This window comes from Lysinibacillus sp. FW12 (assembly GCF_050817245.1).
In the GTDB taxonomy this organism is placed as follows: Bacteria; Bacillota; Bacilli; order Bacillales_A; family Planococcaceae; genus Lysinibacillus; species Lysinibacillus irui.
The window spans coordinates 1728088-2189460 of sequence record NZ_CP139094.1 but is presented as its reverse complement, the minus strand read 5'-3'; the positions used below and the strand labels follow the sequence as shown (position 1 = coordinate 2189460).

456 protein-coding genes, 3 rRNA genes, 8 pseudogenes, 7 riboswitches and 2 other annotated features (1 of these 476 only partly in view) are annotated in these 461373 nt (G+C 37.4%); of the genes and pseudogenes, 106 read left to right on the top strand and 361 right to left on the bottom strand.

The genetic code is table 11. The annotated features are described in order from the left end of the window. Positions 1-819: 819 nt before the first annotated feature. The 11 genes from SJW71_RS11165 to SJW71_RS11115 form a co-directional block, all read right to left on the bottom strand. Positions 820-1044: a phage terminase small subunit-related protein gene (locus tag SJW71_RS11165; protein WP_274793300.1), complete on the bottom strand. Its 225-nt coding sequence runs from the start codon at positions 1042-1044 to the stop codon at positions 820-822. Positions 1045-1161: 117 nt separating this feature from the next. Then, a complete protein-coding gene (locus SJW71_RS11160) occupies positions 1162-1551 on the bottom strand; it encodes a MerR family transcriptional regulator (protein ID WP_274793301.1) in 390 nt (129 codons plus the stop codon). Positions 1552-1563: 12 nt separating this feature from the next. After that, positions 1564-1881, bottom strand: coding sequence for a hypothetical protein (locus SJW71_RS11155; protein WP_274793302.1), 318 nt, complete (start codon positions 1879-1881; stop codon positions 1564-1566). A gap of 322 nt (positions 1882-2203) precedes the next feature. Continuing rightward, a complete protein-coding gene (locus SJW71_RS11150) occupies positions 2204-2443 on the bottom strand; it encodes a DUF3953 domain-containing protein (RefSeq protein WP_274793303.1) in 240 nt (79 codons plus the stop codon). A 284-nt stretch (positions 2444-2727) separates the two neighbouring features. Next, positions 2728-3531, bottom strand: a complete 804-nt coding sequence (locus tag SJW71_RS11145; RefSeq protein WP_341386403.1) for a nucleotidyltransferase — start codon at positions 3529-3531, stop codon at positions 2728-2730. Positions 3532-3721: 190 nt separating this feature from the next. Beyond that, the gene (locus SJW71_RS11140; protein ID WP_431812148.1) at positions 3722-4120 is read right to left on the bottom strand and encodes a YvaD family protein; all 399 of its coding nucleotides are present in this window, start codon (positions 4118-4120) and stop codon (positions 3722-3724) included. After that, positions 4117-4479, bottom strand: a complete 363-nt coding sequence (locus SJW71_RS11135; protein ID WP_312506417.1) for a DMT family transporter — start codon at positions 4477-4479, stop codon at positions 4117-4119. The genes SJW71_RS11140 and SJW71_RS11135 overlap by 4 nt, the downstream gene beginning before the upstream one ends. Before the next feature lie 14 nt (positions 4480-4493). Then, the gene (locus SJW71_RS11130) at positions 4494-5051 is read right to left on the bottom strand and encodes a TetR/AcrR family transcriptional regulator (RefSeq protein WP_274793308.1); all 558 of its coding nucleotides are present in this window, start codon (positions 5049-5051) and stop codon (positions 4494-4496) included. A 252-nt stretch (positions 5052-5303) separates the two neighbouring features. Further along, entirely contained in the window at positions 5304-5810 is a 507-nt protein-coding gene (locus SJW71_RS11125) for a GNAT family N-acetyltransferase (protein WP_274793309.1), read from the bottom strand. A gap of 153 nt (positions 5811-5963) precedes the next feature. Next, positions 5964-6230 carry a hypothetical protein gene (locus SJW71_RS11120; protein WP_274793310.1) on the bottom strand — a complete coding sequence of 89 codons (267 nt, stop codon included), beginning with the start codon at positions 6228-6230 and terminating at the stop codon, positions 5964-5966. Positions 6231-6432: 202 nt separating this feature from the next. After that, complete coding sequence (locus SJW71_RS11115) at positions 6433-6906, bottom strand: MarR family winged helix-turn-helix transcriptional regulator (RefSeq protein WP_274793311.1); 474 nt, start codon at positions 6904-6906, stop codon at positions 6433-6435. A 117-nt stretch (positions 6907-7023) separates the two neighbouring features. Between SJW71_RS11115 and SJW71_RS11110 the strand changes: the two genes are divergently transcribed. Together SJW71_RS11110 and SJW71_RS11105 are read left to right on the top strand one after the other, a co-directional pair. Then, positions 7024-7425, top strand: coding sequence for a DoxX family protein (locus tag SJW71_RS11110; protein WP_431812147.1), 402 nt, complete (start codon positions 7024-7026; stop codon positions 7423-7425). Positions 7426-7505: 80 nt separating this feature from the next. Beyond that, entirely contained in the window at positions 7506-8981 is a 1476-nt protein-coding gene (locus tag SJW71_RS11105) for an MDR family MFS transporter (RefSeq protein WP_274793313.1), read from the top strand. Between the two features lie 474 nt (positions 8982-9455). Here SJW71_RS11105 and ycaC read toward each other — a convergent pair whose 3' ends face one another. From ycaC to SJW71_RS11085, 4 genes are all read right to left on the bottom strand, one after another. Further along, a complete protein-coding gene (ycaC, locus tag SJW71_RS11100) occupies positions 9456-10100 on the bottom strand; it encodes an isochorismate family cysteine hydrolase YcaC (RefSeq protein ID WP_431812146.1) in 645 nt (214 codons plus the stop codon). 218 nt (positions 10101-10318) lie between these two features. Then, complete coding sequence (locus SJW71_RS11095) at positions 10319-10873, bottom strand: NADPH-dependent FMN reductase (protein ID WP_274793316.1); 555 nt, start codon at positions 10871-10873, stop codon at positions 10319-10321. A gap of 580 nt (positions 10874-11453) precedes the next feature. Continuing rightward, positions 11454-11906 (bottom strand): GNAT family N-acetyltransferase, encoded by a 453-nt coding sequence (locus SJW71_RS11090; RefSeq protein ID WP_312506423.1) that lies wholly within the window; start codon positions 11904-11906, stop codon positions 11454-11456. Positions 11907-12051: 145 nt separating this feature from the next. Further along, on the bottom strand, positions 12052-12498 hold the full coding sequence (locus tag SJW71_RS11085; protein ID WP_274793318.1) for an NUDIX hydrolase: 447 nt from the start codon (positions 12496-12498) through the stop codon (positions 12052-12054). Between the two features lie 690 nt (positions 12499-13188). Here SJW71_RS11085 and SJW71_RS11080 point away from each other — a divergent pair. Further along, positions 13189-13269: pseudogene (locus SJW71_RS11080) on the top strand (ATPase); the annotation flags it as partial. Between the two features lie 813 nt (positions 13270-14082). Here the strand turns inward: SJW71_RS11080 and SJW71_RS11075 are convergent. Beyond that, positions 14083-14226, bottom strand: coding sequence for a DUF3953 domain-containing protein (locus SJW71_RS11075; RefSeq protein WP_429979857.1), 144 nt, complete (start codon positions 14224-14226; stop codon positions 14083-14085). Between the two features lie 297 nt (positions 14227-14523). Here SJW71_RS11075 and SJW71_RS11070 point away from each other — a divergent pair, with 297 nt between their 5' ends. Continuing rightward, the gene (locus SJW71_RS11070; protein WP_431812145.1) at positions 14524-14880 is read left to right on the top strand and encodes a hypothetical protein; all 357 of its coding nucleotides are present in this window, start codon (positions 14524-14526) and stop codon (positions 14878-14880) included. 62 nt (positions 14881-14942) lie between these two features. On the opposite strand, the gene SJW71_RS11065 is transcribed toward SJW71_RS11070, so the two are convergent. The 13 genes from SJW71_RS11065 to SJW71_RS11005 form a co-directional block, all read right to left on the bottom strand. After that, complete coding sequence (locus tag SJW71_RS11065) at positions 14943-15320, bottom strand: hypothetical protein (RefSeq protein WP_431812144.1); 378 nt, start codon at positions 15318-15320, stop codon at positions 14943-14945. A 117-nt stretch (positions 15321-15437) separates the two neighbouring features. Beyond that, positions 15438-15797 (bottom strand): aconitate hydratase, encoded by a 360-nt coding sequence (locus SJW71_RS11060; RefSeq protein ID WP_312506427.1) that lies wholly within the window; start codon positions 15795-15797, stop codon positions 15438-15440. Further along, on the bottom strand, positions 15790-16122 hold the full coding sequence (locus tag SJW71_RS11055) for a YolD-like family protein (protein ID WP_274793322.1): 333 nt from the start codon (positions 16120-16122) through the stop codon (positions 15790-15792). Before SJW71_RS11055 ends, SJW71_RS11060 begins: the two co-directional genes overlap by 8 nt. 10 nt (positions 16123-16132) lie before the next feature. Then, on the bottom strand, positions 16133-17392 hold the full coding sequence (locus SJW71_RS11050; protein WP_431812143.1) for a DNA polymerase thumb domain-containing protein: 1260 nt from the start codon (positions 17390-17392) through the stop codon (positions 16133-16135). After that, on the bottom strand, positions 17389-17610 hold the full coding sequence (locus SJW71_RS11045; protein ID WP_274793325.1) for a transcriptional regulator: 222 nt from the start codon (positions 17608-17610) through the stop codon (positions 17389-17391). Before SJW71_RS11045 ends, SJW71_RS11050 begins: the two co-directional genes overlap by 4 nt. Before the next feature lie 491 nt (positions 17611-18101). Continuing rightward, on the bottom strand, positions 18102-18302 hold the full coding sequence (locus SJW71_RS11040; RefSeq protein WP_274793326.1) for a hypothetical protein: 201 nt from the start codon (positions 18300-18302) through the stop codon (positions 18102-18104). A gap of 484 nt (positions 18303-18786) precedes the next feature. Continuing rightward, positions 18787-19164 carry a cytidine deaminase family protein gene (locus SJW71_RS11035; protein ID WP_274793327.1) on the bottom strand — a complete coding sequence of 126 codons (378 nt, stop codon included), beginning with the start codon at positions 19162-19164 and terminating at the stop codon, positions 18787-18789. Positions 19165-19656: 492 nt separating this feature from the next. Beyond that, complete coding sequence (locus SJW71_RS11030) at positions 19657-20748, bottom strand: low temperature requirement protein A (protein WP_431812142.1); 1092 nt, start codon at positions 20746-20748, stop codon at positions 19657-19659. A 95-nt stretch (positions 20749-20843) separates the two neighbouring features. Beyond that, positions 20844-21359, bottom strand: coding sequence for a DinB family protein (locus tag SJW71_RS11025; RefSeq protein ID WP_274793329.1), 516 nt, complete (start codon positions 21357-21359; stop codon positions 20844-20846). Between the two features lie 303 nt (positions 21360-21662). Further along, positions 21663-22427 (bottom strand): aminoglycoside adenylyltransferase domain-containing protein, encoded by a 765-nt coding sequence (locus SJW71_RS11020; RefSeq protein ID WP_274793330.1) that lies wholly within the window; start codon positions 22425-22427, stop codon positions 21663-21665. 311 nt (positions 22428-22738) lie between these two features. Continuing rightward, positions 22739-23128 (bottom strand): VOC family protein, encoded by a 390-nt coding sequence (locus SJW71_RS11015; protein WP_274793331.1) that lies wholly within the window; start codon positions 23126-23128, stop codon positions 22739-22741. 324 nt (positions 23129-23452) lie between these two features. Then, on the bottom strand, positions 23453-24004 hold the full coding sequence (locus SJW71_RS11010) for a GNAT family N-acetyltransferase (protein ID WP_274793332.1): 552 nt from the start codon (positions 24002-24004) through the stop codon (positions 23453-23455). A gap of 111 nt (positions 24005-24115) precedes the next feature. Then, complete coding sequence (locus tag SJW71_RS11005; protein WP_274793333.1) at positions 24116-24337, bottom strand: cyclase; 222 nt, start codon at positions 24335-24337, stop codon at positions 24116-24118. A gap of 183 nt (positions 24338-24520) precedes the next feature. Here SJW71_RS11005 and SJW71_RS11000 point away from each other — a divergent pair, with 183 nt between their 5' ends. After that, the gene (locus tag SJW71_RS11000) at positions 24521-24940 is read left to right on the top strand and encodes a VOC family protein (protein ID WP_312506433.1); all 420 of its coding nucleotides are present in this window, start codon (positions 24521-24523) and stop codon (positions 24938-24940) included. Between the two features lie 55 nt (positions 24941-24995). Here SJW71_RS11000 and SJW71_RS10995 read toward each other — a convergent pair whose 3' ends face one another. Beyond that, positions 24996-25364: a hypothetical protein gene (locus tag SJW71_RS10995; RefSeq protein WP_274793334.1), complete on the bottom strand. Its 369-nt coding sequence runs from the start codon at positions 25362-25364 to the stop codon at positions 24996-24998. A gap of 904 nt (positions 25365-26268) precedes the next feature. Here SJW71_RS10995 and SJW71_RS10990 point away from each other — a divergent pair. The 4 genes from SJW71_RS10990 to SJW71_RS10975 all read left to right on the top strand — a co-directional run bounded on the left by SJW71_RS10990 (position 26269) and on the right by SJW71_RS10975 (position 28690). Next, the gene (locus SJW71_RS10990; RefSeq protein ID WP_274793335.1) at positions 26269-26610 is read left to right on the top strand and encodes an ATPase; all 342 of its coding nucleotides are present in this window, start codon (positions 26269-26271) and stop codon (positions 26608-26610) included. 364 nt (positions 26611-26974) lie between these two features. Then, on the top strand, positions 26975-27178 hold the full coding sequence (locus SJW71_RS10985) for a hypothetical protein (RefSeq protein ID WP_322606558.1): 204 nt from the start codon (positions 26975-26977) through the stop codon (positions 27176-27178). 560 nt (positions 27179-27738) lie between these two features. After that, on the top strand, positions 27739-28002 hold the full coding sequence (locus SJW71_RS10980) for a hypothetical protein (RefSeq protein ID WP_322606559.1): 264 nt from the start codon (positions 27739-27741) through the stop codon (positions 28000-28002). 508 nt (positions 28003-28510) lie between these two features. Beyond that, complete coding sequence (locus tag SJW71_RS10975; protein WP_274793339.1) at positions 28511-28690, top strand: hypothetical protein; 180 nt, start codon at positions 28511-28513, stop codon at positions 28688-28690. Positions 28691-28741: 51 nt separating this feature from the next. On the opposite strand, the gene SJW71_RS10970 is transcribed toward SJW71_RS10975, so the two are convergent. From SJW71_RS10970 to SJW71_RS10960, 3 genes are all read right to left on the bottom strand, one after another. Further along, entirely contained in the window at positions 28742-30136 is a 1395-nt protein-coding gene (locus SJW71_RS10970) for a spore germination protein (RefSeq protein ID WP_274793340.1), read from the bottom strand. Positions 30137-30384: 248 nt separating this feature from the next. Next, positions 30385-30585, bottom strand: a complete 201-nt coding sequence (locus SJW71_RS10965) for a cold-shock protein (protein WP_004225195.1) — start codon at positions 30583-30585, stop codon at positions 30385-30387. Between the two features lie 474 nt (positions 30586-31059). Further along, positions 31060-31224: a hypothetical protein gene (locus SJW71_RS10960; RefSeq protein ID WP_274793341.1), complete on the bottom strand. Its 165-nt coding sequence runs from the start codon at positions 31222-31224 to the stop codon at positions 31060-31062. A gap of 436 nt (positions 31225-31660) precedes the next feature. On the opposite strand from SJW71_RS10960, the gene SJW71_RS10955 reads away from it, so the two are divergent. Continuing rightward, complete coding sequence (locus SJW71_RS10955) at positions 31661-33082, top strand: VanZ family protein (protein WP_431812141.1); 1422 nt, start codon at positions 31661-31663, stop codon at positions 33080-33082. 83 nt (positions 33083-33165) lie between these two features. On the opposite strand, the gene SJW71_RS10950 is transcribed toward SJW71_RS10955, so the two are convergent. After that, the gene (locus SJW71_RS10950; protein WP_312506533.1) at positions 33166-34401 is read right to left on the bottom strand and encodes a Na+/H+ antiporter NhaC family protein; all 1236 of its coding nucleotides are present in this window, start codon (positions 34399-34401) and stop codon (positions 33166-33168) included. Positions 34402-34540: 139 nt separating this feature from the next. Beyond that, positions 34541-34648: riboswitch (SAM riboswitch) on the bottom strand. Between the two features lie 668 nt (positions 34649-35316). Further along, positions 35317-36201, bottom strand: a complete 885-nt coding sequence (locus SJW71_RS10945; protein ID WP_322610666.1) for a LysR family transcriptional regulator — start codon at positions 36199-36201, stop codon at positions 35317-35319. Positions 36202-36331: 130 nt separating this feature from the next. On the opposite strand from SJW71_RS10945, the gene SJW71_RS10940 reads away from it, so the two are divergent. From SJW71_RS10940 to SJW71_RS10925, 4 genes are all read left to right on the top strand, one after another. Then, entirely contained in the window at positions 36332-37072 is a 741-nt protein-coding gene (locus SJW71_RS10940; protein ID WP_322610665.1) for an acetoacetate decarboxylase, read from the top strand. Positions 37073-37213: 141 nt separating this feature from the next. Then, on the top strand, positions 37214-38245 hold the full coding sequence (locus SJW71_RS10935) for a ketopantoate reductase family protein (protein ID WP_431812140.1): 1032 nt from the start codon (positions 37214-37216) through the stop codon (positions 38243-38245). Positions 38246-38821: 576 nt separating this feature from the next. Further along, positions 38822-39736, top strand: a complete 915-nt coding sequence (locus SJW71_RS10930) for a class I SAM-dependent methyltransferase (protein ID WP_431812139.1) — start codon at positions 38822-38824, stop codon at positions 39734-39736. A 388-nt stretch (positions 39737-40124) separates the two neighbouring features. Then, a complete protein-coding gene (locus tag SJW71_RS10925) occupies positions 40125-41324 on the top strand; it encodes a Ger(x)C family spore germination protein (protein ID WP_431812138.1) in 1200 nt (399 codons plus the stop codon). Between the two features lie 31 nt (positions 41325-41355). On the opposite strand, the gene SJW71_RS10920 is transcribed toward SJW71_RS10925, so the two are convergent. Beyond that, complete coding sequence (locus SJW71_RS10920; protein ID WP_322610662.1) at positions 41356-42111, bottom strand: class I SAM-dependent methyltransferase; 756 nt, start codon at positions 42109-42111, stop codon at positions 41356-41358. 261 nt (positions 42112-42372) lie between these two features. Between SJW71_RS10920 and SJW71_RS10915 the strand changes: the two genes are divergently transcribed. From SJW71_RS10915 to SJW71_RS10905, 3 genes are all read left to right on the top strand, one after another. Then, positions 42373-43248, top strand: a complete 876-nt coding sequence (locus tag SJW71_RS10915; protein ID WP_431812137.1) for an AraC family transcriptional regulator — start codon at positions 42373-42375, stop codon at positions 43246-43248. Further along, entirely contained in the window at positions 43245-43820 is a 576-nt protein-coding gene (locus tag SJW71_RS10910; RefSeq protein WP_274793349.1) for a GNAT family N-acetyltransferase, read from the top strand. Before SJW71_RS10915 ends, SJW71_RS10910 begins: the two co-directional genes overlap by 4 nt. Positions 43821-43943: 123 nt before the next feature. Further along, positions 43944-44372, top strand: coding sequence for a hypothetical protein (locus SJW71_RS10905; protein WP_274793350.1), 429 nt, complete (start codon positions 43944-43946; stop codon positions 44370-44372). Positions 44373-44469: 97 nt separating this feature from the next. Here SJW71_RS10905 and SJW71_RS10900 read toward each other — a convergent pair whose 3' ends face one another. After that, entirely contained in the window at positions 44470-45315 is an 846-nt protein-coding gene (locus SJW71_RS10900; protein ID WP_431812202.1) for an alpha/beta fold hydrolase, read from the bottom strand. Between the two features lie 153 nt (positions 45316-45468). Between SJW71_RS10900 and SJW71_RS10895 the strand changes: the two genes are divergently transcribed. Then, positions 45469-45747 (top strand): hypothetical protein, encoded by a 279-nt coding sequence (locus SJW71_RS10895; protein WP_431812136.1) that lies wholly within the window; start codon positions 45469-45471, stop codon positions 45745-45747. 1 nt (position 45748) lies between these two features. Beyond that, complete coding sequence (locus tag SJW71_RS10890; protein WP_431812135.1) at positions 45749-46234, top strand: tetratricopeptide repeat protein; 486 nt, start codon at positions 45749-45751, stop codon at positions 46232-46234. Positions 46235-46492: 258 nt separating this feature from the next. Here SJW71_RS10890 and SJW71_RS10885 read toward each other — a convergent pair whose 3' ends face one another. From SJW71_RS10885 to SJW71_RS10870, 4 genes are all read right to left on the bottom strand, one after another. Next, positions 46493-47536: a phosphotransferase family protein gene (locus tag SJW71_RS10885; protein WP_274793354.1), complete on the bottom strand. Its 1044-nt coding sequence runs from the start codon at positions 47534-47536 to the stop codon at positions 46493-46495. A 13-nt stretch (positions 47537-47549) separates the two neighbouring features. Next, positions 47550-48326: an SDR family oxidoreductase gene (locus SJW71_RS10880; RefSeq protein WP_312506449.1), complete on the bottom strand. Its 777-nt coding sequence runs from the start codon at positions 48324-48326 to the stop codon at positions 47550-47552. Continuing rightward, complete coding sequence (locus tag SJW71_RS10875; protein WP_274793356.1) at positions 48323-49558, bottom strand: acyl-CoA dehydrogenase family protein; 1236 nt, start codon at positions 49556-49558, stop codon at positions 48323-48325. Before SJW71_RS10875 ends, SJW71_RS10880 begins: the two co-directional genes overlap by 4 nt. A gap of 137 nt (positions 49559-49695) precedes the next feature. After that, a complete protein-coding gene (locus tag SJW71_RS10870; protein ID WP_274793357.1) occupies positions 49696-50589 on the bottom strand; it encodes a LysR family transcriptional regulator in 894 nt (297 codons plus the stop codon). Positions 50590-50729: 140 nt separating this feature from the next. Here SJW71_RS10870 and hutG point away from each other — a divergent pair, with 140 nt between their 5' ends. Together hutG and gltS are read left to right on the top strand one after the other, a co-directional pair. After that, positions 50730-51695 carry a formimidoylglutamase gene (gene hutG / locus SJW71_RS10865; protein ID WP_431812134.1) on the top strand — a complete coding sequence of 322 codons (966 nt, stop codon included), beginning with the start codon at positions 50730-50732 and terminating at the stop codon, positions 51693-51695. Beyond that, positions 51692-52876 carry a sodium/glutamate symporter gene (gltS, locus tag SJW71_RS10860; protein ID WP_274793359.1) on the top strand — a complete coding sequence of 395 codons (1185 nt, stop codon included), beginning with the start codon at positions 51692-51694 and terminating at the stop codon, positions 52874-52876. Before hutG ends, gltS begins: the two co-directional genes overlap by 4 nt. A gap of 49 nt (positions 52877-52925) precedes the next feature. Here the strand turns inward: gltS and SJW71_RS10855 are convergent, their stop codons facing one another. From SJW71_RS10855 to SJW71_RS10825, 7 genes are all read right to left on the bottom strand, one after another. Next, positions 52926-54188: a polysaccharide deacetylase family protein gene (locus SJW71_RS10855; RefSeq protein WP_431812133.1), complete on the bottom strand. Its 1263-nt coding sequence runs from the start codon at positions 54186-54188 to the stop codon at positions 52926-52928. Positions 54189-54406: 218 nt separating this feature from the next. Beyond that, complete coding sequence (locus SJW71_RS10850; protein ID WP_431812132.1) at positions 54407-54787, bottom strand: hypothetical protein; 381 nt, start codon at positions 54785-54787, stop codon at positions 54407-54409. A 139-nt stretch (positions 54788-54926) separates the two neighbouring features. Continuing rightward, a complete protein-coding gene (locus tag SJW71_RS10845) occupies positions 54927-55763 on the bottom strand; it encodes a D-alanyl-D-alanine carboxypeptidase family protein (protein WP_431812131.1) in 837 nt (278 codons plus the stop codon). 77 nt (positions 55764-55840) lie between these two features. Then, the gene (locus SJW71_RS10840) at positions 55841-56458 is read right to left on the bottom strand and encodes a histidine phosphatase family protein (protein ID WP_431812130.1); all 618 of its coding nucleotides are present in this window, start codon (positions 56456-56458) and stop codon (positions 55841-55843) included. A gap of 45 nt (positions 56459-56503) precedes the next feature. After that, positions 56504-56923: a DUF3995 domain-containing protein gene (locus tag SJW71_RS10835; RefSeq protein ID WP_431812129.1), complete on the bottom strand. Its 420-nt coding sequence runs from the start codon at positions 56921-56923 to the stop codon at positions 56504-56506. A 99-nt stretch (positions 56924-57022) separates the two neighbouring features. Then, positions 57023-57532, bottom strand: coding sequence for a TetR/AcrR family transcriptional regulator (locus SJW71_RS10830; RefSeq protein WP_431812128.1), 510 nt, complete (start codon positions 57530-57532; stop codon positions 57023-57025). A gap of 196 nt (positions 57533-57728) precedes the next feature. Further along, complete coding sequence (locus tag SJW71_RS10825) at positions 57729-59417, bottom strand: AAA family ATPase (RefSeq protein WP_407134925.1); 1689 nt, start codon at positions 59415-59417, stop codon at positions 57729-57731. A 93-nt stretch (positions 59418-59510) separates the two neighbouring features. On the opposite strand from SJW71_RS10825, the gene SJW71_RS10820 reads away from it, so the two are divergent. Next, positions 59511-59945, top strand: coding sequence for a hypothetical protein (locus SJW71_RS10820; protein ID WP_274793368.1), 435 nt, complete (start codon positions 59511-59513; stop codon positions 59943-59945). Positions 59946-59973: 28 nt separating this feature from the next. Here SJW71_RS10820 and SJW71_RS10815 read toward each other — a convergent pair whose 3' ends face one another. The 4 genes from SJW71_RS10815 to SJW71_RS10800 all read right to left on the bottom strand — a co-directional run bounded on the left by SJW71_RS10815 (position 59974) and on the right by SJW71_RS10800 (position 62393). Beyond that, positions 59974-60942 carry a helix-turn-helix transcriptional regulator gene (locus SJW71_RS10815; protein WP_322611016.1) on the bottom strand — a complete coding sequence of 323 codons (969 nt, stop codon included), beginning with the start codon at positions 60940-60942 and terminating at the stop codon, positions 59974-59976. Between the two features lie 200 nt (positions 60943-61142). After that, complete coding sequence (locus SJW71_RS10810; RefSeq protein WP_312506455.1) at positions 61143-61457, bottom strand: YbjQ family protein; 315 nt, start codon at positions 61455-61457, stop codon at positions 61143-61145. 2 nt (positions 61458-61459) lie between these two features. Continuing rightward, positions 61460-61948, bottom strand: coding sequence for a nucleoside 2-deoxyribosyltransferase (locus tag SJW71_RS10805; RefSeq protein ID WP_431812127.1), 489 nt, complete (start codon positions 61946-61948; stop codon positions 61460-61462). A gap of 13 nt (positions 61949-61961) precedes the next feature. Next, on the bottom strand, positions 61962-62393 hold the full coding sequence (locus tag SJW71_RS10800; RefSeq protein WP_407134928.1) for a GNAT family N-acetyltransferase: 432 nt from the start codon (positions 62391-62393) through the stop codon (positions 61962-61964). Positions 62394-62576: 183 nt separating this feature from the next. Between SJW71_RS10800 and SJW71_RS10795 the strand changes: the two genes are divergently transcribed. Continuing rightward, positions 62577-63749 (top strand): immunity 26/phosphotriesterase HocA family protein, encoded by a 1173-nt coding sequence (locus SJW71_RS10795; RefSeq protein ID WP_431812126.1) that lies wholly within the window; start codon positions 62577-62579, stop codon positions 63747-63749. A gap of 112 nt (positions 63750-63861) precedes the next feature. Further along, positions 63862-64896: a YdcF family protein gene (locus SJW71_RS10790; protein WP_312506458.1), complete on the top strand. Its 1035-nt coding sequence runs from the start codon at positions 63862-63864 to the stop codon at positions 64894-64896. 45 nt (positions 64897-64941) lie between these two features. On the opposite strand, the gene SJW71_RS10785 is transcribed toward SJW71_RS10790, so the two are convergent. The 8 genes from SJW71_RS10785 to SJW71_RS10750 form a co-directional block, all read right to left on the bottom strand. Continuing rightward, positions 64942-65409, bottom strand: a complete 468-nt coding sequence (locus SJW71_RS10785; RefSeq protein ID WP_431812125.1) for a hypothetical protein — start codon at positions 65407-65409, stop codon at positions 64942-64944. Between the two features lie 5 nt (positions 65410-65414). Next, positions 65415-65897: a DUF4259 domain-containing protein gene (locus SJW71_RS10780; RefSeq protein WP_431812124.1), complete on the bottom strand. Its 483-nt coding sequence runs from the start codon at positions 65895-65897 to the stop codon at positions 65415-65417. Between the two features lie 28 nt (positions 65898-65925). Next, a complete protein-coding gene (locus tag SJW71_RS10775) occupies positions 65926-66753 on the bottom strand; it encodes a metallophosphoesterase (RefSeq protein WP_431812123.1) in 828 nt (275 codons plus the stop codon). A 17-nt stretch (positions 66754-66770) separates the two neighbouring features. Then, positions 66771-67571: a hypothetical protein gene (locus SJW71_RS10770; protein WP_312506462.1), complete on the bottom strand. Its 801-nt coding sequence runs from the start codon at positions 67569-67571 to the stop codon at positions 66771-66773. 20 nt (positions 67572-67591) lie between these two features. Then, positions 67592-68290: a DUF4274 domain-containing protein gene (locus tag SJW71_RS10765; protein ID WP_322606585.1), complete on the bottom strand. Its 699-nt coding sequence runs from the start codon at positions 68288-68290 to the stop codon at positions 67592-67594. Positions 68291-68308: 18 nt separating this feature from the next. Then, entirely contained in the window at positions 68309-69964 is a 1656-nt protein-coding gene (locus tag SJW71_RS10760) for a DUF6138 family protein (RefSeq protein WP_431812122.1), read from the bottom strand. 67 nt (positions 69965-70031) lie between these two features. Beyond that, a complete protein-coding gene (locus SJW71_RS10755) occupies positions 70032-71093 on the bottom strand; it encodes a suppressor of fused domain protein (protein WP_322606587.1) in 1062 nt (353 codons plus the stop codon). Between the two features lie 260 nt (positions 71094-71353). After that, positions 71354-71902 (bottom strand): hypothetical protein, encoded by a 549-nt coding sequence (locus tag SJW71_RS10750; protein WP_274793380.1) that lies wholly within the window; start codon positions 71900-71902, stop codon positions 71354-71356. A gap of 419 nt (positions 71903-72321) precedes the next feature. On the opposite strand from SJW71_RS10750, the gene SJW71_RS10745 reads away from it, so the two are divergent. Then, a complete protein-coding gene (locus SJW71_RS10745) occupies positions 72322-72831 on the top strand; it encodes a hypothetical protein (protein WP_431812121.1) in 510 nt (169 codons plus the stop codon). Positions 72832-72949: 118 nt separating this feature from the next. Here the strand turns inward: SJW71_RS10745 and SJW71_RS10740 are convergent, their stop codons facing one another. From SJW71_RS10740 to SJW71_RS10730, 3 genes are all read right to left on the bottom strand, one after another. After that, positions 72950-73468 carry a GNAT family N-acetyltransferase gene (locus tag SJW71_RS10740; protein WP_312506467.1) on the bottom strand — a complete coding sequence of 173 codons (519 nt, stop codon included), beginning with the start codon at positions 73466-73468 and terminating at the stop codon, positions 72950-72952. Between the two features lie 579 nt (positions 73469-74047). Next, positions 74048-74650 (bottom strand): CPBP family intramembrane glutamic endopeptidase, encoded by a 603-nt coding sequence (locus SJW71_RS10735; protein ID WP_322610642.1) that lies wholly within the window; start codon positions 74648-74650, stop codon positions 74048-74050. 165 nt (positions 74651-74815) lie between these two features. Then, positions 74816-74977: a hypothetical protein gene (locus SJW71_RS10730; protein WP_274793384.1), complete on the bottom strand. Its 162-nt coding sequence runs from the start codon at positions 74975-74977 to the stop codon at positions 74816-74818. Positions 74978-75125: 148 nt separating this feature from the next. Between SJW71_RS10730 and SJW71_RS10725 the strand changes: the two genes are divergently transcribed. Continuing rightward, on the top strand, positions 75126-76067 hold the full coding sequence (locus tag SJW71_RS10725; RefSeq protein WP_407135934.1) for an SDR family oxidoreductase: 942 nt from the start codon (positions 75126-75128) through the stop codon (positions 76065-76067). A gap of 2 nt (positions 76068-76069) precedes the next feature. Here the strand turns inward: SJW71_RS10725 and SJW71_RS10720 are convergent, their stop codons facing one another. Beyond that, on the bottom strand, positions 76070-76951 hold the full coding sequence (locus tag SJW71_RS10720) for a LysR family transcriptional regulator (protein WP_312506469.1): 882 nt from the start codon (positions 76949-76951) through the stop codon (positions 76070-76072). A 136-nt stretch (positions 76952-77087) separates the two neighbouring features. On the opposite strand from SJW71_RS10720, the gene SJW71_RS10715 reads away from it, so the two are divergent. Further along, the gene (locus SJW71_RS10715) at positions 77088-77846 is read left to right on the top strand and encodes an SDR family NAD(P)-dependent oxidoreductase (RefSeq protein WP_322606592.1); all 759 of its coding nucleotides are present in this window, start codon (positions 77088-77090) and stop codon (positions 77844-77846) included. 229 nt (positions 77847-78075) lie between these two features. On the opposite strand, the gene SJW71_RS10710 is transcribed toward SJW71_RS10715, so the two are convergent. Continuing rightward, complete coding sequence (locus SJW71_RS10710) at positions 78076-78918, bottom strand: MBL fold metallo-hydrolase (RefSeq protein ID WP_341386437.1); 843 nt, start codon at positions 78916-78918, stop codon at positions 78076-78078. A 270-nt stretch (positions 78919-79188) separates the two neighbouring features. Between SJW71_RS10710 and SJW71_RS10705 the strand changes: the two genes are divergently transcribed. Beyond that, positions 79189-79413 (top strand): hypothetical protein, encoded by a 225-nt coding sequence (locus SJW71_RS10705; protein WP_312506471.1) that lies wholly within the window; start codon positions 79189-79191, stop codon positions 79411-79413. Between the two features lie 730 nt (positions 79414-80143). Further along, entirely contained in the window at positions 80144-80620 is a 477-nt protein-coding gene (locus tag SJW71_RS10700; RefSeq protein WP_312506472.1) for a GNAT family N-acetyltransferase, read from the top strand. 334 nt (positions 80621-80954) lie between these two features. Here the strand turns inward: SJW71_RS10700 and SJW71_RS10695 are convergent, their stop codons facing one another. Further along, on the bottom strand, positions 80955-81290 hold the full coding sequence (locus SJW71_RS10695) for a YolD-like family protein (protein ID WP_312506473.1): 336 nt from the start codon (positions 81288-81290) through the stop codon (positions 80955-80957). A 352-nt stretch (positions 81291-81642) separates the two neighbouring features. On the opposite strand from SJW71_RS10695, the gene SJW71_RS10690 reads away from it, so the two are divergent. Together SJW71_RS10690 and SJW71_RS10685 are read left to right on the top strand one after the other, a co-directional pair. Next, positions 81643-82329: a cupin domain-containing protein gene (locus SJW71_RS10690; protein WP_396631799.1), complete on the top strand. Its 687-nt coding sequence runs from the start codon at positions 81643-81645 to the stop codon at positions 82327-82329. A gap of 97 nt (positions 82330-82426) precedes the next feature. Then, positions 82427-82903, top strand: coding sequence for a DUF3231 family protein (locus tag SJW71_RS10685; protein WP_431812120.1), 477 nt, complete (start codon positions 82427-82429; stop codon positions 82901-82903). A 48-nt stretch (positions 82904-82951) separates the two neighbouring features. On the opposite strand, the gene SJW71_RS10680 is transcribed toward SJW71_RS10685, so the two are convergent. Continuing rightward, the gene (locus SJW71_RS10680; RefSeq protein WP_431812119.1) at positions 82952-85558 is read right to left on the bottom strand and encodes a cation-translocating P-type ATPase; all 2607 of its coding nucleotides are present in this window, start codon (positions 85556-85558) and stop codon (positions 82952-82954) included. Between the two features lie 293 nt (positions 85559-85851). Then, entirely contained in the window at positions 85852-87042 is a 1191-nt protein-coding gene (locus SJW71_RS10675) for an MFS transporter (RefSeq protein ID WP_274793397.1), read from the bottom strand. 122 nt (positions 87043-87164) lie between these two features. Further along, positions 87165-87264: riboswitch (purine riboswitch) on the bottom strand. Between the two features lie 160 nt (positions 87265-87424). Here SJW71_RS10675 and SJW71_RS10670 point away from each other — a divergent pair. Further along, complete coding sequence (locus SJW71_RS10670; RefSeq protein ID WP_274793398.1) at positions 87425-87628, top strand: hypothetical protein; 204 nt, start codon at positions 87425-87427, stop codon at positions 87626-87628. 33 nt (positions 87629-87661) lie between these two features. On the opposite strand, the gene lepB is transcribed toward SJW71_RS10670, so the two are convergent. The 3 genes from lepB to SJW71_RS10655 form a co-directional block, all read right to left on the bottom strand. Continuing rightward, entirely contained in the window at positions 87662-88222 is a 561-nt protein-coding gene (gene lepB, locus SJW71_RS10665) for a signal peptidase I (protein ID WP_274793399.1), read from the bottom strand. A 148-nt stretch (positions 88223-88370) separates the two neighbouring features. Continuing rightward, entirely contained in the window at positions 88371-88481 is a 111-nt protein-coding gene (locus tag SJW71_RS10660; RefSeq protein ID WP_274793400.1) for a transcriptional regulator, read from the bottom strand. A gap of 355 nt (positions 88482-88836) precedes the next feature. Next, positions 88837-89775, bottom strand: a complete 939-nt coding sequence (locus SJW71_RS10655; protein WP_274793401.1) for an LCP family protein — start codon at positions 89773-89775, stop codon at positions 88837-88839. Positions 89776-90060: 285 nt separating this feature from the next. Here SJW71_RS10655 and SJW71_RS10650 point away from each other — a divergent pair, with 285 nt between their 5' ends. Together SJW71_RS10650 and SJW71_RS10645 are read left to right on the top strand one after the other, a co-directional pair. Continuing rightward, positions 90061-91149: a M24 family metallopeptidase gene (locus SJW71_RS10650; protein WP_322610635.1), complete on the top strand. Its 1089-nt coding sequence runs from the start codon at positions 90061-90063 to the stop codon at positions 91147-91149. A gap of 14 nt (positions 91150-91163) precedes the next feature. Beyond that, positions 91164-92378, top strand: a complete 1215-nt coding sequence (locus tag SJW71_RS10645) for an aminotransferase class V-fold PLP-dependent enzyme (protein ID WP_431812118.1) — start codon at positions 91164-91166, stop codon at positions 92376-92378. A gap of 18 nt (positions 92379-92396) precedes the next feature. Here the strand turns inward: SJW71_RS10645 and SJW71_RS10640 are convergent, their stop codons facing one another. The 5 genes from SJW71_RS10640 to SJW71_RS10620 all read right to left on the bottom strand — a co-directional run bounded on the left by SJW71_RS10640 (position 92397) and on the right by SJW71_RS10620 (position 96674). Beyond that, entirely contained in the window at positions 92397-93170 is a 774-nt protein-coding gene (locus SJW71_RS10640; protein WP_274793404.1) for an IclR family transcriptional regulator, read from the bottom strand. 642 nt (positions 93171-93812) lie between these two features. Continuing rightward, positions 93813-94247 carry a MarR family winged helix-turn-helix transcriptional regulator gene (locus SJW71_RS10635; protein ID WP_274793405.1) on the bottom strand — a complete coding sequence of 145 codons (435 nt, stop codon included), beginning with the start codon at positions 94245-94247 and terminating at the stop codon, positions 93813-93815. Between the two features lie 24 nt (positions 94248-94271). After that, entirely contained in the window at positions 94272-95027 is a 756-nt protein-coding gene (locus SJW71_RS10630; protein WP_429978923.1) for an SDR family NAD(P)-dependent oxidoreductase, read from the bottom strand. A gap of 149 nt (positions 95028-95176) precedes the next feature. After that, the gene (locus SJW71_RS10625; RefSeq protein ID WP_431812117.1) at positions 95177-96178 is read right to left on the bottom strand and encodes an anti sigma factor C-terminal domain-containing protein; all 1002 of its coding nucleotides are present in this window, start codon (positions 96176-96178) and stop codon (positions 95177-95179) included. Beyond that, positions 96171-96674, bottom strand: a complete 504-nt coding sequence (locus SJW71_RS10620; RefSeq protein WP_274793408.1) for an RNA polymerase sigma factor — start codon at positions 96672-96674, stop codon at positions 96171-96173. Before SJW71_RS10620 ends, SJW71_RS10625 begins: the two co-directional genes overlap by 8 nt. 228 nt (positions 96675-96902) lie before the next feature. On the opposite strand from SJW71_RS10620, the gene SJW71_RS10615 reads away from it, so the two are divergent. Further along, positions 96903-97274 carry a hypothetical protein gene (locus SJW71_RS10615; protein ID WP_274793409.1) on the top strand — a complete coding sequence of 124 codons (372 nt, stop codon included), beginning with the start codon at positions 96903-96905 and terminating at the stop codon, positions 97272-97274. A gap of 49 nt (positions 97275-97323) precedes the next feature. Here the strand turns inward: SJW71_RS10615 and SJW71_RS10610 are convergent, their stop codons facing one another. After that, entirely contained in the window at positions 97324-99057 is a 1734-nt protein-coding gene (locus SJW71_RS10610; RefSeq protein WP_312506480.1) for an ABC transporter ATP-binding protein, read from the bottom strand. Beyond that, entirely contained in the window at positions 99054-100796 is a 1743-nt protein-coding gene (locus SJW71_RS10605; RefSeq protein WP_274793411.1) for an ABC transporter ATP-binding protein, read from the bottom strand. Before SJW71_RS10605 ends, SJW71_RS10610 begins: the two co-directional genes overlap by 4 nt. 948 nt (positions 100797-101744) lie before the next feature. Here SJW71_RS10605 and crcB point away from each other — a divergent pair. From crcB to SJW71_RS10590, 3 genes are read left to right on the top strand one after another with little or no spacing between them, the layout of a single operon-like run. Then, the gene (gene crcB / locus SJW71_RS10600) at positions 101745-102107 is read left to right on the top strand and encodes a fluoride efflux transporter CrcB (protein ID WP_312506481.1); all 363 of its coding nucleotides are present in this window, start codon (positions 101745-101747) and stop codon (positions 102105-102107) included. Next, positions 102104-102433 (top strand): fluoride efflux transporter FluC, encoded by a 330-nt coding sequence (locus SJW71_RS10595; RefSeq protein ID WP_274793413.1) that lies wholly within the window; start codon positions 102104-102106, stop codon positions 102431-102433. The genes crcB and SJW71_RS10595 overlap by 4 nt, the downstream gene beginning before the upstream one ends. A 15-nt stretch (positions 102434-102448) precedes the next feature. Then, positions 102449-102796 (top strand): hypothetical protein, encoded by a 348-nt coding sequence (locus SJW71_RS10590; protein WP_407135865.1) that lies wholly within the window; start codon positions 102449-102451, stop codon positions 102794-102796. Between the two features lie 29 nt (positions 102797-102825). Here SJW71_RS10590 and SJW71_RS10585 read toward each other — a convergent pair whose 3' ends face one another. From SJW71_RS10585 to SJW71_RS10575, 3 genes are all read right to left on the bottom strand, one after another. Continuing rightward, entirely contained in the window at positions 102826-103527 is a 702-nt protein-coding gene (locus tag SJW71_RS10585) for an SIR2 family NAD-dependent protein deacylase (RefSeq protein ID WP_322610627.1), read from the bottom strand. A 105-nt stretch (positions 103528-103632) separates the two neighbouring features. Beyond that, entirely contained in the window at positions 103633-104232 is a 600-nt protein-coding gene (locus SJW71_RS10580; protein WP_429978919.1) for a trimeric intracellular cation channel family protein, read from the bottom strand. Positions 104233-104478: 246 nt separating this feature from the next. After that, on the bottom strand, positions 104479-105405 hold the full coding sequence (locus SJW71_RS10575; protein WP_274793417.1) for a helix-turn-helix transcriptional regulator: 927 nt from the start codon (positions 105403-105405) through the stop codon (positions 104479-104481). 162 nt (positions 105406-105567) lie between these two features. Between SJW71_RS10575 and modA the strand changes: the two genes are divergently transcribed. Then, the gene (gene modA / locus SJW71_RS10570) at positions 105568-106356 is read left to right on the top strand and encodes a molybdate ABC transporter substrate-binding protein (RefSeq protein ID WP_431812116.1); all 789 of its coding nucleotides are present in this window, start codon (positions 105568-105570) and stop codon (positions 106354-106356) included. A 2-nt stretch (positions 106357-106358) separates the two neighbouring features. After that, entirely contained in the window at positions 106359-107015 is a 657-nt protein-coding gene (gene modB / locus SJW71_RS10565) for a molybdate ABC transporter permease subunit (RefSeq protein ID WP_431812115.1), read from the top strand. Positions 107016-107052: 37 nt separating this feature from the next. On the opposite strand, the gene moaD is transcribed toward modB, so the two are convergent. Genes moaD through SJW71_RS10540 form a run of 5 tightly spaced genes read right to left on the bottom strand, consistent with a single transcriptional unit; the run spans position 107053 to position 110562 of the window. Continuing rightward, entirely contained in the window at positions 107053-107286 is a 234-nt protein-coding gene (moaD, locus tag SJW71_RS10560) for a molybdopterin converting factor subunit 1 (protein WP_274793420.1), read from the bottom strand. Beyond that, on the bottom strand, positions 107279-107758 hold the full coding sequence (locus SJW71_RS10555) for a molybdenum cofactor biosynthesis protein MoaE (RefSeq protein ID WP_431812114.1): 480 nt from the start codon (positions 107756-107758) through the stop codon (positions 107279-107281). The genes moaD and SJW71_RS10555 overlap by 8 nt, the downstream gene beginning before the upstream one ends. Then, a complete protein-coding gene (gene mobB / locus SJW71_RS10550) occupies positions 107755-108279 on the bottom strand; it encodes a molybdopterin-guanine dinucleotide biosynthesis protein B (protein ID WP_431812113.1) in 525 nt (174 codons plus the stop codon). The genes SJW71_RS10555 and mobB overlap by 4 nt, the downstream gene beginning before the upstream one ends. Then, the gene (locus SJW71_RS10545) at positions 108243-109532 is read right to left on the bottom strand and encodes a molybdopterin molybdotransferase MoeA (protein WP_431812112.1); all 1290 of its coding nucleotides are present in this window, start codon (positions 109530-109532) and stop codon (positions 108243-108245) included. Before SJW71_RS10545 ends, mobB begins: the two co-directional genes overlap by 37 nt. A gap of 13 nt (positions 109533-109545) precedes the next feature. Beyond that, positions 109546-110562, bottom strand: coding sequence for a thiazole biosynthesis adenylyltransferase ThiF (locus tag SJW71_RS10540; protein WP_431812111.1), 1017 nt, complete (start codon positions 110560-110562; stop codon positions 109546-109548). Between the two features lie 108 nt (positions 110563-110670). Between SJW71_RS10540 and SJW71_RS10535 the strand changes: the two genes are divergently transcribed. Genes SJW71_RS10535 through moaC form a run of 3 tightly spaced genes read left to right on the top strand, consistent with a single transcriptional unit; the run spans position 110671 to position 112227 of the window. Continuing rightward, positions 110671-111165: a MogA/MoaB family molybdenum cofactor biosynthesis protein gene (locus SJW71_RS10535; protein ID WP_274793425.1), complete on the top strand. Its 495-nt coding sequence runs from the start codon at positions 110671-110673 to the stop codon at positions 111163-111165. After that, entirely contained in the window at positions 111162-111752 is a 591-nt protein-coding gene (gene mobA, locus SJW71_RS10530; RefSeq protein WP_274793426.1) for a molybdenum cofactor guanylyltransferase, read from the top strand. Before SJW71_RS10535 ends, mobA begins: the two co-directional genes overlap by 4 nt. Beyond that, positions 111745-112227 (top strand): cyclic pyranopterin monophosphate synthase MoaC, encoded by a 483-nt coding sequence (gene moaC, locus SJW71_RS10525; RefSeq protein WP_431812110.1) that lies wholly within the window; start codon positions 111745-111747, stop codon positions 112225-112227. Before mobA ends, moaC begins: the two co-directional genes overlap by 8 nt. Positions 112228-112273: 46 nt before the next feature. On the opposite strand, the gene moaA is transcribed toward moaC, so the two are convergent. The 3 genes from moaA to SJW71_RS10510 are packed head-to-tail and all read right to left on the bottom strand — an operon-like array spanning position 112274 to position 114469. Then, complete coding sequence (gene moaA, locus SJW71_RS10520; protein WP_431812109.1) at positions 112274-113290, bottom strand: GTP 3',8-cyclase MoaA; 1017 nt, start codon at positions 113288-113290, stop codon at positions 112274-112276. Beyond that, positions 113291-114109: a formate dehydrogenase accessory sulfurtransferase FdhD gene (gene fdhD / locus SJW71_RS10515; RefSeq protein ID WP_274793429.1), complete on the bottom strand. Its 819-nt coding sequence runs from the start codon at positions 114107-114109 to the stop codon at positions 113291-113293. Positions 114110-114121: 12 nt separating this feature from the next. After that, positions 114122-114469, bottom strand: coding sequence for a DUF2294 domain-containing protein (locus SJW71_RS10510; RefSeq protein ID WP_274793430.1), 348 nt, complete (start codon positions 114467-114469; stop codon positions 114122-114124). Positions 114470-115039: 570 nt separating this feature from the next. On the opposite strand from SJW71_RS10510, the gene fdhF reads away from it, so the two are divergent. From fdhF to SJW71_RS10495, 3 genes are read left to right on the top strand one after another with little or no spacing between them, the layout of a single operon-like run. Beyond that, positions 115040-117976, top strand: coding sequence for a formate dehydrogenase subunit alpha (gene fdhF / locus SJW71_RS10505; RefSeq protein ID WP_431812108.1), 2937 nt, complete (start codon positions 115040-115042; stop codon positions 117974-117976). Between the two features lie 4 nt (positions 117977-117980). Then, the gene (locus SJW71_RS10500) at positions 117981-118460 is read left to right on the top strand and encodes a DUF1641 domain-containing protein (RefSeq protein ID WP_431812107.1); all 480 of its coding nucleotides are present in this window, start codon (positions 117981-117983) and stop codon (positions 118458-118460) included. Positions 118461-118473: 13 nt separating this feature from the next. Further along, positions 118474-119520: an Mrp/NBP35 family ATP-binding protein gene (locus tag SJW71_RS10495; protein WP_431812106.1), complete on the top strand. Its 1047-nt coding sequence runs from the start codon at positions 118474-118476 to the stop codon at positions 119518-119520. Between the two features lie 206 nt (positions 119521-119726). Here SJW71_RS10495 and SJW71_RS10490 read toward each other — a convergent pair whose 3' ends face one another. The 9 genes from SJW71_RS10490 to SJW71_RS10450 all read right to left on the bottom strand — a co-directional run bounded on the left by SJW71_RS10490 (position 119727) and on the right by SJW71_RS10450 (position 130078). Continuing rightward, the gene (locus SJW71_RS10490) at positions 119727-121379 is read right to left on the bottom strand and encodes a M20/M25/M40 family metallo-hydrolase (protein ID WP_431812105.1); all 1653 of its coding nucleotides are present in this window, start codon (positions 121377-121379) and stop codon (positions 119727-119729) included. A 29-nt stretch (positions 121380-121408) separates the two neighbouring features. Continuing rightward, entirely contained in the window at positions 121409-122131 is a 723-nt protein-coding gene (locus SJW71_RS10485) for an amino acid ABC transporter ATP-binding protein (RefSeq protein ID WP_312506496.1), read from the bottom strand. Next, the gene (locus SJW71_RS10480; protein WP_274793436.1) at positions 122106-122801 is read right to left on the bottom strand and encodes an amino acid ABC transporter permease; all 696 of its coding nucleotides are present in this window, start codon (positions 122799-122801) and stop codon (positions 122106-122108) included. Before SJW71_RS10480 ends, SJW71_RS10485 begins: the two co-directional genes overlap by 26 nt. Before the next feature lie 152 nt (positions 122802-122953). Continuing rightward, entirely contained in the window at positions 122954-123781 is an 828-nt protein-coding gene (locus SJW71_RS10475) for a transporter substrate-binding domain-containing protein (protein WP_274793437.1), read from the bottom strand. Between the two features lie 21 nt (positions 123782-123802). Beyond that, on the bottom strand, positions 123803-124549 hold the full coding sequence (locus tag SJW71_RS10470; RefSeq protein WP_312506498.1) for an SDR family NAD(P)-dependent oxidoreductase: 747 nt from the start codon (positions 124547-124549) through the stop codon (positions 123803-123805). A gap of 11 nt (positions 124550-124560) precedes the next feature. Next, positions 124561-126147, bottom strand: a complete 1587-nt coding sequence (gene gcvPB, locus SJW71_RS10465) for an aminomethyl-transferring glycine dehydrogenase subunit GcvPB (RefSeq protein ID WP_274793439.1) — start codon at positions 126145-126147, stop codon at positions 124561-124563. 21 nt (positions 126148-126168) lie between these two features. Further along, on the bottom strand, positions 126169-127557 hold the full coding sequence (gene gcvPA, locus SJW71_RS10460) for an aminomethyl-transferring glycine dehydrogenase subunit GcvPA (RefSeq protein WP_274793440.1): 1389 nt from the start codon (positions 127555-127557) through the stop codon (positions 126169-126171). A gap of 27 nt (positions 127558-127584) precedes the next feature. After that, positions 127585-128361 carry an SDR family NAD(P)-dependent oxidoreductase gene (locus SJW71_RS10455; RefSeq protein WP_431812104.1) on the bottom strand — a complete coding sequence of 259 codons (777 nt, stop codon included), beginning with the start codon at positions 128359-128361 and terminating at the stop codon, positions 127585-127587. A gap of 322 nt (positions 128362-128683) precedes the next feature. After that, the gene (locus SJW71_RS10450; RefSeq protein WP_431812103.1) at positions 128684-130078 is read right to left on the bottom strand and encodes a sigma-54 interaction domain-containing protein; all 1395 of its coding nucleotides are present in this window, start codon (positions 130076-130078) and stop codon (positions 128684-128686) included. Between the two features lie 546 nt (positions 130079-130624). On the opposite strand from SJW71_RS10450, the gene rpoN reads away from it, so the two are divergent. Continuing rightward, positions 130625-131944, top strand: coding sequence for an RNA polymerase factor sigma-54 (gene rpoN, locus SJW71_RS10445; protein ID WP_322611014.1), 1320 nt, complete (start codon positions 130625-130627; stop codon positions 131942-131944). Positions 131945-132019: 75 nt separating this feature from the next. Here rpoN and SJW71_RS10440 read toward each other — a convergent pair whose 3' ends face one another. The 4 genes from SJW71_RS10440 to SJW71_RS10425 all read right to left on the bottom strand — a co-directional run bounded on the left by SJW71_RS10440 (position 132020) and on the right by SJW71_RS10425 (position 134748). Continuing rightward, positions 132020-132313, bottom strand: coding sequence for a hypothetical protein (locus SJW71_RS10440; RefSeq protein WP_322606612.1), 294 nt, complete (start codon positions 132311-132313; stop codon positions 132020-132022). Between the two features lie 128 nt (positions 132314-132441). Further along, positions 132442-133548 (bottom strand): PA2928 family protein, encoded by a 1107-nt coding sequence (locus SJW71_RS10435; protein ID WP_431812102.1) that lies wholly within the window; start codon positions 133546-133548, stop codon positions 132442-132444. 28 nt (positions 133549-133576) lie between these two features. Continuing rightward, positions 133577-134407 carry a CbrC family protein gene (locus SJW71_RS10430; protein WP_274793445.1) on the bottom strand — a complete coding sequence of 277 codons (831 nt, stop codon included), beginning with the start codon at positions 134405-134407 and terminating at the stop codon, positions 133577-133579. Between the two features lie 32 nt (positions 134408-134439). Beyond that, positions 134440-134748 (bottom strand): antibiotic biosynthesis monooxygenase family protein, encoded by a 309-nt coding sequence (locus tag SJW71_RS10425; RefSeq protein WP_312506504.1) that lies wholly within the window; start codon positions 134746-134748, stop codon positions 134440-134442. Between the two features lie 87 nt (positions 134749-134835). On the opposite strand from SJW71_RS10425, the pseudogene SJW71_RS10420 reads away from it, so the two are divergent. After that, positions 134836-135521 (top strand): annotated as a pseudogene (locus tag SJW71_RS10420) (ArsR/SmtB family transcription factor). 27 nt (positions 135522-135548) lie between these two features. On the opposite strand, the gene SJW71_RS10415 reads toward SJW71_RS10420, so the two are convergent. The 11 genes from SJW71_RS10415 to SJW71_RS10365 form a co-directional block, all read right to left on the bottom strand. Further along, positions 135549-136415: a DMT family transporter gene (locus tag SJW71_RS10415; RefSeq protein WP_274793448.1), complete on the bottom strand. Its 867-nt coding sequence runs from the start codon at positions 136413-136415 to the stop codon at positions 135549-135551. A gap of 499 nt (positions 136416-136914) precedes the next feature. After that, the gene (locus tag SJW71_RS10410; RefSeq protein ID WP_274797343.1) at positions 136915-137703 is read right to left on the bottom strand and encodes a lipid II flippase Amj family protein; all 789 of its coding nucleotides are present in this window, start codon (positions 137701-137703) and stop codon (positions 136915-136917) included. A gap of 158 nt (positions 137704-137861) precedes the next feature. Further along, positions 137862-138359, bottom strand: coding sequence for a kinase (locus SJW71_RS10405; protein ID WP_312506507.1), 498 nt, complete (start codon positions 138357-138359; stop codon positions 137862-137864). A 15-nt stretch (positions 138360-138374) separates the two neighbouring features. After that, positions 138375-139640, bottom strand: a complete 1266-nt coding sequence (locus tag SJW71_RS10400; RefSeq protein WP_431812101.1) for an MFS transporter — start codon at positions 139638-139640, stop codon at positions 138375-138377. 270 nt (positions 139641-139910) lie between these two features. Then, positions 139911-141098 (bottom strand): MFS transporter, encoded by a 1188-nt coding sequence (locus SJW71_RS10395; protein ID WP_322606618.1) that lies wholly within the window; start codon positions 141096-141098, stop codon positions 139911-139913. Between the two features lie 372 nt (positions 141099-141470). Continuing rightward, positions 141471-142340 carry a metal ABC transporter permease gene (locus SJW71_RS10390; protein WP_274793452.1) on the bottom strand — a complete coding sequence of 290 codons (870 nt, stop codon included), beginning with the start codon at positions 142338-142340 and terminating at the stop codon, positions 141471-141473. Then, on the bottom strand, positions 142337-143209 hold the full coding sequence (locus tag SJW71_RS10385; RefSeq protein WP_322610613.1) for a metal ABC transporter permease: 873 nt from the start codon (positions 143207-143209) through the stop codon (positions 142337-142339). The genes SJW71_RS10390 and SJW71_RS10385 overlap by 4 nt, the downstream gene beginning before the upstream one ends. A 12-nt stretch (positions 143210-143221) precedes the next feature. Beyond that, the gene (locus SJW71_RS10380; RefSeq protein ID WP_431812100.1) at positions 143222-143950 is read right to left on the bottom strand and encodes a metal ABC transporter ATP-binding protein; all 729 of its coding nucleotides are present in this window, start codon (positions 143948-143950) and stop codon (positions 143222-143224) included. A gap of 10 nt (positions 143951-143960) precedes the next feature. Continuing rightward, positions 143961-144875 (bottom strand): metal ABC transporter solute-binding protein, Zn/Mn family, encoded by a 915-nt coding sequence (locus SJW71_RS10375; RefSeq protein ID WP_274793455.1) that lies wholly within the window; start codon positions 144873-144875, stop codon positions 143961-143963. 151 nt (positions 144876-145026) lie between these two features. Further along, a complete protein-coding gene (locus SJW71_RS10370; RefSeq protein ID WP_313470689.1) occupies positions 145027-145182 on the bottom strand; it encodes a hypothetical protein in 156 nt (51 codons plus the stop codon). 185 nt (positions 145183-145367) lie between these two features. Next, positions 145368-145976, bottom strand: a complete 609-nt coding sequence (locus SJW71_RS10365; RefSeq protein ID WP_313470690.1) for a TetR/AcrR family transcriptional regulator — start codon at positions 145974-145976, stop codon at positions 145368-145370. 162 nt (positions 145977-146138) lie between these two features. On the opposite strand from SJW71_RS10365, the gene SJW71_RS10360 reads away from it, so the two are divergent. Both SJW71_RS10360 and SJW71_RS10355 read left to right on the top strand, forming a co-directional pair. Then, positions 146139-146876: an SDR family NAD(P)-dependent oxidoreductase gene (locus SJW71_RS10360; protein ID WP_312506511.1), complete on the top strand. Its 738-nt coding sequence runs from the start codon at positions 146139-146141 to the stop codon at positions 146874-146876. Between the two features lie 142 nt (positions 146877-147018). Continuing rightward, on the top strand, positions 147019-148047 hold the full coding sequence (locus SJW71_RS10355) for an S-layer homology domain-containing protein (protein WP_431812099.1): 1029 nt from the start codon (positions 147019-147021) through the stop codon (positions 148045-148047). Between the two features lie 34 nt (positions 148048-148081). Here SJW71_RS10355 and SJW71_RS10350 read toward each other — a convergent pair whose 3' ends face one another. Together SJW71_RS10350 and SJW71_RS10345 are read right to left on the bottom strand one after the other, a co-directional pair. Beyond that, positions 148082-148969: a LysR family transcriptional regulator gene (locus SJW71_RS10350; RefSeq protein WP_322610610.1), complete on the bottom strand. Its 888-nt coding sequence runs from the start codon at positions 148967-148969 to the stop codon at positions 148082-148084. Between the two features lie 250 nt (positions 148970-149219). Next, on the bottom strand, positions 149220-149759 hold the full coding sequence (locus tag SJW71_RS10345) for a flavodoxin family protein (protein ID WP_274793460.1): 540 nt from the start codon (positions 149757-149759) through the stop codon (positions 149220-149222). Positions 149760-150162: 403 nt separating this feature from the next. On the opposite strand from SJW71_RS10345, the gene SJW71_RS10340 reads away from it, so the two are divergent. From SJW71_RS10340 to SJW71_RS10330, 3 genes are all read left to right on the top strand, one after another. After that, entirely contained in the window at positions 150163-151176 is a 1014-nt protein-coding gene (locus SJW71_RS10340) for an AraC family transcriptional regulator (protein WP_274793461.1), read from the top strand. 81 nt (positions 151177-151257) lie between these two features. Continuing rightward, on the top strand, positions 151258-152052 hold the full coding sequence (locus SJW71_RS10335) for an SDR family NAD(P)-dependent oxidoreductase (protein ID WP_431812098.1): 795 nt from the start codon (positions 151258-151260) through the stop codon (positions 152050-152052). Between the two features lie 350 nt (positions 152053-152402). Then, on the top strand, positions 152403-152789 hold the full coding sequence (locus tag SJW71_RS10330) for a DUF3221 domain-containing protein (protein WP_431812097.1): 387 nt from the start codon (positions 152403-152405) through the stop codon (positions 152787-152789). Between the two features lie 106 nt (positions 152790-152895). Here SJW71_RS10330 and SJW71_RS10325 read toward each other — a convergent pair whose 3' ends face one another. From SJW71_RS10325 to SJW71_RS10315, 3 genes are all read right to left on the bottom strand, one after another. Further along, positions 152896-156129 (bottom strand): collagenase, encoded by a 3234-nt coding sequence (locus SJW71_RS10325; protein ID WP_431812096.1) that lies wholly within the window; start codon positions 156127-156129, stop codon positions 152896-152898. Between the two features lie 204 nt (positions 156130-156333). After that, positions 156334-156960, bottom strand: a complete 627-nt coding sequence (locus SJW71_RS10320; protein ID WP_431812095.1) for a nitroreductase family protein — start codon at positions 156958-156960, stop codon at positions 156334-156336. Positions 156961-156984: 24 nt separating this feature from the next. Then, positions 156985-157389, bottom strand: a complete 405-nt coding sequence (locus SJW71_RS10315) for an Ohr family peroxiredoxin (protein WP_341386474.1) — start codon at positions 157387-157389, stop codon at positions 156985-156987. A gap of 151 nt (positions 157390-157540) precedes the next feature. Between SJW71_RS10315 and SJW71_RS10310 the strand changes: the two genes are divergently transcribed. After that, entirely contained in the window at positions 157541-157978 is a 438-nt protein-coding gene (locus SJW71_RS10310; protein WP_431812094.1) for a MarR family winged helix-turn-helix transcriptional regulator, read from the top strand. 342 nt (positions 157979-158320) lie between these two features. Here the strand turns inward: SJW71_RS10310 and ade are convergent, their stop codons facing one another. Both ade and SJW71_RS10300 read right to left on the bottom strand, forming a co-directional pair. Continuing rightward, the gene (ade, locus tag SJW71_RS10305; RefSeq protein WP_431812093.1) at positions 158321-160066 is read right to left on the bottom strand and encodes an adenine deaminase; all 1746 of its coding nucleotides are present in this window, start codon (positions 160064-160066) and stop codon (positions 158321-158323) included. 95 nt (positions 160067-160161) lie between these two features. Continuing rightward, positions 160162-160584, bottom strand: a complete 423-nt coding sequence (locus tag SJW71_RS10300) for a pyridoxamine 5'-phosphate oxidase family protein (RefSeq protein WP_274793469.1) — start codon at positions 160582-160584, stop codon at positions 160162-160164. Positions 160585-160747: 163 nt separating this feature from the next. Between SJW71_RS10300 and SJW71_RS10295 the strand changes: the two genes are divergently transcribed. From SJW71_RS10295 to SJW71_RS10285, 3 genes are all read left to right on the top strand, one after another. After that, positions 160748-161374 carry a YczE/YyaS/YitT family protein gene (locus tag SJW71_RS10295; RefSeq protein WP_274793470.1) on the top strand — a complete coding sequence of 209 codons (627 nt, stop codon included), beginning with the start codon at positions 160748-160750 and terminating at the stop codon, positions 161372-161374. Positions 161375-161521: 147 nt separating this feature from the next. Continuing rightward, positions 161522-161809: a PadR family transcriptional regulator gene (locus SJW71_RS10290; RefSeq protein WP_431812201.1), complete on the top strand. Its 288-nt coding sequence runs from the start codon at positions 161522-161524 to the stop codon at positions 161807-161809. Then, on the top strand, positions 161796-162404 hold the full coding sequence (locus SJW71_RS10285) for a DUF2812 domain-containing protein (protein ID WP_431812092.1): 609 nt from the start codon (positions 161796-161798) through the stop codon (positions 162402-162404). Before SJW71_RS10290 ends, SJW71_RS10285 begins: the two co-directional genes overlap by 14 nt. 45 nt (positions 162405-162449) lie before the next feature. Here the strand turns inward: SJW71_RS10285 and SJW71_RS10280 are convergent, their stop codons facing one another. Beyond that, positions 162450-163085: a 50S ribosomal protein L25/general stress protein Ctc gene (locus SJW71_RS10280; RefSeq protein ID WP_312506521.1), complete on the bottom strand. Its 636-nt coding sequence runs from the start codon at positions 163083-163085 to the stop codon at positions 162450-162452. A 277-nt stretch (positions 163086-163362) separates the two neighbouring features. Between SJW71_RS10280 and SJW71_RS10275 the strand changes: the two genes are divergently transcribed. Then, positions 163363-165075, top strand: coding sequence for a methyl-accepting chemotaxis protein (locus SJW71_RS10275; RefSeq protein ID WP_274793473.1), 1713 nt, complete (start codon positions 163363-163365; stop codon positions 165073-165075). Between the two features lie 263 nt (positions 165076-165338). Here SJW71_RS10275 and SJW71_RS10270 read toward each other — a convergent pair whose 3' ends face one another. Next, positions 165339-166037, bottom strand: coding sequence for a YjjG family noncanonical pyrimidine nucleotidase (locus SJW71_RS10270; protein WP_431812091.1), 699 nt, complete (start codon positions 166035-166037; stop codon positions 165339-165341). Positions 166038-166323: 286 nt separating this feature from the next. Between SJW71_RS10270 and yfkAB the strand changes: the two genes are divergently transcribed. Further along, a complete protein-coding gene (gene yfkAB, locus SJW71_RS10265; RefSeq protein WP_431812090.1) occupies positions 166324-167436 on the top strand; it encodes a radical SAM/CxCxxxxC motif protein YfkAB in 1113 nt (370 codons plus the stop codon). A gap of 74 nt (positions 167437-167510) precedes the next feature. Here the strand turns inward: yfkAB and SJW71_RS10260 are convergent, their stop codons facing one another. From SJW71_RS10260 to SJW71_RS10250, 3 genes are all read right to left on the bottom strand, one after another. Further along, entirely contained in the window at positions 167511-168398 is an 888-nt protein-coding gene (locus SJW71_RS10260; RefSeq protein ID WP_312506529.1) for a hypothetical protein, read from the bottom strand. Between the two features lie 608 nt (positions 168399-169006). Continuing rightward, a complete protein-coding gene (locus SJW71_RS10255; RefSeq protein WP_431812089.1) occupies positions 169007-169999 on the bottom strand; it encodes an LLM class flavin-dependent oxidoreductase in 993 nt (330 codons plus the stop codon). A gap of 75 nt (positions 170000-170074) precedes the next feature. Beyond that, positions 170075-170500 carry a hypothetical protein gene (locus tag SJW71_RS10250; protein ID WP_274793483.1) on the bottom strand — a complete coding sequence of 142 codons (426 nt, stop codon included), beginning with the start codon at positions 170498-170500 and terminating at the stop codon, positions 170075-170077. Between the two features lie 215 nt (positions 170501-170715). Here SJW71_RS10250 and SJW71_RS10245 point away from each other — a divergent pair, with 215 nt between their 5' ends. The 6 genes from SJW71_RS10245 (at position 170716) to SJW71_RS10220 (ending at position 177220) form a co-directional block, all read left to right on the top strand. Next, a complete protein-coding gene (locus tag SJW71_RS10245; RefSeq protein WP_322606637.1) occupies positions 170716-171483 on the top strand; it encodes a sulfite exporter TauE/SafE family protein in 768 nt (255 codons plus the stop codon). A 157-nt stretch (positions 171484-171640) separates the two neighbouring features. Continuing rightward, positions 171641-172159 (top strand): RNA polymerase sigma factor, encoded by a 519-nt coding sequence (locus SJW71_RS10240; RefSeq protein ID WP_155594023.1) that lies wholly within the window; start codon positions 171641-171643, stop codon positions 172157-172159. Next, positions 172152-173042, top strand: a complete 891-nt coding sequence (locus SJW71_RS10235) for an RsiV family protein (protein ID WP_431812088.1) — start codon at positions 172152-172154, stop codon at positions 173040-173042. The genes SJW71_RS10240 and SJW71_RS10235 overlap by 8 nt, the downstream gene beginning before the upstream one ends. A gap of 148 nt (positions 173043-173190) precedes the next feature. Then, a complete protein-coding gene (locus tag SJW71_RS10230; protein ID WP_322606638.1) occupies positions 173191-174315 on the top strand; it encodes an endospore germination permease in 1125 nt (374 codons plus the stop codon). Beyond that, positions 174315-175787, top strand: coding sequence for a spore germination protein (locus SJW71_RS10225; RefSeq protein ID WP_322606639.1), 1473 nt, complete (start codon positions 174315-174317; stop codon positions 175785-175787). Before SJW71_RS10230 ends, SJW71_RS10225 begins: the two co-directional genes overlap by 1 nt. Before the next feature lie 75 nt (positions 175788-175862). Beyond that, a protein-coding gene (locus SJW71_RS10220; RefSeq protein WP_431812087.1) for an IS3 family transposase occupies positions 175863-177220 on the top strand; the annotation gives its coding sequence in 2 pieces (ribosomal slippage) (positions 175863-176316 and positions 176316-177220; 1359 coding nt in all). A gap of 53 nt (positions 177221-177273) precedes the next feature. Here SJW71_RS10220 and SJW71_RS10215 read toward each other — a convergent pair. Then, the gene (locus tag SJW71_RS10215) at positions 177274-177693 is read right to left on the bottom strand and encodes an SRPBCC family protein (RefSeq protein ID WP_274793489.1); all 420 of its coding nucleotides are present in this window, start codon (positions 177691-177693) and stop codon (positions 177274-177276) included. 138 nt (positions 177694-177831) lie between these two features. Between SJW71_RS10215 and SJW71_RS10210 the strand changes: the two genes are divergently transcribed. Beyond that, positions 177832-178230, top strand: a complete 399-nt coding sequence (locus SJW71_RS10210) for a hypothetical protein (protein ID WP_312507663.1) — start codon at positions 177832-177834, stop codon at positions 178228-178230. Positions 178231-178276: 46 nt separating this feature from the next. On the opposite strand, the gene SJW71_RS10205 is transcribed toward SJW71_RS10210, so the two are convergent. Further along, positions 178277-180037, bottom strand: a complete 1761-nt coding sequence (locus SJW71_RS10205) for an ABC transporter ATP-binding protein (protein WP_312507662.1) — start codon at positions 180035-180037, stop codon at positions 178277-178279. A 418-nt stretch (positions 180038-180455) separates the two neighbouring features. On the opposite strand from SJW71_RS10205, the gene SJW71_RS10200 reads away from it, so the two are divergent. Both SJW71_RS10200 and SJW71_RS10195 read left to right on the top strand, forming a co-directional pair. After that, a complete protein-coding gene (locus SJW71_RS10200; RefSeq protein ID WP_431812086.1) occupies positions 180456-181217 on the top strand; it encodes a TerC family protein in 762 nt (253 codons plus the stop codon). A 203-nt stretch (positions 181218-181420) separates the two neighbouring features. Beyond that, positions 181421-181930, top strand: a complete 510-nt coding sequence (locus SJW71_RS10195; RefSeq protein WP_274793493.1) for a ferritin — start codon at positions 181421-181423, stop codon at positions 181928-181930. 43 nt (positions 181931-181973) lie between these two features. Here the strand turns inward: SJW71_RS10195 and SJW71_RS10190 are convergent, their stop codons facing one another. The 23 genes and pseudogenes from SJW71_RS10190 to SJW71_RS10080 all read right to left on the bottom strand — a co-directional run bounded on the left by SJW71_RS10190 (position 181974) and on the right by SJW71_RS10080 (position 212894). Then, positions 181974-183275, bottom strand: a complete 1302-nt coding sequence (locus SJW71_RS10190; protein WP_431812085.1) for a DUF4179 domain-containing protein — start codon at positions 183273-183275, stop codon at positions 181974-181976. Next, a complete protein-coding gene (locus SJW71_RS10185; RefSeq protein WP_322612118.1) occupies positions 183276-183785 on the bottom strand; it encodes a sigma-70 family RNA polymerase sigma factor in 510 nt (169 codons plus the stop codon). A gap of 123 nt (positions 183786-183908) precedes the next feature. Then, positions 183909-185081, bottom strand: a complete 1173-nt coding sequence (locus SJW71_RS10180; RefSeq protein WP_274793496.1) for an iron-containing alcohol dehydrogenase — start codon at positions 185079-185081, stop codon at positions 183909-183911. A 17-nt stretch (positions 185082-185098) separates the two neighbouring features. Beyond that, on the bottom strand, positions 185099-185944 hold the full coding sequence (gene ahlS / locus SJW71_RS10175) for an AhlS family quorum-quenching N-acyl homoserine lactonase (protein ID WP_274793497.1): 846 nt from the start codon (positions 185942-185944) through the stop codon (positions 185099-185101). Between the two features lie 20 nt (positions 185945-185964). Further along, positions 185965-187386, bottom strand: a complete 1422-nt coding sequence (locus SJW71_RS10170) for an aldehyde dehydrogenase family protein (protein ID WP_431812084.1) — start codon at positions 187384-187386, stop codon at positions 185965-185967. A gap of 97 nt (positions 187387-187483) precedes the next feature. Then, positions 187484-188476: a LacI family DNA-binding transcriptional regulator gene (locus tag SJW71_RS10165; protein ID WP_431812083.1), complete on the bottom strand. Its 993-nt coding sequence runs from the start codon at positions 188474-188476 to the stop codon at positions 187484-187486. A gap of 66 nt (positions 188477-188542) precedes the next feature. After that, positions 188543-189775, bottom strand: coding sequence for an RtcB family protein (locus SJW71_RS10160; protein ID WP_322612120.1), 1233 nt, complete (start codon positions 189773-189775; stop codon positions 188543-188545). 104 nt (positions 189776-189879) lie between these two features. Further along, complete coding sequence (locus SJW71_RS10155) at positions 189880-191730, bottom strand: dynamin family protein (RefSeq protein ID WP_322612121.1); 1851 nt, start codon at positions 191728-191730, stop codon at positions 189880-189882. Between the two features lie 292 nt (positions 191731-192022). Next, the gene (gene rbsK / locus SJW71_RS10150; protein ID WP_274793502.1) at positions 192023-192901 is read right to left on the bottom strand and encodes a ribokinase; all 879 of its coding nucleotides are present in this window, start codon (positions 192899-192901) and stop codon (positions 192023-192025) included. Positions 192902-192976: 75 nt separating this feature from the next. Further along, the gene (locus SJW71_RS10145; protein ID WP_274793503.1) at positions 192977-193147 is read right to left on the bottom strand and encodes a hypothetical protein; all 171 of its coding nucleotides are present in this window, start codon (positions 193145-193147) and stop codon (positions 192977-192979) included. A 511-nt stretch (positions 193148-193658) separates the two neighbouring features. Further along, positions 193659-193774, bottom strand: a 5S ribosomal RNA gene (gene rrf, locus SJW71_RS10140). A 167-nt stretch (positions 193775-193941) separates the two neighbouring features. Then, positions 193942-196869: ribosomal RNA gene (locus SJW71_RS10135) — 23S ribosomal RNA — on the bottom strand. A 366-nt stretch (positions 196870-197235) separates the two neighbouring features. Beyond that, positions 197236-198788, bottom strand: a 16S ribosomal RNA gene (locus tag SJW71_RS10130). Together the 16S, 23S and 5S rRNA genes form the textbook arrangement of a ribosomal RNA operon. Before the next feature lie 854 nt (positions 198789-199642). Beyond that, entirely contained in the window at positions 199643-200233 is a 591-nt protein-coding gene (leuD, locus tag SJW71_RS10125) for a 3-isopropylmalate dehydratase small subunit (RefSeq protein WP_341386487.1), read from the bottom strand. A 31-nt stretch (positions 200234-200264) separates the two neighbouring features. Then, on the bottom strand, positions 200265-201674 hold the full coding sequence (leuC, locus tag SJW71_RS10120; RefSeq protein WP_274793505.1) for a 3-isopropylmalate dehydratase large subunit: 1410 nt from the start codon (positions 201672-201674) through the stop codon (positions 200265-200267). A gap of 17 nt (positions 201675-201691) precedes the next feature. Continuing rightward, a complete protein-coding gene (gene leuB / locus SJW71_RS10115; RefSeq protein ID WP_274793507.1) occupies positions 201692-202792 on the bottom strand; it encodes a 3-isopropylmalate dehydrogenase in 1101 nt (366 codons plus the stop codon). 183 nt (positions 202793-202975) lie between these two features. After that, positions 202976-204511: a 2-isopropylmalate synthase gene (locus tag SJW71_RS10110; RefSeq protein WP_431812082.1), complete on the bottom strand. Its 1536-nt coding sequence runs from the start codon at positions 204509-204511 to the stop codon at positions 202976-202978. Beyond that, on the bottom strand, positions 204498-205532 hold the full coding sequence (ilvC, locus tag SJW71_RS10105; protein WP_274793509.1) for a ketol-acid reductoisomerase: 1035 nt from the start codon (positions 205530-205532) through the stop codon (positions 204498-204500). The genes SJW71_RS10110 and ilvC overlap by 14 nt, the downstream gene beginning before the upstream one ends. 68 nt (positions 205533-205600) lie before the next feature. Further along, on the bottom strand, positions 205601-206137 hold the full coding sequence (gene ilvN, locus SJW71_RS10100) for an acetolactate synthase small subunit (RefSeq protein WP_431812200.1): 537 nt from the start codon (positions 206135-206137) through the stop codon (positions 205601-205603). Beyond that, a pseudogene (ilvB, locus tag SJW71_RS10095) lies at positions 206120-207880 on the bottom strand (biosynthetic-type acetolactate synthase large subunit); the annotation flags it as partial. The gene ilvN and the pseudogene ilvB, both read right to left, overlap by 18 nt. A gap of 482 nt (positions 207881-208362) precedes the next feature. Further along, complete coding sequence (ilvD, locus tag SJW71_RS10090) at positions 208363-210033, bottom strand: dihydroxy-acid dehydratase (protein WP_431812081.1); 1671 nt, start codon at positions 210031-210033, stop codon at positions 208363-208365. A 372-nt stretch (positions 210034-210405) separates the two neighbouring features. Further along, positions 210406-211728 carry a D-arabinono-1,4-lactone oxidase gene (locus SJW71_RS10085; RefSeq protein WP_431812080.1) on the bottom strand — a complete coding sequence of 441 codons (1323 nt, stop codon included), beginning with the start codon at positions 211726-211728 and terminating at the stop codon, positions 210406-210408. After that, positions 211716-212894 (bottom strand): amino acid deaminase/aldolase, encoded by a 1179-nt coding sequence (locus SJW71_RS10080; RefSeq protein WP_431812079.1) that lies wholly within the window; start codon positions 212892-212894, stop codon positions 211716-211718. Before SJW71_RS10080 ends, SJW71_RS10085 begins: the two co-directional genes overlap by 13 nt. An 840-nt stretch (positions 212895-213734) precedes the next feature. Between SJW71_RS10080 and SJW71_RS10075 the strand changes: the two genes are divergently transcribed. Continuing rightward, positions 213735-213992 carry a GlsB/YeaQ/YmgE family stress response membrane protein gene (locus SJW71_RS10075; protein WP_274793515.1) on the top strand — a complete coding sequence of 86 codons (258 nt, stop codon included), beginning with the start codon at positions 213735-213737 and terminating at the stop codon, positions 213990-213992. 38 nt (positions 213993-214030) lie between these two features. Here SJW71_RS10075 and SJW71_RS10070 read toward each other — a convergent pair whose 3' ends face one another. Continuing rightward, a complete protein-coding gene (locus SJW71_RS10070) occupies positions 214031-214726 on the bottom strand; it encodes a lytic transglycosylase domain-containing protein (protein ID WP_431812078.1) in 696 nt (231 codons plus the stop codon). A gap of 192 nt (positions 214727-214918) precedes the next feature. Between SJW71_RS10070 and mscL the strand changes: the two genes are divergently transcribed. From mscL to SJW71_RS10055, 3 genes are all read left to right on the top strand, one after another. Continuing rightward, positions 214919-215308 carry a large conductance mechanosensitive channel protein MscL gene (mscL, locus tag SJW71_RS10065; protein ID WP_274793517.1) on the top strand — a complete coding sequence of 130 codons (390 nt, stop codon included), beginning with the start codon at positions 214919-214921 and terminating at the stop codon, positions 215306-215308. Between the two features lie 329 nt (positions 215309-215637). Then, the gene (locus SJW71_RS10060; RefSeq protein ID WP_429978889.1) at positions 215638-216753 is read left to right on the top strand and encodes a methionine biosynthesis PLP-dependent protein; all 1116 of its coding nucleotides are present in this window, start codon (positions 215638-215640) and stop codon (positions 216751-216753) included. A 3-nt stretch (positions 216754-216756) separates the two neighbouring features. Continuing rightward, on the top strand, positions 216757-217917 hold the full coding sequence (locus tag SJW71_RS10055; RefSeq protein ID WP_322611930.1) for an aminotransferase class I/II-fold pyridoxal phosphate-dependent enzyme: 1161 nt from the start codon (positions 216757-216759) through the stop codon (positions 217915-217917). 54 nt (positions 217918-217971) lie between these two features. Here the strand turns inward: SJW71_RS10055 and SJW71_RS10050 are convergent, their stop codons facing one another. The 17 genes and pseudogenes from SJW71_RS10050 to SJW71_RS09970 form a co-directional block, all read right to left on the bottom strand. Next, a complete protein-coding gene (locus SJW71_RS10050) occupies positions 217972-218400 on the bottom strand; it encodes an NUDIX hydrolase (RefSeq protein ID WP_429978888.1) in 429 nt (142 codons plus the stop codon). 538 nt (positions 218401-218938) lie between these two features. Beyond that, the gene (locus tag SJW71_RS10045) at positions 218939-221266 is read right to left on the bottom strand and encodes a M13-type metalloendopeptidase (protein ID WP_274793521.1); all 2328 of its coding nucleotides are present in this window, start codon (positions 221264-221266) and stop codon (positions 218939-218941) included. A gap of 381 nt (positions 221267-221647) precedes the next feature. Then, positions 221648-221986: a cupin domain-containing protein gene (locus tag SJW71_RS10040; RefSeq protein ID WP_322611928.1), complete on the bottom strand. Its 339-nt coding sequence runs from the start codon at positions 221984-221986 to the stop codon at positions 221648-221650. 21 nt (positions 221987-222007) lie between these two features. Next, positions 222008-222541, bottom strand: coding sequence for a hypothetical protein (locus SJW71_RS10035; protein ID WP_431812077.1), 534 nt, complete (start codon positions 222539-222541; stop codon positions 222008-222010). A 108-nt stretch (positions 222542-222649) separates the two neighbouring features. Further along, positions 222650-222802, bottom strand: coding sequence for a YpzG family protein (locus SJW71_RS10030; protein ID WP_274793524.1), 153 nt, complete (start codon positions 222800-222802; stop codon positions 222650-222652). 506 nt (positions 222803-223308) lie between these two features. Continuing rightward, on the bottom strand, positions 223309-223623 hold the full coding sequence (locus tag SJW71_RS10025) for a DUF3784 domain-containing protein (protein WP_274793525.1): 315 nt from the start codon (positions 223621-223623) through the stop codon (positions 223309-223311). Positions 223624-223634: 11 nt separating this feature from the next. Then, the gene (locus SJW71_RS10020) at positions 223635-224918 is read right to left on the bottom strand and encodes an alpha/beta hydrolase (RefSeq protein WP_431812076.1); all 1284 of its coding nucleotides are present in this window, start codon (positions 224916-224918) and stop codon (positions 223635-223637) included. Positions 224919-224931: 13 nt separating this feature from the next. Beyond that, positions 224932-226011: a DUF1648 domain-containing protein gene (locus SJW71_RS10015; protein WP_431812075.1), complete on the bottom strand. Its 1080-nt coding sequence runs from the start codon at positions 226009-226011 to the stop codon at positions 224932-224934. A gap of 7 nt (positions 226012-226018) precedes the next feature. Further along, the gene (locus SJW71_RS10010; protein ID WP_431812074.1) at positions 226019-226396 is read right to left on the bottom strand and encodes a GntR family transcriptional regulator; all 378 of its coding nucleotides are present in this window, start codon (positions 226394-226396) and stop codon (positions 226019-226021) included. Positions 226397-226541: 145 nt separating this feature from the next. Then, positions 226542-227315, bottom strand: a complete 774-nt coding sequence (locus SJW71_RS10005; RefSeq protein ID WP_431812073.1) for a hypothetical protein — start codon at positions 227313-227315, stop codon at positions 226542-226544. 369 nt (positions 227316-227684) lie between these two features. After that, positions 227685-228089 (bottom strand): carboxymuconolactone decarboxylase family protein, encoded by a 405-nt coding sequence (locus SJW71_RS10000; protein WP_274793530.1) that lies wholly within the window; start codon positions 228087-228089, stop codon positions 227685-227687. A gap of 203 nt (positions 228090-228292) precedes the next feature. Next, positions 228293-229672, bottom strand: a complete 1380-nt coding sequence (gene argH / locus SJW71_RS09995; RefSeq protein WP_274793531.1) for an argininosuccinate lyase — start codon at positions 229670-229672, stop codon at positions 228293-228295. A gap of 80 nt (positions 229673-229752) precedes the next feature. Next, positions 229753-230946 carry an argininosuccinate synthase gene (locus tag SJW71_RS09990; protein WP_274793532.1) on the bottom strand — a complete coding sequence of 398 codons (1194 nt, stop codon included), beginning with the start codon at positions 230944-230946 and terminating at the stop codon, positions 229753-229755. Between the two features lie 283 nt (positions 230947-231229). Then, positions 231230-232039 (bottom strand): CPBP family intramembrane glutamic endopeptidase, encoded by an 810-nt coding sequence (locus SJW71_RS09985; protein ID WP_322605554.1) that lies wholly within the window; start codon positions 232037-232039, stop codon positions 231230-231232. Between the two features lie 76 nt (positions 232040-232115). Beyond that, a pseudogene (locus tag SJW71_RS09980) lies at positions 232116-232911 on the bottom strand (MerR family transcriptional regulator). A 106-nt stretch (positions 232912-233017) separates the two neighbouring features. After that, the gene (locus SJW71_RS09975; RefSeq protein WP_431812072.1) at positions 233018-233773 is read right to left on the bottom strand and encodes an SDR family NAD(P)-dependent oxidoreductase; all 756 of its coding nucleotides are present in this window, start codon (positions 233771-233773) and stop codon (positions 233018-233020) included. An 8-nt stretch (positions 233774-233781) separates the two neighbouring features. After that, entirely contained in the window at positions 233782-234771 is a 990-nt protein-coding gene (locus tag SJW71_RS09970; RefSeq protein ID WP_431812071.1) for an MBL fold metallo-hydrolase, read from the bottom strand. A 347-nt stretch (positions 234772-235118) separates the two neighbouring features. Here SJW71_RS09970 and proC point away from each other — a divergent pair, with 347 nt between their 5' ends. Both proC and namA read left to right on the top strand, forming a co-directional pair. Continuing rightward, positions 235119-235922, top strand: a complete 804-nt coding sequence (proC, locus tag SJW71_RS09965) for a pyrroline-5-carboxylate reductase (RefSeq protein ID WP_274793537.1) — start codon at positions 235119-235121, stop codon at positions 235920-235922. A gap of 48 nt (positions 235923-235970) precedes the next feature. Beyond that, complete coding sequence (gene namA / locus SJW71_RS09960) at positions 235971-236981, top strand: NADPH dehydrogenase NamA (protein ID WP_431812070.1); 1011 nt, start codon at positions 235971-235973, stop codon at positions 236979-236981. A 47-nt stretch (positions 236982-237028) separates the two neighbouring features. Here the strand turns inward: namA and SJW71_RS09955 are convergent, their stop codons facing one another. Both SJW71_RS09955 and SJW71_RS09950 read right to left on the bottom strand, forming a co-directional pair. Further along, complete coding sequence (locus SJW71_RS09955; protein ID WP_431812069.1) at positions 237029-237196, bottom strand: DUF1450 domain-containing protein; 168 nt, start codon at positions 237194-237196, stop codon at positions 237029-237031. 231 nt (positions 237197-237427) lie between these two features. Beyond that, positions 237428-238309 (bottom strand): LysR family transcriptional regulator, encoded by an 882-nt coding sequence (locus tag SJW71_RS09950; protein ID WP_312507267.1) that lies wholly within the window; start codon positions 238307-238309, stop codon positions 237428-237430. A 119-nt stretch (positions 238310-238428) separates the two neighbouring features. Between SJW71_RS09950 and SJW71_RS09945 the strand changes: the two genes are divergently transcribed. After that, positions 238429-239454, top strand: a complete 1026-nt coding sequence (locus SJW71_RS09945) for a DUF2332 domain-containing protein (RefSeq protein ID WP_431812068.1) — start codon at positions 238429-238431, stop codon at positions 239452-239454. Between the two features lie 58 nt (positions 239455-239512). Here SJW71_RS09945 and SJW71_RS09940 read toward each other — a convergent pair whose 3' ends face one another. The 26 genes from SJW71_RS09940 to SJW71_RS09815 all read right to left on the bottom strand — a co-directional run bounded on the left by SJW71_RS09940 (position 239513) and on the right by SJW71_RS09815 (position 262952). Further along, complete coding sequence (locus SJW71_RS09940) at positions 239513-240079, bottom strand: NADPH-dependent FMN reductase (protein ID WP_431812067.1); 567 nt, start codon at positions 240077-240079, stop codon at positions 239513-239515. Between the two features lie 13 nt (positions 240080-240092). Next, positions 240093-241148 (bottom strand): LLM class flavin-dependent oxidoreductase, encoded by a 1056-nt coding sequence (locus SJW71_RS09935; protein ID WP_431812199.1) that lies wholly within the window; start codon positions 241146-241148, stop codon positions 240093-240095. Between the two features lie 14 nt (positions 241149-241162). Next, positions 241163-242104, bottom strand: a complete 942-nt coding sequence (locus tag SJW71_RS09930; RefSeq protein WP_431812066.1) for a ring-cleaving dioxygenase — start codon at positions 242102-242104, stop codon at positions 241163-241165. A gap of 57 nt (positions 242105-242161) precedes the next feature. Next, positions 242162-242605: a MarR family winged helix-turn-helix transcriptional regulator gene (locus SJW71_RS09925; RefSeq protein WP_274793545.1), complete on the bottom strand. Its 444-nt coding sequence runs from the start codon at positions 242603-242605 to the stop codon at positions 242162-242164. 97 nt (positions 242606-242702) lie between these two features. Further along, on the bottom strand, positions 242703-243323 hold the full coding sequence (gene cdaS, locus SJW71_RS09920; RefSeq protein WP_431812065.1) for a sporulation-specific diadenylate cyclase CdaS: 621 nt from the start codon (positions 243321-243323) through the stop codon (positions 242703-242705). A gap of 105 nt (positions 243324-243428) precedes the next feature. Continuing rightward, a complete protein-coding gene (locus SJW71_RS09915) occupies positions 243429-244808 on the bottom strand; it encodes an MDR family MFS transporter (protein WP_322605560.1) in 1380 nt (459 codons plus the stop codon). Positions 244809-244888: 80 nt separating this feature from the next. After that, positions 244889-245470 (bottom strand): TetR/AcrR family transcriptional regulator, encoded by a 582-nt coding sequence (locus tag SJW71_RS09910; RefSeq protein ID WP_274793549.1) that lies wholly within the window; start codon positions 245468-245470, stop codon positions 244889-244891. 111 nt (positions 245471-245581) lie between these two features. Then, positions 245582-245812 carry an acyl-phosphate glycerol 3-phosphate acyltransferase gene (locus tag SJW71_RS09905; protein ID WP_274793550.1) on the bottom strand — a complete coding sequence of 77 codons (231 nt, stop codon included), beginning with the start codon at positions 245810-245812 and terminating at the stop codon, positions 245582-245584. 214 nt (positions 245813-246026) lie between these two features. After that, positions 246027-246959, bottom strand: a complete 933-nt coding sequence (gene rnz / locus SJW71_RS09900) for a ribonuclease Z (protein WP_274793551.1) — start codon at positions 246957-246959, stop codon at positions 246027-246029. A gap of 97 nt (positions 246960-247056) precedes the next feature. Continuing rightward, positions 247057-247893, bottom strand: a complete 837-nt coding sequence (locus tag SJW71_RS09895) for a class I SAM-dependent methyltransferase (protein ID WP_274793552.1) — start codon at positions 247891-247893, stop codon at positions 247057-247059. Next, on the bottom strand, positions 247890-249389 hold the full coding sequence (locus SJW71_RS09890) for a cobyric acid synthase (RefSeq protein WP_274793553.1): 1500 nt from the start codon (positions 249387-249389) through the stop codon (positions 247890-247892). Before SJW71_RS09890 ends, SJW71_RS09895 begins: the two co-directional genes overlap by 4 nt. A 329-nt stretch (positions 249390-249718) precedes the next feature. Then, positions 249719-250255: a cob(I)yrinic acid a,c-diamide adenosyltransferase gene (locus tag SJW71_RS09885; protein WP_431812064.1), complete on the bottom strand. Its 537-nt coding sequence runs from the start codon at positions 250253-250255 to the stop codon at positions 249719-249721. Positions 250256-250268: 13 nt separating this feature from the next. Beyond that, on the bottom strand, positions 250269-250829 hold the full coding sequence (locus SJW71_RS09880) for a nitroreductase family protein (protein ID WP_274793555.1): 561 nt from the start codon (positions 250827-250829) through the stop codon (positions 250269-250271). A 33-nt stretch (positions 250830-250862) separates the two neighbouring features. Then, a complete protein-coding gene (cobA, locus tag SJW71_RS09875; protein WP_274793556.1) occupies positions 250863-251630 on the bottom strand; it encodes a uroporphyrinogen-III C-methyltransferase in 768 nt (255 codons plus the stop codon). Beyond that, on the bottom strand, positions 251627-252265 hold the full coding sequence (locus SJW71_RS09870) for a precorrin-2 dehydrogenase/sirohydrochlorin ferrochelatase family protein (protein WP_322605563.1): 639 nt from the start codon (positions 252263-252265) through the stop codon (positions 251627-251629). The genes cobA and SJW71_RS09870 overlap by 4 nt, the downstream gene beginning before the upstream one ends. Further along, the gene (locus SJW71_RS09865) at positions 252258-253625 is read right to left on the bottom strand and encodes a cobyrinate a,c-diamide synthase (protein ID WP_322611908.1); all 1368 of its coding nucleotides are present in this window, start codon (positions 253623-253625) and stop codon (positions 252258-252260) included. Before SJW71_RS09865 ends, SJW71_RS09870 begins: the two co-directional genes overlap by 8 nt. Positions 253626-253636: 11 nt before the next feature. After that, positions 253637-254758, bottom strand: a complete 1122-nt coding sequence (locus tag SJW71_RS09860; RefSeq protein ID WP_322605565.1) for a cobalt-precorrin 5A hydrolase — start codon at positions 254756-254758, stop codon at positions 253637-253639. Then, positions 254751-255536, bottom strand: a complete 786-nt coding sequence (cobM, locus tag SJW71_RS09855; RefSeq protein WP_322605566.1) for a precorrin-4 C(11)-methyltransferase — start codon at positions 255534-255536, stop codon at positions 254751-254753. Before cobM ends, SJW71_RS09860 begins: the two co-directional genes overlap by 8 nt. After that, positions 255536-256243 carry a precorrin-2 C(20)-methyltransferase gene (gene cobI, locus SJW71_RS09850; protein WP_274793560.1) on the bottom strand — a complete coding sequence of 236 codons (708 nt, stop codon included), beginning with the start codon at positions 256241-256243 and terminating at the stop codon, positions 255536-255538. The genes cobM and cobI overlap by 1 nt, the downstream gene beginning before the upstream one ends. Further along, positions 256236-257456: a precorrin-6y C5,15-methyltransferase (decarboxylating) subunit CbiE gene (cbiE, locus tag SJW71_RS09845; RefSeq protein ID WP_274793561.1), complete on the bottom strand. Its 1221-nt coding sequence runs from the start codon at positions 257454-257456 to the stop codon at positions 256236-256238. Before cbiE ends, cobI begins: the two co-directional genes overlap by 8 nt. After that, the gene (locus tag SJW71_RS09840) at positions 257413-258546 is read right to left on the bottom strand and encodes a cobalt-precorrin-5B (C(1))-methyltransferase (protein WP_274793562.1); all 1134 of its coding nucleotides are present in this window, start codon (positions 258544-258546) and stop codon (positions 257413-257415) included. Before SJW71_RS09840 ends, cbiE begins: the two co-directional genes overlap by 44 nt. Beyond that, positions 258546-259205 carry a precorrin-8X methylmutase gene (locus SJW71_RS09835; protein WP_274793563.1) on the bottom strand — a complete coding sequence of 220 codons (660 nt, stop codon included), beginning with the start codon at positions 259203-259205 and terminating at the stop codon, positions 258546-258548. The genes SJW71_RS09840 and SJW71_RS09835 overlap by 1 nt, the downstream gene beginning before the upstream one ends. A 12-nt stretch (positions 259206-259217) precedes the next feature. Beyond that, positions 259218-259979, bottom strand: coding sequence for a precorrin-6A reductase (gene cobK / locus SJW71_RS09830; protein WP_407134336.1), 762 nt, complete (start codon positions 259977-259979; stop codon positions 259218-259220). After that, on the bottom strand, positions 259976-260890 hold the full coding sequence (locus SJW71_RS09825) for a sirohydrochlorin chelatase (RefSeq protein ID WP_407134334.1): 915 nt from the start codon (positions 260888-260890) through the stop codon (positions 259976-259978). Before SJW71_RS09825 ends, cobK begins: the two co-directional genes overlap by 4 nt. 15 nt (positions 260891-260905) lie before the next feature. Then, on the bottom strand, positions 260906-262576 hold the full coding sequence (gene cobJ / locus SJW71_RS09820) for a precorrin-3B C(17)-methyltransferase (RefSeq protein WP_431812063.1): 1671 nt from the start codon (positions 262574-262576) through the stop codon (positions 260906-260908). Between the two features lie 4 nt (positions 262577-262580). Next, positions 262581-262952 (bottom strand): (2Fe-2S) ferredoxin domain-containing protein, encoded by a 372-nt coding sequence (locus tag SJW71_RS09815; RefSeq protein WP_322611905.1) that lies wholly within the window; start codon positions 262950-262952, stop codon positions 262581-262583. Between the two features lie 146 nt (positions 262953-263098). After that, a riboswitch (cobalamin riboswitch) is annotated at positions 263099-263281 on the bottom strand. 244 nt (positions 263282-263525) lie between these two features. Further along, positions 263526-263709, top strand: a riboswitch (cobalamin riboswitch). 144 nt (positions 263710-263853) lie between these two features. Between SJW71_RS09815 and SJW71_RS09810 the strand changes: the two genes are divergently transcribed. From SJW71_RS09810 to SJW71_RS09790, 5 genes are all read left to right on the top strand, one after another. Beyond that, a complete protein-coding gene (locus SJW71_RS09810) occupies positions 263854-264600 on the top strand; it encodes an energy-coupling factor ABC transporter permease (RefSeq protein ID WP_274793568.1) in 747 nt (248 codons plus the stop codon). A 1-nt stretch (position 264601) separates the two neighbouring features. After that, the gene (locus tag SJW71_RS09805) at positions 264602-264874 is read left to right on the top strand and encodes an energy-coupling factor ABC transporter substrate-binding protein (RefSeq protein ID WP_274793569.1); all 273 of its coding nucleotides are present in this window, start codon (positions 264602-264604) and stop codon (positions 264872-264874) included. A 5-nt stretch (positions 264875-264879) separates the two neighbouring features. After that, positions 264880-265653 (top strand): cobalt ECF transporter T component CbiQ, encoded by a 774-nt coding sequence (gene cbiQ / locus SJW71_RS09800; protein WP_341386513.1) that lies wholly within the window; start codon positions 264880-264882, stop codon positions 265651-265653. Continuing rightward, entirely contained in the window at positions 265650-266492 is an 843-nt protein-coding gene (locus SJW71_RS09795; protein ID WP_407134328.1) for an energy-coupling factor ABC transporter ATP-binding protein, read from the top strand. Before cbiQ ends, SJW71_RS09795 begins: the two co-directional genes overlap by 4 nt. Before the next feature lie 92 nt (positions 266493-266584). Beyond that, on the top strand, positions 266585-270085 hold the full coding sequence (locus SJW71_RS09790) for a S8 family peptidase (RefSeq protein WP_431812062.1): 3501 nt from the start codon (positions 266585-266587) through the stop codon (positions 270083-270085). A gap of 91 nt (positions 270086-270176) precedes the next feature. Here SJW71_RS09790 and SJW71_RS09785 read toward each other — a convergent pair whose 3' ends face one another. Next, positions 270177-270617 (bottom strand): GNAT family N-acetyltransferase, encoded by a 441-nt coding sequence (locus SJW71_RS09785; protein WP_274793573.1) that lies wholly within the window; start codon positions 270615-270617, stop codon positions 270177-270179. Positions 270618-270736: 119 nt separating this feature from the next. Next, on the bottom strand, positions 270737-271825 hold the full coding sequence (locus SJW71_RS09780) for a glycosyltransferase family 4 protein (RefSeq protein ID WP_431812061.1): 1089 nt from the start codon (positions 271823-271825) through the stop codon (positions 270737-270739). 251 nt (positions 271826-272076) lie between these two features. Between SJW71_RS09780 and SJW71_RS09775 the strand changes: the two genes are divergently transcribed. Genes SJW71_RS09775 through SJW71_RS09765 form a run of 3 tightly spaced genes read left to right on the top strand, consistent with a single transcriptional unit; the run spans position 272077 to position 274601 of the window. Beyond that, positions 272077-272676 (top strand): glycosyltransferase family 2 protein, encoded by a 600-nt coding sequence (locus tag SJW71_RS09775; RefSeq protein ID WP_312507256.1) that lies wholly within the window; start codon positions 272077-272079, stop codon positions 272674-272676. A gap of 42 nt (positions 272677-272718) precedes the next feature. Further along, complete coding sequence (locus SJW71_RS09770; protein WP_322611902.1) at positions 272719-273747, top strand: polysaccharide biosynthesis protein; 1029 nt, start codon at positions 272719-272721, stop codon at positions 273745-273747. After that, the gene (locus SJW71_RS09765) at positions 273744-274601 is read left to right on the top strand and encodes an SDR family oxidoreductase (RefSeq protein WP_322611901.1); all 858 of its coding nucleotides are present in this window, start codon (positions 273744-273746) and stop codon (positions 274599-274601) included. Before SJW71_RS09770 ends, SJW71_RS09765 begins: the two co-directional genes overlap by 4 nt. Before the next feature lie 48 nt (positions 274602-274649). Here SJW71_RS09765 and SJW71_RS09760 read toward each other — a convergent pair whose 3' ends face one another. The 3 genes from SJW71_RS09760 to SJW71_RS09750 are packed head-to-tail and all read right to left on the bottom strand — an operon-like array spanning position 274650 to position 278113. After that, positions 274650-275402 carry an alpha/beta fold hydrolase gene (locus tag SJW71_RS09760; protein ID WP_274793578.1) on the bottom strand — a complete coding sequence of 251 codons (753 nt, stop codon included), beginning with the start codon at positions 275400-275402 and terminating at the stop codon, positions 274650-274652. Positions 275403-275427: 25 nt separating this feature from the next. After that, positions 275428-276666, bottom strand: coding sequence for a DNA polymerase IV (locus SJW71_RS09755; protein ID WP_322611900.1), 1239 nt, complete (start codon positions 276664-276666; stop codon positions 275428-275430). A 49-nt stretch (positions 276667-276715) separates the two neighbouring features. Beyond that, positions 276716-278113, bottom strand: coding sequence for a PLP-dependent aminotransferase family protein (locus SJW71_RS09750; protein WP_431812060.1), 1398 nt, complete (start codon positions 278111-278113; stop codon positions 276716-276718). Between the two features lie 128 nt (positions 278114-278241). Here SJW71_RS09750 and SJW71_RS09745 point away from each other — a divergent pair, with 128 nt between their 5' ends. Beyond that, on the top strand, positions 278242-279405 hold the full coding sequence (locus SJW71_RS09745) for a PLP-dependent aminotransferase family protein (RefSeq protein WP_274793581.1): 1164 nt from the start codon (positions 278242-278244) through the stop codon (positions 279403-279405). A gap of 213 nt (positions 279406-279618) precedes the next feature. On the opposite strand, the gene SJW71_RS09740 is transcribed toward SJW71_RS09745, so the two are convergent. The 5 genes from SJW71_RS09740 to bioD form a co-directional block, all read right to left on the bottom strand. Further along, positions 279619-279741, bottom strand: a complete 123-nt coding sequence (locus tag SJW71_RS09740; protein WP_312507464.1) for a hypothetical protein — start codon at positions 279739-279741, stop codon at positions 279619-279621. Between the two features lie 369 nt (positions 279742-280110). After that, positions 280111-281106: a biotin synthase BioB gene (gene bioB, locus SJW71_RS09735; protein WP_312507463.1), complete on the bottom strand. Its 996-nt coding sequence runs from the start codon at positions 281104-281106 to the stop codon at positions 280111-280113. After that, positions 281103-281696 carry a biotin transporter BioY gene (locus tag SJW71_RS09730; RefSeq protein ID WP_407134321.1) on the bottom strand — a complete coding sequence of 198 codons (594 nt, stop codon included), beginning with the start codon at positions 281694-281696 and terminating at the stop codon, positions 281103-281105. The genes bioB and SJW71_RS09730 overlap by 4 nt, the downstream gene beginning before the upstream one ends. Next, a complete protein-coding gene (gene bioA / locus SJW71_RS09725; protein WP_407134319.1) occupies positions 281689-283065 on the bottom strand; it encodes an adenosylmethionine--8-amino-7-oxononanoate transaminase in 1377 nt (458 codons plus the stop codon). Before bioA ends, SJW71_RS09730 begins: the two co-directional genes overlap by 8 nt. Next, entirely contained in the window at positions 283046-283750 is a 705-nt protein-coding gene (bioD, locus tag SJW71_RS09720; RefSeq protein ID WP_274793586.1) for a dethiobiotin synthase, read from the bottom strand. Before bioD ends, bioA begins: the two co-directional genes overlap by 20 nt. 325 nt (positions 283751-284075) lie before the next feature. Between bioD and SJW71_RS09715 the strand changes: the two genes are divergently transcribed. After that, positions 284076-284540, top strand: coding sequence for a hypothetical protein (locus SJW71_RS09715; protein ID WP_274793587.1), 465 nt, complete (start codon positions 284076-284078; stop codon positions 284538-284540). Between the two features lie 58 nt (positions 284541-284598). Here the strand turns inward: SJW71_RS09715 and SJW71_RS09710 are convergent, their stop codons facing one another. Further along, a complete protein-coding gene (locus tag SJW71_RS09710) occupies positions 284599-285636 on the bottom strand; it encodes a beta-carotene 15,15'-monooxygenase (RefSeq protein WP_431812059.1) in 1038 nt (345 codons plus the stop codon). 100 nt (positions 285637-285736) lie between these two features. After that, positions 285737-286624 carry an AraC family transcriptional regulator gene (locus tag SJW71_RS09705; RefSeq protein ID WP_431812058.1) on the bottom strand — a complete coding sequence of 296 codons (888 nt, stop codon included), beginning with the start codon at positions 286622-286624 and terminating at the stop codon, positions 285737-285739. Between the two features lie 112 nt (positions 286625-286736). Between SJW71_RS09705 and SJW71_RS09700 the strand changes: the two genes are divergently transcribed. Together SJW71_RS09700 and SJW71_RS09695 are read left to right on the top strand one after the other, a co-directional pair. After that, on the top strand, positions 286737-287663 hold the full coding sequence (locus SJW71_RS09700) for an EamA family transporter (RefSeq protein WP_312507457.1): 927 nt from the start codon (positions 286737-286739) through the stop codon (positions 287661-287663). Between the two features lie 152 nt (positions 287664-287815). After that, positions 287816-288865: a Cj0069 family protein gene (locus SJW71_RS09695; RefSeq protein WP_312507456.1), complete on the top strand. Its 1050-nt coding sequence runs from the start codon at positions 287816-287818 to the stop codon at positions 288863-288865. Between the two features lie 30 nt (positions 288866-288895). Here SJW71_RS09695 and SJW71_RS09690 read toward each other — a convergent pair whose 3' ends face one another. The 3 genes from SJW71_RS09690 to SJW71_RS09680 form a co-directional block, all read right to left on the bottom strand. After that, positions 288896-289528, bottom strand: coding sequence for a LysE family transporter (locus tag SJW71_RS09690; protein WP_312507455.1), 633 nt, complete (start codon positions 289526-289528; stop codon positions 288896-288898). A gap of 112 nt (positions 289529-289640) precedes the next feature. Next, positions 289641-290381 (bottom strand): tetratricopeptide repeat protein, encoded by a 741-nt coding sequence (locus tag SJW71_RS09685; RefSeq protein WP_431812057.1) that lies wholly within the window; start codon positions 290379-290381, stop codon positions 289641-289643. Positions 290382-290472: 91 nt separating this feature from the next. Then, positions 290473-292188, bottom strand: a complete 1716-nt coding sequence (locus SJW71_RS09680) for a methyl-accepting chemotaxis protein (protein ID WP_322605586.1) — start codon at positions 292186-292188, stop codon at positions 290473-290475. A gap of 204 nt (positions 292189-292392) precedes the next feature. On the opposite strand from SJW71_RS09680, the gene SJW71_RS09675 reads away from it, so the two are divergent. The 3 genes from SJW71_RS09675 (at position 292393) to nspC (ending at position 295385) form a co-directional block, all read left to right on the top strand. Continuing rightward, a complete protein-coding gene (locus SJW71_RS09675) occupies positions 292393-292599 on the top strand; it encodes a hypothetical protein (protein WP_274793595.1) in 207 nt (68 codons plus the stop codon). A 420-nt stretch (positions 292600-293019) separates the two neighbouring features. Beyond that, entirely contained in the window at positions 293020-294249 is a 1230-nt protein-coding gene (locus SJW71_RS09670; RefSeq protein WP_274793596.1) for a saccharopine dehydrogenase family protein, read from the top strand. Next, entirely contained in the window at positions 294246-295385 is a 1140-nt protein-coding gene (nspC, locus tag SJW71_RS09665; RefSeq protein WP_274793597.1) for a carboxynorspermidine decarboxylase, read from the top strand. Before SJW71_RS09670 ends, nspC begins: the two co-directional genes overlap by 4 nt. Positions 295386-295430: 45 nt before the next feature. Here nspC and SJW71_RS09660 read toward each other — a convergent pair whose 3' ends face one another. The 6 genes from SJW71_RS09660 to mce form a co-directional block, all read right to left on the bottom strand. Continuing rightward, a complete protein-coding gene (locus tag SJW71_RS09660) occupies positions 295431-296312 on the bottom strand; it encodes an amidase (RefSeq protein ID WP_431812056.1) in 882 nt (293 codons plus the stop codon). 43 nt (positions 296313-296355) lie between these two features. Next, positions 296356-296447, bottom strand: a riboswitch (cyclic di-GMP riboswitch). 137 nt (positions 296448-296584) lie between these two features. After that, positions 296585-297073 carry a chemotaxis protein CheW gene (locus SJW71_RS09655; RefSeq protein ID WP_274793599.1) on the bottom strand — a complete coding sequence of 163 codons (489 nt, stop codon included), beginning with the start codon at positions 297071-297073 and terminating at the stop codon, positions 296585-296587. A gap of 25 nt (positions 297074-297098) precedes the next feature. Continuing rightward, on the bottom strand, positions 297099-298214 hold the full coding sequence (locus SJW71_RS09650; RefSeq protein ID WP_341386530.1) for a M20/M25/M40 family metallo-hydrolase: 1116 nt from the start codon (positions 298212-298214) through the stop codon (positions 297099-297101). 136 nt (positions 298215-298350) lie between these two features. Beyond that, on the bottom strand, positions 298351-299304 hold the full coding sequence (locus tag SJW71_RS09645) for a hypothetical protein (protein ID WP_274793601.1): 954 nt from the start codon (positions 299302-299304) through the stop codon (positions 298351-298353). 101 nt (positions 299305-299405) lie between these two features. Then, on the bottom strand, positions 299406-300953 hold the full coding sequence (locus SJW71_RS09640) for an acyl-CoA carboxylase subunit beta (RefSeq protein ID WP_274793602.1): 1548 nt from the start codon (positions 300951-300953) through the stop codon (positions 299406-299408). A gap of 5 nt (positions 300954-300958) precedes the next feature. Then, on the bottom strand, positions 300959-301372 hold the full coding sequence (gene mce / locus SJW71_RS09635; protein ID WP_107949440.1) for a methylmalonyl-CoA epimerase: 414 nt from the start codon (positions 301370-301372) through the stop codon (positions 300959-300961). Between the two features lie 125 nt (positions 301373-301497). On the opposite strand from mce, the gene prli42 reads away from it, so the two are divergent. Next, positions 301498-301593, top strand: a complete 96-nt coding sequence (gene prli42, locus SJW71_RS09630) for a stressosome-associated protein Prli42 (RefSeq protein ID WP_155273190.1) — start codon at positions 301498-301500, stop codon at positions 301591-301593. 21 nt (positions 301594-301614) lie between these two features. On the opposite strand, the gene SJW71_RS09625 is transcribed toward prli42, so the two are convergent. From SJW71_RS09625 to SJW71_RS09580, 10 genes are all read right to left on the bottom strand, one after another. Beyond that, entirely contained in the window at positions 301615-302625 is a 1011-nt protein-coding gene (locus SJW71_RS09625; RefSeq protein ID WP_274793603.1) for an aromatic acid exporter family protein, read from the bottom strand. 151 nt (positions 302626-302776) lie between these two features. Next, the gene (locus SJW71_RS09620) at positions 302777-303217 is read right to left on the bottom strand and encodes a BrxA/BrxB family bacilliredoxin (protein ID WP_274793604.1); all 441 of its coding nucleotides are present in this window, start codon (positions 303215-303217) and stop codon (positions 302777-302779) included. A gap of 161 nt (positions 303218-303378) precedes the next feature. Next, positions 303379-304476 carry a methylmalonyl Co-A mutase-associated GTPase MeaB gene (gene meaB / locus SJW71_RS09615; protein ID WP_322605589.1) on the bottom strand — a complete coding sequence of 366 codons (1098 nt, stop codon included), beginning with the start codon at positions 304474-304476 and terminating at the stop codon, positions 303379-303381. Beyond that, positions 304476-306629 (bottom strand): methylmalonyl-CoA mutase, encoded by a 2154-nt coding sequence (gene scpA / locus SJW71_RS09610; protein ID WP_431812055.1) that lies wholly within the window; start codon positions 306627-306629, stop codon positions 304476-304478. The genes meaB and scpA overlap by 1 nt, the downstream gene beginning before the upstream one ends. Then, entirely contained in the window at positions 306626-308329 is a 1704-nt protein-coding gene (locus SJW71_RS09605; protein ID WP_431812054.1) for a methylmalonyl-CoA mutase family protein, read from the bottom strand. The genes scpA and SJW71_RS09605 overlap by 4 nt, the downstream gene beginning before the upstream one ends. A gap of 120 nt (positions 308330-308449) precedes the next feature. After that, the gene (locus SJW71_RS09600; RefSeq protein WP_341386535.1) at positions 308450-309793 is read right to left on the bottom strand and encodes a dihydrolipoamide acetyltransferase family protein; all 1344 of its coding nucleotides are present in this window, start codon (positions 309791-309793) and stop codon (positions 308450-308452) included. A gap of 167 nt (positions 309794-309960) precedes the next feature. Beyond that, complete coding sequence (locus SJW71_RS09595) at positions 309961-310944, bottom strand: alpha-ketoacid dehydrogenase subunit beta (protein WP_274793609.1); 984 nt, start codon at positions 310942-310944, stop codon at positions 309961-309963. Beyond that, positions 310944-311960: a thiamine pyrophosphate-dependent dehydrogenase E1 component subunit alpha gene (locus tag SJW71_RS09590; RefSeq protein WP_274793610.1), complete on the bottom strand. Its 1017-nt coding sequence runs from the start codon at positions 311958-311960 to the stop codon at positions 310944-310946. The genes SJW71_RS09595 and SJW71_RS09590 overlap by 1 nt, the downstream gene beginning before the upstream one ends. A gap of 86 nt (positions 311961-312046) precedes the next feature. Further along, the gene (lpdA, locus tag SJW71_RS09585) at positions 312047-313474 is read right to left on the bottom strand and encodes a dihydrolipoyl dehydrogenase (RefSeq protein WP_322605594.1); all 1428 of its coding nucleotides are present in this window, start codon (positions 313472-313474) and stop codon (positions 312047-312049) included. Positions 313475-313657: 183 nt separating this feature from the next. Then, on the bottom strand, positions 313658-314752 hold the full coding sequence (locus tag SJW71_RS09580) for a Leu/Phe/Val dehydrogenase (protein WP_274793612.1): 1095 nt from the start codon (positions 314750-314752) through the stop codon (positions 313658-313660). A gap of 385 nt (positions 314753-315137) precedes the next feature. On the opposite strand from SJW71_RS09580, the gene SJW71_RS09575 reads away from it, so the two are divergent. Continuing rightward, entirely contained in the window at positions 315138-315374 is a 237-nt protein-coding gene (locus tag SJW71_RS09575; protein ID WP_004231186.1) for a DUF2627 domain-containing protein, read from the top strand. A gap of 47 nt (positions 315375-315421) precedes the next feature. Here the strand turns inward: SJW71_RS09575 and SJW71_RS09570 are convergent, their stop codons facing one another. From SJW71_RS09570 to nusB, 16 genes are all read right to left on the bottom strand, one after another. Further along, entirely contained in the window at positions 315422-316147 is a 726-nt protein-coding gene (locus tag SJW71_RS09570; protein ID WP_322605596.1) for a glycerophosphodiester phosphodiesterase, read from the bottom strand. Continuing rightward, a complete protein-coding gene (locus SJW71_RS09565; RefSeq protein WP_431812053.1) occupies positions 316140-317711 on the bottom strand; it encodes a DUF342 domain-containing protein in 1572 nt (523 codons plus the stop codon). The genes SJW71_RS09570 and SJW71_RS09565 overlap by 8 nt, the downstream gene beginning before the upstream one ends. A gap of 308 nt (positions 317712-318019) precedes the next feature. Next, on the bottom strand, positions 318020-318211 hold the full coding sequence (locus SJW71_RS09560) for a hypothetical protein (protein WP_431812052.1): 192 nt from the start codon (positions 318209-318211) through the stop codon (positions 318020-318022). 241 nt (positions 318212-318452) lie between these two features. Beyond that, positions 318453-318767 (bottom strand): hypothetical protein, encoded by a 315-nt coding sequence (locus SJW71_RS09555; protein WP_431812051.1) that lies wholly within the window; start codon positions 318765-318767, stop codon positions 318453-318455. 290 nt (positions 318768-319057) lie between these two features. Continuing rightward, a complete protein-coding gene (spo0A, locus tag SJW71_RS09550) occupies positions 319058-319849 on the bottom strand; it encodes a sporulation transcription factor Spo0A (protein ID WP_274793617.1) in 792 nt (263 codons plus the stop codon). 375 nt (positions 319850-320224) lie between these two features. After that, the gene (locus SJW71_RS09545; protein ID WP_431812050.1) at positions 320225-321172 is read right to left on the bottom strand and encodes a SpoIVB peptidase S55 domain-containing protein; all 948 of its coding nucleotides are present in this window, start codon (positions 321170-321172) and stop codon (positions 320225-320227) included. 121 nt (positions 321173-321293) lie between these two features. Beyond that, the gene (recN, locus tag SJW71_RS09540; RefSeq protein ID WP_322611517.1) at positions 321294-322985 is read right to left on the bottom strand and encodes a DNA repair protein RecN; all 1692 of its coding nucleotides are present in this window, start codon (positions 322983-322985) and stop codon (positions 321294-321296) included. 33 nt (positions 322986-323018) lie between these two features. Continuing rightward, positions 323019-323468, bottom strand: a complete 450-nt coding sequence (gene ahrC, locus SJW71_RS09535) for a transcriptional regulator AhrC/ArgR (protein ID WP_004231170.1) — start codon at positions 323466-323468, stop codon at positions 323019-323021. Between the two features lie 100 nt (positions 323469-323568). Beyond that, positions 323569-324387 (bottom strand): TlyA family RNA methyltransferase, encoded by an 819-nt coding sequence (locus SJW71_RS09530; RefSeq protein ID WP_431812049.1) that lies wholly within the window; start codon positions 324385-324387, stop codon positions 323569-323571. Then, entirely contained in the window at positions 324387-326288 is a 1902-nt protein-coding gene (gene dxs, locus SJW71_RS09525) for a 1-deoxy-D-xylulose-5-phosphate synthase (protein WP_274793621.1), read from the bottom strand. The genes SJW71_RS09530 and dxs overlap by 1 nt, the downstream gene beginning before the upstream one ends. Before the next feature lie 165 nt (positions 326289-326453). After that, positions 326454-327335 (bottom strand): polyprenyl synthetase family protein, encoded by an 882-nt coding sequence (locus SJW71_RS09520; protein WP_412927243.1) that lies wholly within the window; start codon positions 327333-327335, stop codon positions 326454-326456. A gap of 3 nt (positions 327336-327338) precedes the next feature. After that, a complete protein-coding gene (gene xseB / locus SJW71_RS09515) occupies positions 327339-327572 on the bottom strand; it encodes an exodeoxyribonuclease VII small subunit (protein ID WP_008179899.1) in 234 nt (77 codons plus the stop codon). Beyond that, a complete protein-coding gene (xseA, locus tag SJW71_RS09510) occupies positions 327569-328927 on the bottom strand; it encodes an exodeoxyribonuclease VII large subunit (RefSeq protein ID WP_431812048.1) in 1359 nt (452 codons plus the stop codon). Before xseA ends, xseB begins: the two co-directional genes overlap by 4 nt. A 232-nt stretch (positions 328928-329159) precedes the next feature. Continuing rightward, positions 329160-329975 carry an undecaprenyl-diphosphate phosphatase gene (locus SJW71_RS09505; RefSeq protein ID WP_407134288.1) on the bottom strand — a complete coding sequence of 272 codons (816 nt, stop codon included), beginning with the start codon at positions 329973-329975 and terminating at the stop codon, positions 329160-329162. Positions 329976-330103: 128 nt separating this feature from the next. Then, positions 330104-330961 (bottom strand): bifunctional methylenetetrahydrofolate dehydrogenase/methenyltetrahydrofolate cyclohydrolase FolD, encoded by an 858-nt coding sequence (gene folD, locus SJW71_RS09500; RefSeq protein WP_431812047.1) that lies wholly within the window; start codon positions 330959-330961, stop codon positions 330104-330106. Positions 330962-330992: 31 nt separating this feature from the next. Further along, positions 330993-331376 carry a transcription antitermination factor NusB gene (nusB, locus tag SJW71_RS09495; protein WP_008179889.1) on the bottom strand — a complete coding sequence of 128 codons (384 nt, stop codon included), beginning with the start codon at positions 331374-331376 and terminating at the stop codon, positions 330993-330995. Between the two features lie 406 nt (positions 331377-331782). Between nusB and SJW71_RS09490 the strand changes: the two genes are divergently transcribed. Continuing rightward, positions 331783-332646: a MerR family transcriptional regulator gene (locus tag SJW71_RS09490; RefSeq protein WP_431812046.1), complete on the top strand. Its 864-nt coding sequence runs from the start codon at positions 331783-331785 to the stop codon at positions 332644-332646. A 164-nt stretch (positions 332647-332810) separates the two neighbouring features. Then, the gene (locus SJW71_RS09485) at positions 332811-333980 is read left to right on the top strand and encodes an MFS transporter (protein WP_431812045.1); all 1170 of its coding nucleotides are present in this window, start codon (positions 332811-332813) and stop codon (positions 333978-333980) included. Positions 333981-334075: 95 nt separating this feature from the next. Here SJW71_RS09485 and SJW71_RS09480 read toward each other — a convergent pair whose 3' ends face one another. Beyond that, positions 334076-334486 carry an Asp23/Gls24 family envelope stress response protein gene (locus SJW71_RS09480; protein ID WP_274793629.1) on the bottom strand — a complete coding sequence of 137 codons (411 nt, stop codon included), beginning with the start codon at positions 334484-334486 and terminating at the stop codon, positions 334076-334078. Positions 334487-334585: 99 nt separating this feature from the next. Beyond that, on the bottom strand, positions 334586-334924 hold the full coding sequence (locus SJW71_RS09475; RefSeq protein ID WP_274793630.1) for a nucleoside triphosphate pyrophosphohydrolase: 339 nt from the start codon (positions 334922-334924) through the stop codon (positions 334586-334588). A gap of 181 nt (positions 334925-335105) precedes the next feature. Here SJW71_RS09475 and SJW71_RS09470 point away from each other — a divergent pair, with 181 nt between their 5' ends. Then, positions 335106-335480: a peptidylprolyl isomerase gene (locus tag SJW71_RS09470; RefSeq protein ID WP_322605602.1), complete on the top strand. Its 375-nt coding sequence runs from the start codon at positions 335106-335108 to the stop codon at positions 335478-335480. A gap of 63 nt (positions 335481-335543) precedes the next feature. Continuing rightward, on the top strand, positions 335544-336131 hold the full coding sequence (locus SJW71_RS09465) for a GNAT family N-acetyltransferase (RefSeq protein ID WP_322605603.1): 588 nt from the start codon (positions 335544-335546) through the stop codon (positions 336129-336131). A gap of 79 nt (positions 336132-336210) precedes the next feature. Here the strand turns inward: SJW71_RS09465 and SJW71_RS09460 are convergent, their stop codons facing one another. The 14 genes from SJW71_RS09460 to SJW71_RS09395 all read right to left on the bottom strand — a co-directional run bounded on the left by SJW71_RS09460 (position 336211) and on the right by SJW71_RS09395 (position 346997). Then, a complete protein-coding gene (locus tag SJW71_RS09460; protein WP_431812044.1) occupies positions 336211-336924 on the bottom strand; it encodes a UDP-N-acetylmuramyl pentapeptide phosphotransferase in 714 nt (237 codons plus the stop codon). A 185-nt stretch (positions 336925-337109) separates the two neighbouring features. Then, the gene (locus tag SJW71_RS09455; RefSeq protein ID WP_431812043.1) at positions 337110-337736 is read right to left on the bottom strand and encodes a hypothetical protein; all 627 of its coding nucleotides are present in this window, start codon (positions 337734-337736) and stop codon (positions 337110-337112) included. Positions 337737-338193: 457 nt separating this feature from the next. Continuing rightward, positions 338194-339552 (bottom strand): acetyl-CoA carboxylase biotin carboxylase subunit, encoded by a 1359-nt coding sequence (gene accC / locus SJW71_RS09450; RefSeq protein ID WP_274793635.1) that lies wholly within the window; start codon positions 339550-339552, stop codon positions 338194-338196. A gap of 14 nt (positions 339553-339566) precedes the next feature. Further along, a complete protein-coding gene (accB, locus tag SJW71_RS09445) occupies positions 339567-340073 on the bottom strand; it encodes an acetyl-CoA carboxylase biotin carboxyl carrier protein (RefSeq protein WP_313470718.1) in 507 nt (168 codons plus the stop codon). A 200-nt stretch (positions 340074-340273) separates the two neighbouring features. Further along, positions 340274-340828: a SpoIIIAH-like family protein gene (locus tag SJW71_RS09440; protein ID WP_274793638.1), complete on the bottom strand. Its 555-nt coding sequence runs from the start codon at positions 340826-340828 to the stop codon at positions 340274-340276. Further along, a complete protein-coding gene (locus tag SJW71_RS09435) occupies positions 340829-341188 on the bottom strand; it encodes a hypothetical protein (protein ID WP_274793639.1) in 360 nt (119 codons plus the stop codon). Positions 341189-341455: 267 nt separating this feature from the next. After that, a complete protein-coding gene (locus SJW71_RS09430; RefSeq protein WP_274793640.1) occupies positions 341456-342367 on the bottom strand; it encodes a stage III sporulation protein AE in 912 nt (303 codons plus the stop codon). Between the two features lie 12 nt (positions 342368-342379). Continuing rightward, positions 342380-342757, bottom strand: coding sequence for a hypothetical protein (locus SJW71_RS09425; protein WP_274793641.1), 378 nt, complete (start codon positions 342755-342757; stop codon positions 342380-342382). Between the two features lie 5 nt (positions 342758-342762). Next, complete coding sequence (locus SJW71_RS09420) at positions 342763-342972, bottom strand: hypothetical protein (RefSeq protein ID WP_012295089.1); 210 nt, start codon at positions 342970-342972, stop codon at positions 342763-342765. 90 nt (positions 342973-343062) lie between these two features. After that, positions 343063-344070 (bottom strand): NAD(P)H-dependent flavin oxidoreductase, encoded by a 1008-nt coding sequence (locus SJW71_RS09415; RefSeq protein WP_431812042.1) that lies wholly within the window; start codon positions 344068-344070, stop codon positions 343063-343065. Positions 344071-344273: 203 nt separating this feature from the next. Next, a complete protein-coding gene (efp, locus tag SJW71_RS09410) occupies positions 344274-344831 on the bottom strand; it encodes an elongation factor P (protein ID WP_274793643.1) in 558 nt (185 codons plus the stop codon). Positions 344832-344848: 17 nt separating this feature from the next. Beyond that, entirely contained in the window at positions 344849-345910 is a 1062-nt protein-coding gene (locus tag SJW71_RS09405; protein ID WP_274793644.1) for a M24 family metallopeptidase, read from the bottom strand. 2 nt (positions 345911-345912) lie between these two features. Continuing rightward, a complete protein-coding gene (gene aroQ, locus SJW71_RS09400) occupies positions 345913-346347 on the bottom strand; it encodes a type II 3-dehydroquinate dehydratase (protein WP_274793645.1) in 435 nt (144 codons plus the stop codon). Between the two features lie 221 nt (positions 346348-346568). Then, positions 346569-346997, bottom strand: coding sequence for a hypothetical protein (locus SJW71_RS09395; protein WP_274793646.1), 429 nt, complete (start codon positions 346995-346997; stop codon positions 346569-346571). Positions 346998-347148: 151 nt separating this feature from the next. On the opposite strand from SJW71_RS09395, the gene SJW71_RS09390 reads away from it, so the two are divergent. Continuing rightward, on the top strand, positions 347149-348081 hold the full coding sequence (locus tag SJW71_RS09390; RefSeq protein ID WP_274793647.1) for a DUF1385 domain-containing protein: 933 nt from the start codon (positions 347149-347151) through the stop codon (positions 348079-348081). Positions 348082-348136: 55 nt separating this feature from the next. Here SJW71_RS09390 and SJW71_RS09385 read toward each other — a convergent pair. From SJW71_RS09385 to SJW71_RS09350, 8 genes and pseudogenes are all read right to left on the bottom strand, one after another. After that, a protein-coding gene (locus tag SJW71_RS09385; RefSeq protein WP_431811675.1) for an IS3 family transposase occupies positions 348137-349494 on the bottom strand; the annotation gives its coding sequence in 2 pieces (ribosomal slippage) (positions 348137-349041 and positions 349041-349494; 1359 coding nt in all). Positions 349495-350102: 608 nt separating this feature from the next. Then, positions 350103-351029: an alpha/beta hydrolase fold domain-containing protein gene (locus SJW71_RS09380; protein WP_431812041.1), complete on the bottom strand. Its 927-nt coding sequence runs from the start codon at positions 351027-351029 to the stop codon at positions 350103-350105. Between the two features lie 121 nt (positions 351030-351150). Continuing rightward, positions 351151-351870 carry a metallophosphoesterase family protein gene (locus SJW71_RS09375; protein ID WP_431812040.1) on the bottom strand — a complete coding sequence of 240 codons (720 nt, stop codon included), beginning with the start codon at positions 351868-351870 and terminating at the stop codon, positions 351151-351153. A gap of 275 nt (positions 351871-352145) precedes the next feature. After that, the gene (locus SJW71_RS09370; RefSeq protein ID WP_274793651.1) at positions 352146-352571 is read right to left on the bottom strand and encodes a stage III sporulation protein AH; all 426 of its coding nucleotides are present in this window, start codon (positions 352569-352571) and stop codon (positions 352146-352148) included. Positions 352572-352906: 335 nt separating this feature from the next. Next, positions 352907-353392 carry a VOC family protein gene (locus tag SJW71_RS09365; protein WP_431812039.1) on the bottom strand — a complete coding sequence of 162 codons (486 nt, stop codon included), beginning with the start codon at positions 353390-353392 and terminating at the stop codon, positions 352907-352909. A gap of 194 nt (positions 353393-353586) precedes the next feature. Beyond that, positions 353587-354348 carry a Nif3-like dinuclear metal center hexameric protein gene (locus SJW71_RS09360; RefSeq protein ID WP_322611530.1) on the bottom strand — a complete coding sequence of 254 codons (762 nt, stop codon included), beginning with the start codon at positions 354346-354348 and terminating at the stop codon, positions 353587-353589. A gap of 148 nt (positions 354349-354496) precedes the next feature. Next, on the bottom strand, positions 354497-357067 hold the full coding sequence (locus SJW71_RS09355) for a vitamin B12-dependent ribonucleotide reductase (RefSeq protein WP_396631784.1): 2571 nt from the start codon (positions 357065-357067) through the stop codon (positions 354497-354499). A 200-nt stretch (positions 357068-357267) separates the two neighbouring features. Continuing rightward, positions 357268-358046 (bottom strand): annotated as a pseudogene (locus SJW71_RS09350) (lipoate--protein ligase family protein). Between the two features lie 256 nt (positions 358047-358302). Here SJW71_RS09350 and SJW71_RS09345 point away from each other — a divergent pair. Both SJW71_RS09345 and SJW71_RS09340 read left to right on the top strand, forming a co-directional pair. Then, positions 358303-358689 carry a rhodanese-like domain-containing protein gene (locus SJW71_RS09345; protein WP_036122960.1) on the top strand — a complete coding sequence of 129 codons (387 nt, stop codon included), beginning with the start codon at positions 358303-358305 and terminating at the stop codon, positions 358687-358689. Between the two features lie 1324 nt (positions 358690-360013). Beyond that, a riboswitch (glycine riboswitch) is annotated at positions 360014-360090 on the top strand. Between the two features lie 163 nt (positions 360091-360253). After that, positions 360254-361594 (top strand): amino acid permease, encoded by a 1341-nt coding sequence (locus SJW71_RS09340; RefSeq protein ID WP_431812038.1) that lies wholly within the window; start codon positions 360254-360256, stop codon positions 361592-361594. A gap of 43 nt (positions 361595-361637) precedes the next feature. Here the strand turns inward: SJW71_RS09340 and SJW71_RS09335 are convergent, their stop codons facing one another. The 19 genes from SJW71_RS09335 to SJW71_RS09245 form a co-directional block, all read right to left on the bottom strand. Then, positions 361638-362609 carry a glutaminase gene (locus SJW71_RS09335; protein ID WP_313470703.1) on the bottom strand — a complete coding sequence of 324 codons (972 nt, stop codon included), beginning with the start codon at positions 362607-362609 and terminating at the stop codon, positions 361638-361640. A gap of 82 nt (positions 362610-362691) precedes the next feature. Beyond that, on the bottom strand, positions 362692-364107 hold the full coding sequence (locus SJW71_RS09330) for a M20 family metallopeptidase (RefSeq protein ID WP_274793660.1): 1416 nt from the start codon (positions 364105-364107) through the stop codon (positions 362692-362694). Between the two features lie 17 nt (positions 364108-364124). Then, a complete protein-coding gene (locus SJW71_RS09325; RefSeq protein WP_312507518.1) occupies positions 364125-365348 on the bottom strand; it encodes an MFS transporter in 1224 nt (407 codons plus the stop codon). Between the two features lie 318 nt (positions 365349-365666). Beyond that, positions 365667-366968, bottom strand: a complete 1302-nt coding sequence (locus tag SJW71_RS09320; protein ID WP_322605620.1) for a hypothetical protein — start codon at positions 366966-366968, stop codon at positions 365667-365669. A gap of 161 nt (positions 366969-367129) precedes the next feature. Further along, positions 367130-370000, bottom strand: coding sequence for a hypothetical protein (locus tag SJW71_RS09315; RefSeq protein WP_431812037.1), 2871 nt, complete (start codon positions 369998-370000; stop codon positions 367130-367132). 275 nt (positions 370001-370275) lie between these two features. Further along, positions 370276-372630, bottom strand: a complete 2355-nt coding sequence (locus tag SJW71_RS09310; RefSeq protein WP_431812036.1) for an ATP-binding protein — start codon at positions 372628-372630, stop codon at positions 370276-370278. Beyond that, entirely contained in the window at positions 372603-372761 is a 159-nt protein-coding gene (comX, locus tag SJW71_RS09305) for a competence pheromone ComX (RefSeq protein WP_274793665.1), read from the bottom strand. Before comX ends, SJW71_RS09310 begins: the two co-directional genes overlap by 28 nt. Before the next feature lie 273 nt (positions 372762-373034). Beyond that, positions 373035-373406 carry an SMI1/KNR4 family protein gene (locus tag SJW71_RS09300; protein ID WP_429978836.1) on the bottom strand — a complete coding sequence of 124 codons (372 nt, stop codon included), beginning with the start codon at positions 373404-373406 and terminating at the stop codon, positions 373035-373037. 29 nt (positions 373407-373435) lie between these two features. Then, a complete protein-coding gene (locus SJW71_RS09295; protein ID WP_431812035.1) occupies positions 373436-374383 on the bottom strand; it encodes an ADP-ribosylglycohydrolase family protein in 948 nt (315 codons plus the stop codon). Between the two features lie 30 nt (positions 374384-374413). After that, on the bottom strand, positions 374414-375184 hold the full coding sequence (locus tag SJW71_RS09290; RefSeq protein ID WP_431812034.1) for a macro domain-containing protein: 771 nt from the start codon (positions 375182-375184) through the stop codon (positions 374414-374416). Between the two features lie 688 nt (positions 375185-375872). Further along, the gene (locus tag SJW71_RS09285; RefSeq protein ID WP_429978833.1) at positions 375873-376409 is read right to left on the bottom strand and encodes a hypothetical protein; all 537 of its coding nucleotides are present in this window, start codon (positions 376407-376409) and stop codon (positions 375873-375875) included. A 22-nt stretch (positions 376410-376431) separates the two neighbouring features. Next, positions 376432-377142 carry an RHS repeat-associated core domain-containing protein gene (locus SJW71_RS09280; RefSeq protein ID WP_431812033.1) on the bottom strand — a complete coding sequence of 237 codons (711 nt, stop codon included), beginning with the start codon at positions 377140-377142 and terminating at the stop codon, positions 376432-376434. A gap of 116 nt (positions 377143-377258) precedes the next feature. Beyond that, positions 377259-377513 (bottom strand): DUF7660 family protein, encoded by a 255-nt coding sequence (locus SJW71_RS09275; RefSeq protein WP_274793675.1) that lies wholly within the window; start codon positions 377511-377513, stop codon positions 377259-377261. Positions 377514-378158: 645 nt separating this feature from the next. Further along, complete coding sequence (locus SJW71_RS09270; RefSeq protein WP_431812032.1) at positions 378159-378737, bottom strand: imm11 family protein; 579 nt, start codon at positions 378735-378737, stop codon at positions 378159-378161. A 58-nt stretch (positions 378738-378795) separates the two neighbouring features. Next, entirely contained in the window at positions 378796-379317 is a 522-nt protein-coding gene (locus tag SJW71_RS09265; protein ID WP_431812198.1) for an RHS repeat-associated core domain-containing protein, read from the bottom strand. Positions 379318-379920: 603 nt separating this feature from the next. Continuing rightward, positions 379921-380772: a hypothetical protein gene (locus SJW71_RS09260; RefSeq protein ID WP_431812031.1), complete on the bottom strand. Its 852-nt coding sequence runs from the start codon at positions 380770-380772 to the stop codon at positions 379921-379923. Beyond that, positions 380769-382262, bottom strand: coding sequence for an RHS repeat-associated core domain-containing protein (locus SJW71_RS09255; RefSeq protein ID WP_431812030.1), 1494 nt, complete (start codon positions 382260-382262; stop codon positions 380769-380771). The genes SJW71_RS09260 and SJW71_RS09255 overlap by 4 nt, the downstream gene beginning before the upstream one ends. Positions 382263-382541: 279 nt before the next feature. Next, on the bottom strand, positions 382542-382697 hold the full coding sequence (tnpB, locus tag SJW71_RS09250; RefSeq protein WP_396631823.1) for an IS66 family insertion sequence element accessory protein TnpB: 156 nt from the start codon (positions 382695-382697) through the stop codon (positions 382542-382544). Between the two features lie 392 nt (positions 382698-383089). Continuing rightward, a complete protein-coding gene (locus tag SJW71_RS09245; protein ID WP_274793671.1) occupies positions 383090-383701 on the bottom strand; it encodes an RHS repeat domain-containing protein in 612 nt (203 codons plus the stop codon). A 301-nt stretch (positions 383702-384002) separates the two neighbouring features. Between SJW71_RS09245 and SJW71_RS09240 the strand changes: the two genes are divergently transcribed. Then, positions 384003-384539 carry a hypothetical protein gene (locus SJW71_RS09240; protein ID WP_431812029.1) on the top strand — a complete coding sequence of 179 codons (537 nt, stop codon included), beginning with the start codon at positions 384003-384005 and terminating at the stop codon, positions 384537-384539. A 97-nt stretch (positions 384540-384636) separates the two neighbouring features. On the opposite strand, the gene SJW71_RS09235 is transcribed toward SJW71_RS09240, so the two are convergent. From SJW71_RS09235 to SJW71_RS09085, 31 genes and pseudogenes are all read right to left on the bottom strand, one after another. Continuing rightward, complete coding sequence (locus tag SJW71_RS09235; RefSeq protein WP_274793673.1) at positions 384637-385182, bottom strand: hypothetical protein; 546 nt, start codon at positions 385180-385182, stop codon at positions 384637-384639. A gap of 14 nt (positions 385183-385196) precedes the next feature. Next, the gene (locus tag SJW71_RS09230) at positions 385197-386615 is read right to left on the bottom strand and encodes an RHS repeat-associated core domain-containing protein (protein ID WP_431812028.1); all 1419 of its coding nucleotides are present in this window, start codon (positions 386613-386615) and stop codon (positions 385197-385199) included. Between the two features lie 680 nt (positions 386616-387295). Further along, positions 387296-387922, bottom strand: coding sequence for an Imm43 family immunity protein (locus SJW71_RS09225; RefSeq protein WP_274793669.1), 627 nt, complete (start codon positions 387920-387922; stop codon positions 387296-387298). 88 nt (positions 387923-388010) lie between these two features. Continuing rightward, complete coding sequence (locus SJW71_RS09220; RefSeq protein WP_274797347.1) at positions 388011-388661, bottom strand: RHS repeat-associated core domain-containing protein; 651 nt, start codon at positions 388659-388661, stop codon at positions 388011-388013. Positions 388662-389516: 855 nt separating this feature from the next. After that, positions 389517-389915: an immunity 22 family protein gene (locus tag SJW71_RS09215; RefSeq protein ID WP_269898168.1), complete on the bottom strand. Its 399-nt coding sequence runs from the start codon at positions 389913-389915 to the stop codon at positions 389517-389519. 2 nt (positions 389916-389917) lie between these two features. Continuing rightward, positions 389918-395452, bottom strand: coding sequence for an RHS repeat-associated core domain-containing protein (locus SJW71_RS09210; RefSeq protein ID WP_431812027.1), 5535 nt, complete (start codon positions 395450-395452; stop codon positions 389918-389920). A 29-nt stretch (positions 395453-395481) separates the two neighbouring features. Beyond that, positions 395482-395880, bottom strand: a complete 399-nt coding sequence (locus tag SJW71_RS09205) for a DUF4280 domain-containing protein (protein WP_036075055.1) — start codon at positions 395878-395880, stop codon at positions 395482-395484. An 86-nt stretch (positions 395881-395966) separates the two neighbouring features. Then, positions 395967-396464 carry a hypothetical protein gene (locus SJW71_RS09200; protein ID WP_274793678.1) on the bottom strand — a complete coding sequence of 166 codons (498 nt, stop codon included), beginning with the start codon at positions 396462-396464 and terminating at the stop codon, positions 395967-395969. 50 nt (positions 396465-396514) lie between these two features. Further along, positions 396515-397612 (bottom strand): pentapeptide repeat-containing protein, encoded by a 1098-nt coding sequence (locus tag SJW71_RS09195; RefSeq protein WP_322605624.1) that lies wholly within the window; start codon positions 397610-397612, stop codon positions 396515-396517. Between the two features lie 15 nt (positions 397613-397627). Beyond that, positions 397628-399139, bottom strand: a complete 1512-nt coding sequence (locus tag SJW71_RS09190; RefSeq protein WP_322605625.1) for a phage baseplate assembly protein V — start codon at positions 399137-399139, stop codon at positions 397628-397630. Continuing rightward, positions 399139-399780 (bottom strand): hypothetical protein, encoded by a 642-nt coding sequence (locus tag SJW71_RS09185; protein WP_322605626.1) that lies wholly within the window; start codon positions 399778-399780, stop codon positions 399139-399141. Before SJW71_RS09185 ends, SJW71_RS09190 begins: the two co-directional genes overlap by 1 nt. Before the next feature lie 78 nt (positions 399781-399858). Next, positions 399859-400632 (bottom strand): DNA and RNA helicase, encoded by a 774-nt coding sequence (locus SJW71_RS09180; RefSeq protein WP_322605627.1) that lies wholly within the window; start codon positions 400630-400632, stop codon positions 399859-399861. A gap of 42 nt (positions 400633-400674) precedes the next feature. After that, positions 400675-403323, bottom strand: coding sequence for a molecular chaperone (locus SJW71_RS09175; protein ID WP_274793683.1), 2649 nt, complete (start codon positions 403321-403323; stop codon positions 400675-400677). A gap of 23 nt (positions 403324-403346) precedes the next feature. Further along, positions 403347-404042 (bottom strand): iron-dependent peroxidase, encoded by a 696-nt coding sequence (locus SJW71_RS09170; protein WP_274793684.1) that lies wholly within the window; start codon positions 404040-404042, stop codon positions 403347-403349. Continuing rightward, positions 404033-405310, bottom strand: coding sequence for a normocyte-binding protein (locus tag SJW71_RS09165; protein ID WP_431812026.1), 1278 nt, complete (start codon positions 405308-405310; stop codon positions 404033-404035). Before SJW71_RS09165 ends, SJW71_RS09170 begins: the two co-directional genes overlap by 10 nt. Position 405311: 1 nt before the next feature. Next, positions 405312-406958: a serine/threonine protein phosphatase gene (locus SJW71_RS09160; protein ID WP_322605629.1), complete on the bottom strand. Its 1647-nt coding sequence runs from the start codon at positions 406956-406958 to the stop codon at positions 405312-405314. Positions 406959-406986: 28 nt separating this feature from the next. Then, the gene (locus tag SJW71_RS09155) at positions 406987-407826 is read right to left on the bottom strand and encodes a PP2C family protein-serine/threonine phosphatase (RefSeq protein ID WP_431812025.1); all 840 of its coding nucleotides are present in this window, start codon (positions 407824-407826) and stop codon (positions 406987-406989) included. Positions 407827-407832: 6 nt separating this feature from the next. Further along, positions 407833-408360 (bottom strand): FHA domain-containing protein, encoded by a 528-nt coding sequence (locus tag SJW71_RS09150; RefSeq protein ID WP_274793687.1) that lies wholly within the window; start codon positions 408358-408360, stop codon positions 407833-407835. Between the two features lie 35 nt (positions 408361-408395). Continuing rightward, complete coding sequence (locus tag SJW71_RS09145; RefSeq protein ID WP_269898151.1) at positions 408396-408971, bottom strand: FHA domain-containing protein; 576 nt, start codon at positions 408969-408971, stop codon at positions 408396-408398. Between the two features lie 29 nt (positions 408972-409000). Next, positions 409001-409435: a J domain-containing protein gene (locus SJW71_RS09140; protein ID WP_274793688.1), complete on the bottom strand. Its 435-nt coding sequence runs from the start codon at positions 409433-409435 to the stop codon at positions 409001-409003. 89 nt (positions 409436-409524) lie between these two features. Then, a complete protein-coding gene (locus tag SJW71_RS09135) occupies positions 409525-409950 on the bottom strand; it encodes a membrane-associated protease 1 (protein ID WP_269898149.1) in 426 nt (141 codons plus the stop codon). Between the two features lie 196 nt (positions 409951-410146). After that, positions 410147-412315, bottom strand: coding sequence for a transcriptional regulator (locus SJW71_RS09130; protein ID WP_269898148.1), 2169 nt, complete (start codon positions 412313-412315; stop codon positions 410147-410149). Between the two features lie 462 nt (positions 412316-412777). Further along, complete coding sequence (locus SJW71_RS09125) at positions 412778-413701, bottom strand: serine/threonine-protein kinase (protein ID WP_322611551.1); 924 nt, start codon at positions 413699-413701, stop codon at positions 412778-412780. A gap of 644 nt (positions 413702-414345) precedes the next feature. Then, positions 414346-415023, bottom strand: a complete 678-nt coding sequence (locus tag SJW71_RS09120; protein WP_431812024.1) for an endonuclease V — start codon at positions 415021-415023, stop codon at positions 414346-414348. Positions 415024-415097: 74 nt separating this feature from the next. Next, positions 415098-415577 (bottom strand): DUF2247 family protein, encoded by a 480-nt coding sequence (locus SJW71_RS09115; RefSeq protein ID WP_322605632.1) that lies wholly within the window; start codon positions 415575-415577, stop codon positions 415098-415100. 140 nt (positions 415578-415717) lie between these two features. Then, positions 415718-416110 carry a ribonuclease toxin immunity protein CdiI gene (gene cdiI / locus SJW71_RS09110; RefSeq protein WP_431812023.1) on the bottom strand — a complete coding sequence of 131 codons (393 nt, stop codon included), beginning with the start codon at positions 416108-416110 and terminating at the stop codon, positions 415718-415720. A 562-nt stretch (positions 416111-416672) separates the two neighbouring features. Then, positions 416673-416924 (bottom strand): hypothetical protein, encoded by a 252-nt coding sequence (locus tag SJW71_RS09105; protein ID WP_322605635.1) that lies wholly within the window; start codon positions 416922-416924, stop codon positions 416673-416675. 2 nt (positions 416925-416926) lie between these two features. Continuing rightward, a complete protein-coding gene (locus tag SJW71_RS09100) occupies positions 416927-417142 on the bottom strand; it encodes a hypothetical protein (protein ID WP_322605636.1) in 216 nt (71 codons plus the stop codon). Next, positions 417117-417818, bottom strand: a pseudogene (locus SJW71_RS09095) (pre-toxin TG domain-containing protein); the annotation flags it as partial. The gene SJW71_RS09100 and the pseudogene SJW71_RS09095, both read right to left, overlap by 26 nt. 448 nt (positions 417819-418266) lie before the next feature. Then, on the bottom strand, positions 418267-418728 hold the full coding sequence (locus SJW71_RS09090; protein WP_259420522.1) for an SUKH-3 domain-containing protein: 462 nt from the start codon (positions 418726-418728) through the stop codon (positions 418267-418269). A 10-nt stretch (positions 418729-418738) separates the two neighbouring features. Beyond that, entirely contained in the window at positions 418739-419284 is a 546-nt protein-coding gene (locus SJW71_RS09085; RefSeq protein ID WP_429978804.1) for a hypothetical protein, read from the bottom strand. A 243-nt stretch (positions 419285-419527) separates the two neighbouring features. On the opposite strand from SJW71_RS09085, the pseudogene SJW71_RS09080 reads away from it, so the two are divergent. Further along, positions 419528-419653, top strand: a pseudogene (locus SJW71_RS09080) (IS3 family transposase); the annotation flags it as partial. A gap of 482 nt (positions 419654-420135) precedes the next feature. On the opposite strand, the gene SJW71_RS09075 reads toward SJW71_RS09080, so the two are convergent. From SJW71_RS09075 to comGA, 31 genes and pseudogenes are all read right to left on the bottom strand, one after another. Then, the gene (locus SJW71_RS09075) at positions 420136-420828 is read right to left on the bottom strand and encodes an Imm3 family immunity protein (RefSeq protein WP_322606739.1); all 693 of its coding nucleotides are present in this window, start codon (positions 420826-420828) and stop codon (positions 420136-420138) included. 15 nt (positions 420829-420843) lie between these two features. Then, positions 420844-421803, bottom strand: coding sequence for a deaminase domain-containing protein (locus tag SJW71_RS09070; RefSeq protein ID WP_431812022.1), 960 nt, complete (start codon positions 421801-421803; stop codon positions 420844-420846). Between the two features lie 148 nt (positions 421804-421951). Next, positions 421952-422266 (bottom strand): hypothetical protein, encoded by a 315-nt coding sequence (locus SJW71_RS09065; protein WP_274793705.1) that lies wholly within the window; start codon positions 422264-422266, stop codon positions 421952-421954. Further along, the gene (locus SJW71_RS09060; protein WP_322606736.1) at positions 422266-422451 is read right to left on the bottom strand and encodes a hypothetical protein; all 186 of its coding nucleotides are present in this window, start codon (positions 422449-422451) and stop codon (positions 422266-422268) included. The genes SJW71_RS09065 and SJW71_RS09060 overlap by 1 nt, the downstream gene beginning before the upstream one ends. A 641-nt stretch (positions 422452-423092) precedes the next feature. After that, complete coding sequence (locus tag SJW71_RS09055) at positions 423093-423647, bottom strand: RNA 2'-phosphotransferase (RefSeq protein WP_274793707.1); 555 nt, start codon at positions 423645-423647, stop codon at positions 423093-423095. Beyond that, positions 423640-423999 (bottom strand): hypothetical protein, encoded by a 360-nt coding sequence (locus SJW71_RS09050; RefSeq protein ID WP_274793708.1) that lies wholly within the window; start codon positions 423997-423999, stop codon positions 423640-423642. Before SJW71_RS09050 ends, SJW71_RS09055 begins: the two co-directional genes overlap by 8 nt. A gap of 17 nt (positions 424000-424016) precedes the next feature. Beyond that, entirely contained in the window at positions 424017-425132 is a 1116-nt protein-coding gene (locus SJW71_RS09045) for a hypothetical protein (protein ID WP_431812021.1), read from the bottom strand. Further along, the gene (locus tag SJW71_RS09040; RefSeq protein WP_431812020.1) at positions 425132-425317 is read right to left on the bottom strand and encodes a hypothetical protein; all 186 of its coding nucleotides are present in this window, start codon (positions 425315-425317) and stop codon (positions 425132-425134) included. Before SJW71_RS09040 ends, SJW71_RS09045 begins: the two co-directional genes overlap by 1 nt. A gap of 462 nt (positions 425318-425779) precedes the next feature. Next, positions 425780-426112 (bottom strand): hypothetical protein, encoded by a 333-nt coding sequence (locus SJW71_RS09035; protein WP_431812019.1) that lies wholly within the window; start codon positions 426110-426112, stop codon positions 425780-425782. 22 nt (positions 426113-426134) lie between these two features. Then, positions 426135-426575, bottom strand: a complete 441-nt coding sequence (locus SJW71_RS09030) for a hypothetical protein (protein WP_431812018.1) — start codon at positions 426573-426575, stop codon at positions 426135-426137. A 544-nt stretch (positions 426576-427119) separates the two neighbouring features. After that, positions 427120-427824: an SMI1/KNR4 family protein gene (locus tag SJW71_RS09025; protein WP_431812017.1), complete on the bottom strand. Its 705-nt coding sequence runs from the start codon at positions 427822-427824 to the stop codon at positions 427120-427122. Between the two features lie 2 nt (positions 427825-427826). Continuing rightward, the gene (locus SJW71_RS09020; protein ID WP_431812016.1) at positions 427827-429287 is read right to left on the bottom strand and encodes a hypothetical protein; all 1461 of its coding nucleotides are present in this window, start codon (positions 429285-429287) and stop codon (positions 427827-427829) included. Next, positions 429287-430747: a contractile injection system protein, VgrG/Pvc8 family gene (locus SJW71_RS09015; RefSeq protein WP_322611556.1), complete on the bottom strand. Its 1461-nt coding sequence runs from the start codon at positions 430745-430747 to the stop codon at positions 429287-429289. The genes SJW71_RS09020 and SJW71_RS09015 overlap by 1 nt, the downstream gene beginning before the upstream one ends. A gap of 102 nt (positions 430748-430849) precedes the next feature. Beyond that, complete coding sequence (locus tag SJW71_RS09010; protein ID WP_259419288.1) at positions 430850-431257, bottom strand: DUF4280 domain-containing protein; 408 nt, start codon at positions 431255-431257, stop codon at positions 430850-430852. 185 nt (positions 431258-431442) lie between these two features. Further along, the gene (locus SJW71_RS09005) at positions 431443-432000 is read right to left on the bottom strand and encodes a serine protease (RefSeq protein ID WP_274793712.1); all 558 of its coding nucleotides are present in this window, start codon (positions 431998-432000) and stop codon (positions 431443-431445) included. A gap of 24 nt (positions 432001-432024) precedes the next feature. After that, positions 432025-433155, bottom strand: coding sequence for a pentapeptide repeat-containing protein (locus SJW71_RS09000; RefSeq protein WP_431812015.1), 1131 nt, complete (start codon positions 433153-433155; stop codon positions 432025-432027). A 36-nt stretch (positions 433156-433191) separates the two neighbouring features. Next, on the bottom strand, positions 433192-434616 hold the full coding sequence (locus SJW71_RS08995) for a hypothetical protein (protein ID WP_322606733.1): 1425 nt from the start codon (positions 434614-434616) through the stop codon (positions 433192-433194). Beyond that, on the bottom strand, positions 434613-435299 hold the full coding sequence (locus tag SJW71_RS08990) for a hypothetical protein (protein ID WP_274793715.1): 687 nt from the start codon (positions 435297-435299) through the stop codon (positions 434613-434615). Before SJW71_RS08990 ends, SJW71_RS08995 begins: the two co-directional genes overlap by 4 nt. Before the next feature lie 325 nt (positions 435300-435624). Further along, positions 435625-436050, bottom strand: a complete 426-nt coding sequence (locus SJW71_RS08985) for a membrane-associated protease 1 (protein WP_274793716.1) — start codon at positions 436048-436050, stop codon at positions 435625-435627. 255 nt (positions 436051-436305) lie between these two features. Further along, positions 436306-436499, bottom strand: a pseudogene (locus SJW71_RS08980) (hypothetical protein); the annotation flags it as partial. Positions 436500-437139: 640 nt separating this feature from the next. Next, positions 437140-438603: an aminomethyl-transferring glycine dehydrogenase subunit GcvPB gene (gene gcvPB, locus SJW71_RS08975; RefSeq protein WP_274793717.1), complete on the bottom strand. Its 1464-nt coding sequence runs from the start codon at positions 438601-438603 to the stop codon at positions 437140-437142. Beyond that, positions 438596-439942: an aminomethyl-transferring glycine dehydrogenase subunit GcvPA gene (gene gcvPA, locus SJW71_RS08970; protein WP_274793718.1), complete on the bottom strand. Its 1347-nt coding sequence runs from the start codon at positions 439940-439942 to the stop codon at positions 438596-438598. The genes gcvPB (SJW71_RS08975) and gcvPA (SJW71_RS08970) overlap by 8 nt, the downstream gene beginning before the upstream one ends. 25 nt (positions 439943-439967) lie before the next feature. Then, complete coding sequence (gene gcvT / locus SJW71_RS08965; protein ID WP_341386565.1) at positions 439968-441071, bottom strand: glycine cleavage system aminomethyltransferase GcvT; 1104 nt, start codon at positions 441069-441071, stop codon at positions 439968-439970. A gap of 261 nt (positions 441072-441332) precedes the next feature. After that, positions 441333-441424, bottom strand: a riboswitch (glycine riboswitch). Positions 441425-441568: 144 nt separating this feature from the next. Then, complete coding sequence (locus tag SJW71_RS08960; RefSeq protein WP_274793720.1) at positions 441569-442084, bottom strand: shikimate kinase; 516 nt, start codon at positions 442082-442084, stop codon at positions 441569-441571. Positions 442085-442104: 20 nt separating this feature from the next. Continuing rightward, positions 442105-442266, bottom strand: a complete 162-nt coding sequence (locus tag SJW71_RS08955; protein ID WP_322611560.1) for a hypothetical protein — start codon at positions 442264-442266, stop codon at positions 442105-442107. 16 nt (positions 442267-442282) lie between these two features. Then, positions 442283-442720: a competence type IV pilus minor pilin ComGF gene (gene comGF / locus SJW71_RS08950; protein ID WP_431812014.1), complete on the bottom strand. Its 438-nt coding sequence runs from the start codon at positions 442718-442720 to the stop codon at positions 442283-442285. Continuing rightward, entirely contained in the window at positions 442701-443018 is a 318-nt protein-coding gene (locus SJW71_RS08945) for a hypothetical protein (RefSeq protein ID WP_274793723.1), read from the bottom strand. Before SJW71_RS08945 ends, comGF begins: the two co-directional genes overlap by 20 nt. Next, positions 443011-443448, bottom strand: coding sequence for a competence type IV pilus minor pilin ComGD (comGD, locus tag SJW71_RS08940; protein WP_431812013.1), 438 nt, complete (start codon positions 443446-443448; stop codon positions 443011-443013). Before comGD ends, SJW71_RS08945 begins: the two co-directional genes overlap by 8 nt. Then, the gene (gene comGC, locus SJW71_RS08935; RefSeq protein WP_322611562.1) at positions 443448-443786 is read right to left on the bottom strand and encodes a competence type IV pilus major pilin ComGC; all 339 of its coding nucleotides are present in this window, start codon (positions 443784-443786) and stop codon (positions 443448-443450) included. The genes comGD and comGC overlap by 1 nt, the downstream gene beginning before the upstream one ends. Positions 443787-443796: 10 nt before the next feature. After that, a complete protein-coding gene (gene comGB, locus SJW71_RS08930) occupies positions 443797-444870 on the bottom strand; it encodes a competence type IV pilus assembly protein ComGB (protein ID WP_274793726.1) in 1074 nt (357 codons plus the stop codon). Continuing rightward, a complete protein-coding gene (gene comGA, locus SJW71_RS08925) occupies positions 444845-445864 on the bottom strand; it encodes a competence type IV pilus ATPase ComGA (protein ID WP_429978783.1) in 1020 nt (339 codons plus the stop codon). The genes comGB and comGA overlap by 26 nt, the downstream gene beginning before the upstream one ends. 326 nt (positions 445865-446190) lie before the next feature. Between comGA and SJW71_RS08920 the strand changes: the two genes are divergently transcribed. Both SJW71_RS08920 and SJW71_RS08915 read left to right on the top strand, forming a co-directional pair. Continuing rightward, positions 446191-446901: a helix-turn-helix transcriptional regulator gene (locus SJW71_RS08920; protein WP_274793728.1), complete on the top strand. Its 711-nt coding sequence runs from the start codon at positions 446191-446193 to the stop codon at positions 446899-446901. A 119-nt stretch (positions 446902-447020) separates the two neighbouring features. Further along, the gene (locus SJW71_RS08915; RefSeq protein WP_004231035.1) at positions 447021-447263 is read left to right on the top strand and encodes a DUF2626 family protein; all 243 of its coding nucleotides are present in this window, start codon (positions 447021-447023) and stop codon (positions 447261-447263) included. Between the two features lie 60 nt (positions 447264-447323). Here the strand turns inward: SJW71_RS08915 and SJW71_RS08910 are convergent, their stop codons facing one another. After that, positions 447324-447968, bottom strand: coding sequence for an MBL fold metallo-hydrolase (locus tag SJW71_RS08910; RefSeq protein ID WP_274793730.1), 645 nt, complete (start codon positions 447966-447968; stop codon positions 447324-447326). A 169-nt stretch (positions 447969-448137) separates the two neighbouring features. On the opposite strand from SJW71_RS08910, the gene SJW71_RS08905 reads away from it, so the two are divergent. Then, positions 448138-448317 (top strand): DUF2759 domain-containing protein, encoded by a 180-nt coding sequence (locus SJW71_RS08905; RefSeq protein WP_274793731.1) that lies wholly within the window; start codon positions 448138-448140, stop codon positions 448315-448317. A 50-nt stretch (positions 448318-448367) separates the two neighbouring features. On the opposite strand, the gene tyrS is transcribed toward SJW71_RS08905, so the two are convergent. The 5 genes from tyrS to rpmG form a co-directional block, all read right to left on the bottom strand. After that, complete coding sequence (gene tyrS, locus SJW71_RS08900) at positions 448368-449582, bottom strand: tyrosine--tRNA ligase (protein ID WP_341386572.1); 1215 nt, start codon at positions 449580-449582, stop codon at positions 448368-448370. A 133-nt stretch (positions 449583-449715) separates the two neighbouring features. After that, positions 449716-449956 (bottom strand) — a binding site (T-box leader). A 130-nt stretch (positions 449957-450086) separates the two neighbouring features. Continuing rightward, positions 450087-451982 carry an LTA synthase family protein gene (locus tag SJW71_RS08895; protein WP_341386573.1) on the bottom strand — a complete coding sequence of 632 codons (1896 nt, stop codon included), beginning with the start codon at positions 451980-451982 and terminating at the stop codon, positions 450087-450089. 297 nt (positions 451983-452279) lie between these two features. Further along, on the bottom strand, positions 452280-452489 hold the full coding sequence (locus SJW71_RS08890; protein ID WP_274793734.1) for a YqgQ family protein: 210 nt from the start codon (positions 452487-452489) through the stop codon (positions 452280-452282). Further along, entirely contained in the window at positions 452482-453075 is a 594-nt protein-coding gene (locus SJW71_RS08885) for a 5-formyltetrahydrofolate cyclo-ligase (protein WP_274793735.1), read from the bottom strand. Before SJW71_RS08885 ends, SJW71_RS08890 begins: the two co-directional genes overlap by 8 nt. A 112-nt stretch (positions 453076-453187) precedes the next feature. Beyond that, entirely contained in the window at positions 453188-453337 is a 150-nt protein-coding gene (rpmG, locus tag SJW71_RS08880) for a 50S ribosomal protein L33 (protein ID WP_008408521.1), read from the bottom strand. A gap of 150 nt (positions 453338-453487) precedes the next feature. Here rpmG and SJW71_RS08875 point away from each other — a divergent pair, with 150 nt between their 5' ends. Together SJW71_RS08875 and SJW71_RS08870 are read left to right on the top strand one after the other, a co-directional pair. Continuing rightward, on the top strand, positions 453488-453943 hold the full coding sequence (locus SJW71_RS08875) for a hypothetical protein (protein WP_312506843.1): 456 nt from the start codon (positions 453488-453490) through the stop codon (positions 453941-453943). Between the two features lie 3 nt (positions 453944-453946). After that, on the top strand, positions 453947-454429 hold the full coding sequence (locus SJW71_RS08870) for a hypothetical protein (protein ID WP_274797351.1): 483 nt from the start codon (positions 453947-453949) through the stop codon (positions 454427-454429). Positions 454430-454474: 45 nt separating this feature from the next. On the opposite strand, the gene SJW71_RS08865 is transcribed toward SJW71_RS08870, so the two are convergent. From SJW71_RS08865 to pstA, 7 genes are all read right to left on the bottom strand, one after another. After that, positions 454475-455047, bottom strand: a complete 573-nt coding sequence (locus tag SJW71_RS08865; protein ID WP_429978774.1) for an anthranilate synthase component II — start codon at positions 455045-455047, stop codon at positions 454475-454477. Then, entirely contained in the window at positions 455044-456429 is a 1386-nt protein-coding gene (gene trpE / locus SJW71_RS08860; RefSeq protein ID WP_431812012.1) for an anthranilate synthase component I, read from the bottom strand. The genes SJW71_RS08865 and trpE overlap by 4 nt, the downstream gene beginning before the upstream one ends. Before the next feature lie 230 nt (positions 456430-456659). After that, positions 456660-456870, bottom strand: a binding site (T-box leader). Between the two features lie 50 nt (positions 456871-456920). Further along, positions 456921-457979: a mechanosensitive ion channel family protein gene (locus SJW71_RS08855; RefSeq protein WP_431812011.1), complete on the bottom strand. Its 1059-nt coding sequence runs from the start codon at positions 457977-457979 to the stop codon at positions 456921-456923. A gap of 78 nt (positions 457980-458057) precedes the next feature. Beyond that, the gene (locus SJW71_RS08850) at positions 458058-458930 is read right to left on the bottom strand and encodes a hypothetical protein (RefSeq protein ID WP_341386577.1); all 873 of its coding nucleotides are present in this window, start codon (positions 458928-458930) and stop codon (positions 458058-458060) included. Positions 458931-459106: 176 nt separating this feature from the next. Then, on the bottom strand, positions 459107-459766 hold the full coding sequence (gene phoU / locus SJW71_RS08845) for a phosphate signaling complex protein PhoU (RefSeq protein WP_274793741.1): 660 nt from the start codon (positions 459764-459766) through the stop codon (positions 459107-459109). A 13-nt stretch (positions 459767-459779) separates the two neighbouring features. Then, positions 459780-460613, bottom strand: coding sequence for a phosphate ABC transporter ATP-binding protein PstB (gene pstB / locus SJW71_RS08840; RefSeq protein ID WP_431812010.1), 834 nt, complete (start codon positions 460611-460613; stop codon positions 459780-459782). A gap of 12 nt (positions 460614-460625) precedes the next feature. Continuing rightward, positions 460626-461373 carry the 3' portion of a phosphate ABC transporter permease PstA gene (pstA, locus tag SJW71_RS08835; protein WP_274793743.1) on the bottom strand. It continues 131 nt past the right edge of the window, so 748 of the gene's 879 nt are visible here — the last part of the coding sequence; its start codon lies beyond the right edge, outside the window; its stop codon occupies positions 460626-460628.

The following is a 461373-nucleotide window of genomic DNA, read 5'->3' as shown; positions in this document are numbered from 1 at the left end:
ATGAAATAGACAATTTTACTAAACTTATATGTATTAATTAGCTTTTATTAACTAAATAAAAGACCACTATATTAAGTGATCTTTTTAACAAGGGAATGATTTATTTTTATACATATTATTCTTAACAAAACACGTAAGTTGGGGCATTGCCTTATCTCTTTAAAAATATGTGCCGGCCACGTATGTCTCGCTCCGAACAAGTTTATTCAGCGCAGGTCAGTCGTCGGTCTGTCTTTCCCTAATATTTAGGTTTTGGTAAATACCAGGGGAGGAAACCTTTACCGCGCCGTCCTCCCTCACAGTATACAATTAAATTGGTAAATCTATGAAACAACAGACATTTCGGACATTCTTTTGGCATTTCGCTGATAATCCTACGTACATGTCGTTCCGTAATCCCCTCTAGTTCAGCAATATGTTTCGTTTTCATACCTGATAACTTCCAGTGTAAAATAGTAATTTCTCGCTCTCTCTTAAGATGGCTAGAACTTTTATCAATGAATGCTATCTTATTTTGGTACTCTCTCACTAGTCGTTCTGGTAATATGCTTTTGTTTCTGAATGCCTGTTTAGGTGTTGGATCACTAATACCTCCACCTCTTGGCATGCCGATATTATCATAATCGGTAACCATAATATCGTTTGCATACGGATTCTCTGCCTCATATCCTAATGCTCTTTTTTGGTAACGGGCCTTTGTTGTTTAATGCTACTCACCGTTAAAATGAGATTTATCAATAAGCTTTTTGTCTACTGCTTGTTTGAGGCAATCCTCGAACTGCAGCTTTAAATGTTTCATTAGTAAATCGCATTATATCATCATCCTTTTCTGATTTTGCTTGGTGTGCCATGGCTCTTTGCGTTATTTCGTTTAGTAACGTTACCTTTCATATGGACATCCCATTTATCTTGGTTCTTCCACTTACGTATTTGCGAATCGAGTAATTCTAGTTGTTCTGCAATATCCTTTAGGAGCATTTGCCCTTTGCTTTCAAGCCACATTTGAAACGCTTTATAACATTTCGGATTTCTTGGTCTAGCCATATCTCATACACTCACTACCACCTCCATCATTTGTTTGTTATGTAATCACCCCATTATGCTAGTTGCTTAGAAATTAAAACAAATTTCTATACGACACATCGTTATGTCTAAAAAAATTTATCTTTTATTTTTCTCTAATAGCTGATTTATTTTGTTATCAGTATTTAGTAATACTTGTTTTATTTGTTTAATCTGATGTTCTTTTTGTAACATCTGCTCATACTTTTCCTGGAATAAAACTTTTATCTCAAGAAGATTTTGTATTTCTTTTTTTGTGAGTTTTTTATTTATATCAGTATTTCCCGACCATTCAAAAAGGATTTTGATTTCTTGGAGTGAAAATCCAGTTTGTTTAAGTTTAAGGATTGTTTCAACTATATCAATGTCTTTCTTATTATATTCACGCTGCTTATTTTTAATTTCTGGATGCAATAAATCCATTTTTTCGTAATACCGGATAGTATCTTTACTAAGGCCTGTACATACTGCAAATTCGGAAATTTTCATTATTATCACCTTCTAGATTATATATTTATAAACCATTAGGGCCATTATACAATGGAATATAAAGCGAACGATATGATGGCTATACTTAATCCGTCCATTTGTTAATAGCCCTTCAGTAACTGCTAATATATGTAACAGAATAAATGCAAGTATCAACAGCATAAACATCCAGTTTTTGTTTGGTATAAATAATATTAAAAGAATACTAATTGATACGGTAATAAACAAAAACGTTTGTACTTGGAATCCGATTTCTTTCCATTTTTTTAGCCCTGCTATTCCTATTAAAACTGCGTATAAACCAATTAATATATTTGTGACAATTACCATTCCATCACTCCATTCTTTTTATTTCATTCATCTTAAAAGATGGAGTTGACTCCATGTCAATAGATAATAAACAATTTATTTTCACTCTCAAAAGTAAGTACCGTTGCCCTAGCAGTCAAAGGGGGAGGAAACTGCTTGATACACACTTTTCAGGGCAAAATAAAAACACCCAATTAGGGTGCGTTAATTTGACTTTCTTAAATTTTTCGATTAACCTTTTTTCGTGATTCTGTTCAATTGTTAGAGTAAGAGTATCTGCTAAATCAGCAAAGTTTGACTGAAATTATGGAAAGTGGGTGAAGTTCACAGGATAACCACTCCTTTATTTAAAGAAGATTTCAATTGAAACAAATACTGAAAATAAAAATACCCCAATATGGAACCAACCAGAAACTTTTCTCTCTCTTTGAAATTCTTTTATTCCAAGAACTAAAATCAATAATCCTAAGAAGAATAACACTAGGAAACTCAACTGATAATCACTTGTGATAATTGAGTAAGTTGAGAGTGATACTACTATGATTGAAAAAAGAATTTGTAATATTGTTAGCAAATTTATCATCACCTTTTAAATATTGTAGTTTGATTATACAATACAACAGATAACATGGATATAATTACCATACATTTATAACCATCCATCTTTGGTGAAAAATGTGATTTTAAATTCAATTAGTTAGTGCTCGGAATTGTTCTTGAGTGGCCGAACTAATAGTTTAATCCCTTTTTACGCGTTCATCCACAAATTTGGTCCAAACCATGAATAAAGACGCTTTCCGTATTATTGAAAAGCGTCTGTTAGCCGAAAAATTATCTGCTTATAAACAGTGAATTTTCATACTTCATTTATTCATTGAGATAGCTGTGTAGCTTACTAATTAGATCTTTGTCTACATCAACCTTATAGAGAGAACCTAGCATTTCATTCAAAGCTTCAACTATATTCAACGCGTTCTTATAAGCCAATTCTATCTCATTTTCTTTTAATTTTGAGGTTATGGATACATAATCTTTATACGACTCTGTACTTATATCTTCTTCTAAATTTTTTGTACTATTTAACCATCGTTCAACCGTATTTTCCTTTACCCTTATTAATTGTAGTATATACCTTTGCACAAGGGTTAAAGCCTCCAGAGAACGTGCTAACTCTCCTCTTCTCATAACATTTACACCCATCAACCAAGCATTCACGAAGTTATTAAAAGCGAAGTTAACATTCTCATCAGTCATTCGGTCTGGTCCAGCTCCACCTAAATCATCTAGTAAAGGCTTTAATTGCTCTGTAGAATCATAAATATACATAGACTCAGGATCGGGAAAAAGTCCTGTAGGCTTAAAACTTTTTATGATTTCTATTTTTGAGACAGGAAGAAAATGAAATTCTCCACGAATCATATTCGAAAAAATCACTACCTCTGTTCCAAACTCATTGTAAAAGATCAAGTGAATTGGATAAACTTCAGAAACCCAATGTCTAGAGCTAAATTTCTCCATCTTATCATCTTCAATGAATATATAAAACTCAACATCAGAATACTGATCTCCTTCACCTTTTGTAAAAGACCCATACATCATACATGCTGAAACAAACTCATCTGCAATACATTTATCTCTAACACTTTGAATAATTTTATTTTGAATTAACATATCTCCATCTCCTTATCTAATCATTTCTTTTTCAGATAAGGGATTTGTCAACTACTGGACAGCATGAGCAACACATGTATAATGCTCCTTCCATTTCTTAATCAGTATGAGTATAACATAATATATTATTGAGTTACGACTTCCACTTTAAACATTTTTTGTAAAATAAAACAGGAAACCGGATTTTTATTTAAGTCTCATACGATCTACACTCTCTCCAAATACCTTTAAAGAAAAAGCATGGATAAACTAATAAATATAAATTAGGAATCCACCAAGAAACATCGAAATCTAAACGGATTGTCCAAAATGCTAAAGCTTGTAACCCTGAACAAAAAGTTAAAATTAATGATAAAAAAGCAAATTGTTTCCAAATATGTTTTTGTTTCGAGTACAAGTACAAGCTTAAAAATCCAGTCAACGAGATTAACAAATCTAAAGGTAGAAAAGACCAGTTCCATGCAACCAAAATAGGATTTTGATAATCTTTAAACAAATATTCTTGTGGAATCATATGAAAAATTGTTATGAACCAATATATAATAAACCCAATATCAGTAATAAGGAAAAAATATTTTAAACGGTTCAATTTACACGTTCCTCCACCATCTCTTTGTTTTTCTCTTCATGTGCCGAACTATTAAAATTTAAGATAACGACTCCAATTAAAATAAAAAGAATCGCTAGTATCTTAATTACATTGATACTTTCTCCAAAATAAAAGAAACCAATTATTGTAATTGTAACAATTCCCATACCTGACCAAACCGCATAGGCAACGGACATCTCCATCCCCTTTAATGCAAATGACAAAAATGAAAAACATACGATATAAAACACAAAAATAAGAATACTTGGGACGAGTTTCGTCAGTCCATCAGATAGCTTCATCGCAGTTGTACCGGCTACTTCAAATAAAATCGCTAAGCCTAAATAAATCCACTGCATTATTCTCCCTCCTTCTATTTGGAAATAGCAATTCCATACAGCAACATGTCCATAATAGATTCGAGCATACTCTTCAATGTATAATTACTCTTTTCAATAAACAAAGGATCATATATGCGATTGAGTGAACCTAAATATACTTCAATAAAAAACGGAATATTAATTTGTCTAATATTCCCTTCTCTCATTCCCTCTTCTATTAATCGGATTACAGTAGACCAACCTTCACGTAAAAACTGATCTAATTTCAACCATTGATTATAATGGTGTTTTTTTAGTTCTACTAATAAATGTGCATCTATGAATATAAATTGTTGTGGAATACAAATTAAGATGCGTCTTATTTTTTCAACTGTTTGTAACGTATCATCTTCAGCAATATGTTTTTCCTTTTCTTGAATACTTTCTATTACATTACGAATAACTTCATCTACTATCTCATCCTTTGAAGAGAAGTACTCATAGATTGTCCTCTTACTCACAGCTAATTGTTTTGCTAAGTCACTAATTGTAAATGTAAACCCCTTCGTTTGAATTTGGTGAATTGTTTCTGTTAAGATTCTCTGTTTCATAATCCGCCCCCTAAACTTTTGGTACTGATTCGGTTTTTATAGTACCATCATCATTTTACAATTTTAATATCATCTATACAACTAGCATTTTACTAAACCTTTTATCTAACGAATAAAATACTAAAAAAAGACACCCAATTTCTACATGAGTATCTTAATCAAATTTTAAGTTTAACTCCAAAGACTCCAAAATGAACTTCTCATTCAGGAATCGCCCTATTCTGGCATAATAGCTAATGGGATACTAACTATTCATAAGCTTTTGTATGCAACTTGAGCGATTTGTTGTTCACCATTCTTCTCAAAAAATTTATAAGTTTCCATCCCGATTTTTTCCGCAACTTTTTGTGATGGAATATTTTTTAAGGTCGTATATGAAAATATTTCAGAATAGCCAAGAACATTAAATGCATATTCCTTACAAGCAGACGCTGCTTCTGTGGCATATCCCTTATTCCAATACTCTTTAATAATGTGAAACCCAATTTCAGGTAACCTTACACCATCGATGTTCTGCATTGTTATTCCACAATCACCGATAAATGTATCCCCTTCTTTTAAAACAATTGCCCATAGACCGTGCTTATATTGCTTATAATTTTTCTCATTCCATTTGATCCAATTTTTAACCTCTTCTTGGGTAAATGGATGAGGGTAATATTGCATAGACTCTGGGTCAGAAAGCACTTTTGATAATTCGTTACAATCGTCCATTTTTAACTCTCTAAGGTATAATCGTTCCGTCTCGATTATCTTCATAATATCCATCCTTTGCAGTTAATTTTTTTGCCACAAAATGGCCCTTTGCATGAAGAAAGATGCTTTCTTATTTCAGAAAAGCGCCCGATTGTGAAAGATCATTAGCATATTTTCTTCTTAACCTAAATCATCCGTTAGTTCAATAGTAATACATTATTTAAGCAACGGGTGAAGACCTATTAGCAAGGGTGCATACACGATTAATGGAATAAGCAAAATCACTGCACCAATTTTTTTAATTCCCTTTTGTAATAGTAAAAGAGAAGTAATGAAAAATAATGGGTAAATAATAAAAGCTATTATTAATATACCATCAACTAATCGATATAGTTTTCCTGAAAATGCTCCTATGAATGGGATTGAGATCCATTCTAGTACGCTAAACGCAATAACCAATATCCATAACCATTTAAGTGTCATCACTAATCACCTCTAAATCCCTATTGTTCAAATAAAAACCCTTATTCCATTTTACTCGTTCAGAGAATTTTTTTAACTCCAATATCATGTCCCATTGAAGCATTAACATTAAACATGACTATAGGATTCATATGGTCCTTTGTATTTATTAATATATAAAAAACCGATTTTCCTTGTCTCAAGGGGAATCGGTTCTTTTAAGTCAGTCATCTAATGAACATTGAACTTCATTATAATTTGTAAGTTTGGATAGTAGTTCAATAAGTTGTTGTCGCTGCTCTTGAGTCAGATTCTTTAATAAAATATCTGCTGCCTCTTCTTCAAGCAATCGTACTTTTTTAATTTGCATTTGTGCATTGTCAGTTAATTGTATCAAAGTAGCTCGTCGGTCTATTGGATCAGGCATCCGAACAAGAAGTCCATCCTGTTCCAACGCATCTACAAAGTCAGTAACCGTTCGGGCCTTTACCCCTAATTTGGCTGCTAACTCGCTCATTCGTATTTTCTCTACTTCAGAAACAGCAAGTAAAACACGAAGTCTGGGTCCTGAAATTTGAAACGGCATGTCAAGATTTGATAGATGTGCTTCAAATTCTCTCTGGATATAATGAGAAGTCTTAATTAACGCATGAATACCCTCTACTGCAGATGTTTTTGAAGAATGTTGATTTGTCATAAAAATTCCTCCTTGACAGTTTTAAATTAATCGCATAAACTCATTTTGAGCAAACTTATATTGAGTAAGCTCACTAAATCAATACCCTATAATATCATTGTACCATAGAAGGGTATTGTGAAAAAAAAACAATATATTGGAGGGATTATCTTGTTAATTATATCTATTATTCTTCAAAGCCTGCTAGCCTTAGTGTTCTTGTTGACTGGGTTTATGAAGGTATCTGGTAATAAACAGCAAGTAGAAACATTCGAGCACCTTAACCTACCTCAATGGTTCCGAGTGATTACTGGATTGGTACAACTAATTGGGGCCACTGGTTTAATTATCGGTTTTTGGAATCCTGGAGTAACAGCATTAGCTGGCTTATGGCTTGCGATTACGATGCTTGGTGGAGTGATGACGCATATTAGGGCAAAGGATTCTATCACTCAGGCAATTCCAGCATTCATACTGGCGATACTTGCAACTATCATTACTATTTTTAACTTATCTGACATGCTGAACCTGTTTTCTTAAAAAGTTCGATACTTAATAATACACCTATGATATCAAGATATTAACAGTATATCTGCACTCTAAAAGGAGATTTATATCGTATGACAGTAAAAACAGAAAATAACAATGAAGTATTCTCTATTAGAACCATCATAGGCCCCTTATTAGCTGTCATTGTTGGTATGATGATGGTAATTCTTGATAGTACGGCGATGAATGTTGCCTTGCCTGGCATAGTGACAGATTTTAAATCTGATGTTTCGACCATGCAATGGTCCTTAACAGGTTATACGCTCGCTTTATCAGCTGTCATTCCTTTAGCTGGTTGGATGACGGACCGATTTGGAGCAAAAAAGATATTTTTAATTACAATTACCTTTTTTACAATTGGATCCGTTCTCTGCTCTGTTGCACAAACTCCTGAACAGCTTATCCTCTATCGAGTTATTCAAGGACTTGGGGGAGGAATGGTAGCACCAATAGGAATGACCATTATTTTCCAACTCGCTCCTTCGGATAAAATTGGGTCTGTAATGGGGGCACTTGGGGTTCCGATGCTTTTAGCACCTGCTTTAGGACCTGTTCTAGCAGGATATCTAGTTGAATACGTTACTTGGCATTGGATTTTCCTTATTAATTTACCAATCGGGATTATTGCAATTTTGGTTGGATTGAAATTTTTACCGAATGTTGAACGAAAGACCGCTGCATCCCTTGATTATTTAGGGATTCTATTAGCGCCTATCGCATTCGCAATGCTAGCCTATGGAGTGAGTGAAGGTGGCAAAAGCTGGACTTCAATAGAAACTCTTACTGGATTAATTGTAGGTGGAGTTGCTCTCATTCTATTCATAATTGTTGAACTTCGTCAAAAGCAGCCTTTACTAGAGCTGAGAGTTTTTGGATCATCTGACTTTAGAAAAGGAATTGTGATTTCATGGATTTCTCAAATCGCATTATTTGGGGTTATGGTTATTGTCCCGTTATTTTTACAAACAGTAAGAGGTTACGGTGCATTAGCTACTGGTTTAATTCTTCTCCCACAAGCTCTTTCATCGGGTGTTATGATGCCAATTGGAGGGCGTTTATATGATAAAATAGGTGCTCGTCCTTTAGCTATAACTGGCTTGTCTATTATTACCGCAGCGCTAGTTATGCTTTCCCGAATTTCTATGGACACAACTACAGGATTTATCATTACATGTTTAGTGATGATTGGAGCAGGTATGGGACTATCCATGATGGCAATTAATACCCATGTTCTTCAATCTGCTCCCAAACATCTTGTAAGTCGCGTCACACCATTAACAACAGCGGCCCAACAAGTAATGGTTTCATTTGCAGTAGCAGGTATGACTGGGTTTCTAACGTCAAAAATTACTACTCATATGAAAACAATAGCTGACCCAATGGAAGCTACCTTTTCTGCCTATGGTGACACATTCCTTCTAGCTGCTGGGATTGCATTAGCAGGTGTGCTTTTAGGAACAATCCTTGGTAGACCAAAACAACAGTCGGAACATGCTGAAGATGATGAAACAAAAGAAGCTAATGCAAAAATGAGAGTAGGACATTAGATAAGTAATTGGACAATAAACTATATTTTACCCCCATCCAAAACAGGATGTGGGGTATGCGCTTTGGAAATATTTACGTTTTATAACGTCATCAACTGCTCTAACAGATGAATTGATCTTCTGCTCCGTTAGTCATCCCTGTAAAATTTGACCACTATCTGTATTTAGTAATCTTGCCAATCCATTTTATAAAATCTTGTGTGTCCCCCTTAAAATTGATGCTCATTTTACCAAACAGTTAGAGAAACATCATTGATACATTGTTTAAATTTTTTGTTTGGTTATCCACCATTCGGTCTCCGAACAGATTCTCTAAAATTTTGAAGTATGTAATCAATAATTTTTTTCGTGATAAAAGCAGGATCTATACAAACTTGATATTAACACTTACATCGATATCCAATAATTAGGTAAATCATGTAGGGAGTAGAAACGCGGAGTTGTAGTGAATTCGCGTTTCTTTGTAATTCCCTTTTATCTTTTCTGGTTAATGTAATCTTTTTGAGCTCCTTCATAGCTTCCGATAACATTTTGATAGCCAGGTAATTGGCTTGCAAGTAAAGCACCAAAACCTTCGATGTCGTTTCGCCAATCTCTTTGCAATTCACTGGCAATACTAAACCAGTTCATCAGTTGTACGCCACTATGGGCCATACGCATTAATGCCGCATCTGCAACTTGTTTACTGAAAGTTCCTGACGCATCCGTTACGACAAATACTTCATAGCCTGCGTTAAGCGCTGATAATGCAGGAAAAGCAACACAAACATCTGTTACAACACCCGCAATAATCAATTGCTTTTTCCCAGTCATTTTAACTGCATTGACAAAATCCTCATTATCCCAGGCGTTGATCTGTCCAGGGCGTGGAATCTTAGGCGCATCTGGAAACAACTCAACAAGCCCTTGCATCATTGGTCCATTTGGTCCGTTTTCAAAACTTGTGGTCAAGATGACAGGTAAATTAAAAAACTTCGCGGTATGTGCAAGTGCGAGGACGTTGTTTTTAAATTCATCTACCCCATAGTCACGTACTAAACCAGAAATTAATCCTGTCTGATGATCGACTAAAAGTAAGGCTGCATTATCTTTTGATAAACGTGTATACAAGTCAGCCATTCTGTTGCTTTCCTCCTTTATTTTAACTTGCAAAAGGCTAGTAGAACCCTGATTTGCAGACTTAATATGGTCAATTGTATAGACACGTATTCATATATTTCTCAACTATTAGTATGTATATTTTATTGGAGACGTAAGCAATTTACTTTAGAAATGATGTTGCTTTCTTCTGAAAACAATAAAATAAGGCATAGGAAGGGATTCCGTTGCCTTATTTTTTATTTGCTATGTTTTTTAATTAAATCTACGAATGCATCAATGAAGGTTTGTAAAAATTTAACCGTTCTTTCATCTTTCACATTACCGTTTTCATCTAGTAAATCAGCCACATTTCCAATATAAGCTTCAGGTTGTTGTAGTATTGGCATATTTAAGAATACTAAAGGTTGACGTAAATGATGATTAGCACCAAAACCACTCAATCTACCAGGTGATTGGCTGATAATTGCTGCTGGTTTGCCATCCCATACATTTGCTCCATAAGGACGAGAACCCACATCCAATGCATTCTTTATTACTGCAGGTATAGAACGGTTATATTCAGGAGTTACGAATAAAACAGCCCCAATTTCCTTCATCTTGTTACGGAAAGCCGTATATTCTGAAGGTGCATTGTCTTCATCATCAAAATCCTGATTATAAAAAGGTAAATTTCCTATTTCGACAAATTCTGTTTTATATCCTTCAGGGAATAAAGATGCAACATGTATTGCAAGTTTTTTTGAAAAAGATTCTTTCCGAAGACTACCAACCAAAATACCAACTTTTATCATTAAAGTTCTACCTCCCTATTTATGTTTTTTGCGGGCCATGGACATAGATATTTTCTTTGTCTCTCCAAGTTAGTTTTCCAGAAAACTAAAATCAAAAGTAATAGTGATTCCTCTCCGTTCTTTCATTTCTAAAAACATTGTATCTACTTGTCGCCATGCGGTTTATGCAATGGTCATTACACTTCCGTATTTTTATTATGGAACGGAACAAAATTATTTAAACCACTTATATAAATACCATAAAAAAAGAAGTACATGTTGTCTCCTCTACCCTTTCCCTCTAAAATAAAACAAAAACCGTCATATTAAACTTTGCGAATCCAATTCAAGCCTTTAAGGAATATCTACAGCTCACTAACATCGCCTAGAACCTTCTATTAATCAATAATTTCTTTTGTTTACTTCAGTAGGTATGATTGATTGTTAGTATTCATGGTCGTGACATCTAAATAACTAATTTTATTCAAAAATATGCCCTTTCCATGAGTAAAGACGCTTTCCTTAATTTCAGAAAAGCGCCTAATTGTTGAATAAAATGATATTGTTCCTTAACCATTTTAATACCTATAATCCCCATACATTATTTATTAGATATCCATTCATATAGAATATCTGGTAAATTTTCTTCATTTTCGTGTCCTCTAGAAATGATTTTAAATCCGTTCTTTTCATAAAATCGTCGAGCGTTTTCATTTACTTCAAATGTATATAATGATAATCTCCCACTTGATTGTTCTTTTGCTTTATCTAGTAATGTTTGACCTATACCGAATCCTTGATAATCAATATGAATATAAAGTTGGCTTATTTCCCTTTCATTATAGGCAATCATACCAACTACATTGTCATCAATTAACGCTACATCTATTTGATACTGCTCAGGTAATATATGATTTAAAAAGTATATATGATTTTCAAAGCTATGGGCTTCTTTCTGACCAATAGCCCTTTCCTTACTTTCTCGCCACATTCTCACTGTCTGTTCAGCATATTTTGGATTATACTGAGTTATTATTAATTTGTGCGGGTTCACCACATTACCTCCTTAAGGGTTTTCACTATTGCGCCCGTTTCTGGAATAAGTATATATGATCACGGACATCACAATAGGTTTTTCTAAATTTGCTTTAGGCCAAGCTAAATATGAACCTCCGAAAAGAAGCCCTTTTGTTTATCAACTATAATTGATTTTTTATTGCTTCATTAACTGCCCAGCTTTGATGTTCATGGAATAATTTTCCCATTGCATCGATGGGTTCTATCCATTTAAGGAAATGTTCTTCTTCCGTTGCTTTATTTATTTGCATCCCTATATCGCATAAATAAAAATAACCTTCGCTAAGATAATACCTATTTTCATTTGTGGAATAAAAATATCTTCTGGCACACCCTACATAATTACCCATTTCAATAGCCATCCCCATTTCTTCAAGGGCTTCTCTTTTTAAACATTCTTCATGAGTCTCATTATTTTCAATTCCGCCGCCTGGAAGAAAATACTTTCCATCAATTGTTTGAATAATCGCTAAATTTTCTTTATGACTATCGAACATTAAACAATAAACAGCTGGTCTCCTTATGTATGCTATATCTTCTTTCTTTTCACCGAATGTGATAATATCCATAATTTAATCTCCCCCTGCCATTATTCAATTTTAACATAAATACCCAATAGGCATGTATTAGTTATCTAATCATTAATGGCCCGATTGCGGTACAGCAACTCCCTACAGCCACTAAATAATTTCCCTATACTATAAATGAGAAAAGACCAGGTACTCACTTTTAGATGAGCGCCTGGTTATTTATCCCTTCTGGAACTTTTTCAAAATCAAAACATTTACACAATATGATCTTTAAAGAAACTATTTGGATCCAGTCTTACTTTTTCCTGATTATAGTATCCCCAAGTGCAATTCCAACAAAAACAACCAAAACTGTTAGAATTAATAGGGCTCTAAAAATAATATATGCAATTTGATCGAACATCGTCTCACCTTCTTTTCTTCATTTTTCCTACAATTATATTTTGAAATTATCCAACTTCTAATGAAGATTTAATCAATAAATGCCCAAAATCATTTGTGCTTTTTAGAACATAGTTTACGTCTTTAAAAAGGATATATGCAACCTCACTTTTAATATTTATGGACCTTCAAAATATGATACGAATAAGGAGTAAAGACTTTAATTGTAGGATTGGTATTTAATAAAAAAATTAGGCTTCCTTGATATATCTATGATTGTTATGTACCCACTTTGTTTGATCTTAATCATATTAAATGTCGTAGTGTAGGTTGTGCGGCTCAATTTGAATTGAAATTGTGCCTAATCAAACAGGAGGGTTATATAGCGTTTACGGGCGAACAGCTTCAGGTGTAATCATTGATGCCTAACAATTTGTAAACTCAGAGTTAACACCGATTCTTTAATTATCTAAACAGATTTTAACTGTTAAAATCAATGAAGGCTTATACTCAGTTTTAAGGCTATTGAGATAATGACATAACTAGCTTCAAACAATAGGAAAGTGAAAATAAGAGTACTCCATTCAGCATTTAAAAATAATAGACAAAGTCGAAAAAATCGACTTTGTCTATAGTCTGAAGAATCCCCACAATGAATATACATTTTTAATTTAATTCTAAATCTTTGTTAACTGAACGTTCTTGTTATTAAACTTAAGCCTCTTCCATTAGTGAAAAAGCATTCCTTCACCAACAAAAACGCAACCTTATTTTAATAATTATTTTTCTTTTACATAAAAGAAACCGGTTCCATTCTCTTGGATGTTCGACTTCCATCATAAGTCGGTTGGTTAGGGTTAGGACAATCTCCAATAACAATCATACCTTTACATTTACTTATTGAAATCCACCGACTTCAAATGCCTATCATTTATATGTTGATTTACCAGTGTTTCAAAACGTGGACATCTTTTCTAATTGCCGCAATCGTAAATGCATTTGTATTCTCATTTATTTTGGAACCATTATTTTTGTGGTTCCATATATAAAACCCTATCATTGGAAATACACTTATTCTTTCATTGCCCCCTTCCTAACGTTTCAAAAAGCACAGTATAGAGCGGTTTCAGGAATGTTGACTAAGAAAAATCACCCCTAATATGAAAGCAGTGCATTTCCGACATTTTTAAATTAAATGGAAAGTCGACTAAATTAGAAATATTAACCACCAACTTATGTAGATCATTGCGAAGCTGTGAATTGATACATTGATATATATACCGCAAATAAAAATAGCCCGATTAGTAACCAACCGTAAACTTTTCTCTCGCTATGAAATGCTTCAATTCCTTTAGTTAACATGAATAACCCTGAAAAGAATACCATTAAAAAAATTAGATCATAATTATGTGTTATAAGTAGGTAAAACGAAAGTAAGACTGTTATGATGGCACAAACAATTTGTAAAATTTTCAGCATCCTATTCACCCTTCTTCAAATATCATACAACAAAAAAGACAACTGGGAAATAATTGTAAATATTTAATTCTATGTTTCGGCGGTGTATGTCCTGCCACGAACACGGTTATGCAAAATATGGTATATTTTAACATGCAAGAAATTCTAGGAATCTAGGTTAGATTCACTCTTTGCTTTAAATAATTTAATCATGAGGTATAAAAAATGGAAATAAATACGTTAGAAAAACTAAATGGAAGGCGTGATGTTTTTGAATTTATGCGAGGTGATTTTAAAAACGAACATTGGCATAAATCTTCTATCTTTTTAACAACAGAAGCCTTTGATGTTTTGCATTTATACATAGAAGAAGTTTTACCGGATTTTAATTACTTTGGTCCAAACAAAGTTAATCGAGAACAATGGAATCAAATCGCTTTCAATGCAATTTCATTAAATAATTCAGTGGATATCGCTTTTCTCCGTTTTTTTAATAGCATAGATTATTGGGTAAAAGAAAATTTCGAGGAACACATTTGTTTTCTCAATTTGTGGTCCATAACAATTTCCTTCTACTTTTGAATATTATCACAAAATATTCCAGCGCCTTATCATTTGTCGTAGATACTTCTTAATTATCTTGTCTAATCACGTAGACTTGTCGATAAACGCTTTTCTAATGATTCAATTGCAAGTTTAAGTGCAGTTAAACGTCGGTCATTTAATGTTTTTTGAGAACTACCTTCTTTTGCTTTTGCGATCTGCTTTTCGATAGATGGCATGATATCTTCTAGAATTTTCTTAGAAATCAATATGGCTTCTTCATCATAAGAAAAGTTTTCCCCATTCCAAATATTTTTGAGGCTTTCTAAACCCATTTTCACAGCGTTTAGCCTCTTTTTAACAAGAGTTGTGTTAACCCCTTTTTCTGTCATACGTTGATAAGCAGTTGCAAGTTTATTACACGTCGACTCCAGAGATTTAATAGATTGATTTTGGATTTCTTGGCTGATAGCCTTCATATTGGAACCTCGCTTTCCTTTGACAAATTTACTGTATAATGCGTTATTACAAACGAATAGTTGATTATATCAAGAATGAAGACAGGCTTCAAATGTCCCTTATTCAAAAAACAGGCCTCATTCGAGAACCTGTTGGTTGTTCCTTATATAATTAATCAATAATTTTTCCACCTGTGTTTTCAACGCCTGATTTGCATAACGGAGGACGACATCATTACCCGCAGTTGCAACTTGCACATCACTAAAATATTCATCCACACGATGCCAGCCAACCACTCGTATACGCTGCTGTGCAAGCTGTCTTTTGAGGTCAAAATACTCTTGGCGTAAATCCTTTAATAACGCATCCATCAATGGAAGAAAGACAACTTTCATTTTAAACTGTTCTGCTTTTTGATAATCAATCTGCAATGATTTTACCGCTAGTTCTATTAATAAGTACTTGTGTAACAGCTGGCGTTGTTCAGGTTTAATCATAATAATCAGCTTCTAGTTGAGCTGACTTTATACTTTGAATGGGGATTGTTTTCGTTTTAAGTAATGTTTCGAGTATGAGTTCTGTAGTAGTAATCGCTTTAATAATTCCTGTCCATTGTGTTGTTTTACCTGCCGTCCACACGTCTAGCTTGACATCTAGCTGCTGACGATAAGCGTGATCCATTGTTTGTTGTAATTCTTCTAGTTCCCATTCAGCTAATTCTCTCGGCTTATCAGTAACATCTTGTTTGTATTCTTTGAGAAAATCTAAATGCTCTGGCATCATCATGGCTGCCCATTTTATCGTTCCTCTGTCCTTTATCATTCAATCACTCCTATGCTAAATGTCCACCAACTAAGCGATCACGGCTGATAGCAGTACCAGCGCTTGTAAATGATACCGCTCGTAATAATGCTGTCGCCCCAAATTTATTACGTATTGCATCCATTGTTGGTCCAATCAATTGCCGCTGTGGTTTTCGCTCGTCAAATAAATCTAATTGGATACTATGCTCTCGCTCTAAGTTGGATATCCGGACAGAAAGCTGTCGAGCTGGCTCCCCTGCAAAATGCTCATCGAGTAATTCAATACAGACTTTATACATTTCAAGTGTTTCATTTGTTGGAACAGCAATCGTTCTTGAACGGTGGAATCCCTTCGTCATCGCATTACGACTGTACGATAAACCTAAGCTGATGGTGCGGCCAACAAAACCGGCATCTCTTGCACGTTTCATAACATCCTCGCACATTTCTAAGAGAACGACTGATATTTCTTTTCGTGTGTGATAATCTCTCATCAACATTTGTCCCTTACCGAAGCTTAAAGCTCCGTTTGTAATTAGTGGCTCACCCAGTTTAGATAAATCAATTCCCCAGGCGTGATGATATAATTGGTTGCCCATAATGCCAAAGCGTTTTTCTAATTCATCTAAATCAGCATTAGCTAATCCACCTACTGTTTGAATGCCCATCTTATTTAGGTTGGCTTCCATTTGCTTACCTATGCCCCACATTTCTGATAAAGGTCGTACAGGCCATAATTTTGTTGGCACATCATCATAAGTCCACTTAGCAAAGCCTGTTTTCTTTGCCTCGATGTCCAAAGCCAATTTAGCCATCAGCATATTGGGCCCCATCCCTATAGCGCTTGGCACATTAAATTGATCAAGAATTGCTCTTTGAATTTCTTTCGCTGTTTCCTCAGGAGATCCCCATAATTTTTCTGTGCCAGTTAAGTCCACAAAGCTTTCGTCCACACTATAAACATGTATGGCGTCCACTGGTACATAGTTAGCGATTAGCTTTGTAATAGTCATCGACATCTGGATGAAAAAACTCATTTTTGGTTCAAACAATTTTATATCTGGATGTTGAGGGATTTCATAACGTCTATTACCTGTCTTAATTTTAAATCGCTCTTTCATTGCTAGGGATGCTGCTAACACAACACTGCCTGGTTGATTAAAATTACCCACGACTGCAATTGGGTCATTTAAAATATCTAACCCTTCTAACATGGCAATACAGCTTGCATAAAAACTCTTCATATCGATGCATATAATAGGTCGATTCGGCATACCCTTATAGTTCATACAACCTCACGCCCCTTACTTACTATAGGAATAACTGCTAGAACATTGCTGATTAAAAAAGTACGCTTTGCCTGCCTTGTAAAACAAAATGCTTGGAATGAATCGCCAACGATTTTAATAACCTTTACTCGCCTTTTTGTTACAGACCCATTTTTAGATACATACATCATGTTTACCAATTGATTACGTTGCATAGCCTTAATCAGTTGTTCCCTCATCAAAGTTTCCTCCTAATACGTGAAATGTTCCTATTTGTTATTTTATACAGGAACACTTGTTTGTATACATAATAGAACAAATGTTTGTATTTTGACAAGATAAAAATTATGGAAATAAAAAAGGCTACCTTAATTTGATAGCCATTCACATTCTTCATTGAAATTGATACATGTATTCTTTTCATCCTGTGGGTAATCAATCACTTGATGACATTGTCTGATTACGTTTGATTAAAAAAAATAATGGCGCTACTATTTCCATACTCTAGCACCTTTAACAACATTTCTACATACAATTTGAAATAACTTAAATGAAAAAAGTCTAGGCTCAAATTGAATACCTAGACTTTTTTGGAAACAAGATGGAATCTTTTACGAATAGATGATCATATAAATTCTAAACAAAACTTTATTAAATAATAATATGAATAAACTAGGGGTAAAGAAACCCTTCATCCGTTTAAACTGCGCAGAGCGATTTTTTATTTATATTAGTAGCCGTATGGACGGTAGTATGGTTGGCGATAGTATGGTGGATAGAACGGAAAGAATGGATAGAATGGGTAGAATGGATAATATGGGTATTGATAACGTGGACGTCTTCTTCTACGACGTCTCCCATAACTGTCATAATCATATTCATAGTCATCATCATATCTATCTCTGTCATATTGATCATAATAATCGCGCATAATGTTTCCTCCTCTCGATATCGGTATAGGTTATGCTAAATTAGGCTTGAGGGCTATGCATTTGCCTATATTTAACATTATTCATGGTGATTGGCATTTAATTCGTTATTCAATTCCTTATTCCAAGCTCCCAAACAAAGAGCATTCGTTCGCTTTTTTTATCCAGTAAACATCCTAAACTTAATTACAAACCATTTAAAATTTATATGAAATATATCCCACCAAAAAAGCCTTCATCCTAAGATGAAAGCTTCCCATGGTTAGTTATTCGGTGCATGCAAGCCAAGCGCTTCTTAAAACGCTTGGATAGTAGGGCTTTTTGTTACAGTAGTTTTTTTATGTATAAGTAACCCTAAATTGCACAAATTAATATCGAGTGTATCGCACGCACTTGCTGTGGCGCTAGTTGACCGTCACGGCCTCCCCATTTATTACTTTGGGTCACTTCCAACTCAAGTGACCCTTTTTTATTGTTTCAATATATTTACTCCCAACGAACAGGAAGTAAGTCGTTTATAGTAAGGACAGTATTGTCTTTTACCATTACCTCACATTTATAGTTATCGTCATGAATTTGACAAATGAATTCTCTACATCTTCCGCATGGAGGTATTATTGTTCCATCCTGATAAACTGCAATAACTTTTTTTACTCTACTTTCTCCATCAGTAATCATAGCAGCAATTGCTGCATGTTCTGCACAAAATCCCATGGAGCAAGGAGTATCTATACATACCCCTTTATAGACCTTACCATTGTCACTTAAAATGGCTGCAGCAACCGAACCTGCATAAGAATTTTTTGAAATTTGCTTTGGGTTTAAGACACTTTTTGCAATATTATATAGTTCTTCAAATTTCATAACTTCGACCCCTTTTAATCATATTGTTTAGTAAATTGCTGTAGTGTCTGTAAATGCTGCAGCTTTTTTATGTTATCCTTTATATTCCAACCCAATGAGTTATTACAAAAATCGATAAATTGGTGTGTAAAGCATTGAGGTAGTGACTCTTTTGCAACGTAATGGTAGGATAATTTATGAATTTTTTAAACAATATTTTAATCATTCTTTTTCTATTCTAAAGGCAATAAACTATAAAACCCAATGTAGCTGAGCATATAAATAGTAGTGTTAAGCTAAATTAGTTTAACAGGGACCTCCTGAATTGTTACTTAGGGTCACTACTATCCCAAGTGACCCTTCTTAAATTAAACATTATGGAAAAACACTCTATTTTGAAGAAACATTCAAATAGAGTGTTTTTAGCTTGGATAATCTGCTGCATCATGTCTATTATGTATAGCCACTCAATTAACGAAAGATTACTCCATTTTATCCACTTATTAGTCTCACTCAAATCGTTGTTAATTTAGCATAGATGATAAAAAACAGCGTCATTTCTCCCATAATTACAACGTTTGGCACTTCTACAATCAAATTAATAATAAAGAAGGAAGCTAAGATCCCTATAAATAATACTAAATGATAAAGTTTTAAACGATCTTGAATAAACCTGTATTGATGAAAAACAATAGTAGTTGTCATGAAGTATAGGCATACGGAACCGAAAATAAAATATAAATCAAATGAATAATGAACCTCATTTAGATACAATAGTTTAATGGAAGCAGCAATCATGCTCAAAGACATTAATATGAATAGATGCCCATAAATAATGGTTTGGCCTGATGTTTTGATCGATTTGTCAACTTTCTTTTCAACATTTTCAAAATACTGCCACCACATTGAAACTATAAGAATAAACGATATGAGGGAAAATAAAATAGCATCCCAATCCCCTTTTTGAGGCTGCAGCACATAAAGGGTGCTAACGACTGATTCTCCGAAAAGAATGAGTGTTAATGAAGCAAAGCGTTCTAATAAATGAGACGTATAAGACGGAGCTTTCACCAAATATTTACGCCCCAAAAAAGGCACCAGGATATCAACTAAAATCCCTGTATACAAAATGCTATAACGAATCCATGAATCAAAAAATATAGAAAAACAAGAGATGATGATGCCAATCCAAAAACGTGTACCAAAAAATTGCGCTACCTTTTTCCTATCGCCCTCTTCAAAACGTTGAACAACCAAATATTGGATAGCTGTTAGAGCTCTTAACCCAATATAGCCAAAAAGAAACGACAGATAATATTCATCAAAGTTAACCGATAAGCTGGCTGTCATAATAAGGACAAATAGCATCTGAAAAATTGTAAAAATACGCTGATATAAAAAATCTTGTCCAAAACGATTAATAAACAATGTTTGTCCTACCCAAGACCACCAGATAGGGATAAATATTAAAACAAACTTCAAAAAGTATTCCGGGCGAATTTCCCCCTTTTCAACATGAAGTAATACATTTGTGGCAGTCGAAACAGCCGCTACAAATATCAAGTCATAAAAAAGTTCTAACCAGGTTATTTTCTTTTCTTCCATTATCACCATACTCCTTCAAATTTTGAAACATCACTTATTCTCTTAACTGCTTAGAAGGTTATGGTTTGAACCTATAAATACAACTTGTAAGCACACTACCTTTTTAATTCACTATGACCATCTGCTGAAGCTTGCAATGCCGAGGAAAGTCCTCGTCTAATAAAGTTTGCAGAAACAGGCGCTCTCCCTATTTCCCTTGCCCATATCGATAATTGGCCTATATGATGAATTTCATGTGCTATAGTATGGCGAACGATTTCACCCCATGTATGTGTTTCAATTCTTCCGTCTTCTAATGTGTTATGAAGTAAACGCTCTTCCATACTGTCATCCCATTGGTTTACAAAGCTTTCAACCTCTGCATGAAATGCCGATGCCAATTGACGAACCTTTTCCAAGCTATTATAGTCGTCAAAGCTCTCCTGAAAATCGGTCTTACCTTGTAAAATACGGATCCAACTCCATTCGACATCAATTATATGGAAAAGTGTATGTAATATACTACCCATTCCCCCAGTTCTGTTTTGCAGGAGTTCCTCTTCGCTCAACTCTTCACACCAACGAAACCAGTCTTCTCTTACCATCCAATTATATTTAAAAAATAATTGCAAAAAAACCCCTCCTAGTTGAAAAATAAAATACTAGCAAGTTATTATTTCGTCAAATGAGGGTAGGATTCCTTTTTCTCTCACATATGCTCTTACTCTTTCTGATCTTCCACGCCTGTTTAATTTAAAATCCAATTAGACCTTCCACAACTACATTTCGTTACCACAAAGTCCAATGGTAATCCCCTCATTTACATATAATTAAAAAGGGATATCTGGCAGCAAAAAACTACCGCACGCGCTGCTTGTTATCCCCCTTCATCGAAATTGATAGATTTATTCACTTTCAAAAGCTAGTACAGACTTTTAAAATTTGATATTATGATTAGCATTACTCGTATTTAGTATGTAATCCATGCACTGAATCATATCGTTAATACGTTGTTTTTTTGAGTTGTAATAACGGATGTTTGAACCTTCTCGAATACTTATGGCATCTTTAATAATATTGTGCCATCTTTCAGGTAATTTTTTTAAAGCATATTTACTTGCCTCAACTTTTGAAACAATTTCACGTTCTTGCAATGTATAAAATTGTCTTAGCATCCCTGTAATTGACCATTCAACTTCTAAATCAATTAATTTATTAGGTAACAGAATTGACATAGATTGATATTTTTTTCTAGCTTTCAATCTATTTGCCCAATAGGTGTTCATATTTTTTAATATGTAGTCATTTAGAATTTTGTCATTTACATTGAAGTCGTATGTATCTATACTTGTGCCTAAAATTGTTATTCCTTTATTTTTCAGAATCCACCAAGTAATGGGATTAACCCCTTCATTACTCCATTTAATTTTACCGTCATTTACGTATAAACAATTTTTTATCTCCGACTCGTCTTTTCCAACATCCTCAACTAATAAATAACATCCATCCATCACTGTTCCCTTATATTTTTGATTCAAAGCTTTATGCAGATTAGCTATTTCTTTCACATCTAATTCAGTTAAAGGTCTGTTTATCACTGCGATAAAATCAATATCACTAGAACCTTCGCTATACGCGTTAAGAGCAATTGAACCATGTAAATATAACCCTTCCAGTGTATTTGGAATTTGTTTATTCAATCGTGTAAGATATTCATTTAATATAGTTTGAACCAACATAGACACATTTGAGTTCAGAAAAATCCCCTTCTTCCTAGCATTGATATTTATAATATCAAAATAATGGAAGGTTTTCTAATTTCGATAATCCCACCGAATGTAGATGAATGCTATTCCCTCTATCTGTATTTGTTAAGAAGGACTACAAAAGATGGTCGGTCGTTAGTCCTAACATTTAGCAATTAAACCTCATCTCATCGACCGACATCCGAGTTTATTTTTCTATGATAAGACATACTCTTAAATTTCATTAAAGCAATCGTTTACAATCATTAAGATGCTTCTTTACAAATCATTAATAAATTCCCATCTAAATCTTTGAATACAAAATAAAAATGATCCTGAATCTCTGTAACAAGTTCCACATGATTTTCCTGCATAAATTGATAAGCAGCCTCAATATCATTCGTTAAAAATTGAATGGCTGGAACTTGGTAAGTAGAAATATCACCATCCTCTTTTCTCCACTTTGGCATGGCATCTAATATTAATCCAGCCGTACCTTCCATCGGTACCACGAATACGTGTCCAAAATATTCTTCTCCTCCTTCCAATCCAAGAATTTTTCTGTACCATTCTTTTGCTTTCTCTAGGTTACGAACTGGGATAAACACACCACCGATTTGGTTTTTAATTGGTGTTCTGTAGTCAGGTGTAGTCATAATACTTCCTCCTTTAATGATGTAATACACTTTTAATTCGCTATTTTCTAATATACACCTTTCTAATTTTGAAAAATTCTTGTGCAACAAGCCTATACTTAGTTCAATCAGAAAAAAAGAACTGCATAGGCAAACTCTTTAAGTTATAATTAACGTCTTTCGTCTTCAATGTGTTATAATGCTTGTAACTGACTAGCCTAAACATAAGGGCATAAACCAATTCGAGCCGTAGCGTCTATAAACGCTGCGGCTTTTATGTTTGTGGCAGTTTCAAAACAAAAGAAAAAGCCCCACTTCATTGCGCGTGTGACTCTTCTAGACCTCCTAATATTCACTTTTCAAAAGTGAAAAGATGACAAGATCAACATACTTCCCTTTTTCAAATTCATGCTGTCTTAAAACACCTTCTTTGGAGAAATTCAATTTTTCCACTAATCTTATTGATGATGTATTTTCCGGTTCAATTTTCGCCTCTATTTTATTGATTCCCATCGATGTAAAGGCAAAGTGTATTATCTCGCTTAAAGCCTCTTGCATCATACCCTTCCCCCAATAGTCAGGTCTTAAATCATACCCAATTTCTATACGGTTATGTTGTTTTTCATAATTCAAATAACCACATGTTCCAATCACTTTTTGAGACTTAGCGTCTTCGATTACCCATCTTAAGCCAATTTGTTCCTTGAAAATTTTATCGTACCAATTTACTTCATCTAATGCATCTGCCATTGAATCAAATACTTTTAACGGCATATACTTGACTACATTTTCATCGGAATAAAGCTCAAAAAGATCCTGGCAATCCTCAACGTTTCCTTTTCGTAAGATAAAGCGTTCTGTCTCTATTTTTGGAAAATCTTTAAATTCGAACCCCATATTCCTCATAACTCCCCTTTTTCACCAAAACTAACATTTACTAATTGAATAGTAACATATTGCTTAGGAAAATAATCCAAAATATTTAGGTCCTCTATAACAATAGTAATATTATTCATGAGTAGGACTTCGTTTATGTTTTTCGTTAATAATTTTCTTATTAAGGATTCTTACTTTTCCCACCATCAATAACCTCATATCTTCTACTATATACTTAGCTAACTCTTCATCCGATATGTCATCACCATCAATATCAAGACGGAATTCCTGCCCTTGAATTCCACCCCCGTTTGTAAACTCAATTTCAAAGTCAAATAAAACTCGTTTATCCATTGCAGTCCCCACCTTACCTTTAGCGTGCTATCAATATATTCTGCATGGAATGAACTAATACCTTGTTTCTAATTGGCTGCTGCAGCTTCAAGAAACACTCTCTTTTGCTCAAAATGGGTGCATCTGCTACTCTTGTATTATCAGAATTTTCCTTTTTAAAAGGTGGCGAAGGAGGAACAATCATTGAGTGAAAAATTATTAAGAGTAGGTACCACCTATATTCCAGTTGTAAGTGTAGAACAATCAACAGAATGGTATGTAAACAAACTAGGAGCGGAATTAAGTTATCAAGATAAAGACAAGGCTATACTTAATTTTGCTAACCAAAGTATATTTCTAGTTAAGTCTAAGGAAAATCAAAGCGCCAATTTTTATGATATTTACGGCAATGAGCATTTTTCCTTAACGTTTGAAGTCGATGGTTTACATGCTTTAAAAGCTATACATCGAGAGTTTATTGAAAAACAAATTAGAGTGGGGGAAATTGAGGAAAGAGGACATACGGGGAGAAACTTTGTTTTTTATGATATAAATGGCAATAAGTTTGATGTATGGAGCGAATTAAGCCCGCTCTTTAAGGAAAAATACGAATGCTCAAAGTAATCTCTTAACCTATTTTTGCCCAGGCTAATTAAAATCAGCACCTGGGCATTTTGATTTATCTATACATATCTAATAAATTTAACAAATACCTTTCTGTTTCGTTGATTGAAAACATGACTTCCTTATGAAGTTTATCTTCCATAACATTATCATCATTAAAAAGCTCTAAGTATTTATTTACTTCCAGAAAGAATTTTTCATGTTCCTGTAAAAATTCATCAATTTTTTGGTCACCAGGTGTTACGGATAAATAAATAGTTTTAAATAAATTAAAGTCACTATATGCATTACTTAAGAAATAGATGGCCAGCGTTTTATCGCTATTAACATGTGATTTCACAAAAGTTAGATTTTGTTTTAATTTAATCAACGCATTGATAAGATTTGTAGTCTGTTTAAGCATATTTGCTGTATTACTATACATTTTAATAACCACCTCCAACTCTAATAATAGCAAAAAATCATCAAATTGGAATAATTCCCTGCAAAAGTTGTCCTTTCTTCCCTGAATAAAACACTTTATAACCGGAACTATAGGGAAATGTGGCATGCACTAACTAAAAAGCATCAGGACATCTTTCACAAATACCAGCCTTTTAATTGGAACGATTTTGTTTTTATAGTTTTTTCTTTACTAAAGGCAATAAACTATAAAACCCAAGTCACCGAATCATATAAATAGTAGTGTTAAGCTAATTTAGTTTAACTTGGTACCTCCCGAATTGTTACTTAGGGGTCACTACAAGGTGGCCCTTAATAGTTCTCTATTGATCTTTCATCTGTTAAATATTTATTTAGTATAAAAACAATGAATGATATGGCTGCTATGAAAACCCAATTTCAATTCATAGCAGTTATCTACATATTGTTTCATAAATTCTTCAGAAAGCTGTGGCGTTTGCTGACGCTGCGGCTTTTTTGTGCATTTTTCTGTGCCATAAATTTGATTCACTTACTTATACGCGATAATTAAACGATACGAACAGTATCACTTGAGCTCAAACATGAATAAAAACTAAATGACAAGCTATAGAGCAGGAAATAGATGTTTATGTCTTATTCCTTTTTTTGAGTATTTAAATTGATAACGTCCAATTTAAGTTCTTATAAAGATATAGATATTTCTACTATGTAATAAGCCTTGGTATATAAGAACACCTTTGTTTATAAGTTTTCTATTGAAAAAATATCTACTAATTCATCTCTACAATTTTTTTATTTTTTGAGAAATATGATTAATACGACCAAGGAAAGTAACAACCTATTACATATTATGAAAAGGTAATCTGCAGATTATAGATCTTTACATTGGAGGGGGTGAAAATTACATGCCATTAACAACTGGACCAATAGAAAATACAGGAAATCAACCAGCTAATGCAACTAGCGTTCGTGTCAAAATTCTCAATCTTACTGGAGGTCAACTTACTGGCGTAGTTCGAGTTTTTAGACTAAACGGTACAAGACACCTTATATCAACAACTCCATTTAGCGTGGGTGCAAACGCTTCTGCTTTTGTAACACCAGGTTTAGGAAATTCGGCTCAATATGAAGTTGAAATTGCTCCTAACCAAACAGGAGGATTATATAGTGTTTACGGACGAACTGCTTCAGGGGTTATCATTACTGCTCAAAGACTTGTGCACTCAGAATTAACAGAAATTCTTTAATTTCCCATCAGATTTTAACAGTTAAAATCATAAAAGCCCTATAGCTTGCTATAGGGCTTTCCTATTCATTCATTTACCTCCGACTTATCCCCTTTCTGTATTGTTCAGTAACAAGAAAAAAATCTATCTCCTTATATTTCTTCAAATTTCATATTATACTTTCAATTATTTAAGCTATACAAAAAATCACATTCATAAAAGGTTGAAATCATTTTCTTTATAGACATATTACCAATCGCCTTCCAATCTTTATTCATAAAATATTTATATAGGATAAGATGTATTCTCTTGGGGATTTTTTCCTTGTAACAGATACCTATAATTTACGGGGTCCACAACATATTAAAAAGGGAGGTGAGGAAAGATGAAAAAATTGGACCAACAAAAATTTATTTGCCACAGTGAAAATAATCGAGTATTTCGGCACCGTATAAACGCTATTGACATAGATTCCAATGAATCACCTTTAGAGGTTCTTCCTGAAGAAGAAGTTATTCTCCCAATAAAAAATAGATATTTCTATAAAGTTGCAGATGATATTGCTTTAACAAATAGAACAATCTTCTAAATTTATTTTCAGATAATAATGGCAATTCATGAACATAATTAAAACACTTTAATCCTCATGGATAGATCAATCTTTACCTTAAAACTGTCACCTAAGAGACACCGGTCAGTATAAAGTAACTTAAGATTCGTTAACCCTAACCCCAATTCATACTGGTACAATCACAACCAGAACTCCATTAGAAAGGTAAATATAGTTTAGCTTTTAGCCTAACACTCCTATTTTGGTGCTAAGGGTTACTTTTATCTGAGTGACCCTTAAGATCTTAGTTTTATTTGTCTAAAAATCAGTTACATCTAATCCCTAATATTTACCTATACTTCACGAATAAATTACTGAAAAAATGAATTCTTTATGGAAGGCAATATGACTGATATTTGGATCGTTATCCTTCAATTATAGTACTGCCTCCCTGCCAAAGTATATTTACCTTTTAAGGATGCAAATAAATTATAGGAGTGCCATATTATATATAGGAGGATTTTTGGTAGTAGTGATGGTGATTGGGATTATGCTTTACCACCAACATCAGCTAATAAAAAGTTATCGATCACTACTTTATGGACAACTATATATCATACAAAAGCCAATTGAACGTATTTTATTATTTCAGGGAAACAGGTGAACAGTATACTCGAGAACAACGAGCACAACTATTTGAGCTACTATATGATGCATTTGCGGATGTTGCTAATCATACTGGTGGCGTTCTACAGATGGAGCCCTCTATTAAAGAACAATATTTTGGAGGATTTCAATATAAAGAACGAATATCTTCAATGCTTGAATGCCTACATAGAAGCGAGAACCTCAGAAAAACGTGAGGAAGCCCATTTACAACTGAAGGAACAATATGAAGCCTATCAGATATTTTTAAAAAAGGCGGAAACAAATTAGTTAAACCATTTGAGTAAGGGCTTCGATACACCTGATTAAGTTTCATAAAAAAACCTATATGTTAACTTAAATAATAATCCATGTTAACATATTATATATCATTATTTTGGGGGTGTTTTTTTGTCTGGCAAGAATAAATCATTGCTTGGCTCGGTTACTAGTTTGGCTTTACTTACTTTAGGAGGATATCGAATCTTTACAAACAACTTAGAAGCTATGTCCATTCTCGTAGCCTATGTTTTCTTTATTTGCGGACTGATAGGCTTTATTTTTAATGTAATAAAGTTATCTAAAATTCCTAGAACCTAACGTTGTCATATTACAACCTTTCAAATTTAAATCGAGTACCGTTCCCTTTCTTTTTTCTAACAGGCCCAGAAATACTTCATGGGTTTACATATGTTAAGTCTAGAGCACAAAGAAGGGCGGAATGAAATGGATCCACGGTTAGCACAATTGCTTCAAAAAGTAAGTTTATATGGTACGTTAGCGAAATACTATGAACATATTGATCCAGAGAAACATATGTATTTTTACGAACAACATTTTAAGTATGAAACACAACTTGTTCAACTGTATTGGCAACTTCACAGAGAAAATCCATATGCCTATTAATTCAAAAAAGACCAGTAGCTCCTTTTTTAGAGAGCCTGGTCTTTGTTTTGCTCAATTTTTCTTTGTTCCTGAAATACCTTTCTTGTCCCTTATATAGTCTATTGGAGCTCGAATAATACTATCGAATAAATCAGTTGGTTTACGTGGTATAGCAGGTGTCATGAAATTAGTGCCTAAAGATTTTAAGCTTAGTAAATGATGGATTAGCCATGCAAGGGCGAGCATTTGTCCAAACAAGCCAAACAGTCCGGCAGATAAGATAAAAATATATCGTACAAATCGACTTGCATTACTCATTAAAAATATAGGGGGAAGAAAGGATAGTAACGCTGATGTAGCTACTAATACAATAAGAATATTACTTAAAAGACCAGCTTGCACTGCAGCTGTTCCAATAACTATACCGCCAACGATACCGATTGTTTGCCCTACCTTTGTCGGCATTCGAGAACCCGCTTCTCGTAAAACTTCAACGATCAGTTCAATAAACAACACTTCTATAAGAGGCGGAAATGGAACTTTACTCCTCGATTCCTGAAGATTTAACAATAATTCATATGGTAAAATTTCCGGATGAAAAGTTAAGGCTGATATATACATCGGCGTAATCATGATTGTAAGGAAAAAGCCAAAAAAGCGTAACATTCTTAATAATGAAGCCGTCGTCCATCGGTTATAATAATCCTCAACCGACACAAACATCTCAAAAAATGATGTTGGACAAACAATCGCAGTTTGGCTATTGTCTAGAAAAACAATAATTCTGCCGTCAATTAAATAGCGACAAACACTATCGGGTCTTACGGTCATGTAATATTGTGGAAATGGTGAAAAAGGATTGTCTTCAATTAGTTGTTTCAAGACTGAGACATCAGTAATTAAAGGATAATCAATTTGATCGATTCGATTTCTTAAATTCTCTAAATTTTTCTCATTGACTATGTTTTCCATATACATAATAGAAATTTTTATATTTGCCTCGGAACCAATGATACGGTTTTCATTTTTTAGCATAGGGCTTTGAATGCGCCTACGCAGTAAAGAAATATTCGTTTCTAACGATTCAGTAAAGGCATCCTGTGGGCCAATAACAGTTGATTCTGTTTCTGTGTTGGCAATTGCCCTGGTCGGTGCACTATAAGTATCAACACTTACCAATCCGTTCGTTTCATGAAAATATAAAAGCGTTTGCCCCGCATTTAATTTTTTGACAGCTTCACTAATTTTCTTTGAATCCACATATTCAGAAATTTGATGTATTTGTTTAATATTATTGGCTAAAGGGATATAAACCATCGTTTGAATGGTCATCTTTTCCACTAAAGAAGAAAAGTAAATAACCGTCACATCTCCTTCTTCAGTAGAAGTCATTTTAAATTTAACATCATCTACTTCGTAAGTTTCCTGTTTTAGTTTAGCAATTATTTGCCAAGCTGCCTCGTCCATCCAAACGATCCCCCTTTGCTCAATTTTCTTTTTAGTTTATCTGTTCTTCATGTAATTATGCTAAAAAATGAAAGCTATATATATAAATAAAATAAGAAAACCCATTGCCAATTAAGGCAACGGGCTTGAATTACGATGACATTTAAAATTTAACACATCTTACTAAACAATTTCTGAACAAATTTCTCTGAAATAAAAAAGAAAACCACTCTATAACAAGTGGTTTTCTTTCTTCATTCATTTAAGAATTAAAGTTTTACGATGTTAGCAGCTTGAGGTCCGCGTTGGCCTTCTTCTACTGTGAATTCAACTTTTTGGCCTTCTTCAAGTGATTTGAAACCTTCACCTTGGATTGCTGAGAAGTGAGCGAATACGTCTTGTCCGCCTTCTACTTCGATGAAGCCAAAACCTTTTTCTGCATTAAACCATTTTACTGTACCTTGTGTCATAATCAATGACCTCCATTTTAAACTTATTAAATAAAATCATAATACTTTAAAAAAAAACACATACTACAAAAAGTATTAATCAAAAAACGAATACTCTTTGTAATATGTGAATTCATTGTTTGTTTACGCACGATTTTATTAACTTAACTATATAACAAAAAATTATATTTGTCTAGTCCAAACGTAAATTTTTTTAAATTTGGTCTTGGAAACCAATTTGGTTAAAACCTTTGATCTTGTCTAATTAAAGTGATTGACTAAAAATTCACAACATAAAAGGGACATTTTTTTGTATAAGTAGCCTTTTTTTACACAAATTAATAGGGAGTGTATCGCACGCACTTATTTGGTTGTGACGCTAGTTGACCGTCACAGCCTCCCCATTTGTTACTTAGGGTCACTTTAAAGCCCGGTGACCCTAAATTATTTCTTCACCTGTTGAAGCAAAGAAAAAAGCATCTCTTTTAAAGATGCTTATTGAGACAATTCTTCAGATGAAGTTTTTTCAAACTCTAATATATGTCCATCTATTTTTGCTTTTTCTTGTTCCTCGATAAATTCTTCTTTTAGTTCATCAAGTCTGGAATTATGTGTTTTTTGATAACCCGGAAATAGATTGTAATCTACTGGTTTCCCCATAAGTTCACCTCTTATCTCAGTTTTTATTTTATTATAGGGTATATTGATATTTTCTGACAATTGTTTATACTCTTTTTGATTATATGGACTGACAAGACACTACAACTGAAGCCTTATAAATCATTGATAAATATACATAATGGCCTAGGAAAATATTATTTGAATACTATGATTTCATTAAACCTTTATTAATATAAATGTCACTATTAAAATAAAAACACTCATTTGACGTTTCTATAAAATAGGTGTTCGATTACCCCTCTCCCCTCTCCCCTCTCCCCTCTCCCCATATATGATGAAAAAATCTTAAGAAATCTTCATAAATATTCTCAATAATTATTAATAATTGCCATTTACAATAATGAAGGTCGACAGTCAACACATGTTTTATGTGTGTGGACCATGAACAGAATCAATTAGTTGGGAGCGTTTTATCTTGGGAGTAACAGAAATTATTATTAATATTCGAATTTTAATGTTGCCCGTCATCATTATTATTGGCATTGAGTTTTTGCTTATTGCCCTCTATTATTTCGTTTATTATAAAAAACAACCATCCGAACGAAAAAAACTAAGTATTACTAAAATGATGCTTGGCGCACTCTTCATTGGGTATATCGTATTTGTATGTGAGCTAACGATTATTGGACGTGGTTCTTCTCATTTCCTAGAGATGAATCTTCAACCATTCAGTGGTTATATCGATGCCTGGAAAAAATACTCGTTACGTGATCTTCAAAATTGTATTTTTAATATATTAATGTTTGTGCCGCTTGGGATTTTCTTACCCTTACTTTTCTCTAAATTTAAAGCTTTTAAGATGCTTTTCCTTGTAGTCGTATGTGCTACACTTTCAATTGAAACATACCAAACACTTACAGGAGCAGGGATTTTCGAGCTTGATGACTTATTCAACAACTCACTTGGTGGGGTTATCGGATACCAATTATACAGACTAGGGGCTTCTATTGTTCATCACAAAAAAGTAAAAATAAAAAGTCTTGTTGGAACTTTGGCTATCCCTCTTATCATGGGATTGATTTTTATTGGGATGTCATTGGTATATGCTCAACAAGAATTTGGACATCTGCCAATAAACGCTTATACAAAATCCAATATGTCAGGTGTTCATGTATCTACTTCATTGCAATTAGACTCAAACCCTACTGTTGCGCCCGTTTATAAAAAAATTATTCATAATGAAGAAGTTGAAACATTGTTGCAAGATAAATTAGGGTTATCGGAGTTGAGTGCAAAGAATTATAAAGACGACCGAGAAATTTTATTGCAAGACAAAGCAGGTATGCAATATACATTATTTATAAGTTCAATGGGGAATTGGTCGTTAACAGCGAATAATTATTCGCAGCAAGCGACATCGACTGGTCAGGAAAACTTGATTGATAAGGCGAAGGCATTGATGGACGAACTTTCTATCCTCCCTCAAGAAGCAGAGTTTTCTGTACTGGAAAACGGGGAATTTGAATGGAATCTTCCAGATCGTCCCGATTTAAATGTCGACTATTGGTATGGGGATGTAGTTCTTGATCTTACACAAGATGGACGTGCATATTCATTAGCCTATAATGTTCAAAGAAATCAATTTACACGGGAAGTAGATATCTTGTCCCCTGCTGAAGTATATGAGCAAATAAAGAATGGAGAATTTCCTCAAATAAAGTATAATGCACTCGTTACAGAAGAAGAGCTGGTTCTAAAAAAAGACGATCAGCTTGAAATTGAATTAATCGAGCTAACGTATATGTATGACACAAAAGGTTTCTATCAGCCAGTATACAACGTTTCTGGAACATTAAACGGAAACAACTGGTTTACACTAATACAGGCAAGAAAGTAATCCTTCTAAATCTAAACCATTACTTTAAGAGATGAAAAAGACCAGCTAAGCTAAAATTTTGCTTTGCTGGTCTTATTTGAGCTTTAGGCTTTCTTTTTTGAAGGGTATCCGATAGAAATAGCTATCATTCCGCAAATACCAATAAGAATGGGATAGATCGAGTATTGCAGCATACTTACTGGTGATATTTTGGCCACGCTTGCGGCAGCAAGGAATTGAGCCCCATACGGCAGAAGCCCTTGGACTGTACAGGAGAAAATATCTAAAATACTTGCGGATTTTCTTGGCTCAATGTCATATTGTTCAGCAATATTTTTGGCAAGTGGCCCAGCAATTAATATCGCAATTGTATTATTAGCAGTAGATAAATTCGTTAAACCCACAAGGCTAGCAATGCCGAATTCAGCACCCTTTTTCGATTTAATTCTACTTGTCGCAAGGTGCAGCAAAAAGTCAATGCCTCCGTTAAACTTAATAACCTCTACCATTCCAGCTATTAATATGGCAAGAAAGGCGATTTCATACATACCGGACATGCCTTCTCCAATCGTTTGCAGAAGGCTCATCAAGTGATAGCTACCATCTACTAAGCCAACAGCACCAGCAAGGACAATCCCTAGTGCCAGCACAAGGAAAACATTCATCCCAGATAACGCTAAAATGATCACTAAAACATATGGTACAATTTTAACCCAACTATAGCTTACATGCGCCACTTGTGCTGTTTCACCCATTGAAATGATTGCTAAAATAATGCTCGTTACAATCGCTGCTGGCAATACAATCCAAAAATTAACCTTAAACTTATCCTTCATTTGTGCGCCTTGTGAACGTACGGCAGTAATGGTTGTATCTGAAATAAAGGATAAATTATCACCAAACATTGAGCCACCAACAACAGCCGCCATCACTAAAGCAATAGAAAGGTCTGTAAGATCACTTATTCCAACGCCTATTGGAGCTAATGCAACAATCGTTCCCACGGATGTACCCATTGAGAGGGAAATAAAACAGGCAATGATGAACAAGCCCACAACCAGTAAGTTTTGCGGAACGACCGATAAAGCAAAGTTAACAGTGGAATCTACTGCCCCCATACCTTTTGCAACCTCTGAAAAGGCCCCAGCCAAGAGAAAAATAATAACCATCATCATGACATTTAAATTCCCTGCACCTTGACAAAAAATATCAACTTTTTTCGTAAACGATTCTTTTCGATTCATGGCTAGAGCCACAGCACCTGCAATGGTGATAGCAACAATGACAGGAAAGGCATAAAAATCACCTGTAATAACCCCAGAACCAATAAATAATATCATAAAAACAACAAATGGGATCAGCGCCCATGGATTCTCTTTCTTCACTGTTTTACCTCCAAAAAAATTAAAATCAGCCTTTTTCCATAAAAAAAGGCCTCATCTTGAATGAACAAGAAGAGGCCTTATATTGAAAATACACCTCTTATCTATCAAGTCATTTCTTGCTGGATTTGGCACAGTAACTTAATGACTAAGTTCCGCTGCCGAGATTTCATCGGGCCAGTCCCTCCATCTCTCTTGATAAGAAGAAAAAATATTATTTTTTTGACACAATATTAAAAGATTAAAATAAAAAATTAATATTTGCAACAAGTTTTTTCTTTAACTTCTATACGTACATAGATTTTCCGATTAATCTTAGAAGAAATCTGCTTATTGTAGCTGATTTTGTGTATTACTGAATAACGCCGATAGCGGATATTCCATCTTGCTCCTCGGGTATTCATCCTGCTTCGCGGTTATTTCACCTTACTCCTCGGGTATTCAGCCTTGCTCCGCGGGTATTTCGCCTTGCTTCGCGGGTATTTCACCTTACTCCGCGGGTATTTCGCCTTGCTTCGCGAGTATTTCACCTTACTCCGCGGGTATTCAGCCTTGCTCCGCGGGTATTTACCCTTGCTTCGCGAGTATTTCACCTTGCTCCGCGGGTATTTCACCTTACTCCGCGGGTATTTGCCTGCTAAATAATAGAATATAATCCCAAGTCGCTTATTGTGCAACTAACAAAAAACCAGGTGCTCTTCTAAGAAGAACGCCTGGTTTTATTGTGAAAGTGAATCTTACTAACTTACTTAGTTTTGATTCGTTATAATACTACGCTAAGTTGAGGCAATGAACAAGTTAAAATATTTTCCAACAAAATTTTAGGGAATTTTTATGTTTTTTCGAGCATTTCAGGAACCCGTTTCAAAGGTATTAAATTTTGTAGTGCTCATTATTTTCGTTAAAGTAAGTAATAATAAAGTCCCGTAACTGTTGAACGGCAGCTGACGAAATGGAATTTTTTACCCAGGACAGACCTACTGTATACGTTGGATTCATATTAGCTATTTTTACAAAATGTAAATTAAACTTTCTACAAACCGATATGGGCAACAAGGCTACACCCTGTTCCAGCTGGATAATTTCTGCCAGAAGGGTTGAATCTACTTCATAGTTTTTGATAGGCATAAATCCCGCTCTTTCACAAAGTGACGTTGTAAAACGACTATATTCTGCATTGTTGGCTAAGGAAATAAAGGATTCATTTGCAAACTTAGCTAGAGCAACCTCTGACTGACCAGCCAATGGGTGATTAGAAGGCAACACAAGTACTACATCCTCTGCCACAAGCACACAGGTTTCAATTTCTTCATCAATGATTGGAGGGCCTGCTATGCCCAGATCAATATCCCCTCTCTTTAAATTTATACGTATATCATCCCTTGTCTCAATTCCCTGTTGAATTTTGGCATGAGGAAAATCATTAATATATTGACTAATTAGTCCAACGAGAAATCGGGTATTTGATATGGCTATTTTAACTGTACGAGCATTGATTTCATCAAGTGATTGAATATCCATTTTTGCATTTTCTAGTTCGATAAATACCTTATTAACATGCTTGAGCATAATCTGTCCTGCAGCACTTAATTCAATATTTCTTCCTTTTCTATGAAATAATTTTGTGCCTAGTTCATCCTCCAGACGTTTTATAGTCAAACTTAAGGATGGCTGTGCAATATTTAACTGTTGAGCCGCCTTCGAAATATGCTCTGTATTTGCTACTGTTTGAAAATACTTCAATTGTAAAAGTTCCATTTCGCTTAAGCCCCCTAATTCATTTATCTAAATAAATATATTTATATCTTATTATGTATTAGACGCAATGTAAAATCCGCATTAAAGTAGTTATTGTAAGAAGACAAAGTTGAAAGAATGGTGGTTTTTCATGAGAAAAGATGAAGTAATGAGACAATTCACAACACCGTTGGATGCAGGTGCTTATCCCATTGGACCTTATCGCTTTTATAACCGTGAATATTTAAATATCGTCTATAAAACGGATATGGAAAAACTTAAGAAAATTGTTCCAGAACCATTGGAAGTGAAGGAGCCCTTTGTCAAATTTGAAATCATGAAAATGCCAGATGTAACAGGGCTAGGTTCTTATACAGAGTGTGGTCAGGTCATTCCTGTTAGCATGGATGGTGAAGAAGGTGATTATTTACATGCAATGTATGTTGATAGTTTCCCCGCCATTGCCTCTGGTAGAGAAATTGCTGCGTATCCTAAAAAATTAGGTAAGCCTAGTTTATTTGTAGATTCTGATACATTAGTTGGTCTCTTAGATTATGGTTCATTAAGAGTGGCTAATGCAACAATGGGATATAAACATTTCCCACTGGATCATCAAGAGGCACTGAAAGAAATTATCAAACCCAATTATATGTTGAAAAAGATGCCTGGTTATGATGGACGACCAAGAATTTGTGAGCTAGTGAGAAGTGAAATTACGGATATTAAAATACTGGGAGCATGGTCAGGTCCAGCGAGACTTGAACTTTTTGCCCATGCACTTGCCCCAATGGCTGATTTACCAGTGTTAGAAGTTGTATCAGCTTCCCATATTGTCACAGAACTATCGTTGGCATCACCTACTGTTGTCTACGATTATTTAACTGAAAAATAGAAAGAACACTAATCCATACATTATCTAATCAAGCAATGAAGCCGTATGGAACTATGCAGATGAAGCTATTGGAGAAACAACGTGACAAAATACAAATAGCTAAGCTTATTGAATAATTAAATAAACCAAGGAGGCATTTAGATGAGAATCGCCGTTTTAGGAGCAGGATCTTTAGGAACAATCGCTGGTGCATATATTGCTGCCGGTGGACAAGATGTCGAATTAATTGATGTTTATGAAGAACATGTAGACGAATTGAATCAATCAGGGGCAAAAATAACAGGAACTACTGACTTTCAAGTGAAAGTAAAAGCCATTACGCCTAAAAATATGTCAGGAACTTATGATTTAGTTTTACTGTTAACAAAACAATTGTATAATGACTCGGTTTTACAAGGCTTACTACCATTTTTAAATGAAACAAGTGTCGTTCTTTCTTTACAAAATGGGATTCCAGAAGAAAAAGTCGCTGCAATTGTAGGGCGAAATCGTGTGATTGCTGGATCAGTTGAGTTTGGTGCTACATTCATTCAACCGGGCATATCTAGTTTGACAACAGAATATAACCACTTCAAACAATATGCATTTCAAATTGGTGAATTAAATGGAGAAACAACAGAAAGAATTAGACAAATACAAACAATTTTAAATCTTGTAGGTGGCACACACATCTCAGACAATTTAGTTGGCACAAAGTGGTCTAAACTATTAATTAACAATGCTTTTAGTGGTCTTTCTGCCGCGCTCAATACGAATTTTGGTGGCGTTCTTGATCATGAGACGAGTAGTATTAGCGCCGTGCATATTGCGGATGAAACGATAAAAGTGGGGCATGCTGCTGGAGTACAATTTGCCAAAATGAATGGCTTCGATATAGCTTCATTAGAAGTGAAAAAGGCTCATGATATCCCTGAACGTGTCAAAGCCTTCCAACAATTGATGGCATCCTCTAAACTACTTAAAGCAAGTATGCTACAGGATTTAGAGAAAAAACGTAAAACGGAAATAAATTATATTAATGGAGTAGTATCGGAGCTTGGCGAAAAGCTGGGTGTTGCCACACCTTTTAATAACCTTGTCGTTCAATTAGTAAAACAGGCAGAAGATTTACAGACCGTTACTAATTTTGAAACAAACATGCCATTCTTTGCTGAACTAGTTAATCATCATTAAACAAAATGACCAGTCACTCTTCACAGAGTGCTGGTCATTTTGCGTTTAGGTAAAGACTATGAAAATCTTCTTGAATAGACTAACATATTGTTCTGAACAAAATCTGAACAATGATACAAAAAAGACTAGACCCTACAACATGCTGTAAGTCCTAGCCTTTTAAGTGAAAGTGAATCTAACTAAATTTTTGCTTAGCTTTTGATTCACATTATAATACGAATGAACAGCCTAAAGGTTTCATATTTTTTTAATAAAATGGGTCTCCCTACACAAAAAGACCAGGAAATCACGAAAATGTGATCCTGGCCCTTTTGTGAAAAGTGAATATTACTCGTTTACTTTAGTTTTTTTGTATTCTACTAATAAGTTAGACGGCTGTTAGTTAAAAAAGTTACATTTATTTTTAAAATTTTTTATTTAATTTTATAGTATGATCTATCTTCCCCTCTCGTATAATCAAAGTACTGAAAACTTGACAAAAAAATTATTTTATGCTAAAATTTACATTTAAAATATTGTTTTGTATAATAGGATTCTCCTGGCCAGGGGAATCCTATTTTTTTGAGGAGTGTTAATATGAATAAACAGCAATCTAGTATCACTTCATTAATAGCTGCCTTTAGTAGAGCTTATCATAGTCAAATGGATACACCGAAAATTTTTGATGATTATGTAGCAAAAGAGTTAATCTCACCTGAAGAGTTTCAAAGTATTCAAGATCACCTGATACAAGGCATCGACTTCTTTAACAAGGACATGGCTATACCAACTAAAGACAATGTAAAAAATTTAGTAAAATGGATAACGCAAATTCAACTCGCTCCTACTCCCTTGGCACGTGCAGCATACAACGAAAATGTCTTGCATCATGAAATCCGGCTTGGTATCGAGCAATATGTAATTTTAGGCGCTGGCTTGGATACTTTTCCTTATCGTCATCCTCAGTTAGAAACAGTTGTAGAAATTTTTGAGGTTGATCATCCTACAACCCAGGCTTTTAAGAAGAAACGATTACAAGAAGCATCACTTCCACCAATGAAGCATCTTCATTTTGTTTCAATGGATTTTACTAAACAATTTCAATCTCAACCCCTCTTTGAGCAAGGGTTTCAGTATAAAAAGACGTTTTTTAGTCTGTTAGGTGTCTCCTATTATTTAACGAAAGAAGAATTAGCAAGTTTACTCACTCATTTATTTGCTCTTGTTCCATCAGGCAGTTCCATTGTGTTGGATTATGCCGATGAAACTCTCTATCAGGAAAATGGCCTTTTTAATAGAGTGGACAACGTGGTGAAGATGGCTGCTGCAGGTGGCGAGCCGATGAAATCGTGTTTTGCTTATGAGGACATGGAGAAGATGTTAGATCCATTGGGTTTACTCATATACGAACATCTTACCCCTCCTGCTATTCAACAGCTTTATTTCCAGAATCGGACGGATTACTTATCAGCTTTTGAAACCATCCATTACATGCATATTGTTAAAAAATAAGTATAGTTAATTTATTTTTTATATTATTCTTAATTTTCTTTCTATTTCCCAGGCAATTAACTATTTCAATATATAAATTTAGTATACTATAGTAGTGTAAAGCTAATTAGCCTTACACCTCCTAGATTCGTTACTAGGGTCACTGTGAATGCAGTGGCCCATCTATTATTAACAACAACCCTTAAAAGGGCCCACTTAAAGTTTTTTACTAAAAAATAAGCCTCATCCCAAGTTATGCACGTTTACTAGCCAGACAAGCGGACATGCTCTGCTTATCCTAATAACAGTTTACAAAAAGAGTTACCTCAATATCACTTTTTGATTATTTTGGCTGTTATTTGCTTATCCTTAATAATGTTGGACTATCTTTGCCCTTTTCCTTGAGGAGGTGCCGATCATCAAGCACACACTGTCATTCATACTATTGCTTTTCATTATTCTTTTGTTAGGTGGATGTTGGAGTAAACGAGAGTTAAACGAATTGGCTATCGTTACGGCCTTTGGGGTCGATAAATCGGACGAGCTTGTTGAAATTTCCGTGCAAATTGTTAACCCTAGTCAGGTAGCCTCAAACAAAGCCTCTAGTTTCCAAGTCCCTGTTTTTACCTACCATGCTAAGGGAAAATCCTTATTTGACGCCATGCGAAAATTAACCACTTTGACGCCAAGGAAACCCTATTATTCCCATGCGCAAATTATAATCATCGGTGAAGAGTTGGCTAAAGAAGGAATGAATAGCATTTTAGATTTACTACAAAGGGATCCAGAGGGTAGAAGCGAATTTAACATTATTATTGCCCATGAATCGACTGCCCAAGAAATTTTGAGTATTTTAACACCATTAGAGGATATTCCAGCTAGTAAATTGTTTAAATCCTTAAAGGATACTGAAGCAACCTGGGGAACGACTGAATCTGTTATTCTCGACGATTTAGTTCAATCTTTGGGTCATATAGATAATAGCGCCGTATTACCTACCATTCAAATTCATGGTGATGCGGATGCTGGAAAATCTAGCAGCAATGTTGAAAAAATTAAGAGCCCCGCACAATTACAATATGGTGGACTGGCTGTTTTTAAAAATTATAAGCTTATTGGCTTTTTGACAGAAGAAGAAAGCAGAAATTATAACTTTTTACACAATAATATTAAGAGTACCTTTGAAACGCTTGCCTGCCCTGAGCAAGGGAAAATATCGACAGAAATTATTCAATCTTCAACAAAAGTGACAGGACGTATTCAGCATGACATTCCCTCGATTACGATTCAACTGGATATTGAACAGAACGTCGCTGAAATAAGCTGCCCTCTAGATTTAACCAAGCCCAAAACCATCGATGCTCTAAATAAAGCAACGAGCAAGCAAATTAAGGAAAGTATAGAGCGCACAATCCAAACGATTCAACAAACCTATCAGGCTGATATTTTAAAATTTGGCGAAGTACTACATCGTGAGGATTATAAAGCTTGGAATCGAATAAAAAAAGATTGGTCGACTCTTTATCCAGAGCTAGAGGTTAATCTTGTAGTCGATGTCCAGACAAAAGGAGTAGGTACCGCAACAAAATTAAAACTCAATAAAAAATGACCAGTCGCTAAGATGACTGGTCATTTTGTTTTTAGCGAACAGCTTCAAATGTCATGAGTGACGTTTCTTGACTTGGCTGTTTAGTATACATGTAGTTTGCTGAACAAGTGATAGTAGTGAAACCAATACTTTGTAATAGAAATTTAAATTCCTCTACACCATACCAACGCAATGGGAACTTTTGTAGTTCCGTATCCACTAATTTTCCTTGTCGCCATTTTTCATATTTTAATACTGTTAATGTTTTCTGCTCCACCCAGTTCATGGCTATCGATTTTCTTTCAAGCGCAATTCCTTCATCTTCCGAAATTTGAAAATAGGTTGTCGCCATTTCTCCCGTTTTCCAGTCTGTCGGAAATAATAAATCAATGATAATCCGTCCACCAGGAACTAGATGCTGATACATACACGTTAACGCAGAAACAGCCTCCTGATAACTTTCGATTAAACAGAACGAGCCAGTAGGCATAACAATCGCCTCGTATAGCCTACTTAATGAAAAATTACTGACATTGCCCTCATAAAGCACTGGTGTCAGCCCTCTTTCTAGACATTGTTTTCGACAGGAAGCTAGCATTTCCGGAGAATAATCAATCCCCTCTATATCAATGCCTTTTTCCTTTAAAGGAATATAGAATCGACCAGAGCCAACTCCAGCTTCAAGTACCTTACCTGTAATACCCTGCAATCGTTCTAGATAATATTCAATATCCCCACCAAGGGAGTATCCTACTGGTTTTGTAAAATCATAAAGCTCTGTGCTTAACGGTCCGTAATTTTTGTACATTTTTTCTCCTCCGATTGTTGCGGAAGAATCAAATTTTTAATCCCCCCACACCTTCATGTTATTTAGTGTAAATACAGAGCTGACTTTCATTATATATCACTCACTTTCTTGTAAATTTAGTTAAATTATACATTTATTAATTAATTTTCTCAATGTTACTATTGATTTCTAGTTGATGACAATTTAATGTACGAAATAGCACAAATTATCAAAAGCTCATCCACCATAAACGGTAATATAGAGGCAAGAAAGGATGATGGTATGGATTATTTTGAAAGAATTCAAAACGCCATAGAGTTTATTGAGGAAAACCTTCAGGAAAAGTTAATGATTACAGCTATTTCTTCCCAATCTTACTTTTCACCATTTCATTTCCAACGACTTTTTCAGGCCATTACAGGTTTTTCGGTGCAGCAGTATATTCGGAATAGGAGGCTTTCAGAAGCGGCTTTCCTCTTAAAAACAACCTCACAAACTATACTTGAAATTGCAATCAACTTTCAATATGGTTCTCAAGAGGCATTCACAAGGGCATTTGTACAGTATTTCGGTATTACACCTGCTAAATATCGAAAAGGGGCCTATTCCATACCACTTCAAGCCAAAATGAACTTTTTGGACTATAAATTGGAAGGAGAACTCCCTATGCAGCGACCAGAAATACTTCAATTATCTAAAAAACTAATCGTGGGCTATGAATACAAAACAACATTACAAGACGATCACTATTATGGAGATATTCCAGGCTTTTATTTGAATTTTGGTCAACAAAAATATTATGAGCGCATTTCCTATAAAGTTGCTCCTAATATAGCATATGGAATTTCTTCACACTTTCAGGAGGATGGGCAATTTTCCTTTATTGTTGGAGAGGAAGTTCAAGCATTTAAAGATCATGTAGAGGAAGGTTTTATTCATCTTGAAATTCCAGCTGGTAAATATGCTGAGTTTTCATTGACTAGTACTGCAGAGGGAATACAAAATACGAGACGTTACATTTATGGAGTATGGCTTCCCCATTCTCATTATGAGCGAGATACTGGTCCTGACTTTGAAGTAACTGACGTCATGCACTCTACCTATCCACATGCTTTAAACATGAAAATTTATATTCCCTTAAAGGAGCAACCATCATGATAATTGAAAAAGTATTTAATGAGTTCCCAATCTTAGACTCAACAAATCTAGAACTCAAAAAAATAGAAGACATTCATATACAAGAGATATTCGCTATTTATGATAATGATAAGGTTTTTGAGTACTGTGGAATTATCCCCAAACACAACCTGCAAACTGTTCAAAAAATGATAGGCCATTTTGAACGAGATTATATGAAGAAAAGCAGAATAAAATGGGGAATTTTTGAAAAATCTCAACGCGAAAAATTAGTTGGCATTATCGAAGCAATGGATTTTAATCAAAAAGTAAATATGGTGACAATCGGTTACTATTTAGCTGAAACATCTTGGGGAAAAGGTATTGCAACAGAGGCACTTCAAATCGTTGTAAAATTTTTATTGGAGGAAGTTCATGTTCATCGAATCCAGGCAGAGGTTATGCCTTTAAACGAGCCTTCGAAAAAGGTGCTGCTAAAAAATGGCTTTATAAAAGAAGGTCTATTACGACAAGCTACAGTGTGGTCCGGTAAAGGGGTTGTTGATTTAGAAATATATGGACTATTGAAAGATGATTATAGTAAAAATGACTAGACTCTATTTGTGAGTCTGGTCTTTTCTTTTAATCTTCAGATAAATGGACGTTTTACCATCTTCCAGAAGGCTCTATGACATAGATTAGAAATAGATAAATGACATAAAGGAGCGTTGTATGAAATGGATGACAATAGATATTTAACACGAATAAATTGGGAATTTAATAATTATCATAAATTTGCTAAATGCTATTGTGAATCAAAGAACTATTACTTAGGCCAATATGATGGCAATGATCATTTGGCTGAAGAAGATTCCTATAAAATCAAATATTATAATAGCCCTCAATTTGAAAAAACAGTCCAGGAGAAAGGTCAGAGCAAAAAGCATTGTGAAAATTGTATCTGTCATCATTTAGAATGTTTCGAACCAGGGACATTAGTAGATGTTTTCCTATCTGATGGCACAAGATTTTTACGTATTTATTTCCTCTACTTCGATTCCCAAAACTGCTGTGGGAATTTCCTTCAAATCGAAGGAAATAGACTGCCTGTCATCATTGATTGCCGTAAAATTGAAGCGATTCGTAAAAGCTGTACAGCAAAATAACTCTTTGGCTCTTCCCTTTTTGGAAGTAGCCTTTTTTGCAAAACATAATAAGGAATAAGGCCGGTTATACGCCATATAGCGTAACCAGCCCTCATAATTATTCTTTTTTGATCCATTGTATAAGTTGTTCATCGAAATACGCAGGTTCTTCAAACATTGGATTATGACCGCTTTTTTCAAAAATGACTTTCGTTACGTGGGGAACTTGATCTACTGTTTCCCATAAGGCTACAGGTGCAACTAAGTAATCATACTTGCCTAAACCTACAAAGATTGGCTTATGGAATTGGTGTACAAGTTGACTTAGATTCTGCTGGGCAAAAGCCACACCCCAAAGATAATCAATGATTTCCATATTCGTATCAACGTCTTCCCACATGGATGCGGCATTAAAAGTATAATCATAGAAGCTATGTGCCCCCATACGAATACACATATGAACAAAGCGTCGTTTGGGGTCCTGTTCAATATCCTGCTCCAACAAAGCAATATCTTGCTCAAATTGTTTTTTACGCGCTGCATTTGCATGTGTTTCAAAATAGGAAATGCTTTGCTGCTGTCTCTCTTGGCTATTTGTTGGGGCTGTATTCAATAGGATGACTTTTTCAACATGCTGGGGATAGGCTATAGCATACGCCATCGCCATAAATGCGTGACCTGAGTGTCCTAAAATAATCACATTATCCAGCTTTAGTATTTGCCTAGCTTGTTCAATATCTTCAACTATTTTATCTAAAGTATAATCTTCTTGTTTCATAGGTCGTTTTGTTGATTTCCCAAATCCTCGATGATCTAAAAAAATAAGTTGAAAATGTTGGGATAATTCCTGTGAAAACAGACGTGGATAATAAATACTACTACCCACAATTAAAATGGGCTGACCATGCCCCTTTATACAATAGTTCAATTCAAATCCATCACAAACCATTTTATTATATGTCATATTGGTATCCTCTTTTCTTTTTTGTGCTATCACTCCCTTTCCTCTTGGTGTTCCCATGTCTTTTCCATTGAACGATCTAGCATTCAATTCACCTCAAAGATGGTACTTTTACACAAACAATACCATTTGTAGCGCTTTCTAGCAATTAGTATCATGTATAATGAACAAAAGGAGGAAGTATATGAAGGAAAGTCTAATGGTGCGACTGAAAGCATTCCTTCTCATACTAATTATGTAGAGTTCATCACAACATTTGGGGGCGCCTATGCCGGAATAGCGGTCCATGCTTTTTCTAATGGTTCCAGTATCGGAAATGAAACCGTTGTTAATTTAGCGCTAGATTTTCGTCAACAATTCCTCGATTATCTACCTCCAAATATTCTAGCTACTAGCTATGTTTATGAATGGGAAAACAACAAAGGAGTTAAATAAAATGGATAAACAATTAGAACCTATTATTACGTTAAGAAAAAATGGCCAGCTTGAGGAAGCTAATCAATTAATGGTAGCTCTACTAAAGGGAAACCCTGAAAATGGCTACTATCAATTTCAATGTGCCTGGACATACGATTCTTTAGGAAAAGAAAAGGAAGCAGTTCCACACTATGAAAAGGCGATTGCATTAGGACTTGAACCTGATGTTTTAGTTGATGCCTACCTCGGATTAGGTAGTACCTATCGTACTCTAGGGCAATATGAACAAGCAAAACAGACACTTGAACAAGCTATGCACGAATTTCCGGAAGCTGAGCATGTCAAAGTCTTTTACTCCATGACACTCTATAATCTTGGCGAGCATAGTAAATCAATGGAAACATTGCTAAATACATTAGTACGGACAACCAGTCATCAAGGTATAATCGATTATAAAAAAGCTATTCACTTCTACAGCGATAAGCTTGATCAAATATGGTCATAATATTAAACGGGTTCTCGAATGAACCTGTTTTTGTTTTGCCACCGCCTTTCTCATAGCCCTTTATAAGTGAGAAAATGTATGATAAAATAAGAACGCACATTCGCTCTCTCTTATTTTTTTACGGGCGATGTTAGGTTATGTAAATGGGTCTTCGTGCGAGAAGTCATACATAGATAAAAAATATAGTGTCGGATAATCTGCTATAAATGCCTATAAAAAACAGCTACTTTTGGTGAAAAGTAACCGTTTTTCTATTCTTTATATCGATTCTGAGGCTTGTTGAATTAATGCAGCCACCATTTTATCCATTTGGGCAAAGCGATCATCCTGTGTTTGCCCTTTCACATAGCGGTAATAAATTTGCTGACAAATGACGGCTAATTTGAAATAAGCAAATGTACAGTAATATTGAATGTTTGAAACATCTCGTCCGCTTTTCTCTGCGTAGCGTTCAATAAATTGCTGTCGTGTATAAAAACCTGGCATGATGGTTACAGGTGGTTCACCAAGTGCATGTAACAGCATTTTCGGGTCATCCGCCTGCATCCAGTAACTCATCGCCACGCCGACATCTGCTAGTGGATCCCCTACCGTCGTCATTTCCCAATCGAATAGACCAATCATTTCAGCATAATCATTAGAGAACATGGCATTATTCAATTTATAATCATAATGAATAATTGTTGCCTCTTTATTATTTGGAACATGTTTCTTTAACCATTCTGTCAAAGTAGCTACTTCGGCAATCTCTGCCGTTTTCGCCCTTTCATAGCGCTCGATCCAGCCATGGACTTGTCTTTCCATAAATCCATCAGGCTTCACCATATCCTTTAATGATGTATCTTGATAAGGGATGGCATGAAGTGCAACTAAAGAGTCGACCATCATTTCAGACAACTGGCAAGCTAGTTCCTCTGAAGGTACTGTACCTGTTGGAAAATGTGTATCCAGGACAACACCTCTTTTGCGCTCCATTAAAAAGAAATCACTGCCAATAATATCGGAATCCTCCACATAAACATACGGCTGTGGAACCGCTTTGAAGAAAGGATGCAATGCCGATAATATTGTAAATTCTCGCTTCATATCATGTGCCTTCTTGGCAACTGGTCCAAGTGGTGGTCTACGAAGAACGACTTCAAAATCAGCTATTTTTAAACAATACGTTAAATTAGAATGTCCAGCACTAAACTGTGTTATTTCCAGTTTCCCCTTTGGAAGTTCAGGAAAATGATTTGCTAAAAAGGCTTGTAATTTAACAGCATCTAGACGCTCACTTGCCCTTACTTGCATTGTATCCATTTTATTTTCCCCCTTATATAATGGAACTCATGCCTCCATCTACTACAATGACATCACCTGTTACATAGTCTGAAGCTGGGGCCGCTAAAAATAATGCTACTCCCTTGAGATCATTTTCTGAGCCTAAACGTTTTAAAGGTGTAACCCCCATCAAATAGTCTTGTCCACGTTCAATTAAAACATTGGACATTTTTGTTGGGAAAAACCCAGGTGCAATGGCATTGACATGAACACCGTGTGGTCCCCATTTGACCGCTAAATCCTTCGTTAATGTGATAACAGCCCCTTTACTTGCATTATAGGCAATGGTATCCATAAAGGCTGGTAAGGTACCACCCAGTCCTGCAATCGAAGCAATATTAATGATTTTGCCGCTTTTTTGCTCTAACATAATTTTGCCAACTGCTTGACTCATCAAAAAGGTCCCATTAACATTGACATCAAATACTTTTTGCCAGGCTTCATAAGGCATATCAATAGCAGGTGTGCCCCAAGATGCCCCACTGTTATTGACTAAAATATCAATCTTACCGAATGTTGTGATCGTTTTAGCCACCACATTAGCAATATCCTCAGGCTTTGTGACATCACAAGCTAACGCTAATGTTTGGACACCTAATGTTTCAAGTGCTGCGGCAACTTCCTCACAGGCTTCTACTTTTCGTGAGCATAGAACTACATTGGCCCCTGCCTCTGCAAATCCTTGGGCAATTTGCGCACCAAGACCACGGCCACCACCTGTTACAATAGCTGTTTTACCTTGTAAGCTAAATAACTCTAGTACTGTCATTTCACCAGCTCCTCTTGTTTAGTCGCATGTTTTTTTAATTCCAGCTTAGCAATAGTATTTCGATGTACTTCATCTGGTCCGTCTGCTAAACGCAATGTGCGAGAATTCGCCCACTGTGCCGCAAGCGTTGTATCGGGTCCGACCCCTGCCGCGCCAAATGCTTGGATAGCTCGATCAATGACGCGCAGTGCCATATTAGGTGCAACCACCTTAATCATCGCAATTTCTGCTTTCGCCTCTTTATTCCCCACCGTATCCATCATATAAGCTGCCTTTAAGGTTAAAAGTCTTGCCTGTTCAATATCGATGCGAGATTCAGCAATACGCTCACGCATTACCCCTTGATCTGCTAATGGGCGATGAAAGGCATGTCGCTGTTGTACCCTTCTACACATTTCCTCCAATGCACGTTCAGCTGCGCCAATTAGACGCATACAATGATGTATTCTTCCTGGACCAAGACGACCTTGAGCAATAGCAAAGCCTTTGCCTTCTCCCCACAAAATATTGTCTACTGGTACACGCACATTCGTAAATGTCACCTCACCATGACCCTCTGGCGCATGATCGTAACCAAAAGCCGTCAGCATCCGCTCTACTTTTACCCCTGGTGTGTCCATTGGTACTAGAATCATAGACTGCTGCTCATGGATTGGTGCTGTTGTATCTTTATGCTTTCCCATAAAAATGGCCACTTTACAGCGTGGGTCACCAGCACCTGTTGTCCACCATTTATGGCCATTTAAAATGTATTCATCCCCATCTCGCTCAATGCTTGCCTCAATATTCGTAGCATCACTGGATGCAACAGCAGGCTCGGTCATCGCAAAGCAAGAGCGAATTTCTCCTTTTAGTAACGGTTCAAGCCATTGCTTTTTTTGTTGGGCAGATCCGTACCGTACAAGCACCTCCATGTTACCTGTGTCAGGCGCATTACAATTGAAAACTTCTGGTGCCAGAAGGGAACGCCCCATAATTTCACATAAAGGCGCGTATTCTAAATTTGTTAAACCTGCCCCATATTCGCTATCTGGTAAAAATAAATTCCATAATCCTGCCTGCTGTGCCTTCTGCTTTAGCTCGTCCATAATCGGTGGAATCGCTCCCCAACGATCCTCCATTGCTTCAACCTGTGCCGTATAAACTTCTTCATTTGGATAAATGTATTGCTCCATAAAATTCGTCAGCTTGTCTTGTAACTCCACCACTTTTTCACTATAAGAAAAATTCATGGAAGATACCCCCTTTGCTTGAATTTTGATAAAATGAATGAATGTTCATTTTCATTCTTACATTAAATGTTACCGCTATATTTTTGGTAAAGCAATGCTTTATTTCGCGAATTTTCTAATATAACAGAAAATTATTTCTATATTGTCTTTGTTTCAAAATACTGCAAAATGTCTTGCAACAATTGACGAATGGCCAAAGGTAAATGACGCTTTTTTAAATACACCAAATAAACATTTCGACTAAGATTTGCCCCTTCAATTTCTTTTTTTATAATGGTTTTAGCTGTCGGGCCTTGTAAATAATTTTCCGGTAAAATAGTTACTCCTAAATTTTCTCGGACAAGGGAAACAGCTGTTTCAAAGCGTTCAATTTCAAATTGAATATGAATATTTTTACCTGCCTGTTCAAAGGTATCTAAAATATCACGTCTTGTTTGAAAGCCTTCCGTACTAATAATAAATGGCTCTTCACTTATATCAGAAATAGTTACTTTTTCTTTTTTGGCTAATGGGTGGTGTAATGGTAACACTGCAACTAATCTCTCTTCATATAAGGTTTTGACTTCCAACTCTGGATCATCCATCAACTGATTGGTAATGATTAAATGAGTTTTATAGCTTTTTAAGGATTTTTTCACACGCTTACTGCCTAAAATGTCAACTAAATGGATGATCATTTCTGGATAATCTTTTTTATAATTGGCAATAACTTTAGGCAACCAATGCTTAATAGATTCCATGACACCTATAGTGATTTCCCTCGTACCATGGATAATGACTTCATCCATTTCAATTTTTAGCACTTCCATATTTTTTACAATAACTTTTGCACGTTCAAATAACACCTCACCAGCTTCTGTTAACTGCAAATTTCTCGTATTTCTCTCCAATAAAGGTGATCCTATCTCCTCTTCTAATTTTTTGATGGCATTACTTAATGATGGCTGTGAAATATGCAGTCTTTCCGCGGCTTTTGAGAAATTCATATGTTCTGAAACGGCAATAAAATAGTGTAATTGTTTAATATCCAAAAGCAAAATCCCCCTTCATTTATAGCTAAAAGCTATAGATTAATATTAATTATATATTAGTAATTATAATTATGTGAATATATAATGAATTACAACAATACTTTTTCTACAATAATATTAGCAATGGGGTTGATAAGGTTATGTATACACTAACAGATCAAAAACAATGGAAAGGCCGTATAGATTCTACGACAAATAAAAGTAGCTTTCGTTTACATCAAAAAGTACAAAGATTAGCGATTAATGATGTAAGCGCTTCAGCGAAGAGAAGTGCTGCACTAGTTGGGTTTATCTGTGATGAAGGGGTACGTCGAAATCAAGGTCGTGTAGGAGCTGCAAATGGCCCAAATGCACTGCGAGAAGGGCTATCTAGCTTACCGTGGACGTTTGAGGACGAGCAGCAAATTATCGATGTCGGCAATGTCGTTTGTCTCAATCATACTTTAGAGGAAGCACAGCATGAGCTTGGCGAAGTTGTCGGAACCGTATTGCAAAAGAACTTACAATGTGTGGTGCTTGGTGGTGGACATGAAACACTGTATGGCCATTATTTAGGCGTTCGCTCTGCCTTACCAAAGGAGGCTAAGGTTGGTATCATCAATATCGATGCCCACTTTGATTTACGACCATACGATGAACAACCTTCTTCAGGTACCATGTTCCGTCAAATTTTAGAGCAGGATCCACATACCGATTATTTTGTCGTTGGTATCCAACGCTACGGCAATACAAGAGAATTATTCGAAAAAGCAGATGAATTAAATGTGAAGTATGTTTACGAAGATCAAATGACCGTAGCCAACCAACAGCAATTAATGGATGACCTACAACACTATATGGATCAGCATGATTATATTCTTTTAACATTATGTATGGATGTCTTGAATGCAGCATTTGCTCCAGGTGTAAGTGCTCCTTCACCATTTGGACTTGATCCATCCACTGTACGTTCACTACTACAAAAAGTAACGGCACATCCTCATACACACTCATTTGATATTTGTGAGGTCAATCCGTTACTAGATGAAAATGGTCGCACTGTAAAACTAGGGGCATATTTTGTCTATGAAGCATTAAACAACTTACTTGGGGGGCAAGGCTCATGATCGAAATAAATCAAATTACAACTGTGTTTTTAGCCGTTGCACTCTTTGCATTGGGTAGCTTTCTCATTAATAAAATAGGATTTTTAAAACGTTTCTGTATTCCAGCACCAGTTGTGGGTGGCTTGCTATTTGCCGCCCTTGCAACCATTTTAAAGACAACAGGTGTTATAGAAATTTCACTTGATACTTCATTACAAAGCTTATTTATGATTACATTCTTCACTACAATTGGATTAGGGGCAAGCTTTAAACTAGTGAAGCTCGGTGGTAAATTACTTATTATTTACTGGCTAGCATGTGGCTTTCTCGCTTTAATGCAAAATGTGATTGGTGTTTCTCTTGCCTCACTCATGGGCATACATCCTTTAATCGGAATGATGGCTGGCGCAGTTTCAATGGAAGGTGGTCATGGGGCTGCCGCTGCATTTGGACAAACATTAGAGGATTTAGGTATTTCTTCTGCCATGACAATAGGTGCCGCTGCCGCAACATGTGGTTTAGTTGCCGGTGGTTTAATCGGAGGTCCAATTGTAAAATACCTAGTAGGTAAATACAATTTAACACCGGATGAACAAGAGTCTGAAGAAATCGACTATGAAAATAAACAGGAACAAATTACTTCTGAATCGTTCTTTACACAAGTATTATTAATTACTTTCTGTATGGCTGTTGGGACGTATGTTGGGACATTATTCTCAGAAGCAACAGGCTTCGTCCTACCAGGTTATGTCGGAGCTATGTTTGTCGCTGTATTAGTGCGTAATATTATGGATAAATTCAAACCTGAAGCCATTAATATGAAAAGTATTTCATTAATCGGGGACGTGACATTAGGTATTTTCCTTTCAATGGCGCTAATGAGTATCAAATTATGGGAAATTGCTGATTTAGCTCTTCCTTTATTCATCATCGTCTTTGCACAAGTATTCTTTATCGTTGTATTTAGTACTTTCGTGTTGTTTAAATTACTCGGCAAAAATTACGATGCCGCTGTAATGGTTGCCGGTTTTGCAGGACATGGCTTAGGAGCAACTCCAAATGCCATGGCTAATATGTCAGCCGTTGTACAACGTTTTGGTCCATCTAAAAAGGCCTTTCTCGTGGTACCAATTGTCGGCGCATTTTTAATCGATGTGTTTGGTATTCCTATTATTATTACAACGATTAATTTATTTAAATAAACAACAAGCCGTGTATAGGTCTCTACAAGACTATTACACGGCTTTACTATTATTGTAAAATCTCACTTACCGTTACTAAGTCGTAGCCTTGTTTTTGTAAGTATTGCATAACATTTTCTAAACCATTCGCTGTCGTTTGATGAATATCATGCATTAAAATAATGCTACCATCTTTAACAGATGCTTTAACAGAAGCTAAAATCTTATCTGGATTGTGGTGCTTCCAATCCAGCGTATCAATCGACCATAAAATGGACGGAATAGTTATGACGGACCGGACTTGCTCATTCGTCGCTCCATAAGGTGGTCGAAAAACGGTAGGATACTGCCCAATGGCCGTATAAATGGCATTACTTGAGCCATTAACTTCTTGTTTAACACCCGCTATAGATAAAGTCGTTAATTTCTTATGGCTTAACGTATGACTACCAATTTCGTGTCCAGCCTCATAAACCTGCTTGACGATCGTTGCATTTTTTGAGACATTTTTCCCTACCATAAAGAACGTAGCCTTCGCATCATATTTTTCTAAAGTCGCTAAAATTTGTGGTGTCACTTTGGCATCAGGCCCATCATCGAACGTTAAAGCTACACGTTTTTTCGCACCTTTTGCTGCTGGAATTCCTTTATTATATACTTTATTATTCGTTAGTTGAATATTGGCTAGCTCTGAAGCTTTGACATACCCCTTTTGGTCACCCGCTTCCACATAGGACCAGCCAGCAAGTGTTATGTAATACTGGACAGTCGTTTTATTGGCAAGTGTACCAAGGACCTCTCCACTTGGGCTAGCTGTTAAACGTAATTCAGCACCATTCACTGCATTAATTCGTTTCTTTGTTGGGACAGGTTTTTTTAAAGCGTTCGTCGCAACATAGCCTGTATCTTCACCATATTGGACGAATGACCAGCCACCCAGTGCTGTACCATATACAAAAACCACGCGTCCTTCATATAACTGTCCAACCTTTTGTGCGTTTTGCCTTGGCGCTGTAAATAACGTCGTGCCACCCTTTTGCATTACTACATAACCCTCAGACTTCAACTTGACTAAAACATCAGACGCCACATAGCCCATCTGCTCTGGCGTTTGAATATGTGTCCAGCCTTTACTTGCTGCTAGCACAGTAACAAAGCTACCCTTCGTTAGTTCACCAATTTCTGCACTATTCGAGGAAGGCTCTTCATAGATGATAGTATCCTTGGTTACTTTCTGAATGACCACGGACCCTTCAGCATTGGTAGTTAATGGTCCAATCAATAATGCCAATATAAACGTCAAAAATATAGTATAGGGTAATAATTTTTTCATTGTTCTACACCGCCCTTAGATGTCTTTCCATGTCGTTTGCTAAAAAAATACGAAGATTTAACTTTAATTATAGAGTAATCGTTCATGCCAGAAAATAGTAATAATCAACTAGATTCCATTCTATAAGGCCGTTCACATCTGCGCGTTTGTAAACCTTTATACACTGCTTGTTCCCGTTTTTCTACGAACCACAGCATAAAAAACGTTATATAAATATTTCACCTCCTTTTGCGGGTCACGCTTGGAGTGAATGGCGGACCTGTTTCTGTGGGGGAATTTCTTTGGGAATGTAGCGCCTTCTTCATCATGATGAGCGACTTTCTCAAGGATTGGAGCATCTCCTTTGCTTTGGTCAGCGCTTTGCTCCGGGAATGGGGCGCATTTTTCACTTTGGTGAGCACTTTGATCCTTATTTGGAGCGCTTTCTTCACTTTTATGATCACTTTACTACCTAATTGGAGCGACTCCTTCACTTTTATGATCACTTTTCTCCTTATTCGGAGCGCTTCACTCACCTTTATGATCACTTTACTACCTAATTGGAGCGCTTCACTCACTTTTATGATCACTTTACTACCTAATTGGAGCGCTTCCTTCACTTTTATGATCACTTTACTCTTTATTTGGAGCGCCCACTTTTCTCCTTAATTAAAACTTCATCGAATCTCCTAGAACGGACCGCACTATTAAGACGTTTCAGGCTATGAAAAAGTTGAGATGTTTTCATAGATTTCCCATCTACAGGGCATTGTAGGCAGTTAAAGCATCTTCAATATGCGGGGGTGGTGTCCGAACATCGCTTGGGGCATTGGTTGTTATGAATAGAAATGATTTGCCTTCTTTTTCGATGATGGACGCGAGACATAATCCGGCTTCAGGTGTATACCCTGTTTTTCCGCCTAATATGGGTCCATCTAAACCAGGCATTTTTGTAAACAACGAGTTTGTGATGATTAGCTCATTAGGTACATGGGTCGTATAGCTTTTTGAAGTAAATATGTGATAAAAGGTAGGGTTCTCTAAAGCATAACGTAGAAGTTTACTAATGTCCCGAACGCTTGATACATGTGCCTCGTCATGTAGACCACTTGTATTAACGAAATGGGTATCATTCATGCCTATTTCCTGTGCTTTGTTATTCATATAAGTGACGAATTTTTCCTCACTGCCTGCAATTGCCTCAGCAAGTGTTCCCGTTGCATCAGCGCCTGAGGCAAGCAAAGTGCCATATAATAAATCCTCAATTGTCACAAAATCACCAGCATGAAAGCCTGCCATTGAGGCATTCTGAGCAGTATAGGTAGCAATCGTTTGCGGTTCTACAATGGTCTGTTTTTGTAGATCTTCCGTTAATTCAATTGCCACTATGGCTGTCATGATCTTTGTTAAGGATGCAGGATAAATAATGGCATCAGCATTTTTTTCAAATAATACTTCGCCTTGTGTATTGAGTAACAAAGCATTTTGACTATGTAATGATGGCAGTTCTAGTTGAACCTTTTCATATGTTTTGTTTGTATAATACAAAGCGAACACCACGATACCAATACAGCAAAGCAACACCAAATTTTTCATAAAAAAACGCCTCCTACACAATATAATAAGAGGCATTTCTGAATATTCCTTCCTAAATAAAAGCAATTAAAAACGTTTTATAGATAATAGTCATCTTCAAAATTAGAACAAATTCTTGTTATTTTTTTATTAGCTAATTTAAAAAAGATATCTTGAGAAACTTCTAATTTGAGAGCATCCTCCTTCTGAAGACCCGCGTAAATTCCTCGTAAGATCCGACTAGTTAGCCCATGTGAGACAACAATTAGCTTTGAGTATTGTTGTATATCCTCCAGCCATGAGGTTAACCTGCTTACTACAGCTTCGTAGCTTTCCCCATCTGGCGCAAGGAAATACCAATTAAAAACATCCGTGTCGGCTAACAAGTCTGGCCAGGTGTGCTGTATTTCTGCCATGGTTAAGCCAGCCCATTGCCCTACAGCAACTTCTGTCAAGCGATGATCCTGTTCCACATCATTCACATCATAACCGATTGTTTCACAAAGCAGGGCAGTGCTTTGCATAGCTCTCCCCAGTGGACTTGTAACGATTTTCCAATCGGTTGCATCACCAATTAGCGTTTTTAGCATGCGTGCATGTTGTTGAACCTGTTCTCGACCAAGTTCGGTTAATGGTGAATCGAGCTGTCCCTGATATCTTCCTTCTCTATTATAGTTCGTCTCACCATGACGAAGTAAATAAATCTTTTGCTGCATATTTTTCCCCCTATCCCGTGCTTTCATGTTAGAGGATGATTGCTGTTAAAACAATAGCTCGAGATAAATGAAGCCTAAAAACAAACATAACGGACTATAAAATTTTGTATCGTTTTTGGCAAATTGTGAATGTTTGATGCTTTTAAAAAACCCAACATATTTAAAATCACCAATAGCCCTTGCAATAAATACACATGCACAAACTGAACTTCCTACTTTAGAAAAACTAGAGGGTTGAAAATACGCCACAAATCCTTGCTGAATGAGGATAATTAGGCTTGCCAGTAGTATAAGGGTAGCAACACAGAGCGTTCCCCATTTTCTTGGCACGAAAACTGCTTGTTGTCCCCCTCCTTTGACTGGAATCACTGCACTAATTCCCCATCGTCCCCCAAAAGCCCAATAAATATGAATGATACTAATCATCCATAAAAGGACAATCGCCATAATTGATAAACTATACATAATAGGTTCCTCCCTCGCACTCAAAACATACGATATCGTATGTTTTAGCGATAAATAGAGTCCCAAGAAGCATACTGCTGCTTTCTAGGGACATCAGTTCTACTGTAATAGTAGTTTAATCATTTTTTCTAAATCAAAATGAGGATTAGCTTCAAATCGTGTCATCCAGCCTATATAGGTTAAATAAGCTAATCTCGCACGATCTTTGGAGACCTCTTTCGTCATCCCCTTTTTTTGATAGAGCTTTGCTACACAGGCAATGCGTTGTTCCTCAATTTGAACAATACGTGTTGCGACATGGGCATCATATTTAGCCCAAGCATATATGCCGATTTCTATCTTTTTATCTTTATGAAAGCTTATGCGTAACAGCTGTTCTAAAGTTGCATCCTCCTGCTCCATACTTTGAATGATGGCATTTGTTGCATGTGTTTCCCAATAGTCAAGCATGGCATCTAATAGCTGCTGATGATCACGGAAATAATGATAAAAGCTACCTTTGCTAATTTTTAACGACCGAGCTAATGCCTCGATGCGTACCTTATGGATGCCGCCTTCTGCTAATTGTTGTAGGCCCGCCTTAATCCAGTCATCTTTTGTTACTTGCATATGAACCCCCGAAAAAAATACGTTAGCGTATGTTTTGTATTATATTACCATTTTATTCATTGACTATCAACTCTCTTTCTTATGACGGACATTAATATTATTATTGATTGTAAAATTAATCGTCATGACACGCGGTAAAATACATGCACACACTAAAATAATTGCAATTAGCTTTTTCATTCTTCTACTCCTTGCTTTAAAAAGTATTATCAAATAAATTTTCTGAAATACCTTGTATAATATCTTGCTCCTCAAAGGTCATCAGTTCTTCCTTTGTAATCATTGCTTGCTGTATCAATCGATTGGATTGGATCGTTACTAGTTTTTCAAACAAGTTTCGGATATAACGTCCATTAGAAAAATTAGGAATCGTTTCAATAGGTATTTGGTGGAGTTGAGCTTTCATACGCTGGGCAAATGCTGCCCCAAATTGGTAATCATTTGTTTGACAAAGCATAGCAAAAATATCATAGAGCTCATCCGTACTAAAATTATCAAACTGCACAAAATGATTAAAGCGTGATTTAAAGCCTGGATTTGATTGTAAAAATTCCTCCATAAGCTCTGTGTAGCCAGCAACAATAATGACTAAGTCATCTCGTAAATCCTCCATAGCTTTTAATAAACTATCAATTGCTTCCTTACCAAATGCATCCTGTTTATCATTAATCAATGAATAAGCCTCATCAATAAACAAGACACCCCCCTTTGCTTTATTGACGACCTCCTGAACCTTTAGGGCTGTCTGACCAACATATCCTGCAACTAACCCTGCACGGTCTGTTTCAACAAAATGTCCACTCGATAATACGCCTAAATGCTTATAAATTTGCCCAATAATACGTGCCACTGTTGTTTTGCCTGTGCCTGGATTACCTGTGAAAACAAGGTGGTAGGTAATAGGAAAGCTTGTTAAACCATGGTCTACACGTAAGCTTTGAATTTTAATAAAGTTAATTAAATTATGTAATTCTTTCTTTGCATTTGGAAGACCTACAAGACCATCCAATTGCTTTTGAAGTTTGTTAATTTCCTGTTCAATTTCGGGCGTAATACGTAATCGTTCGTCATTTATAAATTCTCCGCTATAAATAATTTTGCCCTCTTCATTATAATAATCGCCTCGTCCATGTTTTTTCCCCTGCACAAGATCTCCAATATAAGAAGCCTGTCCATTATCATAATAAAGCGTTCCATGACCCGTCATTGCATCCTCTTTAAAATGTCCTTCCGCTTCCAGTACACCTTCTCTAGAATAGACCTTTCCTTTGCCATGCTTCAGATCCTCAAAGAAATAACCTTCATAATAGAGTGTAGTCACTCCACGGTCAAGCTCCTCTCCTGTTGGAGACTCTGCAGGATAATATAATTTCCCAGCTCCCTGCATATGATGCCAAATAAAATCACCCTCGTACTGTAAAAATCCGGTCGGATAATATTGCTTGCCTTTTCCTTTTTTCATACCATGGACAAAATCACCCTCATATTGTGGTTGATTTAAATGTGGATACATTAATCGTAGTTCTTGATACGGTGCAATTACATCTTCTTCATAATATAAAATGCCATAGCCATCCATTAAATCATTACGAAAATGGCCTTCATAATGAATTTGACCATCTTTATACAAAATACCATTACCTTGTTTTTTATTTTGAATAAATTCACCTTGATAAATGAGTTGTCCTTTTAAATACATGATGCCATTGCCTTGCTTCATATGATTGACGAATTCACCCTCGTATAATGGTTGGCCTTCTTGATCAAATAGTGTGCCTTTGCCATCATAAATATCGTGACCAAAATCGTTTTTTTTGACGCCACCTCGATACATGATTGTACCATCTGGATAAAATAATTCTTTTTCTTCATAATTATGTGTCATTTGATTGCCTTCCTTTATCATTTCAGTATATGCTCAATTATAGCGTGGAAAAGAATACATATGTGTGAATTTTTAGAATTTAAGGAGACGAGCATGAAAAAACGATACAAACTACTACTAGGCATTTTACTCCCACTACTTATTCTGTATATCTCGACAATGCTGTTAACAAGGGACACAGATTTTACAACAGAGGTAACAGAGCGTCTCGATCTAGAGGAAATTCATGAAATTGAAATTATTCGTTCTTCAGATGAAAAAACAATCACTTTGACAGATACAGCCAAAATCAATCAGATGATGGAGCCATTTAAAGACCTGCCGTTAAAAAAAATATGGTTTGCTAAATCCGATTTCAAGGAAGCTTATTGGATAACTTTATCAACTAATAATGACAGAGAAATTGGCTTACGTTTAGATGATGACAAGCATTTATTTGTTTATTTATATGAAGAAAACTACATGAAAGATTACAAACTTACCCAGGATTTTGATATGACATTCATTGAGCAGCATTTTCAGAAATAGAAAAACCCGTGCACTTAAGCACGGGTTTTCAAATACAACGATAATTTTGCTGTATAGCTTGGATTGTTGCAATAATCTCTTCTCTTAGCTCAATTGGCTCTAATACCTCGATAGTCGCGCCTTGACTCAGCAGCCACATTTTGATGCCTATTCCAAATACCTCTGCCTCGAAAAAGTATTCGCTATCGTTTTGTGAAAGTAATTTAGCTGAGGGTAATCGATTGAAGATGGTCTTAGGTGATTTTCCTTTGTAGAGAAATCGAATAGGTAAAAGTTCACCCGCATCCATAAACGGCTTGCGCTTGTGAAGTTCTTCCACTTGAAAATGGTCAGTAAATGGCTTGTAAAATTTATTCGTTAGTTCACGACTATCTTGAATGTGATCCATTCGATAGGCAATGGGTACATCCTTTTTGGAATGATAGTCATAAGCAATTAAGTAAAAGTCATACTCTGAAAAGATAATAGTAAGAGGCTGTAACATTATTTCCGTTGGGGTTATGTCATCCTCATGAAGGTAATCGATTTGAATGATTATTTTTTTGGATATGGCTTCTGAAATACGCCAAATTAGTGGAATGAGAGATTGTTTACGATATGTATCTACATCAAAATGATTTTCATTTAAAACCATTTGTTCCCGTTTATTTGCCTGCACATTGGAAGCAAGCTTTTCAATAATAGTACTCAACTCTGATTTTACAAGCGCCTTAGATGCTATCAAAATTTTAATAATCGTCAATACTTGCTCTTTCGATAAACGGTTGTTATTTGTATGGATTAGCTTGTACACCTTTTCTGAACGCGCATATTGCAAATGGCAATCGAGCTTCGCCTTGGCAATATATGCTCGTATTTGATCGATGTCTCGTTGTATGGTTTTTTCACCAACCTGATGTGTTAATGCTTCCTGCTTCTTGTTGATCCCATGGCCATCCATTAGTCGATCAAACATCGACAGAACCCGATAGCCTTTGCTTTGCTGTGAATCCACCATATATCCCACTCTTTCTTCCTTCTATCAATTCTAGATATTTCTATATCTTATTGGTACTATACGCCTCCTACAATAAAACACCATTCAAAGAACGAAATAAACGTTATTCTCGACATAATTAACTAAAATTTTACAATTAATTAGCTAATAATAGCTATAAAAAAGGACTTTAATAAAATGCATTAAAGTCCTCACACCCATTATCTTAATTTTACAGCCGTTCCGTACACTAACACTTCTGATGTACCATCCATGACAGATGAAGTTGCATAACGAACCCCAACTATTGCATCTGCGCCCAATTGTCGTGCTTCCTCCTCCATGGCTTGTGTGGCGATTTCACGAGAACGAACGAGCATTTCAGCATATTCTTTCATCTCGCCACCCACAATATTACGAAGTCCAGCTATCATGTCACGACCAATGTTTCGGGATTGAACAGAATTTCCTTTCACTAAGCCTAATGTTTCGATAATGTCTTTGCCTGCGACAATATCTGATGTAGCTAATAACATGATTATGCCTCCTTGTTTGACAATTTTTGTACTGCTTCCACCGTCTCTTGAATGGAAGATGTAATGATTCCATTACGTTTAATTAAACCAATAACAAATAAATTACGGTAAACAAACTGATTTTCTAGTCCATCTCGGACAAGTGCCTCTATTTTTTGCATATTATCTCGCCCTTGCTGACGAACATCTGTCAGTACACCAACAATAGGACGATTGAGCATGGCAAACGCTCCAATTTCAGCAGCTACCCCTGAGTCAATTTCAACCCCATCTAATACAGCGATTAATACATCACTCTTTTCTAACATCTCTAAATCAGCTTGCGCAATTGCCAAACTATCAGCATAGGCAGACTTATCATTAATGGCATCGTTCTCCTGTGGTACGTATAAAGCGATGCCTGGCACTGCCTCACGAATAGCTGCAGCTAGCTGCTCGTTGACTAAACGATCTCCTAACGAAAATAATCCATTTGCTAAATATGCTTTCATGTTTTTGAACTCCTTAAAGTGGTTTTTCTAATATAATTTTATGTCTACCTTTCTCGTCAACAAATGTGGACACGATATCAAACCCATGTTTGAGATTGGCGATAAGCATTGCTTTGAATGCATTTCTGCCATATGTACGAACTTTCTGAAAGCCTAATGTTTTGATATGTGCGTGCTGTTGTTTCATTAATTCACTTGCAATCCCCAGCCCTCGTTTCGTTTCATGAACGCCACCCAACCAACTATAAAATACATCATCTGGATGTGGATAGCCTAGTTTAAAGCCAATTAAAGTGTCATTTTCAACTGCTAATAGACAAAGAAGACCTTCTTTCTTTTCTAGCTTTTCGAGTGGCAAATAATCGCCGTCAAAGACATGCGCATGGACTTCCTGTAGTTGCTCCAACCAAGCATAGGGTATGCCTTCCGTCATCACAATATGCATGTTCATCACCTCTGTCTATCATTATAGCAGTTCTATAGCCCGAAGAAAAAGGTGATCATCTAATCCAAAAGCAATCATGATCATTGCACAAAAGTAACTATTTTCGGCTTGAGCTATTTTCGACACCTATCTAATTCAGTATACTTGACGAAAATAGGAAACGATAGGTAGGAGGAAGTTTAGTTGACACCATTTACTAGTTGGTTAACCAATTCATTGCGCCCTTATTTCGGCCTTGACACCCTAGAAGAACACTGGGACATATTTCAAATTAGAGAGGATTATTTTATTTGCCTCGATGGAGATGTCATTAAAAAAAGAATTTTCGTTAATGAGCATAGCTACCAAGAAGCAGATGTCGACATTTCAACACGTAATCGTGAAGTCATTGTCCCTCAAACCGCACGTGGAAAAGAAAAGAAATTGAATTACACAAATATTTCTGCAGTGAAAGCTACAGGCGTTGTTTTTTCGGCTGGTTTAGGCAATCAAAATCATCCATCTAGCTATATTACAGCTCGTAATACCAAAACATATTATCAGTTACCACTAACAGGCTTTGAGCATTTAACGACTAAAACAGCTCTCTTAAATTGGCTACAGCAATTTCCATCCCTACTTCCTGTAGATTACCCTGACAAGCTAGCTAAGCTAACAAAGATGAAAAGTTTACGCTATAAGACTGTGCCAGGCGATATTTTTCGTGTAGAAATTGATTTATTTGAAGATGGCTATGTGCTTGTAATCGGTGATTTACGTCAAATGCAAAAAGATCATTTATTTGCAGAGGATAGTATTTGGCATAATGTTATGACGATGCCTTTATTTGTCCGTCCCTACTTGTTGACAACGACAGAGCGCTCGCCTTCTCTTGAGGAAATCCAATCCGCTCCATTGGCCGCCCAAACCTATATTGTTATGGACGATCATTTTATGCGTGGGTGCTATGAAAAGGTGGGTCACAAAATGCTAACAGAATCAGATATTGTCTTCCCAATGGGATATGGCGTGACACTAGACTATGGTAAAGAGCCTCGATATCGTCTTTCCTGGGGCTCAGGAACAATTAGCAAACCTGCGCCTTTAACCTCATTTCAAACAGCTAGTCGTTTTACCAATCATGGCGTCTATGCAGGCGTAGCAAGTGATTGGTTGAAGCCAGAAGAAGGAATTGTAGAGGAGTCACTAGATCACCTTGACTATCGCGAGGAACGACAACAGGCGTTAGCTGAATTCGGCTTGCCGGAAGACATCACTTATGATGATTTTAATCGCCAAACTGGTGGATTGACGCGCGAGAAATATATTCATTATGTCAATAAAACGTATAGTCGCAGTCGCTCTCACAAAAAATAGAGGGAGTATGCTCATGCTCTCTCTATTTTTTATTGATGGTTGATTTCATCCAATAATTACTTATAATATAAAGATATCATTAACCCACTCCATCACTAGAGGTGCTTTTTTTATGTATTTTGGCATTATACCACTTATTTTTTTCATCATTTTTCTTATATCATATTTAAAAGACCCGAGAAAAATGATCAACGGACTATTATTTAATGTATTTGTCTGCTCATTTCTATTATTCTGCGTCATTCTATCTTTAGCATCTGACCATTACTTTATAAGGCTCATTGTCATTATTCCATTAATTGCCTTATTCATCTTAATTCCTTTTGGCATTGTTGCTTTAATGTTTGGTTTATTTTTAAATGCAAGAGTATTAATGCAGCGAGAGGGCAGGCGTTTAGCTAATTCTTTAACTTTGCTTGTGGCTATAGGCATTTTACTTTTTATGCTATTACCGATTATTAGTCCTGCTAGCTTGTTTTCAAGTCATCTTCAACCGATATTTGGAGCGATCTCACTGATTACGTTTTATTTCTTTATCCACCTATCCAATTTTTTATCAGCCTATTTTCTCTATCAATTCAATCGACCACGATTAAATCAGGATTTTATCATCGTGTTAGGTAGTGGGCTAATCAATGATAAAGTACCACCGCTGTTAGCAAGTAGAATTCAAAAAGCGATCGATTTTTATCATAAGCAGGCAGCTGTTTCCACACCACCGACCATCATTTTATCTGGTGGACAAGGGCCTGATGAAAATCTTCCAGAGGCTGAGGCGATGCAACGTTATGCCATTGAAAAGGGAATACCTATCGAGCATACATTACAAGAAAATCGCTCTGTTAATACTTATCAAAATATGCTGTTTTCGAAGCAACTCATGGATGAAATAACACAAGGTAAAGCTTACAATAGCATTTTTACAACAAATAATTTTCACCTATTTCGTGCGGGTATTTATGCAAGACTTGCTGGCTTAAACAGTCAAGGCATTGGCTCAAAGACGGCCTTTTATTACTGGCCAAACGCTATGATTCGTGAATATGTTGCAATTGTAGTTATGGAGCGAAAGCGTCATATGAAATTAATTGCACCTATTCTCGGTATTGCCATCATTTTATCTGTTGTTAGTTATTTCATCCTATAACGTAGTACTGATTCGTGCACTTTTTAAGGTGTCACGGATCTTTTTTTACACCAAGTACTGTTTTATTTGTTGCTCATAGACCGTCTCATAGTAATATTTGCGAGGATAGCACTCCTTTTGGAGTACCTGATAAAGGATGGATTGACCTTCCTCGTAACGAATGGAAAAATCGCAATGATCATATAGTTCTCGTGACAACTGTTTGATTATACGAACATCTTTTACAGTCACCCTCCAGCCGAACTGAATTAGATCCTGTTGATCAAGTGGATCACGATACGTATCAAGCACAATACAGGCATGTGGCAGATGCTTATTGGTAAATACTAAAACATGCCCTGTATGGATGGATTGATCAAAAAAACGTTCGTAAATCTCTTTTATAGGCACTTGGATATCCAGCACATCCATAATTTCCTGAAAAGTTGGGTGAGGGATATAGTCATCATTTGTTTCATCTGGATATTCAACTAATTCCAAAATGGAAGCCATTATCCAAAAATCATAGGTCATTTCATTCACTTCCATTTTTCCATTGATGCTAAATGGCTAATTTCTTGTTCCATTCTCTCAATAAGATTGGCAAGGTTGGCTTGCCATTCAGGCCAACTTTGGGATTCAGACCATAATTCAACAAGCTCTCTACTCCCATGTTGGTCACGAACATCGTCTTTAATATCTTTTAAATATCTTAAAATAAATGTCAAAGAGCTTTTATCTGCCGTCATGTGTATGTTTGGATCATTGCTGTCTTTACCGTAAAATTGACCAGTATTGAGATAGTGGATGTAGAATTCCGCTAGTGCCATTGCACTCATATCATAGAAAAAATCGATATCTTCAAAGGTCTCCCCGAAAAAGCCTTGATTTTTCATTGCCTGGATACTATTCCTTAATAGTAACTGTTTTGATTCATTGTGTTGGTTGATAAAATCCTGTAAAAAGCCCACAACATCTAATCCTTCATCACTTTCCAACGCTTTATAACCCCAAGTCCCCATTTCATGCTCCTCCCTTTCTTAACTTCCTTTAATCTAATGAAGCTTTCGTAAAAATAAAAGCTCGGCCATCTGTATTTAAAATTTGCAACCCATTATCACACTCTACCATCTCCGTATCCCAATGAACGTGTCCACAGCAAACAATTAAATTAGAAGCTTGCTGTAGCTCATTCCAAATACTTGCGTTTCCAGGTTGCCTATGTAGCCTCACTTCAGGACTTTCATGTAGCAATAAAATTGCAGGGTTTTGCCTTAATAACTGACGTAAATGGGTTAAATAATCAGCTTCGCTCATACGATTCGATTTATCAGCCCTACCAATAACTCCCCCTAATGCTGCAATCGTCATTTCACCGCAGTGCAGCTTGCCAGCCTTAGGGAAAAAATGAATACCTGCTGTAGCGTCCAATTCAGCTCTTGCATCACATGAGAAAACATCATGATTCCCCGCAATACCCGCCACAACACCAAATTTACTATGGAAAGCTTGCCATACCGACAATGGATTGCCACTGGACCCCCTCTTTAACGGATCTACATACAAATCTCCACATAAGCAAACCACCACTTTGGATGGATTCAAATCAGAAAAGTGCGTTTCAAACAATTGTGCTAATGTATCAGTAAGCCCTTCTCCCAGCAATTTTTGCTCGTGGTCAATAACTCCCTGTAAATCAGAGGTAACGACCAACGCATCTAGCTCCTTAGGTAGGCCCACCATCTCTCCCCAATAAATAGGAAGCACTTTATAGGCTATGCCTTTTCCATTAGGGGCGGCTGTTTGGTATGGTAGTCTCTTTAATGGTTCCTTTGCAATATCGACAATTTTAATTGAACGATGGACTGGTTTCTTCATCAGTGAACGCTCCTTCCTTACAGATAGGAGCCAAAGTAGAACTTCAACTTTTCTTGTGAATAGCCGTCTTGCCCCCTCCAAGTAGCCATTGACATGAAATCTGTTCCTCGTCCTCGCTCCTTCCGAAAGTCATTCTTTGATACAAGTATTCCTGCATAGCCCCATATTTCCATGACAACATCTCGTTCATATTGATTGGACTTAAAAACATCTTTCCACCGTTTCTCAAGCTGTCTAGCTGCATCCGTGTCTTGACAGGATCCAATCGCCTCTACCATCTTTTTCAAAATAGCTACATCTTCCTCGCAAACAGTAAATGCCTGTTGTTCTTTCACTAAGCATTCTAAATCCAGCAAACAATACAATAGCCAATTTAGACGAATACCTCCCCACTTGATTCGTTCAAAATTCAGCACATTTAAGTCTTCATTTACATACAATTCTTTTGGCATTATTTTTTGTTCATTACAGTAGCCACACGCACTATAGGCTACCGAAGCTACAGGTCGTTCGTGATAGGCATGATTCGGTAGATCATAGGTAAGGGCCCAGCTAGATAGGGCACTGCGCAAATGAACTTTGCGAGTTGACAAACTATGCAAAAATGCTTGGATCACCAGTTCTTTTGTTAAGACTTCATCATGGAGTTGTCTGAGCCTTTTAATACATTCATCATGGGATATCGTTAAGCGATCAAACATCAACCCTTTATCTTTCGCATACTGAAAGTCTTCAACTGTATAGGTAGCCCCTTCAGCTCTCCATCTACCCGATTGCCAATAGGTTTGCATTAAAATTTTCTTGGCTTTTTGATCCATTATAAATCCCCTTATCTCTGTCATGAATAATCTATTTGTGCTGCTAATTTTTCGGCCATCTCTTTCCATGGACGTTTCCACTGTGAACCCGCAATTTCTTCCTCTGTTTGTTCTAGCCAATAATCACCTTCCATTAGCTCAAACATCTCCATTAATGTAATAGGAGCACAAATTGGATTGGTCATTGCCGCGAGCATAGGCTCTGGTCCATCATCCCAGTTATAGCTAATAACAATGGCGTGTAAAATGATAGCCGACGATATCTTACTAATGCGGCTGCACATTATTTCAATAGATTCCTCATATAAAATGGCGTTCACCTGTTGCTGTTCTTCTTCGCTCAAAGTCAGTCTAATTGCGCCAGGAGTATCCAGCAATAAATCTGCTATCCCTTTATGCTCTCTTGCCGCATACCAAGCCGTTGCCCTAATCCCTTCTGAAGCGTTTAACGCTACACCCCTAGTAAGTAGGTAGGAAATAACATCTCTTTGCTTAAACTTCACCGCTTTTTTCAGCGCACTATCTCCTAGCTTATCTTGAGCTTCTAAGTCTATGTTTTCTGTTAGTAGAAGCTTAATACCTTCAAGTGGCATACGATGGGTAATAAACAGCATTAACGGTGTTCTTCCCCGCTCATCGCGTTCATTTACATCAAGCTTGGTCACAGCCTCTCGTACCCTCTCAAGGTCTTTAGATTTACTAACCTCTAGCCAATCCATTTCGATTACCTCCATTATTTAATTCATCCATTGTAATATTTTATCTAGCTCCTTACTCGATGTTTCTTCTTGCTTCCTACGCTGGGCTAGCTTCTTTGGATTACCAAATAGTCGGTATAACACAACTTCTCGCTCGTAGTCCTTCTTATTTTCTAACTCTTGCACAAGAGCCCCAAGTAAGTTTGGCTGCCACATATCAATGCCTTTTAGTGGCTTAGCCGATTCATTCGAACCCATTAATATGGCTACCAAAACAGGCATTAGCTCTACTGAGAGGCCATGAGCTTCTATAAAGGCCTCTGCATAACCATCTTGCACAGACTGATGCTCTATATCAACGAGCGCCATGTAGGTTTGGATAAGCGAGAAATAGGCATCACTAGAAAGGCCTAATCCAAATACTGCATAGGTGCCCGGCATTGCTGATTTTTCACTTGGCTCCACATCCTGATACCAAGCAAATTCTTCCATAGCTACTTGTGCATAGTCCGCTATTAAAGGGAAAAGGGTAGGAAATGCTAGGCAATTGGCAAAAAACTGATGAAGCTTTGATTTAGCCAATTTTTTTATAGGAAGATAATTTTTTACTTTAGACTTCAATGACAACTTGTAGCCTTTAGGAAAGCCTTCCTTTAGAAGATCAATGATATAATGAAGTGCTTCTCGATAAGCCGCTTCCTCTTCTGCTATGATTCGTATATCAATTGTTTGCAATATATCATTCGCTTGTCCTTGAAAAACATCGCGCTTTCGCGTGCTTTCAAAACGACCGCTCCCTGTTTGCAAATAATCAACTGCCTGCTGAGAGCCGAGCTGCTTGGCAAGCTCAAGGTATTTTAGGCAAGTAGCAGGCTCTTTCTGACCTATTTTTAACGCCACATACAGGAAAAAATCTATATGTTCCTGCTCAAGTTGTGGAGGGAGATCAGTAGTTTTAAGCACCCACTCTTTAATATACTCTCCTGTTTGTTCAAAATAGTGCGTTAAAAAATGCTCCTCTGCCCACTGCTTAAATGCTGAAGTATAATAATAAATCCATTTATCTAAACGTTCTTTGTTGGCAAGATGCTTCTCTTGTAGTCGACGAATTAGTGGTTCGATTTCATCAGCTACTGGATGAAAAAAATGCGGATTGACCAAATATTGTGCGAAGAAAAATTCATCATTATCACTTGGACGCACAGGTAGCTTAGCCATCACTTTTGTTTCAATAAATGTTGTCAGCGCTTCTTTTGTCAACTCTAGTTTGCGATTATTCAACAGCTTCTCTTGATAATGGAACACCGTATTATCCTGTTCGAATTCAAGCACGATTTGAAAGTGGTAATCAAAAAATCGAGGGCCGTATTGTTCTGATAGAAAAATCGTTTCCACTTTTGTACATAATGCCGTAAAAAGTTCTACTATATAGCTTTTTTCTGTAAACTCTTGTATGTATGGACCCGACTTCACCTTATAGGCACTATCACTCCAACTAAAGGGCTCATAGACATCAATAAAAATAGTACCGTTATGCGTTTTTCCTTTTTTCCAAGTAACTTTTAAATAATTAAAAATGCCTGCTTGTAGTCGACTTTGACCTTTCAATGAACGTATTCTCTTACTTTCTTGTTGATAAATGGACGTAAGCTGCTCCCATACATCTGCTAGAAAATGTTCTACACATTGCTCCAAACATACAACCTCCTTTTCCATGCTTAGCGAAAAATCTCCCGCTAAAAAGCCTAGCGAGAGATCCACCTTATCCGATTGTTTTCACAACCGCTCCTTCTTGATTTTTAATATGCGTTTTCAAAATTTGAAAGCTCACTCCTGCTAACGTAGATATAGTAAATTGGCCTTCTTGCGGCACAAGATTTTGACTTAGTTCCTCCACCGCGTCCTTGTTTAATGTTATGGTAATTTCCTGTTCAGTCTCATGATAGCCCACCTGATCATCCGCTTTAAATAGGATTGTAGTCTGTTGACCAACTAAGCTAAGATTCTTATTTTTTAATAGACGTCCTCGTAATAATTTACTTATAACCTCCGCTTGCTTGGCTCCTAGTTGCATAATATTGGATTGTTTATGAAACCAACCCTTCTTCCCCTCTTCCCAAGCGAGTTGATCGACAAAAAGAAAGCCTGTATTGGACCCCTCTTCCTCTATTCCTCGCTCAACTGCCTCTTGTACTTTGGGATTTTGTAGTAGAGAAGGTCGTGTTAAATCAGTAATATAGCTTGGTATTTGCTCAATCCCCGCCTCTAACACCCCTAATGTATTCCATGTCTGCATCGCTTCAAGCTCATCCTCTGAAATACCAACCATTTGAATAAACTCCATCTTGCCATTAGGTGTATCCATTTCTGCAAGCTCTGGGTCATGTGTAAAGGCCAGTGCGGTTAATTGCGTATCAGAATCAAGACAAATAGGACCATTGGCATCCAAATAATCGCCTTTTCTAAAAACATTGCCACTATTAAAAACATATCTGCCCATATTTTGAAGTAAGTTTAAGGCCCAAGCAGGTGGCTCCTCCTCGTCCTCGTGACGCACTAATCGAAATGTCAATTCAAATCCATACCCACTGTATTCCTTATTTTCCAATTCCTTTTCATATAATTCCGAGAATCCATATGTAACAAAATGCCAATGTGGAATGGGTGATTCACTTTTATAGGCACTTATCCCATCTAAAGGGTCTTGTCCGCCTAGTGAATAAGGGATCATCGTTCCATAATGCATAGGCTCCTGGTCGCCATATACTTTTGCTAAGGACTGATCAATTGCATCCCATCCAACTGCTGTTACTTCTTCGCTCATTTCTAAGTCCTCCTTAGGTGATCATTCAATCGTTGCACATACATACCTAATAGTTATAATACCAATTTTATGGTAGCTCTTTTAACAGGAATAGGACTCATTTTCTGTTTTTCAGTACCTAGGTTTATTTTCATTCGGAACAAGGTAAATATGACTAATGACAATAAACAGGCTATCTTTTCGTACTAAACAAAAAGATAGCCTGAGTATTATGCAATTTTCAACGTATTGAATAACATGGTGAAAAGAAACCGGATGACTTAGCCATACATCATGGCAGGCTCACGTACAGCATGTAAATAGTCTGCTAGTTTCCCTGCGTATACTTTTTCTAAATACGGTAATTGTGCTAGGCAATGAGGCGTCATTAATGCTGGATTTTGGACTATCTTTAAACCGCCCACTTTTAATAGCGTCGCTACAAATTGGGAACAAAAATAAGCACGCTCACGTCTCACTTCCTTTTGCATCACTACCCCAAAAAGACCGATAAAATTATATTTATAGCGATCTCGATTCCAATACATATATCGAACAATTTTCATCATTTCTAAATATTGATAATGAGATATCCGACAACGATAAATAACACAATCAGCGGATTCAAATAGTCCTCTTTCCGCATCCTCTCGTAAAAAACCTCCACTTAATGGATTATTTAATTGTCTTCGACCAAAGCTATACATTTCAAATAGCCCCTCATCAAAGGCTATGGATGCATGATTCATCTCTTTGCCTGTATACATGCCAATTGCTTTCGATAATAATGTGCCTGTTTTGGTTAATACTATGTAAATCGTATGTGCCATATCTTCACCTACTCCAATGTTCTCTCCTACTACCAATACGTTTTAAATCTTCAAATGGTTTCGTGAATTTCCTTTTTTTATAAGTATACACAGCTAATCTTAAATTTTTCCTTAGTAGAACCTGAAGATTTCCTTAAGATTTCACTTTATGAGGGTGTATTTACAATGTAACAGATCCCTTAAACTCAACGTTTCTACGATGCTTATTTTTCTACTACCTTTATTTATATGTATGTATTTGTATTCTTATGTGGGGTACATTTGGGTGCAGATACTTTTTTTCTGGGGTACTTGTGGTGCAAAAAACGGCTAATAGATAACTACTTATTAGTTTATATGAGTGATTATTTATGCCAATCAACATTACAAAATTAAACATTTTTGATATAATTTTACCGAAGGCCAGAAAGGGGGAAAATATGAGGAAACGACTCTTCATAACAATTAGTGTTCTTGCCGTCGTAATTGGCTTAATGGTATGGGATGTGTACGAAAATAAAGAGTTAAAAAAACATGAAGCCATTGCTAAAGCTGAATTTGAAAAAATTTATACAGTAGCTGATATTTTTGATGATGCCAATTTAAATGAAAAACCAACTTCTTTAAACATCCGTATAATTGAATCAGAACCGCTAAATCCTGATAGAGTAAATGTCACAGACGAAAAACAACAAAAACAAATTATGGATGCAATAAACAATTTACAAGTACAAAAAACACTCGATGCAACTCCGTATAAAGATATTGATTATGCTATCGACATCGAATCAAATAAAGGATATGGATTGCACGTATCCGAAAAGAAAAAACAAATTGCATTTCTAGATTTAGATAACGATTCAACTAAAACAGAAAATAAATTTCTTTATGAATACAAGATTCTAAAAGGTGCTAATGAATTTTTCAATGCTTTAAAGGATATTCAATAACACAATATACAAGCAGGTTTCAGCTCAGACTATCGCCAAAAGGAATCGACAAGTTTAATATCGATTCCTTTTTGTTATGAAATGGTACCTTGTTAGTCTCACAATTTTTATTCCTCGCCTATAAGTTCTTTTGAAATAAAGTATGCCCATCTCCAATGCCGACTTGTTCAAAACCATTGCTACGATAAAAATCATTTAATTTATTATTTTTCTCTACGCAATCCAATCGTAACGTATTTTTTCCTTCCTTTTTAAGATACTGTTCAAGCCATTGTAATAATTCTTTTCCTAAACCAGAGCCCATATTAGAACGAGATACAGCTAATCGATGAAGATAGACGGCTTCATCATTTACATGTCCCCAAGTATGTTTGTCCCAAGAGCTTGGTGTGTCATACAGCGTAAATGTCGCTACAATCTCTTCATGTCGTTTAACAATAAAAGTGTCCTTATTACTGATCGCCTGCCTTATTTCATCATCTTCTCCTCCAGCAGCTAAAAATCCCCATTGATCGATTTCTTGTTCCTTTAGCCATTTTGCTACATCCTTTAAAAGATGAACTATTTGGTCTGCTTCTTTACTCGTTGCAAAGGTCACTTCACAATCCGCCAATAAAGAACCTACGTTATTTGACATGTTCTATTCCCCTATCTTTCAATATTTTGATAACCGCAAAAATGAATATAACTGTTTAATACGACTCCTTTTTATTAATATCCTTCCTTTTTACATATAAGATCTCTTCCCCTAGAAGTTTCACATTTTTTACCGTTAATAATTTTTTTCAATCTCTCATTATCTCGTATAAAAAAACCCACAATAGCTAACAATAACTATACTTCTGTTTGCCTATTTTTAAATTTTTGGCTTCTACTTCTTCCACGACAATCAAAATAATGCCTTCCAATAGGTCTTTTACTAGTGAATCGACAATTTAACATACATTACAAATAGAGGTGCTTGCATTGACTACATTCGGAAAATGTTTATATATCGTGTTCTTTGTAACACTGTTTTTATTTACAACGATTTATGATCATCTCACTCATGGGGATTGGGCCTTACTTGAAAATTTTTTCTTTTCTTTTTGGGTAGCAACTTTTTTATTCATGACGTTACTACTTAGAAGTAAAAAAGGTGAAGCAGAAAAAGGTTAGTTCATTTTAAAAGCTCAACAAACATAACCCCGTTCTCATTTGAGAATGGGGTTAGTTGTCAGTTGGATTTTTTAACACGTAAAACATTATATTTAAATAAAAGTGTTATCCCTAAGTTCATCAGAAAATGGACGATAATGGGGACCAAAATATTGTATGTATTAAAATAAAGCCAGCTAAACGTCAGACTTGGAATACTAATATTCAGGAGCATGATTGGCTTTTTAAAGTATTGAACATGAATGGCTAAAAACAAGCATGTAGTGATGAGTATGGCCATCCACTGATGATCCAGCCAAATGTAAAGAACATTTTGGATAATTCCTCTGAACAGAAGCTCTTCAAACACAGCACCTAACAACATAAAGGCGAAAATCTCGTGTAATGAATACATTTGATAACTCTTATTTGTATCATCAATATCATTCGAGGGTACAACATACGTTAAAATCACGCCATATAAGACTAAAGCAAAGGAAGCAATGATGACATACATAAATAATTGAGCAGGATGATTAAATGTTAAGTATTGCTCAATGTTAACTACCTCATACACGATTAACATAAACATAATAGCTAAACAAATGAATGAAAAGGAGGTAAACACTACAATAGCATCTTTCGGGTTAGCTTCCTTTTTTATGATTTTTTTATTTTCCATATAAAACCTTCTCTTCTTTTTTTCTATTGCTATCCTAGCAAAATCCATGAAATTTAATCTCAGGATCTCCTTATTTCAACTATTTTTTCTAATAAGAAAAGGAAAAAAAGCCTACTTTAAAAAGAGTTCGGCATAACACCGAACTCAATCTACAGTTGCATCATACTATACTATTGGATAATACGGCTCGTAAATGGGTTGACTATAATAAGGTGGTCTAACACCAATGGTCGGTGTGAGCCAAGTATAATTCAAATAATGAATGTTTAATGAGTATGCTTCGTTTTCTAATAACCGCATAACCTCTGGAAAAAATTCAATTTCCATTTGACACTCCCCCTGTTGCATTCATAGCTATTTTCTATGCTTTAACATAAAAAGGTAAGCATTCATAGTATATGATGAAAAGGAGGGATTGGTTATCAACAATCCAAATGACTGGAATTCAAAAGACTACGAGGAATTAGTACAACAAATTCAATTTTATCAACAATGGTTTGAGGACAATAAAAAAGACGATCCGTACCCACACTATCCTATTTATGGTAAAATTACACAATACAAAGAGGTGCCTCTAACACAACCCGAACAAAGACAATTACGCCAGCCTGGTCTAGAAAGCTTAATGGTACCAAAGCCTATCATTGAAAACCCTCATTATAAAGGGAGTGGCAAGTTAAAGGGGAAAGTTGCTCTTATCACTGGGGGTGATAGTGGGATGGGCGCTGCCGCTGCCATTGCCTTTGCAAAGGAAGAGGCCGATGTCGCCATTGCCTATTTAGATGAGCATGAGGATGCTAATAGAACGAAAAAAAGAATTGAGGAGCTAGGCAAAAAGTGTTTGTTACTTCCTGGGGATCTACGTCATAAAAAACAATGTGTTGACATTGTTTTAGAAACGATTAACACTTTTGGCCGTTTAGATATTTTATGTAACCATGTCGGTATTCAATTCCAACAAAATGATCTTACAGACATCACAGATGAACAATTTGATGAAACATTTAAGCTTAACGTTTATTCTCATTTCTATACGACAAGAGCAGCCCTTCCCTATTTAAAAGCAGGAAGCTCTATTATTGGTACTGCTTCCGTTGTGGCTTATGCAGGTGAACCTTTATTAATTGATTACACTGCTACAAAAGCAGCTATTGTTGGCTGGACTCGCTCCTTGGCAAAAAGCGTTGCGAACAAGCAAATTCGCGTAAACGCGATAGCCCCAGGCCGTATTTGGACACCACTTATTCCTTCCAGTTTCTCTTCAGATGAAAACGCCCTACATGGAACTAATTTATTTAACCGTATGGCACAGCCTTTTGAGGTGGCTCCTACATTTGTGTATTTAGCATCGGATGATTCTAGACATGTTACAGGGCAAGTATTACATGTAGATGGTGGTGAATCGACCCAATCTTAATTCTATTTCTTATCACTTAAAAAGTTGATCGCAAAATCACGAAAACTATTGACAACAAATGAACTCTTTCTGTTTTTATTCCAAGCAATGCCTACCGTTTGAAAGCATTCAGGATCTGAAATTTTCAATATCTTGGCATTATCTAAATACTGATCTAAAAAAGAATTTTTAAAAATAAAAGAGATGCCTTTCCCTTCATTCACTAATTGTAAAATGATTGACAAATCCTCTCCTTCAAATGCAATTTGTGGAGTAAAGCCTGCCTTTTCAAATAGTTGGTTTTCAGTTGCTCGGAAATTTTGCTCTGTTTCGGATAATATAAATAGCTCGTCCTTGGTTTCAATTAGTGAAACACTTTCTTTTACAGCAAGAGGATGATTTTTTGGAACGACTAAAAAAATCTCTTCTGTAAATAGTGGGACCCATTCTATTCTTCGATCAGCAATCGGATTGATAACAATCATTAAATCTATTTCACCATAAATTAATTTTTGTTGGGCTAATTTATCTGGTAATACATATTGTCGGATTTTAACGTTCGGACGCTTTTTATAAAAATTAAAAAACAGTTTGGGTAATAGTTTTGAATTCATGACATTTATGGCGACACTATCTTCTCTAATATTAGCTAGCTCTTGAATCTCTGTCTTTGCCTCATATAAATCATCTAGCGCTTTTTCCGCCTTCTCATAAAACATTCGCCCGTATTCATTTAAGCGAATCGATTTCCCTTTTCGATCAAAGAGTGGTACGCCAATATTTTCTTCTAAACGCGCAATCGTTTTGCTTAAGGAAGACTGTGATATTTCTAGTTCCAAAGCTGCTTTTGACATATGCTCTAAGCGGGCTACCATTAAAAAATATTCTATTTGTGTTAGTTGCATTTTTTGTCCTCCCTTCTCATGCTTATTACTATAAAGGAATAAGCTCATTCTTACAAAATTATTGAATACAATTTTTAAGGGACGCTATACTACACATGTAAACAATAAGCTCTATCAATAATAGGAGGCAGGAAATATGAACTTACAAGATTTCGAAGGTCGTGTTGTCTTAATAACTGGAGCAGCTACTGGTATTGGTCGTGCCACAGCACTTGCTTTTGCTCGCCGAGGTGCGAAAGTAGCCATTGGAGATGTCGATGATCGTGCACAAGAAACGGTTGAGCTAATCCAACAAGAAGGTGGAGAAGCTGTATTTTTTAAAACGGATGTAACAAACGCTGATCAATTAAAATTATTAGTACAACAAACAGTAGAAAAATTTGGTGGTCTCCATCACGCTTTCAACAATGCAGGTGTTTTAAATAAGCCAGCCAAATTCGTTGATATTGAAGAAGAGGCTTTTGATAAAGTAATGGCAGTGGATGTTAAAGGTGTATTTTTTGCTGTAAAACATGAGCTTGAATACATGATCGCAAATGGTGGCGGTACAATTGTTAACACTGCATCTGTAGCAGGTTTAATTGCCGATCCAAATATGGCCCCATACGTTACTGCCAAACACGCAGTCACTGGCTTAACGAAAGCGGCCGCAATCGATCATGCTGAAGATGGTATCCGTGTAAATGCTGTAGCACCGGGATTAACAGAAACACCAATGACACAAATGTGGAAAGATAATCCTGAAGTATGGAACGAGGTTGTTTCTAATGTACCAATGCGTCGCTCTGCTAAACCAGAAGAGATTGCTGAAGTAGTTGTCTTCCTTTCTTCAGATGCGGCAAGCTTCTGTAACGGTTATGTATACGGAGTAGATGGCGGGCAAGTTGCTCACTAAGCACTATTCTATACTTTAATATGTAAACAGTGTGGGTAGTTTTTACCCCACTGTTTTTTTCCTCTTCCTATCTATTACTTCTAGCTTTTAGCTCTATATTTCATTTACTTTTCAATTTATTTACAGTGGTTATGTTCATTACTACACAAACATACATTAATGGCGGGATAGCACCTTTAACATCGCCCCCAAGATGTTTTTGTACTGTGCTATCCCTCCCTATTTACAACTAATTGAGGTATTTACCGTGATTAGGTAAAGCAATTTGGTCAAAATCATCCACAAGTTTCTGAAGATTTTCTGTCAATTCTTCTCCTTCCATGGCTAAACCATGTCCTGTAATGGCAACAGAAGGTCTTAATTCCTTTAATTTTTTCACTGACTCATAAGCTGCTTGCCAATCCGTTGTCAAATATCTAGGTGGACCACTAATTTCTTTTGTCTGGGTCAATACTTTATAGAGAGATTCTTGTTTCACCGTTACAAAGGCATCTCCAACAATTAATGCACCATCTTCGCTTCTAAATAAAGAAATATGTCCTGGTGAATGCCCTGGCGTATGAATCCAATGGAATCCTGGCATATGGGGGACAGAACCATCTGAAGGAAGAGCACTCACGTTACTCCCTAATTGAATTGATTCATGCGGAAAAATAGGTGACATTTTAGCAATCAAACCACCGTTAACTGTAGAATCAGGTTGTGGATAATTTTGTTCTCCCGTTACATAGGGTAATTCCAAAGAATGCACATAGACAGGGACATTCCAATGTTTGATTAATTCAATAATGGCTCCCACATGATCAAAATGGCCGTGAGTCAATATAATAGCCTTGGGACGAGCATTGGCTCCAAAACGATTTTCCGCTACAGCAATGATTTCTTCCGCACTTTTCGGCATACCTGCATCTATTAGCACAAATTCATTGGCATTTTGACCGTACAGCACAATATTGACGATCTGTATTGTATATTGATATAAATCAGGTCGTACTTCTACGCCAATACCGCTCCCTACAGATGTCGCCGGTATAAATTTATAATCATCACCGTAATGTAAATCCTTGTCCATTTCCAAACCTACTTTCGCTTCATATTTTATCAAGACAAACCTATTTTTCCTTTCTTCAGTAAAATTAATGCATGCAAAAATTGTGATTAAAAACTGCATAAACCAAATACACTAAAGTGCCAAAAGTCTTCCATTGACTGTTAATACAATTGGAAGAGTATATTGTTTAATCGTTATAAGCTACTGACAAAACGACTCCCATTTTTAGGTATTTGACCTCCACACCTATTACCACTTCTTTCATATATTACAATAAAAGGAGTGGTAATTGTGCCTTGGCAACACGAGATCCCCTATTTAATCGGGCGGCCAGTCGGTGTTTCTTTTACAAATGGGCAGGGTACTTCTGGTGTCCTCTGCGGCGTTTCAGGTGGAAAGCTTCTTGTCCTCGAATATTTGTATCAAAGCCAATTTGCCTTAAAACAATACGATTTTCATATGATTCAAGATGTAAATGGCTTTCCACCTTGTCAGATGCAGCAGCCATTATACTAAAGACATCCATCTAGGATGTTTTTTTATTGGCACTCCTTAGTTGACATACAAGTTATCTATTGTCCTTTTTAATTGGAGTTTTTCTCACAGCGTTTTTTCAATACTTAAAGTATTTAGTTGAAATTAAAAGCTAGCGCTTAAGATAGATAACTATCTTAAAACGCTAGCTCATCATAATAATAGTAGTGTAAAGTTCTTTCAACTTTACGTACACTCCTTTTATTGGTATTTGGGGTCACTTTCGTCCAAGTGACCTCTTTTTGTCATTCCACGTTTCGCTGTTTTATCCTTTTACCCTATCAAACGGTATCATTGGAACATTCATACGACAAATTCGTTCTATAGGAGGGAGGAAAACAATGGGAATTAATTTAAATTTCTGGTCATTTGTTTTATCTTTAGGCTGCATCCTACTATTTTTTCTTTCAGGCACAATGAAAGACTTTTTTGTTACACAACTTCATTTTCATCCATTGACATTGACTCTACTCTTGTCCATTGCCTGTTTCTACCTCAGCTTTGTTGGAATGAAAGATGTAAAAAATTTAGCAACATTGCTACGAGGGATCATAACAATGTTGATCACACTTATCCTAATAATCAGTATCTCCTTCATTTTATTTTTTGGTAATTTTTTAAGTTAAACTATCCTAGCTGACATTATTTTTATACAAGCCTCCTTGACGAACATCTGTTCTGTAGTTAGAATAATAAAAAAGGAGGCTTTTTTATGCAAAAAACAGCGAACATTGAATTAGTACATTTTTCAGAAGATTATGTGGAGCAGTTACATAGTTTTGAACTACCGGAAGACCAACACCAATTTACAGCGCTTCCAAAAGAAATTTCCATAGAGACGGTTGGACAATATCCTATCGTCATATTAAGTGATCATGTGCCAGTTGGCTTTTTTGTTCTTCATGCAACTGACAGGGTAAAGGAATATTCTACAAACCCTAATGCTATGTTGTTAACTGCCTTATCCATCGATCATCAACAACAAGGTAAGGGCTATGCTAAAAAAGCAATGTTTGCACTTGCTGACTTTGTGAAGCAACATTTTAATGAATGTAATGAAGTGGTGTTAGTCGTCAATCACAAAAATATCGCCGCACAGCATCTTTATCACAAAGTGGGCTTTGTAGATAACGGAGAAAGAAGAATGGGGCCTATTGGTGAACAAATTGTTATGCAGTTACCACTTTAAAGAAACCGTCACTCATTTGTTTTTTCAAATGAGTGATGTTAAATTGTTTTAAAACAAGCTCTTCCAACTCGTTTTTTAACGAACACCTCATCATTTCCTACCGCAACATTCCGCGCATCGATAAAATAATGGTCTATAAAATGCCAGTATAAAGAATATGCTGTTTGGCGAGCTGACGTTTAATGTGAACATAATCCTTCTATAAAAACGTTAACAATGGAAGGGAACAATACACGCTTCATCTTAAAATGCTCTGACATTGTTAGATATGCTGCAATAATTTCACTGCAAAGTCGAGCTGTAAACATTGAGGTCTAATAGTCGATGCTCTCTATTATTCAAGGCCATCATCTTCTATATGGGCAGCATAAATATACTTTAAGGGAATATGCTTCGTTGTGGTGATAGTTTCTAGTAATAACTCCTCCTCATGCATCGCCTGAATGAAGCCTCCCCATTGAACATAATGAGCCTGATCCCATATAGTTAACATAATATAGTTATGTTGAACAATTGCTCGCGAGATCGTTTGCTGTAATTCTTCAAGCTCCCATTCAGTGCGTTCACGAGGTGGCTCTGTAAACACCTCTTGTTTCCATTCTTTCAAAAGCATTAAATGCTCTGGTAACATCATCGCTGTCCACTTCATTGTTCCTCTATCTTTTATCATTTTCTCCACTCCTTAAGCAAGTGTCCGCCATATAAGCCATTGCGTGAAACACCGTGCCCACTTTTGTATAGGAAGCAACTCGTAATAAAGCTAGCATTCCATATTTTCTAGGTATCCATTACATGACCATTGATGATAATAATGTTGAATGCTCCTTAACTTACTGTAGTTCGTAAACATAGCTCTCTGAAGAAGAAGAACAAATGTTCGTTTTTTATTATACGTATGTACTTTCTTAAATAGAAGTGGTAATTTTAGGTAAATTTAAAAAGGCAGATGAAGCAGGAGTTCCCACTGAGAGCTAGGCATTTGTGTAAGCCTAGCAATAATAGAAACATACTCTATGGTGATAATGAAGAGTACAATTGAAGTGAGAAAGGATGTAACTATAAACACAAATATTGATTATTCCTCCCCGTCTGCGGAATTCACTTTTGATGTCAACAAAAGTACGCTTTTTAAAAAGGATTCACGAAATTATATTAATGTGCTTGGCGTGGAACAATTAAATACATTAGAAAATGTATCTTTACTCGATATTTTTTTAAGTGAAGATAATGTTGTTGAGCCACATTACCATCAAAATGCAGCTGAGCTTGTCTATTGTATTACTGGGGCGGCGACAGTTTCCCTATTGAATCCCTTTACGAAGAAAATTCAAAACTATCCGATCAAGCCTGGGCAAGTCGCTAATGTACCACAGGGCTGGTGGCATTATGAAATAGCGACAGAAGATGACACCCATTTACTCGCTATTTTCGATGCGCCAACACCAGAAGTCATTTTAGGCTCTGATATATTGAAATTTACTCCAGCTAATATTATGGCTCACACGTATTGTTTAGATGAGGAACAATGGAAGAAAACCATTGCACCGGTTGTTCCAACAACTTATATTGGTCCAGCAAAAGGCTGTAATCATGTCAAATCAGCAACCGATAAACAAACGAAGCCAAAGCACTATATGAAACCATGTCCTTATCCGTATCCATATCGTTACCCTTATCCACATCCGTATCCCTATGGCACATATTATTAGTACGTTCTCTTAGTAAACTTTTATTGTAAAAGATGAATAGAATGTCATTTCTTGTCCATCCTAATCTTAGATAACCTAAGAGTTAGGAAGTGTCTCAATGTTAAAAGACAATCTAGCATCATTACGATTTAAGGAGATTTTTAAGCTTTGGTCACAGCTTGGTGTCAATCAAGGATATATTGCTTCAAGCCATGCCTTTTTTAAGCATACGCGTGATAAACAATTAAAGATAATGATCCTGGAGTTTATTCAATGTTTAAAAGAGGAAAATAAGCACCTGACATTGTTACTTAAGGAAAATGGCGTCTTGGCACCTACTACATCCATCGAGTATAATACGATGAAAATAACAGACCTTCGCGGCAAATCGATGATTAATGATGGTGAAATTAGTGCGATTTTATCCATGAATATCGCCTCCTCTTTAATTTCCGTAAGTCAAGCACTCGATCTGTCAGTGAAGAAGCCCCATTTAACAAAATATGGTGAACTTCATATGCGTTATTCACTACTGGGATCAAAATTGATTGACTATAGTCAGCGTAAAGGTTGGTTAGAGGCTCGTCCACGCTAAAAAGAAGCATCCGTTTCATCCATAACGGAAGCTTCTTTTTTTGACTTACTATCGTCTCCTAACGAACAGAAGCTTATACCATTGATTTACGAGGAATGGTAATACAGATAAGCTATAAATGAAGCCTAGCTGTGCAATCGACAATGGGGCAACCTCAAAGACTGTTGTGAGCATTGGCATAAACAAGACAAAGTGTAGGCTGAGCACACCGATTAAGAAAGCAAGCCATGTATATTTATTCGAGAATACACCAATAGCGAAAATCGACTCTTTGGATCTGGAGTTGAAACCATGCACTAATCTGGATAAACACAGTGTTGTAAAGGCCATTGTGCTAGCTGTTAACGTATCGCCTGTCGATAGACCAATTTGAAAAGCAATAATGGTGGAGATGGCAATTAAAATACCTTCTAATACTACTTGTGTCGTAAAGGCTTTATTTAATAAAGGTGTATGAATATTTCTAGGCTTGTCCTTCATCGTTTTCTTATTATTGGGCTCTAACCCAATGGCGATAGCTGGCAAACTATCCGTTAATAAGTTGATGAATAATAGATGGACAGGCGCAAAAGGAACAGGTAGGCCTAACACCGTTGCATATAACACAACAAAAATAGCTCCAGCATTACCAGATAATAAGAATAGAATAGCATTTTTTATATTCGTATAAATACTACGACCATTAGCGATTGCCTTAACAATCGTCGAAAAATTATCATCGGTTAAAATCATCGATGAGGCATCTTTTGCAACCTCTGTACCTGTTACCCCCATTGCGACACCAATATCTGCTTGTTTCAAGGCAGGTCCATCATTGACACCATCCCCTGTCATAGCAACAACATGACCTTTATCCTGCCAGGCTTTTACAATTCGAATTTTTTGTGCAGGTGTAACACGAGCATAGACAGAATAATCATCAATTTTATCTTGTAACTCTTGATCTGTTAAACCATCAAGGGCGTGTCCTTCAATCGCTTCTTCTGGATTTTGTAAAATACCAATTTGTTGGGCAATCGCCGTAGCTGTAATTTTATGGTCACCGGTAATCATAACGGGCTTAATGCCTGCATTTATACAGCTTTCCACTGCTTCTTTCGATTCTTTTCTTGGAGGATCCATCATCGCAACTAAGCCGACAAAGATTAAGTCACGTTCAGCTCTTGTATCAACGCTTTGCTGAGGGAAAACATCTTTATACGCAATGGCCAGCACACGTAAACCATTCATTGAAAAGTCACGATTGACCGCTTCAATTTTCTGACGATGCTGTGCGGTCATTTCAAAAATGCCTGTGGATGTTTTGATTCTCGTTACTTTGGGCAAGAGTACATCCAATGCCCCTTTCGTAATCATCACCGTTTGCTTGTCCATCTGATTTACCGTGCTCATAAGCTTTCTTGCCGAATCAAATGGAATTTCAGCCAAGCGTTTATATTGCTCTCGAATTTTCAGTTCATCAAGGCCGTACTGCTTTCCTAATTTCACAAGAGCAATTTCGGTAGGGTCGCCGATTTCTTTCTGATCTCGCTCTACAGCATCACTACATAAAAGTGCCTTGATCATCAGCTCTTTTTCCACTGGATTTGTTGGATTAAGCCAATCATGTGGTATCTTTTTCTGGTCGACAAAGACTTCTTGTACCACCATTTTATTTTCTGTTAAGGTCCCTGTTTTATCAGAACAAATAACTGAAACACTTCCTAAGCTTTCCACCGCATAAAGCTTACGGATAATCGCATTTTCCTTCGCCATCTTCTGCGTGCCAAAAGCTAATACGATAGTCACAATGGAACTTAGCGCCTCTGGGATTGCTGCAACAGCAAGGGAGACTGCAAACATAAATGATTCAACTAAGGCTCGTCCTCGAATAAGGTCAATTGTAAAAATAGCTAAACAAATGAGTGTAATCCCTAATGCTAATTTTTCACCGAATTGATCAAGACTAATTTGTAGGGGCGTTTTCTTCTCCTTGGCTGTATCGAGTAAATTCGCAATTTTGCCGATTTCTGTCTGCATGCCGATTGCCGTCACCATTACAATACCACGGCCATTAGTTACAAAGCTTCCTGAATACACCATGTTCTTCTTATCAGCAATGGTCACATTATTTTTTCGTATAGGATCTGTACTTTTGGCTACAGCAATCGATTCACCTGTTAGGGAACTTTCATTAATGTGTAAATTATGACATTCTAGTAGTCTGCCATCTGCATTGATGTAATCGCCCGCCTCCAATATCAGAAGATCTCCTATCACAATTTCCTCCGAAGGAATCTGCATTAGTTGATTGTTACGCATGACTTTGGCAATGGGAGAGGTCAACGCTTTCAGATTGTCTAGAGATTGTTCTGCTTTTACATGTTGTACAGTACCTAAAATAGCATTTAAAATCACTACAATCATAATAACAATCGTACTTTCTACTTCCCCTAGTAGAAATGAAACGAAGGCCGCAACGAGTAATATAATAACTAATAAATCTTTAAATTGTCCGAAAAATACAGCCCACGTACTTGTTTTTTTACCTTCCTCTAATACATTATAGCCATAGACCTGTTGCCTTTTTTGGACGTCATCATCGGTCAAGCCTTGTGGGGTGACGCTCAATATCTTCATGACTTCAGCAGACGATTGTTGATGATATTCAGTCATTGGGTTCTCCTTCCATTTACAAGATTTGAAGAGCTCCTACTATTTTTCTTGAAAATAGTAAGCGCACTTAAATCTCAAACTCCTATAAAATTCATTAACTACAACAATCTATTCCATATGTATTTAGAGTATGCTTAGAATTCATAGAGAAATTAATTTTGAAAGAGATACAAACATAGATTCAATCAAACTAAGTCTTAGCATAATTGCAGTTAATAGATCCAAAACCTCTGCTAAATCAAGCTAAAAAGGTATTGGAGATAGCTTCCCCAATACCTTTTAGGTTGTTTCTATTATGAGTTGTGGTGGGCTGATTGATAATCTCCATGCTGCTCCTGTCCAAGTGGCGCTCTTTTAATAGAGAAAATAGCACAACCTAATGCACAGAGAACTAGAATCGTTCCAAAGCTCGCTAAATGCATAACAGAATCAGTCAAAGCAAACATGGCGCCTCCAACTGCTGATCCAATGGATATCCCAATTTGAAGGGCAGCTGTATTTAAGCTCTGCTGAATATCGGATGATTTAGGATCAGTTTGAATTAAATAATTTTGTAATGGTGGTGTCAATGCCCAGCTTAATGCACCCCATAAAACTGTAAACACTAAAAATAGCGGTAAAGCAATGATCGTGTAAGGAATACTGAATAAAACTATAGCAAAGGCAGACACAATCAAAATAATGGCTTTACTCGTGCCAATTTTATCACTCACCCAGCCTCCTACTGCGTTCCCACTAACAGAGGCAATACCGAAGATTAAGTAACAAATACTAATCCATGAAGGACTCATATCAAATGCTTCTACTAAAAAAGGTGTTAAATAAGCGTAGAGCATGTAATGTCCTGCTAGCATAAACAACGTAGTTAACTGAGCTGTAAGGATTTTTAAATTAGCTAAAGATTTGATTTGTGCCTTCAGTGGCACTACTTCTCCGATTGGCATTTTTTCAAGTAATAAGGCAATTAAAATCATGGAAAGTGTTGACAGAATGCTAATGCCTAAAAATATAGCTCGCCAACCGAAAGCTTCTGTTATAAAAATACCCATTGGTACACCAATGACAAGCGCAGAGCTTACACCCATGAAAACGAGTCCTAACGCCTTGGCACGATGTTTAGGCTCAACAATTTTTGTCGTAATCGTTAAAGATAATACAATGACTAATGCTGTGCTCATCGCTGTGAAAATACGGGCAATTAGCACAATAATGAACGTTGTACTAAAGAAGGTCATTAAGTTACCTAACGTGAAAATAAATAATGATATTAAGAATAAGCGCTTCCTTTCCACCTTAGCTGTCAAGGATAACAGGACAGGCGCAGAAATAGCATAAACCAGTGCAAAAATCGTAATTAATTGCCCAGCTGTTGCTAAAGATACATGTAAATCCTCTGCAATATTTGGCAGTATCCCACCAACAATTAATTCAACTAACCCTACTGCAAAGGTAGTCACCGCAAGAATATAAACTCTCCAATTCATCGTAATCTCCCTTTCGTTACACTTTCATTTTTGCAGGAGATTTTTTTATGCATTACGCCGCAAGGTACGCTTCGGTACGCTACAAACTAACGGCTGAATCAACATAAAAAAATCCTGACTACAAAAATGAAGCAAAGTTTTGTAGTCAGGATTTTATGGTTCCTGGTAGAGACCCTCAATCCATATTATTGAGGTTATACAGATCAAATATTTACTTTAGCTATAGTAGCACATCAAAATTTCGTTGACAATAGCTTTTTTTATAGAATTAAATGATCTTATAAAACTGCCGAATCGAGAGAAAATTTCGAAATTCCGCTTATATTTTAATGAATTTGACCATACATATTAACATATACTAACTATTTTACGAGGTGATTGTTTGCGTATAGTAGGATTTGTCTGCTATTTTTTAATACTATTTTATGGCGTAGAATTAGTAGTAGAAGAGCTCACAATCGAAGAACCAGCTATTAGCTCTCCCGTGAAAAGTAAGGTATTGCCTATAAAAGAAACTGTTGAAAATTCAAGAGTTTGTGTCTATTACCCTACGTATAAGAGCTGTACAGATTTACCAAAAAACTAAAAGAGGTCACTCAAAGGAGTGGCCTCTTTTTCATTATTTTGAACCGATATGAAAATGGCTAAATGGATATAGTATTGCTTTAGATTCACCATAAACAGCGTCCTCTGAAATTAAACCGTAGTGGCGACTATCAAAACTTTTTAAACGGTTGTCCCCAAGCACAAAATACATGCCCTTTGGTACTTCTTTTTCATTAACTAATTGTTCCAAAGTAAAATTTTCTGTAATGCGTAATTGATTAGGATCATCTGTTTCACGATTAACATAATCTTCTTTGTATGCTTTCCCATTTACATACAATACATCATCTTTCATTTCAACTTTATCCCCTGGAAGACCTATTACTCTTTTAATATAGAGTTCATCCTCGGTAGGAGATTGGAAAACAATTTGATCGAATCGTTCAATTTTACTTGTTTTACTTACAATAATAATATCCTTATCATGATACGTCGGGTACATCGAAGCTCCCTGCACCTTAATTGGCGCAAATAAAAACTGCTTACAGCCAAAAACGACAACAGCCGTAATGACAATAATCTTGATGTAGGATAGTATTTCTTTTTTTAAATTTGTTGTTTTTTCCTCTTGCATGCTCATTCCCCGATACTGTTTTTTTAATAGTATAACATTTTCTATATACTATTGACGAATGAATCACGCAAATTGTTTCCAAATCAAAAAAAAAGACAATTGCTACAACGTAACATTGTCTAGTATTTATCCTTCTGTTGTGTAATCATTATGAATGGTTGGATTGTGTAGCAGAGAGACGCTGCTCGTTTAATAAATCGACTGCTAATACGATACCTACTGGTAGTGCAAATGCTAATAATATTGTGCCAAAAATCATCACAATCACTCCTTTTAACCATTTCTAATATCAGTATACATTTAATTTTCTGATTTTTCAAGCTACATTGAAAAATGAACTAGCTCTATTCATTAAAAAAAAATCATTCAACTAGGCATGCACCCTACCTGAATGATTTTTTATCTTTACATATACAATTTTAAACATAATAGTTGTAGGCCTCTAATAGCTGATTGGACTGGATTTCTTCGCACTTTGCGTTTAGGTACATAGCTTTGCATGCACTGATTAAGCGCTGTATACCTAAGCACCTGGGTCCTCCCATTCATTCATCTCCCTCCCTTCATGGCCGAAAAATTTACTTTGTTGACACTACGTGTAGTAAGCACCAAGCTTACTTGCTTTTTAAATGATTGTTTAGATCTGTTTGTATTTTTTGAAGCTCTTCCTCATTCGGAATGTAGTACCAAATACGATTAATCCTTTGACCTTCTCCCTGTTCAAACGATATTTGCTCAATATCCTTATCCATTTTTTTATAAATACTTTGTAGCTGGATCAGGTCTTTGACTGAGAAGTTCATGCGAACATTATCGCCTAACACATTAAGCATATCTGTTGCCTTTAATAATGTAGATGGCGTGGAGGCTTTTTTCATAACAGCTTCAATAATTTGACGTTGTCGAATTTGACGACCAAAATCACCACGGGGATCTTCATAACGAATACGAGAAAAAATAAGCGCCTCATTACCATTTAACGTAATTTCACCCTCTGGGTAATGGTATTCGTCATAGGTTAAATCCATATCATTATTGATCGTTACACCACCAAGCGTATCAATAATTTGCAAAAAGCCCTCCATATTAATAAATACATAGTAATCAATTGGTATATTTAAAAAATTCTCCACCGTATCCACAGCCATCGGAACGCCACCAAAGGCATAGGCATGATTAATTTTATCAACGGTGTCATGACCAACAATTTCTGTACGAGTATCACGGGGAATACTAAGCATTTTCATCGTCTGCTTTTCTGGATTCACAGTAATCACAATCATCGTATCTGAACGACCACTATCATCTTTACGTTCATCGACCCCAAGCATCAGAACCGAGAATGGTTCTTTTTTGATCACTGTTTTTTCTTCTGGTTGTGCTGCATCTGTTGTTTGAATAAGTGGTGTATTTATTTTATTCATGGTTTTTTGGATGGTAAAGTAGGCAGTCCCTATAAAAATTAAAAAAATTGCTAATAGGCTACCGACTATCCACAGCCATATTTTTTTCTTGCTCTTTTTCTCTTTAGAGCGTTTCATGTTTTTTTCCATACATAAGTCCTCTCTTGCTTAACAATTTTGCCCCTCTTTTTGACGTATTAAGTTGGAAAAAAGTTTATCTAGTCTACTTATATGCATAATGAACGAAAAAAAGACGTACACTAGTATTTACTAAATTCACAGCATACTATTCCCTCATTTGTAAATTAACTTCCTTTTAGTTTATCTATTTCCTTCATTTATTGAAAATTCATTATTATTGATATATACTACTTTCAGATACAACGTCTCTATATAAGAAACAATTAATCTAGTTAATAGGTAGGAGGAATATCAATGTTTCAAAAAAGAAGAGAGAAGCTAGTTTCTCGCATGCAGCAACAGCAAATAGATCTAGCAGTCCTAGTGCCTGGTTCGAACATGTATTATTTTACAGGTCTCCAATTAAAGCAAAGTGAGCGCTTAACATTAGCTGTCATTACCGCTAACAATCAATTGTTTTTTCTAGTACCACAGGTAGAGTTAACGAAAGTAGATGCAAATAATGGTGGTGCTATCTTATCTTATTCAGATGAGGAAGGACCGGAACAGGCCATCCAGCAACTTAAAAATGAGCTTGGAGCATTGCACACACTTGGCGTAGAGTTTGACACTATGCACGTCAAGGAGCAGAAAGCCATCGAAAAGCTTACATATGACAATTTATGTGATATCGGTGATTCCATTCGTGAACTACGGATGAAAAAAGATGACCATGAAATAACATTTATGCGACAGGCAGTACAAATTGTTGAAGAAAGTCTTGAAGCTACATTACCAACTATTCAAGCTGGCGTTTCAGAGATGGAAGTAGCAGCACAATTAGAATATGAAATGAGACGACGTGGATCAGAAGGAACACCTTTTGGCACCATTGTAGCTTCAGGTTATCGCGGTGCACTTCCCCATGGCAGAGCTAGCACAAAAAAAATAGAGATAGGTGAATTAATCGTCATTGACTTTGGTGCAATTTATAAGGGCTACGTAGCTGATATGACCCGAACAATCGCTTTAGGGGATGTCTCACCAACATTAAAAACAATCTACAATATTGTTAAACAAGCGAATGAAACTGCAATAGCTGCGATAAAACCAGGTATGACAGCACATGACATCGATGATATTGCAAGAAAAATTATTTGTGGTGCTGGCTATGGTGACTACTTCACACATCGACTAGGGCATGGCATTGGTTTAAGTGCACATGAAGAACCTTATTTAATGCAGCGTAATCACTTAGTGTTGAAATCAGGCATGGCATTTACGGTCGAGCCAGGTATTTATGTACAGGATGTGGGTGGTGTGCGGATCGAGGATAATCTCATTGTTACAGAAAATGGCTATGAGAATTTAATGAACTATACGAAGGAATTAATAATCCTATAAGGCTGGTGAGCACAATGATCGATATGATGAAAATACAAAAAGATATGCCGCTTCTTGAGCATTATATGTATTTAAACACAGCTGCTGCTTCTGCCATGCCACAGCCAGTAGTAGATGAGATGACGAGCTATCTTCAAAAACAAGCAAGTATCGGCCCCTATTTACCATCTTTTCGTCAAGAAACGTATGAACAAGTAGAGAAAATTCGAGAGAAGGCTGCTTTGTTTATCGGCGCGGAGCAAGAAGAAATTGCCTTTGTGCCCAATGGATCCATGGCTATTAATTATGTTTCAGGTGGCTTGCAGTGGGAACAAGGTGATGAGGTCATTGTACTCGATACAGAAATGTTAAGTAATTATGTGCCTTGGCTTGCCCTTCAGCAGCAAGGTGTTCACTTAAAAGTGTTGAAAACGAATGCAGATTATATGGTGGATTTACAAGCACTCGAGCAGCTCATCACACCACAAACAAGACTAATTGCTTTTGCCCATATGTCCAATGCCTCAGGTGCCCTTCAGCCTGCTAAGAAAATATGTCAGTTCGCACAGCAGCACAATGTACTGACATTGATTAATGCCAATCAAACAGTTGGTTTAACCCCACTCCATGTCAAAGAGCTTGGGTGTGACTTTTTAGTAGCTTGTGGGCGAAAATGGCTTCGTGGCCCTGAAGGATCAGGAATTTTTTATGTACGAAAAGCGCTTATATCCACACTGACGCCTCTTATGATTGGTTGGGGTAGTACACAATGGGATTATCAAAACAATACTTATTCATTTTTAGAGACAGCTAAACGTTTTGAGCCAGGCTGTCCGATCATTCCAAGTATTTTAGGTTTAGGAGCAGCCATTGATTATGCAAATGCTATCGGTATTCATCACATTTATGAGCGTGTCAAACAGCTAACTAACTATTTGCTTGAACAACTTGAAACCATTCCAGGTATTGTTTTATATGGTCCACAAAATAGTGACTATCGATTATCAATTACACCGTTTAATATTGAGGGGCTTTCTCCCGATGATATCACGAATTATTTAGCACAACATGGTGTCATCATTGAAGCTGGAACTTTTATGGCGAATACCATTATGGAGCGCAATCACATTCAAAAAATGGCTCGATTTTCGCCGCACTATTTTAACACTTTTGAAGAAATCGACACAGCTGTATCCCTCATGAAGAAATTCAAAGAATTCTCTAAAGGAAAGGCCCAAGATAGTTATTAGCTATCTTGAGCCTTTTGTTTATTCATGGTAGAACTTAAAGCTGTATTGATCGAAATAACGTTGGATATTCATCGCACCATATTGCAGAACATTAATCATTTCAGGAAGCTTTTCCTCGGTTGGTTTACGATAAATAGGACCTGCAATCGTTAATGAGGCAATGACTTCTTTTTTACTATTAAAAAGAGGTACACCAAGCCCAAATACAGAATGAGAATATTCTCCCGTTGTAAAGCACCAGCCTTGCTGTTGTATTTTCTCTAAATCAGCTAACATTTCAGCAGGGTCAGTAATCGTTTCTGGGGTTAATCTTTTCATGCCATGGTCCATAATTTCTTTTTTCCTCTCTTCAGGAAGAAAAGCCATAATGGTTTTACAAGATGCCCCAATATGTAAGGGTGTGCGTGTGCCAATTGACACCGAAAATTTAATCGTTTGAGAGCTCTCAGCTATTTCCACTGTGACGCCATCTGTCCCATCTAACCAAGTTAAAAATACCGATTCCTTGATAGCCTCTGCAAGATTCTTCATAATCGGTAAAACAAAATCAGAAAGATTTAATTTATCTTTGACCATTTGGCCATATTCCAAAAATCGGAGCCCTAATTCATATTTTTTCGTTTCAGGATTTTGAATCAGAAAGCCTTGATTTTCGAAAGTCGCCAAAATCCGATAAATAATTGAATGGCTAATATTCATCTCTTTCGCTAACTCTCGTACACCCCACGTCGGATTTTCCTTATTAAAATATTTGAGAACCTCTAATGAGTTATCTAATGTTTTTAATGTCATTTCACACCTCGAATGTCTCTATAATAGAACCGTATATTGATTATAAAATGAACTCGGACAATTTTCAATAAATTCAACTATTTTACAATTGGCTTTTAATCGAATGATTGGGTGCAATCGTTTTATTAGGTAAATAGAGCAGCCTATCCGCTCTGAGCAATTCTATCGAGTAAAAAGTGGGCGCTATCCTCCGAAATACTCTTTCTATCCATCACTTTTTGAATTCTACCCGCTCGTTTGAGCAGCCTATCCGTTCAGAGCAATTCTATCGAGTAAAAAGTGGGCGCTATCCTCCGAAATACTCTTTCTATCCATCACTTTTTGAATTCTACCCGCTCGTTTGAGCAGCCTATCCGCTCTGAGCAATTCTATCGAGTAAAAAGTGGGCGCTATCCTCTGAAATACTCTTTCTATCCGTCACTTTTTGAATTCTATCCGCTCTGAGCAATTCTATCGAGTAAAAAAGTGGGCGCTATCCTCTGAAATACTCTTTCTATCCGTCACTTTTTGAATTCTATCCGCTAGTTTGAGCAGCCTATCCGCCTCGATCGTTTAACCTAAAAATTCAACTAAAAGAAAATCAACTCCCCTCTTAGAAGTTGATAGAGGAGAGTTGATTTCGTTTTTCTAAATTATGTTTCGCTACTCGTTTTTCTCTTGAATGCCCTGTACTAATTTCTCTTGAATCTGCAAATATTGGACAATTTCCTCTTCATCTAATACGTCAAAAAGCTGTACAAAGACTTCTTTTCCAATGGATTGCGCCTTTGCCAAGGCCTCTTGACCCTCGTCTGTAATTTGTAAGCGAATAGTGCGACGGTCAGATGGATCATACAGTCTTTCAGCTAAGCCAAGCTTGACCAGCTTTTCTGCAATGCTTGTCATGGCTCCTTTTGTATAGCCGATTGTTTCAGCTAATTCTGCCTGTTTTTGAGGGCCTTTCACATGTAGCTCATTTAAAACTAAAATGGGTGAAATCCCTAAAGGATATGGAAACGCTTTTGTAAAACGTATAATGTTGGCATTATTCACCTGTTCAATCATATGAATCAGTTTAAAAATATTTGTCTGTTTCAAAAAAATCCTCCTCAACGTCGAGAATTAATGAAGCATTAGTGAACCTCCATCCACCATAATCGTTTGACCCGTAATGTATTGAGAATCATCGGATGCTAAGAAAACAGCTACACGGCCGATATCTTCCTCAACATTACCGAAACGACCTAGCGGGATTTTACTTCTTACCGCTTCATAATACTCTGGCTGTGCTTTTGCCCATGCCTGAACACCTGGTGAATCAGCAAGTGGACTAATGATATTGACATTAATACCATAACGACCCCATTCATTTGCCGCTACACGAGAAATGCCTCGGATGGCTTCCTTAGCAGCTGCATACGCTGCCTGTGTCTCATGTCCTTGTATGCCTGCACCAGATGCAAAGTTAATAATATTACCTTTTGTTTCTTTTAAGTGTGGTAGTGCTGCTTGCATTAAGTAGAAGGTTGGATAAAAGCCTGTCCCAAATGATAAATCAAGATCTGCTTGTGTTATTTCTTCTATTGTAACTTGTTTTGAAGCATGAGCGTTATTAACTAGCACATCTAGTTTACCGTATTTTTCTACGACTGTATCAATAATTTTTGGTAAATGATCGCGTTCCATTAAATTTGCCTGCAAAAACATAGATTTCGGAGAGATTGCTTGCAATTCTTTTTCCATTGTCTCGCCCGCTTGCCTGTTTAAATCAACAATTGTAACGATGGCCCCTTCCTTTGCCATTGCTTTTGCCATCCCACTACCAATGCCACCCGCACCACCAGTAATGATAATTACTTTATCTTGTAGTTTAGTCATTTATCAACATCTCCTTATTGTTCATTTACAAATAGTTTAATATTAAACTATTTAATTGTAAACTAAATTGACTTCACAGAAAAAGCTTATTTTATGAATGGCTAAAATAAGCTTTACCTTTTAATGAACTATTTGATCTCTTACATTCTCTATTTTTGGTTGGATATTACCCCGAAGGTAGATGCTTTAATATAGGATTTTCCTTGTAATAACTGTAATTGCTCGGGTGTGCCAGTTACGACTGCCCCAATTATTTTCACATCACTTGTCTCCAAGGTTCCATTTTCCCCTATTAAAGCTTGATAAACCTCGTTTGTTTCCCACTCAAAATTTTTACTTTCCCGAAGTAGCTCAATGTTTCGAATAAAGGTGTCAACCTCGTTGCTTGAAGAACGGCGAGGTTTTGGTTTTGATTGCTCTGATTGGAAACCATAAATGTATGGGTAGTTGGCTGGAATTGTATTCTGTCCTTGCTGAAAAAAATCTAAAGTATCATCTGTATAGGCATCCACCCACCACCAATCTACTTGCACTTCAGTGGGCAGCTTGCTTTTAATTTCATCAAAACTATAGGCATTATCAAAAGAGATGGCTAATTCTACTAAAGTATTGTTCTCCAATTGTTTCAGTTCACTTATTTTATCTTTGTATTGATCGTAGGAAATCTTAGGATGGTAAAACAACATTTCTCGATCACCTGTGTAGTTATTAAACCGTTCTATTTGGTGTGTTTCTGCCAGTGATTCTGAACCTTCTATTTGAATTGAGTTAGAAAAGGAAGTGAATGCGAGTTTTCCAAATAAATTATAATCACTTTCGATAGGTGTCCAAATATAGGGTCGATGCTGATCTCCGAGCACCTTATAGGTCGTTGTTATTATTTTTCCTCCGAGTAAATTATCGTCATACATCTGATTACTAATTTGAACATTAGGAGCACTTATTTCGTTAAATAAATAAATGTCATCACTTACTTTTTGAGCACTGTTTAACGATAAATGTCTAAGACCATACCAAAATGCTATTAGAACAATAGGCGTAACAATCAGTGTGATGCCAATCATTTTTATTGTTGACCAAAACCTTGCCTTTCTCATTATTTTTTTCGTTTGTTTATCATCAAATAAAAAATTATGGTGTTCTTTATTCATAATAAATATCCTCCTTAAATCGTACAGTAAATTCTTCCCTAGCTCGTCTCACATGCGTTTTTAAAGTGTTTTCATTTTTATTCATTAATGCTGAAATTTCCTTATATGATAATCCCAGCTCATATTTGAGGATTAATACTTCCTGATGCAAGATGGATAACGTGTCAAGCGTGTCTCTTATGTCCTTTAATTTTTCTTTTTTTAAAACCTGAAATTCAGGAATATTTATTAATGAGGTCAATTGAAATTCATCATATTCTGTTGTTGGATGGCGCTTTTCCTTTCTTTTGAGATCATAAAATTGGTTGGTTGCCACGCGATATAACCAGCTCATTGCTTTATCTGACTGAATCCCATTTTTATGTAATAAAAACTTATAGCAAGTATCTTGGACGATATCTTCCGCATCCTCATGGGCTAATCCACGTTTTCTTAAATAACGATATAACAGAGTTCCTACTTGCTGTAGAAACTCATTCAATGATTGCTTTGCCATGTCTACCTCCCTTCTGCCTATACAACGCAGAACTCGAGAAAAAGTTTACATATTACAAGAAAATTCCCAATAGAAAAGAAGACTATACTAATCTTCAAACTTGATGAACAATTTCGGTTTTTCCCCTGCAAACAACAATTATTTTCAAATTTACACAAGCATCTTTTTAATTTGACAAGAATATACTGTAGCAGCTAGCTAAAAAGACTTTCAAGAAAGGAGTTGTGGATGATGGGTGCTAAATGGATAAAGGTTTCAGTCTTTTATTTATTGATTGTTTTTGCTTTTGGCCTGTTTATGCATTATACTGTTCAACTTCAATGGAAGGCGACACATGCTCATATCGGTGTGGTAGGTTGGCTGACTACTGGATTCATAGGTTTAATTTATTCAACGTATAAAGAAGCTGCAGAAACTGGTCTCGCTAAGGCACAATTTTGGCTTTATAATATTGGTTTACCATTCCTCCTTGTTGGCATGATGATGGTCTATCTTGATGTACCACGCTGGTTATTTGAATTATTTGTATCAGGTGGTGGCATTGCTGTAGCGCTGTCCGTCCTATTATTCTTTGTGAATGTCTTTAAATATGTAAGATAAACAAGAGAGCCCCACTTCCATGTATGAAGTGGGGCTCTTTCATCCAGTATTACTGTAAGGAACTTGCTTGCATTTGATACATTTTGTCATAAATACCGCCAAGGGCTAGTAGCTCATCATGTGTACCATTCTCAACAATTTTCCCTCGATCAAGCACAAGGATACGGTCCGCATTTTTAATTGTAGAAAGTCGATGGGCAATAATAAATGTTGTTCGTCCTTTTTTAAGAACGTCCATGGCATGCTGTATAATCTCTTCCGTTTCCGTATCAATATTCGAAGTCGCTTCATCTAATATTAAAATCGCTGGATCGAAGGCAAGTGCTCGTGCAAAGGAAATCAACTGACGTTGTCCTGATGATAACGTACTCCCCTTCTCAATAACTGGCTCATCATAACCATTTGGTAAGTTGGCTAAAACACGTTCTCCTCCGACTGCATTTAAAGAAGCATCAATTTTTTCACGTGAGATGTTAGGGTTGTTTAAGCTCACATTGGAGGCGATCGTGCCTGTAAATAAATAAGGGTCCTGTAGCACAATCCCCATATGTTCACGCATCGTTTGACGAGGAACAGAGGTGATATCAATGCCATCGATTGTGATTTTCCCTTTCGATGGATCATAGAAGCGGAATAGTAAGTTCATAATGGAACTTTTCCCAGAGCCCGTATGTCCAACTAAAGCGATGGTTTCACCTTGATGCGCTTTAAATGATAGGTTTTTCAATACATAATCATTATCCTTATAAGCAAAGGAAACATCTTCGAAGACCACATTTCCTTTATATCTTGGTAAGCTCTTTTCAGAAACAGGCTCACCATCCGTATCTAGTACCTCAAAGACACGTTTACCAGCAATAAGTGAACGCTCAAGCTGTGAAAATTGGTTTACAATATTCGTGATCGGATTAAATAGCTTTGTTAAATAATCGACAAACGCATATAATGTCCCTGCGGAAATCACTTGAGTTGCTGTAAATGATTGCGTACCAAAGTAGAAAATAAAGACCGTAAACATGATGAGCCTTAACGTATTCACCAGGTTAAAGGAAGTGGCTGAGTCAAGCACTAGTAGCTTACGTTCATAAGCATAATGCTCATTATTCATGTCATCAAATTCCTTGGTCATTTGTTGCTCACGACGGAACGCCTGAATAATTGTCATACCTTGAATGGATTCGTTAATCATAGCGTTTATATCTGCGATTTTCGTACGAATGACGTCATTATATTTTGAAGCAAACTTTCGATATAAAATCATCCATAAGTAAACAATCGGAATCATTGTTAAAGCAAGCATCGCCATTTTCCAATTTAAAATAAAGAGTGCGATATACACGCCAATGATCGAAATAAAGCTCGTTACAAAATTGGAAAGTACCTGCACATATAAATTACGAACCGCCTCTGTATCATTTGTTACGCGCGCCACAATTTTACCTGCAGGCAAATTATCAAAGTACTGAATTGGTAAAGTTTGAATATGCTCAAAGACATCTTTCCGTAATTTTTGGATGACGCGGTTCGCGCCAATTTGTAAATAAATATACATAAAATAGCGTAATATGGCTGTTGCAATGGCTAACAGTAAATAAACTAGTAATAACCATGTTATCGGTTTGATTTCAATATGACCTATCGTCATGTAATGATCAATAATATGTTTGGCAATAAATGGCCCAACAAGCTCCGTAAAAACGGCGATTGTTAGGAAGAACAAGCCAAGAAGTATTGGCTTTTTAAAATACATCGCATAGCGAGTTAAACGTTGACTCGTACTCATGAGGCACCTCCTTCTAGCTGCTGACGGTCAAATTGCTCTTTATACCATCCTTGTTGTGAAAGAAGTTCCTCATGTGTTCCCTGCTCTACTATTTGCCCATCATCCAATACGATAATGACATCAGCATGTTGGATGCCTGATAGGCGATGCGTCGTAATAATCGTCGTTTTACCATGACGTTCACGCTGAATATTTTCAATAATTCTTGCCTCTGTCTTCGCGTCGACAGCGGAAAGCGAATCATCAAGCATTAAAATTTCAGGATCTTTAATCAACGCACGAGCAATAGACACACGTTGTTTTTGACCGCCTGAAAGAGATACACCTTTTTCCCCAACAAGTGTTTCAAGACCCATTGGTAAGTTTTCTAGATCTTTTTCAAAATACGCGGCACGAATGGCCTGCTGCAATTCAGCTTGGGTCGCATCTTCTTTCCCAAATAATATATTTTCACGGATAGTACGAGAGAAAAGTACATGATCTTGTGGTACATAACCAATCCAATCAAGAATCTGTTCCTTCGTTTGAGCCGTAATATCGATACCATCAATCAAAAGCTGACCCTGACCGATTGGATATTCTCGTAATAATTGGCGTAGGAACGTTGTTTTCCCCGCTCCAGTTTTACCAACAATGCCAAGCGTTTGGCCTTTTTTTAATGATAGTGAAATTTGCTGTAGGTTTTTCACCTGACTCATTGGATATTGGAATGTTAAATCATCAAAACCAATTGCTTTAGGTGTCGCAATCATTTGTGGATTCGGAATATTTTGAACATCCGCTTCATAGTTCAATGTTTCCTGCACCCGATCAAGTGAGGCATTCCCTTGCTGCATTACATTGATTAACTCTCCAATGGCGAAGATTGGCCAAACAGCTAACCCTAAATAGACATTAAATGTGACCAGTTGCCCAACAGTCATGGCCTCCGTTGACACTAAGTAAGCTCCATAGCCAAGCGCTACAACATAACTAATCCCAGTCCCAACTTTTGTTATTGGACCAAATAAAGCGTTAATTTTAGCTGTATGAATATTTTTCGCATAGACTGTTTCACTCATATCTGCGAAATTAGCCTCATCCTTTTTTTCCTGCACATAGGCACGCACCACTCGCACGCCCGCTACAGATTCAAGTACACTATCGTTCAGCTCACCAAATGCATCTTGTGCCTTCATATAGCGCTCATGAACGATTTTCCCTAAATATTGAATTAGGATGGCCATTATAGGTACAGGCAACATCGCAAAAAATGTTAGCTTCCACGAAATCATATAGCCCATCGCAAAAATGATAAAGCCCATATAAATCGTTGAGTCAATCAACGTCATAATACCAAAGCCTGCTGTTAAGGAGACGGCATTTAAATCATTTGTTGCACGTGCCATTAAATCCCCTGTGCGGTTTTTCTCATAAAACGTTGGGGTCATCCGTAAAAAATGCTGCATTAAATTGCGACGTAAAATTTTCTCCAGGTTTATAGCCCCTTCAAATAGTCGGAATTGCCACACAAAATTTAATAGATATCCCCCAATAATAATCCCAATGAAAATTAATATATACTTTGTTAAAATTGCTGGCGTCATTTCTCCTGCAGTCAACAGATCGATAATAGTACCGAGCAAATAGGGAGGAACAACTTCCAGCCCACTGGCAATCATCAGCAGCACTATCGCAACTGTATATTGCTTCCAATATTTTTTAAAGAACCAGCCTAATTTACTTAAAACGTCAAACATTCATCATAACCCTCTTTCTTCCGTACTGTTGCGGATAGCTACCCACTTTCAAGAAATTCCTTTTTGAAAATCATTCGTTGTACTGTGTTTCGCATATACATACACTCCTTTTTTATTTTCACTACAACCTTTTTAGGCACCAAAAAAGACACATACCCTACAAAGAGCATGTGTCTCTTATAAAAGGCAGAACGGAATCCATACCTTTTTCTGCAATCTTAAATAAACGTTAGGCATGGACAATGTATGTAACTGTGAATGAATATGATACTGGTAAAATTAACATTGTCATGCCCTCCTTTGGTTGATTTGTTATAGTGTTCTTGAAGATTATCACACTATAGAAATATTTGTCAACTATCCTCCTGTAATTTTTTATCATTCCTAGAAAATAGTTATCGCTTTAAAGCATTGAATTGCTTTATGGAACCAAAAGGCAGATATGTTAGTTGAGTATCGACTATAACTTTACAATAATTGATGATTGCTTACATTAACCTAAAGGCTGAAATTAAAAACATGCAATAAAAAATACCCCGATAATACGCCATAAAATGATGCCAATGTTTGCCGCAATCTTCTTCCATCTTTCTAATCCTTATATATCATCATCATTAGTTATTTATTATTTAGTTATTTATTACTTAGTAGTGGCGGGGTTTCCGTTTCCGGTTAAGCCGTTAACGGGTATTCCGTAAACGGCGAATGCCATGTCAACGTTTTTAAGAATCTTATTTAAATGAAAACTCTTTCATCATATTTAATATTTTGATATATTAAAGAGCCAAATCAAAATTTCCCTTCCCTTCTAAACAGCTTCTAAACATTATATACAGATAAAAGCTAGTTTTAGGGACATAGATCGGCGTTGTTGAGTAGAAATATTTCTAAAATTTTCTACTCATGCTACACTTTCACTATAGTCATTTTTAGTTAGGGGTCTTTACTTTGAAGTCATTTATAGCTGTAGGAATTGGCGGTATATTTGGTGCCATTAGTCGGTATAGTCTTAGTGTTATTATTCCAAATACAGGACCATTTCCTTTAACGACACTGTTTATCAATTTACTTGGTTGCTTTTGCTTAGCATGGCTTTTTACTTCTTTTACAAAGCGCACACCAATTGTACTTGGGATTGGTACGGGCTTTTGTGGCGCCTTTACCACCTTTTCGACATTTTCCTTAGAGACACTATTACTCCTAGAAAATGGCGAGTGGCTTCAGGCTATACTTTATGTTGTGGTTAGTGTCGTAGGTGGACTAGCTTGTGCATGGCTCGGAATTCGAGTGGCTAGGGGGCATGTAGTATGATTTTTGTAGGAATAGGTGGATTCTTTGGTGCTCTTACAAGATTTTATCTAGGTAAATTACTAGCACATCCATACCCGTGGGCAACGTTTATTATCAATAGTACAGGTTCGTTTGCACTTGGACTTGTATTTGCTCTACAGCTTAGTGATTGGTTATGGCAACTGATTGGCATTGGCTTTTTAGGAGCCTATACGACATTCTCCACTTTTGGATTTGAATCACTCCAGCTGATTGAACAGCAAAAATGGGGGCAGGTCATTAGCTATATCGTTAGTACCGTGTTAGTTGGCATATTGTTTGCTGTTATTGGTTATCTAGTAGTGTAAAAGAGGTGATATTTTTTGACACAGCCATTAAATGAACTACTACAAGAACTTGAAGTTGAAATAGAACATACACTTTACGAACTGATCGATCTAGAATTAGAAGAAAATTATGCAGCTATGAATACGCGATTTGCCCAACTCCTTACTAAGGTCCAGGCAGCTCAGCTCATCGATTACAAGCTCGATGTTCTCGTGGAGCCTGAAGCTTTTGCAACTGAAACTTGTATTCTACTTCAAAGCTTACTAGAAGCAAAGGAAAGGCCAAATAAAAGGCATAGACTGCTAACACATCGGATGATTTTAAAAATATGGCTACGTAAAAATCAACGATTCACAAAGGAATTTTTACCGCAAATGTTTTAGGCGCCACTTGTTTTCGCAAGGGCGCCTTTTTACACTTCTAATTGTTGCAACACTTCTTTTATTTTCCCCTCTATTTTTAAATCGAATGGCGTTGCATGCTGCGACATATCTAAATTAATATAAACGGTTTTCCCACTTGTCATCATCGGCAGCTGGTTTACGGGGTATACCTCAAGGCTTGTTCCTATGACAAGGACAAGTTCAGCCTTTTTAATCGCCTCCATTGACGTGTGCCAGCTAATTTGCGGTAGACTTTCTCCAAATAGAACGACATTTGGACGAAGTTTGCCACCACAATGACTGCAACTAGCCTTGCTCAAGAAATGCTCCATGGAAGCCGCCTGCTGGCAACGGTGACAACGAATGGAACGTATCGAACCATGTAATTCCTCTACTTTTTGACTTCCTGCCAATTGATGAAAACCATCCACATTTTGAGTAGCCACTAATGAAACGATTCCCCTTTGTTCCCAATCCGCTAAAATTTGATGACCTTCGTGAGGTGCTGCTTTTTCTAAATTTTCAAGGCGCATTTTATAAAACTCATGAAATAAAGAATAATTTTCTGTCAATGCCTCAGTTGTCGCTACAGCTCGAGGATCAATATTTTTCCACCAGCCCGATGCTGAACGGAAATCTGGAATTCCACTTTCTGTTGACATGCCCGCTCCTGTTAAAATGACCGTGTTCGTTGATGTTTGCAGCCACTCACTTAAACGTTTTATTGTCATATTTTCATTCCCCCATTCATATTGAAAAAGTTATCTACTCCTACTTCGACAATTAGTCCATTTTTCCTGTGAATGTTGATTATTTTATCACCACTTCACATCATGCTAGTGAGATTGTTTAAAAGGATGCTCCCATTTTAATTTATTATTTACAGATAACATTCGAATGAGCACGATGGCAATAACGATTATCGACAACTCAAGAGGGCTGCTCCACCCTGCCCATATGCAAAGAGCACATAAAAAAGTCAATACGGCATGTATTTCTTCTCTTAATGCAAGTGGCGTTCGACCAGCTAATAAATCACGAATCATTCCTCCCCCCACACCAGTAAACATCGAAGCGATGATAATGATGCCTAGATCATGATTCAAGCTTTTTGCTAATAACCCTCCTTGTATAGCAAAAGAAGCAAGGCCAATCGAATCAAAGAAATATCCCCATCGGTTCCAGTGATGTATCCAATCCCTTTTGATAAATAAAAGGGTCGTTAGCGTGATGAGGACAACGAGTAAGGAATGACGCTCCCATATATCTGACACAGGTATATCAAGGACAACGTTGCGAATGATGGAACCGCCGTAAGAGGTTGTTAGACCAAGCACAAATATACCAATAAACGAATAGTTGGCCTGTAAAGCCACAAATGCTCCGCTAATCGCGTATGCAATAATACCAATGATGTGTAAAACTGACCAAGTCACATGTTTCAACTCCTATTTTTTAGCCTATATAAAAAGCCCACCATAAAATAGTTGCGCATATAAATCGCAAACTATTTTATGGCGGGCTAATATCTAAGCAGGTTTATCTACTAATTTATCCATCTCACCATGTATTATATAGAAATTGTGTTGACGTTGAGCATTGTAGGAATAACACAACGACCATACAATTTCCCAGTAAAATTGTAATCGATGTTGTAGGGAAACTCAAGGAAAAATTTTAGATTACAACGTTTCATACATGACTTGACCCATCTGTGAAATATCATAATCTCCTAATGCAGCCACTTCCGCCTGAAAATCTGGTGCAGTCAAAATTTCCTTCACTAGATCAATTAATGGTTGATTTTCAGGTGATTTGAATAACACAATGTCATAACGCTCTGTTACTACAGGTATAAAATCGACATTAATGAGCTTAGCCATTTTTTCAATTCCTATTCCAACATCTGCATGACCATTTGCTACAGCAGAGGCAACATCAAGATGACTCATTTCTTCGTTATGGTACCCCTCAATAGTGGATGGTGAGATGTGGTGAATTCGCAATTGTTCATCTAATAAAGTCCGAGCACCCGAGCCCTTCTCACGATTGATTAGCTTACACGCTGTAGTCTTAAAATCTTCAAATGATTGAAGTTGCAACGGATTTCCTTTTTGAACATAGAAACCTGCTCGACGTGAAATGACATTGAAAAGTATGAAAGGATGGCTCACAAAAATCTTTTTTACATAGGGTGTATTATAGTCTCCTGTATCACCATCAAACATATGTAAACTCGCAATATCACATTCTCCGTTATACAACGCCATGACACCATTAAAGCTACCTTCATGGGAACGTAATACTTTAATCGATTGTCTTTTCTCAATATATTTTGCTAATAAATCCAACACTAAATCCTGTCCACTAATAATAATTTTAGGATATTGTTTTGCTTGATTGCCTATCTTTGGCACGGGCACTTTTTGAGTTGTACCTGTTTTACGTTTTTGAATATAGGCTTGCAAGTCCATACGATCTACCCGCATTTGCCGGCCGACACGGAAAACGGGCAAATCTCCTTTTTTCACCAAATCATAAACTGTTAATTTTGAAACCTTTAATAATTGTGCGACTTCTTCAATCGTATAGGATTGTTCTTGTGACATGTAAAAGTTCTCCTCCTATAAGCCTCTTTTTACATGGTAACGTATTTATTGTCTGATGAACATCTTGAAGTTTTCTAGCAATCCTATCTTTCCTTTTTACTTATGTCTTATTATAATTGGTTATGTCTTGTTATAACGAGTTATAAAAGGAGTACCATCATCATGAGAAAATACTTTTATAGTTTCTTTGCAACAGTGTTTATACTAGGAGGTCTATTAGCTGGCTGTAGTAGCCAAGAAAATGAGGTCTCAGCAAATAAACCTGATGAATTAACAATTTCTGCGGCAGCTAGTTTACAGGATGCCTTAAAAGAACTTCAAACAATTTATGAAAAAGAACATGAATCCATCAAAATCCACTTTAACTTCGGTGGTTCAGGTGCACTGCAACAACAAATTTTACAGGGTGCTCCTGTAGATCTTTTCTTGTCAGCAGCAGAGGATAAATTCGATACCCTTGTAGAAGAAGGAATGATTGATCGACAGCAAGGAATCAATTTATTAGCAAACGAATTAGTATTAGTCGTTCCTAAACATAATGCGAAACAAATTCATTCCTTTGAAGATCTACAGCAAGCAGAGAAATTAGCGCTTGGTACACCCGAAACCGTACCTGCTGGGCAGTATGGTGTGGAAACATTAAAAAATATGCAGCTTTGGGATCTACTTGAATCGAAAGTGGTCTACACAAAAGATGTGCGGCAAGTCCTTACTTATACCGAAACAGAAAATGTGGATGCTGGAATCGTTTATCGAACAGATGCCCTTGTCTCCGATAAAGTCGATATCGCTGCCACTGCGGATCAGGGTATGCACGCGCCGATTATTTATCCTGTAGGTGTCCTAAAAGCTAGTAAGCATACTAACGAGGCGGAAAATTTTTATCAATTTTTACAGACGGATGAGGCCATAAGTGTCTTTAAAAAATATGGATTTAAAGGAGTCCAATAAAGATGAGCGTTGATTTTTGGTCTCCGCTCAAGCTTTCGATAGAGATTGCCTTTGTCGCAGGAATAATGGCGATAGTAGCAGGTATTCTAATGGGCAAATGGATGGCTACACGTCATTTTAAAGGTAAAGTAGTGCTTGAAACCTTGTTATTGCTGCCACTTGTTTTACCCCCTACTGTAGTAGGTTTCCTGCTTATTGTTTTGTTCGGAAAAAATAGTATGCTAGGCAATTTAATTGTGTGGCTTTTTGATCAGCCAGTCATGTTCACTTGGTGGGCAGCCGTCATTGCTTCTACAATCGTCGCTTTTCCATTAATGTATCAGTCCGCTAAAACTGGCTTTGCCTCTGTTGAAAAAGATATCGAAAACGCGGCACGTATGGATGGCGCAAATGAATGGCAGGTCTTTCTTTATGTGTCCATTCCCCTCGCATTAAAGTCACTAGTATCTGGTGGAATTTTAAGTTTTACAAGAGCTTTGGGTGAGTTTGGAGCAACTCTAATGTTTGCGGGAAATATTCCAGGGAAGACACAAACAACCCCACTTGCAATTTATATGGCGCTTGATTCAGGGAACATGACACTTGCCTGGACATGGGTTTTGTGTATGGTTGCCATTTCTTTTATTATGCTTCTTAGCATTCATCTCCTGAAAGTATAAAAGAGGTAGTTGGTTACAACCAACTACCTCTTTTCAGTCACCCCCCACTGATTGGTGGTATAAAAGCGATCGTGTCACCCGAGTTGATAATCGTTGTATCTGTCGCAAATTCCTCGTTAATGGCTGTCATCATTTGTTGTAATGATAGCTCCGGATACTGCTGTTCCATCCACTCTTTCAATTGAGCAACCGACACATCTGAGAGCTCTACCGTGAGCTTCGATTTCCCAACTACTTCCTGTAAGTGAGCAAATAATAAAATATTAATCACACTTTTCCTCCTCCTGAATGGCAGGTTTTCCTTGCGGATAAGGGACATTTTCTAATTGATCGCCAATCCATTCAGTCCCGTCCTCCCAATGTTCTTTTTTCCATATCGGCACAATTTGCTTTATGCGGTCAATCGCATATTCATTCGCCCTATAGGCCACTTTACGATGTGGTGATGAAACAGCAATGACTACAGCGATATCCGAAATAGCTAAATGACCTACACGATGGGTGATGGCCACTTTCACTTCTGACCATTGTTCTTGTATTTCCTTTGCAATCTGTTCAAACATTTTAATTGCCATAGCAGGATAGGCTTGATACTCTAAATGCAATGTTTTTTTACCATTCGTCATTTCACGCACGGTGCCAATGAAAAGTGTAATAGCCCCAGTATTTCGACTAAGTACTTTTTGTCTTACTTCCTCTACATCAATAGGTTTATCAATAATTTCAAATAATGCTGACGTCATGATGGTTTCCTCATTTCCTTCCATAAAAACTTCATATAATGTGCTTCTTCATGAATTGAAAAGGCTGGAATAGCTAGTGACGAATCAAGTGGATAGCTTGGCCAATAGAGCACACAAATAATATTAGAAACTTGTTGTAGTAAAGCTTCATCCTGTGCTGTTCGTAAGAGCACGATCTTCGGATAATGTTCTTTTTTATAGCCTTCAATTAGAATGACATCCAGTGGAAAGGATGCATACATTTCTAGTATTTCAGCCAGATGCCAATGATTTTGGTGAATACTCATCCGTAAAGTACCTGCTCCCGCAACTGCCGTGACATCTGCTCCCGCATTCTCATGACGACCACTATCCTTCGAAGCATCTACGTGTGGTACTCCACCATGTCCATGATGCTTAATGGTCCCTACTCGTAATCCTGCTGCTGTAGCTTGCTTGATCAGTTGCTCCATTAATGTCGTCTTTCCACTATTTTGATAGCCAACTATCTGTAGGATTTTTCGATTTTGTCCCAAGGCCACTCACTTCCTTGTTTATCTTCTAACAATAGGACTGCTACTGACATCCCTTTTTCATAGCCGCGTGAGCCACCAGGTAAAACGATAAAAGCATTGGCTGTCGCTAAAGATGACACCGCACTTGATTTATCAAACCCAGATGGGACAGCAACTAACTGACCTTTTTCATAGTAGGCACTCGCTCGTACGAAGCGTGTAAATGGATTAGGCTTTGTAAAATCTGCTCCTAAAATCGCTTGCTCTCGACGTAAATGTGGTTGTTGATTGCCACATGCAGTACGAATAATTGGGCGTACAAATAGCTCAAAGCCTACATAGCAAGCTGAAGGATTACCAGAAAGTCCAAATAGTAATTGTCCCCTGCGAGCCGCTACCGTTGTCACACTACCTGGGCGCATTGCTATTTTATTAAACAATACCTTTGCATCGATCGCTTCATAAATGGCTGGTAAGTAATCATAATCACCTACAGAAACGCCACCCGTTGTAATGAGAACATCGACTTCCTGTAAGGCTTTTTCCACATGCTCAATACATAAATTGAGATCATCGCTTAATTTGCCGAAATATTTTACTTCTGCGCCAGCACGTTCAATTTGAGCCATCATCATATACGCATTACTATTTCGAATTTTACCAGGCTGTAAAGGTTCACCTGGCTCTAGTAATTCGCTACCAGTAGCAATCACACCAATGACAGGTCTACGATAAACAGGCACTTGCTCATAACCAAAAGTAGCGAGTAAGGCCATGACTCCTGGGTTAATATATTGCCCTCGTTCAATGAGGATGGCACCTTGCTGCACATCTTCTCCCTTGTAGGATATATTGGTACCCGCCTCAAATGACCGTTTAATTGACATATACTTTTGGTCATTTTCCTCAAACGTATACGTTAATTCCAGCATCACAACTACATCACACCCTTGTGGTATAGGCGCACCTGTCATAATACGGACAGCTTGTCGTTCGCCAACAACCTCGTCATAGACATAGCCTGCTCCAATTTCCCCAACGACCTGAAAACGGACTGGTTGCTGCGAGGAAGCTTCTCGGCTATCAATAGAACGAATAGCATATCCATCATAAGGGGAACGATCGAAGGCAGGTACATCATGGTCAGCTCGAATAGCTTCTGCTATAAAACGTCCATGAACGTGCGTTAATGGCACAAGCTCCTTTTTTGCTTGAAAGGCATAATCCATTACACGATGAACAGCTTCTGCCACAGGAATTGGTTGTCTTTTTTCTACCATTCGGTACACTCCTTTAACCTAATAAACGATAGTAAATGCTTTTAGCTTTTTGTATATCTTGTATTCCATGTATAACGACACGACCATCTTGAAAAATAACGATTCGATAATCCTCGGCTTGACATGATAGCAAGTAAGGATTTTTTTGAATTTCACCGTAGGGACGAAGCTGGTTGGCTAGCTGCTCCAACTGATAATAAATCGGCTTCGGAGGTCGTATTTGTACTGCATCTCGTCCACAAAGAATCTCTAATTTCGTTTGATTTCCATAGGATAAATAAGGATAGATTGGTTTGCTACCACAAGAGGGACAATCCTCCTGCCTTATTTTTTCCACATTGATTTCATAATGTTGATTTTGCCAAACATCAAATGTTAAATAGCTTTTTCGTAAGGCCTTTTCATCACCAACGAGTAGCTTTAAAACCTCTGCTACTTGATAGGAAGCAACGATCTGAACTGTTGGACTAATAATTCCTACCGTATCACACGTCATTCCTGTATGGGGCATAACCTTTAACAAGCAATGCAAACAAGGTGTTGTACCTGGTACAATCGTATAGGTCGCACCATAGCTACCAACACAAGAGCCATACACCCATGGAATTCGATGCTTTTGTGCAAGATCATTCATCACAAAGCGGACATCAAAATTATCTGTTGCATCAACCATGACATCGACACCTACTAATAATGGCAGAAGTGACTCTGTACAAGCATCCATTATGGCGACATGAATATCTACCTCTTTGTTGATACTTTGGAGCCTTGTTTTGGCAGCAATCACTTTCGGTAATTTTTCCTGTGCATCTTGTTCTGTATATAATTGCTGTCTTTGTAAATTACTCCATTCTACATAATCACGATCAATGAGCGTCAGCTTACCAACACCAGCACGGACAAGAGCTTCTGCACTAGCACTTCCCAATGCACCCGCACCTATAATGAGGACATGTTTTTGCTGGATGGACTGCTGCCCTGCTTGTCCGATAGAATTAAATAATTGTTGTCTAGAATATCTATTTTGCATAACAATGGGGCCTTTCTTTCTATGAATTTTCGTTTGACCTTTTGCTTTATAGCATTATAATAAAAGCAATGTTTTTCAGTAAAACACGAATGAAGGAGGTCTTTTACTGTGCATCCCACACATCACCAGCAACCCATTCAAGTTGCAATTTTAACCGTTAGTGACACACGCACAAAGGCAGATGATCATGCAGGTCAGCGTATTCAATCCTTGCTTCAAGAAGCTACATTTGAAGTAAGAGACTATCAACTAACAAAGGATGAACCACAGGATATCGCCATGCATGTGAAGAATTGGTGCAGTGATCCGACAATCAATACCGTTATTGTCACAGGTGGAACAGGATTTACACCAAGAGACCAAACCTATGACACCATTCTGCCGCTTTTTGAAAAGGAAATGATGGGATTTGGTGAATTGTTTCGAACACTTAGTTTTGAAGAAATTGGTCCAAAAGCAATGTTTAGTCGGGCAACAGCTGGTAGCCGTCAGCAAACAGCTATCTATGTATTACCCGGTTCCACCAATGCAGTGACACTAGCTATGACAAAGCTTATTGTTCCAACAGTCCAACATTTTGTCGGTGAGTTGAATCGCTTATGAAAATAGCAGGTGTTGTGTTAGCTGGCGGGCTATCCTCTCGCTACGGTCAGCCTAAAATGTTTGAACTGTTTGCTGGGCAGCCTTTATATAAACATAGTCTCATAGCCTTACAAAAAAATCAGCTAGATCCTCTCATCATTGCTACGAACGCACACCTACAACAGATGTTTGAGCAGGAAGATGTCCAATGGGTTATCGAAGAGCAGCCACATCAAGGACCTCTTTTTGCCCTGCACCATTTAATGAAAGCCAATCCTGATGTAGAATGGTTCTTTGTTGTAGCGAGCGATATGCCTTATATGAATGCAGATTTTATTGAGAAAATGCTTAGTAAAATTAATGACGAATATGATGCTATTGTTCCTAGACAAGCCCAACGCGATCAACCATTAGCTGCATTATATCGGCGCACCGCTTTACCAAAGGCGCAACAGTTAACGGAGCAAAACAAACGCAGTATGAAAGTGCTGTTAGAGCAAGTTCGTGTTTGCTATGTCCCTTTTGAGGACAATTGCCTAACATTTATCAATATCAATGCCCAACAAGATTGGTCACAAACTAGTAAAAAGGAGTCTAACAATGAATAATTTCACACACTGGAACGAGGAAGGTCGTCCCAAAATGGTCGATATATCAGCAAAAGAAGTCACAACACGTATAGCCATTGCTCGCAGTACGATTACTTTATCTGATGCCGTCTATGAAGCCATTCAACAAGGTGGCATTAAAAAAGGTGATCCGACACAAGTTGCTCAAATTGCAGGGATTATGGGTGCAAAAAAAACGGCCGATATCATTCCTATGTGCCATCCCATCATGCTTCAAGGCACAGATCTCCAATTTGACTATGAAAAAGCAGAACATGGCTATGAGCTCCATATTCAAGCTACTGTTAAATGTAGCGGGAAAACAGGTGTTGAAATGGAAGCCCTTACTGCTGTGTCAATTGCTGCATTAACTTTCTATGATATGTGTAAAGCCGTTGATAAAACAATGGTCATTAAAGAAACCTACCTTGTTGAAAAAACAGGTGGAAAAAGTGGCACTTTTGTGCATAAATAAACAGAAAAATTCGGCATCATTTTGCCGATTTTTTCTGTTTTATGCTCTACCCTCCTATATGAGACATTTCGATTTTTGCATGTTTCCTCTTTGCCATTGTTTGTTCATTGCGTTCATCAGAATAGCGATCATTTCTTTTTGTCCAAACAGTTGTAATACAGTCCATAATGGCCGCATCATTTTGCCCTGAACGCAATAAATCTCTTAAATCTGTACCTTCTGTAGCAAATAAACAAGTATATAATGTTCCTTCTGCAGAGAGACGCGCACGAGAACATGTGGAACAGAAGGAATCCGTCACAGATGAGATGACACCAATTTCCCCCTGTGCGTCTTGATACTGATAACGCATTGCTACTTCCCCTTTGTAATTTGGAGCAACTGGCTGTATCGGAGAAAACGAATGAATTTGCTCAATGATGTCTTTTTTAGATACTACATCATCTAATCGCCAACCATTCGAATTACCTACGTCCATATATTCAATAAAGCGTAGAATATGCTGTTTTTCTTTAAAAAATTGAGCCATTGTGACAATATCTTGATCATTCTTGCCTTTTTGAACAACCATATTTATCTTTACTTGTAAACCCGCTTCTGCTGCCTTTTCAATTCCCTCTAACACCGTTAATACCTTTCCTCGATGACCATTCATCTCGAAAAAACGTTCATCATTGAGTGAATCTAAACTAATTGAAACTCGGGATAATCCTGCCTTTGCCAGTGGCTGGGCATATTTTTTTAATAATGAACCATTTGTTGTTAAGGCAATATCTTCTACACCGTCTATGTGGTTAATTCGTGCGATTAATTCGGGTAAATCCCGTCTGAGCAGTGGCTCTCCACCTGTAATACGTATCTTTTTAACGCCTAACGACACAAAAATTTTTACTAAACGTTCAATCTCGTCAAAATTTAATATTTTATCAGACGGTAAAAATGCGTAATCTGGACCAAACACTTCTGCTGGCATACAATAGCGACAGCGAAAATTACAGCGATCTGTCACGGATATTCTTAAATCTCTTAACGGTCTGTGAAGTTGGTCTTGTAGATCCGTCATCTAATCTCCTTCTTTCAGTGCATTCTGAGTTGGTAATAGGATGCGTTGTGGATGTGTATAAATATTCAATGAATCCTGGCGAATAAAGCCCACTGTTGTAATACCTAGCTGTTCGGCCAATTGCAAGGCTAATTCTGTTGGTGCTGATTTAGATAAAACGATTTCACAGCCAATTTTGGATACTTTCAAAAGAATCTCCGACGATATTCGCCCACTAAAGACGATAACCTTATCTTGCATACGAATATGATGGCGAAGACAATAGCCGTAAATTTTATCTAAAGCATTATGTCGTCCAATATCCATACGGGTTAAAACGATGCCATGGACATCACAAAGTGCGGCATTATGCACACCACCTGTTTTCTTAAAAATATCAGCCCCATCCTGCATCGCATGCATTAAACGGAAGCAATCCTCTGTTGTTATTTGCACATGAACGTCTTCCATTTTTTTCGCTACTAATGCATCATTGGTAAACACAAAGCCCTGTCGACTCATACCACAGCAAGAGGTAATATAACGTTTGTTTTGCGTCTGCTGATAATAGGGATTGACATGCTTAGTTTTTATATGGACAAAGCCTTCCTTCTCTTGATGCCAAATTTCCTCAATATCCTCATAGCTACGAATAACTCGCTCCGAAGCTAAATAACCGATGACCATATCTTCCACATACTCTGGTGTACACACCATCGTAACAAATTCTTGCTGATTAATTTTTACTGTAACAGCGTATTCTGAGACAATCAAATCATCTATTTCTTTTACTTGCTGCCCTTCCACACGGACAATTTTTCGTGTTACCGCTCGATCCATCAGGCATTCCCCCTACTCACTGATGTTCTTTTCAAAAACAAAGACGGAAATCGCAAAATCCTCTTCGATTTTTATATCTGAAAATAAGTGAAGCAATTTACTGCCCATCAATTCTTCCATTCCCTCTGGCGGTGATTGCGTATATAAATCTTGAATCATACTTGTTCTTGCAGCATGTACCATTTTTAACCCTTCAGGTGTACTGGCAATGAATTTTTCTGTTGGGGTAATATTTCCATACAAAGTAGATACAGCCATATTTTCAACAAAAACGGTATGGATACGCTCTGGTCCTTTACCGAATAATTCCTTACGCAACTTTCGAATCATGTCATTAAATTCATGTACTTTTTTAGACATAGCAATGATTCTCCTATCGTATTTTAACTTTTTTTAGTAAATTGAGATGAGGGTCACCCTTACAGTTTGTTAATGATATAGCAACATGAAAAAAAATAAAAGAGAAAATATTTCTTGATAACAATTCTCATTTAATAAATTTTATGATAAATATTGTTCATTTTGAAGGAAAGGGCTATAATCATTTATATCACAAATGGAATTGATGTATTTTGTTCCCTATGTCATATAAAGCATAGTGTTTTTAATATTTGAATTCTATTGTATAAAAATAAAAGTAGATTGAGTTTTTAGCAAGGCCTGCTAAGAATTTTATCCACCATGAATCATTAGCATGTCTTAGACGTGCGATTTCATGGTGGATTTTTTTATTTTTTCACAACAAAGACTTTGCTAAGTTGTTACGATCTAGCAATTTACCTATTTTGAGGTAGCTTTTAAGAACCATTGGGAATTACAATGATAACAAGACAAACTTTTCAGAAATAACCAACTCTAATTGTTATTCCCTTTTGTCTTAAGCGTAACATATTGTCTAGTAGTCTCAACGTGCAAAAGGAGGAAGTAACCTTGACTCAAATTAAAATTAATGGCGTATCGTATGATGTAAAAGAAGGAGCTACAATCCTTGATACCATTAATCAACATGACATCCCACATCCTCAAATATGTCATGTACCAGCTGTTGATCCAATTGAAACATGTGATACATGTATCGTAGAGGTCAATGGCCAATTAGTTCGATCCTGCTCCACAAAGGCAGTAGACGGCATGGATGTTTACTTAACTTCAGACAAAGCAAAAGCAGCACAAACAGAAGCAATGGACCGTCTACTCGAAAACCATTTATTGTACTGTACAGTTTGTGATAACAACAATGGGAATTGCGCGTTACACAACACAGCTGAATTAATGGAAATCGAACACCAGAAATACCCTTATAAGCCAAAAGTTGAACCTCATGAGGTAGACATGTCACATCCGTTTTACCGCTACGATCCCAACCAATGTATTGCTTGTGGTCAATGTGTGGAGGTTTGTCAAAATTTACAGGTAAACGAAACATTATCTCTTGATTGGGAGGCTGAAAGACCACGCGTTATTTGGGATACGGGTGTTGCAATCAATGATTCTTCCTGTGTAAGTTGCGGTCAATGTGTAACCGTTTGTCCATGTAATGCCTTAATGGAAAAATCGATGCTTGGAGAAGCTGGATTTATGACAGGTCTTAAACAGGATATGTTGGACCCCATGATTCATTTGATTAAGGAAGTTGAACCTGGCTATAGTGGTATTTTTGCCGTTTCTGAAGTTGAAGCAGCCATGCGCAGTAAACGTACTAAAAAAACAAAAACAGTCTGCACGTTTTGTGGTGTCGGTTGCTCATTTGAAGTTTGGACAAAAGGACGTAAAATTTTAAAAGTACAACCATCTGATGGTCCAGTTAATGCCATTTCTACTTGTGTCAAAGGAAAATTCGGCTGGGACTTCATTAATTCAGACGAGCGTATTACAAAACCACTTATCCGTAAAAATGAAGAGTTTGTTGAATCGTCATGGGATGAAGCACTAGATTTAATTGCCTCTAAGCTCGGCGGTATTCAGCAACAATATGGCCCTGGTTCTGTTGGCTTTATTTCTTCGTCTAAAATTACGAACGAGGAAAATTACTTAATTCAAAAAATGGCGCGTCAATTATTCGAAACAAACGACGTGGATAACTGTTCTCGCTATTGTCAATCCCCTGCTACTGACGGTTTATTACGTACTGTTGGTATGGGTGGTGACGCTGGTACCATTCAAGATATTGCCAAAGCTGGTCTTGTCATTATTGTTGGTGCTAACCCTGCTGAAGGACACCCCGTTCTGGCGACACGTGTGAAACGTGCACATAAATTACATGGTCAGAAGTTAATAGTCGCGGATATTCGTAAACATGAAATGGCAGAACGATCAGATATCTTTATGCGTCCGAAACAAGGTACTGACCAAGTTTGGTTAATGGCTGTTACTAAATATATGATCGATCAAGGTTGGCACGATGAGGCCTTTATTCGAGAAAATGTCCTTCATTTTAGTGATTTTACACAAGTACTGGAAAAATACACACTCGATTACGCACAAGAAATGACAGGTATTTCTAAAGAAACATTGATTCAGGTTGCTGAAATGATTCGTGATGCAGATGGCACTTGTGTTCTTTGGGGTATGGGTGTAACACAAAATACAGGTGGCTCTTATACATCAGCCGCTATATCGAATCTATTATTAGCAACTGGTAACTATCGTCGACCAGGTGCAGGTGCCTACCCTCTTCGTGGTCATAACAATGTTCAAGGTGCATGCGATATGGGTACACTACCAAATTTATTGCCAGGCTATCAAAAAGTAACGGATGACGAGGCACGTGCAAAATTTGAAAAAGCCTATGGTGTCCCTATTCAATCACAACCAGGTCGAAATAATATGCAAATGCTAGATGCGATCATGGAAGGGAAAATGAAAGCGATGTATTTAGTAGGTGAGGATATGGCGCTTGTAGACTGTAATGCCAACCATGTCGATGAGGTGCTGTCACAACTAGACTTTTTTGTGGTTCAAGATTGTTTCCTTTCACGAACAGCACAATATGCGGATGTCATATTACCCGCTGCGCCTTCATTAGAAAAAGAAGGTACATTCACGAACACGGAACGTCGCGTGCAGCGTCTATATCAAGCTTTACCAACACTTGGTGAATCAAAAGCAGATTGGGAAATTCTTCAAGAAGTTGCTCGTCGATTAGGTGCAGATTGGCATTATAACCACCCAAGTGACATTTTTGATGAAATGGCTAGCTTGTCTCCCCTATTCTCTCAAGCCAACTATGATGTTCTAGAAGGCTGGGGTAGCTTCTGTTGGGGTAGTCATGATGGAAAAGATACACCTTTATTATATGAAGATGGCTTTAACTTCCCAGATAAAAAAGCTCGCTTTGCTTTAAATGATTGGGTACAACCTGTTGAGTTTGAGGCACAGTATGATTGTCTTATTAACAATGGTCGTATGCTTGAGCACTTCCATGAGGGGAACCTAACAAATAAATCGAAAGGTATTCAATCGAAGGTACCTGAAATTTTCGTGGAGGTGTCACCAGAATTAGCGAAAGAACGAGGCATTGCAGATGGCGCCCTACTGCGATTAGTGTCTCCATATGGTGCATTAAAGCTAAATGCTCTTGTCACAGATCGGGTGCAAGGAAATGAATTATTTTTACCAATGAACTCGGTAAGTAAAGATTCAGCCATCAACTTCTTAACGGGCCCTGCAGCAGATGTGAATACATCCACACCAGCCTATAAGCAAACAAAGGTACGCGTAGAAGTGTTAAAAGCAAAAGGAAAATCACCACTTCCACGCACAAATCCACGCTATAAAAAACGTCATCCTCAAAACGGTGTGGAGGTACAACGGAAATGGAATCGTCCTGGCTACGTTCACTTAACAACTACTAACGAAAGAGAGTGAGAGCATGGCTGTACCGATTACAAACATAAGAAAACAACAAGTAACAGAAGAACAACTGAAGGAACAGAAATTAGACAATTTAAAACAACTACTTTCTGATCATGAAGAAGCAGTCAATCAAGTATTCACCATTATGGCTGAATTAAAAGATATAGGTGCATTAGAGGCAGCTACTAAGCTATTAGAGGCAAAAGAGGAAGTGGCTCATATTGCCCTTGGGCAATTAACACGCAAGCCAGTCACAAATATCATTAACAATTTAATGGGTGTCGCAGGCGCATTGACAGACCTCAACCCTGAAACAACAACAAAGCTAATTGAAGGCCTAAACGCTGGTGTCGATGAAGCGAACAAAGCACTGGAGTCCGATGAAAAAGTAAGTGCCTTTAAACTCGTAAAAATGTTAAATGATCCAGATGTCAATCGCGCACTTAATTTCGGGGTCCATTTCTTAAAAGGACTTGGCAAAGGCTTAAAAGAGTAAGGTGGTTACGTTAATGTTCGTAAAAGAAGATGTGATAAACGCATTAAAACAGGTAGAAGACCCTGAACTGCACCAGAGTATTGTAGATTTAAATATGGTACGTAATATTCAAATAAACGACACCCAAATAGCCCTGGATATTATGTTGACCATTCCAGGATGTCCGTTAAAAGCAACTATCCAGCAAGATGTCGAGAAAGTACTACAAGCAATTGGTGCCTCCGATGTTGCCATTACCTTTGGGGTTATGTCGGACCAAGAGCGTCGTGAATTAACATCCACGTTAAAATCGAAAAATGTAACAGATCAAGGAATGCCGAATATGTTACTGCCTAATTCTGGCGTTCAATTCATTGCTATAACAAGTGGTAAAGGCGGTGTAGGAAAGTCTACTGTGACTATTAATTTAGCCGTCGCACTTGCCCGTCTTGGGAAACGTGTAGGTATTTTAGATGCCGATATATATGGCTTTAGTATTCCTGCCATGATGAATATTGAGCAAAAGCCTACTATGCTTGACCAAACGGCTATTCCAGTAGAGAGCCAAGGCGTTAAAATAATGTCGATGGGCTTTTTTACAAAGGATAACCAGCCTGTTATGTGGCGTGGACCTATGCTGAACAAGTGGATTCGCAATTTTCTTGTCAACACGCTATGGGGAGATTTAGATTATCTACTGATAGATTTACCACCTGGTACAGGGGATGTGGCGATTGATATGGCAGCGATGATTCCGCAGGCACAGGAATTAATTGTGACAACACCCCATCTAGCCGCTTCTCATGTCGCTTTACGCGCTGGCTTAATGGCCCAACATACGAAACATACCATTCTCGGTGTTGTCGAAAACATGGCTTATTTTGAAGGGCCCGATGGTCACAAAAATTTTCTATTTGGACAGGGTGGCGCTGAGCAACTAGCAGATTTATTGCAGACCAATGTAATAGCTCATATTCCTTTCGCTCAACCTGAAGAAAATACAGGTTTCTCTGTATATGCCGAGGAATCCATAATCGGTGAAGTGTTTACTCACCTAGCAGAAGATATACTCTATCAGTAATATAATGAGACAAAAAAACACCTTTCGTTGAATAATGGGTTAACCAAACAATCAACGTGAAGGTGTTTTTTCTATGCGAACAAGAGTAAGCTGCCAATTTCTCAGCTACATCATTAGCTATTAAGAGTATCTTACATAGAGATCAAGGCTGTCGCTAGATAACTATCAAAAGAAGTAAAATAGGAATGACCATGAGCATGTATCCATTAATTATTTAGCAATTTATCTATTACTAGCTTTGTTAAATTGGGCATTATCTCCATAGTATATTTCAATTCGGTTCTTTCATATCTATTATGTGCATCATATCCATATGGCCCAATATTGATTGCAGGGATATTTAATTCTCTAATGGCATCATAATTTACATAATGTTTGCTTCCCCAGCTAGGATTATTGTTAATAACTGAATTCACACTATCTTCATCGACATTTATAGCGACGCAACTCATATCACAAATATGAGGGAAATAGTTTTTTTGAACAATAGGCTTATCATAATATGGTTGAACTTTTTCAACAGCATAGTCTAAAGCCATTAGTAAATTTTTTTCTTTTTCATTTTTCCCGGTTACTTCAACACATGGTGAGTACAATGAAGAATAAAAAATAATTATTGCAGGACTCTTATCCTTCGACCACTTCCAAACTTCTTCTACCACTCTTGCAGAATACATACGTACATCTAACGCTTTATTTTTTAATAGTTCCTGTTTAAAAATTTTTATATGTTCTTTGTAATCGTCCCCATATTCTACAATAATTGATTGTTCTAATTCTTCATAGAACAATACCCTTGTCTTCCATGGCAATTTTGCATATTCCTGACCACTTATTTCGCAATATCTCTTATAGTGATTGTTTAAATTAGTGATTGCATTATCAAATGCCATTTCTGCATGGATTTTTAACTTTTCTAAGACCTCTTTAGGTGACCAGGATTGCACAAAGAAATTATAATATACATAGGAAGCAAGAGCTGTCTGTACTGTATATGTTTCTTTAAAATCAGTTTGCTTCAAACTTACAGGTGGCATTGGTGTTTCTCCTAATGATTGATCACATAACTCTGGGTTATATGCAATTTGTCTAGTTAACTCTGCAGCAATATAGTTAGGGTCAAGTCCTTCAAAACTAGAACCTACATGACTTTCCGCCCCAGTAATATAAAAGGAAGGGAGTAGTTTACCGACGCTGCCTTTATATATATATCTACTTTCATCCCCCTCATACTTAGGAGCAACAAAATCGGAGTTAATTAATGCTGCGTAATCAAAAACATGTTCTTCTTTTAACCTTTTTAGATCCGTTAAACCAGACAATACTCCATGGGAACTATCCTCCTCATCACACTCAGCAAAAAATACAATGTTTCCATTCAGTTCCTCTGGATGTTCAGAATAATATTTTAATAAATAATAATGGCTTGCAACACCACTCTTCATATCAAGTGTTCCTCTACCAAATAACCATTCATTTGATTCTAAATGCTCTCTTACCAACGGCGGCACTTTTTCACTCTTTAACGCTTCATGAAGTTCATTAGGTAAACAAGCTTTCTCCTTCAAACTATTATAATCATCGATACCTACCGTATCTGTATGTCCCATTAACACAACCGTTTTATTACTATCTCCTTTAGTACCTTTTACAAAGGCAAACACATTGTATCTTTCAACCTCATCATCTATCGTACGTGAAGTAAATACATAACTGGAGTTTTTCTGGAAATAAGGTAGGCTAGAAATTGTTTTAGCCAGTGACTTTGAAATATCAATTTCCCCTTCGGTATTTACAATGCTTTCAATATTTACAAGCTCGTTCGTAACCCTTAATACTTCTTCATACGTTTTTAACATCGATCATCATCCCCTAATTACAGAAATAATTATAAAACCTGCTGTAAAAACTTAATGGTTCTTTCTTGTTTTGGAGCTTTAAAAATTTCTACTGGAGAGCCCTCTTCAATAATTTTACCGTCTGCTAACATAATTACCCTATCGGCTACTTCCTTAGCGAAGCCCATTTCATGTGTGACGACGACCATCGTCATGCCGTCTTTAGCAAGGCTTTTCATGGTTTCTAGAACTTCCCCTACCAACTCAGGATCCAATGCTGATGTTGGTTCATCAAATAACATAACACTCGGATTCATTGCAAGTGCCCTAGCAATAGCAACTCGTTGTTTTTGACCACCAGATAGTTGTTCCGGATAGTAATTAGCTTTATCAGCAAGACCAACTCGTTCTAACAAATTCATAGCAAATTTAATTGCTTCTTCTTTACTTTGCCTTTTTACCTGAATAGGTGCTTCTATTATATTTTGTAAAACACTTAAATGGGGAAATAAATTGAAATGTTGAAATACCATACCCATATTTTCTCTTACAAGATTTAAATTAGTTCTTTTTACATCAATAATTTCATCATTAATGCTTATCGTACCTGAATCTAATATTTCCAAAAAATTCATACAGCGTAATAAAGTGCTCTTCCCTGAGCCACTAGCCCCTATGAGAACAACTACTTCCGATTTATTAATTTCAAGGTTTATATCTTTTAAAACCTTCAAGTCACCAAATGATTTAGAAAGCGATTTCAACTTTATCACGTTTTTTCCTCCTTCCAACATCCAGTCGACTTTCAAGTTTATTAAATAACAATGTGAATAATAAGACTAAAATTAAATAATAAATTCCTACAACAAAGTATGTTTCAAGAGGCATATAATTGTAAGCTTGGGTTGATAGTGCATGGTTAAATAATTCAGATACTGCAATGTAGGCTACTAAAGACGAATCTTTTAACCCTATGATGAATTGATTAGCTAATGCTGGAATAGCTCTTTTAAAACTCTGTGGCAAAATAATTCGTCTCATTGTTTTAAAATAGGTCATTCCTAAAGATCGACCAGCCTCCATTTGGCCTTTATCTATAGATTGAATGGATCCACGGAAAATTTCTGCAATATAAGCTCCTGAATGGATTCCAAGCGCAATGGCCCCAGCTGCAAAGTCTGTTAAGGTAAAGATACTAGAAATTCCATAGTATAAGAACATAAGTTGTACAATTAAAGGCATACCACGAACAACAAAAATATAAGTATTGGCAATACTTTCCAGGATTTTAATATTGGATACTTTAAAAAAGGCAAACACTAACCCAATCACACATGCAATAAATAAAGAAACTATTGTTAACTCAATGGTTAAAACGGTCGCTTTTAAAAACTCCATGCCATGCTTTTGAAATATTGATGTTACATTTGTGAGAAAATCCATAGTAATCACCTAACCTCTTTTAAGGATGTGGATATGAAAGACACTTATTTAGAAAGTAAAATAGAAAGAATTTTCAATTTACTTAGTTTATAATTCAATTATTTTCTATGCCTAGTACATCTTTAGCATACTAGGCACGCTATTTTTAACAGTTACTCTAACAAGTCTTTCCCAAACCATTTCATACTTATTTCTTTATACGTTCCATCTTCGACCATCTCTTCAATCGCATTATTAATCGCCTCTAATAAAACTTCGTTATCTTTATTAATCGCCACTGCTATTTCTTCTCTTTTAATGACCTCTCCTAGGGCTTGAATCTTCAATCCTGACTCTTGCATTGCTGAAATACCTACAATTCTATCTGTAATCACTGCATCTAGACGACCGGGTGGAAGATCTTGTAATGCATAAATTTCACTAGGGAATTCTTTGATTTTATCTGTATAATTCTTTGCATCTTCAACATAAGTACTAGCTTGCATAACACCAATCGTTTTTCCCTTTAAATCTTCTACTGTTTTAATATCCTTATTTTCACTAGAGATAAATACTGTAGCACCTGAAACATAATAAGGAATTGAGAAATCAACCTGTTTAGACCTTTCCTCAGTTGCTGTCATACTACCAATAATCGCATCATATTTATTTCCTCGTAACCCTTGAATAATCGTTTCCCATGGATTGGTTACGGGATTTGCTTCAAGGCCAATCCTCTTTGAGATTTCTTTCCCGATCTCAACATCAAAGCCGACTAATTCTTGATTTTCCTTATAATTTAATGGTTTTAGTAAACCACTCATTGCAAATGTTAACTTTCCGTCCTTAACCAATTTCATTTCTGTTGCTACACCTTTGTCTTGATCCTCACTTTTTGCATCCGCAGTTGCCGCAACTTGTGTATTTGTTTTATTGTCCGAACATGCCGCCATCAACGAAATGACCAACACCAATAATAAATAGAATGTATTTTTCTTCATCAAATAACCCCTTCCATTTAATTAAGCTAGTTCTCCACCATCAATAGCAATTGCTTGTCCGGTAATATAGGACGAATCATCCGAAGCAAGGAAAGCGTATAATGCTCCGACTTCTTGAGGATCTGCATGTCGTTTCAGGGGGATACCTTCATTGACAACTTCCAACATAGCTGGTGTATATTCAGCCATTTGCATTGGCGTTAGCACGTATCCAGGACATATCGTATTTACTCTGATATTTGGAGCAAGCTCTAACGCCATTGTTTTTGCTAATAGATTAACACCTGCTTTGGAAGCGTTGTAATCCGCATAAAATGGATGACCTGTCACTCCATTTGTAGACGCTGTCATAAGTATGACACCCTTGCCCTGCTCCACCATAATTTTTGCGGCTGCTTGTGAAGTATAAAATACACCGTTTAGATTAATGTTTAATACTTTATTCCATTGTTCAGGACTAATATCAAGAAACTTATTGCGAATGCTAATACCTGCATTCGCAATAAAAACATCTACACCACCTAAATCTCTTTTTATATTCTCAAAAACAGCATTTACATTTTCAGGGTTACTAACATCTACTACATATCCTTTAGCAATTCCGGGATTTTCTTTTATCGATTGTTCAATACCTTCTTTATTAATATCTAAAATAGCCACTATCGATTCTTCTTCTATAAAACGTTGTGCTGTGGCTAATCCTATACCACTAGCGCCTCCCGTGATGACGACTCTCTTATTTTTTAAACTTCTATGATTGGTTCTCATCCTAACACCCCCTACCTATTATTTATTAATACTTCCTTTTTATTTTTCATCTTTTGTTGATATACCCTCCATGAAATACACCATTTTGATGGCTCATCTAAATAATCTGCTTCAATTAATTGATGAATTGTACTATTTTGCGGTGCTGCTTTAACAATTTCTGGCGTTTCGTATGCTTCTTTAGAAATCTGCTCCAGCGCTTGAATATATTCATCTAAATCTGCTTTAGAATAGGATTCTGTTGGTTCAAGTGTAAATGGTTGCGGAACAATATAAGGATGATGACTAGTCCAGTAATGTAAACCGAAGTCAGTCATTCGGCGCTGCACATCCTCTGTTGTCACACCTGTTTCTTTCTCCAGTTGCTCCCAACTATATCGAACTTGCTCTAATCGTTGCCCTTGTATATACGGCACACTTACACCACGAATTTTTGATACTTTACTATACAGATAATTATTATTTAATACAGCTGTTTCTGCCACGGCTTTAAGACCATCTGCTCCTAGTGCTCTAACCCAAGCATAAGAGCGTAAAATAGTTTGTGCTACCCCATGGAATGATCGTACTTTTCCAATCGAATGCTCTAATTGATCATTTAACACATACTGGTCTCCAACCTTCTCAACAATTGGTCCTGGCAAATATGGCTTTAATTCTTCTGTCACCCCGAGCGCCCCTGTTGCTGGTCCTCCACACATGTGAGGTGCTGCAAATGTTTTGTGAAGATTGAAGAAACACATGTCAAAGCCTGCTTCTCTTGCTCGTGTAATTCCTAACAGTCCATTGGCATTTGCCTGGTCGTAGTAACAAATTCCACCTGCATCATGTACTATTTTCGTAAATTCCTTAATTTTAGAATTATAAATTCCTGTATCTTCAGGGTTAGCTACTACAAATCCAGCAGTTCTTTCTGATACAACTTCTTTCAATTTATTAATATCTGGGAAACCATTTTCATCTGGGGGAATAGTAATTATTTTGTAACCTTTTACTACTGCTGTAGCTGCTTGAGATGGATGAGAGAAGATGGTTGTAATAATTTCATTACGTTGATCTGCCTCACCTTTCACTTCAAAATATTTGCGTACAATTGATGCCATGGCAAACAATGCTTGTGTCCCACCACTTGGTTGGAAGGAGAAGCGATCCATCCCGGAAATTTCACGCATCGCTAAGTCCATATTGTGAATGATTTCGAGCATTCCTTGGACAGTACTTGGATCTTGTAAAGGGTGAAGTTCCATTATTTTAGGATTACGAATAAGCAATTCATTAATTTTAGGAATATACTTCATCGTACAAGTACCTTGCCCAATTTCAACATTAAAATCAGAGCCTAATGTTTCTTGTGAAAGCCTTACATAATGTCGTAGCACACGTGCTTGACCGATTTCTGGTAAATTCAGTTTAGCTACCCTTTTCATATTTTGCGGTAAAGATGAAACACCATCACCGACCGCTTCTACTACCTCATTTGAAGGTTGTGGAACTTCTACTCCGACTTCTCCTGGTTGATGTAACTCAAAAATAATAGGTTCATTCCATTTAGCTTGATGAAAGTCTTTATTTACATTATCTCTTACAATCTTATCCATGTTAAAACTCCTTTCCACCATTTAATTTCCAGTAATTGTAGATAAAGCATTCACTAGCTTATCGATATCCTCTTTTGTGTGAACTTCGGTTACACAATAGAGTGCTGCTTGACCATATTCAGGAAACTCCAACGATAAATCTTTACCTCCAAAGATTTTTTGCTCTAGTAATCGTGAATTAATTTCTTCTACTGTTAATCCTGTATCATTAAAATCTATAATGAACTCTTTGAAAAATGGTGAGGTAATTCTTGAACCTCGAATGTTTTTAATCGTATTCAATTGCATTACTGCATACTGACTGTTTTGCATGATAACTTGACCTAACTCATACATGCCATTAGGTCCCATTAATGATAAATACACACCTGCCGTAATACCCCAAAGAGCTGTTTGTGTACCTACAGATTCCTTACCATTTTCTCGATCCGCAAATGAAGTACGATCATAGGCAATGTCACCGAAACCATATTCACCTTTCTTAACAGTCGGAATGATACCGAACAAGCGGGATGGATATTCATTCACAAATTTCGGGTCGTTATAGGTTGCAATAAATCCAGCTTGCCCTCCACTATAATTCATGTGCATACCTAATGGTTGAAGATCTCCACAAACAATATCAGCCCCATATTGACTTGGTGGTGCCAAAACCCCTAGTGAACTTGGATCAACTCCAACAATCATCAGTACGCCATATTTTTTAGCTAGTTGTGAAATTTCCTGTCCTTGCGACTCGATGAAGCCTAAATATGATGGATTTTCGAAGTAAATAGCTGCAACCTCGTTTGACAATTTTGCTTCTAAATCGGCTAAGTCCATTAATCCGGTATTAATATTAAATTTGACCCCTTCAAATGATAATTGGGGTGTACCATAGTTTGTTATAACTTTTCTGCGTTCTGGAGAAAGTGTATTAGCAAGTAAAATCTTCGTACGCTTTGTAATCCGACTAGCCATACGAATCGCCGTAGATGCAGCTTGAGCCCAATCAAATGTGGGAACATTAACAACTTCCATATCCACAAGCTCCGCCATCAAGCTTTGATATTCAAATAATGCTTGAAAGCGACCATGATCCTCATAGGGCTCTCCTGCATAAGCTGTTAAAAACTCCGCACGTTGGTTCACTTCATCACATACGGCTGGAATGAAGTGTTGCCAGCAACCTGCTCCTAGAAAATTAATGTATTCATTGGAGCTTATATTTTTATTTAAAAGCCCATCAATATGGCGTCGTAACTCTAATTCATTCAAAGCTTTCGGGATATCCATCGTACCTTTAAAATGTAAATTTTCCGGAATGCACGAATAAAGCTCCTCAACGGATTGAACTCCTATTTCCTCTAACATTTCTTGTTTGACCTCAGATACCATATTAGGAATATATGGATGAACCTTTTTACTCATTTAAAATGCCTCCCTCTATTATTAATTTTAGGCTAATCCGCCACCATCAACTGTTAATGTAGTTCCTGTAACCCAAGCTGATAAATTACTTGCAAGGAATAGAACCCCTTTCGCAATATCTTCAGGTGTTCCTAGTCTTGCTAACGGTCTATCTACAGCCGAACTACGTAAAAAACTTGATTCGTCTATGTTTAATTGTTTTGCCTCCCCACGTAGTAATGGCGTGTCAGTATCTCCAGGACAAATGCAATTTACGCGTATATTTTCAGGGCCATGGTCAATGGCCATAGCCTTTGTTAAATTTACAACTCCTGCTTTTGCAGCACAGTAAGATGCAGCTTTGTCTCCACCTTTGATTCCCCATCCTGAACCTGTATTAATGATACTGCCACCGTTATCTCTCATGAGTGGGATTAAGTATTTAGAAAGTAGATAAACCCCTTTAAGTGAAACATTAATAACAGCATCCCAATCCGCTTCGTCTAGATCCACTACTGTTTTTCTGCGAATAATACCCGCATTATTAAAAAGTACATCTACTATTCCGTATCTTTTCTGGATAGAATCAGCCACATTTTGGCAGTCTTGTGTATTCGTCACATCGCATTTTAAAAACTCAACATCTAAACCAGCCTCTTTTAAATTTTTTTCTGTATCTTCACCTTTTTGTTGATCTATATCTAGAATCAAAGTTTTCGTTCCCAACTCACTTAATAATTTAGCTGTAGCAAGACCAATCCCCGAGGCCCCTCCTGTAATCACAGCCACTTTACCTTCTAATTCAAAGTAGTCTTCCAAATACATCTTCCTCCTTTCATTTCCTTACTATATATCTAGCAAAATACGTGCCAACTGTAGAAAACTTAATTTCACAAAGCTATTCAATCTGCAGAAAAGTCAGAAACTTCAGGTGTTAAAGCTACTTTTTCATAATGCGATCAATAGGAGAGTTAACAATATACTCACTTTCCTTTTGCCATATTTGTCATTTCTGTTGTCACTTTTGTCATTAAAATTAACCATAAAAAAACACAAATACCTAGGAAGTTCACTTTAAATTACTCAAAGGAGGTGAGGAATTTAAAAATCTTCCACAAGCTTGGTATTTGTGTCAAACTAATTTATACTATAAATTTACACTTTTTAGTTTTCTATAAAGCGTCCTTGTACTTATTCCCAATTCTTCGGCAACTCGTTCTTTTCCAGCAGTATCATCTCCATATCGAGCGAGCATTTGGTAGATGACCTCCATTTCTGTATCTTTTAATATAGTAGAATTGCTATAAAGATTTTTCGCTTTATTCTTTTCGATAATATATTTGGGTAAGCTTTCCTTAGTTAATTGTAGGGAATTTTCCATTACCATACTGTACTCTAATACATTTTCTAACTCTCTTATGTTCCCTGGCCAAGAGTATAATTTCAACTCCTCCAAAAATTCATTTGAAAAATCTTTAATAAATTTCCCTGTTTTATGCTGAATCTTTTCAAGTAGCTTTTCAATCAAATATTCAATTTCATCCGTTCTTTCCTTTAAAGGGGGCAACGTTAAAGGGATAACATTTAGACGATAATATAAGTCCGAACGAAACTCACCTTTTCTCACCATATCTTCTAAAGATTTATTTGTAGCAGCAATAATTCTTACATTTACTTTTCTAGGCTCAATTGCTCCGACTCTATAAATAAGTCCATCTTGCAATACCGTTAACAGCTTTGCCTGTAAATGTAATGGTAATTCTGTAATTTCATCGAGGAATAAAGTGCCCTTGTCTGCCACTTCAAAATAGCCCATTTTTCCTTTTCTTCTTGCCCCTGTAAACGCCCCTTCATCATAGCCAAATAACTCACTTTCAAACAAGTTTTCAGGAATACTTGCACAATTCAGCTCTATAAATTTCCCTTTATGTGTAATGCTATTTGAATGGATATATTTAGCTAATAAACTTTTTCCCGTCCCCGTCTCTCCCGTTATGACAATTGACGATGGGCTATTTGCAATACTACTTAACTTACTCTTGATAAGTTGTAAGTGAGGTGCGTTGCCTAATACATATTTCGTGTCAGTTCCTTTTTTATTTTCAAGTAATAAATAGGATCCTTCACTGTTCAAGGCATTGATAATCATATCTCCCAACCGAGTTAACCAATTCTGATATATCTTCTGCTCAGAAGAAAGTTTTTTCTCCCCCTCCTCTGTAAAACTGACAAATGTCAAATATCCGAAGTGACGATCTCCTTTTACTAAATTCATCATCATTTCCACTTTAGATGGACAATTATTTTGGAATCTACAACCAGAACACACTTTCATTTGGCCAGGCTTTTGTAAATATTGAACAGACTTAGAATAATATTTTTGGAAGAACGGCAGGTGTACTGTTATCCCTTTTTGCTTTCTATATTCTTCTGTTGCTATAAATACTTCACCATTTGAAGTGAAATAGGCCATTTCTAATTGTAATAGTTCACCAAAAGCATCCAGCATAGATTGCACTAATTTTTCGGCATTCAACATCATATCCCTCCACATACATCAAAAAAGTAATAATACTAATTTAGTTATAGTAAAAAATAGCTCCTAATTAAACTATGTTATATGGAACGGAAGCCCAATTATCTTCTCTTTTTAAATTCGCCAAAAGTTACATCTTACCTTTAAAATTTTCTGTCAGTAAGGATAATATAGAATCCCTTTCCAATTAGACAAACTTGTAGGTAGGATTCACAACAAAAAAGCCACCCAAAATTGAGGCCCTATAAAAGTAAAACTTAATGGGGCAGTACATGGGTAGCTAATTTAATTATTTATATTGTAATCTATGAAACATTAGTGCATTAGAGGGGAACATGTCAAGTCGGTTCCATGGTTGAATCCTCTATCATTAGGAGCATAAAATTACCAGATAACCTAAGATCCATTAACTATGTGATATACCGTTCTGTTTGTAGTCTTCATTCGCTTCCTACAAATAATCTTTATTAACTATTTGATCTATTATAGACAAAAAATCTAGATTAGATAATAATAACATTACATAGAGAAAATGAGGTGATTCCCTTGAAAATGAATTTAAACGTCTCACAACAAATTACCCAAACGTTGACAACCGAACTCATTCATCAATTGGAACTACTACAATACTCCAGCTCAGAATTAGAACAACATATTTATGAGAAATCAAATGAAAACCCTTTATTAACTGTAATTGAGAAAAATATGAATCATACAAAGGACATTGTAGACCTTGCCACAATGTCTATAAAAGGTATTCAACCTAAGCAAAAACAACATTATGATTTTATTCAAACTCGGCTAACACAGCAACATTCATACATTACCCAACTACTTGATCAAATACCCTTCCACCCAGATATTACACCGCATGATAGAGATATTTTAAAATATTTCATATGTAACCTCGATGAACACTTATTTTTAAATGTAGACCTATCCAAAGTTGCTGAATCTTTTAACATCTCTTTAGACCATATAAAAACACTTCTAGAACTATTACAAACCTTCGAACCTCTTGGCGTTGGAGCAAGAGATTTTAAGGAATATTTATTAATTCAAATATACAATGATCTAGAAGCCCCACCTTTTGCAGCTCAATTCATACAACATCATTTAGAGCAAGTAGCTAATTTATCAATTAAATTGTTAAGTACGACTTATGACATTTCTATAGAAGAAACGCAAAGAACCATACAATATATACGAAACCTACAACCAATCCCAATTTCACTGGATAGTCATACGAATAACGAATATATTATACCTGATATAATCATCAGTAAACTGAATGGGGAATGGATTATAGAAGTTAATAATCGGTTTTTACCTAAAATAGAAATTAATCAAAATTACGTAGATCTACTAAAAGAATCCGTTGAAGATTATGCCTATTACCAACAATGCATGAACGATATCATTGTTTTAACGCAAGGGATTGCTCAGCGTGATAAAACATTATACAGCCTGACACGATTACTTCTTGATATGCAAGCTTCATTCTTTGAGCATGGAATAAATGCCTTATCTCCAATGCGTTTAAAAGATGTTGCACAAGCATTAAATATGCATGAATCCACGATAAGTCGTGCGGTTAAAAATAAATATATCCGTACAGAACATGGCGTCTTTGCACTACAGTCTCTATTTACAAAAGGCATAATCAATGACGCTGGAAAACTTGATTCTGTATCATTTGTCAAACGCCGCATTAAAGAATTAGTAGAAAATGAAAATAGGAAATTCCCTCTATCAGATCAACAACTAACGGAAGAATTAGAAGCGGAGGGTGTTCGAATTTCACGTCGAACAGTTTCAAAATATCGTAAAGAAATGAACATAGCCAATTCATCTAAACGTATTTATTTATAAAGAGAAAAATAAATACCCCTCATTTGGGCTGACTGTCTTAAAAAAGCGAGCAGTTCCTAAATGAAGGGTTTTTTATCACTTCTTATAACCAGCCTTTTTTAATACCTGCATGAAATAAAAGCGATACGTATTTTGGACAAATGTCTCTAATGGGAGTCCCACATTGACCTGATATTTAGTAAAAATAAAATAAAATCGTTTGTCCCATTTTAAACGTAATAGCTCTCCTGCCTCTTCACCATACTTCGCTGTAAATTCCATAATCAAGGGCTCAATCATCTCATAACAATAGTCTTTTAAGTTGGCGAGAGCTTCTATATCTTTATCTCTTTGAAAGCGAATAATCCATTCTACTAATTGCTCGTTCATTCGTCGTCATCCTTTTAAGTAGTGTTTCTTCCTATTTAAATTATACGCTATTTTACAAGAATCGAAAAAAGAACTATATATTCTCCTTGATTATTACTTCCCTTAAGCCTTGTTCAATATTTTCACGTTTAATCGATCGGTCGATTCCATCGTAGATGATAGTGAACGGTCTTCTTCCTTGTTTCCTTATCTAAAACAACTAGCCTATCACCCGCTTGAATGACATAGGTATTCTCTAATATGCGAACACCAGGCTGTTGTTGCTCTTGGTTGATGATCCCTATATTTTCTTCCCATATTATTTGATGTTTGTTCATATCGTACAGTAGTAAAATATGATCCGCACTTTCTCGCTGTGTTTTTCGATAAGTAACGATCGCCGTATTTTGGGCTATATCCACATCAATCACTTTAGGTTCTAAATTTTGATAAGCTTGTATGGCAGGCTCTGTTAGGACAGCTTGACTAAAATTATTGATTGCTTGATCGTCTTCTACTGGCTGTTGATGCGTGGCAAAATAACCAGGTAAAGATGCTTCAATAAAGAAGCGTGCTGAAAGATAGTCTTTAGCTTTTGGCTCCTCGCTTAACGTCTTCCCATCATAGCGATAGAATTTGCCATCGACACCCTCCAAATATAAATTATTTTCTAAGGCTACCATCTGATGGGCACCATTGCTCAACACATCTATTAATGGCTGATGCTGCTGACGAAATTCTTTTTCAGAGAATATTTCTTTGCCTGTTGTCATATCTAGCAATGACAATTGGCCAAATTCATCGTCACGATGATGAATAAGGAGACCACCCATAAATTTCCCAATAAGTGTTTCTTTAGAAGAGGCAGATTGTGTCCACTGCTTTTCTCCTGTCTCGATATTCACTGCAACGAGGAGATAATGAGAAATTATATGTGTAATGCCATTCGATGTTCCGTTATTTTCAGAGCCTCGTACCATTTGAATAGCAACACTTTGTGAATCATCTGTATAAATGGCGGAATCTGATTTGATTGGAAAAGCTCTCCCTGCTAAGCCAAAAATAATCATTAAGAAATTGCTGATCAATAAAAAAATAATGAGCAAAATGCTAGACGTGATGAGCCGTTTCCGTTTTATAACGATAAACAATACTAGTAATAATCCTAAGCCCAATATGACATATAAAAAAATATCGTGGATTAACCAACCATTTAAGCGCCAAGAATACAAATATCGTTGAAGAAATTGTTCCATTTTTCTACCTCCTTAAAACCAAAAACTATTAGCTAAAATCAGAATATAGTACATATCGGTCACATTCTAAGCACTGAAATAAATAGCCTTGATGATGACCATTGTTCATTAAGGATGCAGAAAGTTCATCTTTCGAAAAGCCTGTGTAATTGTCAAATTCATTGTCTATCCCTAGCTCCACTAAATCACTCCAGCCGACATAGCCGATAAACGCACAATAGTCCGAACAATGAGCCACCCAATTATTGCCCTGCCAGCTTACATAGCCAGGCGTTCGATAGAGCACTTCCTCGGCAAACTTAGGATTCGTAACCTGTTCATCATCTAGTAAGTCTTGCTGGAAAGAACCATCATATTTTTGAGCTGCTTCCCCACTATGTATGCAGGAAGGACAAAGATAATCTACATCCTCAATTGCATAAATACCACCAGTATAATAGACATCAACCTCCTGCTGGCAACAATCACATACAACGAATTCATCTGTTTCAAAAATTTTAGCTTCGAGAGGGTTTGGTAAATATTTAAACGTTGGGATTTTCGTTTTTAATTGCCGATGGTCTCTAATTTTTCTTGGTAACAGAGGATTAACGGAATTTGGTTTATTTATGTAGGTTTGGAGAACGCCATATTTTTTCAGATCTTTCTTATCTGCTTTATTCATAATAGTTGTAAATAATTGATAAGCTTCTGGATACATTCTTAGTAAGCAATAAACCTCTACTAGTATCCTTAATGTTTCTTCAGTTTGTGGCTCCTGCTTTACTTGATCTTTGAAAGCATGCATTTCATTAATCGTTATTGGATTGGAAGGATTAAAATTTTTTCTAAGTTCATGCCATTTGTCCGCGATTATCATTATAAAGTAGGCCCCCTTCTCATTCACTATTTCTATTTTACAAAAGAATACTCTTTTATTATTTGGCAGATTTCTACTTGATAGTTTGTGTACCATTCACCTTTACCCAATTGTTGTGCAGTCAAATGCTTGGCATTGTCTTTCCAGGCTTGAATAGCTTCTAGTGATTCCCAATAGGACACCGTAATACCTCTACCTTCATCGTTTCTCACACTTTCAACACGCAGGAAGCCAGGCTGTTGCTGTGCCAATGTGTTTATTATTTCCGCCATCTCGCCATAGCCCTCCCCATCTCGTTCGGTTCTTTGCGATGTAAAAATTACTGCATAGTACGTTTCCATTTATTTCTCCTCCTCTATAACTTTTATTGTAAACGATAATAACTTTGACTAAAATCATAATATAGAAAATTGAAAGGATTGTGACATATGGGAATTAATCCAAACATGGCTGAAGTTGCATCACTACTCGGCGATACATCAAGAGCCACCATCCTTGCTAGTATGATGGACGGCCGTTTCCATACTGCTAGTGAACTGGCATATATGGCTGCCATCAAACCTCAAACTGCTAGCTTTCATCTTGCTAAATTAATCGAAGGTAAGCTGATAAAAGTTGAAAAACAGGGCCGACACCGTTATTTTCAATTAGCTGGTGAAGATATTGCTCAATTTTTGGAGTCTTTCTTAGCCATCTCACCTCCACCAGAGGTCCGTTCTTTAAAACAATCGAGCCAAATGAAATTATTACAGGATGCTCGCACTTGCTATGATCATTTAGCAGGTAAATTAGGAGTCCAATTAACGGAAGCCTTGACGGATGCAGGTTATATAAAATTAGAGGACAAGCAATTTGTCTTAACAGATGAAGGCACTTTATTTTTCACTACATTTGGGCTTGATTTAGCTGCTGTAAAAGAAAAAGACGGTCCTTTTCTCATGCCTGCTTAGATTGGAGTGAACGACGATACCATTTGGCTGGTGCACTTGGTAGCGAACTATTAAACCAATTATTGAGCCTCGGCTGGCTTACACGAGTACCTTCTATTCGCGCCATCAAAGTGACAGAGAAAGGTAGGACAGGTTTTAAAGAGATATTCCAAATAGATTGCTAACAAAATAGAGGGCTAAGAGGTTATCTCCTAGCCCTTTTCTTTACTAAACGTCCGATTGACTAAATAAATGCCACTAATGATAAACAACCCGCCCATAACGAGTGATTGTTTTAGCGGTTCGTTTAATAACACCCAGCCTGTTAACACGCCAAAAAAAGGAGCTAAAAATAAATAGGCACTTGTTTTCCCTGGATCACTATTTTGAAGAAGATAGTACCACCCTGCAAATTGAATGATGGAAGAAAGAAGGCTAAGCCATAACAAAAGTAAGATGGACTGCTGATGAACAATAAAGAATGGTTGCTCTAGCAAGGTGCTACCTAGCAAAAGGAGTACTCCTCCAAATAGCATTTGATAGGCTGATAGAACCCAAGTATCAAATAATACGCCCCATTTTTTCACTAATAGGGTCGCAATGGCCCAAAAAATTGCTGAAAGAAGCCCAAAAAGAATACCCATCTTTAATTCAAAATGAGCCCCCATGGTAATAATCACCCCTATTAAGCCAAGCAAAACGCCTATCCATTGATAGAAGCGGTAACGTGCTTTCATAAAAATGGTGGCAAATATCACAACGAATAAGGGATTTGTAAAGGTTAAAATAGAAGATTCACTGGCTGTAATCGTGCGAAGACTTAAAAAAATGCACCCCATGACACCAGCTGTTTGAAACGACCCAATGATACAAAGCTTGAACCATTCTTCCTTTGAAGCAGGATGTGGCCTTTTAAAGATCCTAACAACAACAGCCATAATTATACCTGCCAGTATAAATCGAAATGCAGCCAATAATAAAGGCGAAGAATACACTAATCCTATTTTTACGATGGCAAATGATGAACCCATTAAAAAGGTTGTTATCACTAATAAAGCAATAAATTGATAGTTTTTCATAACTAGCTCCTCACATAATTTAATCTTGCTATATGCTAATTATAAACAGATAGTATTTCAACACTCATCGAAGTATGGATTACATTTTAAAGTTTTGTGAATGGCATTACTTTTATATTTAGAGGAGGATTGCGATAGATTATAGAGCCAAACAGCCGCGTAGTAGCTTGTTACTGCCCTTGCTTTTTAATGTCGCGTTCAAGATTATCACTTTAGGTGACCATTACTAATGACAATATTATTCTGCCTCTCACTAGTATTGTGTCTTGCAGGATCGTTTTGCCAAGTTGAATTATGTACCTACCGTGGAAATGAAAGATTTTGTAAGAATCAAAAAATCTTACCTCTAAAAATGAAGAGATAAGATTTTTTACTTTAATTTTCCATAAACGTCCTTACAATTTCTTGTGGATTTGTATGGTGTAAATATTGTCCCCATCCTATGTGATGACTTTCGAGTGTTTACCTGCTCTTCATGTAGTATGAGGGTGTTTTTTTGTTAAGCAATCAGTTTGGCAAACCACGCAACATAATGAGCACCAGGAATCAATAATAACTGTGCCACAATCGTTCCTAAAAATCGGGAAAACATCATCATAACGGAAGCTTTCTTTAAATCAATATAACTTCCTCTTTTATTGATGACATCATCGGCAAGAATAGAAATTTTAGGGTCAATGAATAAAATCAAAAGGATTGTCGCTATGCCATTAATTAATCCAGACGCCATAACCGCAGTGGTCTTTAATTCAGGTACTAATAAAGTGGCGTACAAAGCAGATAAAACCCCAATAGTATAGATGGCCGTAATGATAATATTAATGACAAATAATTTAATTGGTATATCTCGTAAGCTGATGCCTTTTAGATAGGTAAAACGAGGTTTATGAATATGCTTTACACCTCGTCGCACATATTCAAGCGTAAAGCCTTTTTTCAACAATGCTGGGATTGAACCCCTCTCGTCAGCCAAATGGACAATGGCCCTTGAAAAAATGGCTACAAAGGTAGGGATTAATAAGATTCCTACTAGTGTGCCAAATGATGCCGCTCCTATAATCATTCGAAACTGATATTCGACATGTGTCAAAGCAGTATCAACAGGTGCAGTATCAACTAGGCTTCCTGTAAACGGCTGTTGCATCATATTTGCTAGTCTCGACACCATCACCATCACATTAAAAAGAGATAAAGCTGACGCTAGTAATCTGACCCGTGCTCCTGATAAACGCACTGCATAAGCAAGCGTTTCAATAGCATGAATGATTAAAATGAATAAAGCAATCATGATTAATTTTTCTGTTATTAAATCCACATCAATACCTACTCTGAGCTTTCTAACGATTTAACATTGTGACGCTTTTCCCTTCAAAGTAGTTCCAATTGAAAAAATCTTACCCTAAGAATGATCAGGGTAAGACCTAAATACCGTTCTATCCATATTAATTACTTCTGTAGCTGCTTTAAAATTAGTTTTAATATATCTTCCTGTGACATATCATTCGTCAACAGCGTTTCACCAGCGACGCCAAGATAATCTTTCGGATGCCACCAGGTACGTAATGAATCTTCTCCGAACTCATTCTTTTTGGCTCTAGAATGATGACGACTAACAGTTTCCTCAAAAGTTAAATCGAAATAATACGTAAAGGCTTTTTGATCATAAAATTGGATTAAGTTTTTCAGCATATCTCCGTAACGACTTTCATTCAATATTCCCTCTACAATGACAAATTTGCATCGACCTTTCCCATATTCCGCGATTTGGCGAATTAACTCAATGGAAAGGTTACCTTCTCTGTCATGAACTTTTAACATATCACGACGGACCACATCCTGTGGGACCACAAGCGTGCCATGTCCAAGATGATGTTGAAGACTTTTAGCGATTGTCGTTTTGCCACTGCCAGAATTTCCTCGAATGATAATTAGATTAGATGCCAATTTCTTCTCTCCTTTTTAAGCCGCTCTTCTCGACCAAATAACTACAGGAATAAGTACTAGAGACAATAGCCCTCCCGCTAAGGATAATGCTGCATAGCTTGCATTCGCCACTACCATACCGGATAGCGCCCCACCTGATGCACCTGCCAATGCAACCAAGACATCCATTTTTCCTTGTGTTTTTGCACGTATGGAAGGCTCTGTCGCATCGACGATTTGAGCTGTCCCACTAATTAAACCGAAATTCCAACCTAATCCGAGTAAAGAAAGTGCCACAATGAGTAACACCATCGAATCGCTCGGTGCAAACGCGGCCACTAAACCAGCAAATAGCAGTGTAATACCTGAGGCAATACTCATAGCTGTCCGTCCAATTTTATCGACAAGGATACCTGTAATGAGTGAAGGAAGATACATGGAACCTACATGAAACCCGATAACAATGCCTACCTCTGCTAAACCATGGCCATGATGTTTCATATGTACTGGTGTCATCGTCATAATCGCAACCATGACAATTTGCGTTAAAACCATAACCGTTGCCCCTACTGCTAGGCCTTTTTTATTGCCTGATGTTTGCATGGCTGGTGTTTTATTTGCTTTAATTTTGTGCTTGTGTGCTTCAATAGCTTTGGCAATTTCTAAAGGATCAGGACGTAACATGATAAATAGCACAAGTCCAGCGGCAATAAAAGCAACTGCAGATAAAATAAAAGGACCCGCAAGAGCTGGAATACCAATAGATAATGCCACTTTTCCCATTACTTCGACTAAGTTCGGACCTAGTACAGCACCGAATGTTGTCATGAGCATAGTCGTGCTAATCGCTGTAGCTCGTTGTTTATCATTGGCTAAATCTGTCCCAGCATAGCGGGCCTGTAAATTGGTCGCCGTGCCTGCACCATAGATTAATAGAGCAGCAAACAATACAATTACATTATTTAGCAAAGCAGCTAGAACAACACCTATTGCACCTAGTCCACCTACTATAAAACCAGTTGATAAGCCTGTACGACGGCCATATCGCTGTGATATTTTTCCTACAATGAAAGCCGCTCCTGCTGATCCTAACGTAAATAAGGCAGATGGTACACCCGCATAGGCATCCGTTCCCATCATTTGTTGAGCTAATAAGGCACCTACTGTAATACCTGCCGCAAGACCAGCACCACCAAAAATTTGGGATAGACTGACAACCATTAATACACGCTTATACAAGCTTTTCAGTTTTTCAGGTGAATCAATATAGGACGCTATTGCCTCTTGATTTTTTCCATCCATTCTTTAACCTACTTTCTTTAAATCTACATATCGTACCTTGCTAGCTTTAGAAGGTAGCTATCTCATCGCTGCTTTTCTATCCATATTGGAAGCCTACTCAAGGTACTTTATGTTTATAAGATGACTTTAATCTACATTAATATGGTTTTACCATTGTCCCACATTAAATGAAGAAGGAACTGTCTGGTAGACAGCTCCTTTTTATCTGCCCTCATCAGTATACCACTATGGGTATTTCGCTTGAAGAAGCAGAGCATGAATGACACGAAATTAATAGGCATGCATAACGACTTTCTTTTTCTTTGAGTAAAACAAAAAAGTAGTTGTTAAGCTTAGGCTAATAATCCCAAAAACAAGCCCCATGCCATTTAAGCCGATTAAATCGAGCATCATACCCGTCGACAACAGGACGATTTGAAAGACAACCGAATCAATCATATTTCGGAAGGAGAAAAAGCGCCCATGGAACTGTTTCGGTACTTGTTTCTGGAAAATAACCATTGTTGTTGGGAAAAAACAACCAACGGAAAAACCAAAGACTCCAAAGGCTACTAAAGCAAAAAATTGAATATCTGCTAGTAACAGCATGAGCTCCATTGATCCGATAATAAAGGCTAATGAAAAGAGCAGTGTACCCAATTGTACACGTTCAGCAATGATTTTTAAGCCCGCCGCTCCTAGCATAAAGCCGATACCTTCCACTGTGTATAACAATCCTGAAATGGTCGTCGATTGATGTATTTCTGAAATTTTCATAATGACTAAATTAAATGAACCTAAAAATAAAGTTGGAATTAACATTAAGACAAGTGTCATGAGAACTATTGGGTGCTCTTTCACCATCGGCAACACTTCTTTAAAATTCCCTTTTTCTTTATTTGACATTGTTTCATTGGACGTTTCATTCAATTGCAGTAAGCTTGTAATGGCAAACATGACCACGTAGACAATAAATGAAATAATATATAACCATTTTAATTCAAAAAAACTCAACATAAATCCTGCTGCTGCCGTACCTACGATCCTCGAAATGGTTCTTGCATTCATTTGCCAAGCATTCAGCGTAATTAAATCTTGTTCTTTCGCAATCATTGGGATAATAGATTGCAAGGCTGGCATATAAAACGCTGCTGCTATTTGCAAGGTAATTAAAAATAGAATCATCCAAATAACTGAATTGGTATAAAGAGCTGTAAACATAAATAAAACACTGACGATACGTCCAATACTGGCCATTTGGACAACCGTTTTTTTCTTTGATTGGTCAATAATTCGCCCTGCCATTGGACCGACAACTAAGCCCGCTAAAATACCACAAGAAATAATTAGTGATTTGTGAAAGTCTGACGGTACTACCTCTTGCATAAAGGCTAGATTGCCGATAATACCAGCCCATAGGCCGAGACCGACGACAAATTCACCTAATAAAATAATCCAAACGTTTCTATTTCTCCACATGCTGTTCTCCTTGTTGTTTCAATAAAATTTATCGTAACAAAATTTTAAATATTCGTACATATAAATATAGAAAAAATTGTTAGTTTAAATGCCATTCCTTCCCTTTCTAGCATTTCTTAACGAGTATACTATTTTTCCTATGAGGAATACTCATCCTAAAGTTTGAACTTGTAAGCTAAATAGAAAAAACATCGTTTGATGGACGCTCAAACGATGTTTCATGTTGTTAAAAAAGAATTTTGTCACGAGTGAGAATCGAGGCAAAGGATTGATTGTTGGTCCATCCGTACAGGGGCTCCCAATGAAATTGTTTGCAGTTAGTGAACACCCTTTTTCCCCTTTCATAAAAATGCTATTGATTGTTTATTATCTTTACGGCATGTCTAATTTATGAACTAGTGCTTTTTTTCTTCGGTCGATTATTTTTTGGCTGACGAAGGTAACGATAAAGACAAACCCGACTGTTGTCGCCATCATTCCAGCTATCGAAGTATCCCAAAACTTGGCTAAATAATAGCCGATCACAGAGGCTGTAGCGCCGAAGAGCATGCTATAGATAAACATTTGCTTAATTGTCTTACTGATTAAATAGGAGGTGGCTGCAGGACCTATTAACATAGCAACTACTAAAATCGCTCCTACACTATCAAAGGCCGCTACAGTAGTGAACGAAATGGATGTCATAAAGCCATAATGAAGAAGGACAACAGGAACCCCAATCGTTGCAGCATACACAGGATCAAAAGTAGCAAGCTTCATTTCTTTAAAGAATAATAGCAGGAATATACTGTTAATCATGAGGACCAGTAATAACATCCATACAGCTTTAGGCATCGCTAGACCAAGCACTGTCCATTGATCCCAAGGGACAAAGGCAATTTCCCCCATTAAGACATGTTCGACATCTAAATGGACATTGCCTGCAAACAGGGTGATAAGGAGGACACCAGCCGCAAACAAGGATGTAAATACCACCCCTATCGCCGCGTCTTCCTGAATCCCAGAGGAATGCAATAGTTGTACGAGATAAGCTGTTAACACCCCTGCAACTGCTGCACCTACAAGCATCCAAAAGCCATTTAATGTTTGGGTAATCAGGTAGGCCATCACAATGCCAAAGAGCACCGTATGACTAATGGCATCTGCTATCATGGACATGCGACGTAAGATTAGGAAAACACCAGCAATGCCACATGTAACACCAACTAATAGTCCCGTGAAGATAACCCAAAATTCAATCATCCTATATCACCCTGCTTTCGAAATTGCATTTTTCTACGATATTTACTAATTTGACCAGTTGGGCTGATAAAATAGGAAATAAAGAATATTCCTGCTGCAACTAAAACGATAATCGGGCCTGTCGATAATCCCGTCCGAATCGCACTAATAAAGGAACCAGTTATACCAGCGATCCCTCCAATCGCGGCACTCAAGATGAGCATCGTACTTAATTTCTTCGTCCAAAGCTTGGCACTTGCAGCAGGAATAATTAATAAAGCCGACATTAAGATGACACCCACCGCTTGGATTCCTGTCACAATCGTCATAACAATTAACACCGTTAACGTTGCCTTTAAAGCCTCAATCGGTAAGCCAATTCCCTTTGCATAGACAGGATCAAAAATAAGTAGCTTCCATTCCTTATAGAACAAGAGACTGACTAAAATAATGATGCTTGCACTAATAAAGAGCCACATTAAATCGGCCTTAGTCATCGTCGCCGCTTTCCCAAAAATAAAATTATTCAGACCGCTCTGATTACCGATTGGACTACGGTTAACAACTGTTAAAAATACAACCCCAATACCAAAGAATACTGTAAGGACTAAGCCAATAGCCGCATCTGCTTTCATTTTTGAAAACGATACAATCCATTGTATACAATAAACTGATAATGCAGATGTAATGCCCGCTCCCAGCATTAAAATCGGTAATTCCTTTTGTCCTGTTAACAGGAATGCGAGCGCAATACCTGGTAATGCTGCATGGGCCGCAGCATCACCAACTAGGCTTTGTTTTTGCAGGAAGGAGAATGTGCCTGTGATGCCAGCAGCAATGCCAAGTAACATCGTTCCACTCAGTACCCACAATAAGTTACCACTTAACATAGTGCCCCCTCCTTATACATGCTGCATCATGAACAGTTTACCACCGTATGTTTTTTGTAATTCCTCTGGTGTAAATACATCTTCTGTTGCACCCGATGCTAAAATGGTTTTGTTTAATAAAATCGTATAATCAAAATATTCTTTGACGGTTTGAAGATCATGGTGCACAACAAAAATACTTTTCCCTTGTGCCTTTAACTCTTTCAAAATATCAATAATCGTTTTTTCTGTCGCAGCATCTACCCCTGCAAATGGCTCATCTAGGAAGTAAATATCGGCGTTTTGTGCAAGGGCTCTTGCAAGAAATACACGCTGTTGCTGACCTCCTGAAAGTTGCCCAATGGAACGCTCTGCAAAGTCTAGCATCCCAACACTAGCTAATGCTTGGCGGGCAACCATTTTATCTTGCTTGGATGGTCTTTTAAATAAACCTGTATGACCATACCGTCCCATCAGCACCACATCCAATGCATTTGTTGGGAAATCCCAATCCACAGCATTGCGCTGTGGGACATAGCCAACAACTAAACTTTTTGGCTCAAACACTTTTCCTAAAATTTCAACCTTTCCTACTTTATTAGGCAGCTGATTTAAGATAGCCTTTAAAAATGTTGATTTGCCTGCACCGTTTGGGCCAATAATGGCAGCTAAATGTCCTTTAGGCACCGTCACACAGGCATTTTCTAATACTGTTTTTTTATCATATGCGACTGATAGATTTTCCACTGTTAATGCATACATCGTCATTCACCTACTTTAATGCATCGACGATTGTGTCGATGTTATGTTGATACATCCCGATATACGTACCTTCTGTTGTACCTTCAGCACCCATCGCATCCGAGAATAGTTCTCCACCGATTACAATGTCGTGCCCCTTTTCTTGAGCCCCTTCAATCACGGCTTTCATCGCTTTATCTGACACACTGGATTCTATAAAAATAGCCTTAATTTTATTTTCTACTAAAAAATCGACCATCTCCTGCACATCTTTGACACCATACTCTGAATCCGTACTAAGTCCTTGCAAGCCACGTACTTCAAACCCTTGACTTCTACCGAAATAGTTGAACGCATCATGTGCTGTTACTAATATCCTTTGCTCTTGTGGTAGTTCATTGACACGATTTTTTGCATAGCTTTGTAAATCCTCCAGTTTCTTTAAATAAACATCTTCATTTGTTTGAAAATCCTCTTTAAATTCAGGATATTCCTCCTGAAGTTGTACACTAATTGCTTTCACAACGCCCTTCCAAAGTTCAATATCAAACCAAATATGCGGATCATGCAACATGGCGTCATTATCACTTGCAAGGAGCAGCTTTTCATCTAATGTCTCTCCCACAGCCAAGACTGTTTTTTCTTTTGCCATTTGTTCAAAAATAGCAAGCATTTGTCCTTCTAGATGTAAGCCGTTGTAAAAAATGACTTCGGCTTTATCTAATTTTGATAAATCACTTTGAGTCGCCTTGTATAAATGAGGATCTACTCCTGGCCCCATTAATGCTGATACTTGTAAATGGTCACCACTAATCTCTTTAATAGCATCTGCAATTTGTCCAGTGGTTGCAACAACAATCCCCTCTTTTTCACCCTCCGCTTCACTTGAACAACCGAATAATAGCAGGGAGAGTGATAGGATGAATACACCTAACCATTGTTTCATTTTTGTACCTCTACTTTCTCTTATTTAGCGATTGCTTGAAAAAAGCGGGAATGAATATAATAGGCGGACAAGCATCGTTGCCGTTGCTATGTCCGCAATTTTCATAGCCTCCAATATTCAGAGCGTCACTCTTTCTCTGCAACCACATTGTTTATATGATTTTCCGAATAAGCTGGCGCCAACTCATCCAGAAAATGATTAATATCATGCCAGCTCCTACTGATTCCGTAAGTTTCCATAAAATTGTAAGAATCAATAAGACAACCATTGGAAGAATCGTCAGCTTGAAATCACCAATTTCTTTCATCCGAGCACTCTTCTTTCTTTAGAGATATTTTGTTTCCCTTAGGAAAAATATATGCTTAAATAAAAGAAAATTCAACTACTTTATTAAAATTTCTTGTAAAAAATTTTTTTCTTAAGGAAAAATTAATTTCGCCCATATAAAAAAATCCCTAATAAGATCATTAGAGATTTTTTTCAATACTTATTTTACGGTTCCATTTCTTGCGGTTTCCCAATAAATTCAAATGCATAAATATGTGTTTTGGTCAATTCAATAATATCTTTGATTAATGCATCCTCGGATTTCTCATAGCCACTGGCAATCCACTGCATCATCAATCCATAAAAGCCGTAAGAAGTATAATGCTTGAACATGTCCATATTAACAGGCTGATGATTAATCGTTTCAAATTTAAATTGCTCTTGATAAATTTTTGTAATGGTGAGCGGCATACGTGTATGCAATCCAGGAATTGTATCTTCGACGTTCAATAGCTCGAAAAATAACCGATGCTTGTAAATATAATGAATAATATTGAAAGATGGCGCTTTTAATTTTGTTGTATAAACCTTTTCTCCATACAGATACGGTTCACCTACAGCTACTTCAAGACCTTTCAGCATCAGTTCCAGTAAATTTGCTGCCAGCTCGAATTTATCTTGAAAATGCACATAAAAGGTACTACGGTTATAGCCTGCTCGTTCTACAATATCCTTCACTGTAATCGTTTGGAACCCTTGTATTTTTATTAGCTCGCTAAACGCCTCATAAAAATGGCGGCGCGTTCTTTCCTGTCTTTGTGTCCATTTTGGCACTATTTTTTTCCTCCCTTTTAGACATATTGAGCAAATCTGTCTACTAGTTAGACACTTGCGACGACATTAGTGATTGTTTCCGTTTTCAAGCGTTTTACAATAAAAGTACACCGTGATTTACGTAGTGTGCAAGAAAAATTATTCCTAAAGGGAGTGTCATATATGGGGAAATTACAAGATAAAGTCGCAATTATTACAGGTGGTGCTTCTGGTATTGGTGCCGCAACTGCTCAACTCTTTGTTGCAGAAGGTGCAAAGGTAGTACTTGTTGATTTAAATGAAGAAAAAGGCCAAGCATTTGCTGCTCAACTACAAGCAACGGGAGCAGAGGCTATCTTTATTAAAGCAAATGTAACTGATGAACTTGAAGTTGCTTCTATCTATCAAACAACAATCGAGACATTTGGCAAAGTCGATGTCCTTTTTAATAATGCGGGGATTGGTCGTGTTACACCAACAGAAGAGTTACCTTATGCGGAATGGCGCCAAACAGTGAATGTAGATTTAGATGGCGTATTTTTAATGGCGCAAGCTGCCATTAAAGAAATGCTAAAAGCAAACGGCGGTACAATCGTTAATACCGCTTCGATGTATGGATGGGTTGGATCAGCAGGATCAGCAGCCTATAATGCAGCAAAAGGTGGCGTCATTAATTTAACACGTTCATTAGCATTGGAATTTGCTACTCGTGGTATCCGTGTCAATGCGCTATGCCCTGGTTTTATTGATACACCTATTATCCCAGAAGAGAGCAAAGAGCCATTACGTCAAGTAACACCGATGCAACGTTTAGGTCAACCAGAGGAAATGGCAAAAGCTGTTTTATTTATGGCTTGTGACGATTCAACATTTATGACAGGTAACACATTAACAGTAGATGGTGGCTATACAGCCCAATAGATAACTTTAAATAATCGCTTCTTCAGCAGAAGATAGCGATTATTTTTTCTTATAAGGACTATTAATCTTAGAAAAATTTGCAGTTTTTATCCATTTCCTGCAAACTATTAACATAACGAGCAAGAAAGGATGAAGATGACAAATGAAAAAATTAATATGTACATTATTATTTTCCATTCTTATCGTAGGCAGTGCAGGCAATGTACAAGCTGCTAGTTTTAGAGATGTATCAGAGGATCATTATGCCTATGAAGCTATCTTATGGGCAGAGGAATATGATATTGTGAATGGTTTTACTGATGGGACGTTTAAACCAAATGCTACTATTACTGAACAGCAATTAGCCAAACTATTAGCTAATTTTTATGAGCTTGAATCCCCTATCGATGAATTAAAGAAACAAACTCCTTCGGCAAACTGGTCAGATGAATTTTATAACCAGCTCGCTAGCTATGGAGTTCCTTTAAATGGCTATTTCGACAACCGAATTCGAGCAGCTACAGTGAAGCGTGGTGTAGTGGCACAAGCCATTGCTCATTTAGCTAGTGGTAAGAAAGGCTTAGATCAATCCATTCAGTTTTTACTCGATTATTATATTTCATCAGGGCAAAATCCACAGTATGAAGACCGTAATTTACAGAAGTTTTATGGGGTGACGAACAATATGACACGTGCCCAAGTAGTCACAATGCTTTACCGCATGGATGAACGAAATTTTTATGAAATCTCCGCAGATGCACAAGCCATACATGATAATGCCAACAATGTATCATTAATGGCAAGAGCGAAAAATGCTCAAAGTCTGCTTGATAAATCTTTGCAACAGGCTACACCTGGTAAAAGTGCCTGGGAAGGTGTCTACACGTATTATTACAAATGGGGTAAGGGTGCCAATGATTTTAACCGCCGCGACGCTGTCATTTCCAACGCTACAAGTAACAGTTTCTCTATTGCTTTAACAGCGAATGATGGAACAGCTTCAGGTAATGTCAATGGAACTGCCACGATAACAAGTAGTACAAAAGCTTTGATGAATAAATCCTCAAACGGCAATCGCTGTGTTGTCGAATTAGAGCGTTTATCCAACAATGCCCTCAAAGTGTCTGAGGTTGATTGCCGGGCAGAGCGTAATGAAGGCACTAATTTCTCTGGAACATTAAAGAAACAATAGCTAGCAAAGGAGTCTGATACATTCAGGCTCTTTTTTAATCCCCAAGCGTTTGATACTTCTGCTTGGCAATAGCAATAAAATCAAGGAGACACGGTGGCAAATCCTTATCTTTATGCCAAGCAATATCTGTATAAATAGGAGCTAGCTTTAATGTGGACGGTATCTCTGTTACAAGTCCCATTGTCAGCTCTTTTTCTACGACCATTTTAGGTAAAAACGTCATCCCTAAGCCTGCGATTACACATTGTTTGATCGCTTCAATACTGGCAAATTCAATCATTTGTAATGGCCTAACCCCTTCTAGTTGAAGCAATGCTTCTAAATGATTTCGATAAGAGCACCCTGTTTCAGTTAACAGCATCGTTTCAAGTGCTAGCTGTTGAGCGGAAAGCGGCTCCCTTCTTTCAATAGGTGCACTGACGAAAATAAGCTGCTCTTCAATCAACCGCTGTCGCTGTAGCATTGATGTCTCCTGGTACGTATCTGTTATAAAGGCAACATCTAAATCCCCTACCTGTAATAGCTTTTTAGCAATGTCCGTTGTATGCACTGGCTTAAAAATGATTTTCACATGGGGGTGAACCTGTTGAAATTGCTGTAAAATGCTCGGCAAACGATAGACACATTGGCTTTCCTGTGCTCCCACCTTTAATAGGACTTGCTCCTGCTCGTTGGATATCGCTTTTTTCATTTCACGATCTAGCTCTAGCATTTTTTTGGCATATTGTTGAAGTCGCTTGCCCTCTTCCGTTAGGATAATACGCTTACCAAGACGCTCAAAAAGATTAACACCTAACTCTTGTTCTAATGTTTTTACTTGAGCTGTAATACTTGATTGAGCGTAGTCAAGAAGCTGGGCCGTCTTTGTAAAGCTTAATGTTTCAGCTGCTGTTAAAAACGTTTGAAGCTGCTTTAAATCCATTACTCGAACTCCTTTATCTTTTTTTTCGATAGTTTTTGCCAAAACATTCATCTTTTCCGATAATAAAACTAAGTGTACACTAGTTGGTAGATGGAAGAAAGAAGCTAGCCAATTGAAATTTCGGACGTTCATGCCTTTTCAAATAAAAGAAACGTATTTGGAACCACTATCGTCCAAATACGTTCTTTGTCATCTGCTCAAAAAAATAAATCAAACTATTAGTTATCTGCGTCTCTTTTAAACAAAGAAGCTATTGTAATTCTTTTCGAAGATGTTCTGCTGCAGATATTGCTTTTAGATCTTGAACGATATCGCCTGGTTTATTTCCTTCACCTAGAATATAGCCTGCAAAAGTTGTACCAACAAAGTCAAAGATATGTTGAAATTGCTGAATCATTGGTAAACCTTTGATAGACGGCTCATCCCCTCCAACTGCAATGACATATGCTTTTTTAGAAGACATCAATGCCTTAAAATCAGGATAATTCGGGTCTCTTAAAGATTGGGACCATCGATCAATAAAGTTCTTCATTATTCCTGTCATACTATACCAATAAATAGGGGTAGAAAAAATAAGAATATCATGCGGAAGTATTCGGTCAATGACGGCATTATAATCATCGTTGACATCAGAAAACCCCTCCTCTGCATGACGCTTATCGATTATTGGCTCAATGCTATAATCCTTTAAATAAATTTCTTCAACCATCAAGCCTTGTGTGACTAATTTTGTTAAAGTCTCTACATTCCCATCCGGACGATTTCCACCGTAAATAACTGCTATAGACATGTTTTTTATCCCCGCTTCCTTGAAGTTTTTACTATTGTTCCCCTATGTCTATATCTTATTATGATCAAACAAATCGATAAAGATGATTATTTCGATAAAATCAATCGAAAAAAGTGATTTTGTAAATTCCTTTCTTGGCTATTTGAAAAAAGAAAAATACTTCTAACCTAGTAATCTAGATATGCTAAAGTTAACGGAATTGCCAGGAGCTTACCTGCTCTATCAAGCTAGCAATAAAAATAAAATTTGTTTTCTAAAAATTTGGCGTACATAGCAAGTTTTTAGTCGCTATTTGCTAGTTACAAGTCGTGATGGAAACGATACTATATAAACTGTCCCGTACAAACACTAAAGACAATAATCACATATAAACACTACATGCAAATGAATTAAGGAGGCTCAAATGTTGACGTTACAAAGCTCTAATCGTATAAAAATGCCGGTGGGATTTTGGGAAGGCATACGTCAATTAGGGATAGTCCCCCACGACGTAGTTCGAAAAGCACGACTACCACTCACGATCATGAATGAATCAGTAGTCTCCACAATCCAATATTTAGCGATTTGGCAGGCTTATTCTGATCTTATTGACGATACTGCCAAAGGAATGATCAAACTAGCCACTAGCTTTGATTCAAATCATTATCCGCCTACTGTCTTAGTAGCCTACCATGCTCGTGATTATCGTGATGCTCTAAAAAGAATGGCACGGTACAAGCAACTGTGTCCTCCAGAAAGCTTACGTATCACTGAGGAGGGTGAGGATTGTACAATCGATCTAGAATGGTCGTATCCTGGGCAATCCGGTCCCCCTATGCTGGTTGGTATCACACTTGCATTTCTACTTGAGCTTGGACGCCGTGGGACAGGTCAACCTATAACAGCTAAGTTAGTTGAATTTACACATGCAATGGGCGATGTACAGACTCTTGAAGATTATTTCGGTTGTTGTATTCAGATTGGTGCAAAGCGTAACCGGTTGACGTTACATCGAGGAGATCTGGACCGTCACTTTACTTCATATAACTTGGAGTTGTTGGAAATTTTGACCCCTCTTTTGGATCAATCGTTAAATGAACACCAACATAACCGCTCCTTCACCGAGATGGTCAAATGGATGATGAAACGAAGCTTAGCAGGAGGACGCCCTGATATTCAGACAATCGCAAGCGAGTTAGGGATGAGTGATCGTACCTTGCAGCGTAGGCTTACTAATGAATGCACGAGCTTTAAACATTTGTTAGCACAAGTTCGACAGGATCAGGCCCGAGCGTATCTAGCTGATCCCTCGCTTGATATGAAAGATATCGCCTTCTTGATTGGTTATGAAGATCAGAACTCGTTCTACCGTGCCTTCCACCTTTGGGAAGGTGATACACCATCAAATTGGCGTGCTAAACATATAGAAACAAACTAGATCATTGGATCTTATAAAAATTTCGAACAAAAATAGGATTTTATTACTTTATAATCATACTAAATAAAGGGGCACTGAATTATGGATATGGGATTAAACAATAAAACTGCATTAGTTACTGGATCAACAAGAGGTATAGGTAAAGCAATTGCTATCGAACTAGCCAAAGAAGGTGTAAATGTACTCATTAATGGGCGAAATTATGAAGAGGTAGAACGCATTGTCAATGAAATTAAATCAGCTTATCCATCGACTTTCCCCAAAAATGCTACAGCTGATATTGCTAATCCTCAGCAAAGAGAAGCTTTATTCGAAAAATATCCAAGTATTGATATTTTAGTTAACAATATGGGTATGTATGAAATAATGCAATACGAAGACGTTGACGATGATACATGGGAAAATTACTTCCGTACTAATGTTCTTGCAGCAAATGGATTATCTAAATTTTACTTACCTAACATGTTGGAAAATAATTTTGGACGCATTATTTTTATTGCAAGTGAAGAAGCCATTATGCCCTCAGGACAAATGCCTCAATATTGCATGACAAAAACAATGCTCTTATCTTTGGCAAAAAGCCTATCTAAATTAACAAAAGGAAAAGAAGTTACAATTAATACAATCATGCCAGGTCCTACACTCTCTGAAAATGTGTATCAAATAATTGATAGTATGTTTCCTAATCAAGGTATGAGTTTTTCAGAGAAAGAGAAAGCATTTATGACGACAAACCTCCCCCAATCTGAAATACAAAGATTTATTAAACCATTTGAAATAGGGAGACTAACTACATTTGTATGTAGTCCTTATGCATCCGCATTTAAAGGATCTCCGATTCGTATGGATGGAGGCATGGTACCGACAATTTTTTAGCATCTTTCATATTTCCCTCAACTCTTTAAGGAGAAATAAAGAATACTGATAAATGTTTCTATAAATTTTGTTTACTCTTTTACTATAAAAAATAGTAGTACAAACCTCGGACTAGGTTTGTACTACTGATGTTAGTATGTTTTCTTTACATAATTATGGCATTTGATTTCATCACATTTTGCTTTCTTTAGATAGTGAGTGTAGATATGGCTACAAATTTGAAAATTGAAAGCAATCGCTATGTCTATCCCTGCTTATTAAGGAAGTAGTACAAATAAAGTCTTTTTATTTAGTAAAATAGAAGCGAGCAACAATAAATTATATTTAATATAAAATAATTAAATAAGGTAGTGATTAGAATTAAGAACATAGTTTCGAAACCTATTATTAACCTGGTCTTATTGTTACTTCTTCTTGTTATTTTATATTTCTTAGGTAATGTTAGCCAACTATTATCTAGTAAAGAATATAGCGAAAATGAAATTGGCTATATAGTTATTCAGAAAGGAACAGTCTATTTTATTCAAGGAAAGGACGTTCAACAATCAGATTTAGAGAGTTTCTCTAGTAAAAACTTCATGTATTCAAATCAATTTGAATCAGTTTCAATTTTAAATAACGAATTGAAACTTTCTATGAAGGATATTAAAAGTGGCGATAAAGTAAGAATTTGGTACTCTGAAAAGTTGGAGTCAAATCCTGCAAAAATCAAAGTTATTCGAATAGAAAAACTTTGACATAAAGTTTATAGCCAAAATATATTCTATTTTTCGTTTATTTTTTTTATTTATTAGTATGTTAGTTAGCAACAGTCTAGAAGGAATGAATGCTTTCCATATATAATTATTGGATATGAACCGTATATGTCCCGTTTTCATTATTATATTTATAAATATATAAATAATACTTTCCTGGTACTGCATTAAATTTACCTTTTATATTATTTTCATCTTCCTGTCCAAATGATGCGAAATTTTGCATATCTGACTCATGGTGAAGCACCCATGTCATGCCAATTTGATTTTCATTTAGGACAGAAATATCTATCTCTTTTGGTGATGTCACATCAAATTGGTATACATCTGTATTATCATCATCCATTAAGCTCCCTTTTAGGGGCTTATTAAATGGAATGATTGTCGCTTCCTCCGGACGATTGTTTGGTTCTATCTCTGTTTCTGTTTGTGCTTCATTTTGGACATTAACTGTATATGTCCCATTTTCATTAGCAAATTTATAAATATATAAATAATACTTTCCAGGTTCAGCTTTAAGTTTACCATTTATACTATTTCCATCTTCCTGTCCAAAAGATACATAATTTTGCATATCAGACTCATGATAAAGCACCCACGTCATGCCAATTTGATTTTCATTTAAGACTGCAATATCTATTTCTTCTGAAAACGTTACGTCAAACTGATACACATCAGTATCATGATCAATCAAGCTACCTTTTAGGGGCTTATTAAATGGAATGATTGTCGCTTCTTCAGGATGATTATTCTCTGTTTCTGTTCCCTTCCTTACAGTGACAATTGTATAAGCTTTACTTTCTATTTCTTTATCATTTTTCACGGTTAATGTCACATTGTATGTTCCTTCTTTTTCGTATAGATGAGTAGGGTTTGCTTCATCACTTGTATCTCCATCGCCAAAATCCCAAAGATAGGAAACTATTTCTCCATCATTATCTTTTGAACCATCGCTTTTAAACTCAATTTTTTCATTTTTGATGCCAGTATAAGGGCCATTTATTTTAACAAACGGGCCTTGATTATCTCCTTCATCCGTCGCAACGCCGTGGAAAACAATATCATATTCAAACTGGTTTGCTGCATTCACACGGTAGTTCACAAAATATGCTGTCATTGTTTTAAAGCCGCTCCACTCTTTTTCCGACAATTGATCAAGTACTTGGTTCACTTGTTTACTCATCGTTTTCCAATCATGATATTCACCCTTTGTATTACCCCCTACAAACGTACCTTCAAGTGTAAATGTATTGAAAAAGTGCGACTGATGTTTTGTCATTTTAACATCTTTGATGTTAGCAATATCCACGATTTCTTGCTCTACTTCTTTTAAAGCTTTCGGTTGATGTTGTACTAAATAATCTTCTGATACTTGTGGTACCTCATATTTTTCTTGATTATCAATCAAATTCTGCATATAGGCTTGGTATTCTAAATTTAGCAGTGGATCTTTACTTAAAGTCTCACGATACGCATCATAATTTTTCACATCATTTGCACGAATTAAATCTTGAATCTTATCCAATGTATCAAATTGATGATGGTACATATAAGACTGGAGTGCGTATGAATAATTATAAAAATCCCATGATCCATATTTTGCAAACATTGTTTGTTCTGCTGTGTAGCGTTGTGATGGATCATCTGATAATCCACTAATAATACTCTTACGTGGAACAATATCATTTGTACGCGTTGATCCCGCAAAGAATTCTGCATTTCCTTCTTGGAACCATGTTAGTCGTTCATTTTGATACATATCTCCAATCCCGAATAAACCAGGAACCTCGTACCTAGCCTGTAAATAATGTGTAAATTCATGGCGGAACAACTCTTCTAAACTATAAATGCTTTGCTGTGCCGTACGTTCATAAGTAAAAAATGTTCCATTCTCTTCAATATAAATTCCACCATTATTGGTTTCATATCCATACAATTGACGGTTTAAAAGATATTCATCTGGGGAGTTATAAATTACAACTGTTAGTATCTCATCAGCATTTCCTGGTTCTAATGCTTTATCATTGCCAATTACACGATGATATTGTGCTTTTACTTCTTTTGCAGCCCAGTATAATCGTTGAACTTTGTCATCTGTTACTTGATCTCCTGTTTTAAATACAATTGATCCATCATCAAACGTATATGTTTTCGGTAGATACTGCTTCTTTCCTTCTTCACGTACTTTCTGCAAATCTACTGGATTTCCACTATAATCCTTTCCATGGTAATTTGTAGCTATTTGCTCTACAGCTACAAAATAAGCATCACTTAAATATGGATACATATGCATTGCTTCTGTAACAATTTCTAAACCTTTATTAGGGTTACTGTGAAATACACCTAAACGCCCTGCATAATAAATACCATTAGTGATTAACCAACTATTGCTATTTGTTACATTATGTAATAGTGCTATTTTATTAACCTCATTTATGAAGCTATCTATTTGTCCATACCACATTGTTGTATTAGCTTCTTTACGAGCATCATGCAAATACGACTGCAAATCAAAATCAATCCCATGCATTAAATCGTATATAGCTTGTCCTTTTGAATACTCGCCTTCATATGTAGAAAGATTGTCGTTATACTGTTTTAAAATGTTCGCAGCATATTGAATTGTATCCGCGTCACTAGAAGCATTCCCTATAAGTTTCCCATAGGCAGATATTACTTTGTCTTGCTCAGCTGTACCAAGTTTAAAGTTTGGATTGTTAGCTATTTCTTTTAATGCTGGTAAACACTTATCATGGAAACTGCGATCATTTAAATAAGATAGTTCGTTATTATAAAATCCAACATAAAAAGCCGAACGCAATAGTTCTACAAATGTTTCAATACCTTTTGAATCCTCTTTCGTAAAAGAACCCCCTCTTTTTCCCAATTCATTAATAATAACTTGCATGCGTTCTTCATTTTGATAAAAAACTTTTGTTTCCTCACTGTATTCGAATAAATCTGTAATTTGATACCACTGAATAGTGCCTAAGGTATTCATGAGCTCACTATCACTCATTCTATTAAGCTCTGCCATCGAATACTTTTCTTGCAAATACTGCGAGTTAGCACGTTCTAAAGTTTGAACCTGCTGTTGCGATAAACTTTCTATTTCAAGCCGTTTTTCAAATGATAATGTTGCATCAGTTTGTGTGGTATGCGCAATTTCATCTTTCGGCGTTTCTATACCAGCAGGTTTCATTTGTAATACATGATAAGGCGTTTTTTCTGCTGCTGATACTTCCGCTTGCAACCCTCCTAACGAAAGTGCCAATGTACTAATCCCAATTAACACTTGATTCATTTTAAAACTCTTATACATAATATGCCCTCCTATAGTACTACATTGATTATCTAATAATATTTTCCTCATTTGGTACAATATTACCTATCTCAAAGTAACATATTATGTAAAAATATCAATGAAAAATGGTTATATTTAGGAATATTCCCTTGTATAATTTGAAAACTTTAGACACAATTACACTAAAAAAGCAATGTCCCTATTTGGGACATTGCTTTTCAATTATTTATTAAATCTGACGATGCGGTCTATTGGAAGACGAGAAGAACCATATGCTGGCGCTGCTGCTTCCCCAATTGCTAATAATAATATAGGAATTTCATTTGCTGGTAATTCCATATATTCAGCAAATTTCGCTTTATCAAATCCACCCATTGGAACGGTATCATATCCCATTTCCTTCGCTAACAACATAATTTGCATAGACACTAAGCCAGCATCAAAATGCACAATGTTTTCTAATGTTTTTGTTGATGCAGAACCATACATAGTTAATGCGTCTTTTGCAAGCTTATTGGCGATTTCTTCTGGCATATAGCCTAACTCTACATTTTTTGCATAGATTTCCTCAGCATTTAAATACATTTCAATATCACCAATAATCGCGATAATAGCAGAGGCTGTTTCTATCTGCTCTTGATTAAATGAAAAGAAATTAATATTTTTTTGAATTTCCTTATCATCAATGACAATGAATCGCCATGGCTGCATATTGCTCGATGAAGGAGCTGAAGTAGCATCTTCTATTAGTTGCATAATCGTTTCTCGAGATATTTTCGCTGTTGCATTGTATTTACGTACTGATTTTCGTTCTTGCATAATTTGTTTTAATGGTGTAGTTTCTGACATGTCATTTCCCTCTTTTTCAAATAGTTAAATTGCTTTAATTGTGACATTGATATTTCCCATTGTTGCCTTTGAATAAGGACATACTGTATGTGTTAACTCCAATAATTCTTGTGCTTCTTCCTGTGCTAAGCCTTCAATATGACCTTCGATGTCCACAGCTAGAATATAATCAAATGAAGCTTGCTCCATTAATCGTACTGTCACTTTAATAGTGGAAGAATTGTCAATTTTCTTCTGGCGTTTAATTAAAGCTAATGCACTATTAAAGCAAGCACTATAACCAGCAGCGAATAATTGCTCTGGATTTGTAACATTGTCTAATTTTGAGCCAGGTGGCGCAATTTTTAAAGATAGTGATTGATCCTCTGCATATGATGTGCCACTACGCCCACCAGTATTAATCATTGTAGTTGAGTATAATTCTTTCATAATCAAAACCCCTTATTTTAAATTGATCAATTAAATTGTACACAATCTAATTATTACAAATTGAATTGTACACAATTTAATTGTATTTGACAAGTAAGAACTTTATTTTTAATATTAATGGTAGAAGAAGAACTTTTAAGAGGGGATTTTTATGCCTAATCATTTAGATAATCAATTGTGCTTTCTTTTGTATGCCACATCAAAAGAAATCATTCGTCAATATACATTATTATTGAAGCCCTATGATCTAACCTATACAGGTTATATCACCTTATTAGCTTTAGAAGAAAACGAACAAATAACTGTGAAAGAATTGGGACAACGCTTATTTTTAGATTCAGGTACATTAACACCTTTACTAAAAAAATTAGAGGGAAAAGGTTATATTTGCCGTGAACGTTCCAAGGATGACGAACGTCTAATGAAAATATATTTAACGAAAGAAGGAAGTAACGTTCGTTGTCAGTTACCTGAAGTGTCACGTCAAGTAATGAAGCAATCGAATATCTCAGAGCAGCAATTTTTACAACTAAAAAATGTGCTACAAGATATCGTTTACAATGACTCGTCGAGTAAAGATAATCATTAGGATACCTAAAAAGGTTCATTTGATTCACTCTTTTGAAAATAAGTGTGTAATCAAATGAACCTTTTTCAATGAGGTAAGGTGGATATTTTTCTATCCTAAATACTTTTTGTAAATGAAGTCATTATGAATTTCTTCAATATTTAACTCTGTTTCTCTACCGGAATACCAGAGATTGTCTCTCTCGTGTTCTTTTGTCGCAAATTGCACGATGTAAACAGATTTTTCTCTTATAGAGGACTCGTTGTTTAACTACCTAAAATAAAGAGGAGTATCAAAACACATTTATCTAATAAAAAATAACAAACGACCTAATCGCTCGCTGCAATTAGGTCGTTTTCTCGTCTAAGCTTCTATAGAAATATGCTGGAAAGTTGTCACATCAAATAATCCTGTATCTGTTAGCTTTAATGCAGGAATGACTGGTAATGCAACAAATGAAAATGTCAGTAGAAAATGAAAATCTAATGTTGGGTTGAGGGTCTGCAGGGCACTGTGCAAGCTAGCTAGCTGTTCTTTAGCTTGCTGTGCTGGTACATCTGTCATTAAGCCACCAATTGTTAACGGCATTTCTGCTAATATCTTGCCATCCGCTACAATTACAAAGCCTCCTTGGATTTCCTGAATACGCGAAAGTGCCAGAACCATATCATCATCATTTGTACCGACGACAAGGGCGTTATGTGAATCATGTGCTACTGTAGTCGCTACTGCCCCTTTTTGTAAACCGAATCCCTTAACAATCCCTAAGCCTGTCGTATGCAAATGATGGTGACGTTCTATGACAGCTAATTTCAGTAGGTCTTGCTCTACAGAAGGTACAAAAACGCTCTCCTTGACAGGCACATCGATCACTAAATGATTGGTAATCAGCTGATTTGGCACAATTTCCATGACATTTGCCTTCGTTCCCTTTGTGAATGACAGTTGGAGCATATCCTTTGTAACAGTTGGTAAATGGACAGATTGATGGATATGAGCAGGAACAACTGGCTCTTGACGACTTGTCAACATGGCTCCATGTTCAGCCACTTTCCGACCATTTTTCCAAACTGCTTTGGCCTGCATACTCGTTAGATCCTCCACAAGCACAAAATCAGCCTTATAGCCTGGTGCAAGTACCCCACGATCAAATAAACGATAGCACTCTGCTGTATTAACAGTTGCCAGCTGGATCGCTTGTAATGGTGACATCCCTTCTGCTATTGCCATAGCCACATCATAGTTGATGCTTCCTTCATCCATTAACTCGTCTACATATTTGTCATCCGTACAAAAACCAAAACGACGAGCATTGTGTGGTTGAACTGCTGGCAATAAATCACGTAAGTTTTTCGCCGCTGAGCCTTCACGAATAAGGACATACATGCCCTGCTCCACACGGTCGATGGCCTCCAGTGCAGTCACACATTCATGATCTGTCTGAATACCCGCAGCACGATAGCCTGTAATTTGTGTGCTCTGTAAGCCAGCACAATGACCATCTATAACGAGATTGGCTTGCTGTGTTAATACAATTTTCTGTAGCATGCCCTGTTCCCCATTTAACACGGCTGGAAAATCCATCACCTCTGCTAAGCCGCGAACTTGTTGATGTGTCAAGAACGCCTCTAAATCTTCTGCTGTTAGTGTTGCACCTGCATTTTCAAACTGGGTACCTGGCACACTAGATGGCAGCATCACAAAAATATCCATATCCGCCTTTTGGGCATCATCGAGCATAAATTGAATGCCCTCTGCCCCTGCGACATTGGCAATTTCATGTGGGTCTGTAATGACCGTTGTAATACCATGAGGAATGAGCACCCGACTAAACTCCCCTGGTGTTAACATGGAAGATTCAATATGTATATGACCATCAATTAATCCAGGAATGACATAGCTTCCTGTAGCATCCTCTTCTTCTTTTGCATGAAATGTATGATTGCGATCAATTGCTACAATCATGCCATTTTTCACAACAATATCTGCTTTTTTCCACGTTAATGAAAAAACATCTGCAACTTGTGCATTTCTCAGAATAAAATCTGCCTCTATTTTTCCTTGTGATGATAAGATATTTTGCGTTAACTGCTGTAATTTTGTCGACATCGCCTATACTCCTTTTTCTTTTAAGAACTATCATGCCAAAAAAATGCCCGTGAATGCAACTATTTATCATGACGTCAGTAAAAAACGACCATTGATTAATGGTCGTTCGTAAACTCTAGCTCTTTAGGGGGCTGACCTTTTTTATTCATCAAACGCATACGAATGGGCTCAATTTTTAATGTCACCATTTCGTCCTGATTGCCAACAAAAATACTAGTAAAAATTTCTGCTAGTTTATTTTTTAAGCCTTCTTCCTGTACCTCCGTAAGCTTGCCCTCAATTTCCACATACGTATCCCCAAAGCCGCCATTTTCATAGCCGTATAAAATATGGGTATATGGATTTTTACGAAGCTCTTCCATTTTCTCAGAATGCTTATTCGTCGCTGTATATAACACAAAGTCCTCATGCTGGAACGTCATGTAGCGGGAGTAAGGTTTGCCATTTTCAACAGTAGCCATCGTTCCAATCTTTTCTCGATTCAATACTTCTAAAATTTCATCGCGTACAGATGTCATTTCATCCCATCCTTTCATCTACATCTTTATTTTGCCCTCTCATAAAAAAGCTAAACCGCCTTTTTTTGAAAAATGTGAAATGACAATCTTCGGGCATATCGAAAAACTATTGCTATAATAATTGGATGGACAACAGGAATTTACGGATGAATGAGGGTTAAAAATGAAACAAGCTTTTTTTACGCGCTGTTTGTTTTTCATAACAGGCATTATCGTGCTATCTTTTGGCATCACATTAACAATTAAAGGGCAACTTTTTGGCGTCGGCTCTTGGGATGTCCTACATATTGGCTTAACAAAAACGTTGGGGTTAACAATCGGTACATGGTCCATTATTTTAGGACTTGCTATTTTAGCGTTTGATATGCTGATCACAAAAAAATTTCCATTACCAGGAACATTTATCGATATGTTTTTAGCCGGCATTTTTATTGATATTTTTAATTATTGGCTTCCTGATATTGATGGTTTTTGGATGCAACTTGTTTCTTACCTAACAGGATTAGTTTTACTAGGTTGGGGCTGTGGTATGTATATGGTGGCAAATTTAGGCATTGGGCCTCGTGATACCTTAATGCTGATGATGGTTCATAAACTTGGCTGGAGCGTTACTCGTTCTCGTACGACGATGGAAGTAACGGTCGCCATTATAGGCTTCCTTCTTGGCGGTCCGATTGGCATCGGTACAGTGTTTATGGCATTTGGACTTGGACCCATCGTACAATTTGCCCTATCATATAACGAAAAATTATTTATGAGATGGACTGGCGTTAAGAGCGCTGTCATATAAGCTTACAAGACAATGCAAAATGGCATTGTCTTTTTTTATACAGTTGCTATATACAGTTGAACTATATATAATCAAACTATATAGTTCGACTGTATATATTGAGGTGAAAATGTGAAAAAACATAAATTATTACCTTTATCCGAAACGATGCATTATATTTTACTCGCCTTACGGGAACCGTTACATGGCTATGCAATGATGCAAAAAATCGAGGAAATGAGTGCTGGTAGTGTAAGAATTGCAGCTGGTACTATGTACGGCGCTATTGAAAATTTATTGAAGTATCATTGGATTGCGCCAGTTGAAACCCAGGATACAAGGCGTAAGGTTTATCAAACAACAGAAGAGGGTCTAGACATATTAGCTGCAGAGCAACAAAGATTGCAGCGAATTTTATCTTTATATGAGAGAGCTAACAAACATGATAAAGTTTAAAGTCTTTTTTGATATTGAAAAGGAAGAGCAATGGTTAAATGAAATGTTAACCAAGGGCTGGGTATGCTCCAACATAAACTCTGCTGGTTTATATACATTTCAACAAACAGAAGATTTTGAACAAGTTATTCGAATCGATTGTCAGCAGGAACTTCGCGGAGAAAAGCAAGTTACCTATAAGCAATTACATGAGGATTTTGGATGGCGCTTATTAAAAGTGAAATCATATGATGGCACTCATTATTGGGTAAAAAGAAAAGATGGCCATGATGATTTATTTTCAGATCATGATTCCCACATTGCGAAGTATAAACGGTTAATGAAACATGCAAGCAACTGGGCCATACTCTCATTTATTTTCTTAATGATTTTTGATGCTAATGATAGTTTCTCCTCCTTGTTCAGTATAAAAAATGCTTATTTTACGCCTGGTTTATGGGAAAAAGAAGGGTTTGCTTTTCTTTTTGCATTTTTATTTGAAACACCCTTTGCCATCATGCGCTTTATCCCCCCATGGCTATTTTTAACTACTTGTGGTATTTACATCACCCTGTATTATCGTTATCGAAAATCGATACAGCAGTTCAGCCAATAAACGGCAAGGAGCCACTTACTTAGTGTAAGATGGCTCCTCTTTGCTCTATCCTCTTGGTTCATCCGTATTTTGCCCTGTTGCTTCAATCACTTCAGGTGTATCGTCGACTGTATCATCTTCCTGCACATTTTCAGCAGCTGGTGGTGTGATGGTCACCAGTGTATAGTCATCCTCATGTAAAATTTCAAAAGGAAACTGTTGGCGTATATCTCCCACATAAAGGGAAGTTCCAATCGCAACATTCGTGGCATCTATTTCAATAGTTTCTGGAATTTCAGTTGGCTTCACTTTAATGCGAACCTCACGATTAGGCTGAAGCAGGAAGCCTCCTTCTGCAACTCCTACAGCATCACCGATCACGGTTACTGGAATATCCACTTCTAGCTCCTGCGACATATTGATCGACTTGAAATCAACATGTTTCACATTACCTTTTAAGGCACACCGCTGCACTTCTGTTAGAACAGCATTGATGCGTTGTCCTTCCACATCGAGTTGAAATACACTTTTCGTACCATGAGCAGCTAATATTTTCGCAAAAGCTCTAGCATCTAACGTAATGGCTGTCGGCTCCATTTGAAAACCGTAAACAACACCAGGAATAGCCCCATTTAGTCGAAGCTCAGTTAAGGAAGAATGACGCCCTTTTTGACGTTTATTAGCAGTTAGAACCATATTCATCGAAGATTTCCCCTTTCATGGAAACTAGTCTCATAAAAGGTTTTGCCTTTTCCCTTATTTTTTATACCTTTGTCTATAACTAAAAACACCTCCTTGTCCTAATGATTTTTTGTAGTGTTTAAAATGAGACCTAACAAAACACAACATTTGGCATACTACTAAATGAAAAAAAAGCTCCTAAGTAATACTTTTTCCTTAAAAAGCATTGAATAAATGCAACTATAGAACTATAATAGATTGAAACGTAGAAATAATTAAAAAGAAGGGGGTAACATCTATGAGTCAACACTGGAAAAATTCTAAAGTCAGAAAAGGAAGCTTAAAAAATCGTATTATCGGAATATCACTTTTGCTGTTTATTTCAATCATTAGCATTAGTTCCTATTTGAATATTAAAATAGTGGAAGAAAATGTTTCAGATGCCCTATTGGAAAAGAGTATTCAACAGGTCAATGAAATTGCCCGTCAAGCGGAGAATATTCTAGATTCGACCTCTAATCCTACAGTGGAATTGCAAAATTTTGTTGAAAACAAAGTAAAACAAAATGGAATAGCCTATGCAGTTATCATCGATAAAAACGTTACGGCAATAGCTCATAGTGATCAAGAGAAAATAGGTAAAAATTATGAAGATGACCCCTACTCTGTAGATGGAGCAAAAAACGGGAAAACGATGACGAGTAGATTTTATGCGGATATGCAGAAAAATTGGACGTTCGATATAATGGTACCGATTTATCTAGATAATACGCTTTACGGTTCTATGGATGTAGGTATTTTTGAGGGCGATATTACTGAGGCAACGAATGGAATTTTAATAAAAGAATTGATGACAGTTGGTATTGGTTGTATCATCATCATCGTCCTAATGATTATTATTTTAAATAAAATGTTCAAACCTTTGCTGTTAGCAGTTGATAAATGCCATGAAATGGGAAAAGGAGAATTTACTGAGTTAATCGATCCAAAGTATGTAAGAAGAAATGACGAAATAGGCAAACTTACATATGCATTAAACGAGATGCAGAATAATTTTGTTGATTTGCTTACTGAAATCAGTCTTACTTCGAATAAGGTTACTACATCATCAGAAGAACTTAAAGATGCTACAAGTATTTCTTTAGCGTCGTCAAAGGATTTATCATCTGCAGTTGAAGACATCGCTAAGGGTGCTGTGGAACAAGCAAAAGATACTGAATTTGGGACTGCAAATATTGGCGAGCTCGGAGAATTAATCGAAAATAATCAGAATTATTTACAACAGTTGACTCTATTTGTCGATGAAGTAAGCAATGCTAAAGATGAAAGCTTACTCATATTAGAAGAGCTTGTTGCTAAAACAGAAGAAAATAATATTGCAGCAAAAGAAATTTATGCTATCGTTCTCACGACTAACGAAAGTTCTGGGAAAATTCAAAATGCAAGCCAGATGATCAGAACAATTTCAGAACAAACGAATCTACTAGCCTTAAATGCGGCTATTGAAGCATCGAGGGCCGGCGAAGCAGGAAAAGGGTTTGCTGTTGTTGCGGACGAAATACGAAAGTTGGCTGAACAATCCAATCAATTTACTAAGGAAATTGCCACAGTTATAGGAGATTTAACAGAAAAAACTGGACATGCCGTTCAAACAATGCAAGAAATGAGCAACCTTGTCACTTCGCAAGCTAAAAGTGTTGCAACTACAAATGGCAAATTTGAAGATGTGGCAGTTTCTATTGAAAAAATACAAACGGTTATTGAGGATTTATATAAAATAGGCAATAATATGGATGACAAGAAAAATGGAGTAATAGATATTCTACAACACTTATCTGCCATATCTGAAGAAAATGCAGCTGGTACAGAAGAAGCTGCCGCCTATCTACAGAATCAAACAAACTCCCTTTATGAAATTGCCCATTCCAGTGAAGAATTAGATAAGTTAGCTAATAAAATGCAGGAAAATGTCTCAAAATTTACTATTCAAACAACTACATCTCGACAATAATAACTAAGTCCAATTTCTCTTTTAAAGAAAAATTGGACTTTTTCTAACTCAGTAAAAATGTCATTTATATGAAATGTGGTATAAAAAGAGTGCTGAATACAGATTTACACTTTGTGATTAGAGAGAAAAATACACGCATACGATTGTTTTTTTACAATGTTATGCGTGTAAATTTTTCAGGATTTTCATTTCCTAATTACTACTGTACCATTGATATTTTATTTAATGTTATTGCTTTATACGTTTATTTCTAAAACCGAATACTAAACTAGCTGTTTATTCAATAATTCATGTAGGTCGTGTAATTTGTTAATTTCATAATGTGGCTTAATTTCACTTGTGTTTTCGATATTACGGATATTAAACCAGCATGTGTCGATACCTGATTGTAAACCACCCTTTATATCGGATGTCAACGAGTCTCCAATAATCAGCGTTTTATCTTTATCAAAATCATCAATCCGTTCAAAAACGTATTCGAAAAATGCTGGCATAGGCTTTTGATAGCCTGTTTGCTCCGAAATAAAAATGTCTTTAAAATGTGGTGCTAGCTTAGCATCCACAAGCCGTTTATTTTGTGTAGCCGTGACACCATTTGACACCACATATAAATGATAGTGGTCGGCAAGCTGGGCAATCACCTCATAGGCACCTTCTACATAATGGTGGGCCTCACACAAATATTTTTGGAAAAGTGTTTCAAAGTAGGCTCCATCGACTTCTATACCAAATTCCTTTAAGGCAATAGCAAATCGCGTATTATGTAATGTATTTTTTGTTATTTCCCCACGCTCAAACGCACGCCACATGGACTCATTAATTTCTTTATATCGCGCAATCATCTCTTGAGTAACTGCTATGTTTTCCTCTTTAAACATGCGGTCAAGTGCTGCATTTTCAGCTAGATCAAAATCTAGTAACGTATCGTCCACGTCAAACAATAGTATTTCATATTTCGTCATGTCCGTTCCCACTTTCTTTGATGCATTGTGACTAATTCCTCTATTCATGATAACGTTTTTTTAGAAAAATAACAGCAAAATGTCCTTTTATGAATATTTTCCAGAATATTAGGACATGTATACGTTTTACATTTCTTGTTTCTAAATATGTGAAACAGAGGTGTTTTTCCTTAATTGGGTAAAAAAATGTTCATCTAGTCCTAAAATAGCCCGTTCTGTAATTTCATATTTGAAATTATCGATGAATATGAGACAATAGAATGCTAGAAAGGAAGATGTACGAAAGATGACGACCTTACAAAAAATTACGCCTGTCTTTGATCCATGGGAAGCTTATTTAGATGTGGAACAGCATGGACAAATGACACTATCAAATATTGAATTTACAACAACAACACTTTGTAATATGCGTTGTGCTCACTGTGCAGTAGGTTATACATTACAGAATAAAGACCCAGAGGCATTACCAATCGAATTAATTTTAAAGCGCCTAGATGAAATTCCACACCTTAAGACAATATCGATTACTGGTGGAGAACCGATGATGTCTAAGAAGTCCGTTCAAAACTATGTATTGCCTTTATTGAAATATGCGCATGAGCGAGGCGTACGCACACAAATCAATTCCAACTTAACATTAGAGCCTGAACGTTATTTACTGATTGCACCGTATTTAGATGTACTACATATCTCACATAACTGGGGTACAATCGATGAATTTGTCGAAACAGGCTTTGCCATGATGGAGCGAAAACCGACTTATGAACAGCGAGCAGCTTTGTTCCAACGCATGATTGATAACTCTAAAATGCTTGCAGAACATGGTGTAATGGTATCTGCGGAAACAATGTTAAACAAAAAAACTTTACCATATTTAGAACATATCCATAACCAAATCATCAATGAGATGAAATGTGCACGCCACGAGGTACATCCCATGTACCCATCAGACTTTGCAAGTGCACTTACTTCTTTATCACTAGAAGAAACGCGGGAAGCCATTCATCATTTACTGGATATTCGTGATGAAAATACATGGATGCTATTTGGCACACTGCCATTCTACCCATGCAGTATGAATGAAGAGGATCAAAAATTGCTGCAACGTCTACGAACAGCGAAGAACGTCACTTTGCGTAATGACCCAGATGGACGTTCACGTTTAAATGTCAATATCTTCACTGGTGATGTCATTGTCACAGATTTTGGTGATACACCGGCTCTTGGCAATATTGTACAGGATGAGCTAACCGCTATTTTTGATAAATGGATGGCAACAGATTTAGCAAAATCGCTTAACTGCCATTGTCCAGCAGTAAAATGCTTAGGCCCTAATGTACTTGTAAAAAATATGTATTATCCAGATCAATCATTTGTTAGTGGCTCTGCTCGAGTTTAAAAGGAATATTAATAGAGAAACTCCATTTTGAAAAAACAAAATGGAGTTCTTTTTATCTACATTGGTTCTTTACATTAATCTCCGCCCCCACCACAGCTAGAGCAAGAACTAGCGGACGTGCAAGAACTACAGGAGCTAGCTGATCCGCAACTTGTACAACTTGATGAGCTATTGCTACTAATTTTCATGTAACTTTGAAATTCATCATAATGAAAATAAGAAACAGATAAGAAAGGAATGAGCATGGCGTTATAATTTTGTTGTGTTTTTCCTTTTCTCAGCATTTCCTGTATGACGTTTTTCTCATAGTCTTTTACTCTATTAGCTGTTTTCTTCATGGAAGAAATAAGAGAGAGAACAGTAGACATATAGTTGGTATCTTTTTTAAAATAGAGTTCTATTAGTTCATTTTCTGGTAGATTTTTAAATTCATCAATAATTGCCGGCTGCACAGGATTTCTGAAAAATCCTTTATAAAGATGGATGTTCTCATTTCTAATGAAAAAAAGCTCCGCATACACCCAATCAAAAAATCCTCGTAAATCTGGATCTGGCACTATATTTACATTGGGACTATGATGCAATGTTGTCCCTAGATACTTCTTTGAAAATTCGTCATACTCCCGGGTAAACATGAGCATCTGATGCCACAGCTCATCGACTTTCTCACTAAACATGGGTGACTCTTTAAAAAGAGATGTCAAGATAAAATAACGTTTTAAATCAAGGAGTCGCCACTCATACTCATTTTCTTTTAACCTATTCTTTTGCCTTACCCGCTCTTCTACGTTCACCATAAAATTTTTACTAAGGGATTGTTCCAGGTGATCACTTAGCTTTTTTAATCCTTTAATTGGTCGAATCTCTAAAGCTTGTGGAGATAAACCAAATGTAAATGCGCGCTTTTTAATTATAAATAAAATTAACCCACTAAAAACAGCAAGCAGGAGCAACCATCCCATTTATATTCCCCATTTCTTTTCTTAATTTCCTTTAGACCTTATTCCCATATTCTGCTGTCTAATTCATCATTTGTAAATATAGCTTTATGCACATTTCAAGTCAACCACATGACTAGAAATAAATCCCAATAATTAAAACCGCACCCATTTTATAAAATAGGCTGCTGTCTTTAATTATTCAAATAACTACGATCAATAAAAGGCAAAAAAGATAAATAAGATTTTAAATTTTTTATTTATTGAAGACGTATAAAAAATAATAGTTGATCTATACTAATAAAGATTTCACTTCAAATCCGATGACTAGGAGGGTTAACCCGATGAGTGCGATTGATCGATTACTCTGAAGGACCATCAAAGCTGAATAAAGCTAAAGTACAGTTTTCTTAGGATATTCTTAAGAATCTATACGGAAGCGAGGCAGTGTGTCATGGAGCAAAAATAGTAAGTGGTAATCAGACCCGGAAAATGATTTCCGGGTTTTTCTTTTTCTTTCAACATGACAATTCTACTCAAATTTTCAATAAAAAATCACCTCTAAAAAAACAAGAGGTGATTTAATAATTAGCTTCATCTTAATTAAAACATTATAAAGATGGTATATTTTTCTATAGTAATTCCTCTGCCAGGAATCTATAAGTATTTAAACGACTGTCTAATTCATATTGATTACAATTTAGCATTACTTCATCAAACCCATAGTGTTCTTGCTCAGCAATTAAAAATGCAGCAATGTCCTTTGGTGTACCAACAAGGTTCGCTTTACGATTATTAGCAATCGTTATTTTATCCATCTCAGTTAGTGGATAATCCTTTGCTTCTTCTGGTGACATCGTTTGAATAATTTGGCCCTTCATCAGTTGAAGACGAGAAATATCAATTGGTTTAGCCAAATATTCCGCTTCTTCTAATGTCGGTGCAACAGTTGCTGCATATGTGACGATAATTTGTGGTTTTTCCATATAATAAGAAGGCGTAAAATAGGCTTTATAGGCATCAAAAATATCCTTCGACATATTACCGGTAAAGAATTGGGCATAAGAATACCCTACCCCCAGTTGACCAGCCTGCATAGCACTTTGCCCACTCGAACCTAGTAACCAAGCTTCAGGTAAAGAAATTTGTACTGGGGCTGCAACAACTTGATCATAAACATGTTCACCTGTTTTCTGGTTATTCATTAACTTTAAAATAATGTCGAGTTTGTCGTACTGTTCTGTGAAGCGTTGTCTTCTTCCCTCTGCTAAAGCATAAATAGCAGCATGATCGCCACCAGGGGCTCTCCCTACACCAAAGTCAATACGATTTGGTGCTAGGCCAGATAATGTCTTGAATACCTCTGCAAGCTTATATGGTGAATAATGCATCATCATGACGCCACCAGTACCAATGCGAAGTCGCTTTGTTTTCGCAGCTAAAAAAGCAGCGGTCACTTCGGGAGCTGAACTTGCTAGTGACTGACTATTATGGTGTTCAGCTAGCCACATACGATGATAGCCAAGTTCTTCACCTTGCAGTGCCAGTTGTTCTGTACGTTGGAAGGCTTCCTCTGCCGAATGACCCTTAGGTATAGGCATTTGATCTAAAATACTTAATCTCATTTAAAACATCCTCTCTGTCTCTTAGCTCCCTCTTTTACTGTAATACAGTTTGGATGATTTACAAAATAAAAAACCTTACTCATAAGCTAGTTGTTTATTTTCCCATGTTCGATAGACCAAGCTCACTAGCTTTTGTTTTTGTTGCTGATTGAATACCACGTCATTAAATTTCATCGCTTGAAGAGAAAATTGCTGGGTTTCTTCGTTAACAACAAATTGTAAAATCGCATGTCCTTTTTCATCTTGAAACGTTATATCCCCTGATAATTCAACAACATGTTCTCCAGTCTTTGCCTGATAATAACGCCAATATGGTTCAAAAAACGCATAATTAAACGCATTTCGCACTGTCACATCTGAAAAATTCTCCAAATAGCCTTCTTTTACGAGATCAATATAGTCATGATCTGTTATATCTTTTTTTGCATTAAAGACATATCCTACAAGAACCCCCATAAACACAACACAGAGAAAAACGCGTATATGATTGCCTAAACTCATGTCATCACGTCCCCTTTAAGTAAAAACACCATCATCTACATAATACATCAAAATAACGACTTTAAGTAGAAATTATTTGAATAATGTAGAAATTATATCATTTTACTATCTAGTCATTTTAAGCTTCCCTACTCTAAAATACTAATAGAGTATTTACAGCCTATCTTCAGTTCGCTACTATCAGATTATTACAATAGAAAAGAGAGGACCTTGTTGTGCCTTTTGATTTAGACATAAATATTTTAATCATCCTACTCCTATTCGGTTTCTTAGCAGCATTTATTGATTCTGTTGTTGGTGGTGGCGGACTTATTTCTTTGCCAGCCCTCCTTTTTGTTGGCCTTCCCCCCTCTGCTGCAGTAGCAACCAATAAATTAGCAGGTACGATGGGGTCACTTACTAGTACCGTGACATTTTATCGTTCTGGTAAACTAGATATAAAAGCCGTGTATAAATTATTCCCTTTTGTCTTTTTCGGCTCCATGCTTGGTGCTTGGATTGTCCACTTAATGGATCCGAGTGTACTTAAGCCACTCATGTTGTTCATGCTCGCAGCAGTAGCCATCTATACTATCTTCAAAAAAGACTGGGGAAGTATGACTACCTATAAAAAGTTAACACCCAAACGCTATATGATTTTTGTTATCGTCATCACGCTTATTGGCTTTTATGATGGCTTTTTAGGTCCTGGGACAGGCTCATTTTTATTATTTGCTTTTCTAATGGTTGGGTTTGATTTTTTACAATCGGCAGGAAATGCTAAATTTTTAAATTTTGGCAGCAATATAGCAGCCCTTCTTATGTTTATATACTTAGGACAAATAAATTATGCCTATGGTTTACCAATGGGGCTTGCTCAAATTGCAGGCGCCATTGTTGGATCTAAGTTTGCCATTAAACGCGGCAGTGGTTATGTTCGTAAACTATTTATCGTTGTGACTATTCTATTACTCTTGAAAAATACATATGACTATTTTTCATAACACTCTGTTATGCATAACGTATGCCACAACTATAGAAGGATAAAACTTATCTCATATTGGGGTAAGTTTTTTTTAATGCTATTAACTTTTTCCCACCCTTCGCACGTCTAGTACATGTATACAATTTGACAATGTTAAAAAAGGAGCTTCTTTGGACATGAAAACAAGAAATGCATTTCAACATGAAGAGGTGTTTGTCCAATTCATTCGTGAACAAAAAGAGCGATTTTATTTGCTCGCGTATAGCTATACAAAAAATGAACAGGACGCACTAGATGTTGTACAGGACAGTATTCAAAAAGCCATGCTGTCATTAGATCGACTTGAAAATGTGACCTATATGAAAAGCTGGTTTTACAAAATAGTTGTCCGTACAGCCATTGATTTTTTACGTAAGCATAAACGCTTACAGGTTACAGATGATGATACACTGCAATATTTAACTCCTGCCCAAGAGGACGTTTATGAAAATGTCGACTTGGAGCATGCATTAGATGAGCTCCCACAAATGTATCGTGAGGTTGTCATTCTTCACTATTTCGAGGATTTAAAGCTCGCTGACGTGGCGAACATCCTCGATATCAAGTTGAGTACAGCCAAATCGCGTCTTTATAAAGCATTAAAACTATTGAAAATACAATTAGAAGATGTGAAGGGAGAAACTGCACATGGATAAAAAATTACGAGATTTAGAAAAACAATATATAGAGGTTCCTATTCCAAAGGAGCTAGACTTTGTCGTTGAAAAGGCACTGAAGCAAGGCAGAAAAAAGAAAAAAAACCGTACACCACAATGGTTACTTGGTTCAGCTGCTGCAGCTATGCTATTTACTGCTAGCTTAAATGTTAGTCCGGCAATGGCCAAAACACTCTCTGAAATTCCCGTTGTCGGTAGTGTTGTCAAAGTATTAACATGGACAGAATATGAAGTGACAGAAGATAACTATGATGCCAATATTAAGGTTCCATCCATTGAAAATTTAGATAATCAAGACCTTGCGAATACATTAAATGAAAAATATCGTGCAGAGGGAAAGGCCCTCTACGATCAGTTCATCGCAGAAGTTGGTGATTTAAAGGCCAATGGTGGAGGTCATTTAGGCGTTGATAGTGGCTTTGAAATAAAAACAGATAATGAGCAAATATTATCGATTGGTCGTTATGTTGTGAATACAGTGGCCTCGTCTTCTACGGTGATGGAATACGATACAATTGATAAAGAAAATGAAATTTTAATTACACTACCGATGCTCTTTAAAGATCAACAATATATTAAGACGATTAGTGAAAATATCAAAGAGCAAATGCGTGCACAAATTGCAGAATCTAATCAAGAAAAAGTGTATTGGGTGAAAGGCGCTGGTCTTCCCGACGAAGATTTAATGGAGGAATTTACAACAATCAAACCAGATCAGTCATTTTATATTTCAGATCAAGGGAAGCTGGTGATTTCCTTCGATAAATATGAAGTAGCTCCAGGTTACATGGGTGTTGTAGAATTTGAAATTCCAACAGATGTCCTACAAGAAGATCTTGTTAGCATGAAATATATTCATTAATGTAGCTGACTTACCATACGACGAGGTATTTGACGATTGACTCATCAAATACCTCGTTTTTTCATGTAGACATACCATTTTTTGCTTATAAAGCCGACTTTTTTTGTCTAAGCTAATATGTATCAATCAATGTTAGAGGGTTTTCATCATGAAAGGTGTAGGATCAATCAGTATTTTACATGTCATCTTCCTATCAATGACAGTTATTGGCTTGAAAAACCATGTAACCATTCTTCCTCCTCTTTTAGATATGGCCAAAAGAGATGGCTGGCTATCCGTATTGTTTGCTGGAGGTATCATGTTCTTTTGGCTATTTCTTGTTGTGTATATTCACAAGAAAACTAAACAAGAATCCATCCGAGACTGGTTAAACGAAAAAATCGGAAAAATCGGCTCTACCATTATTATTTATGCGATTATTATTTTTTTAATGGTTATGACGGCTTTTACAATGGTTGAAACCTTACAATGGGTCAATACGACATTTTTACCTCAAACGCCTGTTATCATATTATTAGTTATCTATATTTTTCTTTGTATACTACTGGTGACCACTAGTCTACAGACGATCGTCATCTTAAATGTCTTTGTATTATTTGGGGTTGTCGTTCTTGGCTTTTTTGTTGCCTTTACCAATATACAAGTAAAAGATTATGAATTATTACGACCCTTCTTTGAACATGGATTACAGCCCGTGTTTCGAGGTATGATATTCCCAGCATCAGGGTTTATCGAGCTGTTAATATTGTTATTTTTACAGCATCAGTATAAAGAGCAAATTCGCTGGTATCACTTTGCTATTATGCTAGCGATCCTAGTTGGTTTAACTTTAGGTCCATTAATTGGTGCCATAACGGAGTTTGGTCCAAGTGAAGCCGCTAAACAACGCTATCCTGCCTATGAAGAATGGGGTTTAGTGACGATTGGGCGCTATATTGAACATCTTGACTTCTTCTCTATTTACCAATGGTTAACCGGAACTTTTATACGTGTAAGTTTCCTTTTGTACATCGTAGCTGATTTATTGAAAATGACAGGAGATAAAAAGCGTATATGGCAAATGCTGGCACCTCCCTTCTTCATCCTTTGTTTACCATTAATTATGTTAAATGAAAGCTTATTTTTAAAGGTGAAAGGAAATTATATTTTAACTTTTACATTTATTTTTTTCTTTGCGCTGTCCATATTTTTCGTTATCGTAGCTTTCTTGTCGGATAAATCTTCTAAAAAGGGGAAAACTGATAAACAAGACATGAAAAGTGGTGAAGCATAATGCCTCAGCAAGAGCAAGCGCTAGATCTGCGTACAATTAAGAAATTGTTTCAAAAATCAGCGGATATTCAATATCAGGAATTTACCTTTAATCAGGAGAAAGTACACTTTATAATTTGTGATGCCATGATTGATCAACAAATGCTTAATGAGGTGATCATTCAACGTATTCAGTATCTTTATGATCATTTGGATGATGTTCCATTCGAAGAGAATATTGAAAGACATCTTCATATTCCAAGTTTGCAAAAAATAGAAGACAAGGAACAGCTCCTTACATTTGTATATAGTGGGTTTTTATTGCTTTATTTTCACAAAGACAATCTTGTCTATGCTAGCAATATCGCAAAAAAGCCTAATCGTAAACCTGAAGAAACACGCATGGAGGTTCTTGTAAAAGGGCCAAGGGATAATTTTATCGAAGATATACGCGTCAATATCGCACTTATCCGAAAACGATTACCGACCAATTCCTTTTGCGTAGAAAAAATGGAGCTAGGAAAACGTTCAAAGACAACGGTAGCCATTCTATATTTTGATGACATTGTAGATATGGACATTTTACATGGCATTAAAAAGCAGCTTGCAGCCGTTGATACGGATATTGTTTTTAGTGGCGATTTATTGATGGAACGGGTAAATAAAAATTCTAAGCTTTTTCCGAAGTTTGATTATACAGGAAGAGCCGATTATGCAGTTCAAGCATTAGCAAGAGGACGATTTGTTATTTTTGTAGATGGCGTTGCCTACGCTGTTATTACGCCTGTTAATTTGTTTTTACTACTTAAATCAGCCGAGGATAATGAATACCCAATAATCTTTAGTTCACTTGAACGCTTATTAAGAATATTTGGGATTTTAATCGGTTTACTACTGCCTGCATTTTGGCTTTCCTTAACGACCTATCATCAAAATCAATTACCTTTACAACTACTCGCGACAGTTGTACAAGCAAAATCGGGGTTACCTCTCCCCTCTTCCCTTGAAATGCTGCTTATGCTTTTAATGTTTGAATTGTTTCGAGAAGCAGGCTTGCGTCTACCTTCCGTAATCGGAGGTACAATTAGTGTTGTAGGTGGATTAATCATTGGGGATGCAGCCATTCGTGCAGGTGTAACGAGCCCTGAAATGATTGTTGTCATCGCGATTTCGACGATCGCTTCTTTTACATTGGTTAATCAATCGCTTGTTACCTCTGTCAGCATCTTACGTGTTGCCTTTATCCTTGCAAGTGCCTTTTTCGGATTGTTCGGCTTCTTCGTTTCTTTATATTTTACACTCCTCTATGTATGTAATATTCGAATTTATGGCTATTCCTACATGAATCTTGCGACAGATTTAAATTGGGCTACCATTAAAAAATCCGTCTTCCGCTTATCACCCAAAGGCTATACTGAGCGCAATAAAGCACTGGCTCCTCAGGATTATACACGCTCACCTAAAGGCCATGAAAACAAAGAATCAAAAAGTTAAGCAAAAAGCATCCCTTTAAAAATGAACTGCCCCGTAAAAGTTAGACACCAATCTAACTTTTACGGGGGTTTTTTTATGGCAAAAGTAAAGGCTGAACAACGTATTCAAGCAGTCCAGCGATACTTAAATGGAGATGAATCTATGATTGAAATCGCAGAAGACATCGGAGTGACAAAAAGGGTTGTAAGTGAATGGGTTCGCCGTTATCAAAAAAATGGTGTAGAGACTTTCTTAAAGTCCTATACAAACTATTCAGCTGACTATAAAATGAATGTACTTAATTATATGAACGAGACAGGTACATCTTCAGTTGATACAGCTGCTCTCTTTAATATTTCATCTTCTGGCTTAATTCGGGGTTGGAAATTAAAGTTTGAAGTTGGTGGTTATGATGCTCTTGTTTCCAAGAAAAAGGGGCGTCCATCCATGAAAAAAGACACAAAAAGAACAACGAAATCAATACCAGCTGAAGGGTCTGTTGAGGCGTTAACAGCACGTATTAAACAATTAGAAATGGAGAATGCCTACTTAAAAAAGTTGAATACTTTAGTTCAAATGAAAGAAAAATTACCAACCAAATCAAAGCGCAAGTAATTTACGAACTAAAGGAAATCTATGAAGTGGTGGAATTAATCAAAGTCGCTGATATTCCACGTAGTACGTATTATTACTGGGAAAAGCGTTTGAATCGTACTGATAAATATGCTGATGTGAAAGTCACGATTCAGTCCATTTATCATGAACATAAGGGACGTTATGGCTATCGTCGGATTGCTAAAGAACTTAAAAAATACGGCATTGTTCATGATCCCAAAACGATTAACGGTTTGATGAATGCCATTGGCATAAAATGTGAAGTCCGCATGAGGAAATATCGTTCGTATAAAGGAAAAGTCGGAAAAATTGCCCCAAACATATTACAACGTGATTTTACAGCGAAAAAAATGAACGAGAAATGGGTAACAGACGTGACAGAGTTCCATCTATTTGGTGAGAAACGCTATTTATCACCAGTCCTTGATTTATGTAATGGCGAAATTATTGCATACACGGTAATGAATCGTCCAGTGTATAACCTCGTCCATGATATGCTAGAACAAGCATTGGAGCGCATTCAATCAGGTGATCAAGTCGTTCTTCATTCGGATCAAGGTTGGCACTATCAAATGAAAAAGTATCAACGAACCTTAAAACAACATGGGATTACGCAAAGTATGTCCCGTAAGGGCAATTGTTTAGATAACGCAGTCATAGAAAATTTCTTTGGCTTATTAAAATCTGAACTCCTGTATCTACAAGAATTTGAATCCATGGCACATTTCGAACAGGAACTTCATGACTATATTCACTATTACAATCACAAACGAATGAAGACAAAATTAAAAGACCTAAGCCCGGTGGAGTACCGAACTCAGGTCTTAGAAGTAGCTTAACTAAATATGTCTAACTTTTTTGGGTCAGATCAAAAAGTAGGGATGCTTTTTTCTCAAATAGTATGTGCCCTTGCTTTAATACTGTCCAGTACACTTTCCCAATATTGTTTCATTTCTTCTCGCACTGTCTGATCAGAAAGATGTTCTTGGTGAAAACTAATCGTAGTTTTATTACTTTCTTTTGGTAGAATACGAATTTGAACGGTGGATGGTCTTGACCACCCTTCCTTTTGCCAAGTAAGTCGAAGCTGCTCTAACGGTTTAACAATTCTAATTTCCCCTGCCCCGATTTTAGAGTGATACTTCTGCCCAGGTTCCAAATGAAGAGTAGCACCATCCCCTACCCATGAATGTAAACCTTCCTTAGCAATGATTAATGCCCAAGCTTGCTCCTGTGAAAAAGGAAAAGTCCTTCTAACACCTATTTGAAAGCCTACACTTTTCGTTTGACCAATGATTTTCTCGTTATCCATTGTTCACCTCAACCTTTCATGAAAGATTTAGTCACTGTCGTTTAAAAATTATTCCTTATTCAAAATTTATCATAAAATCTATCCAATATCATCTTGTGCTTTTATCTAGGTGGTAGAATTAAACTTGGGGGTGGTTGAATGAAAAAACAAGTGTTTGGGGTAATAGTCGGAATTTTATTTCTACTTTCTGCTTGTTCTCATGGAAAGACACAAACACTAGAAAAATTTTATCAAGATGCTCAAATTGAACAGGTGGATAAAGTAATTATTCAAGATGGTTCAACTGGCTATTACAAAACAATTACAAAGCAAGAACAAATCAATGATTTTTTAAATCTAATTAAAGATGTAGAATTTACGCCACAAACCAATCAAGAAGAGCGTTCTGGATGGCGATATGGCATTAAACTTTTAGATGGCAAAAAAGAATTTTCCTTTACATTAAATGAAATTGATGATATCTATTACGATTCAACCCCAGATATTCATCCTATTGTAGAGAGTTATTACAAACAGTTAGATGATGTAGAAGAATAGACAAAAAAAGGGAGATGATGCAATATCATTCTCCCTTTTCCTTAACTTACGTTAGTTCAACAAAATCCTTCTGCATGCTTTGTTCTGTTTGTCCTTTCCGGAATTGAATATGATGGAGCTTAGCAAAGATTCCATCTTGTGCAACTAGCTCATCATAAGTACCGTCTTCTTCAATGCCGTTCGGTGTGACAACTAATACTCGATCTGCATTGCGAATGGTTGCCAATCGGTGGGCAATAACTAACGTTGTTCGATTTTCAGCAAGCTCGGTTAAAGACTGCTGGATAATCATCTCTGTTTCCGTATCTAATGCAGAGGTTGCTTCGTCTAAAATTAAGATTGGTGGGTTCTTCAAGAACATACGAGCAATAGCTAGACGTTGCTTTTGGCCACCTGATAATTTTAAGCCTCGTTCCCCAATTTGGGTATTATAGCCCTCTGGCAGTTCTGCGATAAATGCCTCTAAATGAGCCTTTTTCGCTGCCTCTCGAATTTCTGCTTCACTAGCATCTAGTTTTCCATAGGCAATGTTTTCACGAATGGTCCCTGTAAATAAAAAGACATCCTGCTGTACGATACCAATTTGTGCACGTAATGAAGCCTGTGTCATATTGCGTATATCGATACCGTCAATCGTAATCGCACCTTTAGAGACCTCATAAAATCTAGGAATTAACGAACAAATCGTCGTTTTACCGGCTCCTGATGGTCCTACAAAGGCAATGGTTTGTCCAGCTTTTACATCAAATGATATATCCTTTAAAACTTGTTTGGATGAGTCGTAATTAAAGTGCACTTTGTTGAACGCAATATCACCATCTAAATGTTTGATGACCTTCGCATCCTCACGATCTTGAATCTCAGGATCCTGCTCAATTAATTCACGGAATCGCTTAAAGCCAGCCATCCCTTTTGGATAAAGCTCTAATAATGCACTAATTTTATCAATTGGTTTGATAAGTACATTTGTATATAAGACAAAGCTCACGAGCTCCCCATAAGATAGCTTGCCATTAAAGCTTAGCCAAGCACCGACAACTAGCACCACTAATGTTAAAAGGCGAGTCATCATATAAATGCTGGAGTGTGTTCCGGCCATAATTTTATAAGCATACAATTTTGCCGAGCGGAAGAATCCATTTTGCTCTTTAAATCGGCTAATTTCAAAATCTTCGTTTGTAAAGGATTTCACAACGCGCACTCCAGATACACTATCCTCTACACGCCCGTTGACATCAGCAATTTTACCGTACATCGTCTTCCAAGCATTATTCATTTTAATATTACTAAAAGTCACAAGCCATGTTAAAAATGGCACCATAATCGCTGCAATTAAAGCGAGTGTCGGATTCACATTGAACATAATAGCAAAGGCCCCAACAAAGGTCATAATGGCAATAAATAAATCCTCTGGTCCATGATGGGCAAACTCACCAATATCAAATAAATCATTCGTAATGCGGCTCATTATATGCCCTGTTTTGGTATTATCGAAGAAACGGAATGATTGTCTTTGGACATGTGTAAATAATTCCTGTCGCATATCAGTCTCAATATTAATGCCGAGTTTATGTCCTAAATAGTTGACGATAAAGTTCAGTAAAGTACTAATTGCATAAACAAGCAGCAATAAAATACTTACTTTCACAATCATGTTCCAATCGCCTGTTGGTAACAGTTCATCGATAAACCACTGAACGGCAAGTGGAAAAGCTAGCTCTAAAATGGCTACAATGATAGCACTCGAAAAATCGATGACAAACAAACGTTTATGTGGTTTATAGTAGGAAAAAAATTTTCTATACATGTTTGTCTCCTTTCTAAGTTGTAAAATTTTCGCCTATCTTTTAATAGTACCATTTGTGCAAACATAACGGAAAAGTATTTTTTCTCCATAGCAGTATATTTTTATTTACTTTCATTTTTCCGCATGCTATTATTTATGTAAGAACTGAATAGCTTTTGACTTTATTGTCAAAGGGGAGTAGCTAGCAGATGCGATCGATGCATCTGATTTCACATTCGTCATTACATGGTATCTACCATCGGGTGTGATGGCATTTCTTGTCACACAGAATACATTCTGTGCAACGAACAGTTAATTGCTTAGCAAGACCTTTGCCTATTTTTTAGGCAGGGGTCTTTTTCTTTTGCTTAAAATTAGGAAAGAATAAGTTAGAAGCACGCCATTCATTTCTGTTCAAAATTTAAAGGAGGAAATACATTTGGAGGCAATATTTTTAGAATACGCATGGGTACTCATCGTATTAATCGTACTAGAAGGTTTATTAGCAGCTGACAATGCAGTGGTGATGGCTGTTATGGTTAAGCATTTACCAAAAGGACAGCAACAAAAAGCTTTATTATACGGATTGGTCGGGGCATTTATCTTCCGTTTTGCCGCACTATTCCTTATCACGACACTCGTAAATTTTTGGCAAATTCAAGCGATCGGTGCTGCCTATCTATTGTTTATGTCGATTAAGCATATTTATGATTCACGGAAGGCTTCGCAAAACTCCGAAGAAGTGCAGGAGCCTAAAAAGAAATCTGGCTTCTGGATGACGGTTGTCAAGGTCGAGCTTGCTGATATCGCGTTCGCAGTCGATTCAATTTTAGCAGCCGTGGCCATCGCCGTAACATTACCACATATCGGTGATTTTGATATCGGTGGCATTAATGCTGGTCAGTTTGCTGTCATGTTCTTAGGTGGTATTATTGGTGTCATTATGATGCGTTTTGCCGCTCGATGGTTTGTTAAAATTCTTGATAAATTCCCTTCACTTGAAACTGCAGCCTTCCTAATTGTAGGCTGGGTTGGTGTAAAATTAGCTGTTTTAACATTAGCACATGAAAAACTGGGCGTTATTCCACACGAATTCCCACATTCGACTGTATGGAAAGCTACTTTCTGGATTATCTTAGTCGCTATCGCACTTGGTGGTTACTTAGTCGGTGTCAAAAATCAAAAACAACAAGAACAATAAAGTTGAAAAAATCGCTAAGACTTATGTCGAAGCGATTTTTTCATTTTTCCTTGAACAGTCATTTGGAATAAATTTTCTAATTGAGAACGAATATCAATTCATTTTTGCATAAATTTCCACGAAAAATAAATTTTTTGTATGTTCCTCTTCCTACACTGTATACTAGTAAAGAAGTCATTTACTGCAAAAGGAGGAAAACCTTTATGTTATCTGAAAAACTACACACAGCTCTTAACGAACAAATGAATTTTGAATTTTACTCTGCACATGCCTACATGGCAATGGCAGCCTATTGCACTGATCAAGATTATGATGGCTTCGCTAACTTCTTTTTAGTACAAGCAGAAGAAGAACGCTTCCATGCCATGAAATTTTATAATTTCTTAAGTGATATGGGTTACCGCGCAACGATTCATGGCTTTGATAGCCCAGACAATCATTTTGAATCGATTTTAGATGCCTTTAAAACTGCCCTTTCTCATGAAAAAGAAGTGACACGTCGTATTTATAATCTATCAGATATCGCTTTAGATGAACGCGAGCATGCAACAATGGCCTTTTTAAAATGGTTCATCGACGAGCAGGTGGAAGAAGAATCTACATTTGATACATTAATTCGTAAATTTGAACGTATCGAAAATGACTCAAACGCCATCTTTATGCTTGATGCTGAATTGGCTACCCGTACTTTTACACCAGATGCGGAAGCGTAACATGTGATTTTAAAAAATCTGCCATCCACGGCAGATTTTTTTGTTAATTCAATGGAAGATCTATTATTTCTGTTCCCTCTAGGTAATTTTCATAATAATTAAAGTAAATCCGTACTGGGTTCACAATACCCTTTAAATCATAGCTTTCATTCTGGACAATTTGATTCTCTTTCGGACCAGAATGACTAGAGCCATTACTATAAAATTCAGTGCCTTGAGCATCGACTGCTCTTCCTAGAAATGCACTTAATTTATCTTGAGAGTGCTTTGGTGCATGTAAGGTTACCATCTGATCATTCACTTGTATAGCTAGCCCTGCTAGTGGTGGCTTTGCTAACACCTTATTTTTATTAAAATCTACCTCTATATAATCCTGACCTACTGGTAGGGCTACTACTTTCCCAATGGCTAATGATAACTGCTTAGGTTCCCTAAAATAATTACTTTGCAGATAGAATGTCGCTTCCCCATCTAGTAAAGTCCCTGTTGCTGTCAGACCATTTTGAATCGTTGTCCAAGCCTCTCCCCTTTCGTCCAACATACGAATATCCTCAAAGCCTAAAATCCGCATCGTATTATGGGGATTAAGAGCCATTGTAATACCTGTTCGAAGTGGCGATATAGAAACAGATTTTACCGTTATATGCTGGCCTTCAAAGCTCAGTTCTTTATTTACTACATATACCTTAGCTTTGGCGATTGGTTTTTTCACTGAGAATGGGATGGAAAAAGTTGTTTGCTGTTGATCATTAACTTGTATTACTAATTCAAATTGTGCACCTTGATAATTAATCGGCTCGTTAAATGTTACTTGAAAATTTTCCTCAATGACCGTCGTTTCTTCTCCATGATACCAGCCATATCCCAGACCTACGGGTATTATTTCACCATTCAGTTTGAGATGTATGTTCTTGATGTCGAGCTGTTGAATATCGAATGGGGCAGTTAATGTATAAGGGAGGATCATCCCTGTTTCATCCGCAATAACACCTTGAAGTGTAAACGTTAATTCATTTTTACTTTGTGACACGCCAAGCTCCTCGTAATATTGATTATTTACAATATCTTGGACACCTTTATCATCCTTGATCATATGGACAATTGGTGCAAAAATAGGTATTTTTGCCAAACTATTTGCAAGTGCAGGAGATACACGAATAGATGTTACTAGCACTACTATCAATATCGTTACGATAGCAAGGCTTTGCCAAATTCGTTGACGTATTCGTTTTTCAGAATGGTAGCGATTCATACTTTTCAAGCGTGCGTTGACCAATTGCTCTTGTGGTACTTTTATTTGTGTTAATTCCTGGGCGAATTTATCATAATCAAACCTGTCCCTCATTTAATGCTCCCCCTTTTCCATAAAGTAGTGTTTTAGCTTGCTTAGTGCTGTATGCAATCTAGATTTAACCGTACCCTCGGGGATATTATGTAGTGCAGCAATCTCCTTGTTTTGTAAGTCATGAAAATATTTAAGAAAAATGAGCTCCTGCTGTGCTTTTGGTAATTTTACAATAATATCAGTCATTTCAAAGCGTTGATGATCCTGTGTATGATCACCCATTTCTACATTCTCCTGTAAATCTACACGTAATCTTTTTTCTCGCATATCATAGCAAATATTGAGTAAAATTCGGACAAGCCATGTACCAAAATAAGCTACCTCTTTTAAAGTATGTATTTTTTTTAAGCTTCGATAGGTTGTTTCCTGAACGGCTTCTACAGCATCATGTTCATTTCTTAAATAGGCAAAGGCAATACGATACAATGTCTGTTCATGGTTTTGAATAAGGCAAAGAAATGCCTGTTCATCACCAGCGATGGCACGCTTTACTAATGCTTGTTCATCCAACTTCCTCACTCCCCTCTAATGATTAGACTGTTGAGCGTGCTATTTCGTTCAGGTTTTTCCAAGTATTTATATCATAAAGCAAAAAAAAGAGAAACGCTGAAAAATCAACGTTTCTCATGTTCTCTATGGTTCACGGACTTCGCCATCAAAGGCAGCAAGGTAAATTTGATAAATATCATCTCGCTCTAATGGCATAGGACTGCGTGCTAAAATACGTGTTTGTTTGGTTGCATCCTCTGTTAACTGTTCGAGTGCTGAAGCAGGTATACCGAATCCTTGTAAAGTGGAAGGAATTTGAACATCTTTAATTAGTTGTTGTAATGCTTCTACACATTTATAGGAAGCCTCTTGCTGTGATAAGTAGATAGAAGATACCCCCATCGCATCGACGATATCTTTCATACGTTTCTCACAACTTTGTCGGATATAGCCCATAACATATGGTAACAGCACTGCATTGGAGTCACCATGAGCAATATGGAATTGACCTCCAAGCGGATAGGCTAAAGCGTGAACACCGGCTACACCGGCATTAAAAAAGGCTAAGCCTGCTAAATAACTGCCATAACTCATATCGGTACGCGCTTGCTTGTCTTGCCCATTATGGACAGCTGTTCGTATTGACTGACTAATTAATCGGATAGCTTGTAGTGCAAGTGCGTCTGTTACTGCATTCGCATTTACTGATACGTAGGCTTCTATCGCATGAGTTAACGCGTCTACACCAGTCGCAGCCGTCACCTTCGCTGGTAAGGAAATCGTTAAGGCAGGATCTACAATCGCTACATCTGCTAGTAAATAATCGTGTGTCACGACATCCTTGGTTGTGTCGAGTGACAGCACAGAGATATTAGTTACCTCCGAGCCTGTCCCAGAAGTAGTTGGAATTAAGATTTTAGGTAATCCTTTATTGTCTACTGTTTTTGTTCCAGTTAGATTTAAATAATCTGCCACTTTTCCATCATGTGTTGCTAATACAGCGGCAAGCTTTGCTAAATCTAGTGCGCTGCCCCCACCTACACCAATCACTAAATCAAATGGATGCTTTCTCGTAAAATCAACCAGTTTTTCTCCAATTGCGAGCGGAGGCTCTGGTGCAATATCGGTATAAATGGTTGTCTTGTAGCCTTCTTCAATTAAAGGCTTTTCAACATAATCTGTTAAACCTATTTCTTTTAATAATGGATCTGTCACGATTAAAATATTGTAAGCGTTAAATTTCTTTACCTCTAGCAGAAGCTGACTCAAACAGCCCCAGCCAGTATAACTAGCAGGTGTAAAGGTTAATTTATGCATGGCTTCTCTACTCCTATCTACTCGTAATAGCCTTCCGTCGATTTTCTAAATGATTTGAATTGAACAGGATCATGTCCAAACCATACTTGTGAATTTGTTTCATGTGCTAATCTTCGAATCCGTTCAACCGTTGCATTATAGCCTACAGAATCATAGATAATGCCTGGTGGCTTGACAGGAGGACCAAAGCTTTCAGCTGTGTATATGGCATCTGAAGCTAAAATGATGCCACCTGTGTCAGGCATTTGAATATGCAACCCTAGCATGCCCCAAGCATGACCACTACCAAAATTCAATACTTGTATACCTTCTGCTAGTTTCACATGATCCTCGCCACGTTTAATGAGACGCCATTGTAGATTATTTTTAATCCACATATCAATGTCACCCCATACATAGGCACCGTCTTTTACATTTCTAGCATATGTTTGTAATGTGCCATTAAACTCGTCCTCCTGCACTATAATCGTCGCATTTGTAAACAGTTCTAAGCAACCTGCATGGTCGAGATGCAAATGAGAAGCTACGACATATTTGATATCCTCTGGGCGAACATTTAATTCTTCTAATCGGTGATGTAAATAGCATTCTTCTGGCATATTGATAGGAAATGCTTTTTGCGTAAATTCACCCCAACGTCCTTCTGGTCCCATCGAGTTTGGATTACACGCTGTATCAAATAAAATTTTGCCTTCTGGATGATCAATTAGAACAGTATAAACTGGGAATTCCACAAATTCATTTGGCTGATTTGGATGGTCGATCGTTGCAGGATTATGCATCGCAATCATATAGTTTTTATCCATTCGCATCGTACCATTGTCCATCACATACAATTTTGGGTGTTGTTTAATCATTTTCATTTTCCCATCTCCATTCGTGATTATTGGTTATTCCATATTACTAGCTTCATTTCCGTCATTTCTTCTAATGCATATTTAATGCCCTCACGACCAGTGCCACTTTCCTTTACACCACCATATGGCATATGATCGACTCGATAGGTAGGTACATCATTAATCAGGACCCCACCTACCTGCAATGCTTTCGTAGCTTGAAAAGCTGTCTGAATAGAAGGTGTGAAGATACCCGCCTGTAGACCATAGTGAGAGTCATTGATAGCCGCTATCGCCTCTTCAATAGTCGATACTGTATTGACAGTAACGACAGGTGCAAAAATTTCTTCACAAGACACACGACTCTGTGGTTGAACATTATATAGAACCGTAGGCAATAAAATATGATTGTCAATGCGGCCTCCAGTAATCACTTGTGCTCCTTCAGCAACCGCTTCTTCAATCCATTGATACGCTCGCTGTTGTTCAGCTTGTGATATCATCATTGCTAGATCTGTCTGACTATCCATTGGATCACCAATAGTCAGCTGCTCGATTTTGGCGTTCAGCAGCGTTAAAAATTCCTCAATCATACTCTCCATAACATAGATTCGCTGTAGAGAAATACAGACTTGACCTTGGTTGGAAAATGCCCCCATTACAATACGATCCATAATACGCTCGAGCTGTACCCCTTCATCAATAATTACGCCTGCATTGGAGCCTAATTCTAAAGTTACTTTCTTCAAACCTGCTCGATTGCGTAGAGAAATCCCTACTGCTGGGCTTCCTGTAAACGTAATCATTTTAACGTTTGGATGTGCTAAAAACACGTCGCCTACTAATTTTCCTTGACCTGTTACGAGATTAAAGGCACCTGCTGGTAAATTAGTTTGGGCCAATAACCTAGCTAGAAAATGAGCAGACAGTGCTGTTTGTGTGGCAGGTTTTAGAACGATTGTATTGCCTGCTGCTAATGCCGGGCCTACTTTATGGGCCACTAGGTTTTGGGGAAAGTTAAAGGGGGTAATCGCTGCCACGACACCTATTGGTTCACGAATTGTATAAGCAAAACGCCCCTCTCCATTTTTCGATGCATCCATAGGAATCATTTCACCAGTTAGACGCTTCGCTTCTTCAGCGGCAAATTTATACGTTTCAATTGTGCGATCAATTTCAGCGTAGGCATACTTTAACGGCTTTGCTGATTCCATAGCAATAATACTCGCCGCTTCCTCTCGATTTTCTGCAAAAAGGGTGGATAAATGCTCTAATATCTCTGCTCGTTGAAAAGCCGTTAATGCAGCCATTTGAGGAGCTGCGGCCTGTGCACATTCAATGGCCTCCTTTACATCTTGCTCTGTGGCCATCGCAATTTGTGCCAATACCTCTTGTGAATAAGGGGCTAGGACCTCCACCCATTCAGCAGTCATCTTCCATTCTCCGTTGATCCATAAGCCCTTTTTCAACTTGATTCACTCCTTTCTTTATGGTTACGTATTCATTTCAGAAAATAAAGAAATGAATACGTAACCATTATAGTGTAAAAAACAAACTGATATTACATCAGTTCATTTTTACACGTTGTATTTCTTGGAAAAAGTTTAACAGACTCTGTTTGTCTAATGCAAGAACTTTTTTCTCCATAACCTCAAATAATTTTTCAATCGCTATAAAACCTAAGTTCTCTTCTGACGTTAAACCTACTGTCGTCAAGGCAATGGAGTGGTGTTTACTAAGCTCAACATTGTCAATGCCCATGACATTGAAATCGCTTGGAACCTTGAACCCTCTCTCTAAACATAGATTCAATATTTCAATAGCGATAGCATCTGTAGCCGCACATATAGCTGTAGGTCTTCTATCCAACTTTAATAGTTCCTCAAAGGCGCGTTCAATTTCATTTTTATTGGTGTTTGTAAAAAATGTAGGCACAGTTTTGTCATCTATTCCATGTTGCTTCAAAGCCTGGACAAATCCTTGATAGCGACCATAGAAGGTGCTCATTTGATGTGGACCACCTATCCAGCATAGCGATTGATGCCCTAAAGATAAGAGATGATTTGCCGCAAGATAGCCAGCATGCACATTATCAATTTCTACAAAATGTCTATTTTCTTGATGCTTACGATTAAACATAATAAAGGGAATTCCGCGTTTTTCTAGTTTAAAAAATAGCTCATCCTGATATAGCATAGAAGATAAAATAATGGCATCCGCCTTCGTTTCTAAAACGGCATTATAGATCGAGTTTAAATTGTCCTCTGTCCCAAAATAGACATTGACTTTATAGCCTCGAGCATTGACATAATTAACGATCGCTGTTGTTGTATCAACAAAAAAAGGATTATGTAATGGTCCTGAAATTAGTGTAATAATGCCTGTTTTTTGCTGAACAAGCGATCTTGCTATATCATTCGGTATATAGTTTAGTTCCTCAATCGCCTTCATTACTTTTTCAATTGTTTTTGGCTTTACTAGCTCTGGCGTATTCAACACCCTCGATACAGTTGTTTGTGAAACACCAGCGTACTTTGCCACATCTTTTGAAGATACCAAAAAACCACCCATTTCATTAATGTAAAGCTATATTATACCATTTATAGCCTATTGAGAATAGAATGGCTAATCATCCACTTTGCCCTTTCTCTCATACGGTTTTGCTGCCTCATTTGCTTTAAAATTATAGACAGGTTTAATGACTTTGACAATATCTACAGTTTCTCCTATGGCCGATATTATTTCTGACATTGGCTTATAAGCCATCGGTGCCTCATCCAATGTTTCCTCATTGACGGATGTTGTCCAAATGCCCTGCATCGTGTCTTTAAAATCGTTCATATTCAATGCTTTTTTAGCAGCTCGTCGTGAGAATATACGCCCTGCTCCATGTGGCGCTGAATAATTCCATTCTGCATTGCCTTTTCCAATACAAATAAGTGATCCATCGCGCATGTTCATCGGAATAACTAGCTTTTCTCCTTTATTGGCTCGAACAGCCCCTTTGCGAAGTGTCATTGTTTCAGTATCAATATAGTTATGAATCGTATCAAATGTATCCGTGAAATGCCACCCCATCTGTTTAGCGATTATTTCGGCAATAGTCCAACGATTCATACGTGCAAATTGTTGAGCAATCTTCATATCATGAATATAGTCATGGAAATAGTCACCCTCTAAATAGGCTAACTCTTTCGGCACAGCAGGATTTTGTTCTTTATAGGCGAGGATCATTGGTTGTATATCTTTTTCTCTCCCTAGTCGTTTAAGCTCTGCTATTTTTTCCGTCAAATCTTGTCGACGTAAATTTTCATATGCTCTTTTTTGATGCCAATTAGCTACTTTTGCTCCTACATAGCGTGAGCCTGTATGAATTAGTAAATAGTGCTGCTCTTCTTCATCCTTGGCAAGTTCGATAAAATGATTGCCACCACCAAGAGTACCTAATGACAGATTGGTATACTCATCTTTCAAACCGCTTGCTCGAAATTGTTTACCTTCAAATTCTAAAAATTGACGGGCAGGCGATACTTCCTTATGAATCTCCTGTCCACTTGGTACATGTGTACGGATGATAGAATCTAGCTTTGCAAAATCGACAGTCGAAACATCTAATTGTGCTACAAATACACCACATCCTACATCAATTCCAACAAGGTTTGGAACAACACGATTCTGCAATTGAATAGTCGTGCCAATGACACAGCCTTTGCCCGCATGATAATCTGGCATAATACGTACTTTCGTGCCAGCCATAAACGCCTGATCTGTCAATTCTTGAATTTGGTCGATTGCTGTTTGGAGCGCTGTTTGAGCAAATATTTTTGCATCCGTAAAGCGGCCATTAATTTCAATCAAGTAAATCCCCTCCTTACTATTTATACGTAAAAATGGAATGATATGTTTCATCAAACATAAAAACGTTCTAAAAGGTCTGCCCTCTTAGAACGTTTTGTTCTAGCTTATTCTTCGTATTGGATCGCCAATTTCTTTGGAATTTCAGGAATATCGTTTGATTTTACATCCTCTTCCTTTAAAGAAAGCACTTCTAGATGATGCTTGTCTCTTACATCAAAAGGGATGGCGATACTTTCCATTTTATTATTCATTTGACTGCGTGTAAGTAAGCCGTTGTACGATAAATCGATACTTAAAATAGCCTGTACAGTTTCTTCAAGCATTTTGAGATCCTTGGCTTTCAAAGGTATCTCTTCATTCATTAAAAATGGCTGAAGGGTACCTTTAATATAGCCTTGAGCTTCAATTAAACATGAAAATTCATTTAATTTTTCAGCATAGTTCTTTAATTGGCGCTTTTCTTTTGCTCTTTGTTGATTTAATTCTTGCACTTTTTGTTCAATCCGACTCATGCGCTCTTTTACTAATTCTATTAAATAAGGCTGTATGTCTTGAATCGCTTGCAACATTGCAGCTTCCGCTTGTTGTACTTTGTCATATTGCGCGACACAAATCACTTGTTGCTCATTTAACTTTTCTACTCGCTCTTTGAAAAAGTCATTTTGTGTATGTTGACCAAAAATAGCCTTCATGAGCCCTTTCCCATGAATTTTTTTATGCTGTGCATCTAAACGCTCGTATTCACGTGAATACTCACTGTGCATAGTACGATATTCTCTCAACATTTGTTGATAGTAAACAGCAATTTCTGTAAACTTATCTACCTTAGCATCCTGTAAATAATCATGTTGTGAGATTGTTTGTAATAGCTGATACAATGTTTGAACATGTTTAAATGTTTGAGCAACTTCTTCGTATTCTTGCTCATATTCCTTGACAATCGCCAAGTCTCGTTGGTTGCGAGAAAATTCATAATGGGTATCGCCTGCATATTTTTCAATATTCTCAACAGCAGATTGAAATGGATCGCGTTGTGGAATGACAGTTAATTCGAAGCGGAAACGTTCTAGCCATTGTAAGAAGCGAATTAAAATGGCATAGGTTTTTTTATCACTATTTTCAGCAAAACGATGTATTTCAGTAATTAAATGTTCGTACTGGCTTTTTTCCCAAAGCTCATGACTGTCCGTTTGCTTGGCTTCCAATGCATTTCTAGCTGAAACAGCGACAAAATCACTGATTAAATGACCTATTCGTTGTTGTTGCGAGGAGACAAATGCCGCAGCATGATCATCAGCATCAATACCATTAATAACACATAAAGGTTCAACCCCTTTATTTTTTAAGGCTTCCAGCAATAATATTTCAGCGTCAATAGCCATAGAGCCCGAGCGTAAAACCCAGAAAATTTCATCCACCCTATTCATCAATGCTTCAGAGAAATAAGCCATTTCTCCTCCCCCAGCTTCTAATGAAACGGAGTCAATGATCGTCACCGATTTAAGTAAATCATTTTTCAAATATACTTCTAAATAGTCCAAATGCTCACGTAAAATCTGAGAAGCAAACGTATCGCCAGTAGTTAATAGCTCTAATTTACTAAGATCGAATATGGCTACAACGCCATCTAAAAAATAAGCTTTAATCTCCTCATGCTCGCCGTAACGTATAAATGTATTTACGCCTGTTGGATGTTGATCATCTACTGAAAGAATTTCACGTCCTAGCAGTCCATTAATAAGTGTTGTTTTACCTACACGTTCTTTTCCAACGATTAAAATCATTGTCTGATTATTGGCATCTTGAATAATACGATTTAAATGTTTAGCCGTATCTTTCACATATGTATTTTGGACAATAATGCCATATAGTTGTCGAAGTTGATCAACAAATTGTGGCAGAATATTATTCGCTGAGGTTGTATATTCGATTGGCGTGTTGTCAATGTTGGTCATCCTCAAAACCTCTTTTCGTATGTATCTATAAGTCCATTATAAATGAAACTATGGCTTTTCTAATACATGGATTGTCGAAAAGAGGACAAAATACTTATATGTTTATACAGCAAATAGGAATTCATCCTTATAACAATTCTCTGCTAACTTTACTTATTATTAGCTATTCAGACTAAAAGAAATAGTTTAAACAATGCTTTCTATTTTATTTGATAGAAATATTTTGAAATAATTATTTTAAACTTACATCTTTTTCTAATTGAATGACCTTTCTCCTAAATATCTACTACTTTTAAAATCCAGCCATACGTGCAAATACAGCATCAAGTGTCGGCATGCCGCCTTGTGCACTAAATTTTTCTACCGATAAAGAAGCAGCAATATTAGCAAAGTAGACAGCCTCATCCAACGATTGTCCCTCTACTAAGGCATAAGCTAACGCACCATTAAACGTATCCCCAGCACCTGTTGTATCCACAGCAGTCGTCATATAGCCTGGCACATGGATTGGATAGGTACCATCAGAATAACGTGCACCATCACTACCGAGCGTTATTATTAATTTATTTGGATACTTTTCTAAAAGGTGGTCAATCGGTTCATTAAAAATTTCTGCACATTCCGTTTCATTTGGTGTTAAATAGGTAATATCCTCCATCCATTGCACATCAAAATTTGCGGCAGGTGCAGGATTTAATAGTATGGGAACACCTGCCTCTTTACACATTCGAATGGCATAAGCTGTCGTCTCTTTTGGAATTTCAAGCTGGATGATCACCATTTGACTTTTTTGTATTAAGTGCTTGGAAGCCTCAAGATGTGATGGAGATAATTCATAGTTTGCTCCAGGTACAACAACAATGCGATTGTCGTTATTATAAATAAGAATATTCGCTATCCCTGTCAGAGCAGAAGGACTACTTACGATGGCACCCGTTTGTATATGTTCTTGTTGTAAAACACTCCGTAATGCCTCACCAAAGCTATCTTTACCCACACAGCCGATCATTGCCACTTCATGACCAAGACGGGCTGCCGCAACTGCTTGATTGGCCCCTTTACCACCAGGTACCGTTTGAAATGCCTGACCTAGAATCGTCTCCCCCTGCTTAGGAAAAGCATCCATTTGTACAATTAGATCCATATTTAAACTTCCTATGACTGTAATCATTGAATTCCCTACCTTTCTTCTACTTTCTATTTTAATGCAGAAAAAAGAACAAAGACAGGTTGATTTCAGAGCTTTTTATAGTTTTCCTAATAGCCCTTTTCTGGCCTCAAATTCAATTTTTGTATCACAATCATCACAGGAAAATTTCCCTTTCATATTTCTTTTATACATGGTATATTTTTTGGTCCCTTCAATTACTTCAAACGTCTTTTTACAAAAAATACATGAAACTGAATAAGTAATCATTCTATATTCCTCCTTCAGCAATTTACTACTTTTTACATCTACTTTCACATTATCAAAATATCCCATTTATGCATAGCAGTTATATTCTGAAAATTCATATTTATATGGTGATATTTCACATTCTATACATATTTATTTGCATCGATTGAAGCTAAGGAAAAAAACAGAATACAAGCTCAAATTCGTATTATTAGGTCAACTGATATCCTGTCAACCATTTTTATATGGTTTTATTAGGGGAGGACCCGCTTACAACATAGTTACTTTTTGGGCTTTAACAAGTGGAGCATTGACTTTGCATGGAGAAGTTAGGAATCAAACTATAGTTCTAGGAGGAAATTTATAATGAATTAAGTCGTTGGATATGGTTAAAGAAGAAAGCCAGGTTCGAGCATTTTTAGATATTAGAAGGTCTAAATGACTTTGTTATATTTTCAAGGTTTAGTGAAGCAGTATTGGTTAAGAGAAAATAAAAAAAGCCGAGGAATATATCCTCGACTACTATTATTTTGCCTAGCGACGTCCTACTCTCACAGGGGGAAGCCCCCAACTACCATCGGCGCTAAAGAGCTTAACTTCCGTGTTCGGTATGGGAACGGGTGTGACCTCTTTGCCATCATCACTAGACTTGCACATGGATGTGCTGGCTTCTGCGTTGCAACATGGATGTTGCGTTCTTAGCAGAAGTTCCATTATTTTAAGCTTTAAAATACACAAGGTATTGAAGCTCTCTTTTGTTGAAAGGGTTGTTCTTTCAAAACTGGATAAACGGTGCATTGAATGCTTCAAACAATTTGGTTAAGTCCTCGATCGATTAGTATTCGTCAGCTCCATGTGTCACCACACTTCCACCTCGAACCTATCTACCTCATCGTCTTTGAGGGATCTTACTTACTTGCGTAATGGGAAATCTCATCTTGAGGGGGGCTTCATGCTTAGATGCTTTCAGCACTTATCCCGTCCACACATAGCTACCCAGCGATGCCTTTGGCAAGACAACTGGTACACCAGCGGTGTGTCCATCCCGGTCCTCTCGTACTAAGGACAGCTCCTCTCAAATTTCCTACGCCCACGACGGATAGGGACCGAACTGTCTCACGACGTTCTGAACCCAGCTCGCGTACCGCTTTAATGGGCGAACAGCCCAACCCTTGGGACCGACTACAGCCCCAGGATGCGATGAGCCGACATCGAGGTGCCAAACCTCCCCGTCGATGTGGACTCTTGGGGGAGATAAGCCTGTTATCCCCGGGGTAGCTTTTATCCGTTGAGCGATGGCCCTTCCATGCGGAACCACCGGATCACTAAGCCCGTCTTTCGACCCTGCTCGACTTGTAGGTCTCGCAGTCAAGCTCCCTTGTGCCTTTACACTCTACGAATGATTTCCAACCATTCTGAGGGAACCTTTGGGCGCCTCCGTTACCTTTTAGGAGGCGACCGCCCCAGTCAAACTGTCCGCCTGACACTGTCTCCTGCCCCGCTAAGGGGCATGGGTTAGAATTTCAATACAACCAGGGTAGTATCCCACCGACGCCTCCTTCGAAGCTGGCGCTCCGAGATCTCTGGCTCCTACCTATCCTGTACAAGTTGTACCAAAATTCAATATCAGGCTACAGTAAAGCTCCACGGGGTCTTTCCGTCCTGTCGCGGGTAACCTGCATCTTCACAGGTACTATAATTTCACCGAGTCTCTCGTTGAGACAGTGCCCAGATCGTTACGCCTTTCGTGCGGGTCGGAACTTACCCGACAAGGAATTTCGCTACCTTAGGACCGTTATAGTTACGGCCGCCGTTTACTGGGGCTTCAATTCGCAGCTTCGCTTGCGCTAACCACTCCTCTTAACCTTCCAGCACCGGGCAGGCGTCAGCCCCTATACGTCACCTTACGGTTTTGCAGAGACCTGTGTTTTTGCTAAACAGTCGCCTGGGCCTATTCACTGCGGCTCTCATGCGCTTGCACGCTCAAGAGCACCCCTTCTCCCGAAGTTACGGGGTCATTTTGCCGAGTTCCTTAACGAGAGTTCTCTCGCACACCTTAGGATTCTCTCCTCGACTACCTGTGTCGGTTTGCGGTACGGGCACCTCTCACCTCGATAGAGGCTTTTCTTGGCAGTGTGAAATCAGGAACTTCGTCCATACGGACTCGCCATCACAGCTCAACGTTACAGTGTGCGGATTTGCCTACACACACGCCTTACTGCTTGGACGCGCATAACCAACAGCGCGCTTACCCTATCCTACTGCGTCCCCCCATTTCTCAAACGGTGAGGAGGTGGTACAGGAATATCAACCTGTTGTCCATCGCCTACGCCTGTCGGCCTCGGCTTAGGTCCCGACTAACCCTGAGCGGACGAGCCTTCCTCAGGAAACCTTAGTCATACGGTGGACGGGATTCTCACCCGTCTTTCGCTACTCATACCGGCATTCTCACTTCTAAGCGCTCCACCAGTCCTTCCGGTCTGACTTCAACGCACTTAGAACGCTCTCCTACCACTGACATCGTAGATGTCAATCCACAGCTTCGGTGAATCGTTTAGCCCCGATACATTTTCGGCGCAGCGTCACTCGACCAGTGAGCTATTACGCACTCTTTAAATGATGGCTGCTTCTAAGCCAACATCCTGGTTGTCTGTGCAACGCCACATCCTTTTCCACTTAACGATTACTTTGGGACCTTAGCTGGTGGTCTGGGCTGTTTCCCTTTTGACTACGGATCTTATCACTCGCAGTCTGACTCCCGTGTATAAATATCTGGCATTCGGAGTTTGTCTGAATTCGGTAAACCGGGATGGCCCCCTAGTCCAAACAGTGCTCTACCTCCAGTATTCTCATCACGAGGCTAGCCCTAAAGCTATTTCGGAGAGAACCAGCTATCTCCAAGTTCGATTGGAATTTCTCCGCTACCCACACCTCATCCCCGCACTTTTCAACGTGCGTGGGTTCGGGCCTCCAGTAAGTGTTACCTTACCTTCACCCTGGACATGGGTAGATCACCTGGTTTCGGGTCTACGACCACGTACTATTTCGCCCTATTCAGACTCGCTTTCGCTGCGGCTCCGCCTTCTAAAGCTTAACCTTGCACGTAATCGTAACTCGCCGGTTCATTCTACAAAAGGCACGCTATCACCCATTAACGGGCTCTAACTACTTGTAGGCACACGGTTTCAGGATCTCTTTCACTCCCCTCTCGGGGTGCTTTTCACCTTTCCCTCACGGTACTGGTTCACTATCGGTCACTAGGTAGTATTTAGCCTTGGGAGATGGTCCTCCCGGATTCCGACGGAATTTCACGTGTTCCGCCGTACTCAGGATCCACTCAGGAGAGAACGAACTTTCGACTACAGGGCTTTTACCTGCTCTGGCGGACCTTTCCAAGTCGCTTCATCTAACTCGCTCTTTTGTAACTCCGTATAGAGTGTCCTACAACCCCAAGAGGCAAGCCTCTTGGTTTGGGCTCTTCCCGTTTCGCTCGCCGCTACTCAGGGAATCGATTTTTCTTTCTCTTCCTCCAGGTACTTAGATGTTTCAGTTCCCTGGGTCTGCCTTCAAGACGCTATGTATTCACGTCAAGATACTACGCGATTAAACGTAGTGGGTTCCCCCATTCGGAAATCTCCGGATCAAAGCTCACTTACAGCTCCCCGAAGCATATCGGTGTTAGTGCCGTCCTTCTTCGGCTCCTAGTGCCAAGGCATTCGCCGTGCGCCCTTAATAACTTAACCTACAGCTTTCAATTCACATCGCATTTCGTTGTCAGCTTCACTCGTTCAATCAGTCACGTACTGAAGTACGCTCCTTCATTCACTCGATTGCTTCCTAGAACTGCTTGTGTCTTGAAACCTTACTAATGTTATTAAGCCTATAAAAAACTTAAAAAATAAATGTGTTTGTTACAATTTCAATGTCGTTTTATCCAGTTTTCAAAGAACAAAGTTACTGCCTGCTTCTACTTCTTCGCAGCTTTGCGACGAAAGCGTAGCGACAGGAGCACATATTTGAAGTATTTCATTCGGAAGAATGAACCTTCAAAACTGAACGCAAAACGTAATCTTACAAACCCTAGGTTTGTATTCCGAAATAATCCTTAGAAAGGAGGTGATCCAGCCGCACCTTCCGATACGGCTACCTTGTTACGACTTCACCCCAATCATCTATCCCACCTTCGGCGGCTGGCTCCAAAAGGTTACCTCACCGACTTCGGGTGTTACAAACTCTCGTGGTGTGACGGGCGGTGTGTACAAGGCCCGGGAACGTATTCACCGCGGCATGCTGATCCGCGATTACTAGCGATTCCGGCTTCATGTAGGCGAGTTGCAGCCTACAATCCGAACTGAGAACGACTTTATCGGATTAGCTCCCTCTCGCGAGTTGGCAACCGTTTGTATCGTCCATTGTAGCACGTGTGTAGCCCAGGTCATAAGGGGCATGATGATTTGACGTCATCCCCACCTTCCTCCGGTTTGTCACCGGCAGTCACCTTAGAGTGCCCAACTAAATGATGGCAACTAAGATCAAGGGTTGCGCTCGTTGCGGGACTTAACCCAACATCTCACGACACGAGCTGACGACAACCATGCACCACCTGTCACCGTTGCCCCCGAAGGGGAAACTATATCTCTACAGTGGTCAACGGGATGTCAAGACCTGGTAAGGTTCTTCGCGTTGCTTCGAATTAAACCACATGCTCCACCGCTTGTGCGGGCCCCCGTCAATTCCTTTGAGTTTCAGTCTTGCGACCGTACTCCCCAGGCGGAGTGCTTAATGCGTTAGCTGCAGCACTAAGGGGCGGAAACCCCCTAACACTTAGCACTCATCGTTTACGGCGTGGACTACCAGGGTATCTAATCCTGTTTGCTCCCCACGCTTTCGCGCCTCAGCGTCAGTTACAGACCAGAAAGTCGCCTTCGCCACTGGTGTTCCTCCAAATCTCTACGCATTTCACCGCTACACTTGGAATTCCACTTTCCTCTTCTGCACTCAAGTCCCCCAGTTTCCAATGACCCTCCACGGTTGAGCCGTGGGCTTTCACATCAGACTTAAAGGACCGCCTGCGCGCGCTTTACGCCCAATAATTCCGGACAACGCTTGCCACCTACGTATTACCGCGGCTGCTGGCACGTAGTTAGCCGTGGCTTTCTAATAAGGTACCGTCAAGGTACAGCCAGTTACTACTGTACTTGTTCTTCCCTTACAACAGAGTTTTACGATCCGAAAACCTTCTTCACTCACGCGGCGTTGCTCCATCAGGCTTTCGCCCATTGTGGAAGATTCCCTACTGCTGCCTCCCGTAGGAGTCTGGGCCGTGTCTCAGTCCCAGTGTGGCCGATCACCCTCTCAGGTCGGCTACGCATCGTCGCCTTGGTGAGCCGTTACCTCACCAACTAGCTAATGCGCCGCGGGCCCATCTTATAGCGACAGCGAGATGCCGTCTTTCAGTGTTCCGCCATGAGGTGGAACAGATTATTCGGTATTAGCCCCGGTTTCCCGGAGTTATCCCAAACTATAAGGTAGGTTGCCCACGTGTTACTCACCCGTCCGCCGCTAACGTCAAAGGAGCAAGCTCCTTCTCTGTTCGCTCGACTTGCATGTATTAGGCACGCCGCCAGCGTTCGTCCTGAGCCAGGATCAAACTCTCCATAAAAGAAATTTGATTAGCTCAAATTGTTTTGCTGGCATCAATTTTGATGTCCAAAATTTTGTTTCGTTCACTAGCCGAAACTAGTTACTTAAAACTTTATTGATTACGTTTTGCTTGTTCAGTTTTCAAGGTTCATTTTATACTGCCATACAGCGACAGGAATTTTATTATATCAAAACATTTTCGTGTTTGTCAACAACTAATTCAAAATATTTTATTCGCTAAATGATGTTTCACAATATATCAAAATATTTTTATGTTAACACCTGTGATTAATACTTATTAACATCTATCGATATTTCACGATAGAAATCAATAATATATTATATTAACAAAATAGTCAACATGAAATTAGTTAAAAACTTTCTTTTCTATCTCCCTACTATTAAATATTGTATTTTATACAATAGCACGTTTTATATCGTTTCTAAAAAATAATCCCATTGCTTTGCAGTTAGAACCGATAACCATAGCACTTTCATCAGGAAAAAGCCTTACATACTCCTTCAGCATTATTATCCTGAAGCTTAAATAACGTATACCATCTTTTCAATTCACTGATTCTCCTAACACTATGTCTTCCAGTTAGAATGAGTAATAACTGAATATGCTTTTTCTTCAACTGTCGAATCGAAAGTTTCTACAGAATAGCTTTGAAATGGTGAACATAGAAGGCAATACATTCTTTCTGTAACTTTACTTTTATATAAAGCAAAACTAATTAATATATTTTTGATGAGTTAATGTATCAGAAGACTTTCTTATTGAAAAAATTTTAAAAGCCAACGAAATTTTATTAATCGTAAAATTTCACTGGCTTTTTAGTTTATAGCTAGGATTTATCCAGCCACTTTTGCTTAGAATGCTACCCGCTTTGCCTCATAGGCAGCAATATGTTCTTCGTATTTAAAGGTTAAAGCAATTTCATCCCAACCATTTAGTAATGTTTCCTTATAGTACGGATCAATTGTGAAATGATAAACTTTACCATCTTCACCTGTCACTGTTTGCTCAGCAAGATTTACTTCCATTGTATATGGCTTTGCTAATCCCTTAGCCAGAATTTCATCACATTCTGCTTCTGTTAACTTAATAGGTAGAATGCCATTTTTAAAGCAGTTATTATGGAAGATATCTGCGAAAGAAGGGGCAATCACCACGTTAAAGCCATAATCTAAGATGGCCCATGGTGCGTGTTCGCGGGATGAACCGCAGCCAAAATTATCTTGCGCCACTAAAATTTTGGATTCTTTAAATTCAGGTTTATTTAAAACAAAGTCTTTGATCTCTTTGCCTTGTGCATCGTAACGCCAGTGATAAAATAAAAATTGTCCAAATCCTGTGCGCTCAATACGTTTAAGAAATTCTTTTGAAATAATTTGATCTGTATCAACATTTTTACGATCAAGTGGTGTGATGACACTATTAACGATATTAATTGGTTCCATTTTTAATCATCCCTTCCGTGTAAAGCAAGACTTACACAGTTTCCTTCACAAATTCACGTACATCCACAAAATGACCTGCAATCGCAGCTGCAGCTGCCATCGGTGGTGATACTAAATGTGTACGAGAACCCGCTCCCTGACGTCCTTCAAAATTGCGATTGGATGTAGAGGCACAGCGTTCACCAGCTGGTACAACATCATCATTCATCGCTAGGCACATGGAGCAACCTGACTCTCTCCATTCAAAGCCTGCCTCGATAAAGATTTTATCCAAGCCCTCTTCCTCTGCTTGCTTCTTCGTCGTATGTGAACCCGGCACAACAATTGCTGTTACATTATCATGCACCTTACGTCCTTGAATGACACTAGCAGCTGCGCGTAAATCACTAATGCGTGAGTTTGTACAGGAGCCAATAAAGACATGCTGAATATCAATAGATGTTAAAGGTTGCCCTTCCTCTAAGCCCATATAGGCTAAAGCTTTTTGAAGAGCTGCCTTATCAGATTCATCCTCATAATCTGCTTGTGTTGGAACATGACCAGAAACACCCGTACCCATCGATGGATTTGTGCCCCATGTAATGATTGGTTCGATTTCTTCTGCATTTATGATACGAACTGTGTCGTACGTAGCATCCTCATCGGAAGCCAAACTTAACCAATAAGCGGCTGCTTCCTCCAATTTTTCACCTTGTGGCGCATATTTGCGACCACGAATATAATCCACTGTTGTTTGATCAGGTGAAATCAGCCCAGCTTTCGCTCCTGCCTCAATCGACATATTACAGATTGTCATCCGTTCTTCCATAGACAATTTATGGATAGCCTCTCCAGTGAATTCCACAATATGCCCAGTGCCAACACCAATACCAAACTTTGCAATAATGGCTAAAATAATATCCTTTGCAGCTACCCCAACTGGTAGCTCCCCTTCAACACGAATTTCCATCGTTTTCGGCTTATTTTGCCATAAAGTTTGTGTCGATAAGACATGCTCAACCTCTGATGTACCAATCCCGAAAGCAATCGCACCAAAGGCACCGTGAGTTGATGTATGAGAGTCGCCACAAACGATGGTTTTCCCTGGTTGTGTTAATCCTAGCTCTGGCCCAATAACGTGTACAATCCCTTGGTCAGGATGACCCATTCCTGCTAGCTCAACACCAAACTCTTTTGCATTTTTAGCCAATGTTTCGATTTGGTTGCGTGCAATAGGATCATGAATTGTCGGTAAATTTTTCGTTGGTACGTTATGATCCATTGTCGCAAAGCTTAAATCAGGACGACGCACTTTGCGTCCGTTCAAACGTAGACCTTCAAAAGCTTGCGGAGATGTTACTTCATGAATTAAATGAAGATCAATATATAACAGGTCCGGTTTGCCCTCTTCCTGATAAACTACATGTTTATCCCAAATCTTTTCAATTATATTTTTACCCATTGTCTTCACCTATTTCTTTAAATATATGTTGTCATAATACTTTGTGAAACAAAACTAGTATCAATTTCGTTAATCACTTTATCTGTCCATTCATTTGTCGATAAAATGCGGCTGCCGTCACGAGCAAGATCTGCTGTAAAGTAACCATCATCAAATACTGCACTAACAGCACGCTCAATTTCTGCCGCCTCTTCTTTCAGGCCAAAGGAATATTGTAGCATCATCGCAACAGATAGAATTGTTGCCGCAGGGTTTGCTACTCCTTGCCCTGCAATTTCCGGAGCTGATCCATGTACAGGTTCATATAAGCCAAAATTATCACCACGAATAGATGCCGATGGAAGGACGCCCAAAGAACCAGTAATAACTGATGCTTCATCACTTAAAATATCACCAAACATATTTTCAGTGACTACTACATCATAGTGACCAGGATTTGTAATTAGTTTCATCGCAACAGAGTCGACTAGATTATGTTCTACAATGACATCTGGATAGTCTTTTTTCTTTGCTTCTACGACTTCACGCCATAAGCGACTTGTTTCAAGAACATTCGCCTTATCAACAGAGCATAATTTGCCTCCACGTAAACGTGCTAGCTCAAAGGCATTTTCAACGATACGCTCCACCTCTGCTTTTGAATAAACAGTTGTATCAATTGCGCCATTTTCAGTACGCATACGTGGTTCCCCGAAGTATACGCCGCCTGTTAGTTCACGAACAATCATTAAATCAACGTTTTCAGCTACTTCACGTTTTAATGGTGAAGCATCTAGTAAACTCGGGAACGCCTTTACTGGACGTAGATTTGCAAATAAATCGAAGTGTTTGCGAATACGCAATAACCCTTTTTCTGGGCGTAATTCAGGTGGGTTTTGATCCCATTTTGGTCCACCAACAGCTCCTAATAGAATCGCATCGCTATTTTCACACATCTCGATTGTTTCTTCTGGTAATGGATTGTTGTGCTGATCAATGGCAGCACCCCCAATTGTTGCATATCCTAAATGAAATGTATGATTAAATCGTTTACCAATCACTTGTAGTACACGTACAGCAGAAGCAACAACCTCTGGCCCAATCCCGTCACCAGGAAGGACTGTAATTTTTTTCTCCATCGTCAAAACACCTTTCTTTTTTTAGCGCATTCGCTAATTTAGTAAGAACGCTCACCTACCTACTATTTAGATGAGCGTATTCATTACGACTAAGCGTAATTTTTCTTGAAAGATACAATACGCCATGACATCATTGCATCCGACGCGTGAATGGTACATCACACAATTCACTACCTTTACAACCTATACAGGCTGTGCGCGAAGACTTGCTTGTATTAAATGACGGTTAATGGCATTTAAATAAGCTTTAGCCGAAGCTTCTAAAACATCTTGTGAAGAATTGCGGCCTGTTGTCGATACATTATCATAACGAATATTAATAACCGCTTCACCAAGTGCATCTCGGCCCTTCCCTACAGATGACACACGGTAATCAAGCACCTGAACAGCTCCAGGTACAAGCTGCTCCAGCGTATTAAAAATGGCCTCCACAGAACCAGAGCCAGTCGCAACAACCGTTTTCTCTAGCCCCTCTGGTGTTAGGACAATGGCTGTAGCAGTAGGAATATTTTCTGTTCCATATTGCACTTGTACCATCTTCAAATCAAAGAGTGGTACATCCTCTATTTGAACCTGTTGTTCTGTGAGAAGAGTTAGTAAATCCTCTTCTGTAATCTCTTTTTTCCGATCAGCTAGTTTTTTAAATTTCACAAACGCTTTGTTCAGCTTTTCATCGGAAAGGTTGAAGCCCATTGTTTCAGCACGATCACGGAAGGCAGCACGCCCAGAATGTTTCCCAAGTACTAATGGTATTTCACCCTCACCGATGAGGGCAGGTGAGATAATTTCGTAGGTTTCCGGATTTTTCAAGACGCCATCTTGATGGATACCTGATTCATGCGCAAATGCATTCTTTCCAACAATTGCTTTATTAGGCTGAATCACAACGTTTGTCAATTTACTGACTAATTGAGACGTGCGTTTAATCTCTTGCAGCTGTATGCCAGTTTCCACTTGGTAAAAATCTTTGCGAATATGCAGTGCCACCGCAATTTCTTCTAGTGCTACATTCCCTGCACGTTCGCCAATACCATTGATGGTTCCCTCTACTTGCGCGGCACCATTTTCGATGGCAGCAATCGTATTGGCTGTGGCCATCCCAAGGTCATCATGACAATGGGCAGAGAATTTTACTTTGTCAGCACCTTTTACATTTTCCAGTAGGAATTTAAATAATGCGCCATATTCCTGAGGGGAAGCATAGCCTACAGTGTCAGGAACATTAATCGTTGAAGCACCAGCAGCAACCACTTCATTCATAATTCGTACTAAAAATTCACGATCCGAACGGAATGCATCCTCGGCAGACCATTGCACAAGAGGAAAGAATTTTTTTGCATATTTAACTGCCGCAACCGCTTGCTCGATCACTTGATCTGGGGATTTTTTTAACTTATATTCCATATGAATGGGTGAGGTTGCTAGAAAAACATGAATATGTGGTTGCTCTGCTACTTTAATTGCTTCCCAAGTCGTATCGATATCCTTTTGGATACAGCGAGCTAGACCTGTGATAATAGAATTTTTTACGGTTCCTGCAATGCGATGGACGGCATCAAAGTCACCGGGTGACGAAGCAGGAAACCCTGCTTCAATTATTGTCACTCCAAGGCGCTCTAACTGTTTGGCAATTTCAATCTTCTCGGCCGTATTTAAGTTGATCCCAGCAGATTGTTCACCATCGCGAAGCGTCGTATCGAAAATATCAATTTTTCGCACTTGTAGCCACTTCTCTCACAACTTTTTCTTTACCTTCATTAATGAATGGCATCATAGCACGTAATTTTGCACCCACTTCTTCAATTTGATGGTTTGCACCAGCCTCTTTGAATTTTGTATATTCTGGGCGACCATTTTCATTTTCTTGAATCCAACGACGAGCAAATGTACCATCTTGAATATCTGTTAACACATCTTTCATTCGTGCTTTTACTGACTCATCGATAATGCGTGGTCCCGCCACATAATCTCCCCACTCAGCTGTATCTGACACCGAGTAACGCATTGTTGCCATACCGCCTTCAAACATAAGGTCAACAATTAATTTAAGCTCGTGAAGTGTTTCAAAGTAAGCTAATTCCGGTTGGTAGCCAGCTTCTACTAGCGTTTCAAATCCTGCTCTTACAAGTTGTGTTGCACCACCACAAAGAACTGCTTGTTCACCGAATAAATCTGTCTCTGTCTCTTCTTTGAATGATGTTTCAAGAAGTCCACCACGTGCGGCACCAATTCCTTTACCATAAGCAAGTGCTAAATCTTTTGCTTGACCTGTCGCGTCTTGATGGATAGCGAATAAACCTGGTACGCCAGCTCCTTCTTGGAATTGACGACGCACTAAATGTCCTGGGCCTTTTGGTGCTACTAAAAATACGTCAACATCTGCTGGTGGTGTAATTTGACCAAAGTGAATGTTGAAGCCGTGCGCAAACATTAAAGCTTTGCCAGCTTGTAGATGTGGTGCAATTTCTGCTTCATAAACTGCTTTTTGACGCTCATCTGGTAATAAAATTTGGATAACATCTGCTTCTTGTGCAGCCTCCGCCACCGTTTTTACATCAATACCATCTGCTTTTGCAGCATCGAAAGATCCACCTGGGCGAACCCCTACTACTACATCAAAGCCTGATTCCTTAAGGTTTAATGCATGTGCGTGTCCTTGTGAGCCATAACCGATGATTGCGATTTTCTTTCCTTTTAGTACGTCCTCGTTGATATTTTGTTCATAATACATAGTAGCCATAGTTCATTTCCTCCTAGAATTTGGTTTGTTTTTTTAGCTCCATAAAGCTTGTTAAATTTATATGCAAACTATTTTAAAATAGAGAGCTGTGGATTTGAGATTTTTTGTGTTTCACGAACAGAAGCAGTGGCCCCTGTACGAGTAAGCTCTTTAATGCCATATGGTCGAATGAGTTCGATAAAGGCATCAATTTTGTCTGGGTGCCCTACCACTTGATACGTCACAACGTTTTTAGCCGTATCAATAATTTGAGCACGGAATGGTTCGACAATCGAATTCATTTCCAAACGTAAATTTGGCGGTGAAATAACCTTTACCAGCGCTAGCTCTCGCAAAACAATTGATTTATCCGTTATGTCATTGACCTTTAACACATCAATTTGCTTCGATAATTGTTTCACTAGTTGCTCGATCTTGCGTTCATCCTCGACGTGGACTACAAAAGTCATCTTTGAAAAGTTTGCTTGTTCCGTATGACCTACTGTAATCGATTCAATATTGAATTGACGCTTCATCAATAGACCTGTCAATCGGTTTAACACACCACTTTGGTTAATCACAGTTACGGTAATTACTCGTTTCAATTCTTTTTTCACCCCAATCATTTCATGTAAGCCTTTGCCTGGTGCTACCATTGGGTAAACACATTCAAGCTGTTTCACTCGACAATCAATTAATACTGGCTCATCAGAAAGTAGTGCCTCACGGAAAATATCCTCCGCTTCATCAATTGTGTTAATTCGATAGCCTTTTATATTATAGGCATCTGCTAACTTAACAAAGTCTGGTTGGATTGGCATAAGCGATGATGAATAACGCTCTTCATAGAATGTCTGTTGCCATTGACGGACCATGCCAAGGCAGCTATTATTCAAAATCACAATTTTTACTGGTAAGTTAAACTCCTGTAGAATGGATAACTCCTGTGCAGTCATTTGGAAGCCTGCATCTCCTACAATCGAAATAACTTTTTTGTCTGGCTTCGCAAATTGAGCGCCAATTGCGGCTGGGAAGCCGAAGCCCATCGTACCAAGTCCACCAGACGTTACCCATGCATGATCATTATTTAAATGGTAGTATTGCGCTGCCCACATTTGATGCTGCCCAACATCAGTCGTTACAATGGCATCACCCTCAGTAATTTTATGCACTAATTGCAATGCCTCTTGTGGTAAAACTTCCTGATCATCATCATTCTTGCAATACCATAATGGATAGTCATTGGCATGATTGTTTAAATAGGCTAACCAATCTGCTGTATCAGGACCTTCGAAGTCCTTTTTCAATAATGCTTTCAAAGCTTCTTTTGCATCTGCAACGATCGGAATATCTGTCGGAACGTTTTTGCCAATTTCAGCAGGATCTATGTCGATATGGATGATTGTTGCATTTGGTGCAAATGTGGCTAAATTACCTGTTAAACGATCATCAAAGCGTGCACCAATATTAAGTAATAAATCAGATTTTGTGATGGCTGTATTTGCTGTTACTGTACCGTGCATGCCTGCCATCCCAAGGAATAAATCATGTTCACCATGAATGGACCCAAGTCCTAGCAATGTGTTCGTTACTGGAATACGGTATTTTTCTGCGAAGGCTGTTAATTCCTCACGTGCATCAGCAAAGAGAACACCTGCACCAGCTAAAATGATTGGATTCTTTGCCAAGGAAATCGCTTGAATCGCTTTTTGGATCTGTAAGTAATTTGGTTTATATGTTGGCTGATAGCCTGGTAAATAAATATCATCAGGTGCTTGTGGCGGATTCTCTACATCAAACAACATTTGTGAAACGTTTTTTGGGAAGTCCACGACAACTGGTCCCTTACGACCTGTGCTAGCAATATGGAACGCCTCTTTAACAATACGTGGAATATCATTTACGTCCTGCACTTGGTAATTGTGCTTTGTAATTGGTGTCGTAATCCCCATGATATCTGCTTCTTGGAAAGCGTCTGTTCCAATTACAGAAGTAGCAACCTGACCTGTAAAGACAACTAATGGAATGGAATCAATCATGGCGTCCGCAATACCTGTTACGAGATTTGTTGCGCCTGGCCCACTTGTCGCAATAACAACACCCGTTTTACCAGAAACACGAGCATAACCCTCGGCTGCATGAATAGCACCCTGTTCATGTCTAGTTAAAATATGGCGGATTGGATTTTTATACATTGCATCATAGATTTGCAATACGGCTCCTCCAGGATAGCCAAAGATGATTTCAACACCTTGATCGTGCAATGCCTGCACTAATACATCTGCACCGTCCTTTGCTTGATAGGTTTGCTCAGCAGTAACAGTTGTTACTAATTGTTCTTGTTCATTCATTGAAACATTTGCACTCATCAAATTATGCCTCCTTTATATCTTTCAAACTCACACATCAGTGTTGTAGATTAATGAAGTGTCACAAGCTGGATTATCTGCACTCTCTTCCATTTGGTTGAGAGTTTGCATTTCATTCGTGAAAATAATAAAAAGCCTTTTTCTCCACACGCAAAGAACTACCTTACGTAGGGATGAAAAAGACTTTCCATGGTACCACCCTTTTTTATAGCAAATAATTGCTACCTCGCGAATAAATGATTGCATTTATGCACCAATGCGAAAGAATTCGCATCCAATAGAGTGTCATAAAACATTTATTCATTAATAACGAGCACTTTCGACTATGCCCGGAGCTATCTAATGGTGTAAACACGTTTAATAGCCCACTCCGAGGGGATGTCGGATCTAGTTGTATCGCCGGCTTCCAGCACGACCGGCTCTCTGGTAGATACAAGGCTCTAGAACCTTTAACCTCATCAACGTTTTCATATATTTAGTTGTTAAATTTTCATTACGCCGCCAGTTGAGGCGTTCGTCACTAATTTTGAATATCTTGCTAGCCAACCTCGTTTAATTTTTGGCTCAAAGACTGGTAATTTTGCACGACGTTCAGCTAAAACTTCATCTGAAACTTGTAAATTAATCGTACGATTTGGTAGATCAATTTCAATAATATCTCCATTTTCAACTAAAGCGATTGGACCACCTTCAGCTGCTTCTGGTGAAATATGTCCAATTGAAATACCTCGAGATGCTCCTGAGAAACGACCATCTGTGATTAAAGCAACCTTTGTACCAAGACCACGACCTTGAATCGCAGAGGTAGGTGCAAGCATTTCTGGCATCCCCGGGCCACCTTTAGGTCCCTCGTAGCGAATGACGACTACATGGCCCTCTTTAACTGTTCCATTATCAATATTCTCTTGGGCTGCTTCTTGTGAATCAAAAACGATTGCTTCGCCTTTGAATAATTGGATGGAAGGATCAACCGCCCCTACTTTAATAACAGAACCCTCCGGTGCGATGTTACCGAATAATACGGATAACCCACCTACAGCACTATATGGATTGTCTTTTGTTCGAATGACTTGATCATTCGTGATGTGATAATCTTTAACAAGTTCTCCCATTGTCACTCCTGCAACTGTAGGACGATCTGGGTGAATAGCACCTGGAATCGTTGTTAATTCGTTAATAATGGCGCTAACTCCACCAGCTTTATTGATGTCATCCATTGAAATATCCGAAGCAGGCATAATTTTTGCTAAATACGGTACGCGTTCCGCTACTTTATTAATATCTTCAATGTTATAGTCTATTTCTGCTTCATTCGCAATGGCTAATGTATGAAGAACAGTGTTTGTTGAGCCACCCATTGCCATATCAAGAGCAAATGCATCATCAATAGCTTCTTTTGTAATAATATCGCGTGGCTTAATATCTTCTTTTACCATACGAATTAATTGTTTAGCTGCTTCTTTAATCAGCTGGTGACGCTCTTCAGAAGTAGCTACGATTGTACCATTCCCTGGTAATGCGACACCTAGCATTTCCATTAAGCAGTTCATGGAGTTTGCTGTAAACATACCTGAGCATGAACCACATGTTGGACATGCATTATTTTCAATATCTAACAGCTCTTCAGCTGACATTTTCCCTGATTTATGAGCCCCTACTCCTTCAAAAACTGATGTGAGGGAAAGCTGCTTACCTGTAGCAGAGGTACCGGCCTCCATTGGACCACCCGAAACAAAGATAGATGGTACATTCGTACGAACCGCTGCCATAAGCATACCAGGTGTAATTTTGTCACAGTTTGGAATATAAAAAACACCATCAAACCAGTGTGCATTAATAACCGTCTCAGCTGAGTCTGCTATAATTTCACGACTAGGTAATGAATAACGCATCCCAATATGCCCCATTGCAATACCATCATCGACACCAATTGTATTAAATTCGAATGGAATACCACCCGCTTCAATAATAGCTTCTTTCACTACATCAGCGAACGTACGTAAATGAACGTGACCTGGTATTATGTCGATATAAGAGTTACAAACCCCAATAAATGGTTTGCCTAAATCTTTTGCTTTTACTTTGCCTGTTGCATATAAAAGACTTCGATGTGGCGCTCGATCTACGCCTACTTTAATCATGTCACTTCTCATTTTAAACGCCCCTCATTGCTTTCCATACTTTGTTCGTCACTATAATCAAAATGTTCTGTCTCTTTTGTTTTTATTTATAGATTAACAGCTTTCTAGTCGATCACTGCTGTAACGAACGTGTTAAATTGTTGTTATCATAGTACGAAAAAAAGGTCTCGTCAACACTATTTTTTGAATTGTTTAAACAATTCAAAAAATCTGTCAAAATTGAAATCGTTTACATGCTGATTAAGCATAAGTTTTATCTCGCTTTGATAAAAATTTTGACATTTCGTTCAAATTTAAATTTTTCTGATAAAAACAAAAATGAATAAATAATAGACCTACCAAATAGTAGGACAAGGTGGAATCATATAAAAATAGAGAGAGCGCTTACAATAGAAACAGTTTTTTTAAGTATCCTGTAAAAAATACTTGATCTGGATCATACTGCTGCCGAACCGTTAAAAACTTTTCGATCTCCGGATATAACTCATACACTTTTTGTGCTGTTAAATGATGTTGTTTTCCCCAATGAGGACGACCTTCATATTTTTGCATCAATGTATGCACCCATTTAAAATAAGGCTCCTCCGACATCCCTTTATACATATGAAAAGCTATAAAGGCTGACTCACGCCCCTGCGTAGGACTTAAAAAACCTGCTTCACCCGCAGTTGTTCGACACTCTAATGGAAAATGTACATCAAAAAGGCCTTTTTTAAAGGTTGCATGAATTTCTTCTAAACAGGCTTCAAAGTGAGATAACGGGATGGCATATTCACTCTCTTGAAACTTTACACTACGAGGTGAAGGATAAATTTCATAGCTTATTCCTACTTTTTCACTTTCCACGACATTAGCAGCAGCTATTTTACTCATCGTACCACTTAACGAAGGTTTCCATTTACATAGCTCTGACATAGCAAAGAAAGCACCATTTTCTACTATTTGAAGTTTTAGAGTTTCAATTCTCTTATTCCATTCACTTTGATAGATAGGCGCTACAGCATTCATTCGCTTTACTTGAATCGTCTCACTTCCAGGGAAATAAAACCACTCTACATGTCGATGTAGACGAATATCCTCAGCAAATGTAGTAAGTCCATTGCTCAATGTCTCTCTTGCCCCCACATAATGTAAGCCATATAGTGGCATTACCTTGACCGTAACTTTGACAAGAATACCAAGCATACCTAATGATACATGAAGGGCTTCGGATACATCGTCCATCCCTCTCCTGTGCTCATGATAAGTACCCTTTCCATCTACAAAGCCCCATGCCATAACTGCAGATGACAATGAACCTAGTGTAACACCTGTACCATGTGTGCCGGTCGATACTGCCCCTGCAATCGTTTGCTCCTGAATATCCCCCATATTGATTAAAGCAAAGCCATGTTTTGCCAGCATTGGACCCATTTCATAGAGATAGGTTCCAGCCCACAAAGTTGCCTCCTGCCTTTCCTCATTTACAGCAATTAATCCACGCATATTATGTAGGGAAATAGCTATATGCTCCGGCATTGCCACAGCGCTAAATGAATGAGCTGCACCTGTGACACGAATCGATTTTCCTGTTTCGCGTGCTTGTTTTACAATAGTTGAAACTTCTTCAATAGAATGTGGTGCATACATTTCGCTTGGATATGAAATAACATTCCCTGCCCAGTTAGTCCATTTTACTCCATTTCGCCATTTTTCTAAAGAAAACATTGGCCATCCCCCCTGTAAGTTGTGTAACGCCCGATATACTTGTCCCCTCGAATACCATGTAGCACTTGGAAACGCTCACAAAGCTCTCCTGCTTTGGCATGTCGAAAATAAATTGTATCGCCAATATTGACCGTTTTTCCTTTGACCTTAATAGGTGTTTGCACCTCACCGGCTCCCTCTAAGGTAAGATATGCGAATGTGGTAGGTTCATAGAATACTGGCAAGCGGTCCATGTTTACTGCACCTGAAGCCGTATAGCCCCCTCCGTGACAAACAACGATATTTTTTTCAGGCTTTCTCGTCACCCTTAAAGCAAATCCAGCTGCTTTTTCTAGCTGTAAATGAGTAAATTGATCGAATAGTCCAGGAGCGTAAAATGCAGATCCTACAGTAATTTCAGTCACTTCTTTTTGCTTGGCGGTGTAAGACATACTCCCAGAGCCACCACCATTAACAAAGCGTAGGTTTGGAAAATACGCTTTAATATGGGCAATAGCTAGTCGACGGAATTGTGTAACTTGTTTTTTGGCCTGCACTTGCATGGCGTCTATGACCCTACCTTTTAAAGCATTTGCAGGACGATTACCAACCCCTGCAATTTGGGCCTCATAGCCCATCGCTCCAACAACTTCCAAGAAAGGATTTTTTTGAATATATTGTAAGAAAGGAGTTAACGTCTCAAGCGAATATAATGAGGAACGCTTTGTTCCAAAATACAATACTTTAAAATCATTCGACACATTGATATCGATACAGATTTGTACACGTACATCTATTTCTTCCCCTAACCTCGCCAATAATTGGACATGTTCCTGTCGATCAACCATAAAAGTAACCGTTTTTCCTTCTTTGACGAAATGCAACAAGCGGCGAATAGACGCTTCCTCCATTACCGGATAGCCTAGTAATACATCATCAAATTGCTGCTGAAGTAAGAAAATCGTCTCGGCAGCCGTGAACGTCATAAATCCTACAACCTGTGCGAGGTTTTTTTGAACATACCGGAGCACGTCGACAGAACGAATCGATTTTGTCGCAATGCGAATTTGTTTCTCGCCACAGGCATCTTGTACAATTTGGATATTTTTATCCAGCGCATCTAAGTCCAACCATGCAAAAGGTCTCTCCACATCAATGAATGCTTGATCTAATCTTAGCGTCATCATACCCCTCCCCTATATGTCTATGTATTTGACATTTGGCAGAAAAATCCCTCTTTTCAGTTATTTGGTCAAAATAAAAACAACCGTGAGCTGCAAATAATTTACACGACACGGTTGTTTTAGAATGAGACAAACATTTTATTCACCTTTCTATTTAATTGTTACGTTGTGTATAAGAAATCGGCTGCAAGATTTAGTAAAACTAACAAATGCAAACCAGCGATAAGAAAACCTTGACGATTCAAACGTTTCATGACAGCCATATTCATAAATAACACGCTCCTTTTCCTACATTATAATCGTTTTAAACAAAATTTTCAAACTATTCAAAAAGTGATGATTTTCCCATTTTTCCTTTCACTAAAATGAAAAATGATTAGGTAACTATGAATAATAGCCTATAACAAATACGGAAAATGAACATGCATATAGGTGATAGGTAATTGAAATTCTGCATCAACAAAAATGTGTGTTGTCGCGAATGAACAGGCTGTTTTTGCAAATAATTTAGTTAGATGGTTGATTTTATACTACTTACAATGGGGAGTTGGCGTAGATTGTAGATACTGGTACAAATTTCATTTGTGAACATACTATAGAAGTAAGCGATTCATTCGATGTATGGACCATATAGAAGTATTGTATTTAATGTGGACATTTTCACAATAAATTATGCAGAAGGATTGGCTGTCATCCCTCCAGCCAACGCAAATTAGGCATCATACCCCAGCCTAATTTAAAGCATGTAATAATTACTAAACAAAATCAATGCGTTTAATCTACTCCATTCAGGGTATAACTAAGTAATCGCCATTATATCTTAATTTTAAGGAGATGAAAATAATGATTAGTTTCATTTGGTATTTAATCATCGGAGGAATTCTTGGATGGTTAGCTGGCGTAATTTTAGGTAAGGATGTACCTGGTGGCATCATTGGGAATATTATTGCAGGTATTGTTGGTTCTTGGATTGGTAGTATGGTTTTAGGGAACTGGGGTTGGAAAGTAAGTGATTTCTACGTATTCCCAGCACTAATTGGTGCTATCGTGCTGATCTTTATCGTCAGCCTTATTCTAAAAGGTATGCGTAAAGCAACTTAAATATGTAATGAAGAGCCATCCAATGTGATGGCTCTTTATTATTCATTATTTATAAGAACAGCCGCTTTGAGATCATCATGATAATCATCATATAATTTGTAGTAATACAACACATCTTCTACATATTCTTTGCTATGGTTGTATTCAAAAACAGCGTTCTTAATATTCCCTTTTGCAGCACCGTATTTAGATAAGTAATTAGCTGCGCTAAATACCGCATCCTCTATATCATATGGGTCAGCTATGCCATCTCCATTTGCATCTACGCCAAATCCTCCATATTTTGCAATGGTTTCTGGGTTCATTAATTCTGCCTTCGTGATATTACCTTTACCTAGCCCTGAACAAGTGGGATGCTTCCAACCAACGAATGTGCAAGGCATGAATTGCAAATGGCCTTCTGCTCCTGCTGACGAAACCATCGTTTTTATAGTAGAAAAACGTGTTTCAATTCGATGGTGTGCTGCAAGTAATGTCCATGGTACACCATATTTCTCCTCAGCCGCTACATATATAGGTATGTATTTCTCTGGAATATTCATATCGAAATGTTGTTGAATTTCTTCAATCGCCTTTTGTTGCGAGAGTTTTTCGAAAATCGGTAGTGTTTGAAGTTCCTTCCACGCAAAAAATGTCAGGACATAAACAGTTATCGCTATAGGAATTAATAATGCTATCATGCCCAATTTTGTGGCTGATGATAACATCGGTTTGTTATTCTTTTTCTTTGCCATAAGTCACACCTAATCTAGTATTCTTCATCCATTTTACCAAATTTTACGATATAGGTAGTAAATCTTTTGAAATTATGTACTTTATTAAACAAGATTACTATTTTCACTACGAAAGCGGTTGAAAGGTTTGGGAAAAATATAGTAAAATACAGATTGATTAATTTTATGGATAATAATAGGGAGGAATTTATTTTGTGGAAAGACTTTAAAGAATTTGCGATGAAAGGCAATATTGTCGATCTAGCAGTTGCAGTTGTTATTGGTGGTGCTTTCGGTAAAATTGTTACCTCCTTAGTTGAAAATATCATTATGCCATTAGTTGGTGTTTTAACAGGTGGTATTGATTTAACAAAGAGCTTTGTCTTTGGCTCAGGTGAAGCCCAAGTCAATTTAGGTGTATTTCTACAATCAATCATTGATTTTTTAATCATTGCATTTGCTATTTTTATGGCCTTACGAATCATGACGAAACTCACTCGTAAAAAAGAGGAAGCTGTTGTTGAAGAACCAGCTCCTGAACTGGATGCTAAAGAAGAGCTCCTCAAAGAAATTCGCGACTTGCTAAAAAAAGAACAAGCCTAACATAAGGGTCAAAAGCATCTGTCACATTGAGGCAGATGCTTTTATTTTGAGCTTCTATGTTGAAATTTACTTCTTTTGGTGGTCACTGCTTCCTTTCATAGTATTACCACTTCATAGTATTACCACTCTCCCTTCGTTTTATTTGACGTCATCACATTCTATACCCTACTATTCCTACTTGATTAACAATAAATAATCTAGCTAATTTTCTGAAATCACCCTTGTTCTTCTTGGGTATCCATGTTAAATTGGTAACAATTATTGAGAATACTATTAAATTGAAAGCGAAATTTGTCGCTTTTAATAATATTGGAGAAAAGAGTGACGTCATGACATTAAACAGAAGTATTGAAACAAAACTTGTACAACTAGGAAATTTAAGTGATCCGGCAACAGGTGCTGTGAGTCCACCAATTCATTTATCAACTGCTTATAAACATGGAGGAATTGGAGAATCTACTGGCTTTGACTATACTCGTACAAAGAATCCAACACGTGCTCTTTTAGAAGCAGGGATTGCAGATTTAGAAGGTGGCGACATGGGCTTTGCCTGTAGCTCTGGGATGGCTGCCATTCAACTAGTCCTATCCATATTTAAACCAGGCGATGAATTAGTGGTGCCAGATGATTTATATGGCGGTACATATAGACTTTTTAACTTCTTCCAAGAAACTTATAATATCAAAGCTGTCTATTCAAAATTTGAATCAGTTGAGCAAGTGGAAGCATTAATTAATGAAAATACACGTGCATTATTTATTGAAACACCGACAAATCCCCTTATGCAGGAATTTGATTTACAAGTGTATGCAGAATTAGCACATAAGCACGGAGCTTTATTAATTGTCGATAATACCTTCTATACTCCTTACTTCCAACGTCCGATCGAATTAGGGGCAGACATAGTAGTACATTCTGCTACGAAATATATCGGTGGACATAATGATGTCTTAGCTGGTCTAGTAGTAGCGAAAGGCGCAGAATTAGCAGAACGTATTGGTTTTATTCATAATGGCAGTGGCATGGTGTTAGGGGCGATGGATTCATGGCTGCTTATTCGCGGCTTAAAAACAATGCATCTTCGATTAAAACAACATGATGTGAATGCGAAAGCAATTGCTGCTTATTTAGAGGAAGAGGAATTAGTGACAGATGTACTTTATACAGGAAAAGGTGGAATGTTGTCATTCCGTTTGCAAAAGCCTGAATGGATAGATCCATTCCTTCGTAACTTAAAGTTAATTACATTTGCTGAAAGTCTAGGTGGTGTCGAAAGCTTTATTACGTATCCGGCTACACAAACACATGCCGATATGCCTTATGAAGAACGTGTTGAACGCGGCGTTTGTGATCGTTTATTACGCTTCTCTGTTGGTATTGAGGAAGCAGAAGATTTAATTGCAGACTTACGTCAAGTGTTCGATATCCTTAGAAAAGAGGCATAAAAAATGAAGCAACGTATTGAAACTAGTCTCATTCACGCAGGGGTTCGCGATGGCTATGCGAATCAAAAAGGGGCCGTCAACGTTCCTATGTATCTATCATCTACGTTCCACCAAGAAAGTATTGATGAGTTTGGCGAATATGACTATGCACGCTCTGGCAACCCTACGAGAGATGCGTTAGAAAAAGCTATTGCCGAGCTGGAAGGTGGCGTTCGTGCTCATGCGTTCTCTTCTGGAATTGCGGCCGTATCAGCAGCACTCATGTTGTTATCACAAGGTGACCATATCGTCGTGACGGAGGATGTATATGGAGGTACGTATCGTTTTGTAACGAAAGTGTTACCACGTTTTGGCATTTCCCATAGTTTTGTGGATTTTACAGATATAGCTGCAGTTGAGGCAGCGATAACCCCTGCTACAAAACTATTATATATGGAGACACCATCGAACCCAACATTAGGTATTACCGACATTCGTGGTGTAGTGGCACTTGCGAAGCAACATCAATGTCTTACATTTTTAGATAATACTTTTATGACACCATTACACCAGCGGCCATTAGAACTTGGTGTTGATGTAGTCATTCATAGTGCAACAAAGTTTTTATCTGGCCATTCTGATATCATTGCTGGCTTAACAGTCACAGCTGATGAAAAGCTAGGACAAGAGCTATATTTTATCCAAAATTCATTCGGAAATATTTTAGGTGTACAGGATTCTTTCACACTATTACAAAATATTAAAACAACCGATGTACGCTTTAGTCGTTCTGCTGAATCTGCTCAAAAAATTGCAGAATTTTTAGCTAGTAACCCACTGGTGGAACAAGTCTACTATCCTGGACTTGCCTCACACCCAGGATATGCCATTCATCAGCAACAATGTACAAGTGCTGGAGCTGTATTATCTTTCCGTCTACCAAGTTATGCAGCTGCAAAAGCATTAGTCGAAGCGATGACAATTCCTGTTTTTGCAGTCTCACTTGGGGGAGTGGAATCAATTCTTTCCTACCCAGCAAAGATGAGTCATGCTGCTATGGAGCCTGAGGAGCGTGCAAAACGTGGGATTACAGATGGCCTTTTACGTTTTTCTGTAGGGCTTGAGCATGTAGAGGATTTAATTGCTGATTTCACACAAGCTTTGGAAATTGCTGCACGAGCATAATTGAAGAAACATGAAAACCGCGCCTAGTATGACGCGGTTTTTATTATTGAACGCTCAATTTTCCACCTTGGCTAATAAACGATATAAATAATCCCCATGCCCCTTCGCCAACAATGCATCTTGCTCTACCGAAATCCAATAAAAAGAAAATAGTAAGTCTCCTTCGTTCAATCCCGTTGGATGATGCTGCCAAGAATCTGATGATTCATTCGTGGTTAAATGGTAAAAATATCGCTTCTGTAAAATACCTGACGGATGATTAAAGTAATCCTGTGCAATGAGTCCCTGGACGACAAGCGATGTGAGACCTGTCTCCTCCAACATTTCACGCTTCACTGCCTCTAATGGTGTTTCACCTTCCTCAACTGTACCTTTTGGAACTTGAATACCTGCCCCTATGGTATTTTGTTCAAATACGAGTACTTGTATTTGTTCCTCACGTTCTCTCGTAATATAGCCAAATGCTTTTTCAACTACTTGCATGAAAGTAATCCCCCTCTACTGATTGGATATTACAATAAAGATAAAAATTGGATTTCCAGGTGAAAAGTGTTGACACTTATTATACGATAGATACACGAAAATGACATTACTTTTGTACAGAATTTCCTAGTAAAAGTTGGTTTTAAATATATGAAGGTAACGCAGCTCCTGAAACTTAAATAGTTTATTATTATCTTTTTGAGACACTAGCGTTTTAATAAACATATCATATGGTAAAAGCCTGATGCTCGTGAAGAAATGGCGATGATATTGTGCAGACTTCTCAACAAGTTAAAAGTGTTTTGCGCAATATTATCAGTCGCCAGAGTTATACTTAATAAGATAAAGATTTTAGTTGAGATATCTTTTTCTTAAAATAACTGGCCCTCGTAGGATTAGCGATTCAGGAAAAAAGACAGAATTTAATCAACAAGCTTTGTCGATTAAATCTGTCTTTTTGATTTTAACAGCTATAGTTTTTGAATATACAGCCTTACATTAAATGGTCTTCTTAGTCAGCTATCGATATAATTAAATTTTACCAGATAGAAACTCGGTCCTCCGGGGCTACATACATGCCATCTCCCGCCTTAATTCCATAGGTATCATAGAATTGCTGGAAGTTTACAATCGTACGGTTTACTCGAATTTTATTGGCTGAATGTACATCGTTTTTGCTCAGAACCGCTGCAAATTCTTTTGTAGTTGTGGATTTCCACATTTCTGCATTACTTTCGAAATAGGCTTTATAATCAGGATTACTCATTTGAGAGACAACTTGTAGTGAAGCAGCCATCCCACCTAAATCAGCGACATTCTCGCTTAGTGTCAGCTGCCCGTCGTTCAATACTCCTGGAATAATCTCAATAGCATTATAAAACTCAATCAATTTCTGATTTTTATCTTTGAATTTCTCAAAGTCCTCATCTGTCCACCAGTTATTTGCATTTCCATGTTCGTCGTAGGCAGATCCGTTGTTATCAAAAGCATGGCTTATTTCATGACCAATAACCATGCCAATAGCACCATAGTTTTCTTCAGGTTTAGCGTTAATATCATAGAAAGGAGCTTGCAGAATACCAGCAGGGAATGTAATTTCGTTATTAAGAGCATTGTAGAAAGCATTTACAGTGTATACGCTCGTTACCCATTCTGATCTATCCACCGGTTTTCCTAGCTTAGCTTTCGTGTTCTCAATGTATGCTTTGTTTACTGCAAAGGTATTAGAGAACAGTGAACCGCCTTCGTCATAAGTCTTGATCGCTACGTTATCTAATGTCGCATCCCACTTATCTGGGTAACCGATTTTAACGATCATAGTATCCAGCTTTTTAATAGCTTTCGCTTTTGTTGTTTCAGACATCCAATCAAGAGATTTAATTCTCTCTTCATACGTAGTAATTAACTTCTCTACCATCTGCTCAACATCTTTTTTAGCATTTGGTGAAAAATGTTTCTCGGCAAACATTTGCTCCAAATATCCGCTCATTGTACTCGTTGTTAGGGCTACAGCGTTTTCCTGTTCTGTTTTTTCTCCTGTAACTCCATATAACGTTGCAGCAAACTCATTAGCAGCGTCCCCGAATTCATCTGATAGCAAACTGCCTGTTGCCATAAGTAATTGCACTTTCGAGTAAGCTTTAAGCACATGAAGGTTCGTATCATTCAAGACTTCCGCACCTTTTTCCGCCAGCTTTAAATCGAATACGATTACTTTATCAGCACTGTCGACCTTCATAGATGTCAAGACTTGCTTCATATCTACTGTCTTAAACATGTCATCGAATTGTTGAATTGTATATGGATTATAATATTTATTAACATCGCCTTGTTCATGAGGATCGAGCGACACAGAAGCTAAGCTTTTTTCCATTTCGTAAACTTGCTCAGCAAGTGCTTTCGCTGTAGACTCTTCCTCGCCAGATACTACAAGAAGTTTTGTCATATATTCAATATAGGCATTTTTTGCATTTGCATCTTCCGTAACAAAACTGTTCTTATCCAAACCAGTTGCTAATCCGGCGTAATACAATGCATTTTCACTGCTGTTCTTTGCATCGTTCATGATGGCAAAGCCGAAAAGTGAGCTTAGTCCTAATTCTTTTTCTTGAGCAAGATCTGCTTGAACAAGTTCATCAAGAGTTTTAGCTTCGTTAATTGCCTTTACATATTTTTGGATGGGCTCAATCCCCTGCTTATTTCTATTTTTTGTATCTAACGCTGTCGAATAGAAGTCGGCAATTTTTTGTTCCTTAGTGCCTTCTGCAAATTCTTTACCAGAGAGCGCGTTTATTATTTCTTCAATTTTATCGGTATTTTCCTTTTGAAGCTCAGGGAAACCACCACCCATGATTTCTCCTACCGGAATTGTTGATTTATTTAACCATTCTTTATTGATTGCTTCATAAAAATCATCATTTAAATGTGAGCCTTTAAGTGACCATATTCTAGCGATGATGTTTTGGAATTCAGCAATCGTAATCGTGTCATTTGCACCTAAGGTACCGTCAGCGTTACCCGTCAGGACGCCTGCTTTTGTCAGTTTATCGATATCTTTTTTTGCCCATGCAGGTACATCTGTAAACTCAATGTCAAATGTTCCACTGCGAAGGTCATTGCCAACTGGCTCTGGCAATTCACCGAATGCTCTGCTCAACATGACTAATGCTTCCACTTTCTTAGCTGGCTCATTCTCTCTTAAATCTCCGTTTTTAGAGCCTTGTATTACAGTTGCTTTGTTAATTCCTGGTTGATAAGCATCTGCTGCTGTCAACAAGGTTGTAACGATATCTCCTCTTGTCGCTACTGGCGATGTTTCATCGGCATACACCGATACGCTAACGGATAGGACCATTATTATGGTCATGAGTAAAGATAAAAACTTCTTTTTCATCGTCGTGCTCCTCTAGTGTATTTTGTATAAATAAAGATAAATAGGTAGAATTTAGAGTTTCTACCATCCGTCTATTGTAGTTGATTTTCTTTAGTTTGAAAATATGTAAGTGGCATTTTCATTTTAAGCGGGATAATCTAGTCCGTTTTTTCGCGAAGGTAACTCATCAATAAGGTCGCTTTTTTAGTTAGCACAGTTAAGTACTGCTTTAAATAAAAAACGATGATCAATTTTCTACGATTAGAAAATTGGCCTTTATAAAGCACAGTGCATTTACTTAATACACCAAGCCTATAATAGACTTGCACCATCTATTGCTCTCTCTTAAGCTTTTTATACGAACAAATTCAATCTTTATGTAAGATGTAGATGCTCTGACTGGATTACAAGTGCTGTTAATCCTGTCATACTGCCGGATTCGTGCGCTTGTCCTTGTTGCCAAAGTACACCCTCTCCTGTTTTTATAACCATCTTTTCTCCATCTTCACCGCAAACCCAACCTTCACCCTGAACAACAATAAATAGCTGTGGAATGGGGGCTTCATGCATACCTACGACACCACCTGGTTCAATATAGATCAAGCCAATACTGGTAGGTTCTTCTGTTTTCATGATCTTTCGATAAAAAGCATCCACTGAATTATAATGGATGATTTCATTAGCTACTTCTTGTGTGAATTGTATTCGTTTCATTCATTCTTCGTTCCTTTCCTACTAGGCTAATTCTTCTTGCGCAAATGCTAGTAGTGTGCCAACCTCTTTCTTGACATAAAAAGCAAAAGCATCATAACCATTGCATTTGATTGTTTCCCAGTCTGCTGTTTGTCCACTGATGAGGAGCACATTTCCATGGTCATCTGAACGATAGTCATCAGCCTCTTCATCATAGTCAATATTATAGAAAAATGAGACGACTATTTCAGTGGCCGGCATATTATATTTCTTTAACGGACGATTAACACGTTGATCTTCTGTATATTCATCGCAGAATAGCGCATTATAGCCATGTAGGGTCGCATCAAACAGTAAGATCTGCTCCGTTGTTTCAGAATCTTTAGCGACGATTCTAGCATGTTCGCCAGTGATGATAGGCAATGGTTCGTCTTCAATTGTTAATAAATCACCGTAAAACCAAATTTCAAACTGTCGATTGCCTGTACTAGAATGAAGCTGAAACTGGGTTTCAACATCTTCTTGTTGGATGTTTTCTGCAAATGACTGTAAATATGTAGGAATAGAAATATTCAAAGCTTAATCCTCCTTTTTATATAATAATACATGCCACTTTCTATTTTTATCCATAAAAAAAACCCAGAATTTTTTCTGGGCTTGATGACACTTACTTTTCTAGCATGATTAAAACTGACGGGCCTTTGCTTCACTTCGCAACAGGCGGTTATGGAGGGTAATCTCCGTTTCACCATTTACTTGCGATTTGGAATGCTTAATCCTTGACCAGTTGCGGTGGATTTTTTGAGATTTTGGATCTAAATTTTCGAACCTACTCATTTTTCATCCTCCTCATCATTATAGATTTCATAAGTGAATCTTTGTTATTATGAGCTACCTGGATGAATTTATACAAATTTTCATGGATGAAAACGCTACTCACTTTTTTTCATGAAGGAGATGAAGATTACAGTGATGACTACCACTTATAAAAAGAGACGATGATGATCATTAAGTGAAAGAACGTCATTTTAAAAAACACAACAAGATCAAAATAATGCTGTTGATTTCTATTATTGGCGGACGCTTTCCACGATCGGGGTCGAGTTGCTTCCCTCTTTGCTCTCAGTCCTAGATCTCGACTTTCCCGCTTTACCTCTGGAGTCGCCGTCCTGCGTTCCAATCTCCTTCTACTTAAAGAACTCCATATTCGTATGTTGATAAAAAGTAAATTTTCAAGGTGATTCATCACGAAAGAAATAAGATTGTAGACTAACTCGAAATTCATTGAGTTGGTCTACAGTCTGAAAAGCAAAATGTACATTATAGTCTTGTCATTGCACGATTTATCTTTTGAAACGATTGCCGGTATTCACAAAAATCATTAAGAAAATCGTTAGGGCTATGAAAAGAATAAATCCTATACTAAATAACCACTGTGTATGGAATACTTCATCCAGAATCCACAAGAGAACGCAAAAACAATAACCATACATCATTTTCCCCATAAATTTTGCTAGTGCTTTTTCGTCATATTGTTTTTTATCTTCTTGTGGCAACGTATTAAAGCCGGCAATTAAAAATGCTCCTTTACCTTGTGATAAAACGATGGCAAAGATGAGAAATGGCAACATGATTATTAAATAGACAAGAACTCCCATAGTCAATCAACCTACTTTTTCGTTTGTATAAATTGCTCTATCGCTGGTAGTAATTCTTCATGTAACGGCAATGAAGGGTCTGCATAGGTTGCTAAGTTTTTGGCACGATCGACTGGTGCCTTTTTCAGCACATGATTCATGCCCTCCATATAAAGCAGCTGTGCCTCTGGTTTGCGATTCTTTAATGCCTCCGCATCGGCTTCTTTCACTTGTAAATCGGTTGTTCCTTGGACTAATAATACACGACTTTTCACTTTGGCAAGCTCATCGGCAGGATGATACTTTAACAAGGAAATAAGGAAAGGCTGTACAGATGGTCGGAAGAGTGCTTGAAGCTCTTGCGAAACATTTTTCACTTGCTCACCTTGTTTTAACGATTTCAAAATGTCTGTCGATTCGTTGAATAGCTTTGGCGGTAACTGACCTTTTATTTGCTCTAATAGCACCTCATCCAATGGTCTTCCCGCTCCCGCAATCGAGACAAAGGACTCTACATCTGTTTTTTGGGCTGCTAGCAAACCAATGAGCGAACCTTCGCTATGTCCAATAACGTGAATACTTGAGTAAGCTTCATCAGCTTGTAATGCTTGGATAATTTGTACTGCATCATCTACGTATTGATCGAACGTGCTATCCTCTTCCTTTGTTAAAAGTGCTTGATTATCACCAAGTCCACGCTTATCATAGCGCACTGTCGCAATGCCCTCTTGCGCTAACCCTTCAGCAAGCATTTTCAAGCTATTATTTTTACCAGCTAAAGCTGAATTTCCATCCTTATCTGTTGGTCCAGAACCAGCAATAATAAGTGCCACTGGCGTTGGAGATGCGCTAGCCTTTTGCAATGCTACGGTTAAGTTACCATCTTCAACAGGAATCTTTAATGTTTCGTACGTAACGGGTTGCTCTTTATAAGCTTTTAAGATTAATGGGAATTTGGCACCATTTTGTTGGAATGTAGCCTCTATTTGCTCATTTTTTAATGTTCCATTTATAGCAATCACAGAGCCGTTTAAATGAATGGATACTGTTACTTTATCGCCTGTATAGCTCACGCTTTTAAATGGAAAGTTCGATAAGCCTTGCGCTGGGACAGATAATGTGCCAGCTTCCTTTTGTAAATCAACGATAATCGGTAATGGTCCATTAGGTGTTTCAATATTTCCTTCCCATTTTCCAATAAACTGTTCACTCATGGCACGTTCCCCTTTTGTTTCTTGATTTTCAGCTGTCGCCTCTTTTTGCCCACAAGCCCCTAAGAGTAACAGCGTACAGCATAACAATAACCATTTTTTCATCTAATCTTCCTCTCTATATAAAGATCACCAATAAAATTGGCAATAATGTTATACCAATTAAGAAGTAGCTCCACTTGTTGGCAAAATTAACGGTCCAGCCAATTCCGTATTTTTTTTGCACTAATAGGGATGGATCATTTTTGTTGCAATAAAATATGCCCCATTTCCAGTATTGATCATCTGCTACAGCTGTTTCATTTGTATGTATTTCATCAAATCGTTCATTACTTTTACTGAGCTTCCAAATTAGTAATAGCAAGCCCCCTAACGTAACGACATTAAAAACAAGAAAAAGTAGGAAAAAGTATGGGGCTGTTTGGTCATGTAAAATCACAGTTGTATAGTGTAAAACAATAAAAAGAATTGTCATACTAAAATTTATCGCAGCTAAATACCAGCTTCCATATTTACGGTGAGCTAGCTCACGATGAATGGATGCTTCTTTAGCTTGTGCGCTCAATTGTATTTTGGCGCTTTTCATGCCCCGCCCCATAATGAAAAAGCTGATTTGTATCGCTAATAATAGCAGCGGCATACTGATGACAGAAATCCATGATTTTTCCGTCCAGCCATCTACCTTGCCTGCTTCATTCCAATGTGTCGCAAAAACATCTGGAATGGACTCATAATTCATGTACGTAAAAGTGATGAGTGCTACTGTCATAATGATTGGTAAGCTAAAAAATACAGGCGATAGTGTTTCATCTTTTTGGCGAATAGATAAATCTGTAACGTAGACCATTTTTATGTGAGCTTCCCATTGCTCCTGTGCCTTTAATTTTTTCGTTCTGACATGGTAATTCATGTAAAGGCCAGATGAAAGCAGGAGCATGACATACAAGAAAATAAAGGAAATTAAAACCACCTTATCCTCTTTTATGGGTGAAAAGTATAAGCTGATTTGTCCGAGTAAAAATAAAGCTGTAAGAGCACCTATTATTTGGCTATACTTTTTCTTCCAAAGCAGTAATTGAGGATGTTTGACATAGGGTTCTGGTATGGAAACACCAAAGACAATCGATTTTCTTGATAAGTGTGGTGTCATAGCTTCCAAAATCCCGACGATAATAAAGATGCCTACTATTATAAGCATACTACCCCTACTTCCATTGTTTTAAAATTCGTTGGAACAAATTTGTCATTTGTTCTTTTTCGAGCCCACGAGCAAAAGCTTCCGCCATAATAGGCTTTAAAGCATTTTCTACTTTTTCCACCTCTATTTCCTCAAGCTCCCGCTTTTGACCACCAATAATAACAGCTTTTGCCTTTGGTTTTAATTCGATTAAGCCCTTATCTTCAAGCTCATGATAGCTCTTACTCACCGTGCTCACATTGACTCCTAAATCCGTAGCCATGGCACGCACAGATGGTAATGTATCACCATTTTTTAGCTCACCAGTAGCAATCATTTCAATCAATTGATTGGCTAATTGTTTATAAAGCTGCAATTCACTGCTTGGATCTAACCGTATTTGCATGTCACCCCTCCAATCTGTATTGTTAACAACCAAACAGAATCTGTTATATCTAGGGTAATACAGATTTGATTATATGTCAAATGAAGGTATTTATTTTGGTGATGGCTATCTTGTATTGGAATTTTTACTCTTAAAGGTGGCGCCCTTACATATAGTGAGCGCTTTTGCCTCTACTGGGAGGGGATTCTACTGCTGTATGAGCGCTTTTGTTTTTATTTATGGGAAGGTCTTCACTTTTTTTGATCACTTTCGCTTCGTTTTCGAGCGGGGGCACACTCTTTATGATCACTTTCACCTCCTTTTCGAGCGGGGGCACACTCTTTATGATCACTTTCACCTCCTTTTCGAGCGGGTTCACACACTTTATGATCACTTTCACCTCCTTTTCGAGCGGGTTCACACTCTTTATGATCACTTCCACTTCCTTTTCGAGCGGCAACACACTCTTTATGATCACTTCCACCTCCTTTTCGAGCGGCTTCATACTCTTTATGATCAGTTTCACCTCCTTTTCGAGCGGCAACACACTCTTTATGATCACTTCCACCTCCTTTTCGAGCGGGGGCACACTCTTTATGATCACTTCCATCATCTTTTCGAGCGGGTTCACACACTTTATGATCACTTCCACTTCCTTTTCGAGCGGCAACACACTCTTTATGATCACTTCCACCTCCTTTTCGAGCGGGTTCACACTCTTTATGATCACTTCCACTTCCTTTTCGAGCGGGTTCACACTCTTTATGATCACTTCCACTTCCTTTTCGAGCGGCAACACACTCTTTATGATCACTTCCACCTCCTTTTCGAGCGGATACACACTTTTTATGATCACTTCCACCTCCTTTTCGAGCGGGGGCACACTCTTTATGATCACTTCCACCTCCTTTTCGAGCGGCTTCACACTTTTTATGATCACTTCCACCTCCTTTCAGAGCGGATTCCCCCCTTTTTTGATCATTTCCAAACACTTATGCGGTGGTTTCTCCCCAAATATCTTCTAACACCCTTGTTTCCTCAAACTAAACTAAAAAAGGACCCAGAAATAATTCTGGATCCATGGACACTTATTGCCTCTATTTGATTTTTAACTGGTATAGTTTACGCTTCTTCTTAATCTATAGCAAAACAGAATAGTTCTGTTTCACCTTTAGGCTTAAGATTTATGAAGCTTCAACCGTTGACAGTTGTGGCGGACTTTCCTGAGATTCTTGGTCTTTGGGTGTTTGACAATTACTCATTCTGCATCCTCCCCATCATCTTAGATTAATAAGTGTTTCCTCTTTTATTATGAGTCTTTGCTTTTGCTTTTATGCATGATTTTTTCTGCAAAAACTTGTTGTGCGATTGTTAAAGCATTTTGTACCTTTGGAAAGCCAATGTAGGGTACTAATTGTAAAAGTGCCTCGACCAATTCTGTTTGTGTTAAGCCAGCATGTAAACCTCGCTGGATATGTGTTTTTGTTTGTGGTGTGGCACCTTGTGTGACAACTGCAGTAATAACAACAAGTGCCCGACTTTTCACATCCAGGCCTGGTCGTGAATAGACATCACCATAAGCAAATTCAATAATCATTTTGCGTAAATCGGGTGCAACATCGGCTAAGGCATCAGATTCAATCATCCTTGCTGCTTCTTCCTCTGTGACATATTGTTTGATTGTTTCGAGCCCCTTTGTCAAACGGTCATTCATTGTCTTAATTCCTCCCCATCTTTCCATATACAAAAACCCCAATTCCGCGTCTCCAGAATTGGGGATTGTCCTTCACGTATGTAAGGGTCTCTTTTTCACTTCACCCTCTGGCTCAGTTGAAAAAGGTTAAAGGTTTTCATAGTGCCTCACAGGACAGCTTTAATGAATATCTATGCAAAAGTCACTTGGACATGCACGCAAAATTAATGTTCTTGAAGACAGGCTTTGGCTTTTTCAATTTGAATTTTTACTTGATCAAAGCCAGTTCCACCAAGGGAATGACGGCGACGAACAGCCGCTTCTGGTGCTAGCACATCAAAAATGTCGGCTTCAATGAGCTTACTTTCCTGCTGCATCTCTTCCAATGGTAAATCTAATAAGTAAATGCCCTTTTGAATACATGTAAAGACAAGTTTGCCTGTCACCTCATGCGCCTCACGGAATGGCATCCCTTTTGTAGCAAGATAGTCTGCTAACTCCGTTGCATTCGAGAAATCGGAATGGACAGCTTGATGTAAACGTTCCGTATTAACGGTCATTGTACCAATCATGCCTTCAAAGATTTTAAGTGAGCCAAGAATGGTATGCACCGTATCGAACATGCCTTCTTTGTCCTCCTGCATATCTTTGTTATACGTTAATGGCGTACCCTTTAATACAGTTAATAAGCCCATAAGGTTACCATAAACACGGCCTGTTTTCCCACGAATTAGCTCTGCCATATCAGGGTTTTTCTTTTGTGGCATAATCGAAGAGCCTGTTGAAAAGGCATCATCTAGCTCGATAAACTTAAATTCATCTGTAGACCAAATAATAATTTCCTCTGCAAAGCGCGAGAGATGGGCCATAAGCAATGACGAATTACTTAAAAATTCGACGATAAAATCACGGTCACTTACAGCATCCATAGAGTTTGCATATACTTCAGTAAAACCAAGTAACTCTGCTGATTTTATACGGTCTATTGGGAAAGTTGTACCCGCCATAGCCCCTGCTCCTAATGGCAGAATATCTATGCGTTTCACGGATTCTGTAAAGCGTTGTTTATCTCGCTCAAGCATCCAAAAATAGGCCATTAAATGGTGTGCAAAGGAAATCGGTTGCGCACGTTGTAAATGTGTATAACCAGGTGCAATCGTTTCGATATGCTCCTGTGCCTTCTCTAATAGCGTTTCTTGGAATGTTACAATTAAATCAATGGCTTCCTGCACTCGCTTTTTCAAGAATAGATGCATATCCGTTGCTACTTGGTCATTACGACTACGACCAGTGTGTAGCTTACCACCAACAGGACCAATTAAATCAATTAGCATTTTTTCTAAATTTAAATGTATATCTTCATTGGCAACGCTAAATTCAAGTTCACCTGCAATTGCCTTTTCTTCTAATTGGGCAAGACCACCTAGTATGGCCTCTACGTCAGCTGCCGGTAAAATTCCTGTTGCACCAAGCATTGTGACATGTGCAACACTACCTTCAAGGTCCTCTAGCACAAGTTGCTGGTCAAAGCCAATGGATGCGCCAAACTCGTCTACCCATGCTTCTGCTGATTTTTGGAAACGTCCACCCCAAAGTTTTGTCATGTCAGCTCACCTTTTCCTTTAGTCCTTAGCCAAAGTGTAGTAAAAACACAAATGCCTCACCACACATTGCTCGTTCAATATTACTTTTTATTAACAGAAGAATTCACTACAGTTGGTAAACCCCATAATTCGATAAAGCCAACTGCGGAAGCGTGATTGAATTGATCTTCCTTGGAGTATGTTGCTAGCTTTTCATTGTATAGTGAATTCGGTGATTTACGTCCTTCTACAATAGCGTGACCCTTGAATAGTTTCACACGTACTGTACCATTTACATATTGCTGTGATTGTGCAAGGAACGCTTCAAGTGCATCACGTAATGGTGAGAACCATAAACCATCGTAAATTAATTCAGATAGCTTCTTCTCAATTACTGGCTTGAAGTGTGCTAATTCTTTTACAAGTGTTAAGTCTTCTAGTTCTTTATGAGCTGTTAACAACACTTTAGCGCCTGGAATTTCATACACTTCACGAGATTTAATACCAACTAGACGATTCTCCACGTGATCGATACGTCCTACGCCATGTGCACCTGCTACCGCATTTAATTCTTGAATTAAATCAGCAAGCTTCATTTCTTTACCGTTTAAGGCTACTGGTTTACCAGCAACAAATTCGATTTCCACATATTCAGCTTCATTTGGTGCATTTTCAACAGAAACGGTTAAACCGTAAGCTTCTTCTGGTGGAGACACCCACGGATCTTCCATAATACCTGCTTCATTGGCACGTCCCCATAAGTTTTGGTCAATTGAAAATGGTGAGTCTAATGTCGCTGGAATCGGTACATTATGTTTCATCGCATATTCGATTTCCTCATCACGGCTCCAACCCCACTCACGTACAGGTGCTAAAACTTCTAAATCAGGGTTTAAAGCTTTAATGGAAACTTCAAAACGAACTTGGTCATTTCCTTTTCCTGTGCAACCATGTGCAACAGCATCTGCGCCTACTTGGTTCGCAATCTCTACTAATTTTTTCGAGATTAAAGGACGAGAAAGTGCTGATACTAATGGATATTTTTGTTCATACCAAGTATGTGCTTGTAATGAAATTAATGCATATTCCTCAGCAAATTCGTCTTTTGCATCCACCATATAAGATTCAATAGCTCCTACTTGAAGAGCTTTATTTTTTACGAATTCAAGATCTTTTCCTTCGCCAACGTCAAGACATACTGCAATTACATCCCAACCTTGTTCTTTTAACCATGGAATTGCTACCGAAGTATCAAGTCCACCTGAATAAGCTAATACAACTTTTTTATTTGCCATTAAAAATGCGCCTCCATTGCTCTATAGATATGTATGTTTATACATTCATTTAAAAGTTTATACACGAATAGTATCATGTTATAAAAATAAATACAAGTGTATTTTTATAAATTCATAGACAATTATTTTTCCTGTCAAAAGTCTGTCACTGCAGACATTAAGTCATGATGGTAACACGAATATTTACTCTAAAAAACGCTTTTTTACTATTTATATAAATGTATACAATATAAATTTAGCAATGAACAAAAAAAAGAATCCATCTTAAAAACTGGATTCTTTTCTAATTATTCATGGGAATGGTCTTATATAATACATTTTTGGGGTTAATTAAAATAAGAAGAATGGCGGCTAGTGAATAAAGAATGGCATTGTACATTAATAAATCGACTAAGTTGCCATTGATCAAACCAATAAAAAAATTAAAGAACTGATGAATGATAATGGGGATGATGAGATTTTGGTTTAAATTATAAAATGCTGCCATGATGATACTCGTTGCTATGATAGACAACATAAAGAATAAACTATATTTGATTAAATCTATCCCCATAAATCCTGTTGTAAGCCAAATTGGTACATGCCACATCCCCCACCAAAATCCTATGATGATGGAAGCTATTAATGGGGAATATTTCTTTTGAAGCTCTAGTAGTGCAAAGCCTCGCCATCCTAATTCTTCACCTAATGGTCCAGATAAAAGATTTTTAATAAAGTAATAGCTTAGCATCCCCCAAGAAGATATTGTCAAAATAGAGTCTACCCCTTCCTTATTCCATACAAGTAAGACAATCATGAAAAAGATAGAGACTTGTATTGCCAGTACAACAACAATGACTGAAAGATGAAGCTTATTGGTTAATTTCTTTTTCACAAAGTGGGCAAAGCTTTGCGTAGGATAGATTTTTTTAAATAAGATGGCAAAGGCAAACGTTGATGACCAAGCTGACAAACAGCGAACTACGTCAAACACCCAAGTTGGAAGCCCTAAAAGCTTGATGGCTCCCACAAGGCAAAAAAGTGGCCAAAAAATGACATTAGTTAAAAGTATAAAGCTTGCTACTGGTCTTTTAAGCTTCTTTGTTCTACTCATGTTAAATCCCCCATTTCACTAAGAATACCTTTAGCATAAACCTGGGGGTTACTCACAGGTCAATCGTATTTTTTCTTTACTTGACCGGTACATACATTTCTAAAAAAATACGTTCAAGTCCCTCTTCATAAGTGGTCAGTAATAAGTTAACATAAACAAGCCCTACTAGTTCATAGCCGTATTCTTTGGCTACTTGTCTAATGCTCGCTTCCACTTTTTCGTCTGTATTTTTGCCACCCGTAGACCATCGCCCATCTTCAATGACTGTATACAAACATTTGGGATGAGCTACAATGTCTCCATCGATTATGTTTTCACCATCTTCTACTTTCCTGACAATCACAAATTGATTTTCTACCATGCCTTCATCATTGAACCGTATGACTCTTCTTAACGAAGTAAGAATCACCGCTTTTTTTAAACTGTCAGTGTTTTCTTTTAACGTGTCATAATCATCATAAGCTTTATAATGGTCGATCTCCCCCATTACTTCTAGAGGTTTCATTTCTTTTATCGTGTAGTTTCCTAAAAATTGTTTTATTTTTTCGCAGTCTTCTTTTACGAGCTGGAGCTTTTTTAATTGGAGCTTTTTTATAAGCAATCTCCTCTAACACTTCCTGTTCTTTCTCTTCTACTATAGATTGAATCCCTTCAATGCTCTTGCCTTTTCTTAATTCCTGGATTTTTTTGATTTCCAAATCAATTTCTCTATAAAAGTTGATCGTTGTTAAATCATAGATATCAAAATGATTGTAGGTTCTATACCCATTTTCTCTATTATGCTGTGGCCTTACCAATTCCTTTTCCTCATAAAATTTGATTGTATCTCTTGAAATGCCTAAAAATTTAGCAACTTGTCCGATTGTATACATCGTATTCTCCTTTATTTGCTTCATTTTCACTACTATATCAACAAATTTACATAAATATGAAAAAAACTGTAGACACGCATAAAGCATGTTTACAGTTAGATTATTGTTATTTCTTATGGAAAAACGATTTGCCTAAAAATTCAATGGTTGCAGGCGCAAGTGCATATAATTTACTTGATAATCCCATGATTTTTGGTAAGTTGACTTCACGTACTGGGCTTTCGATCGTTTTCACTGTTGCTCTTGCCACTTCCTCGGCTGATAATAAAAATCTACCTAAGGACTCTCGATAACCACTTGCATCATTTGCCTTATCTAAAAATGGTGTATCAATTGGACCAGGATGGATAGCGGTTACGTTGACCATGTAAGGTGCTAACTCCATTCGAAGTCCATTTGTAAAACCTACTATCGCATGTTTTGTAGCAGCATAGACACTCGCTTTCGGGGTAGCTACCTTTCCCGCCTGTGAACCGATGAATATCAAATGGCCTTGTTGACGCTCCATCATCGTAGAGGCTAATCTTTTCGCAAGATAGATTGGTACACTGACATTCAATTCGATCATTTGAGCAATATCCTCATCCATTAAGGCAGATGCATTAGCGAATTTTCCAACGCCTGCTGAGAGAATCGCAACATCAAGAGGGGGGAGCTGTGCACAAACATCATCCAGTGTATGTAAATTAGTTAAATCTGCTTGAATGACATGTGCTCCTAATCGTTCTAGTACTTTTAGAGCGACAGCATTGCGACCTGTGGCATATACCGTATGGCCTTGTGCAACAAGCAATTCTGTAATTTTTAAGCCTACACCACTTGTCGCTCCAGTCACAAAGATCGTCTTGTTATGGTTATTCATGTATGAACCTACTTCCTTTGAAATAAATAAATACCTGCTTCCGTTTTTGTAGAAGTTATATAATTTCTGGCTTCTAAATAATCTAAATGACCTAGTGTTTTGGAAAGGGTTAAGCCAAGCTGATGCTGGAAAATAGCTGGATACAGCCGTTTTGTTACTTGTACAACCGTTAATTGATCGTCTCCTAATAATTCATACACCTTCATCGATTGCTGGTGCTGACGCTCTAAACGTTTATCAATTAAATATGGTATATCCACTAGCTCTGCCCCATGCCCTGTATGCATCATTTTGACAGGTAATTGGCGTAAAATTTCAAGAGATTCATTATATTGCAGTAATGATTTTGGTCGTCCAATCGTACGATCCAATGGTGGCTCTATTAATGGGTTTGGCGTTATTTTTTCGAGTAATAAATCACCGCCAATAACATGATGTGTTTTTTCATCCCAGAAAATAAAATGACTTTGAGCATGACCCAAAGTTTCAATCGCCTTTAATCCTGGATGACCAGGCACTTCATCTCCATCTGCCAAGAATTGTGTTAATGGCCGTTCGCCCACTAGCTCTAATTCACGACGAACATGTACACTTTTTGAAATATATTCTTGTGGTACCCCATGCTCCAACAAACGCTCACTATAAAATTGCTCGTGATAGCGTAAAAATTCTTCATCATGACGTAGCCATTTATCATTATAGGCATGCCCTAAAATTTCTGCATGTGGAAAAGCATCGACCCATCCAGCATGATCTGGATGATGATGGGTTAACACAACTTGTTCAATATCACGCATGTCAAAGCCAGCTGCTCGAATCCCCCATTTCAAAGCATCATAGGCTTCCATTGTTTTTGGTCCAACATCAAATATGCTAAGTGCATCGCCTTTGACAACAAATGCGTTGACATCTCCTACTTCATAGGGTGTTGGTATTTCTATTTTGTATATAGACAAAGTTGTCTCCCCCTTTTCAAGCGCTAGTGAATACTGATTCATTCTATTTTACAAGTTTTTTCTGTTTTCGTCATCCTCCTGTTGACACGTTGCCGATTCATCACTATAATTTTGAATAATCTAATTATTTATGTGCGTTGAGGAAGCCAAGTACGTAACTGGTGAAGGTGTTAGAGAGTGTTACATATGCTGAAAGTGACATCACCCACTCCCATTACAGAACCTACTTCTGAGCAGTTATGTAAACATAACCGTTTCCCTTGCGATAAAAGGGCTAAGAGTTGTGCCAACTAATGGCAAACAAAGGTGGTACCGCGGAAACAATAGCGTTTTCGTCCTTCGAAATAAGGACGAGAGCGCTTTTTTATTTTGAACTGGAGGTTTTGTTCATGAAAAAAATTTTATTTATCGGTGCAGGGTCGATGGCAGAGGCATTGATACAGGGCTGGATTAAGGAAAAGGTCTTTACCCCACAGGAAATTTACGTCACCAATCGCTCTGACAAAGAACGCTTACAATTTCTACAAGAAACATATGGCGTTCATTGTCTGTTTGATCAGGCGATTTACAAGGAGGCGGATCTTATTATTTTAGCGATGAAGCCAAAAGATGCTATTGCTGCGATGTGTGACCTTCAATCTAAGATTACGGAGCAATCTGCTATCCTGTCGATTCTAGCGGGGATTGCCATTACTACCATTACAGAATATTTAGGGAATCGTCCTGTAGCAAGAGTGATGCCTAACACGTCTGCCACAATTGGTATGTCAGCAAGTGGCATTGCATTTAATAACGAGGTGTCTTCAGGTCAGCGCATCATGTTCCTCCAATTATTAGAGGCTGTCGGCTCTGTTATTGAAGTTGATGAGGATCAATTACACGCTGTAACAGCTCTTTCAGGCAGTGGTCCTGCATACATTTATTATTTAATGGAAGCCTTTGAACGAGTAGGTACGAAGGTGGGGTTATCCAAAGATACTGTGCGTCTTTTAATGACCCAAACATTAGCAGGTACGGCCGAAATGCTTAAGCAATCAGTAGATGAACCAGATGTTTTACGCAAAAAGGTTACAAGTCCAGGCGGCACGACGGAGGCAGGTATTCAAGCTTTAGAGCAATATCAATTTAATGAAGCCATCGAAGCATGCATTAAAGAAGCAGAGGCTCGATCTCGTTCACTTGCAAATGGTTAATATTATGTGCAAAATAAAGTGTATCACTAGGAATTAGGAGGCTTTATTTTGAGTAAATTATTTGAACCTTATCAATTGCAATCAATCTCCTTAAAAAATCGTGTTGTCATGGCACCGATGTGCATGTACTCTGCTGAAGATGATGGCATGGTAACACCTTTTCATTTGGTCCATTATGCCACACGTGCAGCAGGTCAAGTTGGTTTAATTATTTTAGAAGCGACAGGTGTTGTTCCAGAAGGGCGCATCTCCAATAAAGATTTAGGAATTTGGGATGATGCACATATTGAAGGCTTGCGTCAAGTAGTGGAAGGAATAAAAGCTTATGGTGCAAAAGCAGGTATCCAGCTTGGCCACGCTGGGCGGAAGGCAGCAGTAGATGGTGAAATTTTTGCCCCTTCAGCCATTGCCTTTAGTTCAGATTATAAAACCCCGACGGAAATGACTGAAGATGACATTCACTATGTAGTAGAAGCATTTAAACAAGCAGCAGTTCGTGCCGCAAAAGCTGGCTTTGATGTGCTAGAAATTCATGGCGCACACGGCTATTTAATTAGCGAATTTTTATCACCTGCTTCCAATAAACGTCAAGATCAATACGGTGGTTCACAAGAAAATCGCTATCGTATCCTTCGTCAAGTTATCGATGCGATTCGCAGTGTTTGGGAGGGGCCTTTATTGGTGCGTGTCTCTGCAGAGGATTATGCGGAAGATGGCACGACAATGGAGGATTTCATCGTCTTTAGTCGCTGGATGAAATCCCAAGGTGTTGATTTAGTCGATGTCTCAACAGGTGGTGTTGTCCATGCAGCGATTAATGTCTTTCCTGGCTATCAGGTACCACATGCCGAGGCCATCAAGCACGGGGCTGACATCCCTACTGGCGCTGTTGGCCTGATAACAAGTGCCATTCAAGCTGAAGAAATTCTCCAAAACAATCGGGCAGATTTAATTTTCTTAGCACGTGTTTTACTACGGGAACCCTACTGGCCATTACATGCGGTTAAAGAATTAGGCGAAGAAGTTCAACCACCTGTACAATACGCTCGTGGTTGGTAAATGAGTATCCAGCAAAAACAGCTTGCTATCTAGCAAGCTGTTTTTCATTAGAAAAGTGGATTTTGTTTTAATTCTTCATCTATAGCCTGTACTAATGTCTCCGCATCATCTGCTGTCACAACTTCTCCATTTACTATTGCAAAAATACCTTGCTCGCAAATTTCACAATGGGATGTGCAACCCGACTCCTCGATATCTATCTCATCACGTTCCATTAATATGTCATACGCATCTGCTGCACCCAGTGACAAATTAGTGATACAAAACTCAACTCTATTTTTAAATGGCTGTGGCTGTGCTGCTTTCTTTTTTTAAAAAGAGAAAATACCATATTTATTGCCCCCTTGCTCTCTAGAACTCTATGATAACATAATTAGTTAGGATATTTTTGAAAACCCTTTCAACTAACTGCATCATGTATATTGCATTTTTGAACGTCGTGTGAATTATAAATAATTTCTTGTTTGCAATACATCGACCAATCCCTGTGTAACCTGTGTAGACTCTTTATAAAATAAGTATACTGGCACACTAGGTAATGGGAAAGCTTCAAAAGGAACAATATTAAATCGCCCCTCCATCCGTTCTTTTCTTACAATCATACGAGGTAAAAATGACATCCCTAACCCATCTTTAATAAAGCGTTTTACCACATACGATTGAGAAATGGATACTTGCTTCGTTACAACATATTTTTCTCTTAATTTATGTAATAACTCTCCCCAAATGGTTGGATGATGGTGCGTAAACAAAGTGTACGTTTGAAATAGCTCCTCATAATCAATATAGGTTCCTGTTTCATCATCATAGGCATCAAGTGGAATAACTAACTCGAGTGGACTATCGATAAGTAATTCTTGATACCATTGTCGATAACGTGTAGGTAATAACGAAATACCGATATCGGCCTTATCCTGATTGACTAAATCTTCTATTTTCGTTGAATCCTCTACTAAAATTGCTATTTCAAGTGTCGGATTGTCATTGCTAAATTGATAGATGACATGAGGCAATATAGTTTCAACCATTAAAGGGGTCATCGCAATAATCATCTTCTCCTGAATACCTATACTTGCTAATCTGATACGTTCAATACTTTGCTCCCACTGGCTCATCATCTGCTGTGCTTCCAGTTGAAACAGCTTTCCAGCGTCCGTTAATTGGACACGGTTTTTTTCACGCTTGAACAATTGGACATGTAAAAATTCCTCTAACTGCTGGATATGGACGGTAATGCTTGGCTGTGATAAATGCAGTTGCTCCGCTGCTGTTCGAAAATTACAAGTTTGAGCTGCGACAATAAAAGATTGGACCCACTTATATTCCAATATCTCACCTCCCTGATTAAAATTTTTAATTAAATTCATTAAATATATTTAATTTACTAAATTATACAATAATAATAGACTGATAATTAATATAGATGCTACCAAAAGGAGAGAAACGTATGCTGAATACTACATTAAGTCAACAATTTCTTTTGTTTGCCAAAAATGAATGCAAAGGATCAAGCCCACTGTATGAACATTTAGCTTATAAAATTGCCATTGATGAGGATTTGTTAGCTATTGCCTCCTTGATCCCACAGGGTCAGCCTGCGCCCAATTTATTGTTGGCAGCAGTTCATTATTTGTTAGCAACATCTGATGAGCCATTAACTCATTATTATGCATCTTTAACACCCTCTCCTCTCCCAATACAGGAGGTGTTCCCTGCTTTTAAAGCATTTGTACTGTCCCATACAAATGAATTAAAGACATTGTTACAAGAAAGGCTTGTCCAAACAAATGAAATTCGACGTTGTTCCTATCTCTACCCAATGATGACTGAAATTTATGACAAGCATCAACAACCGCTAGCTTTCATTGAAATTGGAGCAAGTGCAGGGTTGCAGCTTGGCATGGATCACTACAATTATTGCTATAACCAACAATTAGCCATTACCAATACTGAAAATGATATCATGTTGATTTCAGAAAATCGTGGTGAACCATTGCCTGCCTCTCTGTCAAAGCCTCCTGTTGTTTGTCAACGAATAGGTATCGATTTAAATCCGATAGATTTGCGGGATATGAAAGAATGCCAATGGCTTCAGGCTTTGATTTGGCCTGAACACCATGAGCGCAGAACATTAGTCAATCAAGCTCTCCCAATCATGAATGAAATAGATATTCAGTTGGTTAAAGGAGATGCTATTCAATTGATTAAAAAGCTCAGTCGGACAGTTGAGCAAGAAGCTATGTTGGTGGTGTATCATACACATGTTGCCAATCAAATACCACTCGAATTACGACATTCTTTACTAGAACAATTAAAAGAGATTAGCATGGAACGACCGCTCTACCATTGCTATAACAATTTATTTGATGGACAGCTACATCAGGATTTTATGAATCAAGGCACAATCGAGTCCATTCGTACAATGGAAAGTCCAGACGGTCATGCACGATGGTTTCAATGGTCAAATAGCTAGCCTGAAGCACAAAAAAATGCTGTGTCCTACTACTAACACAGCGTTTCTTCTATTAATCTTAAAAATCATATTCTGCATCTTTTTTTGCCCGAATATCTGCAAAAGCATCCGTAACCATAACTGTATCCTCAGCCAATCGTTCTAGACGGAAAAGGACATCATCGTTGACAATTTCTTTGCGTAAAAAATCCTTTTCTTCTATAAATACATAAGTCGGAACTATATGTGCTTTCATATAGGCAAGGATTGGCTTTAGTTGTTGCTCCACCATTAAATAGTGCTTTGACGTCCCCGCAGTCACAATGACACTAACCACTTTATCGCGAAAGGCATTGACAGGTAACAGGTCAAAGATATTTTTTAATGTAGCGGGTATAGAAGCTTGGAAGGTTGGTGTCCCAATGACAATAGCATCTGCAGCCATAATCGTTTCTGTGACATATTTTGTATCACCATCATAGTCAAAGTAATTGCGACCGTCACTAAATACTAGCTGATAGTCTGCGAGATCCAGTAGCGTGACTTCATGCTCTGGGTATTTTTTTTGTAATAGATCAACCATTTTAAGCGTAGCTGTTTTTGTTTTGGAACCGACAATCGAACCGGCAAGCGCGACTATTTTCATGATGGTACACTCCTTATTTTACTGTATATTTTTTTATTGCAGGGATAATATCATTGCCGATTATTTCAATGTTTTTCATGATTTTATCGAACGGTACCCCACCGAAATCAATTTGTGCCATAAAACGTTGCATACCATATAATTCATACTGATAGAGTAATTTCTCTATAATCTCTTCCTTACTACCGACCATCAAGGCATCACGTGTATCAGTAGCTTGAGCAAATTGTTGTTTTGGATACCCTCCACCACGAATGGCTTGGAAACCACCGTTTAAATGTGGATACATACCTTGTAAAGCCTCTTTCGTTGTGTCTGCTACATAAAATAAGCTTGTTGTCGCAACTGGCAATTCCTTTGGATCATAGCCTTGTCGCTCTGCCGCTTCTCGATAGGCGTATACAGATGGTTTAAAATTAACAGCTGGTCCTCCTAATGTTGTGAGCATCATAGGGATTCCCATATAGCCCGCCTTGATAGCACTTGCAGGAGGGCCACCGACAGCGCGCCAAATCGGTAATGAGCCATTTTTTGGCTGCGGTAATATTTGTGCATGATGGAGTGGTGCACGGAATTGGCCCTCCCACGTCACAAGCTCTTCATCATTGATTTTCATAAGTAGCTCTAATTTTTCCTCAAAAAGCTCTTCATAATCATGTAAATCAACACCAAGCAAATGATAGGCCCCTACTCGCGAACCGCGTCCCGCAACAATTTCCGCACGACCATCCGATAATAAATCAATTGTGGCAAAATCCTCATAGACACGTACAGGATCCGAAACACTTAATACCGTTGCAGAACTAGACAGCTTAATTTTTGATGTTGCTTGCGCGATTGCACCTAACACGACTGTATGTGCTTGTGTTGTGAAATAAGCTTGATGACTTTCACCAACACCGAAAACATCAATACCAGCTTGCTCTGCTAATTGACTAGCCTCTACTAGCTCTTTTAATCGCTGCTGTGCAGAAATACGGTGTCCTGTTAATGGGTTTGGAATATGGTCACCTAAAGAATATAATCCAAATTCTAGTCCTTGTGATTGATTAATACGATATTTTTCCATCATGTTCTCTCTCCTTAATCAAGTGGTTCTAAAATCGCTTCAATATCCGCACGTTTCTGTTCTAAAAACGGTGGAAGATCGAGCTCTTTTCCTAGGTCCTCGATGGCGGAATCCACTGTAAACCCTGGGCCATCTGTTGCTATTTCAAATAAAATACCGTTACGATCTCTAAAATAAAGACTGTGGAAATAATAACGATCAACGACACCTGAACTCTCCAATCCTCGCTCCTTAATTTTATCTTCCCATTGCCGTAACTCTTCAACGGTTGAGACACGTAATGCAAGGTGGTGGATACTGCCCTTACCAGGTTTCTCGCTTGGCCCTTCTAATTCCTTGACGACAATTTCTCCATGCACTTCCCCTTCACTTGATTGCAGAATGGCTTCTTTGTCATCATCTTCAACCACTGAATAGTGAAATAAATCTTTTAGTAAATTTACTGTTCGTTGTAAATAACGTACAGTGATTTCAATTGTACCCATCCCTAAAATGCGATGTTCTTCTGGTATATCTGTGCCATCCCATGTTTGCCATTGAGCAGGCGCTTCCTTCCCCTGATGGTTTAACAGCACCATCCGTAATCCTTCATGGTCTTCAAAAAATAACGCATCTTTACCTGCATACGATGTGATGCCACTATGTTCAACTCCTAGCTCTTGAAAACGCTCCTGCCAATAAAGTAAGCTTTCAAAGCTTGGTACGAGTAAGCCAATACGTGTAATGGCATTCGTCCCTCTCACTGTACGTCCCGCAACCGGCATTTCGAAAAATGTCAATTCAGTACCAGGTGCTCCTGTTAAGTCACCATAAAATAAGTGATACATAGATGGTGAGTCTTGATTTACTGTTTTTTTCACACGGCGTAGCCCTAGAATTTTAGTGTAAAAATGATTATTTTGTTTGCCATTTTTCGTCAGCATCGAAATATGATGGTGTCCGTTTAATTTGTGCATCCTCAATTTCCTCCTTCTCGTTTTCACTTGACTAAGCAAGTGACGATGCAAAAAAAATTACACAGGTGGCAATTTTTTTTCTCGACTATGCTTTTCAAGCTTTGTCATGACTTTATATAAAGATTTTAGTTCTTCATCTGTTAACACTTCTTCAAAAAATGAGGACTGGAAGTGAAGCTGACTGGGGGTTGCAGCTTGAATCATGTGCTCCCCTTTTGCCGTCAATGAAATTGTTTTAGTCTTCCAATTTTGCTTACGCTCAATTAGTCCCTCTTTTTCAAGTCGGGCAAGCATACGAGACATGCCCCCTTGAGTAACCGTTACTTTCTTTGCTAATTGAGATTGTGTAATAGGTGCATAAGTTTGAATTTGAATCAGAACATCGAATTGTGCTGTTGTTAAATCAAAACGTTTTAAAAATTCATTCGATAGCTGATTACTTTGGGTTGTAAAGCGCATCATACGAATCCATGTTAATGAGCCTAATGTATGATTTCTCACGACTTCATCCTCCCTTCAGTTATCACTTTACCACGCAAGTGATAACTTAGCAAGAAAAATATCTTGAATTTGAGATATTTATTCATAGGGAATATCCCTATATGATGCCAGGTGTTGAAATGGGATATAGATTGCCTTGAAAGGCGAAGGAGATTTTGCCTGTTTCTTCGGAAACAACCATTACAAGAGCATCACTCATCTCACTTAATCCTAGCGCAGCTCGATGTCTTGTTCCTAATTTTTTTTCACCCGTGTAACGCTCTGACAGTGGCAGTACGTTGGCTGCTGACTCTATCTGATTACGATTGACTAAAACTGCCCCATCATGTAACGGATTGCCCGGGAAGAAAATAGATTCTAATAAGGAATGAGTTAAATCTGCACCGATATGAATACCAGGCTGAATGAAAGCCTCTAAAGCATCTTGTCGCTGAATTACAATTAAACCACCATGCCTTTTCAATGACATATTTTGCACACTATGCGACAATTCCGGATACTTTTCTGTAAACGGGGAAAGATAACAATTTAAATAAAACGTAGCCGCCTTCATTTCAATTGTCATAAATCTCTCTTTAATTTTTTCAAAATTGCCGAGAAGACAATTCGTATTTGTATCCATTTCTTCAACACTTTGCTGCAAGGACAAAATTACTTGGAGAAGCTCATCCTTTAATGTTTCTTTCATCGGTGAAAAATCACAATTGATTGGATTCACAAAAAGCACCTCTCTTTTCTATAACTGCGAAGTCTCTTCTTGCCTTAGTTTCTCTAGGTGGGCTATTTTTATGCGCAGTGCATTTGAATGAAACAAGCGTAATGGTTATTCAGCCTTGTTTTCTTTACTTAAGTAGAAAGATAATAGTAACCCTATGGCACTCAATAATGTTGTCACAAAGAAAGACGCACGGATTCCATTTAACAAGGCGTTAGCTGCATCCATTGGCTGTTGTAATGTTGACACGGTACTCATGATTGTTACCAGCAATGCTGTTACCAATGCTCCCCCAACCATACGCAGCGTGCTATTAACTGCTGTCGCATGTGCCATCAAATGGGTAGGTAAAGCGTTCATGCCTGCAGTTGTAAGTGGCATCATGATCATTGATATACCAAAAGAAATGATTGTAAATGTCCCTGCAATGAGCCAGAGTTTTGTATGCATTGATACCCACATTAAAAAACTTGAGCCAAGTAAAATGCTTGTAAAGCCTACAAGTGCCAAGCCTTTTCCTCCAACCTTATCAAAAATTTTACCGGTCACTGGAGACATAAAGCCCATTACAAGGGCACCTATCAATAACACCAGCCCTGTTTCCAATGCCGAAAGTTGACGTACATTTTGAATATAAAAGGTTAATAATATTTGAATGCCGATCATGAGCGCATAAACCAAACCCGATAAAAAAGTTGTAATGGAAAAGATCTTTGATTGAAATACACGAAATTCAAGCATCGGTTTGGGTAATTGAAGCTGACGTCTAATAAATAGAAGAAGCATAATCCCACCAATTACTAGCGGTACAAATACTTGCATCGATTTGAATCCAACCGCTCCAGCTATACTGAATCCATATAATAGGCCACCCCAACCTAACGAAGAATAGACAATTGATAGACTATCTAACTGCCCCTCTTTTTTAGTCGTTACATTTTTCATAAAAATTGTGGCCACTGTCAATACAATGACCGAAACAGGTAATACCGTAAAAAATAAATGTCTCCATGTAAGCTGCTCTAAAATCCACCCTGATAAAGTTGGGCCTATTGCCGGTGCAAAACCTGTAACAAGACCTGCCAATCCCATAATAGAACCTCTTTTTTCTTTCGGATACAACGTTAATAATACCGTTTGCATTAAAGGCATAATAACACCTGCACCAGCCGCTTGAATGATTCGTGCTAAAAGTAAAACTGTAAAAGATGGTGCAAATGCGCCTAAAAAAGTTCCGACACTAAATAAAGTGAGGGCAACTATTAACAGTAAACGATTCGAGAAACGACCGATTAGAAAAGCTGTAATCGGGATAAGAATGCCATTTGTTAATAAATACACAGTTGTGAGCCATTGTGCTAAATTGGCATCTATCTTGAAATCTTCCATTATTGGTGGCATAGCAATAAGTAATAATGTCTGATTGAGAATAGACACAAATGCAGCAGCTAGTAAAATAGCTACTATTAAATTTCTTTTTCTATTCATATAAATCTCCTCTTCTATGTATGTTAGTACTAACTAACATTTTGTTTTAAAAAAATATAGTAAAGTTGTGTGAGTGAAAGTTATACAATAACTCCACTCACAAAATTAGTTATTAAATTATGAACAAAAGTATCCCTTTGATCTTTTAAGAAATGATAATCCCATAATGCATTTGATACAAAAAATCCAAAAAGGCTTGTTAAAAAAACAATAGCCTGTCCTTTTGTATCTATTTCCTTCATCCTTCCTTGTTCGATTTGAGATTGGAAATAAGCAGCTAATAATTGGAGCAATTGCTTCGTTTGGTTATCCGAAATGGTATCCATTAATCCAGGTAGCAAACTTCTATCTTGGGTTGTAATAAGAAAAATAGGTTTATTTTTCTCCATAAAAGCTAGATATGTATTGGCAATCTGCTGTAAGTCATTAGCAAGGTCCCCTGATAACTCTTGCGCAAATAAATGCTCAAAGTATGGGATATAAGAATGATGATGTAGCACTGCTTGTAGGATACCCAATTTTGTTTCATAATGACGGAAAACAGTCATTTCGCTAACACCAGCAGTTGAGGCAATATCTTTCACCGACACATTCGAGTAGCCCCTTTCCGTCATTAAGGTTGTGGCAGCAGCAAGAATTTTATCTTTTGTATCTTTTTTCATTCTAACTCCCCCAAATGTTAGTTGTAACTAACAAAAATATAGTCGATTGAGCACAACTTGTCAAAAAAAGTGTTACCCTAGAAAAAAATCTAGTGATAACACGTAATACACTTACATATGTCCCGCTCGAATTTTCTTGACGATACTGAAAGTCGTGTATGTCGCAGCTGGTGCTAGTACAACAATAAAAATAATCCAAACGGTTAGGTTGTTCGTCGCTTTTAATGTTTCATAATTGGTCATGACAAAAATAATTAAACCGAATAGTAATAAATAGCTCAGCACATTTGGAAAAATAACGATTAATCGTAATAGTGCTGGTGGCATCTTTTGTTGATTCATTTCACCACACCCCTTTTTCAATTATACGTGAAACAAGCTATTTATCCTACTATATTTTTCCTATATAGGTATCTGCTGATAGTTGGAGGTTTTCTAGTGTCGTATGTAACTGATCGATAAAGTCAGTCATGCTGTTCTTTAGCTTTTTGGGCTAAGAATCTTTATCTTCTTCACAAAAAAACATCTATTAGCAGCAATAGATGTTTTTAAGACATTAAATTAATTGATTGTTTTGCCATGTAAAGACGGCTTGGTCAGCAGTCAGGAGCGTTTGAGGGAAAATTTCCTGTGCTTCTGCCAAAAATTGAGGTAAATCATGTGGAAGAAAACGAGCACTTAAATGATTTAATAGTAAATACTGCGCACCCGCTTGCTGTGCGACTTTTGCCGCCTCCACATTTGTAGCGTGGCCATAGCTGGCAGCTAAATCCGTTGTTGTGCCGTCAAATGTGGCTTCATGCACCAGGATATCAGCACCCATCGACAACTGTATGGCCTCTTCACAATATTTCGTATCACCTAAAATCGTCAGGGTGAAGCCTTTTTTTGCAGGTGCCACAACGTCCTTCGCTTGAATCACTTTGCCGTTTTCAAGCACAATATCTTGGCCATTTTTCAATTGTCCAAGCAACGGTCCTTTAGGCACACCGAGTGCTTGTGCTTTGTCGATTAATAACTCGCCCGGTAAATCCTTTTGTTCAATACGGTAGCCGTAGCATGGAACAACATGACGAAGTTCTCTTGCACGAATTGTAAAGTGTGCATCCTCATAAATAAGCCCTTCCTGCACTTCTACAAAGCGAAGTGGATACGTTAAATGAGTTTTGGATAAGGCCAATGTTTGTTCAATCCATTGCTGTAACCCTGCTGGTCCGAAAATCGTAAGGGGTTCATCTCCTCCTTGAAAGGATCGAGAGCTTAAAAAACCAGGTAATCCTAAAATATGATCCCCATGTAAATGTGTAATGAAAATTTTTGTTACTTTCCGAGGCTTTAATGACGTGTGTAAGATTTGATGCTGTGTTGCCTCCCCACAGTCAAATAACCACATTTCGCTCACTTCATCTAACAGTTTTACCATCAATGCACTCGTATTTCGTTCTTTTGAAGGCATGCCTGCGCCTGTCCCTAAAAAATGTAGCTGCACATATGCCACCTCACTTCTTTTTTTATCATTTTATTGTACCTTATCATTCCCCATAAGAAAAACCTTTGGTGAATGGCCTTCTCCAAAGGTTTCTCGTTTATTTTGGTTGCCATGAAACAAGTGCTGCATGAAAATCATGACGATAATAATATCGACCATCCTTTTCTTCAATAAAAGGGAGGAGAGATTCCTCCACATGTGCTCGCTGGAAGTTCGTCGTTAGTATTTTTTTACTTTGCGTTGTTATAAGCTGTTCATAGCTTTCATATTCATAGACACGTTCCAGCGGGATAATTTGACAATCCGCATAGATATCCATTTCATACAGTAAATTCAAAAATTCTATATAATCTCTGCGCGGGAATTTGATCTCATAGCCATACTTTTCATATAATCGCTCGTAGTGTGGCTGTATAGGCCCTGTTGTCATCCCAATGATGGCACGCTTTTTTGCTAGTCGATTCATATGGTGTAAGGCAGATTTAATCTCATACATGCGGTAAAAGCAATTCACACCCAAGACGATATCATGCTGTTCCATTTCATCATTCTCTAGACTTTCCCATTTAGCATGAACATATGAAACGTGCTCCTGATGAGCCATGCATTGTTGTAAGTATTGTAAAATGCTTTCTGAGCTATCCACACATGTTAGCTTGTTTACTATCTCGGCTAATGGCAATGTATAATTACCCCAGCCTGGGCCAATTTCTAACACAGAATGCTGTGGTTCAATGCTTTTCTGAAGCTCCTGGAAAATACGTGCAGCATAAGGATCTGTTTGCCCCTTTTTTTTACGTGCAACAGACTGCGCCCAAAATTGCTCCTCTAGCTGATCATTCACCATACGCTCAGGCATATTACCATGCCAGTCCTTCATGCCTTCTTGCCATAAAGCCTCATAATTAATGGCTAACGGTCCTTTTCTCGTCATACAGATACCTCTAATGCTAAAATTTCATAAATCTTTTTCATATCAAGATTGGCTCGAACATGCTCGGCTAACATATTATAGGCATCTTCTCTTCGTTCGGCGTCACTTTTTACATCACTTGGTAAAGCTGCTAACCCTTTTTTTGCTCGTATTTCATTAACTAGCTGACGAGTGAATGTACGATTATGAAACAGGCCGTGGAAATACGTTCCTATCACTTGTTCATCACGACTAACCGCACCATCTTCTCTGCCATCCTCTAGCTGTAAGAACGGCGATACTTCATCACGTAAAATTTTCGTGCGTCCTAGATGAATTTCATAGCCTGTCAATGTGTCCTGTCCTCTTGTTCCTGTCATTTGTACCGTTTTTTTATTGCCTACAAAAATCGTTTCCATTGGCAATAAACCAAGACCATGAGCAGATTCACCATTTCCCTCTACCGCCTCAGGGTCTAGCAATGTTTCACCAAGCATTTGAAATCCACCGCAAATGCCGATTATTTTTGTTCCGCGCTCACGTAAATGATGGATGGCTTGATCGAAGCCTTGCTCTTTTAACCAAGCTAAATCATCCATAGTACTTTTTGTACCCGGCAGTATAAGCAAATCTGGTGTGCCAAGCTCGTTAACATGTCCAATTAAGCGTACACCTACTTCTGGCTCATCAAAAAATGGATCAATATCGGTGAAATTTGAAATACGTGGCAAACGAATCATCGCAACATCTACGGCAAACTCGCCACGTTTTGGCTTTTTAAAGCGCAGTGATGATAAAGCAAGGGAATCCTCTGCTTCAATATTGACATCTACATAAGGGATAACACCAAGAACCGGGATGCCTGTTTCACGCTCCACCCATGCTAAACCATCATCTAATAATTCACGCATGCCTCTAAATTTATTGATAACTAGTCCCTTGACACGTGCACGTTCATCATCATCTAACAATGCTAATGTACCAACAATCGAGGCAAAGACCCCACCACGATCAATATCAGCAACAAGCACTACTGCTGCATCTGCTAAATGCGCCATACGCATATTGGCAATATCGCGATCCTTTAAGTTAATCTCTGCTGGGCTACCTGCCCCCTCTAGCACAATAACATCATATGTATTTTGGAGTGTGCGTACTGATTTTTCAACGATCGGCATCGCTTCCTGAACAAAATTATTGCGGTAGCTTTTGGCATCCATATTTAAAAAATGCTTGCCATGGACAATGACCTCTGACATCATATCTTGCTTCGGTTTCAGCAGTATGGGATTCATATCAGTCGTCGCCACAACACGTGCTGCCTCGGCCTGTACCCCTTGTGCACGGCCGATTTCTCCACCATCAGCTGTTACAAATGAATTTAGGGCCATATTTTGTGATTTAAACGGCACTACATGAAATCCATCATCCGAAAATATACGACACAATGCCGTACATATCATACTTTTTCCAACATCGGAAGCGGTTCCTTGAATCATGATCGATTTTGCTGGCATAGTCACTTTCCTCCGTAATTATTGGTGTAACGCGGTTTATGCTCTGGCCCCGCGGGCATTCACCTTCACTTCGCGGGTATTCACTCTTACTTCGCGGGTATTTACCTTCACTTCGCGGGTATTCACCTTCACTCTGCGGGTGTTCACCTTCACTCTGCGGGTATTCACCTTCGCTCCGCGGGCATTCACCTTCACTCTGCGGGTATTCACCTTCACTCCGCGGGTATTCACCTTGCTTCGCGGGTATTCACCCTCACTCCGCGGGTATTTACCTTGCTTCGCGGGTATTCACCTTCGCTCCCAGGTATTACCCTTCATCCAACGGATTGTTAAAATTCTAGTCCTTTTACTGCTGGAATACCTTCATCATAATAGTGCTTTGTTGCATCGATGGTCGATACTAAATCAGCCATTGCTAGTAACGCAGGATGTGCGCTTCTTCCTGTGATGACAAGGTGCATGGTAGATGGGCGTTGCTGGATAGCCTCGATGACTTCTGCTAATGGTAGGACATCATCGATTGGAAACTTGCTAATCGCGAGTGCATTGTTTAATTCATCTAGTACCAATAAATCGAGGCTCTCATCTTGCAGAGCTGCCTTCGTTTTTATCCATGCCTTTGCTAAGGCAGTACGATGCTCCTCAGGTGTTTTTGTCCACGTAAAGCCAATACCCATCTGCTCCATCTCCACTCCAAGTTTACGAAGGGCAATTTGCTCTCCGTAAGTACGGTCGGGGGATTTGATGAACTGTAAATAGCGCACAGTTAAGCCTCGGCCAACCGCGCGTAATGTTACACCAAGTGATGCTGTCGTTTTACCTTTTCCTTCGCCTGTATATACTAAAAACAAGCCTTTTCTTGCCATGCTGTTAGCCTCCTTAGAGCCAAGTTGTCTTTTCTTCAAATGGCGTGCGCTTCTTGTCGTTCAGTTCTTGCTCTTGTGGGTACCCAATAAATATTGTTCCGACTACTTTTTGACTAGCACTTGCTCCAATAAATGCATGCATACGTGGATCATGAACAAGTCCGACACCACGTGTACGCCAGACAAAACCAAGTCCAAGCTCTTCAGCTGTCAGCCACATGGACATAATGGCACTACATACGGCAAAGACATTGTCTTGCGTTGCATCGGCATCACCTTCTACCACATCTGCTGTTACGACAATCGCTACAGGCGTTGTTTGGACAACCTTTAAAGAGCTTTCTACTAAATTCGGCTTTGTTGGGAAGCGCTCTTGTAAATAAGCACTCGCCATTGCCTCATAGCGCTTCATGGCTTCATCTTGGATGACATAAAAATGCCAAGGCTCACGCATACGGTCATTTGGCGCATAAGTTGCTGCCTGTAAAATTTGTTCAATTTTTTCCTTTTCTACTGGCTGCGTTGTGTAATTTCGAATTGCTCGTCGCTTTTTTAATGCTTCGATGACTGTCATATTACTTCCTCCTATTGCGCTTCAACTAAATGATTATGAAAAGGCAAGTCCCTGCTCTTCAAACCATTGAATTTTTTCTCGTACATTGACTACATCGCCAACTACAATCATAGAAGGATTATGATACCCTTCACGTTCAATAATGCCTGCAATCTCATCAAGTTGCCCTGTAATCGTTCGTTGTTGAGCAGTTGTGCCCCATTCAATGACTGCAACAGGCGTTGTTGCCTTACGTCCATTCTCGATTAATTTTCGAGCAATATAGGCAATATTGCCAACGCTCATATAAAAAGCAACGGTATCAATGCCAATTGCTAGTGCAGGCCAATTTAAGAAATCTTGCCCTTTTTCTTCACGACCATGGCCAGTCACAAGAGCAAAGCTTGTCGCAAAATCTCTATGTGTCACAGGAATCCCTGCATAAGCAGGAGCCGCAATTCCTGCTGTAATACCCGGAACGATTTCATACGAAATACCATGATTTTTTAGTATTTCTGCTTCTTCGGCACCTCGACCAAAGACAAAGGGATCGCCCCCTTTAAGGCGTGTGACAACCTTTCCTTGTTGTGCTTTTTCAACAAGTAATGCATTAATTTCATCTTGGATGAGATGATGCTTCCCTGGAAGTTTGCCGCAATAAACGAGCTCGGCATCCTTTTTTGCAAAATCAAGCAATGTAGGATTCACAAGACGGTCATAAGCGATGACATCCGCCTTTTGAATACATTCCAGGCCATACACAGTAATGAGCTTCGGATCTCCAGGGCCTGCCCCAACGATATATACGATTCCATCCTTCATTGCTTTTCTCCCATCAATAATTGTTGTAAATATGCTTCACGTTGATCGATTTCACCATGACGTGTCCATTCCAAAATGTTTGGCTCTAGCAATGCTTGCAATGCTGCACGTCTTTGTGGGCCCTTGTCATACTTTGCAGCAATCATTAACCTGGCTTGTTGTAAGAAGCATACATAGTCTTCATAGATTTCATCAAATTGATCTTCTAAATCTGCTTTAATTTTGCGGGCTAAAGCTGGGCTTGCTCCCGATGTTGAGACAGTTAATACCAATGGACCTCGGCGAACAATCGCTGGCGTAATGAAATCACTTTCACTTTGCTGATCTGTTCGATTAATTAATTGCCAATGCTGTGCAGCCTCTTGTACAGCTTCGTTAACAGCCGTCTCATTCGTTGCTGCAATAATGAGAATCGCATCATCCAAATCACGTGGTTCAAATTCCTTTTGCTTCCAAGTAATTTGCCCTGATTCAGCAAGTGGCTGTAATGTGTCATGGAGTGTAGGACTGACAATGACGATATGGGCCTTTGCTGGTAACAAGGATGCTACCTTCTGTGTTGCAACATGACCGCCACCTACAATCACAACTGTTTTATATTCTAAATTGATATGAATTGGAAAATAATTAGTCATCATTTTTCACCTTCTTACAAGCTGTTAACCAATTATCAACTAGCTTTGGGTTTGATACAAAATGGAAATGTGTGTAACCAGCCACCAAATTTCCCCTTTGATAGCCTTCTTGCTTTTTACCAAAACGTCCAATCGTTTCGTAGGCAGGGGTGTGAAGAGAGCCACTATATTTAGAATAATGGAATTCATGTCCTTTCGCTTGTTCCTCTGCACCGATTAAGAAATTATCCGCAGTACCAAAAATTTCACGATAGCCTAGTGCTGCTAATTTTGTTTGCATTGCTACTTCTCCTGGAATGACACCTACCATATCATAACGTTCACCATGGCTATTGGTAATCGCCTCTGTTAAATACATAAAGCCTCCACATTCTGCTAATGTTGGCAGACCTTTAGTGATAGCTTCACGTATCGAATTTTTCACAGCGGTATTTTTAGCAAGTGTCTCCGCAAATTCTTCAGGGAAGCCTCCACCAATATATAAGCCATCAGCTTGTGCTGGTACAGGTTCATTGGCAAGTGGTGAGAAGAATTGCAATGTCGCACCCTTCGCACGTAACAAAGCCAAATTTTCTTCATAATAAAAATTAAAGGCTGCATCTCTTGCCACAGCGAGACAAATATTTTGTGAAGGCTCTTCTCTAAATAGCTGACCGCATTCTTGAAGCATGGGAGCCCTTGTTAAATCAAGTAATTGATCTAAGTCAATGGTCTCAGCCATAAGGTCACCTAGTTTCTCAAAAAAGGAATCGAGCTCCCCTCTTTCAATGGCGGGCACTAAACCTAAATGACGACTTGGAATATCAATCCCTTCCTCCCGCTTTAGATAGCCAATGACAGGGATACCACATTCTTGTTCAATAGCGGCCTTGGCGATTTCGTAATGACCCACACTACCAACTTGGTTAGCAATAACGCCTACAATTCGTGGTTTATCTGAGAGCAATTGGAAGCCCTTTACAACAGCCGCCACACTACGTGCCATACTTGCACAATTGACTATTAAAATAACCGGACTCTCTGTCACTACACTAATATCTGCTGCAGAACCCGCATCTGATAATGGACTTTTGCCGTCGTAAAAGCCCATCACTCCTTCAATAATGGATACATCGGCATCTTTACTGGCACGTGCCACAATATCACGGACTGCTTCATGCGAGAACATCCAGCTATCAATATTACGTGAAACCCTGCCTGTTACAGCCGTATGATAGGTAGGATCGATATAATCAGGACCACATTTAAAGCCCTGCACAATGTTCCCTTTATTTTGTAGAGCTTTCATCAGACCAATAGTAAAGGTCGTTTTGCCTACGCCACTGCCCGTACCAGCCAGTACAAAACGATTTGTTTGCATGGACTTCCTCCTTAAAATAGGTATCTAGCAACTGAAATCGTAGCATTACCTGATTTTTTCTTTTCTAGAATGAGTGATTGGACCTGTGCATAGCGCATCGCCGCTGGTTCACTAACACCATATGCTCCTGTATATTTAAAAACCGTTTCTGAAGGTGATGGAAAGTCGATTTCATTTAATTCGGCCGGTGAATAGGTGATGAACTCCCAATCATATTTCTTTGTAATATCTATGAAACATGGCTCATCTTTCTTTAGATCAATTGTACATAACGCTCTTACACTTTTTTTCGAAAGTTTAAGCTCTGCCAACGTTTCATCAATTACTTGTTCAATTTCCTCTAAAGATGTACCACGATTACAGCCCATTCCTAGCACAATGGATTTTGGTCGATAAATAACACCATTTTCTAGAAGAATCTCTTCCTCTTGCTCGATAATTCGGTCTGTTATTAATAAGGTAGCATGAGGTTTGGCCTCAATGGCTGCCTGTGTAGATGGATATATTTTAATTTGCTCTGGCATTGGTGTGTCACGCATCCACCAATCACGTTCACCTGTTTCCTGCACGATCGCCACATGCTCCTCGTTGACGACAGAAGCACTAACAGGTGTCAATTTGTCGGCACTATCCCATACCCAGCCAAAACGTGCGCCAAATAAATCAACAGGAATGGTCTTTTGCACATCAGAAGCAGTTGTAATGATCGGATTAGCACCAAGTGCAGCTGCCACTTCATGTGTTAGCTCATTGGCCCCACCCAGATGCCCCGATAAGACACTAATAACGTTTTCGCCTCGATCATCTATGACGACAACACCAGGATCTGTCTTTTTATCTTTTAAAATCGGCGCAATCATTCGTACGACTGCACCAAGTGAAATGATTAATATCAACCCTTTGTATTGCTTAAATAGCGTCGGCAATAATAAGCGTACTGTGCCCGTAAATAGTTGAATATGCCTTTCTGCTTCATCACCTTGTTCAAATTTGCTCATGTAATATAAATCACTGGCTGCAAATGTTTGCTGTAGGCGACGTCCAATTTGAACACCGTGCTTAGTAATCGCCACAACAGCATAGGGATTGCGTTGATCAACTTCTGGTAACACGCCCTCTTGTAACTCAATCACTTGTCTTCACACCTTTTCTAAAGCCATGTGTAAAGGTTGCATCATACAACTTTGAGCGATATTGGTCCTTATCATGAATAGTCGGATCTAACGCCCAACCTGCTAGAATCATGGCATGCTTACGAATACCGTTAACACGCATCGCTTCATCTAATTCTACTAATGTCGTACGGACTATTTTTTGATCTGGCCATGAGGCACGTTGAATTACCGCTACTGGCGTATCGTCAGCCCAGCCAGCACTTTGTAGTTCCTTGACAATTTTCTTTGTAAGCGTTGCACTTAAAAATAAAGCAATTGTACAATGATGACTCGCTAAATCACGAAGCTTTTCAAATTCCGGCACAGGTGTACGCCCTTCAGCACGTGTTAAAATAAGTGTTTGTGTTAAATCAGGAATGGTTAGCTCAGCACCAATAGCCGCTGCCGATGCAAATACAGAGCTGACTCCAGGAATGACCTCATAGCCAATGCCTTCTTTTTTTAAAAGTGCCACTTGCTCCATAATCGCACCATACATCGCTGGGTCACCTGTATGCATACGTGCCACTACTTTCCCAGCATTAACGCGATCAACCATCACAGCCACCATTTCCTCTAAATGCATACCCGCCGTCCGAATGACCTCTGCATCAGGTCTCGCTTTCGCAATGAGGTCTTCACTCACTAATGAATCTGTATACATCACAACGTCCGCTGTTTGTAACATATGTAAACCTTTAACAGTAATTAAATCTGGATCACCTGGACCAGCGCCGACTATATAGATTTTTTTCATTATTTACGCACCACCATTAATGTTAAATATTCTAAATCGACACCATCTAGCTCCCGTACATCCCAAATGACTTCTTCATCTGATGTTACTTTTGTCACCACAGAAGCTTTATCAAGTAAATCTAGATCACGTAGCACCTCAAGCATTAAATCAATTACTTTTGCCACTTTTATAAAGACAACTGCATCATGGCTTTCAATGGCTTCACGCATTGCCTCATAATCATCATACGCAGGGATAATTGCAACACGGTCATCACCATCCGCTAGCGCAATTCCTAGACGAGATGCGGAACCATTGAATGAGGATATCCCTGGAACTGTACGGATTTCTACATCCGGATGCATCTCCTGCATTAATTTCATCATATGGATGAACGTACTATATAATAATGGATCACCTTCTGTGACAAAGGCTACATCCTTGCCCTCTTGTAATTTTTCGTAAACTAGTTCTACAGACTTTGTCCATTCACGTTCTAGAACAGCCTCATCTTTAGTCATTGGAAAGACAAGCCCCAGCATATCTTTTTCGTCAGGGTTTATATACACATCTACAATACGATGGGCATAGCTTTTACTACCTCTTAGCTTTTTTGGATAGGCAATAACAGGAGATTCCTGGATCACACGAAATGCCTTCACTGTAATTAATTCTGGATCGCCAGGACCGACGCCCAAGCCATATAAAACACCTAGATTACTCATGATTTTCTTCCTTTCGATAAGCCGAAATAATATATATTGGATTTAATGGTACAAAGCGTGTCATATCTAAAATAGGTTTGCTGCGTGCAAGCTGAGCCTGTAAAATGTCAACCGCAAAACCACAAGCCTTAAATGCCTCAACGGCTTTATATAAATTTTCAATTGTCGCTGCATTTAACACAATGCGCCCATTTGGCTTTAAACGCTGACAGCATAATTGCAGTAACTCAACCATTTCCCCACCAGTGCCACCAATGAAAATGGCATCAGGGTCAGGAAAGTTGTCTAGTCCTTGTGGTGCTTTACTATGAATAGCCGTTATATCGACTCGAAACTTTTGCTGATTTTGAAGACAGTTTTCTAAATCAGGTGCATTTTTTTCTACTGCAAATACTTGTCCCTCTGGAGCCAGTTTACCTGCCTCAATAGCCATAGAACCCGTACACGTGCCGATATCCCAAATAACACTATCCTTTTGAAGCTGCATCGCTTGTAAACTTAAAACACGAATTTCTTTTTTCGTAATAAGCCCCTTATCTGGCTTTCGTTGTGAAAACTCCTCATCATCTATCCCGAGTGTATAGCATTTTGGTTCCATTGTTTGCTTTAAAATCACGACGTTCAACGGAGAAAAATGACCGACTTCCATTTCATCAAGCGAGTACCAGCCGTATTTTTCATGAACACCCTGTAAGTTTTCTGCTACAAACGCACGGTATTCCGTCATACCAAAATGCTTTAAATAACGAGCAAGGGCATTTGGACTATTTTCTGCATCTGTTAAAAGCGCTACTTTCTTTTTCCCATCAATCTTTTGTGCCAAGCCTTTCATTGGTCGACCATGAATACTCGTTACATAAGCATCCTGCCAGCTTTCTCCCATCTTCGCAAAAGCAAGCTGGAGGGAGCTCATATAAGGGTAAATCTCTATGTCAAGCTTTTTCGCAAGATAGCTCCCAATACCATAAAATAATGGATCGCCAGAGGCCAGGATGACTGTATTTCTAGTTTCTTCTGACAATCTCTCAACAAGTGTTGAAAGTCCTCCTTTGATGGTGATTTTTTCACCTGCAAAGTCTGGGAAAAATTCAAGGACACGTTCACCCCCAACCAGTACCTCACAGTTTTCAATCAACTGCAGATATTGAGGGTATAAGCTTGCTAATCCGTTATCCCCGATCCCAATCAATTTCATCGATCGATGCAATGTCATCAGCCCTTCCTAATAATTGTCCCTGCATCGAATAGATCGATGTAGAAAGCGTTAAACCACCCTTTATATGACGGATGGATGAGTAGCAGCAAGCCTCACATAAATGATGGAAAAATGCATCATAGCCCTTGTCCATCATTATTTCTCCTACTTGTGACGCTGTGTTGGCTTCACGTACTTGTGCTATTGTTTCTTCATTTGCTCCTATATCTACTGCCAGTTGCGCTAAAAAATTAAAGTCAATGGGTGCACTTTTGGAATGCACCATCATCACGCCTTGTGCCACCTTCGAGAATTTTCCCATCATGCCAACAAGAGAAACTTGTTTGATGCCGAGTCGCTTACAATGTTTTAATGTAAAGCCGACAAAATCACCCATTTCAATAAAGGCCTCTTCTGGTAAATGAGGATATTGTTTCATCGCAAATTTTTCACTGCGACCACCTGTTGTTACCACGACATGCTCACAGCCTGCCTCTTTGGCAACGCTAATGGCTTGAACAATACTTGCCATATAGGCTGAACTTGAAAAAGGCACGACGGTTCCCCTTGTGCCTAAGATCGAGATGCCCCCAAGTATACCGAGTCGTCCATTTAACGTCTTTTTAGCAATCTCCTCTCCCTTCGGTACAGAAATCACCACATTCACGCCTCTTGTAATGTGAAATTCGTCCAGAACACCTTGGACAGTACTAACAATCATTTTACGTGGTACAGGGTTAATGGCTGCCTCGCCGACAGCTACTGGCAAGCCTGGCTTTGTTACACGCCCGACACCAATTCCTCCATCTAAATGGATGCCTGGTGTATCTGCCCAGCTTACTGTGCCAACGATGAGTGCCTGATGTGTGGCATCAGGGTCATCGCCAGCATCTTTAATCGTTTCACAGCTCACTGCATTTTCCTCAAAGGTGCATTTTTCAATGGTAAAGGTTGCATCCCGACCAATAGGTAAATGAATGGTACTTGTCTCTTGTTCTTCCTTCGTAATAAGGGCCAGTAATGCTGCCTTTGATACTGCCGTCGCACAGGCTCCCGTCGTATAACCGTGACGCATGTCCTTGGGATCCTTTTTGGGCTTCCGCTCCATTATTTTTTCGCCTGCTCATCCGCTAAGAGTGAGATGGCGTTTAATGCGGCAACCGTCACTGTACTACCGCCTTTACGGCCAACATTTGTAATGTACGGAATACCTTCCAGTTTGAGCAACTCTTCTTTCGACTCAGCAGCTGACACGAAACCAACTGGCATCCCGATAATTAAATCTGGTTTTGCTAAGCCTTCCTTAATTAAACGAATCAATTCCAGTAATGCTGTTGGTGCATTACCGATTGCATAAATACCACCTTCATGCAACTTAGAAGCCTTTTGCATAGAAATGATGGCACGTGTTGTATTTTGTTTTTTCGCTTCTACTGCTACATCCTCATCTGCAATATAGCAATGCAGATCACCACCGTGCTTTTGGAAACGTTTTTTACCAGATCCACTTTCAATCATTTGGACATCGGCAATGACATGACGACCAGCAAGGATCGACTTAATACCCGCTTCAATGGCGCCGGGAGTAATAATGACACTACGACCTAGTTCGAAATCAGCCGATGCATGGATAATACGACGTACAATCTTCCATTCATCTTCGGAGAAGTCATGCTCACCCATCTCCTCTGCAATAATCGAGAAACTATAGTCGTAAATTTTATCTGGGTCTACTGTTAACGGTTTGAAATCTGTTTTAAAATCCATGGATAATGCCTCCTAAATTGTATGTTGAACAGCCTGTAAGACTTCTTCAAATGTTGAATATTGTTGCCCATATTGAATATTGGGTCTTGCTATCAAAATTGTTTCAATATTACAGGCAAGAGCTGCCTCTAGCTTTTCATCAACCGAACCGACTTTACCGCTTTCTTTGGTAATCATCAAAGTGACCCCATATTGACGAAAAAGGGCTTCATTTAATTCCTTTGAAAATGGACCTTGAATGGCTACAATATCACGTTGTGCAACACCAAGTGCCTCACATTTTTCCATATTGTCCAATCTAGGTAGCATGCGAGCGATCACTCTTGTATTTTCTAAGCCTTGTAAAACCTTTGTAAATGTCGCAAGTGTTTTACTACCTGTTGTCAACATGATGACACCGCGTTTTTCTGCTGCTAGCTTGGCTGCCTCCTCATAATCCTTCACCACAGTAATAAGTGGATGCGTATAATGCTCATGCGCACGTTCATAACGGATATAAGGTACTTGCGCCTGTTTAGCTGCAGCCATTGCATTTTTCGAGGCTTCCTCTGCAAAGGGGTGGGAAGCATCTACTACCAATTGATAGCCCTGGTCCAAAATAATGGTCGCCATTTCTTCCGCTGTCAATCGACCTATTAAATGTGGCAAACCAACATCAGCAAGACTTGAAGCTGCCGATTCTGTTACAACTGTGGCGGTTACAGCATGGCCTGCACTTTGTAAGGCAAGAGCTAGATCCCTTGCATCACTCGTCCCTGCTAACATGAAAATCATTTTACCGGCTCCTCTTCATGATGATGCTCGTGATGTTCGTGATCATGATGGTGGTGGTGGTCGTGACCATGATCGTGATCGTGATGATGGTGATGATGGGCATGTCCATGAACCGCCGCATAGGCGCGATAATTTTCTAAATCTTGCATCCCTGTTGATGTACCGTTAACTGCTTGCTCAATACGCTCTAATAAAACATTTTGTAATCGTTCGTGGTAGCCAAAATAGTTAGCAATTTGAATATCACACGCTGGATATTGCTCATTAAATTTCTTACACATATCATTCATACGTTCCATTAAAATCCCTGTGAATAAAAAATAAGGAAGCATAACAATTTTTTTAGCACCTAGCTTGACACAGCGCTCGATCCCTTCTTCGACACGAGGATCCGTTACACCCATAAAAGCGCTTTCCACATATTTAACAGGTAGCTCCTCCCATAAAAGACGAGTAATTTTATAAAAATCACCATTTGCAGATGGATCACTGCCACCTCGTGCAATTAATAAAATTGCTGTATCTTGCTCTTCCTGTTCCGCATTAAAACCAATTTCAGCGAGACGATCTTGTAATATCGCAAAGATTTCTTCATGAATTCCAATTGTTTGACCGTACGTGAAAGTAATATTCGGGTAATGCTCACGCGCATGCTCGATCTCTGCTGGAATATGTAGCTTCGAATGACCAGCATGCAGTAAAATGATCGGTATTACATGAACCTCTGTCGCGCCCTTCTTCACGCAGTTCGTAATACCCTCTTCAATATTTGGTGAAGCAAATTCAAGGAAACAAGTTTCCACTAAAAACTTTTCATCAATACGAGGCTTCATTTGCTCGATAAATGTACGTACCTCATCATTCCCTGCTGCTAAACGGCTCCCATGGCCGACAAATAAAATCGCTTTCATCTCTTTTCTCCTTACCTAGTCGCCGCACGGAGCTGGCTCTACTTTTATTTTGGAAGACATATCTTGATACGTATAATGCAGTATCTTTTTCACACGTTTAAAGTATTTAAACAAGCGTTCATTTGGATGAGCATTTGCTTTATATTCTTCAATAATGTCTGTAATAAGTGGGAGTAGCTGTTCAGGCTCCAACCCTTCTACAACTGGCTGCGCTGCATGAGCCGTACGACCGACTGGCTTTGCTCCAATAAAAACATCAAATTTACTTTTACGATAGACGATGCCAATATCATCAAATACAGCTCGATAACAGGCCATACCACAGCCATTGAAGCCAATATTTAATGTTTTAGGTAAGGACATGCCGCCTAGTTTTTCTTGTATTTCTTCCGCATATGGAATGGAATCAGCCTTTTCACCGTAGCAAAAATCACAAGCCTTCAATGACAGGACATCCCCAATAGGCGCTAATAAAAAGCCTACTTCCTGTAATTTCTCTGTAATGCGTTCAGGCTCTGTCGTCGGAATTTTTAAGTGGATTTGATGGTCTGGCGTATATTCCATCGTGCCCTCTTCTCCAACCACCTCTGCTAATGTCATCATTTGCTGTGGTGTGAAAAACTTATTGGCTACCCCTGGACTTACTGCTAGCTCAAAAATAGATTCTATTTTTTGCTGCACAAGCTTCGGCGGCGTGACCTTAATTGCACTTGTTCCTTTCACCATGGCGAGTGCCGCTGTTGCCATTTCAAGCGCTGTTTTTTTCGGCCGAGGCGTAGCCGCTACACTGGGTTTATTAAATCGGCCAGCATTAGGGTCTGCTGCAAAGTCATCACGTGCAGTCCCTGTCTCTTGGTTCATTGCCCACGGCTCATTTTCTTCACGTAAACGCTGATGTGGTCGTAATGGCTGTTTTTCTTCCCCAAGTGTATATTTACGCTGGTAGCCACGTGGCGTAATCATTTTATTATCATAGAAAAATGTTGATGAATTCCCGATAATCACGGTTGTCAGCATACCAATATCATGTTCGAGCATTTCTGCTAATGTTGTCATCGTCACTTCCTGACGTTCTCTATAGGCACTTTTTACAAGTCCTACTGGTGTGTCTGGCGAGCGATATTCTAAGAGAATTCGTTGTGCTTCTACAATTTGTCTTGTTCTCCTACCACTTTTAGGATTGTATAAAGCAATAACAAAATCAGCCATTGCAGCAGCCTCGACACGCTTTGCAATTAAATTCCATGGTGTTAGGTGATCACTCAGACTAATGGTACAAGCATCATGCATAATCGGAGCCCCTAGTAAACTAGCACATGAATTGATTGCTGAAATACCAGGAACTATTTCTACTTCAATGCCTGTAGCTTCTGTCCAGCCTAATTCGATTAACACTTCGTACACTAATCCCGCCATACCATAGACGCCAGCATCCCCACTCGAAATTACGGAGACGATGCTGCCTGATTCTGCTTGACGAACAGCCTCTTGAGCACGTGATACCTCTTCTGTCATTCCGGTACTGACAATAGACTTTGCACTGACTAAATCTTGAATAAGCTCTACATAGGTTTTATAGCCTATGATCATATCACTTTGTTGTAAAGCCTCTACTGCTCGTGTCGTAATATGCTTAAAATCTCCAGGTCCAAAGCCCACTACGAAAATTTTCCCTTTTTGCGCCATGCTGTTACCCCTCTTTCACCTTTTCGATCCCTTTAATGGCTGTCGTTTGTGCTGTACGCTGTAATGTACCTTCCCGAAGTGTAAAGACATGTTCGTTGTATAATGATTCATGATGTAAATCTTGTACGAGTATTCTTGCATGCTCTGTTGATGGCACTCGATACCAATTTCCTTGTGGATAGGCGATGACTACACAAGCATCCTTGCATCGTCCATTACAGCGCGTTCTTGTCGTATGTATTTCCTGATCGAGTGCTTGTCGCTGTATTTCATCTCGAATGGCTAAGGTAATTTCCTCAGCATCCTTTCTCATGCAGCTACTGCCATTGCAAATAAAGAGATGTGTTTTCATCCCCTCTAAATTCCATGTTGTCATCTTCTGTCTCCCCTCATTTGCTTTCTGGAAAAAGAAAAAACCCTCACTCTTAACGAAGAGTAAAGGTTTTGTAGAAGCCAAATAAAAACGAATAGAATAAAATACAGGTACTCGCTCTCGCTTCAACTTCTCCCTCCGAAAAGTTTGCATGCACAATCAAATAAGCAGGTTTCCTGACTTAAGCTTCATTTTACTATCGCACCTTCCCAAGTTTTCACCAGTGGTACCTGCGAATTCATCAGCTATTACAGTAGCGGGGGCTGTATTGGATTTTCACCAATTTCCCTATTATCTCGAGCTATTCGAGCACTTATTGACGTTTTATATGAAATTTATTATCTTCTTCAATTGTTTAGAAAACTGTCTCTATCATATCTTATTATTTTAAAATTTCAATATTTCTTTAAAAATTTATGACAAATTTATCAATTTTGCTCGAATCTTATTCTTTAAAAAACTAAGTTCTCCTTACTTCTATCTAAATTTTCTATATGGATATGCAATTAAAAATTTTTATATAAAAAAATCTAGCACAATTATGGAAATTTATGTTACACTTTGTCGTGAAATCTCACAACTTTATGTTTTTTCGGTGTAAAATGCTTGCCATTTTACTTAAAAGGGAAGCCGGTTTGAATCCGGCGCGGTCCCGCCACTGTAATAGGGAGCTTTATAGATAATGTCACTGTCCAATGATGGGAAGACCTATAAAGTGTTGAACTAGAGCCAGGAGACCTGCCGAAAAAAAGGTGATCGTTTCAACCTACGAGGATAGGTGTGCGGCTTAGCAGATGAGAATGATTTGCTTTTTTTAGCTATGCACTTTTCCAGCAGCGGAGAAGTGCTTTTTTATTTTACGCACGCTACATTCTTAAAAAACTAATCGTTAGGAGGAAAGCTTTTGACATTTTCATGGTGGAAACTTAGTTATTTTTTATTGGCCTTGTTAATCGTGCCAAACCGGGCCTTTGCTATGCATATCATGGAAGGCTTTTTACCCATTGAATGGGCCATTTTTTGGTGGGTCATCACGACTCCCTTTATTATTCTAGGATTGCGTTCCATTCGAAAAACAATGGAAGAAAACCCTGAAACAAAAATGCTCTTAGGGCTTTCAGGAGCCTTTGCTTTTGTGCTATCGGCCTTAAAGATCCCCTCTGTTACCGGGAGCTGCTCCCACCCAACTGGCGTTGGACTTGGAACAGTTTTATTTGGACCTTTAGCAATGAGTGTCATTGGGACGATTGTGTTATTATTCCAATCATTACTATTAGCGCATGGTGGTATCACTACTTTAGGAGCCAATGCCTTTTCTATGGCTATTGTCGGTCCGTTTATTGCTTACTTTGTTTTTAAAGGGGCTCAACAAATAGGGTTGTCATTTTCACTTGCCGTTTTCTTTGCCGCTATGCTTGGTGACTTAGGTACATATATTGTGACTTCTGTCCAACTAGCACTAGCCTTCCCTTCAGAGGTTGGAGGTTTTATGGCATCCTTTACAAAGTTCGCAGGAATTTTTGCCTTAACACAAATTCCGTTAGCCGTTAGTGAAGGAATTTTAACAGTCATTGTGATGAATTTCTTGAAAAAATACAATGTCAGCGAATTAAAAACTTTACGTGTTTTCTCTACAAAGGAGGCACATTAAAATGAAACGTAATGTATTGCTATTAGTGATTGTAGTGCTGTTAGCCATCATCCCACTGTTCATCCAAAAAGGAGCAGAATTTGGTGGTGCTGATGGAGAAGCAGAAGCTGCTATTGGAGAAATCGATGCAGAATATGAACCGTGGTTCGACAGCTTATGGGAGCCGCCAAGTGGTGAAATCGAAAGCTTATTATTCGTCCTACAAGCCGCTATTGGTGCTGGTTTTATTGGCTACTTCATTGGCTATATGCGCGGCAAACATAAAGAAGGTTAACCAACATGTTGCTCATTGATAAATATGCCTACCTCAATAAGCTAGCGTTCGTTCATCCACTTGAAAAAATGATCTTTTCACTTGGACTACTTCTAGTAACGCTTATCATGAAAGATGAAGGTCTTTCACTCATTACATTTTTTGTAATGAGTGCTTTTATCATTATAGGTGCGAAAATCCCGCTTAAATACTATATTAAATTACTATTACTACCAGCTTTTTTCTTGCTGACGAGTCTCGTATCCATTTTACTAGCTATTACACCTTCAACCACTGTCTTACCTGCGCATGTTTGGTCTTTCACGTGGATGGCTTGGACAATATTCATCGGGAAAGCAAGTGTCCTAACTGCGCAACACTTGTTCTTTATCGTTCTTGGCAGTATTAGCTGTTTATATTTTTTAATTTTGACCACATCCGTACAAGGAATTTGTTTTGTGCTACGACAATGGCGACTTCCCTCACTCCTAGTCGAGCTAGTAGAATTAACCTATCATTTTATCTTTATTTTTTTAGAGAGCATGCAAAAAATTCATCTAGCCCAGCAGGCCAGGCTTGGCTACCATTCACCTATGCAGTGGCTACGCTCTATATCTATGCTTATTGCGGCACTATTTGTTGAAATGTTTCAGCGTAGTCGAGAGCTCAACAATGCCATGCAGTCACGGGGTGGTGAAAGCGTTTATTGGCAAGAGACGAGCTCTTATAGCAAGAAAAACTGGCTAGGCATGGCCGTTATTTTTCTAGTGCTCATCGTTTATGGAGGATACTTCTCATGAAAAACTGTTATTTTGAACTAAATCAGCTGTCCTATGCCTATGCTGATGGAACGAAGGCTCTGACAGACATTACCTTACACATACCTAAAGGAAAAAAAATCGCCATCCTAGGTCATAATGGTGCTGGAAAATCGACTTTATTTCAGCATCTGAACGGCATCTTGAAGCCAACTGCTGGAACGATATTATTTGAAGGAAATAAGCTTCAATACAATCGAAAGGCATTAAAGGCACTTCGCCAGCAAGTCGGCATCGTTTTTCAAGATGCGGATCATCAACTTTTTTCAGGCACTGTCAAGCAAGATATCGCATTTGGACCGCTGAACCTTGGTTGGTCTACTGCAAAAGTTGAAGAAAAAATAGCATGGGCTGTTGCACAGACAGAAGTGGGAAATTTACTCGATAAACCGATTCATTTTTTAAGTGTAGGTCAAAAAAAGCGTGTGGCAATGGCAGGTGTGTTAGCGATGGAGCCCTCTGTCCTCCTGTTAGATGAACCAACAGCTGGTCTTGATAATTATTATTCTTCAAAAGTTTTACAAACTTTAGCTAAATTAGCAGACGGTAAAAGAACGATTTTACTGGCTACTCATGATCTCTCTCTTGCTTATGAATGGGCGGATCAAATTATTGTTATGGAGGGTGGATCAATTATTTATAATGGCGATCCTATCACCTTGTTTTATGATGAAGAATTGCTAACACAAGCTCATCTAGAACGACCATGGGTTTTAGAAATGGTCTTAGCATTACAAAAAAAGAAATTAGTGCAGGAAAGCATCCATATGCCCCGCTCTAAAAAAGATATAGAAAAATTAATTGACCAAATTGAATGCTAGAGAAAAATTTTCCTCAATTACGAAACTTTACTAATCTTTATTCGTATATGTATAGTCGAGACTAAATTTACAACCCCAAGGAGAGATAACAATTGAAAAGTTGGTTTAACAAATCTGTCGCAGTTGTAGCATCCGCTGCACTAATGGTTCCTACCGCTTCTGCCTTTGCTGAGACACCACAACATACAGCAAAAAATGTGCTGGCAAACAGTTCGAAACAAATAGAAAAGAATGAAGAAAAATGGATGAGCAAGGATACAATTGTTATCAAGCATTCAGGTCTTGATAAAAATGTACATAAAAAAATTGGCTCTAAAGTCATCCGCTCTATTCCTTCTTTAGGTTACGATGTAGTTCAACTGAACAAAGGGGTAACAATCGAAAAGGCCGTTTCATACTACTTAAAGCAAAACGGGATTAAAAGTGTATCCCCTAGCTATGTATATCATTCTTTCACTAAAGACATAGATCCAAAAAAACAAGAGATGTATCATTTAAGTCTACTGCAAATGGATCAAGCACTCCAATTAGCTGGCGATCATGATGTAAAAGTTGCTGTCATTGATTCTGGTGTCGATTTTAAACACCCCGATCTCAAATCTCAAGTACTCCCACCCTATAATGCAGCAGCACCTGCAAATGCTACTTATCCAGGCGACCATGGAACACATGTGGCGGGAATTATCGCCGCAGCAAAAGATAATGGTATTGGTGGACACGGGATTAATCCAAAAGCAAAGCTACTGCCAATTGATGTATTCAATGGCAAAGAGGGCGCAAATGATTTCATTATTGCACAGGGCATTCTCTATGCCATTGAGCAAGGTGCCGATGTCATTAATATGAGTCTAGGGGGCTATGGGGAATCTCCACTGATGAAGGAAGCTGTTCAGAAAGCCATTGATAGTGGAATAACAGTTGTGGCTGCTGCTGGAAATGAATCAACAGATGATTACTCCTTCCCCGCTTCATTCGAAGGTGTCATTAGTGTTGGTTCGACGAATGATCGCAACAAGCTATCAAGTTATTCAAATTACGGACCGTCCGTTGATGTTGTGGCACCTGGTGAGGAAATATATAGTACGGTTCATGATGGGAAAAAAGGTTCTTCCTTTGTCAAATTTAGTGGCACATCTATGGCATCGCCAGTCGTGGCAGGTATTGTCTCCCTTCTTAAATCAAAATATCCAAATTTAAAGCCGCATGAAATAGAAGCCATTCTGGAAATGACAGCACAAGATTTGGGCGAGAAGGGTTATGATCTTACGTATGGTCATGGGCTTGTAGATCCTGTAAAAGCATTACAGTTTGATTTAAATAAACTGCCTAAGCATTATTCAGAGACTAAGGAAAATCAGCTTAAAAATGCCAAAGTACTAGCTAAAAATAAGTTGAACACGGAACAAGGTGTATTTGAGCAACAGGACGAGATAAAATGGTACAAGGTTGAATTAGACCAGGATGAATATGCTCAGCTTACATTAAAAGGTGCTGATAAATATGATTATGCCTTTGACCTATATTTCTACCCAAATAGCGGGATTGGTGATGTAGAACCGATCAATGTGAATGATGTTCGTGTAGGTAAAAAAGAAGGATATTTATTTAAAGCAGATCAAAAAGGCACACTATTAGTTGGTGTTAAAGATCATAATGGCAGCTATAGCTTAAAAGGTAAATCTACTTATGTCTTTACAGCACAAACGACGAAGGACCTGCCAATCGATACATTGGATAAGTCTGCAATGGAGCCCATTAAAAAGTTCCCATATAGTACAGCAGGCAAAAACTATACCCTTCTGTCAAAAGATCAACAGCAAGATCAAGATTATTTCACGTTTTCTGTAAAAAAACCTACGACGTTAAAATTTGATCTTACTGGGATTCCAGGTGTTACCGCTTCTATGGAGCTTTATCTAAAAGATGACCTTTCTCCAATACCACCACAAGAAGCCGGCAAAGCTGAAAATGAGGAAGTTGAAGAAGAGGAAGCTTATCCAATACAATCTGCTTATGGTGCAGCGAAAGGTGAAGCAGTCAGCATGATAATCGATGCTGTTCCAGATCAAGAATACGTATTAAGTGTATCTAATGAGAGTAATAGTGAGTTTTCAATGGAGATGTTCTTTAGTGGTGGCATTGAAAAAGAGGAAACGATCAGTGAATCTATGATTCCTTACACATTAAAAGGTGAAGTGGTGACCCTTCCTCCTGACGAGGATGGACTACCTTTAGATGAAGCCATGTTAGAAGAAAACGTCCCAGAGGAACAAGTACCTATTTCACCAAGTAACATAAAAAAACGCAATGAAATGGATAGCCTGATGAGTATGTTAATGACACCTATGACGTCGGGCAATCTTGAAAATGTTGATCAAATTCTGAAACAGGCGATACGCTTTGATATCGGCGAAGATCAAAAAGCTTATTTCCAAACTGAATATGATGAAGATTTCTTCACATTTAAAGCGAAGGAAGACGCTCTCTTTAGTTTTAGCTTTAACAAAGGTACAAACCAAATGCCTACGGGTACAGTGTTTGAATATGACGAGGAAGCAAAGGAATTAATTCCGGTTTCTTCCTTAACAAATGATCTCGGCATTTTAGCACTACTACTTGGTTCAGCCGGTAATGAAAATGAAGCAAAGGTCATTCCATTAAAAAAGGACAAAACATATGTAGTAGCTGTTGTTAATGCTGGTGAACGTTCTGCTGATCCTTACACATTGAAAACTAGTAAAATAGGTGAAATTCCAGCAGATTATAATCCGGAAAATAATGAGGAAGCAAAAGCCCTCAAAATTCAACCGGGTACTACTTACAAAGATCATCTCATTTATTCAGATGATGTAGATTACTACTACTATAAGCAAGAAGGCAATGATGAAGTGATGAGCCTGCTTCTTTCTTCGGTTCCGTTTACAAATGAACAATTAGCGCAACTACCAAATGAACTGCAAAAAGACTTGAAATTTGCAGGAGCGATTATCGAGGATACGAACGGTAATATGAAAATTGATCCGAAGGAAATGGAAACTGAAGTTCCATTTGGACTTGGTGACAACATACTTGAAATGCTCCTTGGAATGATGGGAACAACTGATGTCAACACATCCTTTACGGCTAAAAAAGATCGAGGCTATTTTATCCTTGTTAACAGCATGGGTCTTGGTCAAGTGTCCGCTCAACCGTATACATTAACGCTGTTTGACCATAAGCGAGCAGACGAAGATGCCGATTCTAAATTAGTGAATGGAATCCCAACCAAACCATCTGCTCTTACGAAAAAAGAGGATCGATGGATCGCAAGTCAGTATTTAAATGCAGGTATCCCATTTGGTGATAAGGATTATTTTGAATGGAACAATGACCAAAAGCGCGACGTGACATTCTCTCTTCAAACAGAAAAATCACTAGATGGCGTCATCCGAGTGATCGATGCAAATGGAAAAACAGTCAAAACGCTAGATCTTTATGGGGCAGGAGATGCTGAGGTAGGTACAGTAGAACTAGATGCTGGTAAATACTATATTGAAGTCAGTGAATATTATGGTCAGGCAAGTACCCTACCTTATACGCTAGAAATTAAATAACCAACCTAATTTCCCCTAGATTATGATAGATCTAGGGGATTTTTAGCACAAAAAAGCATCCGTCCGTAGACAGGATGCTTGCTCGTTTATTTTACATAAAATATTTCACATAATTACAGTATTCATCTTGCTTCATGTGAAGTTTTTCATAAAGTTTACGCGCATTTACATTATCGGCTGCTGTTTGTAGCGTAACATAGCGAGCATCTTGTTGCTCACAATATTGAAATACCTGTTCCATCAATGCCTTGCCCACCCCTAGGCCTCTAGCATCTTCGGTTACATAAATATCATTGAGAATAAAGGCGCGTTGTAAAGCGACAGAGGAAAATGTTGGATATAATTGTGTAAATCCAATCACCCTACCATCTTCCTGCGCTACAAAAACAACAGACTCTTTTAAAGCCAATCGTAATTGTAAAAATGCCTTGGCACTACTTATATCTGAATCAATCCCATAAAATTGGCGATATTCATCAAATAATTTTGCTAAGTCTTCTAGTTCGTTCATTGTTGCTTGTAGTATTTCCATTCCTGTCTCCCCTTGTGTCTACCCATGATTGTCTAACCTATATTTCTAGAATCTATTATATAGGAAATAATGGTATAAAGAAAAGAATACTCCACTATTTAGAGAAAGAATATTTACGTTTATTCATCCAAATATACAGCAACCTTCTTCACAAGTTGCTGCCAGTTTAGTTCCTTTCGTGCAAATGCTTGCAATTCTACACAAGTATTTGCTAGCAATGCTTCCTGCTTCGTGACTTGCTGGAATGTCCGGCCAATACTTTCCCAGTCATGTGTCGGATGTATGGTGCCAAAACGTTGTTGCTGGGTTATATCATCAGCACCATCCACATCAGTTGTCACAATATAACAACCATTTTTAGCTGCTTCTACAAAAACATGTGCATAGCATTCAACTAGAGACGTTAAACAAAAGATTTTAGCCTTACGGTATTCCTCCTCTAATTTCACCCTATCATAAATGGGCCCTATGATAGTCACTTGCTTCGCAAGTGGATGACTATCCAGTATCATTAGCAGCTCCTGCTGGAATGTTGCAGACATCGGACCTACTAACCGAAGCTCCCAGTCTGGAATTTGTGCTGCTAGAAAAGCCCTAACAGCCAATATAGTTTGCTTCTCTGGCGAATCTAAGCGTCCCACCATTAAAATTCTATTTTCTTTTTCCTGAAACGGCACCGGCTCTGTGTAAAAATGCTCATAAAAGCCATTGGGCAGATGTTTAATTTCTAATTGTGAAAACTCTTGAATGGCCTTTTGAATAGATACACATTCAGAGGTGAGGAGATCACAGAGTTTTAGTAACTCTAGAAAATATGGATAGGTTTTTAATCGGTTTAGCCAAAATCGATTCACATCTAACTTCATATATATTTTCCCATCTGGATGATAGTGCTTATAGGTCTGGAGAATAGGAAGGTAGGATGGATAGGGACCGATAGCGAATACTATGTCGATCTCTTTTGCATGCTTCACTAAATAGGCATTCATATTCGCCACATAGTCAATGCCAAATGGGACATGTTCAAATTTCACATTAGGAAAAGATTGTTGAAGTAGGGCGTCGTTCATCTCTGTTGTAACAATACTCACTTCATAGCCTAAGTAGTCCCCAAGTAAAATAGGTACAAGGCATAAATCTTTGAAAATATGTGCATCGGAAAGTTTATAGGACTCCACGCTACAAATAAAGGCGATCTTTTTTGACATCGTATCCCTCTTTCTAATAAAGCACTCTAACTAGTTTATGTCCCCCCCTGTTAAACGTGCACAACTTAGTAAATTTTCGCCCTTAGCAGCACATTTCTCTAGTAAAAGAGCTTGATAGATGTAAAAACTACTCTCTCAAAAGCTTCTAAAAACAAGCATTGGCCTACAGTCACACTATATTCACGCATATTGTATTAAAGAATCCGCTCGGTTAAGTAACTCTACTAATTATGAAAGAATGGAGGGATCACATGAAAATCAGCTTTTTATCACCCGCATTTAATAGTGAAGAATGGATCTTAACAATGCTTGACAGCATTCCAAAAGAATATGCCTATGAAATTATTGTTGTAGATGATGGTTCCACTGACAATACATTAGCTATTTTACAAGACTATCAAAAAAACTGTGCGGCTTTAAAAATTATCGTTCATCCAACAAACCTAGGCGCGAGCGTTGCATATAATCGGTGTATTGCAGAGGCAACAGGAGACTATATAGCCATCATTGATAGCGATGATCATTATTTGCCTGCCATTCGCAACGTACTCGCACAGGTAGATGGTGAGTTTGATATTTATTATTACAACATGATTATAAAAAATGGCTATGGATTTATTAAAGATGAATCCAACCGCTACTCATTACCTGGTCAGTTTAAAATCATTCGAAGAAGTTTTATCGGTGATGCTAAGTTTACCATTCGGAAAGATATTGCGGGAGATTGGGATTTTAACTGTGCACTCATGGATAAAAATCCAACTTGTAAATATACAAATGAATTTGCCTACTGGTACAACTATCCTAGGGAAAACTCTGAATGTGATTTGCATGAAAAAGGCCTGAAATAAAATGATCCTAATCAACATACAGGAGGTGCTACAAACCATACAATGTTTACAGATAAAATATTACTGATTACAGGAGGCACTGGTTCTTTCGGTAACGCAGTTTTAAAGCGATTTCTAAATACTGATATTAAAGAAATTCGAATTTTTTCAAGGGATGAGAAAAAACAAGACGATATGCGTAAGCTCTATCAGCATTCGAAAATAAAATTTTATATTGGGGATGTCCGTGATATACAAAGTATTCACAACGCTATGTATAACGTAGACTATGTATTCCATGCCGCTGCGCTTAAGCAAGTTCCCTCCTGTGAATTTTTCCCTTTAGAAGCTGTGAAAACCAATATTTTAGGAACCGACCATGTATTAACTGCCGCCATCCAAGCAAGTGTGAAAAAAATCATTTGTCTATCAACAGATAAAGCAGCCTACCCTGTCAATGCAATGGGGATTTCCAAAGCAATGATGGAGAAGACGTTTATAGCAAAGTCTCGAATGGTTGATCCTCATCAAACGCTTATTTGTGGCACTAGATACGGCAATGTCATGGCTTCACGAGGCTCGGTGATTCCATTATTTATCGAACAAATAAAAGCAGGAAAACCTTTAACGATTACTGATCCAAATATGACACGTTTTATGATGACTCTTGAGGAGGCAGTTGAATTAGTTATCTATGCTTTCTCACATGCACAAAATGGAGATATTATGGTACAAAAATCGCCCGCTGCAACTGTCGAGCATTTGGCACAGGCTTTACTTGAAATTTTTCAGGCAAACAATACCATTCAAATTATCGGGACACGGCATGGGGAAAAAATGTATGAAGTATTATGTACAAAAGAAGAAGCAGCAAAGGCCATTGATATGGGCAAATTTTATCGCATCCCAGCGGATAATCGGGATTTAAATTATGGAAAATACCTCGAGGAGGGCTCTCCAAAAATTACTTTAACTGATGAATATAACTCTAACAATACACAACGATTAAGTGTGGCTGATATTAAAGAAAAATTATTAACATTACCTCTTATTCAAAAAGAGCTTCTCCATTGGACGGGAGGAACACCATGAAATTTTTAGTGCTCGGTGCTACCGGTATGGCTGGCCACACCATTGCTATCTATTTATGGGAACAAGGGCATGAGGTAACAACATACTCTAGAACTTCTTTCCCATTCGGACACAATATAACAGGTGATGTAACCGACTCCAATTTTTTACGATCCCTGCTGCAAGACAATGATTTTGATGTCGTGATTAATTGTATAGGTGTTTTAAACAATGCTTGTGATGCAAATCCCGCGCAAAGTATTTTGCTAAATAGCTATCTACCACATGCGATTGTAGCTCTCCTAGAAAATCAACAAACAAAGCTTATTCATCTAAGCACAGACTGTGTCTTTTCAGGGCAGAATGCCCCTTATCATGAAAAAAGTATGCGAGACGGGGAGACCTTTTATGATCGCACAAAAGGGTTAGGTGAAATTGAGCGAAACAAGCATTTAACATTTCGTAATTCGATTATTGGTCCTGATTTAAAACAAAACGGCATCGGATTATTCAATTGGTTTATGCAACAAGATGGCCCTATTAATGGTTATACAGGTGCTATTTGGACTGGTGTCACAACAATTACATTAGCTAAAGCCATTGAACGTGCTACCTATGAAGAACTAACAGGGCTCTATCATCTCGTCCATACTTCGAATATATCAAAATATGAACTTCTTCAGTTATGTAACCGACACTTTTTGGATAGTAAACTGGACATTCTCCCCTATCAGCTTGTTAACGTGAATAAAACATTACTAAATACAAGGAACGACTTTTCCTTTGTTGTCCCAAGCTATGAAGAAATGATTGTTGAAATGAAGGAATGGGTGCTACAGCATAAAGATTTATATCCACACTATTTTCGTAAATAATTTCGTATAAACTCCATTATGTGGAAGGTTACTCATAATGGAGTAGTTCTATTGAATCTCGATTCCCTCAGGTAAATGACCCTTTTGAATCCAATTTTCTACAAAATGGTTGAAAAATGCAGGCTTAGCTAACGATACTCCATGACCTATGTTAGTCAATAACACACCGTTGCTATTGGGATGACTGCGAACTAGTTCTATTGCTGATTTTTTCATAATACTTTTCTCTTTGTTTCCAACTGTTATTAAAATTTTCCCTTGGGCTTTGCGAAAACCGGAGGGAATGGTAAACGACATATTTTCCTGTAAAACTCGAACTAATGTATTGACAGATATAGCTGAACTTTCACGATAATAGCGTTCAAAATAATGGTCATCGATATATAAAGATTTCGCTTGGAGTTTCGCGAATGTTTTATTTTTTATAAGCGGAAATGTCAGCCGAATGAGCGGTGGTAGCATCCATTCTAATACAGGAGAAGGAAGAACAAGCGCACTATTAATGATGGTAAAATCAATTAAACTTGGATTTATACTTAGCATTTGAATAGCTATTTGAGCTCCTAACGAGAAACCTATTACTATAATGGGCTTACCATTAGCTTTTTCTTCAATTAGCAGTAGCAGCTCTCTAGCACTTTGCTCAATGGAAAAAGAGGATTGTGACATAAGCTCTGGTACTACACAGTAATAATTGGTAAAATACTGAATTTGCTGATCCCACATCCAGCCCCCAACACCCCCACCATGAATAAACATCATGAACGGATTATTAGTATCGCCATATTCCTTGTAGTACATGTTTACACCCGCTTTCATTCACTCTTTAATCATGGTCATCTAAAAAATCTTTACTGAAGCTTGTTTGTGATTGATAAGATGACCGTTTCCCTAGATCTACTCCTCGTTTTATAATCCCCTTGCCAAAACGCCCCTCAATTTCATCGACTATTTTGAGAATAGGCTCATCTTTTACATGCTCTTGATAATTAAAAATCGATAATTGCTGGGTATAGTCCTTACGATCCACCACATTGGAAACTGTTACACCTAGTAATCTTACTGGAGATTCATCCCAATGCTTATCAAATAATGCACAAGCAATATCATAAATTTCTTCAAAACGATAAAGGACATTGGACATTGTTTTTGAACGCGTGTGATTATGCCAATCTGCATCACGTATTTGAATACTGATCGTAGAACCAGCTAAACGTTTGGCATCAAGGCGTTCTGCTACTTTTTTACATAGCCCTTCAATCGTCTTATGTAGTGTGCGAATATCTGTCACATCTTCTGGTAATGTTGTTGAATTTCCTACGCTCTTCGTATCAAAAATCGCCTCGGGATCAACTACTCTATGATCTATCCCATTGGCCCTTGCTCGAAGTCGCACACCATTCTTCCCTAAAATTTGCTTCATCTTAAACTCTTCTGCTTGAGCTAAGTCACCAATTGTAAAAATACCATGTGCATTTAATTTTTTTGCTGTACTTGCCCCAATACCATGCATATTGACAACCTCACGATGCCATAGCTGCTGTTCAATATCACGTATCCGTAAAATGGTTATACCCATCGGTTTTTTCATATCAGAAGCGGTTTTCGCTAAAAATTTATTGGGTGCAATACCGATGGAACAAGGTAAATCAAGCTCCGCTAACATACGCTCTTGTATTTCCTGGGCAATACTTAACGCATGTTTTTCCTTACTTAACTCTGTAATATCCATGTAGCCTTCATCGATTGAAACAGGCTCTACTAAAGGAGTATAGCTACGCAAAATCGTAAACATTTCTTTAGATGCTGCTCGATATTTTTGAAAATCCGGAGGCAATAACAAGAGCTCAGGACATTTACGTTTTGCTTCATGGACTGTCATTGTTGTATAAATACCGAGAGCTCTTGCTTCATAGGAACAGGTTACTAAAATGCCACGGCGCTCCTTTGGGTTACCTGCGATTGCGATGGGCTTGCCCTTTAAGCTAGGATCATGTGCCTGCTCCACTGAAGCATAGAAACTATTCATATCCACATGTAAAATTACACGTCCTTTATGAGTCATGTTAAATCACCTCTTTGTTCTCTTAGCTTTATTATACGCTTGCTATCCATTAATCAACAAATGCATAATCACCATTACTTTCGAGTATATCCTTTAAGATGATTAATGCCTGCTCCAATTGCGTTTCTGGTGCTGCAATGGCTAATCGAACTGCATTCACAGGCTTTGTATTCCCAACAGCGAAACGCTCCGCCGCATAAACTTGTACACCAGCTTTGGAGGCTAACAATTCAAATTGAACACCTGTAAATTTGTCAGGTAAGTGGAGCCATCTGAAAATACATTCGTCATCCCCTAAAATGTGATAATCTCCTAAATACTGATTAACAAGCGCATTTTGCTGCCTAGCATAGGCTCGATGTTTTTCTAAAATCGTTTGCGCCACCCCTTCATGAATCAATCTAGCAGCAAGTTCCAGCATCATAGGAGAGATGGAAATGTTGATATTATAGAGAGTTTCCATAATTCTTTTGCGAAAAGTTGGAGGTGTCACAAGGAAAGAAAGCCGTAATCCTGGTGATAGCGTTTTTGACAGGCTAGCAATATAAATGACCTTGTCTGGAGCATAGGAAGCAATAGGGGCAAGCGCTCGTTCCTTAAGAAAGCTATAAATGGCATCCTCAATAACGATTAAATCTTTCGCTCTGGCCACTTCCGCAATCATTTTTCTCGTTTCCACGGACATCGTATGTGTCGTTGGGTTATGAAAATCAGGGATAACATAGATGCCTTTGATATGTTCATTTTTACAGGCATACAATAAACCTTCTCTTGTCATCTCGCCCTGGCATTGTTGTATGGCCACCAGTTGTATACCTAGCATATTAGCGGCTGTTTTAATGCCAGCATAGGTAATAGGATCTGTACCAATTCGGTCTCCGGGCTGAAATAGGGCGGCGAGTGTTCCCACAATGGCATTTTGTCCGCCAGCTCCGAGCAAAATAGGTTGATCGGTTTGAAAATTCACCAATTCAAAAAGCTTCATGACAGCTTCATTTTGCCAAGCATTTCCCTCTGGTCGTCCATATTGAAATAGCTTGCTAAAACTAGGTTCGTTCAACATCTTTTTCATAAATCGTGTAATATCATCATTTACAAAATTATCTGGTAACACTGAGCCCATTTCAATGATAGGCGTGGCACGATTCGTGGGGAGTAACATTTTGTTGCTAGCCGCATCCGTTGAAACAAACGTTCCACTCCCAATTGAGGCATAAATTAATCCTTTTTGTCCACAGAGCTTGAAGGCTCGTGTGATGGTGCTTAAATTGACATCTAAAAAATCAGCTAATTCACGCTGTGGAGGAAGTTTTGTCCCTGGCGCTAGCTTTCCATCCTTGATATCTTGTTCAAGTTGATGTGCGATAGCTATATATAATGGAGCCGAAATATGGCTAATATCTGGCTTCCAACTCATTGGGTATTCGTCAAATGAATTAATAGGCATTGAAGAAGCCCTTCTTTCTGTTAATTTGCATACAATAGTTTAATTGTCTTGCATACAATGATAATATTGTATGCACACGATGACAATGATATAATTTTTAAAAAATCAGAAAAAAAGGACCGATTATTATGCAATATTCAGAAAGAATCTTAAAAACCCCATCCTCATTTATTCGAAATATTTTGAAAGTAACAGATGCAGAGGATGTCATTTCCTTTGCAGGTGGGCTTCCAAACCCAATCTCTTTCCCTATTGACGCGTTAAGAGCATCAGTGGACCATGCCATTATGGAAAACGGCAGCCGTTTATTTCAATATTCATCAACACAAGGATATGCACCACTGAGAGAATACATTGCTGCGAAATATCAGCGTGTTCATGGATTAGATGTACAGGCAGATGATGTCTTTATTACTACAGGTTCACAGCAAGCACTTGAACTCATTGGTAAAGTACTCATCAATAAAGGCGATGGCATTATTATCGAAGAGCCTGGTTACTTAGGGGCGATTCAAGCCTTTACATTAAGTGAGCCAACTTTCTATGGGGTGACACTTGAAAACGATGGTCTTAACCTAGAGGAATTAGAGCGCGCCCTTCAACAGCCTAATGTAAAATTCATTTATACGGTACCAAACTTCCAAAATCCAACAGGGCTCACTTACTCAAAAGAAAAACGTGAGCAAATTTGCGAAATAGTGTCCAAATACGATGTTGCTTTAATTGAGGATGACCCATATGGAGAGTTACGATTCCAAGGCGAGCCACTTCCATATATCGGTGCTGGTAAATTAGAAAATAGTATTTTACTAGGTTCTTTCTCTAAAACGGTCACACCAGGCATGCGTCTTGGTTTTATCATCACGAAAAATAAAGAGCTTTTACAGCATATCGAAACAGCAAAGCAAGCTTCTGATCTTCATACAAATATTTTCTCTCAATATGTTATCTATGATTATTTAGCTAGTAATGATTATGCGGAACATGTAAAGAAAATAATTGCGCTGTATAAAAATCAGTCAGATGCGATGCTTGAGGCAATGCAAGAGTTTTTCCCTGCCCATGTTGAATATACACGCCCTGACGGAGGGATGTTTATTTGGGCAACAATGAAGGATGGTACACCAGCCCTTGATGTTTTCCATAAAGCAATGGAACAAAAAGTTGCCTTCGTACCTGGTGATCCATTCTACACGTCAAAAACAAACGTGAATACAATGCGTCTTAACTATACAAATGCAACACCTGAAGTGATTCGTGAAGGAATTAAACGTTTAGCAAGTATATTATAAAAAGTGAAACCGTATAAACGCTTACACAGCGCTTATACGGTTTTTTAATACGAATAATGAATGGTCATCCTAAGACCTGTAGTGTATTACTTGGATTGATGTATGTGTCGATCGGCCTTACATCTTATATCATCCCCACTTTATAGTTCCTTTTCAATTGTCGTTTATTAAAAAACAGCCCTCAAAGAAGAGAGGGCTGCATGTCTTAAAAACCTATTTTGTATATGTTAGAACTGCATGTTTCTTGAATTTTAACATCGCTTCTGTTGCCTCATTTTTACTTGCATACTCAAAAATCCGAACATCCTTTTTATCAAAAACTGTAATAACCCACATGTGAAAAGCTCCCTTCGCTTAGTTTTTATTGTAATATAACAACCACCAAAACTTGAGCTACATATCGTCAACTGTTTTATAACAATTCCTTACTTGATTCTTATTTTACGCTGTTTTTTTTGAAAAGAAAGCTTTATGTGAAGGTCTTCACAAACTGTTCAATTTCAAAACGCTTTCATTGAACAATTTGTGAAAATTGTTATTTGATAGGCATAAAACAGTAAACTCTGTTAGCTCTATCCGTCATTTTTCAATTTATATCCACCGATTTGCTTCTCTCATCCGTCATTTGCCTTACTTTATCTGTCTCAAGCAAAAAACCGTACGAATGTACGGTTTTGCTGTAGTAGTAGATTTCATTTCATAAGGTTAACAAAAAACTGCTTCTTGCTTTTGTGTTAATTCAATCTCGAAGCCTAAGTCTTCCAACATACGATAATCACTATTCGCCTCTTGACCAGCTGTTGTTAAATAATCGCCTACAAAAATGCTGTTTGCTGCATAGAGGCCAAGCGGTTGAAGTGACCCTAAATTAATTTCACGACCTCCCGAAATACGGATTTCCTTTGTAGGATTGATGTAACGGAATAACGCCAAAACTTTTAAACAGTACCGTGGATTTAATTCCTTTGTTCCCTCTAACTTTGTACCATCAATGGCATTTAAAAAGTTCACTGGGATGGAATCAGCGTCCAATTGATGGAGGGCACGTGCTATATTGACTACATCCTCTTTCGTCTCCTTCATACCGATAATGGCACCAGAACAAGGTGAGAGCCCATGCTTTTTCACAATCTCCACCGTATTGACACGATCCTCATAGGTATGTGAAGTAGTAATATAAGCATGATGACGTTCGGATGTATTCAAATTATGGTTGTAGCGATCCACACCAGCTTCCTTTAATTGCTGTGCCTGTTCTTCTTTCAGCAAGCCAAGACAAGCACAAACCTTTAAACCGTATTTTTCTTTAATTTCAGCGACTGCCTCGCTCACAACATTGACATCTTTACGAGTTGGCCCTCGACCGCTTGCTACGATACAATACGTCCCAATTTTGTTGTCAAACGCTCGTTTAGCACCAGCTAGAATTTCTTCTTTTGAAATAAAAGGATATTTTTCAATAGGAGCAGTAGATTTAGACGACTGCGAGCAATAACCACAATCCTCTGGACAATAGCCGCTTTTTGCATTCATAATCATATTTAATTTTACTTTTTTACCATAATAATGACGACGAATCGCAAAAGCACCATCCATCAGCTGCAATAGCTCATCATCTTCACAATTTAAAATGGCCAGTGCCTCCTCATTGCTAATGATTTTGCCAGCAATTACTTCTTGCGCTAATTGTTTATAATTCATATGACATTCTCCCTTTCCACTTGTGAAATTTTCACATTTCTTGCCGACTGAAATACTTTATACAATCTTTCTGCTAGTAGGCCTGATGTGATAGCTAAGCAAAAGTCAGCCACAATGCTGCTTAGAAAACCAATAGCGAAAACGTGTGACCAGCTTGACTTCATGTCTAACCAGAAATTCAAAGCCACATATAAATAAGGAACGGCTACAGCATAAATAAGGATAAGCCCCATAATCGTTGCCCCAATGAAATGCATTTTTGTTGGTGTCTTTATTCTTTCCATAATGAACCCAATGCAATAGGCAGCAAGGGCAAAGCCAATCAGATAACCGAATGTAGGCTGCAAAACATACATAATACCTCCACCCTGTGTAAATACTGGTAATCCCACTAACCCTACTCCAATATAAATAAGTTGACTATAAAGGGCATTGCGACTACCTAATAAGCACCCAGCTAAAAACACAAAAACAATTTGCAATGTGAATGGTACGACAGGTAATGGGATTTTAATAAAAGCCCCGATTGCCGTAAGAGCAGCAAACATAGCAATCATGACAAGTGCTAATGTATGGTGACGTTTACTCAACTGTAACCCTCCTGTCTTGGAAAAATTGTTCAATCGTTTCTTTTGTTGTTTCGATCATGAAGGCCATTTCTTCATCAGAAATAATATACGGTGGCATAAAATACAGCACATTGCCAAGAGGTCTTATGAGTAGACCATGTGCTAAAGCACGTTGGTAAATTTGATAACCAATTCTTTCTTCACTAGGGAATGGTTCCTTTGTCTTTCGATTGGCAACAAGTTCAATAGCCCCCACTAAACCAACTTGTCTGTATTCTCCTACATAAGGTGCCTCATGAAATGCAGCCGTTGCTAACTCTCGCATACGCTCACCTTTCTGTTGAATCATTGCAATCACTTGCTCCTCTTCAAACATCGTTAACACTTCAAGTGCAACTCGGCAGGCCAATGTATTGCCCGAATAACTATGAGAATGTAAAAATGCCTTCATTGTTCCATAATCGTCATAAAAAGCTTGATAAATTTGGTCCGTCGTTAAGACAGCAGATAATGGTAAATAACCGCCTGTAAGCCCCTTTGATAAACACATAAAATCAGGTGAAATCCCCGCTTGTTCACAAGCGAACAATGTACCTGTGCGGCCAAAGCCAACAGCAATTTCATCTGCTATTAAGTGCACATCATACTGAGAGCACAGTGCTCGTAAGCGTTGCAAATAGATGGGTGGATACATTTTCATACCTGCTGCCGCTTGTATAAGCGGTTCTATAATAACAGCCGTAATTTCTTCATGATGTTCTTTGAGCTGATCTTCTATAAAGCGACTACATGGCGCATTACAACTTGCTGGCTCTTTGTGAAATGGACAACGATAGCAGTCTGGCCCTTTGGCACGAACAGTATCTAATAAAAGAGGCTTGTACACTTCATTGTAAAGCTCTACTCCTCCTACAGATAAAGCCCCAATCGTTTCTCCATGATAAGCATCCGTCAAAGCGAGAAAGCGCTTTTTCTTTGTTTTACCTGTCTGCATATGGTATTGAAAGCTCATTTTCAAGGCCACCTCTATGGCAGAAGAGCCATTATCCGCAAAAAATACTTTATGTAAGCCTTCTGGTGCTAAAGCTGATAATTTCTCGGCTACTTTTATTGCAGGCTCATGGGTAAAATTAGCAAAGATCGTATGCTCTAATGTAAATGCTTGCTCACTTAAAGCCCGGCTAATACGTGGATTAGCATGCCCAAATAAATTGACCCACCAAGAGGATACGGCATCTAAATAACGTCGGTCGTGCTCGTCATATAACCATACTCCTTGTCCTTTTTTTATAACAATGGGTGGAAACGCCTCATAATCCTTCATTTGCGAGCATGGATGCCAAATATGCTTTACATCTCTTTTCTGTAAGTCAGTTAATGCTTGATTCATATGCAAAAAGCCTTTCAAACAAAGTTGTGTGTGTTATGGAATACTCCATTAGCTGTGACATATTATTTAGCTTCGGGATAATTGCATAAGGTATAGGGTGGTATTGTAAAATCGTTTGTATATTGTCCTGTTCCATTTTGCTACCTGTGTCCCCATTAAAAACAATACCTGCCACATTAATTTGACGAGAATGTAATGCCTCCATCGTTAGCAATGTGTGATTAATCGTCCCAAGAGATGTCCTTGTAACTAGCACTACTGGCAGCTTGCTCCTAACAATCACATCCAGTAAAGTCGGACCATTAGGAGCAGTGAGCGGCACAAAAAGTCCACCAGCCCCCTCGCATATCACGACATCATAGGATTCTTGTAATCCTTGAAGGTGCTGAAATAATTCGTCTACATGAATTTGCTGTCCCTCCAGCTGTGCAGCAAAATGTGGTGAAGCGGCTTCTCTAAAAGAATAACTATTGATGTGCCCTTGCTTAAGCTTCTGTAAGGAATATGCTTCATACATGGCTGTATCATGATAATAGCCATGCCCATTGTCATTTACCTCCCCTGTCTGAACAGGCTTATATGGGGTAACGTTTAACCCCTTTCTTTGTAAATGACACATTAACATGGTGGTGACAATGGTTTTTCCTACATCCGTATCTGTTCCTACAACCCAAAAATGTTGCATTGTTAACTTCCCCCCTTTTTTAAGTTAACCAACTTCATTATTTAAGTTAACATAAATATTTTTGTTTTGTAAATGCTATTTCTCTATTTTTCTGAATTTACTATTTTCCTTAATAAAATCAGTAAATTCCGTCCTAAATGAAGAAAAAACACTAGACCCCCTCCTTCTAGAGAAAGAATCTAGCGTTTACTGTCATACCCAATAAAACAATTTCATACTTTGGAAAAGTTCAAGAACCTAGGAATTATTAACCTTTTGATTATTAGGATGTTTTTAAAGGATTTTAATCATTACTCGTAGTATTAAACTACATGGGGGTGGTTGTATGTTTGGCATTTTTAAAGAACCAGAGAAGATTATCGATACATATGAACAAGTACATGTTATTTTGAAATCCTTACTCACCTATGAATTAAAAGAGTTACCGCATCGTTATGAATTTTGGTACCGTGTGGCGATTCGTCAGGAGGAGTTGCGTACATTACAGGCAGAGCATCGAGCTAAAATATCCATGTCGTCTGCAGTTGGACGCTTTCATCAAGTGCAATATGAGGTTATGACGCAAAAGCTAGCAAAGCTTGAACGTGTTGCAGATATTTATAAACTATTTTGTATTGAAGATGAACGAGAAGCTTTAAATCATCGACTATACTTTCATCAAAATAATATTGCTATTCTATACGACCATATTCAGCATAAAGAGCTTTATACGTATTGTGATGCGGCTCAGCAGCAATTTTGGGAAGCAGTCCGCGATGATATTCTTCATGCGATTGCCCATCTTGATTAAATAAAAAGGCCAGCGTTTTGATTAACCTATTCAAAACGCTGGCTATTGAATTGTTACGCTAGAAGTGTTTGGACATTCCTTTTTCTAGCATTTGTCTAAATTCCTGTACTTGATCTGCTTTAATCGCTACTTGGTTATAGTGTTTTTTTATTCCTAACATAAATGTCACTTCTACCGGTTCTTTCATTTTTAAAATAAATTGTGGATAGGCTTCTCCAAAATCACGGGCAATAAAATCTATCGTATCCTTTGATAATTTTCCTTCTAGTTGCCCTTTGTCTTCAACCATTTCTGCAATATGAGCAAAGCGGACTTCTGTTCGTTTCATTAAACCAAGAGATAAATATAAAGTATCCTCAGTGACGTATACGGGGTTTAAACGTATGGCCTGCATATCCGCTATAAAAAAAATAACTGAATACAAATTAAAAATAAGCAGTACAATCGAAAGGATCATGGATTTTTCATGTAGCCACCAGTGAATACCAATTGTCTCGATGGCAATACCATGAATAATCATAAGCTGAAAAGCGATATAGCTTGACTGTTTATGCAAAGTTAAGCCTTGAGATTCTTTCCTTCTCCAGCTTGCAAAACTATAATAAAGCACTAGTAAATCTGCACAAATCATTTGAATAACCGGATGCTTTGGTGCATGCTTTTCTACGGCCTTTGAAAATGAAAAGAGATCAGGTAAGGAACTTTCACGAACATCCTTTAAAATAGATGGCAAGTATCGTACAAGGGTTGCTACAAGGACAATCTCCAATAGAATAACCGTTCCTTCGACCGCAAAACCAGCCCACGTTACGGCCACAAATGGCTGAAGATGCTCTATGGGAATGATAAAGCGTGCGGCAATACAGCCAAAAGCGGCCAATAATATAGCCTGCTTTAAGGAGAATTTCCCTTTATAAAGCATATATAACACAGGCATGACCACAACAAAGTCAAACAATGAACCCATCACTACACCGTTCGTTTTGAGGGGTAAAATGGACAAACCTAATCCACTATGATAGAGCGTAAAATTGCTAGCTAGCACTAATAGTAACAAGGCTAGCCATATATTCTGCTTTCTTTTTAAAACGATCATTTTCCTTAAGCCCCCTTTCTACTGTTAATTAAACTTTATTTCAATTGGTTAATCTTGTATATATTTTAAGTAAAAAAGTTTATCGTCTTTCCATTTCAGTTCAATTATTTTTCACACTTAGAAACTTTCTGCGATAAACATGTGGCGAGTAGCCTGTATATTGTTTAAATTTCTCAATATAGTAACTGACTGTACTAAATCCAGTATTAATCGCAACGGCAGTAACGGATTGCTCATCATTCTGTAATAGCTCTATGCTTTTGCGAAGTCTGTATTGTAATAAATAGCTAAATGGTGTCATCCCCACTATTTTTTTAAAGAAGCGGCTACATTCGGCACGACTTAAGTAAACATGACTAGCTAAATCTTCTAATGCTATTTTCTCGTGATAATGTGCGTGAATAAAATCTAGCATAGCTTTTGCTCGTTCATGCTGTACGATAATACTAGAATCCACGATTTCTTTTGTTAGCATGGATTGTGTTAGCATCGATTCCCAAATGAAGAGGAGTTCTCTCCATATCTTAAACTCAAAGAATGCTACCTGCTCTCGCATCATATCCGCTATATCCGCTACTTTTTCTGATAACTCCCCGGTTAACTTAACATATGGCAATCGATTAGTCGTTATATAGGGCTGCACATATTTAGAGTGAAAGATGCTGCCTTCATGTCCCCCCATCAACTTTGCATCCACATTTACACAATAAATCAAAGCTTGCTCAATTTGATATGGTTTGGCTTCATGTAATCCCGATACATTGATAAAAAGTCCCTCCCCCTCCTCCAATATAAATGCATCTGTTCCTACTCGATATTGGACACGTCCACTTTTTATATAAACAAATTGAATTTCTTTATGCCAATGAAGTGGTAGGAAATCCATGCTTTCTAATCGCATGACCGTTTCATATAAGGCAACTGGAAATTCCTTTGTGCCATGTAATGTTAGTTCTTGTAAATCCTTCGAAATGTTTAAGTGTGGCAACAATTTTCACATCCCTCAATATATTGATATTTTCACAGTATTGAACCGCTATTTTTTCATATTTAATTCCATTATAATCACTTTATCATGATAGTTTAGGAGATGTTAGGATATGGGTCAAACCATCAAGAAAAATCGTACATATGGTTTATTACTTGTCATTCTAGGAGCAAGTTTTTGGGGAATTGGAGGAACCGTAGCGCAGAGACTGTTTCAACAGGACAATATAGAGGTAGGCTGGCTTGTTTCTAGTCGGTTGCTTTTGGCTGGAATACTACTACTTGCTGTTTATAAAATTACCCATCGTCATGCCTCCATATTTGTTGTGTGGCGGACAAAGCAAAATGCATATAGACAAATTTTATTTAGTTTACTTGGGATGCTTGCTGTCCAGTATACCTATATGATGTCCATCGCTATTGGTAATTCAGCAGTGGCAACATTACTACAATATTTAGCACCTCTGTTTATCATGGCTTATTACTTTTTAACGAAGCAAAGTCCATTAACAAAACAAGATGGCGTTGCAGTCACACTCACTCTTGTGGGAACATTTTTGCTCTTAACAAACGGTTCCTTGTCGACCTTATCAGTTCCATTTCTGGCTGTGTTGTGGGGTGTATTATCAGGACTTTCAGTTGCATTTTACACGCTATATGCCGTGCCACTTCTGCAACAGTTTCACTCTTTATTAGTTGTTGGCTGGTCTATGATCATAGGTGGTTTAGTAATGAGTTTTTTCCATCATCCTTGGGCTATTGATATGTCAACTTGGACCTTTTCTACCGTTATTTATTTCCTTTTTATTATTGTGTTTGGCACGATGCTTGCGTTTTGGTTTTATATTGCTAGTTTGCAGTATTTATCGCCAAAAGAATCTAGCTTACTAGGAAGCCTAGAACCATTAACTGCTGTCGTCACGAGTGTATGGTGGTTAAAAATTTCATTTGGAGGCTATCAGTTTTTGGGGACATTATTAATTCTCTTGATGATTTTATACCTCACAGTTTTTCAAAAGAAACAGCCCGAAACATCTTAAAATCAGATAATTCAAAATAGTAATAGTTAATACTTCCTATTATAGATATAGAAAAATATGAATTTATACATAAATTTTACATATTTCATATATCTTTTCTCCCTTTTTGTCAACTATACTGAACATAATAACAGACAAAGGGAGGTACTATTATGGATAAAAAAGTTATTATTTTCGAGGTTGAGGGTGGCACAGATAAAGGACCAGACGGCTATCGCCCAGATACAATGCCCATGGTGGATGCATTAAAGCAACGAGGACAAGATGCTGAGGTTCTTTTCTTTGATGTCACTAAAAAACAGGCAATTTTTGAGTATGTAAAAGAGCATGGTGTAGCCTATGTATCCCGCATTAATCCAGGCAACTTGCAGCATGAAGAAGAGTATTTTGAAATGTTGCGGGAGCTATGCCAAGCGGGAATTATAGGAATGCCACATCCAGATGCCATGATTAGCTACGGTTCTAAAGATGTGTTATCAAAGCTTACGACGACTAATTTAGTACCTGATGATACATTTGCCTACTACACAATCGAAGCATTCAAAACACAATTCCCTATATCCTTAGCCGTGACTGAACGTGTTCTAAAGCAAAACCGTGGTTCAACTGGTGAAGGCATTTGGCGAGTAAACTTGGTGGACCCACTGGCCGAGGGCGTTACTGCAGTGCCACTTGATGCTCAAATTAAATGTACAGAAGCAAAAGATAACCATGTTGAATATTGGCAACTTGGCGACTTTATGACGTTTTGTGAGCAGTATATTACTGGTGCCAATGGTATGTTAATTGATATGCGATTTCTTCCACGTATTACAGAGGGGGAAATCCGTTTATTGATGTTACGAGATCACCCTGTTCATGTCGTACATAAGAAACCTGCTGAAACGAAGGATGCCTTTAGTGCAACGCTCTTTTCAGGTGCTCACTATCGTTATGATCAGCCCGAAGAATGGCCAGAGCTTGTAGAAAACTTTTTAGCACAGCTCCCTCACGTGACAAGCTTATTAGGGAATCATGATTTACCGCTGATTTGGACTGCTGATTTTATGTTAGATACAAATGAAGCGGGAGAAGATTGCTATATTTTAGGGGAAATGAATTGTTCCTGTGTTGGTTTTACGTCTGAACTTTCGTTAGCGCAGCAAGTAGCAGAAGAAATAGTCATGTGTATGGATGAGCGTACAGAGGTTGTTGCGCAATAAAAAAAGTGCGATCTTTTTAGATCGCACTTTTCATATATAAATCTTAATTGCTTGTATAAATTCATATATAAAATAACCAGCAAAGCCAATTAACAAGAATCCTGCTACAATGGTAAATGTTTTAATCATTTTACGATTCATTGCTTTACGTGTCACCGAGACAATCGTTAGTAAACCGATATCGTGGAGTAAAATTCCACTAAGAACACCAGCAGCAATGATTAAAAAGCTTGTCTGCTCTCCTTGTCCATAGGATTTCGCTAAAACCACTCCAAATACATTAACCCAAAAAACGAGATTACCAGGTGAAATTGCTACTAGTAGGCCATTAAAATAAGAGGCAAAAAACGATTTGGTGACTTTTTCTCCTACCAACGTAATATCATGGTCGGCATTCTTGATCGAATCATACCCTAACAAGAATAAAAATCCTGCCCCTATAATCCACATGGGTAGTTGTACCATCGGCATAGCCAATATAGAAGCTAGTCCCATATACAAGGCAAAAACTAATACTATATCAATGGTCATGCCACCAAGTCCCACAGCCCAGCCGTGTATAAAACCATTTTTGAGTCCTTGCTTTGTCATTTCTACCGTAATTGCTCCTACAGGCATGGCAATGGCAAGTCCTACTAATACATACGCTACATATAAACTCAAAAAAACACTTCTTTCATGTCATCGATAAGCTTCATACGTCCGTTTATACATTCATGGTAGCATAAATATACTTTAAAGGAAATAATTATCAATATTAAATATATTTCTAGATTTATAGCATCTGCTTTTTCCATTGAGCCAGTACATCGTTTGATTTTGCTAGGTCCATTTTCAATGTAACTTGCTTGGCTGTGCAACGTTTTTTGGCTTTTTCCCATGCTTCTTCTAAGGCCGGTAAATAGCTTAAATTTTTAGTTGCGGCTATAAGTTGTAAAAAAATATTCCCTTGAATATAGTGCCAACGAGGATTCATACCATCTAATAGAATAGCTTCCTCAATTAAGCGCAGCGCCAGATAGGGGCTTCCCTCATGTCGATTTAAAAACTGTGCAAAAGCCCCCCAGTATAGCGCTTTATTTGGCTGTAGCTTGATGGCCTCAGCATATTGTACGGTTGCCTTATCATGTTCTTTAGCAAGGACATAATATTCAGCCATTGTATAATAAGCATTCGCCTGTGCTTCAATGGTCCCTGCTAATAATTCATCGACTACTTTTCCAAACTGTTCACTATCTTGACTACCTATATAAGCAGCAAGAACATCTCGTTCTGGATAGGAGCCATCTGTTCGTTCTACACTTTGCTTCACCTTCGCATCAGTAGTTGCCGGTATATTGGCATAACCATTTGCCTCAAGCAATGCAACATGTTGCAAAATGAGCTGTTTAGCCTCCCCATCTTTAATGGTTTCATTGGCAAGTATATCTTCAGCTAGTTGATAACTCTCTTTTACTTGTCCACTTACAAATAAGTCATTGATTTGTTGAACTTGCTCATCCATTCGATTAACCACTATTCATATCCTCGCCTTCACCTAAAGAAAAATCTTATAGTTAGTGTACCATCTTCATAGTGTAAGAAAAAGATAACCTGTCCTAATCTTTCTACAATTCTTTTAATTTAAATGCTTTAACATGTTGCTCTAGTGTATGAGCCATTTGATTTGTTTCATTAGAACCTTGTGAAACCTCATCAATACTTGTAGTTGTTTGCTGTGCTGCGAGAGTAATCATATTCATCGTTTCCTCAATATCTCGAATCGATTCTGTTAATCGTTGAATCATTTGAACAATAAGAGCTGATTTTTGATTTTCAGCGGTCATGGCATTCGATATAGCAATCATTTCATCAACTGTAGTAGCCACTGCTGTTGAAATATTTCCTAAAGCTTGTGCTGTTAAACGCACCGTCTCTGTTCCTTTTTGGATATATTGCGTATTATTATTCGTTGATGTCATGACTTGCTGTACATGTTGCATAATATCCCCAATAAGTTGCTCTACTTGTAAAACCTCCTGATTGGATTGCTCAGCAAGCTTACGTACTTCCTCTGCTACAATGGCAAAGCCCTTCCCATGATCCCCTGCTCTAGCAGCTTCAATTGAAGCATTTAAGGCGAGCAAATTCGTTTGTGAGGCAATAGTAGCGATAGACGTTGTAATAGTCTGGATTTTGGTGGCAGAGCTAACTAAGTTTTCTACTGTCTGACGTACTTCACCTGATCCGCTATGAATTAATGCCATATCATTGCTTATATCCTTTGCTAATCGCTCACCCTCTGTTGCTAAATTCATTGTTTGTCGAGCATTCTCTGCACTTTTATTGGCATTGTTTTGAATCATTTGAAGATCTTCTGCTAAAGATGTAAGAACATCTGTGGCATTTTCCGCATGATGCATCCCTGCAGTCACAGCACTTGTTACCTCTTCAATATTATTAGCGACACCTTGAATTGTATTAGTCATATTCATCAAAGTGGAAGCGGTTTCATCTACATTATTAGTTAGAGTATTGGAAGTGGAACGCATTGTCATAATCATATTTTGTAAATTAGCCGTCATTCGATTTAATGTATTCGCTAAATCCTCCACTTCATCCTTACTGTTAATCTTAGTTTCAGGTACAGCTAAATTACCATTTGCAATTTCTTTTGCCTGCTGAATAAGGACAGTAATAGGTTTTACTTTTCGACGGATTAAAAATCCAGTAATGATAGAAGCAATAAGCATTGGGAAAATACTAATTAATATACCGTTCCGTACGACATCCCAAGTTCGCTCCTTGACGATATTGGCATCAAAATCGATAACACTAATGGCAATAATCTCTTTATTAGAGTCGTGGTCTTTAAAAATAGGCGCATAGCCAGATAAACGCTCCATCCCAGCAAAGGTATATGGTTGTGAGTATGTCGGGTGTTGATGTGAAAGCAAATTTTCAAGCGCTTCTTTGTCTACATAAAATGAATCGCCAGGTGCAAAGCCTTTCTCAGCTAATTGATCATCAAGGGCTATTAATGTACCATCAAGGGCTAATATATATTGTGTTTGGAAAATATCTTTATGGCCCGTTGTCCAGTTTAAATCCTTCCCAATACGCTGCTGTGCAGCTTGATCGCCGCTAATGGCCCTATCTATCTGTTCTGGATTGATCAAACCTGTCGTAATATTGGCACAGCCATAGGCCTCTACACCAGCAGCATCATATAGTTTATTGTATGCAGTTATGTATGTGGCGAGCGAAGTGATCCCTAGCATAACAACTAAAATACCAGCGATAATCGTCCCTAGTTGAAAAGTTAATGAATTGCGTAATTTCACGATTCATCGTCTCCCCTTTCTTGTCATAATCTATGAATATTTCCTATTATTTCTCATCATACTATAAAAAGATGTATTAAAAAAGCATCTTTAATTTATCTTAGAAGTTTAAAGTGTTGGATAAAAGTTCTGAATTGTGCGATAATTGAAGTAAACTTTCTTCATTTTGAAAGCAAAGTACTTCAACAAATAGGAGGGCTTGCTATGAATAAACGTTTTCATTTTATATCGCTTATTACGGGAAATTTGTTAACAATAGGAGCTATCTTCATTTATACCGTGCATAGTCAAGTGCATGTAGCCCTCAGTACGTATGCTCTAGTGATGGGATTTTTAAGTACATTGCTCGTGATCTTCTTTTATGTTTGGGGAGAGGAGAAGCAACAAATACCAAACCGTTATTTGAAATAATATGCATAAAACTAACTTGACTTGCCATTACTACTATAAAACGTTCCCTTTCTACCTTTAGTGTAAAAGGGATATTTTTATGTAAAGTTAGAAAGCATTAGCTCTTTAAGAATCCTATTTCATTCTTTTATTGATGTTACAGTTATTTTTTAAAGAGATTTAGTCGAACTGCTTCTCCTAACAGAAACATTTTGATATGAGTTGATTTCAATTCATTTTTTTACTAAATAGGCTGATTCGTTTAGTTCTTTTCATTCACAATTGGCTTCTTTTTCGAGGTATTCCCCTCTGATTACGACTAATTGTTGTAGAAAAACAAAATTTTTTGTAGAAAATTTTAAAACAATGATTGAGTACTATATCAAATTTCTGTATAATCAGCTTGTTTGACAATACTTTTATGAACTTGGGGGTAGACAATTGGGTAAAGCATTGATTATCGGAGCTGGCGGAGTTGCCAGTGTTGTGGTACACAAGTGTGTTCAAAATTCGGACGTATTTGAGGAAATTTGTATCGCAAGTAGAACTGTTTCAAAATGTGACGCTCTAAAAGAAAAACTAGACGGCGGAAAAACAAAAATTCATACTGCACAGGTAGACGCAGACAACACAGAAGAGGTTATTGAGCTTATAAAATCTTTCGGACCTGATGTTGTTATTAACGTTGCACTACCTTATCAGGACTTAACGATTATGGATGCTTGCTTAGCGACAGGTGTGCACTATGTGGATACTGCAAACTACGAGCCACCTGAAACGGCTAAATTTGAATATAAATGGCAATGGGCTTATAAAGAGAAGTTTGAAAAAGCTGGCTTAACTGCATTACTTGGTAGCGGTTTCGATCCAGGTGTTACAGGCGTTTTCACAGCTCATGCGCAAAAACATGAATTTGATGAAATCCACTATATCGATATCGTGGATGCAAATGCGGGAGATCATGGTTATCATTTCGCAACAAACTTCAACCCAGAAATTAACATTCGCGAAATTACAGCGAATGGTCGTTACTGGAAAGATGGTGAGTGGGTAGAAACTGCACCACTTGAGAAAAAAGAAGTTTATAACCTACCAGAAATCGGGCCAAAAGATATTTACCTTCTATACCATGAAGAGCTTGAATCACTAGCGAAAAATATCAAAGGTTTAAAACAAATCCGCTTCTGGATGACGTTCTCTGAAAAATACTTAACACACTTAAAAGTATTAGAAAACGTAGGTATGACATCAATTGAGCCGATCGAATTTGAAGGTCAAATGATTCAACCAATTCACTTCCTAAAAGCAGTATTACCAGATCCAGCTTCTCTTGGACCACGTACAAAAGGTAAAACAAATATCGGATGTATCATTCGCGGTCTAAAAGATGGCAAAGAAAAAACGTATTATGTTTACAATGTTTGTGATCACGAAGAGTGCTATAACGAGGTTGGTTCACAAGCGATTTCTTACACAACTGGTGTACCAGCTATGATTGGTGCAATGCTTGTGATGAATGGTCAATGGCGTAAACCGGGTGTTTGGAACGTGGAAGAGTTCGATCCAGATCCATTCATGGATGCACTAAATAAATGGGGTCTACCATGGCAAGAAAGCCATAACCCAGAATTACTTGACCTTGATTTAGATGCAAAGGAATTAAGCCGATGAAACCAATTGATTTTTCAAAAGTTCCATCCCCTTCCTATGTAGTGGATGAACGATTATTAACAAAAAATCTTGAGCTTTTAAAATCAATTCAAGATCGTACAGGCTGCCGAATTTTACTAGCCCTTAAAGGTTTCTCAATGCATTCAACATTCCCTTTAGTTGGGGAATATTTAGCAGGTATTACAGCCAGCTCACTGCATGAGGCACGCCTGGGCTATGAAAAAATGGGCAAGGAAGTTCACGTTTATGCTCCTGCATATATTGAGCATGAAATGGACGAGCTTCTAGGATATGTGGATCACATTGTTTTTAACTCATTTAACCAATGGGCACAGTACAAGGATAAAGTGAAATCTGCAGGTAAAACAATTGAATGTGGTATTCGAGTAAATCCTGAGTACTCTGAAATTGAAACTGCGCTTTACGATCCTTGCTATACAAATTCCCGTCTTGGTACGACTTTAGCTAACTTCGATAAATCACAGCTTGACGGCATTGATGGCTTGCACTTCCATGCGATGTGTGAGCAAAACTCTGATACGTTAGAGCGTATTATTGAAGTAGTAGAAGAAAAGTTTGGTGATGTTTTACACCAAATGAAATGGTTAAACTTTGGTGGTGGCCACCATATTACACGTGAAGATTATGATGTAGAGAAACTTGTTCACATCATTAATTATATTCAAGAAAAGTATAACCTGCTTGTTTACCTAGAGCCAGGTGAAGCAGTAGCGCTTAATACAGGCTATTTAGTCGCTACAGTACTTGATATTCAAAAAAATGGGATGGACCTTGCTATTTTAGATACGTCAGCAACATGTCATATGCCTGACGTACTTGAAATGCCATACCGCCCAATGATCATTGGTTCTGGTCAAGCGAATGAATTCGCACACACATATCGCTTAGGTGGACTTACATGTCTTGCTGGTGATGTGATTGGCGATTATTCGTTTGAAGAGCCATTAAAACCAGGTGATCGACTTGTCTTCACAGATATGGCCCATTATTCAATGGTGAAAAACCATATGTTTAACGGCGTCAACCTCCCTTCTATCGTTTCTTATAATGATGAAGAAGGTATTAAAGTCATTCGTGAATTTAAATTCGAGGACTACAGTGGTCGACTGTCCTAATACCAATAGAAAAGTCCTTCCAGTTTTACACTGGAAGGACTTTTTTTATGGCCGCATGGTCATCCAATTCTCCACATAATGAATGGCTACTCCATGAAAAGCATCGTTATTTGAAAAATGTTGGTGAACAAGTATAAGCTGTTCATTCATATAAGCTTCTCCATTATCATAAAAAGTAATATTTTGCCCTTCCTCTGAAGCGCCTGTTTCTACACCAATTACAATCGATTTATTCACCGTGGAAGCATAAGCAATTTCATGCTCAACAATAGAAATAATATCTTTTGCAGCATCGCGATAGGCCATGATCGTCACACTATCCACATGGTCAATGACCCAATCAGCTAATAACCCTTTTCCAAATTCGTTATGATACTGAACTTCATCAAACCAAAATGGCATATCTACTTCTAAAGTAAGTTGTAACTGATTTGCTTGCTCACTTGCTTTCATTATTAGTGTTTGATAGGATCCTATCGTTTGTGCTTGATGTGAGCTCCATCCACTATTTAAATAAGGTTCAACATCAAGATGAACCCCAGAAAATTGCTCAGATTCAGTTGAATTCTCATTATATGTATGTAACCAATTAAACAACTCGTCTTGGCTTCGACTACCCTCAGCTGAAACCCAGCTTGCAGCACCATCCAATGCATAAATGCGAATACCTTTGTCAGAAGCGTTGCTAATAAACTGCTTATAGTCATCGTTCGCTATGCCTTGATCGATTTGCAGATAAACCTTTTTAACATCGTTATGTTCTAAAAATAATAATATTTTTTCTTGGTCATCCATGATGAGGGATGTATCCCACAGCCACGTAGCCTTTTCCTGTGTAGCCATTGCATCAACCTTTCCACTTGATAAAGCTAATGAACTAATCATGATGACGATTAGTGCTGTCCACAACTTTAATTGTCTCTTCATACAAACTAACTCCATTCTACTCGCCACGGCTCCTAGAACAGAACCTGGCAACCTGACAATCATGCACTGAAAAAATAGTGTTTAGACTCATGGCTTTGCGTCCTTCCCTTTCGGTGAAGTTTGCCTTTTTCAGTTTTTTCTTACTCATTATCATACGCGGCTAGCAACGGTTTGTCTGTAGGTATAATGCATAATTGTCACATGTATGATCAGGTAAAAACGATAAAATACAGGTTAAATTTACTAGTCAAATATAAAAAAACGTAGAGTACTTAAGCCTCTACGTTTTCCTTTTCATTTTCAAGCATTTTGTGTAAATAATCGATAATTTCCCGAATGCCCTCTAATGAATTAACCAGTATTTTTGGATCAACATATGTTATCATACGATTTTCTAGATTAGCTACAGCTGTAAAGTAGCGCGTTTTACTATAATTGACAAGACCCAATTGTTGCAGTATGGAATCATCAAAATCAAGAATTTCACGAGCCTCTGTAACAAGTAATCCATAATTGACAACGTCCGTATTCATCACAATAATACGAGCAGTTGCTGTATTGGAGGAGCGGTTGTATAGTATTCGTTCAAAATCGAGAACGGGTACAAGCTCACCTCGAATTCTTGTAAAGCCTAGAAGATAGTTCGGTAAATGAGGAATAGGTGTTACATGCTCTAATTTTTCAATTGATATCGCTTGCTCTACAGGTACCGCATATTCCTCTGTCCCACAAGCAAAAACGACTGCTTTGACACTTTCCATGCGTTCACATCCTTCTATTCGACTGTTATTTTTTTGCAGATTCCTTGACGATTTCAACGAGTAAATCTGCTAATTTTTCTAATTCTTCGACTGGTATTTTTTCATTTGTTGTATGAATATCCTCGTATCCGACAGATAAATTCACTGTAGGAATACCAAATCCTGCGATCACATTCGCATCCGATCCTCCACCAGAAATACCTAATGTTGGTGTACGGTCAATATTGCGAACAGCTTCCATAGCAACCTGCACAACTTTATCTGTTTCTGTTACACGGAATCCAGGATACATAAGCTTCACTTCCACTTCTGCACGTGCGCCTAATGAAGCGGAAACTTGTTCAAATGTTTCCTGCATATGCTTTGTTTGGGCATCTAATTTAGCTTGATCAATGGAACGTGCTTCAGCTAGAATCGTCACTTCATCACATACGATATTCGTTGCTTGGCCACCTTCGAAGCGTCCAATATTAGCTGTCGTTTCCTCATCTAAACGCCCAAGCTTCATTTGAGCAATACACTTAGATGCTACTGTAATAGCGGAAATACCTTTTTCAGGAGCAACCCCAGCATGTGCCGTTTTGCCAATAATCTTTGCAAAAATTTTCGCTTGGAATGGTGCGGCTGTTACGATCCCACCTACTTTGCCATCACTATCCACCGCAAAGCCATACTTTGCTTTAATGTTAGATGGATCTAACTCTTTAGCACCAGCAAGACCGCTCTCTTCACCAGCGGTAATAATGAATTCTATATCTCCGTGCTCTATATCTTGCTCTTTTAATCGCTTGACCATCTCAAAGAGTGCTGCTAGGCCTGCCTTATCATCAGCACCTAAAATTGTCGTACCATCGGATACGATATAACCATCTTCACGCAGGGATGGTTGAATGCCTTTCCCTGGAACAACTGTATCCATATGAGAAGTAAAATAGATTGGCTCCACATCTAGAGTACCTTTTAAAGTGGCGATAATATTGCCTGCTCCATGTCCATTACGCGTATGTGCATCATCTTGGATGACTGTAAATCCAAGTGCAGTTAATTTATCTACAAGAATTGGTGCAATTACTTGTTCATACTTTGTTTCTGAATCAATTTGAACGAGCTCAAAAAACTCTTCTACTAAACGACTTGTCATGTTGTAAAACTCCCTTAGTTTACGTGTTCTTCCACGTTATAGTATACGTATTATTTTAGCACAACGTCAGAAGAGTTGAAATCACTTGAACAATCCGACAGACTAAAAGTCCGAGAAAAAAATCCTCAGACTTTCCTTAGACATTTAAAATAGCCTCTTTTTCTTCTATTATCGTTTGTAGATAGCTCACTGCTTTGTTATGTTTATCCCGTAAGCGCCAAATTGTATTATGTACATCATCTTGCACACGTGATACCTGTTCCCTTGCAGTTGAAATTTTAGAATGGACAGACCAGGCTGAAAAAATATCATCAAAGAAGTAGTCAGCAAATTTAACGAAACCATCTGTCTCCACATGGAGTGATTTTGTTGACATCTCATGAACATCCAATAATTCATTATGAAAACGTTGCAAGGCAATTTGAGCACTGTGTAAGTAGTTCTCCGATTGATCGAGTGCATCGTGCTTTAAGTGAGTGGCAATGAGTCCACCGCCAAAAAAAGTATCCCAAGTGGAGTATCCGCTGGCAGAATGTAATGAAGCTGCCGCTTGCCCTAGCTTTGTTAAGGCTACTTCTCCTGCTTCCTCAGCTTCTTGGATTTCTGTTATCAGTTGTTTGGTTAACATTTCTTCATTTGCTAAATGCTCTAGTCTAGCTGCTTGTGCTGGATCATGAAGCTGTAAGTACTTGTTCTTTTTTGAAAGTACCTGTTTCAGTGCTTGTTGTAAGGCCACTTCATCTATTTGCGTTAGTTTATGCTTTACTTGAATGTTATCTTCAGTTAAGTCAACTTGCATTTTTTTTGCTTCATTCATCTTTAATTCAAGTACCGCTGCTTTATCAATTTTTTCTGCACGAAGCTCATCTTGTTGTCCAGTCCACGTACGAATCATATTCATAAACGAGAAACTATCTAATTTATCCAGTTTGGATCGAATTTGATTGAGTGCTGCTGTATGTTGGTCTATTTCCTGTTGTGTAAGTTCAATTTGGCTATTCAGTAACTGACTTTGCTCCTTTAATCTGGATGCTTTTCTTAGTTGTGCATGAATCTTTTCTTGCTCTGTTTGTAATTGCTGCCATTCCATTCATCTCAACTCCTCTTATCTATCAGTACGGATGACAAGGAAAAATGTTTCATTTAAAAAAAGAAAAACCTAGTAACTATCACGCTACTAGGTTTGTTTTTTTATAGTGGAATGTTACCGTGTTTTTTCTCTGGACGAGTTTCGTGTTTGTTTGCTAGCATATCTAGTCCTTGAATTAGCTTAATACGAGTATCTCGAGGATCGATAACATCGTCTACCATTCCACGTGAAGCTGCAACATAAGGGTTTGCAAATTTTTCTTTATATTCTTCAATTTTGGCAGCACGTGTCGCTTCTGGGTCATCCGATTTCGCTATTTCACGTGCAAAAATAATGTTCGCGGCACCTGCTGCACCCATAACAGCAATTTCAGCATTTGGCCAAGCAAATACCAGGTCTGCACCAATAGATTTAGAGTTTAAGGCAACGTAAGCGCCTCCATAAGCTTTACGTAAAATAACTGTAATTTTTGGTACTGTCGCTTCTGAATAAGCATAAAGGATTTTCGCACCATGACGAATAATACCGCCATGCTCTTGTTTAACACCTGGGAAGAAGCCAGATACGTCTTCAAATGTGATGATTGGAATATTGTAAGCATCACACGTGCGAATGAAACGAGCCGCTTTATCAGAAGAATCAATATCTAATCCACCTGCAAGTACTTTTGGTTGGTTACAAACAAGTCCAACTGATTCACCAGCAATACGTGCAAAACCAACAACTACGTTTTTTGCAAACTCTGCGTGAACCTCCATGAACGAATCTTCATCCACTACTTGTTCTACAACTCTTCGTACATCATATGGTCGCGTTGTTTCAATTGGCACTGTATCCACGATTTCTGGACGGTAGTCATCCCCTTCAGGACGTGCTTGACGAGGTGCCTTTTCTTTATTATTTTGTGGTAAATAGCTTAATAGTTTCTTAATTTGATCAATTGCTTCTTCTTCAGATGGTGCGCGGAAATGAGCGTTTCCACTTACTGCATTATTGACTTTTGAACCACCTAAATCTTCAGCGGAGATTTTCTCACCCGTTACGGTTTCGATTACTTTAGGTCCTGTAATGAACATTTGAGATGTTTTATCAACCATTAGGATAAAGTCAGTAATAGCCGGAGAATATACCGCTCCACCAGCACATGGTCCCATAATAACAGAGATTTGCGGAATCACCCCTGAATAAATCGCATTACGGTAGAAAATGTGACCATAACCATCAAGAGAAAGAACACCCTCTTGGATACGTGCGCCACCTGAATCATTGATGCCGATAAATGGTGTACCATTTTTCGCAGCTAGGTCCATTACCGTCGCCATTTTTTTCGCATGCATTTCACCAAGAGCTCCACCAAACACTGTGAAATCTTGAGAGAATAAGTATACAGGACGGCCATTGATTTTTCCGAAACCGGTTACAACACCATCACCAGGACCTTCCATTTTGTCCATCCCGAAATCTACTGTACGATGCGTAATAAATGGATTGATTTCAAAAAATGTGCCATCATCTAGCAATAATTCAATACGTTCACGAGCTGTTAATTTTCCTTTTTCGTGCTGTTTGTCGATGCGCTCATAGCCACCACCAAGTTCAATTACCGTCTTACGATCATATAAATCATTGATTTTGTCGAACATATCCATATTGATCACTTATCCCCTTTTCCACTTTTATCACATAATTCATATAACACACCGAATGAAGATTTCGGATGCATGAACGCAACCTCTGCACCACCAGCACCTGGCCCTGGCTCGTCGGATAATAGACGTACACCTTTCTCCCGAAGCTCTGCCATACGCTCACGAATTCCTGTTACTCCAAAGGCCACATGATGAATGCCTTCTCCACGTTTCTCAATAAATCCATGAATGGCGCTCTTTTCACTCATTGGTTCTAATAGCTCTATTTTTACGTTGCCTGCGTCGATAAATGCCACACGAACCTGTTGAGATTCTACTTCTTCTACTTTCAACAACTTTAAACCTAAAGTTTCTGTATAATATGTAATGCGTTCATCAAGATCGCGCACCGCAATCCCAATATGGTCTACTTTCTCCATGGTGACATCTCCTTCTGTTATGGTACATACTCTATTTTACAGACTTTTTTGTCAAAACTCTACTACTTGAGAAATTTTTCAGATTTGCTAAACTATTTATAAGAAAAGAAGGAGCGAACGAGCATATGAGTAATAAAAAGTTTCAAAAAATTGTTGTTTATAGCATGATAGCGATTATGCTAATCTCATCTCTAGCATTCGGATTATCTATGCTAGTTTAAGGCAAGGCACAAGCGTCCACACTACTGTGGGCGCTCTTTTTTGACCTTTAAACCCTTAAATGATTGCTTTATTTCTAAATACCTGTCCATTTCCTCTATAAACTGATAGAGGGCTGCCTGGGCGATAAATTGCTCATGATTTTGTGGTAAAGGTAACTGTGAAAAATCATGTTTAACCTGCTCTAACTTTTCTCGATAATGTCGCGCTGTATTTCCAGAGTGAACATGCTCACCAAGGTCTTGTAAAAAATCTGCCACAATTTCAGCCTCTTGTACTATAACAGGTAATGTTGTAATTTTTGGAAGTACTCTTTCAATAATTTCTAACTGCCGCTCACGCATATCAAAATACTTGTAGTAATCATTTTTTCGTCTCATAAAATGATTTTCAACATCTTTAAATGCTAAAGACTTGGCATCATCTAATGTTTTTATCGCTTCTATGATTTCATGCCCATCCCACAGCATATCTCCTTGTCGTAAATAGCTTGCAATTTCTATAAAAATCTTACTATAAAGCTCCTCAATTTTAACTCTATAGTAATTTAATTCCTTTTGAATGTCTGGCATATACATATTAATGGCAATTCCCGTTCCATAACCGATAGCCATTAATGCTAATTCATTATAAACAAGTGCCAGCGAAAAACCTTCAGCAGCGTATATATGCATAATAATGACGACACTGGAAATAAATCCGTCTGCAACTTTTAACGACACGATGGTTGGTATAAACAGTATTAACATACCCGCTAATGTAAGTGGATGATAAGCAAAAAGCTCAAAGCTCACAAAAGCAAAAATCATCGCAATAATACTTGAGACCAATCGTGTATATGCTGCATAAATGGATTTCTTTTTCGTAGGCTGCACACATAATATGGTTAGAATACCAGCAGATGCATACGAGGCTAAATCAAAATATTGAGCAATGGCAATTGCAATTGCTGCACCGATTGCTGTTTTTAACGTTCGATAGCCGATTGAAAACTTCTTCAGGCCGACTGCCTCCCATCCTTTAGTACTCTTCACTCATATAGCTAATCATTTAGCCAATATTACAAAAATTTTAATAATAACGGAACTCACTATATATGGAGATAAGTAGGTAGCCTACATAGATAAAGTTATCTATGTGGCTATTCTACTTACATTTAATGATTTTTCTTATACAAGAATAGAATTACAGTTCGTCACAGTATTCTTCAAAGTTAGCTTGTAAATTTGTTACAACTGACATTGGGTCATGCCCTTCGATTTCATAGCGACCAACTTCGGCTACTACTTGTCCATCCTTTAAAAGCACGAATGATGGTGAAGAAGGTAAGTGATCTTCCCCGAAATGATAACGTGCTGCTGCAGTAGCTTCTTTATCTTGCCCTGCAAATACTGTTACTAAATGATCTGGGCGTTTATCGTAATGTACGCATTGTGCAGCTGCTGGACGAGCAATACCACCCGCACAACCACATACTGAGTTAACCATAACTAATGTAGTACCTGGGCGAGCAAACGCCTCTTCAACAGCTTCTGGTGTTTTAAGTTGTTCGTAACCAGCTGCCTCAATTTCAGCACGTGCTGTTTTTAAAATTTCCTGCATAAATAAATCGTAATCCATATTCATATAGCGATAGCTCCTTTCAAGTCGGCGTCATTTTAGCTTTATTTTATATAGTTGGTATTTGACGCTCATACATCTCTTATCATAGCAGTTTGCAAAGAATTTGTGCACCTTCTTGCTCAACACAAATCACTTGATTTTACTAAGATTTCAATATGACTAGTTTACTTGTCTTCCTGCTCTTCGCTAAATAAACGATCAACACCCTGTGTGACTGTCAATTGTCCGCTTAAAATTTGGCGTTCAAGCAGCTGTACATGGGCTTTTCGCTGTGGATTCCCATAAAATAAATCAATTAGATGATCAGTAATCATAGATTGGAACCACTCTTTTGTTTGATTTTGACGTCGAGTAGCCCAATATTGATTGTCTTCCACAATTTGTTTGAATTGTTCAATTGTCGCCCAAACCTTATCAAGTCCCCGTTTTTCTAGTGAACTCACTGGCATCGATGTTGACATCCAACCAGGTGTGGCAGGCTGTAAAAAATGTAAAATTTGCTTATACTCTGCAACTGTTTTTTTGGCTAAACGAACATTATCACCATCAGCTTTATGCACGATAATGGCATCCGCTAATTCCATGATTCCTTTTTTCATGCCTTGCAGCTCATCGCCAGCCCCTGTTAAAACGAGTAATAGGAAGAAATCAACCATCCCACGGACATAGGTTTCACTTTGCCCAACACCAACAGTCTCAATTAAGATCACATCATAGCCAGCCGCTTCACAAACTAACATTGTTTCACGTGTCTTTTTATGAACACCCCCTAGGGTACCTGCTGATGGGGATGGACGGACAAATGCAGTAGGCTTCTTGACGAGCTCCTCCATGCGCGTTTTATCCCCAAGAATACTTCCTCCGGATAATGAAGAGCTTGGATCAATCGCAAGGACAGCAACTCGTTTCCCCATTTCACAAAGCATTGTTCCGAAAGCTTCAATGAAGGAACTCTTCCCTGCTCCTGGAACACCTGTAATGCCTATTCGAATACTATTCCCTGTATGCGGGAGAAGCTCCTGTAATAGCTCTTGTGCTTGCACTTTATGGGTTGCATTAGAGCTTTCTATGAGGGTAATGGCTTTTGACAAATGGGTGCGAGAGCCCGCACGTACCTGTTGTGCAAGCTCTCGTATATTCAAATTGTCGGCCTTTTTCTTTCGGAATTTTTTCGGTGTACCATATTGCATACCGTCGTGAGTTGCCTCGACTCCGTCCATGACAAATAGCGCACTGTCTTCCATTTCTTTATTTTTGTCCATTATTCAGACACTTCCTCATAGCCTAAACGTTTGTAGATTTCCTCTATAATTTTTTGTGCGGATACAGGAATTACTGTACCTGGTCCAAAAATAGCTACTGCGCCGGTATTATAAAGGAATTCATAATCTTGCGCTGGAATAACACCGCCAACGATAATGATAATATCTCCACGTCCTAATTTTTCAAGCTCTGCAACCAATTCAGGGACCAATGTTTTATGACCTGCTGCTAGAGATGATACCCCAATGACATGAACATCATTTTCAACAGCCATTTGAGCTGCCTCGGCTGGTGTCATAAATAATGGTGAAATATCCACATCAAAGCCTAAATCAGCATAGCCTGTTGCAACAACTTTAGCACCACGGTCATGTCCATCTTGTCCCATTTTGGCTACTAAAATACGTGGACGACGACCTTCATTTTCAAGGAATTCTTCTGTCATTTGTTTTACTTCTGCAATTTGCTCCTCATCAGAGAAGTTTGCAGAGTAAACACCAGAAATAGAGCGAATTACGGCCTTATGACGTCCAGAAACCGCTTCGATGGCATCAGAAATTTCACCTAAAGAGGCACGTGCACGCGCTGCATCCACTGCAACAGCAAGTAAGTTTTCTTCCCCATCTTGAGCAGCTTTCGTTAAACGAGCTAAATGTTTTTGCACTTCCGCTTCATTTCGAGCTGCCTTCATTGCTTCTAAACGTTCAATTTGCTTTTGGCGTACAATTGTATTATCGATATCGAGAATATCAATTGGCTCTTCTTTTGCTAAACGATATTTATTTACCCCGACAATGGTTTCCGTTTTAGAGTCGATTTTCGCCTGACGTTTAGCCGCAGCTTCCTCGACTTTCATTTTTGGAAGTCCAGTTTCTATTGCTTTGGCCATTCCGCCAAGGGCTTCAATTTCTTCGATTAGTGCCCAAGCGGAATTTGTGATTTCGTCTGTTAATTTCTCGACGTAGTATGAACCACCCCACGGATCAATCACTTTCGTCATCGCTGTTTCTTCTTGTAAAAATAGCTGAGTATTACGAGCGATACGGGCAGAGAAATCGGTTGGAAGGGCAATTGCTTCATCTAGTGCGTTCGTATGAAGAGATTGTGTATGCCCCATCGCAGAAGCATTCGCTTCGATTAGCGTACGTGCAACATTATTAAATGGATCTTGCTCGGTTAAAGACCAACCAGATGTTTGTGAATGTGTTCGCAATGCTAATGTTTTTGGATTTTTCGGATTAAACGTTGACATCATCTGTGCCCAAATACGACGTGCTGCGCGCATTTTAGCAACTTCCATGTAATAGTTCATGCCAATTGCCCAGAAGAACGATAGTCGAGGCGCAAATGCATCAATATCAATCCCTGCTTTTAACCCTGTACGTACATATTCCAAGCCATCTGCTAATGTATACGCAAGCTCAATGTCATTTGTTGCGCCTGCTTCTTGAATATGGTAACCAGAAATCGAAATAGAGTTAAATTTAGGCATATACTTTGCTGTATATTCAAAAATATCAGCAATAATTTTCATCGACATAGCTGGTGGGTAAATATATGTATTACGCACCATGTATTCTTTTAAAATATCGTTTTGAATCGTACCTGCTAATTTCTCTGGAGTTACCCCTTGCTCTTCCGCTGCTACAATATAGAATGCAAGAACTGGTAATACTGCTCCATTCATTGTCATAGAAACGGACATTTGGTCTAACGGTATTTGATCGAAAAGGATTTTCATATCCTCAACAGAATCGATAGCTACACCAGCTTTCCCTACATCCCCCGTTACACGTGGATGATCTGAGTCATAGCCTCGGTGTGTTGCTAAGTCGAATGCTACAGAAAGCCCTTTTTGCCCCATTGCCAAGTTTCGTTTGTAAAAGGCATTAGATTCTTCAGCAGTTGAAAAACCTGCATATTGTCGAACTGTCCACGGACGAGCTACATACATGGTAGGGTATGGACCACGTGTATTAGGTGCAATACCAGCTACGTCGTTTAAATGTTTAGCTTCCTTAATATCTTCTTTTGTATAGATATCTTTAATTTCAATTCCTTCATTCGTCATAAATTTGTCTTCAGACGCTTGAGGTGCTTCAGTTGTTAAAACTTTTTCTATTTCTACTGCATTAAAATTTGGCTTGCTCATCGTTGGACCTCCTTCATGCTCGCGAACACAGACTGTAATTTTTCAATGATGTTCTGTCCTGCGAAAATAAAGCCGTTTAAGCCATTTGCTAACCATACTTCTTCTTCGTCTTTAAATTTACCAGCAACATCTACTATCACATCTGCTGGTTTATTAGCTAAAATGGCTGGTACAAGCTCTTTTGTATCTTCATCATTACCTGCAATCACCACATATCTAGCCTCTGTTGCCTTTAGCCATGCTACTGCCTCTTCAACAGTTGTTACTGGCTCGCTTTTTTCGGGAACTAGGCCAACCGTATTTAAGAAACCAGCTACAAAATCGGCACGTGGCTTAGCGCTTTTTAATGTACCTATTGCTAGAATGCCTGTTTGGACATGGGCTGCTGTCATTTTTCCACGCAGATTTTCAAATGGAATGGCGATACGCTTAATGTCAGCAAATAATGGATTTGTTTCCTGTTCAAGGGCATCGGCTGGATTAGCATAAATGTTTGTTCCAATTAATGATTGCTTGCGTGTTTCTGCAGCATTTATACGAGTTCGATAGGATTTTTCTATTTCCTCTGCCAGTTTACCAGATGCTGTGTATTCATCAATTCCACCAGCTGCCTCAATTTCTAAAAATAATGCCCATGCTTCTTTCACAAAGTCCGCTGTTAACGACTCAATGAAATAAGAACCACCTGCAGGATCAGTTACTTTTAGGACATTTGTTTCTTCTTTTAAAATTAATGATACATTACGGGCAATACGAATAGATTGCTCCGTAGGCTTCGTTAATACATCATGTGGATGAACAGTAAAGAGATCGGCACCACCGATTAATCCCGAAAGCGCTTCATTTGAAGAACGCAATAAATTGACATAAACATCTAATTTAGAAAAGCTTCTTAACGATGTCTCGGCAACTGTTGGGATTTTTACATTGTTTGACACACCATAAGCAGATGAGAACGCTTTCCAAAGTACTTTAAAAGCACGAAGTTTTGCAATCTCCGTAAAGAATTGTGTATCAATAGCAAACGAGACAAAAAACTTCTTCGAAAAGGCTTCAAAGCTATCTTCCTGCTCGGCAAATTTTGCTGCTAATGCAAGTGCATAGGCTAATTCTTGTACTGCATTGGCACCTTCATTATGATAAACAGTTGTATCTGCACTGACTGAGCGCACGCTCGGAAAAGCACCTAAAGAAATAGGATCTTTCGAAACAATGAATCCTTTAACTGCCTCTCGTTGATCCTCTACTATATGATCGAATACTGCTAATAATGGGTCTTTTGAATTTTGAATAGTAATTTTAAATGAATATTCAGAGAAATATGATGCTAATTTGACCAATACTTCTTCTGTCCAAACAAAATTCACACGGCTATCAATCGTAATAATTTCATTGCCTCGTGCTAAACTATCTTCAAGTTGAGCAAAAAAAGCTTCACTTGTATCAGCATGAATTTGCTGTGCCACCTGAAAAACTTGATTATTTTGTTGGGAACGGATTGTGGCAACTTGTAAATCAAGCTCTTCGCCAAGCTTTGCTACTAAGCTTTCTTGTGTGTAAAGTGGCTGTAGTGTAACACCTTCATTTGTTTTCGTAAATAGTGACTCAAATGGTTTCCCTTTTAAAGCTTTGATTGCTGCATCTTGCCAGTCTGAATAGGCTGGTATTTCAAATTCAATATTTTTCATGTTGTTTGACATGCGGACGCTAATCAGCTTCCCCCCTTAGTAGTTTCTATTTGTTATTCTACATGACAAATAGCGACTCGAAAAGCATAAAAAAAATCGGAAACCTTTATACAGCAGGTTTCCGACGAGTCATCAGTAGACTGACGTTGAAGATTTATTCGTATTTTCGAGTATTTCTTTTACTCTATTTAGGAATTTGCCACATACAAGTCCATCAAGTACTCGATGATCTAATGATAAACATAAATTCACAATATCACGAGCAGCAAACATTCCACCTGGTAAAACAACTGGTTTCTTTACAATACTTTCCACTTGTAAAATTGCTGCTTGTGGGTAATTGATAATACCCATTGATTGAACTGAGCCAAATGCTCCCGTATTATTAACTGTAAATGTACCACCTGTGATGTCATCCATTGCCAATTTCCCTGTACGAACTTTTACTGCAAGCTCATGGATTTCTTTAGCAATTCCTTTAATGGATTTCTCATCAGCGTGTTTTATAACAGGGACAAATAAGGCATCATCTGTCGCTACCGCAATCGAGATATTGATGTCATGCTTTTGGATAATTTTATCTTCTGCCCACATTGAATTCAACATTGGGAACTCCTTCAAGGCTTGAGCAACTGCTTTTACAAAGAAGGCGAAATATGTAAGATTAAAGCCTTCTTTTTGCTTAAATTCATTCTTTAAGCTATCACGGTAAGCTACTAAATCTGTTACATCCACTTCCATCATCATCCAAGCATGTGGCGCTTCATGAACGCTTCTTACCATATTATTTGCAATCGCACGGCGCACTTTCGTCACTGGAATTTCAATATCTCCTGGGTGAACAGGTTGTGCTGGTGCTGCTGGTTTTTCTGCTTGTTGCTGCTGAGCTGGTGCTACAGTAGCATCTGATGTTGTTTGAACAGCTGATGGTGCTGGCACGACATCATTTGCTGTTGGAATATTGCCAGTTTCAATGAGCTTAAGCAGATCTTTTCTTGTAATACGACCACCCTCGCCTGTTCCTGTTACTTGATCGAGTGCAATATCATGCTCCTGGGCAAGACGAAGAACAGCTGGTGAGTAGCGCACTTTATCTTTGCGTACTTCTTTTGGCGTAGCTGAAGGCGTAGGAGCTGGTTGAGGTGCCTCCTGCTTCTTTTGAACCCCTGCATTTAAAATAGCTGAGCTTACTGAAGATTTTTTTTCTTGAGGCGGTGGTGGTAATTCACCTTCCCCTGCTATTTCAATAGAGCATACGACGGCTCCAACTGGTAATGTTTGACCTTCTTGCGCGATAAGCTCCGTAATAACCCCTTCAAATGAGGATGGGATTTCTGCATTTACCTTATCTGTTACGACCTCTGCTAGTGGATCATATTTTTTAACTGTATCTCCAGGCTTTACAAGCCATTTTTCAATTGTACCTTCTGTTACACTTTCACCGAGTTGAGGCATTGTAATATTTTGAACTGACATCCTTTATTCCTCCCATCAATTAAGCCTAGGCGTCATTGTATCTGATGTCGCGCTAAATCATAAAACATAGATAGGCAACAAGACAGATTTTGACTATTTTATGATCAAGTCAAAATCTGTACTTCCGTCTAAGGCTTTCATTTTTTTAAACAGCCTTGTGTGATTTACTAAAATGCCGCAAGTTCTCGCATTGCACGTTCAACTTTTTCAGGATTAATCATAAAATATTTCTCCATTGTTGGTGCATATGGCATAGCTGGCACATCAGGTCCTGCTAGACGTTGAATTGGTGCATCAAGCTCAAATAAACAATGTTCTGCAATAATTGCTGCAACTTCACTCATGATACTGCCTTCTTTATTATCCTCTGTAACAAGTAAAACTTTTCCTGTTTTACTTGCTGCTTCAATAATCGCCTCTTTATCAAGTGGATAAACAGTACGTAGATCAAGAATATGAGCAGAAATACCATCAGCAGCAAGACGTTCCGCTGCTTGTAGAGCAAAATGTACAGCTAAACCATAGGTAATAACTGTTACATCATCCCCTTCACGTTTCACATCTGCCTTACCAATAGGTAATGTGTAATCGTCTAATGGTACTTCACCTTTAATTAAACGGTACGCACGTTTATGTTCGAAAAATAATACCGGATCCTCATCACGAATAGCTGCTTTCAGCAGGCCCTTTGCATCATAGGGTGTTGATGGAATGACAATTTTCAAACCAGGTGTACCAGCAAAAAGTGCTTCTACAGATTGTGAATGATAAAGCGCCCCATGAATGCCACCGCCAAATGGTGCACGGATGACCATTGGACATGACCAGTCATTATTAGAACGGTAACGAATTTTAGCTGCCTCCGAGACGATTTGGTTAACAGCTGGCATAATGAAATCGGCAAATTGCATTTCAGCGATTGGACGCATGCCATACATCGCAGCCCCGATACCTACCCCAGCTATAGCACTTTCTGCAAGAGGTGTATCAAGGACGCGGTATTCACCAAACTGATCATACAGACCCGTAGTTGCTTTAAATACACCGCCCTTACGACCAACATCCTCCCCTAAAATGAAAACACGTTCATCACGTTCCATCTCTTCCTTCATTGCCAATGTAATCGCATCAATATAAGACATTACTGCCATTACACGTCACCTCCGTCCACTGGTGCATAAACATATTTAAGTGCATGCTCTGGTTGTGCATATGGAGCCGCTTCTGCATAATCTGTTGCTTCATTAACTTCAGCCATAACACGCTCTTCAATTTCAGTTCGTATTGCTTCTGTCATAACGCCAGCATCCATTAAATACTTTTCGAATAATAGAATCGGATCTTTAGCCTTACCTTCAGCAATATCTTCAGCCGTACGATATTGACGGTCATCATCATCTGATGAATGGGCTGTTAAACGATATGTTACCGTTTCAATTAAGCTTGGCCCTTCCCCATTACGTGCGCGGTCTGCGGCTTCTTTCACCACTTTATACACTTGTAACGGATTTTTCCCATCAACTGTCACTCCAGGCATTCCGTAGCCAATTCCACGATCAGATACTTTGGCACAGCCTAATTGACGTTCTACGGGTACAGAAATAGCATATTGATTGTTTTCTACCATAATAATAACTGGTAGCTTATGAACACCTGCAAAGTTTGCTCCTTCATGGAAGTCCCCTTGATTGGATGAGCCTTCACCAAGCGTAACGAAAGAAACAAAATCTTCTTTTTGTAGACGTCCAGCCAGTGCAACACCAACTGCATGTGGAACTTGCGTTGTAACAGGAGATGACCCTGTTAAAATACGATTTTTCTTTTGACCAAAGTGACCTGGCATTTGACGACCACCAGAGTTTGGATCTTCTGCTTTTGCAAAAGCAGACAACATCAATTCTTTTGGTGTCATTCCAAAATGTAATACAACACCCATATCACGATAATAAGGTGCGATATAATCCTTGTTTTTATCAAGTGCAAAGGCTGCTCCTACTTGTGCGGCCTCCTGCCCTTGACAGGAAATAACAAACGGAATTTTACCAGAACGGTTTAATAACCACATACGCTCATCTAATCTTCTGGCCATTAACATTGTTTCGAACATAGCAAGTACATCTTCATTTGACAAACCTAATTCTTCATGTTTGATTTGAACATCTTGCATACGAACACCCCTTTCGTATTATAGAGAAATAACTATCTTATCCTATATCCCCACTTTTGGATAGTTTAGCTAAGAAATTCAGAAAATTAAAAATGGATAGCACGATCATCTACTGCCAAAGCAGATTCCACTAAAACCTCATTTAAGGATGGATGTGGATGAATAGCCTGACTAATTTCCCAAGGTGTGGCATCCAATAATTTCGCTAACGATGCTTCCCCAATTAAATCTGTTACATGCGGTCCTACCATATGAATACCTAAAATATCATCTGTTTCTTTATCAGCGATTATTTTGACAAAGCCCTCAGTCTCTCCATTTACAAGAGCCTTACCAATGGCCTTAAACGGAAACTTACCGATTTTTAAAGAATGGCCACGCTCTTTTGCAGCACCTTCTGTTAAACCAATGCTTGCAACCTCTGGATAAGAATAAACGCATTTCGGTACATTGAGAGCATCCAATGTCTTTGTTTTACCTGTCGCTATGTGCTCAATGGCTGATAGACCTTCATGAGAGGCAACATGTGCTAATTGTAAGCCACCAATGACATCTCCAATGGCATACATATGGGATTCCTTTGTTTGATAAGAATCATTCACTTTAATAAAGCCGTTTTCAACTTCGATTTCCGTATTTTCTAACCCGATACCTTGCGTATTCGCTTCACGTCCTACACAAAGTAATAATTTATCCGCCTCAAATATTTCTTCCTGATCATTCACTTTCGCCGAAATGAAAACGTTATCATTTTCAATTTTGAAGGTAGTAGTATCTAATCGAGCATTCGTAACGATCCGAACACCTCGTTTTTCAAGTTGCTTCGTCACTTCTTTTACAACGTCTGCATCTTCCGCAGGTAAAATAGATGGACCATATTCTACAACCGTTACATATACACCAAAATCACAAAGCATAGATGCCCACTCAATGCCAATTACTCCGCCACCGACGATTAATAATGATTTTGGCAAGCTTGCTAACTCTAAGGCATGATCTGAATTTAGTACGTATTGCCCATCAACTGTTAAACCGGCCATCCCTCGAGGCTTCGAGCCAGTTGCGATCACAACATTTGTAGGAACAAGCATTTCATTCTCATCACCATTGGACATTTCAACAGAAATTGTGCCTGGCATTGGTGAGAAAATAGATGGTCCTAAAATTCGCCCTGTACCGTGATAAACATCTATTTTGCCTTTTTTCATCAGTGTATTCACACCTTGGCTTAATTGCTCTACGATTGCTTGTTTTCTAGCTTGAACTTTGTCAAATTGAAGTGTCACGCCTGCAATATCGACACCATATTCACTAGCCGTTTTATTGGCCATTCGATATACTTCTGCACTTCGAAGTAAGGCTTTACTCGGAATACAGCCTTTATGCAAGCAGGTACCACCTAAACGCTCACGTTCAACAATTGCTGTTTTCAAACCTAGCTGCGCAGCTCGGATGGCTGCAACATATCCGCCTGTACCGCCACCTAGAATGACAACATCATAATTTTGAGCCATGTTTATTCCCCCTTTTGAGAAAAGTGCTAAAGTCTTTATTTACTTAACAATCACTTTGCCAATTTTTTAACGTCCGTTTTTGCTACAGAAAAACTTTAGCTTCACTTTATTCATGGTCTTTTTTCTTGTTGAAAATTAGAAGAAGTCGACAATGCGACTTCTATAATGTTTTTACTGTGTCTATTAGCGACCGTGTAAAATATTTTTTTCATTTTTTAAGAATTGGCTACGAGATTTTGCTACGCGAGCAATGCGTTCCTCTGCTAAGCGATTCGCTGCCACATATGTTGGAATGCCATCTCGTTTTGAAATCGCAAAGATTTTTTCAATACTATCATAAATTCCATCCACGCGTTTCATTGCACGTTCACGATTATAACCATATAATTCATCTGCAACGTTAATAACGCCACCAGCATTGATAACATAGTCTGGCGCATAAACAATACCTAATTCATGTAGATAGTCACCATGACGTGAATCTTTTAATTGGTTATTAGCAGAACCAGCAATTACTTTCGCTTTTAATTGTGGAATTGTTTCATCATTTAAAATGGCACCTAAAGCACAAGGTGAGAAAATATCAACTTCCTGTGCATATATTTCGTCTGGTGCTACAGCCATCGCATCAAAGTCATTGACAACTCGGTCAATTGCAGCTTGATTGATATCTGTTACAACAAGTTTTGCCCCTTCATTATGTAAATACTCGCAAAGCTTGTAGGCTACATTTCCTAGACCTTGTACAGAAATTTTTAATCCTTCTAATGAATCGGAACCGAATGCTTCTTTTGCAGCCGCTTTCATACCACGGTAAACCCCATAAGCTGTTACAGGTGATGGATTACCTGAAGAACCGAATGCAGGAGAAATTCCTGTTACATAATTTGTTTCCTCATGGATTAAATCCATATCTGAAACAGTTGTACCTACATCTTCAGCAGTAATATAACGTCCATTTAATCCTTGGATGAAACGACCTAACGCACGGAACATTTCTTCGTTTTTATCTTTAAATGGGTCTCCAATAATAACCGTTTTTCCACCGCCAAGGTTTAAACCAGCTGCAGCATTTTTGTAAGTCATTCCTCGTGCTAAACGCAACGCATCTTCAATAGCATTTTCTTCCGATGCATATGTCCACATTCGTGCTCCACCTAGTGCTGGTCCTAGTGTTGTATCATGGATAGCGATAACCGCTTTTAACCCTGATGCTTCATCTTGGCAAAATACCAATTGTTCATAATCATACTTTTCCATATACTTGAAGATTTCCATGAAACTCGCCCCTTTGCTTTGGAAAGTGCATCCCCAAATGCCCATCCCATCATGTTTTGTCTAACAATCTATTCCTCTTAGCGTTCTCTCTTAACTAGCTCTGAACCCCTCTTATTCAGTAGGTGTTTAGACCCCAATGCTTGAAGAAAAAATTGTTTAGTAATGGATAATATTGCTCCACTTATTTTTACAATACTGACAAATTCACAATTTCGCAACTATTATTACATATTCTTATTTAAGTAAGAATTTTCTAAACATTCAGTTACAAATGCTACTTTCTGTCCCTCCTCGTTTTTATGCGAAAATATTATATTCGTTTCTACCTTCCTTGACATTCCACCATCCACAGGTACAATTAATCATAGGAATAAGGAGGGGTAGTATGGCCCGTTTAGCTGCATTTATTGTAATGCTTATTCCAGGTCTTATGGCTGCAGGTGGCATTAAATTTATGCGTGATACATTATTTGGTAAGCTTATTTCGCCATTCCCATTTTTATGGCTACAATTTGTAGTTGGTGTTATATTCTTCGTGATAGGCTTTGGTTTTTTCGCAGGATTTTTACTACATCGCGACAGAAAAAATGGAAAAGTAGCACCACGCTTCCAAAAGAAATAAAAATAGCTATCCAAATAAGTCACACTCGACTTACTGGATAGCTATTTTTATACACGTTCTTGTACTGCGATGACTTTATCAGGATAATCCGTAATCCATCCAATGACAGCAGGATGTGGATTCGTTAAAAATAGTTCACTGCCATCAATCGCATAAAAACGACAGGCTTTTTCATTTATAACACAAGCCTCCAAGTATCTTGGTTTATAGTACCTTTTATGCATATGCACAGTATCAGCTGCTTTATAATCAGCTAGAAGGTCCCATTTGATTTTTTTTGTGGCTATAAGGGCCGTTTCAAATTCCGGTCTATGTTTTTTAACAATCTCTAAAAGCTCATAGTGAAAGGATGAAAAATGACTCCCCTCTGGCAGAACTAACCCCTGTAGGAAATTAATCAGCCCTCTCTTATTGTCTAAGATGGTTGATTTTAATTCAATATTCAATGGCATCTGATGCATATTTGCCCACACTAAAACTGCCTCAAATGCTGGCATTTTATACGATGAAAATAGACGTCTCCAAGGCTTGCCAAGTTTAAAATGTAGAAGCTCCTCCATCGTACAATCGCTCACCAGTTTATTGCTGCCCACAAGTCTCGATAGCTGTGGATCGTGATACACTACGGGTAATCCCTCTTTAGAAAATTGAATGTCTAATTCAATGCCATCAGCCCCTAGCTCCATCGCCTTTTCAAAAGCTTGAAGAGTATTCTCTAGTGCATAAGCAGAAGCACCTCGATGTGCAAATACAGGAATACAAGAATTAGACATTGAGCTCACCAAATTCTAGCAGGAATTTACCATTCGTCATTTTGCTTAATAACGATGACTTTCTGCCAATTTGAATATAAGTACCTGGATGTGCTTCTTTTGTCACCACAATCTCTTCTTTCCCTACATGGCGCATTTCATCCATTAATAGCTTAATTTCACGATCTAACTCCACTGCTTCAGCTTTTAATTTGGTTAAGGCTTGTTTTGTCTCTTCAAATGAAGCAGTTTGTTCTTTAGACATCTGATTGAGAAATGGCAATAGACTTTTCATTTTGTTCTCATGTGCTAAAATTTCTGCTTGCAACTGTTTTAACTGGGCTGCTTTTTCTTGCATGACTGAATTATTTTCTTGCTTATTGATGCTTTCAATGATTAAATCCGTTCGGCGTTCTAGACGGTTTCCAGAAATGGCTGTGACGATCGTATTTTTTGCTACTGCTCGCCCACCAATGATTTTACCTTTTCGTTCATCAACATAAATAGAATGGGCAGAAAGTTGTGATCCTAGCGCATAAAAACCAATATGAATACTATCACCTGCAAATAAATTCGCTTCATTCACATGCTTAACAAATATATTGCCACCCGCTTCCACTACTGTTGAACCAAGTCCAAAAATCCCTCCCCGAATATAAACATCCCCCTCTATGGATTTAATCAATTTGGCACCGCTTACACCTTCGGCACCATCGATTGAAATATCACCAGTTGCAATAACCGTATAACCATTTGTTACTGTTCCTTTAATACTGAGAGAACCATTAAATTCTAGGTTGCCTGTTTCCACGCCAACATCACCGTTTATAGGAAGGTGTCTGTTTACACCAATCATTCCTTTGACATCATCTAAAACACCCGCAATTTTAGAGCGAATGACGATTTTCCCGTTCTCTTCCACTTCATAGGCCGATTTTGTGTCGTATTTAATAGGAAAATCTCTCCCAGGTACAGCAGCGACTACTTCACCAAGCACGTTTTTTCCTGGTTTACCTAATGTAGCAGGAATCTTTTCACCAAGCCACGAGCCTTCTGAAATTTCTGAAATAAAATTCATATCATAGTAATCGGCTTTACCGTCTTCTCGAATGACCGGTTTTCTCTCCGGTTTAGGCAAATATGTAATTTGTGCATCCATCCCTGCTATAGGTTGTTCGCCTTGAGCAATTAAAAATGCTTTTCCTGATTCAGCCTTTGAAATATCAAAGTCTACTATTCCGTAAACAATTCCTTTTTCTTCAAGTGTTTCTCGTATTTGCTGTGTCAATTTTTCTTTATTATTTTGAATATACTCTTGTGTTTCATATATAAAAATAGAGGCTGACATTTTATCACGTGCGATCTCCGCTTCAACATTCGGAAGCCAGCGTCCAATTTCAACTGGGCTTGTGTTTTGGGTTGATAACACGTTTTTTAAAATTGAAAAATTAGATAATTTAAGTCGTGGATGACTACGTAGGATGCTATCAAATTCTTTTAATGGGAATCCGGCACTAAAAGTAAGCATAAATACCTTGCCATTTTCTTCAGAAATTTCAAAGTTGTCATTCCGAACTAGAATCAAGCTACCTCCTCCTTCCCTCTATATGTAAGTATATACAATCCCCTTACATTTGTTTAGAGACCATTGTCACTACCGAGAAAGAAAATAGTACTACTCAATTATTAAAAAATCCGCCAAAAATTTCATTCCAACAAATAAAATTAAACAATTTTAACTATTTAAATGTTTATTTATCTGCTTTTTTATTAAAATTTCCTTTTAATTCAAAGTAATTCCATTTAATTATTTTGGAGGAATAGTATGCTATGGAAAGATAGCAAGTGGGTTCATCTCTATAAATAGTAGTTTTATATAGGTATTTTGAACCTTTAGTTATTCAACAAGCTACCTATACCTCCTTCAATATGGAAAGTGCAGCCTAGTTGAGCTAATTGCTCATGCGTCATATAGTGCATACTAATTTTACCATCTAATGCTAAACGTACCTCAAATAGTTCCTCCCCAATTTGCGTTATTTCTATCGAATTCATTCCATTTAGTTGGAAATTTACACTTTTCATTTTCATCACCTGTTTTAGTATAACGAATACAATCGCAATGAGTAACTAATATGCCGACTTTTCTTTGATTGTTCCAGTTCTCGTTATTCAGTTAAGATATTTCTACAGCATTTTCTGTAAAACTATCGATTAATTTCCCTAATTAAATGAACAATACTACCGAGTTTTGTAATGATGAATTGAACACCAGCGTATAAGTTTAGCTTATAAAAAATGGATAAGGGCTTACGGTCTCACACCATTATTTAACCCATGGCTGTTCACCATATCTTTTTAGCATCACGACTTCACCATCATTATTTAACCGATTGTAAACATATTTAACTTTGTATTCGTTGTATTTTTCTAATTCGATTTTATCGTAATACTTTTTCGGTAATATTAACTCACGCTCATCAATTAACAGGTAGTATTCTCCGTTCTTTTCAACAATATTTTGTTCATCAATTTTCACTGTTTTTTCAACTAGTGCATCATTAAATGTATAAAAACCTGCTGCAAATACTCCAACTAAAATAAATACTAAAAAAATAACGAATAACTTACTCCTACTCAAGTATCTCTTCCCCTTAAATTTGATATTTAATACTACTATTAATCAATTTATGTCATATTATCAAAATTAACCATATTAATCCTCTAAAAAGAGGTTTTTGCGAATGAATGCTTTTTTGATCCACAACTTCATTGCACGAACCTTTCTAAAAAGAACAAATTCGTTAATAATGGACATAAAAAATACGCCCCTCAAACAGTCGACGTAAACTGTCTAAAAAGGCGTTATCATTTTCGTAATAAATTACATTCTCCGCTAAGCTACACGCTAAAAACACCAATATAGCACGCTTAGCTAGCCATCATATCAATACGGATTTTGTCTGCGATCATGGCAATGAACTCGCTATTGGTTGGCTTGGATTTTAGGTGGTGCACTGTATAGCCAAACATCGACGAAATCGATTCATAATTGCCACGATTCCATGCGACCTCGATGGCATGACGAATTGCACGTTCCACACGGGATGGCGTTGTATTGAATTTTTTCGCGATTTCTGGGTATAAAATTTTCGTGACAGATCCTAATAATTCTATATCTTCAAATACCATTTGAATGGCTTCACGTAAATAAGAATAACCTTTAATATGTGCAGGTACACCGATTTCTTTTATGATTGCAGTAATCGTACTGTCTAATTGATGCTGATTTAATTTTTGAGGTACTGTCGGTTGTAACACGCTTGTCTTTTTTGGTAGTGTCGCCTTTTGTCCAGCACAATGTAGAATCTTTTGTACCAATTGATCGAATTCAAATGGCTTCAGCATGAAATAGGAAGCCCCTAAATCTACCGCCTGTTTCATGACATCTTCCTGACCAAAAGCTGTTAGCATAATAACTTGGATAGATGACATTTTTTCGTTTTGATACATGGCTTCTAATACAGCTAAACCGTCAAGATGAGGCATTATTATATCTAGAAGTAAAATATCTGGTGTAAATTCCTCAAGCATTTGTAGACAAACTTTTCCATTTGAAGCTGTTGCAATAATTTCTATTTCGGCATGTCCTTGAAAATACTGCTCCATTGTTTTTAATAACTCACGATTATCATCAGCAATCGCTACTTTTACTTTTGTCATTTCAATTCCTCCTTCTGGACTTGCTTTGAACACCTCAAAGCGTTAACCTAACCCCTAAATGCCGTTTTTGGCACACTGTGGAATTTTCGACATTTTTGTTTTAAAAACCTTTTTCATTTTCAAAAATGAGTATGTAGTCCGATACTTTCTTTTTTTATCGACAAGTTACGATAAATAATTGCAACTAGTCGAATGCTCTTATTACTTATTTTAGATAAAATTAGTTGATAAAACTACAGTTTTTTTAAATATCATGACTCCTTCAGGGAATTATTAGAAATACATGTTGAATTCCTAGAAAAAAGGGTAAAATTCGCTTCTTTCCCTGGGCTTTTGTTGCCCCTGAAAATGAAGCGAATTCTTACCAGACATAATTCATGAAGATCTTCTTAACATTTCTGCTACAGTTAGTGCCGCCCCTTTTTTCGGCTCTTCAACAAACATATGCGTCACAGCACCGACAAAACGACCGTCTTGAATGATAGGACTGCCACTCATTCCCTGCAAAATACCACCTGTTTTTTCAATGAGCTTTTCGTCAGATACTATAAATTCAAGGCGTTCATTTTCAACCTTTGTAATTTCAATCGAAAAAGATTCCACCTTACTGCCTTCAATAGCCGTATAAATTTCGGCTTTCCCAGTTTTTATATCTTTTTCATGCATAATTTCAATGGCTTTGGGTAATCTTTGTTGATAACCGTCTTCCCAACGGCCAAAAATACCATAAATAGTATTTTTATCTATACTGCCGAGTCGTTCTTGATGCTTCTCAATGGAGGATATTTTATAGCCTGGTTGGCCCGGTGTACTTTTACGAATTTGTTGAATGGAAGCTAAAAAAATGGAGCCAGCTTTAAAAACAGGGGCTTCTTGTAGGGTTGAATCGACAATTTGATGACCTAGTGCTCCGTAATTTTTTGTCTCTGGATCAATATAAGTCAGTGTTCCTACTCCATCTGTTTCATCTTTTAAAAAGGAAATGACATGCTCTGCTTCTTGATTTTGTAATTCCAATGTAACTTGTTGGCCTTCACTATTGATCGTCCATTTTTGTTGGCCTTTTTTTGCCACAGCTTGTTTGGCATCAGCAAGAGATTTAACAGGGATATTATTTATTTTTTCAATGACTGCTCCTCCCTTCATCCACTGATTCGAAGCTAATAATACATCATGTGCGACAAATACATGTGATAATTGGAGCTGGATCCCAATTGCTTCACCCATTGGTATAAGCTTTTTGGCGGCTAAAGCTTGTACAGGCATCACTAACAAAAAGATGAGCATAGGCAAAATGACTAATTGACGCCAATGACGATTCATACGACACCTCCTTTTCATTTTTGTCTTTTTACTATGTGTTGTTGTGCCATTCTTATAAGCGGTAAATATTTGTGCAAAAAGAAAAAACCCAGAAACAGCGTGACTGTTTCTGGAATATAGATTAACGCATTTGTTTTTTTCGTTCATCTGCCATTTTTAAAAGCTCTGTTGCATGCTGTAATGTTAAAGCTGTAATTTCTGTACCAGACATCATACGGCTAACTTCCTCAATTCGAGCATCTTGATCAATTTCCGATAACGAAGTGAACGTTCGATCATGCTCCACCTCTTTTTTGATAAAGTAATGATGATCAGCCATAGCCGCAACCTGTGGTAAATGAGAAATACATAATACTTGAGAATTAACGGAAATCGCTGCGATTTTTTCTGCAATGGCTTGCGCTACACGACCACTTACACCTGTATCGACCTCATCAAAAATAATGGAGGTGATACCATTTGAGGAAGAGAAAATCGTTTTCAATGCAAGCATCATTCGCGATAATTCACCGCCAGATGCAATTTTGGGTAACGATTTTGGTGGTTCTCCAACGTTTGTGGAGATGTAGAAAATGATTTGATCTTTTCCATTGGCATCGAAATATGGTAATTCATCGAAATTAACAATAAATTTTGCTTTTTCCATATGTAGTTCACGTAATTCTGCCATTATGGCTTCACTCAATTGATGGGCAGCAGTTTTACGTACCGCCGAAAGTTTTTCAGCAAGTTCATTAAGTACCGATTCCATCTCTAGCACTCGGCGTTCTTTGACCTGCAAAATTTCATCTCGATTCAACAATTCATTTAATTCTGTTTTAATTTTCTCATAATACGCTAAGATTTCTTCCACTGTCGAACCATATTTGCGTTTTAAATTTTGGAATAGTGCTAAACGCTGCTCAACCTCGTTTAAACGTGCTGGATCGAACTCTAAGTCATCTAACACATTTTTGACCTGATAGGCTGCATCTTGTAAGGCATAAAATGCAGATGTCACAGCTTCAGATGCTTCTTTGAATTGATCGTCAACCGTCGCGGCGTCTTCTAAAGCACCCATAGCATTACCAATCCAATCAAGTCCCTTCGAATCGCCTTGAATGGCATCATAGGCTGCACTAGAACGTTCAAAAATTTTATTAAAATTCATCAAACGACGGCGTTCATCTAAAAGGTCGTCTTCCTCACCCAACTTTAGATTGGCTTCCTCTAGCTCTTTTATTTGAAATTGGTACAAATCAATACGTTGAGCCATCAATTGTTCATCAATCGATATGGAAGCTAAATCTTTTTTTAGTAAACGATATTCTTCATATTGTTCACTATATGTTTTTTGTATAGGGGACAGTTCTTCCTCCGCAAACTGGTCGAGTAAATTAATATGCTGCTTTTCATCCATCAGCTCTTGATTTTCATGTTGACCATGAATATCAATAAGGCTAGCGCCAATGTCTCTAAGTACCGATAATGGCACAAGCTTTCCATTTACTCGGCAAATGCTTTTACCAGAATCATTTAAATCCCGTCGTAAAATAATGCTATCTTCTTCAATTTCTATGCCTGCTTCTTCTAATTTTTTCAGAACAGGATGAGCTAAACTTGAAATTTGAAATAAGCCACCTAATTCTGCTTTTCTTGCACCGTGGCGAATAAATTCAGTATTGCCTCGTCCACCCGCAAGTAAATGCACAGCATCAATGATGATGGATTTCCCAGCACCTGTTTCCCCTGTAAGTACTGTTAAACCCTCTGAAAAGCTTACTGTCAGATCCTCAATGATGGCAAAGTTTCGAATACTAAGCTCTCTTAACACAAATTGTCACCTCTGAATCAAATTCCCCATTTTTTAAAGCATGTCTAATAAGCGATTTTTTGTATTTTCACGCTCATTTTCATTACGACAAATAATTAAAATGGTATCATCCCCAGAAATTGTACCTAAAATTTCTGGCCAATCTAAATGGTCAAGTAAAGATGCAATCGCGTTTGCATTACCTGGAAGAGCTTTCATCACTAAAAAGTGAGATGCTCCATCAATGCTGACAAATGCATCTGCTAATGCACGATGTAATTTTTGGACTGGGTTGAAACGTTGATCTGCGGGTAAGCTATATTTATAGCGACCATCCTGTAACGGTACTTTCACTAAATGTAGCTCTTTAATATCTCGTGACACCGTTGCTTGGGTCACATTATAGCCTGCTTCTTTTAAAAAATCGACTAAATCATCTTGTGTTTCGATTTCATGATTGGCGATAATATCTCGAATTCGTATATGTCGTTGTCCTTTATTCAACGAGATCACCTCTTATAAATAATTGTATATGTGTATAATCACACTACCATTTTCAACAAAAAAGCACAAGAAAAAACACGGCTCTATAAGCGAGCACGTGTTATTTTAAAGAATTATGCGCTTCTTCAACGAGTGCATTAAAAGCTGTATATGAAGGAATTATTTCATCACCGACAGGATTCACTAAATGGAATAAAAATTCAATGTTCCCTTCCCCTCCTGTTATAGGTGAAAAGGAGGCATCTTTTACAACAAAGCCAATTTCTGTTGCCATAGCAGCTGTTTTTTCCAATACTTCGAGATGTACTTTTTTATCACGAACAATACCTTTTTTACCAACCTTGTCTTTCCCAGCTTCAAACTGTGGTTTCACTAATGCCATCACATCGCCACCTGGAAGCAACAATGTTTTTAATACAGGTAAAATGAGCGATAAGGAAATAAAGCTAACATCAATGGTTGCAAAATCAGGTAACCCTTCCGTTAAATCAGCGGCTGTTGTATAGCGAAAATTGGTTTTCTCCATAACCGTGACACGTTCATCCGAGCGAATTTTCCAAGCTAACTGGTTAGAGCCCACATCCAATGCATAACAATGTCTTGCTCCATGTTGTAGGGCACAATCTGTAAAGCCGCCTGTAGAGGAGCCAATGTCAAGCATTAGCTTTCCTTCTACAGTCATATCAAAAATTTGTATGGCCTTTTCAAGCTTTAGGCCACCACGACTAACATATTTTAAATCAGAGCCCTTCACTTGTAGAGGTGCATCGATGGCAATTTTTTCTCCTGCCTTATCAATACGTATTTCATTTGAAAAAACAAGACCTGCCATAATGGATCGTTTTGCTTTTTCTCTTGTCTCGCAAAGCCCACGCTCTACAAGTAAAATATCTACTCTTTCTTTTGGTTGTTTTGTCATTATTTATTCAAACCTACTTGCTGTTTTTGTTGAAGTAACACGTGCATACGTGCAACCGTATCCTCTGCTGTCATATGAATTTCTGCGAGTAACTGATCTACATTACCATGTTCGATATATTGATCTGGAATTCCCATGCGATCAATAAGTGCATTTAGATAGCCATGATCATGAGCAAACTCTAATACGCCACTACCAAATCCACCTTGCAGGACAGCTTCTTCAATCGTTAAAATTGGCTTATGACTAGATAAAATACGATGTAGCATTTCCTCATCCATTGGCTTGATGAAGCGAGCATTAACTACTTCAATCTCAATACCTTGTTGTGCCAGCATTTCAGCTGCCGCCATTGCCATTGGTATCGTCGTTCCAAATGTTAAAATAGATGCGTCTTTCCCCTCGCGCAAGACTTCCCAGCTGCCAATTGGTAAAGCGATAAGCTCTTCATCTAATGGTACGCCAATCCCATTCCCACGTGGATAACGAAGAGCAATTGGGCCACCATCATATTCAATCGCTGTCTTTACCATATGCTGACCTTCATTTTCATCTTTTGGCATCATAATAGTCATGTTTGGAATATGGCGAAGGAAAGCAATATCAAATACACCTTGATGGGTTTCTCCATCCGCTCCAACTAAACCAGCACGATCAATGCCGATAAAAACATTCAAGTTTGGACGAGCAATATCATGTAATACTTGGTCATATGCACGTTGCAAGAATGTAGAATAAATGGCTAAAAACGGCTTCATTTTTTGAGTAGCTAGCCCTGCAGCCATCGTTGCTGCGTGTTGTTCAGCAATTCCTACATCAAAGAAACGATTTGGGAAATCCTTTTGAATACCTTGTAGCTTCGACCCAACAGGCATTGCTGGCGTAATCGTCACTACTCGCTCATCCTCATGAGCAATTTTACGAACCGTTTCTGCAATTAAACTACTCCACGCTGGTCCTTTTGCTTCAGATTTAACAAAGGCACCGTTTTCAATTTTATAGGGACCTGTCCCATGCCAATTACCAATAGTATCATCCTCGGCAGGTTTATAGCCCTTTCCTTTTTTTGTAATGACATGGACCAAAACAGGCCCTTTCACTTTTTTAGCATGTGATAATGTCATTTCTAGGGCTTCGAAATCATGTCCATCAATTGGGCCCAGATATTTAAAACCTAGCTCCTCAAAAAACACACCGGACACCACTAAATATTTTAAGCTGTCCTTAAGGCGCTCTGCAGTAGAAGCAAGCTTGCCTCCTAGCACTGGAATTTTATTTATAAGTGACTCTAGCTCTTCCTTCGCTTTTGAGTATTCCTTAGCTGTACGTAAACGACCTAATACATTGTGTAATGCTCCAACATTTGGTGCAATGGACATTTCATTATCATTCAGAATGACAATCATATTTGTTTTTGCATGTCCAATATGATTTAACGCTTCAAGTGCCATACCGCCTGTTAAAGCACCGTCCCCAATAATAGGGATTACATAGCTATGTTCTTTTTTAATATCACGTGCCGCTGCCATACCCATGGCTGCTGATAAGGACGTCGAGCTGTGACCTGTTTCCCACTCATCATGTTCACTCTCCACGCGCTTCGGGAATCCACAAAGCCCTTTGAACTGACGTAGTGTGTCAAATTGACTCGCACGACCTGTTAAAATTTTATGCACGTAAGCTTGGTGGCCAACATCCCACAAAAACTTATCTTTTGGACTGTCAAACATTTTATGCAGCATTATCGTAAGTTCAACTACACCTAAATTTGGCCCGATATGCCCACCTGTGACAGAACATTTTTCGATTAAGAAGGTACGAATTTCTTGTGCAAGTTGCTCAAGCTCCTTCTTATTTAAGTTTTTTAAAAAGGATGGACTAGTTATTTTATTTAAATCCACCTTTCTCACACACCTTTTCAATAAAATATTCACCGCAATTGTGTTTCCACCATTATAGCAGTGTTATCAATATGCTAAAAGTACGAGCACTTCATTGAATGCAAATTGCAAACGTTCCCACCTATTCTAGCATATTCTTTTCCTTCAACGCCTTGATTTTCTCTCTTAGTTTTTACGATGAACAATATACGCAGCAAAGTCGCGTAATAAGCTGGTATCGATTGGTAATTGATCGAGTGCGTTAATGGCATGTTGATAATGCTCAGCAAGCTTTTCTTTTGCTCCCGCTAATGTTAAAAGCGCTGGATAGGTGCTTTTATCACTAGCGATATCTTTCCCTGCTGTTTTCCCTAGTTCTTCAGTTGTTCCTTCAATATCTAAAATATCATCCTGAATTTGGAAAGCTAGACCAATGTGATGTGCATATTTCTTTAATGTAGCACGATCTTGATTGGACACATCTGCTAACACGGCTCCCGCTTCAATACTAAAGCGTAATAAAGCACCTGTCTTATTGACATGGACCTGTTCTAGCTCTGTTAAATTAAGCTGACGTTGCTCTCCTTCCATATCAAGTACTTGACCACCAACCATGCCTTCTGCTCCTGCTGCGACACTTAATAATTGGACAAGTTCAATGCGCTTTTCAGCAGACAATTCCATACGTGCTAAAATGCCAAATGCTAACGTATTTAGTGCATCTCCAGCAAGCGTTGCAAGTGCTTCACCATAAACTTTATGATTCGTCGGCTTTCCTCTTCTGAAATCATCATTATCCATACTTGGTAAATCATCGTGGATTAAAGAATACGTATGAATGATTTCAATTACAGAACCGACAAGAAAGCCGTCCTGTAAATTTTTATGGTAAAGCTCAAGTACTGCTAACACAAAAAGTGGGCGAATTCGTTTACCGCCAGCCTTTAATGAATAAAGCATAGATTCCTTTAAATCGGCTGGTGCATCAATTTGTTCAACAAGCGCAAACATGGTTTCTTCAATTTGTGGTATGTTACTTTCAATAAAGCACTTTAATGGCTCATTCATTTCCTAATTCTCTCCCTTTAGTGGATCAAATGCTGTTGTTTCACCAGTCTCTTGGACAATCGATACGAGCTGTTCTTCTGCATGTTGCAGCTTACTATGGCAAAACTTTGATAGCTCCATTCCTTGCTTATATAAATCTATTGCATTTTCCAATGGCACATCGCCTTGCTCCAACTGGCGAACGATTTCTTCTAGTGCCGTCATGGCTTCTGCAAACGTTTGTTGTTTCTCTGTCACAACGTTTCCCCCTCATTCTTTGGCAAGATATTTTTCACTTCAGCCACAACTTTCCCATCATGGAAAGAAAGTGTAAGTTGATCCTGCTTTTGTACCTCAGTGGATGATTTGATCATTTTTTGATCTTTATATGCTACTGTAAAACCTCTTGTTAGAATGGATAGCGGATTTAAAGCTTCTAATGTTCTAACAGTGGCCTCAAATTGTTGTTGTTGCTTCGCTACATAATACGTAGTAGCACGGGATAATTGTTGAATGCGTGCTTCAAGTTCACGTTGATGGAACGCCAGTGCCTTTTTAGGTGAATGCTGCTCGACCGTACTATGTAATTGTTGAAGCTGAGATTTTTTCTTCATCAACTCCACCTGCATCGCTGTCTGCAACCCAGACTCGAGCTGTGCTAATCTTTCAGTAAATGGTCGATAAAGTCTTTCTGGCATGGACAATGGATAAGACTGCTGGAGCTTATTTAGACGTTGTCGTTCAGCCATAAGTTGCGACCTCACTATTTGATGAAGTTGTGATTTTTGCGTAAGTACCCGCTGGTATAGCTCTGCTTGATCTGGAACAGCCATCTCTGCAGCTGCCGTTGGTGTAGGAGCTCGTAAATCAGCTACATAATCTGCAATGGTTGTATCTGTTTCATGTCCGACTGCGCTAATAATAGGAATTCGGCTTTCAAAAATAGCCCGTGCCACTATTTCTTCATTAAAAGCCCATAAATCCTCAATAGAGCCTCCACCACGACCTACAATTAACACATCACAACTCGCATTCTGATTTGCACGTTGAATATTTTGCACAATATTTGGAGCCGCCTGCGCTCCTTGCACTAGAGTTGGATAAATCAAAACTTTAGCAAGGGGGTAACGTCTCTTCAACGTCGTACAAATATCTCGAATAGCAGCACCTGTAGTCGATGTTAATACACCTATTTTTTCAGGAAACTTTGGTATCGGTTGCTTCCACTCTGGTTTAAAAAGCCCCTCTTTTTGTAATTGTTCTTTTAATTGATTAAAGGCAACAAATAAGCTACCAATGCCATCAGGTTGCATCTCCTGTACATAAAGTTGGTAGGTACCATAACCTTCGTAAACGTTTACATCGCCTCGAATAAATACTTGCATACCTTCCTTTGGCTCAAACGCTAATTTTGTAGCCGCCATTTTAAACATCGTAGCCGCAATGCGGGCTCCATCATCCTTTAGCGTAAAATAAATATGGCCTGATTGATGGATTTTAACATTCGATAATTCACCCTTTACATATACTTCACGTAGATGAGGGTCAGCATCAAACTTTCGTTTAATATATTTCGTTAACGCTTTTACTGTTAAATAAGAAGCAGACGACATGTTTTCGGCTCCTTTACTATAATCAAGTTTTTCACAAAAACTACACCTATCATAACATTTTTTACTGTCGTTGACGTGCCAAAATGCAGTTTCGCTAGAAAAAATGACGAGGTTACAACTATCGAAAAACAACTATAACATATTCATACACGATCAAACTATTAGAAAACAGCTTATTACCATCCATAACAAACAAAGCCCCATAACAATAGTTGTTATGAGACTTTACATTTTAATAGAATAGTAATAGAAGCGTACCTACAATAAAACAATAGTACGTAAAATAGCTAAGTTTACCGCTTTTCATAATACCCATAAACCATCGCATCGCAAAATAGGTCATAATGAGCGTAGCGATGAAAGTAGCTGCATAGGGAAGTGCCAATGCGCCTTTATTCGGCTCCTCTAAAAAATCCGTAATCCCAAGGACCACTCCCCCTAAGCTTACAGGAATATAAAGCATAAAGGAGAACCGTAAGGCTGTATCCTGCTTCATCCCTACTGCTATTGCTGAAATAATCGTTGCTCCTGATCGGCTAATACCTGGCGTTAAAGCTACTGCTTGCCCTAATCCTACAATAATAGCGTCTTTTGCCCTGAGATCAGCATCATTCTTCTTCCCTCGCATATTACGTATTAACCATAATGCAGCTCCTGTGACAAATAACATAAGCGCAATTGTAGTCATACTGACATTGTCAGCAATGACATCACTTAATAACACCCCTAAAACGCCTGCTGGAATAGATCCTATGATAATATACAATGCAAAGCGAAAATCAGCGTTATAGCGCCTCTCCCCTGTCTTTAAATAGAGAAAGAAATGACTTATAAGGCGCACAATATCCTCTCGATAAATATACATAATGGCAAGTAATGATGCTGTATTAGTTAAAATGGCGAATGTAAAACCTTGTTCTCCAAGTCCTAGTATTTCACTGGCAATCATAACATGTCCACTCGATGATACGGGAATAGGCTCTGTGAAACCTTGGACAAGACCAATGATGATATGTTTAACAATTAACATAATATCGATGTTTTCCATAAAAACCTCCTTCTACGTATGTATGTCCCAAACGTTACATTAGACGTCAAAAATAGCAAAGAAGTTCTTTTTTATACATCAAAAAAGTCATCTCAAAGCAATGTTGAGATGACTCTTTTATGGTTATGTTATTTATTTTGCAAGCTATTTTCAGCTGCTTGCACTGTGTTGAATAGTAACATCGTGATTGTCATTGGTCCGACACCACCTGGTACAGGAGTAATATGTGATGCAATACCATCTACTTCTGCAAAGTTTACATCACCGCATAATTTATTGTTCTCATCACGATTAATACCGATATCAATGACAACCGCTCCATCTTTTACATGCTCCTTTGTAATAAAGTTTGCACGTCCGACAGCAGCTATCAAAATATCTGCCTGTTTTGTAAATGAAGGTAAATCAGGCGTTTTAGAATGTGTATATGTCACCGTTGCGTCTTTTTGCAAAAGTAGTTGTCCCATTGGTTTACCAACGATATGACTACGTCCTACAATAACAGCATGTTTTCCTGCAATGTCAATTCCTGAATACTCAAGAAGCTTCATCACGCCGAACGGTGTACAAGGTAAAAATGTGTCTTGGCCAAGCATCATTTTCCCCACACTTACTGGTGAGAAACCATCGACATCCTTCTCGACAGCGATTGTCGCTATGACTGTATCCTCATCAATATGTTTTGGGAGTGGTAGTTGTACTAAAATTCCGTGAATATCCTCACGTTGATTTAAAAGTTGAATTTGTGCTAATAATTCCTCTTGCGTAGTTTCAGCTGGTAATTTAATCAGTTCTGAAAACATACCAATTGCTTCACAAGATTTTTGTTTATTTCTCACATATGTAGCTGAAGCTTGGTTGTCTCCAACTAATACAACCGCTAAACCAGGTGTTAATCCTCGCTCTTTTAAGCGAATGACACGCTCTGCTACAGCATTACGAATTTCTTGACCAATTTCTTTACCATTAATAATTGCACTTGACATAAACCTTCGTTACTCCTTCCAATTCAACACATTATTCTTGTTCTGTAAATTTAGAAAGTACACCATTGACAAATTTAGATGAACTATCATCGCCAAATGTTTTACATAACTCGATTGCTTCGTTTAGTACTACTCTTTTTGGTGTTTCTGGCATGTATAAAAGTTCGTATACAGCTAGACGTAAAACCGTTCTTTCAATTTTCGGTAGACGGGCAAGTGACCACTTTTCAAGATGCTGTTCTAAAGTAGCATCGATTTCCTCCAAATGTTCAGCTGTTCCAGTAACAATCTTTTCGTAAAAGGCATTGGTTGGTTGTCCTTTAATATGACCCATTGCTTCTTCTACTGTTAGATCCGTATTGTCTAGCTGAAACAAAACTTGCAACGCTTTTTCGCGTGCTTCATGTCGTTTCATGTAAAGCTCTCCTTCTTAAGTGGCATTAAGGTTTATAATAGCATAAAATCGCACGAGAAACACGATTTCAAGCAAGTTTTCAATAATCTGAAACCTTTTTTAAGGAACTTTTTACATCATTCCTAATTGAGCTCCCTTTTAATCAAATAAGCTCTCCAAAAATGATTGTTTCCTCCTCATCATGTATAATAAAGAAAAACGAAAACAAACTTCAGAGGTGTTCACAATGCAATATGAAGCCATATGTACGAGTTGTAAAAAACCATTTAAATTGGTTGAAGGTGAAGAACAATACAAACTAATGAAGGAACGTAAATCTCACCTATTTTACTGTGACGATTGCAAGCATAAAATTCGCTTTGATGCCATTCGAAACTTCTTTAGGTATTACTAATGGAGGCAATTTATGAAGGAACATTATTATACCATTGGTGAGGTTGCCAAACTTTCAAACTTATCGATTCAGACGTTACGCTATTACGATCAAATTGATTTATTTAAACCAGCTTATACAGATACCTACACCAATTACCGCTACTATAAAGACACTCAGCTATTCTATTTAGATATAATAAAATCACTTAAATATATCGGTGTTACCCTCGAAGATATAAAAAAAGCGCTCAAATTAACCTCAGATGAATTGCTTGATTTTCTTGCACAGCAAGAGCTACGAATAAACGAGAAAATTTCACGCTTAAACGAAGCGAAAAATACTTTATTGAAAACAAAAAAGCAATTACAAGAACAAATAGATATCCCGATCTTCGGTGAAGTATATGAACAGGTAGAAGAAGCAATGCCCGTTCTTCAAGTGACAACGACTGAATTAACACCAACATCGAGCGCTAATACATATTATGCAATACTAACAAAAATCATTGAAAACGAGGGCAGTGTGTTAAATAGTCGATATGGCTGTATATATCCTCTTAAGCCTTATCAGGATGTCCATGATATTTTTTATGATGTTATTTTCACTCCTCTTTTAACAGAGCGCACATTTTCAAAGCTCTCAGCAAATATACAGCAAACTACCATTCCCGCTGGAAAGTATGTATGTATTGCCTTTATATATGACCCTGAAACTTATTTTTCGTACTATGAAAAATTAAGAAATTATGTATTGGCGCAGCAAGAAATATTTGAATCACAAGTGTATGAACTCTATATGCCAGCGACATTAACAATGGAGCAAGAAAAGAAGTTTATTGTAGAATTAAAGGTTAGACAAAAACAAGAAGGACAAGAATCTTCCCTAAAAATTTAAAGGCCAATCGTATAAACTCCTCAAAAACTCCCAAACTGATAAAAACTTTAAAAATGGAAAACAAATCTTTTGACCCTATAGTTACTATAGGGTTTATCGTATTACATGGAAATATTCTAGTAGATTTAAAACATGTATCGTTTAACAGGTAGAAGGAGAGCTTTATGAGCAAGAAACAAAATATAACATTAGCAATTTTATTATCCAATCTTTTCATTGCTTTTTTAGGGATTGGTTTAGTCATCCCTGTTTTACCAACTATCATGAATGAGCTTCAGATCTCGGGCTCTGTTGTTGGTTATATGGTAGCAGCATTTGCTATTACCCAATTGATTGCATCACCTATCGCAGGTAAATTAGTCGATAATATCGGTCGTAAAATCATGATCGTGTTAGGTCTTTTTATTTTTGGGCTTTCTGAGTTTTTATTCGGATTCGGTCGTTCAGTGGAAATTCTTTTTGCCTCCCGTATGCTCGGTGGCGTAAGTGCAGCTTTTATTATGCCAGCCGTAACAGCTTATATTGCTGATATTACGACATTAGCACAGCGTCCTAAAGCACTGGGTTATATGAGTGCTGCCATTAGCACAGGGTTTATTATCGGTCCTGGTATCGGAGGATTTTTAGCAGAATACGGTACACGTGTACCATTTTACGCGGCAGGGGTCCTTGGTCTTTTCGCGGCTATTCTGTCGTTCATCTTATTAAAAGAACCGTCGCGTGCTACGGACAATGAGGAAGTTACACCATCTATGCTAGGTAGTGTGAAGCGTGTGTTTAGCCCGCTTTATTTTATTCCATTCATTCTTATTTTCGTGCTATCCTTTGGTCTCGCTGCATTCGAATCACTATTTAGCTTATTTGTCGATCACAAATTTGCATTTACGCCATCAGATATTGCCATTATTATTACAGGAAGTGGTATTGTAGGAGCCCTGGCTCAATTAATTCTGTTTGACTGGCTAACAAAGAAAATGGGTGAAATTAATGTCATTCGTTATTCATTGATTCTCTCGGCGATCCTAACATTCGCTATGACGATTGTCAGTCATTATTTTGCCATTTTATTTGTCACATTCTTTATTTTCGTTGGCTTTGATTTAATTCGGCCAGCGGTTACTTCATATTTATCAAAAATTGCTGGCAATGAACAAGGATTTGTTGGTGGTATGAACTCCATGTTTACAAGCCTAGGTAATATTTTTGGGCCTATCTTAGGTGGGATCTTGTTCGATGTAAATTTGAACTATCCCTATTACTTTGCCACAATCGTGTTAGTGCTTGGCGTTATTCTGGCATTGTTCTGGAGAAAGCCAAAGCATATTGAATTATAAAAAAGGCGATACATTTAGACTAATGAATCCTAGAGAAATCCTTAAAAAAGGGCTGCCCTTTGATGAAAAATCATCTTAGGGCAACCCTTTTTTTGTTATTCATGTACTGCTGTTTCTTCTTTTTCGAACTGTATAGCAGTAATATGCACATTGACTTCTGCTGTTTCTAGTGCTGTCATATTAAAAATAGCTTGGCGTATTTGCGTTTGTACTTCCTTTGCAACCTTAGGAATGGCATATCCATATTTTACAGAGCAAAATACATCAATTGCAATTTCACCCGTTTCTGTGACACCGGATTTAATGCCCTTATTGTGTACTTTTTTACCGAATCGTTCCACGACACCTGTCGCAATATTTCCACGAGTTGCAGCAATGCCTTCAACCTCATTGACAGCAATACCTGCTACAACTTCGATTACCTCTGCCGCTACCTCTATTTTTCCAAGCTCTTCTTTTCCAGAAGGTGTTGGTTGTACGAAAGATTGTCCTACTTTCTCTGCCATACAAATATCATCCTTTCCCTTACAAATCACAAACAAATGCTGTACTACCGTTTATTATACTATAAAAAGGAAGGTTTGGCTGTCTAAAGCCGTTTTAATTTATAGCGAACCTGATGGATCTTCTACATCTAGCAAAAAAATTCTTTTTTCAAATCCACCACGAATTTTTTTCTTCTGCTCACGCATCGCTTCTAGTTCTTCAAAACTTACGCCTAACACACGTATAGCTGTATGAATGAGTTCGAGCAGATCTGTCAATTCTTCAACGCTTTCCTGACTATTTTTCGCCTCGTGAAATTCTGTAGCTTCCTCTATCATCTTAGTTTTGATTGCCTTGATAAATTCTTCTGATTCTAAAGTTCGTGCATAATACGATAAACCTTTCTCTTCTATCATTTCTAAAATTTTATCCCTTACAAGTTTATTATATACTGGCATTTATCCATCGACTCCCTTTATGATGAACTCTTCTATTAATTTCAAAGTGATTTAACCCTCACTTATATCGTTAGTAATTCTTTGTCAGTACTCCCTCTCCATTTCGACCTACCATACCTTTACTATGGTACAATTCAATTAATGGAAATTATAGTAAATCAAAAGGAGGTATGAAAAGGCATTGAAAAAATTATTATTTTTTATGTTTTTCACCGTATTTCTTTTTACAGCATGTAACTCATCAACATTAAGCATTACTGAAATTGAGGTAGTTCCAGATAAAGTGCAAAAGGCTATGGACGAAAAATCAACACTACAATTACTCAATGTAGTAGATCAAGATGTTTCTTACATCGTTTTTCGATCAAAAGGAACCGTTACGGTAGATCTTGAAACACAAAATAATACAATAACGATCAAGTTAGATGTGACAAACGAGCAAGATAATGCAATAAAACAGCATGTTTACAAATTAACGTTAGAACCTCACCATGATACGATTGATCTTCAAATTAATGGTAAATCTACATCGATTGATCTTGTAACAGGTATATGATGGGCAACCAATGGCTCAAGTTTATTGTAGGTAAATTACTGATTGAAGTGGAGGTATATTGAATTGTTAATTAGAAACTTTAAAAAAGAAGATGAACTAGGCTGGCTACAATGTAGAGTTCTTGCTTTTTTAAAAACAGCTTATTTTGACAATGTGCTAAATAAAAAAGAAGTCTATGAACAGCCTTCCATTGAATTAGTAGCTGAAATTGATGGAAAAATTGTTGGTTTAATTGATATAGAATATGAAATCAAAGAAGGCACAGTTTGTTCAAGAGGAAAAGGACTAGGTGGTATGATTTGGCACATCGCTGTACATCCTGATTATTCACGAAAAGGAATAGGCGAAAATTTATTAAAGGTTGCTGAAAAAAGAGCCATTGAACTAAATTTAAATCGCTTTGAAGCATGGACGCGAGACGATGAATGGGTGCAAAATTGGTATAAAAAAATGGAGTTTTCTCAAGTCGAATCCTATTATCATATTTATCTTGAAGGGAGTGAAATGACTAATAGAATCACAACGAATGTTCCAAATCTATTTCCTGTTTCAACATTCAGTCATTATGTCGGCCATGATATGGAACAATTCACTAATATCACACGTAAACACCAATGTATCTGCTATGAAAAGTATTTAAAGACTGTTTAAGCATTTTAGGACTTGTTTTTATGATTAATCGTCATATACGCAAGTCCTACAATGTTTATTAGGATGCTCCCATCCAACTTTAAATTATACGGTATTTACGTGAGGATTGTGTGATCACTAAAAGTATCGTTAATCCAACAACAAAATACCAGAGCATATAAAAAGGAACTATGAACATTAGGACACTAAATACTATTGCTGTTACAACGCTAACTGTAATAGCGTATACACTTGTAAATTTATCTTTCATCCAATAATATAATGTGAATGGTAGTGCTAAAGTAAATATGGGAATATAAATATTTACAATAGATGCTTTGATAAGAGATAGTGATAGTACAGCTATGATGAAACCAATTGTCGTAGTAAGCGTTCGTCCTACAATTACTTTACCAGAAAAATAGCTGTATAACAGAATAGACAGCATAACTAAACAACTACAAAATCCTATGATTACTACAAATAAATTACCCATAATGTAAGCTAATATTGACAAGCAAACGAAAGACACAATTGGTAACAGCAAGATTGATGGATTATGTACTTTTTCTAGATTTATTACATTTGTAAAGCCAACAAGAAATAATATTGTAAAAGGAATCGTCAAATAACCTAATTCGAAGGTATAACCTATAGTAATATGACTAACCGAAAGATTACCGACTATGCTGATCGCTAGTGCCGCACAAATTTGACCAAGCACCACCCAAATGCCTGATAGCTTAAAAGCTTGAGTAAGTTTATCTGTAATTACAATGAAAACAATACCAAGTAATAAAGCCAAATATAACAACTTTCCCCCTCCTCTTCTTTAGAAATAAACAACGTTATTTACCCTACCTAAATTATACAGTATATACAAAAAATATACGAATAGAAAAATAATCGTTGATTAAACTTAGCGGCACCGTTAGTTCACCAATAAAACTACCGAAATCTAGGGTTACTTTTTCTACCAGCCGAAAACATGTATGTAGATCAATTACTTCTTTGTATCTGTTTACTTTTCTTGAATCCGATCATACTTCCTAAAACCGCGAAAATAGCAGCTCCTACGATAACTACCATTAATTCGTTTGTATTGAAATGAAAAAACGAGGTCAATGAATTAGTAAATGATCTTATAAAAAGTACTATTGTGTAGGACGTAAAGAAACCGATAGTTGCTCCACATGTAAAGCCACTGATATGCAGCCAGTTGTTATATTTCTTCAATAAGAAGTGTGATAAAAAGACAAGTAGGATCGGCAATAACAGGATATAAAGATCAATTGCATCGCGAATGAAGATATTTGGTATATAATCTTCGTTAGATTTGTAATTATAGGAGCTATATAAACTGTTGATTACTTGTATAACCTTGATTAACCAAAAGCCGATAATTGTCCCAAAAAGTATTGGTTTAATCGTTATTTTTTTAATTAACAAATAACAGATGATAAACGAACAAATGACAATAATAGGTGAAAAATAGATGATATAAAGCCCAAAATACGCATCATCATTTCCGCTTACATTTTGATAAATTACTGCTAAAGGAAAAGATGCGAGTAATGTGGTGATAGCCGTAACTAAATAAGCTGTTACATATAAAAATAATTTCAATTTGGTTGCTCCTTTTTAAATCCATAGAATACTTTACCTATCAAATCTTAACAATGTATTTCGCTATTTTATATATGTAAATTCCACCATTAATAAAATTGCTCCTTTAGCTCCATAAAAAAACTCCCTCTGCAATGCTCTTTAATTAACCCCTAATAATTTACCAGGTTCTAACTCTTCAAAAGACTGATAAATGGGTTTCGGAATAGGGATTGAAACGATACCTTTAATATATTTCAATATATGTAATTCAGCCTATCAATCATTAGCTTTGGTGTAGTAATCAGTCGCGTGTCTCCTCTTTAAACGCACCCTCAAAAACACTGGTCATTGTATACTCCTCTGTCACATCCTCTAAATCAAAAATCCAAATAAAAAACCTTCTAACAATTGAATGTTAGAAGGTAATTTTATTACGATATTTGGAATTATTCTATTCCTTAGATTCACAAATTAATTATTTGTTTGTCCCCAATACATCGTTCTCTTCAAGGAACTTCGTATTAAATTGAGCTGATTTGAAAACATCATTGTTCATTAGTGCTTGGTGGAATGGGATGGTTGTGTTGATCCCAGGACCTGATACTTCGAATTCGCTTAGCGCGCGATTCATTTTTGCAATCGCTTCCTCACGTGTATTCGCATGAACAATAAGTTTCGCTACCATTGAATCGTAATATGGTGGAATAGTATAGCCTGCATAGACTGCAGAATCAATACGTACACCATAGCCGCCTGGCGTTACATACGTATCGACAGTTCCTGCTGATGGCATGAAGTTTTTGTAGGCATTTTCTGCGTTAATACGGCATTCAATCGCCCAACCATTTAATTGAATATCATCTTGTGTGAATGGTAGCTTCTCACCAGATGCAATTTTTAACTGCTGTTGTACAAGATCTACACCAGAAATCATTTCTGTTACTGGGTGCTCTACTTGAATACGAGTATTCATTTCCATGAAGTAGAACTTGTCCTCTTGATAGTCATAAATAAACTCGATTGTGCCAGCACCTTCATAGTTACATGCTTGTGCAGCTTTTACTGCGGCCGCTCCCATTTCAGCACGACGCTCAGAAGATAGAGCTGGAGATGGAGCTTCCTCTACTAGCTTCTGCATACGACGTTGAACTGTACAGTCACGTTCGCCTAAATGCACAACGTTGCCATAACCATCTGCTAACACTTGAATCTCACAGTGACGGAAGTACTCGATGAATTTCTCTAAATATACGCCAGGGTTACCGAATGCAGCAGCAGCCTCTTTTTGCGTAATTTCAATACCTTTCACAAGGTCTTCTTCTGTACGTGCTACACGAATCCCTTTACCGCCACCCCCAGCAGTTGCTTTGATGATAACAGGGTACCCAATTTTAGCAGCCCATTCTTTACCTGTTTCAATATCTGGTACAATACCAGTACCTGGAACAAGTGGAACACCTGCTGCTTCCATTGTTGTACGTGCAACGTCCTTGATTCCCATAATTTTAATAGAATCAGATGATGGACCGATAAATTTAATGCCAGCGTTTTCACAAGCTTCTGCAAAATCAGCGTTTTCGGATACGAAGCCATACCCTGGGTGGATCCCGTCTGCACCTGTTTTTTCAGCTACACTAAGTAGAGCTGGGAAGCTAAGATAAGAATCTTTTGATAGCTTCGGTCCGATGCAATAAGCTTCGTCTGCTAATTTCACATGTAATGCGTCCGCATCTGCTTCAGAGTATACAGCAACCGATTGAATGCCTAACTCTTTACAAGCACGAATGATACGCACAGCGATTTCGCCGCGGTTTGCAATTAAAACTTTTTTCATTTGTTTTGCACTCCTTACTCAGCTTTTACAAGGAATAATGGTTGGCCGTATTCTACTAAGTCGCCATCTTTAACAAGAATTTCAACGATTTCCCCTTGCACTTCTGCTTCGATTTCGTTGAATAATTTCATTGCTTCCACGATACATACGATTGTTTCGTTTCCTACTTTATCACCCACTTTTACGTAAGCTGGTGAATCTGGGTTTGGTGCTTGATAGAAAGTACCGACCATAGGAGATACAATTTTATGTAACGATGGGTCGTTAACTGATGGTGCAGCTGCAGCTGATGCTGGCGCTTCTTCTTTAGCTGGAGCTGGTGTTGCTACTGGAGCTTCTGCTGGTGCAGATTGTTGTACAACAGGGGCTACTACTTCTTTTTTAGGTGCTACAGTTTCTGTAACAACAACATTATTCTTTTTTAGTTTTACTTTTGCGCCATCTACTTCATACACAAACTCGTCAATGGAAGAAGAATCTACTAATTTAATAATTTCACGAATTTCTTGAATTTTGAACATTTCTAACTCTCCTTATGAAATAAAATCTACTACAATAACTATTCTATATTTTTTCGAATCAATTTGAAATAGTTAAATGAAAATTAAGTAAATCTGAACAAAATAAAAGGCTTTCCTTTACTAAACGAAAGCCTTTTCATTATGCTGATATATAACAACCTTTTATAAATAAATTAAATATTTATTTTTTTCTATATATTTTAATAATTATTCGCACTAAACTTTACTTGCACATCATTTGCGCCTTCCATCTCTGTTTTTACAAGGTAAATAATTTCGTTTGCTTGTGCCTTTGACAGCTCTTCTGCCATCACTGTTACAGAAACTTTTTCTCCTTCAGCGCGAACAAACGCATCGGAATAACCTAATGATTTAACGAGCATTTCAAGCATAGCTTCAGCTGATTCACGCTTAATCAGTCCATCCATTTCATTAAATGCCTCATTTTTTTCTTCAGCAGAAGCCTCTTCAGAAGCAATTTTTTGAGTTAACTGTTCACGAAGCTGGCTTCTTTCATCACTAACCTGCATACGCATTTCTTCGAATAAGTGACTCGGTGAAGATACTTCTTGTGTTGCATCATTTGTTGCCTTCTGATCTGTAACACCTGTGACAGCTGTTTGTTGTAGTGTATCATCTGTAAAGATAGTAAGACCATTAAACTGCTTTGCTGGATCAACCAAATAATACACTGAAATGACTGCTACTAAACTTAATAATGTCATAAACCAAACTGTTCTTCTACGTACGCGCATTTACTTTTCCTCCTTATTTTCCATTGGAACGATAATAATTCGATGAATCGGTAACTGCATCACTTGACTGACGACCGCACGAATTTCATTTTTCACAAAGATATCGGATGCACCTTCTGAAACAACTAGCATGCCTGTTACGTTTTTCGCGCTTTGCTCAGTCCCTCGAAAATATTGGCTAAATAGTTTATTGGCATCTTGATCATCTGTCATCTCTCCATAATAAAAATAGACTTTAACCTCCCCAACACCTTGCATTGCCTTCAGTGTTTGCTCAAGCTTTTCTTCATTTGTGAGCGGTGAACTTTTGTCGCTTGTTGAATTCGTTTGATACATAGGTAAAATGATGAATATTCCCACGGAGGCAGCTATCAAAATTAAAACCATCAATGACGTTGTTTTTTTTCGTGTCTTTTCCACATCACTTGTACATTGCCTCCTTTCATCTTCTCTTTTTCAAGTGTATGTACGCTTGTTTCTTCCTATGAATTGATAAATGGAATCTTTAATAGCAATTGCAAAAATACTAACGTGATGACCAACTTTGTCAGTGAAATTATTTCCTTATCATCCGTTAGAAACACAAAAATCTGACAAACAAAGAGCAATGCCAATAAAAGAATCAATCTATCTCCCCCCTGCCATGACTTGTACAAACACAATGAGGAAAAAACAAGAAAACATAAATGAAAAAGCAATTAAAAATGATACAGCACACAGGGTAAATAGCGATTTACTAATTTGATCTAGTAATCTACAAATATCATCAAAGGCAATTGGCTCTAAAATAGCGGCAAGCATTTTCAACGAATAGGCACTGACAACTAGCTGAACCGTTGGGATAAATGACACCGTAATGACGGCAATAAAAGCACTAATACTTGTAACGGATGAAGTGAATTGTGTCATATGCTGAAACATCGAAAAACTATCTACAATAAAAGAACCAACAACCGGAATATTTTCTTCAATTAATTTTTTCACAGGCTCTGCTACTGCCGCATTGACACTAAATGCCGCAACACCACTTGCAGTCATCAAAAGAACGTAGCAAATGACAGAGGCGGAAACGATACTCATAATGGTAAAACGAATTAATTCAGCAATTCGTGTAAAAGATATTTCCTTGACAATAACACTGCAAACATCAAAGACAATGGCCAAAAGCACGCCTGGTATAAGCCACTTACTACTAATAATCGTAAGGACTTGTACAAAAAATAGTAAAAAGGGCTGCCAGGAAGCAATCGCTGTAATACTGCTTGATAATAGAAAGCTTGATGTAAGAATCGGATAAAATGCTGTAAATAGATGGGCTAGTCCTTGTGCAATTTCATCAATTAAGGTAAAGGACTTTACAACAACAGGACCAATCGTTGCTAAAACAATAAGAAAAAATAGTATCCTTGTCCCTTTTTCAAATTCTGGTAATATCATGTTGACAATCAAAATAATGATGACGTAGCCGCAAAGCATGAGCGTCATCTTTAGCAAGAGAAAGAATGGGTCGATTAAAAATGATAGTATTTGCTCCTGCAATGGCTTCGCTCCTTAGTTTAGCCTTTTTAAAATGGACGACACCTCCTGTAAAACAGCCAAAAATTCTTTGAACCAATACAATAAAATGACGATCTTCACTGCAGCAAAAACGATGTTCCCGAGCACTTTATAATTATGTTCTGCCAGCAGCAATGACACCCACTGTCCGACATAGAACATACTTGCACTGATTAGAATAGCTTTCGCATAAGGTAAAAACGCAAGTGTTTCTAGAAGCTGCTTGACGAAAGGCAATAAAAGTGTCGAGAACAACATGCCAAAAAGCAAAAACGAAAACATCACACTTATTAGCGCATGGAGTGGCTGTATAACTTCTTTTATCAGCAATAATAAAAGCAGCATGACAACAGCGACGATGACAATTTCCATTTACATTACCCGGATGATGTAAGCCATTGGAAGAATGTTAATATTTCATTAAAGAATAGACGTAAAAATCGAAGTAACTCTGCTGTCATATATAAGTAGGCAATGAAAAAGAGGAAAAATGAAAACTCCTTCTTCCCTGTTTGATCAAAGAAAACATGAAGAAGCGCAACGACTAGTCCCACTCCAGCAACTCTTAATACGTCTTGTAATTCCATTCCTACGCCCCCTCGTGTACAGCAATATATGTCGCACTATAAAAAAAAAGACCTCTATACAGATGTATAGAGATCTACTACGAAAAAAATTTATAATAGTTTGTTCACGATGCTTTTAACCGTACCTGTTTGCTGTACGAGATGACTATTTTCGCCCATCCACATGGATAAATATTCGGCATTGCCCTGCTCTGTACTTTCCTTACGAATGGTAGTTGTTAGATAGTTTTGTAGTGGATAAGGTGCCACTATCGCATCCTTCATGCGTTTAGTAAATTCATTCGCTAGGCCTCTTGCTGGCTTACCAGTAAATGCAAGCGTAATCGTTGTTTGCTGTGCGTTCGATGCCAATACTGCATTTTTATAGAGCGGAGAAATTTCGCATTCATCTGCTACTAGTAAAGCTGTACCAATTTGAACAGCTTGTGCTCCGTTTTCAAGTGCCTGCTGAATAGCTTCTTTTGTCACGAGCCCACCTGCTGCAATCATTGGAATCGCAATTTGACCAGCTACTTGTTGTAGCAACGCATCTAAGGGAATTAATTGGATAGGGTCAGTAAAGGAACCTCGATGCCCCCCAGCCTCTCCACCTTGTAGGACAACCGCATCCATGCCAGCCTGTTCCACCAGTTTAGCCTCTTCTAATGTTGTTGCAGTACCAATGGTATAGATACCATTGTCTTTTAATTGTTGAAGAACCTCTGCTGATGGAATGCCAAATGTAAACGAGCAAATTGCTACCTTTTCCTCTATAACCGCCTGAACTTGCCCTGTAAAAACATCCTTAGACACTACACTCTGTACAGGTGATAACCCAAGCTCATCATAAAAAGGTTGCAGCGCCATACGAGCTTGTTGTAACACCTCGATATCGATTTTTGGGTCCTCTTGTACAAATAAATTAACTGCAAAAGGCTTTGTCGTTAATTTTTTCACTTCCTGAATGAATTGCTTTGTCTGTTCGCCATCTAAGTAGCCCGCTCCAATTGAGCCTAATAAACCTGCTTCAGCACAGGCAGCCACAAATTTAGGTGACGTGACACCTGCCATTGGCGCTTGAATAATTGGGTGTTGCATTTCAAATATTGTTTGTAACATACCTTTCACTCCTTACTATGTTATTATTGTAAACTTTCTTTCCAAAAATGACCATCTTTCTGATGATAGAAAGATGGAGGATGACGAGAAAAAAAGGTCTTTTTCCTGTATCGAATGGCACAACGATTGAAGCTTTTCACATGATATGTATAAAAATAAAATAAAAACCTACTCTTTTATACTAAAGAGTAGGTTTTTATTAATTAGGCACGAGATACGTAAGAGCCTTCTTCTGTGTTAATGATTAAAACATCACCTTGGTTTACGAAGAATGGTACTTGTACGATTAGACCCGTTTCAAGAGTAGCAGGTTTTGTACCGCCTGAAGCTGTATCACCTTTGATCCCAGGTTCTGTCTCTGTAACTTCTAATTGAACAGTGTTTGGTAATTCAATACCTAACATTTCACCTTGGTAAGATTGAATATGAACTTCCATGTTTTCTTTTAGGAATTTTAATTCATATTCAATAGCAGCTGAAGATAGTTCAGTTTGCTCGTAAGATTCTAAGTCCATGAAAACATGCTCGTCACCTTGTGCATATAAGTATTGCATTTTACGGTTATCGATTTGTGCTTTTTCTACTTTTTCACCAGCGCGGAATGTTTTTTCATTTACAGAGCCATTACGTAGGTTACGTAATTTAGAACGCACGAATGCAGCACCTTTACCTGGTTTAACGTGTTGGAAATCTAACACGCGGTATAATTGGCCATCAACAATAATTGTTAGACCTGTACGGAAATCGTTTACTGAGATCATTTGTGTTCCTCCAAAGTTTATAAAATAATGAGTTCTTTTGACGAATGTGTTAGTAGTTCATTACCCGTTTCGGTGATTAAAATATCATCCTCGATACGAACACCACCAATTCCTGGTAAATAAACACCAGGCTCAATCGTCACGGCCATACCTGGCTCTAGCACTGTATCAGAACGCATCGATAAGCCAGGACCTTCATGTACTTCAAGACCAATACCATGTCCTAAAGAATGACCAAATGCTTCGCCGTATCCTTGTTCTTTTAAGTAATCACGTGCAATCGCGTCCGCTTGAATGCCTGTTAATCCAGGACCCACTTTTTCAAGTGCTAACAGTTGAGAAGCAAGGACTGCATTGTACATATTTACTAATTTTTCGGATGGTTCTCCAACAGCCACAGTACGTGTAATATCCGAAATATAGCCATTGTATAGCGCACCAAAGTCTAATGTAACAAAGTCGCCTTTTTCAATTACTTTATTCGTTGCTACGCCATGTGGTAGTGCTGAACGAAGACCAGACGCAACAATTGTGTCAAACGAAGACTGAGTTGCTCCTTGTTTACGCATGAAAAATTCTAATTCATTCGAAACCTCAAGCTCTGTTTTACCAGGCTTGATGAAGCCTAAAATATGTGTAAATGCGTGATCAGCAATTTCACACGCAGCCTTAATAATATTAATCTCTTGTTCCGTCTTAATCAAGCGAATTTTTTCAATAAGTCCAGAAATCGGCACTAAATCAGCTTGAATCTTCGATTTATACAGTTCATATGTGCCATAACTGACAGTATCTCTCTCAAAGCCCAATAATTTGATGCCCATGTTACTCACTTGAGTAGCAATCTCTTCAATAATTGTTGCTTCATGCTTTACAATTCGGAAGTCCTGAATTTGTGCAGCAGCCTGCTCAGTATAACGGAAGTCTGTAATAAACACAGCATCGTTTTGAGACACAATTGCTACGCCCGCTGTCCCTGTAAAACCAGTCATATAGCGGCGGTTGTACTCATTTGTAACTAAAATACCATCGATGTTTTGTTCTTGCAGTGCTTTACGTAGCTTTTGTAATTTCAACATAATCAATTCTCCCTCTCGATAAATGTACGTAGTGCCAGTTCATAGCCTTTCGTACCTAGTCCACAAATTTGACCAAGGCAGGCCGGAGCAAGATAAGAATGATGACGGAAAGCCTCACGTTTGTGGATATTGGAAATATGTACTTCGATAACCGGCACAGAAATCCCTGCAATCGCATCATGTAACGCGATGCTTGTATGGGTATATGCACCGGGATTAAAGATAATACCATCATATTTTTCGTCCTCTGCTTCATGCACCCAATCAACTAGTACCCCTTCATGATTGGATTGACGAAATTCAACTGTAGCCCCTAAAGAAGCCGCAAGATTTTGAACATTCTTTCTAACATCATCTAATGTTTCATGTCCATAAATATGTGGCTCTCGTTTACCCAGTCGATTTAAGTTAGGTCCATTCAAACATAATAACTTCACGCTTCTATTCGCCTCTTTCTATGTACTTGCCATTTATTTTATCATACACGGTGCATTCAGCAACTAATTTCCATTAGAAGCTCCATCCACTTTGACGTAGTGTAATCATGTCAGCTGAAATCACTGAAAAAACTTTTGAAAGTCTGGAGCATCTTTTCGCAAAAACATCATCAAATGGTGCAAAAAAATACCCCCTTTTAATACCAAGGGGATATTGTGAGCTACGTCCTTTCTCTATGTGCATTCATCTCCTTCTGATGGAAATTTGCAGTTTCCAGCAAGAAACGTAATAGACAAACGACAATCACGATGAACGGTATCGAGAGTTTCTTAAAGGAAGTTAGTTGTAAAGGTAAATCTAATACAATCCACTCTAAGGTGATGGTCACCAAAAGGCCTAATAAAAGTGAAGAAAAGACAGCTGGAATGATATACACATAGCGCATTGTCATATATAAAAATAAACCGATAATAAATAGAAGTATGATAAAGAAGGTCCACTGAAATAATTTAGAGCTATCTTCGAACCAATTCCACTTCTTATAAAACCCAATCGGATGCCATTTGATGAGATGAAAATAATGTAATCCCTTTAAGCACAATGCTAAGACAAGCGCATTGACAAAAGCTGTAATCGCTGCTGTTTTCACAAGATAACCTCCATTTTTACACACTAATCTTTTCCTGAAATGTACGATTAGTGTAGCCATATAGAAAATTTACTATGCGTAACGGTAGAGGTTTTTCACTAAATTTAGTACAATGGTACAGTTGAAATATATATAGAGAGTGGTGTTAGCCTTGAGCAATTCACCTGTATACGGGGGACAAGCACAATTAGAGGGTGTGATGTTCGGAGGAAAGGAACATACCGTTACAGCCATTCGTCGTAACGATGATTCCATTGATTATTATCATTTTAAAAAAGTTCAAAAACCTATTTTACAAAAACTTAAAAAAATACCTTTTGTAAGAGGCGTAGTTGCGCTTATTGAATCTGCTGGCTTAGGTTCTCGTCATATGCAATTTGCCGGAGATCGTTTTGATGTGACTCCTGGCGAAGAAGAAGATCATAAAGAAGAAGGCTCTAAACTTCAAATGATACTTGGAGTTGCTTTAGTTGGTATTCTTTCTTTTTTATTTGGAAAATTTGCTTTCACATTAATTCCTGTTTTTATAGCCGATTTTTTCTCTAAATGGATTGAAGGAAAAACCGGACAAATTTTACTGGAAAGTGGCATTAAACTATTATTACTGCTAGCCTACTTATATTTTATCTCGTTAACGCCCCTCATTAAACGAGTATTTCAGTACCATGGTGCAGAGCACAAGGTCATTAATTGCTATGAAGCGGGGTTAGATATTACGGTAAAAAACGTCCAAGCTCAATCACGCCTACACTATCGTTGTGGTAGTAGCTTCATTCTATTCACAGTGTTCGTCGGCATGTTTTTATATTTCTTTGTGCCTACAGACCCACTGTGGCTTCGTATTTTAGATCGTATTCTATTAATTCCTGTTGTTCTTGGTATTTCCTTTGAAGTATTACAAGCAACCAACGCTTGCCGTAATATCCCAGTGTTACGCTTCCTTGGCTACCCTGGCTTATGGCTTCAATTATTGACAACACGCGAACCAAAAGACGATCAAGTAGAAGTAGCGATTGCATCCTTCAATATGCTACGCCAAGTAGAGCAACAACCCGAGATTGCTGCAACATTAAATCATGATTAATAGAAAAAGGCAGCCCCAATAAGTGATCTGACCCAAAAAAGTTAGACATATTTAGTTAAGCTACTTCTAAGACCTGAGTTCGGTACTCCACCGGGCTTAGGTCTTTTAATTTTGCCTTCATTCGTTTGTGATTGTAATAGTGAATATAGTCATGAAGTTCCTGTTCGAAATGTGCCATGGATTCAAATTCTTGTAGATACAGGAGTTCAGATTTTAATAAGCCAAAGAAATTTTCTATGACTGCGTTATCTAAACAATTGCCCTTACGGGACATACTTTGCGTAATCCCATGTTGTTTTAAGGTTCGTTGATACTTTTTCATTTGATAGTGCCAACCTTGATCCGAATGAAGAACGACTTGATCACCTGATTGAATGCGCTCCAATGCTTGTTCTAGCATATCATGGACGAGGTTATACACTGGACGATTCATTACCGTGTATGCAATAATTTCGCCATTACATAAATCAAGGACTGGTGATAAATAGCGTTTCTCACCAAATAGATGGAACTCTGTCACGTCTGTTACCCATTTCTCGTTCATTTTTTTCGCTGTAAAATCACGTTGTAATATGTTTGGGGCAATTTTCCCGACTTTTCCTTTATACGAACGATATTTCCTCATGCGGACTTCACATTTTATGCCAATGGCATTCATCAAACCGTTAATCGTTTTGGGATCATGAACAATGCCGTATTTTTTAAGTTCTTTAGCAATCCGACGATAGCCATAACGTCCCTTATGTTCATGATAAATGGACTGAATTGCGACTTTCACATCAGCGTATTTATCAGTACGATTCAAACGCTTTTCCCAGTAATAATACGTACTACGTGGAATATCAGCGACTTTGATTAATTCCACCACTTCATAGATTTCCTTTAGTTCGTAAATTACTTGCGCTTTGATTTGGTTGGTAATTTTTCTTTCATTTGAACTAAAGTATTCAACTTTTTTAAGTAGGCATTCTCCATTTCTAATTGTTTAATACGTGCTGTTAACGCCTCAACAGACCCTTCAGCTGGTATTGATTTCGTTGTTCTTTTTGTGTCTTTTTTCATGGATGGACGCCCCTTTTTCTTGGAAACAAGAGCATCATAACCACCAACTTCAAACTTTAATTTCCAACCCCGAATTAAGCCAGAAGATGAAATATTAAAGAGAGCAGCTGTATCAACTGAAGATGTACCTGTCTCGTTCATATAATTTAGTACATTCATTTTATAGTCAGCTGAATAGTTTGTATAGGACTTTAAGAAAGTCTCTACACCATTTTTTTGATATCGGCGAACCCATTCACTTACAACCTTTTTTGTCACTCCGATGTCTTCTGCGATTTCAATCATAGATTCATCTCCATTTAAGTATCGCTGGACTGCTTGAATACGTTGTTCAGCCTTTACTTTTGCCATAAAAAAACCCCCGTAAAAGTTAGATTGGTGTCTAACTTTTACGGGGCAGTTCATAAGTAGTTGGGGCTGCCTTTTTACGTTAAGCACGCATTTTACATTTAAAAGCAATCATGGCGAAAATCGTGATCAATATCGTATAGCCAATCACAATAGATAGTGATTGAAGCATGTCAACATAGGCTCCTTGTAGAATAGCTTTTGCTGCATTGAGAGTATGAACAAAAGGTAAAAAGTGCGCAATTGATTGAAAAAGTCCCACCTACCATATCTAGTTCGAACCAAGTTCCACTTAACCAAGTTGTAACATTTACAAATATTGCAAAAATCCCACCTACCTGCTTATCTGTAAATAATGTGCCAAACACTAGGCCAATACCAATATTTAGTAGAGCAATGATCAACGGTACAAGGAACACAAATAGGATAGACGAATTAAAAGAATCTTCTTTGATATCCGCAATGCACGAATTCTATTTTGCATAATACTTCCTTTTAAATGTAAGCTTACTTTATAATTTTTAATTTTCGTTTCAACTTATAGTGATTTTCCGCTAATAAAAAGAACAAGAAAAGCGTGTTTTGAATACATCAAAACACGCTTCTAGAAATTATTTACTTAAGATATTTACAATTTTCTGTTGAGCATCTATAGCTTCAGGTATCGGCATCACAACAAAAACATGATTCATCTTAGGATATACATAGGTAGTGATGGCGACACCTTGTTCTGTTAGTAGTTCATCAAATTGAATGGCGTCTGGATATAAACTTTCATGTGTGCCAATAAAATGAGTAATCTTGCCAATCCCTTGAAAATCACCGTAAATTGGACTAATTAATGGGTCCTTTAGATCTTTATCAGCTGCCCATATCTTTGTAATAACTTCCATTCCTTCACTAGCCAACATAGGATCGTTTTCTTCATATTCAGGTATAAGAGGGTTTTCTAAACTCATATCAACACATGCAGAAAATAAAATAATATCTTGCGGTTGAGGCAGCTTATCTCGTTTCAAAAGTTGAATGAGGCCAAGTGCTATATTTCCACCTGCCGAATCTCCCATAATCGTACATTGGTTGGTGTTTTCAACATTTTCTACTATTTCCATATATAAATTGAAAATTTTTGAGTAGGTATCTTGATAGTTAAAATGGGGTACTTTAGGGTAAATGGGCGCAATAACCTTGGCATTTAACGATTGTGCTATTCTATCCATGAACATCCAATGTAAGGATAAAGGTTGACTTGTCCAGGCGCCACCATGTATATAGAGAATAACTTTTTGCTTCAAGGACTTTTTGTCATTTAAAGTGAAAACCTGCATTCCCTCAAAACTTTGTTCCTGTACCTCACTTACAAAGGTTACATCATCCCCAATAACATAGGGCTGAATATTTTCTGTGCCCCTTTGCTTCGTAAACTGCTTTGCATTTTCAATACTAGAAAAACTCTTTTTATTACTCTGAGCAATTAACCATTTTTCAAATTGAACGCTTTCTTCGGAACGCTCTCCATTAAAAACTTCTACACTCATATTTTCTCCCCCTTTTTTCTACATCCTTGGTAAGTTTATATAGCTAAAGAGATGTCAAGTATTAGCCTTTATAACTTGTTTCCCCATCTATTATCCGCGGTGTTGTTCACCACTAAAAACCCTAAGCATTTCGATATTTTGCTAACATAATTTCATCGTAATATTTATCTAATTGTGGCAAACCTAGCTGTTCTGCCATCAAAAGTTCTGCCTGTCTATCATACTCAACTCTAATAAATTGAATGGCGTTGTTTGAATATGAGCCATCTAGAATCGCATAGGAAGCTGAAGTTAAGTCAAGTGAATTTCCGACACTCCCAACGTTACACAGAATCCCCTTTTTATATGTATGTAAAAAAGTTGTATGTAAATCGCCGTAGAAAACAATATCAGGAAGTTTTTTAGAATGAATTGAATTAGTTTTTTCACTATTCTCAAACATTGATAAACGCTTTTCAATTGGATGGCTAGGCACAATGCGTTCAAACTCGCTTCTTGGGGAAGCGTGGAAAAACCTTATTAATTGTCCATTTAATTCAAGATCAATACTATATGGTAATGAAGCTAGATAGTGATAATCCTTTTCTGTTAATCTATCTTTAAACCACTGTAAAATTTCAAGCTCAGTTGGAGATTGAATAAAAACATCCCAGTTGCCTCGAACTACTCGTTCGCAGTTCTTTTGGATAAGCTCGATACATTCAGAGCCTCGGGGTCCTTTGCCAATTAAATCACCTAAACAAAAAATTCTTTCAATATTTCTTAATCGAATGTCTTCTAACACGGCTTCTAGTGCCGTTTTATTCCCGTGGATATCTGAAATTATTGCAATTTTTGTCACAAAGCTACCCCCTTATAAATCCCATCTATTCCAAAATAGTGGTTTCTTCTAATTTTATTCGATAAGATCTCTTTTAACCCTTTAAAACTAGGATTTCAGAAAAAATACATACATCATACCCAAAATTTAAAGATTCTTTCACCCCATTTTATTTCAAGGGATACTGCATTAATTGTAAGAATAAAAGTAATTCGTTTCCGTGGGTTATATTGAAACTATCAATTTCTTTTAATGTAGGACACTAGAAAATTACTTGCATTGAACAATCTCCTTCGTTAGCTTAATATGAAACTGTTCCATAAGTTTTCATCAACCCTAAAAAAACCTTCGTGCGAACACGCTGCTAGTAAACATTGATCATCTTGGTAAAACATTAAATCCTCTGGTAATTTTGGATAAACCCAGTCAAAAAGAGAGTAGCTATGGTCCTTCAAAAATTGTGCGGTAATATCATTTAAAATAAAATAAAAAACATATGCTGTACCTTCGCCAAGCCATGTTGTCTCCCACTTGCGTTGTATTTTTCTTTCGATAAATTGATCGCCAATATCTGCGATTAATTCACCCACAATGGCTAGTCGTAATTCTTCATCAGCCATTAATTGTCTATTCTCAACAAAGGCGAAGCGGTTACATTGACTTGCTAGTAATTTGATAAGCTGTTGGTAGCGTTGCCCTTTTATATTTTCGGTAATAATCAATTTTAATTCCTCCTCACACCTGCACTATGAGTAACTTTATAATCCTTTATTAACACGAATAAACTCTTTCCTAAATTAAATTTTGCAAAGGAATTACTGTATTTCTATATTGAATGCATCCATTGGAAATCATGATTTTTCTTATGGGAAGATTGTCAACTTATGCCTTCCCTAAATAAGATTCAATCTACTTCAATCTTATAGTGATATTAACATAAATATCCATCAAAAAAAATCTCCCCTCTAAAAATCTACAGAGGGGAGATTATTTTTTAGGCGTTACAATTGATGAATAGAATTTGAGTAATCGTAATGAAGTAATCTTAGTTACAAGATTATTTAATCGCCTCAGCAAGCTCCAAAATAATTCCTTCTGGTCCACGAACGTAACATAACTTATAAACGTTTTCGTAACTATATATTTCACCAATAAGTTCTGCCCCCTTCATTGATAATTTGGTAACTAGGGCTTCAATATCTTCAACTGTAAAGGCTATGTGCTGGTTACCTATATTATTTACTAAAGGATGCTGTTGGCCATTTTCATCTGATGGCGGGTGATATTTTACTAGTTCTATTTTTGTGTCCCCTTCTGGTGTACGCAGCATTACTATTTCTAGATTTGCGTCATCTGTTGTGCGTAATATGGCAGCTTCCTCTTGAACGTCTTGAAGCCCTATTATCTGCTCCATCCGCTTCACCCATTCGCCTTCCACTTTTCCTTCCCCAAGCATTTCTAGACCTAAGTCAAGAAAAAATGCTTTGGCAGCAGGAAGATTATGAACGAATATTCCTATATGATCTATTCTATGAACTTTCATACCTCACTTCACCCTTTTCTATTTTTATACATTTATCACTATTTCAACAAACAAACTTTCCCTTGAATAAATCATAAAACTTCCCGAGGTAGGAAAACACTTTTTCCTTACTACCAGTTCGGCAAAAAATTAATATCACGAGCACACTATGAGCTCAGCCACCTACTGAAAGATTTCCACTTTCCTAATATGCCTTATCCTATATTCGCTTCATGATGGAATTCGTTAAGTCTCACTATTTCAAGATCTTTATTATTGTCCTTCAATTTCAACGCTAAACTTTCAATTCCAGGTAATTCTGTAAAAGTATGACTTCCAATAATAAGATTTATTCCTTTAAACTGAGCATATTGAATCGTATACAAATTACATTCACCTGTAATGTATGTATCACACTTATGTTCAACGGCTTCCTTAAGACAAGCTGTTGATGCTCCATTACCACAGACTAAGCCCACTCGTTTCACCTTTTTGTCATTGAACCGCCAAAATCTAACGGGTTCTTCAAGTACGTTTTCAATTTTTGATACGAATTCATGAAATTCAATTTCTTTATCATATTCAGCGATTCTACCAAAATATAATCCTTCCCATTCGTGTGTTCTTTTCATATTTTTTAAGTTCAATTTTTTTAATAAACTATCATTTGTTCCAAAATGACAGTCATCGAGCGGTAAGTGATTATAGTAGTGACTTATACCATACTCCGCTAGTTTTTCGATGCATGCGTCTTTCAATCCATATAGTTCCTCCCAAGCATCATGATGTGTCAACATCATATCAACGCCTTGAATTCTTGCTTCCTCTATTGTTTCAAGGGTTAGGTTAACACAGTATCCTATTTTTTTTATTTTTTTATCTGCCTTGTATGTAATCCCAGATTCACTAGCATAGATTTTCTTATTTTTCACATTAAAAAGTTCATTAATTTTTTCTACAATTTGTGAAACATCCATCTACTTACATACCCCCTCAATCATCTTTACTGTATTCAAAAATTCGTTCCTAAATCGCTAAACAAAATATTTCCATTTGAAACAAAAATACCCCTTTAGATTATCTTATCTAAAGGGGTAAAAAGGTACAACTGATTTTATATCTAATTTATAGACCGCATTTTAACTGTGCGCCACAGTTTGTGCATGTATTACAGCCGCCCATTTCTTCGACTGTGCCTTTACGGCATACAGGGCATGTATTCCCTACGTCAGAGCCAATTACAGTTGTTGACTCTAACGCTTGAATCGTATCTACTAATACGACCGGACGTTTTGTATGTTCTTCTACTAATTCCTCTTCAAATGAAAGTTGATCCATATCATTTTCTTCAGCTTTTAGTGTAAGTACTTGTGAATCACGGCTACCATCAACATAGACCGTACCGCCTTTAGCGCCACCTTTATATAGTCGCTCGTACACTTTTTCAACTTGCTGTACTGTATAGCCTTTTGGTGCGTTTACAGTTTTAGAAATAGATGAATCAATCCATTTTTGAATAATACATTGAACATCAGCATGTGCTTCTGGTTTTAGCTCCATCGCTGTAACGAACCATTCTGGAAGCTCTTGCTCATTTACTTCTGGATGACGCTCTAAATATTCTTGGACAATTTCAGCTTTCACTTCAATGAATTTACCTAGACGACCAGAACGGTAGTACGTGAAGGAGAAGTAAGGCTCAAGACCTGTTGCCACACCTACCATTGTTCCCGTTGAACCAGTCGGCGCAACAGTTAATAAATGTGAGTTTCGAATACCTGTTGCTAAAATTTGCTCTTTAATGTGAGCAGGCATTTTTTGCATATAGCCTGTCTCTGTAAAGGCTTTACGTAAACGAGCTGTTTCTTCGTCAGTAGCACCTACCAAGAATGGGAAGCTACCACGTTCTTTAGCAAGCTCTGTAGACGCCTCATATGCTGTTTCAGCAATGGTTTTAAAGATTTCATCGACTAAAGCATTGCCTGCTTCTGAACCGTATTCTTTCTCGCAATAAATAAGTAAATCTGCTAAGCCCATTACCCCTAAACCTACACGACGCTCGCCTAGTGCTTGTACACGGTTTTCTTCTAAGAAGTAAGGTGTTGCATCAATTACATTATCCTGCATACGAACGCCTACACGTACTGTTTCACGTAGTGCTTCGTAATCAACTGATTGATTTTCTTTATTTGCAAACTGTGCTAAATTCACAGCAGCTAAGTTACACACAGAATATGGTGCAAGTGGTTGTTCGCCACATGGGTTTGTCGCTACAACACTTTGTCCATATGCTTTGGCATTTGTCATGTCATTTGCATTGTCGATGAAGAAAATACCTGGCTCTGCAGAGTAAGTTGCACAAACATTAATTAAATTCCATAATTCTTTTGCTTTAATTGTACGGTATGTGCGGACTTTATAGCCCATTTTCTCCCATTCACGAACATCGCCAACTTTATGCCATTCCGTGTTGTAAATGTTCATTTCTTCTTTTGTATATTCCTCTACAGCTGGGAAGCGAAGCTCAAAGTCAGCATCATTTTCAACGGCTTCCATAAATTCTTTTGTTAATGTTACGGAAATGTTCGCACCTGTTAAAAACTCAGGGTTATGAACTGTATAAGTACCACCATCACGTAACTTATTTTCAGCTTCACGAATAATCGCTGTATCGAATCCGCCTAAGCCTTCTATATTTTTGTAGTTCACGATGCCTTGATACATTGCTTCTTCCTGCATAGAAAGAGGTTTAAAGTTTAATTTTTCTTTTGCTAGACGAATGATTGATTCATCTGTCGTATTTTCAATTAAATAACGCAGAATACGTGGATTTTGCATTTTCGAAATAATAAATTCCACAATATCTGGATGCCAATCTGCTAGCATAATCATTTGTGCTCCACGACGTGATCCACCTTGCTCTACAAGATGTGTCAATTTAGCAATATCATCTAACCAAGAAACTGAGCCAGATGATTTACCGTTTACACCACGTGCTAGCGTGTTACGTGGGCGTAATGTTGAACCATTTGTTCCAACACCACCACCGCGGCTCATAATCTCCATAACTTGCTTACGGTGATCACTGATACCTTCACGAGAGTCAGCGACAAATGGCATAACGTAACAGTTAAAGAAGGTTACATCAGTTTCAGATCCAGCTCCATAAATCACTCGTCCAGCTGGAATGAATTTCAAGGATACTAATTGCTCATAAAATTTTTCAAACCATTCTTGACGTTTTTCTGGTGTTTTTTCAACAGCGGCAAGGCCCGTTGCATTTCGTTTTGCGATTTGTTCATAAAATATTTCAAGAGGCTTTTCTAGCACGTCAATTGAACGTGTAATCACACCCGTTTCCTGCTCTTGCGGATCGTCTAATGCGCTACGATAATCTTCCTCAATCAAAATATCTGCTGTTTTTGTAGCCATGTCCAGCTTTTGAATTGTCCCTAAACCACGTGCAGGGAATTTTGGATCAGCTTTTACCGTTAAAACAACAAAATCACCAGCTTTTAGTGTTTTCTTTTCCGTGTCTTTAAACGAGTAGCGATCGATCATGACAAGTCTTGATACACCTTTATGTGTGATATGCATGTCAGGTGTTACTGGGTGAACCTGTGAAAATTGTTCAATATCTTTGTTTAATTGCTCAAATTGTTTGTTTACATCGGGTTGATGATTTGTGAGTACCATCATTTTGCCTCCCTTGTTTTCTTCATTACAAAATAAATACACAATATCATGTGTTATTAAACACTACATATTGTGTATATGTCTTAAAAAAAGATACTATATATAGTTTTTTAATTCAACTCTTGCTTTTTTAAATAGATTCAGAACTACTTGTTATAACTAGGATTGAACGTAAAAAAATATTTTTTCCATACCATTTTTTACTTTTTAAAGTTCCACTCATCACATGCATATTTTTTTCTTCTAATGCACGGACATATTCTAATTGCTCCTCTGAAAGTGTAAATGGTTTTAAATCAATTTGCAACGATTTTGCAAAGCCATCTCGAAAAGCTGTCACACATTGCTCAATTGTCACTGGCTCTTTGACAAGACTATTAATCGCGACTGCCTTTTCTGGCAGCTTTCTACGCATACGATCCTTTGCTTCCTCGCTTGAGAAATTAAATACCGATAATAATTTCTCTTGATCTAAATCTAATAAAATGGCGCCATGCTGTAAAATAACACCTTTTTGACGTGTTTGGGCACTTCCCGCTATTTTTTTCCCTTCAACGACAAGTTCATACCAGCTTGGTGCATCAAAGCAAACAGCACTTTTCGGACTCTTTAAGTCAGCTCTTTTCTCCTCTGTATCAGGAACACTAAAATAGGCATCCATTCCTAGGTTGTGGAAACCTTGCAATATTCCCTCACTTAATACACGGTATGCTTCTGTTACAGACTCTGGCATATTCGGATAACTTTCAGTAACAATGACGCTATATGTTAGCTCATGTTCATGCAGGACAGCTCGTCCACCAGTTGGTCGACGGACAAAACCTAAACCTTGTTCTCGAACAGCATCTAAATTAATGTCTCTTTTGGCTTGTTGAAAATAACCAATTGATAGTGTCGCAGGTTCCCACTCATAAAAACGGATCACTGGTGGAATTAACCCCTCACTATGCCAATCAAGTAATGCTTCATCTAGCGCCATATTAAAAGAAGGACTACATTTCCCTGAATTTAAAAAATACCAAGTTGTCATATGTTCATCTCCTACAAATATAAAATGATCCCTCAGGCCCCACCTGTGGTTCAACCTTAACAAAAATTACTCTACGGTTGCTCGATATGCTTTTGTAACAAAATAGACGAATTTGCCACAACCTAGTTAATTTTATCAAACTCATTGGACTATCGCTAGCGCATCTTTTATAATAATAGAGAAGATAGAAAGGGGTAAGAAAATCTTGGACATACTTATCACAATCGGTGTCGTTTTAGTAGTTATCATTGCATATATTGGTATTAATGCACTACGACTAAAAAAAGCCGTAACCAACTTAACACAAGAGCAATTCATAGAAGGCTATCGTAAAGCACAGCTAATCGATGTCCGTGAACAAAAAGAATTTGATGCAGGTCACATTCTTGGTGCACGTAATGTTCCTTCTACAACACTTCGTCAACGTTATAAAGAAATCCGCCCAGATTTACCAGTATATCTATACTGTCAAAATACAGGCCGTAGCTCACGTGCTGCTTTATTTCTTAAAAAACGTGGGTACAACCAAATTTACCAACTTCAAGGCGGTTTTAAAACTTGGACTGGTAAAATAAAAGCAAAAAAATATTAATACTCTCATGAAAAGAAGTCGTCTCAAAGAACTATGAGACGACTTCTTTTTTAAAAAATTCAGAGTTTCTACTATATTATATCTATTGCAAATCATTAAATACTAGCTCTCGTTCAACCAGTCTTTAATCCTGCATTTGGACCAGAAAAAAATCCAACAAAAAGGGGTAACCTATAGCCCATTTTCACTAATGATACCACACTGTAAATTGGTCCTTACTAGAGACTGATACTTTGCAATCTTAGTTGAGCGGCTCTGCATGATGAATGATCTTGGAGCGGCTCTTTCTACAGATTGAGCACTTTGCTACACTTTTGGAGCGGTTCTCGCATCATATTGAGCGCTTTTCGCTACTTTTGGAGCGGGTTCACTCTTCCTGTGAGCGGTCCTCCCTGTAGAATGATCACTTCGATATCAATTTTGAGCGGTTCTTCACACACAATGATCACTTTGCTACACTTTTGGAGCGGTTCTCGCATCATATTGAGCGCTTTTCGCTACTTTTGGAGCGGGTTCACTCTTCTTGTGAGCAGTCCTCCCTACAGATTGATCACTTCTCCGAAACTTTGAACGGCTCTCCCTGAAGAATATTCACTTTGACATCAATTTGGAGCGGCTCTTCCTCCAGATTGATCACTTTGCTACCCTTTCGGAGCAGTTCTCGCATCATATTGAGCGCTTTTCGCTACTTTTGGAGCGGGTTCACTCTTCCTGTGAGCGGTCCTCCCTACAGATTGATCACTTCGACACTAATTTGGAGCGGTTCTTCACACACAATGATCACTTCGCTACACTTTTGGAGCGGGTTCACTCTTCATGGAGCGGCTCTCCCTCCAGAATGATCGCTTCGACAGCAGTTTGGAGCGGTTCTTCACACATAATGATCACTTTGCAACTCTTTTGGAGAGGATTCACTCTTCCTTTGAGCCCCGGCTTTGAGTAGTTTCTCGACAATATTGAGTACATTGCCTTCCTTCAGAGCGGAGCTACCCCCCTTTTCAAGCGCCTTTCCAACAGAAGGGGTGACCTCACCACTCTTTGGAGCGAACTATACCGTTTTGCCTGCTTGCTTCTCTCCCTATGCAAGCTTCCACTAAAAGTGTCTCCCCTTTTTTAGCAATTCTCCTTACTAAATCTTCTATGTCTAGAATTCCTATTTTTCGTCAGAGATTTCCCATTTAGTAACCCATTCTTCTATTTTTCTGAAAATAGTTAAAATTTATTGTTGAATTATTTTACATGCACTGATAGGATGTATAATATCTTACAATAACAATTGATTAGAAAGTTAATAAGCTATGAATGCTATGGATCAAACTATAGCAGGAGCAGTTCTGGAGAGAGCGCACAATGCGTCGCCGAAGGGTTCACTATCTCAGGCAAAAGGACAGAGGAGTAATAGCAGCTTTTATAAGCGAAGCCACATGAATTTTAAAAGATTTCATGAAATATTTGCGAATAAATGGTATTTGTTATTCTGACGTTTTTCCGAGACTAGTGTCACAACTAGTCTCTTTTTTATTTTTCCAGTCATAGTTTTTACGCATCTTTGAGGGGGATTAACGTGGAACAGCAACAATTAAAACGTGATTTAAAAAATCGCCATGTGCAGCTTATTGCCATTGGTGGAACGATTGGCACTGGTTTATTTTTAGGCTCAGGGAAAGCCATTGCCCTTGCAGGACCTTCCATCATTTTAGCCTATTTAATTGTCGGTACCGCACTATTTTTTGTCATGCGCGCATTAGGCGAACTGTTACTATCTAACGCGGGCTACACATCATTTACGGATTTTGCATCTGAATACATAGGACCCTGGGCTGGCTATGTAACAGGCTGGACATACTGGTTCTGTTGGATTATGACGGCCATGGCAGATATTATTGCTGTAGGGGTTTATACACAATATTGGTTTGATACCCCACAGTGGGTGCCAGCCATTGGTTGCTTAGTATTATTATTACTACTGAATTTATTAACAGTTAAGCTTTTTGGGGAGCTAGAATTTTGGTTTGCCATCATTAAAGTCATTACTATTGTAGCTCTTATCATTATCGGACTTATTATGTTAGTGACAGGCTTTCATACTAGCTCTGGGCCAGTTTCTGTGGAAAACCTTTGGGCACATGTTGGGGTGTTCCCAAATGGGTTATATGGCTTTTTAATGGCCTTTCAAATGGTTGTTTTTGCATTCGTTGGTGTAGAATTAGTCGGGGTTTCAGCTGCTGAGACAGCAGATCCTCAAAAAAATATTCCGTCTGCCATTAATAAAATTCCATTCCGTATTTTACTCTTTTATGTAGGAGCATTATTTGTTATTTTATGTATCAATCCATGGTATGAAATGTCTGCCGAAAACAGTCCTTTTGTCCAAGTATTTACATTAGCAGGAATTCCAATTGCTGCTGGTATTATAAATTTTGTTGTACTCACTTCTGCCGCTTCAGCTGGTAATAGTGGTTTATTCTCTACAAGTCGAATGCTCTTTAATCTTGGTAACAATAAACAAGCTTCTCCTGCGTTTGCAAAACTGAACAAAAACAGTGTTCCAAGTAACGCACTCGTTGTGTCTGCTGTTGTTGTATCAGTAGGTGCATTGCTAAGTAAGCTGATGCCAGAGAATGCCTTTAGTATTGTGACGACGATTAGTGCAATTTGTTTTATATGGGTATGGAGCATTATTGTTATTTCTCACATCATCTATAAACGAAAAAATCGTGCTTTACATGAAGCATCAAACTTTAAAGCACCACTAACACCATTTATCAACTATGTCATTCTTGCATTTTTCGCATTTTTACTTATTGTCATGTTGATTTCTGAGGCTACGCGTACAGCACTGCTGTTAACACCAATTTGGTTTATCGCGCTATTGATTATCTATAAAATCAAAAGAAAAAAATAAAAAGAAGATGGCTTCAGACTACCCTGAAGCCATCTTCCACTTGTTAAAAAATTGTCATGTCCCATTCCGTCGCTAAATGCTTGAGTAATTGTACACCAGCGACACTATTGCCGATTGAATCGATAGCTGGTCCATAAATACCTATACCACAGCCAGCGGGGAACGGTGAATGCAAGCCAGCATGTCCTGGAACGGCTGTTAGGATTGCACCTGACACACCACTTTTAGCAGGTAGGCCAATAAATGCTGCAAATTTTCCTGAAGCATTGTACATACCACATGTCACCATCAAGGCCTTCGCTAATTTTGCCACTTGTTTAGGAAAAAGCTGTTTCTTTAATAGTGGATGGTAGCCGTCATTGGCGATGACTAAACCAATCATGGCTAAATCTGAGACATTGACCTCAATCGCACATTGCTTCAGGTAGACCTCAAGTGCCGCCTCTACTGGACAATCAAGGAAACCAGAGTCCATTAAATAATAGGCCAATGCTCGATTTCGATTAGCTGTTTGCCATTCCGATTGAAATACCTCTTCATTGATACTTAATTGCTTGCCGATGATTTGTTCTAAAAATGCTAAAATCTTTGTGACCTTCTCTTGTGGCGAACTCCCCGCGAGCAAAGAGGACACTGTAATAGCCCCTGCATTAATCATTGGATTAAAAGGTTTTCCTGGCTGATGGCTTTCCAAGCGAATAATCGAGTTAAAGGTATCTCCTGTCGGTTCCACATCTACTCTTTCTAACACATAAGGTACTCCTCGATCCATACAGGCTAAAATAAATGTAATAACTTTGGAGACACTTTGAAGCGTAAATAATTCTGCTGTATCTCCTGCTTTGATTTCGCGGCCATCATTTCCAATAATCGCAATACCTAATTGATTCGGGTCTTTTTTGGCTAAGGCTGGAATATAACTAGCACATTGTCCCTCTTTTGCAGCAGGACGAAATTGTGTCACCCATTGTGCCACTAGTTGATCATGTTCATGATGATTAGCTTGTGTTGACATTGATGTGTTCTCCTTTCAAAATGAGGCAAAAACAGAGCCTTCATAGTTCTCCTATGAAGACTCTATCTAGATCGCTATCCTTTTATAGCTTTGGAGGCTGTGTTCCCTCCGGAATTAAAGATATATATGTCTCTCCATCAAGACGTTCTTGCCATTCTTTTTTTGCTTCTTCAATTAATGCTGGATTATCAAGTAATGCGATAGCTGTACAAGCCATGATTTTAGCCGCTTGTAGCATACCTTTATGCGCAATTGGCATAACCCCCTGTGAAACAACCTGCCATGTATGCAACGGTGTACCTAATGCCATACATACGGTTGTACATTGTACGGTTGGTACTTTCCAGCTGACATCTCCAACATCTGTTGAGCCACCCATAATAAATTCAGGGAGCATGTCTGGGACGTGATCCGCAATGACTTTTCCTTGTAAACGCTTAACATCTTCTTTACGCAAACCTACTAACGAAGAAGCTTGTACTTCAGGTGTAAATGTATTAAAAATTGCCTGTGCGTACTGCTCATCCTCTATTGTATAGTCTGGCATACCAATTTCAAGTATTTGTTGATACATTACATCATAAAGTGTTTTATTTGTAATGAGATTTGAAGCAGCACCCTCAAAATCAATGTCAAGCGACGTACCTGTCATAAGCGTTGCACCTTTTGCAATATTTTCAACGCGCTGATAAATCTCTTGTACTTGTTGTTTTTTAGGGGCTCTAACGAGATAGGTTACCTCTGCATAGGGTTGTACTACATTCGGTGAAGTTCCACCAGAGTTTGTGATGGCGTAATGCACACGAGCTTCTGGAATGATATGTTCTCGTAAGTAGTTTACCCCAACATTCATCAGCTCAACAGCATCTAAAGCACTTCGTCCAAGATGTGGTGCTGCTGCTGCATGTGCACTTTTCCCAGTAAACTTAAAAGTAGCAGCATAGTTTGCTAGAGAGCTACAAGTCATTACAGTAGAAAATGTACCTGGATGCCAAGAAATCGCAATATCAACATCATCAAAAAGTCCAGCTTTTGCCATATACGCTTTACCTGAACCATTTTCCTCGGCAGGACAGCCGTAAAATCGAATGGTTGCTGATTGATTATGCTGCTCAAGATAATCTTTCACTGCCACAGCAGCAGCAAAGGCTCCAGTTCCTAATAAATTATGCCCACAGCCATGACCGCTTCCTCCATTTTCAATAGGTTCATGTTGTGTAGCGCCACCTTTTTGACTCAAACCAGGAAGTGCGTCATATTCCCCTAAAAAGGCAATGACAGGCTTTCCAGAACCAAACGTCCCTATCAGAGCTGTACTAAGTCCAGCAACACCCACTTCGGTTTGAAAACCCTCTTTTTCTAGCGCCTCTTTCATATAGTGCATTGATTTTTTTTCTTGAAAATGAAGCTCTGGTACAGCCCATATAGCATCACTTAATGCCACACTAGCTTCTTGTTTTGCTTCAATTAATGTCGAAATTTTTTCGTGAAAACTCATTAAAGTCCCTCCAATTTTTATGCTTTCAATAAAGTCCCTTTTTGGTCATTAAGCGTGACAATGGACACAATACAGATGAGCGCAAAGCCAATTAACATCCAAAATGCCGCATCAAACGAACCATTAAAAGCATCTACCATAAAGCCAATGGCCATAGGTGTGACAAAACCTGCTAACTGTCCACCTGTATTGGCGATACCCATTGCCGAACCTGTAATTGAAGAAGGTAATTTCTTCAGTACGATAACAGGTAACAACGTAATGACGAACGCAATAAAGATCGAAACAACTGTTTGATAACCAATAAATAACGTCACTGTTTTGGCCGTAAACATTAAATACAATAATATGCCGATAACTGCACAGGATATGGACCCTAGTACCTTTTCCATTCCTCTTGGTAGCTTATCAATAATAAATCCGCTGCCATACACACCGATAATCGTTGTAATAGCAGGAATTGTTTGTGCCCAGCCAATGGACATTAAATCCAATCCACGATTTTTCTGAAGATACGTAGGAATCCAAGAAACTAATCCCCAGTTCACTGCATAAATACAAAAATATGCAATGATCAAATTCCACATAAGTGGTGTTTTCAATAATTCTTTAAAATTTACCTTTGTAGTAGGATGATTTGTCCCAGCTTCTTCTACTATTTCAGCCTTCGGAAGCTGAATATACTTCCAGTATAATAAGGCAATAATCGCTCCAATCGACCCGATAATAATAAACATCATGCGCCAACCTATCGTTCCTAATAAATAAGCAGCTAGCAGCGGCACAATTAATGATACAATCCCTCCAGAAGTAAGCATGATGGACATGGCTCTTCCTCTTTCTTCTTTCGGGAAAATCGTCGCAATAATCTTAGAGCTCGCTGGCTGAAATCCACCCTCTCCGATGCCAAATAAAAAGCGAATCACAATCATAGCCGTTAATGACCAAGCAATTGCTGTTAGACCGGTGAAAATAGACCACATAATAACAGCCAACAGCAAGATTCGTTTTGCGCCAAATTTATCAGCAAGCCAGCCACCTGGTATTTGCATAATGGCATAGCCTAAAAAGAAAGCGCTTAAAATAATACCCGTAGAGGATGCATCCAATTGTAAATCACCTGTAATTGAAACAACTGCATAATTCATAATGTAACGGTCTAAGTTTCCTAAAGACCAGCCCAAAAATAATAGCGCAAGGATAACATTTCTAGATTTTTTAGTTACTTCATTTGTTAACATTCATATCCCTCCCATATCTCAAAACATTCTCTAACATTGCAGTTTCTGCTTCACTGCTTTTTTTCCTTAATGATCTTTGCCCCCTTGTAATATCTAGTAAAATAAAACCCCTTTTATATACCGACATTTTCGTTATATATTCGTATAATAATCAAACTTCTATGAAAAAACAATATTTTTTTGAAAATTTCTAATAGATAATCGTCTTTGTAAACGAACATTCATCTCCTTAAAAGGTTCACAATTCCTTGATAAATCAGTTTTTAAAAGACAAAAAAAGCCCCAAACCATTTTTGGCTTGGGACATCTTCATTATTTCTAAACAAGCTGATACATTTTTATCGGCCTACCACGAGTATGCTGTAATTCTTCTCCACAAATTCTCGCTAAATCCACTCCACATAAATCTGCCACGATTCGTTGGGCATTTCTTTCACTCATCTGAAGCTGTGTCGCTAAATCCTTTGTCGTAAAATGCTTCCAGTGCATTTTCTGCACAAGCGCATAAATTTTCATGTACGTTTTTACACTAATATTACCTTTTTTTAGTTTTTCTAAAATAAAAGGGTCTTCTGCTCGATAGGAATACGTAAGCTCTTCTACATTCCCTACGGATTCAATAATTGTTCCATCATCCTGAATCATAACAATATCTATCGCTTCATTTTCCTTCGTCTGTCTTAATCCTCGATGAGCATGTAATTCAGCATTGAACACCGTTTGAGCAAAACCAATGCCTGCCGTTACCTTCGCTTCCATTTCAATGGACAGCTGATACATTTTTTCCTGTAAAAATTGGATTTGTCCTTCAATGGCTCCCCTTGTACTAAAAATAGTATACTTTCCATTCCCTTCTTCAATCAGTGAGCCATCAATTTGTTCACAGAGCTGAAGCAGGTTTTCCTTTATGCGCAATTCTAAATACTGTATACGGTACCCTTGCTTCATTCTTTCTTTTAATGAATCGAAGTCCTTTATTTCCAGCATAACTGCACCAATTTGTGTCTCTTTATAATAGGACGTTTTGATTTTTTCTGTAAAAAGCTGAACGGTATGGTAAATTTCCGTTTTGGTCGGTGAAACCCAATAAGACGGCACACCTCGTTTTTTCAGCTCTTCATCAACAGAAGGATAGCAAGTAATCGCAAAATCGATTTTGCCCGCCTGCCAGAGATCATAGTGGAAATCAAATAGCTCTTGTGGATTAACAGCCACATCAAATTCCTTTAAATACATGTGATGGACATTATGCTGAATTTCCGCAAGACTCTCTGACGCCATTTGGGAAGGCGATGGGATGATGTCGATACTGACATTTTCAATAAACTTTTTTTGTTGATAGGACTGCTCTAAAAAGCCCCGATAAATGGCTGCTTCGGAAAAAATAATATGAGTCAATTTATCCTTGGAAACATTCGTTTGACTGGCAAGCTTATAGGGGATGTAGCCAGAAAATAGCCAGAAATCCACATCCTGATTATAGGTCTCGACAAGATGCTTTGTTTCCGTCGCCACTTCATAAATATACGGAATAAACTCCATATCCTGTTCAATTTCCCGTGCTAACGCAATAATTCTCTCAACCGATTTAGCGGGACCAACAACACCTATTTTATACATCTTTTGTTCCTACCTTCTTTGTGAAACTACAATCGTTTATGTAAAAAATTTCATTCTCTGTAGTACATAGTATAGCGAACATTGAATTTACTAGACAAATAATAATGACTTTATCTATAAAGAAAGCCCCGAAAATCCATCGGGGCTTCTTGTAGTAATTATTATTGTTCAGTTGGATACATGTTGTTATAAAGTAACTCTAATTTCTTTGAAAGCTTACCATAGGCAGTTTGCCATGCTTTGCGAGCCTTCTCATCTCCATCCACTGGAACGTATAGAGCATGAACGTCTGCTACCTTTTTCAAATCCCCTTCCGCCTGTGTCAGCTTCGAATAATTTTTTACGATCTTCTGATCAGTAGCACTTAATTGATCATAAATCGCACGAATTTCTTTCACTTTTTCCTCTAACCCAGCTATATATTCACCTTTTACAACTAGAGAATTGATAGACTCAATTAACAGCAAAGCACTTTCATTTGTTTGCTGTTGCCCTTTCTGCTTATCAATAATCAACTGTCTAGTCGCAGCATCAATCAGGCTCACTTGTTTAGACGTCAGCTTTTCAAATGCCTTGATGACTGTACTTGGATTATTATTAAACGATTTCTCATAAGTCTTCATAAAGGATTCTACCTTTTTGACATCCGCCAATGCTGCTTTTAAAATATCATAATTTGTAATTAATTTTTTATCACTTGAGCTAAGGCTACTATACTGTGTCGATAGATTTTTAATTCTATCAATGGAAACTGTATAAAGATCATTTGCTGAAATGCTTGCAATATCATGATTTAGCTGTGTAATATTCGGCGCATTTTCATCAATAATTTGATTATTTAATAAAGCCTCATATTGCTCTTTTGCTAAATGTTGTTGATTCGAAGGTAATTTAGCATACGCTTTTTGCACTGTTTCAATTTTTTTAGCTTGTTTAGCAGCATCTGTTTCTTCTCTAGCTGTCTGGACTTTTTTATGGAATGATTTCACACCTGAAATATCCTTCTTTGCTGCTGTTAATAAATAATAATTCGTCACATATTTTCTTGCACCTGACGATAGACTTTTATACGTTTCTGACGCTTTATCAGTTGCGGATTCTAATTGTTTGAATGTAAAGGTAGTGACATCTGCAAATTTAGCTATTTCGGCCTTCAATGCTTCCGCAGCAGCCTTATCAGCAGGCACTTTACCATTGTCATCAATCGAAACCTTAGGCGTATTCAGTAAAAAGTCATCGGCATTATAGACAAGGGACTGTTGTAAAGTCGTAAGCTTATTATAAGCTTTGAGAGCACTCGTATAGCTTGAATTCAGTTTACTTTCTGTCACGCCAGCTGTTCGAGATAATTTTTGATAAGCGTCCATATCTTTTATCACTTTTTCAGCTGCTTTTAAATCTTTTTGTAAAGTAACAAGACTGTCATAGCCAACAATTTGAGCTGCCGATGTTTTCGTTAAGCTCTTATATTCTTTAATCATACGATTGACATTATTGACATGACTCTGCCATGAGCTAGCTGATGGATTGATTGGATAGATATCATCGCCAATATAGCTCTCTATATCATAATTTAATGCGGCAATTTGACTCACTTCAGCACTTTCCGCTGTCGCTAAAAGCTGTACATACTTGTCTGATACTAATTTTAATTGCTTATACGTCAATTTTTCATAGGCAGATCGAATGGACTTCGCCACTGTAACTTGCTTATTCGGTGTATTGTCTGCCGATAATTTATCAAAGGATTTAATAAATTGCTCCACTTTTTTAATATCTGATTTAGCTTCTGTTAAAATAGCTTGATTTTGAATTGCCCCACGATAATTTGGGGATAACTTTGCGATATCCTCTTCAATGCTAGTCACTAACGCTTTTAGGGTATCCTTATCTGAAGGTACATATTGTGCAAGAGAATTTTCGTAGGATAGTAAATGAACAATAGCTTGATTTAATCGTCGAACTTCTGAAATTTCCTCCAGATCATTTGGCTCATTTAATAAATTTTTAATGTTCGTATAGAGGACTTCATTCGCATCTAAGCTGCGTTGTAACTGATCAAGCTTATTATAGGCCTCTTCCATCTCTTGAATATATTTAGGTCGATCCTTTTCATTCACGTCCTGTAATTTATCTACTTTTTCTTCTAATTTATTGAGTAGCGCCACATCAGCGAGGGCTCTCTTTAGAACATCATAATTGGACACATTTGCTTTTGCTGGTGTCGATAAAGCTTGATACTTACTTTCTAATTCCTTTATTTTGGCTTCGAATGATTCAAAATCTGATACATTGTATTTATTATCATGGATTAGTAATGCTTTAATTTCATTTGTTAACGTATCAGTAGGTACGGTCGATACAGTAATGGTATTTGAAAGTTTAGATTCCACAAAAGAAAGACCTACTTTTGCTTTAACAGTGACGCTAATATCCTTGATGCCTTTTTCAATGGCGTCCTTTGGAATTGTATATGTACTCCCAGCGGCACCTTCAATAATTGTGAAGGAATTATCGCCAAGCTTATAAAACCATTGATAACTATATGTAATTTGGTCACTTTGTAGTTTGGCACCACCCTTATCTGTAACAGAAACGCCAGCTACTTTCACCGTTTCACCAGGTGCTACAAAACTGGAAGAGGAATGACCCTCCAACGTTGGAATAGTGATGTCCAAGTCTAATGCTTTTATATCACGTGGCTCACTTTGAAACTTTTTACCGTCAATTGTAGTTGCTTCTACAAAGATTGATTTTCCAGCTGCTTCAACTGGCACTTTAAATGATCGCGAAGTTGCGCCAGAAATCGGCTTATTTGTTACTGAATTTGAACTATCTTCACTCGTAATGTCCTCTAGGTAATACCATTGATAGAGATTGACCACTGCATTATTAGGTAATTGCTCAACTGTTAATGTTCCATTGACAATATTTTCACCACTAATCGAAACCGTTTCTGCTGCATTTGCTACAGCTGGTACAATGAGTGCTACTGGAACGGCTGCTGCTGTTAAAAATAATTTCTTATTCAAATCTATTGACCTCCTTAATCCTTCTAATGAATTATATCGGTCTTGCTGCTATAATTTCCTTTGTTCTGGAGAAATAATTGTAAAAAGTGTATTTTCTCTCTATTCTACTCTTATAAAACAATATTTTTTTGATGATAATATTTTATTTTTGATCAACCCTCTCAAAAAGTAAAAGATATCAAAAAACAAAAGCCTTCTAATCCGCATTCGTAGCCTCTACGAAGAGATTAAAAGGTTTAAATAAGTATATACCTATGTGCTTACACCTCATTTGGTTATCCTCGTATCATATAAGTTGGCCGGTTCAGCGTACTATACGTATAAGGATGCGTTTGATTGGTTTCACTAACTTGTATACGAATGGTTAGTCCTTCACCTACTTTGCTATCTAAGGCGAATTTCCCATTAAAAGCCTGAACCCTCTCTTGCATACCTTGAATGCCCATAGAATCCGCAAGTAGAATGTCATCTATATTACAGCCTACCCCATCATCGGTATACAAAATTTCAAAACCTTCTTCGGTGCCTAATAAATAGATTTCAACGGTATTCGCATTGGAATGTTTTAGAGCATTGTTTAACAATTCTTGGAACAAGCGATAAATCATTAAGTTTAACCGTTCATCCTCTAAATAAAGTCGATCAATCGTATAAACCAACACAAAATTTGCTCGTTTATGAATTTTTTGAATCAGTTTTTCAAGGGCGGCATTTAATCCTAATGTATCGAGAAGTGGTGGCTTTAAATTTTCACAGTAGCCCCTTAAATCGTTCAAGGAAGTCACCATATGTTCATGCAGCTTTATGAGTCTCGCTGGGATCTCCTCTTTTTCCTTTGTATGCATAAGGACATCCATTTCTCTCGCAATATGAAGCTGTTCCTGTAAAATCGTATCATGAAGTTCCTGAGCAAGTTGATATTTTTCTTCCTCGAAGCGTAGCCAAAGTAATTTATTGAGCCACGGTAGTTGTCGATTATCAGCCTCTTTCATATGCTTTAACTGATTTAAAAGCTCCTCAACCATTTTCGTATTTTCAATAAAATTGTTTAAATAGAGCAATAACAATTCAAGCCATAACAACTCCTCATCCTTTAGATAAATCGATTTATTATGGTCAACAACAAGGATTCGTTTATAATTCGCATCTTGATGAATAAAGGCGATATAGAAATGATCTGTTTTTTTAATATCCCCTAGCCCTAAACGCTCGACAAGGACCTCATCAATTTGATGCTGCGTGTATTCCTTCGATTTATTCGTTAACGTCACCCGATGTGTTTGAAAATCATAGGTCAGAACATAAACACTTTCCATTTCAAGCTGGAGCACAACCTCCTGCACAAATTTCTCCAATAGATCTTCGATTTTGACCACTCGACCTATACTATCAACGGTAGTATACAAGCGATGAATGTAGTCCCCTTTCGTAGAGAAAAGGATTTTCCGCTTACGATAATCAATCCGCTCCTTCATGTAAAACAGGGCCATTAACGAGAGAAAAGCAAAAAAGAAAATCTCCGTCATGCGTGTAATCGAAAGATCCGTAAGCCAATACAGCCCCAATAACAGCCATAGTGTAAAACCAAAAGAAAAATTAAAATAATAACGTAATCGAGAAATGAAATACTCCATATCAAAAATACGCTCAGTAAGTTGTGTAAATATAAAGCTGAATGGAATAAGCATTAGAAATAATGAACAAATATCAGCAGAGAGTAATTGTGTATTGAATAAGATTTGGGGTAATGCATAGAAAAGTAGAAAGGGCAAAAATGGAATAATGATACTCATTAACAATATCTTTAGTTGAGATAATTTATACTTAAAATAACCTACAATCAATATTCCAAGATTTAATATTAATAATAGAAAAAATACCCATAGCACAATTTCAGATAGAATAGGGTTGATTGATGGATAAAAAATACTGAAAACACTAAACGCAATCGCTAAAACAGGAAATAAAAAAAATACTTTTAGTTTTTTTATAAAGAGCCATTTTATCTTTAAAAACGCAAAATAATTTTCTAAAAAAAGTAACAGAATTACTAAACATAATAGCATACTACTACGGTTAATAATCATACCTATACTATCTAAACGCCCTGAAGCACCAATACTCACATATGCTAAAGAAACACTTAGAATAAATAATATTAGTAAATTGGTAAGGTGTTGATTTATTTTTTTAAAATATAAATATACCGTAATAAATAATGTCAAAGCATAGTAACATGCCGGTATTATCAATAAATAGTAAAATTGCTGAGGTATATCAAGATTTTTTATTTGTATAGAGATTATTTTTCCATCAGGCTTTTGGATCGTTAATTCTTTTGCTGCCCTAATGGCTGAATCAAAGGATATATAAGATAAATTATTTATTTTCACATCATCAACATTTAAAACAATATCCCCAGGTGTAATTTGATGCTTTGTTGCCCAATTTTTATAATAGGAATCCGTTATTGTCCAATTATTATTTATTTTTTCTAACTCAATATTTAAAAAGGGTTTGCTATAAGTAACATTAAGTAGGTACATCCCTAAAATTAAATAGATACCTATAGCAAGCCCAAACCATTTATTTTTTTTATGTTTTAATACCAAACACGATTTTCTAAACATACATCTTCATCAAACGAATCCAAAATTGCTTTTTGTTCAAGATCTGTTACACCAATTAAAGAAGCTTTTTTTTCTTTTAACAATGTTACCAACGACGGATTTTGCTCTAAATATTGAATCATGTTAATCATAAAATATCGCCTCATTTCATTAGTTTTAATTTATAATTACATAATTTGCTAAAAACTCCTTAAACAAAGGAATTATTAACCAAATTTGTAACTATAATTTTATTATACTACCACTCCCCAATAATTCAACATAATTTTCTAAAAAATACAAATAATTAATAGAATATGTAATAATTTAGCTTTATTTCTCCAAGAAAAGACATAGAACCCACCTAAAAAAGCCCATTCCAAAGATAGGAATAAGCTTCAACTATTTATACTGATTAATTTGTTTTACTGACAGCCATTTTGTAGCCACTTACTTAAGTCCATAGTGACCACCGTGGCATGTTGTGGATTCATATCTCCGCTATCTACTGCAAAAACGCTAGAATCATTCCCCTGAATGGCCATTAAAAATACCATTCCACCACCATCGTCACCAATAGCTATATAGCCTCTCGCATATTCCTCCACTTCCCAAGTCTCATTTCTTTCTGTCAATTCCTCTGTACCGTAAATTAACACCCCATTAGCCAGTGATACACCATTCACCTCTTGTAGGACTCGCCTATAAACGGTTGGGAGTTGACATGACATAATATGTTCCACTTGTAGAATGTCGTTCTCTGTAGCTGGTAAATTTGCATTATGTATAGGAAGCATTTTGACACATCCTTTCGTTTACATTCTCTTTACACCTGTGCTTCACAATACTCGTAAAACGCCAAAATTAAGTCATCAACCTTTTGTTTACTGACAATTTTACCCAACCATTCTTCCGGAATTTTATCCAACTGTTTATACATACCCGCTATCGAACCTGTAATGGCTCCAACGGTATCCGTATCTTCTCCTAAATTAACTGCCTTCAGAATGGCGTCTTTAAATGTTGTAGAATTACCTACACACCAAATGGCCGCCTCTAATGAATGAACAATATAGCCGCTTGATTGAATCTCGTCTTCAGGCGTATTGAAAAAGTTTTCATGAAAAATCCGTGTGTAAGCATTTAACTCCGCTTTCATTTCATGTTGTAAATTATTTTGCAGTAAGTCAAAAACCTCTTTTAAGGCCACTTCTAGTGAATTATTTTGGTATAAGCTTAATAATAGCTCAATGTAAATAATGGACCCTACTATGGAACGTGGATGACCATGAGTAATCTCTGTATATTGATGTACTAATTCTTTTCTTTTAGCAAAATCTAACTCATGCATGACCACGAATACTAAAGGAGCTATCCTCATTAACGTACCATTGCCATTATCAAACTCGCCCGTTTTACCACATTGTGCTGGCGGAACACCTTTTTTATAGTTCGAAACGGCTTCCGCTGTAGTAATTCCAATATCAAACATTTCGCCAAATGGTGTAAGATAGCCCTGCTCCATGTATTGTACAAATTTGTTCATTAATGTTTTGGTATTACCATTTTCAATAATGTTTTCGACCAGGCAGAGAGTTAGCGAAGTATCGTCAGACCAAGTGCCAGGTGGCTGATTATAAGTACCATACCCCATCACATCTTGCACATGGAAAGTCCCTCTTTGTTTAAACTCAACAGGTACGCCCATTAGATCACCAATAATCCCGCCGTATAAAGTGTCAAACACCCGCTCCCTCAATTTTGTATCTACCATTGATGCCACCCCTAACTTTTATTTAATTTATCACAATTCAAAAACAGTACATTTAATTTTATAATAAATCAATTCCTCATTTATTATTTTTTCAATCTCTCTCCAATCTCCTCCAGCTAAACCTGAACCAATTTTAGGCATCTGTATCGATAATCGATTTTTTAATGCAAATCTCGCAACTTTTCTTAAACATAAACGAAGCGCATCATAATCAATATAGGTTGTACGATCTTTATCATTTTTCCTCAAACCGTGTTGTGCAAGCATATTGGCAACAAAAGTAGCTTTCTGCTGGTCTACACATACAAACTGAACTTCTCCTAACCCAAAAGTTTCTTTATCCTTCGACCATTTTATATATTCATTTTTGGCAAAAGGGAATTGCTTTGATAAAGATAAAACAAAGCCTTTTCCCCATTTTCCTAAAATATTAACAACATGAATGATGAGTGTATGTTCTTCGAAAGGAAGAGAAGCATCACCCTTTAAGTAGTTTATGTGAGAATTGTTAGCTACAATTCCTTCCTGCCATTTATTCTCAAATTCTAATTGAGTAATAGGTACACTATCGCTTAAATCTAAACTCTCGATATGTCCGTCATACAATAAAAATCCAATATTTTCATTCCAATCATGTAATGATGAAGAACAGTACATATCATTGTTAATTATATTAATCTGCCTAGTTGCAACGCCATCATCAAATTCTGTATATAATTGTCCATAACCTTTTAAAAATTCAATATTATCACATTTATAGTATAATAGACTATTACTAGTCCTTGCGTGACTCTCTACCACTGTTTACCTCCATTTTGGAATATCCAAATACATTTTTCAAACAATAATAAAATGGCTAAAAACTCTTTAATTCTTTTAACAATCAAACAATTCATTAGCCAATTGAGGAATTTTTTGAACCGCATCTTCAATCCTGTTTTGTTCATCTAAAGAATATTTCTCTTTATTAAAATAAAAAAATTACTAATATCAACGAAACATTAGGCAAGTTTTTTAGGAACGACTTCAAAACTCTTATATTCAGCTATTAATATTTTCATTGCTGTAATTAATTCACTATATTTAACTTCATTCAATCCTTCACCATTTTTTAATTTTTTGCTTCCTGTAAGATATCACTAACACAAAAAACATAGGTAAAGAAGTGTTAAAAATTCCTTCTTACCTACGTTTCAATATTTTCCCAATAATCATCTATTATTACGATGTATGACTAAAAATTCTACTTCTACTTGAAGATATATTTTAATACAAAAAATTCCGGCCTTCGTACATTTCATCCCATTACCAACAGAACATCTTTAATTTATGTCGTGAATTTTTTGCTTTCGGCAGGCGAATCATTCGTCTAAGTGATTAGAGCTATTGAAGTATCTTACATTCAACGGAAAAATATATTTCTATTCAAGAAGTCTTAATGAGAAATAGGTATTGTCATTATTTAACTGTAATATTTATTCCTTTGTACTCATGTTGCTACCCCAACTTTATCAAAAGATAAACCTTTAATTTGATTATTTTCAATAAAGTCAATAAACTTTTGAGTACAATAATAAAAATTAATTTTAACATCTCTAAAGAGAATTTGATTGGATATTTCGTTTAATTTGAACTTAATTTCTTTATTTCTTAGCATACTAAGAGATTGTTGGGTATCTAAACCATCAAAATCAATAGCAGGAATTACTTTAAGTACATTTATATATATGAAATCCTCCGAAATATTTTTTATCCTTACAGGAAACATTTCAATTTCATTTGGCAGTAATTTTTTAAATTGATTTTCAAATTTCTTTTTCACAATTAAAGTAGAACCAAAACAACGTGCATCAAAATCTAAAAGCTCATTTTTTTGTAAATTATCCTTTGATATTGCAAAAATATCTTCTTTCCATTCTAAAGTAATTTTTTGTCCTTTAAAAGTTGAAAAAAGTCTCACGTCTTTTTCATCAAGAAAAGTCAAATCAAAATAGTCAAAATCATTTCCTATTTTAAATATATCCATATTAATCCCTCGCCTTGTTTTATTACCATATTTTTTTATTAAATAGTAAATCATTTCGTATTAATTCTAATTCAGCTTTTACTAACGCTCTTCCTCCTAACATCTCAGCAGATTCTAATCTTTGAGCAACATTTTCAAAATATTCTTTGGTATGAATTATTCTATGATAAGCCCCTGGTTGTTTACTATTTGGGTCCATATGTTTTAAATAAATTCCATTATGAGCACTATTGATATCAATATCTACTCTTTTTAGTACATCTCTTGCCCTCTGAGCTGCTTGGTTTGAATGATCCCCCGCTACAATATGATGAGCTGCTGAACCTTTATACTTATGCCAAGCACGTTTCATGTACCCTTCATTTTTTCTTAACTCTCGATTAGCTTTGTTCATATTTTTCTTTAACTCTTTAGTACAAGAAAGACCAAAAATATCTATTGAGTTATTTGTATCTTGTACATAGCCATATAAGACCAAACCTCCATTAAGCCCAATTGGATCCTTTTGCGTATACATACCCTCAATTGGTGAATAATATCTAAATCTGTTGTAGTAAAGGCCAGTTTCTTCATCCTCGTATTGCCCTTGATATCGGAATGGTATAAAATCCTTGTCACTGTTAAACTCTTTTGACTGGCCATAAATATCTAACTCATTGGACCAAACCTTATTACCATCATTTTCGTAGGCTTCAGAAGGTGTACCTAGATAATCACTAATAAGCTTCTTCAACTAATCAATCGATCTAATAAATTCCTTAAATTGATTTATTATTTACACCACACTCATCAATTTAAAGTCTCTCCATACAAATCTCACATAACTAATTCTTTTTTAGCGTGGGCCTTTTATTCATATATCTTACCTACATATAGCATAATAGACAATAGTTTCCAGTCGATATTTTTGGGTGTATCTAAACCAGAATTTTCATAAAATCCTTCCATATCTTCCATCCATCCCTCAATGGCTTGAAGAAATAAATCTATAGATTTATTCTCCCATTCATCTATATTTTTTTGATAATCCGCTGATAATAAATTTACAAATTCTAAGAATTGTTGCTTGTTTGATACGTTTTCAATTTTGTTGTACCAATCCATATTATTCACACCTCTCTATTTCAACTATTGACTCTATTTTTTCCTACAAATCACCTGTCTAGATCCACCTCTTTAAAACAATTGATGTCCCACCATTTTTTGTTGATATTTTAAACCATTGATTCTTCACTTGCCCAGTTTACTGGAATTTCATCAATACCTGCTAGTATTCATCAGTATCCTTTCAAACATTAACATAGTAAAACAGTTGTATTTAGCTTAACTTAGAAGATATTTTCTTATCCATAGCCTAAGAGTTACAAGGAAGCTCCTAGCATAGAAAAGAGTTTTCGAAATATTAAAAGAGATGACTTCGGCAACATGCAGAAGTCATCTAATTAATACAGCATTCTTTTTTTACTAAACTGCTAAATTATGGGGCACAGTTGACAAAATTTAATTTTTTTACTACAAAAAATTAAAAACGCATCATTTTAAATAGTAAATAATCGGGGAGTAAATAAAAGCTATCTAATAAAAACATCCCTTTATATTTAAATTTCATTTTTTCGAATTTGGAAGAAGCTAAAACCAAATCTCTGGAAGCGATAACACATCTTCAATAGTAATTAGTTTAATTTTTTTCGGAACAAAAATAACAATTTGTAATATCCTGTTTTGTATATTTTCGTTATACGTTTTTTACTATTCTGCATGACCAACTTTTTCATAACGTAATCCTTTGATTTGATTATTATTCATTAGATTAATAAAGAAATCTGTAACAAAATAGCTTGATGACATTTTGCTATCTCTAAATATGGACTCGTTTTTTACAGTTTGAAGATCAAAAACGTACCTATTATTTCTTACCATTTCCATTATTTCGTCTGAAGACATTTTATCCACATTTTTAATAGATTTAATTTTATTCGTTACATTTATAAAATAATATGGACCTCTATCCATATTAACTGGCAAAATTTCAACTTTTTCACTATAATTAGCTTCCAAAATCTCTTTCAGATTATTATTCACGATTAAAATACCATCAAAATAGCATAAAGCATCAAAATCTTCAAATCGTTTATCCTTTTTCTTTCCTTTTTCTTTCCTTTTTCTTTCCTTTTTCTTTCCTTTTTCTTTGAAAATTTCAAACTCTAAAGGTATCCAATTGTCTCCTAATTTTTGACCTTCATAGTTTAAATAGTTAGATGAACTTCCTTGTTTAAATACAAAAAATTTAAAAACATCATAGTCACTTTTAATTTCATATATATCCAAAATTAATACACCTTCTTGTCAAATAATAATTCATTCCTAATTAACTCTAATTCTTTTTCTACAGCTGATTTCCCTCCAACTTACTTGCATTGATTATTCGTTTGTTTACATCCTCATAATATTTATTTGTATGAATCACCCTATGATACGCTCCTGGTTGTTTACTATTAGGGTCTATGTGTTTCAAATAAATACCATTATCAGCTGAATTTACATCGATTTTATAATGAGCTAATATATCCCTCGCAGGCTGAGCCCTTAAATCATCGCCAGCAACAATATGATGGGCAGCCGACCCTTTCTCCTTATGCCAAGCCCTTTTCATATATCCTTCTGTTTTGGCCAGTTCTTTGTTAGCTTTATTCATATTTTTCTTAAGCTCTTTTGTACAAGAAAGCCCAAATATATCAATCCAAATATTCGTATCACTGACATGCCCATAAAGCGTAGGATTTCCTCCTGCAAGACCCATCGGATCAATCTGAGTATAATTCCCTTGCTCTGGGTCGTAGTATCGGAATCGGTTATAATACAATCCTATTTCCACATCTTCATACTGCCCTTGATATCTAAATGGAATAAAGTCTCTTCAGAACAAGATGAATCTCGCTCAAGCTTGAAGATTGCATGTTCATTCTCAGTCTCTATTAACAGACTGTTTTCCAAAACATTTCTTAAATGCAACCGAATGAAAATTGTTCGCTTACGCGATGGTATGAAAAAAGAAGGCTTAAGCGCCTTCTTTTTTATATTTTTACTATTATTTATCTAACTATGAATATTGCCAATATCATAATATTGGATTCTAATTGATACTAAGTATTTCTCTTATTATATTTTTAAAAATTACAACTTTACCCCTTATATTAAAGTTATACCTTCCGTCTTCCCGTAGATTATTAAGCCTTCTAATTCATTAAATGCAACCAATATTTTCAATAGTCCAAAACTTCAATATTAAAGTCATAATAAACATATTTCTTCCCATTCAACTTCAGATAACTGTTTACAATTTTTATGTTTAAGGTAAAAAGGTAAATACTACTTTAAAACAAAAAAACGATTATGATTAGCCTGGAATTTTCCTGAATTTTTCGACCTATCTATTTCGGGCTTTATAAGCCTCTTTTTTATAAATTAAATTCCTCTATATTTTAGTTTCTAATGAATACACTATATTGATTTATTTCTGCTCAATCCTTACTTTTGCACCTAAAGAAATAAAGTATTCAGCTAAAACTAAAATATTTTCTCCATATCCCGCAGCTATTAGAAATCCTTTATTATTTAAACCGTTTCGTATCTCATCAAGTGATAATCCTGTTTCTTTTTTTAATGCTAGTATCACTTTTGATTTATTTTCACCTGGATTATCCAGATACACATAATTCTTTTTTGCTTTTTCTATAATCCGTTGCTCAATTGGAGCAAAATTATCTTTTGATTTTACAATAGGAAGAAATCCGCATAAAACCCTAATTTCCTCCTCACTTAACTTAACTTTCCACTCTTTCTCCATTAAATCATAAAAATCAGATTGATATTCACCTCTTTTATAGTATCTATCATCGTGTTTATCAAGCCAAACAGATAGAAAATAGTCGAATTTTTCTAGTGAATCCACTAGTAGTTTTGGTGAAAAATCTTCTCCAACATAATCGTAATAAATTGGAGTTTCTGCTTTACTTATATCGGCAATCACTGGATTTCCACTCCAACTGGAAATAATAATCCAATTTTCACGCCATTTCATTGTCTTTGAAATATCTATCCAACCTTTATCATCTCTTATAAACCTGTAACCTTCTAACGCAACTGTTAGATTTTCTATACCAAATATATAGAAATCGTTAGTCCAATAAAACATTATATCTTTGGATTTTGGTAAATCACTGTACCATTTCAAAAGCGCTTGGCTTAAAATTGGAAGTTTGAAAACTTTTCCTAACTCCCGTTTAGTTTCTGTAGATGTTCCTAAACATTTTATCTTATTGGCATTCTCTTGCTTAGAAATTGAACTAGCTAGATACTTCATCGTTTTTTACAGCTCCTTTCACTGTTATATCTATCTATCATTGCTTGGCGATCAATTAGTCTACCAGTAGTTGCATTAGTATAACTTCCTCTATGACCTCTCTCACCATATAAATGTTCATTATATCCTCCAACATATTTAGCATTAGGTAAAAATCTAATATTTCTTGGATCTCCCTTCCAAGCATTCCCTAAAGCCCCGTTCTTATGATTAGTAATATGATGTCCTGTATAACCACTCACTTTTCCCCGGCTTTTTAGTTCTTCTATTTCAGCTTCATCCCAAGGATGAGATCCACTCCCTGTTTTTTCAACCAATTCTTTTTCTAATTCCCAAGCACGTTCTATACCTTGATAATACGATCCATTTATTGGTGTTACTTTTGTTGGTTTATACATAATTAAGTTCAATTCTGATAAATCTACACCAGGAAGCATTGGAGATTTAGGGGCTAGACCAAATATATCCAATGAATTATTTGGGTTCCCGACATAACCATACAAAGTAGGATTCCCACCCGCAAGTCCAATCGGATCTATTTGAGTATAATTCCCTTGCTCTGGGTCGTAGTATCGGAATCGGTTATAATACAATCCAATTTCTACATCATCATACTGACCTTGATATCTAAATGGAATAAAGTCTTTCTCACCTGTAACTTCTTTCACTCGTCCATAAACATCAAGTTCAGCTGTCCAAACCCTATTACCCTCTTCGTCATATGCCTCAACAGGTGTTCCAAGATAATCACTAATAATACTGTAATGATCTTCACTCGTAATCTTTGCAGAAGGGACGAAGCCGTCATTAAATACCCATGTGACTATATTATCCAGTATTTCAGACTTGTTCTGTAACTCAACTTGATTTTCTAGTTCAGCTGAATCATTCTGCGTGGAATACTCATGCAGAATCGTATTGCCATCCCATACAAATTGCGTTGCCTTATCCTCAGAACTCTTCTCTATTCGCCTACCTAATGAATCATACTTGAAAGTAACTTCCGTATTATCTGGCTTAATGACCTTCGACATCATGCCATTGCCATAATACTCGTACTTCCACGTATCTCCATTCTTTTCGACTTTCTCTATGAGATTTCCTTCTTCATCATAAGAGAATTGGGCATCTTGTGTTTCTAGTAATCTACTGCCAGCACCATAAACACGATCTTTTTTGTCTTTTGTTTCATATAGATTGCCGACATCATCGACGCTACGGTATAAGAAATCAAATTTACTATCTTGATTGGCCCAGACGAGGTTACTGAATTCGTCGTAACCATACGTTACTTTTACACCGGTTAGCTCATTGACCATGCTGCGTAATTGGTGATTCACATCCCAATTATACACACGTCTTCGCGTATTTCGGCTTTGACTACTTACGCGATGGTGTGTTGGTCTACCTGTGATATCATATTGCCATTTACTGATGACATCCCCTGGTAGGATTCGCTCAATCTCTTGCCCGAGTTCATTGTATTGCATCGAGGCTGTCCACTGGGCTTGCTCGGAGCGAGAGGCAGTCATCGCACATGCGCCAAACAATTTTCGAATGTGATATTCGGTAGTTTGTCTTAAGGAGATTAGCCATCACACACAAGGACTTTCTGAATATCCGCTAAATATATCCCTTTAATACATCCTTCTCGGTAAAACAGGTTCAAATAATACAATCATCGATCCCTCTGAAGGCAGAGCGGAATACCCAGTTGCAGGTATTCGATAGTGTAGCTTTACCGTCTGTGCGATTCAATATTTGAGTGGTTATTTCATCGGCGTAAAGTATGATAACACTTCCAGTAGCCAACGTAATTCTTGCTGGTTGTTTCGAACTTGTTCATCTTCTTTTGGCCATTGAAGTCGATCGTTCTCTAAACGTTTGTACAGTAAATCGAAACCTTTCCCGTCAAAATCTAAAATTTATAGTGATCGCCAAAAAAAGAAAGACAGCTTTACTATATGGGTCCAATTTGAAGGTATGTTGGAGATGATTGGATCTTATTTCTAAAAGAGAATGGAATAATTTATATTTAGGACGTTTCATAGGAAAATCTCGACAAATATATATAATAGATGAAAATAAAGTAGCTAATGATTATTTTTATGTTTCTATAATATTAATGATAAAGCTAACTTAGTATCTTTTATTATCTAGGTACTTTGCAAAAATATACTACGAAAATGAAAATAAAGACTTCTTACTAAAATTGGATATAATCTTATTGAAGGAATCAAAATATTAAATCATTATCTACAACAATATGAAAATGAGAAAACAGATCTGTAACTATCCTGTCTTAGTAAACTATCAACTAAAGAGGCTGGGACAAAACCCACCTCCGTTGCATCTTGTGTGCAACCCTATCTATTAGCTTATCGGCAAATGCGCGATTACTATTTCCATACTGTGCCCATATTCTTTTAATCATATCTTGTCTAAATGCTTTAGTTACACTTCTATCCCTCGATACTTTTGCAACTTTATATAGAAGACCTTCTTCTCCAAGTTTTTGAAGTGTTTGAGCTTTTCTGAGAAATTCATTTTTAGGCATCCAGTCTTTGTAAACTAGTGTAATTGTTACATCTAGCCCCAAAATATCCATATACAAATTTGGATTATTTACATATCCATAAAGCGTAGGATTTCCACCCGCAAGTCCAATCGGATTTATTTGAGTATAATTCCCTTGCACTGGGTCGTAGTATCGGAATCGGTTATAATACAATCCAATTTCTACATCTTCATACTGCCCTTGATAACGGAATGGAATAAAGTCTTTCTCACCTGTAACTTCTTTCACTTGTCCATAAACATCAAGTTCAGCTGTCCAAACCCTATTCACTTTTTCATCATAGGCTTCAACAGGCGTTCCAAGATAATCACTAATAATACTGTAATAACCTTCATTCGTGATTTTTGCCAAAGGGACGAAGCATCATGAAAATACTCATGCAACTAGATTATTTGCGATGTCGGCATCAGTCTGTAAAGCATTCTGTGTAAAATTTCTAAATATATCTGAATTATCTTGCAAGAAATATTCATGGAGAATTGTATTCCCATCCCACACGAATCTCATAGTTTATTTGCTAGACCCCAACCAGAATTAAAAATTTATCAAAATCGTCCTATCCTGATGGATAATATCTATAAAAGTCTTTATAATTAACATCTTATCTAATGCATATGGTAAAATTAAACAAAAATATTGGAGGAATAAGAGAATGATACCTTTTGAAGAAAACATAAAAATTTGGAATGACACATTAGAGGAAATTAGTCATCCTATTTATAAATCTATTTTAAATAATTTTCATATAGATTTGATTAAAGAAATTTCATTTAACATCCAAGCTGGTATTGTCCAAAAAGATTTTGATTCCATTATGAATTATTCATTAAAGTACATTTTACAATCTCTTTTCATTCAAATTAAAAAATCAAAAGAATTCGAATTAATGGTATTAGTTTTTGGAGATAAAGTGTGCAATGAGTTTGAAAAGCTACTTCTTTTGGATGCTATTGATATTTCTTACCATATAGATGATTTTATTACCGAGAAAGAAATGGAGGAAGAAGGTATTACTGTGGACGACTTAGATAATTTTCTTAATATCATTGTGAATTTTAACGAAAAGCAGTTTGCCATGTTAAAACTAACTAATTCTGTCCATGAGCTAGGAGAATTAGCTTTTTTGAATCTAGACACTTCAGATACATTCATTAATGGTAACCATTATAGTGACTATGAAGAGGAGTAATTCCTCTTCATAGCCATTTAAGTAAAATTGCCTCCAAAGAAGATAAAGTAATGAATACTTAGAATTTATTAAAAAATATGATTATCACAATTACATTCTAATTATTACTTGCAGTCCCTACCGTATCAAAATTTAACCCTTTAATTCCGTTTTTTTCAATAAAATCAATAAACTTTTGTGTACAATAATAGTTTGAACTAACTTTAGCATCTCTAAATAAAGTTTCATTTTCTACTTTATCTAAAATAAATCTTATGTTTTCACTTCGCATCATTGCAAGAGATTCTTGCAAATCTAAACCATCAAAATTAATTGCTGTGACTACATTCGTTACATTTATATAAATAAAATCTTCTGCAATGCCTTTGATTTTTATCGGGAAGATTTCTATAATGTCAGAAAATTTTTCAATAAAAAGATTTTTAAATTTCGCTTTTATTATTAATGTATCTCCATAACAGCGTGAATCAAAATCTAACAATTTTCCTCTTGTATGTTTATCTTCAGAGATACCAAAAATCTCTTCTTTCCAATCCAGAGTAATTTTTTGTCCCGTAAAACTAGAAAAAAGACTAATATCCTCCTCATTCAAAAAAGTTAGGTCTTTAAAACTAAAGTCATTCTCTATTTTAAATATTTTCATTATAAAATCCCCTTTTACCAAATTTTAACGTTAAATAATAAATCATTCCTTATATTTTCTAGCTCAGTCAACACTGCTTCTCTTGCTTTCGCTCCACCCAATTTTTCAGCCATGTCTAACCTATTATAGACATTTTTAAAATACTCGTTGGTATGAATTACTCTATGATAAGCACCAGGTTGTAAACTATTTGGATCTATATGCTTCAAATAAACACCATTTTCTGCACTGTTGACATCAATCTTGAGTCTTTTCAAGATTTCTCTGGCTCTTCCAGCGTGTACGTTTGAATGATCCCCCGCTACAATATGATGAGCTGCTGAACCTTTATACTTATGCCAAGCACGTTTCATGTACCCTTCATTTTTTCTTAACTCTCGATTAGCTTTGTTCATATTTTTCTTTAACTCTTTAGTACAAGAAAGACCAAAAATATCTATTGAGTTATTTGTATCTTGTACATAGCCATATAAGACCAAACCTCCATTAAGCCCAATTGGATCCTTTTGCATATACATACCCTCAATTGGTGAATAATATCTAAATCTGTTGTAGTAAAGGCCAGTTTCTTCATCCTCGTATTGCCCTTGATATCGGAATGGTATAAAATCCTTGTCACTGTTAAACTCTTTTGACTGGCCATAAATATCTAACTCATTGGACCAAACCTTATTACCATCAGTATCGTAGGCTTCAGAAGGTGTACCTAGATAATCACTAATAATACTATAGATCCCTTCTCTTGTAATTTTTGCAGAAGGAATAAATGTACCTTCATTGAAAATCCAAGTTATAAGACTATTATCAATGTTAGTTTTGCTTGAAGATATATTCTGAATATTAGTTTCACAAGCACTGCTACCTTCTAGCCACTCATGCAGAATCGTATTGCCATCCCATACAAATTGCGTTGCCCTATCCTCAGAACGCTTCTCTATCCGTCTACCTAGAGCATCATACTTGAAAGTAACTTCCGTATTATCTGGCTTTATGACCTTCGACATCATGCCATTGCCATAATACTCGTACTTCCACGTATCTCCATTGTTTTCAACTTTCTCTATGAGATTTCCTTCTTCATCATAAGAGAATTCGGCATCTTGTGTTTCTAGTAATCTACCTCCAGCACCATAAACACGATCTTTTTTGTCTTTTGTTTCATATAGATTGCCGACATCATCGACGCTACGGTATAAGAAATCAAATTTACTGTCTTGATTAGCCCAGACGAGGTTACTGAATTCGTCGTATCCATACGTTACTTTTACACCAGTTAGCTCATTGACCATGCTGCGTAATTGGTGATTCACATCCCAATTATACACACGTCTTCGCGTATTTCGGCTTTGACTACTTATGTCATATTGCCATTTACTGATGACTTCTCTAAGTAAGATTCTTTCAATTTCTTGGCCAAGCAGATATGCATACATTTATAGTTGAATACTTGGTTATTAAGATCAATGATTAGATTTGATTTTTGCTATCAGCCAAACTTCGAAAATGAATCAGAAATATCTTACAAAAATAAAAAGTTACCTAATTCATAAGTGAAAAAGGTAACTTTATTCATTTCATTAATTGAATCTTAATAAGTTAATCATGTATTAGTTGAACGTTTCTATTTCCCTATATATTCGATTGCTTTTTAACTATCAACTAGTACCTAATGTTCTTTGAAATTAATAACTCCCTAACATCTCTATACATTTCTAAATAGCAATCAGATACTATTTTTAATATTTTTATACCATTTCACATCAATTAGCGTCAGTGAAACTTTCTTTGTAACCAATCGTAGTTTTTATGCATTGTTCGCAGATTTCTCCTCACCACACTCTTTACAGGTGTGGCTGCAATCCTCAACATTAACGCAAAATTCGTTTTTCAATCCTACATAAAATAGATAGTAACCTATTACAAAGGACTATATTATTCTTTTAATAAACATGTGCTTACTTTGTCTAATCCTTAAATGTTTCTTATTTCAGCCATCATCTCATCAAATACTGATAATACTTTAATAAATTCACCTACGTCTACTTTACTTATCTTGCCATAGAACCAACCTAATCCTATCATATTTTTGTGCTTAACAAGGTTCAAAGATTTATTATACGATCGATTGTAGATAGTTAGGCACTAACTCTAACTCCATAAATTGAATCCCTTTAAGATTGCCTTTTTCACATAATGATTTAAATTTTTCTGAACCAAACAAGTATCTTCCCAGTTTTAAATCGTTTAATTGAAATAAATCAAGATCAGTGTCTTTTAACACCAACCTTATATACTTATCAACGAAACTTCCATCAACTTTTAATTTTGCATTACTTGGAACTTCTCTTGTAAGATACTCAGATTTATCATAATCAACTAATGCATGTCTTTTAATACATTTAATAAAGCAAAATGAGTCTTTTACTTTTGGTTTACCTTTTGTACTCACAACATGTAAATTAGCTATAACATAATCCTGTAATACATTTATTTGATCCATTGAAGATAAAAATTTTTCAGAGATTATATGACCGAAGAAATTTTCGTAGTAGTCAAATTGAATTTTGCTTCTCGTTATTAACCATAGTTCTTTAGGAAACTCCATTTGTTCAATAAATGGTCGGTTCCAATTATAGCTCATTCCTTCTTCATATTTGTCTTCATTAAAACTTTCGTGCAAAACCCCATCTAAATAGATGGGAGAAGCAGCATTATTATTGACTAACATAAAATATTTCATAAAATTACCCCAATCGTTTACAAGTTGGATATTTTCTTAATGGTACGTAATCTTTACTAAAATGCCCTGTTTGAAGTTGATTTTTAAGTTACATTTGTAATTTACGAATTTGTTTTCTAGCCTGTTTTTCATCTATTAAATTATTATCAAATTCTGCATATATATTGCCTACTCTGTTCATCACATTACTATTATAAGCACTATGAGAAGTATTATGGATAAAATCAAATATACTACCTTTTAAAGTATCAGGATTACTAGGAATCATCATACCATTGAAAGCTTCATCTCTTAAACCACCCATACCAATATCATTGAAGAAAGTTTGATATTGTTTCCACACATTTGTCGGAATTACATGATGCGCCTGATGTCCAGCTGTCTTACTTCCGCCCTTTTTTAAGTTAGCTGCTAGGATTTGACTCGGTGCTCTCGATAAACCAAATATATCAATCCATGTATTCGGATCACTGACATACCCATAAAGCGTAGGATTTCCACCCGCAAGTCCAATCGGGTCAATTTGAGTATAATTCCCTTGCACTGGGTCATAGTATCGGAATCTGTTATAATACAATCCAATTTCTACATCATCATACTGACCTTGATATCTAAATGGAATAAAGTCTTTCTCACCTGTAACTTCTTTCACTCGTCCATAAACATCAAGTTCAGCTGTCCAAACCCTATTCCCTTTTTCATCATAGGCTTCAACAGGCGTTCCGAGATAATCAGTAATAATACTGTAATGACCTTCACTCGTAATCTTTGCAGAAGGGACGAAGCTATCATTGAATACCCATGTAACTAGATTATCTGCTATAGCAGTACAACTTCAATAAAAAAACATATGTAAAGAAAATGCTTACGACAACTTCTTCACATATGTTGCGACAACTTAATTAAGGCAGTAATAAGTGGTACTTCCCTCTTTGACAAACATTACTCCTTTTATCTTTTCTTCTTTACATGCTTTCTTTCATTCTTACAATATGATGCCCTTCTAAAGAATGGGGAACATATTTTATAGCAGTAGTTTGATTGGTCCGGCTGGTAAGGTTTTTAATAATGTCTATACTCGATTTCTCGATATCTAAACAAGGTACTAGATTTAATATATTTATGACAAAAAACAATTCATTCATTTCACCAGTGTTTGTAGACGTTATTACTGAAGAAATCCACTGAAATCATCCTAATTGCTCAATCATCTATTATTTAATGTTACTACTTTACCTGTTGCAGGATCGATTGTATATGAAATAAAAACTCATTAGGATTGATTCTACCGAGACTAATATCTTTGGCAACCTCAAGTATTGGCCTACCAACAATTGGTCATTAACTTGGCTTATTTAACAAAAAAATTTTTTACGCTTTTTGTAGGTTTCCTTAACTACAAGATAAACGGAGTTGCATTTTCGACTTTTTGTAATTTAACCTCTTATATCCTTAAAGTTAAATTAGTTATCTTAGTGTAAAAACAATCAAAGCCATTGAAATTTTATCGTAGTAAAATTTCAACGGCTAATTAGCTTTCAGAAGATAGTTTCTTCATAACTTCCTATAATTACCTAGCTATGAAGTTAAATTATTATAAATTTGTATCAAACTTCCCAATATAATGTAATTCATTATAAAGTTTATTTTTATCAGTTACTTCTATCTCTGGATCCATGTAATAAAACATTGCATTAACATTTTCTAACCCTTTTTTAATACAAATATTCTGAATTTCTTCCATTGTATCCTGTGATACCGATAACTCTTCCAACAATACCCTAACATTCACCATGCTATCTTCCTTATAAACTCCAATACAATCCTCATCATACCATTTTTCGTTTATATCCAGACAAAATTGGCATACTTTGTAAAGAGGATCATCAATATCCATATCTGGATCGTCATAGTCTAATTCAAAGTAACTTTCAAAAGTCTCATCATCACTATTATTGATTCCTACCCAAACATGCACTTTAGACATATCCATTTTTATTTACAACTCACTTTCATATATTTTCTATGGTACTGCCCTATTATTAATCTTGCTTCTCTCTTTGTGTTTGCTCCCTGTAAAGCATTTGATAGGTGTATATGGAAGTTACTACTTGCTTTACTAGACTGATTACCTATTCTTTTCTTACCTGTTGAATGCGGACCTGTGTGTAAGTTACCATCTTTATCAGGTACATCGACAAATATAAATTTATCTTTATCAATTGCCATCTTTTTTAGTTCTTCTGCTTTAAAACCTAATTCTCTTGCTTTAGCTGCATCTGATACTGGAAAAAGTTCATGTTTACCACCGCCATTTCTCAGCTGTTTTTTAACAGCTCCTATGTTAGCAGAAACTTCTTCTGGTGTAGCATTATTAAACCATTTATCAAATCCTCCATTTTTCCAAGGTGCCATTCCAAAGACATCGAACCAAGTATTCGGATCTTTTACATATCCGTACAAAGATGGATTCCCACCCACGAGTCCAATCGGGTCAATTTGAGTATAATTCCCTTGTTCTGGGTCGTAGTATCGGAATCGGTTATAATACAATCCTGTTTCTACATCTTCATACTGCCCTTGATAACGGAATGGAATAAAGTCTTTCTCACCAGTGAACTCTTTCACTCGTCCATAAATATCAAGCTGAGCAGACCAAACCCTATTACCCTCTTCGTCATATGCCTCAACAGGTGTTCCAAGATAATCACTAATAATACTATAATGACCTTCACTCGTAATCTTTGCAGAAGGGACGAAGCTATCATTGAACACCCATGTAACTAGATTATCTGCTATAGCAGTATCGGTTTGTGAGGAATTTAGATTTTCTAAAGTATCTGCAACATTCTCCGTGGAATACTCATGCAGAATCGTATTGCCATCCCATACAAATTGCGTTGCCTTATCCTCAGAACTCTTCTCTATTCGCCTACCTAATGAATCATACTTGAAAGTAACTTCCGTATTATCTGGCTTAATGACCTTCGACATCATGCCATTGCCATAATACTCGTACTTCCACGTATCTCCATTCTTTTCGACTTTCTCTATGAGATTTCCTTCTTCATCATAAGAGAATTGGGCATCTTGTGTTTCTAGTAATCTACTGCCAGCACCATAAACACGATCTTTTTTGTCTTTTGTTTCATATAGATTGCCGACATCATCGACGCTACGGTATAAGAAATCAAATTTACTATCTTGATTGGCCCAGACGAGGTTACTGAATTCGTCGTAACCATACGTTACTTTTACACCGGTTAGCTCATTGACCATGCTGCGTAATTGGTGATTCACATCCCAATTATACACACGTCTTCGCATATCACGGCTTTGACTACTTACGCGATGGTGTGTCGGTCTACCTGTGATGTCATATTGCCATTTACTGATGACATCCCCTGGTAGGATTCGCTCAATCTCTTGCCCGAGTTCATTGTATTGCATCGAGGCTGTCCACTGGGCTTGCTCGGAGCGAGAGGCAGTCATTTGTAAGATATTGCCCAGCTCATTACGCATGACATCGATTTTGGCACCGAGGCTGCTTGTTATTTGGGAGCGATTGCCTAACTCGTCATAGCTACTGGCAATCCACTGGTCATTTTGCCACTCCTTGATGACTTGGCCGGATGGGTCTCGTTCTAGTTTGACGGTTACATGCTCGTTTTCCGTTTCTCGTAGCGAGCCGTTTTTGTCATAGGCAAACGTTTCCCATGTGCCATCATAGTAGTCTGATCGTATGACATTCCCTAGATCATCATGCTGATACGCTGTCCAACGATTTCCTGGACGTTGGATGCGCTGAACCAATCCTGCTGGACTTCGCTCATACGTTTTTTCCATATCATCAAAGCCGATTTCCTTGATGATATGGCCTTTCGTATCACGTTCAAACGTATATGCTTCTCCTCTTTCATTGATCACAGCGGTTAATTGCTCCTCTGTATCATAGGTGAATTGTACTTTCTTACCACCTTGTTTTCGAGACGTTAGGCTACCAAGAATCGTGTAATCAAAGGCAACTTGCGTATGGTTATCCTTCGCAAAAATAATATCGTCATAGGCATTGTACTGTAATTGCACATCGTTACCATCTGAAAGATTTGCGCGAACAAGGCGATTCAAGTGATCGTAATGGAACTTCTCTGTCGCCCCTAATGGATTGGTTGTACTAATGCAGTTACCTCGGCGGTCATATGTCCAAGTGGAGCTTGTCCCGTCTGGTAATGTCACTTGGCTCAAGTTCAAATCTGCATCATATGCTAAGCTTACCATATGACCTTGCGCATTTGTCACTGTGTCAATTAAATGATGCTCATTATAGGAAAATTCAGTCTTTGTACCGTCTACTAACATAATTGCCTGCAATGTACCGTCTTCATTATAGATCCACTGACGACTTCCGCCCTCTGCGTTAACTGCTTGAATGAGCCTATCCTTAGTATCATACTGTGAGGATAATGTACTGCCATCTGCAAGAGTGATGGTTACCGGATTTGCCCATTCATCATAGCTGAATGTTGTTGTGCGGCCATCTTCATCTACTTCTTGGAGTAATTCAAAGTCCTCATTATATTGATAGCTGACTTCACTGCCATCTGGATAGACAATTTTCGTACACAAGTTATCTTCATTAAAATAGTAATAGCTTGTATGTCCTAAACTATTAGTGATTTCATTATAGCCGTCGAAATAGGCAAGCTCACCTGCTAGAACATTGCCATCTCCCCATGTTTTGATTACTCGTGCCCCTGTTGTTGGGCCATCGTAGCGCCAGAAGAAGCTATTTTTATTGCGGTCGATTTTTTGCATCATTAAGTGATTCACATAGGTTATATGCGTGCTCTGACCTAATGCATCCTGAATTTCGATTAGATCCTGAACATCATTATAAACATAGCGCACCAATACTTCACGATTGTTCTGATTACGTAAGGCAACTTCTGTCATTCTTCCTGCCTCATTGGTCGTAACATCTAGAATTCTGCCAACGCTATCTGTTACTTGAGATAGGAAACCTTTATTGTTATAAACAAATTGAAGATTGTGCTCTTGCTCATTTTTTACTTCTTTTAATCGGTATGTTGTTGTTGTTACTTGTTCGAATGCATAAATTAATCGTGTATCATGCTCAAACAAATGATACTCTTCCCCTATATTTATCAGGGTCATTCTTTCTTTTTTATTAAAATATGGCAAATTTATTGGTAAAATTGGAAACCCGACTGCACGACCATCTGTTACTACAATCCCAATCAGGTCTTCTTCCTCAAATATCTCTAAGGCAAGATCGTAGATAAAGTGCATACCATGACCTGACAAGCCAACCCTGCTACTATCACTGTACCAAGCTCGTTCCCATGAAAGAGGGATTGGTCCAGGTAGCTCAAAGTCTACACCTTCATATATCATTCGTCCTGTAATTAAATCAACAGGTTCAAAGCCTTTTTTACAGAATTTATCACTTAACCCTTTTGTACAATTAAATTTCTTTAATACCCCATGGTTAAATTTCGTTAGCTCTGTTTTGGCCATTGCTTTCATACCGTCTACTGCCTTCGAAACAGCTAGCACTTCGTCCATCGAGGCGATGACTTTATCTGCTGCTGTCTTGACGCTCTTTGAGCCTTTGTTGGCTACCGCTGATACGGTATCTAGCGTCTTGGATACTTTTGTGTAAGCTGCTTTCAGTCCTTTTACTGCTTTTGAGGCATCAACTGCCTTATCCGCAGCCTTTGCCGTTTTACTCGCCGCCTCTGCCACTTTGGCCGCTTTCTTGGCCTTATATGCTGTTTTTGCTGCATCACCAACTATTGGAACTGCACCCACTAAGTTCATGGCTGCTCCCATATAGTCTCCCCTCGCTAAACTAATACCTGCATTCGCAATATCTGCAATTGTCCCTATACCAGGAATGAATCCGGCTACATCCAATGCCAAACTTACACCATCTAATAAACTACTAAAAAAGCCTTTTTTCTCTTTTTTCACCTCTGCCTTTTGGGGGAAAATGACGTCAACTTTCGACGTAGCTTCGATTGCTTCTTCATTTAACTTCGGTGGTTGGCTTTTCTTCTCCGTACCTTCCTGATCAATAAGTGTACTGATTAACTGTGTGTCAGCGGCAAGGATTACATGACTTTGCTCCTTTGCTGAAATGGCAATCCACTCTTCCGCCTCTACAGATAGCTCTTTCATCCCGCTAATGTCAAGTGTTTCATCCGCTGCAAGCATGATGGTACTGTTACTAAGAAATGTTACACCTTCTCCATCATCCATCTTTAAGTCCAATACCCCATCTACTGCACTAAAGGTAATATCCCCAACACCTAATGTCACATCTTTCCCAGCATTGGTCGCTAATGATTTAACGGTCGTGTCCGCCATTTTCTTCGTCTGCTTTTGACCACCCTCAGGTGTGACTGGGTCTACCCGGACAGAGCTAATAACGATAGCCTCTTCTTCCACTGCACTCGGAAAATGTAATTGGGCACGTGCTCCTATTTGAGGCATTAAATACATAACCCCATTCGCATCGGCAGAATAAGCAAACCAATGGGCCTTTGCTTTATCCTGTTTTTTATCGATATCCAAATGAATTTTCACCGTGTTCTGTGTGACATCGATGATCTTTCCTGTAAAAGCTGCCCCAATAAGATCTAAATTGCGTACCAATCGCTGGCGAATACTTTTCTCTGGTTGGGCGGAATATTGAAACTTTAAGACACCACCCTCAAGACAGACTTCCCGAGCCGTAATAACATAGGATCTTCCTTTTAATTGGACTGAAGTGCCCAGCTCATAGGCCTCTGTGCTTTCAAACTCACAAAAAGTATAATCGATTTTGCTTTCATCAGTGCCATCGTTTTCAGTAATTAGCCGATACGTATCGATATCCATACGTAATGTGGAAGGTAAATGGTCGATTGATATGCTTTTCCTACTTTGCGGTGTACCAAACCAAAATCGCGGACCTTTTCCTTTTAAATCTGGGAAAACAACCGCATGTAAATTTGAGGCCATTCTTTTAATAAATGCCCAATCTGTTTCTAAGTATTGAATGGAAATATGACCAATGGCTTGGCTATTAGAAGCATGGTCGATGTAATCACCATGAGGGTAGGCTCCCACAATATGATTCATTAACTCTACATACGTCATATTCGCATCTTGGAAAGAACGGGAGCGTTTCTCAATATCCATGTTTGCTGTAAACGATACCGCTTCAACTAAGACATAATGCACCCCTTGAACAGCCTGTAACTCTGCATTTTCTATTCGTCCTGAAAACAAAATACCTTGCTCTCGTCCAAATTTCACAACCACTTCATCAGTATGACTGACCCTTTGAATATACTTTTGTGCTTGCTCTTCAGCAATCATTCCTGTAAAGTACAATCTCGCATGGTCATTGCCTTTATGTTTAATGGTTAGTTTATCTAAATGAATTAGAGGATAAGGCCATTCAAGCACAAGATCCTCATACGTACTAATCATGTGGACTTCCTTTTTTTCTAGCGTTGTCATTGCTTACCTCCTTTCAAGCAATTATTTTTTTAAAAACCTTGTTTTGGTATTTCCAAATCCTCTTGTCCATCATGAACTATATCGATTTTTCCTCCGCCTGCAGAGCATTGCGTATGACAACGGTTTAATAGCGCTTGCTTCCCCTCGATATTGACATTTTCCATCCCTTCCATCCAGTCGATGGAACATGCTGGCGTACAAGGCTTTTTTAATTTCAAGCAAACACCAAAGGTTGGGATATTTTCAGGGTTTCGATCGCCTACATTCATAACGGCTTTGCCTTTTATATAAACACCATGATCCTGTGGTAAATTTAAATAATTCAGATGGCTACCATGCTCACAGGAAATGATTGCTCCATGTACCACATAACTAAATTGCTCTTGTCCCGAACCCTCTGTCTCCAAATTTTCTACAACTTGAGCCATTTGCTATCCTTCCCTTCGGATTATTTGTGAACAATTTCGCGTTAACACTGTAGCAACAGTGTTTCATTATAATTTTTTAGAATGGTTTATCGTCTCTCTAGCTTTACACGCTGTAGCTGAATTCCAAGAAATGGTCGTCTTAAGAGACTTTCTGCCACATCTAAATTAACGATGGTAAAAGATTCCCTTTTGCTATCGACCTGAAAAATACAATCCAATTCCACTTTTTTGGGGTTAATCACAAGCTCCTTTATACGTCCGTCTGGATAATACGTCGTTTCATGGGAAATACAATGCTTTTTCACAATGTCTAATAGCCAATAGATGCGCTGTGTCCCTTTCTTAACATCCGTAAAAACAATGGCTGTAAATCCCAAATTATCCTCGTATTTTACTAATAACTTTTTTAATTGTTCAGACACGATTCTCCGAGGCTTTTCTAAATAATCCAAATAGAGTGCATTCTCTTTTTCTATCACTTCTCCCAAAACAGACGAACAGACAAAATCATCATCGAGGTCTGTCTTCAAAGGAATAATTGGATTGGTAATACTTTGATCTTGCCGCAGAATAAAATACTCCATCTTTTCCTCCTGTAACCACTATTGCTTTCCCACATCACTTTTGCACAAAGTTAATGAATCCAATGAATGTCTTTTATCTGTTCTGGGCTGAATAGATACTTTTCTTGATCGCGTTTAAAGAAGGTTGCACCTTTTAGATTGGCACCTGTAAAATTAGCACCTGCCATCTGCGCAAACTCAAATCTTGCATTTTCTAAATTTGCATTACTGAAATCTGTGCCAAGATAGCTCGCAACTTCATAATTGGAAAGCCTTAGCGTTTGTCCCTGCGCATGAATAAAATTCGCACCTGCTAAATTAGCCTGTCGAAAATCAGCATCTTGAATGGCTGCATATGAAAAATCAGCATTGGCTAATCTACACTGTTGAAAACTAGTACCGATGCATACACTGTGTTTCCATGAGGAGCCTTCTAAATTACTCTCTTTGAAATTCGCATAGGAAAAGTCCATCTGATTGAAATCTATCTGCTGTAAGGGAAGGTTCGAGAAGTTTTCAAACGTATACGATTGGTCGGTCTCTTTTTTCTCTAACCATAAGAGAAGGTTCTTCTCCTCACGTTCCCGTTCGTCGATGATTGCAACATCTTCACTGAACCCTTTATATTCACCGACACGAAAACGTAAGCACGCTGTTCGTTGAAAATTGATTTTTGGTACGCATTCTTTTTGATAGCGAAAGAGATAGCGTATCAATTGAATGATAAAGTGATGAAATAGGATAACTGTCTGCTGAATAATGACTCGAACGTCCGCTGCTTGAATACTGAGATAGGGTTTTCTTTCTTTTTCAAGTATTGTTTGTAACTCTGTAATTGCTTCACTTAGCCAATCCGCTTCATACTGTGCCGTGCATTCTGTCCATTCGTAATACCAAGCTTCTCCATATGCTTCTAGCAAATACGTAAACTTGTTTTCTAGCAAAGACGTTCTTAGCAATGAAAAATGAATAAAAGCAACAGATGCTAATCTTCCCTGCCCTTGCTGCTCTCTAATATTCGCAAACAGCTGTTCAAGGGAGTGAATGATTGGCTGTAGCAAAAGTTCCTTGTTTTGGCGAAACTGTCGAACAACTTTCTCTTGCAATCGGCTGACATGAACTGACACGCATTCATCCATAAAATGCTGTAATGTTTCTTCTCGTTTCATGCATCCACTTCCTCACTAATTTGCTCGTACTTCCGTTCCCTTAATTTCCATTTTGTCTTCCATCTTGATGGAATTATCTTTACACGTCATCTCAATTTTCTCATTTGCATTAATCATAATTTGCTTCGCATTGATGACGACTTTATCTGTTGCTTTTAAGTTAATATTTTTATCACTTATAATGGAAATACCATTATCATCCATAAGTGAAATCATTAATCCCCCACCAGAAATGACAATCCGATCAGGTGCTAGTAGAATTTGTTTCCCATGCTTCGTTCTCAGTGTTTTCACATCTGGATCAGCCATTCGCATCGGATCTTGGCGACTATCTTCTGAAGGTGCAGCACCTAATTGCCCACCGCCATCTTGACTAGTAGGATTCGTTGCTGCTAACATTGCTCCAGATTGGGGAGGTGCTTTTGATACGGAGCTAATGGCAATCCCTTCATCCTCACGATTGCTTGGGAAATAAATTCTAACGTTGTCAGATAGCTCGGGCATAAAATACCATCCTGTATTATCTTCCGATGCATAGATTGTTGAATATGGAAACCAATAGGCCGTGTCCTTTTCTTGTCCCTCATCAAAATTGACATGAATACGAATTTTGTCCCCAGCCACATCAATTACTTTTCCTTGAATAGAGGCACCAATAATAGCTTGATTGTAAGTCGTGTGGACACTAAAGCCATTTTGTGGTGTTAACGTATAGATATGCTTTAATAAACCATTTTTTAGCTTTGAGACAATTTTATACACATACAATTTCATTGATTGGAAAGTAACTTCATTACCTATTTTGAATGATTGAGTCGACTCCACCTCATAGTACATGTAGTCACTATCCGTAATGCTATCGAGATGATTTTTACTAGAGATCAAGAAGTTGCCGATTGCTTTTTTAACTCGGTAATTAAGGGCATCCATTTTTGGTGTGTTGCCCGGTTGAAACGGTACACCGAAGTAGAACTTTGCCGCCCCATGAATGGTATCTGGCACCAAGCCTGTATGAAATCTCGATGCCATTCGTTTAAGAAATTCCCAATCGGTCTCTAAATATTGCATCGTGAAGCTACCAAGACTAGCCCCCTTTGTGACATGGTCCATAAAGTCCGCGCCTGGTTGATCGGCAATACATACATTGATTAATTCACTATAGGGCATGCTTGCATTTTGATATGTTTGATTTTTCTTCTTCACATCTAACTTATACGTATGTGAAACGGCTTTAACCTCCAAATAATACGTACCCATAACCATTTTCACTTGCACATCCAACGCAAGCCCATTAAATATAGGTTTTGATTGTCCATTGCTACTTATTTGTAATACTTCAATGGCCGTTTCTGCATCTGTCATATAGACGTAGGAATCTTCAAGTTCATCTGGAATCACGCCTGTTAAACGCAATGTTGCATGCTCGTTCATTTGTTGTGTAATTTCGATTTCACTAACGCGGATATTATAGGGCATCACAACCATATCTTTATACGTTAAAGCTGTTTCCTTATTTACTCGCTCCATCAAACAACACCTTCTCCATCTAATGATTTGTTTTCGATTGAGATTGATTCCATCATGCCGTATGCAATGGGTTGCCAAATAGGCATTTCTGTTTTCAAGCAATTCACGGAGCCTGTTGCTACATTATCGCCTACCATAAACAAAAACATTAAATTGTAAATTTTAGAATCTAGAGCCTTCGTAATGAAATCAAAATAGCCGATTTGACGACCATCCACTTCTTTTATGCCGATATCTAACATATCAGCATCTGGCTGTAATTTTCGAAGGATATTCATCATCGTATGTGTAAAATCTTCTAATTCCTCTTCTTGAATCTGTTGCTCCATCATTTTCATCGTGATGTTAATAGATGTACTTTCACTTGTGTAGATATAATCGGGTCTACGGCTTGATGGATATTTAATATCCATTAATTCAGGTTCCATCTCTTCAAAAGCTGTAGGAATAAACATCCGAATTTGGTCCTCATAAAAACTACTCTCTGCAAATTCAATCATTTCATCTTCAATCGTTAGCTGGCCTTCTTTAATGGCTTGAACGATGTCAGTATGTAACAATTGGTTTTCGATGTTCTCCAGTCGTTTCTTCTGCCTTGCATGCTTTGTCATCTCAATGACTTCTTCATCCATGAAATTCATTTTAATTTCCCCTCCTTTGTTATTCGTATCTCCTTTTCTTCCCCTAACGAGCAAGCATCTTAATCCACTAGTAGACTACTAATCAACTATCATGCGTTTTGGTCGCCCTTGACCAATCCCTTTCATACGACCACCGCCCTTAGATTCCAACAAAATACGATTTAAATATTTATGAATTTGGCTATTAGATAAAGTTTGATAGTCCAACTCTAGCCGGTTGCAAATATAGAAATCAATTACATCTCTTTGCACTCTCTCCTGATTTAAGCACTCTAAGGCAAAGGCAATATCATACGGATTAGCAGGCCGGTTTTTTAAAAGCTCTCGTGCAAAGTATTGCAAAATGAGTGGATGGTAGGTGCTTTTTTCTAACCCTGCATACTGACAATGAAGATAATTTACGGTGTTATATTCTGTCGCAAAGTCGAAAAAATCGGTATGCTGTGAGCGTAGTTTGGCACCTAATTTTAATTTAAAGCGCGCTAATTCTAGTTCATTATGAGCAAGCTCTAACACATCGTCTAAGACAATCTCTGTTGTGTAATTGCTAAAATCTAAGTCATTTGCTTCTTCAGCAAATCGTACTTTTAAAATCGTTTCACTTCCTGTAGCTTCATAAGGAAGCTCATAGCTACTATGTAGCAAATAGAGCCTTCCTTTATGCTTAATTATGCCTTTTGTAATGATAAGACGTGTATCCGCTACAATAATATGGACACCAGCAATGATGCCGTTTGAATAATCTTGAAAATATAAATCTAAAAAATCTCTTGGGTAATCTCGTAAATTCTCCAGCATTTCTCGCTTTAAAATGCGACCTTTATGAAAATGTGGATATTGATTAGCAAACAAGCTGTCACCCACCTCTTTTCTTTTTTATCACGTGAGCTTGCTCTACTTTAATCCGTCAAAGAAATCTAGTTCCGATAAATCAGCTTCAAAAGCGAAGAATTCTTTTTTTCCAATAAACAGTTGTTCGTCTTTTCGCGCTACTGGCACCACATGGAAGCCCCAATGATCTTCGCCTGCAAAAACAAAGAATTTCACTTCGCCATTCATGATAGAATCCGTCTCGTCTTGTGGAATTTTATCGTAATAGTTTGCTGCAATATTTTCATAAAGAACAGGCTTAAAATTCTCAGGACGATTAAAGTAAGTGTATTTATAGGATGACTGATTGTCACTGCCAGTTAGGAAAAACTCCACTTCTGTTACACCCCATGGACGGGAAATAGTACCATGAATTTGGTTTAGCCTTTCTAAGCTACTAATAAGTAATTTTTCCTGGCGATTATGCGTAAAAGCACTTACAGCATAAGGTACAACAGGAGCATGATTTGTCACTTTTGTTTCAATCATGCCTATCTTTTTCGCATTTAAATAGCGCAGTGCTCCTCTAAGGCAAGCAAGCTTTAATTCTGGCACTTTACCAATATTTTCAGCTTTTTGCCTAAATTCAATGCTTCGTCCTGGTACAAATTCTTTTAAAGCCTCACGAAATGCATCAATCTTACAGGACTGTCCAGTTAATTTAATAATAGAGTATTCGCCCAAAAGGCCGCTCTCATAAAATTCCTCTAAAAACTCACGCACAATATCATAAATATCAGCCTTGATAAGATGATTAATTTCTTTTATGTTGAAAAAGACATTTGGATAATCATAAACTTCCTTAAATTGATTGTTTTCAAGCAGAGATAGGCACCATCGATCTACTGCTGTCACATTTAAATCGCTATCGTGCTGCATATCACTGTCCGAATAAAAGCGGCTTCTTAAAATGCCTGTTTTACGGAAAAATTCTTTCTTCATTTCCTCTGCCATTTCCCATAAGAAATAATAATTATTTCGGACACGTAAATATTCATCACGTGTGCGATTTTCGTATTCCTTAAAGCGAGTTGGAATGATATACTCAGCATCCGAAAAGGCTTTTTCAAATTGTTTGTATACCTCATCAACCCCATGATCGTCTACATATCGATAAATATCCTTGCCTGGAATATCAATTAGTGCATCAATATCATAAGCACTTTTTCCCCGACTATAGTAATTGGCAAAGACAATCTTCATAAATTGGAAAATACGATAGGTAATATTGTTACCACCAAAATTGGTATCTCCATTTTCATAGGTTGTATGAATATCAATTTTGTATGAAATATGTCCATCCTCTATTCGAAACTTACAGGAGGAAAGATCGGTTGTTCCACCACCACAATCAATGACCAGTGCCTTATATTCCTTCCCATCCAAGAAGCTATTATTCTCTATTTGATTGGCGATTGTATTATAAAGAACGGCCATCCCTTCATCGAGAGCATGTTCCGTTTCGATGTTGTATTCGGGTAAAATTGTCTGAAACATATCTAAAAATTGATTTTTCAGCTTTACAGGACTCGAAATATGTAAATGCTTGAAGCGACATTTAAATTGATGCTCTGCCATTTGAATAATATAAAGCATAAACTCTCTTAATATCTGACTTCGCGGAACAAGTGCTGTATTGCCGTTCGCATCCATTATCTCTTCCAATTTGGCATAATTACTAACCCAGCGTTTAATGCCTTGGAATTTCGTTGCCAATGAAGTGTAGCTATTTTTTTTCATCATTTTTAACGCTTCATAGCCATAGTAATAGCTCACTTGGTCTTGATTTGAGCAATCTGCCACTGTCATGACTGTCGGCACTACTTCGATCCATTCATTTTGGTGAAGCGGATCGGGAAACTGGACAAAATTGATGCTATTTAGCTGAATTCTGTCATTTAATAGGTCGTGGCTACAAGGAGAAGAGACATAATCACTTTCTAAGTAAACACCGGCCGTTGTATTGGTAGTTCCAAAATCAATAGCAAGAATCGCATCGGTTGTTTCTAGCTGTTTAATCTCTAAATCTGGTATTGGAACCTTATAATAGTGAAGATTTGTAGGCGGAAGTGGGGTCTCCTGATAGTAAGTCTTATAGATATACTCAGAATCTTGCTTTCTTAAAAATATAAAGCTGTAGTTTTTATTGTTAGTCTTTCGAATTTCTAATGCCTCATCTGCCGCAAAATAATACTTGTTTGGCAGCTGATCGTCTTTTATAACATGAAGGATGCCGCAAAGATCTAGCTGCTCATTGACTAGCAGTACATTGGATTCAACTAGAAATCCACCGGTTTCTACAAAATACTGATCTGGCTTATCAATTTTCATACCGCTATATAAGCTCATTTTGGCAGGAATTTTTATCTCACCATTGTCAGACAGTGGTGTTTTTAAATACTTCTGCATTGCTGCTTCTACTCTTTCGAATCCCCCATCCTTACTTTCTTTAATTAGAGGGTTTTCTTCAGCGCCACGATATCGTAAAATTTTGTCGATTAACTCGTCTCTAGTTAATGTGTTAATAAGCCCTGTCACAAGTTTTTCCTTATAACATATATTCCTCAGCTGGAAGGTTGTCATTTCCATTAATTCTACTCGTGTATAGGTCATATATTTCTTTTCTGTATAACGCTTATTCGCATACAGCTTATATGAATATTTAGTCGTCATTACGAATCCCTCCTCTGCCCTGTTTAGTAAAGAGCTATTCGATCTAGCTTCATTGTTTCCTCTGCATCGATTATGCCGAAGTGATACTGCCAATAAACCTCTAAATGGAAGCTGATAGGCAAAAATATTTCCTGTATGAGTTGTACCTTTTGCTCATTCTGCTCTGTCTTCTTCTGACTTATATATAAAAGCAGCTCATCTTGCTCCTCTGATTTTACATAGATGAAACAACCTTTAAATAGCCTTTTTAGCGTATCCTTTAATAAATAAATTTCATCCCCTGTCTGGTACAGTCTCAGCATGTTCAGGACCACTATTTCTTGTTCCTTTTTTGAAAACGAACGAATATTTTGACGTACTACATTGCCAAATACATTCGCTTCGATATCTTTTAAAATAAAGCGAATAAAAAACTCTTTTTTATTCATCCCCTGCATACGATCAATGTCAGCTAAGAAATGCAGTACGATGTCGAAAAGATATTCCCTAAACGCTCTATCAGACGTATTATCCGGATGAAAAAGGTTGTTAAAAATATCAAAGTAGCGATAGTACGGATTTACTTCGACGTGCTGCTCAACCAACTGTGTATTTAAAAACTGAGGACTAAGCTCCATATAGGGCGAATATGTCTCGGCAAGATGAAAATTTATATCCTTTTTAGAAAGTCCCTCATCCTCGGCTTTAATGAGCAAATCCCAAATATAATTCATAGCCACACACCTACACATTTATATTCAAAGAAATGTCGTTGTACTTCGGATACTAAAAAGCTCAAAATATCATTTGCTATAAAATCTTTTTTCGCTTTTGCCTTAAACTTTAGTAGCATCGTTTTTTTATGACTATTTTCTCCTATCATTTCTGTTAAGAAAGGGTTTGCTGAATGCGTAATACCTGCCCTTGAAAAAGAGTCCACTATATCTACATCTACTAGCTCAACGCTAACAGCTGCCTCGAAGGAGTTAATCATCCTAGTAATCTCCCCCTTCGTTTTAACATTTGCAGTATACTTACTAGCAAATTTGTGCATAAAATGCTCTATTCGTCGATTGGAAACAAGCTCATAATGAAGCTTTCCAATTTTCTCATCTTCCATTTTTGCAATTTTGATTAACTGCCAAACCCCTGACTTGTCTTGTGGTGAAACAATGGTTAATTCATTATCTGAACGTTTAACGTAACGAACATTCTCTTCATCCGCTTCAACAAGATACCCATGCTCGTTGCCGATTTTGCGGATTGAAAGGACATGCTCATAATTGATCTTATCGATAGCAGGAATGGGGAACCCCACATTCTTGACCTCATGTCGTTCAATATTCCATAGTGGAACCATGTCCAGTCTCTTTTTTGACTCGTATTCCTCTAAATCAACCATTATCTCAATGATTTCAGTATCTTCATTTAAAGGGGGACAATCTACTAAATTTACATCCAAAAATTTATAGGCGTACGGGTGATTAATGGTTTTCCACGGCAATCCATTAATTTGGAATATCGGATATAGCTTATCGATTTCTTGCAAATAGTCTGAATTTCTTGAAAGACTTACCTTTATCTCAACTTGTCCTTCTGTTGTGACGAGAGTTCCATTAAAGCATCGTTCCTCAACTAGTAACTGATGAATTTGTATCGAGTCACACTCTAGAAATAAAGTACACAGGACGGCTTGTTCTTTGTTTTTTAACGATTGAAGTAAGTTAGCTGTATCGATTACTTTCGTTTCTAAATCAGCTGGTCGCATCGGAAATAAACATTGATGAATCGGGTCAACATCCTCCTTTGAACTAAGCGTTACATAAATGTCAAACCTATTCTCAACATCTTCTATTTCGTTAAATACTCGCTCTTCAAGCTTTCTATTCATTTCATCCTGATAGTCAATTAAATTTACAAAAACGCCACTGACAATATCTTTTAGCAGTTGACGTTGCTCTAAATCCTCTATTTTGCGTAACCGTTCATACATGAGCTCTTTTATCACTTTACTTTCCCTCTTTCATCACTTCAGCATCAGATGACTCATTGGCAGCTGCCCCTTCTTCAAATGGTATTGCCGCTTCGTAAGATGGGTCTATATCAGTAGCCGGTGCCTGAGGAGGTGGATTTAATTTATCATTGGCGTTCATAACCTTTCGCTCAAGACCTAAAACCTTTGACAGTAGCTCTGTCTCCTGATAAATTTCCTGTGCAAGTGTGTAATATTCAATCGCTTTTCCGTACTCTTGACGTGCATAGCTCTGATCTCCACTTTTTTCTAAACCTTCTGCCTTCAATTCCTTCTGGGCCTTTTTCAATTCAGCAATTTTAGCCTCTGTCTCTTCTATTTTTGTCTTTATTTGAGGCTCACCAGTATAGGAGATGGTGAGAGCTTTTTTCCTTGCCTTTTCATATGTTTCAAGTGCACCATTGTAATCTTCTGCTTCAAATCGAAAATCTCCATCCTTCACAGCTTCAGCAATTTGAACAATCGTATCCATATTCGCTATTCTTTGCTCAGTTGCTTCCTTTCCAAAGTTCTTAATGAGCTTTCCTTCTTTTTTAGCCTTTTCATATTGCTCAAGAGCATCTGTAAATTTTCCTTCTTCGGCTGATTTATCTCCATTTAAGATGAGATCTGTAATTCTTAACTTTTTAGCCAGTAAATTTCTATGTATTGGATCTTTCAATTTTTTGGCTGCATTTCTGCCCTCACTATATTCCAGAAGCGCTTTTTCATAATTTCCATCTTGAAAATAAAGATTTCCGCTCTTTTCATGGTCCTTCATTTCAACGGTTAATTCTGCCATTTTTTTAGCTTGCTTCGCTTGATAAAACAGGGTACTGCCCCCAACGACTAAAGCTACAATTAATGCCGCAGCAATCATTTTAATGTACTTCATTTTTTTCTTATTTGTTTCCTGATAAACCTTATTAGCAAATATAGTGGCAATTGTATAATTATTTACAACCTTCCTTTGCCTACTTAAAAGCACCTCTTCTAATAAATCCGTGTATTGCTCAGGATCTTTCGCATCTTCCAGCGCGTCAGCCATTTCAATCTCATTGACATCCTCCCAAAAGCCCGCCGTGCAAAGCACTAACACATCGCCATCCAATAACTTCATTTTCTTAGAAACAAAGGGCTTAAAATCTTCAGGTTTACCAAGATAATTTAGTAGGTTGCTTCTTTCCTCGTGCTGGCTTATATCCAGCGAACGATTCCTGCTGTTAACGATCTCCTGCGCTAAGCTTTGATCAGTGGTTTTATACGATAAAGTACCATTACGAAAATGATATAGCCTCGAATTCCCCGCGACTGCAACAATCATTTTTGAGTAATCAGATACGACCATAACAATACTTGCCTTTAATCTCACCCTTAAGCTTTGAGCCTGAAGTATAGCTTGCGCATTTCTTAAATATTTTTTAATACTTCTTCTAGACATGGATGGCTTTTCCATAAACTTTTCCAAAATTGCCTTCACAGCAAGTTCTGCGCTACTTATTTCCTGATCAGAATCTAACCCTTTTACAGCTACCCAGCAGGCTACATCGTCGAGCTCTGTATAGGCAAAGTAATCTTTGTTCTGCAAAAATGAACCAGCTTCGGATAGAAAACTAGTTTTAAAGTCGCTGTTTTCTTTTCTCATGATTACTCCTCCTTAACATGTAAAATGTTTACCATGTTTTTTCTAGAATAACGATGGTTGCATTATCTTGATTTTTTAAGCGTTTTTGTTCAACAGCTTTAATAATGTCTTGAGCAATATCATAGGGAGGAGTTTGCTGTGAGAGAATTTTTTCCATTTCAACCTCTGTTAACGTGTCATAGACTCCATCGCTAAATAGACATACCTTGTCGCCTCTATTTAGCTGAATAGGGCTCTTCCCAATATCAAGATTTTTAAAGCCTTCATACCCTAAATAATTGATAAGTCTCTTTTTCAGAGGATTTTCTTGCACCTCAAGCTGAGTTATTTCACCTGATATATATCGCTCTGTTAACACTGATTCAAAAATGTGCTTTTGGTTAACCGCTATAAATTCGCCATTTCTAAAAATTTTGATAACACTATCTCCTACAGCCCCCCAATGGAGTAAACCTTCATTGTCGATAATAGCCGTGACTAACGTAGTTCCTCCGTTCGAGCCATTTAAATTTTCTAAAATCATATGATTACTTGCCATCGCTGCATCCTTAAAAAAGTTAGGTAGATTTTTTAAGGTAGTAAGCCTTTTAAATTCTTCTATAAATGTCGTGACAGCGATAGTACTGGCCATACGACCATTGGCTAAACCACTTATACCATCTGCAAGCACTGCAATTGTGCCATGCGTCGTTTCGGTTGTGGAGAAATAATCATCCTGTTCATCACGTCTTCCTATCGTTTGGCCATTTCCAATATAAATTTTCCCTTTATCCATTTTTTGAGCTAGAATACCTCTGATAATTAGCAAAACGATAAGGATAATCATGAAAATTAAGGCAATTATGTAAGGCACTAAATTTTGGTCCATATATCATCATTCCTCACTTTGATTGTTTTCCCATTCAAAGTGAACACCACATAATGGAATAAATAAAAACATACTTCTTCCTAACTGAATAACATCATAAGCTGCTAATTCCGTTGGTGTATAAACGGCTTCATTATTCAGATAAGCTAATCCAGAGGCATCACCTGGTAATAAATAAAAATTACGCTTTTTTGGATCATAAACAATGACAGCATGATTACGATTCGAGATGGAATTATCTCCTGCTATCCGGATATGCATATCTTCTGCTCTACCTATAAAATTCTTTTCAGATAAGATGCGATAATCTCTACCCATTTGAGGGCCTTCAATACAAACCAACCAACCTGTTACTGGATCAATTCCATCCATTTCTCCTAAATAGGGCAATGTTTTATCATCTGATTCAACGACAGGAGCGGTTGGGCTATTTTGTCTGTGCTCCTGCTCCACCATCACGTTACAATATGGACAAATATTGCGATGTCTCCTTGAACTAAACATGTGACCATTTGTACATCTTATCAAACTCATTTCGTTATCCCCCATCTATGTTCCGAATTCTTTCTCTATTTCACCAAAATTCGCGTATTTGCTATGTATATTGTGTCTCCATTACCTAATGGGTAAGGGATCTCTTGTTTCAATCTATTTTTAACGCGCTTATTAGCTTTTTTTAAGCCAACACCATTTACAGAATCTATATCCTCTATATACCAAATTCCAGCTACACAATTTAATACAGCATGCTCGTAATTCACAAGAGATTCATATTCCGTTCCACACAAATCAATATCTGCCTTATGTTCAGCTGTACTTTTCCCGATAAGCAATGAAATTTGATCACCCAGCTCCCATTCATCTACTTCCATCCCACGTTCATTAAGAAGTACTAGCTTTGAAATGTCGTTGTTTGTCTTAGCTTGAGTGAGTGATTTTGCCTCGTACTTGAGAGAACCATAAATAATAGCAAGTATCACCATTACGGTTCCGATAACAAATTTTAAAAGGACTTCCTGATTCATAACAAAAACATATAGGATAAAAAAGAAGGCAATTGTGATAATAATAATATCGATGATTCTTATAAACATTTTTTTCCTTGCATTGTCACTATAATCTTTACTTGAATATGGTTCCTGCATATAATCACACTCCCTCTTGCCATTTTGAATTATTTATTAAAGAAACGTTCGAATAAGTCTGTAGTATCAAGAGGATTCTTCTTATTTTTCTTATGTAACGTTGAGGACGTCTCTTTTGTTTTAGGATTAAAGCCAAAGAAATGCTCAAAGTTTTTTTCAATATTGTTCATATTAAAATCTGGCCTTTGTGCAGTCGACTGTTGACTTGTCGATTGCTTATTAGCTGAGTGTTCATTATTCCAACTTTGCGCAGTACCATCTAGTCGAGCATCATAGGCCTTCCTAGCAGCTTCATCCTTCAAAACTTTATATGCCTCTGTGACTTCTAAGAAAATTTTTTCAGATTCTTTGTTTCCTCCGCTTACATCAGGATGATGCTTTTTTGAAAGCTTTCGATAAGCGAGCTTTATTTGATCTTGTGTCGCGTCTTTACTAACACCTAATGTGTCATAATGTGTTTTCATCTTTTCATCCCCAGTACTAGGATTATTCAAAAATTATCTAAGGAGCTATATTAAGCCCCTTAGATAATTTTTAGTGTGCTATCTCACTCTTAGACAGCGTAGCCGCCTTCGATTTTTGCCAAGTCTGTTTTGTCTTTCTTTTGTTTAACAAATAAGAAGAATTCACCAATACCTTCTGTGTCACCGAATCTTTCTGTATAGTCCACCACAAAAGCGTTCGGGAAATGAATTTTTCTTACTACTTGATCTGCTGAAACAACTTCTAATGTCACTTTACGGTAACAGTCAGCCTTTTCAGCTGGTACTAATGACCATAAACCTAATTTCATCGTATCATCAGAATTGTCACCATCAGTTGCTGTAAGAATTTTACCTCTTACTTTTAAAGTTGCTCCAACATCTGTAGAACGTGCGTTAGAGTCATTTGGCGTGTCTGTTTCATATTCAACAGACATAATGCTTTCTAACCCTAGTTCAATTGCCTCTGATCCTTCTACTTTTAATACAAAACCCATTCTTTTTCCCTCCTAATATTTTTTGAATCTTCTGTTCATAAGATGAAAGTTTTGAACACATGCTGTTTTCATTTCTCAATAAAACATCGAGAAATATGTAACACTCCATCTTAATGAAGATTCATATTTATGTTAAAAGATTTAAAAAATCTTAAACATACGACTGAAAAATTGAATAATTGTATGTTTAAACTTGTTAGGCTTTAACAGCACTAGTTCCTTTTGTAATCATCACTTCTAAATTCTTCACATTACCATTAAATACAAGGTCAATTTGACACGTGCTCGTTTTCTCATCGATAATGTAGCCGATATCATCTCCATCTTGGATAATGGAGTTGACATAGCCTTTATCATTCAGCCATTTACTTTTTTGACTACTTGGATTATTACTGAAGAACCTAACAATATTTTCATGCTTAAAGTCACCTGATTGGAAACGTAAAATTCTTTCAATATACGTACTCACCTGTGTTTTGTAGATAGAATCGAATCCATCCTCTTCCATCGCTAAGCTTCTAGCTTTATAGACAGTAATACGTTTAATATCTTTATCTTGAAGCTGAGCATTTTCTGACGAGAACACAAAGCCAAAGCTTCTGCTGTTAATCGCATCTTTAATATTATTCGTAAATCCTGAGATTTCCTTTGCCATTGTTGTAACAGCTCTAAGTGAGTGATCCCCAGCTTCAATATCGAATCGTACGCCAGGATAATTTCTCTGAACATTTCTAAACGACTCTTTTAAATATTCTGGACATTGATAAGCTGAAACGATACCGGCAGCTACATAGCTAGCACCGACATAGACCCCTTCAATCCATAGCTTTAAAATATCTTCCTTTTCCTTAGATAAACGTGCACCATTTTCAGTAGTGTACATTCTCGCATCAATAACGACACCCGATTTATCCTTTGGAATTATGGTGAAGTTCGGTAAGCACGGTATCGCAAACTCACTATAGTCTTTTCGAACAAGCACAGAGCATTTATCAATCAGACGATCTATCCCTGCGGTTGCAATGCCGTTGAATGTTGTTTCTTCCTCCGCCATGAAGTTGAAGAAAACCTGAACTTTGTAATCTTTTATCGTATCTAGAAGAATCGATAGGGATTCCATTGTGTTGCCTTCTTGTTTGGCAACCTTATCGTTCCCTTTAAACCTTGATCGGCTTACCTTCATTTTTCCAGTAGCCTCTAGTTCTAGTGCAGGAACAATGCCATACCACACCGTATCCGTAAAGTCATTTTTAGAGTTTACTGTATTTAAATACGTACGTAACCGTGGTAGATTATTACTTTTTACGAGCATATCGAGCTTAGTGTTTGTCACAAGCAATGATGGCTGCATCCCTTTATTTTTCGTTGTGTACTGATCAAAGTACATTTTGATGCCTAATAGCTTTTCCACTAAAGGCTTGACCGTTTTTACAAATTCATCCTTCGCATTCTTATAGAACTCAAGGTATGTATTGTAATTTTGAACTTCTGTTTCCACATCAAATTCGGCTTTCACAGCTGGTAGAGGTGAGAACGTTCTTACAACTAAATCTTTTACATAGGAAGAAGGAGATTCTGTAATCGCCTCATAATCCTCTTCAAAAACAGTACTTAAACCATAGTTACTATTTTCTTCAATCACCATAAGTTCCGAGCTATTGTTTTGAGGTGCCTCAATAATTTTCAACTCACCATTGTCACCAATAGAAAGGGTCCCAATTTGTAATTTTTCGGATTCCCCCTCATCCTGATTAACACCTAACAATAATCTAGTTTTAATATCCTCGATTGCTAAAGGTAACATGGCCATGACATTGTTGTAATTTTTACTTGCTACTTCAAACATTAGGTTTAGTTTGTCTCCTGTATCCAATTTTTTTGGATCACCATCATCTAATTTCTCATATTCACCATACAAGTAATGGATTTCTTTTCTGACTTGTCGAATGTCGTCCATGACTTTCTTAGGAGAGATCATATCAAGTAGATTTTCAAATTTAAAATCGACATTCGTAATGCCCTGACTTCTTTTTGTATCAATGAGGGTGAAGAGCATCTTTAAAAAATCATTATTTTGATCGATTGCTATTTCAGAAATACAGTCTTCTTGAATTCCTTCAGGTTTTTTCAGGGTATACATTACCTTTTGATTAGCAGCATTGTAGAATGAATAAACCGTTGGAGAAAACTTATCTAAAAATTCATCAAAGCTTTTGACAAGAAGATATTGATTAATTTCTTTAATCTTTTCATCACTTAGACTGTCAATCCCCTTTACATCACCAACAAGCGTAATTAAGTCCATCTTTTCAGGATTAATTTCCTCAAATAGCATGGTTCTGTTTGTTTGACTAATAATCTCCATTCAGTCGGCCGTATGATTATACAGCCATCCCTCCTTTTTACATCGGATTTCGAGTAAGCATAATCATCTGCGAAAAGTAACTTTAAATTTACTTTTTAGTTATAAAATTCCATTAACAGAAAAAGAAACTGCAGTTTATCTAAACTGAAGTTAAAATTTTATAACCATTTTATCTATATCACAAATGACATTATGTATCACAAAGTAACTATACAATATCTTATTTTATTGTCAATATTTACATTAGAATATTTTGTTAATTAAAATGTAAATGGATAGGTTTATAGGAAAAATTAAACATAATAAATTTTATGATATTTCTTTAGGAAAAATGTAGTTTTCCACTTTTTTTTATTATAAAAAGACAGCCTAAGGTGAATTTCTTAACCCCCTTAGGCTGTACAGAGCTCTTAGCTTACTCTACAAAATGATAATATCGGATTACTTTTTCTAGATAATTGGTCATTTAGAATTATTTACCTTAAAATAGTTCCTTATCCTATTGACAAATTCTTCAACAGTTATTACCCACTTCATGATTTGTAGGGAAGGACATCGTTTTTTTACTTGCACTGCCAACCCCCACATAATGATGTAGGATAAAAGAATACTTACACTTTTATTATGCTCTTTTACTTTTTCAATTTTATCCTCAATAAGCCGCTGAGAAACATCAGGCGGAATACTATTTGTCATTGAATAGTAAAATGTTGCTGCAAAACTATAAATATCGGTATAGACACCTTGCGCGGACTTATTAGAATATTGCTCAAGCGGGGAGTAACCTGAGCTTGTAAAAATTTGATAATCTGTAGCTGTTTTATAAAAAACAGCGGAACCAAAATCTAGTAAAAATGGATTACCTTCTGAATCTATCATAATATTACTTGGCTTAATGTCACGGTGGAGAATCCCCTGTTTATGTACATAACATAGCGCATCTATTAAAGGGAGAAAGATACTTGTGTATAAATGGTCTCGATCATGGACAGGAAAATCCTTTAAATATTCATCTAATAGTTTTCCTTCATAATAATCCATAACAATATAAATCGATCCATTTTCCTCAAAATGCTCAACATATTTGACAATATTAGGATGATTTATTTGCTGCATAATGACTGCTTCATTAAGAAAAATTTCTTTTAGGCCTTCAAATTTTTGCTTTGTTGAAGGCAAACGATTAATGATTGTTCTATTATCTAAATCCCGTAAAGCCATTTCTTTTGGAAAGAATTCTTTAACAATGAGTCGCTTTTCATTATTATTATTTTCCGCAAGATAGACGATGGATAATTTACTAGTAGCAAGAACTTCTTTTATTTTGTATGTATTATTCAGAACACTATTTATCGGTAAGCTCAATTCACATTGAGTTGCTTGCATTTTTGCTCTTTCCCCCTTATAAGCTTTGATAACCAATCATGCAAATATAGATCAAATTATCTACGTTTTAACTAAAATACAAATTAATGTAAGTATACCAATTTATATCTTTTTATTAAATAGTTTTTAACGAGCTAATACATTCTTGCCATTTGAAGTGGCATCTGCCCTCTATGCATATTCTATCTCTTTATTTCGGTACATCTATTTGACGTTTTGATTTTTTATCCATTTCCTCATTAAGAATTTTTATTACATTTGAAAGTCGAATTTACACTAACCTTTATTCATAAAAAAAGCTTAAATCACATTTAGATAGGTGATTCAAGCAATTGATTTCAAAAGATACTCTAGCAATTTATTTTTGTGAGATATTTATTTTATGTAGATTATAGTTGTATTTATAAAAAACAGATTCCTCTTTTGGATATACTCTGAACACATTACTTAAGGGTCTTTATGTTTTTTATCGTAAACTTCCCAATTATGTATTTGAAAATAATAAGCACTTTTCTTCAGGTTCATCTATTCTATAACGTTGTAGAGTTATTTTATATTACCTGTAAGACACCTTTTATTAGATCTATGAGTAACCAAAAAACTCCTACTAATACCCTAACAAATGGACGTTACTATGTTTGAATCTATTGAGTATATTTTCTTCTACTCTCATGAGTAGCTAAATCTGCATAACGTGTCGTAATTGGTAATCGACTATTTTTTTCTACAAAATGTAGAGTTATTTTTATTGAAGTCTCTAAATCGATCCAGTTACCGCATGAAATAAAAATGGGCTTTACATCCTTTCTTGTTCTCAAAACTGCCCCATATACTTCCCCATCAACCTTAATATAAGTAAAATCACCCATTACATTTTTTGGCATTTGAAAATCGGTATTTTTTATCTTCAAGTAACTTTTAGCAACACCTATTGTAGGTTTCTTCAAATAAAAAGAAGCATGTGTTGCGATCCCCATATGTCTATAATGAAGATAACCATTTCCATCAAACATATAAAGATCTGGTTCACATTGCAGCTTTTTCACTGCTTCTATCACCATCGGAAGCTCCCTAAAAGCAAGATATCCTGGAATATATGGAACATCTATTTGACCCCTATATTCTACTTCTTCTATAATTTGTTTGGTAATATAATCGATTACAACAATACAACACACTCCGTAATCTTTCTTCCCCTCTGTCCAATATGCAATATCAATTCCAGCTACCAGACGAATAGCTCCTAACTGAAAATTGTTTTCTAATGAAATCTTTGAAATCCATTTTTCTTGTTCACTTTTAAACAATTCTTCTTTTTCCATTTTCCATCATTCATCCATTCTTTCACTTTTTTTACTAGTCTTTTATGTTCTTCTTTCTTTGCCCATTAAAATAGCTAACTAAATCTAATTCTCTCTCGTTTTAAAAAAATTTCAAACCTATTCATTATATCTTCATGCGTAGTTGGAAGTTTTTGGGGCATATAATTAACTAAAGTCATCATATCTTCGGGATAGTTATGATTACCATAAAACTCCGCAATTTTACTTAATAATTTATTTTCATCTTTACATGTTTCTTTTATTTTTGATAAATAAACAAACCTGAGTTTTCTATTCTCCTCTATTAATATTGTGCTTTCTTCATTTAATTGAGGAAAATAATTAGTTTTTATTTCTAACATGACTTTATCTAAATCTTCACTAGATACTCCCCAAGCAAGTACACGAACAAACTCACTTTCATCACCACTTTCCATCATTTCTACTGCATAATGAGAGATAACCCCTTTATTAAAATAATTTTCTTGGATGCCTACAAAAATAGTTCTCCAATCATATTGAATATGCCTTTTTTTAAGATCTTCTAAGTTCAAATTATACACATCCTACTTTTAGAATTTGATCAGCAAATTCTAATTTTTCTTCCTATTCGTCTGTTATGAGCTATAACCCTAAAATCAATTTCTTTGTTTCTAATGCTTCTTACTTCTTATTTTCAATCTTTAACCTTTGTTTACTTCTTTATTTCAATATCGAATCTCTTTTGAATTTGAGTTAAGCTCTCCTCAACAATTAATTTATTTTGAGGATATATGGATAGGTATTCCCTAGCCACTTTAAGTAAATACTCGAAAAACGTTTCATAAACCACAATTGAATAAACTTCAGTGTTAGTTACTGGAGGAATTGTTGTAAAATTCACTCCAGTATCTCCAAAATACTCTTCATCATTAGGAGTGCATTCAGTCGCAAAATAACAACTAGTATAACCAATACCAAATCCTTTACCATTTTTAAACTCATTTAGTGTCTCTAAAAAATATCCATAGCCTAAAATTCTATAATAAGCCTCCATATTTTCAATTTTTTCTTGCTTGTCTTTCACATAATAAATTTCATCATCCATATTTATTAACCTACTCTCCTATCATTATTTTGGAATTACAGGGGATAAATTACCTAACTTCTCCGGTAATTAGGTAGACTTAGCATCTCTTCCTCTTTTTTACTATTATTGGAAAAATCATAGGTTTCTTTTATTACCTTTTCCATATTTCGTACGGTTTCGAATGCTTCTTCGCCCTTTTTCACTTTCCTAACAGGGTAATTAATGAGAGTGCTGCATTAAAATTTTCTTTAATTGGCCGCCTTGCATCAGACAATTTTGAAATAATCCTCAATAAACAGGAGTATGACATTTTGCATCACATAAGGAAATAGGCCGTCTGGAGTGTTAACTGTATACAATTAACCACGAGCTTTGTCATTCTCGTTAGTTTGTTAACCATTCAATCTTGTCACTCTATCCTACTTGTAAAATCAAACTTCATAATGGTACTTCCTTCATGAGCTCGCGATTCTCAAACAAATTATTTTTTCTTGTTGTCTCCCTCAAATATCAGTGATTTAATATAATTAAAGTAAAAAACCTTGAAAGGCATTTAGCCAATCAAGGTAATTTTAAGTTACTATGATTCGAAAGCGGTTCTATCAGGGAATACACCACCTTCTTTTACTAGGCAAACTGCCAATCTTTGAGCAGCTCTATCATAATAAAACTTGGATGGAAAATTGTTATCTGGGATAACTTCTAACTCTGAAAATTTTCTAGTTAATTTATTTAACTCAATTTTCCCCATAATATTTTCATTAGGTCCGAATCTGTAAACTACAGTTTCATTATCTTCATATTCTTTTAGTAATAAAACGTATGAAGCCAATTTTATTCCTCCTCTGGTGGATGCCACGGACGCCCAGACTCTACTGTTTTATCATGGGCCGTCCTATAGTCCGTTTTAAATATCCCTTCAAATCTTGACTCAAAAAGTTCATGATTTAATAAATCAATATCATTCTTTTTGTGGGTCCCTTTTTGGAGCCTATCCCATGCTTGTGCAATTTCATAATCTGAATCAAAACGTCCAACTCCATCCTCCATGTTCTTTAATGTGCTCTTTGAACAATAAATGATCTTTGATTCTTTGTACCCTTTGTTCGTTCATTCCTGTATTTTTAGCAATAGAATTTACATCCGTTTTGGATTTTCTAAAGGATTCGTACATATCATCCGCTTCATCAAGTCGTTTTAAATATTCATCTACCGAAAGTTCTCTACCACCAGTTTGAACTTTACCCGTACCCTTAGTTGAACTCGACCCTTTCCCAGAACTTGCCTGTACCAAGGTATCAGTAGGCTTCTCTTTCCTCGTCGTCTGGGTAACTAGCTTCCCACCGCCTGCCAGTGCGAAATCATTTTGTCTATTGCCTTGTAAGGCACTTTGTAGATGGTCGAGCTGCTTGCGTCCATTTTGCTTCGCTTGGGCGATGGCTGTATTGACTTGTTTTTTGAATTCCTTCGCCTTGGCTGCCACTTTCGTTGTGAGCTGCTTGCCTTTCTCCGCTAGCTTCGTTACCGCTTTCGTTGTACTTGCTACGATAGCGCTGCCCTTCTCGCCCTTCGTGGCGATTTTTATCACCGCTTTTCCACCATGCTTCAGCCCTTTGACTGCGAGTCCTCCAATTACTGCAGCGGCGGAGATGGCTCGCTCTGCCTTGCTTAGCTTGCGACCTGTGATCGGGTCTTTGCCTGTGGCAGATTCATATAGGGCCTTGCCATTACTAACAACGGTGGAAGCAACTCTTTTCTAGATCCTCCTTATCTAACTCGTTGTCTAAATGTTTCGCCCTATACTCTCCAGTTATTTCTTTTAAAAATATAAATAAATTTTCATAGTCTAATATTACTTCTTCATTGCCAAAACAATCTCTTCCAATTCCCCTTTTTTATTTTGCTACTTTCGTTTCCAATTTCACAAATTCTGTGATAACTGCTCCACCAACCTCTTTCGTGTCTTTAAAACTAAACAAAAATAGTAAAAAACAGGTCTATCATGGAATTATCTAACCATAATCGACCTGTTTGTTGTAATGGAATACTGTTATTCAGATGAAAAATTCACGCATTTATATACGTACAAATAAACTGGCGAAGTCTTTATAGTTATATTAAATGAGCTATACATAATTAATGATTTCATTCTGCACTAAGTAATACTTATCACCTTAATTTTTTAAATGCTCTTCATGTATTACTTTTAACTCTCTTCCTTCACATAAATTGTTAAGAGCTTCATATATTCCACACCCAACTTTCCAAATATAGTAATCATCTAGTACTGCATATACCTCCCCTTGCTTAGACATATACAACACTGCATTATCTCTAAAGGCAGTACCAATGACAACCAAATCATTACCTATTATAACTTCATATCTTTTATAATGCCTTCTGTCTAAATCCCCCAGCCCTTCTTTCGGTTCTATCACAAAACTCTCCGATTTTCCATCATTTTCATATATACATTTTAATTCACCAAATTGCTCAAGTGCTTCTTTTACACAATCGAAAACCACATACCCTTTATTTTCCAAATATTTCACCTGTGAATTAATATCTATTTTTCGGTTTGGGTTCCACCCCGATTGTTTTAATACTTTTTCTGTTTTTATTGATAGTCTTTCCATAATAAATACCTCACTTTTTACCAAATGGTATATCAACAATAAACTCCTCAAATGTCACACTACAATTCCTACACATCTCCTTATATTTACCATCCTTTGAAGAGATGGTGCTCAAGAGAATATCTTCAAGCTTTGCACCCTCCTTAAAAGCTTGATTTACTGCTTGAATTTCCGCACAGTTTTCTACTTCCCATCTCTCAAAACTATTTTTCCCTTCCTTTTCCATCGCTCTCTGTTTAGTTTTTTCCACCAATTTTTTAGTATCATCGAGTAAATCCGATGCTGTCGGATTAAATCTAGGATTCCCTGTTCTTAAATCTGTGCCGACACCATTATAACCAATATAGGTTTTTCCAGCTTTCATATCAACAGCAGCAGTAATAACATGTGGAATATAGATTTCATTTGTATTTGGATCAATATATTTACCATTAATAAGTTCTGCTCGTTCTTGCTCAAGTTTTTTCCTTGCTACAGCTACGACCTGCTTCGTCTGTTTGACAGCGGCCTTTACCTGTTGCTTGGCTTTCGAAACAGCCGCCTTTGTTTTTTTCACAACCTTTTTCGTGGTCAGGACAGCTTTTTTAATTGCCTTTTTCGCCCGTTTAACCAATTTACTCTTGGATAAACTATTTTTTAACTTCCGTGCCTTGGTAAAGAATTTACCCCACTTCTTCTTTTTCTTCTTGCGTTTTTTCTTCTTTTTATTGGATTTCCTTTGTTTTTTCTTCGTGGCTTTTTAGGATTTCCTAGCGCTCATTCCTTTTTTCTTGTATGTCCCATAAGGACAATTGTTTGATCTAAACTCCTGTATCTACTAGAATTTGAATCCATGGCAAATTTTGAACAGGAACTCCAAGACTATATTCACTATTACAATCACAAACGAATGAAGGCAAAATTAAAAGACCTAAGCCCGGTGTAGTGCCGAACTCTGGTCTTAGAAGTTGCTTAACTAAATATGTCTAACTTTTTAGGATCAGATCAGTTATTAGAAGCGACTTTTTCAATCGTAATTATGAATAAAATCGTATACGGTCTTTTATTATTCCTCGTTCACGGTGTTTGGTTAATTCAGGGTATATTAGTACCTGTTTATTTGTGTTCTTGTTTAACGCCACGAACGTTGTCAGTTTCATCCGCATTTTACTTTTTCCCCTCGCTTTGTAAAATGTCATTTCGGCTTACTTATTACGCTTTATATTGTTGGGTAACCTTTGAATATTGCCGTCATAACATGTCGATTTTAAGCATGGTGGTTTTATTTTATTAACAAATTATTATTAATGAGCTAGAACTATAGAAACCAATATAATTTTCATTTGCAAGAAATCTCTTATTCATCATAATTATAGGACTAGGACTCTCAAAATAGTTTTGTTTTAGATAAGTATCTTTTAAATCGTTTCATTTTAGCCTAGTTAAAACATTTTTAATTCGATTTGCTAATTTCTCTTGTTCATCTTCAGTTAATTGCTCGTTAGATATATCATAAACTTGAAATGTTTGCAACTCATTCTTTATATCTTCAATACCATTTACAGATTTTAATCCTTGATTACACAGATTTTCAGCAAGTGTTGTATAGATGATATACTTTTCACTTTTTGTGTTTTTACAATCTCGTTCAAATCGTTGTAATACATCAGTGACTATAGTGTCCGTATTTTTGTTTTCTTCTATAAAATTGCTAATATACTTTTGAACTTCCTCTATTAATTCTTCATAATACCAACAAACCGTTTGATAGTAATCAAGAGGCATTTTTTCTAATTCTTGTAAAACATGTACTCTACGTGAAAACAGGTCATTATACTCTTCCTGAGATAAAGCCTTTTCAAGTTTAATTAAATTAAAATCTAATTCAATCAACACATTTTCAATATAACTCTTGAATGTATACATTGCTTTTAAATGAGTAATTAAAATTTCTGCAAGTTCTATATAAACTATTCCTTTATCTGTTTCACTTTTCTTGGCGACCATATCATACTCATTATATGTTCTTGCTATTGCTTCTTTATTACTCATTTTTTCTTCTTTAAATTCCTTATAAGTTTCATTTATATACTCATTGTATTCTTGATAAGTAAATTCCACTTCTATAAACCTCCATTATTTGTTAGGTAAAATCATTTCATCAGCATTATGAATCACTTCTATGGTAATATCAGGATATTTATCATTAAATTGTTGAATAATAAGATTACAACTATCACATGTATCTTTTTCAGTAAATAATTTTATTTTGCCTTTTGCCTTATAATTATCTCCAACTCTCTCTGCTAAATCATTTAAAATTTTATACTCGGTATCCCCGTCCCTTAAATAATTGTTTCCTCCATTATCATACGCTTTTGTAGCTTCAAATGTTGGTTTATTAGGTTTAAAAGAGAAATCTTCAGCCCCAGGTATTTTTTTTGTAGCATCATGAATTCCACTATGTGCATAGAAATCTTTTTTATTGATTCCTACAATATCTACTTCTGCATAAGCAAAATTACCTTGTTTTTTATACCTATTAGATAATGCTCCTCTTGCTTCTGCTACTTTATCAATAATATGTTGGTCTTTTATGGGATTAATTTGTTTAGTTGGAAATCTTTTTTCAGTTCCCGATGTATTTTGTCCATTATTTTTAGAATTATTATCCGTACCCTTACTACTACTCGAACTGCTAGTAGACTTACCACTTGTTACTCCAGTCGAAGTCTTCCCTATTTTTGTTAGTGTTCCAACACCCTTTGTACCAACAACTGCTGTAGCTGTATTTATGGTTGCTTTTGTTCCCCAGTATGCTCGTGAGTAGTCATTACCATGAATAACATCTTTTTCAAAAGAGTCTTTTACTGAACCCGCCATAGTTTTTACGGTTGCCAGTGGATGGGAAGCAAAATTTTTCAAATTGTCTTTCGTTTCTTTTAGTACGCCTATCGGATCAGTTACTAATTTTTTCACATCATTGTAGGTGTTTTTAGCTACATCTACAGTTGCATCGAACTTGCCTTTAGATTTTTGTGCTTGTTGGAGGCTCATGTTAAACCCTGTCCGTAAGATTTTTTCTTTGGTAGACATGTCCTTGTTTATTTTGAGTGGCTCCATTTTATCTAACGACTTATAGACTTTAACAGCTTCTTTTGCGGCTACTTTTACTTCCTTTACTGCTTGCTTTGTCTGGTTATAAACGGCTTTCGTTTTGTTTACTGCTTGTTTATAGGTTTTCTTACCCGCTAGGACAGCTCATTTTACTACTTTCTTTCTTAAATTGCTTCGCTATTTTACTTTTGCTTAGTTTATTATAGAGCTTCCGTGCCTTGGTAAAGAATTTACCCCACTTCTTCTTTTTCTTCTTGCGTTTTTTCTTTTTCTTCTTTTTATTGGACTTCCGTTGTTTTTTCTTCGTGGAGCTCTTCTTTTTGGAGGATTTCTTAGCGCTTTTTCCTTTCGACCCGCCGCTCTTTCCTTTTTTCTTTCCACTTGGGGAGCCTACTTTCGGGATCATCCCTAGTAAACTTCCTGCTAATCCTAATAGACCCATTAGGCATCACCCCCACCAACAGGGATCATCCCCATGACGTCTAGGGCTGCCTCCAGCTCTGCTTCCTCTTCTTGCGGAGCGACGGAAACAGGGGCTTTAATGGAGCCATCCATCGTCACTACTTGTCCCTGAATATCGGTATTGCCATCAAACACTAGACTGCTTGAGCCGCATGTGAAACGCATGGACTCCGCTGCACTCATGGACACACGTTTTCCGGCAAAGGTGATCGTGTCGTTGGCTTGACCAGCAAGGGTGGTTTACTATGCACAGTGATGCCGCTATCCTGATGGAGCTGCAGAAAGACGGCACCCTCCTTGGCGGTAAATGTGACGGACTGTGGGTCTAGCTTCATTTCCTTCCCTTTCGGTGTACCCCAGTAAGACGTTTTGGGATCAGCTGTTTTCGGGTTGGACTCGCCACCCTTTCGTACACTATGACGAACAACCGCTGCTTCCTCACGATGTGTCGGGAAGGTTAGGTGGACGCTATCTCCTTCCTCTGGCGGGCTGTAAAAGCAGCTATGTCTTTCTGCGGTATAAGGGAACCAGGTATCTTCTTAAATGAGTGTACAAGGCACTTATTTCTTATAATGGATAAATAAAAAAAACCCCCCGATAGAAAATTTATCTATCAAGGCATATTTTTACGCATTAAGAAACTGTGGCAAATTTTTATCTGGTCTTCAAAATTAGAATACTACTCTTCACAACCTCAAAACGAAGCTGTTTACAGTGTCACCAAGTGAAGAATTTTTTAGAAAAATATAAAAATGTCAATAGCCACTTTAATTATGTTAGCTATTGACTCCTTTTAAATTTCTAGTTTATTTTTTAACAGAAATAAATTCAATAGGTATATAATCAGAAAGCCATACTTTTTCATTCCCTAAATAAAACTTAATTCCCTTTTTTCTAGATTCCTCAGTATTGACGATTAATATAATCGGTTCAAAAGCCTTGCGTTTGCCAACCATGTGAGCAGTTTCAATATCTTCCGATAAATGGACATATTGCCTAGACATGGGTAATAAACCTTTTTCGTTAATGAAACTCATAAATTCTGGGGAAGTTCCATGGAATAATCGTTTAGGTGGTACAACTTCCTTTTTAATAATTTTGTTATGAGTAGAGTGTCCATATAGAGCTCTAATTTTATTTCCTAATAATTCATGGCGCTTTTTCTTAGATAACAAAATCATTTGTTGCACATCTTCTAATGTTGTATTAACCCATTTTTTTGATTGATTAAGAACTGACAATAGTTGATCAACCGGTACCCAACCTTCTTCATCTAATTCTAATTCATATTTCCAAGGTACATGACGTAAAGCATAAGAAATTTCTTTGCTTAATTCAATATAATATTCTTGTTCATTCAACCTCTTCACTCCTGTTATAAAAAACCATTTCTTTTATAGCAAACTCCAACCATGCCCAAAAATCTTCAAATTCATGTTTTTGTTCAAACCCCTCAGTAGTAAAATCATGTATTAATTGAACTCTACTTCCCTTTCCTATTTCAAAACACGCAATATCATCATTATAATCCTGTCTAGCGAAAGGCACTAATTTCCTATTAGGATATCTCTCTTTTAAATCAAAATATCTTCTGGTCGCTTGTCCAGATTCCATTAAATACCACAAATCGAAATCAACTAAATTTAATTCTACAATTTTATTATAAGAATTTGGATATTCAAAAATATCTGAAGTTATATGGTATGTTGTCAATTTATATTCACTTCTTCCTATTTCATTTTCTCTAATTGATATGATCCCATTGGATTATCATTTCTAAAACTCGCCTTTTGTTTTTGAACACGTAACTCTAAGGCTTCACCCCAAGTTTCAGGCACACCTTTTTTGGTTGTGAACCTATCGATCATGTTAGAAGGTAAAGGTTCATTACAATCTCTTATGATAGCTTCAACATTAATACCGACTTCTCGAGCTGCTGCCACTCTAGTATTATCAATAGTAGTATAATTCCCGTCTGGCATTTTTACAACATCAATAGGATCACCTTTCCATCCATTGGCTTTCATGCTATTTATTATTGCCTCTGATCCATTTACTGAAGTTTGACTAAATCTAATTTGTGAAGGATCCATACTTTTTACCTTGAAAGAAACATCTTTACTAGGAATCTTATTTTGTTGTGGTCCTGTTTCTTCTACATGATCAATCTTACTAGTAACCTTACTACTCGAACTACTAGTAGACTTACCACTTGATACTCCTGTTGGTTTTGTACTTGATGCTCCTTTAACCCCTAACACTGACGTGGCTACGCCAAAACTATCTAACCAATGTTCTTTCGATAATGGGTCTTTTGGATTCACCGCACCTTGGACCATCCCCGTGAAACCAAATGTTGCATAATTGAAAAAATCAGAAGGTGAATCGAGCATCTTATCTGCTCTACCTTTGGCTCCAGACCAAATACCATCTACTGCACCTAGAGTTAGATAATTTGCAAAATCATATGGAGAATCGAGTGCTTTATCTGCTCTTTTGTCCAGACCACTTTTGAAATCTTTGCCGATTTCTTTGAAGCTATTAAGTGACTTGACAACTGGTTTTTTGATGTCCTTTATCACCGCTTTTGCAGCTGAATTCGTTTTATAGAGCTTCCGTGCCTTGGTAAAGAATTTACCCCACTTCTTCTTTTTCTTCTTGCGTTTTTTCTTTTTCTTCTTTTTATTGGACTTCCGTTGTTTTTTCTTCGTAGTGCTCTTCTTTTTGGAGGATTTCTTAGTGCTCTTTCCTTTTGACCCGCCGCTCTTTCCTTTTTTCTTTCCACTTGGGGAGCCTACTTTCGGAATCATCCCTAGTAAGCTTCCTGCTAATCCTAATAGACCCATTAAGCATCACCCCCACCAACAGGGATCATCCCCATGACGTCTAGGGCTGCCTCCAGGTCTGTTTCCTCTTCTTGCGCAGCGACGGAAACAGGGGCTTTAATGGAGCCATCCATCGTCACTACCTGTCCCTGAATATCGGTATTGCCATCAAATACAATACTGCTTGAGCCGCATGTGAAACGCATCGACTCCGCTGCACTCATGGACACACGTTTTCCGGCAAAGGTGATCGTGTCGTTGGCTTTGACCAGCAAGGATGGCTTACTATGCACAGTGATGCCGCTGTCCTGATGAAGCTGTAGAAAGACAGCACCCTCCTTGGCGGTAAATGTCACTCATCAATGCTGAGATGGATTCTTACTTGATCCTTTTTGACAAAATAACGATATATTTTATCTATTTATAAGTATTTATAATAAAAATAAACAGCTCACAACCACATTTAAAATGGCACCTGAGCTGTTTAGTTAAATATACCATCTAATAATTTTAAACACTTTGGTTACATCTTTATTACTAGTTTCAGATTAAATATATTATTTCTATGAATATTCTCATAAGGCTGTTAAATCAGGGTAAGTTTGTATCAACAATCTGAAACATTATTTAACATTTGTGCATTTGCACTTATTCTAAAATTCAATATTTCACCAATCTATCTCACTATATAATTTTAATATCATTCCTTGCTCAAAATCATCAATTTTTTGATAAGTAGGGATAACTTCTAGATTAAATCCAATTTTTTTTAACGTCACCATAGCTAAATCACCAATTTTATAATATCCTATCAACTTATCTTTAGACTCTCTTTTAAAGGACAATTCATTTAGTGTTTTAATTATATCTTTATTAAATATCTCATATTTACCAATAGCAATCATTACATGATATAATATTATTGGATTCTTTTCACCAAGTAGTTCTATCAACTCTTCAACTGCACAATTTCCATTATCGATTTTCTCTAAAATATTCAAATTTATCAACTCACTTCTTTTATCATTTTAAGTGATTCGTCAACAAAGATCTTTCTTGAATGTAATTTTCAAAAAGCATATTCGCAATATCTCTACGTCCAATCTTTTCTGCAAATTCTACTTCTCTCATATATGCATTTAATTCCATCTTAACACGGTTTTTAGTTTGGAAATGATAACTCATACCAGGAAAACCTTGTTTCTTATCATCTAAATAATGTGTATATTCATGAATCAAAGCACCAATGGAAGAATTTTCATCTATCACCAATTGACCTGGTTTCCCACTGCTTGGAGAGTAAGCCATAACACCATCTTTATAAACAATCTCGACACCTTGAGATTCTATTTCATTAATTATTTTATTCCATTCTTTATAATGAGATTGTTTACCTGGTCCTAGAATTTCTTTTAATGGATCAGCTGGGTTTTTTCTAAAAACATCAGCATATTCACTTTTCACCTTATTACTACTACTCGAACTGCTAGTAGACTTACCACTTGATACTCCAGTTGTTTTTGTACTTGACGCTCCTTTAACCCCTAACACTGACGTGGCTACGCCAAAACTACCAATGTTCTTTCGATAATGGGTCTTTTGGATTCACCGCACCTTGGACCATCCCTGTGAAACCAAATGTTGCATAATTGAAAAAATCAGAAGGTGAATCGAGCATCTTATCTGCTCTACCTTTGGCTCCAGACCAAATACCATCTACTGCACCTAGAGTTAGATAATTTGCAAAATCATATGGAGAATCGAGTGCTTTATCTGCTCTTTTGTCCTACTGTGCGCTTTAAATTATGGCTTAAGCCCAGAAATATTTACATCCAATATTGCAACGTTACTATAATTCTTTTGAGGGTAATTTATCGCGAATGTGAAAACACGAAAAGCACTTGTTGAATGTTATACATCAAGTGCTTTAAGTAATTTTCCTAACAATATTTTTAGGTTCTAAAAAATCTTGCTTTTATTCTTTTAAAATAAGAATACCTTTACAGAGTTAATTTTCAAATCCAATTACAATCCATTCATCTACATAACTCCAAAAATTTATATTATATTTTGGCTTTAATTTCGCAGACCAAAAGGTTGCATTATTATCAACACAATTTGTATAATCTATCGCTATATAGCTTCCCATACCGTTAGTGAAAAAGCCAAAAGATGAATCTAGGTTAATTTTTATCGGTTCTTCTAAATCATCAATAATACTCCATTCAATATCTTCATCACCAAGGTATGTTACTGATTCTAGTGGAACTAAGCCCATCGACTCACTCGCATAATAATAAAAACCATCGTGAACATTTTCATAAAATTTTTGAATCGAAGAAGGTATTTTACTCCACGATTTCTCTAATTCTATGTTTTTTTGTCTCTTTTGAGGATTACGCCCTTCGTAATATAATATGTCTCCTTTTGAATTTCTTATAGTGTATAAAACTGAATATTCTCCTTCCATATCGATTATTTCAATATTTGTAAGATATTCGTTTAGATAAGAGATCGTGTTCCGTAGTTCAATCCCTATATTTTTTTCCCAAATTTTCATAAATAAATTAATTCTTTTTTTGATATCGTCATTATAAAAGATTTTTTTCCATTCAATTGGTATTTCATTATCCTCAAGTTTTTCAATTTGATCAATTGTTAATATGCGAACATTTTCATTGTACTTTTTTAAATAAGTAAGTTTTTGGTTCATCTCTAGTCATCTCCTTTTTTATTTAACTCATTAAAATCATCTATCTGTTTCTGTATCTTTCTTTCAAGCTCTTTTTCTTTGACAATCATTTTTTCCCTAAATTCAGGATTTACCTCTATTTCTCCTGGTTTCCCTTTCTTATAATGTGTCCACTCTTCATACGATTTAGACTGCTTAGAAGTATTGGCAGATTTACTTAACCCCACAAAATTTTCTGAATTATTTAAAATATCTAATTTCTGGGAGTTTGTTAAATTACCGAAACCATCCATCCTAGCAATTCTATCCATCGAAACAATATGATCAGCTTCCAATGCACCCTTAAATGTTTTTCCAGGAAGGACTTGATCTTTGGTTACTGTTTTTTTATCGTGTCCTTCATTTACTTTATCTCTCAATTTTTGTGTTGGCGTCTGTCCTCTTAACATATCATATTCTTCGTCTGATATTTGCCTATCACCATATCGAGGTGAGGTACCAATTTGGCTCGCATCCTTATTCTCAGCAGGCTTTTTATTCGAGCTATTTTGTGGTGGTTGGGAATTAGATGGCTTCGGACTCGAGGAGGACGTATTTTTTCCAACCGTTCCTGTATCCGAAATCCTTCCAACGTTCACACCTGCCAACTCCATTTGCGGTGCTCCTAGTTGACGCAGCTGTTGTTTTACTTCGTCTACTCTGGCTTGGATCTGTGTTTTGGCGTTCGCTACTTGCTTGTTGACTTTTTCTTTTACATTGCCTAAAAGACCTTTATTCGCTTTTTGAGCACTTTCACTGATACCCTTCGCTGCCTTCGCACCTTTATTGACCCATTTACCTGCTGTTGCCGCATTACCCACTACTGGAATCATAGCGCCAAAGGAGAGAGCCGCATTGACCTTGTCACCTCTTGCCGCATAAATAATACCATTCACGCCATCTGCTACTTCTCCTACAACGGGGACCATCCCGACTATATCTAAGCCCGTTTGGAGCGTATTTAACAGATTTTTAGGTTTTACAGCATTTTTCACAGCTTTGGTCGTTGCTTGTGCAGCTTTTTTCATCGCTGGTAGTACTTGTTTTTTGACGACCTGCTTCGTCTGTTTGACAGCGGTCTTTACCTGTTGCTTGGCCTTCGACACGGCAGCCTTTGTTTTTTTCACAACCTTTTTCGTGGTCAGAACAGCTTTTTTAATTGCCTTTTTCGCCCGTTTAACCAATTTACTCTTGGATAAACTATTTTTTAGCTTCCGTGCCTTGGTAAAGAATTTACCCCACTTCTTCTTTTTCTTCTTGCGTTTTTTCTTTTTCTTCTTTTTATTGGACTTCCGTTGTTTTTTCTTCGTAGTGCTCTTCTTTTTGGAGGATTTCTTAGTGCTCTTTCCTTTTGACCCGCCGCTCTTTCCTTTTTTCTTTCCACTTGGGGAGCCTACTTTCGGAATCATTCCTAGTAAGCTTCCTGCTAATCCTAATAGACCCATTAGGCATCACCCCCACCAACAGGGATCATCCCCATGACGTCTAGGGCTGCCTCCAGGTCTGTTTCCTCTTCTTGCGCAGCGACAGATACAGGGGCTTTAATGGAGCCATCCATCGTCACTATCTGTCCCTGAATATCGGTATTGCCATCAAATACAAGACTGCTTGAGCCGCATGTGAAACGCATCGACTCCGCTGCACTCATGGACACACGTTTTCCGGCAAAGGTGATCGTGTCGTTGGCTTTGACCAGCAAGGATGGCTTACTATGCACAGTGATGCCGCTGTTCTGATGGAGCTGTAGAAAGACGGCGCCCTCCTTGGCGGTAAATGTCACGGACTGTGGGTCTAGCTTCATTTCCTTCCCTTTCGGCGTACCCCAGTAAGACGTTTTGGGATCAGCTGTTTTCGGGTTGGACTCGCCGCCCTTTCGTACACTATGACGAACAACCGCTGCTTCCTCTCGATGTGTTGGGAAGGTTAGGTGGACGCTATCTCCTTCCTCTGGCGGGCTGTAAAAGCCACTATGTCCCTCTGCCGTATAAGGCGTAGCCAGTGGGAACCACGTAGCTTCTTCCTTTTTTTGTGCCTCATCTATACTGAGGTGGACTCGAACCTGATCCTTTTTGACCTCTAATACCTTTCCTTCAATCGCTGTGCCTGGTAGGAACGGAATACTGCGCCTATCTTGACGTATGGCTTTTTCGAACAGCAGATGATACTCATAGGTAAGGATGCCTTGCTTCATGCGGGCGATAGACTTAGCTACTACAAGCTCCTTGCCCTGGAGCAAAACGCGATCACCCAGTTTCAATGTTTTTCTAGATTCTATCACATAGGCAACTGTATCCCGCTCTTCAATTGGCTGCTCGATGTCATTGTACTTACTATGTAAAAACTTAGAGCGATCTTTTAAGATCGTATAATTTGCCACGGAAAGCTTTTCCATTCGCCCTTCTGGTAGGCCAAACCAAAACTTCGGCTTATCAGCATCCACTGCAGCGACTAATACGGCACGAAAATGGGAGGCCATTCGTTGTAAAAATTGCCAATCCGTCTCCTTATATTGTAATATAAATTGCTTAAGAGGAGTAGCTTTCGATACAGTATCAATAACATCTGCACCTGAATAATCTTCTAGCACCTTTTTTATCATCGCCTGATAAGTCATTTTATGATGCTGAAAGGAGCGGTATTTTTTTTTACAATCCAAGGTGAATGTAGATGAAACAGCCTCTAATTCAATTTGATATACTCCCCTTGTCATTCGTATAGCAATTTCTGTTACCTGTCCTTTAAAAAGCGCATGCAGCCGTTGTCCGTTATGTTTTTGATAGACCTCTATTCGATCTGTCGTACTGGCAAGCTGCATACAACTATCTTTCTTTTCCGCAGGGATAAATCCGGTTATTGCTAATCTTGCATGGTCATTCACTGTTTGTGTCAACGTGAGATTATGCAATGTCTGGATTTCATAGGGGGATACGAGTTCAAGCTCACCGTATCCGATTACTTCCTCGTATGTGTTCACATGAATTCCCTTCTTTCCTCAGGGGACAATCGCTCATTCTTGCCCATCATCTTCTACTTTTATCGTTCCACAATACATACACATATTAATCGATTGACTAACTAACGCTGGATGATTTTCAATTAATTGATCATCCTTCCCATTAATCCAGGGCATTGTAATCACAGGAGTACAGGGCATGGGCTTTAAGACACCATTATTGGCAGCTGTAGCTGCCGCAACAGTAGGATTCGCTAATGTCTGGCATAACCCAAATGGTTGAATATTGACATAAGGCTTATAATCCATCGTATTCATCTGCGCCTTATTTTTCGTATAAACACCGTGACTAACTGGCATTTTTAAAATACTCGTTTGATCTCCTTGCGAACAGGATAATTTGGCACCAGCTACGACATAACTCCGTTGGTCGCCACCCTTTGTCTGCATTTCTTCTGACATAGAAAAACAATCCTTTCAATACGTAAGGTGTTACCACTTTTGCTAAACATAAGACTTAACTGCAAAACGTATGCATGACGACTCTTTCTTTAAATTGCTCTAATTTTAATCTCACTATTTTCTCACTAACATTACCTAAAAGGACCTTGCCATCATGTGCTTTAATCCTTTTTCAAGCTCCTCATCTATTTTCCTACAGAAAGAATGTCGTTCCATCTTCCTTCAGTTTGTATTTTTTGTAATCGTATTCCCCGAAAATCTCTGCGTAGAATACTCTCTGCTAATTCAATATTCACCACTATAAACTGTTCTTTAATGCCCTCGATTTGAAAGAATGGATAAGGAGCAGCCAACTGCTCATCTAAGACTAACTTCTTCAACGTACCATCAAGATGAAATTCCGTTTGAGCGGAAAGACAACGCACTTTTGGTGGGATCACCAGCCAATATAAGGTTTGCATTAATTTAGGCATATCCGTGAGAACAACTGCTTTAAATGGCATATTTGGGACATACTTTTCCACTAATTGTTTAACAGCATCAGAAATAAGCATGATTGGCTTTTCTATGAGATCGGTATACACCATCTCGCCTTTTTCTAATACAGGAAATTGCCGTTCAAGTTCCTCTAATTCTTCCATTCTTTCAATTGTTAATAGCTCTTTTTTAATCACTTGGGCGATACCAACAGGTTTCACAGCATTTGTGATACGTTCATCTTGAGATAGAATAAAATAGTTCATCTTTCGTCTCCTTTTTCACACTGTCTACTTCCAAATGACACTAGCTGCCTGGAATGGATCTAGCTTTACATATTCCTGTGCTTCCTTAGAGAAAATAGCCATTTCTAAATTGGCTCCCGCAAAATTAGTATTTCTAACATTTGCCCCCATAAAGCTGGCCCCTCGTAAATTCGCTAGCTCAAAATTGGCGCCTTCTAAATTCGCACCAGTAAAACGAACCGGTAAATAGCCAGGTATTTCCCATTTCTGACGATCTAGCAGACCACTCGCTCCTTGTACCTGTTGAAAATTCGCTCCCTGTAACTGACTATTACTAAAATCCGTCTCATAAATTGTGCTAAAGCTCAAATCCGTGTCCATTAGCTGACTCTCCCGAAAGCTAGTACCAATCAACAGACATTCACGCATATGACAATTGGTTAAATTGGCTTTGTGGAAAAAGGCATAGCGAATATCCAAGCCTTCATATCGCCCACCTGCTAAATTTAAATGGCTAAATACCTCGTATGGATATTCCTCCTCTAGTTGTTCATCTAGCCAAGCCTTTATTTCTTCACTATCCTTCGCTGAAAAATCCTCGCTATAGACAACCTCATTCATATCCATAAACTCGCCTACACGTATCTCGACAGCCACATCTCGATCTAGCGCCAAATACTCTGGACATCGAATAATGTCAGGTAGCGCATATCTAGCGAGACTTATTACATATTGGTGAAAATGTTTGGCGTCCTGAAGTCTAATGCGATCAATATCTGCCTGGGTAATTGCCCCCATAAAAGTTTTGCTATACAAACTTAATTCTTCAATGTATTGCTCTAAAAAATGATGCGCCCAGCCTGCATCATAAGTAGTTAAAAGCGGATGAATATCAAAAAACCATTCTTCATCCGTAGCTTCTACTAAATAGTGAGGGTTGCTCTCTAGTAGCTCTGTACGCAGCATTGAAAACGTAATATGTGCAATCGGTCCTTTCTGTTGAAGCGTTTGCTGTTGTTTTAGTTGCTGACATATTTTTTGAAAAGACATTCTAAAATCATCGGCGAGCTTATCCTTGGAGGCTTGAAAAAAATCCTCGAGCAATAAGAGATATTTCAACCTTCTTTTCTCTACTTCGTTATCAGAAAAATGCTGTAAAACTCCCTGTGTCTGCATATAAGTCTCCTTCCTTCTCATTCACACGCAACCATTTTAATTTGCCTTTACTTCCTTCCCAAAAATTTGCACACTGCCATTCATCATTATTTTACTTTCTTTGCATTGTAAAGAAATTTCTTCCTCTGCAGACAAAAGAATATTCTTACTCGCCTTCACTGAAATATCTGCCTCTGAGATAAGTTTAATTTCTTTTTTACTAAATATTTCAATACCATTTGCTTCATTTAGCCGAATAAAAATATCGCCATCCTGTGCGGTAATAACCACTTCAGTTGGACTCATTTTAATTTCTTTACCAAAGGCTGTACGATAATATTTGGTTGAAGGATCATCTAGTTTGTTCGTTGCTGAAGTATCTAAATTTTTTCGTATGGAGCTGCTAGAAATTCCTTCCTCCTCACGATGTGAAGGAAAATAGACATGAACAAAGTCATTGATTTCAGGCATACAATACCAACCACTATGTCCCTCAGCTGTATAGCCCGTAGAATAAAGAAACCAATGTGCTTTTCCTTTATCCTGCTTCTCATCAATCGCTAAATGCACCTTAATATGATCCTTTGCGACTTCTAATACTTTTCCTTCCAGTGATAAACCTGAGATCGCATCGTTAAATAGTTCACTTTTATTCATGCCATTTTTCGTTGACAGCGTATAATAATGTTTCAGCAAGCCATCCTTCATGGTTGTGTATGCTTCACATATATAAAGCGTTTGTTGATGAAAAGTGACATGATCTCCTATTTCCATTACCTTATCTGTTTCCACCTCATAGTATAGAAAGTCATGCTCTCCCATACCTCCATTACCATTCTCTGTATATAGAAGGTAATCTGCTAGTTTTTTTCGGGTAGTATAATGGTAATCTTCTAGCTTGCCTTTAGCTCTACCAGCAGGCACACCAAAATGGAACTTTGGCTTATCAAAGGTAGCAGCAGGCACTAGTCCAGTGTTAAAACGTGAGGCTAGTCTTTTTAAAAATTGCCAATCGGTCTCTCGATATTGCAGGGTAAACTTGTCTAATTTAGCACCCTTTGTTGCTTCATCAATAATGTCAAGACCAGGATAAAAAGGATGTAATAGTTTAAATAAAGACGAATAGGTCATTTCCTTATCCTGATAGGAGCGATTTTTCTTTTTAATGTCTAGCTGATAGGTGCTTGAAGCCGCTTCTACTTCAATATAATAAATGCCACGAACTGAACGAACCTTCACATCTAAAATTACACCTTTAAATAATGGTGAAGGGACACCAAGATGATTAAGCTGATTTACTTCAATTGCCGATCTTGCCTCCGTCATTTCTACATAAGTGTCTCTCGCTACTTCAGGCACAATACCAGTAAAACGTAACATAGCATGTTCATTCATTTTTTTTACGATAGTAAGCTCTTGAATACTAATAAGCTCGAAAGGTAGAATTTGAATATTATGATAAGCTGTCACTACACTACTCATCGTATTCCCCCTCCGTTCCTACTATTTGAAGCAAATCGCAAGGATTCCATCATAGCTCTCGCAATCGGACGCCAAGTTTCAAGGTCCTCCTCCATACAATTGAAGGTTCCAATAAGCGCTACCCCTTCGATAGAGGCAAAGAACATTAAATTAAAAATATCGCCATCAATAGCCGGTGTTATAATCTCTAAAAAGCCGACTGTCTTCTCGTCAATCTTCAGGACATCCGTATCAAGCCAATCAGCTGAAGGTTGAGCTTGTTCAAGGATATCAATCATATTTTCTTGAAAAGCAGCAACTCCCTCTTCCTTTAATCGATGTGGAGTCAGGTTGAAGGCAAGATTAATCGATGAGGATTCATCTGTATAAATAAGATTTGGTCGACGGTCCGATGGGTACTTTAAGGCTGCTAATTCAGTAGACATCTTAGAAAATAGTTTTGGCATACGGATCGTCATTTTGCCATCCAATAACGACTGCTCCAACACCCCTACCTTCTCATCATCAATTATGATGTAGCTTTGATAGATATTTACTTTTTCTAAGTCTTGTTCCTCCTGCTCAGATACTGGCTCAGGCTCCTGTTCCTTTTGTAAGGCTACTTGTCGCTGGGCTAGCTCATGTTGCTCCTGCTCTCTCATTTCATTTCTTAATGCAATAATTTTTTCATCTATAAATTTCATCCCAATCACCTTCCGTTTTTTAACCGTTTTTCACCAACTATATTTCAACCTATCAACTATTATTTGCTTAGTCCCTACACATCCTTCATGACACAGAATTTGAAATCTGATCCTTCCATTGCCTCAACCATCTCATCAAAGGCATACCCGTTGGCAATGCTTCTCTCTACTTCTTCCTCACAAAAATATGAGTTTGAGTGCTATCTTTTCTATGTATAGGATCTTTTATTTCCGCCTTTAAAGTAATTTTAGGGAGATTAAAAATAATCTAAGGAACTATAAAAGTTCCTTAGATAATTAGTAAGTGTTTTATCCTGCTGCAATCTTAGACAGCGTAGCCACCCTCGATTTTTGCCAAATCTGTTTTGTCTTTCTTTTGCTTAATAAATAAGAAGAACTCACCGATACCTTCTGTGTCACCATATCTTTCTGTATAATCCACCACAAAAGCATTTGGGAAATGAATTTTTCTTACTACTTGATCAGCTGCAACAACCTCTAAAGTCACTTTACGGTAACAGTCAGCCTTCTCAGCAGGTACTAATGACCATAAACCCAATTTCATCGTATCATCAGAATTATCACCATCCGTAGCCGTTAAAATTTTACCTTTAACTTTTAAAGTGGCTCCAACATCTGTAGAGCGAGCGTTAGAATCATTCGGTGTATCTGTCTCATATTCGACAGTCATGATGCTTTCTAAGCCTAATTCAATTGCTTCTGAACCTTCTACTTTTAATACAAAACCCATTTTCGTACCTCCTAAAATTTGTTGAATCATGACGTCTAACATTCTAAGGAAATCATATTAGCTACAGCTATCTTTTTCACGATGTCTTACCCGTATCGTGAAATAGCTAATTTTCCAATATTAGCAATTAGTCGCTCGATTCATATTTATGTTAAAAGATTTATACATGATAAACCTTAAACATACGACTGAAAAATTGAATAACTGTATGTTTAAACTTGTTAGGCTTTAACAGCACTTGTCCCTTTTGTAATCATTACCTTTATCATTCAGCCATTTACTTTTTTGACTGCTTGGATTATTGCTAAAGAAACGAACGATATTTTCATGCTTAAAGTCACCTGATTGGAAGCGTAAAATTCTTTCATATACGTACTCACCTGTGTTTTGTAAATAGAATCGAATCCATCCTCTTCCATCGCTAGACTTCTAGCTTTATAAATATAAACAATATATAAACATTTAAGAAAAAAATTTACAATGAAATCAATATGAGGCTAAACTATGTACTAGAAACTCTAATTTCTATTTTTATGCATTTTTTATACGAAAATCACTAATGATAGTATGTATCACAAAAGTAACTATACAACACCAAAAATTAATGTCAATATTTTCTATAGAAGATATTGTCATTAAAAACAATTTAAAGTATGTTTAGTAAAAATGTTACATAGTAATAATTATGATATTTTTTCAGTGAATAATGGAATTATCCTATTTTTTTACAAAAAAACAACTAATGGTTCAATTGCTCTTAGGCCCAAAGCTGTTTTTTAAAATAATCTTCTATATAGGAAAAATGAATAAAAAGTATTAAAAATGTAGTTATATTAGTCTTTTAGAACGAATCTACATAAGATAGTTCTTTAAGCATTTGTACTTCTTCTTCATTTACAACGTCACCCTTTTATCCTTTGTAAAGTTGCATCTAAACAAAATAATCGAAAACCTTGCTCTCCTTTTATTAGTTTCTGCGCAAAAGTCGTCAAGTAGTAATCAATCACTTTTTTCTTCGGCTTTATATCTCGTCATCCTCCCTACAAGGTGCAAAAAAACCGCTCACATGAACGTGAACGGTTTTGTAGACTATGCCTTTTGATAACGAAGCACTGGTGTACGAGCAGCGCGTGTTTCGTCTAAACGAGATACGACTGTTGTATGTGGTGCTTCTTGTACAATCGATGGATTTTCTTCTGCTTCTTTCGCAATTTGAATCATTACATCACAGAATGCATCTAACGTTTCTTTAGATTCTGTTTCAGTTGGCTCAATCATTAACGCCTCTTCCACATTTAATGGGAAGTATGTTGTTGGTGGATGGTAGCCAAAGTCTAACAGACGTTTTGCGATATCTAATGTACGAACGCCTTGTTTCTTTTGACGGCGACCAGATAACACAAATTCATGTTTACAGTGACGGTTATATGGAAGATCATAGAATGGCTCTAAACGACGCATCATGTAGTTGGCGTTTAGGACTGCATATTCTGTAACGGCTTTTAAGCCATCTGGACCCATTGTACGAATGTACGTATAAGCACGAACGTTGATACCAAAGTTACCATAGTAAGGTTTTACGCGTCCGATTGATTGTGGACGATCGTAGTCGAAGTGATATGTGCCTTCTTCAGTTCTAACTAATACTGGTTTTGGTAGGAATGGAATTAAGTCTGCTTTTACGCCTACTGGGCCGGAACCCGGACCACCGCCACCGTGTGGACCTGTAAATGTTTTGTGCAGATTTAAATGTACGCAGTCAAAGCCCATGTCGCCAGGACGTGCTTTACTCATTACGGCATTTAAGTTCGCACCATCATAGTACACTTTACCGCCTACAGAGTGAATTAGCTCTGCCATTTCAATAATGTTTTCTTCAAATAAACCAAGTGTATTCGGGTTTGTTAGCATTAAAGCAGCTGTATCAGAACCTACTACTTTACGAAGATCTTCAATATCTACTAGACCATTCTCATCCGATTTAACAGTAATTGTTTCAAAACCTGCTACTGTTGCCGATGCTGGGTTAGTACCATGTGCTGAGTCAGGAACAATGACTTTATTACGGTGTCCCTCACCATTTGCTTCATGGAATGCACGAATCATCATTAATGCTGTCCATTCACCGTGAGCACCTGCTGCTGGTTGTAATGTCACTTCATCCATTCCTGTAATTTCTACTAAAGAAGTTTGTAAATCATAGAGAAGCTCCATTGCACCTTGTGCTGTTGATTCATCCTGTAATGGGTGAACATTGGCAAAGCCTGAAAGACGTGCAACTGTTTCGTTAATTTTCGGATTGTATTTCATCGTACAAGAGCCAAGCGGATAGAAGCCAGAGTCTACTCCGTGGTTTCTACGAGAAAGTGCCGTGTAATGACGCATAATATCAAGCTCAGACACTTCAGGTAATTCTGCCGCTTCAGCACGTACTAAGTTTGCAGGTAATAAATCTGCTAGGTCTACTTCTGGTACATCAAGTGCCTCTAAGCTATAGCCAACACGACCTTCTTTTGAAATTTCAAAAATGAGTGATTGATTTTCGTTATGCATTAAGAGCCCCCATTTCTGCAACTAGTGCATCAATTTCTTCTTTTGTGCGTAATTCAGTAACTGCTATTAGCACATGATTTTTAAGAGAGTCATAATTTTGACCTAATGGATATCCACCGATAATTCCTTTTGCAATTAAGCCTTTATTGATTTCCTTCACACATTTATTCGTTTTCACAACGATTTCGTTGAAGTGGGCACCTTGGAATGCTACTGTAAAGCCTGCTGCTTCAAAGGCATTTTTCGCATAACGTGTTTTCGCAATATTTTGTGTTGCCATTTCACGAATGCCTTGTTTACCTAGAGCTGTCATGGCTACAGAAGCTGCAAGGGCAAGAAGAGCTTGGTTCGAACAAATATTAGATGTCGCTTTATCACGACGGATATGCTGTTCACGTGCTTGTAATGTTAATACATAACCACGACGACCTTCACCATCTACTGTTTCACCAACAAGACGGCCTGGAACCTTACGCATTAATTTTGTTGTTACGGCAAAGAAACCACAGTGTGGTCCACCGAATGCTTCAGAAATACCGAAAACTTGCGCATCCCCTACACAAATATCCGCACCTAGTTTACCAGGAGGTGTTAAAATGCCTAATGCCAGTGGATTAGAAGATACCACAAACAAGCTTTTTGCTTCATGAGCAATATCCCCGATGACTTGAATATCTTCTACTTGACCAAAGAAGTTTGGATATTGAGCAATAACAGCTGCTGTGTTGTCATCAATCATCTCTTTTAATGCATCCACATCTGTCACGCCATCTTTTTGTGGAATTGTCACGATTTCGATCGATTGACCATAGGCATATGTAGCCACAACATCACGATATTCTGGGTGCACTGTTTCAGACACTAAAATTTTCTTACGACGTGTATGACCAGCTGCCAGCATACCTGCCTCTGCTAATGCTGTACCACCGTCATACATAGAAGAGTTAGCAAGATCCATACCAGTTAGCTCAGCAATCATTGTTTGGAATTCAAAGATTGCTTGTAGCTCACCTTGTGAAATCTCCGGTTGATACGGCGTATAAGCTGTATAGAACTCTGAACGAGAAATAACATGATCCACGATGACCGGTTTATAGTGGTTGTAAACGCCTGCACCTAAAAATGATACATTAGCATTTGTGTCCTTATTTTTTGCGGCAAGTGCCGTTAATTCTTTTAATAAAGCAGACTCTGATTTAGCTTCCTTAATGTCATAAAGGCCTTTAAAACGTACTTTCTCTGGAATATCCTCGAATAATTCATCTACTGAGGATACACCGATTACGTCTAACATTTCTTTTTGATCTTGCTCCGTCATTGGTAAATAACGATGTTTCATAAATGTAGGTCCCTCTTTTCAACTATTATTTTGAACGCTTGTAAAACGGTGTTTCTACTGTGATTACCTTTAAGTACTTACCACGAATTTCGATTTCTAGCTCAGTTCCGATTGTTGCGAATTGACTGTCAATTAACGCGTGACCAACATTACGTTTAGATGAAGGAAGCTGTGTGCCCGTTGTTACTTCACCAATTTCCTTACCATCCTTCAACACTTTGTAACCATGGCGTGGAATTCCTTTATCGATCATTTCAATTCCTACCAGTTTACGAGGAAGACCATTTTCCTTTTGTGTTACTAATGCTTCGTGACCGATAAAGTCTTCTTTATTTAATTTCACAGCAAAGCCAATACCTGCCTCAAGTGGAGAAATTGTTGCTGATAGCTCTTGACCATATAGTGGGAGCCCCGCTTCAAAACGAAGTGTATCACGACAACCAAGACCTGCAGGAACAACGCCTTTATCCTGACCTGCCTCTAAAATTTTTCCCCATAGTGCTTTAATATCTTCTGGAGCACCATATAATTCAAAGCCATCTTCACCTGTGTAGCCACTACGAGAAACTAATACTTTATGGCCTGCCACTTCAACATCCTCTTGGAAGCGGAAAAATTTAATGGCACTCACATCAGTTGAAGTTAAAGATTGCAGCACTTCTTCTGCTAACGGACCTTGAAGTGCAATTTGTGCATAGGCATCTGATTGGTTATCAATCGTTACATCATATTGATGTTGATTTTCCATCATCCAATCATAGTCTTTTTCGATATTTGCTGCATTAACACATAATAAATAGTGATTGTCCGCTAATTTATAGGTTAATAAATCATCAACAACGCCACCATTTTCATAGCACATAGCTGTGTATTGTGCTTGGCCCGCCACTATTTTTGACACATCATTTGACAAAAGATTTTGTAAAAAATCTAATGCATCTGGACCAGTGACTAAAATTTCACCCATATGTGATACATCAAATAACCCTGCACGATGACGCACTGCATCATGTTCTTCCTTAATAGAAGAGAATTGAACAGGCAATTCCCATCCACCGAAGTCAACCGTTTTCGCACCGTACTTCGCATATTCTTCAAATAGAGGTGTACGTTTTAATTCGTTCGCCATTCTTTTTTGCCCCCTTATTGTTAATTACATTTTTACTAGTAGTAGTTCGTCTGCTTTTTGTAGTAGTACAGTCCATGCGCTCTCTTGCTCACATATATACTTGTAGACATAAAAAAAGACAGACGAACCCCTTTTCGGGATTCTCTGTCCTTGCACCTGAAAGTTACACCAGACTAGCTCGCAATGCTTTTACCATTGCCAATTAGTCGGCTTTCCCCTTTGGTGGCTGTTATTGTTATACTACAGCTCTCTCCAGAGTTGCGTCTTGTACGAGTCCTTTTACCTGAGAGATTCATAGCCATTACTACTTGCTCCTTCGGTGGCGTCTATACGCGCTCTCCCCGCACAATCATCCGCCCAAGATAGATCTTGGTACTATTTAGTATTCAATGAACATTTAGTTACTTATTTGTCTATATCCTAACATTAAATGCATTGAAAAGGCAATCATTTTTTAAAAGATAATAAAAGACGAACATTATTTTAATAAAATTGTATTATCGTTCGTTTTTTAATCTTTTCACTTGAAATACTAAATACTCTAGAATTTGGCGAATCGTTCTGCCTTCTGTCAGTACTTGGATATGTCCTGCATCACGATAAAACTTTCTTCTGTAATGATACAGACTTTCTAATTCTTCCTTTGTGGAGCTCTGTACAATGGGTCTGTTTGGATCATGCTGTATTCGTTTATAAATATCTTCAAAAGACGCATCTAGAAAAAATACTAATCCACTACGTCTCATAATTTTTCGATTTTCAGCATTTATGGCAACGCCACCACCTGTGGAAATAATACATGCCTCATTTCGGAAATTTTTCAAAAATTCTGTTTCTATTTCCCGAAAGCGGGCCTCTCCGTATTTTTCAAAAATCTGTGGAATTGTCATCCCCTGCTGACGCACGATCTCATGATCCATATCATAATATGGCATCTTCAATAAATAGCTTAAACGTCTTCCTAACGCACTCTTTCCACTACCCATAAACCCAACTAAATATATTTTTCGCAATTCGAATCACCTTCTTATAACTACGATTCTACACTGTCTGACAAAATTTGTCCTAATAAATTTATCGTAGCTCGAACATTCAATTTTTCTAGCCCATCATATGTTCGAAACTGCATTTCATAAGACATACAATACGCAAGAACAAAAGTAGTTACAAAAAATAATAATGCAATTGCGATCAAAAAAATAGCCCCTCTGTCATTTTTCAATAATTGGCACATAGAAGCTCCGCTCCTTTTGAACACCACTAGCCATTTCGACAGCTACTGTCAGCATATTTTCTGTATAGTTAAATTGACATCGATTGAGTCCTATTAGCATAGGAACATGTCCACCGTTTACTTGTTCACGAATAATATTCGAATAACAATCAATATGATGCAGTGTATTTGCTGTTTGAAAAGTCATTCTTTTGTGATCTGCACGAACTGAAAATGTAGAAACATCTTGTAGAGCATGATTTAAATCAGAGACAAATAGTTCCCATTTTGTTTGTTCATCCGATAACACCGTTGATTTCATTTCAGCAAACCATAATATGACGAGGACAAAAAGATGAGAAATTAGCACAAAAACAACTAATTGAAACATGGCTTCTAATAATGTATAGCCCTTGTCATCCATGAGCTTCACCATTGACGTTGATACATTTTTGGCGTAGCTCACGTGTATTTTGAAATCGAACACAAACGTCCTGTCCATCAAATATCCAATGGTAATCAACTTGTTCAATCGTTCTAGTGCCTTCTGTTTGTTGCTTTGCTTGATATTGTTTTATGCCCTCATAGGCAGTTTCAGCTGCAATCACCTCTAGTTTTTTATTCAGTAGATTTGTCTTCATTGTATAGGTAATGGGTAATAATGATGTGCAAAGTAATGTAAAAATACCCATAGCTAAAATAGTTTCCGCAAATGAATAGCCTGACTCATTCAATCCTAGCTCTCCCTCTCCCTATCGTTATGATTACTTTTTTCTTTCCCCAAGATGTTTTAAAGGCAATGGTGCCGGCTGACAAAACGTTCCCATTGTAATTATAAATAAGTGTAAGAATCGAACTCTCTGCAGGCAAAAACTCAACCCCTTTAGGAAAAGGACGTTCATATAAAGTCGTATAAAAATCTTTTTGAATGACATAACGATTCGTTGAACTTTCCATTTTCAAGGCGATATATTGGCGTTGGCTCATGCTGTACGTCTGTATATATTGAATATCGAGTTGCATTTGCGTAAAAAATCGTTCTAATTCCTTCATTTCCGCTAATTTGAATGAAAATTTACTAACGATCGCTGTTAAACTCATGATAAGAAATAAGACAATAAGGATCTCGAGAAGCGTAAAACCACCATTTTTATTACCGATCATCAGCTATCAGACCCAGTCTCCAAGCTAGCATTAGCTGGACGTACCTCTCCGTCACTTGTAATCTTAATTTCCTCTTTATTCGGGCATGTCGTTTCATTTTCTTTTAAATAACCTTCTGCAACTAAATCGTCTAATGTAGGATAGGCCATAAAATCTACACGATAGGCCTCCACCTGACCTTGCACCATAGAGATATAAGCTGCACAGCCCTTCTTATCTATTGTGGCAAAATGCTTTGTAACATTTGGAATAGTAATCAGAATAAGGATCGATATGATTAATAAGACAATTAGCATTTCGATTAAAGTGAAACCAGCTTGCCGATTGATACGTTTCATTTTTTTCCTCCTAAACTAATTCAATCATATGATAGATTGGTAATAATAAACTGACATAGGCTGCGACAATACATATAGCAATGAGGATAAAGAAGGTTGGTTGCACAAACGCTAGTATTTTTTGCAAAAGTTGCTCTTGTTTTTCCATTAATAATTCACTGTACAATACTAATTCTTTTCCTAAATAACCGCTTTGCTCGCCGTGCTCTACAAAAACCGGGAAATCCTTCTGGAAAACAGCCATCACGATAACCGCTTGTGTTAAGGACTCACCAAAAATGACTCTTTCTTTAATACGTTGCGAAAGAATTTGAAGAAAAGGTTGTAGTTGTTGATCCTCAAGCAATTGGAGACTTGCTTGTAATGAAAATCCACTTTGCAGCAAACTTCCTAAATAAGCAGCAAATTGTCTTGTCAAAGCTAACCTGATATAAAATTGAATGAAGGGAATTTTTAATAATATTGATAGTTGGTAGGCAATGGACTGTCGTTTGAGATAGAGGTGAAAAATTAATAAGCTACCTGTTATTATGACTATCGTAAGAATGACGATATCTGGAACATGTAATAACATGTTGGATAAAGCAATACTTGATTCGCCTGATTCATTCGTTCGGCTAACAACCATCCTCTCGATATTTGGCAAGAAAATTGTTCGAAACACAAAAAATAACAATAGTAAAAATAAGATAAGTGTTACTGGATAGACAAGAAGCTTCATTAGTTTTTTCTTTGTCTTCTCACTTACCGTTATCTGCTTAGCCACACCCTGTAAAGCTTCTATCATATGGCCATTATTTTCTGCAACTGTGACTGACATTAAATAATGTTTAGCAAGCTGTAATGTTTCAAGTATCCCTGTAACACCTACTCCTTGCCTAAGTTTTTCATCAATTTGCTGCTGAATGTCCTCATGGGCCTTAATATGATGAGGTAGTAGCATTGAAATAGCTTGTGGTAATAAATAACCTTCCTGCAATAGCACACATAAACGATTAAAAAATTGTGCCTGCTCCCTTAATCTCCATTTTGTAGCTCTATTGTAATAAAACATAAATTTATCGATGTATGTTTGTAGCTGCATAACGTCTCTCCACTAGTTCTTTTTGCCCCATTAATGTGAGGTTATATGGAAGCTCATAGTTCCCCTGTTCTTTAATAGCCATAATGGCTCTTGTTAGATGTATATCATGTAAAATTTCAAAGATTGCACGTCGTTCATCATGTATAGCTGACACCTGTAAAAGTTTTTGCGCCACAATTCCGATAACGGTTTGGCGAAGTTCCTCTATTGTCACACCTAAGTCCATTAATCGATAAAGACAGCTAATTGAATCTTTTGCATGAATTGTGGAGACAACTAAATGTCCTGTTAAAGACGCTTGAATAGCAATTTTCGCTGTTTCTTTATCCCGTATTTCACCAATCATAATCACATCAGGTGAGTGGCGTAAAATGGCTTTTAATCCCGTAGCATATGTAACGCCTGCTCGCTCATTTACCTGGATCTGAAGTAGATTTGCTTGGCTATTTTCTACAGGATCTTCTAAGGAAATCACATGTCGATTTAATTCTGTTGAGCAATAGTGAAGTAAGGAATAAAGTGAAGTAGATTTGCCAGAGCCTGTTGCCCCCGTAAAAAACAAAAGACCTTGTTGGCTTTGCACAAGCTCCATTAATTGATGTGCTGCACTTTTGGAAAAACTTAAGGAAGTTAGTGGGAATGCATGATTTTGGAGAAGTAAACGGATAATTAAGCTTTCTTTTAAAAAGACGGAAGGTAATGTAGAAACACGAAAGGCGTATGGATTTTGCTCCATCGCTTTTTGAAAGGAGCCACTTTGAGGTTTTCGTCGCTCACTAATATCTAATTCCGCAAGAAATTTATAGTAGGAGATCATTCTCTCCGCAAGATCGATCGGAAGCTCGCCAGCTTGAAGAAGCTTATCATATTTTCGAAAATAGATCCGATATGTTGTATTGCTTGGAACGAGTAATAAATCGGATGCACCAAAATGATAAGCCTTTAGTAAAAGTTGCTCACATCTTTGTTCAACAACTGTTTCAAAACTCTGCATATATGCACCTCTCTTCTAGTTCATTCGAATATGACCGCTCTATTCGTTATTTCCTAGTATAAAGAGGAAAAGTGCACGAGAAAAGCCCTTTTCTGAAAATAAAAACTTGTTATACATTTTACTATCAATTATGTTTTTTGCTATAAAAGTGTGGATAAAATGCAATTTTCCACTAAAAAGGAACATAAATACATGAAAAAATTAATATTTATGCCAAAATGAATGTATCTTTTTCAATAATACAATATAATAGAATCAACATGATTATTTTCCTAACACTTGGTAGATGAACATAATTTTTATAAAAACTTAAAGAGGTGAAACACATGATCCATCCATTGAAAATTACGAGTACACTTGCTGATGAAACAAGATACTCTATTTATGAGTATATATTGCAAGAGAAAAAAACAGTCACAGTACAACATATAGCTGATCAATTTGGTATCCATCCAAACGTTGCCAGACTTCATTTAACGAAACTTTCGGAAATCAATATTATTTCTGCTGATTATGTAAAAACAGGTAAAGGTGGAAGACCTGGACGAGTTTATAAAGCTTCAGAGAAAGGTGTATCACTAACATTTCCTAGACGTGACGAAGATCGTTTATTAAAATGGACGATTCAATTAATTCAAGATGTCGGACCATCTGCGTTAACGAAGTGTCAAGAAATTAGCTACCAAGACGGCTACCAGCAAATGAAAAATTATATCAGTGCTGAAATGACATTAAATAATTCTCTTTCCTTCGATGAAAAGCTTCAGTTATTAACTGACAATGCCGCATTAATCGGCTATATTCCACAAATTCAACAAACTGAACTTGGAAAAAAAGTGATATTCTCCATTTTTAATTGTCCATTCCAGGAGCAACTGACAGCACATTCTGAAATTGTTTGTTCATTACATGAATCCTATTTAAAAGGACAATTAGATGCTCTATTTTCTAATAATGAACTTGTGCAAGTTGAAAGTATGATACATAATTGTGATTTATGTAAATATGAAATAAACGTGACAGAAATCGATCACTAGTTTAAAAATCCATTTGTTTGTCACAAAGATCGGAGAAGTTCCAGTTTACAGACACCTTTCATATCATTTATAATGAGTAAGAGATTATTGTGTCGTGGGCAAAAGGAGGGGAAATCTTCATGGATAATATGTATAAAGTTATGGCATTCTGGACAGGTATTTTTGCCGTTATGTTCTACCTTGGTGGTATGAACGAGGTATCGCTATTATTCTTAGGTAATACAGGTTTATTCTTATTATTAGGCTTCTTAAACCTTTCAGAACGTATGTACATGTACATTTTCGGAGCATATTTAACTGTATTCTTCGCTGGCTTCACGTACTATACAACATTCATTCACGTACCTGGTGGCGGTCATTAATACAAAAAATCGCGTATCTCACTACAATTGAGATACGCTTTTTTATATGATGCGGCCTTTTTAAAATCCATTTAAAAATGGATTTGTCTCCATTTCTGCACCTACAGTCGTATAATTACCGTGTCCAGGATAGATAATAGTATCCTCTGGTAATGACAGTAATTTATTATGGATTGAATCCAATAATATTTTTGTCGATCCACCCAATAAATCTGTACGTCCGACACCTTGTTCAAATAACGTATCTCCTACAATCGCAAAACCATCTTGCTCAAAAATATAGGAAATACTACCAGGTGAATGTCCTGGTGTAAAAACAGCCTGAAAAACAAAATTACTAATTTCAAATGGCTGTTCTTCTTTGATGATGGTGTCTTGCGCTGGTGCAGCTACTCGATAATCTGGTAATGCAGCATATTTACTAGAGCCATTCTTAGTAGGATCTCCTAGCCAGCTAACTTCCTTTTCGTGAATCCATACTGGGACATCAAACACTTCACGCACAGCATCAACGGCTCCGATATGGTCAAAATGGGCATGCGTTAAAAAGATAGCTAACGGTTTTAAACCATTGCTACGGATTGTTTTAATAAGACGCTCCGCTTCCTCACCTGGATCAAATATAATACATTCTTTCTCTTTATTCGATACGATATAGCAATTCGTTTGGACCGGTCCAAGAGAATAACTTCGTACGTTCATCATAGTTATCACCTCAACTTTCTATTATACAGGCTTTGCCACAATTTGACGATAAATGTTCATAGTTTGCGCTATTTTAGTTCTCGACAAAAATAAGTAGAACGTTTACAATTAAGGAGGAATATTGTTTGCGACATTCATTTTCTGATGTCGAAAGGAGTGTCTATTTTTAATGAACTTATTAATGGTTATTTTTGGTCTAGTAGCGATTTTAGCTGTAGTTGGTACATTCCAAGCAATTAAAGAAAAGAACCTATTAAGCGTTGTTTTCAATTTATTAAGTGCTGTTGTATTTGGATGGTTCGTCATCATGACAATTGTTCACAGCGGTTACCCACCAACATTACACTAAAATTTTAGACAGAAAAAGAGCAGTCTCCACGGAGATTGCTCTTTTTTTCACTACTTATTTAATTTAAGGAATCGTTTCTTACCAATTTGTATCACATCATCATTCATTAGGACGCGCGAAAGGTCATCTAGCGCTAATTTTTCTCCATTCAAAGATACCCCATTTTGCTTGATTAACCGTAAAAACTCACTTTTACTTTGAATATAATCCATTGCCACTAATTGGGGAAGGATATCCTCTACCCTTTCCTTATCAATCTCTAAGAGTAAAACGGGAATGTTTTTCGGTATTTCCTTTCGTTGAAATGCTGCTTCAAAGTAAGTTCTCGCTTCCTTCATTGCTGCAACTCCATGGTATAAAGTCGTTATCACTTCTGCTAATCGCAATTTCAGATCGCGGGGATTCTCTCCCTTTTGAAGTTTATCTTGAATGGCCTGCACTTGTAGTGGGTGCTCATCCGTTGCTAATTCGAAATATTTTACGATTAATGCATCAGGTACTTCCATCACCTTTTTAAACATCATTTCAGGTGCTTCATTGACACCAATATAATTACCTAAACTTTTACTCATTTTTTCAATGCCATCTAATCCCTCCAGTAGTGGCATAAAAATGGCAACTTGTTTTTCTATCCCTCGCTGCTTTTGTAAGTTTCGCCCCATTAATATATTAAACGTTTGGTCTGTTCCCCCTAGCTCAATATCAGCCTCTAGCTCCACCGAATCATATGCTTGCATAAGGGGGTAAAAAAATTCATGCATGCCAATGGGTACGTGCTGCTTGTAACGTTTCTGAAAATCCTCACGCTCTAAAAGTCGAGCAACAGATGTTGTGGCTGCTAGCTGAATGACTTCTTCAAACGACAGCTTTGCTAACCATTCACTATTAAAACGAACCGTTGTCTTGTTCTTATCTAACACTTTAAAAATTTGCTCACAATAGGTTTGGGCATTTTTCTTCACTGTATCGTCATTTAAGGCTGTTCGCCCTTTTGCTTTACCTGTAGGATCGCCAATTCGTCCTGTAAAATCACCGATAACAATAATTGCATGATGACCTAAATCCTGCATTTGCTTAATTTTTCGAAGAACGACTGCGTGACCTAAATGAATATCTGGTGCAGATGGATCAAGTCCTAATTTAATTGTTAAAGGCTGCTGTTTTTTAAATGATCGTTCTAATTTTGCACGTAATTCCTGCTCATCAACGATTTTATCGACACCTTTCTTGATGATCACGAATTGCTCCTCTGGTGTTAAAAACATACAAAACATCTCCTTGTAATATTAAAAATTAATATTGCAAGATCTATAAGAGTTACTTGGGAACCATTAGGAAATAATATCCTCACTTTGTTTAGTTCGCTTCAAACACAAAAAAACGCCTTTAGGATTATTCCTAAAGGACGTTCATGAACGTGTTACCACCTTTTTTCGAGAACTACTCACATAGCTCTCCTCTAAAAGTACAGCCGAAGCGATACCCCTGCAATGATTACGGATGCAACTCCGTCGTAGCCTACTAAATTTTCGGTACGCAGCTCCAAGATGTATTCACTTTAATATCCCTTGCGCCTCTCAACGTCCGGCTACTCTCTGTCAGTTCCATTAAAGTTACTCGTTCTTTTCCATGCCTTTACTCTTATACTCCGAAATGCGAAAAACAAATCTTCGTTATGCAGATATTTACACTTATTATAATCATATATCCCCTTTTGTCAATAATAATGTAAAAATGAGAGACCTCGTCATGAGATCTCTCTAATATGATTATTTAACTGAATCCTGCTTTAAATTACCTGTTTTTTCATCATAGAAACGAAGCAAGTCACCATTAATAATCGCATCGGAATTTTCTAGCTCCATTGTGGCACGATCAGCATATGATTGACATGGCTCACCTTCTATTTCTTCGCCAGTTACTTTGTCATAGCAAGCTTCACCAGCATAAACGTATTTATCTGTGATAAAGCGTCCATCACGGAAAATAACAAAGTCCTCATGCTCTGGAGAGAATAAATCTGCCCCCATTTGCATATCTTTTGACGTTTCTACGCCAAGAAGGTGTAAGATTGTTGGACGTAAATCCATTTGTCCTGAAATCTCTGTCATTTCTTTACCATCACCAGATCCTGGGATATGGATGAATAAAGGTACTTCTTGCAGTAATGCATTATCAAATGGTGTGATTTGTTCTTTCCCTAAATATTGTGCCATTGCTTTATTATGGTTTTCAGAAATACCATAATGGTCACCATACATAACGATAATAGAGTTATCATAAACACCTTGATCTTTTAACTGTTGGAAGAAATCTTTTAGAGCTTCATCCATGTAGCGTACTGTTTGGAAGTAACGATTTAAAGTACCAGAGTTCGAATCATATTCAGGAATCATAATATCTTCCGGGTCCAATGTAAATGGATAATGGTTCGTTAGCGTGATCAGTCTTGAATAGAATGGCTGTGGCATATCTTTCATTAAATTAGCTGATTGCTCTAAGAATGGAGTATCTTTCATACCCCAGTTTACAGCTTGCCCTTCTTCAACCGTATATGAATCTATATCGTAAAATTTATTGATTTTTAATGATTGATACATCATGTCACGGTTCCAGAAAGATTTATTATTCGGGTGCATAACATTTGTAAAGTAACCATTTTCTCCAAGGCGTTCTGCCATTGAGTTATACGTATTTCCACCATGCGTGAAAAATACTGCTCCACGGCCTAAACCAAACAAGGAGTTTTCTAAAATAAACTCTGAGTCAGATGTTTTTCCAAGGCCTGTTTGGTGATAGAAATTACTGAAATAATACGTATCTTTATCTTTTGTTAAAGAGTTTAAGAATGGTGTCACTTCATGACCATTCATATCATTATTAATGACAAAGTTTTGTAAGGACTCCATAGACACAACAATTAAGTTGCGACCTTTATATTTCCCAAACATTTCTGGGTTAATGGCTGCCTGATTTGAACGAATATAGTTATTTACTTCAACTAGTTCACTACCATCCGCTAACGCACGTTGCGCAGATGATTTCGATTGAATATAAATGTCATACAAATGGTAATTGTATGTACCAATATTCTTCACTAATAATTCGCGGTCAAAACTACGTGTTAGTAATTGTGGACGCTCTGTTTCTGCTAATCCTAAATTTAAAAATGTCATTGCTACTGCCAATACAAAGAAAGCACGTCGGAACTCAACATTCACTTTAAATGCTTCTTTCATTTTTGGTAAAAATTTATTTGCTAAGATTAAAATAATGACATCAACGAAATATAATACATCCCAAGGTTCAACAATGGCTGCTACGGACGTTCCTAAGTCACTAAAGTTGCTTGTTTGGAATAATACTGGCAGCGTAATAAAGTCATTGTAGAATCGATAGAACGCTACATTTCCGTATAAGACAATGGACAAAATAACGCTGACCGTTATCAGATAACGATTTCTAGCTTTTGCTGATTTAAAAAATAGTGATAAACCATACGTAAATAGCAAAAAGCTTAATGGATTAATAAACAAAATAAATTGTTGCATGGCATTTTCAATTTTCATCTCGAAGCTTGTGTGGTAAACAATGACCGTTTTGATCCATGTTGCTATAATTGCTAGTATCATAAATGAATGTTTAGGCCACTTTATTGATTTCATTCCTAACATCCTCCCTACTTCCTTACAAAAAAATAATAATTTTTTACATTTTGTTACGGAAACAAAATATATCTTAAACTTTTTTTTACAGATAATCAACACATATCTGCCTGAAATTTTTTTCTCCTGCTCTTCTATGCGTCTCCTTGCTGTTCTATGCGCCAGATATCTATATATACGTTTTGAATTGTAAAAAGTTTCGTAAAAACACAAAAACAGCGGAAATCCACTGTTTTAAGAATATTACATACATGTTACATTAACTTTACAATACCCATTTACATGATATTTCAAACATTACTTTTTATTCTCTTCCATACGAAGTCTTGTTGTTTCTTGTCGAATGAGTAGTAATGCCATTTGATAATCTTTTATGTCTAGTACATTTGCTTTATAAAGCTCGCGTATTTCATCCTCCATTAACATCAAATCGCCAATCGGATCCCGCGTATAAATATAAGTACCATAGGTTTTCAAGAGTTCATAAATATCTAACATTTTATCCATTTTCGTTCGCTCCTCGTTGTCCTAGACAATCAATACGTTTTGAGGGTGTCACAATGATGTCTACTGGGCAATCATGTTCTTCGGTAGGAACACGATCAATGATTTGCTCATCAAAGAGCATGGACAGTAGCTTACCCTTTTTATAGTTTAATACATAGCGATCATAATAACCACCGCCATAGCCGATTCGATAGCCATATCGGTCAAAAACTACGCCTGGAACAAGGATAACATCCATTTCATTTGCGTCAACAAACTCACATCTTTCTGGAATAGGCTCACGCAAATGCATATATACAGTTTCAAGTTGGGCAAAAGAGTCAATTGCGTAAAATGACATTTCTCTTGTTTTCGGGTGGCATTTTGGAACAGCAACCTTTTTACCAAGTTGCCATAATTCCTCAATTAGAAGAAATGTGTCGACTTCTGGCTTATTTGAAATGGTCAAACCAATTGTATTTGCTTCTATTATATATGGTTCCTGTAGCACCTTTTTTACTATAGCTAAAGATTGACTATGATATGTATTATCGCTCATTGTCGAGAGTGCTTCTTTCACCTTGTTACGTAAAGTTGTTTTATCCATCCAGGCTACCTCCTATATAGTAAAACTTGAATCAACTTAGAGTCTTTCCATCAAAATGGTTTCCTAAAATGTAGAAAGCCAAAACCACTTGTGGTTTTGGCTTAATGAGCGATTACTTAGTTTCACGGTGAAGAGTGTATTTCTTCTCGCGAGAGCAATATTTTTTAAGTTCAAGACGCTCTGGATTGTTACGCTTGTTCTTTTTAGAAATGTAGTTACGTTCGCCGCAATCTGTGCAAGCTAAAGTAATGTTTACGCGCATCATTAACCCTCCCACTCTATATCAAGAATTTAAATTTGAGCATGATTTATACGACTAACCTATTATAACATAAACTGAAAAAAAATCTACCTTCATTTCATATTAACTTTGCATATGGTAAAATATCTTATAATTACATACTACATTGAGGTGAAACTATTGGATTTATCCATCCTATTAATGAGTATCGGGATTCTTCTGATCATCATATCGTTCTTTTTCAAAAATAGTTCACAAAAAATCGAGAAAGATGTCGAAGAATTATCCATCTCTATATTTCAAGAAACGAATAATTTAAAGCGTCGCATGAAAATTGTCGAGGAAGAACTTTTATTAGAGCCTGAGTTCCAAGTGAAATCAAAATCAGCACCTAGCCCTCAGCAAGTACAAAGTCCTAAGGTTCAACAAATGATGCAAGCTGTTCAACAGGCTGCACAAGCTTCAAAGGTTACATCAGCAACAACGCAGACTAAACCCATTCATCAAATTATCGTTAGTCAGGTTCACGAATTAAATAAACAAGGTCTTTCTGTAGCAGAAATTAGTATCCGTTCTAATTTAACAGAAGAGCAAGTTCGCCAAGTGATTGCAAACGGAGGTCGATGATTGATGAACAAATCTGCCATCCGCGCATTCGGTATTGCAATTTTTCTTGTCGGGGCTTTGCTAGCTCTCGCAGGCCGCTATGATGTAAACATTGGTCTTCCTATGAAAGATTCTCCTAATCTGCAACAAGTAGAAGAACTGCGAATGAAGTTAGATAAGGCAAATAAAGAAATTGCCTCATTAAAGGAACAATTAAAGCCAGTACATAAGACTGAAGAAACTTCTTCACCAGATGCTTCTGAACAATCTGCTGATAAAACTAACACTGATGAGAAGATGATGACACTGCAAATATATAGTGGGATCACACCGTATATTGTTGCACAAAAGCTTGAGGATGGTGGCATCATTACAAATAGTGTTGAGATGGAGCTACTACTCGCAAACGCAAAATATGCTCGAAGCTTACAGATAGGCTCCTATGAGGTCAACTCTTCCATGACTCTTGAAGAAATTGCAAAATTAATCACAGGCAAAAAACAATAATATTAAAGCTGTCGCCAAATGAAGCGACAGCTTTTTTCTGTATCATTACGCTATATTTTCTAAAAAGGCTTTCATCATGATACTGCCTTCTTTTGTGCCAATGGATTCCGGGTGAAACTGCAGTCCATAAAGATGGTATTTTTTATGTTGAATCGCCATAATTTCCCCATCATCACCTGCTGTAGCAATAATGTTGAAATCTTTGTGCAATGTCTGTGCTTCAATAATAAGGGAATGATAACGCATAACCTCAATGTCTCCATTTAGTTGTGCAAATAAGCCCGTATTCTTATACTGAAGCGGTGACAGCTTTCCATGCATAATGTTTTTGGCTTGCACAATATTTGCCCCGAAAGCCTGCCCGATCGATTGATGGCCAAGGCAAATACCTAAAATAGGGAATTTTCCATGTAGCTCCTTAATCACATTCACAGTAATACCCGCTTCAGCCGGCGTTCCTGGTCCTGGGGATAAAATAATAGCTTCGGGTGACATTTCTTGAATTTCTTCTATTGTAATAGCATCATTTCGAACGACTGTGACACTTTTACCAAGCATACTGATTTGTTGAAATAGATTGTAGGTAAAGGAATCATAATTATCAATTAATAAAATCATTTTCTTACCTCCAATAGCGCACGAGCTTTATTAAGTGTTTCCTCGTATTCCGACAATGGATCTGAATCATAGACAATTCCAGCCCCTGCCTGTACATGTGCTTGTTGATCTTTAATAATCATTGTACGAATAGCAAGTGCCAAATCCATATCCCCTGTAGTTGAAATATAGCCTACCGCTCCCGCATAGACACCACGCTTAATCGATTCTAATTCATTTATCAGCTGCATGGCACGAATTTTAGGTGCCCCTGACACCGTCCCAGCAGGTAGAGATGCTCGTAAAACATCTAGAATGTGGAGGTCATCTCGTAGTTCCGCCGTTACCTCTGAAACAATATGCATGACATATTTATAGCGTTCGATAGTCATGTATTTCATAAGCTTTACGGTACCAACTTTGGCAATACGCCCTAGATCATTGCGCCCTAGATCCACTAGCATTCGGTGCTCTGCTATTTCCTTTTCGTCCTCTAACAAAGCTTTTGCAATTACTTCGTCCTGTACTGTTGTCTCACCGCGAGGCTTTGTACCTGCTATTGGGTTCGTTGTAACCATACGATTTTTAACTTTCACAAGACTTTCAGGGGAAGTTCCTAAAATAATATAGGAACCAAAATCCATGTAAAACATATACGGTGATGGATTAGATGTACGTAATTGACGATAAAGTGAAAATGGAGAGCCTGTAAATGGTGCTGAAAAGCGTTGTGATAGCACAATTTGAAAAATATCGCCTCTCAAAATATGCTGCTTAGCTCGATCCACCAAAGAGACAAATTGCTCCTTTGAAAGCATTGGCTTAAAATGTAGTTCATCTACCTGCAATGCCTCAAAGGTCGTACCTGCACAAAGTTGTTGTTCCATCGTTGTAATAGCATTCTCCATTTCTGCTAATGAACGTCCCTCCTGAAATAGATCAATTGAAGCTAACGTAATTTCCTGTGTTAGATGATCAAAGACAATGAATGTATCATAGAAAAATACATGGACATCTGGCATCACTAATTCATCCTGTAAATATTCTCCGATTTTTTCCGTATAAAAAGCTGTTTCATAGCCAAAATAACCGATGGCTCCACCAAAAAAGGCAAAGGGATAGCTTTCTTCATGGAAGGGTATGACTTTCTTTAATTTATCGAGTACATTCCCCTTTGATTTGTCATTTTCTTGTCCTTTGGAAAAGTAGAATTCTTCCTTGTTTCCTTTTAATTCAGCTACTGGATTTAGGGCGATAAAAGAATATCTTCCACTTTCCTCATGCTTAGCTGATGATTCGAACAACATTTTATGCTGCCCTGTAAGTGATTGATACACAGAGATAGGGGTCATCATATCCCCCTGTAAAACTTTCATGGCATACTTTCTAACCTCAACTGTCATACTCTTCTCTCCTTCTCTAAGCTCTGCTCTTCTACACCAATATATCTTGATGTCTCAAGAAAACTCTGTTACATTCGATTGAGACATCATCTTGATTCAACGGTTGCTTAAAATCCGTATGCAAATTAAGTATTGATCTCCCTCATAAAAGGAGGAAATCTATTATACCTGGCATCATCATTTTTCGGAATAAATATTGCTGAATCAAAATAAAAAAGGCCTCTCCATCACAAAAGGACGGAAAAGCCGTGGTGCCACCTTCATTGGTCTTTAAGCAAGACCCTCTCTAAGCCTTATAACGTAGGCACACGCTAATCCATACTTGTAGTTCAGGATTAGAGCTCCGAAGTCCATTCACTATTCGTTTGTACTAGTTTCCACCAACCACTAGCTCTCTATGACAAATCAATAATAGTTACTATTCTTCATCAATGCTGATTTCTAGCTAATATTGTAAAGCAAACTATCACACAATTCAATTTATTTTTGTTTTATAAATCGTTATCCTCTGGAGAGGACGCTAACGTAATTGAAAAATCCTTCACTATTTGACGAATGGCGAATAAAATATCCTGCCGTACTTCCATCATAATAGCTGTGTCGTTCGTTGCGATAAAGAAACGTATGAGCACACGATAACAATTATGATGAAATTCATCAATATAAACATGAATCATCTCTTTCTCTGTTTGAGCATGTAAATATATTTCCTTATGCATAGCCGATAAAGCGCCACGGATAGTATCCTCATCATTTTCTGCAGCTATATAGAGAAATTGTTCGCATTTTCTTTTTTCTCGTCTCGATAAATTATAAATTGGTCGATTGACTAAATAAGAATTCGGTACATACACAAGCCCTTTATCTCCTGTTTGGATTAAGGTACTTCTAAGATTGATATCTTCAATTGTCCCTTCGATTTTCTGATCTTCAGTCGCTATCCAATCCCCAATTTGGAATGGATTATCTAATGCTACGGACATGCCCCCAAACACATGAGCTAATGTATCACGAATCCCAAAGGCAATCGCTACTCCTGTTAAACCAATCCCTGTTAAAAAACCATTGAGATTGAAATTCCATAACGAAGCAATCGTAAACATAGCAAAAATCATAATAAGTACTTTACCAATTCGTAGAAAAAACGGTAATAAAACATTCTGATCCTCTTCACTCGTTAGTTCAAATGGCTGCTTCGTATAAAAATGTAATACATCGTAAACACCTTTAAAAACAAAAAACACCATAAGAGATAGGACAAAGTTTTTTGTTGATTTATGCGTAAACAATGGGACTTCTATTAGATATGATAGACTGAGAACAATGACAGCCGTCATAAACGCAAAGCCAATTGCTTTACTAAACTGGGCTAGCACGTTTGCTTGGAAATGTCGCTGACGATTTCTTAGAAATGTTACAACACGGTTAATAATTTTTTTAATGACAAATCGTTGAATAAGCCAACCAACTAGACAAATGATGATGGCAATCAAGACATCCATCCATGTCGGGACTGTAAATTTAGGTAAAAACCAATGTAATGAATCCATGTATTTCTCCTTTAAAGTACCTATGTATCTCCAACAAAAAGGAGCTGACCTGTAGTAATAATGGCTAGCCCCCTTTTGTTATTGTATTGCATCATCCGCAAAAAAAGCCTTACTAGCAAACCAAAATTGCTGTTTATTAAAATTATGTTCCTGCATCGCAATGACTGAAAATTCAGCATGGTATTTTTGCTTCATTTCCTCTAGCATGATTTTCGTTTGCTTCCCTACTAAATGCTTTCCATCAATGGGCGTTCCTTCTGTAAAAATGATAACTTCTGCTTCAGCACCAAGTTGATTTTCCTGCAGCAACGCTTTAACAAACTGCAAAACAGGCAAAATAGCAGCCTCTCCCTTTGCCTTATATTCGATAAAGCTTTTAAAATCAGCTAAATTTAAATGTCCATTTTCAAAGCGGTAATGAACATGTATTTGCTGATCATAAGGGACAATATATAAATCGCGACTTTCACGATGTGCATTCATAAATAATGGCAAAATCATGCTTTTACAAAGCTCTGAGTAAACAGCCATCCCTGTAGTTTGTTCCAAACAAATAATTAACGGACCAGGCTCTTGCTTATACTCATGAAATGGAACATAAAACACATTTCCACTTTTCAACGTTTGCTGCTTGAGCTTTTGACGTCTGAGCTCTGACCATTTGTGTTCATAATACAAACGTTGTTCACGGCCATCAGCTAAGCGTTCAGCTTTCTCAATAGGAGGGATATTTTCTCTTATTTCATGCATAATATCTGCCAATTCAAGTGCAAATGCTGCCATATTGCGTAAAGGCTCACTCTTGAAAAAGTAGTCGATGAAATAACGTTGCTCCCTGTCGTTTAGTTCTTCAAGATGTAGATTTTCATACAAAAAATGTAAATAGTTACATTGCTCTTCTGTCATGTCCAAGTTCAATTTTTCTATGAGTGATTGTATCGGATTTTTCACGTAGCAGCACCTCCAAAGCACCACATTTTTTGGATAATGTCTATAGTATAACCAAAAAATTTTTTTGACAATACAAATACGCTCGTTATATTGACGATACTAAAAAAACTTGGTTGCTCCTACAAGTGAACTTTTGTCCAAATAAAAAGAAGAGCTTTATTAGCAGCTCTTCCCCCTTAATTATTTAATTCATAATGTTTGCCTTTGACTAAGTAAAATAGATGTTCGGCAATATTTGTGGCATGGTCAGCCGAACGTTCTAAATAGCGGCAGATAAATGTGAGATGTGTAATTTGAGAAATATGTGCCGGATTTTCTACACCAGCGCGAAGTAAAAGTGTAACCGTTGCACCATATAAATCATCTACATAGTCATCTAATTCAGCAATTTCTTTAGCACGCACTGTATCTTCTTCTGTAAAGGCCTTCATGATACTCTCTAACATTTCTACTGTTTTATTACACATTGTTTGCAAATTAGTCATCGGAAATACTATAGGTTCTTTGCCAATTCGAATGGCTTCTTTAGCGATGTTGACTGCATAATCGCCCACTCTTTCCATATCGGATGCGGCTTTTACAAGGACCATTAAACGGCGTAAATCTGTTGCCACTGGTTGTTGCTTAGCAATCATTAAAATAACATGATCATTTATCGCTTCTTCAAGACGATTAATCACTAAATCATCTTCTAAAATTTTTAAGGCTTTTTCTAAATCCTGCTCTACTAAAGCTTCAAACGCTGTTTTTAATGCTAGGATACTACTGTTGGCAAGGGCCACAAATTGTCCCTGCACTTCTTTCAGCTCTTGTTCAAAACGCTCACGTACTACCATCTATTGCTCCTCCTTAGCCGAAACGTCCTGAAATATAGTCTTCCGTACGTTGATCTGCTGGTGTTTGGAAGATGATATCCGTTTTATCGTATTCTACTACTTCTCCGCTAAGGAAGAATGCTGTACGATCGGAAATACGTGCAGCTTGTTGCATGTTATGTGTCACGATAACAATTGAATAATCCTGCTTCAGCTCTTGCACAAGCTCTTCTACTTTTAATGTAGAGATTGGGTCTAATGCGGATGTTGGTTCATCCATTAAGATGACATCTGGTTCAATCGCTAAGCAACGAGCAATACAAATACGTTGTTGCTGACCACCTGATAAGCCATAAGCATTTTGATTTAAACGATCTTTTACTTCATCCCAAATTGCTGCGCCACGTAGCGACTTCTCAACAATTTCATCCAGAATTTTTTTATTCTTAATACCGTGGATTCTTGGTCCATATGCAATGTTATCATAAATAGATTTTGGAAACGGATTAGGTTTTTGGAACACCATTCCTACACGTGTTCTTAATTCCTCAACCGTATAATTTTTATCTAAAATATTACGTTCACGATATAAAATTTCACCAGATGTACGAACACTTGGTACAAGCTCGACCATTCTGTTTAACGTTTTCAGATACGTCGATTTACCACAGCCAGAAGGCCCAATAATCGCCGTTACTTCATTTTCATAGATGCTTAAATTAATATCCTTCAAGCCATGATGATCGCCATACCATAAATTTAAATCACGTGTATCATAGACAATACTTTTGGCCACTTCCGCAGCAGGCTTAGTTGTCGCTCTAATCGGTTTAACAATTGTTTTTTCATCTTTTAAATCTAGAACCATAAGGTCACCTCATTAATAACGTTTTTGGAATTTATTTCGAATAAAGATGGCAATTGAATTCATCAATAGCAGGACAGTCATGAGCACTAAAATACCTGCGGCTGCCACATACTGAAAGGCTTCTTGTGGTCTTTTTGCCCAATCATAGATTTGCATTGGTAAGGCTGTAAATTGACTCAATAAACCGTTCGGTAAAAACTGAAGGATAACTGGAATCCCGATAACAACAAGTGGTGCTGTTTCTCCAATGGCACGAGACATTGCTAAAATACTGCCTGTCAGAATACCTGGAATTGCAGCAGGTAGCACAACACGTAAAATCGTTTGCCATTTTGTTGCACCCATACCATATGAAGCTTCTCGTTGCTCATTCGGTACAGCACGAATGGCTTCCTGTGCAGCCACAATGATAACAGGTAAGATTAATAAACTCATTGTTAACCCAGCAGCTAAAATACTTTTACCTAGACCCATCATACGTACAAAAATTGTTAACCCTAGCAAACCAAAAACAATGGAAGGTACACCTGCTAAATTCGATATATTCATTCGAATAAAGTCGTTGATTCTATTTTTCTTTGCATACTCTTCTAAATAAATTGCAGTACCTACACCTAAAATAATCGATACAGGTGCAACAACTGCCATTAACCAAAGCGAACCTATTAAAGCTGCCTTGATCCCTGCCTTATCTGCAAACCTCGATGCAAAATTCGTTAAGAAATCAATATTTAAGTAATCAATTCCTTGTGTCACGATG

Bases quoted from the DNA above. Each gene is read 5' to 3' on its own strand.
- SJW71_RS11165 (WP_274793300.1), bottom strand. From the start codon at position 1,044: ATGGCTAGACCAAGAAATCCGAAATGTTATAAAGCGTTTCAAATGTGG.
- SJW71_RS11160 (WP_274793301.1), bottom strand. From the start codon at position 1,551: ATGAAAATTTCCGAATTTGCAGTATGTACAGGCCTTAGTAAAGATACT.
- SJW71_RS11155 (WP_274793302.1), bottom strand. From the start codon at position 1,881: ATGGTAATTGTCACAAATATATTAATTGGTTTATACGCAGTTTTAATA.
- SJW71_RS11150 (WP_274793303.1), bottom strand. From the start codon at position 2,443: ATGATAAATTTGCTAACAATATTACAAATTCTTTTTTCAATCATAGTA.
- SJW71_RS11145 (WP_341386403.1), bottom strand. From the start codon at position 3,531: ATGTTAATTCAAAATAAAATTATTCAAAGTGTTAGAGATAAATGTATT.
- SJW71_RS11135 (WP_312506417.1), bottom strand. From the start codon at position 4,479: ATGCAGTGGATTTATTTAGGCTTAGCGATTTTATTTGAAGTAGCCGGT.
- SJW71_RS11130 (WP_274793308.1), bottom strand. From the start codon at position 5,051: ATGAAACAGAGAATCTTAACAGAAACAATTCACCAAATTCAAACGAAG.
- SJW71_RS11125 (WP_274793309.1), bottom strand. From the start codon at position 5,810: ATGAAGATAATCGAGACGGAACGATTATACCTTAGAGAGTTAAAAATG.
- SJW71_RS11120 (WP_274793310.1), bottom strand. From the start codon at position 6,230: ATGACACTTAAATGGTTATGGATATTGGTTATTGCGTTTAGCGTACTA.
- SJW71_RS11115 (WP_274793311.1), bottom strand. From the start codon at position 6,906: ATGACAAATCAACATTCTTCAAAAACATCTGCAGTAGAGGGTATTCAT.
- SJW71_RS11105 (WP_274793313.1), top strand. From the start codon at position 7,506: ATGACAGTAAAAACAGAAAATAACAATGAAGTATTCTCTATTAGAACC.
- ycaC (WP_431812146.1), bottom strand. From the start codon at position 10,100: ATGGCTGACTTGTATACACGTTTATCAAAAGATAATGCAGCCTTACTT.
- SJW71_RS11095 (WP_274793316.1), bottom strand. From the start codon at position 10,873: ATGATAAAAGTTGGTATTTTGGTTGGTAGTCTTCGGAAAGAATCTTTT.
- SJW71_RS11085 (WP_274793318.1), bottom strand. From the start codon at position 12,498: ATGGATATTATCACATTCGGTGAAAAGAAAGAAGATATAGCATACATA.
- SJW71_RS11075 (WP_429979857.1), bottom strand. From the start codon at position 14,226: ATGGTATTCTTTTCAGGGTTATTCATGTTAACTAAAGGAATTGAAGCA.
- SJW71_RS11070 (WP_431812145.1), top strand. From the start codon at position 14,524: ATGGAAATAAATACGTTAGAAAAACTAAATGGAAGGCGTGATGTTTTT.
- SJW71_RS11065 (WP_431812144.1), bottom strand. From the start codon at position 15,320: ATGAAGGCTATCAGCCAAGAAATCCAAAATCAATCTATTAAATCTCTG.
- SJW71_RS11060 (WP_312506427.1), bottom strand. From the start codon at position 15,797: ATGATTAAACCTGAACAACGCCAGCTGTTACACAAGTACTTATTAATA.
- SJW71_RS11055 (WP_274793322.1), bottom strand. From the start codon at position 16,122: ATGATAAAGGACAGAGGAACGATAAAATGGGCAGCCATGATGATGCCA.
- SJW71_RS11050 (WP_431812143.1), bottom strand. From the start codon at position 17,392: ATGAACTATAAGGGTATGCCGAATCGACCTATTATATGCATCGATATG.
- SJW71_RS11045 (WP_274793325.1), bottom strand. From the start codon at position 17,610: ATGAGGGAACAACTGATTAAGGCTATGCAACGTAATCAATTGGTAAAC.
- SJW71_RS11040 (WP_274793326.1), bottom strand. From the start codon at position 18,302: ATGCGCGATTATTATGATCAATATGACAGAGATAGATATGATGATGAC.
- SJW71_RS11035 (WP_274793327.1), bottom strand. From the start codon at position 19,164: ATGAAATTTGAAGAACTATATAATATTGCAAAAAGTGTCTTAAACCCA.
- SJW71_RS11030 (WP_431812142.1), bottom strand. From the start codon at position 20,748: ATGGAAGAAAAGAAAATAACCTGGTTAGAACTTTTTTATGACTTGATA.
- SJW71_RS11015 (WP_274793331.1), bottom strand. From the start codon at position 23,128: ATGACTACACCTGACTACAGAACACCAATTAAAAACCAAATCGGTGGT.
- SJW71_RS11010 (WP_274793332.1), bottom strand. From the start codon at position 24,004: ATGGGGTTCGAATTTAAAGATTTTCCAAAAATAGAGACAGAACGCTTT.
- SJW71_RS11005 (WP_274793333.1), bottom strand. From the start codon at position 24,337: ATGGATAAACGAGTTTTATTTGACTTTGAAATTGAGTTTACAAACGGG.
- SJW71_RS10995 (WP_274793334.1), bottom strand. From the start codon at position 25,364: ATGTATAGTAATACAGCAAATATGCTTAAACAGACTACAAATCTTATC.
- SJW71_RS10990 (WP_274793335.1), top strand. From the start codon at position 26,269: ATGCCATTAACAACTGGACCAATAGAAAATACAGGAAATCAACCAGCT.
- SJW71_RS10985 (WP_322606558.1), top strand. From the start codon at position 26,975: ATGAAAAAATTGGACCAACAAAAATTTATTTGCCACAGTGAAAATAAT.
- SJW71_RS10980 (WP_322606559.1), top strand. From the start codon at position 27,739: ATGGACAACTATATATCATACAAAAGCCAATTGAACGTATTTTATTAT.
- SJW71_RS10975 (WP_274793339.1), top strand. From the start codon at position 28,511: ATGGATCCACGGTTAGCACAATTGCTTCAAAAAGTAAGTTTATATGGT.
- SJW71_RS10970 (WP_274793340.1), bottom strand. From the start codon at position 30,136: ATGGACGAGGCAGCTTGGCAAATAATTGCTAAACTAAAACAGGAAACT.
- SJW71_RS10965 (WP_004225195.1), bottom strand. From the start codon at position 30,585: ATGACACAAGGTACAGTAAAATGGTTTAATGCAGAAAAAGGTTTTGGC.
- SJW71_RS10960 (WP_274793341.1), bottom strand. From the start codon at position 31,224: ATGGGGAAACCAGTAGATTACAATCTATTTCCGGGTTATCAAAAAACA.
- SJW71_RS10950 (WP_312506533.1), bottom strand. From the start codon at position 34,401: ATGATATTATTTATTGGTTCTGGGGTTATTACAGGTGATTTTTATGCC.
- SJW71_RS10945 (WP_322610666.1), bottom strand. From the start codon at position 36,201: ATGGAACTTTTACAATTGAAGTATTTTCAAACAGTAGCAAATACAGAG.
- SJW71_RS10940 (WP_322610665.1), top strand. From the start codon at position 36,332: ATGAGAAAAGATGAAGTAATGAGACAATTCACAACACCGTTGGATGCA.
- SJW71_RS10935 (WP_431812140.1), top strand. From the start codon at position 37,214: ATGAGAATCGCCGTTTTAGGAGCAGGATCTTTAGGAACAATCGCTGGT.
- SJW71_RS10930 (WP_431812139.1), top strand. From the start codon at position 38,822: ATGAATAAACAGCAATCTAGTATCACTTCATTAATAGCTGCCTTTAGT.
- SJW71_RS10920 (WP_322610662.1), bottom strand. From the start codon at position 42,111: ATGTACAAAAATTACGGACCGTTAAGCACAGAGCTTTATGATTTTACA.
- SJW71_RS10915 (WP_431812137.1), top strand. From the start codon at position 42,373: ATGGATTATTTTGAAAGAATTCAAAACGCCATAGAGTTTATTGAGGAA.
- SJW71_RS10910 (WP_274793349.1), top strand. From the start codon at position 43,245: ATGATAATTGAAAAAGTATTTAATGAGTTCCCAATCTTAGACTCAACA.
- SJW71_RS10905 (WP_274793350.1), top strand. From the start codon at position 43,944: ATGGATGACAATAGATATTTAACACGAATAAATTGGGAATTTAATAAT.
- SJW71_RS10900 (WP_431812202.1), bottom strand. From the start codon at position 45,315: ATGACATATAATAAAATGGTTTGTGATGGATTTGAATTGAACTATTGT.
- SJW71_RS10895 (WP_431812136.1), top strand. From the start codon at position 45,469: ATGTATAATGAACAAAAGGAGGAAGTATATGAAGGAAAGTCTAATGGT.
- SJW71_RS10890 (WP_431812135.1), top strand. From the start codon at position 45,749: ATGGATAAACAATTAGAACCTATTATTACGTTAAGAAAAAATGGCCAG.
- SJW71_RS10885 (WP_274793354.1), bottom strand. From the start codon at position 47,536: ATGGATACAATGCAAGTAAGGGCAAGTGAGCGTCTAGATGCTGTTAAA.
- SJW71_RS10880 (WP_312506449.1), bottom strand. From the start codon at position 48,326: ATGACAGTACTAGAGTTATTTAGCTTACAAGGTAAAACAGCTATTGTA.
- SJW71_RS10875 (WP_274793356.1), bottom strand. From the start codon at position 49,558: ATGAATTTTTCTTATAGTGAAAAAGTGGTGGAGTTACAAGACAAGCTG.
- hutG (WP_431812134.1), top strand. From the start codon at position 50,730: ATGTATACACTAACAGATCAAAAACAATGGAAAGGCCGTATAGATTCT.
- gltS (WP_274793359.1), top strand. From the start codon at position 51,692: ATGATCGAAATAAATCAAATTACAACTGTGTTTTTAGCCGTTGCACTC.
- SJW71_RS10855 (WP_431812133.1), bottom strand. From the start codon at position 54,188: ATGAAAAAATTATTACCCTATACTATATTTTTGACGTTTATATTGGCA.
- SJW71_RS10845 (WP_431812131.1), bottom strand. From the start codon at position 55,763: ATGAAAAATTTGGTGTTGCTTTGCTGTATTGGTATCGTGGTGTTCGCT.
- SJW71_RS10840 (WP_431812130.1), bottom strand. From the start codon at position 56,458: ATGCAGCAAAAGATTTATTTACTTCGTCATGGTGAGACGAACTATAAT.
- SJW71_RS10835 (WP_431812129.1), bottom strand. From the start codon at position 56,923: ATGTATAGTTTATCAATTATGGCGATTGTCCTTTTATGGATGATTAGT.
- SJW71_RS10830 (WP_431812128.1), bottom strand. From the start codon at position 57,532: ATGCAAGTAACAAAAGATGACTGGATTAAGGCGGGCCTACAACAATTA.
- SJW71_RS10825 (WP_407134925.1), bottom strand. From the start codon at position 59,417: ATGACACATAATTATGAAGAAAAAGAATTATTTTATCCAGATGGTACA.
- SJW71_RS10820 (WP_274793368.1), top strand. From the start codon at position 59,511: ATGAAAAAACGATACAAACTACTACTAGGCATTTTACTCCCACTACTT.
- SJW71_RS10815 (WP_322611016.1), bottom strand. From the start codon at position 60,942: ATGGTGGATTCACAGCAAAGCAAAGGCTATCGGGTTCTGTCGATGTTT.
- SJW71_RS10810 (WP_312506455.1), bottom strand. From the start codon at position 61,457: ATGTTATTAGCTACATCAGATATTGTCGCAGGCAAAGACATTATCGAA.
- SJW71_RS10805 (WP_431812127.1), bottom strand. From the start codon at position 61,948: ATGAAAGCATATTTAGCAAATGGATTATTTTCGTTAGGAGATCGTTTA.
- SJW71_RS10800 (WP_407134928.1), bottom strand. From the start codon at position 62,393: ATGCATATTGTGATGACGGAAGGCATACCCTATGCTTGGTTGGAGCAA.
- SJW71_RS10790 (WP_312506458.1), top strand. From the start codon at position 63,862: ATGTATTTTGGCATTATACCACTTATTTTTTTCATCATTTTTCTTATA.
- SJW71_RS10785 (WP_431812125.1), bottom strand. From the start codon at position 65,409: ATGACCTATGATTTTTGGATAATGGCTTCCATTTTGGAATTAGTTGAA.
- SJW71_RS10780 (WP_431812124.1), bottom strand. From the start codon at position 65,897: ATGGGGACTTGGGGTTATAAAGCGTTGGAAAGTGATGAAGGATTAGAT.
- SJW71_RS10775 (WP_431812123.1), bottom strand. From the start codon at position 66,753: ATGAAGAAACCAGTCCATCGTTCAATTAAAATTGTCGATATTGCAAAG.
- SJW71_RS10770 (WP_312506462.1), bottom strand. From the start codon at position 67,571: ATGGATCAAAAAGCCAAGAAAATTTTAATGCAAACCTATTGGCAATCG.
- SJW71_RS10765 (WP_322606585.1), bottom strand. From the start codon at position 68,290: ATGGATTGGCTAGAGGTTAGTAAATCTAAAGACCTTGAGAGGGTACGA.
- SJW71_RS10755 (WP_322606587.1), bottom strand. From the start codon at position 71,093: ATGAGCGAAGAAGTAACAGCAGTTGGATGGGATGCAATTGATCAGTCC.
- SJW71_RS10750 (WP_274793380.1), bottom strand. From the start codon at position 71,902: ATGGCACATACGATTTACATAGTATTAACCAAAACAGGCACATTATTA.
- SJW71_RS10745 (WP_431812121.1), top strand. From the start codon at position 72,322: ATGAGGAAACGACTCTTCATAACAATTAGTGTTCTTGCCGTCGTAATT.
- SJW71_RS10740 (WP_312506467.1), bottom strand. From the start codon at position 73,468: ATGTCAAATAACGTAGGTTCTTTATTGGCGGATTGTGAAGTGACCTTT.
- SJW71_RS10735 (WP_322610642.1), bottom strand. From the start codon at position 74,650: ATGGAAAATAAAAAAATCATAAAAAAGGAAGCTAACCCGAAAGATGCT.
- SJW71_RS10730 (WP_274793384.1), bottom strand. From the start codon at position 74,977: ATGGAAATTGAATTTTTTCCAGAGGTTATGCGGTTATTAGAAAACGAA.
- SJW71_RS10720 (WP_312506469.1), bottom strand. From the start codon at position 76,951: ATGCAACTAACACAAATAGAATATTTTTTAATGGTAGCCCGCTTAGAG.
- SJW71_RS10715 (WP_322606592.1), top strand. From the start codon at position 77,088: ATGAACTTACAAGATTTCGAAGGTCGTGTTGTCTTAATAACTGGAGCA.
- SJW71_RS10710 (WP_341386437.1), bottom strand. From the start codon at position 78,918: ATGGACAAGGATTTACATTACGGTGATGATTATAAATTTATACCGGCG.
- SJW71_RS10700 (WP_312506472.1), top strand. From the start codon at position 80,144: ATGCAAAAAACAGCGAACATTGAATTAGTACATTTTTCAGAAGATTAT.
- SJW71_RS10695 (WP_312506473.1), bottom strand. From the start codon at position 81,290: ATGATAAAAGATAGAGGAACAATGAAGTGGACAGCGATGATGTTACCA.
- SJW71_RS10690 (WP_396631799.1), top strand. From the start codon at position 81,643: ATGAAGAGTACAATTGAAGTGAGAAAGGATGTAACTATAAACACAAAT.
- SJW71_RS10685 (WP_431812120.1), top strand. From the start codon at position 82,427: ATGTTAAAAGACAATCTAGCATCATTACGATTTAAGGAGATTTTTAAG.
- SJW71_RS10680 (WP_431812119.1), bottom strand. From the start codon at position 85,558: ATGACTGAATATCATCAACAATCGTCTGCTGAAGTCATGAAGATATTG.
- SJW71_RS10675 (WP_274793397.1), bottom strand. From the start codon at position 87,042: ATGAATTGGAGAGTTTATATTCTTGCGGTGACTACCTTTGCAGTAGGG.
- lepB (WP_274793399.1), bottom strand. From the start codon at position 88,222: ATGCAAGAGGAAAAAACAACAAATTTAAAAAAAGAAATACTATCCTAC.
- SJW71_RS10660 (WP_274793400.1), bottom strand. From the start codon at position 88,481: ATGATTTTTGGCACAATATTATTAGCATTTGCACTACCAGTAGGTATC.
- SJW71_RS10655 (WP_274793401.1), bottom strand. From the start codon at position 89,775: ATGGAAAAAAACATGAAACGCTCTAAAGAGAAAAAGAGCAAGAAAAAA.
- SJW71_RS10650 (WP_322610635.1), top strand. From the start codon at position 90,061: ATGTTTCAAAAAAGAAGAGAGAAGCTAGTTTCTCGCATGCAGCAACAG.
- SJW71_RS10645 (WP_431812118.1), top strand. From the start codon at position 91,164: ATGATCGATATGATGAAAATACAAAAAGATATGCCGCTTCTTGAGCAT.
- SJW71_RS10640 (WP_274793404.1), bottom strand. From the start codon at position 93,170: ATGACATTAAAAACATTAGATAACTCATTAGAGGTTCTCAAATATTTT.
- SJW71_RS10630 (WP_429978923.1), bottom strand. From the start codon at position 95,027: ATGACTAAACTACAAGATAAAGTAATTATCATTACTGGTGGTGCGGGT.
- SJW71_RS10625 (WP_431812117.1), bottom strand. From the start codon at position 96,178: ATGAATAAAGAACACCATAATTTTTTATTTGATGATAAACAAACGAAA.
- SJW71_RS10620 (WP_274793408.1), bottom strand. From the start codon at position 96,674: ATGGCAAAGCAATCATTGAATGAGTTTCTACAGCAAGTAGGAACTCTG.
- SJW71_RS10615 (WP_274793409.1), top strand. From the start codon at position 96,903: ATGATGGGTGCTAAATGGATAAAGGTTTCAGTCTTTTATTTATTGATT.
- SJW71_RS10610 (WP_312506480.1), bottom strand. From the start codon at position 99,057: ATGAGTACGAGTCAACGTTTAACTCGCTATGCGATGTATTTTAAAAAG.
- SJW71_RS10605 (WP_274793411.1), bottom strand. From the start codon at position 100,796: ATGTTTGACGTTTTAAGTAAATTAGGCTGGTTCTTTAAAAAATATTGG.
- SJW71_RS10595 (WP_274793413.1), top strand. From the start codon at position 102,104: ATGATTTTTGTAGGAATAGGTGGATTCTTTGGTGCTCTTACAAGATTT.
- SJW71_RS10585 (WP_322610627.1), bottom strand. From the start codon at position 103,527: ATGACAATAAAACGTTTAAGTGAGTGGCTGCAAACATCAACGAACACG.
- SJW71_RS10575 (WP_274793417.1), bottom strand. From the start codon at position 105,405: ATGTCACAAGAACAATCCTATACGATTGAAGAAGTCGCACAATTATTA.
- modA (WP_431812116.1), top strand. From the start codon at position 105,568: ATGAGAAAATACTTTTATAGTTTCTTTGCAACAGTGTTTATACTAGGA.
- modB (WP_431812115.1), top strand. From the start codon at position 106,359: ATGAGCGTTGATTTTTGGTCTCCGCTCAAGCTTTCGATAGAGATTGCC.
- SJW71_RS10555 (WP_431812114.1), bottom strand. From the start codon at position 107,758: ATGACGTCAGCATTATTTGAAATTATTGATAAACCTATTGATGTAGAG.
- SJW71_RS10545 (WP_431812112.1), bottom strand. From the start codon at position 109,532: ATGGTAGAAAAAAGACAACCAATTCCTGTGGCAGAAGCTGTTCATCGT.
- SJW71_RS10540 (WP_431812111.1), bottom strand. From the start codon at position 110,562: ATGCAAAATAGATATTCTAGACAACAATTATTTAATTCTATCGGACAA.
- mobA (WP_274793426.1), top strand. From the start codon at position 111,162: ATGAAAATAGCAGGTGTTGTGTTAGCTGGCGGGCTATCCTCTCGCTAC.
- moaC (WP_431812110.1), top strand. From the start codon at position 111,745: ATGAATAATTTCACACACTGGAACGAGGAAGGTCGTCCCAAAATGGTC.
- moaA (WP_431812109.1), bottom strand. From the start codon at position 113,290: ATGACGGATCTACAAGACCAACTTCACAGACCGTTAAGAGATTTAAGA.
- fdhD (WP_274793429.1), bottom strand. From the start codon at position 114,109: ATGGATCGAGCGGTAACACGAAAAATTGTCCGTGTGGAAGGGCAGCAA.
- SJW71_RS10510 (WP_274793430.1), bottom strand. From the start codon at position 114,469: ATGTCTAAAAAAGTACATGAATTTAATGACATGATTCGAAAGTTGCGT.
- SJW71_RS10500 (WP_431812107.1), top strand. From the start codon at position 117,981: ATGGCTGTACCGATTACAAACATAAGAAAACAACAAGTAACAGAAGAA.
- SJW71_RS10495 (WP_431812106.1), top strand. From the start codon at position 118,474: ATGTTCGTAAAAGAAGATGTGATAAACGCATTAAAACAGGTAGAAGAC.
- SJW71_RS10490 (WP_431812105.1), bottom strand. From the start codon at position 121,379: ATGTTAAAAACGTATGAAGAAGTATTAAGGGTTACGAACGAGCTTGTA.
- SJW71_RS10480 (WP_274793436.1), bottom strand. From the start codon at position 122,801: ATGGATTTTCTCACAAATGTAACATCAATATTTCAAAAGCATGGCATG.
- SJW71_RS10475 (WP_274793437.1), bottom strand. From the start codon at position 123,781: ATGAAGAAAAATACATTCTATTTATTATTGGTGTTGGTCATTTCGTTG.
- SJW71_RS10470 (WP_312506498.1), bottom strand. From the start codon at position 124,549: ATGAGAACCAATCATAGAAGTTTAAAAAATAAGAGAGTCGTCATCACG.
- gcvPB (WP_274793439.1), bottom strand. From the start codon at position 126,147: ATGGATAAGATTGTAAGAGATAATGTAAATAAAGACTTTCATCAAGCT.
- gcvPA (WP_274793440.1), bottom strand. From the start codon at position 127,557: ATGAGTAAAAAGGTTCATCCATATATTCCTAATATGGTATCTGAGGTC.
- SJW71_RS10455 (WP_431812104.1), bottom strand. From the start codon at position 128,361: ATGTATTTGGAAGACTACTTTGAATTAGAAGGTAAAGTGGCTGTGATT.
- SJW71_RS10450 (WP_431812103.1), bottom strand. From the start codon at position 130,078: ATGATGTTGAATGCCGAAAAATTAGTGCAATCTATGCTGGATGCTTTT.
- rpoN (WP_322611014.1), top strand. From the start codon at position 130,625: ATGAATTTAAACGTCTCACAACAAATTACCCAAACGTTGACAACCGAA.
- SJW71_RS10440 (WP_322606612.1), bottom strand. From the start codon at position 132,313: ATGAACGAGCAATTAGTAGAATGGATTATTCGCTTTCAAAGAGATAAA.
- SJW71_RS10435 (WP_431812102.1), bottom strand. From the start codon at position 133,548: ATGGAACAATTTCTTCAACGATATTTGTATTCTTGGCGCTTAAATGGT.
- SJW71_RS10430 (WP_274793445.1), bottom strand. From the start codon at position 134,407: ATGATAATCGCGGACAAATGGCATGAACTTAGAAAAAATTTTAATCCT.
- SJW71_RS10425 (WP_312506504.1), bottom strand. From the start codon at position 134,748: ATGGAAACGTACTATGCAGTAATTTTTACATCGCAAAGAACCGAACGA.
- SJW71_RS10415 (WP_274793448.1), bottom strand. From the start codon at position 136,415: ATGAAAAACTATCAATTTATTGCTTTATTAGTGATAACAACCTTTTTA.
- SJW71_RS10410 (WP_274797343.1), bottom strand. From the start codon at position 137,703: ATGATTGCTTTATTCATTTTAATCATTCATGCTATTGAAACGCTTGCT.
- SJW71_RS10400 (WP_431812101.1), bottom strand. From the start codon at position 139,640: ATGGATGGAAAAAATCAAGAGGCAATAGCGTCCTATATTGATTCACCT.
- SJW71_RS10395 (WP_322606618.1), bottom strand. From the start codon at position 141,098: ATGTGGAGAAATAGAAACGTTTGGATTATTTTATTAGGTGAATTTGTC.
- SJW71_RS10390 (WP_274793452.1), bottom strand. From the start codon at position 142,340: ATGATTGAATTTTGGGTTATCTTCACGGGACTATTAGTTGGTGTTACA.
- SJW71_RS10385 (WP_322610613.1), bottom strand. From the start codon at position 143,209: ATGTTAAGTGGTAACTTATTGTGGGTACTGAGTGGAACGATGTTACTT.
- SJW71_RS10380 (WP_431812100.1), bottom strand. From the start codon at position 143,950: ATGTATGCATTAACAGTGGAAAATCTATCAGTCGCATATGATAAAAAA.
- SJW71_RS10375 (WP_274793455.1), bottom strand. From the start codon at position 144,875: ATGAAACAATGGTTAGGTGTATTCATCCTATCACTCTCCCTGCTATTA.
- SJW71_RS10370 (WP_313470689.1), bottom strand. From the start codon at position 145,182: ATGAAAGAAATTGGTGATTTCAAGCTGACGATTCTTCCAATGGTTGTC.
- SJW71_RS10360 (WP_312506511.1), top strand. From the start codon at position 146,139: ATGGGGAAATTACAAGATAAAGTCGCAATTATTACAGGTGGTGCTTCT.
- SJW71_RS10355 (WP_431812099.1), top strand. From the start codon at position 147,019: ATGAAAAAATTAATATGTACATTATTATTTTCCATTCTTATCGTAGGC.
- SJW71_RS10350 (WP_322610610.1), bottom strand. From the start codon at position 148,969: ATGGATTTAAAGCAGCTTCAAACGTTTTTAACAGCAGCTGAAACATTA.
- SJW71_RS10345 (WP_274793460.1), bottom strand. From the start codon at position 149,759: ATGTCTATAGCAGTTATTTACGGTGGAAATCGTCCGGATGGGAATGTA.
- SJW71_RS10340 (WP_274793461.1), top strand. From the start codon at position 150,163: ATGTTGACGTTACAAAGCTCTAATCGTATAAAAATGCCGGTGGGATTT.
- SJW71_RS10335 (WP_431812098.1), top strand. From the start codon at position 151,258: ATGGATATGGGATTAAACAATAAAACTGCATTAGTTACTGGATCAACA.
- SJW71_RS10325 (WP_431812096.1), bottom strand. From the start codon at position 156,129: ATGTATAAGAGTTTTAAAATGAATCAAGTGTTAATTGGGATTAGTACA.
- SJW71_RS10320 (WP_431812095.1), bottom strand. From the start codon at position 156,960: ATGTCAGAAACTACACCATTAAAACAAATTATGCAAGAACGAAAATCA.
- SJW71_RS10315 (WP_341386474.1), bottom strand. From the start codon at position 157,389: ATGAAAGAATTATACTCAACTACAATGATTAATACTGGTGGGCGTAGT.
- SJW71_RS10310 (WP_431812094.1), top strand. From the start codon at position 157,541: ATGCCTAATCATTTAGATAATCAATTGTGCTTTCTTTTGTATGCCACA.
- ade (WP_431812093.1), bottom strand. From the start codon at position 160,066: ATGTCGACAAAATTACAGCAGTTAACGCAAAATATCTTATCATCACAA.
- SJW71_RS10300 (WP_274793469.1), bottom strand. From the start codon at position 160,584: ATGACATCTGTACGCGATGAAATTTTAGAAGTATTGAATCGAGAAAAG.
- SJW71_RS10295 (WP_274793470.1), top strand. From the start codon at position 160,748: ATGAAACAAGCTTTTTTTACGCGCTGTTTGTTTTTCATAACAGGCATT.
- SJW71_RS10290 (WP_431812201.1), top strand. From the start codon at position 161,522: ATGCATTATATTTTACTCGCCTTACGGGAACCGTTACATGGCTATGCA.
- SJW71_RS10285 (WP_431812092.1), top strand. From the start codon at position 161,796: ATGATAAAGTTTAAAGTCTTTTTTGATATTGAAAAGGAAGAGCAATGG.
- SJW71_RS10280 (WP_312506521.1), bottom strand. From the start codon at position 163,085: ATGAATATGGTTCTAACTGCTAATAAACGTCAAAAAGGGCGTCATTCT.
- SJW71_RS10275 (WP_274793473.1), top strand. From the start codon at position 163,363: ATGAGTCAACACTGGAAAAATTCTAAAGTCAGAAAAGGAAGCTTAAAA.
- SJW71_RS10270 (WP_431812091.1), bottom strand. From the start codon at position 166,037: ATGACGAAATATGAAATACTATTGTTTGACGTGGACGATACGTTACTA.
- yfkAB (WP_431812090.1), top strand. From the start codon at position 166,324: ATGACGACCTTACAAAAAATTACGCCTGTCTTTGATCCATGGGAAGCT.
- SJW71_RS10260 (WP_312506529.1), bottom strand. From the start codon at position 168,398: ATGGGATGGTTGCTCCTGCTTGCTGTTTTTAGTGGGTTAATTTTATTT.
- SJW71_RS10255 (WP_431812089.1), bottom strand. From the start codon at position 169,999: ATGAGATTAAGTATTTTAGATCAAATGCCTATACCTAAGGGTCATTCG.
- SJW71_RS10250 (WP_274793483.1), bottom strand. From the start codon at position 170,500: ATGAGTTTAGGCAATCATATACGCGTTTTTCTCTGTGTTGTGTTTATG.
- SJW71_RS10240 (WP_155594023.1), top strand. From the start codon at position 171,641: ATGAAAACAAGAAATGCATTTCAACATGAAGAGGTGTTTGTCCAATTC.
- SJW71_RS10235 (WP_431812088.1), top strand. From the start codon at position 172,152: ATGGATAAAAAATTACGAGATTTAGAAAAACAATATATAGAGGTTCCT.
- SJW71_RS10230 (WP_322606638.1), top strand. From the start codon at position 173,191: ATGAAAGGTGTAGGATCAATCAGTATTTTACATGTCATCTTCCTATCA.
- SJW71_RS10225 (WP_322606639.1), top strand. From the start codon at position 174,315: ATGCCTCAGCAAGAGCAAGCGCTAGATCTGCGTACAATTAAGAAATTG.
- SJW71_RS10215 (WP_274793489.1), bottom strand. From the start codon at position 177,693: ATGGATAACGAGAAAATCATTGGTCAAACGAAAAGTGTAGGCTTTCAA.
- SJW71_RS10210 (WP_312507663.1), top strand. From the start codon at position 177,832: ATGAAAAAACAAGTGTTTGGGGTAATAGTCGGAATTTTATTTCTACTT.
- SJW71_RS10205 (WP_312507662.1), bottom strand. From the start codon at position 180,037: ATGTATAGAAAATTTTTTTCCTACTATAAACCACATAAACGTTTGTTT.
- SJW71_RS10195 (WP_274793493.1), top strand. From the start codon at position 181,421: ATGTTATCTGAAAAACTACACACAGCTCTTAACGAACAAATGAATTTT.
- SJW71_RS10190 (WP_431812085.1), bottom strand. From the start codon at position 183,275: ATGAGGGACAGGTTTGATTATGATAAATTCGCCCAGGAATTAACACAA.
- SJW71_RS10180 (WP_274793496.1), bottom strand. From the start codon at position 185,081: ATGCATAAATTAACCTTTACACCTGCTAGTTATACTGGCTGGGGCTGT.
- ahlS (WP_274793497.1), bottom strand. From the start codon at position 185,944: ATGAAAATGATTAAACAACACCCAAAATTGTATGTGATGGACAATGGT.
- SJW71_RS10155 (WP_322612121.1), bottom strand. From the start codon at position 191,730: ATGACCAACATTGACAACACGCCAATCGAATATACAACCTCAGCGAAT.
- rbsK (WP_274793502.1), bottom strand. From the start codon at position 192,901: ATGATTACAGTCATAGGAAGTTTAAATATGGATCTAATTGTACAAATG.
- SJW71_RS10145 (WP_274793503.1), bottom strand. From the start codon at position 193,147: ATGATTACTTATTCAGTTTCATGTATTTTTTGTAAAAAGACGTTTGAA.
- leuD (WP_341386487.1), bottom strand. From the start codon at position 200,233: ATGGAACCAATTAATATCGTTAATAGTGTCATCACACCACTTGATCGT.
- leuC (WP_274793505.1), bottom strand. From the start codon at position 201,674: ATGGGTAAAAATATAATTGAAAAGATTTGGGATAAACATGTAGTTTAT.
- leuB (WP_274793507.1), bottom strand. From the start codon at position 202,792: ATGGAGAAAAAAATTACAGTCCTTCCTGGTGACGGGATTGGGCCAGAG.
- ilvC (WP_274793509.1), bottom strand. From the start codon at position 205,532: ATGGCTACTATGTATTATGAACAAAATATCAACGAGGACGTACTAAAA.
- ilvN (WP_431812200.1), bottom strand. From the start codon at position 206,137: ATGATTGGGGTGAAAAAAGAATTGAAACGAGTAATTACCGTAACTGTG.
- ilvD (WP_431812081.1), bottom strand. From the start codon at position 210,033: ATGAGAAGTGACATGATTAAAGTAGGCGTAGATCGAGCGCCACATCGA.
- SJW71_RS10085 (WP_431812080.1), bottom strand. From the start codon at position 211,728: ATGTTTTCTTTAGAAAAATGGCGAAATGGAGTAAAATGGACTAACTGG.
- SJW71_RS10080 (WP_431812079.1), bottom strand. From the start codon at position 212,894: ATGATGACGCTAAGATTAGATCAAGCATTCATTGATGTGGAGAGACCT.
- SJW71_RS10075 (WP_274793515.1), top strand. From the start codon at position 213,735: ATGATTAGTTTCATTTGGTATTTAATCATCGGAGGAATTCTTGGATGG.
- SJW71_RS10070 (WP_431812078.1), bottom strand. From the start codon at position 214,726: ATGGCAAAGAAAAAGAATAACAAACCGATGTTATCATCAGCCACAAAA.
- SJW71_RS10060 (WP_429978889.1), top strand. From the start codon at position 215,638: ATGACATTAAACAGAAGTATTGAAACAAAACTTGTACAACTAGGAAAT.
- SJW71_RS10055 (WP_322611930.1), top strand. From the start codon at position 216,757: ATGAAGCAACGTATTGAAACTAGTCTCATTCACGCAGGGGTTCGCGAT.
- SJW71_RS10050 (WP_429978888.1), bottom strand. From the start codon at position 218,400: ATGCAAGTAGTTGAAAAAGCATTTGGCTATATTACGAGAGAACGTGAG.
- SJW71_RS10045 (WP_274793521.1), bottom strand. From the start codon at position 221,266: ATGACCATAATAATGGTCCTATCCGTTAGCGTATCGGTGTATGCCGAT.
- SJW71_RS10040 (WP_322611928.1), bottom strand. From the start codon at position 221,986: ATGAAACGAATACAATTCACACAAGAAGTAGCTAATGAAATCATCCAT.
- SJW71_RS10030 (WP_274793524.1), bottom strand. From the start codon at position 222,802: ATGAGTAGGTTCGAAAATTTAGATCCAAAATCTCAAAAAATCCACCGC.
- SJW71_RS10025 (WP_274793525.1), bottom strand. From the start codon at position 223,623: ATGGGAGTTCTTGTCTATTTAATAATCATGTTGCCATTTCTCATCTTT.
- SJW71_RS10020 (WP_431812076.1), bottom strand. From the start codon at position 224,918: ATGAAAAAATGGTTATTGTTATGCTGTACGCTGTTACTCTTAGGGGCT.
- SJW71_RS10015 (WP_431812075.1), bottom strand. From the start codon at position 226,011: ATGCTTATAATAGTAGGCATCTTTATTATCGTCGGGATTTTGGAAGCT.
- SJW71_RS10010 (WP_431812074.1), bottom strand. From the start codon at position 226,396: ATGCAAATACGGTTAGATCCAAGCAGTGAATTGCAGCTTTATAAACAA.
- SJW71_RS10000 (WP_274793530.1), bottom strand. From the start codon at position 228,089: ATGAATGACCGTTTGACAAAGGGGCTCGAAACAATCAAACAATATGTC.
- argH (WP_274793531.1), bottom strand. From the start codon at position 229,672: ATGACAAAACTTTGGGGTGGACGTTTCCAAAAATCAGCAGAAGCATGG.
- SJW71_RS09990 (WP_274793532.1), bottom strand. From the start codon at position 230,946: ATGGCAAATAAAAAAGTTGTATTAGCTTATTCAGGTGGACTTGATACT.
- SJW71_RS09985 (WP_322605554.1), bottom strand. From the start codon at position 232,039: ATGAGTAGAACAAAGAAGCTTAAAAGACCAGTAGCAAGCTTTATACTT.
- SJW71_RS09975 (WP_431812072.1), bottom strand. From the start codon at position 233,773: ATGAATAACCATAACAAGACGATCTTTGTGACTGGAGCGACAAGTGGT.
- SJW71_RS09970 (WP_431812071.1), bottom strand. From the start codon at position 234,771: ATGAATCAGTATTCACTAGCGCTTGAAAAGGGGGAGACAACTTTGTCT.
- proC (WP_274793537.1), top strand. From the start codon at position 235,119: ATGAAAAAAATTTTATTTATCGGTGCAGGGTCGATGGCAGAGGCATTG.
- SJW71_RS09955 (WP_431812069.1), bottom strand. From the start codon at position 237,196: ATGGAACGTGATGAGATAGATATCGAGGAGTCGGGTTGCACATCCCAT.
- SJW71_RS09945 (WP_431812068.1), top strand. From the start codon at position 238,429: ATGCTGAATACTACATTAAGTCAACAATTTCTTTTGTTTGCCAAAAAT.
- SJW71_RS09940 (WP_431812067.1), bottom strand. From the start codon at position 240,079: ATGAAAATAGTCGCGCTTGCCGGTTCGATTGTCGGTTCCAAAACAAAA.
- SJW71_RS09935 (WP_431812199.1), bottom strand. From the start codon at position 241,148: ATGGAAAAATATCGTATTAATCAATCACAAGGACTAGAATTTGGATTA.
- SJW71_RS09930 (WP_431812066.1), bottom strand. From the start codon at position 242,104: ATGCACAAATTAAACGGACACCATCATATTTCGATGCTGACGAAAAAT.
- SJW71_RS09915 (WP_322605560.1), bottom strand. From the start codon at position 244,808: ATGAATAGAAAAAGAAATTTAATAGTAGCTATTTTACTAGCTGCTGCA.
- SJW71_RS09910 (WP_274793549.1), bottom strand. From the start codon at position 245,470: ATGAAAAAAGATACAAAAGATAAAATTCTTGCTGCTGCCACAACCTTA.
- SJW71_RS09905 (WP_274793550.1), bottom strand. From the start codon at position 245,812: ATGAATCAACAAAAGATGCCACCAGCACTATTACGATTAATCGTTATT.
- SJW71_RS09895 (WP_274793552.1), bottom strand. From the start codon at position 247,893: ATGACGAGAAAAGGACCGTTAGCCATTAATTATGAGGCTTTATGGCAA.
- SJW71_RS09890 (WP_274793553.1), bottom strand. From the start codon at position 249,389: ATGCCAGCAAAATCGATCATGATTCAAGGAACCGCTTCCGATGTTGGA.
- SJW71_RS09885 (WP_431812064.1), bottom strand. From the start codon at position 250,255: ATGGCAAGAAAAGGCTTGTTTTTAGTATATACAGGCGAAGGAAAAGGT.
- SJW71_RS09880 (WP_274793555.1), bottom strand. From the start codon at position 250,829: ATGACAGTCATCGAAGCATTAAAAAAGCGACGAGCAATTCGAAATTAC.
- cobA (WP_274793556.1), bottom strand. From the start codon at position 251,630: ATGAAGGATGGAATCGTATATATCGTTGGGGCAGGCCCTGGAGATCCG.
- SJW71_RS09870 (WP_322605563.1), bottom strand. From the start codon at position 252,265: ATGACTAATTATTTTCCAATTCATATCAATTTAGAATATAAAACAGTT.
- SJW71_RS09865 (WP_322611908.1), bottom strand. From the start codon at position 253,625: ATGCAAACAAATCGTTTTGTACTGGCTGGTACGGGCAGTGGCGTAGGC.
- cobM (WP_322605566.1), bottom strand. From the start codon at position 255,536: ATGAAAAAAATCTATATAGTCGGCGCTGGTCCAGGTGATCCAGATTTA.
- cobI (WP_274793560.1), bottom strand. From the start codon at position 256,243: ATGAGTAATCTAGGTGTTTTATATGGCTTGGGCGTCGGTCCTGGCGAT.
- cbiE (WP_274793561.1), bottom strand. From the start codon at position 257,456: ATGACATTGCATCGATCGATGAAATTGATTGGGATCGGGGATAACGGA.
- SJW71_RS09840 (WP_274793562.1), bottom strand. From the start codon at position 258,546: ATGGAGCGGAAGCCCAAAAAGGATCCCAAGGACATGCGTCACGGTTAT.
- SJW71_RS09835 (WP_274793563.1), bottom strand. From the start codon at position 259,205: ATGGATTTTAAAACAGATTTCAAACCGTTAACAGTAGACCCAGATAAA.
- cobK (WP_407134336.1), bottom strand. From the start codon at position 259,979: ATGATTTTCATGTTAGCAGGGACGAGTGATGCAAGGGATCTAGCTCTT.
- SJW71_RS09825 (WP_407134334.1), bottom strand. From the start codon at position 260,890: ATGAAAGCGATTTTATTTGTCGGCCATGGGAGCCGTTTAGCAGCAGGG.
- cobJ (WP_431812063.1), bottom strand. From the start codon at position 262,576: ATGGCGCAAAAAGGGAAAATTTTCGTAGTGGGCTTTGGACCTGGAGAT.
- SJW71_RS09815 (WP_322611905.1), bottom strand. From the start codon at position 262,952: ATGACAACATGGAATTTAGAGGGGATGAAAACACATCTCTTTATTTGC.
- SJW71_RS09805 (WP_274793569.1), top strand. From the start codon at position 264,602: ATGAAACGTAATGTATTGCTATTAGTGATTGTAGTGCTGTTAGCCATC.
- cbiQ (WP_341386513.1), top strand. From the start codon at position 264,880: ATGTTGCTCATTGATAAATATGCCTACCTCAATAAGCTAGCGTTCGTT.
- SJW71_RS09795 (WP_407134328.1), top strand. From the start codon at position 265,650: ATGAAAAACTGTTATTTTGAACTAAATCAGCTGTCCTATGCCTATGCT.
- SJW71_RS09785 (WP_274793573.1), bottom strand. From the start codon at position 270,617: ATGGAAATACTACAAGCAACAATGAACGAACTAGAAGACTTAGCAAAA.
- SJW71_RS09780 (WP_431812061.1), bottom strand. From the start codon at position 271,825: ATGTCAAAAAAGATCGCCTTTATTTGTAGCGTGGAGTCCTATAAACTT.
- SJW71_RS09775 (WP_312507256.1), top strand. From the start codon at position 272,077: ATGAAAATCAGCTTTTTATCACCCGCATTTAATAGTGAAGAATGGATC.
- SJW71_RS09770 (WP_322611902.1), top strand. From the start codon at position 272,719: ATGTTTACAGATAAAATATTACTGATTACAGGAGGCACTGGTTCTTTC.
- SJW71_RS09765 (WP_322611901.1), top strand. From the start codon at position 273,744: ATGAAATTTTTAGTGCTCGGTGCTACCGGTATGGCTGGCCACACCATT.
- SJW71_RS09760 (WP_274793578.1), bottom strand. From the start codon at position 275,402: ATGTACTACAAGGAATATGGCGATACTAATAATCCGTTCATGATGTTT.
- SJW71_RS09755 (WP_322611900.1), bottom strand. From the start codon at position 276,666: ATGACTCATAAAGGACGTGTAATTTTACATGTGGATATGAATAGTTTC.
- SJW71_RS09750 (WP_431812060.1), bottom strand. From the start codon at position 278,113: ATGCCTATTAATTCATTTGACGAATACCCAATGAGTTGGAAGCCAGAT.
- SJW71_RS09745 (WP_274793581.1), top strand. From the start codon at position 278,242: ATGCAATATTCAGAAAGAATCTTAAAAACCCCATCCTCATTTATTCGA.
- SJW71_RS09740 (WP_312507464.1), bottom strand. From the start codon at position 279,741: ATGTGGGTTATTACAGTTTTTGATAAAAAGGATGTTCGGATTTTTGAG.
- bioB (WP_312507463.1), bottom strand. From the start codon at position 281,106: ATGAATTATAAACAATTAGCGCAAGAAGTAATTGCTGGCAAAATCATT.
- bioA (WP_407134319.1), bottom strand. From the start codon at position 283,065: ATGAATCAAGCATTAACTGACTTACAGAAAAGAGATGTAAAGCATATT.
- bioD (WP_274793586.1), bottom strand. From the start codon at position 283,750: ATGCAACATTTTTGGGTTGTAGGAACAGATACGGATGTAGGAAAAACC.
- SJW71_RS09715 (WP_274793587.1), top strand. From the start codon at position 284,076: ATGTTTGGCATTTTTAAAGAACCAGAGAAGATTATCGATACATATGAA.
- SJW71_RS09710 (WP_431812059.1), bottom strand. From the start codon at position 285,636: ATGATCGTTTTAAAAAGAAAGCAGAATATATGGCTAGCCTTGTTACTA.
- SJW71_RS09700 (WP_312507457.1), top strand. From the start codon at position 286,737: ATGGGTCAAACCATCAAGAAAAATCGTACATATGGTTTATTACTTGTC.
- SJW71_RS09695 (WP_312507456.1), top strand. From the start codon at position 287,816: ATGGATAAAAAAGTTATTATTTTCGAGGTTGAGGGTGGCACAGATAAA.
- SJW71_RS09675 (WP_274793595.1), top strand. From the start codon at position 292,393: ATGAATAAACGTTTTCATTTTATATCGCTTATTACGGGAAATTTGTTA.
- nspC (WP_274793597.1), top strand. From the start codon at position 294,246: ATGAAACCAATTGATTTTTCAAAAGTTCCATCCCCTTCCTATGTAGTG.
- SJW71_RS09660 (WP_431812056.1), bottom strand. From the start codon at position 296,312: ATGAAGAGACAATTAAAGTTGTGGACAGCACTAATCGTCATCATGATT.
- SJW71_RS09655 (WP_274793599.1), bottom strand. From the start codon at position 297,073: ATGGAAAGTGTCAAAGCAGTCGTTTTTGCTTGTGGGACAGAGGAATAT.
- SJW71_RS09650 (WP_341386530.1), bottom strand. From the start codon at position 298,214: ATGACAAGTCGTTTAGTAGAAGAGTTTTTTGAGCTCGTTCAAATTGAT.
- SJW71_RS09645 (WP_274793601.1), bottom strand. From the start codon at position 299,304: ATGGAATGGCAGCAATTACAAACAGAGCAAGAAAAGATTCATGCACAA.
- SJW71_RS09640 (WP_274793602.1), bottom strand. From the start codon at position 300,953: ATGGATATGTTCGACAAAATCAATGATTTATATGATCGTAAGACGGTA.
- mce (WP_107949440.1), bottom strand. From the start codon at position 301,372: ATGGAGAAAGTAGACCATATTGGGATTGCGGTGCGCGATCTTGATGAA.
- prli42 (WP_155273190.1), top strand. From the start codon at position 301,498: ATGAGTAATAAAAAGTTTCAAAAAATTGTTGTTTATAGCATGATAGCG.
- SJW71_RS09620 (WP_274793604.1), bottom strand. From the start codon at position 303,217: ATGAATATGGATTACGATTTATTTATGCAGGAAATTTTAAAAACAGCA.
- meaB (WP_322605589.1), bottom strand. From the start codon at position 304,476: ATGGACAAAAATAAAGAAATGGAAGACAGTGCGCTATTTGTCATGGAC.
- scpA (WP_431812055.1), bottom strand. From the start codon at position 306,629: ATGAGCAAGCCAAATTTTAATGCAGTAGAAATAGAAAAAGTTTTAACA.
- SJW71_RS09605 (WP_431812054.1), bottom strand. From the start codon at position 308,329: ATGTCAAACAACATGAAAAATATTGAATTTGAAATACCAGCCTATTCA.
- SJW71_RS09600 (WP_341386535.1), bottom strand. From the start codon at position 309,793: ATGTCAGTTCAAAATATTACAATGCCTCAACTCGGTGAAAGTGTAACA.
- SJW71_RS09595 (WP_274793609.1), bottom strand. From the start codon at position 310,944: ATGGCAGTAATGTCTTATATTGATGCGATTACATTGGCAATGAAGGAA.
- SJW71_RS09590 (WP_274793610.1), bottom strand. From the start codon at position 311,960: ATGCAAGATGTTCAAATCAAACATGAAGAATTAGGTTTGTCAAATGAA.
- lpdA (WP_322605594.1), bottom strand. From the start codon at position 313,474: ATGGCTCAAAATTATGATGTTGTCATTCTAGGTGGCGGTACAGGCGGA.
- SJW71_RS09580 (WP_274793612.1), bottom strand. From the start codon at position 314,752: ATGGAAATCTTCAAGTATATGGAAAAGTATGATTATGAACAATTGGTA.
- SJW71_RS09575 (WP_004231186.1), top strand. From the start codon at position 315,138: ATGGCCCGTTTAGCTGCATTTATTGTAATGCTTATTCCAGGTCTTATG.
- SJW71_RS09570 (WP_322605596.1), bottom strand. From the start codon at position 316,147: ATGTCTAATTCTTGTATTCCTGTATTTGCACATCGAGGTGCTTCTGCT.
- SJW71_RS09560 (WP_431812052.1), bottom strand. From the start codon at position 318,211: ATGAAAAGTGTAAATTTCCAACTAAATGGAATGAATTCGATAGAAATA.
- spo0A (WP_274793617.1), bottom strand. From the start codon at position 319,849: ATGACAAAAGTAAAAGTAGCGATTGCTGATGATAATCGTGAGTTATTA.
- SJW71_RS09545 (WP_431812050.1), bottom strand. From the start codon at position 321,172: ATGAATCGTCATTGGCGTCAATTAGTCATTTTGCCTATGCTCATCTTT.
- SJW71_RS09530 (WP_431812049.1), bottom strand. From the start codon at position 324,387: ATGACAAAACAACCAAAAGAAAGAGTAGATATTTTACTTGTAGAGCGT.
- SJW71_RS09520 (WP_412927243.1), bottom strand. From the start codon at position 327,335: ATGAATGAGCCATTAAAGTGCTTTATTGAAAGTAACATACCACAAATT.
- xseA (WP_431812048.1), bottom strand. From the start codon at position 328,927: ATGTCGTCTGCTTCTTATTTAACAGTAAAAGCGTTAACGAAATATATT.
- SJW71_RS09505 (WP_407134288.1), bottom strand. From the start codon at position 329,975: ATGGAAAACATCGATATTATGTTAATTGTTAAACATATCATCATTGGT.
- folD (WP_431812047.1), bottom strand. From the start codon at position 330,961: ATGTCAAGTGCAATTATTAATGGTAAAGAAATTGGTCAAGAAATTCGT.
- nusB (WP_008179889.1), bottom strand. From the start codon at position 331,376: ATGAAACGACATGAAGCACGCGAAAAAGCGTTGCAAGTTTTGTTTCAG.
- SJW71_RS09490 (WP_431812046.1), top strand. From the start codon at position 331,783: ATGAAGGAACATTATTATACCATTGGTGAGGTTGCCAAACTTTCAAAC.
- SJW71_RS09485 (WP_431812045.1), top strand. From the start codon at position 332,811: ATGAGCAAGAAACAAAATATAACATTAGCAATTTTATTATCCAATCTT.
- SJW71_RS09480 (WP_274793629.1), bottom strand. From the start codon at position 334,486: ATGGCAGAGAAAGTAGGACAATCTTTCGTACAACCAACACCTTCTGGA.
- SJW71_RS09475 (WP_274793630.1), bottom strand. From the start codon at position 334,924: ATGCCAGTATATAATAAACTTGTAAGGGATAAAATTTTAGAAATGATA.
- accC (WP_274793635.1), bottom strand. From the start codon at position 339,552: ATGAAAAAAGTTTTAATTGCAAACCGCGGCGAAATCGCTGTGCGTATC.
- accB (WP_313470718.1), bottom strand. From the start codon at position 340,073: ATGTTCAAAATTCAAGAAATTCGTGAAATTATTAAATTAGTAGATTCT.
- SJW71_RS09440 (WP_274793638.1), bottom strand. From the start codon at position 340,828: ATGCGCGTACGTAGAAGAACAGTTTGGTTTATGACATTATTAAGTTTA.
- SJW71_RS09425 (WP_274793641.1), bottom strand. From the start codon at position 342,757: ATGGAAATTGTCATCGTCGCTGTTGTCATGCTGCTTTTATTATTGCTG.
- SJW71_RS09420 (WP_012295089.1), bottom strand. From the start codon at position 342,972: ATGGAATTACAAGACGTATTAAGAGTTGCTGGAGTGGGACTAGTCGTT.
- SJW71_RS09415 (WP_431812042.1), bottom strand. From the start codon at position 344,070: ATGTTACAAACAATATTTGAAATGCAACACCCAATTATTCAAGCGCCA.
- efp (WP_274793643.1), bottom strand. From the start codon at position 344,831: ATGATCTCAGTAAACGATTTCCGTACAGGTCTAACAATTATTGTTGAT.
- SJW71_RS09405 (WP_274793644.1), bottom strand. From the start codon at position 345,910: ATGTTGAAATTACAAAAGCTACGTAAAGCACTGCAAGAACAAAACATC.
- SJW71_RS09380 (WP_431812041.1), bottom strand. From the start codon at position 351,029: ATGAGTGTAGAAGTTTTTAATGGAGAGCGTTCCGAAGAAAGCGTTCAA.
- SJW71_RS09365 (WP_431812039.1), bottom strand. From the start codon at position 353,392: ATGAAAGTTCATAGAATAGATCATATAGGAATATTCGTTCATAATCTT.
- SJW71_RS09360 (WP_322611530.1), bottom strand. From the start codon at position 354,348: ATGGATGTTTCACAAATTGTAGAAAAAATTAATGAACTTTTTAATGTG.
- SJW71_RS09355 (WP_396631784.1), bottom strand. From the start codon at position 357,067: ATGGTACTCACAAATCATCAACCCGATGTAAACAAACAATTTGAGCAA.
- SJW71_RS09335 (WP_313470703.1), bottom strand. From the start codon at position 362,609: ATGTCAACACAAGCTAATCATCATGAACATGATCAACTAGTGGCACAA.
- SJW71_RS09330 (WP_274793660.1), bottom strand. From the start codon at position 364,107: ATGAGTTTTCACGAAAAAATTTCGACATTAATTGAAGCAAAACAAGAA.
- SJW71_RS09325 (WP_312507518.1), bottom strand. From the start codon at position 365,348: ATGTTAACAAATGAAGTAACTAAAAAATCTAGAAATGTTATCCTTGCG.
- SJW71_RS09320 (WP_322605620.1), bottom strand. From the start codon at position 366,968: ATGTATAAAATAGGTGTTGTTGGTCCCGCTAAATCGGTTGAGAGAATT.
- SJW71_RS09310 (WP_431812036.1), bottom strand. From the start codon at position 372,630: ATGTTTAGAAAATCGTGTTTGGTATTAAAACATAAAAAAAATAAATGG.
- comX (WP_274793665.1), bottom strand. From the start codon at position 372,761: ATGATTAACATGATTCAATATTTAGAGCAAAATCCGTCGTTGGTAACA.
- SJW71_RS09300 (WP_429978836.1), bottom strand. From the start codon at position 373,406: ATGCTTCCTATACATAATGCAAATTTACCAGCTACAGAGAACGACATT.
- SJW71_RS09295 (WP_431812035.1), bottom strand. From the start codon at position 374,383: ATGGTAGATACAAAATTGAGGGAGCGGGTGTTTGACACTTTATACGGC.
- SJW71_RS09285 (WP_429978833.1), bottom strand. From the start codon at position 376,409: ATGGATATATTTAAAATAGGAAATGATTTTGACTATTTTGATTTGACT.
- SJW71_RS09275 (WP_274793675.1), bottom strand. From the start codon at position 377,513: ATGGATTGGTACAACAAAATTGAAAACGTATCAAACAAGCAACAATTC.
- SJW71_RS09260 (WP_431812031.1), bottom strand. From the start codon at position 380,772: ATGAAGTATCTAGCTAGTTCAATTTCTAAGCAAGAGAATGCCAATAAG.
- SJW71_RS09255 (WP_431812030.1), bottom strand. From the start codon at position 382,262: ATGCAATACAATGAACTCGGGCAAGAGATTGAGCGAATCCTACCAGGG.
- SJW71_RS09240 (WP_431812029.1), top strand. From the start codon at position 384,003: ATGATACCTTTTGAAGAAAACATAAAAATTTGGAATGACACATTAGAG.
- SJW71_RS09235 (WP_274793673.1), bottom strand. From the start codon at position 385,182: ATGAAAATATTTAAAATAGAGAATGACTTTAGTTTTAAAGACCTAACT.
- SJW71_RS09230 (WP_431812028.1), bottom strand. From the start codon at position 386,615: ATGTATGCATATCTGCTTGGCCAAGAAATTGAAAGAATCTTACTTAGA.
- SJW71_RS09225 (WP_274793669.1), bottom strand. From the start codon at position 387,922: ATGAAATATTTTATGTTAGTCAATAATAATGCTGCTTCTCCCATCTAT.
- SJW71_RS09215 (WP_269898168.1), bottom strand. From the start codon at position 389,915: ATGGATATGTCTAAAGTGCATGTTTGGGTAGGAATCAATAATAGTGAT.
- SJW71_RS09210 (WP_431812027.1), bottom strand. From the start codon at position 395,452: ATGACAACGCTAGAAAAAAAGGAAGTCCACATGATTAGTACGTATGAG.
- SJW71_RS09205 (WP_036075055.1), bottom strand. From the start codon at position 395,880: ATGGCTCAAGTTGTAGAAAATTTGGAGACAGAGGGTTCGGGACAAGAG.
- SJW71_RS09200 (WP_274793678.1), bottom strand. From the start codon at position 396,464: ATGGAGTATTTTATTCTGCGGCAAGATCAAAGTATTACCAATCCAATT.
- SJW71_RS09195 (WP_322605624.1), bottom strand. From the start codon at position 397,612: ATGAAACGAGAAGAAACATTACAGCATTTTATGGATGAATGCGTGTCA.
- SJW71_RS09190 (WP_322605625.1), bottom strand. From the start codon at position 399,139: ATGGAGCGAGTAAATAAGGAAACAGCTTTAACGTATAAAGATATGGTT.
- SJW71_RS09185 (WP_322605626.1), bottom strand. From the start codon at position 399,780: ATGAATTTCATGGATGAAGAAGTCATTGAGATGACAAAGCATGCAAGG.
- SJW71_RS09175 (WP_274793683.1), bottom strand. From the start codon at position 403,323: ATGACGACTAAATATTCATATAAGCTGTATGCGAATAAGCGTTATACA.
- SJW71_RS09160 (WP_322605629.1), bottom strand. From the start codon at position 406,958: ATGAGAAAAGAAAACAGCGACTTTAAAACTAGTTTTCTATCCGAAGCT.
- SJW71_RS09155 (WP_431812025.1), bottom strand. From the start codon at position 407,826: ATGGACCAAAATTTAGTGCCTTACATAATTGCCTTAATTTTCATGATT.
- SJW71_RS09150 (WP_274793687.1), bottom strand. From the start codon at position 408,360: ATGAGTTTGATAAGATGTACAAATGGTCACATGTTTAGTTCAAGGAGA.
- SJW71_RS09145 (WP_269898151.1), bottom strand. From the start codon at position 408,971: ATGCAGGAACCATATTCAAGTAAAGATTATAGTGACAATGCAAGGAAA.
- SJW71_RS09140 (WP_274793688.1), bottom strand. From the start codon at position 409,435: ATGAAAACACATTATGACACATTAGGTGTTAGTAAAGACGCGACACAA.
- SJW71_RS09135 (WP_269898149.1), bottom strand. From the start codon at position 409,950: ATGGGTTTTGTATTAAAAGTAGAAGGATCAGAGGCAATTGAACTAGGG.
- SJW71_RS09130 (WP_269898148.1), bottom strand. From the start codon at position 412,315: ATGGAGATTATTAGTCAAACAAACAGAACCATGCTATTTGAGGAAATT.
- SJW71_RS09125 (WP_322611551.1), bottom strand. From the start codon at position 413,701: ATGCAAGCAACTCAATGTGAATTGAGCTTACCGATAAATAGTGTTCTG.
- SJW71_RS09120 (WP_431812024.1), bottom strand. From the start codon at position 415,023: ATGGAAAAAGAAGAATTGTTTAAAAGTGAACAAGAAAAATGGATTTCA.
- cdiI (WP_431812023.1), bottom strand. From the start codon at position 416,110: ATGGATGATGAAATTTATTATGTGAAAGACAAGCAAGAAAAAATTGAA.
- SJW71_RS09100 (WP_322605636.1), bottom strand. From the start codon at position 417,142: ATGGAGGATGGAGTTGGACGTTTTGATTCAGATTATGAAATTGCACAA.
- SJW71_RS09090 (WP_259420522.1), bottom strand. From the start codon at position 418,728: ATGGAAAGACTATCAATAAAAACAGAAAAAGTATTAAAACAATCGGGG.
- SJW71_RS09070 (WP_431812022.1), bottom strand. From the start codon at position 421,803: ATGTCTACCAAAGAAAAAATCTTACGGACAGGGTTTAACATGAGCCTC.
- SJW71_RS09065 (WP_274793705.1), bottom strand. From the start codon at position 422,266: ATGGGTCTATTAGGATTAGCAGGAAGTTTACTAGGGATGATCCCGAAA.
- SJW71_RS09060 (WP_322606736.1), bottom strand. From the start codon at position 422,451: ATGCGTTTCACATGCGGCTCAAGCAGTCTAGTGTTTGATGGCAATACC.
- SJW71_RS09045 (WP_431812021.1), bottom strand. From the start codon at position 425,132: ATGGGTCTATTAGGATTAGCAGGAAGCTTACTAGGGATGATTCCGAAA.
- SJW71_RS09040 (WP_431812020.1), bottom strand. From the start codon at position 425,317: ATGCGTTTCACATGCGGCTCAAGCAGTATTGTATTTGATGGCAATACC.
- SJW71_RS09025 (WP_431812017.1), bottom strand. From the start codon at position 427,824: ATGAACCAAAAACTTACTTATTTAAAAAAGTACAATGAAAATGTTCGC.
- SJW71_RS09020 (WP_431812016.1), bottom strand. From the start codon at position 429,287: ATGGGTCTATTAGGATTAGCAGGAAGCTTACTAGGAATGATTCCGAAA.
- SJW71_RS09010 (WP_259419288.1), bottom strand. From the start codon at position 431,257: ATGTCAGAAGAAATGCAGACAAAGGGTGGCGACCAACGGAGTTATGTC.
- SJW71_RS09005 (WP_274793712.1), bottom strand. From the start codon at position 432,000: ATGAACTATTTTATTCTATCTCAAGATGAACGTATCACAAATGCTGTG.
- SJW71_RS09000 (WP_431812015.1), bottom strand. From the start codon at position 433,155: ATGCAGACACAGGGAGTTTTACAGCATTTTTCTGATAACGAAGTAGAG.
- SJW71_RS08995 (WP_322606733.1), bottom strand. From the start codon at position 434,616: ATGAGTAGTGTAGTGACAGCTTATCATAATATTCAAATTCTACCTTTC.
- SJW71_RS08990 (WP_274793715.1), bottom strand. From the start codon at position 435,299: ATGAAATTTATAGATGAAAAAATTATTGCATTAAGAAATGAAATGAGA.
- SJW71_RS08985 (WP_274793716.1), bottom strand. From the start codon at position 436,050: ATGGGTTTTGTATTAAAAGTAGAAGGTTCAGAAGCAATTGAATTAGGC.
- gcvPB (WP_274793717.1), bottom strand. From the start codon at position 438,603: ATGCATAACGAAAATCAATCACTCATTTTTGAAATTTCAAAAGAAGGT.
- gcvPA (WP_274793718.1), bottom strand. From the start codon at position 439,942: ATGAAACATCGTTATTTACCAATGACGGAGCAAGATCAAAAAGAAATG.
- gcvT (WP_341386565.1), bottom strand. From the start codon at position 441,071: ATGGCGAACGAATTAAAACGTACACCTCTATTTGAAGAATATGCGAAG.
- comGF (WP_431812014.1), bottom strand. From the start codon at position 442,720: ATGGTGAAGCTCATGGATGACAAGGGCTATACATTATTAGAAGCCATG.
- comGD (WP_431812013.1), bottom strand. From the start codon at position 443,448: ATGATCGGTAATAAAAATGGTGGTTTTACGCTTCTCGAGATCCTTATT.
- comGC (WP_322611562.1), bottom strand. From the start codon at position 443,786: ATGAAACGTATCAATCGGCAAGCTGGTTTCACTTTAATCGAAATGCTA.
- comGB (WP_274793726.1), bottom strand. From the start codon at position 444,870: ATGCAGCTACAAACATACATCGATAAATTTATGTTTTATTACAATAGA.
- comGA (WP_429978783.1), bottom strand. From the start codon at position 445,864: ATGCAGAGTTTTGAAACAGTTGTTGAACAAAGATGTGAGCAACTTTTA.
- SJW71_RS08920 (WP_274793728.1), top strand. From the start codon at position 446,191: ATGATCCATCCATTGAAAATTACGAGTACACTTGCTGATGAAACAAGA.
- SJW71_RS08915 (WP_004231035.1), top strand. From the start codon at position 447,021: ATGGATAATATGTATAAAGTTATGGCATTCTGGACAGGTATTTTTGCC.
- SJW71_RS08910 (WP_274793730.1), bottom strand. From the start codon at position 447,968: ATGATGAACGTACGAAGTTATTCTCTTGGACCGGTCCAAACGAATTGC.
- SJW71_RS08905 (WP_274793731.1), top strand. From the start codon at position 448,138: ATGAACTTATTAATGGTTATTTTTGGTCTAGTAGCGATTTTAGCTGTA.
- tyrS (WP_341386572.1), bottom strand. From the start codon at position 449,582: ATGTTTTTAACACCAGAGGAGCAATTCGTGATCATCAAGAAAGGTGTC.
- SJW71_RS08895 (WP_341386573.1), bottom strand. From the start codon at position 451,982: ATGAAATCAATAAAGTGGCCTAAACATTCATTTATGATACTAGCAATT.
- SJW71_RS08890 (WP_274793734.1), bottom strand. From the start codon at position 452,489: ATGGATAAAATGTTAGATATTTATGAACTCTTGAAAACCTATGGTACT.
- SJW71_RS08885 (WP_274793735.1), bottom strand. From the start codon at position 453,075: ATGGATAAAACAACTTTACGTAACAAGGTGAAAGAAGCACTCTCGACA.
- rpmG (WP_008408521.1), bottom strand. From the start codon at position 453,337: ATGCGCGTAAACATTACTTTAGCTTGCACAGATTGCGGCGAACGTAAC.
- SJW71_RS08870 (WP_274797351.1), top strand. From the start codon at position 453,947: ATGAACAAATCTGCCATCCGCGCATTCGGTATTGCAATTTTTCTTGTC.
- SJW71_RS08865 (WP_429978774.1), bottom strand. From the start codon at position 455,047: ATGATTTTATTAATTGATAATTATGATTCCTTTACCTACAATCTATTT.
- trpE (WP_431812012.1), bottom strand. From the start codon at position 456,429: ATGACAGTTGAGGTTAGAAAGTATGCCATGAAAGTTTTACAGGGGGAT.
- SJW71_RS08855 (WP_431812011.1), bottom strand. From the start codon at position 457,979: ATGGATTCATTACATTGGTTTTTACCTAAATTTACAGTCCCGACATGG.
- phoU (WP_274793741.1), bottom strand. From the start codon at position 459,766: ATGGTAGTACGTGAGCGTTTTGAACAAGAGCTGAAAGAAGTGCAGGGA.
- pstB (WP_431812010.1), bottom strand. From the start codon at position 460,613: ATGGTTCTAGATTTAAAAGATGAAAAAACAATTGTTAAACCGATTAGA.